Annotated in this window: 433 protein-coding genes, 8 tRNA genes and 2 pseudogenes (2 of these 443 only partly in view); 304 read left to right on the forward strand and 139 right to left on the reverse strand. The window is 58.5% G+C overall.

What is annotated here, in order from left to right:
- Positions 1-33: the end of a FadR/GntR family transcriptional regulator gene (locus tag DD236_RS01865; protein ID WP_109092672.1), read on the forward strand. It extends 684 nt beyond the left edge of the window; only the last 33 of its 717 coding nucleotides appear in the window; its start codon lies beyond the left edge, outside the window; the stop codon is at positions 31-33.
- Positions 34-37: 4 nt separating this feature from the next.
- On the opposite strand, the gene DD236_RS01870 is transcribed toward DD236_RS01865, so the two are convergent.
- Positions 38-724: a cyclase family protein gene (locus tag DD236_RS01870; protein ID WP_109092673.1), complete on the reverse strand. Its 687-nt coding sequence runs from the start codon at positions 722-724 to the stop codon at positions 38-40.
- Between the two features lie 241 nt (positions 725-965).
- Positions 966-1,820: a formyltetrahydrofolate deformylase gene (purU, locus tag DD236_RS01875; RefSeq protein ID WP_109092674.1), complete on the reverse strand. Its 855-nt coding sequence runs from the start codon at positions 1,818-1,820 to the stop codon at positions 966-968.
- Between the two features lie 72 nt (positions 1,821-1,892).
- Between purU and DD236_RS12420 the strand changes: the two genes are divergently transcribed.
- Positions 1,893-1,955 carry a hypothetical protein gene (locus DD236_RS12420; RefSeq protein ID WP_423716453.1) on the forward strand — a complete coding sequence of 21 codons (63 nt, stop codon included), beginning with the start codon at positions 1,893-1,895 and terminating at the stop codon, positions 1,953-1,955.
- Between the two features lie 23 nt (positions 1,956-1,978).
- On the opposite strand, the gene DD236_RS01885 is transcribed toward DD236_RS12420, so the two are convergent.
- Entirely contained in the window at positions 1,979-2,650 is a 672-nt protein-coding gene (locus DD236_RS01885; protein ID WP_109092676.1) for a uracil-DNA glycosylase, read from the reverse strand.
- Between the two features lie 226 nt (positions 2,651-2,876).
- Here DD236_RS01885 and DD236_RS01890 point away from each other — a divergent pair, with 226 nt between their 5' ends.
- From DD236_RS01890 to groL, 3 genes are all read left to right on the forward strand, one after another.
- Positions 2,877-3,122 carry a DUF3263 domain-containing protein gene (locus DD236_RS01890; RefSeq protein ID WP_165819798.1) on the forward strand — a complete coding sequence of 82 codons (246 nt, stop codon included), beginning with the start codon at positions 2,877-2,879 and terminating at the stop codon, positions 3,120-3,122.
- Positions 3,123-3,148: 26 nt separating this feature from the next.
- Positions 3,149-3,766, forward strand: a complete 618-nt coding sequence (locus tag DD236_RS01895) for a LytR C-terminal domain-containing protein (RefSeq protein ID WP_109092678.1) — start codon at positions 3,149-3,151, stop codon at positions 3,764-3,766.
- A gap of 221 nt (positions 3,767-3,987) precedes the next feature.
- A complete protein-coding gene (groL, locus tag DD236_RS01900; RefSeq protein WP_109092679.1) occupies positions 3,988-5,616 on the forward strand; it encodes a chaperonin GroEL in 1,629 nt (542 codons plus the stop codon).
- 174 nt (positions 5,617-5,790) lie between these two features.
- Here groL and DD236_RS01905 read toward each other — a convergent pair whose 3' ends face one another.
- Complete coding sequence (locus DD236_RS01905; protein WP_109092680.1) at positions 5,791-6,537, reverse strand: lysophospholipid acyltransferase family protein; 747 nt, start codon at positions 6,535-6,537, stop codon at positions 5,791-5,793.
- Positions 6,538-6,542: 5 nt separating this feature from the next.
- On the reverse strand, positions 6,543-7,340 hold the full coding sequence (locus tag DD236_RS01910; RefSeq protein WP_207785654.1) for an SDR family NAD(P)-dependent oxidoreductase: 798 nt from the start codon (positions 7,338-7,340) through the stop codon (positions 6,543-6,545).
- A gap of 141 nt (positions 7,341-7,481) precedes the next feature.
- Here DD236_RS01910 and DD236_RS01915 point away from each other — a divergent pair, with 141 nt between their 5' ends.
- On the forward strand, positions 7,482-8,924 hold the full coding sequence (locus tag DD236_RS01915) for an HD domain-containing protein (RefSeq protein ID WP_109092681.1): 1,443 nt from the start codon (positions 7,482-7,484) through the stop codon (positions 8,922-8,924).
- Between the two features lie 39 nt (positions 8,925-8,963).
- On the opposite strand, the gene DD236_RS01920 is transcribed toward DD236_RS01915, so the two are convergent.
- The 4 genes from DD236_RS01920 to DD236_RS01935 form a co-directional block, all read right to left on the reverse strand.
- Positions 8,964-10,571 carry a sensor histidine kinase gene (locus tag DD236_RS01920; RefSeq protein WP_109092682.1) on the reverse strand — a complete coding sequence of 536 codons (1,608 nt, stop codon included), beginning with the start codon at positions 10,569-10,571 and terminating at the stop codon, positions 8,964-8,966.
- A 4-nt stretch (positions 10,572-10,575) separates the two neighbouring features.
- Positions 10,576-11,319, reverse strand: coding sequence for a response regulator transcription factor (locus tag DD236_RS01925; RefSeq protein ID WP_109092683.1), 744 nt, complete (start codon positions 11,317-11,319; stop codon positions 10,576-10,578).
- A 163-nt stretch (positions 11,320-11,482) separates the two neighbouring features.
- The gene (locus tag DD236_RS01930) at positions 11,483-12,253 is read right to left on the reverse strand and encodes a PspA/IM30 family protein (RefSeq protein WP_109092684.1); all 771 of its coding nucleotides are present in this window, start codon (positions 12,251-12,253) and stop codon (positions 11,483-11,485) included.
- Positions 12,254-12,305: 52 nt separating this feature from the next.
- Positions 12,306-14,264 (reverse strand): TPM domain-containing protein, encoded by a 1,959-nt coding sequence (locus tag DD236_RS01935; RefSeq protein WP_109092685.1) that lies wholly within the window; start codon positions 14,262-14,264, stop codon positions 12,306-12,308.
- A gap of 161 nt (positions 14,265-14,425) precedes the next feature.
- Between DD236_RS01935 and DD236_RS01940 the strand changes: the two genes are divergently transcribed.
- From DD236_RS01940 to DD236_RS01960, 5 genes are all read left to right on the forward strand, one after another.
- Positions 14,426-14,800 carry a cold-shock protein gene (locus DD236_RS01940; protein WP_109092686.1) on the forward strand — a complete coding sequence of 125 codons (375 nt, stop codon included), beginning with the start codon at positions 14,426-14,428 and terminating at the stop codon, positions 14,798-14,800.
- Entirely contained in the window at positions 14,793-15,560 is a 768-nt protein-coding gene (locus tag DD236_RS01945) for a DUF3027 domain-containing protein (protein ID WP_243409873.1), read from the forward strand. Before DD236_RS01940 ends, DD236_RS01945 begins: the two co-directional genes overlap by 8 nt.
- A complete protein-coding gene (gene manA, locus DD236_RS01950; RefSeq protein ID WP_109092688.1) occupies positions 15,561-16,802 on the forward strand; it encodes a mannose-6-phosphate isomerase, class I in 1,242 nt (413 codons plus the stop codon).
- A gap of 241 nt (positions 16,803-17,043) precedes the next feature.
- Positions 17,044-18,501, forward strand: a complete 1,458-nt coding sequence (locus DD236_RS01955; protein WP_423716454.1) for an NCS2 family permease — start codon at positions 17,044-17,046, stop codon at positions 18,499-18,501.
- 133 nt (positions 18,502-18,634) lie between these two features.
- Positions 18,635-20,053: an MFS transporter gene (locus DD236_RS01960; RefSeq protein WP_109092690.1), complete on the forward strand. Its 1,419-nt coding sequence runs from the start codon at positions 18,635-18,637 to the stop codon at positions 20,051-20,053.
- A gap of 22 nt (positions 20,054-20,075) precedes the next feature.
- Here DD236_RS01960 and serC read toward each other — a convergent pair whose 3' ends face one another.
- Positions 20,076-21,182 (reverse strand): phosphoserine transaminase, encoded by a 1,107-nt coding sequence (gene serC / locus DD236_RS01965; protein ID WP_109092691.1) that lies wholly within the window; start codon positions 21,180-21,182, stop codon positions 20,076-20,078.
- Positions 21,183-21,331: 149 nt separating this feature from the next.
- On the opposite strand from serC, the gene DD236_RS01970 reads away from it, so the two are divergent.
- The 4 genes from DD236_RS01970 (at position 21,332) to DD236_RS01985 (ending at position 24,335) form a co-directional block, all read left to right on the forward strand.
- Positions 21,332-22,033, forward strand: a complete 702-nt coding sequence (locus tag DD236_RS01970) for a metal-dependent transcriptional regulator (RefSeq protein WP_109092692.1) — start codon at positions 21,332-21,334, stop codon at positions 22,031-22,033.
- 266 nt (positions 22,034-22,299) lie between these two features.
- On the forward strand, positions 22,300-23,118 hold the full coding sequence (locus DD236_RS01975; protein ID WP_109092693.1) for a C40 family peptidase: 819 nt from the start codon (positions 22,300-22,302) through the stop codon (positions 23,116-23,118).
- A gap of 162 nt (positions 23,119-23,280) precedes the next feature.
- Positions 23,281-24,195 (forward strand): universal stress protein, encoded by a 915-nt coding sequence (locus DD236_RS01980; protein ID WP_109092694.1) that lies wholly within the window; start codon positions 23,281-23,283, stop codon positions 24,193-24,195.
- A 68-nt stretch (positions 24,196-24,263) separates the two neighbouring features.
- Positions 24,264-24,335 (forward strand) — tRNA-Arg (locus tag DD236_RS01985).
- Positions 24,336-24,441: 106 nt separating this feature from the next.
- On the opposite strand, the gene DD236_RS01990 is transcribed toward DD236_RS01985, so the two are convergent.
- A complete protein-coding gene (locus DD236_RS01990; protein ID WP_109093255.1) occupies positions 24,442-25,773 on the reverse strand; it encodes an MFS transporter in 1,332 nt (443 codons plus the stop codon).
- Between the two features lie 404 nt (positions 25,774-26,177).
- Here DD236_RS01990 and DD236_RS01995 point away from each other — a divergent pair, with 404 nt between their 5' ends.
- The 3 genes from DD236_RS01995 to DD236_RS11955 all read left to right on the forward strand — a co-directional run bounded on the left by DD236_RS01995 (position 26,178) and on the right by DD236_RS11955 (position 31,651).
- Positions 26,178-26,762, forward strand: coding sequence for an HdeD family acid-resistance protein (locus DD236_RS01995; protein ID WP_109092695.1), 585 nt, complete (start codon positions 26,178-26,180; stop codon positions 26,760-26,762).
- Positions 26,763-26,829: 67 nt separating this feature from the next.
- A complete protein-coding gene (locus DD236_RS02000) occupies positions 26,830-31,452 on the forward strand; it encodes a hypothetical protein (protein ID WP_109092696.1) in 4,623 nt (1,540 codons plus the stop codon).
- The gene (locus tag DD236_RS11955) at positions 31,439-31,651 is read left to right on the forward strand and encodes a hypothetical protein (RefSeq protein ID WP_133246036.1); all 213 of its coding nucleotides are present in this window, start codon (positions 31,439-31,441) and stop codon (positions 31,649-31,651) included. Before DD236_RS02000 ends, DD236_RS11955 begins: the two co-directional genes overlap by 14 nt.
- Positions 31,652-31,669: 18 nt before the next feature.
- Here the strand turns inward: DD236_RS11955 and mscL are convergent, their stop codons facing one another.
- The 4 genes from mscL to DD236_RS02020 form a co-directional block, all read right to left on the reverse strand.
- A complete protein-coding gene (gene mscL / locus DD236_RS02005) occupies positions 31,670-32,086 on the reverse strand; it encodes a large conductance mechanosensitive channel protein MscL (RefSeq protein ID WP_109092697.1) in 417 nt (138 codons plus the stop codon).
- Between the two features lie 39 nt (positions 32,087-32,125).
- A complete protein-coding gene (locus tag DD236_RS02010) occupies positions 32,126-32,758 on the reverse strand; it encodes an SAF domain-containing protein (protein WP_109092698.1) in 633 nt (210 codons plus the stop codon).
- Between the two features lie 95 nt (positions 32,759-32,853).
- On the reverse strand, positions 32,854-33,180 hold the full coding sequence (locus tag DD236_RS02015; RefSeq protein WP_109092699.1) for an FmdB family zinc ribbon protein: 327 nt from the start codon (positions 33,178-33,180) through the stop codon (positions 32,854-32,856).
- A 90-nt stretch (positions 33,181-33,270) separates the two neighbouring features.
- Positions 33,271-33,894, reverse strand: coding sequence for a 5-formyltetrahydrofolate cyclo-ligase (locus tag DD236_RS02020; RefSeq protein WP_109092700.1), 624 nt, complete (start codon positions 33,892-33,894; stop codon positions 33,271-33,273).
- 144 nt (positions 33,895-34,038) lie between these two features.
- Between DD236_RS02020 and DD236_RS02025 the strand changes: the two genes are divergently transcribed.
- The 4 genes from DD236_RS02025 (at position 34,039) to DD236_RS12345 (ending at position 36,924) form a co-directional block, all read left to right on the forward strand.
- Positions 34,039-35,253: a molybdopterin molybdotransferase MoeA gene (locus DD236_RS02025; protein ID WP_109092701.1), complete on the forward strand. Its 1,215-nt coding sequence runs from the start codon at positions 34,039-34,041 to the stop codon at positions 35,251-35,253.
- Positions 35,232-36,587 (forward strand): hypothetical protein, encoded by a 1,356-nt coding sequence (locus DD236_RS02030; protein ID WP_133246037.1) that lies wholly within the window; start codon positions 35,232-35,234, stop codon positions 36,585-36,587. Before DD236_RS02025 ends, DD236_RS02030 begins: the two co-directional genes overlap by 22 nt.
- 75 nt (positions 36,588-36,662) lie before the next feature.
- Positions 36,663-36,735, forward strand: a tRNA-Ala gene (locus tag DD236_RS02035).
- A gap of 66 nt (positions 36,736-36,801) precedes the next feature.
- Positions 36,802-36,924: a hypothetical protein gene (locus tag DD236_RS12345; protein ID WP_279322574.1), complete on the forward strand. Its 123-nt coding sequence runs from the start codon at positions 36,802-36,804 to the stop codon at positions 36,922-36,924.
- 163 nt (positions 36,925-37,087) lie between these two features.
- Here DD236_RS12345 and DD236_RS02040 read toward each other — a convergent pair whose 3' ends face one another.
- Together DD236_RS02040 and DD236_RS02045 are read right to left on the reverse strand one after the other, a co-directional pair.
- Positions 37,088-38,431, reverse strand: coding sequence for a replication-associated recombination protein A (locus DD236_RS02040; protein WP_109092703.1), 1,344 nt, complete (start codon positions 38,429-38,431; stop codon positions 37,088-37,090).
- A 204-nt stretch (positions 38,432-38,635) separates the two neighbouring features.
- Complete coding sequence (locus DD236_RS02045) at positions 38,636-40,234, reverse strand: ABC-F family ATP-binding cassette domain-containing protein (protein WP_109092704.1); 1,599 nt, start codon at positions 40,232-40,234, stop codon at positions 38,636-38,638.
- A 208-nt stretch (positions 40,235-40,442) separates the two neighbouring features.
- Here DD236_RS02045 and DD236_RS02050 point away from each other — a divergent pair, with 208 nt between their 5' ends.
- On the forward strand, positions 40,443-40,796 hold the full coding sequence (locus tag DD236_RS02050; protein ID WP_109092705.1) for an iron chaperone: 354 nt from the start codon (positions 40,443-40,445) through the stop codon (positions 40,794-40,796).
- Between the two features lie 12 nt (positions 40,797-40,808).
- Positions 40,809-41,552, forward strand: a complete 744-nt coding sequence (locus DD236_RS02055; protein WP_207785655.1) for a class I SAM-dependent methyltransferase — start codon at positions 40,809-40,811, stop codon at positions 41,550-41,552.
- Here DD236_RS02055 and DD236_RS02060 read toward each other — a convergent pair.
- Both DD236_RS02060 and DD236_RS02065 read right to left on the reverse strand, forming a co-directional pair.
- Positions 41,549-42,229: an HAD family hydrolase gene (locus tag DD236_RS02060; RefSeq protein WP_109092707.1), complete on the reverse strand. Its 681-nt coding sequence runs from the start codon at positions 42,227-42,229 to the stop codon at positions 41,549-41,551. The two genes, DD236_RS02055 and DD236_RS02060, sit on opposite strands and share 4 nt — an antisense overlap.
- A gap of 141 nt (positions 42,230-42,370) precedes the next feature.
- Positions 42,371-43,252, reverse strand: a complete 882-nt coding sequence (locus DD236_RS02065; RefSeq protein WP_109092708.1) for a LysR family transcriptional regulator — start codon at positions 43,250-43,252, stop codon at positions 42,371-42,373.
- A gap of 84 nt (positions 43,253-43,336) precedes the next feature.
- Between DD236_RS02065 and DD236_RS02070 the strand changes: the two genes are divergently transcribed.
- Together DD236_RS02070 and DD236_RS02075 are read left to right on the forward strand one after the other, a co-directional pair.
- Positions 43,337-44,587 (forward strand): MFS transporter, encoded by a 1,251-nt coding sequence (locus DD236_RS02070; RefSeq protein WP_207785656.1) that lies wholly within the window; start codon positions 43,337-43,339, stop codon positions 44,585-44,587.
- 82 nt (positions 44,588-44,669) lie between these two features.
- Positions 44,670-46,253 carry an ABC transporter permease gene (locus DD236_RS02075; RefSeq protein ID WP_109092709.1) on the forward strand — a complete coding sequence of 528 codons (1,584 nt, stop codon included), beginning with the start codon at positions 44,670-44,672 and terminating at the stop codon, positions 46,251-46,253.
- On the opposite strand, the gene DD236_RS02080 is transcribed toward DD236_RS02075, so the two are convergent.
- On the reverse strand, positions 46,250-48,961 hold the full coding sequence (locus DD236_RS02080; RefSeq protein ID WP_109092710.1) for a cation-translocating P-type ATPase: 2,712 nt from the start codon (positions 48,959-48,961) through the stop codon (positions 46,250-46,252). The genes DD236_RS02075 and DD236_RS02080 overlap by 4 nt on opposite strands.
- Before the next feature lie 174 nt (positions 48,962-49,135).
- Between DD236_RS02080 and DD236_RS02085 the strand changes: the two genes are divergently transcribed.
- The 4 genes from DD236_RS02085 (at position 49,136) to DD236_RS02100 (ending at position 54,392) form a co-directional block, all read left to right on the forward strand.
- Entirely contained in the window at positions 49,136-50,260 is a 1,125-nt protein-coding gene (locus DD236_RS02085) for an Ig-like domain-containing protein (RefSeq protein ID WP_133246038.1), read from the forward strand.
- A gap of 224 nt (positions 50,261-50,484) precedes the next feature.
- Entirely contained in the window at positions 50,485-51,987 is a 1,503-nt protein-coding gene (locus DD236_RS02090; protein ID WP_109092712.1) for a peptide MFS transporter, read from the forward strand.
- A 185-nt stretch (positions 51,988-52,172) separates the two neighbouring features.
- Positions 52,173-53,777: a carboxylesterase/lipase family protein gene (locus DD236_RS02095; protein ID WP_109092713.1), complete on the forward strand. Its 1,605-nt coding sequence runs from the start codon at positions 52,173-52,175 to the stop codon at positions 53,775-53,777.
- A gap of 9 nt (positions 53,778-53,786) precedes the next feature.
- A complete protein-coding gene (locus tag DD236_RS02100) occupies positions 53,787-54,392 on the forward strand; it encodes a phosphoribosylanthranilate isomerase (RefSeq protein WP_109092714.1) in 606 nt (201 codons plus the stop codon).
- Here the strand turns inward: DD236_RS02100 and DD236_RS02105 are convergent.
- Positions 54,385-55,338: a tRNA uridine(34) hydroxylase gene (locus DD236_RS02105; RefSeq protein ID WP_109092715.1), complete on the reverse strand. Its 954-nt coding sequence runs from the start codon at positions 55,336-55,338 to the stop codon at positions 54,385-54,387. The two genes, DD236_RS02100 and DD236_RS02105, sit on opposite strands and share 8 nt — an antisense overlap.
- Positions 55,339-55,342: 4 nt before the next feature.
- Positions 55,343-55,693, reverse strand: a complete 351-nt coding sequence (locus DD236_RS02110; protein WP_109092716.1) for a DUF4342 domain-containing protein — start codon at positions 55,691-55,693, stop codon at positions 55,343-55,345.
- A gap of 116 nt (positions 55,694-55,809) precedes the next feature.
- Here DD236_RS02110 and DD236_RS02115 point away from each other — a divergent pair, with 116 nt between their 5' ends.
- The 5 genes from DD236_RS02115 (at position 55,810) to DD236_RS02135 (ending at position 62,840) form a co-directional block, all read left to right on the forward strand.
- Positions 55,810-59,271: a DEAD/DEAH box helicase gene (locus DD236_RS02115; RefSeq protein WP_109093257.1), complete on the forward strand. Its 3,462-nt coding sequence runs from the start codon at positions 55,810-55,812 to the stop codon at positions 59,269-59,271.
- Between the two features lie 80 nt (positions 59,272-59,351).
- Entirely contained in the window at positions 59,352-60,053 is a 702-nt protein-coding gene (locus DD236_RS02120; RefSeq protein ID WP_133246039.1) for a helix-turn-helix transcriptional regulator, read from the forward strand.
- A 57-nt stretch (positions 60,054-60,110) separates the two neighbouring features.
- Positions 60,111-60,500, forward strand: a complete 390-nt coding sequence (locus DD236_RS02125) for a TOBE domain-containing protein (protein WP_109092718.1) — start codon at positions 60,111-60,113, stop codon at positions 60,498-60,500.
- A gap of 25 nt (positions 60,501-60,525) precedes the next feature.
- A complete protein-coding gene (gene modA, locus DD236_RS02130; RefSeq protein ID WP_109092719.1) occupies positions 60,526-61,329 on the forward strand; it encodes a molybdate ABC transporter substrate-binding protein in 804 nt (267 codons plus the stop codon).
- On the forward strand, positions 61,329-62,840 hold the full coding sequence (locus tag DD236_RS02135) for an ABC transporter permease (RefSeq protein WP_109092720.1): 1,512 nt from the start codon (positions 61,329-61,331) through the stop codon (positions 62,838-62,840). The genes modA and DD236_RS02135 overlap by 1 nt, the downstream gene beginning before the upstream one ends.
- On the opposite strand, the gene DD236_RS02140 is transcribed toward DD236_RS02135, so the two are convergent.
- The 3 genes from DD236_RS02140 to DD236_RS02150 form a co-directional block, all read right to left on the reverse strand.
- Positions 62,837-64,231: a S1C family serine protease gene (locus DD236_RS02140; RefSeq protein ID WP_109092721.1), complete on the reverse strand. Its 1,395-nt coding sequence runs from the start codon at positions 64,229-64,231 to the stop codon at positions 62,837-62,839. The two genes, DD236_RS02135 and DD236_RS02140, sit on opposite strands and share 4 nt — an antisense overlap.
- Before the next feature lie 146 nt (positions 64,232-64,377).
- Positions 64,378-64,722, reverse strand: a complete 345-nt coding sequence (locus DD236_RS02145; RefSeq protein ID WP_109092722.1) for a DsrE family protein — start codon at positions 64,720-64,722, stop codon at positions 64,378-64,380.
- An 87-nt stretch (positions 64,723-64,809) separates the two neighbouring features.
- Complete coding sequence (locus DD236_RS02150) at positions 64,810-66,594, reverse strand: dolichyl-phosphate-mannose--protein mannosyltransferase (RefSeq protein ID WP_243409875.1); 1,785 nt, start codon at positions 66,592-66,594, stop codon at positions 64,810-64,812.
- A gap of 36 nt (positions 66,595-66,630) precedes the next feature.
- Between DD236_RS02150 and rsmI the strand changes: the two genes are divergently transcribed.
- Positions 66,631-67,458 carry a 16S rRNA (cytidine(1402)-2'-O)-methyltransferase gene (gene rsmI / locus DD236_RS02155; RefSeq protein WP_109092723.1) on the forward strand — a complete coding sequence of 276 codons (828 nt, stop codon included), beginning with the start codon at positions 66,631-66,633 and terminating at the stop codon, positions 67,456-67,458.
- A 4-nt stretch (positions 67,459-67,462) separates the two neighbouring features.
- Here rsmI and DD236_RS02160 read toward each other — a convergent pair whose 3' ends face one another.
- Positions 67,463-68,464 (reverse strand): isochorismatase family protein, encoded by a 1,002-nt coding sequence (locus tag DD236_RS02160; protein ID WP_109092724.1) that lies wholly within the window; start codon positions 68,462-68,464, stop codon positions 67,463-67,465.
- 113 nt (positions 68,465-68,577) lie between these two features.
- Here DD236_RS02160 and DD236_RS02165 point away from each other — a divergent pair, with 113 nt between their 5' ends.
- The 4 genes from DD236_RS02165 to DD236_RS02180 are packed head-to-tail and all read left to right on the forward strand — an operon-like array spanning position 68,578 to position 72,699.
- Positions 68,578-69,549, forward strand: a complete 972-nt coding sequence (locus tag DD236_RS02165) for a 1-phosphofructokinase family hexose kinase (protein ID WP_109092725.1) — start codon at positions 68,578-68,580, stop codon at positions 69,547-69,549.
- Positions 69,550-69,587: 38 nt separating this feature from the next.
- On the forward strand, positions 69,588-69,845 hold the full coding sequence (locus DD236_RS02170; RefSeq protein ID WP_109092726.1) for an HPr family phosphocarrier protein: 258 nt from the start codon (positions 69,588-69,590) through the stop codon (positions 69,843-69,845).
- A gap of 57 nt (positions 69,846-69,902) precedes the next feature.
- Positions 69,903-71,717, forward strand: a complete 1,815-nt coding sequence (gene metG, locus DD236_RS02175; protein WP_109092727.1) for a methionine--tRNA ligase — start codon at positions 69,903-69,905, stop codon at positions 71,715-71,717.
- A gap of 7 nt (positions 71,718-71,724) precedes the next feature.
- Positions 71,725-72,699, forward strand: a complete 975-nt coding sequence (locus tag DD236_RS02180) for a TatD family hydrolase (RefSeq protein ID WP_243409876.1) — start codon at positions 71,725-71,727, stop codon at positions 72,697-72,699.
- A gap of 66 nt (positions 72,700-72,765) precedes the next feature.
- Here the strand turns inward: DD236_RS02180 and DD236_RS02185 are convergent, their stop codons facing one another.
- The gene (locus DD236_RS02185) at positions 72,766-73,578 is read right to left on the reverse strand and encodes a DUF3824 domain-containing protein (RefSeq protein WP_109092728.1); all 813 of its coding nucleotides are present in this window, start codon (positions 73,576-73,578) and stop codon (positions 72,766-72,768) included.
- A gap of 198 nt (positions 73,579-73,776) precedes the next feature.
- Here DD236_RS02185 and DD236_RS02190 point away from each other — a divergent pair, with 198 nt between their 5' ends.
- The 4 genes from DD236_RS02190 to hemH all read left to right on the forward strand — a co-directional run bounded on the left by DD236_RS02190 (position 73,777) and on the right by hemH (position 77,927).
- A complete protein-coding gene (locus tag DD236_RS02190; protein WP_109092729.1) occupies positions 73,777-74,928 on the forward strand; it encodes an aggregation-promoting factor C-terminal-like domain-containing protein in 1,152 nt (383 codons plus the stop codon).
- Positions 74,928-75,818 carry a 16S rRNA (adenine(1518)-N(6)/adenine(1519)-N(6))-dimethyltransferase RsmA gene (gene rsmA, locus DD236_RS02195; protein WP_109092730.1) on the forward strand — a complete coding sequence of 297 codons (891 nt, stop codon included), beginning with the start codon at positions 74,928-74,930 and terminating at the stop codon, positions 75,816-75,818. The genes DD236_RS02190 and rsmA overlap by 1 nt, the downstream gene beginning before the upstream one ends.
- A gap of 61 nt (positions 75,819-75,879) precedes the next feature.
- Positions 75,880-76,887 carry a hypothetical protein gene (locus DD236_RS02200; protein ID WP_109092731.1) on the forward strand — a complete coding sequence of 336 codons (1,008 nt, stop codon included), beginning with the start codon at positions 75,880-75,882 and terminating at the stop codon, positions 76,885-76,887.
- A gap of 59 nt (positions 76,888-76,946) precedes the next feature.
- Positions 76,947-77,927 (forward strand): ferrochelatase, encoded by a 981-nt coding sequence (gene hemH / locus DD236_RS02205; protein WP_109092732.1) that lies wholly within the window; start codon positions 76,947-76,949, stop codon positions 77,925-77,927.
- On the opposite strand, the gene DD236_RS02210 is transcribed toward hemH, so the two are convergent.
- Together DD236_RS02210 and DD236_RS02215 are read right to left on the reverse strand one after the other, a co-directional pair.
- Entirely contained in the window at positions 77,928-78,854 is a 927-nt protein-coding gene (locus DD236_RS02210) for a cation diffusion facilitator family transporter (RefSeq protein ID WP_109092733.1), read from the reverse strand.
- On the reverse strand, positions 78,854-79,267 hold the full coding sequence (locus DD236_RS02215) for an ArsR/SmtB family transcription factor (RefSeq protein WP_109092734.1): 414 nt from the start codon (positions 79,265-79,267) through the stop codon (positions 78,854-78,856). The genes DD236_RS02210 and DD236_RS02215 overlap by 1 nt, the downstream gene beginning before the upstream one ends.
- Positions 79,268-79,478: 211 nt before the next feature.
- Between DD236_RS02215 and DD236_RS02220 the strand changes: the two genes are divergently transcribed.
- From DD236_RS02220 to DD236_RS02240, 5 genes are read left to right on the forward strand one after another with little or no spacing between them, the layout of a single operon-like run.
- Positions 79,479-80,327 carry an ABC transporter ATP-binding protein gene (locus tag DD236_RS02220; RefSeq protein ID WP_109092735.1) on the forward strand — a complete coding sequence of 283 codons (849 nt, stop codon included), beginning with the start codon at positions 79,479-79,481 and terminating at the stop codon, positions 80,325-80,327.
- A complete protein-coding gene (locus DD236_RS02225) occupies positions 80,327-81,172 on the forward strand; it encodes an ABC transporter permease (RefSeq protein WP_109092736.1) in 846 nt (281 codons plus the stop codon). Before DD236_RS02220 ends, DD236_RS02225 begins: the two co-directional genes overlap by 1 nt.
- Positions 81,169-81,402: a helix-turn-helix transcriptional regulator gene (locus DD236_RS02230; protein ID WP_109092737.1), complete on the forward strand. Its 234-nt coding sequence runs from the start codon at positions 81,169-81,171 to the stop codon at positions 81,400-81,402. Before DD236_RS02225 ends, DD236_RS02230 begins: the two co-directional genes overlap by 4 nt.
- 54 nt (positions 81,403-81,456) lie before the next feature.
- The gene (locus tag DD236_RS02235; protein WP_109092738.1) at positions 81,457-82,365 is read left to right on the forward strand and encodes a 4-(cytidine 5'-diphospho)-2-C-methyl-D-erythritol kinase; all 909 of its coding nucleotides are present in this window, start codon (positions 81,457-81,459) and stop codon (positions 82,363-82,365) included.
- On the forward strand, positions 82,366-84,204 hold the full coding sequence (locus DD236_RS02240; protein WP_109092739.1) for an ABC-F family ATP-binding cassette domain-containing protein: 1,839 nt from the start codon (positions 82,366-82,368) through the stop codon (positions 84,202-84,204). It begins immediately after the preceding gene.
- An 11-nt stretch (positions 84,205-84,215) separates the two neighbouring features.
- Here the strand turns inward: DD236_RS02240 and DD236_RS02245 are convergent, their stop codons facing one another.
- The 3 genes from DD236_RS02245 to DD236_RS02260 form a co-directional block, all read right to left on the reverse strand.
- Positions 84,216-84,578, reverse strand: coding sequence for a DoxX family protein (locus DD236_RS02245; RefSeq protein WP_109092740.1), 363 nt, complete (start codon positions 84,576-84,578; stop codon positions 84,216-84,218).
- Positions 84,579-84,617: 39 nt separating this feature from the next.
- On the reverse strand, positions 84,618-85,712 hold the full coding sequence (locus tag DD236_RS02250; protein ID WP_109092741.1) for a lipocalin-like domain-containing protein: 1,095 nt from the start codon (positions 85,710-85,712) through the stop codon (positions 84,618-84,620).
- Positions 85,713-86,026: 314 nt separating this feature from the next.
- Complete coding sequence (locus tag DD236_RS02260; RefSeq protein WP_109092743.1) at positions 86,027-86,533, reverse strand: SDR family NAD(P)-dependent oxidoreductase; 507 nt, start codon at positions 86,531-86,533, stop codon at positions 86,027-86,029.
- Between the two features lie 64 nt (positions 86,534-86,597).
- Here DD236_RS02260 and DD236_RS02265 point away from each other — a divergent pair, with 64 nt between their 5' ends.
- Both DD236_RS02265 and DD236_RS02270 read left to right on the forward strand, forming a co-directional pair.
- Positions 86,598-87,167, forward strand: coding sequence for a TetR/AcrR family transcriptional regulator (locus tag DD236_RS02265; RefSeq protein ID WP_109092744.1), 570 nt, complete (start codon positions 86,598-86,600; stop codon positions 87,165-87,167).
- A 113-nt stretch (positions 87,168-87,280) separates the two neighbouring features.
- Entirely contained in the window at positions 87,281-88,012 is a 732-nt protein-coding gene (locus DD236_RS02270; RefSeq protein ID WP_109092745.1) for a hypothetical protein, read from the forward strand.
- 65 nt (positions 88,013-88,077) lie between these two features.
- On the opposite strand, the gene DD236_RS02275 is transcribed toward DD236_RS02270, so the two are convergent.
- A complete protein-coding gene (locus tag DD236_RS02275) occupies positions 88,078-88,542 on the reverse strand; it encodes a hypothetical protein (protein WP_109092746.1) in 465 nt (154 codons plus the stop codon).
- Positions 88,536-89,096, reverse strand: coding sequence for a hypothetical protein (locus DD236_RS02280; RefSeq protein ID WP_133246041.1), 561 nt, complete (start codon positions 89,094-89,096; stop codon positions 88,536-88,538). Before DD236_RS02280 ends, DD236_RS02275 begins: the two co-directional genes overlap by 7 nt.
- 107 nt (positions 89,097-89,203) lie before the next feature.
- Here DD236_RS02280 and DD236_RS02285 point away from each other — a divergent pair, with 107 nt between their 5' ends.
- From DD236_RS02285 to DD236_RS02310, 6 genes are all read left to right on the forward strand, one after another.
- Positions 89,204-89,818: a TetR/AcrR family transcriptional regulator gene (locus DD236_RS02285; RefSeq protein ID WP_109092748.1), complete on the forward strand. Its 615-nt coding sequence runs from the start codon at positions 89,204-89,206 to the stop codon at positions 89,816-89,818.
- 123 nt (positions 89,819-89,941) lie between these two features.
- On the forward strand, positions 89,942-90,967 hold the full coding sequence (locus DD236_RS02290; RefSeq protein ID WP_109092749.1) for an iron-siderophore ABC transporter substrate-binding protein: 1,026 nt from the start codon (positions 89,942-89,944) through the stop codon (positions 90,965-90,967).
- Entirely contained in the window at positions 90,964-91,959 is a 996-nt protein-coding gene (locus DD236_RS02295; protein WP_109092750.1) for a FecCD family ABC transporter permease, read from the forward strand. The genes DD236_RS02290 and DD236_RS02295 overlap by 4 nt, the downstream gene beginning before the upstream one ends.
- Positions 91,959-93,005: a FecCD family ABC transporter permease gene (locus tag DD236_RS02300; RefSeq protein ID WP_109092751.1), complete on the forward strand. Its 1,047-nt coding sequence runs from the start codon at positions 91,959-91,961 to the stop codon at positions 93,003-93,005. The genes DD236_RS02295 and DD236_RS02300 overlap by 1 nt, the downstream gene beginning before the upstream one ends.
- On the forward strand, positions 92,999-93,823 hold the full coding sequence (locus DD236_RS02305) for an ABC transporter ATP-binding protein (RefSeq protein WP_479768591.1): 825 nt from the start codon (positions 92,999-93,001) through the stop codon (positions 93,821-93,823). The genes DD236_RS02300 and DD236_RS02305 overlap by 7 nt, the downstream gene beginning before the upstream one ends.
- Before the next feature lie 71 nt (positions 93,824-93,894).
- Positions 93,895-95,637, forward strand: coding sequence for an AMP-binding protein (locus DD236_RS02310; RefSeq protein ID WP_243409877.1), 1,743 nt, complete (start codon positions 93,895-93,897; stop codon positions 95,635-95,637).
- Here the strand turns inward: DD236_RS02310 and DD236_RS02315 are convergent.
- The 3 genes from DD236_RS02315 to DD236_RS02325 all read right to left on the reverse strand — a co-directional run bounded on the left by DD236_RS02315 (position 95,634) and on the right by DD236_RS02325 (position 99,162).
- Positions 95,634-96,440, reverse strand: a complete 807-nt coding sequence (locus DD236_RS02315; RefSeq protein ID WP_133246042.1) for a DeoR/GlpR family DNA-binding transcription regulator — start codon at positions 96,438-96,440, stop codon at positions 95,634-95,636. The two genes, DD236_RS02310 and DD236_RS02315, sit on opposite strands and share 4 nt — an antisense overlap.
- Positions 96,441-96,507: 67 nt before the next feature.
- Positions 96,508-97,554: an NAD(P)H-dependent glycerol-3-phosphate dehydrogenase gene (locus DD236_RS02320; protein ID WP_109092753.1), complete on the reverse strand. Its 1,047-nt coding sequence runs from the start codon at positions 97,552-97,554 to the stop codon at positions 96,508-96,510.
- 15 nt (positions 97,555-97,569) lie between these two features.
- Entirely contained in the window at positions 97,570-99,162 is a 1,593-nt protein-coding gene (locus DD236_RS02325) for a xylulokinase (protein ID WP_109092754.1), read from the reverse strand.
- A 186-nt stretch (positions 99,163-99,348) separates the two neighbouring features.
- Here DD236_RS02325 and DD236_RS02330 point away from each other — a divergent pair, with 186 nt between their 5' ends.
- Together DD236_RS02330 and menD are read left to right on the forward strand one after the other, a co-directional pair.
- On the forward strand, positions 99,349-100,428 hold the full coding sequence (locus DD236_RS02330; RefSeq protein WP_207785657.1) for an o-succinylbenzoate synthase: 1,080 nt from the start codon (positions 99,349-99,351) through the stop codon (positions 100,426-100,428).
- Complete coding sequence (menD, locus tag DD236_RS02335) at positions 100,425-102,038, forward strand: 2-succinyl-5-enolpyruvyl-6-hydroxy-3-cyclohexene-1-carboxylic-acid synthase (RefSeq protein ID WP_109092755.1); 1,614 nt, start codon at positions 100,425-100,427, stop codon at positions 102,036-102,038. Before DD236_RS02330 ends, menD begins: the two co-directional genes overlap by 4 nt.
- Here menD and DD236_RS02340 read toward each other — a convergent pair.
- Both DD236_RS02340 and DD236_RS02345 read right to left on the reverse strand, forming a co-directional pair.
- Entirely contained in the window at positions 102,022-103,320 is a 1,299-nt protein-coding gene (locus tag DD236_RS02340; protein ID WP_165819801.1) for an HNH endonuclease, read from the reverse strand. The two genes, menD and DD236_RS02340, sit on opposite strands and share 17 nt — an antisense overlap.
- A 392-nt stretch (positions 103,321-103,712) precedes the next feature.
- A complete protein-coding gene (locus DD236_RS02345) occupies positions 103,713-104,981 on the reverse strand; it encodes an isochorismate synthase (protein ID WP_243409878.1) in 1,269 nt (422 codons plus the stop codon).
- A 76-nt stretch (positions 104,982-105,057) separates the two neighbouring features.
- Here DD236_RS02345 and DD236_RS02350 point away from each other — a divergent pair, with 76 nt between their 5' ends.
- Positions 105,058-105,564: a MarR family winged helix-turn-helix transcriptional regulator gene (locus DD236_RS02350; protein ID WP_109092757.1), complete on the forward strand. Its 507-nt coding sequence runs from the start codon at positions 105,058-105,060 to the stop codon at positions 105,562-105,564.
- Between the two features lie 2 nt (positions 105,565-105,566).
- On the opposite strand, the gene DD236_RS02355 is transcribed toward DD236_RS02350, so the two are convergent.
- From DD236_RS02355 to DD236_RS02365, 3 genes are read right to left on the reverse strand one after another with little or no spacing between them, the layout of a single operon-like run.
- Entirely contained in the window at positions 105,567-106,763 is a 1,197-nt protein-coding gene (locus DD236_RS02355) for an ABC transporter permease (RefSeq protein WP_165819802.1), read from the reverse strand.
- Between the two features lie 2 nt (positions 106,764-106,765).
- Complete coding sequence (locus DD236_RS02360) at positions 106,766-107,758, reverse strand: ABC transporter ATP-binding protein (protein ID WP_109092759.1); 993 nt, start codon at positions 107,756-107,758, stop codon at positions 106,766-106,768.
- A gap of 54 nt (positions 107,759-107,812) precedes the next feature.
- Positions 107,813-108,463: a TetR/AcrR family transcriptional regulator gene (locus tag DD236_RS02365; protein WP_243409879.1), complete on the reverse strand. Its 651-nt coding sequence runs from the start codon at positions 108,461-108,463 to the stop codon at positions 107,813-107,815.
- Positions 108,464-108,554: 91 nt separating this feature from the next.
- Here DD236_RS02365 and DD236_RS02370 point away from each other — a divergent pair.
- The 6 genes from DD236_RS02370 to DD236_RS02395 all read left to right on the forward strand — a co-directional run bounded on the left by DD236_RS02370 (position 108,555) and on the right by DD236_RS02395 (position 112,044).
- Positions 108,555-108,625 (forward strand) — tRNA-Gln (locus tag DD236_RS02370).
- A 43-nt stretch (positions 108,626-108,668) separates the two neighbouring features.
- Positions 108,669-109,682 carry an NTP transferase domain-containing protein gene (locus DD236_RS02375; protein ID WP_279322586.1) on the forward strand — a complete coding sequence of 338 codons (1,014 nt, stop codon included), beginning with the start codon at positions 108,669-108,671 and terminating at the stop codon, positions 109,680-109,682.
- A 22-nt stretch (positions 109,683-109,704) separates the two neighbouring features.
- The gene (locus DD236_RS02380; RefSeq protein WP_109092761.1) at positions 109,705-110,688 is read left to right on the forward strand and encodes a ribose-phosphate diphosphokinase; all 984 of its coding nucleotides are present in this window, start codon (positions 109,705-109,707) and stop codon (positions 110,686-110,688) included.
- A gap of 181 nt (positions 110,689-110,869) precedes the next feature.
- A complete protein-coding gene (locus DD236_RS02385) occupies positions 110,870-111,097 on the forward strand; it encodes a hypothetical protein (RefSeq protein ID WP_109092762.1) in 228 nt (75 codons plus the stop codon).
- A 135-nt stretch (positions 111,098-111,232) separates the two neighbouring features.
- Positions 111,233-111,811 (forward strand): hypothetical protein, encoded by a 579-nt coding sequence (locus DD236_RS02390; RefSeq protein ID WP_109092763.1) that lies wholly within the window; start codon positions 111,233-111,235, stop codon positions 111,809-111,811.
- Positions 111,811-112,044: a hypothetical protein gene (locus DD236_RS02395; RefSeq protein ID WP_109092764.1), complete on the forward strand. Its 234-nt coding sequence runs from the start codon at positions 111,811-111,813 to the stop codon at positions 112,042-112,044. The genes DD236_RS02390 and DD236_RS02395 overlap by 1 nt, the downstream gene beginning before the upstream one ends.
- A 72-nt stretch (positions 112,045-112,116) precedes the next feature.
- Here the strand turns inward: DD236_RS02395 and gap are convergent, their stop codons facing one another.
- Both gap and DD236_RS02405 read right to left on the reverse strand, forming a co-directional pair.
- Positions 112,117-113,121 (reverse strand): type I glyceraldehyde-3-phosphate dehydrogenase, encoded by a 1,005-nt coding sequence (gene gap / locus DD236_RS02400; RefSeq protein ID WP_109092765.1) that lies wholly within the window; start codon positions 113,119-113,121, stop codon positions 112,117-112,119.
- Between the two features lie 62 nt (positions 113,122-113,183).
- Positions 113,184-113,786, reverse strand: coding sequence for a TetR/AcrR family transcriptional regulator (locus tag DD236_RS02405; RefSeq protein WP_109092766.1), 603 nt, complete (start codon positions 113,784-113,786; stop codon positions 113,184-113,186).
- A 118-nt stretch (positions 113,787-113,904) separates the two neighbouring features.
- Here DD236_RS02405 and DD236_RS02410 point away from each other — a divergent pair, with 118 nt between their 5' ends.
- Together DD236_RS02410 and DD236_RS02415 are read left to right on the forward strand one after the other, a co-directional pair.
- On the forward strand, positions 113,905-114,135 hold the full coding sequence (locus DD236_RS02410) for a ribbon-helix-helix domain-containing protein (protein WP_109092767.1): 231 nt from the start codon (positions 113,905-113,907) through the stop codon (positions 114,133-114,135).
- Positions 114,128-114,487 (forward strand): type II toxin-antitoxin system PemK/MazF family toxin, encoded by a 360-nt coding sequence (locus DD236_RS02415; RefSeq protein WP_109092768.1) that lies wholly within the window; start codon positions 114,128-114,130, stop codon positions 114,485-114,487. Before DD236_RS02410 ends, DD236_RS02415 begins: the two co-directional genes overlap by 8 nt.
- Here DD236_RS02415 and DD236_RS02420 read toward each other — a convergent pair.
- On the reverse strand, positions 114,484-115,110 hold the full coding sequence (locus DD236_RS02420) for a GNAT family N-acetyltransferase (protein ID WP_109092769.1): 627 nt from the start codon (positions 115,108-115,110) through the stop codon (positions 114,484-114,486). The two genes, DD236_RS02415 and DD236_RS02420, sit on opposite strands and share 4 nt — an antisense overlap.
- Before the next feature lie 429 nt (positions 115,111-115,539).
- On the opposite strand from DD236_RS02420, the gene DD236_RS02425 reads away from it, so the two are divergent.
- The 8 genes from DD236_RS02425 (at position 115,540) to DD236_RS02460 (ending at position 124,473) form a co-directional block, all read left to right on the forward strand.
- The gene (locus DD236_RS02425) at positions 115,540-116,169 is read left to right on the forward strand and encodes a 50S ribosomal protein L25/general stress protein Ctc (RefSeq protein WP_109092770.1); all 630 of its coding nucleotides are present in this window, start codon (positions 115,540-115,542) and stop codon (positions 116,167-116,169) included.
- Positions 116,170-116,229: 60 nt separating this feature from the next.
- The gene (pth, locus tag DD236_RS02430; RefSeq protein ID WP_109092771.1) at positions 116,230-116,796 is read left to right on the forward strand and encodes an aminoacyl-tRNA hydrolase; all 567 of its coding nucleotides are present in this window, start codon (positions 116,230-116,232) and stop codon (positions 116,794-116,796) included.
- A 9-nt stretch (positions 116,797-116,805) separates the two neighbouring features.
- Positions 116,806-120,318, forward strand: coding sequence for a transcription-repair coupling factor (gene mfd / locus DD236_RS02435; protein WP_109092772.1), 3,513 nt, complete (start codon positions 116,806-116,808; stop codon positions 120,316-120,318).
- 57 nt (positions 120,319-120,375) lie between these two features.
- Positions 120,376-120,903 carry a hypothetical protein gene (locus tag DD236_RS02440; RefSeq protein WP_109092773.1) on the forward strand — a complete coding sequence of 176 codons (528 nt, stop codon included), beginning with the start codon at positions 120,376-120,378 and terminating at the stop codon, positions 120,901-120,903.
- Between the two features lie 140 nt (positions 120,904-121,043).
- Positions 121,044-122,324, forward strand: a complete 1,281-nt coding sequence (eno, locus tag DD236_RS02445) for a phosphopyruvate hydratase (RefSeq protein WP_109092774.1) — start codon at positions 121,044-121,046, stop codon at positions 122,322-122,324.
- Between the two features lie 72 nt (positions 122,325-122,396).
- Positions 122,397-122,969, forward strand: coding sequence for an FtsB family cell division protein (locus tag DD236_RS02450; RefSeq protein WP_243409880.1), 573 nt, complete (start codon positions 122,397-122,399; stop codon positions 122,967-122,969).
- Positions 122,970-122,974: 5 nt separating this feature from the next.
- Positions 122,975-123,505 (forward strand): DUF501 domain-containing protein, encoded by a 531-nt coding sequence (locus DD236_RS02455; protein ID WP_423716455.1) that lies wholly within the window; start codon positions 122,975-122,977, stop codon positions 123,503-123,505.
- Positions 123,502-124,473, forward strand: a complete 972-nt coding sequence (locus DD236_RS02460) for a Ppx/GppA phosphatase family protein (protein WP_109092775.1) — start codon at positions 123,502-123,504, stop codon at positions 124,471-124,473. The genes DD236_RS02455 and DD236_RS02460 overlap by 4 nt, the downstream gene beginning before the upstream one ends.
- Here DD236_RS02460 and nhaA read toward each other — a convergent pair.
- Positions 124,470-125,669, reverse strand: a complete 1,200-nt coding sequence (nhaA, locus tag DD236_RS02465; protein WP_109092776.1) for a Na+/H+ antiporter NhaA — start codon at positions 125,667-125,669, stop codon at positions 124,470-124,472. The two genes, DD236_RS02460 and nhaA, sit on opposite strands and share 4 nt — an antisense overlap.
- A 128-nt stretch (positions 125,670-125,797) precedes the next feature.
- Between nhaA and DD236_RS02470 the strand changes: the two genes are divergently transcribed.
- From DD236_RS02470 to DD236_RS02510, 10 genes are all read left to right on the forward strand, one after another.
- Positions 125,798-125,871, forward strand: a tRNA-Leu gene (locus DD236_RS02470).
- Between the two features lie 103 nt (positions 125,872-125,974).
- Positions 125,975-126,868 (forward strand): ABC transporter ATP-binding protein, encoded by an 894-nt coding sequence (locus tag DD236_RS02475; RefSeq protein ID WP_109093267.1) that lies wholly within the window; start codon positions 125,975-125,977, stop codon positions 126,866-126,868.
- Between the two features lie 170 nt (positions 126,869-127,038).
- Positions 127,039-128,403 (forward strand): ABC transporter substrate-binding protein, encoded by a 1,365-nt coding sequence (locus tag DD236_RS02480; RefSeq protein WP_109092777.1) that lies wholly within the window; start codon positions 127,039-127,041, stop codon positions 128,401-128,403.
- Complete coding sequence (locus DD236_RS02485; protein ID WP_243409881.1) at positions 128,400-129,305, forward strand: carbohydrate ABC transporter permease; 906 nt, start codon at positions 128,400-128,402, stop codon at positions 129,303-129,305. The genes DD236_RS02480 and DD236_RS02485 overlap by 4 nt, the downstream gene beginning before the upstream one ends.
- Positions 129,302-129,676 carry a carbohydrate ABC transporter permease gene (locus DD236_RS12140; protein ID WP_207785659.1) on the forward strand — a complete coding sequence of 125 codons (375 nt, stop codon included), beginning with the start codon at positions 129,302-129,304 and terminating at the stop codon, positions 129,674-129,676. Before DD236_RS02485 ends, DD236_RS12140 begins: the two co-directional genes overlap by 4 nt.
- A gap of 15 nt (positions 129,677-129,691) precedes the next feature.
- On the forward strand, positions 129,692-130,111 hold the full coding sequence (locus DD236_RS12145) for a carbohydrate ABC transporter permease (protein ID WP_207785690.1): 420 nt from the start codon (positions 129,692-129,694) through the stop codon (positions 130,109-130,111).
- 40 nt (positions 130,112-130,151) lie between these two features.
- A complete protein-coding gene (locus DD236_RS02495; protein ID WP_207785660.1) occupies positions 130,152-130,802 on the forward strand; it encodes a sugar O-acetyltransferase in 651 nt (216 codons plus the stop codon).
- Positions 130,803-130,919: 117 nt separating this feature from the next.
- A complete protein-coding gene (locus DD236_RS02500; RefSeq protein ID WP_109092780.1) occupies positions 130,920-131,906 on the forward strand; it encodes a zinc-binding dehydrogenase in 987 nt (328 codons plus the stop codon).
- A gap of 170 nt (positions 131,907-132,076) precedes the next feature.
- Positions 132,077-132,631: an NADPH-dependent FMN reductase gene (locus tag DD236_RS02505; RefSeq protein WP_109092781.1), complete on the forward strand. Its 555-nt coding sequence runs from the start codon at positions 132,077-132,079 to the stop codon at positions 132,629-132,631.
- Between the two features lie 109 nt (positions 132,632-132,740).
- Complete coding sequence (locus DD236_RS02510; RefSeq protein ID WP_207785661.1) at positions 132,741-133,598, forward strand: MurR/RpiR family transcriptional regulator; 858 nt, start codon at positions 132,741-132,743, stop codon at positions 133,596-133,598.
- A gap of 11 nt (positions 133,599-133,609) precedes the next feature.
- On the opposite strand, the gene DD236_RS02515 is transcribed toward DD236_RS02510, so the two are convergent.
- The 4 genes from DD236_RS02515 to DD236_RS02530 all read right to left on the reverse strand — a co-directional run bounded on the left by DD236_RS02515 (position 133,610) and on the right by DD236_RS02530 (position 138,234).
- The gene (locus DD236_RS02515; protein ID WP_109092783.1) at positions 133,610-134,950 is read right to left on the reverse strand and encodes a lyase family protein; all 1,341 of its coding nucleotides are present in this window, start codon (positions 134,948-134,950) and stop codon (positions 133,610-133,612) included.
- Positions 134,951-134,966: 16 nt separating this feature from the next.
- Positions 134,967-136,334, reverse strand: coding sequence for a C4-dicarboxylate transporter DcuC (gene dcuC, locus DD236_RS02520; RefSeq protein WP_109092784.1), 1,368 nt, complete (start codon positions 136,332-136,334; stop codon positions 134,967-134,969).
- A gap of 143 nt (positions 136,335-136,477) precedes the next feature.
- Complete coding sequence (locus DD236_RS02525; RefSeq protein ID WP_109092785.1) at positions 136,478-137,272, reverse strand: ABC transporter permease subunit; 795 nt, start codon at positions 137,270-137,272, stop codon at positions 136,478-136,480.
- On the reverse strand, positions 137,269-138,234 hold the full coding sequence (locus DD236_RS02530) for an ABC transporter ATP-binding protein (RefSeq protein ID WP_109092786.1): 966 nt from the start codon (positions 138,232-138,234) through the stop codon (positions 137,269-137,271). The genes DD236_RS02525 and DD236_RS02530 overlap by 4 nt, the downstream gene beginning before the upstream one ends.
- 238 nt (positions 138,235-138,472) lie before the next feature.
- On the opposite strand from DD236_RS02530, the gene DD236_RS02535 reads away from it, so the two are divergent.
- Positions 138,473-139,333, forward strand: a complete 861-nt coding sequence (locus tag DD236_RS02535) for a Bax inhibitor-1/YccA family protein (protein ID WP_243409882.1) — start codon at positions 138,473-138,475, stop codon at positions 139,331-139,333.
- A 69-nt stretch (positions 139,334-139,402) separates the two neighbouring features.
- Here the strand turns inward: DD236_RS02535 and DD236_RS02540 are convergent, their stop codons facing one another.
- Complete coding sequence (locus DD236_RS02540; protein WP_243409883.1) at positions 139,403-139,810, reverse strand: FKBP-type peptidyl-prolyl cis-trans isomerase; 408 nt, start codon at positions 139,808-139,810, stop codon at positions 139,403-139,405.
- A gap of 112 nt (positions 139,811-139,922) precedes the next feature.
- On the opposite strand from DD236_RS02540, the gene DD236_RS02545 reads away from it, so the two are divergent.
- A complete protein-coding gene (locus tag DD236_RS02545) occupies positions 139,923-142,259 on the forward strand; it encodes an ATP-binding cassette domain-containing protein (RefSeq protein WP_243409884.1) in 2,337 nt (778 codons plus the stop codon).
- Here the strand turns inward: DD236_RS02545 and msrA are convergent, their stop codons facing one another.
- The 3 genes from msrA to trhA form a co-directional block, all read right to left on the reverse strand.
- Positions 142,260-142,934, reverse strand: coding sequence for a peptide-methionine (S)-S-oxide reductase MsrA (gene msrA, locus DD236_RS02550; RefSeq protein WP_109092790.1), 675 nt, complete (start codon positions 142,932-142,934; stop codon positions 142,260-142,262).
- Between the two features lie 81 nt (positions 142,935-143,015).
- Positions 143,016-143,501, reverse strand: coding sequence for a transcription elongation factor GreA (gene greA, locus DD236_RS02555; RefSeq protein ID WP_109092791.1), 486 nt, complete (start codon positions 143,499-143,501; stop codon positions 143,016-143,018).
- A 120-nt stretch (positions 143,502-143,621) separates the two neighbouring features.
- Complete coding sequence (trhA, locus tag DD236_RS02560) at positions 143,622-144,338, reverse strand: PAQR family membrane homeostasis protein TrhA (protein WP_109092792.1); 717 nt, start codon at positions 144,336-144,338, stop codon at positions 143,622-143,624.
- A gap of 207 nt (positions 144,339-144,545) precedes the next feature.
- Here trhA and DD236_RS02565 point away from each other — a divergent pair, with 207 nt between their 5' ends.
- Entirely contained in the window at positions 144,546-145,310 is a 765-nt protein-coding gene (locus tag DD236_RS02565; protein WP_423716456.1) for an isoprenyl transferase, read from the forward strand.
- 7 nt (positions 145,311-145,317) lie between these two features.
- Here DD236_RS02565 and DD236_RS02570 read toward each other — a convergent pair whose 3' ends face one another.
- From DD236_RS02570 to xseA, 3 genes are read right to left on the reverse strand one after another with little or no spacing between them, the layout of a single operon-like run.
- Positions 145,318-146,313 (reverse strand): carbohydrate kinase family protein, encoded by a 996-nt coding sequence (locus DD236_RS02570; RefSeq protein ID WP_109092793.1) that lies wholly within the window; start codon positions 146,311-146,313, stop codon positions 145,318-145,320.
- Positions 146,310-146,576 (reverse strand): exodeoxyribonuclease VII small subunit, encoded by a 267-nt coding sequence (locus DD236_RS02575; RefSeq protein ID WP_109092794.1) that lies wholly within the window; start codon positions 146,574-146,576, stop codon positions 146,310-146,312. Before DD236_RS02575 ends, DD236_RS02570 begins: the two co-directional genes overlap by 4 nt.
- Positions 146,569-147,828 (reverse strand): exodeoxyribonuclease VII large subunit, encoded by a 1,260-nt coding sequence (gene xseA / locus DD236_RS02580; protein WP_109092795.1) that lies wholly within the window; start codon positions 147,826-147,828, stop codon positions 146,569-146,571. Before xseA ends, DD236_RS02575 begins: the two co-directional genes overlap by 8 nt.
- 94 nt (positions 147,829-147,922) lie before the next feature.
- On the opposite strand from xseA, the gene DD236_RS02585 reads away from it, so the two are divergent.
- From DD236_RS02585 to DD236_RS02595, 3 genes are all read left to right on the forward strand, one after another.
- Positions 147,923-149,011, forward strand: a complete 1,089-nt coding sequence (locus DD236_RS02585; RefSeq protein WP_423716448.1) for a 4-hydroxy-3-methylbut-2-enyl diphosphate reductase — start codon at positions 147,923-147,925, stop codon at positions 149,009-149,011.
- A 12-nt stretch (positions 149,012-149,023) separates the two neighbouring features.
- Positions 149,024-149,716 carry a DNA alkylation repair protein gene (locus DD236_RS02590; RefSeq protein ID WP_243409885.1) on the forward strand — a complete coding sequence of 231 codons (693 nt, stop codon included), beginning with the start codon at positions 149,024-149,026 and terminating at the stop codon, positions 149,714-149,716.
- 81 nt (positions 149,717-149,797) lie between these two features.
- Positions 149,798-150,670, forward strand: a complete 873-nt coding sequence (locus tag DD236_RS02595) for an AraC family transcriptional regulator (protein WP_109092797.1) — start codon at positions 149,798-149,800, stop codon at positions 150,668-150,670.
- Between the two features lie 14 nt (positions 150,671-150,684).
- Here the strand turns inward: DD236_RS02595 and DD236_RS02600 are convergent, their stop codons facing one another.
- Positions 150,685-151,902 carry a DNA recombination protein RmuC gene (locus DD236_RS02600; protein ID WP_109092798.1) on the reverse strand — a complete coding sequence of 406 codons (1,218 nt, stop codon included), beginning with the start codon at positions 151,900-151,902 and terminating at the stop codon, positions 150,685-150,687.
- 142 nt (positions 151,903-152,044) lie between these two features.
- Here DD236_RS02600 and ychF point away from each other — a divergent pair, with 142 nt between their 5' ends.
- The 9 genes from ychF to DD236_RS02650 all read left to right on the forward strand — a co-directional run bounded on the left by ychF (position 152,045) and on the right by DD236_RS02650 (position 159,784).
- Complete coding sequence (ychF, locus tag DD236_RS02605) at positions 152,045-153,145, forward strand: redox-regulated ATPase YchF (protein WP_109092799.1); 1,101 nt, start codon at positions 152,045-152,047, stop codon at positions 153,143-153,145.
- A 46-nt stretch (positions 153,146-153,191) separates the two neighbouring features.
- The gene (locus DD236_RS02610) at positions 153,192-153,515 is read left to right on the forward strand and encodes a hypothetical protein (RefSeq protein ID WP_109092800.1); all 324 of its coding nucleotides are present in this window, start codon (positions 153,192-153,194) and stop codon (positions 153,513-153,515) included.
- 516 nt (positions 153,516-154,031) lie between these two features.
- Complete coding sequence (locus DD236_RS12150) at positions 154,032-154,307, forward strand: nuclear transport factor 2 family protein (RefSeq protein WP_207785662.1); 276 nt, start codon at positions 154,032-154,034, stop codon at positions 154,305-154,307.
- Between the two features lie 97 nt (positions 154,308-154,404).
- A complete protein-coding gene (locus DD236_RS02620; protein ID WP_109092801.1) occupies positions 154,405-155,661 on the forward strand; it encodes an ATP-binding protein in 1,257 nt (418 codons plus the stop codon).
- A gap of 439 nt (positions 155,662-156,100) precedes the next feature.
- Positions 156,101-156,940 (forward strand): hypothetical protein, encoded by an 840-nt coding sequence (locus DD236_RS02625; RefSeq protein WP_109092802.1) that lies wholly within the window; start codon positions 156,101-156,103, stop codon positions 156,938-156,940.
- Between the two features lie 27 nt (positions 156,941-156,967).
- Positions 156,968-157,798, forward strand: coding sequence for a MerR family transcriptional regulator (locus DD236_RS02630; RefSeq protein ID WP_109092803.1), 831 nt, complete (start codon positions 156,968-156,970; stop codon positions 157,796-157,798).
- Positions 157,799-157,996: 198 nt separating this feature from the next.
- Entirely contained in the window at positions 157,997-158,230 is a 234-nt protein-coding gene (locus DD236_RS02635) for a FitA-like ribbon-helix-helix domain-containing protein (RefSeq protein ID WP_109092804.1), read from the forward strand.
- A complete protein-coding gene (locus DD236_RS02640) occupies positions 158,227-158,652 on the forward strand; it encodes a type II toxin-antitoxin system VapC family toxin (RefSeq protein ID WP_109092805.1) in 426 nt (141 codons plus the stop codon). Before DD236_RS02635 ends, DD236_RS02640 begins: the two co-directional genes overlap by 4 nt.
- Before the next feature lie 715 nt (positions 158,653-159,367).
- Positions 159,368-159,784: a hypothetical protein gene (locus DD236_RS02650; protein WP_109092807.1), complete on the forward strand. Its 417-nt coding sequence runs from the start codon at positions 159,368-159,370 to the stop codon at positions 159,782-159,784.
- 310 nt (positions 159,785-160,094) lie between these two features.
- Here the strand turns inward: DD236_RS02650 and DD236_RS02655 are convergent, their stop codons facing one another.
- Entirely contained in the window at positions 160,095-160,592 is a 498-nt protein-coding gene (locus tag DD236_RS02655; RefSeq protein WP_207785663.1) for a hypothetical protein, read from the reverse strand.
- 103 nt (positions 160,593-160,695) lie between these two features.
- Between DD236_RS02655 and DD236_RS02660 the strand changes: the two genes are divergently transcribed.
- On the forward strand, positions 160,696-161,535 hold the full coding sequence (locus DD236_RS02660; RefSeq protein ID WP_109092808.1) for a PhzF family phenazine biosynthesis protein: 840 nt from the start codon (positions 160,696-160,698) through the stop codon (positions 161,533-161,535).
- 9 nt (positions 161,536-161,544) lie between these two features.
- Here the strand turns inward: DD236_RS02660 and DD236_RS02665 are convergent, their stop codons facing one another.
- Positions 161,545-162,651 (reverse strand): alcohol dehydrogenase family protein, encoded by a 1,107-nt coding sequence (locus DD236_RS02665; RefSeq protein WP_207785664.1) that lies wholly within the window; start codon positions 162,649-162,651, stop codon positions 161,545-161,547.
- Positions 162,652-162,873: 222 nt separating this feature from the next.
- On the opposite strand from DD236_RS02665, the gene DD236_RS12015 reads away from it, so the two are divergent.
- The 3 genes from DD236_RS12015 to DD236_RS02675 are packed head-to-tail and all read left to right on the forward strand — an operon-like array spanning position 162,874 to position 165,410.
- Positions 162,874-163,014 carry a multidrug efflux MFS transporter gene (locus DD236_RS12015; RefSeq protein ID WP_165819803.1) on the forward strand — a complete coding sequence of 47 codons (141 nt, stop codon included), beginning with the start codon at positions 162,874-162,876 and terminating at the stop codon, positions 163,012-163,014.
- A 3-nt stretch (positions 163,015-163,017) separates the two neighbouring features.
- Positions 163,018-164,829 carry an MFS transporter gene (locus tag DD236_RS02670; RefSeq protein WP_109092809.1) on the forward strand — a complete coding sequence of 604 codons (1,812 nt, stop codon included), beginning with the start codon at positions 163,018-163,020 and terminating at the stop codon, positions 164,827-164,829.
- 23 nt (positions 164,830-164,852) lie between these two features.
- Entirely contained in the window at positions 164,853-165,410 is a 558-nt protein-coding gene (locus tag DD236_RS02675; RefSeq protein ID WP_207785665.1) for a type II toxin-antitoxin system PemK/MazF family toxin, read from the forward strand.
- Between the two features lie 32 nt (positions 165,411-165,442).
- Here DD236_RS02675 and DD236_RS02680 read toward each other — a convergent pair whose 3' ends face one another.
- The gene (locus DD236_RS02680) at positions 165,443-165,847 is read right to left on the reverse strand and encodes a type II toxin-antitoxin system VapC family toxin (RefSeq protein WP_109092810.1); all 405 of its coding nucleotides are present in this window, start codon (positions 165,845-165,847) and stop codon (positions 165,443-165,445) included.
- Positions 165,848-166,034: 187 nt separating this feature from the next.
- Here DD236_RS02680 and DD236_RS02685 point away from each other — a divergent pair, with 187 nt between their 5' ends.
- Together DD236_RS02685 and DD236_RS02690 are read left to right on the forward strand one after the other, a co-directional pair.
- Positions 166,035-166,274, forward strand: a complete 240-nt coding sequence (locus DD236_RS02685) for a type II toxin-antitoxin system Phd/YefM family antitoxin (protein WP_109092811.1) — start codon at positions 166,035-166,037, stop codon at positions 166,272-166,274.
- Positions 166,271-166,696, forward strand: a complete 426-nt coding sequence (locus tag DD236_RS02690) for a type II toxin-antitoxin system VapC family toxin (RefSeq protein WP_109092812.1) — start codon at positions 166,271-166,273, stop codon at positions 166,694-166,696. The genes DD236_RS02685 and DD236_RS02690 overlap by 4 nt, the downstream gene beginning before the upstream one ends.
- Here the strand turns inward: DD236_RS02690 and arfB are convergent.
- Positions 166,693-167,133, reverse strand: a complete 441-nt coding sequence (gene arfB / locus DD236_RS02695) for an alternative ribosome rescue aminoacyl-tRNA hydrolase ArfB (RefSeq protein WP_109092813.1) — start codon at positions 167,131-167,133, stop codon at positions 166,693-166,695. The genes DD236_RS02690 and arfB overlap by 4 nt on opposite strands.
- Before the next feature lie 59 nt (positions 167,134-167,192).
- On the opposite strand from arfB, the gene DD236_RS02700 reads away from it, so the two are divergent.
- A complete protein-coding gene (locus tag DD236_RS02700) occupies positions 167,193-167,756 on the forward strand; it encodes a dihydrofolate reductase family protein (protein WP_109092814.1) in 564 nt (187 codons plus the stop codon).
- Positions 167,757-167,957: 201 nt separating this feature from the next.
- On the opposite strand, the gene DD236_RS02705 is transcribed toward DD236_RS02700, so the two are convergent.
- Complete coding sequence (locus DD236_RS02705; protein WP_109092815.1) at positions 167,958-169,046, reverse strand: uroporphyrinogen decarboxylase/cobalamine-independent methonine synthase family protein; 1,089 nt, start codon at positions 169,044-169,046, stop codon at positions 167,958-167,960.
- A 25-nt stretch (positions 169,047-169,071) separates the two neighbouring features.
- On the opposite strand from DD236_RS02705, the gene DD236_RS02710 reads away from it, so the two are divergent.
- On the forward strand, positions 169,072-169,896 hold the full coding sequence (locus tag DD236_RS02710) for an aldo/keto reductase (protein ID WP_243409950.1): 825 nt from the start codon (positions 169,072-169,074) through the stop codon (positions 169,894-169,896).
- On the opposite strand, the gene DD236_RS02715 is transcribed toward DD236_RS02710, so the two are convergent.
- The 4 genes from DD236_RS02715 to DD236_RS02730 form a co-directional block, all read right to left on the reverse strand.
- A complete protein-coding gene (locus DD236_RS02715) occupies positions 169,893-170,306 on the reverse strand; it encodes a GNAT family N-acetyltransferase (protein WP_109092817.1) in 414 nt (137 codons plus the stop codon). The two genes, DD236_RS02710 and DD236_RS02715, sit on opposite strands and share 4 nt — an antisense overlap.
- A 4-nt stretch (positions 170,307-170,310) precedes the next feature.
- Positions 170,311-170,637 (reverse strand): GNAT family N-acetyltransferase, encoded by a 327-nt coding sequence (locus tag DD236_RS02720; protein ID WP_207785666.1) that lies wholly within the window; start codon positions 170,635-170,637, stop codon positions 170,311-170,313.
- Positions 170,630-172,528 carry a heavy metal translocating P-type ATPase gene (locus DD236_RS02725; RefSeq protein WP_109092818.1) on the reverse strand — a complete coding sequence of 633 codons (1,899 nt, stop codon included), beginning with the start codon at positions 172,526-172,528 and terminating at the stop codon, positions 170,630-170,632. The genes DD236_RS02720 and DD236_RS02725 overlap by 8 nt, the downstream gene beginning before the upstream one ends.
- Before the next feature lie 84 nt (positions 172,529-172,612).
- Positions 172,613-172,834, reverse strand: a complete 222-nt coding sequence (locus tag DD236_RS02730; protein ID WP_109092819.1) for a heavy-metal-associated domain-containing protein — start codon at positions 172,832-172,834, stop codon at positions 172,613-172,615.
- A gap of 101 nt (positions 172,835-172,935) precedes the next feature.
- Here DD236_RS02730 and DD236_RS02735 point away from each other — a divergent pair, with 101 nt between their 5' ends.
- A complete protein-coding gene (locus tag DD236_RS02735; RefSeq protein WP_109092820.1) occupies positions 172,936-173,628 on the forward strand; it encodes a Crp/Fnr family transcriptional regulator in 693 nt (230 codons plus the stop codon).
- On the opposite strand, the gene DD236_RS02740 is transcribed toward DD236_RS02735, so the two are convergent.
- Complete coding sequence (locus tag DD236_RS02740) at positions 173,625-174,539, reverse strand: DMT family transporter (RefSeq protein ID WP_109092821.1); 915 nt, start codon at positions 174,537-174,539, stop codon at positions 173,625-173,627. The two genes, DD236_RS02735 and DD236_RS02740, sit on opposite strands and share 4 nt — an antisense overlap.
- A 178-nt stretch (positions 174,540-174,717) precedes the next feature.
- Between DD236_RS02740 and DD236_RS02745 the strand changes: the two genes are divergently transcribed.
- On the forward strand, positions 174,718-175,401 hold the full coding sequence (locus tag DD236_RS02745) for an SDR family oxidoreductase (RefSeq protein ID WP_109092822.1): 684 nt from the start codon (positions 174,718-174,720) through the stop codon (positions 175,399-175,401).
- A gap of 36 nt (positions 175,402-175,437) precedes the next feature.
- On the opposite strand, the gene DD236_RS02750 is transcribed toward DD236_RS02745, so the two are convergent.
- Positions 175,438-175,620, reverse strand: coding sequence for a hypothetical protein (locus DD236_RS02750; protein WP_109092823.1), 183 nt, complete (start codon positions 175,618-175,620; stop codon positions 175,438-175,440).
- A 151-nt stretch (positions 175,621-175,771) separates the two neighbouring features.
- On the opposite strand from DD236_RS02750, the gene DD236_RS02755 reads away from it, so the two are divergent.
- The 3 genes from DD236_RS02755 to DD236_RS02765 all read left to right on the forward strand — a co-directional run bounded on the left by DD236_RS02755 (position 175,772) and on the right by DD236_RS02765 (position 179,691).
- Positions 175,772-176,770: a hypothetical protein gene (locus tag DD236_RS02755; protein WP_109092824.1), complete on the forward strand. Its 999-nt coding sequence runs from the start codon at positions 175,772-175,774 to the stop codon at positions 176,768-176,770.
- Positions 176,771-176,971: 201 nt separating this feature from the next.
- A complete protein-coding gene (hcp, locus tag DD236_RS02760) occupies positions 176,972-178,657 on the forward strand; it encodes a hydroxylamine reductase (RefSeq protein ID WP_109092825.1) in 1,686 nt (561 codons plus the stop codon).
- On the forward strand, positions 178,654-179,691 hold the full coding sequence (locus DD236_RS02765) for a 2Fe-2S iron-sulfur cluster-binding protein (RefSeq protein ID WP_109092826.1): 1,038 nt from the start codon (positions 178,654-178,656) through the stop codon (positions 179,689-179,691). Before hcp ends, DD236_RS02765 begins: the two co-directional genes overlap by 4 nt.
- Before the next feature lie 52 nt (positions 179,692-179,743).
- Here the strand turns inward: DD236_RS02765 and DD236_RS02770 are convergent, their stop codons facing one another.
- From DD236_RS02770 to def, 7 genes are all read right to left on the reverse strand, one after another.
- Complete coding sequence (locus tag DD236_RS02770) at positions 179,744-180,976, reverse strand: alpha/beta hydrolase-fold protein (RefSeq protein ID WP_133246043.1); 1,233 nt, start codon at positions 180,974-180,976, stop codon at positions 179,744-179,746.
- A gap of 83 nt (positions 180,977-181,059) precedes the next feature.
- Positions 181,060-181,968 carry a siderophore-interacting protein gene (locus DD236_RS02775; RefSeq protein WP_109092828.1) on the reverse strand — a complete coding sequence of 303 codons (909 nt, stop codon included), beginning with the start codon at positions 181,966-181,968 and terminating at the stop codon, positions 181,060-181,062.
- A gap of 26 nt (positions 181,969-181,994) precedes the next feature.
- On the reverse strand, positions 181,995-182,846 hold the full coding sequence (locus tag DD236_RS02780; protein ID WP_109092829.1) for an ABC transporter ATP-binding protein: 852 nt from the start codon (positions 182,844-182,846) through the stop codon (positions 181,995-181,997).
- Between the two features lie 35 nt (positions 182,847-182,881).
- Positions 182,882-183,910 carry a FecCD family ABC transporter permease gene (locus DD236_RS02785; protein ID WP_109092830.1) on the reverse strand — a complete coding sequence of 343 codons (1,029 nt, stop codon included), beginning with the start codon at positions 183,908-183,910 and terminating at the stop codon, positions 182,882-182,884.
- Complete coding sequence (locus DD236_RS02790) at positions 183,907-184,953, reverse strand: FecCD family ABC transporter permease (RefSeq protein ID WP_109092831.1); 1,047 nt, start codon at positions 184,951-184,953, stop codon at positions 183,907-183,909. The genes DD236_RS02785 and DD236_RS02790 overlap by 4 nt, the downstream gene beginning before the upstream one ends.
- Positions 184,954-184,955: 2 nt before the next feature.
- Positions 184,956-185,960, reverse strand: a complete 1,005-nt coding sequence (gene fepB, locus DD236_RS02795) for a Fe2+-enterobactin ABC transporter substrate-binding protein (protein WP_109092832.1) — start codon at positions 185,958-185,960, stop codon at positions 184,956-184,958.
- A 275-nt stretch (positions 185,961-186,235) separates the two neighbouring features.
- Positions 186,236-186,790: a peptide deformylase gene (def, locus tag DD236_RS02800; protein ID WP_109093271.1), complete on the reverse strand. Its 555-nt coding sequence runs from the start codon at positions 186,788-186,790 to the stop codon at positions 186,236-186,238.
- Positions 186,791-187,086: 296 nt separating this feature from the next.
- Here def and DD236_RS12020 point away from each other — a divergent pair, with 296 nt between their 5' ends.
- The 19 genes from DD236_RS12020 (at position 187,087) to DD236_RS02890 (ending at position 210,259) form a co-directional block, all read left to right on the forward strand.
- Positions 187,087-188,808, forward strand: a complete 1,722-nt coding sequence (locus tag DD236_RS12020; protein ID WP_165819804.1) for a hypothetical protein — start codon at positions 187,087-187,089, stop codon at positions 188,806-188,808.
- A 286-nt stretch (positions 188,809-189,094) separates the two neighbouring features.
- Positions 189,095-190,462, forward strand: coding sequence for a YcaO-like family protein (locus tag DD236_RS02805; RefSeq protein ID WP_165819805.1), 1,368 nt, complete (start codon positions 189,095-189,097; stop codon positions 190,460-190,462).
- Positions 190,463-190,472: 10 nt separating this feature from the next.
- Positions 190,473-192,023 carry a nitroreductase family protein gene (locus DD236_RS02810; RefSeq protein WP_109092834.1) on the forward strand — a complete coding sequence of 517 codons (1,551 nt, stop codon included), beginning with the start codon at positions 190,473-190,475 and terminating at the stop codon, positions 192,021-192,023.
- Positions 192,020-194,626, forward strand: coding sequence for a lantibiotic dehydratase (locus DD236_RS02815; RefSeq protein WP_109092835.1), 2,607 nt, complete (start codon positions 192,020-192,022; stop codon positions 194,624-194,626). Before DD236_RS02810 ends, DD236_RS02815 begins: the two co-directional genes overlap by 4 nt.
- A complete protein-coding gene (locus DD236_RS02820; RefSeq protein WP_109092836.1) occupies positions 194,614-195,684 on the forward strand; it encodes a lantibiotic dehydratase C-terminal domain-containing protein in 1,071 nt (356 codons plus the stop codon). Before DD236_RS02815 ends, DD236_RS02820 begins: the two co-directional genes overlap by 13 nt.
- Positions 195,674-196,765 carry a hypothetical protein gene (locus tag DD236_RS02825; protein ID WP_109092837.1) on the forward strand — a complete coding sequence of 364 codons (1,092 nt, stop codon included), beginning with the start codon at positions 195,674-195,676 and terminating at the stop codon, positions 196,763-196,765. The genes DD236_RS02820 and DD236_RS02825 overlap by 11 nt, the downstream gene beginning before the upstream one ends.
- 34 nt (positions 196,766-196,799) lie before the next feature.
- Positions 196,800-196,982, forward strand: coding sequence for a thiazolylpeptide-type bacteriocin (locus tag DD236_RS12425; RefSeq protein ID WP_109092838.1), 183 nt, complete (start codon positions 196,800-196,802; stop codon positions 196,980-196,982).
- A gap of 111 nt (positions 196,983-197,093) precedes the next feature.
- Positions 197,094-197,192, forward strand: a complete 99-nt coding sequence (locus DD236_RS12430; RefSeq protein ID WP_423716457.1) for a hypothetical protein — start codon at positions 197,094-197,096, stop codon at positions 197,190-197,192.
- A gap of 207 nt (positions 197,193-197,399) precedes the next feature.
- Positions 197,400-198,308, forward strand: a complete 909-nt coding sequence (locus DD236_RS02840; RefSeq protein WP_109092840.1) for an ABC transporter ATP-binding protein — start codon at positions 197,400-197,402, stop codon at positions 198,306-198,308.
- Positions 198,305-199,036 carry an ABC transporter permease gene (locus tag DD236_RS02845; protein WP_109092841.1) on the forward strand — a complete coding sequence of 244 codons (732 nt, stop codon included), beginning with the start codon at positions 198,305-198,307 and terminating at the stop codon, positions 199,034-199,036. Before DD236_RS02840 ends, DD236_RS02845 begins: the two co-directional genes overlap by 4 nt.
- 3 nt (positions 199,037-199,039) lie before the next feature.
- Positions 199,040-200,719 carry a YcaO-like family protein gene (locus tag DD236_RS02850; protein ID WP_109092842.1) on the forward strand — a complete coding sequence of 560 codons (1,680 nt, stop codon included), beginning with the start codon at positions 199,040-199,042 and terminating at the stop codon, positions 200,717-200,719.
- Positions 200,720-200,816: 97 nt separating this feature from the next.
- Positions 200,817-201,302 carry a hypothetical protein gene (locus DD236_RS02855; RefSeq protein WP_109092843.1) on the forward strand — a complete coding sequence of 162 codons (486 nt, stop codon included), beginning with the start codon at positions 200,817-200,819 and terminating at the stop codon, positions 201,300-201,302.
- Positions 201,303-201,422: 120 nt separating this feature from the next.
- Positions 201,423-202,451 (forward strand): MDR family oxidoreductase, encoded by a 1,029-nt coding sequence (locus DD236_RS02860; protein ID WP_109092844.1) that lies wholly within the window; start codon positions 201,423-201,425, stop codon positions 202,449-202,451.
- Positions 202,452-202,524: 73 nt separating this feature from the next.
- Complete coding sequence (locus tag DD236_RS02865) at positions 202,525-203,544, forward strand: Gfo/Idh/MocA family protein (RefSeq protein ID WP_109092845.1); 1,020 nt, start codon at positions 202,525-202,527, stop codon at positions 203,542-203,544.
- Between the two features lie 192 nt (positions 203,545-203,736).
- On the forward strand, positions 203,737-205,371 hold the full coding sequence (locus DD236_RS02870; RefSeq protein ID WP_109092846.1) for an ABC transporter substrate-binding protein: 1,635 nt from the start codon (positions 203,737-203,739) through the stop codon (positions 205,369-205,371).
- 99 nt (positions 205,372-205,470) lie between these two features.
- Entirely contained in the window at positions 205,471-206,604 is a 1,134-nt protein-coding gene (locus tag DD236_RS02875; RefSeq protein WP_109092847.1) for an ABC transporter permease, read from the forward strand.
- Entirely contained in the window at positions 206,604-207,656 is a 1,053-nt protein-coding gene (locus DD236_RS02880) for an ABC transporter permease (protein ID WP_109092848.1), read from the forward strand. The genes DD236_RS02875 and DD236_RS02880 overlap by 1 nt, the downstream gene beginning before the upstream one ends.
- Positions 207,653-209,392: a dipeptide ABC transporter ATP-binding protein gene (locus DD236_RS02885; RefSeq protein WP_109092849.1), complete on the forward strand. Its 1,740-nt coding sequence runs from the start codon at positions 207,653-207,655 to the stop codon at positions 209,390-209,392. The genes DD236_RS02880 and DD236_RS02885 overlap by 4 nt, the downstream gene beginning before the upstream one ends.
- A 27-nt stretch (positions 209,393-209,419) precedes the next feature.
- Complete coding sequence (locus tag DD236_RS02890; protein WP_109092850.1) at positions 209,420-210,259, forward strand: fumarylacetoacetate hydrolase family protein; 840 nt, start codon at positions 209,420-209,422, stop codon at positions 210,257-210,259.
- Positions 210,260-210,264: 5 nt separating this feature from the next.
- Here the strand turns inward: DD236_RS02890 and DD236_RS02895 are convergent, their stop codons facing one another.
- The 5 genes from DD236_RS02895 to DD236_RS02915 all read right to left on the reverse strand — a co-directional run bounded on the left by DD236_RS02895 (position 210,265) and on the right by DD236_RS02915 (position 214,483).
- Positions 210,265-211,050 carry a tyrosine-protein phosphatase gene (locus DD236_RS02895; protein ID WP_109092851.1) on the reverse strand — a complete coding sequence of 262 codons (786 nt, stop codon included), beginning with the start codon at positions 211,048-211,050 and terminating at the stop codon, positions 210,265-210,267.
- A gap of 21 nt (positions 211,051-211,071) precedes the next feature.
- Complete coding sequence (locus tag DD236_RS02900) at positions 211,072-211,779, reverse strand: MBL fold metallo-hydrolase (protein WP_109092852.1); 708 nt, start codon at positions 211,777-211,779, stop codon at positions 211,072-211,074.
- Between the two features lie 43 nt (positions 211,780-211,822).
- Positions 211,823-213,100, reverse strand: a complete 1,278-nt coding sequence (locus tag DD236_RS02905; RefSeq protein WP_207785667.1) for an autotransporter outer membrane beta-barrel domain-containing protein — start codon at positions 213,098-213,100, stop codon at positions 211,823-211,825.
- A gap of 73 nt (positions 213,101-213,173) precedes the next feature.
- A complete protein-coding gene (locus DD236_RS02910; RefSeq protein WP_109092853.1) occupies positions 213,174-213,890 on the reverse strand; it encodes an NAD-dependent protein deacylase in 717 nt (238 codons plus the stop codon).
- 23 nt (positions 213,891-213,913) lie between these two features.
- Positions 213,914-214,483: a TetR/AcrR family transcriptional regulator gene (locus DD236_RS02915; RefSeq protein ID WP_109092854.1), complete on the reverse strand. Its 570-nt coding sequence runs from the start codon at positions 214,481-214,483 to the stop codon at positions 213,914-213,916.
- A 207-nt stretch (positions 214,484-214,690) separates the two neighbouring features.
- Here DD236_RS02915 and DD236_RS02920 point away from each other — a divergent pair, with 207 nt between their 5' ends.
- Both DD236_RS02920 and DD236_RS02925 read left to right on the forward strand, forming a co-directional pair.
- The gene (locus DD236_RS02920; RefSeq protein WP_109092855.1) at positions 214,691-215,680 is read left to right on the forward strand and encodes a DUF5692 family protein; all 990 of its coding nucleotides are present in this window, start codon (positions 214,691-214,693) and stop codon (positions 215,678-215,680) included.
- Positions 215,681-215,915: 235 nt separating this feature from the next.
- Positions 215,916-216,635 carry an SDR family NAD(P)-dependent oxidoreductase gene (locus tag DD236_RS02925; protein ID WP_207785668.1) on the forward strand — a complete coding sequence of 240 codons (720 nt, stop codon included), beginning with the start codon at positions 215,916-215,918 and terminating at the stop codon, positions 216,633-216,635.
- Here the strand turns inward: DD236_RS02925 and DD236_RS02930 are convergent.
- From DD236_RS02930 to DD236_RS02955, 6 genes are all read right to left on the reverse strand, one after another.
- Positions 216,632-217,954: an NAD(P)/FAD-dependent oxidoreductase gene (locus tag DD236_RS02930; RefSeq protein ID WP_109092857.1), complete on the reverse strand. Its 1,323-nt coding sequence runs from the start codon at positions 217,952-217,954 to the stop codon at positions 216,632-216,634. The two genes, DD236_RS02925 and DD236_RS02930, sit on opposite strands and share 4 nt — an antisense overlap.
- A gap of 229 nt (positions 217,955-218,183) precedes the next feature.
- On the reverse strand, positions 218,184-219,335 hold the full coding sequence (locus DD236_RS02935) for an iron-containing alcohol dehydrogenase (protein WP_109092858.1): 1,152 nt from the start codon (positions 219,333-219,335) through the stop codon (positions 218,184-218,186).
- Positions 219,336-219,347: 12 nt separating this feature from the next.
- Positions 219,348-220,211 carry an NAD(P)-dependent oxidoreductase gene (locus tag DD236_RS02940; RefSeq protein ID WP_109092859.1) on the reverse strand — a complete coding sequence of 288 codons (864 nt, stop codon included), beginning with the start codon at positions 220,209-220,211 and terminating at the stop codon, positions 219,348-219,350.
- 40 nt (positions 220,212-220,251) lie between these two features.
- Complete coding sequence (locus DD236_RS02945) at positions 220,252-220,791, reverse strand: GNAT family N-acetyltransferase (protein ID WP_109092860.1); 540 nt, start codon at positions 220,789-220,791, stop codon at positions 220,252-220,254.
- Between the two features lie 16 nt (positions 220,792-220,807).
- On the reverse strand, positions 220,808-221,515 hold the full coding sequence (locus tag DD236_RS02950; RefSeq protein ID WP_109092861.1) for a type 1 glutamine amidotransferase: 708 nt from the start codon (positions 221,513-221,515) through the stop codon (positions 220,808-220,810).
- A 170-nt stretch (positions 221,516-221,685) separates the two neighbouring features.
- Positions 221,686-223,347: an ABC-F family ATP-binding cassette domain-containing protein gene (locus tag DD236_RS02955; protein ID WP_109092862.1), complete on the reverse strand. Its 1,662-nt coding sequence runs from the start codon at positions 223,345-223,347 to the stop codon at positions 221,686-221,688.
- Positions 223,348-223,541: 194 nt separating this feature from the next.
- Between DD236_RS02955 and DD236_RS02960 the strand changes: the two genes are divergently transcribed.
- Complete coding sequence (locus DD236_RS02960; protein WP_109093273.1) at positions 223,542-224,582, forward strand: patatin-like phospholipase family protein; 1,041 nt, start codon at positions 223,542-223,544, stop codon at positions 224,580-224,582.
- 2 nt (positions 224,583-224,584) lie between these two features.
- Here DD236_RS02960 and DD236_RS02965 read toward each other — a convergent pair whose 3' ends face one another.
- Positions 224,585-226,453 (reverse strand): AMP-dependent synthetase/ligase, encoded by a 1,869-nt coding sequence (locus tag DD236_RS02965; protein WP_109092863.1) that lies wholly within the window; start codon positions 226,451-226,453, stop codon positions 224,585-224,587.
- Between the two features lie 90 nt (positions 226,454-226,543).
- On the opposite strand from DD236_RS02965, the gene DD236_RS02970 reads away from it, so the two are divergent.
- From DD236_RS02970 to DD236_RS02980, 3 genes are all read left to right on the forward strand, one after another.
- Entirely contained in the window at positions 226,544-227,155 is a 612-nt protein-coding gene (locus DD236_RS02970; RefSeq protein ID WP_165819806.1) for a GNAT family N-acetyltransferase, read from the forward strand.
- A gap of 116 nt (positions 227,156-227,271) precedes the next feature.
- Complete coding sequence (locus DD236_RS02975) at positions 227,272-228,558, forward strand: M18 family aminopeptidase (protein WP_109092865.1); 1,287 nt, start codon at positions 227,272-227,274, stop codon at positions 228,556-228,558.
- A complete protein-coding gene (locus tag DD236_RS02980) occupies positions 228,551-230,185 on the forward strand; it encodes a class I adenylate-forming enzyme family protein (RefSeq protein WP_109092866.1) in 1,635 nt (544 codons plus the stop codon). Before DD236_RS02975 ends, DD236_RS02980 begins: the two co-directional genes overlap by 8 nt.
- Positions 230,186-230,355: 170 nt before the next feature.
- Here DD236_RS02980 and DD236_RS02985 read toward each other — a convergent pair whose 3' ends face one another.
- The 3 genes from DD236_RS02985 to lipB form a co-directional block, all read right to left on the reverse strand.
- Positions 230,356-231,177 (reverse strand): PDDEXK family nuclease, encoded by an 822-nt coding sequence (locus DD236_RS02985; protein ID WP_133246045.1) that lies wholly within the window; start codon positions 231,175-231,177, stop codon positions 230,356-230,358.
- 305 nt (positions 231,178-231,482) lie between these two features.
- A complete protein-coding gene (lipA, locus tag DD236_RS02990) occupies positions 231,483-232,505 on the reverse strand; it encodes a lipoyl synthase (RefSeq protein WP_109092868.1) in 1,023 nt (340 codons plus the stop codon).
- Positions 232,489-233,154: a lipoyl(octanoyl) transferase LipB gene (lipB, locus tag DD236_RS02995; protein ID WP_109092869.1), complete on the reverse strand. Its 666-nt coding sequence runs from the start codon at positions 233,152-233,154 to the stop codon at positions 232,489-232,491. Before lipB ends, lipA begins: the two co-directional genes overlap by 17 nt.
- Before the next feature lie 466 nt (positions 233,155-233,620).
- Here lipB and DD236_RS03000 point away from each other — a divergent pair, with 466 nt between their 5' ends.
- The 12 genes from DD236_RS03000 to dapC all read left to right on the forward strand — a co-directional run bounded on the left by DD236_RS03000 (position 233,621) and on the right by dapC (position 247,615).
- Positions 233,621-235,405 carry an ABC transporter substrate-binding protein gene (locus tag DD236_RS03000; RefSeq protein ID WP_243409889.1) on the forward strand — a complete coding sequence of 595 codons (1,785 nt, stop codon included), beginning with the start codon at positions 233,621-233,623 and terminating at the stop codon, positions 235,403-235,405.
- Between the two features lie 267 nt (positions 235,406-235,672).
- The gene (locus tag DD236_RS03005) at positions 235,673-237,199 is read left to right on the forward strand and encodes an ABC transporter permease subunit (RefSeq protein WP_109092871.1); all 1,527 of its coding nucleotides are present in this window, start codon (positions 235,673-235,675) and stop codon (positions 237,197-237,199) included.
- A gap of 7 nt (positions 237,200-237,206) precedes the next feature.
- A complete protein-coding gene (locus tag DD236_RS03010) occupies positions 237,207-238,190 on the forward strand; it encodes an ABC transporter permease (RefSeq protein WP_109092872.1) in 984 nt (327 codons plus the stop codon).
- Positions 238,190-239,974 (forward strand): ABC transporter ATP-binding protein, encoded by a 1,785-nt coding sequence (locus DD236_RS03015; protein ID WP_109092873.1) that lies wholly within the window; start codon positions 238,190-238,192, stop codon positions 239,972-239,974. The genes DD236_RS03010 and DD236_RS03015 overlap by 1 nt, the downstream gene beginning before the upstream one ends.
- A 101-nt stretch (positions 239,975-240,075) precedes the next feature.
- A complete protein-coding gene (locus DD236_RS03020; RefSeq protein WP_109092874.1) occupies positions 240,076-240,771 on the forward strand; it encodes a PH domain-containing protein in 696 nt (231 codons plus the stop codon).
- A gap of 240 nt (positions 240,772-241,011) precedes the next feature.
- The gene (locus DD236_RS03025) at positions 241,012-241,254 is read left to right on the forward strand and encodes a type II toxin-antitoxin system VapB family antitoxin (protein ID WP_123072369.1); all 243 of its coding nucleotides are present in this window, start codon (positions 241,012-241,014) and stop codon (positions 241,252-241,254) included.
- Positions 241,251-241,631: a type II toxin-antitoxin system VapC family toxin gene (locus tag DD236_RS03030; RefSeq protein WP_109092875.1), complete on the forward strand. Its 381-nt coding sequence runs from the start codon at positions 241,251-241,253 to the stop codon at positions 241,629-241,631. The genes DD236_RS03025 and DD236_RS03030 overlap by 4 nt, the downstream gene beginning before the upstream one ends.
- 175 nt (positions 241,632-241,806) lie before the next feature.
- Positions 241,807-243,729 carry a translational GTPase TypA gene (typA, locus tag DD236_RS03035; RefSeq protein WP_109092876.1) on the forward strand — a complete coding sequence of 641 codons (1,923 nt, stop codon included), beginning with the start codon at positions 241,807-241,809 and terminating at the stop codon, positions 243,727-243,729.
- A 10-nt stretch (positions 243,730-243,739) separates the two neighbouring features.
- Positions 243,740-244,093 (forward strand): hypothetical protein, encoded by a 354-nt coding sequence (locus DD236_RS03040; RefSeq protein WP_109092877.1) that lies wholly within the window; start codon positions 243,740-243,742, stop codon positions 244,091-244,093.
- A 72-nt stretch (positions 244,094-244,165) separates the two neighbouring features.
- On the forward strand, positions 244,166-246,109 hold the full coding sequence (locus tag DD236_RS03045) for a VanW family protein (protein WP_165819807.1): 1,944 nt from the start codon (positions 244,166-244,168) through the stop codon (positions 246,107-246,109).
- Positions 246,110-246,129: 20 nt separating this feature from the next.
- On the forward strand, positions 246,130-246,456 hold the full coding sequence (fdxA, locus tag DD236_RS03050) for a ferredoxin (RefSeq protein WP_109092879.1): 327 nt from the start codon (positions 246,130-246,132) through the stop codon (positions 246,454-246,456).
- A gap of 19 nt (positions 246,457-246,475) precedes the next feature.
- A complete protein-coding gene (gene dapC, locus DD236_RS03055) occupies positions 246,476-247,615 on the forward strand; it encodes a succinyldiaminopimelate transaminase (protein WP_109092880.1) in 1,140 nt (379 codons plus the stop codon).
- A gap of 51 nt (positions 247,616-247,666) precedes the next feature.
- On the opposite strand, the gene DD236_RS03060 is transcribed toward dapC, so the two are convergent.
- Both DD236_RS03060 and DD236_RS03065 read right to left on the reverse strand, forming a co-directional pair.
- On the reverse strand, positions 247,667-248,848 hold the full coding sequence (locus DD236_RS03060) for an HNH endonuclease signature motif containing protein (RefSeq protein WP_109092881.1): 1,182 nt from the start codon (positions 248,846-248,848) through the stop codon (positions 247,667-247,669).
- Positions 248,849-248,977: 129 nt separating this feature from the next.
- Positions 248,978-249,496, reverse strand: coding sequence for a CatB-related O-acetyltransferase (locus DD236_RS03065; RefSeq protein WP_109092882.1), 519 nt, complete (start codon positions 249,494-249,496; stop codon positions 248,978-248,980).
- A gap of 544 nt (positions 249,497-250,040) precedes the next feature.
- On the opposite strand from DD236_RS03065, the gene DD236_RS03070 reads away from it, so the two are divergent.
- Positions 250,041-251,393, forward strand: a complete 1,353-nt coding sequence (locus tag DD236_RS03070) for a citrate synthase (RefSeq protein ID WP_109092883.1) — start codon at positions 250,041-250,043, stop codon at positions 251,391-251,393.
- 80 nt (positions 251,394-251,473) lie between these two features.
- On the opposite strand, the gene DD236_RS03075 is transcribed toward DD236_RS03070, so the two are convergent.
- Positions 251,474-251,989: a hypothetical protein gene (locus DD236_RS03075; protein WP_133246046.1), complete on the reverse strand. Its 516-nt coding sequence runs from the start codon at positions 251,987-251,989 to the stop codon at positions 251,474-251,476.
- A 351-nt stretch (positions 251,990-252,340) separates the two neighbouring features.
- On the opposite strand from DD236_RS03075, the gene DD236_RS03080 reads away from it, so the two are divergent.
- From DD236_RS03080 to DD236_RS03150, 15 genes are all read left to right on the forward strand, one after another.
- Positions 252,341-253,258: an ABC transporter permease gene (locus DD236_RS03080; RefSeq protein ID WP_165819808.1), complete on the forward strand. Its 918-nt coding sequence runs from the start codon at positions 252,341-252,343 to the stop codon at positions 253,256-253,258.
- Positions 253,242-254,171, forward strand: a complete 930-nt coding sequence (locus DD236_RS03085) for an ABC transporter ATP-binding protein (RefSeq protein ID WP_109092885.1) — start codon at positions 253,242-253,244, stop codon at positions 254,169-254,171. The genes DD236_RS03080 and DD236_RS03085 overlap by 17 nt, the downstream gene beginning before the upstream one ends.
- Before the next feature lie 6 nt (positions 254,172-254,177).
- Positions 254,178-257,768 carry a sugar-transfer associated ATP-grasp domain-containing protein gene (locus DD236_RS03090; protein WP_109092886.1) on the forward strand — a complete coding sequence of 1,197 codons (3,591 nt, stop codon included), beginning with the start codon at positions 254,178-254,180 and terminating at the stop codon, positions 257,766-257,768.
- A gap of 58 nt (positions 257,769-257,826) precedes the next feature.
- Positions 257,827-258,906: a CDP-glycerol glycerophosphotransferase family protein gene (locus tag DD236_RS03095; protein WP_243409952.1), complete on the forward strand. Its 1,080-nt coding sequence runs from the start codon at positions 257,827-257,829 to the stop codon at positions 258,904-258,906.
- Positions 258,891-259,943 (forward strand): sugar-transfer associated ATP-grasp domain-containing protein, encoded by a 1,053-nt coding sequence (locus tag DD236_RS03100; RefSeq protein ID WP_109092888.1) that lies wholly within the window; start codon positions 258,891-258,893, stop codon positions 259,941-259,943. Before DD236_RS03095 ends, DD236_RS03100 begins: the two co-directional genes overlap by 16 nt.
- Positions 259,940-260,557: a hypothetical protein gene (locus DD236_RS03105; RefSeq protein WP_133246047.1), complete on the forward strand. Its 618-nt coding sequence runs from the start codon at positions 259,940-259,942 to the stop codon at positions 260,555-260,557. Before DD236_RS03100 ends, DD236_RS03105 begins: the two co-directional genes overlap by 4 nt.
- A 4-nt stretch (positions 260,558-260,561) precedes the next feature.
- Positions 260,562-262,040 (forward strand): APC family permease, encoded by a 1,479-nt coding sequence (locus DD236_RS03110; protein ID WP_109092890.1) that lies wholly within the window; start codon positions 260,562-260,564, stop codon positions 262,038-262,040.
- Positions 262,041-262,287: 247 nt separating this feature from the next.
- Positions 262,288-266,943, forward strand: coding sequence for a CapA family protein (locus tag DD236_RS03115; RefSeq protein ID WP_165819809.1), 4,656 nt, complete (start codon positions 262,288-262,290; stop codon positions 266,941-266,943).
- A 350-nt stretch (positions 266,944-267,293) separates the two neighbouring features.
- Positions 267,294-268,418, forward strand: coding sequence for a CDP-glycerol glycerophosphotransferase family protein (locus tag DD236_RS03120; protein WP_165819810.1), 1,125 nt, complete (start codon positions 267,294-267,296; stop codon positions 268,416-268,418).
- Positions 268,419-268,440: 22 nt separating this feature from the next.
- On the forward strand, positions 268,441-269,637 hold the full coding sequence (locus DD236_RS03125) for a CDP-glycerol glycerophosphotransferase family protein (protein WP_133246048.1): 1,197 nt from the start codon (positions 268,441-268,443) through the stop codon (positions 269,635-269,637).
- Positions 269,638-269,850: 213 nt separating this feature from the next.
- Positions 269,851-270,723, forward strand: a complete 873-nt coding sequence (locus DD236_RS03130; protein ID WP_165819811.1) for an ABC transporter permease — start codon at positions 269,851-269,853, stop codon at positions 270,721-270,723.
- The gene (locus tag DD236_RS03135) at positions 270,707-271,474 is read left to right on the forward strand and encodes an ABC transporter ATP-binding protein (protein ID WP_109092895.1); all 768 of its coding nucleotides are present in this window, start codon (positions 270,707-270,709) and stop codon (positions 271,472-271,474) included. The genes DD236_RS03130 and DD236_RS03135 overlap by 17 nt, the downstream gene beginning before the upstream one ends.
- A gap of 102 nt (positions 271,475-271,576) precedes the next feature.
- Entirely contained in the window at positions 271,577-273,430 is a 1,854-nt protein-coding gene (locus DD236_RS03140) for a CDP-glycerol glycerophosphotransferase family protein (protein WP_109092896.1), read from the forward strand.
- Between the two features lie 3 nt (positions 273,431-273,433).
- A complete protein-coding gene (locus DD236_RS03145) occupies positions 273,434-274,162 on the forward strand; it encodes an IspD/TarI family cytidylyltransferase (protein WP_109092897.1) in 729 nt (242 codons plus the stop codon).
- Between the two features lies 1 nt (position 274,163).
- Positions 274,164-275,228 carry an NAD-dependent epimerase/dehydratase family protein gene (locus tag DD236_RS03150; protein WP_207785669.1) on the forward strand — a complete coding sequence of 355 codons (1,065 nt, stop codon included), beginning with the start codon at positions 274,164-274,166 and terminating at the stop codon, positions 275,226-275,228.
- A gap of 43 nt (positions 275,229-275,271) precedes the next feature.
- Here DD236_RS03150 and DD236_RS03155 read toward each other — a convergent pair whose 3' ends face one another.
- Positions 275,272-276,051, reverse strand: coding sequence for an acyltransferase (locus tag DD236_RS03155; protein WP_109092899.1), 780 nt, complete (start codon positions 276,049-276,051; stop codon positions 275,272-275,274).
- A 194-nt stretch (positions 276,052-276,245) separates the two neighbouring features.
- Complete coding sequence (locus DD236_RS03160; RefSeq protein ID WP_109092900.1) at positions 276,246-278,180, reverse strand: CDP-glycerol glycerophosphotransferase family protein; 1,935 nt, start codon at positions 278,178-278,180, stop codon at positions 276,246-276,248.
- 100 nt (positions 278,181-278,280) lie between these two features.
- Between DD236_RS03160 and DD236_RS03165 the strand changes: the two genes are divergently transcribed.
- The 3 genes from DD236_RS03165 (at position 278,281) to DD236_RS03175 (ending at position 282,349) form a co-directional block, all read left to right on the forward strand.
- Positions 278,281-280,125 carry a glycosyltransferase family 2 protein gene (locus tag DD236_RS03165; RefSeq protein WP_109092901.1) on the forward strand — a complete coding sequence of 615 codons (1,845 nt, stop codon included), beginning with the start codon at positions 278,281-278,283 and terminating at the stop codon, positions 280,123-280,125.
- A gap of 12 nt (positions 280,126-280,137) precedes the next feature.
- Positions 280,138-280,869 carry an SDR family NAD(P)-dependent oxidoreductase gene (locus DD236_RS03170; protein WP_109092902.1) on the forward strand — a complete coding sequence of 244 codons (732 nt, stop codon included), beginning with the start codon at positions 280,138-280,140 and terminating at the stop codon, positions 280,867-280,869.
- A gap of 133 nt (positions 280,870-281,002) precedes the next feature.
- The gene (locus tag DD236_RS03175; RefSeq protein ID WP_109092903.1) at positions 281,003-282,349 is read left to right on the forward strand and encodes a Gfo/Idh/MocA family oxidoreductase; all 1,347 of its coding nucleotides are present in this window, start codon (positions 281,003-281,005) and stop codon (positions 282,347-282,349) included.
- Between the two features lie 29 nt (positions 282,350-282,378).
- On the opposite strand, the pseudogene DD236_RS03180 reads toward DD236_RS03175, so the two are convergent.
- Positions 282,379-283,746: pseudogene (locus tag DD236_RS03180) on the reverse strand (polysaccharide pyruvyl transferase family protein); the annotation flags it as partial.
- Positions 283,747-284,071: 325 nt separating this feature from the next.
- Between DD236_RS03180 and DD236_RS03185 the strand changes: the two are divergent.
- Positions 284,072-284,854 carry a hypothetical protein gene (locus DD236_RS03185; protein WP_133246049.1) on the forward strand — a complete coding sequence of 261 codons (783 nt, stop codon included), beginning with the start codon at positions 284,072-284,074 and terminating at the stop codon, positions 284,852-284,854.
- Positions 284,855-284,975: 121 nt separating this feature from the next.
- On the opposite strand, the gene dapD is transcribed toward DD236_RS03185, so the two are convergent.
- The 3 genes from dapD to DD236_RS03200 form a co-directional block, all read right to left on the reverse strand.
- Positions 284,976-285,953, reverse strand: coding sequence for a 2,3,4,5-tetrahydropyridine-2,6-dicarboxylate N-succinyltransferase (dapD, locus tag DD236_RS03190; protein ID WP_109092906.1), 978 nt, complete (start codon positions 285,951-285,953; stop codon positions 284,976-284,978).
- Between the two features lie 94 nt (positions 285,954-286,047).
- Positions 286,048-287,196, reverse strand: a complete 1,149-nt coding sequence (locus DD236_RS03195) for a Maf family nucleotide pyrophosphatase (protein ID WP_165819812.1) — start codon at positions 287,194-287,196, stop codon at positions 286,048-286,050.
- A complete protein-coding gene (locus DD236_RS03200) occupies positions 287,193-288,854 on the reverse strand; it encodes a DUF885 domain-containing protein (protein WP_109092908.1) in 1,662 nt (553 codons plus the stop codon). The genes DD236_RS03195 and DD236_RS03200 overlap by 4 nt, the downstream gene beginning before the upstream one ends.
- Before the next feature lie 269 nt (positions 288,855-289,123).
- On the opposite strand from DD236_RS03200, the gene DD236_RS03205 reads away from it, so the two are divergent.
- The 3 genes from DD236_RS03205 to DD236_RS03215 all read left to right on the forward strand — a co-directional run bounded on the left by DD236_RS03205 (position 289,124) and on the right by DD236_RS03215 (position 292,249).
- On the forward strand, positions 289,124-290,164 hold the full coding sequence (locus DD236_RS03205; protein ID WP_243409891.1) for an adenylate/guanylate cyclase domain-containing protein: 1,041 nt from the start codon (positions 289,124-289,126) through the stop codon (positions 290,162-290,164).
- A gap of 87 nt (positions 290,165-290,251) precedes the next feature.
- Complete coding sequence (locus tag DD236_RS03210; RefSeq protein WP_109093277.1) at positions 290,252-290,929, forward strand: response regulator transcription factor; 678 nt, start codon at positions 290,252-290,254, stop codon at positions 290,927-290,929.
- Positions 290,930-290,956: 27 nt separating this feature from the next.
- Entirely contained in the window at positions 290,957-292,249 is a 1,293-nt protein-coding gene (locus DD236_RS03215; protein WP_165819813.1) for an ATP-binding protein, read from the forward strand.
- Positions 292,250-292,262: 13 nt separating this feature from the next.
- Here DD236_RS03215 and DD236_RS03220 read toward each other — a convergent pair whose 3' ends face one another.
- Positions 292,263-292,772 (reverse strand): GtrA family protein, encoded by a 510-nt coding sequence (locus DD236_RS03220; RefSeq protein ID WP_109092909.1) that lies wholly within the window; start codon positions 292,770-292,772, stop codon positions 292,263-292,265.
- 32 nt (positions 292,773-292,804) lie between these two features.
- On the opposite strand from DD236_RS03220, the gene DD236_RS03225 reads away from it, so the two are divergent.
- Both DD236_RS03225 and purE read left to right on the forward strand, forming a co-directional pair.
- Positions 292,805-294,013: a 5-(carboxyamino)imidazole ribonucleotide synthase gene (locus DD236_RS03225; protein WP_109092910.1), complete on the forward strand. Its 1,209-nt coding sequence runs from the start codon at positions 292,805-292,807 to the stop codon at positions 294,011-294,013.
- Positions 294,014-294,086: 73 nt separating this feature from the next.
- Positions 294,087-294,572 (forward strand): 5-(carboxyamino)imidazole ribonucleotide mutase, encoded by a 486-nt coding sequence (gene purE / locus DD236_RS03230; RefSeq protein ID WP_109092911.1) that lies wholly within the window; start codon positions 294,087-294,089, stop codon positions 294,570-294,572.
- A gap of 39 nt (positions 294,573-294,611) precedes the next feature.
- Here purE and DD236_RS03235 read toward each other — a convergent pair whose 3' ends face one another.
- The 8 genes from DD236_RS03235 to DD236_RS03270 form a co-directional block, all read right to left on the reverse strand.
- Entirely contained in the window at positions 294,612-295,505 is an 894-nt protein-coding gene (locus DD236_RS03235) for an SDR family oxidoreductase (RefSeq protein WP_109092912.1), read from the reverse strand.
- A 462-nt stretch (positions 295,506-295,967) separates the two neighbouring features.
- Positions 295,968-297,221: an LCP family protein gene (locus DD236_RS03240; protein ID WP_109092913.1), complete on the reverse strand. Its 1,254-nt coding sequence runs from the start codon at positions 297,219-297,221 to the stop codon at positions 295,968-295,970.
- A gap of 3 nt (positions 297,222-297,224) precedes the next feature.
- Positions 297,225-298,466, reverse strand: coding sequence for an LCP family protein (locus DD236_RS03245; protein WP_165819814.1), 1,242 nt, complete (start codon positions 298,464-298,466; stop codon positions 297,225-297,227).
- 214 nt (positions 298,467-298,680) lie between these two features.
- The gene (locus DD236_RS03250; protein WP_133246050.1) at positions 298,681-298,953 is read right to left on the reverse strand and encodes a type II toxin-antitoxin system TacA family antitoxin; all 273 of its coding nucleotides are present in this window, start codon (positions 298,951-298,953) and stop codon (positions 298,681-298,683) included.
- Between the two features lie 96 nt (positions 298,954-299,049).
- Entirely contained in the window at positions 299,050-299,562 is a 513-nt protein-coding gene (locus DD236_RS03255) for a GNAT family N-acetyltransferase (protein ID WP_109092916.1), read from the reverse strand.
- 167 nt (positions 299,563-299,729) lie between these two features.
- A complete protein-coding gene (locus DD236_RS03260; RefSeq protein WP_109092917.1) occupies positions 299,730-300,455 on the reverse strand; it encodes a sunset domain-containing protein in 726 nt (241 codons plus the stop codon).
- 106 nt (positions 300,456-300,561) lie between these two features.
- Positions 300,562-301,221 (reverse strand): TIGR03089 family protein, encoded by a 660-nt coding sequence (locus DD236_RS03265; protein ID WP_109092918.1) that lies wholly within the window; start codon positions 301,219-301,221, stop codon positions 300,562-300,564.
- A gap of 55 nt (positions 301,222-301,276) precedes the next feature.
- Positions 301,277-302,176: an inositol monophosphatase family protein gene (locus DD236_RS03270; RefSeq protein ID WP_109092919.1), complete on the reverse strand. Its 900-nt coding sequence runs from the start codon at positions 302,174-302,176 to the stop codon at positions 301,277-301,279.
- Between the two features lie 357 nt (positions 302,177-302,533).
- On the opposite strand from DD236_RS03270, the gene DD236_RS03275 reads away from it, so the two are divergent.
- From DD236_RS03275 to DD236_RS03285, 3 genes are read left to right on the forward strand one after another with little or no spacing between them, the layout of a single operon-like run.
- Positions 302,534-302,818: a WhiB family transcriptional regulator gene (locus DD236_RS03275; RefSeq protein WP_109093279.1), complete on the forward strand. Its 285-nt coding sequence runs from the start codon at positions 302,534-302,536 to the stop codon at positions 302,816-302,818.
- 4 nt (positions 302,819-302,822) lie between these two features.
- A complete protein-coding gene (locus tag DD236_RS03280; protein WP_109092920.1) occupies positions 302,823-306,356 on the forward strand; it encodes a glycosyltransferase in 3,534 nt (1,177 codons plus the stop codon).
- Positions 306,353-307,747, forward strand: a complete 1,395-nt coding sequence (locus DD236_RS03285; RefSeq protein WP_109092921.1) for a DUF5719 family protein — start codon at positions 306,353-306,355, stop codon at positions 307,745-307,747. Before DD236_RS03280 ends, DD236_RS03285 begins: the two co-directional genes overlap by 4 nt.
- On the opposite strand, the gene DD236_RS03290 is transcribed toward DD236_RS03285, so the two are convergent.
- Positions 307,748-308,185, reverse strand: coding sequence for a metallopeptidase family protein (locus DD236_RS03290; protein WP_109092922.1), 438 nt, complete (start codon positions 308,183-308,185; stop codon positions 307,748-307,750).
- Between the two features lie 45 nt (positions 308,186-308,230).
- Between DD236_RS03290 and DD236_RS03295 the strand changes: the two genes are divergently transcribed.
- The 7 genes from DD236_RS03295 to DD236_RS03325 all read left to right on the forward strand — a co-directional run bounded on the left by DD236_RS03295 (position 308,231) and on the right by DD236_RS03325 (position 316,542).
- A complete protein-coding gene (locus DD236_RS03295; RefSeq protein WP_109092923.1) occupies positions 308,231-308,665 on the forward strand; it encodes a DUF3499 domain-containing protein in 435 nt (144 codons plus the stop codon).
- A gap of 123 nt (positions 308,666-308,788) precedes the next feature.
- The gene (gene mtrA / locus DD236_RS03300) at positions 308,789-309,472 is read left to right on the forward strand and encodes an MtrAB system response regulator MtrA (protein WP_109092924.1); all 684 of its coding nucleotides are present in this window, start codon (positions 308,789-308,791) and stop codon (positions 309,470-309,472) included.
- A complete protein-coding gene (gene mtrB, locus DD236_RS03305; protein WP_109092925.1) occupies positions 309,469-311,337 on the forward strand; it encodes an MtrAB system histidine kinase MtrB in 1,869 nt (622 codons plus the stop codon). The genes mtrA and mtrB overlap by 4 nt, the downstream gene beginning before the upstream one ends.
- On the forward strand, positions 311,330-313,036 hold the full coding sequence (locus DD236_RS03310) for an LpqB family beta-propeller domain-containing protein (RefSeq protein WP_109092926.1): 1,707 nt from the start codon (positions 311,330-311,332) through the stop codon (positions 313,034-313,036). Before mtrB ends, DD236_RS03310 begins: the two co-directional genes overlap by 8 nt.
- Before the next feature lie 222 nt (positions 313,037-313,258).
- Positions 313,259-314,056 carry a ComF family protein gene (locus tag DD236_RS03315; protein WP_133246051.1) on the forward strand — a complete coding sequence of 266 codons (798 nt, stop codon included), beginning with the start codon at positions 313,259-313,261 and terminating at the stop codon, positions 314,054-314,056.
- Positions 314,057-314,233: 177 nt separating this feature from the next.
- Entirely contained in the window at positions 314,234-314,866 is a 633-nt protein-coding gene (hpf, locus tag DD236_RS03320) for a ribosome hibernation-promoting factor, HPF/YfiA family (protein ID WP_109092928.1), read from the forward strand.
- Positions 314,867-315,159: 293 nt separating this feature from the next.
- Positions 315,160-316,542 carry an FAD-dependent oxidoreductase gene (locus DD236_RS03325; RefSeq protein WP_109092929.1) on the forward strand — a complete coding sequence of 461 codons (1,383 nt, stop codon included), beginning with the start codon at positions 315,160-315,162 and terminating at the stop codon, positions 316,540-316,542.
- Between the two features lie 114 nt (positions 316,543-316,656).
- On the opposite strand, the gene DD236_RS03330 is transcribed toward DD236_RS03325, so the two are convergent.
- A complete protein-coding gene (locus DD236_RS03330; protein ID WP_207785670.1) occupies positions 316,657-317,151 on the reverse strand; it encodes a YajQ family cyclic di-GMP-binding protein in 495 nt (164 codons plus the stop codon).
- Between the two features lie 113 nt (positions 317,152-317,264).
- On the opposite strand from DD236_RS03330, the gene DD236_RS03335 reads away from it, so the two are divergent.
- The 5 genes from DD236_RS03335 to DD236_RS03355 all read left to right on the forward strand — a co-directional run bounded on the left by DD236_RS03335 (position 317,265) and on the right by DD236_RS03355 (position 319,232).
- Positions 317,265-317,347: transfer RNA gene (locus DD236_RS03335), tRNA-Tyr, on the forward strand.
- A gap of 101 nt (positions 317,348-317,448) precedes the next feature.
- A tRNA-Thr gene (locus DD236_RS03340) sits at positions 317,449-317,524 on the forward strand.
- Between the two features lie 25 nt (positions 317,525-317,549).
- Positions 317,550-317,623 (forward strand) — tRNA-Met (locus tag DD236_RS03345).
- Positions 317,624-317,675: 52 nt separating this feature from the next.
- Complete coding sequence (rpmG, locus tag DD236_RS03350; protein WP_109092931.1) at positions 317,676-317,843, forward strand: 50S ribosomal protein L33; 168 nt, start codon at positions 317,676-317,678, stop codon at positions 317,841-317,843.
- A 219-nt stretch (positions 317,844-318,062) separates the two neighbouring features.
- Positions 318,063-319,232: a UDP-N-acetylmuramate dehydrogenase gene (locus tag DD236_RS03355; protein WP_109093280.1), complete on the forward strand. Its 1,170-nt coding sequence runs from the start codon at positions 318,063-318,065 to the stop codon at positions 319,230-319,232.
- Between the two features lie 68 nt (positions 319,233-319,300).
- Here DD236_RS03355 and DD236_RS03360 read toward each other — a convergent pair whose 3' ends face one another.
- Complete coding sequence (locus DD236_RS03360) at positions 319,301-320,317, reverse strand: adenosine deaminase (RefSeq protein ID WP_109092932.1); 1,017 nt, start codon at positions 320,315-320,317, stop codon at positions 319,301-319,303.
- A gap of 91 nt (positions 320,318-320,408) precedes the next feature.
- Here DD236_RS03360 and DD236_RS03365 point away from each other — a divergent pair, with 91 nt between their 5' ends.
- Positions 320,409-321,665 (forward strand): phosphotransferase family protein, encoded by a 1,257-nt coding sequence (locus DD236_RS03365; protein WP_109092933.1) that lies wholly within the window; start codon positions 320,409-320,411, stop codon positions 321,663-321,665.
- A gap of 11 nt (positions 321,666-321,676) precedes the next feature.
- Here DD236_RS03365 and DD236_RS03370 read toward each other — a convergent pair whose 3' ends face one another.
- Positions 321,677-322,885, reverse strand: coding sequence for a pyridoxal phosphate-dependent aminotransferase (locus tag DD236_RS03370; RefSeq protein ID WP_109092934.1), 1,209 nt, complete (start codon positions 322,883-322,885; stop codon positions 321,677-321,679).
- Between the two features lie 321 nt (positions 322,886-323,206).
- Here DD236_RS03370 and DD236_RS03375 point away from each other — a divergent pair.
- From DD236_RS03375 to tuf, 15 genes are all read left to right on the forward strand, one after another.
- Positions 323,207-323,279, forward strand: a tRNA-Trp gene (locus DD236_RS03375).
- A gap of 64 nt (positions 323,280-323,343) precedes the next feature.
- Positions 323,344-323,574, forward strand: a complete 231-nt coding sequence (gene secE / locus DD236_RS03380) for a preprotein translocase subunit SecE (RefSeq protein ID WP_109092935.1) — start codon at positions 323,344-323,346, stop codon at positions 323,572-323,574.
- Between the two features lie 40 nt (positions 323,575-323,614).
- A complete protein-coding gene (nusG, locus tag DD236_RS03385; RefSeq protein WP_109092936.1) occupies positions 323,615-324,334 on the forward strand; it encodes a transcription termination/antitermination protein NusG in 720 nt (239 codons plus the stop codon).
- 122 nt (positions 324,335-324,456) lie between these two features.
- On the forward strand, positions 324,457-324,891 hold the full coding sequence (gene rplK / locus DD236_RS03390) for a 50S ribosomal protein L11 (RefSeq protein WP_109092937.1): 435 nt from the start codon (positions 324,457-324,459) through the stop codon (positions 324,889-324,891).
- Between the two features lie 81 nt (positions 324,892-324,972).
- Positions 324,973-325,689, forward strand: a complete 717-nt coding sequence (gene rplA, locus DD236_RS03395) for a 50S ribosomal protein L1 (protein ID WP_109092938.1) — start codon at positions 324,973-324,975, stop codon at positions 325,687-325,689.
- A gap of 182 nt (positions 325,690-325,871) precedes the next feature.
- Positions 325,872-327,170, forward strand: a complete 1,299-nt coding sequence (locus DD236_RS03400; protein ID WP_109092939.1) for an SAM-dependent methyltransferase — start codon at positions 325,872-325,874, stop codon at positions 327,168-327,170.
- Positions 327,171-327,449: 279 nt separating this feature from the next.
- A complete protein-coding gene (gene udk / locus DD236_RS03405; protein WP_109092940.1) occupies positions 327,450-328,103 on the forward strand; it encodes a uridine kinase in 654 nt (217 codons plus the stop codon).
- Between the two features lie 243 nt (positions 328,104-328,346).
- Positions 328,347-328,871, forward strand: coding sequence for a 50S ribosomal protein L10 (gene rplJ, locus DD236_RS03410; protein WP_109092941.1), 525 nt, complete (start codon positions 328,347-328,349; stop codon positions 328,869-328,871).
- Between the two features lie 60 nt (positions 328,872-328,931).
- A complete protein-coding gene (gene rplL, locus DD236_RS03415) occupies positions 328,932-329,318 on the forward strand; it encodes a 50S ribosomal protein L7/L12 (protein ID WP_109092942.1) in 387 nt (128 codons plus the stop codon).
- A gap of 442 nt (positions 329,319-329,760) precedes the next feature.
- Positions 329,761-333,222, forward strand: a complete 3,462-nt coding sequence (rpoB, locus tag DD236_RS03420; RefSeq protein ID WP_109092943.1) for a DNA-directed RNA polymerase subunit beta — start codon at positions 329,761-329,763, stop codon at positions 333,220-333,222.
- A gap of 103 nt (positions 333,223-333,325) precedes the next feature.
- A complete protein-coding gene (locus DD236_RS03425) occupies positions 333,326-337,210 on the forward strand; it encodes a DNA-directed RNA polymerase subunit beta' (protein WP_109092944.1) in 3,885 nt (1,294 codons plus the stop codon).
- A 370-nt stretch (positions 337,211-337,580) separates the two neighbouring features.
- Positions 337,581-337,955: a 30S ribosomal protein S12 gene (rpsL, locus tag DD236_RS03430; RefSeq protein ID WP_109092945.1), complete on the forward strand. Its 375-nt coding sequence runs from the start codon at positions 337,581-337,583 to the stop codon at positions 337,953-337,955.
- Positions 337,955-338,425, forward strand: a complete 471-nt coding sequence (gene rpsG / locus DD236_RS03435; protein ID WP_109092946.1) for a 30S ribosomal protein S7 — start codon at positions 337,955-337,957, stop codon at positions 338,423-338,425. The genes rpsL and rpsG overlap by 1 nt, the downstream gene beginning before the upstream one ends.
- 50 nt (positions 338,426-338,475) lie before the next feature.
- The gene (gene fusA, locus DD236_RS03440; protein WP_109092947.1) at positions 338,476-340,596 is read left to right on the forward strand and encodes an elongation factor G; all 2,121 of its coding nucleotides are present in this window, start codon (positions 338,476-338,478) and stop codon (positions 340,594-340,596) included.
- 95 nt (positions 340,597-340,691) lie between these two features.
- Positions 340,692-341,882: an elongation factor Tu gene (gene tuf / locus DD236_RS03445; protein ID WP_109092948.1), complete on the forward strand. Its 1,191-nt coding sequence runs from the start codon at positions 340,692-340,694 to the stop codon at positions 341,880-341,882.
- 75 nt (positions 341,883-341,957) lie between these two features.
- Here the strand turns inward: tuf and xylB are convergent, their stop codons facing one another.
- Together xylB and deoC are read right to left on the reverse strand one after the other, a co-directional pair.
- A complete protein-coding gene (xylB, locus tag DD236_RS03450) occupies positions 341,958-343,457 on the reverse strand; it encodes a xylulokinase (RefSeq protein WP_109092949.1) in 1,500 nt (499 codons plus the stop codon).
- 9 nt (positions 343,458-343,466) lie between these two features.
- Positions 343,467-344,144: a deoxyribose-phosphate aldolase gene (deoC, locus tag DD236_RS03455; protein WP_109092950.1), complete on the reverse strand. Its 678-nt coding sequence runs from the start codon at positions 344,142-344,144 to the stop codon at positions 343,467-343,469.
- A 287-nt stretch (positions 344,145-344,431) separates the two neighbouring features.
- Between deoC and DD236_RS03460 the strand changes: the two genes are divergently transcribed.
- The 31 genes from DD236_RS03460 (at position 344,432) to rplQ (ending at position 361,304) form a co-directional block, all read left to right on the forward strand.
- The gene (locus DD236_RS03460) at positions 344,432-345,241 is read left to right on the forward strand and encodes a GntR family transcriptional regulator (RefSeq protein WP_109092951.1); all 810 of its coding nucleotides are present in this window, start codon (positions 344,432-344,434) and stop codon (positions 345,239-345,241) included.
- 273 nt (positions 345,242-345,514) lie between these two features.
- Positions 345,515-345,823, forward strand: a complete 309-nt coding sequence (gene rpsJ / locus DD236_RS03465; RefSeq protein WP_109092952.1) for a 30S ribosomal protein S10 — start codon at positions 345,515-345,517, stop codon at positions 345,821-345,823.
- Between the two features lie 11 nt (positions 345,824-345,834).
- Positions 345,835-346,500 carry a 50S ribosomal protein L3 gene (gene rplC, locus DD236_RS03470; protein ID WP_109092953.1) on the forward strand — a complete coding sequence of 222 codons (666 nt, stop codon included), beginning with the start codon at positions 345,835-345,837 and terminating at the stop codon, positions 346,498-346,500.
- Positions 346,501-346,502: 2 nt separating this feature from the next.
- Positions 346,503-347,150, forward strand: a complete 648-nt coding sequence (rplD, locus tag DD236_RS03475; protein WP_109092954.1) for a 50S ribosomal protein L4 — start codon at positions 346,503-346,505, stop codon at positions 347,148-347,150.
- A complete protein-coding gene (rplW, locus tag DD236_RS03480; RefSeq protein WP_109092955.1) occupies positions 347,147-347,461 on the forward strand; it encodes a 50S ribosomal protein L23 in 315 nt (104 codons plus the stop codon). Before rplD ends, rplW begins: the two co-directional genes overlap by 4 nt.
- A 35-nt stretch (positions 347,462-347,496) precedes the next feature.
- Positions 347,497-348,333 carry a 50S ribosomal protein L2 gene (gene rplB, locus DD236_RS03485; protein ID WP_109092956.1) on the forward strand — a complete coding sequence of 279 codons (837 nt, stop codon included), beginning with the start codon at positions 347,497-347,499 and terminating at the stop codon, positions 348,331-348,333.
- A 13-nt stretch (positions 348,334-348,346) separates the two neighbouring features.
- On the forward strand, positions 348,347-348,628 hold the full coding sequence (gene rpsS, locus DD236_RS03490) for a 30S ribosomal protein S19 (protein WP_109092957.1): 282 nt from the start codon (positions 348,347-348,349) through the stop codon (positions 348,626-348,628).
- 33 nt (positions 348,629-348,661) lie between these two features.
- Positions 348,662-349,042, forward strand: coding sequence for a 50S ribosomal protein L22 (gene rplV / locus DD236_RS03495; RefSeq protein WP_109092958.1), 381 nt, complete (start codon positions 348,662-348,664; stop codon positions 349,040-349,042).
- Positions 349,042-349,866 carry a 30S ribosomal protein S3 gene (gene rpsC / locus DD236_RS03500; RefSeq protein WP_109092959.1) on the forward strand — a complete coding sequence of 275 codons (825 nt, stop codon included), beginning with the start codon at positions 349,042-349,044 and terminating at the stop codon, positions 349,864-349,866. The genes rplV and rpsC overlap by 1 nt, the downstream gene beginning before the upstream one ends.
- 2 nt (positions 349,867-349,868) lie before the next feature.
- The gene (rplP, locus tag DD236_RS03505; protein ID WP_109092960.1) at positions 349,869-350,285 is read left to right on the forward strand and encodes a 50S ribosomal protein L16; all 417 of its coding nucleotides are present in this window, start codon (positions 349,869-349,871) and stop codon (positions 350,283-350,285) included.
- Positions 350,285-350,515, forward strand: a complete 231-nt coding sequence (rpmC, locus tag DD236_RS03510; RefSeq protein ID WP_109092961.1) for a 50S ribosomal protein L29 — start codon at positions 350,285-350,287, stop codon at positions 350,513-350,515. The genes rplP and rpmC overlap by 1 nt, the downstream gene beginning before the upstream one ends.
- Before the next feature lie 8 nt (positions 350,516-350,523).
- Complete coding sequence (gene rpsQ / locus DD236_RS03515) at positions 350,524-350,799, forward strand: 30S ribosomal protein S17 (protein ID WP_109092962.1); 276 nt, start codon at positions 350,524-350,526, stop codon at positions 350,797-350,799.
- Positions 350,800-350,879: 80 nt separating this feature from the next.
- Positions 350,880-351,248, forward strand: coding sequence for a 50S ribosomal protein L14 (gene rplN / locus DD236_RS03520; protein WP_109092963.1), 369 nt, complete (start codon positions 350,880-350,882; stop codon positions 351,246-351,248).
- Entirely contained in the window at positions 351,248-351,592 is a 345-nt protein-coding gene (gene rplX, locus DD236_RS03525; protein WP_109092964.1) for a 50S ribosomal protein L24, read from the forward strand. The genes rplN and rplX overlap by 1 nt, the downstream gene beginning before the upstream one ends.
- On the forward strand, positions 351,589-352,137 hold the full coding sequence (gene rplE / locus DD236_RS03530; protein ID WP_109092965.1) for a 50S ribosomal protein L5: 549 nt from the start codon (positions 351,589-351,591) through the stop codon (positions 352,135-352,137). Before rplX ends, rplE begins: the two co-directional genes overlap by 4 nt.
- Before the next feature lie 2 nt (positions 352,138-352,139).
- A complete protein-coding gene (locus tag DD236_RS03535) occupies positions 352,140-352,325 on the forward strand; it encodes a type Z 30S ribosomal protein S14 (protein WP_109092966.1) in 186 nt (61 codons plus the stop codon).
- A 54-nt stretch (positions 352,326-352,379) separates the two neighbouring features.
- Positions 352,380-352,778 carry a 30S ribosomal protein S8 gene (rpsH, locus tag DD236_RS03540; RefSeq protein WP_109092967.1) on the forward strand — a complete coding sequence of 133 codons (399 nt, stop codon included), beginning with the start codon at positions 352,380-352,382 and terminating at the stop codon, positions 352,776-352,778.
- A gap of 18 nt (positions 352,779-352,796) precedes the next feature.
- The gene (gene rplF / locus DD236_RS03545) at positions 352,797-353,333 is read left to right on the forward strand and encodes a 50S ribosomal protein L6 (protein WP_109092968.1); all 537 of its coding nucleotides are present in this window, start codon (positions 352,797-352,799) and stop codon (positions 353,331-353,333) included.
- Positions 353,333-353,704, forward strand: coding sequence for a 50S ribosomal protein L18 (rplR, locus tag DD236_RS03550; protein ID WP_109092969.1), 372 nt, complete (start codon positions 353,333-353,335; stop codon positions 353,702-353,704). Before rplF ends, rplR begins: the two co-directional genes overlap by 1 nt.
- Before the next feature lie 29 nt (positions 353,705-353,733).
- Positions 353,734-354,435, forward strand: a complete 702-nt coding sequence (rpsE, locus tag DD236_RS03555; protein ID WP_109092970.1) for a 30S ribosomal protein S5 — start codon at positions 353,734-353,736, stop codon at positions 354,433-354,435.
- Positions 354,432-354,617, forward strand: coding sequence for a 50S ribosomal protein L30 (rpmD, locus tag DD236_RS03560; protein WP_207785671.1), 186 nt, complete (start codon positions 354,432-354,434; stop codon positions 354,615-354,617). The genes rpsE and rpmD overlap by 4 nt, the downstream gene beginning before the upstream one ends.
- Complete coding sequence (gene rplO, locus DD236_RS03565) at positions 354,617-355,087, forward strand: 50S ribosomal protein L15 (RefSeq protein ID WP_109092971.1); 471 nt, start codon at positions 354,617-354,619, stop codon at positions 355,085-355,087. The genes rpmD and rplO overlap by 1 nt, the downstream gene beginning before the upstream one ends.
- Before the next feature lie 360 nt (positions 355,088-355,447).
- On the forward strand, positions 355,448-356,734 hold the full coding sequence (secY, locus tag DD236_RS03570) for a preprotein translocase subunit SecY (RefSeq protein WP_109092972.1): 1,287 nt from the start codon (positions 355,448-355,450) through the stop codon (positions 356,732-356,734).
- A 36-nt stretch (positions 356,735-356,770) separates the two neighbouring features.
- Positions 356,771-357,346, forward strand: a complete 576-nt coding sequence (locus DD236_RS03575) for an adenylate kinase (protein ID WP_109092973.1) — start codon at positions 356,771-356,773, stop codon at positions 357,344-357,346.
- A complete protein-coding gene (gene map, locus DD236_RS03580) occupies positions 357,346-358,179 on the forward strand; it encodes a type I methionyl aminopeptidase (protein WP_109092974.1) in 834 nt (277 codons plus the stop codon). The genes DD236_RS03575 and map overlap by 1 nt, the downstream gene beginning before the upstream one ends.
- Positions 358,180-358,313: 134 nt before the next feature.
- Positions 358,314-358,535, forward strand: coding sequence for a translation initiation factor IF-1 (gene infA / locus DD236_RS03585; RefSeq protein WP_109092975.1), 222 nt, complete (start codon positions 358,314-358,316; stop codon positions 358,533-358,535).
- 42 nt (positions 358,536-358,577) lie between these two features.
- Positions 358,578-358,691: a 50S ribosomal protein L36 gene (gene rpmJ, locus DD236_RS03590; RefSeq protein ID WP_109092976.1), complete on the forward strand. Its 114-nt coding sequence runs from the start codon at positions 358,578-358,580 to the stop codon at positions 358,689-358,691.
- A gap of 128 nt (positions 358,692-358,819) precedes the next feature.
- Positions 358,820-359,191 carry a 30S ribosomal protein S13 gene (rpsM, locus tag DD236_RS03595; protein ID WP_109092977.1) on the forward strand — a complete coding sequence of 124 codons (372 nt, stop codon included), beginning with the start codon at positions 358,820-358,822 and terminating at the stop codon, positions 359,189-359,191.
- Positions 359,192-359,225: 34 nt separating this feature from the next.
- On the forward strand, positions 359,226-359,636 hold the full coding sequence (gene rpsK / locus DD236_RS03600; protein WP_109092978.1) for a 30S ribosomal protein S11: 411 nt from the start codon (positions 359,226-359,228) through the stop codon (positions 359,634-359,636).
- Between the two features lie 99 nt (positions 359,637-359,735).
- Positions 359,736-360,740 carry a DNA-directed RNA polymerase subunit alpha gene (locus tag DD236_RS03605; protein ID WP_109092979.1) on the forward strand — a complete coding sequence of 335 codons (1,005 nt, stop codon included), beginning with the start codon at positions 359,736-359,738 and terminating at the stop codon, positions 360,738-360,740.
- A gap of 30 nt (positions 360,741-360,770) precedes the next feature.
- Complete coding sequence (gene rplQ / locus DD236_RS03610; protein ID WP_109092980.1) at positions 360,771-361,304, forward strand: 50S ribosomal protein L17; 534 nt, start codon at positions 360,771-360,773, stop codon at positions 361,302-361,304.
- 69 nt (positions 361,305-361,373) lie between these two features.
- Here rplQ and DD236_RS03615 read toward each other — a convergent pair whose 3' ends face one another.
- Positions 361,374-362,213 carry an ROK family protein gene (locus DD236_RS03615; protein WP_109092981.1) on the reverse strand — a complete coding sequence of 280 codons (840 nt, stop codon included), beginning with the start codon at positions 362,211-362,213 and terminating at the stop codon, positions 361,374-361,376.
- Between DD236_RS03615 and truA the strand changes: the two genes are divergently transcribed.
- The 5 genes from truA (at position 362,212) to DD236_RS03640 (ending at position 366,535) form a co-directional block, all read left to right on the forward strand.
- Complete coding sequence (truA, locus tag DD236_RS03620; protein ID WP_109092982.1) at positions 362,212-363,099, forward strand: tRNA pseudouridine(38-40) synthase TruA; 888 nt, start codon at positions 362,212-362,214, stop codon at positions 363,097-363,099. The genes DD236_RS03615 and truA overlap by 2 nt on opposite strands.
- Before the next feature lie 192 nt (positions 363,100-363,291).
- A complete protein-coding gene (gene rplM, locus DD236_RS03625) occupies positions 363,292-363,735 on the forward strand; it encodes a 50S ribosomal protein L13 (RefSeq protein WP_109092983.1) in 444 nt (147 codons plus the stop codon).
- A gap of 26 nt (positions 363,736-363,761) precedes the next feature.
- Complete coding sequence (gene rpsI / locus DD236_RS03630) at positions 363,762-364,250, forward strand: 30S ribosomal protein S9 (RefSeq protein ID WP_109093282.1); 489 nt, start codon at positions 363,762-363,764, stop codon at positions 364,248-364,250.
- A 348-nt stretch (positions 364,251-364,598) separates the two neighbouring features.
- On the forward strand, positions 364,599-365,948 hold the full coding sequence (gene glmM / locus DD236_RS03635) for a phosphoglucosamine mutase (RefSeq protein ID WP_109092984.1): 1,350 nt from the start codon (positions 364,599-364,601) through the stop codon (positions 365,946-365,948).
- Entirely contained in the window at positions 365,948-366,535 is a 588-nt protein-coding gene (locus DD236_RS03640; protein WP_109092985.1) for a DedA family protein, read from the forward strand. Before glmM ends, DD236_RS03640 begins: the two co-directional genes overlap by 1 nt.
- A 77-nt stretch (positions 366,536-366,612) precedes the next feature.
- Here DD236_RS03640 and coaA read toward each other — a convergent pair whose 3' ends face one another.
- On the reverse strand, positions 366,613-367,548 hold the full coding sequence (gene coaA, locus DD236_RS03645) for a type I pantothenate kinase (protein WP_109092986.1): 936 nt from the start codon (positions 367,546-367,548) through the stop codon (positions 366,613-366,615).
- A 93-nt stretch (positions 367,549-367,641) separates the two neighbouring features.
- Here coaA and glmS point away from each other — a divergent pair, with 93 nt between their 5' ends.
- From glmS to acpS, 9 genes are read left to right on the forward strand one after another with little or no spacing between them, the layout of a single operon-like run.
- The gene (glmS, locus tag DD236_RS03650; protein ID WP_109092987.1) at positions 367,642-369,501 is read left to right on the forward strand and encodes a glutamine--fructose-6-phosphate transaminase (isomerizing); all 1,860 of its coding nucleotides are present in this window, start codon (positions 367,642-367,644) and stop codon (positions 369,499-369,501) included.
- A 2-nt stretch (positions 369,502-369,503) separates the two neighbouring features.
- The gene (locus tag DD236_RS03655; RefSeq protein WP_109092988.1) at positions 369,504-371,021 is read left to right on the forward strand and encodes a bifunctional ADP-dependent NAD(P)H-hydrate dehydratase/NAD(P)H-hydrate epimerase; all 1,518 of its coding nucleotides are present in this window, start codon (positions 369,504-369,506) and stop codon (positions 371,019-371,021) included.
- Positions 371,014-372,150: an alanine racemase gene (alr, locus tag DD236_RS03660; RefSeq protein WP_243409892.1), complete on the forward strand. Its 1,137-nt coding sequence runs from the start codon at positions 371,014-371,016 to the stop codon at positions 372,148-372,150. The genes DD236_RS03655 and alr overlap by 8 nt, the downstream gene beginning before the upstream one ends.
- Before the next feature lie 12 nt (positions 372,151-372,162).
- Positions 372,163-372,666, forward strand: coding sequence for a tRNA (adenosine(37)-N6)-threonylcarbamoyltransferase complex ATPase subunit type 1 TsaE (gene tsaE, locus DD236_RS03665; RefSeq protein ID WP_243409893.1), 504 nt, complete (start codon positions 372,163-372,165; stop codon positions 372,664-372,666).
- On the forward strand, positions 372,663-373,469 hold the full coding sequence (locus tag DD236_RS03670; RefSeq protein WP_109092990.1) for a hypothetical protein: 807 nt from the start codon (positions 372,663-372,665) through the stop codon (positions 373,467-373,469). Before tsaE ends, DD236_RS03670 begins: the two co-directional genes overlap by 4 nt.
- The gene (tsaB, locus tag DD236_RS03675; RefSeq protein ID WP_165819815.1) at positions 373,450-374,103 is read left to right on the forward strand and encodes a tRNA (adenosine(37)-N6)-threonylcarbamoyltransferase complex dimerization subunit type 1 TsaB; all 654 of its coding nucleotides are present in this window, start codon (positions 373,450-373,452) and stop codon (positions 374,101-374,103) included. The genes DD236_RS03670 and tsaB overlap by 20 nt, the downstream gene beginning before the upstream one ends.
- On the forward strand, positions 374,100-374,588 hold the full coding sequence (locus tag DD236_RS03680) for a GNAT family N-acetyltransferase (protein WP_109092992.1): 489 nt from the start codon (positions 374,100-374,102) through the stop codon (positions 374,586-374,588). Before tsaB ends, DD236_RS03680 begins: the two co-directional genes overlap by 4 nt.
- On the forward strand, positions 374,563-375,606 hold the full coding sequence (gene tsaD, locus DD236_RS03685; protein ID WP_109092993.1) for a tRNA (adenosine(37)-N6)-threonylcarbamoyltransferase complex transferase subunit TsaD: 1,044 nt from the start codon (positions 374,563-374,565) through the stop codon (positions 375,604-375,606). Before DD236_RS03680 ends, tsaD begins: the two co-directional genes overlap by 26 nt.
- Entirely contained in the window at positions 375,606-376,040 is a 435-nt protein-coding gene (gene acpS / locus DD236_RS03690) for a holo-ACP synthase AcpS (protein ID WP_207785672.1), read from the forward strand. Before tsaD ends, acpS begins: the two co-directional genes overlap by 1 nt.
- Positions 376,041-376,060: 20 nt before the next feature.
- On the opposite strand, the gene DD236_RS03695 is transcribed toward acpS, so the two are convergent.
- The gene (locus DD236_RS03695; RefSeq protein ID WP_109092994.1) at positions 376,061-377,254 is read right to left on the reverse strand and encodes a class I SAM-dependent methyltransferase; all 1,194 of its coding nucleotides are present in this window, start codon (positions 377,252-377,254) and stop codon (positions 376,061-376,063) included.
- 196 nt (positions 377,255-377,450) lie between these two features.
- Between DD236_RS03695 and DD236_RS03700 the strand changes: the two genes are divergently transcribed.
- The 3 genes from DD236_RS03700 to guaB all read left to right on the forward strand — a co-directional run bounded on the left by DD236_RS03700 (position 377,451) and on the right by guaB (position 382,650).
- On the forward strand, positions 377,451-380,591 hold the full coding sequence (locus DD236_RS03700) for an alkaline phosphatase (RefSeq protein WP_109092995.1): 3,141 nt from the start codon (positions 377,451-377,453) through the stop codon (positions 380,589-380,591).
- A 155-nt stretch (positions 380,592-380,746) separates the two neighbouring features.
- Positions 380,747-381,043, forward strand: coding sequence for a co-chaperone GroES (gene groES, locus DD236_RS03705; RefSeq protein WP_109092996.1), 297 nt, complete (start codon positions 380,747-380,749; stop codon positions 381,041-381,043).
- Between the two features lie 128 nt (positions 381,044-381,171).
- Entirely contained in the window at positions 381,172-382,650 is a 1,479-nt protein-coding gene (gene guaB, locus DD236_RS03710) for an IMP dehydrogenase (protein ID WP_109093285.1), read from the forward strand.
- Here guaB and DD236_RS03715 read toward each other — a convergent pair.
- Entirely contained in the window at positions 382,647-383,330 is a 684-nt protein-coding gene (locus tag DD236_RS03715) for an exonuclease domain-containing protein (RefSeq protein WP_109092997.1), read from the reverse strand. The two genes, guaB and DD236_RS03715, sit on opposite strands and share 4 nt — an antisense overlap.
- Positions 383,331-383,391: 61 nt before the next feature.
- Between DD236_RS03715 and DD236_RS03720 the strand changes: the two genes are divergently transcribed.
- Together DD236_RS03720 and DD236_RS03725 are read left to right on the forward strand one after the other, a co-directional pair.
- Positions 383,392-384,504, forward strand: a complete 1,113-nt coding sequence (locus DD236_RS03720) for a GuaB3 family IMP dehydrogenase-related protein (protein WP_243409894.1) — start codon at positions 383,392-383,394, stop codon at positions 384,502-384,504.
- Positions 384,505-384,510: 6 nt separating this feature from the next.
- Positions 384,511-385,203, forward strand: coding sequence for a FadR/GntR family transcriptional regulator (locus DD236_RS03725; protein WP_109092998.1), 693 nt, complete (start codon positions 384,511-384,513; stop codon positions 385,201-385,203).
- 45 nt (positions 385,204-385,248) lie between these two features.
- Here the strand turns inward: DD236_RS03725 and DD236_RS03730 are convergent, their stop codons facing one another.
- Positions 385,249-386,511 (reverse strand): ROK family transcriptional regulator, encoded by a 1,263-nt coding sequence (locus tag DD236_RS03730; RefSeq protein WP_109092999.1) that lies wholly within the window; start codon positions 386,509-386,511, stop codon positions 385,249-385,251.
- Positions 386,512-386,634: 123 nt separating this feature from the next.
- Here DD236_RS03730 and xylA (DD236_RS03735) point away from each other — a divergent pair, with 123 nt between their 5' ends.
- The 6 genes from xylA (DD236_RS03735) to mmsB all read left to right on the forward strand — a co-directional run bounded on the left by xylA (DD236_RS03735) (position 386,635) and on the right by mmsB (position 395,626).
- Entirely contained in the window at positions 386,635-387,987 is a 1,353-nt protein-coding gene (xylA, locus tag DD236_RS03735) for a xylose isomerase (protein WP_109093000.1), read from the forward strand.
- 49 nt (positions 387,988-388,036) lie between these two features.
- A complete protein-coding gene (locus tag DD236_RS03740; protein ID WP_109093001.1) occupies positions 388,037-389,386 on the forward strand; it encodes a xylulokinase in 1,350 nt (449 codons plus the stop codon).
- 858 nt (positions 389,387-390,244) lie between these two features.
- Positions 390,245-391,597: a xylose isomerase gene (gene xylA, locus DD236_RS03745; RefSeq protein ID WP_109093000.1), complete on the forward strand. Its 1,353-nt coding sequence runs from the start codon at positions 390,245-390,247 to the stop codon at positions 391,595-391,597.
- Positions 391,598-391,735: 138 nt separating this feature from the next.
- On the forward strand, positions 391,736-392,866 hold the full coding sequence (gene chvE, locus DD236_RS03750; protein ID WP_109093002.1) for a multiple monosaccharide ABC transporter substrate-binding protein: 1,131 nt from the start codon (positions 391,736-391,738) through the stop codon (positions 392,864-392,866).
- 37 nt (positions 392,867-392,903) lie between these two features.
- Positions 392,904-394,454 carry a sugar ABC transporter ATP-binding protein gene (locus tag DD236_RS03755; RefSeq protein ID WP_109093003.1) on the forward strand — a complete coding sequence of 517 codons (1,551 nt, stop codon included), beginning with the start codon at positions 392,904-392,906 and terminating at the stop codon, positions 394,452-394,454.
- Complete coding sequence (gene mmsB, locus DD236_RS03760; RefSeq protein WP_109093004.1) at positions 394,451-395,626, forward strand: multiple monosaccharide ABC transporter permease; 1,176 nt, start codon at positions 394,451-394,453, stop codon at positions 395,624-395,626. The genes DD236_RS03755 and mmsB overlap by 4 nt, the downstream gene beginning before the upstream one ends.
- Positions 395,627-395,770: 144 nt before the next feature.
- Here the strand turns inward: mmsB and DD236_RS03765 are convergent, their stop codons facing one another.
- Positions 395,771-396,589, reverse strand: a complete 819-nt coding sequence (locus tag DD236_RS03765; RefSeq protein ID WP_243409895.1) for a substrate-binding domain-containing protein — start codon at positions 396,587-396,589, stop codon at positions 395,771-395,773.
- Between the two features lie 69 nt (positions 396,590-396,658).
- A pseudogene (locus tag DD236_RS12435) lies at positions 396,659-396,814 on the reverse strand (LacI family DNA-binding transcriptional regulator); the annotation flags it as partial.
- Positions 396,815-397,134: 320 nt separating this feature from the next.
- Here DD236_RS12435 and DD236_RS03770 point away from each other — a divergent pair.
- From DD236_RS03770 to DD236_RS03800, 7 genes are all read left to right on the forward strand, one after another.
- Positions 397,135-398,433 carry an extracellular solute-binding protein gene (locus DD236_RS03770; protein WP_243409896.1) on the forward strand — a complete coding sequence of 433 codons (1,299 nt, stop codon included), beginning with the start codon at positions 397,135-397,137 and terminating at the stop codon, positions 398,431-398,433.
- Between the two features lie 13 nt (positions 398,434-398,446).
- Positions 398,447-399,391, forward strand: a complete 945-nt coding sequence (locus DD236_RS03775; protein ID WP_109093007.1) for a carbohydrate ABC transporter permease — start codon at positions 398,447-398,449, stop codon at positions 399,389-399,391.
- Between the two features lie 227 nt (positions 399,392-399,618).
- Positions 399,619-400,215: a carbohydrate ABC transporter permease gene (locus tag DD236_RS03780; RefSeq protein WP_243409897.1), complete on the forward strand. Its 597-nt coding sequence runs from the start codon at positions 399,619-399,621 to the stop codon at positions 400,213-400,215.
- Positions 400,216-400,265: 50 nt separating this feature from the next.
- Complete coding sequence (locus tag DD236_RS03785) at positions 400,266-402,308, forward strand: right-handed parallel beta-helix repeat-containing protein (RefSeq protein WP_109093009.1); 2,043 nt, start codon at positions 400,266-400,268, stop codon at positions 402,306-402,308.
- A gap of 714 nt (positions 402,309-403,022) precedes the next feature.
- Entirely contained in the window at positions 403,023-404,450 is a 1,428-nt protein-coding gene (gene aspA, locus DD236_RS03790) for an aspartate ammonia-lyase (protein ID WP_109093010.1), read from the forward strand.
- A 15-nt stretch (positions 404,451-404,465) separates the two neighbouring features.
- Positions 404,466-405,773, forward strand: coding sequence for an anaerobic C4-dicarboxylate transporter (locus DD236_RS03795; RefSeq protein ID WP_109093011.1), 1,308 nt, complete (start codon positions 404,466-404,468; stop codon positions 405,771-405,773).
- 67 nt (positions 405,774-405,840) lie between these two features.
- Complete coding sequence (locus DD236_RS03800) at positions 405,841-406,578, forward strand: aspartate/glutamate racemase family protein (RefSeq protein WP_109093012.1); 738 nt, start codon at positions 405,841-405,843, stop codon at positions 406,576-406,578.
- On the opposite strand, the gene DD236_RS03805 is transcribed toward DD236_RS03800, so the two are convergent.
- The 6 genes from DD236_RS03805 to DD236_RS03830 are packed head-to-tail and all read right to left on the reverse strand — an operon-like array spanning position 406,575 to position 412,102.
- Positions 406,575-407,816 carry a polysaccharide deacetylase family protein gene (locus DD236_RS03805; RefSeq protein WP_109093013.1) on the reverse strand — a complete coding sequence of 414 codons (1,242 nt, stop codon included), beginning with the start codon at positions 407,814-407,816 and terminating at the stop codon, positions 406,575-406,577. The genes DD236_RS03800 and DD236_RS03805 overlap by 4 nt on opposite strands.
- Positions 407,794-408,219: a GNAT family N-acetyltransferase gene (locus DD236_RS03810; protein WP_109093014.1), complete on the reverse strand. Its 426-nt coding sequence runs from the start codon at positions 408,217-408,219 to the stop codon at positions 407,794-407,796. Before DD236_RS03810 ends, DD236_RS03805 begins: the two co-directional genes overlap by 23 nt.
- Positions 408,220-408,224: 5 nt before the next feature.
- Positions 408,225-410,252: an NAD(+) synthase gene (locus DD236_RS03815; protein WP_109093015.1), complete on the reverse strand. Its 2,028-nt coding sequence runs from the start codon at positions 410,250-410,252 to the stop codon at positions 408,225-408,227.
- Between the two features lie 10 nt (positions 410,253-410,262).
- Positions 410,263-411,003, reverse strand: a complete 741-nt coding sequence (locus DD236_RS03820; RefSeq protein WP_109093016.1) for a hypothetical protein — start codon at positions 411,001-411,003, stop codon at positions 410,263-410,265.
- Positions 411,000-411,737, reverse strand: coding sequence for an ATP-binding cassette domain-containing protein (locus DD236_RS03825; RefSeq protein WP_109093017.1), 738 nt, complete (start codon positions 411,735-411,737; stop codon positions 411,000-411,002). Before DD236_RS03825 ends, DD236_RS03820 begins: the two co-directional genes overlap by 4 nt.
- A complete protein-coding gene (locus DD236_RS03830) occupies positions 411,734-412,102 on the reverse strand; it encodes a GntR family transcriptional regulator (protein ID WP_109093018.1) in 369 nt (122 codons plus the stop codon). Before DD236_RS03830 ends, DD236_RS03825 begins: the two co-directional genes overlap by 4 nt.
- A gap of 310 nt (positions 412,103-412,412) precedes the next feature.
- On the opposite strand from DD236_RS03830, the gene DD236_RS03835 reads away from it, so the two are divergent.
- The 5 genes from DD236_RS03835 to DD236_RS03855 all read left to right on the forward strand — a co-directional run bounded on the left by DD236_RS03835 (position 412,413) and on the right by DD236_RS03855 (position 416,243).
- Positions 412,413-413,438, forward strand: coding sequence for a Gfo/Idh/MocA family protein (locus DD236_RS03835; RefSeq protein WP_109093019.1), 1,026 nt, complete (start codon positions 412,413-412,415; stop codon positions 413,436-413,438).
- On the forward strand, positions 413,439-415,157 hold the full coding sequence (locus DD236_RS03840) for a sodium:solute symporter family protein (RefSeq protein ID WP_109093020.1): 1,719 nt from the start codon (positions 413,439-413,441) through the stop codon (positions 415,155-415,157). It abuts the gene before it with no gap.
- A gap of 11 nt (positions 415,158-415,168) precedes the next feature.
- Complete coding sequence (locus tag DD236_RS03845; RefSeq protein WP_133246052.1) at positions 415,169-415,474, forward strand: hypothetical protein; 306 nt, start codon at positions 415,169-415,171, stop codon at positions 415,472-415,474.
- 101 nt (positions 415,475-415,575) lie between these two features.
- Positions 415,576-415,830 (forward strand): FitA-like ribbon-helix-helix domain-containing protein, encoded by a 255-nt coding sequence (locus DD236_RS03850; RefSeq protein ID WP_109093022.1) that lies wholly within the window; start codon positions 415,576-415,578, stop codon positions 415,828-415,830.
- Positions 415,831-415,832: 2 nt separating this feature from the next.
- Positions 415,833-416,243 carry a type II toxin-antitoxin system VapC family toxin gene (locus DD236_RS03855; protein ID WP_273488423.1) on the forward strand — a complete coding sequence of 137 codons (411 nt, stop codon included), beginning with the start codon at positions 415,833-415,835 and terminating at the stop codon, positions 416,241-416,243.
- A gap of 157 nt (positions 416,244-416,400) precedes the next feature.
- Here DD236_RS03855 and DD236_RS03860 read toward each other — a convergent pair whose 3' ends face one another.
- Positions 416,401-416,814, reverse strand: coding sequence for a hypothetical protein (locus tag DD236_RS03860; protein ID WP_109093024.1), 414 nt, complete (start codon positions 416,812-416,814; stop codon positions 416,401-416,403).
- Positions 416,815-417,185: 371 nt separating this feature from the next.
- Here DD236_RS03860 and DD236_RS03870 point away from each other — a divergent pair, with 371 nt between their 5' ends.
- The 6 genes from DD236_RS03870 to DD236_RS03895 all read left to right on the forward strand — a co-directional run bounded on the left by DD236_RS03870 (position 417,186) and on the right by DD236_RS03895 (position 421,157).
- Positions 417,186-417,947, forward strand: a complete 762-nt coding sequence (locus DD236_RS03870) for an electron transfer flavoprotein subunit beta/FixA family protein (RefSeq protein WP_109093026.1) — start codon at positions 417,186-417,188, stop codon at positions 417,945-417,947.
- A gap of 7 nt (positions 417,948-417,954) precedes the next feature.
- A complete protein-coding gene (locus DD236_RS03875; RefSeq protein ID WP_109093287.1) occupies positions 417,955-418,821 on the forward strand; it encodes an electron transfer flavoprotein subunit alpha/FixB family protein in 867 nt (288 codons plus the stop codon).
- Positions 418,822-418,847: 26 nt separating this feature from the next.
- Positions 418,848-420,140, forward strand: coding sequence for an FAD-dependent oxidoreductase (locus DD236_RS03880; protein WP_109093027.1), 1,293 nt, complete (start codon positions 418,848-418,850; stop codon positions 420,138-420,140).
- Positions 420,140-420,427 carry a ferredoxin family protein gene (locus tag DD236_RS03885; protein ID WP_109093028.1) on the forward strand — a complete coding sequence of 96 codons (288 nt, stop codon included), beginning with the start codon at positions 420,140-420,142 and terminating at the stop codon, positions 420,425-420,427. The genes DD236_RS03880 and DD236_RS03885 overlap by 1 nt, the downstream gene beginning before the upstream one ends.
- A 146-nt stretch (positions 420,428-420,573) precedes the next feature.
- Complete coding sequence (locus DD236_RS03890; RefSeq protein WP_109093029.1) at positions 420,574-420,840, forward strand: hypothetical protein; 267 nt, start codon at positions 420,574-420,576, stop codon at positions 420,838-420,840.
- Positions 420,837-421,157, forward strand: coding sequence for a ribbon-helix-helix domain-containing protein (locus DD236_RS03895; RefSeq protein WP_109093030.1), 321 nt, complete (start codon positions 420,837-420,839; stop codon positions 421,155-421,157). The genes DD236_RS03890 and DD236_RS03895 overlap by 4 nt, the downstream gene beginning before the upstream one ends.
- Before the next feature lie 176 nt (positions 421,158-421,333).
- Here DD236_RS03895 and DD236_RS03900 read toward each other — a convergent pair whose 3' ends face one another.
- From DD236_RS03900 to DD236_RS03930, 7 genes are all read right to left on the reverse strand, one after another.
- Complete coding sequence (locus DD236_RS03900; RefSeq protein ID WP_109093031.1) at positions 421,334-421,717, reverse strand: hypothetical protein; 384 nt, start codon at positions 421,715-421,717, stop codon at positions 421,334-421,336.
- A gap of 244 nt (positions 421,718-421,961) precedes the next feature.
- Positions 421,962-423,881, reverse strand: a complete 1,920-nt coding sequence (gene tet(W/N/W), locus DD236_RS03905) for a tetracycline resistance ribosomal protection protein Tet(W/N/W) (RefSeq protein ID WP_109093032.1) — start codon at positions 423,879-423,881, stop codon at positions 421,962-421,964.
- Positions 423,882-424,387: 506 nt separating this feature from the next.
- A complete protein-coding gene (locus DD236_RS03910) occupies positions 424,388-425,731 on the reverse strand; it encodes a plasmid recombination protein (protein WP_109093033.1) in 1,344 nt (447 codons plus the stop codon).
- A gap of 460 nt (positions 425,732-426,191) precedes the next feature.
- The gene (locus tag DD236_RS03915; RefSeq protein WP_052792089.1) at positions 426,192-427,346 is read right to left on the reverse strand and encodes a helicase RepA family protein; all 1,155 of its coding nucleotides are present in this window, start codon (positions 427,344-427,346) and stop codon (positions 426,192-426,194) included.
- 7 nt (positions 427,347-427,353) lie between these two features.
- Positions 427,354-427,626, reverse strand: coding sequence for a plasmid mobilization protein (locus DD236_RS03920; RefSeq protein WP_243409898.1), 273 nt, complete (start codon positions 427,624-427,626; stop codon positions 427,354-427,356).
- Between the two features lie 50 nt (positions 427,627-427,676).
- Positions 427,677-428,753: a site-specific integrase gene (locus tag DD236_RS03925; RefSeq protein WP_052792091.1), complete on the reverse strand. Its 1,077-nt coding sequence runs from the start codon at positions 428,751-428,753 to the stop codon at positions 427,677-427,679.
- A 3-nt stretch (positions 428,754-428,756) separates the two neighbouring features.
- Positions 428,757-428,957, reverse strand: a complete 201-nt coding sequence (locus DD236_RS03930) for a MerR family transcriptional regulator (RefSeq protein ID WP_052792092.1) — start codon at positions 428,955-428,957, stop codon at positions 428,757-428,759.
- 191 nt (positions 428,958-429,148) lie between these two features.
- Here DD236_RS03930 and DD236_RS03935 point away from each other — a divergent pair, with 191 nt between their 5' ends.
- Positions 429,149-429,682, forward strand: coding sequence for a helix-turn-helix domain-containing protein (locus DD236_RS03935; protein ID WP_004221664.1), 534 nt, complete (start codon positions 429,149-429,151; stop codon positions 429,680-429,682).
- 195 nt (positions 429,683-429,877) lie between these two features.
- Here DD236_RS03935 and guaA read toward each other — a convergent pair whose 3' ends face one another.
- Positions 429,878-431,443 carry a glutamine-hydrolyzing GMP synthase gene (gene guaA, locus DD236_RS03940; RefSeq protein ID WP_109093288.1) on the reverse strand — a complete coding sequence of 522 codons (1,566 nt, stop codon included), beginning with the start codon at positions 431,441-431,443 and terminating at the stop codon, positions 429,878-429,880.
- Between the two features lie 44 nt (positions 431,444-431,487).
- Between guaA and DD236_RS03945 the strand changes: the two genes are divergently transcribed.
- The 4 genes from DD236_RS03945 to DD236_RS03960 all read left to right on the forward strand — a co-directional run bounded on the left by DD236_RS03945 (position 431,488) and on the right by DD236_RS03960 (position 437,255).
- Positions 431,488-432,384, forward strand: coding sequence for a pseudouridine synthase (locus tag DD236_RS03945; RefSeq protein WP_109093034.1), 897 nt, complete (start codon positions 431,488-431,490; stop codon positions 432,382-432,384).
- Positions 432,385-432,496: 112 nt separating this feature from the next.
- Positions 432,497-434,128 (forward strand): phosphate acetyltransferase, encoded by a 1,632-nt coding sequence (gene pta / locus DD236_RS03950; RefSeq protein ID WP_243409900.1) that lies wholly within the window; start codon positions 432,497-432,499, stop codon positions 434,126-434,128.
- A gap of 14 nt (positions 434,129-434,142) precedes the next feature.
- Complete coding sequence (locus tag DD236_RS03955) at positions 434,143-435,318, forward strand: acetate/propionate family kinase (protein ID WP_109093035.1); 1,176 nt, start codon at positions 434,143-434,145, stop codon at positions 435,316-435,318.
- Positions 435,319-435,485: 167 nt separating this feature from the next.
- A complete protein-coding gene (locus DD236_RS03960; protein WP_109093036.1) occupies positions 435,486-437,255 on the forward strand; it encodes an ABC-ATPase domain-containing protein in 1,770 nt (589 codons plus the stop codon).
- On the opposite strand, the gene DD236_RS03965 is transcribed toward DD236_RS03960, so the two are convergent.
- Positions 437,252-438,235, reverse strand: a complete 984-nt coding sequence (locus DD236_RS03965; RefSeq protein WP_109093037.1) for an ADP-ribosylglycohydrolase family protein — start codon at positions 438,233-438,235, stop codon at positions 437,252-437,254. The two genes, DD236_RS03960 and DD236_RS03965, sit on opposite strands and share 4 nt — an antisense overlap.
- Before the next feature lie 478 nt (positions 438,236-438,713).
- Between DD236_RS03965 and DD236_RS03975 the strand changes: the two genes are divergently transcribed.
- Together DD236_RS03975 and DD236_RS03980 are read left to right on the forward strand one after the other, a co-directional pair.
- Positions 438,714-439,841 (forward strand): radical SAM protein, encoded by a 1,128-nt coding sequence (locus tag DD236_RS03975; protein WP_109093039.1) that lies wholly within the window; start codon positions 438,714-438,716, stop codon positions 439,839-439,841.
- Positions 439,842-439,920: 79 nt separating this feature from the next.
- Positions 439,921-441,564, forward strand: a complete 1,644-nt coding sequence (locus DD236_RS03980) for an ATP-binding cassette domain-containing protein (RefSeq protein WP_165819816.1) — start codon at positions 439,921-439,923, stop codon at positions 441,562-441,564.
- A gap of 26 nt (positions 441,565-441,590) precedes the next feature.
- Here the strand turns inward: DD236_RS03980 and DD236_RS03985 are convergent, their stop codons facing one another.
- A complete protein-coding gene (locus DD236_RS03985) occupies positions 441,591-442,751 on the reverse strand; it encodes an ROK family protein (protein ID WP_109093041.1) in 1,161 nt (386 codons plus the stop codon).
- Between the two features lie 221 nt (positions 442,752-442,972).
- Here DD236_RS03985 and DD236_RS03990 point away from each other — a divergent pair, with 221 nt between their 5' ends.
- The 16 genes from DD236_RS03990 to DD236_RS04065 all read left to right on the forward strand — a co-directional run.
- On the forward strand, positions 442,973-445,129 hold the full coding sequence (locus DD236_RS03990; protein WP_109093042.1) for an alpha-galactosidase: 2,157 nt from the start codon (positions 442,973-442,975) through the stop codon (positions 445,127-445,129).
- Between the two features lie 52 nt (positions 445,130-445,181).
- Complete coding sequence (locus tag DD236_RS03995; protein ID WP_109093043.1) at positions 445,182-446,096, forward strand: carbohydrate ABC transporter permease; 915 nt, start codon at positions 445,182-445,184, stop codon at positions 446,094-446,096.
- Positions 446,097-446,106: 10 nt separating this feature from the next.
- Positions 446,107-447,033: a carbohydrate ABC transporter permease gene (locus tag DD236_RS04000; protein WP_165819817.1), complete on the forward strand. Its 927-nt coding sequence runs from the start codon at positions 446,107-446,109 to the stop codon at positions 447,031-447,033.
- Positions 447,034-447,041: 8 nt separating this feature from the next.
- The gene (locus DD236_RS04005) at positions 447,042-448,406 is read left to right on the forward strand and encodes an ABC transporter substrate-binding protein (RefSeq protein ID WP_109093045.1); all 1,365 of its coding nucleotides are present in this window, start codon (positions 447,042-447,044) and stop codon (positions 448,404-448,406) included.
- Between the two features lie 410 nt (positions 448,407-448,816).
- Positions 448,817-450,922, forward strand: a complete 2,106-nt coding sequence (gene pflB / locus DD236_RS04010) for a formate C-acetyltransferase (RefSeq protein WP_109093046.1) — start codon at positions 448,817-448,819, stop codon at positions 450,920-450,922.
- A gap of 32 nt (positions 450,923-450,954) precedes the next feature.
- Positions 450,955-451,206: an autonomous glycyl radical cofactor GrcA2 gene (gene grcA2 / locus DD236_RS12350; protein WP_109093047.1), complete on the forward strand. Its 252-nt coding sequence runs from the start codon at positions 450,955-450,957 to the stop codon at positions 451,204-451,206.
- Positions 451,207-451,216: 10 nt separating this feature from the next.
- The gene (pflA, locus tag DD236_RS04020; RefSeq protein WP_109093048.1) at positions 451,217-452,086 is read left to right on the forward strand and encodes a pyruvate formate-lyase-activating protein; all 870 of its coding nucleotides are present in this window, start codon (positions 451,217-451,219) and stop codon (positions 452,084-452,086) included.
- Positions 452,087-452,327: 241 nt separating this feature from the next.
- On the forward strand, positions 452,328-453,704 hold the full coding sequence (locus tag DD236_RS04025; protein WP_109093049.1) for an aldehyde dehydrogenase family protein: 1,377 nt from the start codon (positions 452,328-452,330) through the stop codon (positions 453,702-453,704).
- A 195-nt stretch (positions 453,705-453,899) separates the two neighbouring features.
- Complete coding sequence (gene nrfH, locus DD236_RS04030; protein WP_243409901.1) at positions 453,900-454,433, forward strand: cytochrome c nitrite reductase small subunit; 534 nt, start codon at positions 453,900-453,902, stop codon at positions 454,431-454,433.
- Positions 454,434-454,443: 10 nt separating this feature from the next.
- Positions 454,444-455,895, forward strand: coding sequence for an ammonia-forming cytochrome c nitrite reductase subunit c552 (locus tag DD236_RS04035; protein WP_207785675.1), 1,452 nt, complete (start codon positions 454,444-454,446; stop codon positions 455,893-455,895).
- On the forward strand, positions 455,885-456,712 hold the full coding sequence (locus DD236_RS04040) for a tetratricopeptide repeat protein (RefSeq protein WP_109093052.1): 828 nt from the start codon (positions 455,885-455,887) through the stop codon (positions 456,710-456,712). Before DD236_RS04035 ends, DD236_RS04040 begins: the two co-directional genes overlap by 11 nt.
- 3 nt (positions 456,713-456,715) lie before the next feature.
- Positions 456,716-457,567, forward strand: a complete 852-nt coding sequence (locus tag DD236_RS04045; RefSeq protein WP_109093053.1) for a cytochrome c biogenesis CcdA family protein — start codon at positions 456,716-456,718, stop codon at positions 457,565-457,567.
- Between the two features lie 12 nt (positions 457,568-457,579).
- Complete coding sequence (gene resB, locus DD236_RS04050; protein WP_109093054.1) at positions 457,580-459,100, forward strand: cytochrome c biogenesis protein ResB; 1,521 nt, start codon at positions 457,580-457,582, stop codon at positions 459,098-459,100.
- Positions 459,084-460,049 carry a c-type cytochrome biogenesis protein CcsB gene (gene ccsB, locus DD236_RS04055; protein ID WP_109093055.1) on the forward strand — a complete coding sequence of 322 codons (966 nt, stop codon included), beginning with the start codon at positions 459,084-459,086 and terminating at the stop codon, positions 460,047-460,049. Before resB ends, ccsB begins: the two co-directional genes overlap by 17 nt.
- Positions 460,042-460,662 carry a TlpA family protein disulfide reductase gene (locus tag DD236_RS04060; RefSeq protein ID WP_109093056.1) on the forward strand — a complete coding sequence of 207 codons (621 nt, stop codon included), beginning with the start codon at positions 460,042-460,044 and terminating at the stop codon, positions 460,660-460,662. The genes ccsB and DD236_RS04060 overlap by 8 nt, the downstream gene beginning before the upstream one ends.
- A gap of 49 nt (positions 460,663-460,711) precedes the next feature.
- Positions 460,712-461,373: the 5' end (the start) of a UvrD-helicase domain-containing protein gene (locus tag DD236_RS04065; RefSeq protein WP_109093057.1), read on the forward strand. 1,972 nt of this gene lie beyond the right edge of the window; 662 of the gene's 2,634 nt are visible here — the first part of the coding sequence; it begins with the start codon at positions 460,712-460,714; the stop codon falls past the right edge of the window.

Raw genomic sequence — 461,373 nt, forward strand, 5'->3', positions numbered from 1 at the left:
TTGACAGACCAGCCGGACCAGCCTGAAAGCTGAGCGCCTAGTCCTCTACCCATGCCATCGCGCAAACCTGAGACGAATCGACGCCCTTGACGCGCAGCGGCCCAAGCGTGATGACCTTGATCGTCTTGTCACCCAACTCCGCCATGGGCATGTCCTCGATGGCTGTGATGATGTGATCCGTGTAGTTGCCGAGGAGCCAGTGATGAGCCTCCTCGCCGTAGTCATTCGTGGGGGAGGCTACGGAAAGCCAGTCCATCGCGACGCAGTCGAGCTCAGGGAACTCCTCGTTCAACCATTGGCATAGATCAGGATGTAGGCTCGGACCTTCCATCTGGTAGAAGGTCGGGTCGCTGTCGCGATACTTCTCAAAGCCGGTGCGAAGAAGCAAGAAGCGCTTGCCCTTCAGTTGATCGGCAAAAGGTTCTAGATCTTCCTTCTTGACTAGTGCGGCACGCGTACAGCACTGGGGAATGTCGGCTACCAAGACGTCCGGACCCTCGAATCCAAACCGCTCCACAGGGAGATCATTGAATGAATCGCCCACGGTGTTGAAGTGATGCGGGCCATCCATGTGGGTTGCGAAATGGTTCGGGGGCGTTGTGACATACGAGTTGAATGGCTTGCCGCTCGTGCCGATCACGCTATCTGCCTGGACGTCAGCAATTGGCTCACCGGGCCACGCAAACCCATCAGGGTCAACCGGATGCGCAAGATGAATGAACATATTCTCTCCTTCGAGTAAATACTGGCGGCGCGAATTCTGCTTTAACCAAAAAGCGCCAGTGACCTACGTCTCGAATATACCTAAGAGGTCAGAGGACTTCAAGAGCTGCTTTGATGACCGGCTCGGTCGCGCATGGACCCAGAGAGTACGTGGTTGGGTGAGTTTTGATTGCGGGAGGTTTCGTCGTCGTTATTTTCTTAACGACGACGAATCCGACTAGCCTCTTAGCAAAAACCGGAAGCTAGTCAAACACCACCGTGGAGCTGCCGTTGAGGAGAACTCGGTGTTCGGCGTGCCAGCGGACGGCGCGGGTAAGTACACGGCGTTCCACATCTTCGCCCTGGGACATGAGCTCTTCGACGGAATCGGAGTGCTTCACGCGCACCACGTCCTGCTCGATGATCGGCCCTTCGTCTAGGTCCGGCGTGACGTAGTGGGCGGTGGCGCCGATCAGCTTGACGCCGCGGGCGTGGGCCTGTGCGTAGGGGCGGGCTCCCTTGAAGGACGGGAGGAACGAGTGGTGGATGTTGATGATGCGGCCGGCCATTGCCTCACATACGCGGTCAGAAAGGACCTGCATGTAGCGGGCCAAGACAACCAGTTCGGCATCGGCATCCTTGATCACCTCAAGGAGAGCAGCCTCCGCCTCGGGCTTCGTCTCCTTGGTAACGGGGATGTAGATGAAGGGAATGCCGTAGAAATCAGCGAGGGGCCGGAGGATCTCGTGATTCGACACCACTGCCGATACCTCGATCGGGATCTTCCCTTCCTTCGTGTGATAGAGCAGATCCGAGAGGCAGTGAGCCTCCTTGGACGCCATGATCACCGTGCGAATCTTGCGATCCTTGCGGTTGATCTCCCAATTCATTTCGAGGGCGCCGCCCAACGTCTGCATCCGATGGCGAAAACCCTCGGGATCGGCAATGTGCTCCGTCTCCACGCGCATGTGGAAGTTGCCCGATGAGGTATCGCCAAACTGCTGGGATTCAACGATGTTGCCGCCCAGCTCGGTGATTGCGCCACTGACGGCGCGCACAATCCCGGAACGGTCGGGGCAGCTCAACTTCAAAATCAACTCATCAGACATGGTGAGCATGATAGCAATGTGAGGCGGGGTCGCCGCGAGGCGCCCACGAGGGGAATGAGAAATCGGATCGTCCACGGCTATATGTCAGTTGATCCAGAGGTTGTCCGAATCACGGCAGCGGCAGAACTTGCGCAAGTTGAATAGCAAATTCGCGGGTGGCTCACTCGCTAGGGCAGCTGCCAATCGATCGGCTCGGCCCCCTGCTCGATGAGGAGCTGGTTAGCGCGCGAGAATGGGTGCGAGCCAAAGAATCCTCGGCTCGCGGACAGCGGCGAAGGGTGAGGGGACATGACCACGGGAGTATCACCTAGAAGTGGGCGCAACTCCTGGGCGGGGCGTCCCCAAAGGATCGCTACAAGAGGCTGATCACTTCCGGCAAGTGCCCGGATCGCGTGATCTGTTACTTGCTCCCAGCCCTTGCCGCGGTGAGATGCGGCCTTGCCGGGCTGGACTGTGAGCACCCTGTTGAGCAGCATGACGCCACGATCACACCATGGCGAGAGATCGGGAGTGGACGGCATGGGCGTGCCCAGATCGTCATGCATCTCCTTGAAGATGTTGACGAGTGATCGTGGAAACGGGCGCACGTTTGGTTCGGCGGAGAAGCTGAGGCCCACCGGATGCCCGGGGGTTGGATAGGGATCTTGCCCCACGATGAGTACTTTGACTTGGTCCATCGGGTAGGTGAATGCCCGTAATACGTTCCGTCCGGCGGGAAGGTAACCGCGCCGTGCCTCCAGTTCGTCCCGTAAGAATGCGCCCATCTCGTGGATTCTTGGTTCCACCGGCGCTAGGGCCGCGGCCCATTGTTTATCGATGATCTGATCCAGAGGCTCCATGACGGTAAGTCTAGCTACCTTGGGAGCTTTGTCTTGGGCGTGGCCGCGCGTGGTCATGTACAGGCCGCCGTGCCACAGATGCTTGGTGCCCTATATACGAAGCAACGCTTTGTGGCGCGTCAGTGTGTACGCCGAATTACCAAGCATGAGCTCTGGCGAGGGACGAGATGCCGGGATGTGGTGGACGTAGATGGGCATGGTGGAGGCGGCGGGTAGGGTAAGGACAGTGAATAGGGGCGAGGAATTAACGGACGAAGAGGCGCGCGTTCTGGAGTTCGAGCGGACGTGGATGGAACGCGGGCGGCGCAAGAACGCCGCGATTGCGGAAATGGGTATGACGGTTTCCCACTACTACGTTGTGCTAAATAGCGCGATCGCCAAGCCGATCGCCGAGCTAGAGAACCCTGAACTGGTTCGGCGGCTCAAGGCGATGCGGTCCGTGCGTGAATCCGAACGGTACGGTAGGCGCTGATGGGCGGGACAAGATAGGCTTACGCCGTGGCTGACAAAGAATTTCCAGTTGATGAATTCGATCGTCTTGCATCAGATCGTAAGGTGCGCGGGGCGCATCGCCGTCAAGAATCGAACCGCAAGTGGTGGATCGCGCTCATAGCTATCGTTGTGTGCGCGCCGCTGCTGGGCTGGGGCATCGTCCAGTGGGCTGGACATAGGTCCGACAGCACGGGAGACGAACCGACCACTTCAGTCACGGCGGAGGCAACTGCCACACCTGCGGAAGAGTCAACTACGGCACCCGAGGGTGATGAAGAAACGACCGAACCGGCAGCTGAACCCACTGAAACCGAAGAACCGGCCCCTGAGGCCGATCTGGCAACTCCTGTTCAGATAAGGAACGCCTCCATGGTTGCCGGGCATGCCGCCGCTATGCAGCAGACACTCGCGGAAGCCGGTTTCACCGCAGTTGAAGCAAACAACTATCCGAACACCAGCCCCGCAGTCTCTCAGGTGTTCTATCCGGACGAATCCTTTGAGGGCACCGCGCTCGCGGTTGCTGAAGCTCTGGGAATTCCCGCCGATGAGGAACATGTGATTGAAGGCGAAGGGACTGAGGGGACTGGCACGGTCATCGTTGTGCTGGCCGGTGATCTCGGGTAACTGTTCGCCGACAGTATGATCGGTCGCTCATAGTTTTGGCTCATCTTGCACTCGAGGGCTGAGAGTGCCAAAATCTAGTTAGCACTCTCGCAGTGAGAGTGACAAAGTCTCACAGTTGGTGAGGGGCTGAGCGTGCCGGGACGTGACCGGCTCGCGAGGTTCCGTCCGTCGCGGGCACCGGCTGGCAGATCTAACCGTCCCAATGGGAGGAACTAGAAGCTATGGTAAAGACCATTGCGTTCAACGAGGAAGCTCGTCGCAACATGGAGAACGGGCTGAACCTTCTCGCCGATACGGTGAAGGTGACGCTCGGCCCACGCGGCCGCAACGTTGTTCTTGACAAGAAGTGGGGCGCCCCCACGATCACGAACGATGGTGTGTCCATCGCCAAAGAGATCGATCTTGAGGATCCCTACGAGCGCATCGGCGCCGAACTGGTCAAGGAAGTTGCAAAGAAGACGGACGATGTGGCCGGAGACGGAACCACAACCGCTACCGTTCTGGCTCAGGCATTCGTGCATGAGGGCCTGCGCAACGTGGCCGCCGGATCCAACCCGATCGCTCTGAAGAAGGGCATCGAGTCCGCGGTTAACGCAATCACCGCGCGTCTGCTGGCTGATGCGAAGGAAATTGAGACCGAAGAGCAGATCGCTGCCACCGCCTCCATTTCTGCTGGCGATCCTGAAATCGGCGAAGTCATTGCCCAGGCGATGACCAAGGCCGGCAAGGAAGGCGTCATCACGGTTGAAGAGTCCAACACCTTCGGCCTTGAGCTGGAGCTTACCGAGGGCATGTCCTTCGATAAGGGCTTCCTTTCCCCGTACTTTGTGACTGACGCCGAGCGTCAGGAAGCAGTCCTCGAGGATGCCTACATCCTCCTCGTTGATTCGAAGATCTCCAACGTGAAGGAACTGCTGCCTCTCCTTGAGAAGGTTATGCAGACCAACAAGCCGCTGCTCATCATCTCCGAAGATGTTGAGGGCGAAGCGCTTGCCACCCTCGTGGTGAACAAGATCCGTGGCACCTTCAAGTCTGCCGCCGTTAAGGCCCCAGGCTTCGGCGATCGCCGCAAGGAGATGCTGCAGGACATGGCTATCCTCACGGGCGGTCAGGTTATCTCCGAGACCGTTGGCCTCAAGCTGGAGAACGCTGATATTGACCTCCTTGGTAAGGCACGCAAGGTTGTGCTCACCAAGGATGAGACCACCATTGTTGAGGGTGCCGGCACCGCCGACCAGATCGAGGGCCGCGTTGCCCAGATCAAGGGTCAGATCGAGAACTCCACGTCTGAGTACGACACGGAGAAGCTGCAGGAGCGCTTGGCCAAGCTGGCCGGTGGCGTTGCTGTGATCAAGGCTGGCGCCGCAACCGAAGTTGAGCTCAAGGAGCGCAAGCACCGTATCGAGGATGCAGTGCGTAACGCCAAGGCCGCCGTTGAAGAGGGAATCGTTGCCGGTGGCGGCGTAGCCCTTATTCAGGCTGCCGAGGAGGCCTTCGAGGGCCTCAACCTGGAAGGTGACGAGGAAACTGGCGCACAGATCGTCCGTTCCGCAATCGTTGCACCGCTCAAGCAGATTGCTGTGAACGCTGGCCTCGAAGGCGGCGTCATCGTGGAGAAGGTCCGTGGCCTTGATAAGGGCTTCGGCCTGAACGCCGCATCCGGTGAGTACGTTGATCTGGTTGCTGCAGGCATCACCGATCCGGTCAAGGTGACCCGTTCTGCTCTTCAGAACGCGGCCTCGATCGCTGGTCTGTTCCTGACCACCGAAGCCGTTGTTGCCGATAAGCCTGAGCCCCCGGCTCCGGCTGGTGGCGACGCAGGTATGGGCGACATGGGCGGCATGTACTAAACCACACCATTTCGCAGCAGTAGCTGCTTGGAGGGCTCCGCAGTTTCGGCTTCGGGGCCCTCTTTTGTTCGGTGGTGTTCCGCTTCAGGCGCCCGCTCCCGAGTTTGCGCCAAGCCTGTGGGTTGAGATTAGTTGGGTAGGTTTTGGGACGACGACGTTAAATCCGCCAGCGACCTACGCAGCAGTATCTCCGCAGTCTGACGGCGGATCGAAGGGCGAACGTCCATCTATTTCTGGGTGAGGAGTGCCTTGATCGAGCATCGCCTGAATGGCAACGAAGGTCCGTGCCATGAGCTCGTCGGGCGTCTCATCCGGCATGCCGTACATGGGTTTGCCGATAAACAGGAAGACTTCGTTGCCCACCTTCGGGAACGGCGCGCCAACGGGCATGGCTTCGTGTCCGCCAGCCATGGCGACGGGTACAAGAGGAATGCTGTTCTGGATGGCGAGGGCCGCGGCCCCTGCTTTGGGCGTGCCCATTTGCCCATCCCGCGAACGGGTGCCTTCGGGAAAAACGAGGATGGGAACGCCGGCCCGCAAGAGCCGCCCAGTCATCCCAGCGGCTCTGCCGCCCTGCGTGTTTTTGCCTTTGCGCTCGATGGGGTAACTGTTGAAAAAGAGTGATGTGAGACCGGAGATGAATCGCCGCCGGTAAAAGTAATCGGCGGCCGCGCCCGTTGCCAGCCGCTCGGTGAGCGTCTCGGGCAGCAGAGAAAAGACCATCGGGGCATCGAGGTGGGAGGAATGGTTTGGAGTAATGATGAAAGCGCCTTCGAGATCCCGAACGTTTTCTTCCCCAAGAACGGTGGGCCTCACAACAGTGGATATCACTGGGCGCGTGACGAGGTGCCGTACCCAGTGGCGGCGGCGTTGACGGCCGCCGTTTAGGTAAGGCTCGAGAGGCTCCAAGTTCTCTGGCATGTAACTTAATCACGACCCTTGTTGATATGCGAAGTCACGGCTTCCACTGCCGGACGCGGAGCGTGCTCGGCTAAGGCCGCGATGACTTTGAACCGCTTCGAGGGTACCGAATATGTCTTGCCGCGTTCAACGTCGTGCAGGCAGTCTCGTGCCACTCGCTCGGCGCTGAGCCAGATGGCGTTTGGTAGGTTTGACGTGCTAATCCCGGAACGTTCGTGCAGTTCGGTGCGTACCCACCCAGGCATAAATGTCATGACCTGCACACCGTGTGGCTTCAGCTCGATGGCGAGAGAGCGCGACCATTGGCGAACCAGCGCTTTTATCCCCGAATACAGTCCCATCGGAACTAGGCCTGACACGGATGCCGTGTTGATGATCACGCCATGGCCGCGCTTAGCCATGGCATATCCCGCGGCGCCTCCGACGCGAACGGTAGCTGTGGCCATGACATCGATTGCCTGAGTCAGTGGCTCATGATCGAGGGTGGCCAACTTGTGGTGTAGTCCAAATCCGGCGTTGTTCACGAGGATCTCGATCGGTGAGTCCTCGCTATTGAGGCGATCGCACGCCTTCTCAATGCCCTCATCGGTCTGGAGATCGGCTTGGAGGATCTCGCAGGTGATACCTTGCTCCTCAAAGCTACGGGCTTGTTCCTCGAGCCGCGATAGTGACCGGCCCAGTAGAACAAGTTCGCAGCCGCGCTTGGCTAGTTCTCGGGCGAAAGCGAGACCTATTCCTGAGGTTCCACCAGTGACTAGGGCCCTTCCTCGCAGAGGTGAAGCTGAATTTCCAGTTAGTCGCACGTTACTACGGTAGTTCACGAAGGGAAGTTTATGCGTCTTTTGGGTGAGGTGTGGTACTGGCTTGTTGCAAGAATCTACGATGGGGCTAGAATCGCGTGGTCTGAAATTTCGATGGTTTCTTGACTGATGTGAGGAGGTCACATGTCAACGGAGGTGCCTCAGTGGCTCGTGCAGGCGTTTGTCCGCTCTGTGCAGGCGGCTGGATCGGCGGAATCTAAAGAAGAGATTGCCTCTGTATGCCGTTCGCTCATCGGGCGGTGGACTACATCTGATCGTTCCTATCACGGCGTGACCCACCTCATTTACGTTCTCACACGGTTAGAAACACTGTTGCCGGAGGCGCGCGAGCCCGATCTGGTGAGACTGGCCGCATGGTACCACGGTGCATGTTTCTCCACCGCTGAAGAGGACGCCTACACGCACAACGGGGGCGAGAACGAGGCCGAGTCCGCGAAGGTCGCGGAGGCCGAACTAGCCAGTCTCGGGGTGGCCCCGGAGAAAACCGAACGGATCGGAACGCTGATTCGGGCGCTGGGACCTCAAGTCAGTAGCAGTACGCAAACTCTGGAAAATACTCATGCTTTTGATCTGGATGAACAAACGCTGCGCGATGCTCATCTAGGAACTCTCGCAGTGGAGCCACAGCGCTATAAGAACTATGTGGCTCGGGTTGCGGAAGAGTATGCACATATACCTCGCCGCGACTTTCTTCTGGCGCGGCGCCAGATTGTCTCGCGCCTCTTGTCGCGTAAGCAGCTCTTTCTAACCCCGCTCGCCCGCCAATGGGATGAGCCGGCGCGGGAGAATCTCGCGGCGGAACTAGAACGCCTAAACAACTCTCTGGAGCAAGCCGAGCTCTCGGCTGTCAATCCATCGGAGGCCGTAACCCGAGAGAATCCGACGCCTTCGGAAGAAGATCTGGAAAGCCCCGGAGCCGCAGCGCCCGAAACCTCGGTGCCCGAAACTTCAGGAGTATCGAGCTCAGGGACAGATAGTTCGGTGACTGTTGGTGACGAAGATCAGGAGGATCTGAGCCAAGCCAGCACGCTGGAAGAAGTCCCAACACCCGAGGCCGATGATCCAGTGCCCACCGGCACATTCGATTCGATCCTTATGGCATCCGAGGAAGAAGAGCCGGCACCGGAAGCTCCGCACCGCGAGGAACCATTACCGGCGGGGCCCGCACCATCGGCTGAATCGTCCGATACTCTCTCAAGTCTCGAATCATGCGCGGAGAGTGTGGAACCTGGCTCTAGGCCGGTGGCTCCTAGCACTCCCGAGGCCGCACGGAAGGCTCGGCGCGATCAGATCGCGGAGGAGATGCGCCAACGTATCGAACAACGCCATCAGGCCGCGGATACGATGCGAATGAGCAGAATTGAGGCCGAGCCACCGAACAGCCCAGCTTCGGCGGAAACTGCCAAATCCGCGACTACTGCTGCTTCAGCGAACTCGCCGGATTCGTCTGCGCCTCACAGGGTCTCCGTGTGGGAGCGGGTGAAGGAGGGCGCCAGCGCCGATGAGGATGCTGAGAATCTGGGATATAGCCCAACGCACGGAATTGAGCGGGAACCCGACGTTTAGCAACGCACCTGAAAAATCCTGAGGATAGGGAGCTAGGCGTTATTCGCCACGCTTCCCACCATTCTTGGGTTTCGATCGCCCGCGCATTCCTCGGCTTCGTGCCCCCTTTTCCTTCTCGTTGCCCTTTTCTTCTTGTGCTTCGGAGTCTTCTGAATCGGGTGTCTCGGCGCTTTCCTCGACGAAGCCGATGGGGAAGGTGAGCCGGACCGTGAGTCCACCACCGGGTGTTGGGAGAACCTCTGCGGTGCCCTCGTGGGCAGCCATGATGGAGGAAACGATGGCCATGCCAAGCCCGGATCCCCCGGATTCACGCGACCTGGAGGAATCGGTTCGGTAGAAGCGCTCAAAGAGATGATCAGCATCCTCTGGCGAGACTCCGGGCCCGTGGTCACGTACTTCGATAACCGCGTGTGTGGGAGAGATCCGACCAACCGCTAGCTCTGTGGGAGTACCGGGCGGTGTATGCGTCAACACGTTACCGAGAATGTTTGTGATCACCTGAGTGATCTTGTCCTTGTCCCCGATGATATTGACCTCGGGCACGCTTTCCCCGTCCAAACCGATCAGTCGAGGATGGCGGGAAGAATCTCTGGCGTGCATATCGGAGATGGCGTTTGCACATGAATGGGTGATGTTGACGAGAGAAGGATCGAGTGGGCGGCCTTCGTCCAGTCTTGCGAGTTGGAGCAAATCCTCCACTAGACGGCTCATGCGCTTAGATTCCGATTCGATGCGCTCCATGGTGGGCGTTATCTGATCATCGGGCACGCCCCCCAGCCGATACAGTTCGGCGTATCCGCGCACGGTGGCAAGAGGAGTGCGGAGTTCGTGGGAGGCGTCCGAAACGAACTGCCGCATGTGGCGTTCAGAGCGTTCCTTATCGGCGAATGCAAACTCGATTTGTGACAACATCACGTTGATGGAGCTGGCCAGCATGCCAACTTCGGACCCCGGATTCTCCTCGGGCACTCGCTGAGAAAGGTCACCAGCTGCAATCGCATGAGTGGACTTTTCGATGCCGTGCAGCGATCGTAGGTGTCTGCGCACCAGCCACGAAGCGACTACAGTTCCAACAGCCAACACGCACAACCCCACCAACACGAGGAGCCGCGTCACCAAAGCCACTGTATTGTTCACCTGTGCCAATGGCCGTGCCACCAGAACGGCGCCCACAGGCTGAGCTTGATCCGTCAGACTTGTGGATGTAACTGGAAGGACAATTACTCGCCACTTCTCCCCGGACTTGGTGCTCTCGACGGTTTGGGGCGAATCACCGGCACTGCTGAGCAGCTCCGTGGCATCAACCGGGGTGCCATAGTAAGCGAGGGTCTGCGAAGAGATCCGTGTAGACGTAACGAAGTCGCCCTCACGCTGATCGTAGATCATCGCCTTGAGATAGAAATCGGAGAGGTTGAGGTTACTTCCATTGCCGGCGTCTGTGGCCCTCATATCGTCGATGATCTGGACGGCAACAAGCTTCCCAGATGATCGCAGGCCGTCATCGAGATTCCGGACGAGGTACCGCTCTAGCAGAGTTACCGTGATCGTACTGACCACGATGATCGCAACCACTATGAGCGATACAAAGGTGAAGAGTAGCCGAAAACTCAGGGTGTTGGTGATTTTCGGCCGGTCAGTGGCGTGCAAGGGGTTACTTCCCCGCGCGTAGAACGTATCCGATACCGCGTTTGGTGTGGATCAGTGGAGTGAGAGCACGGGCTTCGTCTGGATCGGTGATTCCCAGATTCTCGGGGGAATCAACCTTGCGGCGTAGGTAAGATATATAGGATTCGACGATCGAAATCTCGCCATCCCAGTTGTAATCCCACACGTGATCGAGGATCTGCATCTTGGATACAACGCGTTCGGCATTGATCATCAGGTAACGAAGCAGCTTGAATTCTGTGGGAGATAGCTCCACGGACCGCCCGGCTCGATGAACCTCGTACGAATCCTCGTTGAGCTGGAGATCCGCGTATTGAAGTATTGGCGCCTCGCCCTCAGCAGGGTGAGTTCGCCTCAGGACGGCGCGGATCCGCGCAACAACCTCTTCCAGAGAGAAGGGCTTGGTGATGTAGTCATCTCCGCCAACAGTGAGGCCCTGAATCTTATCCTTGATATCGTCACGGGCAGTTAGGAACAGTACCGGGAGCTCGGGATCGCGCTCGCGCAGACGGCGCAAAACCTCGAAGCCATCCATATCCGGCAGCATGATGTCCAGAACTACAAGATCGATCTGACTACCAGATTGATGATGGAGAGCCTCGTGCCCATCCGCCGCGGTCAGCACGGAGAAGCCCGCGAAACGAAGAGAAGCAGAGAGCAGCTCGCGGATCGAGGGCTCGTCATCAACTACGAGCAGGGTCGCTTCAGGTGTCTGGTCAGCAGTACTCATAGATCCATTTAAGGCCGGTTAGCTGGGAGTTTCCTTTGAGAAGTTTGGATCTGGTTATTTGTGACAATGATGGACCCGCAGAAAAAACGGGCCCACAGGACAAAATGCCGTGAGCCCGTTTCTAGGGATCTGACGCAAACCCGGGAAAATGGGGAAACGTCTCTCAGTAGGAGGTGAAGTCCCCGCCCTCGATCTGTGGCTTTTCCTCGCCCGGATCCTGTGCATCGGCCTTGAGCGCCGCAAGCCGCGCCTCGATCTCAAAATCGTTGGAGTGATCCTCTAGCTCAGCGAACTGATCCTCCAGAGATGACGTTGCGATTTCGGCTTTGCCCATGGCGAGCGCCTCTTGGCGGCGTACGCGCTCCTCGTAACGGCCCAGCTCCGAGGTGGGATCAAGCACGTTGATCGAGGAGATGGCGTCCTGAACCTGATTCTGGGCATCTGCAGTTTTCTCCCGGGCTACCAGCTGATCGCGCTTGGACTTCAGCTCGTTGAGCTTGCCCTTCATCTGCTCCAAGCCGGTCTTGAGCTTCTCAACAACCTCTTCTTGGGACTTGATCATGGGCTCGGCATCCTTGGCTTCTTTTTCGGAGGCGAGCTGGTTCGTGATGGCCACTTTAGCGAGGTTATCGAAGCGGGCGGCCTCGGACTCATTACCAGCCGTCCTCAACGAGTCCGCACGGGTGGAGGCTGCGAGTGCCTTCTGGCCCCACTGCTTTGCGGTTTCCACGTCCTCGTTGTAATCGGCCTGTGCGAGGCGCAGGTTGCCCACTGTCACGGCCACGGCGTCTTGAGCCTCAGCAATCGAGTTCGTGTAATCGCGCACCATCTGATCGAGCATCTTCTGCGGATCCTCTGCCCGGTCAAGAAGTGCATTCACGTTTGCCTTGGCGAGCTGACTGATACGCCCAAGAATTGTTTGCTTTTCTGACATGGCTTGCCTTTCGTTGGGTTTGAAACCGTTGATTGAAACTGTAGCGAATTATTTAGAAGGAATCGCCAAATCCCTTGCCACCTCCGAAGCCACCGCCTCCGCCAGGGCGGCCGCCTCCGAAGCCGCCGGGAGGACGCCCACCACCAAAGCCGCCGGGCCGTCCGCCGAAGGAGCCGCCGGGCCGTCCGCCGAAGGAGCCGCCGGAGTAGCCGCCACGGCCGCGGCCTCCGGACAGAAGTGACCCGATGATCATTCCGCCCACAATAGAACCCCAATCGGAGTTCCCTCCCTGATTCTGGCGGCTCTGTTCATCGGAAACGGCGCGCTCGGCGATCCGTCTGGCATTATCTGCCTGCGCTCGCGAACGCTCGAAGGTTTGCGCCTTGGCGGGGCCATCTGTGCTGTCTGACGCCTCATTGAATGATTTTCGGGCCGCGGCAAGTTCCGTGCGTGCCTGCGCCGGGACGTATCGAGAGTACTGATCAATGTAGGAATCCGCATCAGAAATCGCTGCCTGGGCAAGAGTCCGATTTCGCTGGATCAGAGCTTGTGCGCGCTGTCTGTTCTCATCGGCGTTCCGTGCCTGTTCGAGTGCGGCATCAAGGGCAGTTTCTGCCTCGGTTAAATCGGCCACTGCCTTGACGGGGTCAACCGTGTTGCCGGTGGCGTAGTCAATGGCCTTCTGGGCGGCGGCAGCACGGGTCGCGATCACTGGATCGCCCCCGCCGAGCCTCTTGGCATCGGCAACGTCTTGGCTGATAGATGTGAGGTTCTCGCGCATCTGCGCGCTCGCTTGTTCTAGCGACGAGCGAGCGTTCGTGAGCTTCTGTGCGAGTGCGCGGGCCTGACGAAGAGTGTCCTCGCCAACTCGGGCGTACACGACCGCCTTGTTCTGCTCCTGATCCGCAACAAGCTTGCGGCCTTCGGCGACGGTTTCGGCCACGGACCCGAGTAGGTTAAGTATCTGTGACGGATACGAGCGCAAGGTCTCCAGCGCGGACTCGGGGTACGTGAGGGCGAGTGAATCGAGCTGGGCGTTCGCGGTAGAGATCTGCTCGGCGATCTCCTTGGTCCGGGCATCCAGATCATCGAGGTGTTGACCTACCGTAGCTCCAAGGTTGCGGAGCTTCTGGAATTCGGCCTCTTGGGCGGCGATGGCCTGTTCGGCGCGCGCTGTCAGATCGATGATCTGACGATTCATTGACACCTGTTGGGCAGGAGTCTCGGGAATATCATCATCCAACAGCTTTTGAATTTCGAAGGCCTGCTGCACAGCGTCTTGGGCTTCAACTAGAGCCTCAGAGAAGGCGGAAGTGGCTTCCGAGCCGAACTCTGCCCGTGCGAACTCGAGTTCCGCAGAAGCGGAGCGCACGCCGTCGTCGGCAGAAAGAAGGCTACCCGAAGCCTGCTTTTCCAATCGATCCAACTCGGCGGCAGATTCGCGGCCCTTTGCGGCTTCGCGCCTCCGGGTCCAAATCCAGTAGGCGAGGGCCGCAATAACAATGATGAGGGCGCCGATGAGGATCGGTGCCCAGCTCACACTCCCAGAGCTTGCTAGTGAATCGGCCACGAGGATTGTTCCTTCCTCCCAGTTGCTGTTGCGCCACTGTTCGCGGACGTCATCGGTAATGGCATCGCTGAGTTCGTTAGATGTGAAACCCTCGCCACCGGCCCACACGGAAATCTGGCGGGTATCGGTGGCAACGGCCAAGAGTGCATCGCGGCTGCCGAATCCAGATTCGCGGAATGTATCGCGCGCCCATTCATCGGAGCTGGCTGATTCAAAGGTGTTGACGAACACCACACGTAGGCTGTTTCCGGCGGAGTCCTGAAGATCCTCGAGGGCTGACTCGATGCTCTCTGTATCGCCAACGGCGCCGGATTCATCGGTGACCAAGTTCGTCACGGCGAATGGCTCCTCCGCGCTAGCAGCAGGCAGCGCGAGAAGGCTCGCGGTCAGGGCCGCGAGCAGGGCGAAGAAGGCAGAAAATACTCGATGCTCAGATCTCACCCTTAGATCATGGCGTATCGGCGCGTAGGGCGAAAGAGCGAAACGCTAGATACTCTCTGGGCGGAGAGTATGCGAGTATCGCCATAGTCCCTCTAACGTCCGGTGATAGAGAGGCTAGACTAAGGGACAGTATGTGTTCCGTATGATGAAAGTGAGTTGCCGTGCCTACGGGTAAGGTTAAATTCTTCGATGAGAAGAAGGGGTTCGGCTTTATTGCCGGCGACGACGGAGAGGAAGTCTATCTTCCCTCCTCCGCAGTGTCGATTGGCGCCAAGCTGCGTCCCGGTACTCGTGTCGAATATGGCGTAGCTGAAACGCGGCGCGGCCCACAAGCCCTCTCTGTTTCTCCTGTGAAAAAGGTGGAGTCACTGGCGCGGAAGAACCGGCGCTCGCCAGAGGATATGGTGGGGATTGTTGAGGATCTTATCAAGATCCTTGACCATGCCTCTGGGCAGTTGCGGCGGGGGCGCTACCCGGAAGGCGGCCGCCGGATCGCCGAGGCCCTACGAAAACTAGCGGATGATTTTGATGCCTGAACGAATTGAGCTCTCGAAAGGGCCCGGCAAAGAGCATATCCTCGCGGAAGCGGTGGATTTTGCACGCGGGGCTCTCGATGAACTGACGCGCCCGGAGAGTGTGGGCGAACATGTGGGAGTTGTTGTTGAGGGCGATCGCGTCCTGACGCACTGCTTTGCGTGCCTCCTGCCCGGATACCCGGGCTGGTTCTGGACTGTGACTCTTGCTCGCATCCCGCGGTCCAAGCGCCCCACGATCAACGAGATGTCGCTTAGGCCCGGGCCAGACGCGCACTTGGCGCCCGATTGGGTTGCGTGGGCCGATCGCCTCAAGCCTTCTGATGTGCAGTCAACAGATCGGCTTCCCTACGTTGAATCCGACGATCGCCTGCAGGCCGGCTTCGAGGAGACGGGGGAGGACGCCGATCAGCTCGAGGATTTTGAGCTCGGGATCGGCCGGGAGCGTGTCCTGTCCCCTAAGGGGCGTGATGAGGCCTTCGCACGCTGGTATAGCGGCGAACACGGGCCTGACAATCAGGCCACGCGTTCGGCTTCGGCCTCGTGTTCCACCTGTGGGTTCCTCATGCGAATGGATGGTTCGGCGCGCACTGTTTTTGGCGTGTGTGCAAACGAATGGTCTCCATTCGATGGAAAGGTAGTTTCGCTGGACCACGGATGCGGATCGCATTCGCAAACGGACGTGCCCGGCCAGAAGCTCTTATGGGACCAAACGTCCCCGGTGATCGACGAAATGGATCTTGACGTCCTAGCGGCTGAGTAGATGGAACGGCTGCAAGGTAGGGCCCGGGACTATGCTTGGGGTGGCCCGGAGGCTATCCCGGGGTTATTTGGGTATCCTCCTGCGCGCGGTCCGGTGGCCGAGGTGTGGTTGGGTGCCCATCCGGATGATTCAGCGCGGGTTGGGGTTGCCAGCTCAGAACCGCTTTTTGATCCGGCTCAGCTCTATGGGATTGGGGAAGGCGCGGCCGTCCACGAACAGACCCTCGAAGATTTTATCGCGTCGGATCCGTTGAGAGCACTGGGTGAGGACATCCTTGAGGGGTACGGTTCCACGCTTCCCTATCTCATCAAACTCATTGCTCCCACGCAGCCGCTTTCGCTTCAGGTCCATCCTTCAAAGGCTCAAGCTCAGGAGGGCTTCGATGCCGAGGAAGCGGCCGGGATTTCGCGCAGTGCTTCCACCCGAAACTACCGGGACCGCAACGCAAAACCAGAACTCGTGTACGCCCTATCTTCATTCGAGGCGCTGGTAGGGTTCAGGACACCCCGGCGTATTGCCGAGGTTATCAAGGGGCTGCGCACGCCGCTTGCGGAGAAGCTGCGGCGCATGGTCCTACGAGAGGGAGTGCAGGCAGCGTTCTCCTACCTTGTTTCTCCCGAGACCGCCCCAAGCTCAGACCGGGTGGTGAAACTGGTGGAAGCGTGTGCTGAACGTGACCCGGAAAAGTCCCCCTCTCGCAGGGCTGATGCTGCCGTTGTCTCTCTTGCGGATACCTATCCCGAAGATCCGACGGTGCTGGCATCACTGCTTATGAACCCGGTTTCGCTTCGGCCGGGGGAGGCGCTCTATATCCCGGATGGGACTGTTCACGCCTACCGGCGAGGTGTGGCCGTTGAGATCATGGCCTCTTCGGATAATGTGCTGCGCGCCGGCCTTACCGAGAAGCATATTGACGTGCCCGAACTCCTGAAGATTGTTCGCGCCGATGCGGCACCGCCAATGAGAATTGCTCCAGAGCGAGTTTCTCCTTCCACTTCGGTGTTTTATGCGCCCGTGGAGGATTTCGAGCTCTCCATCGTGAATTTGGCGGACGCCAACGTATGGGATTCCCAGCGCAGTGAGGGGCCTCGGACTGTGGTGTGCTTGGAGGGAGCCGTTCGCATACAGGCAGGCGGCCAGACGATGGTTGTGAATCAGGGGCAGGCAGCCTTTGTAGGTGCTGACGAGGGCCGGTTGTGGCTGCGCGGCTTTGGGAAAGTTGTGATTGCCGCGGTTCCATAGGGCCGCACGTGCTCGAGGTCTCAGTGCTAGGAGCCAGCTCACGAATTGGAGCCGGACGCCCGGTCCGCGAGTTGGAAAGGCAGCGGCAGATCCACGCGAAATCCGGGAAAACTCAGGGAATGTTGGCCATGGAGGCCGGGCTGCCGGATCGGGCGGAGTCCCGTTTTTCGAGAATTAGGGTGTCCAATATGTGGAAGCTCCCTTGATCTCTTTCGTCCGTAGCGTGAGACTCAATCAAGTGATAGACACGAAGACGCCGCCTGAAACCGAAAAGGCTGGCCTGCTGGACAAATATTTCCACCTGACCGAGCGTGGCTCCACGCTTGGCCGCGAGATTCGCGGAGGGCTCGTTACCTTCTTCGCGATGGCTTACATCCTGATTCTCAACCCGATCATCCTGTCGGGTCCGGATTCCACTGGCGCCTACCTTGGCGGTGGCGATGAGCCAAACCTCGCCGCAATTTCGGCAGGTACGGCACTGGTTGCCGGAATCATGACGATTCTTATGGGAGCGGTAGCCAACTTCCCGATCGGCCTTGCGGCGGGCCTCGGATTGAACTCCATGGTTGCGTTCACCATCGTGCAACTCCCCGGTATGACGTGGGCCGATGGCATGGGCATCATCGTGCTCGAAGGCATCGTGATTGTGCTCCTCGTGGTGACCGGACTGCGCGAAGCGATCTTCCGCGCCGTACCGATGTATCTACGTACGGCAATTTCGGTGGGCATTGGCATGTTCATCACGTTGGTTGGCCTAGTCAACGCGGGGATGGTGCGCACCGGCGGTGGCACGCCGCTCACCTTCGGCGTAGAGGGCTCCGTCTCCACGATCCCGATGGCCGTCTTCGTAATTGGCCTCTTTGTGACCGCTATTCTCATGGTGCGCAAGGTCAAGGGCGCTATCCTCATCGGCATCGTCAGCTCGACCGTCCTAGCAGTGATCGCCGAGGCCGTGGGCAAGTTGGGTGTGGTTGGTGAGGACAACCCTGGTGGCTGGAACCTATCCGTGCCCTCCATTTCGGGTTCGCCTATCCAGCTTCCTTCCTTCGCAACTCTTGGCGAATTCTCCATCACCGGCCCGTTCCAGAAGCTTGGCGTGATCGCGGTTGTGGTATTGACCTTCTCCGTGCTGCTTGCAGATTTCTTCGACACTATGGGCACGATGGTTGCCGTGGCAACCGAGGGTGACCTCCTCGATGAGGACGGGAACCCCGAGGGCACCAGCCGCATTCTGCTGGTGGATTCCGTTGGAGCCATCGCCGGCGGTATGGGTGGCGTTTCATCCAACACCGCCTTCGTAGAGTCTTCTACCGGAGTGGCGGATGGCGGACGTACCGGCCTAACCTCCATCGTCACGGGCATTGCTTTCCTCCTTGCCACCTTCCTTTCGCCGATCGTGGCACTTGTCCCGAACGAAGCGGCGGCTCCCGCATTGGTTGCCGTTGGCTTCCTCATGATGCAGCAGGTGCCCGATATTAATTGGAACAAGCTCTCAACGGGCATCCCGGCATTCTTGACGATCGTCATGATGCCGTTCGGGTATTCGCTGACAGTTGGTATTGGCGTTGGCTTCATCGCCCACGTTGTTCTTCAGGTTGCCACGGGTAATGCGAAGAAGGTCCACCCGCTTCTGTGGCTGGTTGCGATCCTCTTTGTTCTTTACTTCCTTATGGGACCGATTCAATCGGCGCTCGCATAGGTGACGCCAAGAACTTGCAGTTGATGCACAAATTGTCAGGTGCATCATGGTAAGAGAAAACTGGCGGGGCTAGAATTATAGCTCCGCCAGTTTTCTGCATATTCTCACCTGTTCTTTGAAAGGATGCCGCGCATTGGGACGCACCTTCGCGAGCCTGAAGTATTACAACTATCGTGTGTGGTTTTTCTGCGCACTCGTGGCCAACACCGGCACTTGGATGCAGCGCGTTGCCCAAGACTGGCTGGTGCTCGCCGTCCTCACGGAAGATAGCTCGTTCGCAGTGGGGTTGGTGACGGCCCTTCAATTCGTGCCCATGCTGTTCTTTATGCCGTTTGCTGGCGCGGTTGCTGACCGATTCGATAAGCGCAAGATCCTTTACTGTACCCAGTCCCTTCAGGGCCTGTTGGCGTTCGGACTGGGCGCCATGGTCTTACTGGATGCGGCAAGTGTGTGGCACGTGTGCCTCTTCGCCTTTGCACTGGGCACGGTTGGCGCCTTCGACGGCCCGCCGCGCCTCGTGTTCATCTCCGAGCTGGTCCCGCCGCGGTCCCTTCCGAACGCGGTTGGGCTCAACTCCACCAGCTTCAACATCGCGCGCCTCATCGGGCCCGCCCTTTCCGGCGTTCTGATCGCGTGGGTAGGCATTGGTTGGGTGTTCATCATCAACGGCTTCTCGTTCGTGTTCACCCTCTTTGCGCTTTCGATCATGCGCCCAAGTGAGTATTACCGTGCAAGCGATAAGGCAGCGGACGCTCAGCAAGACACATCAGATTCGCCGGCCCAACCCGCCGAAAAGTCGAAGCGCCCCAAGGGGCAAGTCCGCGAGGGCCTGAAGTATGTGCTCGCTCGCTCGGATCTACGCGTCATCTTCATCGTGACTGGCGTTGTTTCTTGCCTTGGCATGAACTTCCAGCTCACATCGGCGTCCATGGCCCGTGTGGTGTTTGGCCTAGAGGCAGATGGCTATGGGTTCCTCGGATCGATCCTAGCGATCGGCTCGCTCACCGGCGCGCTCTTCGCAGCTCGGCGCCAGACCCAGCCACGGGTACGAGTGGTGGTTATGGCGGCCTTTGCATTCGCCATCGCTGCGTCCCTGAACGCCCTCATGCCTACCTTCCCGTTGTACGCGGTTTCGCTGGTCCTAGTTGGGCTCACGATGCTCACGCTCCTGACGAGCGCAAATACGGCCGTCCAAATGTCCACCGACCCGAGGATGCGGGGGCGTGTGATGGCCCTGTATCAGACGGTGATGCAGGGGTCTACACCTATCGGTGCCCTTCTGGTGGGGTGGATTTCGGAAGCACTCAGCCCGCGCTGGGGTGTAGGTATTGGGGCAATCTCCGCATTCCTAGTGGTGGCTGGCGCCTATATCTGGGGCCGGCGCACGTGGGATGTTCAGGTGCGCTACCACCTTCGTTCGCGCCCCCACTTCGATATCCGGGGGCCGCTTGAGCACGAGCGGGACGCGGCCGTTGAGACCGCTCAAGACCAAATCAACCGCGAAATCGCGCAATCTCAGGGCGACAAAACCCCGGGAGACCACGCCCGCTAAGACCCTCTGTTCCAGCTCCGCCCTACCGCTTGGAGTCGATGACCCAATCGAGGCAGGCGAGGAGCGCCTCCACGTCCTCAGGATCAACGTTGGGGAACGTTCCAATGCGGAGCTGGTTGCGGCCGAGTGATCGGTAGGGATCGATGTCCACAACACCATGGTGCCTCAGGGTTTTGCTCACGCCCGCTGTATCCACGGTCTCGTCAAAGTCCACGGTTGCCACTACGGGTGACCGGTATTCGGCTTGAGCAACAAAGGGTGTGGCGTCCTCGCGCTTGAGCGCCCAGTCGTAGATGGCCGCCGAGGAACGCTCGGTCCGTGCCGCCATGGCGTCCAACCCACCCTGCTCAAGCATCCACTGAAGCTGCTCGTCAATCATCAAGAGGGTGGCGATAGCCGGGGTGTTCAGCGTCTGGTCTTTGAGGGAATTGTTCACTGCCAACTGGAGGTTCAGGATGTCCGGGACCCAGCGCTCACTCGTCAGCTTCTGGATCCGCTCCAAAACCGCAGGTGAAGCGATGGCGAGCCACAGTCCGCCGTCGGCCCCAAAATTCTTCTGGGGAGAGAAGTAGTACAGGTCAGTCTGTCCAATATCCACGCTCACCCCGCCCGCAGCCGAAGTGGCATCAACGATCGTGAGGGCCTCGCCGCCCCCGAACCTGGCCACGGGAGAAAGGGCGCCAGTGGAGGTCTCATTGTGTGCGTACAGATAGGTGTCGATTCCCGGCGCGGTTTCACACAGCGCGACGCCGCCCGGGGTGCTGCGGCGGATGTCCACACTGTCGATCCATGGTGCGCGGGAGATGGCTTTGACAACCTTCCCAGAGAACTCGCCGAATACGGCCGCCTGCGGGCGCGATTCCACAAGGCAGAACGTGATTGCGTCCCATAGCAGGGAGGCGCCGCCGTTGCCGAGGATTACCTCGTAGCCGCTGGGGATGTTGAAGAGATCGGCCACCTGCCCTCGGATACTCGCCACGAGGCCGCGTACGGGCTTTTGCCGGTGCGAGGTACCAAGCGGGCTGTCTGGGGCAGCGAGCCGCGCGATCTGCTGACTACGGAGCTTCGATGGGCCGGAGCCGAATCGGCCATCGCGGGGGAGCAGGTGGGCAGGAATCTCGAGTGTCATGAGACCATTTTGCCCCCTTGCTGCGTTCTGCCCAATTTGGTGAGGAAAAGTGCGTATAAACGCTTGAGGCTCGACTATTCCGTGAGAGGATACATAGGCTCACATACAGTAGTGGCCAAACGGCTGTTAGACCCGGCAAGGAGCAATCAATGAGTGGCGATCTCGTGGACACCACGGAGATGTATCTCAAGGCGATTTATGAGCTTGAGGAAGAGGGCGTCCCGCCGCTGCGCGCGCGTCTGGTTGAGCGTCTTGGCCAATCCAAGCCCACGGTGTCAGAGACGGTGGCTCGCTTGGAACGCGATGGGCTGCTTTCCATCGTTGGTTCGCGGACCATTGAGCTATCCCCGGAGGGGCGCCGCCAAGCCACGAACGTGATGCGCAAGCACCGTCTGGCCGAACGTCTGCTTCTGGACGTTCTGAACGTTGATTGGGTGGATATTCACGATGAGGCGTGCCGCTGGGAGCACGTCATTTCCGACGGCGTAGAGGAGAAGATCGCCGAACTGCTTTCGGACGATCTCGAGGATCCGTTCGGCAACTCCATTCCTGGCCTAGGCGTGGATGGGCCCGGTATCCAGGCCGCCGAGCCGTCCGGCCTAATACGGGTGGTTGATTTTTTGAGTGAGAACGACGACGGCGGGACAGTACACCTCCGTCGCATTGGAGAGGTCCTTCAAACCGATGCTGGGCTCCTCAAGCAGTTCCAAGACGCTGGCTTTACCTCTGGTGTTGAGGTGGATATTACGCGGAGCAACGAGAAGTCGTGGAGCATGCACTTCCCGAGTGGTGCAACCATCGCGTTAAGTCCATGGACTCAAGGCCATCTGCTTGTTGAGGATGCTTCATAACGGCCAACGTTACGTGTGACAGTTAGGTCACGAAAATAGGCTGAACTGCGTCACATTTCGTTATATTCTTCGTGATCTAGCACGCTAAATCAGTAGGTGCAGGTTCTGAAAGCCACGGAATAGCGCCAAAAAAATAGAAATATGACCTGCGTCATACACCGTTATATAAACGTGACATTGCGTTAGATAACCGTTAGTGTTTTACACAGACAAAGTTCGTAGTGGTTTTGCCGCGCGAACAACTGATGTAACAAGGAGACAACGCGATGACCGGACGCCATGCGATTACACGCGAGGCTGCTCTCAATTCCGTTAACACGCCCGCTGGCCGTGGCCTCATCGCCGCTATGGCCGTGGGAACCGCTTTTGGTGTCACGATGCCGGCTGCAAACGCCGCCGAAGGCACTACAGAGCTGAATGACGCTGCGGTACTCACCGTCAAGTCCGATGCGGCTGACGCAGATGCTGCTGAGAAGACATCGGCGGTTACCACTCAGGATGACGTTGAGTGGTCAACCAGCCTAGACAACGACTCTGGCAAGGAAAGCAGCTCGATCGACGCTGCCGCGCAGGTTGAGATCGAAGAAGAGCCCGAGCCCGCTGTTGAAGAAGAGCCTGTAGCGGAGACTGAAGCTACAGAGACCGCTGCAGCAGACACGGAGACCACAGCGGCTGCAGCCGATACCACGGCCGCTTCTTCCAGCCAGTCCAGCGCTACCGAGACTGCCTCGGTTAGCTCCTCGGTTTCGTCTTCCGCCATCGTGAACACCGCGATGTCCTACACTGGCTCGCCCTACGTTCACGGCGGCACCACTCCTTCCGGTTGGGACTGCATCGGCTTCGTCCGCTACGTCTTCGCCCAGCACGGCGTTTCGATCGGTGGGTACACGACCTCGGTTCTCTCCGCAGGCACCACTGTTCCTTACTCACAGGCTCAGCCTGGCGATATCCTGTACTGGCCCGGCCACGTGGCGATCAGCCTTGGTAACGGCCAGAACGTTGCCGCTTGGAACCCCGGTATGGGCACCACAGTTGGACCTGATTCCTATGTGGGCGGCACCCCAACGGTTATCCGGGTTGGCTAATCTAACTTAAGAAAAAAGAGGCTAGCATCTGCTAGCCTCTTTTTTCTTGCCTTGCGCCACTTGCTCACGGTCAGCCGAGATAGTTTGCCTTGAACCGGGCGTAAACGCTTCCGACGTGCCAGAATTGGAGTACACGGCAGTTATCCTGTGGAGGTGGCAAGCATGGCGTATCGTCACGAAAACCTTGTGGTTTGCGGTATCGACGGATCCGAAGCTTCGTTTAACGCTCTGGAATGGGCGGCACAAGAAGCAAAGGTTCGAGGCGCACACCTCGATGTCATCTGCTGTTACGAGCGGCCGGGGTACTCGCCTGGCGATGCTCAGCCGTCGGGGCATCTGCTTGAGGCTGGCGCTCAGAAGATCCTCGAAAAGGCTGCGGAACAGGTCAAGGACGTTGTACTCGATTATGCAACGCACCTGTCACCCGAGGATCCCACCAGCGAACTCCTCGAGCGTTCAAAATCCGCGGCACGGATTGTGCTGGGCGCGCGGGGCGGCTCTGGCGGCTTTGCCGATCGTCTCCTAGGGTCCGTGGCAACTGCGGTTTCCTCTAGGTCATATTGCTCCGTGGTTATCATTCCTTCTGGTCCAGTAAACGAAGTTCTTCCCGTCAAGCACATCGTGTGCGGTGTGGACGGCTCTGAGTCATCCATCGTGGCCCTGAATCTCGCGGTGCGCGAAGCGGTGCGTTGGGGCGCCCGCCTCTCGTGCGTGGGCGCAGTTAGCTTCGCTGGGTCGGCATGGCTGCCCGGGGGCGGCTACCATCAAGAGGTTCTAGACGATGTTCGTGCTGGCCTAAAGGAGGCCGTCGAGGGTGCTCGTCAGGGATACGACCTAGACGTTCGGTGCCATGCGATTGAGGGTAACCCCGCCGCACTCATGACGGAGTTTTCCACCGCGGTTGATCTTCTCGTGGTCGGCTCGCGCGGCCGGGGAGGGTTCGCGGGCCTGCTACTCGGGTCAACGAGCCAGTCGATTATTCAGCATGCTGCCTGCCCGGTTGTGGTTGTGCCGCGGCGTACCCGTCACAACGAGGATCTTGGCGGGCCTGCGGTTCCGTGGAGCCGCAAGCCTTAGTTAGGTTGCTCATGCACCAGCGATCAAGTCGGTGTCCGCCCTGAAATCTGGCTACACTAGTGGGGTCCGCCCTCGTAGCTCAGGGGAAGAGCGACCGCCTCCTAAGCGGTAGGTCGAAGGTTCGAATCCTTTCGGGGGCACTCAGAGAAACGCCCGCCATCTCAACAAAACGAGACGGCGGGCTATCTTTGTCTCTGGGGGCCAGAATTCGTCGAGCCCGCTCACGGATCACGCTGCATGACGCGTCTACTTTCTGGGAGATTCCTTGGGTGCCTTGATGGCGATGAACGCAGCGGCAGCAAGCCCAAGGATGGCAAGCAGGCAGCTGGCAAGGAATGGGTTATCTGCGTGGAGCGCGGGGGCGAATCCGATTCCAATGTAGAGGGTAGTGCCCGTTGCTCCACCGAGTTGGTCAGCTGCTCGTTGTACTCCCGAAGCCGTTCCGGCGTCGTATTCGGTGGTATCGCTGACTGCCTGATATTGCAGGCCGATGATGCCGAATCCCATGCCTGCCGCAACCAATATCATCGCTGGAAGCAGCCAGCCGGGTCCGGCGCCGACCGTAGTCACCACAGCGATGGCAACCATAGCTCCCGCAGTGGATGCCAGTCCGATCGCCACGCAGGTGTAGGCACCCCACCGTGTCATGAACCGCGGTGCCACCAACGCGGCGGCTACGAGGGCAATGGCTAGCGGCAACATGACCAATCCTGATTCCAGTGGACCAACACCAAGGTTGTCCTGCAAGTAGAAGGTGAAGAGCAGAAAGGATGAAGACAGGGCGGCAGACAGCAAGATGGTGCCCAGATTCGCATGTACCCGCCCCGTATGAGAGAAGAAGCCAAGCGGAATGAGAGGGTTGGCGGCGCGCCGCTCTACACGAACGAACATCACCGCTGTAACGATCGAACCGCTGATCGCGATCACTGCGATTGGCCAGCTTGTATTGGATTCGCCCGCCGTGACAACGCCGGAGGCAAACAATAGTGGGCAGGCTGTCAATAGGATCGTACCGGGCACGTCTAACGGGACCGGACGATCAGAATGGGGACGGTCGGGCTCCAGTAGGGCCAAGGTGGCAATGATGACCACGAGCACGAACGGCAGACAGATCAGGAAGATCCACCGCCACCCAAGAAACGCGGTGATTATTCCGGACAGGGCAAAGCCCACGACGAGTCCGCCGCTAGCCACCGCCGCCCATATTCCTAGAGCTTTTGATCGCGCCGGACCCTCAGGAAACAACAGGATGATGGTTGCCATGGCGGCAGGCAGCGCAACCGCCTCACCAACGCCTTGTACCAGACGTGCCGCAACAAGTAACTCAAAAGTGGGAGCAAGGCCCGCCACTAACGAGGCACCACCAAACACGACGGTTCCAGTTAAGAGCATGCGACGCCTGCCGAACAGGTCCACAAGGCGGCCGCCCAGCATAAGAAGGCCACCTGCGGTGATGGTATAGCCGACCATGACCCACGTGAGCGCACCACCACTCACGTGGAATGCCTCGCCGATGGACGGCAGAGCGATGTTGACGACTGTAACGTCAACGGCGATGAAGAATTGCAGGCAAGACATTGCCAACAACAGCAGCCACGCGCGTGTTGACGAAGGGTTCCTTCGTGAGGAAGGGATATTTGGGAACTGCAAGGAAACTCCGTTGCTAGTGATGTGTCCGAGCAACGCAACTTAGCGCCGCTTCGAAATGGTCACGAAGCGACGGGAGAAACCAGAAGATAAATGACTGTTGTCCCGCCGCTAGCGGGACACCTCAGTCACTGCCGCACAGGCGGCGGAGCAAGAAGCTGACATGGGCGTTATCCTACGGGTGGCCAAGTGCCTAGTTCAACTGGGATATCTTGGCACCGATGCAACGGTGAGCCGCGTCTTGGAAGCTCACGACGATGGTTGTGCGATAGGTGCTGTGATACGGTCAATCGCCGGTGATAGTGTTGCTAGAGAGCCGAATGTGAGGAGCCATAATGAGCAGTACGCAGCCGAATGAGTATCGCAGTGGACAAGTGCATCCCTTTGAAGAGATGAAAGACGTGTCCCGCGTGTGGCTCTTTGTGCAAGGCGCTTTGAGCTTGATCGTAGGAATCGTGTTCCTAGCGGCTCCAATTAAATCCGCGTTTGTGATCGCGATCTTCTTCGGAGCCTGGCTTGCCGTGACTGGGTTTACTGGGATTATTGCGCACTTTACACGCGATAAGGACCTGCGAAGCGGCTGGGGTTTGTTCTCCTCGATTATGTCCCTGTTGGCTGGTATCGTCGCGATGATCCAGCCCGGGACCGCGGCCTTTGCCATCACAGTCGTCGTGATCGCGTGGGGTTTCGCGATGGGCTTCGGCTACATCACCTCCTCATTCCAGTTCAAGAAACTGGGTGCGCGGTACTGGTGGGCTATTCTCATTGCTGGCATTGTAGCCGTGGGCGTTGCCGTTGTGATGGCGGCAGTCCCAGGGGCAACCCTGCTGGGACTCGTCTGGACTATTGGTATCTTTGCGATCGTTGACGGTGTTTCCGAGATCCTGCTCGGTTTCCGCGTCAAGAAGTCAGCGAACTAGGGGACAAATTCGGAACAACTCGGCGTGCTCCGCGCCAAACACGCGTGCGTGCGGTTACCGTGGTATTGTGACTCCTTTCTTTAAGCGCAAGCGTGACCGCGGCGAGGTACCCGAGGTACCTACGTCCCCGGAAACTTCGGTAACCCTAGATAACGATCCGGGCACCGAAGCTCAAGGTGATGTTGTCACTTCGAGCTCTCCGGCCCCTGAGGCAGACGAGGATCCTCGCCCCGAGGGCCCGTCAGCCCACGAAATGGTGGATCGTGCCTTCTACAAGTGGCGCCGTCAGTTGGCTGAGGAATCTGGTGCTGCTGTTAAGCCGCTGAGCTCCCTCGACCCATCCGTGGTGGATCTGTCCAGTCAGCATCCCACTGGCGGAGCTCAGCTCGCCTCTGGCATGCCCACGCTCCTGAGCTCTCTCATCCGTGAGGAAGGTGCCCTGCAGGTAGCGCGCGGGCGGCTAGCCAGCCTCCAGCACCAGCTCTCTCTGCTGAACGAAACCTACGGCTACGCACCGGTCTCCTTCGCCATTGGGGAGATCTCGTGGCGGTCCCAGGCCCAGAGCAGTCCAATTTCGGAGCCAACCGACAGCGACGATCCCGATTCGGAGCTAGCTGGTGCTGATGTCGAGGGCACTTCAAGTGGTGACGCTGCGCGCTCTGCGGCCCCGAGCCCCGAGGATTCAAGCCCTGTGTCCCCTGAGCCTGCTGCGTCAACATCTCCGGTGTCAGCATCTGCGGAGCCAGCTTCTTCCATCGATGATGATTCCGATGGCTTAGAGCTCGATTTCGAGGGTTTTGGCGAGGAAGAGAACGAGTCAGAGGTTCCGGAGTGGGCGAAGGACCCTGCTGAGGAAGCCGAGCCACCGGCACAGACCGAGTCACCAGCACAGCCCGAGGCGGCCGCTGAAAACGAGATGGTCGAACCGGCTGAGACATCAACACAGGCCGAATCACCCGCACAAGCCGAATCGCCCTCACAATCTGAGGCGCGCGTGGTGGAGGCGGCGGAACCCGAGGAGCGTACCGAGGCAGCCCTCTATCGCGAGGTTCGCTTGACGGCACATGGTGACGCGGACGCATATATCACTCTCACCGCGAAGTGCAAGGTTAATCCGGCACTGGAGAAGGAACTGATCGCGGCTGGAGCGAATCCCGACGATCTTAAAGAGATTCACAAGCTTGTGGCAGATCCGACCGAGGAAGAGGCCGGCCTGACAGAGCTGCGGGATCTGTGCCGGCGCTATCTGGATGATTATGGATATGAGCCGAAGGTTCTGCTCGGCAACTTCACGCATCCAGGTGCCGTCCTGTTGGCGGATCTGGAAGCGATGCATCCCTACATCGAATCTTCCGGTGTCATGGCGGCGCTTGCGGGGGATAAGCAAACCCGTGGCCTTTCATCAGCACCGCTACCGCCGCCGGAACTGAGCGACCGATCTCCTGAGGCCGAACGTGGCGCGGGCGATCGGGACGTCGAAGAACTCGCGGCAATCGAGGCTGTTGCCTCGGGCCGTTCAGTTGTCATCAACACTCCTCCAGGCTCCGAGAAGGTAGGCACTCTTGCCGGCATCGTGGCGGATGCGGCAGCCTCTGGCCGCTCGGTGCTATACATTCCCGGCGGTGCCACCGCGGGCCGCGCTCTGATCGATGAGCTTGAGAACCTTGATCTGGGCGATATCGCCCTGGACTTCTCTGACGTAGAAAGTGTTGCGATGCGCCTGCGCACCGGAATGAGGCTCCGCCACAAGGACGCCCCATCGGTGCAGATCTCCGCAAATCGCTCGCAACTTGTGAGCGTGCGTAAGGAGTTGACCTCATACTTTGATGCTCTTCATAGTGTGGACGAGGAGTGGGGCGAATCCGTTTACTCGCTTCTGGAGCGTCTGGCTGAGCTCACGGCCACGGAGGATGGGCCCACCAGCAGGATCCGAGTCCAAGACGATGCGCTGAAAACCCTGCACGAATCGCGCGAGGAAGTGATTGATCAGTTTACCGAACTTGCTCGGCTCGGTACGTTCTCGCCGCACGGCGCTGCATCGGCGTGGACTGGTTCGCGGATCAATACGGTGGATGAAGCCACGAAGGCTCTGGAGCGCGCAACACGGCTTTCGCAGGAGTCCCTGCCAGTTGTGATCGCGCAGGCCCAGCGTGGTGCTGGCGAGGCAAGCATTACTAGAGCAGCGTCTCTAGATGAGTGGGTTGAACAAATCAAGATGCTCTCGGGCATCGCGGATACTCTGGATGTGTTCCTTCCTCAGGTTTACGAGCGGAGCGCGGAGCAGATGGTGATCGCCACCGGCTCGAATGAGTGGCGTGAGCAGCATGGGCATTCTATGAAGCGCTCCGAGCGGCGGCATCTGACCCGGCAGGCACGTGACCTCGTGCGGCCCGGTGCTACCGCCACAGATCTGCATGCTGAGCTCGTCAAGGTTCAGGATCTCCGCGATGTTTGGCGCCGATACAGCTCGGAAGGAGGTTGGCCGACGCTTCCGGACGGGATGAACCAAATCAAGATCATTGCCTCTGAGGTGTACAACGAGGTCGAAGCCCTCGAAGCCGTGCTTGCCCCCGGCACCGATCTATCCGGTATGCCGTTCGAAGACCTGCTGGTCTACCTGCGCCAACTAGCGTCCGGGCAGGATGCAATGGCAACGCTCCCGCGCCGGAACGCCCTTATTGACGATCTTCAAGATGCAGCACTCGGGGATATCTATGATGAACTGGCCAGCCGCCACGTTGCGGCAGATAAGGTCCGAGGCGAAATCGAGCTGATCTATACGAACTCCGTGTTTGAGCGCCTTGTGGTGCGGTCCCCGCTGCTGTCGGGAATGGGCCCTGGTGAACTGACGCGCCTAACCGAGGAATTCAGGTACCTCGATAAGGAACACACCGCTACCCTTGCTGGCCCGGTTCATCGTGCAGTAGTCCGCCTGATGCGTGAGACCATCTCCAAGCGCCGCGAGGAGACCGTTGCACTCGATGAGCACCTGGCCCGCTACGATTCGGGCGGGCTCCGCGATGCAATCACCAGCTACACGCGGATCGTCCAAGTGGCGCGTCCCGTGTGGGTGATGCCTTCGATGATGGCGGCGGAGTTCATTCCCGCGATGCCATGGGTGGACCTTGTGATTATGGACGAGATGGACGCCGCAAAGCTCCACAGCTCAATCTCCATGCTCATGCGCGGGCGCCAGATCGTAGTGATGGGGGATATGCGCCGCGCTACGGCTGATTCGGCAATCAAGGCTCTAGCCGATGTGCTTCCAGTCTGCCCGCTGCCCACCATCCGCGCAAAGTACGATGAGCTTGCCACTCAAACGCTTCGCGAGCAGGGATATGGAGATCTCCTCCAAATGGTCCCTGCCCTACCACGCACTGATCGGGCCCGCTTGGTGACGGTGAACGGCCGTGGCGTCCCCAGCCCCGCCACCGGCACCGTGGAAGGCACGCAGGCCGAAGTGGATGCCGTGGTGGACATGGTGGTTGAGCACACCCTAACTCAGCCGGAGAAGTCTCTGGCCGTGGTATGCGTGTCCGAACACCACGCCGCCCGCGTTCGCGAGGCAATGCGCCAGACCATCGCAAAGTCCACAGTTCTCGGCTCGCTCACGGAACGCGATACCCACGAGCCGTTCGTCATTTTGGACATTACCAAGTGCTCCGGACTGCGCCGCGATTCCGTTATCCTCTCCGTAGGTTACGGAAAGACTGTTCACGGCCGCGTCCTTCATTCCTTCGGCTCGCTTGCCACGCCCCGCGGTGTGGCCGGGCTGGTTGATGCCGTTGAGGCTGCGCGCGGTGAGCTCACGATTATCTCAGCGCTCGGACCCGGAGAGATCGGCGTGGAGAACATTACCGCTCCCGGCCCGCGACTGCTGGGCAAGCTGATCGATCGGGCTGGCGGGGCCGTGGTCCAGTTGGATCCCACGGAGTCCGGTGCGCCGGTTGCTCCGCTGCTTGCGGAGCTTTCCGCCCGCCTCGAGCGCGCCGGATGGCAGACCGCTGCCCACTTCGGCTACGAGGATGGTGTTCGGATTCCGTTGGTGGCCGGCCACTCACGGTTCCGCGGTACGTGGAGGGTTGCCATTTTGATTGACGACGACGAATACGTTGCCGAACAATCCCTTCGGCGGCGTGATCGTTACTGGGTCGAGAGGCTTACCTCCCGAGGCTGGAGTGTGTTCCGCACGTTCTCCACATCGCTGTTCGTGGATCCGAAGGGCCAGGCTCAGGCTGTTATTGACATCTTGGAAAAGACCAAGCGCTCTGAGCTTGGTGCAGCGGTGCTCCCAGTGGAACCAGCGCCTAGCCTCACCAATGATTCTTGGAGCGTCTCGACCCCCGCACCTCTGCCCGCGCCAGCGCCACAACCTGCCGAGGTTCGTGCAAAGCCGCGTGGAACGCGTCCGCAGTTAACGCCCGGTTTGCCGCTGGCGGCCTACAGCGACGATCAGTTGGATGACATCGTGACGTGGATTTCCTCTGACGGTGTGCCCCGTACTGAGGACGAGCTTGTCGCGGCAATCCGGGAGGAGCTCGATATTCACCGCCGGGGGAGCCAGACAGATGCTGTGCTTCGAAACGTTGTGAGCCGTTCGCGGGCTGGCCAAGAGGATGAGTTTGGAGCAGGCGAGGGGCCAGCCACCTTGGGTGATATCACTGCGGTGAGGCCCGATGACGAAGCCTAGCCACCGGGCCGTGAGGCTCTCGCGTGTGGATAGCGAGCGCATTAGCCGTGGTGAGCTTGGCTCAGAGGCCGAGGCGCTTCACGAGGCCCTCACGGAAGAGACTGGCGACGGACCCAGCAGTGACGAAAAAGTGGAGGCGAGAGATGCTCGGGAGCGTCAGCTCCTCGAAGATCTCCCGCCTCACTTTGGCAAGATTTAGCCTTTTGAGCCGCAGCGGCTAGTTTTCGCTGTGCTTGCCGGTGCCACCAGTGCCGGGTGCATTTGCGGCCAGCAGATCGCGAATTTGGCCAAGAAGCTCGTTGGTGTCCGCCTCCGCAGGCTCTTCTTCCTTGCGCGCTTCCTGACGCTCGTGCCACTTGTTCATGGGCAGAACAACGAAGAAGTACAACGCCGCGGCGATCAGTAGGAAGTTGACGAGTGCGGTGAGGATCGTGCCGGGAGTAGCTTGAGCACTACCGACGGAAAGAGTCCAGACATTATCAAAATCAGGCTCGCCAACAAGACCCGCGATGATTGTCATGAGGAGATCGCTGATCGCTTCGATAATCGGGGTGAAAGCTGCGCCGATGATGATGCCGACGGCAAGATCGATAACGTTGCCGCGCGTAATAAAATCGCGGAAGCCCTTGAGCATTGGGTGTCCTTTCGCTAAATAACTGACATGCGGACCACCTCATGCGGCATTAAGGACAATGCGCATGGCCGTCCTTGTACCGTACCCAAGCACAAGATTAACGGCATCTTGAGGAATTGCCAGAAATATCGTCCGAGTATTCTCCGAATCACTGAGAAAGCCGTCACTATCGGGGAGTTTCCCGTGCCCTACAACAATCGCGTGCTCTGCCACGATCACTGCTTCGGCGGATTCATCGAACTCGGGTGGAGGCGCGTAAAGAGCCACACTCGTGCCGGGAGTTGCTAGGTCCTCTGTCCCGTCTGCAACGATCGTGACCGGCATGACGGCGTATCCTTCAGGTGCCGAATCCAAGAATTCGGAGGTGAGCAGCAGGGAATCAGGTAGGGGCATTCCCTTGGGTAAACCGCTCACAAGGATTTCTCCGGCGGCGTGGTCAATGGAGGTCAATGCGCCATCAGGAACCATATCAATGGGGACGTCCGCGACTCTTAGGTCTGCCTCCTTCAATGCACTCCCGGCGGCTAGTTGCTGGGAGGAAACTACCACCTGGCGGGTAGGTGGCGCGAGGCCGCTGGCAGCCTGAACAACCGCGAGAAGGCATGCGATCGCGGTCAGTGCGATGAGGATATGGCGGATACGCCAAAGGATTCCCCGAAAACGTTGAAACATAGCTCCACGTTAGGAGAATGGAACCAGGACGGCTGTGCTGTCACGCATCCTGTGGAGAGAAACTACCCGAAGCGATTCGGGGGAACCGCGAGGTGCTATGCGGTACGTCCGGGTGCGGCCATTGCGGCCTTGGTTTTGGAGGTGCTGGAAGAATCGGCCGGCTTCGAATCGGTGGGCGCGGAATCGCCTGACGAAGAATCCGTGGACGAGGAAGGCGTTGAAGATGACGCATTCAAGCTGGCATGAGACTTCGAATCGTTGTGATAAAAGCCCGAGCCCTTGAAGACGATACCAACCGAATTAAAGAGCTTGCGCAGCGTGCCACCGCAGTTCTCGCATACGGTCAGCGCATCGTCCGTGAAAGACTGCCGTACGTCAAACTCATTGCCGCACACTGTGCAGCGGTACGAATACGTTGGCACGTTTCGTCCTTTCCAAGCACTCAAAGATTCCGAGTGCCAACTTTACGCCGAGCATTCCACCCGAAGCTAGGTCCCGCCGCAAGAATCACACTATGTGCCGCCGCAGGCTCCCCAGCGGTCCGGCAGAATCACGAACGCTACCGATCGGTCCATGGGATCCTGGGGTAGCTCAATATCCACGTATTCCTCGGGATATACCATCGCGCCCACTCGGGTGTTGGAACTGACTTGCTTGAGCACGCGATCGTACCATCCGCCGCCTTGACCAATTCGCCTGCCTTCGCGGTCCACGAGTGTTGCGGGGATGATGAGGACGTCCACAGTGGAGAGTATTTCCGAGCTCAGAGCCTCACCGGATGGCTCGGGTGGCCGACCTGGGGCGTTGACTTTCATATCCTCCGCGCCCTGATACCACGCCCATTCCCGGGAAAGGCCCGGGCCGAGTTTGGGCAAGAGTAGATCGCATCCCTTATTTGCGATCGCCTCGCACAGCTTCAGCGTGGGCGGCTCATTGTTGACCGCCACGTAGCACGCGACCGTGCGAGCCTCGCCTATAAAATCGAGCGCTGTTGATACCCACTGTGCCCCAAGTTCCTCCCGAGCTGCCGCGGATCGCCGTTTCCTGACATCACGGGCAACAGAGCGGAGGGCCTGTTTGGCATCTTCGACATCCAGACCAGTGACATCAGGCAGAGCCACCTCATTCTTTCCCATGCCGTCATTGTTTCATGGTCTAGATCACAATCCCAGTTGAAAGGCGTTATTCCGCCAAACGAGAAGTGACGACGGGAGGCGTACCGTGGCATCGTTGCGGTCACTGTATTCTGGGGTGGTTGGGTCCTCAGGCTAGGAGAGATTATGAAGAGCGTGGATGTTCATCTGCAGGACTGTCTTGAGCTTGCCGTCCCCATGGAGCGCTATGAGGCGGAGTTATCTGACTCACTCGGCTGCATTTTGGCCGAAGACGTTCTTTCCCTTATCGATGTACCGTCCGCCAACATTGCCTCGTTGGATGGCTATGCGGTGCTGGGCTCTGACACCATCGGGGCATCTGGCGATCATCCAGTTCGGCTGCGCGTGCTCGGAGAGGTTTTCGCGGATTCTAGGGATTCTTCTACGGTGTTCGAAGGAACCGCGATGAAGGTGGCCTCAGGAGCTCGCCTTCCGAGCGGCGCTGATTGTGTGGTACCGCTTGAATCCACCGATCAGGGAACTGTGGAAGTGACGTTTTACCAGAGCGTTCGCGCCGGCGATTATGTTCGCACGCAGGGATCGGACCTGAGCGTGGGTGGCGTAGCCCTGAAAGAGGGAACGCGCATCGCCTCCCGGCATATTGCGCTGCTAGCCAGCGCCGGAAGGTCTCTGGTTCCCGTTCGCCCCGCTCCCCGAGTTGTGATAATCAGCGTGGGAAGCGAGCTTGTGGCGCCCGGCCGAGGCGCTAGCCGGGGCACAACCTATGATGCTAACTCCCATGCGTTGGCCGCAGCCGTGAGAAGTGCCGGAGGGGTCGCCTACCGCGTGGGCGGAGTATCGGACGAAAAGAGTGTGCTTCGCGAAGTGCTCGAGGATCAGCTCTTACGGGCCGATGTCATTATCACCACTGGCGGCTTGTCCTATGGCGGCGGAGATACCGTCAAGGAGGTCCTTTCACCTCTTGGAACCGTGCGGTTCGATAACGTGGCAATGAACCCGGGGCGTCAACTTGGGGTAGGCACGTTAGAAGACGGAACAGTTATCTTTTGCCTGCCGGGTAACCCGGTGGCGGCACTTGTCAGCTTCGAGATCTTTGTGCGGCCCGCTCTGCGAAAGATGGCCGGTTACGCATCGCTGGGGAACCGCTCCATCCGGGCTGCCTCCTCAGAGACGTTCTTCTCTGGCGAAGGAGAACGGGACTATGTACGTGTTCACGTTTCCGGCAACACAGCAAAAGGTTACCGTTTCAAGCCCACTGAAGGCGGTCAAAGCTCATTACTTGCTGGATTTGCTGACGCTAACGGGCTTGCCATCGTCCCCGAGGACGTAACCAAGGTTCGTGAAGGCGATCCGATGGAGTGCATCATCCTGAACGGGTAAGCCTCGCACGGGCGATGGGTGCGGGGGCGAGGAATTCGTCGTCGTCAACCCATTTGTGCAACACGCGCGGTCTGTTCATGGAACTAGTCAAGATTCCAACTAACGTTGGTTTTGTGGACTTTTCGGGATACGTGCTCATCGCAATCACTGCGTTGCTGATGTTTTACGTTATTCCGCACGTGTTTCGGCGCCGGTCCGTCTTGGCGGAAGCTCGGATTGAGGAACGGTACGCCGAAGACCTGCGGATGCTCGATGTCAATGCCTCGCGTAGCGGGGGAGCGAGCACTCACACGGGGGGCCCACATGGAACGGTTTTCTTTCGTCAGCCGGAGGTCATCATGAAGAAGAGCGAGCAGGCACCTTCGCGGGCCCGCGGTACTGACGATGTCCGCGTGATCGCCAAGGAACGCGCGCGCAGGCGCGCACGGATTTCGCAGCGTAACGTTAACAAGCAGCGCGGGATTCTAGGCGGTGCTGTGATCGGGATCGTCACCGTAGTTGCGTGGGTTCTCATGGCAACCACCGGCCTTGCGATTGCGGTTCCGGCTGTCCTCACCCTACTGACTCTGGTGTATGGCGGCGGATTTGGCGTTATCGTCAACGCAATGGCAGAGGCCACGGTGGCCGATGAGGAGGCTATCGAGAAGCTCAACGCGAAGCTGCGTACCCTCAAGGGCTCGGCTCACGTTGCCGGATCGCGCCGGCCGCAGGTGCGGCGACGCCCCTCGGCAAAGTCTGCACGTAGCGCGGCTGAGAGCGAATCCGTACGTAGCGCCGCCGAGTCTGAAAGCATTGCATCGGGCGAAAACGCTGCCGAAACCGAGGAGGTTGCGGCAAGCGCCGATACCGCCGCTCACGTTGAGGCTCCCTCGCAGATCTCGATCACCACCGAGGCCGAGATTGTGGAGGATACGATCGCTCCCGATCCAGCACTAGTAGACGATCAATCAACTTCCGCGAAGAGTTCCGATTCCTCCAAGAGCATCGCTAATTCTAAGAATGCTAGCAAGTCCGAGAGCGCGGACTCCGTTCAGTCAGCGCCCAAGGCTGCCGAATCACCGGCTCGGGCCGTTGATGCAGCTGGGGTGGCAGCGCCTGCAGCGGCTTCAGTGGCGCGCGGTACTGCTCGCGCCAAAGAAGAACCCATCAAGCGTCAGCTCGTCACACCATACGAGCCTCCCGAAGAGGTAACCGCGTCGGTTCCGTATCGCCCGAAGGATCTTGACGAGCGCTTCGAGGATGAGAAGCCGATCGCCGCATCATCACCGGAAGAAGTTCAGGGACTCTCCGGTGGCTCCGCGCTCGATGCGCTCCTGGACCGCCGCCGCGCCTAATTTGGTGGTCCCGCGCACGTTCAGCCGAGCTGAAGTGCGCAAGACTCGGGCCAGTGCTAAGCTAGTCGAGTCCTTGGGGCATTGGCGCAGTTGGTAGCGCGTTTCGTTCGCAATGAAAAGGTCGGGGGTTCGAATCCCCCATGCTCCACAAATTGAAATTGGCTCGGCTTCGGCCGGGCCAATTTTGATTCTAGGTGCTGAAGGATTCGAACCCATGAGGGCTCAGGCAGCGGTAGAGCAAGCGGAGCTTGCGAACTGCCTGAGGGCGAGCGACAGCGAGCGGTGCGGCTGCGGAGCAGACGCGGAATCCCCCATGCTCCACAACGAGGAAAGCTGAACGGAATGAAAGCTAGCTTTCATTCTTGAAGCTGACGAAGTTGCAAAAGGCCACGGGGTGGCCGAATACAAATTGAAATTGGCTCGGCTTCGGCCGGGCCAATTTTGATTTTAGGTACTGGTGGGAACCTGTGAGGGCTCAGCCAGTGCTATGTGAGGCGGTCTCAACGTGGCGTGTCTTCTCCAGGGTCTGGATGAGAGTTGTGGTCTTGCTGCTGCCTTTCGGCACGAAGCCGTTCCCATTCCTGTATTCGTTTGTAGATGACCTGTTCATACCCGTTGTCAGTGGGCCGATAGAGGCGTTCTGGTTGCATGGCTTCCGGGAAGTAGTTGGCTCCGGAGAACCCTTCCTCGGTGTCAGGATCGTACTGGTAGCCCTTCCCATAGCCGAGGTCCTTCATCAGCTTTGTTGGCGCGTTCAAGATGTGGGGTGGGGGCATGAGAGAACCGGTCTGTTTCGCGAGCCTTCGCGCTGCCCCGAAGCCCCGGTACACGCTGATTGATTTCGGTGCGGTCGCGAGGTAGACCACGGCCTGCGCGATCGCGAGTTCCCCTTCCGGGGAGCCCAGTCGCTCGTATACATCCCATGCGGCCAGCGCCTGATGTACCGCTTGTGGGTCCGCGATCGCGATGTCCTCGTTGGCGAATCGGACGAGACGGCGAGCAATATAGAGCGGGTCCTCACCGCCATCGAGCATCCGAGCCAGCCAGTAAAGGGCGGCATCGGGATCGGAACCCCTCATTGATTTATGCAGCGCTGAGATGAGATTGTAGTGGCCCTCCTGGGACTTGTCGTAGAGAGGAGCCCGTTGCTGCACCAGTTGGGCGAGCCCTGCCACGTCAAGCTTCTCATCCACGGTCTGCAACTGCTCGGCGAGATTGAGCAGGTATCGGCCATCGCCATCGGCCATTGCCACCAGCGCCTGTCTGGCTTCTGGGGCGAGCGGCAGAGGGTGACCAGTGGTGGCTTCGGCTCGGTCGATCAAAGTGTCGAGTGCGGCTTCGTCGAGGCGTTTGAGGACGAACACCTGACAGCGTGAGAGGAGCGCACCATTGAGCTCGAAGCTCGGGTTCTCCGTCGTCGCCCCTACGAGGACGATCGTCCCATCCTCGACGTAGGGCAGGAAGGAGTCCTGCTGGGCGCGGTTGAATCGGTGAACCTCATCCACGAACAGAAGGGTTTCCTGACCGACCTCGCGCCGCTTCTGCGCGGCACCAAATACTTTGCGTAACTCAGCGACCCCGGAGAACGTAGCTGACACAGACTCGAATACGAGATTCGTGCTCTCAGCGAGTAGCCGGGCGATCGTGGTCTTGCCGCAGCCGGGCGGCCCCCAAAGGATCATCGACACTAGGTGCTGCTCGGCGACCATGCGACCAATCGGCCCATCTGGGCCCAGCAGATGCTCCTGCCCCACCACCTCTTCGAGGCTTCTGGGACGCAACCGATCGGCCAGCGGGCGCCCAGCATCGTCCGGCTCGAACAGCGGTAGCGTATCCTGACTCATCGCTTTACTCCTCCCTTAACGGCGTCGCGGTGCCTACCTGTCACGCTCAGATCGGTCTTTCTCTGGCGCCTACCGCTGGATCGCCTCGTCCATCCGCCCTTCCTCATACTTTGTGTGATGCGTCCAGCCTACGCAAGGTGTGTACGCCCGCATCCCAATAGCCTGGCAAGCCCATCAGTGACCGCCTAGCTTGGTTTTTGAGCGTCACGAGTAGTGCAGCCCGGCTTCATCCATCGTGATCCACGTCGTGATGCCGAGGCGGGACAGGAAGTGATGATCGTGGCTTACCACGATTAGCCCTCCTCGGTAGGCACCGAGGGCATTGACCAACTCGTCAACGCTGTGCAGATCGAGGTTGTTGGTTGGCTCGTCCAGCACCAGCAGCTGGTTGGGAGGGTCTGCAAGCAGCAACGTGGCTAGAGCAATGCGAAAGCGCTCTCCGCCGGATAGGTCGCCAACCTTCCGGCCCACAACGTCTCCCCGAAAGAGGAACTTTGCCAGCCCCGCGCGTAGTTGCCCGTCCGTGAGTCCCGGTGCGGCTGCGCGCACGGTGGTGAGGAGTGTTTCGTCGTCGTCTAAATGATCAAGCCGCTGGGGAAGATAGCCGATGCGCTCTATAAAACTCTCGGCCTGAAATCCGCGCCACGAGCTGGGGCCGGGACTCACCAGAGTACTAACGAGCTGGGTCTTGCCGATGCCATTCCGTCCGGTCAGGGCAACACGCTCCGGTCCCTGAATAATGATTCCGTGACCATGCGCGTCCCGGAGTTCGGCGAGCCGACGCCCGGCCGGAACGTCTGGATTTGGGAGCGTGATCGAGATGGTCGCATCCCGGCGAACCCGTGCCTCCTTCTCAGTGACGGCCTGCTTCGCGTCCTCCACCGAGGCGTCGAGCCTTCCTCGCAGCTTCCCAGCCGATACCTGCGCCTCCTGCTTCCGGTTATTCATGATCATCTTCGGCTTGCGCTTGTTCTCGAAGTCAGTCCGGGCGTAGCGCTGGCGGCGCGCCAACTTTGTCTGGGCATCTATGCGCTGGCGCTGCTCGGTCTTCAGGCGCTGTTCGGCCGATCGCAACGCTTGCTCCGCAGCGGCCTGTTCAGCAGCAAGATACTCCTGATAAGCGCTATAGGGTCCGCCGAATACAGAGAGCGTGCCGTCGCGCAGTTCCGCCGTGGAGTCCATGAGGTCTAGCAATGCGACATCGTGACTGACGATGATTAGCGATCCCTTCCAAGCGTTGATCGCTTCGTAGAGCAACTGCCGCGACACGTGATCTAGGTTGTTCGTGGGTTCGTCGAGTAGCACCACCTCGTGTCCGCCCAACTGCAGACCGGTCAGAGCAGTCAGTACGACCTCGCCTCCGGACAAGGCACCCACTGGCCGGTCCAAGCTGATCGCCGGGAGTCCGATTCGGTCCAGAGCGGCGAGGCTGCGTGCTTCGACGTCCCAATCGTCGGCCAATGCCTCGAAGTGTGCGGCACTGGCATCGCCGGATTCGATCGCCCTCAGAGCCGCCAAACGCCCGGCCACTCCGAGCAGATCCGCGACCGTTGCCCCAACATCCAGTGTCAGGTGTTGGGGGAGGTAGCCAACCTGTCCAATAACGCTTGCACTCCCGTCAGTGCCAGTGAGCTCGCCCGCAATGACGCGCAGCAGGGTGGTTTTTCCTGTGCCATTAGTGCCGATCAGGCCGGTGCGGCCGATGGGGAAGGTGGCCGAAAGGTCGCGAAACACAGCGGTGCCATCTGGCCACGTAAAAGAGAGGTTCACCAGCGTCACGGCTGGCTTCTGAGTGGATAGCATGAGGCTCCTAGATGTTGTCAGTGGGTGCGCTGACAACGGAGCCCTAAGCGTGGGCGATCTGCGACGTCAGCGCGCGGTGGGCGCGTCCAGAAGGTCGTAGATCAGCATCAAAAGAATCCTCACTCAGGAAAAATGAACGGGATTAGGCTACCACGCGCCGCGGGAGCTTTCTATGGTGTTAGGCATTACTGCTCACTACACTGAGTGCATGCCTTTCCCGAAGCGCCAGGACCCGGATGATCTCTTTGGACATCTCAACGCTGTCCAGCGCCCGCACCTCGAAGAGTTGCGGCGTATCAGCCTGTCATATGTTCCGCAGGTCCACGAGGAGCTGAAGTGGAACCTGCCGGCATACACGCGAGACGGCCAGATGATGTGGATGCTTCAGCCGTTCACGAACCACTGCTCCCTACGCTTCACGCCTGAGTTTTTCATTCCATTTCAGGACGAGGTGGCCGCCGCGGGCTACGAGTACGGCGCGGGATTCCTCAAGATCCACTACATTCAGGCACTGCCCGAAGAGTTATGCAAACGCCTCATTGAGGCACGGCTTGCGGAGTAAATGAGCATGCCCATGGATCAATCCGCGATTCGCGCTCTTTCGTTTGGTGCTCAGGCAGCTAAGTACGAAGCCGCCCGGCCCACCTACCCACGCCCGGCGATCGATTGGGCGCTGGAACCGGTGCGGGATCGCCGCGAGCTCCGGATCGCCGATGTTGGCGCCGGAACGGGAAAGCTGACACGTTTGCTGTGCGAGGTAACCGCCGGCGTCGTAGCCGTGGAGCCGGACCCCGGCATGCTTGCCCACCTGCGAACCGTCATCTCAGACATCGCGGCTCACGAGGGTAGGGGAGAGTCCCTCCCATTGCCCGATCACTCCCAAGATGCCATCTTCTACGGACAGGCATGGCACTGGACTGATCAGGAGCTGGCCTCTCGTGAAGCTGCCCGGGTACTTCGTCCCGGAGGCGTACTGGGCCTGCTGTGGAACATCCGCGATACTACGGTGCCGTGGGTAGCCCGCTATATGGAGATTCAGCGCGACTCCGATGCGGAACGAGCCATCGCCAACGATGCTATCCGCATCTATCCGCCTTTCCTTACGACGGACCGCACGGAATTCAGGTGGGCCGCGCCAACAACCTGTGCCGGATTGCTCGCTCTAGCCCAATCCCGGAGCCATTTCCTCACTGCCCCACGACCGGAGAAGGATCGCATCCTTCGCGAAACCGAGGAGCTTTTCGGCCAGATGGGATGGGATACAGAGACCGTGATCGATCTCCCGCACACAACCCACTGCTTCCGCGCGGTCCTCTAGTCGCCTGCGGTCCGCGCCGCGTCCGCGATATCCCGAAGGGAAAGGCCCTCCAGGGAAGGCCGCACAATCAGCCGCTCGTGTGCCTCGAACGCCGCACCGATCGAGGAAGCCCCCACCACGAGGCAGCCTGCTGCCAGCGCCGAGAGCACGCCTGGCACGGAGTCCTCAAAGGCTACGCAGTGCCGCGGGTCCGCTCCGAGGGCCTGCGCAGCGTGCAGGTAAGGGGCAGGTTCGGGTTTGTGGGATGAGACGTCGTCGCCAGAAATAATCACATCGAAAGTCTGGCCGGGTAACTCGGCCACGATGGCTCGCGCAACTCTTCCGGGTGAGGACGTGACTAGGGCGCGCGGGATCCCGGCCGTCTCTGCCTCGTCCAGGAGCGACAGAATGCCGGGCATCCACGTGATCTCCCCGGACATTGCTTCGAGGGCGTAATCCACGGCCAACTGCATGAGCTGTCCGATCTCGAGTGTTACTCCGTATTGGTCCCGAAGGAGCGCAGCGCTCGCTTCCATGGAAATCCCGATGCTCTGGTCCGTGGCCTCGGGGCGAAGTGTAGGGTCTCCGTATTCGGCGATGATTCGCCGTTCAGCCTGTTGCCAGAAAACCTCGGTATCGCTGAGAGTTCCGTCCATATCGCACAGGACTGCCTGAATTTGGGGACTGAAGGTGGCCACGAGGCTCCTTTCGGGCGGATGATCGGGTGGAGGGGAAGTAAGACGAGTAGTTGGACGGGGCCAGCAGCTTCACCCGTGCCACTCTGCTCAACCATACCCAAACCCCGGCGTGGCCGCCGCCTCTACGATCACTGACTGGCTCTAGCGCGCTCCCAGAAGATCCGCGGCATCGGCAAGGAAGAAACCGGGCGTTGAATCTAGCCCTTGGCCCGAACGCCAAATCAGCCCGATCTCCCGCACAATCTCGGTCTTTAGTGGCACAAACACGGTACCGGGGAGCTGGATGTGAGGGTCATCGCTGGGCAGAACGGCGATCCCCACGCCCGCTACCACTAGCCCGGCAACGGTGGAGAGCTCGTTGGAAACGTAGGTAATGCGTGGCTCCACCCCGGCTTCCGCAGCGATGTCGTTGAGAATTGCGCGAGACCCGTAGGCGGCAGGTGTGGAGATGAAGGCCTCCTCGCCTACTTCGTCTAAAGAAACGCGCTTCCTCCCAGCGAGGCGGTGATCGGAAGGAAGGCACAGGCCGACCGGCTGGCGATACAGCTCGCGCCACACCAATTCGGGATCTGCTGGCCGCGGAGAACTTAACGCGATGTCCGTTTCATCCGCCAGGAGCCGCTGGGTGAGTTCGGGGCCGCCGCCTTGATGCAGCTGGATTTCGGCCCGAGGATGGTTCGCAACGAAGGACCTAATGATCTGCGGTGCCATCCATGCGCCGAGCGAATGCAGGAAATCGAACCGGACCAACCCCGTCTCCGGATCCAGCAGCTTGCTCACCTCGGCCTGTCCGAGGTCTAGTTGATTGACGGCCGCCCGGATCCGTGCTTGGAGTGCCCGGCCGCGGGAATTCAGAGCGAGAGAACGCCCACGCCGGTCAAAGAGAGTTGCGCCCACCTCCCGCTCTAGCCGTGCCAGCCGCCTCGACAGAGTGGGCTGGGGCAGCCGGAGCTCCGCCGCAGCCGCCCCCATATGCTCGGTTTCGGCCAGAACTAGATACCACGAAAGATCATCGGACAGCACATCTCCACGCTAATGCAAATCTAATATGAATTGCCAGCATCTCATGCATTATCCTTTTCAGCCGAAACCGAGCATGCTTGGAGTGTGACCGATAAACCTGAGAATCACGCCAAACACACCGCACCACCCCCTGGGGGTACCCTTGCCGCCGAAGGCCTCAGGCAAGGCACCCGGTCATATCGCCGTGCGACGGGGGCGCTTCTCCTGGCCGCGCTCGCATCCTTCAACGCGATGTACTGTACACAGGCCCTTATGCCCGTGCTCACGGAGGATCTGCTGGTGACGCCGGCCGATGCCGCGCTCACGGTAAGCGCAACAACGGGCGTGATGGCCGTGGCAATCCTTCCAGTTTCGGTTCTTTCTGAACGGTTTGGGCGCGGCCGGGTGATACTCGCATCCGTACTCTCGGCCACTCTCATCGGCCTCCTCCTTCCGTTCGCTCCGGGGCTGAGCTGGCTCATTGCTGGGCGCGCACTTCAGGGCCTTGCCATCGCGGGTGTGCCCGCAACTGGTATGGCTTGGCTGTCTCAGGAAGTTCGCTCTGATCATCTTCCGCACGCGATGGGGCTCTACGTGGCGGGCAATACGGTTGGTGGACTGCTCGGCAGGCTCATTCCTGCCGGGGTTCTGCAGTTCGCTGATTGGCGGGTGGCCCTCGGTGTCAACATGATCTTCGCTTTCGTGTGCGCTGTTGTGACGACGGTCCTTCTTCCCAAAGAACGCAACTTCCGCCCGAAAAAGCTGCGCCTTCGCAGTGAAATCACCACCATGGGCCGCCAGTGGAGGAGCCCGCGCCTAGCTGCGCTTTTCCTTGTGGCCTTCGTCTTTATGGGGGTGTTTGTTTCCCTCTACAATTTCCTCGGGTACCGCCTCACCTCCGTGTTTGGGTTACCCGATTCGGCCGTGGGCGCGATCTTCCTGCTCTATCTTTTTGGCACGCTGGCTTCGGCCCGCTCGGGTCACAAGGTCATGAAGCTTGGGCGCGGCCGGACCATGTTGCTTGGCTCCGCCCTCGCGCTCGCGGGCCTTCTCCTCGTGCTCACGAGCAATCTATGGTTGGTCCTGATCGGCGTTGGAGTCTTCACCTATGGCTTCTTCACTGTCCATTCCGTGGCCTCCGGCTGGGTGGGCGCGCTGGCGCCGGAGAGCCGTGGCGAGGCCTCCGGTATGTATCTGGCCTGCTACTACCTTGGCTCCTCCCTTGTTGGGTACGCTTCCGGGCACGTTATGCATGCCTTCAGCTGGGGCGGGCTGGTTGGGTGGTTGGCTGCCCTTCTAGTGCTTGGGGGTGGGCTCGTAGGCTACCTCCTGTATCACGAGCAGCATTCCTTTTAGCCGACGACGGATTTCTTTCCCACCTTGCAACTGATGCCAGCAACTCCGTAGATTTAGGCGAGAATCTGGCAGAAGGTAGCAAATGTTCGTTGGTACATGGCCGCTAGTGCGCGCCTCGTGGAAGCACAGCAGGTCAACAGTCCTTTCATGGGCTTCCGTGGTGATGCTTCTTTCGCTCCTCGGCGTTGGTTTTTATGACGTCTTGTTCCCCAATCCGTCCGATGTGGAATCGATGCAGGGGGCAGTGGACACAAATCCCGCGCTAACCCTGGTGATGGGGCCGGTGGGTGATCTCAGCTCCACCGATGGTTTGGGAGCGTGGCTCACAGTAGGGTTGGGAGCCTTCTTCGTAGGAATTGGTATGGCGCTCTTGACCGTGCGGTCCTCGCGCGGTCAAGAAGACGATGGGCAGGCCGAACTATTCGCCTCCGGCGTGATGGGGCGTGGAGCGCGGCTCACCTCCGCCATTGTTATCGGTACGGGTGGATCGCTCGCCGCCGGCCTGCTGACGGCGATCGTTGCCACCGTCAGTGGCGGCACGGTTGAGACTCAGCTTCTTGTGGGAGCCATCGTGACGGTGACGGGGTGGATTGCAACGGCCTTCGCGGCTGTGGCTGCTCAGCTCGGATCCGAGAAGCAAACGGCGAACACGCTTGCCCTCGGAGTTCTGAGTGCGCTCTATGTTCTTCGGGGATTCTGTTATTCGTTGGATCTGCCCGAATGGACCATCTGGGCCAATCCGCTCGGCTGGATGGGGCAGACAGAACCCGTGACCGACAATATCTGGTGGCCGCTGCTGTTGGGTGTTGCATTTGCGTCGCTGCTGGTGGGGATTGCTCTCTTTTTGCAGTCGCGGAGGGACTTCGGGGCTGGTGCGCTGGCACCAAAACCAGGCCCAAACCACGGGAAGATTCGCGGAGTGGGTGCTTTGACGTGGCGCCTGAACCGCTCCAACGTCATCACATGGATTGGCGTGTTGGTTGTTCTGGGAGTGATGTTCGGCTACTTCACCGCGGATGCCGCAGATACTCTCGGTAAAAACCCCGCAGTGCAGCAACTCCTAGCCTCGGGCACAGCCTCGCAAGACGATTTCAATACTCAGGTCCTTGTCACCGAGTTGACGATTCTTGGCGTGGTTGCGGCCATCCCGGGTGCCCAAATGCTCTTCAAGCTCCGTTTGGAGGAGACCGCCTATCGTATTGAGCCGGTGCTAGCCACCGGCCTGTCGCGGCTTCGTCTGTTCTCCTCGAGCCTGGCTCTGGCAATGTTTTCAACTGCCCTGCATCTTGGGTTGGCGGGAGTCCTCATTTCCCTTGTGTCCCGGGCGTCCGGAACGGACATGGGGATGCGGGACGTGATCGCTCAGACCGCGGCCACGTTACCGGCCGTCTGGTTCTTTGTTGCGCTCGCGGCTTTCTTTGTGGGCGTGTGGCCGCGTGGCAGGGCGATCACGTGGGCCGCGATCATGGCGTCCTTCCTTCTGACCGTGCTTGGCCCTATGCTCCAGCTTTCGGACTGGGTGCTTTCGTGGAGCCCATTCCACCATGTTCCGTCCGTTACGGGAGCAGATCCCACTTGGACGGGGCTCATCATTCTGAGCGCGGTGGACATTCTCCTTCTGGCGGTATCGTTCATCGGCTACCGCCGCCGGGATATCAACGCCTAGCGGTGCTTATTGGCATAGAACCGATTCTGGCTCGCCTTGATCACTTCCACGATGAGGAAGATGACAAGAGCAGCTCCCACAGCAATTCCCCATTCGGCGAAACCGAGGCCAGTTGAATCGAAGAGCGTGTTCATGAACGGGGCGTATACGAACAGCAGGTGAAGTGTCAGGAGCGATCCTGAAGAAATCCACAGAACGTTGTTGCCTGTCAGGGCGTGCAAGTTCAAGCTGGAGTGATAGAGGAATCGCGAGTTGATCAACACGAACATCTGAGCAACCACCAGAACCGTGACCGCTGTGGTACGGGCGATAACCGTATCAACTCCGGCATGGTTCAAGGCGTAGTAGGCACCCATGGTGGCCGCAGCAATGAGCACGGAGATCCACATAATTCGGATCCAAAGCCAAGGGGCGAGTAGGCGTGCCTTGCGCCCACGCGGGTTTCTATTCATGATCCCCTCTTCGGCGGGCTCGAACGCAAGCGCAACCGAAAGGGTGACGGCGGTGATGAGGTTGACCCAGAGAATCTGTGTGGGTGCCAGAGGTGCATCCCAACCGAAGATCATTGCGAACAATACGATGAGTCCCTGTCCGATGGAGGTGGGGAGCATGAAAACAACAGACTTAATGATGTTGTCGTAGATCCGCCTTCCCTCGGCCACAGCCTTCTCAATCGTGGCGAAATTGTCATCGGCCAGAACCATATCGGCGGCTTCCTTTGTCGCCTCAGTGCCCTTGATGCCCATGGCGATACCAACGTCTGCACGGGTGAGTGCCGGGGCATCATTCGCGCCGTCGCCCGTCATTGCCACCACTTGGTCGTGGGATTGCAAGGCATCAACGATGCGGATCTTGTGCTCGGGGCTGGTCCGCGCGAACACATCGATATCCACCACGTGCTCAGCCAGCTGAGAGCGGCTCATTTTTTCGATCTCCGCGCCAGTCACGGCCACGGGCTCGCCGTCCGGCCGCAGGTTGAGCTGGCGGCTGATGGCCTTGGCCGTCTCAACGTGATCGCCAGTAATCATCTTGACGGCAATCCCAGCCTCGTGGCAGATGGCGATAGCTTCGATAGCTTCCGCTCGGGGTGGATCAATCAAGCCGATAAGTCCAACCAGCTCAAGAGAGTTGGCTACGTCTTCGAATTCGATGTTTGTGTGGAAGCTGGAAGCTGGGCAGCGGGCCGCAGCAAGAACACGCATTCCCTGAGAAGCCAGTGAATCAACTTGGCTCTCCCAGAATGCCAGATCGAAAGATACTTTGCCTTCGCCATCTGCTGCTCGCTGGGTTGTACACCGGCTAAAGAGCACATCTGGGGCTCCCTTGAGGAGCACGTCATCGGTCCCGCCGCCAGGGTTGGCAACGCGAACCGCCATGAACTTATGAGCCGAATCGAAAGGGATAGACGCAGTACGTTCGATTCCAGAGGAATCGAATCCCTGCTTATCGGAGAAGATGGCAAGGGCTGCCTCGGTAGGTTCGCCCACCACGCTCCACATCTCCCCGTTCTCCCGGAGAACGGCATCGTTACATAGGGAGATGATGCGGGCAAGTTCGGCTACTCCCTCTGGATCGGTGGTAGGCCCCGCGGGAGTTACATCGCCCGCCCGGCCGAATCCAGTTCCTGAGATTTCATAGCGTGCCGACGGAGTTATGGCGGCGAGCGCAGTCATCTCGTTGCGGGTGAGCGTTCCCGTCTTATCCGAGCAAATAGTGGTGACGGCGCCTAAGGTCTCTACGGCCCCCATCTTTCGGGTGATGGCATTGTGTGTGGCCATCTGTTGAACGCCGAGTGCCAATGTAATAGTCACGAGCGCGGGAAGTCCCTCAGGAACGGTTGCCACAGCGAAGCTCAGGATGTTGGAGAGCAGCGAACTCGGGGCCATGTCATGAATGACGCGTCCCAAGAAGAGGAGGATCAAGCTGACGCCCAAGATTGCCTGAGCGAAGCGTGTACCTAGGTTATCCAGCTGGGCGGTGAGCGGGGTCTTGAGATCATCGGTGGAATCCACGAGATCTTGAATATGTCCGATCTCTGTGTTGGCACCGGTGGCGTACACAACGCCGGTGCCGTTGCCTTGAGTGACCACGGTGCCAGAATGCGCGATGTTCGTACGGTCGCCGATACCGGCATTCGCCCCGACATTATCTGTGTTCTTCTCGGCCGGCTCCGATTCGCCAGTCAGCATTGATTCGTCGATTTTTAGCCGCTGGGCGGTCAGAATCCTGATGTCCGCGGGAATCTTGTCCCCGGGGCCGAAGCGGACAACGTCCCCGGGAACTAGGTATTCGGCGTCTATCTCCTGCCACAAGCCGTCATGAAGCACCGTGGCGTGGAGTGAGAGCATATCTCGGATACCAGAGATGGCTTTTTCCGCCTGGCCCTCCTGAATGTACCCAATTGCCGCGTTCACCACGGCCACGGCAATGATCACCCAGAAATCGACCCAGTCCCGGTTCACGGCCTTCAGCATGCCCGCCACCAAGAGGATGTAGATCAAGACATTGTTGAAGTGGGCGAGGAAGCGAATAACCGCCGGCTTGCGCTTGGCGGCTGGAATCTTATTTGGTCCGAACCGCTCTCTCGCAGCGTTGGCTTCATGGGGTGAGAGCCCGGATTCGCGTGAATTGAACGCGGTGAGCACCTCTGTGCCGGATAGTGCGTGGGCGGGTGTTTCGATACTTGCTTGCGTAACGTTTATGGGCATCCCCAAACTCCGGATTCGTGTGGGATAAGGCGAACTAGTCCAAAGTATACGGGGCATATGACCATTCTTGGCCCGGCAGCGTCTTTGGGCGACGGTGGCGAACGCAATATAACGAAATGATTACAATTGCTGATAGACTCCAAGTGGATTCTGTCCATCAATCTGGAATCATCTATGCGAAGTCGATCCCTAGCGTTCATCTTGATAGTTGGGCTCGCAGCTTTCTCTGCGGGACCAGCGTTCGGTGCGCCTTCGGACAGTGAGACTGCCACGGCCGAGCCAACGCCCGTGGTTACTACAGAGGATTCCACCACTGCCCCATCAGATGAAGAAGACTCACCTTCACCAGGCCCGAGTGACGGCGAGACGTCAGCAAATACGCCTCCGACCGTCAAGGATATGAGCGAAACGGTGTATCAGGGCGAAACCGTCACCATTAAGCTTCAGGGTTCTGACGATGACAAGGATGAACTCACCTATGAGATCTCAAACCTGAATCCGTCGGATATGGGAAAGATCAGCCGCAAGGGGGATACGGTCACATTTGAGGCGTCCTCGTCCAAGACTGGGACGGCAACGTTCAAATATCAGGCCACCGATACCGCCGGGGATAAGTCAGATTGGGCCACGGTTTCAGTGTCTGTGAAGAAGGGCCCGGCGGGGAATCAGGCGCCCACCGCGGAACCCGTTTCTGGGGGAACTGTTAAACAGGGAGAAAGCCACACCTTCAATCTGTTTGGCGAAGACCCCGATGGTGATCCTCTGACCTATCAGCTCGTGAAGGCGCCGTCGAAGAGCCAAGGCAAGGCCGAAGTCACCAAGGACGGCAAGGTAACGTTCACCGCTGCGTCGGATTACGCGGGTTCGGTCTCCTTCACCTATCTCGTATCAGATGGAAAAGCGGAGTCATCTGCGGCCACTGTCAGTCTGATCGTGGTGGCGCCGTCTCCGGAGCCAGAACCCAGCTCATCGAGCCCATCGAGCTCGCCGGAAACAGACCGGCCAACAGACGAGCCAACTGACCAGCCCACGTCATCAAGCCCGACTGGCGGGGTGACGTCTGATCCGCCAACGTCGTCGGCCTCAGAAAACCCAACTCAAACCACAACACAGCCGCAATCAAGTTCTCCTGAACCAACGTCTACCGCAATTTCCGTGCCTTCCCACAACGCATCTGGCGGCAATGGCCTAGAAGGTGGCGGCATCGACCGTCGCGATCTTGGGATGGGCGCCGTGGTGGTAGGCGCTTCGGGACTTCTATTTCTCGGCATTCGTAGATTGACTCTCCCGGAAAAGTAGGCGTCCACAGGCAAATGTGTGGTTTTCCACTCCGTGTGCAAATATGCATCGTAGTGGATTTCTATAAACCCCGCGAACATGGGGTTTATTCCATATCGTGAGATTCTCTGAAACGGTTTTGTTGCGATGAGCATGGGACTTGTGTACTTTTAGTGATTTTTCACGGGTGGTAAGGTCTACGAATTGTCTAGGGGCCGCCCAACGCGGTTCCCACCGTGAAGGGAATGTTGCGTGTGTCCGGGCAGACCACCGAGCTAGAAACTACACCGAAGGGCCACGGCGGCTTCTTCGGCCATCCTTGGGGTCTTGCAAACCTCGCGGGTGTGGAAATGTGGGAGCGCTTCAGCTTCTACGGTATGCAGGGACTCCTTGCATATTACATTTACTATTCTGTGACCGATGGGGGCCTCGGCCTCTCACAGGCTGCCGCAACCTCGATCGTGGGTGCATACGGCGGACTCGTCTATTTCTCCTCCGTTATTGGCGGCTGGATTGCCGATCGCGTTTTGGGTGCGGAAAAGACGTTGTTGACGTCCGCGATCCTCGTGATGATCGGGCACATTGCGCTCGCCGTTCTTCCAGGAGTTTCCGGGTTGGCTGTTGGCTTGATCTGCGTTGCAGTTGGCGCTGGTTCGCTGAAGACCACCACTTCTACCACGCTCGGTGATTTGTACGAGGAAGGCGATAACCGCCGCGACGCCGCCTTCTCCATCTACTACATGGGCGTTAATATTGGAGGCCTCATTGGGCCGCTGGCCACAAGCGCCCTCTGGGGCTGGCAGGGCTTCCACTACGGATTCGGGCTGGCCGCAGTTGGTATGGCTGCCGGCGTTATTCAGTATCTGGCCATGCGCCATCACACGCTGACTCACGAGAGTTCTCGGCCTACTAATCCGCTGACCAAGAAGGAGAAGCGGACCTGGGCCATTGGCCTGATCGTTGTGGCTCTCGTTATCGCCATCATCGTGCTTCAGGGCTGGGTTGCCGCAGAGAGCCTTGCCAACATCGTTGTAGTGCTGACGCTCATTGCCGCAGTGTTCTTGTTTGGCACGATTATCATGAGCAAGAACATCACGGATATCGAGCGCTCGCGCGTCTACTCCTTCATCCCGCTCTTCTTCGCGTCGGTTGTTTTCTGGTCTCTGTTCCAGCAGCAGTTCACCGTGGTGGCGATCTACTCGGATGAGCGGTTGAACCGCAATATTTTGGGCTTTGAGGTTCCGCCGAGCGTCGTAACCTCCATCAACCCGGTGTTCATCATCGTGTTCGCCGGCGTGTTTGCAGCTATGTGGACGAAGCTAGGTGACCGCCAGCCTTCCACGCCAGTGAAGTTCTCGCTGGGTACGATCATCATGGGACTTGCATTCTTGGCATTCATCCCGTTCAGCGGCGGAGAGGCCAACTCCGTGCCGTTCCTCGCGATCGTGCTGGTGTTGTTCCTGTTCACGATGGCTGAACTCTGCTTGTCCCCTGTGGGCCAATCGCTCGCAACCAAGCTATCCCCGCACGCGTTCCATTCGCAGATGGTCGCACTGTACTTCCTCTCCGTATCGCTCGGCTCCTCGGCCGCGGGATCCCTCTCCTCCTTCTATCCGACGGGCGAGGACTACTCACAGGGGGCCGAGATCACCTACTTCCTGATCGTTGGCCTAGCCTCGATCGCTGTGGGAATCGTCCTGTTCGCGGCGCGCAAGCCGATCCTCAAGCTGATGGCCGGAGTGAAGTAGCCTTCAGCAAGTATTAGTGGAGCCCCTGTCCTCCGCCTCACAGGCAAGGACGGGGGCTTCTCGCGTGTAATCCTCACTCTCATGCCGATTGACGGGTATGTTTGCACTGCGGTTGATTCTCCGGGAAGCTGCCGCCCAGTATATGATGTCTATCATTACGGGAAGTTGGAATTACTAAAGGGGCAATGATGCACCAGGCAACTCGGGAAGTTGTTCAGACGCGCGCTGGATCAGTGCGCGGCGTGTGCCGGGCTTCTGGATCATATGCTTATCTTGGTATCCCTTTCGCGGAGCCGCCGGTTGGTGAACTGCGGTTCATGGCTCCCGTTGCCGCCGCCGGGTGGGAGGGCGTGTTAGACGCTACGGAATACGGCCCCACTCCGCAGCGCAGGCTGGTTGGCCCAGACCCTTGGATTCCTGAGCCCACCTATCCGGGTGATGGCACGTTGGTCCTGAACGTCTTTACCCCGGCCCCGGGAAATGCCCGCGCGAGCCTGCCCGTCTTGGTGTGGATTCACGGCGGCGGTTACGAGGGCGGATCTCCTTCAGGTTCTTGGTATGACGGTCAATCCTTCAATGAACGTAACGTCATCGTAGTGACTATCAGTTACCGCTTGGGCTTCGATGGGTTCGGCTATGTGGAGGGATCCGACGCCCCAGTCAATAGAGGCCTACTGGACCAAAATTTGGCCCTGCGGTGGGTCCACGAGAACATTGCGGAGTTCGGGGGAGATCCGCGCCGCGTCACCATTGCCGGACAGAGCGCTGGCGCCGGATCCGTCCTGTGCCATCTGGCCAGCCCCTTGTCCGAGGGCCTATTCTCCCGCGCCATCGCGCAAAGCCCTGCAACCGGGGATCGCCCGCTCGCGCAGGCCCGGATGATCGCTGCAAAGCTCTCACATCGTCTGGGCATCACGGCCGCCCTAGAGGGATGGCGATCGGCGAGTGAGGAACAGATCCTTGATGCCTCCGAGGGATTGGGCCAAGAGTTCGCGCTCCCAGATGATCCCGTAACGTTCGCGGATAGTGTGCTGGACGGTGCAGTGTTCCCGCGAGATCGCTGGGCCTCCGCGATGCCCTTTGGCCCGGTTTTTGACCGCAGCGATCCGTTTCTTCCTGATTCAGTCATGGCGGCAACATACGGTGGGGCGGGCTATAACGTTCCGCTTCTGATCGGATGCACGCGGCACGAGTACACGGGGCTGACCGCCCCGATGGCGTCTGAGTGGAATCGGAAGTATGAGCCCCGGGCAGTGCTCGCAAAGGCGGGTTTCCCAAAGCTGGTTGCCTGGGCGATGCTCCGCGAGTTTCCAGAATTGGCCGTTGACACATCGAAGGTTCTGGGCCAGCTTCTGACGGCTGCTGCCTTCCACCTTCCCATGATCAATATCGTCCAGGCACGCGCCTCGGCCCGGGTTGCCGCAGTGTGCGATATTGAGACGGGCGTGACGGCACCCGCGATTAAGGCGGGGACATGGGTGTATGAGTTCGCTTGGCAGAAACCCTCTACGGGCCTGGCCGATCACTGTGTGGAGGTCCCGTTTGTGTTCAACTGCCTGAGAGACGAACATGTGACGAAGGTATTCGGCACGGATAATCCGCCTCGGGCGCTGGCCGCCGCCATCCAGACGGACTGGGTACGTTTTATCTCCAGCGGCACCCCGAGCTTCCCCTCGTGGCGCGAAGGCGAACGCGGACGCATCTACGGATCCGAATCGCACAGCGGGGTGAAATCCGCCCGCCCGTTCCAGATAGAAGTGAACACGATGCGGCTGATGCGCGAGCTGTAGCCTAGAGGCATGTACATCAAGATATGCGGACTGAAAACTCCGGAGGACGTTGCTGTGGCTATCGGCGCCGGAGCAGATGCGATCGGCGTGATCCATGCCGAAGGCAGCCCCCGTAACCTCGATGAAAGTGCCGCGCGCAACGCCATCGCCTCGGCCTCGGGTGCCGTGGATACCGCGCTGGTTGTGGCAACCACTCCCGTCCGCGAAGCCGTAGAGTTTGCCACCGCGATTGGCGCCTCCGTTCTCCAGCTTCACGGGCGCTACACCCCCGAGGATGTGCAACTTGCCGCCCAGCTCTTCCCACGCGTGTGGCGGGCAACGGCCCTCAGACCGGGCACAAACGTCGAGGTGGGTGCATACGGCGAAGAGCGGCTCCTCTTGGACGCACCGCGTGCCGGTTCCGGCGAACGTTGGGACACCTCCGCCCTAGAAAACCGACGCCCCACCGGCCAATGGCTCCTTGCGGGCGGCCTAGACCCAAGAAACGTTGCCAGCGCAATCGAAACGGCCCGCCCGTGGGGAGTAGACGTGTCCAGCGGCGTCGAATCGGCTCGCGGCGTGAAGAGCCACGCCCTTATCCGCGAGTTTGTGGCGAACGCCCGCGCCGCTAGCTAACGCTCACCACTCCGCCGTGGGCGATGCACTTTTCGCCCGCATGCTCCGCACACGCAACGAACCGCGCCCGGCAACTCGGATCGGCGCAGTTCACCAGATGTGACGAGGGAGTTCCGCACACCGCGCAGCGCCCGATTACCTCGGCGCCCTCCGCAAACTCCACGGTTTCGCGCCCGTCAAAAACGGCTAGGGACCCGTCCCATAGGCCGCTGTTACCGTAAGCCTCCCCGTACTTCACGATCCCGCCGTCAATTTGGTATACGTCGGAAAACCCGCGGTTTTTCATAAGGGCCGAGAGGATTTCGCATCGCACCCCGCCGGTGCAGTAGGTGATCACGGGCTTGTCCTTGATGGCGTCATAAGCCCCGGATTCTAGTGCATCGATGAACCCGTGCGTGGTGGAAATATCGGGCACGATTGCTCCCTTGAACTTGCCGATGGCTGCCTCATAGGCGTTGCGGCCATCGAAGAACACCACATCGTCGCGGCTTTCCACCAGCTCGTTCACCTGCTCGGGGGAGAGGTGTACGCCGCCCCCAATTACACCGTCTGGTCCCACCTTCACTTCATCCGGCGCCCCGAATGCCACGAGTTCGTCCCGCACCTTGACCGAGAGCCTTGGGAAATCGGCGATCCGCCGCCACGGGGCTGAGCGGTTGGCGCCATACGTCGTCGTCGTTAATTCTTCTGTAACGAAGCCGGTGCCCTCGCTCCACTTGACGAAATCACCAAGCCGGGAAAACGGGCTGTACTCTTTTGTGCGCTTGACGTATTGTTTGCACGCCTCAAGCTCGCCACCCACGGTGCCGTTGATGCCGTGGGCGGAGATGATGATGCGCCCGCGAAGCCCCAGCGAATCGCACAGCTCGCGCTGCCAGAGGCGCACCGCCTCGGGATCGCTCACCGGGGAGAACAGGTAATACAGAAGGATCTTGGGAACGCTCACGCCCCTATGATAGGCCGAGGCCCTCCTCATCGGTCTCATCGTCCTCCGTGACCTCGCCATCTACGGTTTCCACGCGCTCAATTTCCAGCGTGACGTTGGTGAGCAACGCGGTGATCGCGAGGATTGCGGAGATCATTGGCGCCGCGAGAACCGCTACGCCGCCCACCGCAGCGCCCGCGGTTGCAGGAACGGTCAGGAGCCGCTTGCCGCTCGAATTCTTGATCGTGATCTTGCGGATGTTCGTTTCCTTGATGAGATTCTTGATTGCGTCTAGAACCTGTTCGGAACCGATCTCGATTTTCTCGCTCCAGCGGCCTTCGTGCTTGCCGCCGTCCGTGCCCTCGTTGTTAGCCATGACTCTCTCCTTTGTTCCCTAACCATTCTGCCCTGAACCACGCGCCATCACTAGGGACATCACGCCATACGTGAAAAGGTTCGAGGAGCTACGCCGGCCCACGTATGATGGCCTTCATGCGCGGACCGGTAGAACTTGTGGGACTAGTGGGTCCAGCTACCTATAGCCGGGGCCTAAAATATGCACAGGACGGCCGCGCCTCGATCACCGATGACGATCCTCCGTACGGCGAGGATAAGCCCGCCTCCGAGCGCGGTAAGGGCCACGTCGAGGGCAAGAGCGCGGGCTCCGGTTCCAACGTGTACCAGATGAGCGTCGATTATTTTCTGTCCCGTAGCGGCGTTGTTACGTGGATGTCTGGGTGGTGTTCCTGCCCAGTGGGAGTGGACTGCAAGCATTGCGTGGCGCTGCTCATTACCCGCTTGAACGCCGAGGAAGCGAGTTCGCCAGCACCCCCTACGGCTGCGAGCACGTGGCACCGCACTCTGGACAACATTTTTCAGATGCCGGATGAGGAAATCACCATCGCGCTCGCGGTGGATTTCGAGGCCCCGCGCGAGGTCCGCGATCGGGGTGGCCGGCGATCCCCCTACGGGATGACGAACCTGGGAAACGCCGGAATGGTGAAGGTTCGCCCTGTTCGCGAGGGGAAGCGCCAGCCTTGGGTAACCACAGGGGTGACGTGGAACCAGATCGGGTCTCGTTCCATGTTTGACGCGGATCCGCGCCAGATTGCCGCGTTGGATCAGTTGCGCGAGATGTACCAGCTTTCCGTGGGATACACCGTTCCACAGTGGATGAGCCTGTCCTACATCAATTCGGCGGCGCTGTGGCCCACCCTTCACACGATCGCCGATTCCGGGGTCCAGTTCATTGAGCAGGGCAGCTGGGACCCGGTTGTTTTGGAGCGCGAGCCCGCCCGTGCGCTGGTTACGATTCGCGAGGATTCTACCGGGGTGGATTTGTTGGAGGCCGACGACGACGCACGCGGCAACGGCTCCCTAACCATTCGTGCCGAGGTTTCACACCCGGAGCTTGAGGAGTCCGATCCGACCGTTCGCATCGGCCAGCCCCTCACGGGGTTGGCGTGGACGAAGGACGGCGTGATCCACTTGGCTGGGCTGGAGGAGCCTGCGGCCCAGCAGTGGCAGAGGCTCGCCATCCAGAAGGACGGCGTGCGAGTACCGGGTGATGAGCGCGAAACGTTTGAGAGCGAGCTCCTGCCACTCATCTCCCGGGTTGGATGGACCTCTCCCGGTGGCACGTATACTCCGAAGCCGCCGGAGGATCCCGAGCTTCACCTAGCTTTGCTGACCAACAGTGTGGGCAGCCAGCCCGAGATGGTGCTTCACTGGTCTTGGGGTAAGGATAGTCAGGCCATTAAGGCGATGGAGTCCGGGCGCGTTGGGTCGCTTCCAGATATGAAGGGCTTCGGCGATTTGGGTGAGGAACTGGCCCCAATGATCCGCGCGATAGAGGATTCGCGGAAACAGGAGGCCCGGAGGCGGCGCAGTGCCCGGCTCACTCCAGACCCGAATAATCCGCGTAGGGACGCCGCTAAAGAGAGCGCCCTCTTGGCGGAGGTGGCCGAGGTACTCAGCGTGCTGCCCTCGACAGTCAAGGGCGTGGAGCCCATGCAGGAGTGCCGGATTCGGGGCATCGATGTGGTGACATTTACCGAGCAAGTGCGCCCGAAGCTGGACCAGCTGGACGTGGTGATCGATGAGGTTGGCGAACAAAAGGAGTTCCGCCGGGCAGAGGATGCCCAGGTTTCCGTGGGCGTTGGCGAAACTGATAAGCGCGATTGGCTAGACCTCAGCATCGTCATGAAGGTGGGGGAGCACGAGGTCCCCATGACAGAGCTAATTCAGGCCCTTACTCAGGGCGATGATGTTATCTTCCTGCCCTCCGGGGAGTACGTTTCTCTCGATACTCCGGAGCTTGGCAGGCTGCGCGAGCTGGTGGCTGAAGCTCGCGGGCTCACCGATCAGCGGCGCAGCGGGTTGCGGGTTCCGAAGGTGCGCACCACGTGGTGGGAGGAACTGCTTTCCCTTGATGTAGTGGAGGAATCCCAGAGTAACTGGCTGCGGGCCATTCACGATGCGGTGACCAATCCGCCCGCTTCCGCACACATCCCCAGCGGGCTCACGGCAACGCTGCGTCCCTATCAGAAAACCGGGTTCCAGTGGCTCGCGAATCTGCGACGGGCCGGGCTGGGTGGCGTACTGGCCGACGATATGGGCTTGGGTAAGACGGTCCAGACCCTCGCGATGATCCTAGACGAGCGTCAGGGGCGCGACAGCGCGGAACAGGGACCGTGGATAGTTGTGGCACCAACTTCCGTTGTGGCCAACTGGGCATCCGAGGCGCGCAAATTCACGCCGGGCCTGCGGATATCCACCGTGGAGGCCACGAGGAGGCGGCGGGACAGTTCGTTGGCTGAGAAGGCGCGTAATGTTGATGTGCTCATCACTTCATATACGCTCTTGCGCCTCGAATATGAGGACTACGCAGCGCTCAACCCTGCTGGCATGATCTTGGATGAGGCCCAACAGGCAAAGAATCCTGCCTCAAAAACGTTCACCAGCCTGCTCAAGGTGGGGGCTCCCGTTACGTTCGCGATCACCGGAACGCCGATGGAGAATAATCTGACCGAGCTCTGGGCCATGTTCGCGCTGGTTTCCCCCGGGCTGCTCGGTTCGGCCAAGCAGTTCCGCGAGCAGGTGCAAAAGCCCATCGAAAAGGGCGGCGATCAGGTGGCCGATCACATGGCACTCCTGCGCAGGCGGATCGCGCCGTTCTTGCTTCGGCGTACGAAGAAGCTGGTTGCCTCGGAACTGCCGGAAAAGCAGGAACAGGTCATGGAGGTGGAGCTGGAGCCGGCCCACCGCCGCATGTACGATCGCCAGCTCCAGCGCGAACGCCAGCGCGTATTGCATCTGGCGGATGATATGGACCATAACCGGGTAGAGGTGCTGAGCGCCCTGACACGCTTGCGCCAGCTTTCCATCGATCCCAAGCTAGTAATCGAGGATTCCAAGGCGCCGTCCTCCAAGTTGGACGCGCTACTTCCTCTGCTGCAAGAAGCCAGCGGGGAGGGCCACCGCACGCTAGTGTTCAGCCAGTTCACCCGGTACTTGCGCATGATTGCCGAACGGTTGGACGTTGAAGGAATCTCCTACTCCTACCTTGACGGCACCACTCCGCGGCGTGCCAAGGTGATTGATGGCTTTGCGAACGGGACCGATCCCGTATTCTTGATCAGCCTGAAGGCAGGCGGAGTTGGACTCAACCTCACCATGGCTGATTACGTGGTGCTTACCGATCCGTGGTGGAACCCGGCTGTCGAGGAGCAAGCGGTGGACCGAACCCACCGCATTGGGCAAACCCGCAACGTGCACGTTTATCGGCTCGTCTCCCAGAATACGATCGAGGAGAAGGTGTTGGCGCTTCAGGACAGCAAGCGTCAGTTGGTCTCTGGTGTGCTCGGTAGTGAGGGCGAGGGTGAAGCCGGGGGCCAGAGTGGCGTTGGCGGCGCGCGCCTGACGTCCGAAGATCTGAAGATGTTGCTTGAATAACTGCACTTCGGTCCCACGTCGTGACACAGTAGGGCGAGTATCCTGAAGTGGAAACGTAAATTGAGAGCGAGGGAGTGACGGTGAAAGAGCGCAACGAGGACTCGTTTTCCGCCATGACTGTGGGCATGGCGTCCCTCACGCCCAAGCAACGGTCCATGCTTTTGGTGTTATCTGACCTTGGTGAGCCAGCCACCATCAACGTCTTGACGAAGATAACGGGGCTGCACGCCAATTCCGTGCGCGAAACTCTTTCTGTTCTCGTGGATTCCGGGCTTGTTTGCCGCACGCGGGTTCCTTCAGAATCGCGGGGGCGCCCCGCGTGGGAATACGAGACCTCGGTGCCAGCGGATCTCTCGGTGATCGTCAGCGAGTTCTCCGGGTTTGTTGATGCCGTGTGTTCCTACCTCGAGATGTCCGGTACCCCCGCAACCGCAGAGGCAGAGCACATCGGTGAGCTTTGGGGACAACGGGTGTTCGTAGATGCCGGAGAGGATCTGCAGGGATCCGATGACGAAGAAGCGGAGCATCCGCTGGCCCGGCTGCGGATTCTTTTCTCTAGCCTTGGTTTCGGTGCAGTTGCCGGCGAAGAAGAGCGCATTGATCTTACCCTGTGCCCATTTGCGCGCGACGGGGCCGGGCCAAACCGCCTCACCTGCGCGATGCACAAAGGCATGATTAGTTCTTTGCTGACCGGCCTCTCGGATCATAAGGTCACTGCGGACCTTGAGGTGAACCTTCCTGAGCGGCCCTGCGTGGTCACTCTGACTGGAGCGGACCATTAACCCGCATACGCGGAATAAATTCTTGAAATAGCCAGCATATGCGGTATTCTCTTCCCTGTGGTGAGCTATCGTATTTCAGAAGTGTCCCGTGTGCTCGGCGTATCCGACGATACCGTGCGGCGCTGGATAGAGAGCGGCAGACTTGAGGCCGTTGCGGGTACCAGCCCTCGGGAGGTTGATGGGGCCTCCCTTGCGCAGTTTGTGATGGCGGCAAACCCGCATGTCCGCGAGGAGAGCGTTTCAACACGAAACCTCCTAGAGGGCCTAGTCCTTGACGTAGTCAGCGACAAAGTGATGAGCCAGGTGGTACTGCAATGCGGGCCGTACCGCGTAGTTAGCCTGATCTCAACTGAGGCGGTTCACGAACTCGGCATAGTGCCGGGAACTCTTGCCTCTGCTCAGATTAAAGCCACCAACGTCTCCATCGTGGTGCCTCAAAAGCGCTGAGACCCTCAACACCTAAGGAACACAAATGAGGAACATTAAGAAGGCAGCCGCGGGCGCCCTCGTACTATCTGCCAGCCTCCTCCTCGCTGCGTGCGGCGGGGACAGCTCCGATGACGCGGCCAGTGCAGCATCGGGTTCCGGCAGTGAATCGCTAGGAACCATCACGGTATTTGCTGCCGCTTCGCTCGTAGACGTTCTGCCGCAGATCGATCACCAGCTTTCGGAGGAGTACCCGGAAACTGAAGTCAACTACAACTTCGATGGCTCCTCCGGCCTCGTGGATCAGCTGGCTGGCGGAGCTCGGGCAGATCTGCTGCTTACTGCCAATGCCAAGACAATGACGGACGCCGAGGATCAGGACCTCGTTGAGGCCTCTCAGTCCTTCACATCGAACACCCTCGTCATGGTAGTTCCCTCCGGTAACCCCGGAGAGGTGACCGGGTTAGACGACGGTTCACTTGACGGCAAGAAGCTCGTTGTGTGCGCCGAAGAGGTGCCGTGTGGTTCGGCCACCGTGCAGCTCGAAGAGGTTAACGATCTTGAGCTCTCCCCGGTATCAGAGGAACAGTCTGTGACGGACGTGCTTGGCAAGGTGACCTCTGGTGAGGCCGATGCCGGACTCGTTTACACCACCGATGCTGAAGGTGCGGGAGACGCTGTGGAAACCATCGAGGTGCCTGGCGCCGATGAAATCGTCAACGATTATCGCATCGCCGTTGTGAAGGATGCTGAAAACGCAACTGGTGGTGAAACCTTCATGGATCTCATCCTGTCCGATGAAGGCCAGAAGGTACTGCAGGACTTCGGCTTCGGCGCCCCTCTCAGCTAGTGAAACAAGCTTATCCTCGGTGGCTATACCTGCCGGCGGCCATCGGCGCACTGTTCCTGTTGTTGCCTCTGGTAACAATTCTGGTTCGTACGCCGTGGCCGCACTTTTGGGAGCTCATCAGCACCCCCGAGAGTAGGGATGCCCTCAAGCTATCGCTGGAGACGTGCCTGATCACCACCGTCGTGTGCGCGGTGATCGGCACGCCTCTCGCGGTGGTGCTGGGGCACATGCCCAACACGTGGTGGGCGCGAGCTATCCGTACGCTCTTTACCCTGCCCATGATGCTTCCGCCTGTGGTGGCGGGCCTAGCCTTACTCATGACGTGGGGGCGCAACGGGATGATCGGCCACAGCCTTTCCATCATGGGCATCGAAATTGGGTTCACCACTTTGGCGGTCATCATGGCCCAGAGCTTCGTTGCGATGCCCTTCCTCGTGACATCTCTGGAAGGTGCCATCCGCTCACGCGGATACGCCTACGAGCGTGCCGCCGCCGCGCTTGGCGCCTCGAAAACACGCATCTTCTTTCAGGTGAGCCTGCCGATGATGCTCCCCGCCCTGGTCTCGGGGATCGCCATGTCCTTCTCCCGGGCTCTGGGAGAATTCGGTGCCACGATTACTTTTGCGGGATCTCTCCAAGGCGTCACGCGCACCATGCCGCTGGCGATCTATCTGCAGCGCGAATCGAGAACCGAAGAAGCCCTCGCGCTTGCGGTAGTTCTGATTGTTCTGGCCATCCTCGTGATGTTGGCCGCCAACACACTGGCCGCCCGCCTACCCGGTGGCAACCTAGAAAAAGCCAACGACCAGGCCAACCACTTCCGCGAACCCGCCGCCGAAGAGCCATTGCCATCCTCCCTGCCCACCGTCCCAAAGAAGAACCGGGCGCTCGGGCTAGGCCCGCAGATCAACGTGGACGCCAGTGTGGACGTGCGGGACGTTCACCTGAAAGTACGGCTCCCGGCCGGCAATCTCACCGCAGTTATGGGGCCAAACGGCGCGGGCAAGTCAACCCTCCTCGGTCTGATCGCGGGCACGATCGAACCTGACCGCGGCGGCGTCACGTTCTCAGACTTTGGTGAAAAGACTCCCCGGATCGTCATTCTCCAGCAAAAGCCGCTGCTCTTCCCACATATGAATGCCCTCAAGAACGTGACATTTGGGCTGCGTGCGGCCGGGGTTCACCGGGGTGTAGCAGCCCAACGCGCTCTGGCCGAACTTGCGGAGGTCGGCTGCCGGGACTTCGCTGACCGCCGCCCCGATCAGCTCTCTGGAGGTCAGGCCCAGCGCGTTGCGATCGCCCGCGCGATGGCCGTGACGCCCGATGTTGTTTTGTTGGATGAACCGATGGCCGGGTTGGATGAATCTAGCGCCGATCAGGTCCGCGCACTCCTCAGACGCCGACTCGCCAGCTCCGGCGCCACCGCCGTGCTTGTAACGCACGATCCGGTGGATGCCGAGGAGCTGGCGGATTCAACCGTTTTGATTCGGTACGGGAAGGTAGCCGGCTAGTTCACCGTAGATTCGCCCAGCTTGACGTCCACTTGCTTCTGGCTGCCATCCTGAGTGGTCACGTCCAACGTGACCGTATCACCGATCTCGTATTCCTTGACCAGAGAGGAAAGGACGCTGGCGTTATTCACCGAGTTCCCGTCCAGAGCCGTGATCGTGTCACCTTCGGTCAAGCCGGCATCGGCTGCGGCAGATCCCTCAAGGACTTCGACGATTTGGGCACCTGGCGTATTCCCACCGGCCACCGTGACGCCAAGTGCGGCGCTCTTGCCCATGACGATCGTGTCGCTTGTGATGTTTCCGCTAGAGATCTGATCGGCAATGTCTAACGCCGTGGAGATTGGGACGGCATATCCGGACACCTGCTCGGATGTGGTTCCCTGAGAGGCCGCGGTAGTCATGCCCACGACGGCGCCCGATTCGTTGACGAGAGGTCCGCCGGAGTATCCAGGCACAACGTCAGCATCGGTTGAAATGAGGCCTGTGAGGACCTCGCCGTCCGAGGATGCGGACATTTCATCCATCGCGGTAATGGTTTGGTCCAGTCCGGTGACCGACCCCTGAAGCTCGGTGAGGTAGCCCTGTCCGGAGCCGTTGCCGATGGCAGAGACGGCATCTCCTTCACTCAGGTCCGCCGTATCGGTCTGAACGGTGTCGAAGCCGGAACCATCAGTGATTTGAAGAACCGCAACGTCACGAACCGCATCGTGGCCCAGTACTTCAGCCTCGTATTCTTCGCCGGTGTCCGAAACTGTCACGGAGACGGTTTCAGAACCCGTCACCACGTGATAGTTGGTGAGAATCAGCCCGTCAGAATCTAGAATCATGCCCGTTCCGGCGCCTGCACCGTTAAACAGAAGGGTGTTGATGAGTACCACGCCTGGCGCTGAATCAACCTTCTCGCCTGCGTCAAGCTCGGTGCCGCTTTCCCCGTTCGGATCGTTGGCCTGCGGGCTCTGGAACGGGTTCTGCTGCTGTTCCTGCTGTTCTTGTTGCTGCTGCTCCAGCTGTGAGTTCGTGGAATCAGCAGTGGGACTCTCCTGCATCACCTTGTCCAACTGCGTCCCAATCGCGCCACCAAGGACCAGTGAGAACGCGGCGGTCAGCACCAGAAGAGCTGTGGACCAACGCCGCTTCGGCTTGGGTGGCTCCGGCGCAAAGTACGGAGGAACGGGAGGGCCGTACATTCCGCCGCCACCGTAAGCACCTCCACCATAGGAACCGCCGCCGTAAGAACCGTCATTGCCCACGCCCCCGTAAGGAGGCTGGGCGGTGGTCGGCATCGGTTGTGGAGCGCTGTGCTGGAACTGCCCCGCGTATGAGTTCGAGGCATCAGGGTTCTCGGGCGCGGCGCCAAATCCTTCGCGTGGATCGGTGTTGTCAGTGTTCATTCGTGGCTCCTCTAACAGCAAGGCTGTCTTACTTTCTATCCTCGATCAAACTCCTTCTCGTGTGGTGAATCCGGGGAGTTTTCTGGGAACGAGCTGAAATGTGGCGAGCGAGACGCGAAAGAACCGTGTAAACGCGCTACGTTCGCCTACGGCTTGATGTAGGCGAAGCCCTCGCCCTGCTTGGCAACCAGCTCAGAAATACCCTGTGGGACGATCTCAACGAGATCCTCGGGGATGTTATCCTCGCCGATCTGACGGTTCTTGAGGGAGTTACCGCAGATCGTAAAACGTACGCCATCGTTTGCAAGGGTACGCATGCGCTTGCCGTGTTCGGGGTTGATATCGAAACCGTTGAACGAACGCACTGCCGATCCGTTGATCACTACCTCAATCTTGGAGTGATCACCGAAGTTCTCGGAGTAGTACTCGAGGTTGCTGAGGAGCTGGTCCCAGCGGGCATCTTCGTCAATATGGAACACAACGTCAGTCATGCTGCCTCCTTCGTTAAATAGATATGGGTCACAGATTCGACCTTCCTAGAGAATACATCCTTTTGGGACGAACGTCCGATTCACGTATCAGATCCACGAGGAGAACCACATGTGCAGTCCCCAGAATGAGTGAGAAACCGTGCTACCCCACCACAGCGGCATCCAGAACACCGCCGCAATAACGATAAGGCCCGTTACCGCGCCGATTGCGCCGTAAGCCCTCCGCGTAAATTTTGGCGGACACCACCATTCGGTCTCGGGCTCGGGTTCTTCGTTGGCGGGGGAGAAGCGTGAGAAGACAGGGTCGTCGTGGTTATTAATTTCTTTTTCGACGACGACGACGGATCCCTCCACCTCCTCCAACGCACGCCACTCAAGGCGTCGTGCGTGCGGTGCGCCGAGCGCGCCGGTGAAGTAGGCGAGGCCGTAGGTGAGCGCGAGCACCACGAAGGGGAGCACGGCGATCGCGTAGAACTGGAAGATGGTGCGGCCCATATAGGCGAACCAGGGCAGCCAGAGGCCCGCATATCCAGCGAGGATGGACCACGCGCGCCAGTCCCGCTTGCCGATCGCGCACCAGATCACGACGGCAAGTCCGAGCAGCGCAAGCCACCACACCGCAGGGTTACCTATCGAGGTGATGGCTTGGACGCAGCCACTGTCGCCGCATTCGTTCGGGAGCTCCTTGGTTCCGCGCCAGAAGAAGGAGACCGGCCGGGCCTGGAATAACCATTGCCACGCCTGAGACTGGTAATCGTGCGGGGAACTGAGCCCGTTATGGAACTCCCACATGGAGCCGTGATAGTGAATGAGCGAGCTAATCGCGTCCGGCGCCCATGAGAGGGGAATCTTGTCAGAGCCTGTTGTTGCCGCCCACTGCCTGCCGTATCCATTGGGGTTGACGAACCATGGGATCCAAGCGGCGATGTAGGTGAGGAGGGCGATTGGCACAAGGCTAATGAAGGCCGGTATACCCTCACGGAAGACACCTGCACCGAACCATAGCTTTGTCTCCACGATTCTCCGGGCGCCTGCCCCCCAGCTGAATGCGGTGAGGCCAAACACCGCGACCGCGTAAATACCTGACCACTTGACGCCGCAGGCCATGCCCAGAAGCAGGCCGGTCGCGAGCATCCAGGGACGGGACCACAATCGTGGCCCCCACGTGTCCTTGGGCGTTCCGTCAGGGTGGAGCGGGCCATGCGCCGTGCGGTGGGCCAGCTTGGCTCGGGAGTCATCACGGTCCAACACCAGAGTGGCGAATCCAGCCAGCGTGAAGAACGCGAGGATGTTATCGAGAATGCCTGTGCGCGAGAGCGCGATGCCCATGCCGTCCAGAGCCATCGCGAGGCCCGCGAACCCCGCGAGGAATGGAGAGCGGAACAAACGCATCGCGATATAAACGATGAGCATAACGGCTAGGACCCCAAGGAAGGCCGTGGTGAAGCGCCAGCCCACACCCGTGTTCTCACCAAAGAGGAACTGCCCAAACGCCATCAGCCACTTACCCAGTGGAGGGTGGACCACGTAATCGCCCTCGATGGCAGAAAGCGCCGAATAGTCGCCTTGGAGGAAGAGATCGTTAGCATCGTCGCCGTCCCAAACCCCTTCGAATCCTTGGGTGAGGAGCGACGTAGCTCCCTTGACGTAATAGGTCTCATCAAACACGACGGTATGAGGATGATTGAGATTCCAGAATCGGGTAACGAAGGCGACGAAGCCCGCGATGGCGGCCGCGATCCAGCCCTGGACCATCAGCGTGTGGGGCAGGCGGCCCACAACGCCTAACCTAGCGCGAAGCTCCTTCTCCCACGCATCCGCGCGTGCTGGCGAAAGCGTGACGATGGGCTTTGCAACCTGTTCGATACTCACGTCGCGAATTCTACCTACGTGTGGGAAAGTAGGGGCATGGAGCCATCAATTGTTCTCGCAGCCACACCAATCGGGAATGATGGCGATGCCTCCCCGCGATTGAAGCAGGAAATCGAGCGGGCCGATGTGATTGCTGCCGAGGACACGCGGCGGTTCTTGACCCTTGCCGGGCGCCTCGGTGTTGAGCCCTCTGGGCGCATCCTGTCCTATTACGAGCACAATGAGGCAGATCGCGGACCATACCTTCTAGAACTTGCCCGAACCCAGCGCGTTCTTGTTGTGACGGACGCCGGCATGCCTTCCGTGTCCGATCCTGGCTACCGGCTGGTTGCACGGGCCCGCGGGGCCGGCGTCCCCGTGACCGTGGTGCCCGGTCCTTCCGCCGTGCTCACGGCGCTCGCGACGTCCGGGCTTGCTACCGATCGCTTCAGTTTCGAAGGCTTTGCCCCGCGCAAGGGCGGAGAGCGCGATCGATTCCTCGGTGCACTTGCCGGCGAGCCGCGCACCATGGTGTTCTTCGAGTCCCCGCGGCGGCTTCCCGAAACCTTAGCGGCGATGGTAGAGGCCTTCGGGGCCGATCGCGAGGCGTGCGTATGCCGCGAACTTACCAAGACGCACGAGGAGGTTGTGCGCGCTAGCCTCGGTGAGCTCGCTGGCCGATTCAGAGCGGACGTTCTGGGAGAGATCGCCGTTGTTGTGGCCGGTGCAGATCCGCTGGCGGCGGACCTTGGGGTGGCGGTTGAGGAGTCTCTGGCCTTGGAGGCGGCAGGGTTGCGCTTGAAGGACGCGGCCGCTCACGTGGCCGGGCGCGTTGGGCTGCGTAAAAAGGACGTATACGAAGCCGCGATCGCCCGCCGCGGCTAAGCGGCTACTTCAGGCGGGGCTCCTGATCGATATCCGAGAAGTCGAAATCGTCCTCTGAGGCGTCTTCGGAGAAATCGATCGATTCGTCATCCAGATCTACATCGTCGAAATCGCTGAGATCGTAATCCTCCTCCGCATTGTCCTGAGCAATGGCACCGGCATCTTCATCGGCACTTGCGTAGTCCCCGAGCGCCTCCGTGGATGCCCCCGCCCCGAACAGGCCCGCCTGAATGCGCCCGGCTAGATCGAACTCATCTTCATCAGCGTTGCTTGGGCCGTCCTGATCGAGGGTGAAATCGCCGTCGTCGTAATCGTCCTCGAGACTTGGCTCGGTATCGTCTTGCGCCAGAGCCTCGGCAAACTGATCAACGGGTTCTGCCTCGTCGTCTCCGGGGATCTCCGTGTCCTCACCCTCATCGTAGAAGCCGAATGCCTCGGCGGAGGTGACCTGCTCGATACCCGCTTCGTCCATCTCCCGACGTGCGGCTTCGCCCAATTCCTCACTCACGGGGACCGTCAAATCCGAGAGCACGCGTACGGGCCAGCCAGCCTTGAGGGCGTCTAGGGCGGTCTCCTTCACGCAGTGCGATTCGGCGATGCCCACAACGTCAATCTCCTCAACGTTCGCGGCGCGGAGGATGTCCTCCAGTCCCTCACCGTCGCCGTCCACTCCCTCGAATCCGGAGTAGGCGGCTTCGTATTCGCCCTTCTTGACCTCAACATCGATCGGGAGCGAGGTGATCGCCTCGTGGAGTTCGGCCTCTGCGGTGCCAGCAACACCGTGAGGCGGCCATGTGTCCACAAAATCGGGGTTATCGGAGAAATGGGAGCCCGGATCAACGTGCCAATCCTGCGTGGTGGCGATGAACGAATACTCGTCCAGATTGTCGGAGACGAAGTCCGCGATCTTTTCGGCCACGGCATTGCCGCCCTCAACGGCCAGAGCTCCGCCCTCGCAGAACGTTGGTTGAACGTCAACGATGATAAGTGCGCGATTTTCGTCCATGATGAGCTCCTTCGTCTGGGGAGGTTCGTGGATTCCATCCTAAGCGATGAGAGTGGTGTTAGTGCGATGAGATATCGCTTGAAGAGAGACTCGGGACAGGCAACGATAGCTCTATGATCATCACGTTCACGCCGAACCCTTCGCTCGATCGCACCGTCACTTTGAACGCACCCCTCGCGCCTGGCGGGGTGCACAGAATCGAGATAGATCAGATACAGCCCGGTGGCAAAGGCATCAATGTAGCTTTCGGGCTGCAGCGTGCGGGTCTGGATACTCTGGCGATCTTTCAGGCCGCGCAGGGCGATCCTCTCTTGGATCTGCTTGCGGAGGTAGGGCTTCCGGTTCGCACCAGTCCTATCCGTGGGCGAGTACGAACAAATATCACGCTGCTGGATAGCAACGCCACCACGAAGATCAACGAGCCTGGCGAAAAGCTGAGCGTAGTCGAGATTGCCGGCGTGGAGGCCGCACTGCTCAATGCCGTTGGGCCGGGTGACACGGTGATGCTCTCGGGTTCGCTCGCACCGGGGTTTGAGGTGCGCGAATACGCAAAGCTAGTGCGCAAGATTCGTCACGTCGGGGCGTGGGTGGGTGTTGATACGTCCGAGGCGCCGCTGCTGGCTCTGGCGCGTGAGCTTAGGGAGGATGAGGCCGCCGCCCCCAACTTCCTCAAACCCAACGCCGAGGAGTTGGGTCAACTCACGGGCCGCGATGGCCGCGACCTAGAAGCTGCGGCCGGGCGCGGCGACTTCGCAGGACTCCGTGAAGCGGCACTGGATTTGCAGAAGCGCGGCGTAAGCGACGTGTTGGTGACGCTGGGCGGGGCCGGTGCGATGCTGGCAACGGCCGAGGGCGTGTGGTTCTGTCAGGCGCCGGATGCTCCCGTGATTTCCACCGTGGGGGCCGGAGATTGCTCCACTGCCGGTTACTTGATCGGGCGCGCGCAGGGGATGGCAGGCCCCGAACGTCTGGCGCTAGCGGTTGCATACGGTTCCGCGGCGGTCTCGCTTCCGGGTACCACGACCCCGCACCCGAATCAGGTGGAGCCGTTCCTTCGTCTGGCACGATCACAACCAGTAGCATAGGATCGCACGACATTCAGATAACCGTAAGAGGAGCGTTCATGGCTACGCGTATGGCGATTGTTGGTTCTGCAGTTGGTCTGCACGCCCGGCCAGCCTCCCTTGTTGCCAACAGAGCGGCTGAGTTCGATACGGACATTTTCCTCAGCCTTGATGGCGAAGCTGCGGTGGACGCATCCTCGCTCATGGCGGTGATGGCACTGGGCGCAGAGAAGGGTGCGCAGGTGACGGTTACCTCCGATAGCGGCGAAGCGGTGGCCGCGATCGCTGATCTGATCGAACGGGACCTTGACGCCTAAAACACCTTGTGTCTGGGCGAATATGCTTGAAGTGGCCCGGGCAAGTATTCTGTGACTATGTCGCATATTCTCTCTGCAGTTGCTTGGCCATACGCCAATGGCCCCCGGCACATCGGTCATGTTGCCGGATTCGGTGTTCCTTCGGATGTTTTCTCCCGGTATATGCGAATGCGCGGCGAAGATGTGCTCATGGTGTCCGGCACTGACGAACACGGCACGCCCATCCTCGTGGCCGCAGAAGAAGAAGGCGTAACCCCCAAGGCGCTGGCCGATAAAAACAACCGCGTGATCGTTGAAGATCTGGTTGCCCTCGGGCTGTCCTATGACCTGTTCACCCGCACAACCACCGTGAATCACGAGAAGGTTGTGCAGCAGATGTTTGAGACCTGCCGCGATAACGGCTACATGATCATCGAAGATACGGACGTCGCCATCGATCCGATCTCTGGTAACACGCTCCCTGACCGGTACATCGAAGGTACTTGCCCAATTTGTGGGGCTGAGGGAGCCCGCGGTGATCAGTGCGATAACTGTGGAAATCAGCTAGATCCGCGCGATCTTATCGATCCGATCTCCAAGGTGTCCGGGCAAACACCAGAGTTCAAGGTGACTCAGCATTACTTCCTCGATCTTCCTGCGCTGGCCGAGGCACTGGCTGTCTGGCTGAACAAGGTAGAGGAAACCGGCGAGTGGCGCCAGAACGTCATCTCGTTCTCGCAGCATCTCCTAGAGGACGTCCGGCCGCGTGCGATGAGCCGCGATATTTCGTGGGGCATCCCAGTTCCGGGCTGGGAGGATCAGCCGAGTAAGCGCCTTTACGTGTGGTTCGATGCGGTGATTGGTTATCTTTCGGCCTCGGTGGAATGGGCGCGTAGGCGCGAGGCTGCAGGTAAGGGATCCGCCGAGGATTGGCGCGAGTGGTGGAACAACCCCGAGGCCCTCTCCTATTACTTCATGGGCAAGGACAACATCGTTTTCCACTCCCAGATTTGGCCGGCGGAGCTGCTCGCCAATAACGGTGAGGGAGCCAAAGGTGGAGAGCTCGGCCCGCTCGGCAAACTCAATCTCCCCACGCAGGTCGTGGCCTCGGAGTTCCTGACGATGGAGGGCAAGAAGTTCAGCTCCTCCAAGGGCGTCGTGATCTACGTGCGCGATGTGCTCTCGCGTTATCAGCCCGATGCTCTGCGCTACTTCATCTCTATCGCTGGCCCGGAAACCTCCGATTCGGACTTCACGTGGGCCGAATTTGTTCGTCGCAACAACTCCGAGTTGGTGGCCGGTTGGGGCAACCTTGTGAACCGCACGGCTGCGATGATCGCCAAGAATTTCGGGGAGATCCCCGCGGCGGGCGAACTTGAGGACATTGATCGTGAGCTCCTTGACACCGTGGAGTCCGGCTTCGAGACAGTGGGCGAATTGATCGCCCATCATCACCAGCGCTCAGCCCTCACCGAGGCTATGAAACTGGTGGGGGAGGCAAATGCCTACGTGACCCGTACGGAGCCCTTCAAGCTCAAGGCCCCCGAGCAGCGCGAGCGCCTGGGTACAGTCCTCCATACACTGGTGCAGGTGGTTTCTGATCTCAACACCATGATGAGCGTGTTCTTGCCTCACTCCTCCAACGCGATCGACAAGGTTCTGGGTGGGACTGGGGATATTGCTCCGATGCCGCAACTCGAAGAGGTTGAGGATCTGGACGGGGGAGATCCCTACCCGATCATCACCGGCGAGTACTCGGATCTTCGGCCGTGGGAGCGCGTTGCCGTCCAACCGGGAACCCCGATCTCCAAGCCGAAGCCGGTTTTCCAGAAGCTGGACGATGCCGTGGTGGAAGAAGAGCTTGATCGCCTCCGCGAGAAGGCCGGGGAGTAGACGCCCGTTGGGGAAGAACAAGAAGAAGCGCCACGTTTATCCTGACGTCCCCGAGGTACTTCCGTATCCAGTTGTGGATAACCACACGCACCTGCCTGTACGGGGAGATTCGTTTGCAAGCGAAGAAGCTCAGCTAGCAACAGCCCCCGATTCAGCGGACTCGGAGCGGCAGGAGGGCAAAGGGATTCCTCTAACGATCGCCGGACAGCTGAGCCGGATGGAGGGCGCCGGCGTGAGGCGGGCCATCACGTGTGGATGTGAGGTCCCAACCCTGCAGCCCACGATAGAGCTGGCAGAACGGTTCCCGGATCAGCTTTCCGCCGCGATCGGTATCCATCCGAATGATGCACCGTTGCACCGCGGGATTACCGAGGAATCGCCAGATGGCATGACGCACGGCCTAGACCCATGGCACCGCGAGTACTCGCTCGAGGAAGCCGTGGCGCTAGTGGGAGATCTTGCTAGGAGCAACTTAGTTGTGGCTATCGGCGAGACCGGCTTGGACTACTTCCGCACGGCAGATGCCGGCAAGGCGGCTCAAGAGGAATCTTTCCGCATGCACATTGAGCTGGCCAAGGATCTAGACCTTCCGATGCAGATTCATGACCGCGAGGCTCACGAGGACTGCGTGCGGATCCTGCAGGAAATGGGAGCGCCCGAACGAACCGTTTTCCACTGCTTCAGCGGGGATCGTGAACTCGCCGAAATCTGCGCAGAGCACGGCTGGTATGCCAGCTTTGGTGGCACCATGACGTATCCGGCTAACGGTGACTTGCGGGATGCATTTCAAGCTTTGCCTCCCGAACTGATTCTTGCGGAAACCGACGCCCCCTATCTAACGCCGGCACCTTGGCGCGGGCATCCAAATGCGCCCTACGCCGTGGCATACACCGTGCGGTATCAGGCTGAGCTGCTCGGGATTGGTCTAGAAGAGTGGTGCTGCCAGATCGATGCAAATACGCGCGAGGTATACGGCGTCTAAGATCTCTGCGAACACAAAACCGGGGTGCGGCCTTGCGGTCACACCCCAGTTTCTTTCGAGATTCAGCTAGATGGCCGAACCCTGCGACGGGTTGTCATCTGGTGCGGCCGGAGGCGGCGGAGTCTGAGGAGACTGTGGGCTAGCGTACGGCTGTTGTGGAGCGCCCGGCTGCTGTTGGGCGGGGCCTCCGAATTGCTGTTGCTGCTGCGGGGGAACAGGTCCGCCGAAGGGCTGTCCTGGGCCCTGAGGTCCTGGTGCCTGCGGGCCAGGGTATGGCTGGCCGGGATAAGGCTGGTTCGGGGCCTGTAGGGCCGCAAGCTTCGCCTGCTTATTTGCCCAGATGGTGAAGTAGATGCCTGTGCCAACTAGAGCCACGCCTGCGATGAGGAGAATCCAGAAGCCGATGCTACGGCTGATTTCGGCTCCATAGGCTTCGAGCCGATCGGCATCTTCGAGATTCCAATTGATAGCGACGTTGCCAATCACAACAACGCCGGCAACGGTCACGAGGCTTGAGGATGAGACCATCTGCTTGGGGTTCACCTTGGAGAAGAACTGCATCACGAGTGGGATGATGGCCAAGAGAATGAAGATCAGGCTGATGATGAAGGGGCCATCCGGTTCTCCCTGAGCCCAGCTAACTGACTCTGTGAAGCCACCACCGTAATCAGCTGAGAAGTACGGGAGGAAGAGCCCGATGAAGGCGATAAGCAGAGGGACACCGCACATCGCAAGGTTGACGATGCGGTCCTTTTGCTGCTTCTGGGCGGCCGGCTGCGGCGCGTTGAACGGGCCAGGCTGATAGGGACCGCCCTGATACTGAGGTACTCCGGGCTGCTGGCCTTGGGGGAAGCCATTGGGTGGTGTATTTGTGCTCATGCCATTGACACTATCAGTGCATGGACCTAAGTCCCATTATTTGAACTAAATCAACAAAATCGCCGATGGAAGCTAGGTGAAAGCACCTTCACACTTATAGGCACTAGTCGAATTATCACGATCCGGTTACACTCGATATAGTTTTGTTATAAAGGGTGGGTCTCCAAGGCCTACTACGTTACTTATTGGAGGAACCGAGTGGGGCGACATAGCGGACCTGCCACTTCAGAATCGATCATTGATCTGGAGAACGTGGAGCACATCGGACCGCGCCGCGCAGCACTTCAGGCTGAGCGCGAAGCCGTTACAAACATTGAGGCCCTTGAGGGATCAGCGTTCGTACCGGCCCCGGTCTCCGACATCACTGTTGAGGCGAAGCGCTCCGGTACCAAGAAGAACGCGGGCTTTGGTGCAGCGGCCATGATTGCCACCGTCTCACTGTTCGGTGCAACTGGAGCGGTTAACGCGGACACGCTGTTTGCGAGTAATGACTCAGATTCAGCCGACACTCCCGGAGTGAACACTGCGGCCCTTGCCAAGACCGATCAACCCGTCACCCTCACGGTGAAGGTTGACGGAGAATCCCAGACTCTCACCACGTCCACCACCACAGTGCACGATGCCCTTTCTGAAGCTGGTATCCACGTGAACTCAGATGACGAGGTTTCGGCCTCTATGTCCGATCCGATTGCCGATGGTGACACCATCACGATCGCGCGAGTGAACACCGAATCTGTGACCGAAAAGGTCACGGAGAAGTACGATACTGAAGAAGTTGAAGACGCCTCCCTTGAGAAGGGTGAAGAGGTTGTTGAGACCGAAGGCGTGAACGGTGTTGCCTACAAGACCTTCGACGTCACATCCAAGGATGGTGAGGAAACCTCTCGCGTTGAAACCATGCACGTGGTTCAGAGCGAGCCAGTGACCGAAGTGGTCCGCGTGGGCACCGGCGAGGCCGCCGCGGAAACGGAGTCTTCCTCCGATTCTGATTCTGATTCTGACTCATCAGATTCTTCGTCTTCTTCATCCGGCACCACGGCTGTTCCATCCGGTGATGCTCAGTCCATCGCTCATTCGATGATGGCCAGCTACGGCTGGGGCGATGATCAGTTCACCTGCCTCGTCTCCCTGTGGCAGCGCGAATCTGGCTGGAACGCTAGTGCTTCGAATGCTTCTTCAGGCGCCTACGGTATCCCTCAGGCCCTGCCTGGGTCCAAGATGGCATCCGCCGGTTCAGATTGGCAGACCAACCCAGCTACTCAGATCAAGTGGGGACTCGGCTACATTGAGGGACGCTACGGCAACCCCTGTAATGCATGGGGCCACTCTGAGTCAGTCGGCTGGTACTAATGGAGGATGAGCGATCGGGCTTATTGAGCCTGACCGATATCCGCGCATTAGCCAACGAACTCAATAAGCGTCCCACGAAAACGCTCGGCCAGAACTTTGTTCACGATGCCGGAACAGTGCGCCGAATTGTGCGCGAAGCGGGAATTGGTCCAGAAGATGCCGTCCTAGAGATTGGTCCCGGGCTTGGTTCTCTGACGCTTGCGCTGCTTGAAACGGGTGCCACGGTGTCCGCCGTGGAGATCGATCCCGTCTTGGCCGCCGCACTACCGGCTACCGTTGATGCCCACATGCCCGATGCCTCCTCCCGTTTCGCCGTGCAACTGATGGACGCGATGCAGGTGGCGGGCGTGGGGGATTTGGCTTCGCCGTCGTCGTCCAAAAAACCCTTTGTCCCCAACAAACTCGTAGCCAACCTACCCTACAACGTTGCCGTTCCCATCCTCCTGACGCTGCTGGAGGCGCTGCCAAGCCTAGATGAGGCGCTCGTCATGGTACAGGCAGAGGTAGCCGATCGGCTGGCGGCGGGGCCAGGATCGCGCACGTACGGTGTGCCGTCGCTCAAGGCTGCGTGGTACGCGGACGTGGAGCGCGGATCAAAGGTGGCGCGAACTGTTTTCTGGCCAGTGCCGAACGTGGATTCAGCGCTGGTTTCGCTGGTTCGCCACCCGAGGCTCACGGATACTCCGCGTGAGAAGGTCTTCGCCGTGATCGATGCAGCTTTCTCCCAGCGCCGCAAGACTCTGCGCGCCGCGCTGGGCAACTGGGCCGGCTCGGGCGTGGAGGCCGAAGCGATCCTCCTGCGCGCGGGAATTTCTCCCAAGGCCCGTGGGGAGCAACTTACAGTCGAGGATTTCATCGCCATCGCGGACGCGGCACAAAGCTTCACCTAGAGATCGCCTGCGCCAGACTAATCTTGAGTTGTGTACTATGCTCACGACGAAGAGAGGTCACATGGATCAGGCGATGCACAACCACTGGTTGGTTGCTGAGCGCCGGATCGATATATCCCTTGGCGGGCTCGCGGCCTGCGCCCTGTGGGTTCTGCTGATCCCCATGTCCGTCCTGCTCACCAACACCACTTGGACGCCTCGCTTTTCCCTCGCGGTCGTGGTGGTTATTCCCATCGCTGTCATCTTCATCGGGCTTTTCGGTTCGTCCCTTCGCGTTGTGCGGGCTATCGAGGACCGCGACCAAGAGGAGCTGGCGCGTTGGCGCACCACCTTAGTTGCGCCCGCTAGCCCGGATCTGCTCCAGGCACGGCTGCGCCGCATCCACTACCTGATGCTGGGTGTGATTGCGGTGGCAATGCTGGGATTGGCGGTGTTCGCCGCACTACGGCTAGGAGCGCTTGGCTACCCCGAAGAAGCCGGCTACGTCCGCGGAATCGCACTTCTTGCGCTGGGCGTGGCGTTGGGCGTGGGTGCGCTCATGCTCCCGGTCAGTGCCAAGGCCCAGCTTCGCGTGATCGTTGCGGTGGGTTGGCTAGTGCCACTGGGTGCCGTCCTGTGTGCCATTACCCTCATGTTTAACAGTGATGCCATCGCGGCTGCCGTCAACTCTCCTACGATGACCAGCTTCGTCTACGTGATCGTTGGCATCCTCATCATGCTGATAGCAGTCACGGCCGCTGGGTTTTGGATTGCGTGGTTGGGCCGCGCGTTTTCTGGGCGGAGTCTTTTGATTAACGACGACGACCGCCACGTCCCCTCCATCTCCTCCCAGCACGGGGTGGCCGAACCCGAGTTTGATGATGTGGATGTGGAAATTGTTGAGGATGCACTAGTAATTGATGCCCGTCAGAAGTGGCTAGCCGGGGCGATCGTGCTGTCTACGGTGGTTATCCTTGTGCTCGGTGCCGTTGGCTATGCTGGTACGCCCGTACACGGGGTTGTGGCCGGGGTGCTCAGCGTGTGCACGGTCCTCTTCTTGTATCGGATGCGCGGCGGCGCTAGCCGATAGGGTGTCGCTAAGATCGCCCGTTTTCTCATTTGGGCAAGGCGGGCGTTAAGGTTGGATTCATGAAACCTGCCGTCCTGATCGTCAACCTAGGTACGCCCGAAGCACCCACAGCGAAGAAGGTGCGTCCCTATCTTCGGGAGTTCCTTAGTGATCGCAGGGTCGTAGAGATGCACCCGGCGGTGTGGCGGCCGATTCTTGATGGGATCATTCTGCGCGTTCGGCCCAAGGCATCGGCCGAAAAGTATGCTTCCATTTGGTATCCCGAGGGATCTCCCCTCATGCACTGGACGGTTCGCCAGCGTGATGCGCTGATCGAGCGCCTAGGGGACAGTGCGGAAGTGCGGCTGGCTATGCGTTACGGCAAGCCCAGCGTTCAAAGCGAGCTAAGCCGCCTGCACGCGGACGGCTACCGGAAGGTGCTCGTGGTCCCGCTCTATCCGCAGTATGCGGCATCCTCCGCAGGAACGGTTGTTGACGAAGTAGCTCGCTGGATTCTGGGCGCCCGGGATCAGTTGGAGATCCGGACCGTTCGATCCTTTCCTGAGGCGCCGGCCTACATTGATGCTTTAGTGGGTGCTATCGAATCCTCGTGGCAGGAAAACGGCCGCCCAGATTTTGCTGGGGGAGACAAGCTGATCACCAGTTTCCACGGGATTCCCAAGGCGATGCACGAAGGCGGGGACCCATACCGGTACGAGTGCGAGGCCACCGCAGATCTGTTGCGGAAGCGTCTGGGCTTGGATGAAGGCCAGTTGGTGGTTACCTTCCAGTCTGTATTCGGGCCGTCCGAATGGCTCAAGCCCGCCACAATCGACATGGTGGAGGAGCTGGGCAAGGGTGGAACTCGCCGAGTGGACGTGATTTGCCCTGGGTTCATGGCCGACTGCTTGGAAACACTCGAGGAGATCAACATCTTGAACCGCGAGACCTTCATGGATGCTGGCGGTCAGGAGTTCCACTATATTCCGTGGGCAAACGATTCCGAGGGTTGCATCAACGCGATCGAGGAACAGGTGGCCGGGCGTATCGCCGGCTGGTGATCAGTGCTTCGAGCCCTCAGGCTCTTCGCTGGCCGTTTGAGCCGTCTCAATCTGGATGGTGGAATGCTGGATCGGCACATCAAAATGGTGTGCAACGCAGTTCTTGACGTTGGCTATCACCTCTTGCGCGTGGCCGTCAGTGAAGCACTCTTGGGAGATCACCACGTGCGCCGTGAGGGTTGGCAGTCCAGTCGCGATCGTTGAGGCGTGGAGATCGTGTACATCCTCCACATGATTAAGCCGGAGAATGTGCTGTTTGACGTCGTCTAAATCGAGGCCGCGAGGCGTGAAGTCCATGAGGATCGCAAAGCTCTCGCGGATCAGCTTGATGGCGCGGGGGATGATGAGGGCGGCGATCAAGAGGGCAGCGATGGCATCGGCCCGCTGGAATCCCGTTGTCCTGATGACTACGGCGGCTACAATCACGCCGAGCGAGCCGAGCGCATCGTTGAGAACTTCAAGAAACGCGGCTCGCATGTTGAGGTTGGCGCCACGCGTTCCCGCCAGAACCAAGATCCCGATAACGTTCGCGGTGAGGCCGATTATGCCGAACAAGAGCATCTGACCAGACGGGATCTCTGGGGGAGAAAACAGACGCTGGATGCCCTCGACAGCGGCGTAGGTTCCCACGGCCAGCAACACCAACGCTTGGGCGAGTGCCGCGATCACTTCGATACGTCGGAAGCCCCAGGTGCGCTTTGCGTTCGCGGGCTTGAGCATAAGGGTGGCCGCGATCAGGGCCATGACGAGGCCGGAGGCATCCACAATCGCATGACCGGTATCTGTGAGCAGGGCGAGGCTGCCCGTGGTGATTGCGCCGATCGCCTGTGCGATGGCGATCGTTAGGCTTACCGAGAGCGCGATCCACAGCTGCTTACGGTGGTCGCCAGGCTGGCCGTCTGAGACGTGAGAGTGATCGTGTGCCATTACTTCCCTCCCAGATGAGTTGCCGCAGCGCTGCTTTCCGAGGTGGATGGCAGAACACCACTCTTGTGCAGGTGTGGGCCAAGCCGTGCGGGCTTGCCGGTTGCTTCTAGCACCTTCTCCGTTGCCGATATTAGCGTTCGAAGCAAGGCCGGATCGGCTAACGAATACCAAGTGGATCGCCCCTCGATGCGGGCGGTCAGCAGCCCGCACTCCACCAGATAGCTCACGTGCTTGCTCACGGTGGACTGGGCGAGTCCCATGTGTTGGCGCAGGTCGCGGACGCGGTGCTCACCAGAAGCTAGGTGCTGGACGATCGCAAGGCGAGTGGGATCGCCAAGTGTGTGAAAGAGGTGAGCGTAGGCCTTCGTAGAAGGGATGTCGATCGGCTGTTCCACCTGCTGAATAATCGCCATATGGCGATGGTATCGCTATGTAGCTATGAATACTACTCTTCATTTCACACGCCACATTCCCCATCCGTGCTTCTCAGAGAGTTGCCGCGATTCCGGGGGTGCGGGCTGTGATTATCGCAGGAGGTGTACGAGATGTAGTAGTTATGCTATCGTTTCGGATGTAGTATAACTACTACATTGACCGAACTCCCATATATGCGAGGAAAGTAGCATGACAGTCGTTTCCGCCACGGGCCTGAGAAAGGCATACGGCAGCCATCAGGTACTTGAGGGGCTAGATCTCCAGCTCCAGCCGGGAGAGGCGGTGGCCCTGCTCGGTCCTAATGGGGCTGGCAAGACAACCACCCTCGAGATCCTTCTTGGTTTTGTGCGGCGTGATGCCGGAACAGTGGATGTGCTGGGCGAGGATCCGGCTCGCGTGCGCGATGAACACTGGAGAGCCCGAATCGGGGTGGCGATTCAGGGAGGACAGGATCACCCGAAGTGGCGCGTGTATGAATTCCTGCGGTGGGCGCGAGCCCACTACGAGGAATCCACGAAGCTCCGCGGTGTTGATGAGCTTGCGGCAACATTCGGACTCGAAGAACACATGAATAAAGCCCTGATGGACCTGTCCGGCGGACTGCGCCGCCGCCTCGACCTAGCGGCGGCCGTGATCAATCGCCCCGAGCTGCTCATCCTTGATGAGCCCACGACGGGTTTGGATCCGGAGGTGAAGAGGGCGGTGCATGACGTCGTCGTCGATCAAATAGACAACGGGACCTCCCTACTTCTGGCAACTCACGACCTCGCGGAAGCCGACCGCATCGCGGATCGGATCCTTATTTTGAACGACGGCGGAATCGTGGCCGAGGGTTCCCCAAACGGGTTGCGCGCTCAGGTGCGGGGAAACGCGGAAGTGACGTGGCATCAAGATGGTGCCAACCACGTTCATGTGACTACCGAACCTGAAGAGTTCGTCCATGGTCTCCTCCTTGAAGACGGTGTCAGTGATCTCGAGGTGCGGCGAAGCACGTTGGAAGATGCCTACCTCGCGTTGATAAAGAACGGAGCGAACTAATGGATGCACAGGCAATTCGAGCAGGATTACGACAGGCGCGGGCCGAAGCACGAATTACATTCTTAACACCATCGTTCTTAGCAACAGTCATTTCGCCGATTGTCATGGTTCTAGCGGTGAACTACTTCTTGGACGGTGTGGAATTCGACGCGGCGATACATGATGCGGCGGCATTCTCCATCGCGGGGCTGATCGGAGCTGTAGGGGCCATTGCTGCATTCAACGTGATGAGCGAGATGCAGACTGAACGTACCGCGGGAACACTGCTCCGGCTCCGGATGCTGCCTTATGGGACGTCATCATGGGTGATCGGAAAGCTAGTGGACTCGTTCATCTACTTGATCTTTACGGGTGGGCTTATCGTGGTGGCGGCCATGCTCGTGATCCCGGGCCTTCGCCCGGACTCCGTCTCAACTTTTATCTTGGCCATTGGCTTGCTGATTGCATCGTTCATCGTGTTCTTTCCTTTCGGGGTTATCGTGGGGGCGCTCGTGCGCTCCACGTGGGGTTTTATCGTGAGCATGGGCATCTTCATGGTGCTGTATGCCGGATCCGGGACCGTGATACCGCTGAGCCTGTACCCGGAGTGGTTACAATGGGTGGTCGGAGTGACGCCGATCTACTGGACGGCGCACCTTGGACGCTGGGTTTTCTTGCCCTCCGAGGCGGGGGTAGGAGAATTAGCTGGATCATTCAATCCTGGCATAGGGGTGATAGTGCTGGCAGTGTGGGCGATAGTGGGCTTTGCTCTAGTACCGCGCGTTCTACGGAGCGGAATGAGCCGAGAGACTATGGGCAGCCTGATGGCCTCGCGTGAACGGGTTGCAACCAAGGGGTACGCGTGAGCCCGCGGCACGAAGAACCTGTCCATAATCGGCTCGCGGTACTGCGGGCCAGCCGCGGCATCACGCGGCGCGAGCTCGCCGAGGCTCTGGGTATTCATTACCAGACCATGGGGTACCTTGAGCGCGGTGAGTATGCGCCCTCTCTGCATTTGGCGCTGCGCATCGCCCAGTACTTCGGGGTTCCGGTGGAATCCGTGTTTGGGCTGGAGGAGTTTCCGCCCATTCTTTAGGTGAATCGAGGCGCGTGAAGCGACTCTGGGTGCACTTCCTATTACACTCGACCTGTGCACAAAGTCTTTGCTACCGCTCCCGGTAAGGTAAATCTCGCGTTGCGAGTTGGCCCGCCTCGAACCGACAGCTTCCATCCGCTCGATACTGTGTTTGAGGCGGTGGACGTTTACGAATCTGTTTCGGCCACATTTGATCGCAGCGAAATCTCTGTGACGATGTCGGGAAAAGGGCAAGACCTCCCCACGGATGAACAGAATCTAGCGGTCAAGGCAGCGATGGCTCTTCGCGCGAGCTTCGGGGGAAGCGATGGCGTGCATCTTGAGATTGACAAGCGTATCCCGGTGGCGGGAGGCATGGCTGGCGGATCCGCTGATGCTGCCGCAACTCTCGTGGCATGTAATGAGCTCTGGGAGCTGGAAGCTAGCGCTGATGAGCTTCTCGAGATTGCGGCGAGTATCGGCTCCGATGTGCCGTTTGCTTTGATGGGCGGGCTGGCTCACGGTGTGGGCCGCGGCGAGCGTCTGGTACCGATCAACGCGGATGTTCACCATTACTGGGTGATGATCACTGCGGCAGATGGGCTCTCCACGCCAGCGGTGTTCGGCGAGTTCGATCAGATCATGGGGTACCGGCCAGTTCCCGAGGCGCTTGTGCCCGATACTAGGGATCTCCAGCGTGCACTGGCCGCGGGCAACGCTTCGGAGATCGCATCCCTCCTGATCAATGACTTGGAGGAGCCGGCCTTCTCGCTGCGTCCGGGCCTTCGCGCCCTTTATAAGGCCGTGAAATCGCGCGGAATGGCCGCCATTCTCTCCGGTTCGGGCCCCACCGTTGCGGTGCTGGCCGAATCGAAGGGCGCCGCGGACCAACTGGCCAAGGAACTTGCTACTGAGCATCCGGATGCGGGTATTTTCCGTGCGAATGGTCCGGTGGCCGGTGCCCGTGTCACGGAGGTTATCTGAGTGGCGCACTTACTCGGGCTGCAACAGGTAGGTATCACCTTGGGCAGCCGCCCGATTCTTGGTGATATTTCGGTTGATCTAGAAGACGGCGTCCGTATTGGGGTTGTTGGCCCCAACGGCGGCGGCAAGACAACCCTGCTCCGCCTTATGACGGGCGCGGTCTCCCCAGATACCGGCATCGTCACGCGCCAGCGCGACGTCAAGATTGCTGAGCTTGCCCAGGCCGATACTTTCCCCGATGGCCAGACCGTCAGGGACGCGATCCACGGTTCGGATGCCACCCACGTCTGGGCGGGCGATGCCCACATACGCCGGCTGCATGCGGGACTACTGCCAGATATTGATCTGGACGGGAAGATTGGTGAGCTGTCCGGTGGGCAGCGTCGGCGCGTGGCGCTCGCGGCAACTCTGTGCGAGGACGCGAACATAGTGATCCTCGATGAGCCCACGAACCACCTAGACATTGATGGCATTACCTTCCTTGCGGGATACCTCAGCGAGAGGTTTGGCGGCGCGCGGCCCGAGGGCGCCCTCGTGATAGTGACGCACGACCGCTGGTTCTTGGACGCCGTGTGCACACGCCTATGGGAAGTGGTGCCCGGCAACGATGGTCCGGGAGGGCGGGATCCCCAACCTGGCCACGTAGAAACCTACGAGGGCGGTTATGCCGCCTACATACTGCAGCGCACAGAGCGTGAACGGCAGGCCGCCGTGGCGGCAGAGAAGCGCAATAACATGCTGCGGAAGGAGCTCGCATGGCTCCGCCGCGGCGCCCCCGCCCGTACCTCCAAGCCGCGTTTCCGGATCGATGCAGCAGAAGCCCTGATCGCGGATGAACCGGCACCTCGTGACACGATGGAGCTGACCAAGATGGCCACCTCCCGGCTGGGCAAGAAGGTGATTGACCTTGAGGACATCACTTTCACATACCCTGGAGCGCCAGAGCCCGTGCTGCGTGATCTCACCCTGAGGCTGGCGCCGGGCGAGCGCCTTGGCGTTATGGGGCCGAACGGTGCGGGAAAGTCCTCCCTCCTCGGCGTCATCTCCGGCGAACTTACGCCCCAAACCGGTCAGGTCAAGCGTGGCAAGACCGTCAAACTCGCGGTCCTAGACCAGAACACTCGCGAGCTTGAGAAAGTGGCGGACTTACGTGTGGTGGAAGCCGTCTCTGAAATCGCGCTGCGTGTGAGCGTAGGTAAGAAGGAGCTGACAGCAACCCAGCTCGTGGAGCGTATGGGCTTCACGCGTGAGCGGGCATGGACACGTGTTGCCGAGATTTCCGGTGGTGAGCGGCGCCGCCTCCAGCTCATGCGCCTCCTGATGGCGGAACCCAACGTACTGCTTCTTGATGAGCCCACGAACGATCTGGACACGGATACTCTCGCCGCCGTTGAAGACCTCTTGGATTCCTGGCCTGGCACGCTTGTGGTGGTCTCGCACGATCGTTACCTCTTGGAACGGCTAACGGACCGCCAGATGGCCGTGCTGGATCAGGGTTTGCGCGATCTTCCTGGGGGAGTGGACCAGTACGTGCAGCTTCGCGAGCTAGCCGGCACCCAGACCCCGCGAACGGCGGCGACCCCAGAGGATTCGGGCCCGTCCCGTTCCGCTCAGGCGCGCGAGGCACAAAAGGAGGCGTCTCGAATTGAGCGCAAGCTCGGCAAAGTGCGTACGCAGCTTGAAAAGCTGCACGCGCGTCAGGCCAAAGAATCCGAGTCGGGGGATTTCGAGGCGCTTGCTCAAACCTCCCGGGAGGCGTCCACTCTCAAAGATCAGATTGATGATTTAGAGGAATCGTGGCTAGAGGCGGCCGAGGCCGCAGAAGAACTTCAAGGTTAGGAACGGCGACGTTAGATCGCGATAAAGCCGATCACTGCGCTCGCGATGGCCAGGACAACCAGAATGGCCTCCGTGGTTACCGACTCTTTGCGGCGTGCGTGTGTGACAACAGCTCCCGACATGACCACAGCAAGACCAATGGCGGCAAGCGGTGTGAGAATCGGTGCGATGTCTGTAGCCATAGGGACGATTAGGCCGATTGCTCCAAGAATCTCGAGCCAGCCGATGGTCTTAATGAGCGCGGGGGAGCAATCGGCGGCCCAGCCCATGCCGGAGGCGACAAGCTTTTCCTGAGATTGGAAGGCATGCATGCCGCCCGCGCCGAGGAAGACAAGGGCCAGAATAACGTTGATAATCCAAAGTGCAATAGTCATGATGTGTAAAGCTTTCCTGTGTTAGTGGTTTATTGCGCGTTACGCGCAATCCTCTGCTCGAGTCTTGCCGGGATACATCTGCTCCCAGATGGCTGGCTCAGTCACTGATTCGACTACTTCACCGGCTACCCGGTGGGTCACCGTGACGGGGCCGGTAAGGCGCAGGTAGGAACCGTCGAATCCGATCAGCTTGGCAGCAAGCTTCTTGAAGCCTGTAACGGTATCGATGAACTTGTTTTGCAGGATCGTCTTCTCGCGGCTGTATGAAAGCTCGTACTCTTCATCGCCGTCGCGGTAGGTGTAGGAGTGAATGTTCCCCACCGGCTTGCCCGTGACTGGGTCTTCGTGGATATCCGACTTCTTGAAGGTGACCTTATTGCCGTCATCCGCGATGACCTTGCCATCTTTTGCCAGCATAAACACGGTGACCCTGTCATAATCGTACTTCTTCTCAGAAACGATATCCGCCGTGATAAAGGTGTATGGTCCCGCGGCACCGCGGCCCCAGTACCAGTTGTTGATGATAGAGGTCATCGGAGCATTGCCCCAGTTGTGATCGTGGTATCCGTTGCCAGATGTGGTTACTTCTGGCTCGTTGCCTACTGTGTAGGTGAGCTCAACATCTCCGTAGGGGACAGAGGGAAGCCAAGAGAAGTAGTCCTTTTCGTCTGCGCCATAAAAGATGCTTCCCGCGGCGGAACGCCACGGTTCCGTTTGCCCAGATAGATGGGCAGTAAAGGAAATATCCTCGATTGAGGCCGTGATCGTGTACTTGTGCAGATCACCACTGAAGGTGTTATTTGCGATCTTCACTTCGCAACGGTCCGTGGCAGCCGTGAACTGATCTGCAGAGAAGGTTGCTTGCTTGTGTAGTGAGCGCCCATCCGGCAGGTCAAGATCAAACTCGATCCGGGGTTGAAGCCCGGTGTTGGGGGAGGCCGCATCCTTCGTGAAGAAGGTGACCACGATTTTCGCACCGTTATCTAGGTGAGCATCGAAGTACCACCACTCGTAGAAGCCCTGCTTGGTGGAATCGGCACGCATGCCGTCTTCTCGGACCTCGATGTGGTCAGGTGCAATGCCGAAACGCTCATAATCTTTGGGGCGATCGGCTAGGAATGATTTGGGTGACATGATGTTCTGGCCTTTCTGAAATATTAGGAAGTGAACTTAGTCATGAGCTTTTGGACGGGGGTAGTGGCCATGAGCCGGGCAAGAACTTTGCCCGCCGCGGGTGCAGCGGCCTCGTGTGGCCGGCCCTTTTCCTGCATGGCCCACAATTTGTCGGCAAGTTTGTCCGGATTGACGAGCCCGATGCTTGGGACGCTCTTGCCCGCTGCTTGGAGGCTCTGGTGGATTGCGCTGTTCTCGATGAGTGCGCAGATGTAAAGACGTCCAACAAAAACGTTGGAGGGAGCAAGCTCCTTCTGGAGGGCCTGCAGATAGTTTCACTGCGCCGCCATGGCCGGGCCGGGGCCGCTCATGCGCGGGGTGCCCTGTAACGCCGTGGTGCCTTGAGCGGTGAGGATCGCACCGCTCTTCTGGGCCACCATGTGAGGCAAGAATTCGGAGACTAAGGCCGCGAACGTGGTCAGCAGCAGCGTGGTGTTTGCTTCGATCGCTTCGGGCGTGAGTTCAGCGGCAGGCACAAATGTCATATCCGGGGATGTGGGTGCGTAATAGATGACATCCGGATCTCCCGCGGTTTGGCGAATGTGGGTAGCAAGCTTACCGATCTCGGCTGATGCCATGAGATCCCCTGGAATCGCATGCGCGGTGATTCCCTCTCGCCGCAACTCCTTGGCTAGCTTCTCAAGCTTGTCTTTATTCCGTGCGACGAGTGCAACTGTGTAGCCCTCGCGCCCAAACTTCTCAGCGACGGAGCGGCCGAGTCCGGGCCCGCACCGAATATGGCATGGGTGGCATGTTTGCCTCCTTCTTGCTCGCAAAAACAAGTATCAGTACATTTGTACTGATAAGTCAACAGACTGTGATGTACTCACGACGAAAGGGGATCTAATGACGAAGAGGAATGCTCGTGGAGTCGAACGTCGCGGTCTCATCTTGCGGGCGGCGGTGACCGTCGTAGCACGGGGTGGTGCTGGTGCGCTTACTCATCGGGCCGCAGCCACGGAGGCCGGCATCTCGCTGGCTTCGGTTACATACCATTTCCCCAGCAGTGACGATCTCCGCCGGGCAACCCTCGCCTTCGCGGCCGATGAGATTGGGCCGGCGTTTGCAGCGTCTTTCGAATGCGACGGGGACCATGCGGCGATCATCGAGGATCTTGCCAGAAGGTGGCGCGACCTCGGCATGACTCACCGCGAATCGTTTATCACGCTCTTCTCCCTCTTGGTTGAAGCGCTCCACGATCCTGACTTGCGTTCCGATGTTGACGGCCTGCTCGCCTTTCCCATAAAGACCTTGACTGATGAGGGGATTTCTTCGTCCACCGCAGATGCACTCGTGGGGTCGCTCGTGGGCCTCGCTTTGATCGCACTTGCGAGAAATAGGCCCGAGGAGGCGTTAGATCAATTCGATCAGTCCGTCTTGGCACTGCTTGCGGCATTCGGGCGGAATTACGACTAGTGGCACGAAAAAACCGAGTAACTACGGAAAGATAAAATTAAGTTAATGTGCTTGCGCTCACATTAACCGTCCGTATAGGCTAAAAGTCCTAGTCCACGCACGAAAGGGATTCCATGCGCCGCCATCGACTCACAGGAATTGTGTCTGCCGCACTAATTGCGACAGCCGGCCTGGCAGCTTGCTCCAGCGCAGATGATGATGCCGAAGCAGCAGAGACCAATGCTGTAGAGGCAGAAGACGTTACAACAGAAGAAACTGAGGCTCCGGACGAAGATGCTGCAGCCGACGAAGAGGAAGAAACTTCCGCGTCCGCAGAGGGAGGTGTTCCTAGCTGGGCTAAGGAACCGACCGAGGGTGGAGATCTAATCGCCACGGTGGAAGCCGGAGACGTGACCGTCGAGGTTTTCCAAATGGGAACTGCACCGGCCCCGAAGGATGGTAACTGGGTAGACCCCGATACCAATGAGCCGCTCATTCAGGAGGGCGATGACATCGTGTTCGTAAATTACGTCATCACCAATAATGGCGATCCCATTGATTTAGGCTCCAGCTTAGTGAGCGTTGAAGCCGAATATGATGATTGGGAGTGGATGCAGGGCATGGGCGGTATCACCGATAATGCACTATCCGAGGAGATGGGCGTCCAAAGCAGTGGTGTTGCTGAAATGGCGGACCCAACCGTCTATACCTTCGGCACTGATGAACACTTCAGCTACGGCGAAAATTTCAAGTATGAGGCTGACACGGGCATCACCTTCGATGTCACCATCACTCCGGTTGATGAAAACGGAGACCTCCTTCATGATGACAAGATTGAGGGAGAAGGCTCCGGCACGATCTCCTGATCTGAGTTTCTAATGAGGCGGGCCCAAGCAATTTCTGCTAGGGCCCGCCTCATGTTGTTCCGACGTTAGCCTAGGTGAGCGCGAGGATCCGGAACGCCCGGGTAGTTGAACTCGTAGATCATGTCTCCGGACTCTTCTACGGTGCCCTCACTGTTCGTCATGGTTAGCGTGCCGTTCGCGTAGTAGCGCATGTAGGCCGGCTTGATGCCCATAGCGTCGTAAGCCTTGCGCTGCTGTTCGCCGGCCATCCCGTAGTGGACCTGATCGGCTGTGGCACCATACATGTCGCGGACCTCGATGATGTCGGTCCACGTGACGTTGAACTTGACCGTCGCGTCGTCGTCGTGAAAAACATACGTACTGGACTTCGGGTATTCCTTCTTCGTCTGCTCGTCGTAATACGTGGTGGTCTCAACCTCGGTCTCTCCACGGCTATCGAAGATGACTTTGCCGGTCTTGTCCATGACGCCAAAGATCGGGACCCGGGCGAATCCGAACTTCTCTGAGGCGACGAAATCGTAGATCACCACGGTGTAGTTGGGGGTGTAGAAGCGGCCCCAGAGCCCGTGACGCGGCAACGCGGGATCGACTGATCTGTGTAGTAGTACTCGTCGTTGTCTCCTAGTGCCATGTGGGAGGTGCCGCCCGCTCGGTAGGGGTCCACCAGTGCTTCGTAGTGGAGGTCTACGCCAACGCCTTCAACGGGTTCAACGTGAACGTCGTAGTTCTTCAGATCGCCTGTGGCGTAGTGCGGTCCAAACTGTACATCGCATTGGTCGGTGCCCACGCTCGATTCCTCGGCTGGCACGCGGAGCATGGACACGAATTTTTGCCCGTCCGGCGTTGTGATGTTGACGTTGAGGTTTGGGCTATCAGTGCCGTCACCGGCGGTGGCGGGATCAACGGGTCGGAAGCCAACCACGGTTTTCGTGCCGTCCTCCATGGTGCCGTCGAAGTACCAGACCTCGTTGTGGCCGGGCGTGGGCGTATCGCGCCGTCCGTCTTCCCAAGGCTCGACCATTCCCTCCTTGATACCGAGCTTCGCGTAGTCCTCAGGTCGTGTCATTAATCGTGCAGTAGCCATGTTCTAGACTCCTTTCTAGAGTGGGCTGTCAAGCCCATGTAGCAGTACACTATGTACGGCTACAGAATGTAGCACTAATTTAGATCGATAGGAAGGGCGGTTTTATCGTGTCTGCTAAGAACTCGGCACCTCGAGATGGGCGATCGCGTCCGCGCGCCATAACGGACAGGAAGATTGAGGCGGCAGTTCGCGAAATCATCACAACAGACGGTCCGCAGGCGGTCACGATCGAAAGGGTGAGCGAGGTGTCGGGCGTGGCGCGCACAACTCTCTATCGGCGGTATCGCAACAAGTTCGAATTGCTTCAGGGGGTCGCTGAAGAGATTGTGCCGCCACTTCCACGTGAATTGGAGATTGATCTGGAAGGATTTAGGCGCGTCTTAGAGGCCTTTCAGATCGCCTTCAGTACGCGCGGTATTGGTCAGCTCATGACGCATGTGCTGAGCGCTGATGAGGAGTTCTTGGCCGCTTGGCGCGAGCGCTTCATTGGGCCGCGCACGGATGTTCTGCGTGATTTCTTCGAGCGAGGCGTGAATGAGGGGCTGCTGCGCCCGGAGTCTAACGACGGAATGATGATTGACGTGGTGTTAGGTGCATTTTTGGCGGGCAATGCGATGCATGGGGAGCTACCGGAGGGCTGGGCGTCTAGGCTCGCGGAGCGCCTTTGGCCAGCTATTTCCCTGTCCACGGTGGAGTTGGAGCCCAACATTCTGGATGTGTGACTTCCCGCCTCGATTTGTTCGCGCTGAGCGTTGTAGGGGTGGTGAAATCACTCTATGATACTCAGGTAAGGGTAACCTAATTAATCTGGACCGTTTCCAGATATGACCTGAAAGCGAGCCAGAATGAAACGCCTCCTCGCGGCACTTTCGGCCGGAGTGCTTGCGCTCACGCTCACAGCCTGCTCATCGGATGATAATTCTGCGGGCGAATCCGCATCGTCCGGCGCGGCCGCCTCCGAGGGCGACTTCCCGATTGAGATTGAGCACGCCTTCGGTACCACCACGATCGAATCCAAGCCAGAGCGCGTCGCCTCCGTTAACTGGGCCAACCACGAGGTTCCCCTCGCACTTGGGGTGGTTCCTGTTGGTATGGCTGCGGCTAATTTTGGGGACGACGACGGCGATGGCGTCCTTCCCTGGGTCGACGAAAAGTTGGATGAACTCGGTGCTGAAACACCAGTGCTCTTCGATGAAACTGACGGCATCGATTTCGAAGCGGTGGCTGATACTGATCCTGACGTCATCCTCGCTGCATACTCCGGCCTGACGCAGGAAGACTATGACACCCTGAGCGAGATCGCTCCCGTGGTTGCCTTCCCGGAAGCCGCGTGGGCCACTTCTTGGCGCGACGTCATTCTTTATAACTCTAAGGGCATGGGTATGGAGGCCGAGGGCGAGCAGCTCGTGGCCGATCTCGATTCTGAGATCTCCGATACTGTTGCCGAATACCCGAACCTCGAAGGCAAGGCCACGATGTTCGTGACGCACGTGGACACCACGGATCTTTCCACGGTGAACTTCTACACCGCGAACGATACGCGCGCCGCCTTCTTCGAGGATCTGGGCCTCACCACGCCGAAGGCTGTTGAAGAGGCCTCGGCATCCGGTGAGTTCTCTGGAAGCGTGTCCGCCGAGCAGGTTGATCAGTTCGATGATGTGGACCTTATCGTCACCTACGGCGATCAGGAGCTCGTGGACGTGCTCAAGGCTGATCCACTCCTTGGCCAGATGCCAGCAATCGCCAATGATTCCATCGTGTTCCTTGACGGATCGGGCCCGATGGGCACCGCCGCCAACCCGACTCCTCTGTCTATTTCATGGGTTCTTGACGATTACGTTAAGGAGCTCTCTGAAGCTGTGGGCGAGTGAACAAGGGGCTGAAGCCCCTTTGGCTGCTGGTACTGCTTGCAGTTTTGGTGGCGCTGGCCGGCGCATCAATTGCAATCGGCTCGCGTAGCGTTTCCTGGTCCGAAATCGTGGGAGCGCTTGGAGGTTCGGCCGACGGGTTGGGGCAGGCGGCTGTGACCAAGCGGATCACGCGAACCGCTCTCGCGATGCTGCTGGGTGCCGCCCTCGGGGTCTCGGGGGCCGTGATGCAGGGCGTGACGCGCAATCCGCTGGCTGATCCCGGAATCCTAGGCGTCAACATGGGTGCCTCACTGGCCGTCGTGGTGGGCATAGCCTACTTTGGGTTGTGGACGTACACCGGTTTTATTTGGACTGCGATCATCGGGGCGGGAATCACCGCCGTATTCGTCTACATTATTGGCTCTCTTGGTCGTGGTGGATCAACGCCTCTGAAGCTGGCGCTGTCTGGCGCAGCGGTTTCCGCTGCCGCCTCATCGTTCATTAGCGCCGTCGTGCTTCCGCGCGGGGACATCGCAGGGAACGTCCGTTCCTGGCAGATCGGCGGCGTTGGCGGCGCGAGTCCCGCCGCGATCTCTCAGGTGCTGCCCTTCCTCGTGGTGGGCTTCCTCATCTGCTGGGCGAGCGCGCGGAGTTTGAACGCGCTTGCCCTTGGCGATGAGCTCGCAGCGGGCCTAGGCGAAAATGTCATGCTGGTGCGGGCGTTTTCGGCGCTCGGTGCCGTGCTGCTGTGCGGGGCGGCAACCGCCGTTGCCGGGCCCATCGGATTCGTGGGGCTCGTGGTTCCCCACCTGTGTCGGTTGCTTATCGGGGTGGACCACCGCTGGCTCATCCCGTTTTCGGCGCTCAGTGGAGCCATCCTGCTCACTGCCGCCGACATTCTGGGGCGCATCATCGCCCGTCCGGATGAACTAGACGTTGGTATTGTGACGGCGCTTGTTGGCGCCCCATTCTTCATCGCCATTGTGCGCCGCCAGAAAGTGAAGGAGCTGTGATGGCAGTACTCGCAGAGCTCCCACCGGCCGTACGTGTGCGTGAGGCCCGGCGTTCGCGCGGCCGTAGGCGCCATGCCGTGATCGGAATCCTTGCAGTTCTCATCGTGGCGGTGTTCGCGGTGTCGCTGATGGTAGGTAACACGTTCTACACCCCCAGCGAGATACTGGGGGTTATCTTGGGCCACGACGTTCCGGGCGCCACGTTCACAGTGGGGCGGCTTCGTTTGCCACGGGCGGTTCTGGCCGTTCTTGCGGGGCTGTGCTTTGGAATGGGAGGGGTCACCTTCCAGACCATGCTGCGAAACCCGCTCGCAAGCCCGGACATTGTGGGAATCAGCTCGGGCGCAAGCGCGGCAGCCGCCTTCTCAATCGTCATGCTGGGCTGGAGCGGAACGCGAGTGTCCGTGTTCGCGATTGTGGCAGGCCTTGGGGTGGCGATCGCCATCTACCTACTGTCATTCCGAGGCGGGGTTTCCGGCACGCGCCTGATTCTTATCGGAATCGGGATCGCAGCGATGCTGGATTCGGTCACGTCCTATGTTCTGGCCAAAGCACCCCAGTGGGAGCTACAGGAGGCCATGAGGTGGCTGACAGGCAGTCTCAACGGCACGGATTGGGGTGCTGTCCGTCCGGTGCTCATCGTCTTCTTGATTCTTGGGCCCATTCTGCTGAGTCAGGCAAAGAACCTCTCGATGCTCCAGCTTGGGGACGATACTGCTGCCGCCCTAGGCGTGCGAACCGAGCGCACCCGCATCATCCTCATTGTTGCCGCCGTTGGCCTCATCTCCTTTGCCACGGCCGCTTCTGGTCCAATCGCATTCGTTGCCTTCCTTTCCGGGCCAATCGCCGCGCGCATCGTGGGCCCGCATGGCTCGCCGCTCATTCCAGCCGCCCTCGTGGGCGCGCTTTTGGTTCTCGTGGCAGACCTCGTGGGGCAGTTTGCCTTCGGCTCCCGCTATCCCGTTGGCGTGGTGACCGGAGCCCTCGGTGCCCCCTACCTCGTATACCTCATCATTCGCACAAATCGCGCAGGAGGATCATTGTGACAATTACTCAAGCGCCGCCGGCCGGCACTCACACGCTCGACGCTACCGAGCTCACGCTTGGATACGGCGATCGAACGGTGATCGAGGGTCTGCAGCTGTCCGTTGCGTCCGGCAAGATCACCGCCATCGTGGGGGCAAATGCCTGCGGCAAGTCCACACTGCTGCGCTCCATGTCCCGCCTGCTCTCCCCGCGCTCGGGTCAGGTACTGTTGGACGGCCGTGAAGTCCATAAGATGCCCGCGAAGGAGCTGGCTCGCACGCTGGGCCTGCTTCCACAATCCCCAATCGCGCCTGAGGGCATCACCGTAACCGATCTTGTTGGACGCGGACGCAACCCACATCAAGGCATGTTTTCGCGCTGGAGCACGGCCGATGATGAGGCCGTGGCCAACGCCCTCGAAGTTACTCGCACCCTCGAGCTCGCGGATCGCCCCATCGATGAGCTCTCTGGCGGCCAGCGCCAGCGCGTGTGGATCGCTATGGCTCTTGCCCAGGACACGGACCTGCTGCTGCTAGACGAGCCCACCACGTTCCTAGACGTCAGCCATCAGGTGGAAGTGCTCGATCTCTTGACGGACTTGAACGAATCCCGCGGCACCACGATCGTTATGGTGCTTCACGATCTCAATCTGGCCGCGCGCTACGCCGATTGCCTCGTGGCGATGGCCGGTGGCGCCGTGTGCTGCGCGGGAGATCCCAATGATGTGTTCACCGAGGAGCTGGTGCGCGAAGTGTTCGGTATGGAGAGCCGAATCATCGAGGATCCCACTTCGGGCCGCCCGCTGATGCTGCCACTTGGACGCCATCACACCTGCTAAGCGTTTTGGGAACCCCGTCCGCGTGTGCCTAATATGAAGGGGATAAGGACAACCTCAAAGGAATAGACCCAGTGAGTAACACCAGCTTTTCACGCATCATCAACCAAGCTCATACTCACTATGAACCGGGTGTTCCATTTGAGGTTCCGTGCCCTGATGGCTCGGTGTTCGAGCTGCTCGCGCACAGCGCCAAGGCGTGGCCCAGTGCGCCGGCGATCGATTACTTCGCCCGCGAGTGGAGCTACCGCGACCTCATGGAAGAATCCCTCAAGGCCGCTCGAGTCCTAGCGGATGCTGGCATCAAGAAGGGCGACGTTGTTTCCTTCGCGATGCCGAACTGCCCGCAGCATCTTATCGCCTTCTACGGCGCGATGCGCCTTGGTGCGATCGTTGCCGAGCTCAATCCGCTGGCACCCGCAAACCAAATGCGGGAGCAGATTGAGCGGCACGGGGGCACTCTGTGCGTGGCTTGGCAAAAGGCGGCCGGCACGCTCGTGAACGCAGGAGTGAAACCCAAGAACATCCTGACGGTTGATATCAGCCATCCACTTCCGGCCAAGATGCGTGCCGCGCTGCGCCTACCGGTACCCAAGGCGCGCAAGACCCGTAAGCAGATGAAGAGCTCCACGCCGCGCGGTTCGCTCTCTTGGGACAAGAAGGTGGATGCCGCAACGCCATACGCTGGTCCAGATCCCGACATCACGGCCACCGACACCGCGGTGATTCTCCATTCCTCGGGCACCAACGGTGTGCCTAAGTCTGTTCCTCTCACTCACGGCAACATTCGCGTAAACGTGAACCAGAACCTCTTCTGGGTATTCGAGCTAGATCGTGGCGCGGAGTGCTTCTTCTCGCTCCTGCCCTATTTCCACGCCTTCGGCATGACCTTCCTGCTGGGATGCGGTGTGGCAATCGGCGCCTGCCAGATTATTCTGCCAACGTTTGATCCCGGACTAGCCCTCGAAGCGCACAAGCGCCGCCCCGTCAGCTTCTTCCTCGGCGTCCCGCCAATGTTCGATCGCATCTGCAAGCGTTCTATCGAAGACGATGTGGACATCTCCACGATCCGATACTCCGTATCCGGCGGCATGTCGCTCGCCTCGGAGATCGCGGAGGCATGGGAGGCCCGCACGGGTGCCTACATCATTGAGGGCTATGGAATGTCCGAGACCTCCCCAACGCTGTGTGGCTCCCCGCTCTCTGCTGAGCGCCGTCCCGGGTGCTTGGGCCTCCCGTTCCCGAACATGGACGTCCGGCTGGCCGATCAGGAGGATCCATCCAAGGACGTAGAGGATGGCAAGCCCGGCGAACTTCTCGTCAAAGGTCCACAGGTGTTTTCGGGCTACCTTGACGCCCCGGAGGAGAACGAGGCCGCCTTCTACGACGGGTGGTTCCGTACCGGGGATATTGCGCGCAACGATGACGGCTTCCTCTACCTCGTTGATCGCTCCAAGGATCTCATCATTACCTCAGGCTTCAATATCTTCCCCTCACAGGTTGAGGGTGCGATTAAGAGGTTGACTAGTGCGCAGGACGTCGTCGTCGTTGGAATAGACAACTCCGCAACTGGCGAAGAAGTGGCTGCGGTGGTCAAGGCGCCGTGGCGGAACCCGGACTTGAAGCGTCTTCGCGCCACGCTGGAAAAGGAGTTGCCGCACTACGCGCTGCCGCGCCAACTTCACCTAGTGGGCGAGATTCCGCATTCGATGATCGGTAAGCCGGAGCGCAAGCAGGTGCGTGAGACGCTCATCGCGGCGGCGCCTTCGGAGAAGGTCACGGATTCGCGTGAGGGCAAAACCGGGCCGTTTTCCTAGTCCGCGAGAACAACCTCAACGCCGGCCTCGCGAAGCTTTTCCAGCTCCTCCTGCGGAGTCTCGGAATCCGTGATCACGGCGGAAAACTTGCTGACGGGCACGATCTTGTGGAGGCCAGTGCGCGTGAATTTCGTGTGGTCCACCATCAGGACGTTGCGGGTGGCAGAATCCACCATTGCCCGCTTAGTCTCGGCCACCACGGGATCGGGATGGAAGCAGTAGCCCCCGGAAATTGCGGTCACGGACATGAGGCACACGTCGATGCCCAGACTCTCGATGTTGCGTACCGTCATCGGCCCAAAATACGCATCCGCCCAGTTATAGTAATCGCCACCCAGGTGAATGAGGCTGATGTGCGGGTCCCCAATCAGGCCCTCCTCAATGAACCGGGCATTTGTTGCCACAGTGACAGGTGCCAGTTCGCGCAGCCCCGGCAGCATGTGGGCACTGGTGGTGGAATCGTCGAGTATCACGGCGTCACCTGGTCCCACGTACGTGAGGGCCGCGGCCGCGATGAGGTCCTTGAGGGTGTTGTTTTGGCCGAGACGGAGTTTTGAGGAAATTTCTACAAGGGACGACGACGGCGCACTCACCTCGCCGTATGACCGCGTCAACATACCTTGATCAACCAGTTCCGAGATGTCGCGGTAGACGGTCATGGTGGATACGCCGAGGTTATCGGCCAGCCAATCAACCGTTGTGACGCCCTCGTGAATCACGAGGGAGACGATCTTGCGGAGGCGAGCTTTCCGAGTTTGGGGAATGCGCTTGGCTGCTCCCGCCTGCATGCTGCCGCTGGTCAAGGTGAGCTCCTCGAGTAAGGTGGGGACACCAGTTTGTAGCGTCCCCACCTACTTTAGGTGAATCTACCTACGGACGTACAGGAAGAACGGCCTGTGTGACAGCCGCCAGAACGTCGCTGACCTTCCCCTGAAGGATGTCATTGATCGCGAAGAGCAGCGGGAGCTGACCTGCGATGTCACTGGCGCGCTGGGATACCAGAGTCATAGCTAGGCCGGTGGCGGGCACGCCCTCCACAGTCTGCTCCAGACGCGTCATCTCGGCCAGCGCCTCGTCAGGCTTCTCGCCCCTGCCGAGCCGAACGCCGTAGACCTTGTTGCGGCCGGACAAGCCGGTCACTTCAAGATCGCCCACACCCGGGAGGTCGTAGGCCGTCTCCGGCCTTGCGCCAAGCTTCTGGCCCAGAAGCGACATCTCACGGATGGCCTGAGCAAACGCAGCCGCCTTGAGGTTGTGATGGGGGACCCCAGTTGCCTCCTCAAGACCATCGGCGATGCCCAGCGAGATCGCGTACACGTTCTTCATGGGAGCACAGATCTCCACGCCAACTTCGTCGCCAGACGCGGCAATCGCATAGTTGGGTGTGCGTGCGGCGCGGGCGGCCGTCTTAGCCACCTCGATGTCGCGGCATCCGTACATCGTGGCCGTGGGCTTGGCGTCCGCGCACTCGTTGGCCTTGACCGGCCCGGCGATCGCCACGATCGGGGGGATCGTGACGCCGAGTTCTCCGGCAATGCGACGGAGCGCGTCCGGGAGGAGCTGGATGTTGCCGTCAGGATCCGGGCAGAATCCCTTGGACGTCATCCAGATTGCCTCTGCATCGCCTAGGAGTGGGAGCGCTAGTTTTGCCACGCCGGGAACGCCTTCGGAGGACACGGACATGACCACCACGTCCGAGCCTTCGATGGCTTCGGCCAGCTGATCGGAGCGATAGGTGGTGACTTTATCGGAGATCACCACGTTGATTCGCGGGTGGGGCTGGCCCGCCTCAATAGCGTCGATCAGGTGATCGTCCAGCCATGTGCCCCACAGGTGCACGTCTAGGCCTGCGTCCACGAGTGGGCGCGTGAGGCCTGCGCCCATTGCTCCGGCGCCTAGAACTGTAATTCTCTGCATAAGATGTTCCTCTTCTTAGATTTCGGCCTTCGGTGATTCTGGCTTGGTTGATGGGTAGCGCTCCGCGATCTGGTGCAGCTCCTCGAAGGTGTCCTTGAGCTGGGGGTAGAGCTTCTGCTGAACCGCGGCTACTTGCCGGTAGCGATCGTGCATTTCCATGTTGGGCGTGATGACGTCACCGAAGCGGGCCATTGCCTTGGCGGAGGCTGCCACGTTCGGCTCCCCGTCCACTACCGGCTCGTGTGCGCCGATGGCGGCCATTGCGAGCACTGAGGCACCCAGAGCGGAGATCTCATCTTCAGCGCACACCGTGATTTCGATGCCGGTGGTATCGGCCATGATCTGGCGCCATAGCATGGAGCGCGTGCCGCCCCCCATTGCTCGTAGTGACGTAATCTTCACGCCTGTGCCGCGCTCAATGGCATCGAGGTTATTGCGCATCTCGAAGCCGATCGACTCCAAGATTGAACGGTACATGTGCGCACGTGAATGAGTTCCGCGCCAGCCCACTACTGCGCCGCGTGCCACGGAATCCCAGTAAGGAGACTGTACGGCGTTCCAGTAAGGCAGGGTAATGAGGCCTTCGGATCCCGGTGGGATTTGTGAGGCTGCCTCATCGAGGGCCGGATCCGGTTCGCCCAGGAGCTTCGGATCGCCCAGCGTTTCGCGGAACCAACCGGCAAGGTAGGAGCCCGATGATTGAAGGACCTCGAACACGTAGTGGCCAGGGATGCCCGAATCAAGCGTGCGGAAGATCGGATCGTAAATGTAGTTTGCTGCGTCCACGCCGGCATTGACTGCGGTGCCGAGGTTCAGGTAGGCAACGTTTGCCTCCACTGCCGCTGCACCCACGCCGGCTGCTTGGCCGTCACCGAGTCCCGATACCACGGATACCTCTGGAGAAATATCCCATTCGGCAGCAAGTTCAGGCTTGACCGTGTCAACGATTGTCGCGGGCGGAACCAGTTCTGGCATCTGATCACGCCGTACACCGGCGATGTCCAGCAGCTCATCGGCCCACTCGCGCTTTTCGATATCGAAGAGTCCCAGCGAATCGGCACAGGCAGTTGAGGAAACCCAACGTCCAGTCAGGTTGAAGGTAATGGCGCAAGCAACGTCAACGATCTTATCTGCCTCCTCAAAGTACTCCGGGTTGTTCTCCTTGACCCAAGCCATCTTGTAGATCGCGGGCGTGACGCCGGCGGGCTTACCTGAAAGCTCATGGATGTGATCGTTGCCGTACTTGCGGATCTGCTCGGTGGCGCGGCCGTCCAGCCAGAGGATTCCGGGGCCAACGGGCGTCCCATCGTCGAGGAACGGCGCGAATGATTCGCGCTGGTGCGTGATGCCGATAGCCTTCACGCGCTTGCGAAGCTCTGGTGTGAGGGAGGCTAGTGCCTCAGTAATGGTCTCGTGGGTGGTTTCCCACCAGCGCGCTGGATGGTGCTCATAGAAGTCCATGGCTGGGGTGTGGAGCTGGATGTTCCGCTTGGCGGTCACAAGGACTTCGCCGGCGGTATCCACAACGATTGCCTTGGTTGACGTAGTTGATGAATCGACGGCAACAACAAGAGGCCCGGGGGCTGGTGTTTGAATTTTCTCGGTCATGGTGTCTCTTTTCGTCAGTGAAATGACACGCCAACGCGGTTACGCTGACTCCTAAATTATTAATTACTCTGTTAGATTCCACAAGAAAACTGTGAAAGTTGGGCGCGCACGTTTTCCCAGAAGCCGTCCGGGAAATTTCCTAGGTTTTGTGGTGCTGGGCATCCGGCCCTCCACTAGACTGGCTGTGTGACTACAACCCCAGAGCCGATTTTGTACACGGTTGCGCCGGAACGCTGGTCTCGCAGCGTGCAGAGATGGCTAGCCAACCAGAAGATTGATGACACTGTTCTTTTCGACGTTCCTATGGTCACCCGGTTTCGCGGGGTGACGAGGCGGCGCGGCATTCTCCTGCATGGCCAGGGCGGTTGGGGCGAATGCGCCCCATTCGAGGAGTACGGTCCAGACGAGGCATGCCTGTGGCTGCGCAGCGCCGCCGACGCCGCCACCAGCGGACTCAACATTCCTGCTGTGCGAGCCGAGATCCCTGTGAACGTCACGATTCCAGTGATCGATCCCGAGGCTGCGGCTTCCCGTGCATCCTCATCACGTTGCCGCACTGCAAAAGTCAAGGTGGCCGATCAGAATTCTTCGCTTGAGAGCGACGAAGCTCGCGTGCGTTCAGTCGCAGACGCGCTCGCGGCCGAACACGGCGACGCTGCGAGGGTCCGAATCGACGCCAACGGGGCGTGGGACCGGGACCAGGCCGTCGCTGCGATCACCCGGCTGAATCAAGCGGCCGGGGCCGTTGGTGGCCTAGAATACGCGGAGCAGCCGTGCCAGAGCGTTGACGATCTTGCGTGGGTACGCAGGCAGGTTGATGTGCCGATCGCTGCGGACGAATCTATTCGCCGCTCCGATGATCCTTTCCGAGTGGTCCAAGCCGAGGCCGCAGATCTCGCGGTCATTAAGGTTGCACCCCTTGGGGGAGTGCGCATGGCACTGGAGCTTGCCCAGAGATTGGAGATCCCGGTGGTCGTGTCTTCGGCACTTGATACGTCGATCGGGTTGTCCGCCGGGGTGGTCCTCGCTGCCTCGCTGCCTGATCTTCCCTACGCATGCGGTTTGGACACAGGAACGCTCCTCGGCGCTGACGTTGTGGATGAACCGCTGCGGTCCTCGCAGGGAGTCTTGGCGCTGGATAGCGCACGTGCCATCCTTCAGTCAGATGCGCTGCGCGAGTCTGATGTTGATTCGGAGGCGCGGAAAGAACTTCGCGATAGTGGTTGGATCGAACGTGTGGAATCGATGATTGAGAACCTGGCGTGAGAGGTTCGATCTCCCTTGCGACTGAGATTGTCGCAGGCCTCATCTCTGCTGGCGTGCAGCACGTGGCGTATTGTCCCGGATCGCGGGACGCGCCCTTTGCATACACGCTGGAGGCGGCCGAGCGCCAAGGGCTTATCGAAGTTGCCGTCTTCAGCGAGGAGCGCGGTGCAGGTTTTTGGGCGGTGGGGGCGGCGAAGGCTGGAGAGACGGTCGCCGTTGTCACTACCTCGGGCACCGCAGCCGCCGAGCTTCATCCCGCGCTCGAGGAGGCGTACTTCCAGGGCCTACCGGTTATTGCCATTACCGCGGACCGCCCTCACGAGATGAGGAGGGTGGGTGCTTCGCAAACCACTCACCAAGAAGGAATCTATGGGACCAGCGTTGTTGCGCAGGAATCTCTTCCTGCCATCGACTCCCCATCGGAAGCGCAAGCCAAGAGCATCCGCAGCCGAGTAAGCCGTCTGATAGGTGCCGCCCGCGGGTTCATGGGCCAAGCGGGCCCGGCTCATCTCAATGTGGGTTTTAGGGATCCACTGGTCCCCGATGATGCCACCTTCAGATTCACGGACAAACACACGAAGACCGTACCAGCCGAGAGGGTTTTCCCGGCATGGAGCTGGGTAGTAAATGAGGACCTTCGCACCGTCGTGGTTGCTGGCGACGGCGCAGAACCTGCGATTGCCGCCATGGCCAACGCTCGCGCGATCCCCGTTCTTGCCGAACCGACTTCTGGGGCCACTGACTGCGAGGCGTGGATTCCCTACGAGCAGCAGGTTGTGGGCCATTTAGGCGATCAGATCGAGCAGATCATTGTGACTGGTAGGCCCACTCTGTCCCGCCCGATCGCCGCATTATTAGGCCGACAAGATGTCCGCAAGATCGTAGTGGCCTCGCACCGCGAGTGGACTGACGTAGCTGGCACTGCAGAAATAGTGGTTGAGGGCTTGTCCGACTCCCCACATGGCTATTCCGACGAGTGGCTCAATGCATGGCGCAGCGCCGCTGCACTCGTCGAGTCCAAATTGGATCTTTCTGGCCTCTCACTTCTGTCAGCGTGCCATGCCGTCTGGCATGCTGAAGGCGATTCGCAATTGTGGTTGGGTGCCTCCAATACGATCCGTGGCTTCGATCTGGTGGCCAATGCGCCCGGCCGTTCAGGCGTGTTTGCCAACCGGGGGCTCGCCGGTATCGATGGCACCATTGCCTCGGCGCTTGGCTTTGCCATGGCCGCCAGAACGCCAGTGCGTGCAGTCATGGGCGATATGACGTTTGCCTATGATCTGACATCGCTGGCACAACGTCCCGAAAAGGTAGAAGCCGAAGGGCAAGAACCAGACATCCAAGTCATTGTGCTCGACGACGGCGGCGGCTCCATCTTTGCTTCCCTAGAACATGGCAACGCCTCGCCGGAACTCTATGAACGTTTCTTTGCGGCGAAGCCTCAACTAGATGTGTGCGCAGCGGCCGAGGCTGCCGGATGGCGGGCCCGTTCAGTCGAGTCACTTGAGGATCTTGAGCGTGAATTAACCGCGCCCGTGCGAGGCCGCTCGGTATTGCATGTGAAGATTCCATGGCCCGCTGCCGAGATTGCTTTTATACGCGCCTGTTGAGACTTGGCGTTATTGGGGGCGGGGTTGAGTTGTAGGTGTGGCCTGTGGGTGTGGTGATGTTTCGGGTGCTGGTGTTGGTTGGGGTGTGGTGCCAGCCGGGGTTTTCTTTGGTGTAGTTACAGCGGGCGCAGAGCCCGGTCCCGTTGCCAGCGCTTGTGTGGCCGCCTTTGGCGAACGGGTGGGCGTGGTCTAAATGGGCGATGGGTGCGTTACACCACGGGGTCCGGCACTGCTGATCACGCAGAACCAACGCCCGACGTAGTGCGCCGGTGAATTCGCGTTTCCGGGTGTCGATTTTTGTGATGTCTCCGGTGACCGGGTCGGTCAACACTCGCCGGAGAAACACCCTGGCTGGGCTCTGGTGATCATGGACCGGGTCAAGCATGTCCCGCGCGAGTGCTGCAGGGATGGGACCATAGCCGGGCATCCACGCGGCAGTAAACACATCCTCGGCGTGCCGGCCCGTATTATCAATGACCGGAGAGACGGAAACAGTATGCCCCGGAGTCTGAACTGTGCTGGTGGTGCCGAGCAATGTTTCGTCGGTCATGACCAACTGGACTTCGATGTTGACTGCCTCGGCATGGGCTTGCCCCGTCAGGCGTTGGACGAGCAGGTCGGCTTCGAGCTGGGCCGGGCCAGCCTGCACGGTCTCGTTGCTGAAGGCCATGGCGGTGGCCGCCTCGTGGAGGGCTTTCTTACAAGCAAAAGCCTGCCCTAACGGTAGTAGGGCGGTCAGGTAGGCCATCCCCGACGGTGCCGGACGTATGCTCACCGCCCGAGCAGACTTAGCCAGGGCGTGGGCTTTCATATAAGCCACTGGGTCGGCCTGCTGGGCTAGGGCCCGGACCTCACCGGCCAGACGGCGGGAACCGGTCTTTCCGTAGCGGGGTGCCATATGCCGATCGATCGCGGTTTTGCCTGCCGGGTCCAGGTGACTGGTTTCTTTGACCACCAGCCCCACCGTGTACTCCGACAGTCGCCCGTCCGAAAGGGCAGCTAACGCGTGGGGCATGTCGGTGGTGAGAGTGTGGGCGGTGCGTACCGCTGCGGATCCTTGCTGGGGTGAAACCTTTCGGGCCAGTCCGATCTCGCTGCCGATGCCTCGGGCTCGCTGTTCCAGCTTGATACCAGCATCTGCCTCGGCCTGGTCACGACGATGGCGAAACTCCTCGGTCGCCACCACCTGTGCTGCGGCGGCGGCGCTTTTAATGTCCTCCAGGAGGCGGATCTGATCAATACAGGCCGCCTCGCTACCGCCAACCAGCTGCCCGCGCAGCAAATCCGGACGATCTGCAGGACCCGCACGGCCCCGTCGGCGTCTTGGGAAACAGTCGTGGTGAGCACGGCGGCTGATTCGCCTACCCAGTCGATATCGTGTGCTGCGTAATCTTCTTCGGAGGGCGGTGCGGGGTGGTGCTCGGCCCACGCTTCAGGGACCCACGCATCCGATTCACAGGCCGTATCCTCAACCGCTGTCACCACACCCACCCCCTCGTACCTACCAAGAAACCGTCACATGTCCGAATGATTGTTCTACCCCTAGTTTACCGAACGACCATTCGAAACACAACACCTAAACACACCCAAACGTTATTAAAGATGATTGGGAGATAAGAAACCGTCGTCGTTATAAAACGGTAGAACACCACCAAAAGCAGCCCTAAGAAATAGCTAAAGCTCGGCCCCAGAAAGATCGGCAGCGCGCGAGTCCTCGACCCCAAGCGCCTCGAGCATGGGCCGCATTTTGGCGCTGGTTTCGGCTAGTTCCACGCTGGGGATGGAATCGGGCATGATGCCGCCTCCTGCGAAGAGGCGGATGGCGCGGCGGTCCTGTTCGAGCTGGCCGCAGCGCAACGCGATCCCAAATTCGCCGGAGCCGGTGCGGTCAATCCAGCCGACGGGCCCGGAGTAACGCCCGCGTTCGGTGCCTTCGAGGCGCCTGAGCAGATCGAAGGCGAGGGCGGTGGGGGTTCCACACACGGCGGCCGTGGGGTGGAGCGCGCCCGCGATGTCGAGGGCACTGGCTCCGGAGATCTGCGCGGTGACGTCCGTGGCCAGATGGACCACGTTGGGTAGTTCGAGGAGGAAGGGATCGGCGGGGACGTAAAGCTCCTCGGCAAGCGGTGCGAGAGCGCGGGCAACGGACTCGACCGCGAAGTGGTGTTCGTTCCGGTTCTTCACGGACTCTAGGAGTTCGCGCCCGGCTCCAGGTGAGGCGGTGCCGGCCAGAACGCGGGAGCGCACGGTGCCGTTCTGCACACTGGCCAGCATTTCGGGAGTAGCGCCAATGAGCCCACCTGCGGCGAAAACCCACGTGGATGGATAGCGATCGTGCAGGTTCGACGCGAGGAGGCGTTCGTCGATCTGCGATTCTGACGTGACCAGAATGTCGCGCGACAGCACCACTTTAGACGCGGCCCCAGCCCGCAGGGCCCGAAGTAGTTCATCCAGAGATGCGCGCCATCGTCCCTGTGTCATCCGCCCCGGCGCCGTGTGCAGATTGGCCGGCCGCGTAAGTGGTTCGGGAGTTTTTGGCGACGACGAATGCGAACCCTCGCGACGAACCTTCACCTTCACGGTTTCGCGGCCCCGGCGCACAACCGCAATCTCCGGCACGGCAACGAATCCTGGGGTCTGTTCGGCGAACCCGAAGGAGGCGATGGCGAACGGCGCGCTATTGGCCCACTCGTAGCCAGAATTATTAGTGACGCTGGCTTGTGCAGCCCCCGCCGCCCACTGCCGCGAGGCCTCCCGCATGGCGTGTTCTCCATCGGCATCGATACGCGCAGCCTCGCCCCATCCTACGATCTCAATATCCGAGCCAAGCCAAGCCAAGAGTCCGGAGCTAGAAGGCGCGAGATCAAGGAGATTCGACGGCGCACCGCCGAACGGCTGAACGTCAACGATAAGCGAAGGGAAACTTTCCCGATGTATGGACAATGGCCCGGACTCCTTGATTGGCTGCTCACATATAGTAACCAGAAAAAAATATCTTCACATCAAGTAATCTTGGGGCATGCATAATTCCGAGGAACTCCGCGATGAGGTTGATGGCATCGTCGCGGCGTGGGGCCGCGAGCGTACGGATTTCAACCCCGAGCCGCTTTCGGTGTTTTCCCGCCTGCTTCGCCTTGATCGCCACATCGATAAGATGCGGCGTCAGACGTTCGCGAAGCACGGCATCGAGTCTTGGGAATTCGAGATGCTGGCGGCTCTGAGGCGCCAAGGAAAGCCGTATCGGCTCACCGCTGGCCGGCTGGTCCAAGAAACCCTCGTATCTTCTGGGACCGTCACCAACAGGATCGATCGAATGGTGGCTCACGGATACGCCGAGCGCCATCCGGATCCTAAAGATCGTCGGGTTGTTCACGTCCAAGCCACCGAAGCCGGCGTGCGCGTGGTGGATGCAGCGATGGAGGATCTGCTGACCGCGGAACAGCACGAGCTAGAGGATATGCCGATCGCAGAGCAAAAGGAGCTGGCGGTTTTGCTCCGCCAGCTCCTTGCTCACTTCGAACGCTAGGCCTACGCGGCCTTCTTGAAGATCGTTGAGATCTTCATGCGTTCGCCTACGTGAAGGATGGACCGCTCGTAGATCTTTCCAGCAAGCGCCCCCAAGAGTGGGATCGTGATGAGTGTGAGCCCGATTGCCAACCCCTGCTCCCACGCGGCAACTCCGCCCACGGCTGCCCGCATCGGCATGAGGTATGGAGCTAGCACCGGGATATAGGACAACACCTCGGTGACCGTCGCATCCGGCTGAGCTGGAACCAGGTACATGGCCACATATAGCGGAATGAGCTGAAGGAAGATAATGGGAGTCTGGACGGCCCCCAGATCCTCCTGCCGCGATACCGTGGCGGACAACCCGCCGGTGATCGAGGCGAAGGTGAAGTACCCCAGAATGATCCACACGAGCACCATCGGGATGTATCCCCAGATGCCAAGAACACCGAAGGCGTCAAACACATCTCCGATATTGCTGAGCAGCCCGGCAAGCCCGAGCCCTCCCAGAAGGCCCGCCAAATAGACCAAGAATATGACGAGCATTCCCGAGCCGATACCGAGAATCTTGCCGAGCAATAATGTTCGTGGCTTCACGGTGGTCAGCAGGATCTCTACCACCCGGCTGGATTTCTCCTCAACCACGCCAGCGGAAAGCACGGATACTCCCATGATCGTGATCAACATGAGGATCATGATGGCCGCCATGCCCACCGCGTATCCGATGGGATTCTCAGCGATGGCATTCTCGGAGACGTCAACCGTGTGAATACTCAGGAGCGACGTTAGTGCGGATGACAATTCGGGTGTCAGCACCCCGTCCTGATCCGCCAGATACTTGGCCGAGGCAATAATGACCAGCCGCTCGATCTCTCCACCCGTATCGCCGGCTGAGATAACCGGCTGGGCAGGGTCGCCTGAAATAACGGCCTCGAAATCATTTGAATCGTCGTTGTAGGCAGCCTTCGGATCGATATCGCCAATATCCTCGGTCTCCACCCCGCTCTCCGAAAGGAACGGAGCCAGCGGGCTGGCCTCCTCAGTGATTCCGACCGTCACGGTGTTGGTTTCGGGGGCGGAGGAATCGTCGTCGTTCAAAAGGAAACGCCCAACAATTCCGGCGATCAAAAACAGGGCTACCAACACGGCCGTGGAGATTCGCATGGCCTTGGAGCCGAGCAGCGTCGTGAACTCGCGCTTAATAACAAGTCCAAGCATCGTTACGCTCCCTTCTTCCGCGAGAACCATCCGCGTTTAGCGGGCTTCTCCTCAGGCTGATCCTCGGGCGTTACCACCACGTTGTTGAAGAGTTCGGACAGGTGCGGGCGGCGCGGTGCGAACTCGTGCACCGGGCCAATCTCCATGAGTGCCCGCAGAACGTCCTGATCGTCCACGTCAGCCCGCGGAGCAAACACAAAACGGTTAGTGCCCTCGCGGTCTGGGGCCTCGGACGTACCGGCCAGCGGATCGTCTGCCGGGACGATGCCGAACGGGGCAAGCACCCCCTGAATGGCATCACGCGATGCCCCGGCGGCCACTGCCAGCTGCTCGGTGCCCGTGGCGCGCAGTTCGTCCACGGTGCCTTCGGCCACCATCGTGCCCATCGAAATAATGCCCACGCGATCGCTCAGCCGCTCCACCAGATCCAACTGATGCGAGGAGAAAATCACCGGCGCGCCGGTGGCGGCCTTTTCCTGAAGAACCTTGCTCATGACCTCCACAGCCGTGGGATCCAGCCCAGAGAAAGGCTCGTCCAAAATAAGGAGCTCGGGATCGTGTACCAGCGCCGCGGCCAACTGAACGCGCTGTTGGTTACCGAGCGAGAGTTTCTGAACGTTGTCATCACGCCGCCACGCGATGCCGAGCCGTTCGGTCCATTCCTCCGTGTTGCTGTGCGCCTGAGCCTTGTTCAGCCCATGCAGCCTCGCGAGATACTCAAGTTGCGGGCCAACCTGCATCCGCGGGTATAGGCCGCGCTCTGACGGCATGTAGCCGATCCGCCGCCGTGCAGCGAAATCCAGATCTGCCCCGTTCCACGCTACAGTCCCGGAATCGGCGGCCATGACGCCCATCATGATGCGCATCGCCGTGGTTTTTCCGGCCCCGTTCGATCCCACGAATCCAAAGATCTCTCCCGGATTCACGTGGAAGCTCAGGTTATCGAGGGCTTTAAGGCTTCCAAAAGTCTTGTTTAGTTGGTCTATTTCCAGCATAGGTCCCCTACCTGTTGGGCTCACAACCTACCAGAAATTATAGAAACGGTTTTTTTATAACGACGACGGACGCGCCGTCAGCTTCGGATCTCTCTCCATCGAGCGAAGGCCCAACCAGAGGAGGTTCACAACGTGCGCGGCGGTTTCCTCCTTGGAGGGTTCGCGCACATCCACCCACCACTGGCCGATGCGGCCGATGGCGCCGGCCAGCAGCTGGCCGTAGATCGGGGCGGTCTTGGGATTGAGGCCCTGTTCCTCCAATACGGGTGCCAGAAGATCCGTCACTTGCTCGGCCACGTCCGCGATCACCGTGGTGAAAGTGCCACCCGATACGGCCGTGGGGGACTGGTGGGACAGCAGGCGGAATCCGTCCGCGTTGGATTCGATGTAATCGAGGAGGGACAGGACGATGCGCTCCAGCATGTCCCGCGGGTGCAGGCCCGGCCGCATCTGGCTGGAGAGCATCTCGGAGAGCTGGGTGACCTCGCGATCAACGATCACCTGATAGAGGCCCTCCTTGCCCCCAAAGTGTTCATACACCACGGGCTTGGATACCTCGGCGGCCGATGCAATCTCCTCGATTGAAACCGCGTCATATCCTCGCGCACCGAAAAGCTCGCGTGCAATACCAATGAGTTGCTCGCGGCGCTGAGCACGCGACATCCTCACTCGCTTAGGGGATACTTCGCCTGATGATGTATTCATAAAGCCATTATGACAGGAGGTGGGACCGCCCACACGTTGAGCGAAGATTATGCAGGGGACCGTTCGCCCGTTAGAATCGTTCCGTTCGCAATCCGCCTTGGTGTAATGGCAGCACAGAGGTCTTTGGAACCTTTAGTCCAGGTTCGAGTCCTGGAGGCGGAGCTGGATCTCGGTGGGATAATCTCAGGAGAGAGAGGGGTCTACCGTGGCGCATAGCCCAGCCGCAGTGATCGTCTTAGCCGCTGGCGCCGGTACCCGGATGAAGTCAGCAACCCCTAAAGTGCTTCATGAAATGTGTGGACGCAGCCTGCTAGGCCATGCGATCCACGCTGCTCGGGGGTTAAATCCGGAGCACGTTTCCGTTGTGGTTAGACATCAAAGGGACCGCGTAGCTGCGCACGCCCTAGAAGTAGATGACGGGCTTATCATCGCCGATCAGGACGAAATCAAGGGAACCGGGCGTGCCGTCTGGTGTGGGCTGGAGGCGCTTCCCGCGGATCTCGAGGGGCCGATCGTTGTGATGGCGGGCGATACGCCGCTGTTGAACACGGAGACTCTGGCCGGCCTAGTGGACAATCTTGGCGAGAATGCGGTCACCGTGCTCACCACGAACGTCCCGGACGCTACCGGCTACGGGCGCATTTTGAGGGATGAGGCCGGGGCGATCTGCGGCGTGGTAGAGCACGCGGACGCCAGCGATGCCCAGCGCGAGATTCGCGAAATTAACACGTCCACCTACGCCTTCGATGCGGCCTTCCTCCGGGAGAATTTGGGGAAGCTTGGCGCAGCCAACGCGCAAGGGGAGATGTACCTGACGGACATCGTAGAGCTCGCCTCGGCCTCGGGTGCCGGCGTCGGAGATCTGGTGCTGGAGGATTCGTGGCTGGTAGAGGGTTGCAACGATCTGGCGCAGCTGGCAACTCTTCGCGGCGAAATGAACCGGCGCATCGTCCATGACTGGATGGTGAGCGGCGTGAGCGTTATCGATCCGGCCACAACCTACATCGATGTGGATGTGGAGATTGAGCCCGATTGCAAGATACTTCCCGGAACTGCGCTACACGGCCACACGCGTCTAGCATCTGGTGCGATTGTGGGTCCGGGGGAATTGACTGATACAACGGTAGAAGAAGGAGCGGTTGCCAGCCATGTGGTGGCAACCGGGGCACATGTTCCAGCGGGAAGTACTCTCCCGCCTTATTCGATCGCGACGCGGTAGAAGGTAGAAGTAGGGAGCTTCCATGACCGGGATGCAAGTATCCAACGATAAGCGACTTAAGCTGGTAAGTGGGCGCGCCCATCCTGAACTCGCAGAGCAGGTGGCATCCGAGCTAGGCATCGATCTGCTGCCCGTTTCCGCCTATGATTTCGCGAACTCGGAGATCTACGTGCGGTTTGAGGAATCCATCCGCGGCGCGGACGTGTTCATCCTCCAGTCGCATCCGGCGCCAATCAACAAGTGGCTCATGGAGCAACTGATCATGATCGATGCCGCCAAGCGGGCCTCCGCCAAGCGCATCACCGCCGTTGCCCCCTACTACCCATACGCGCGTCAGGATAAGAAGCACCAAGGGCGTGAGCCGATTTCTGCGCGCCTCGTGGCCGATCTGTTCAAGACCGCGGGCGCCGATCGCATCATGAGCGTTGATCTGCACGCCGCTCAGGCGCAGGGCTTCTTCGATGGCCCCGTGGATCACTTGTGGGCCATGCCCACGCTGGTGGAATACGTGCGCACGAAGGTTGACCCGGACAACACCGTGGTGGTCTCACCGGACGCCGGCCGCATCAAGGTGGCCGAGCAGTGGGGCAATCGCCTCGGCGGCGTTCCTCTAGCCTTCGTCCACAAGACCCGCGACATCACCCGCCCGAATCAGGCAACCTCCAACCGCGTGGTTGGCGACGTTGCCGGGCGTACCGCGGTGATTGTGGACGATCTCATCGATACCGCCGGGACCATCTGCGGCGCCGTGCGGGTTGTGCTTGAGGCCGGCGCCAAGGACGTGATCGTTGCGGCAACCCACGGCGTTCTGTCCGATCCCGCCGTTGAGCGGCTGCACGCATCCGGGCTGCGCGAGCTGGTTGTCGCTGACACGCTGCCCATCGAAGAATCCAAGCGCTTCCCCGAACTCACCATCCTCCCCATCGCGCCCGTCTTGGCCAAGGCCATCGACGCCGTGTTCGAGGACGATTCCGTAGCGAAGATCTTCGACGGGGATGCTGGCTAGAGCCGAGCTTTCCGACACTCCTCCGCCGCGTAGTCGTGTGGGTCTGATCCCTCCGCTGATTGCTATTGCGAGAACTCATCGTGGCGGGGTATCGACTGGCTGATCTCGAGACGCAGATTAGATCTTTTCATCGGTTACGGGAAACTCATCCTTGGATACGCACGTATCCAAGGATGAGACTATGAGCGTAAGCTATGACTTCGAGAACTATGTTGCTGGACGATTATCTACGGCCGATCAGTTCCGAGAGCTCCACAAGGCGGTTGGAGAAGCCTCACTCGTTGTCATACTAGCTCAGTACCTTGACGTGGTTGCCGATCACTTGGGTGAGGGGAGTGTCAAAGATCGTTGCATAAATGGATGGCGCAAACAAAAGACTTACGCAGCTGAGCTGACACTGCCTAGCTGATTATGGTGCATTGAGAGTTGCGCTGGAGCATTAAGGTGATGGTGATTCACGGCCAAGGCAATAATACTAATCTTGACATATTCCAGTTTTCCCGAATAGTGGACAATTGGTGTATGACTTGAAGCACACTTACCAATGGCGATAAGGATAAAACATGTTGAAGGGTATAAGACGAGCAGGGGGGCGCTTTTAACGCTGGCCCTCCTTTTCTCTGGAGCGAATGCGGCGACAGCCGATGATAACTCGACTGATATGGTCGAGATGACGCAACTTGAGCAGTCTGGTATCGCATTGACAGCTGCTGGAGCGATTAAAGACTCTGACAGCGAGGATCTTGTCGATGGGATTTCTGGCGAGACGAACGGTGTCAGTTGGACCCTCGTGAAAGAAGATGTAGAATCTCCAGAAGGTGTGGTAGGTCCTCAGTTTAGTGTTGGTGTCGGTTGGTATATATACCTGTATTTGACGCCGAGAGATTGGAATTTTGTGACGAGCGTCGGTTGGGCCGGTGCCGGGGGTGGCCTTTGCACCCTTGTTGGTGGCGGACTGATTGGCGGTGTCTCTTGTAGTACAGTAGGTGGCGCAATCGGGTGGAAGCTTTCTGACAAGACTGGCCCAAAGGGTAATCAATGCGCTGAGGTCAAGGTTCGAGTTGGCTACAAGCCTGTTGGATACAAAATATTCAAGAAGTCCTGCGCGGCAATGGGGAAGTAATGTTTAAGAGAATCAACGATCTCTTCGGCCACGGGTTTTTCTCGTTGGCAGGGGGAATTGTCTTCGCCGCTGGCCTGACCTATGCGGTACTTTCTGGCGTAACACAGTCGATAAATGGTTCGGTCCGCGCTGGGCTCATTCTTGCGGTTGTGGGGATCGCTCTTCTCCTTATTGGTGTTGCGCGGACTCATCTGGGAGGTAGGCCGACAAGCCGATCTCACGACACGAAATAGATTTGTTTAATCTATTTATCAAGGGTGGGGCAGTTCATGAACTGCCCCACCCTTTCCTTGTTAGTAATTAGCTCAGATTCTGCGGCTGATTAGTTCCGAGAGCTCCACAAGGCGATTGGAGAAACCCCACTCATTGTCATACCAGCCCAGCACCTTGACGTGGTTGCCGATCACTTGGGTGAGGGGAGCGTCAAAGATAACGGAGTGCGGATTTCCAACGATGTCCGAAGAAACAATTGGCGCTTCCGAGTAGGCGAGGTAACGGGACATCTCGGATGAAGCCGCGGCCTCCCGGAATGCCGCATTAACCTCTTCTGTGGTTGTTTCGCGGTTCAGGACTGCCGTAAAGTCCGTAATTGAACCAACCGGGACCGGCACTCGCAGCGCGAAGCCTGTTAGCTTTCCAGCCAGCTCGGGGATAATCTTCCCGATCGTGCTTGCAGCTCCCGATGACGTTGGAATGGTGGAAAGTGCCGCCGCCCGTGCCCTGCGGAGATCGCTGTGCGGGGCATCGTGAAGGCGCTGGTCACTGGTGTAGGCGTGTACCGTGTTCATGAATCCGGTTTCAATACCGAAGGTATCGTTGAGCACTTTGGCCATAGGAGCAAGGCAATTTGTGGTGCACGAGCCGTTGGAGAACACGTCTGAGCTGTTCACGTCAATGGTATCGGTGTTCACGCCCAGTACGATAGCCGGTACATCACCCTTTGCCGGTGCCGAGATGATGACTTTCTTCGCGCCTCCTTTCAGATGTGCGCTGGCGGCATCGGCATTGGTGAAGAGACCCGTGGATTCAATAACAATATCTGCTCCCACTTCACCCCATGGGATCTGTGCTGGATCCCTCTGAGAGAAAACTTTGATGGTGTGGCCCTGAACCGTGATTTCGTTGGCGGAAGCGGAAACGCCGTCCAGATGGCCCGAAATGGAATCCCATTCGAGCAGGCTTGCAAGAGTTTCTACATTCGTAATGTCGTTGATCGCAACTACATCTATATCTGCATTGCTGGCCAGTACGGCGCGCAGGTAGCTGCGGCCGATGCGTCCAAAACCGTTAATTCCAACTCGTGTGGTCATGATTTCTCCTTAATATATCGGTGGTCAGTTGTTCGCAGGACGTGTGGTCCGTGCGATGGGTATTAGGCGGTGCTGTTCCCAGCGACCTGGTGGGATTGAGCGAGTGAATCAAGCATGGACGCCATTCCGTGCACGGCATCGTCCATCGGCTGCTGAGAGCCGTAAGCTCGCGAAAGCACGTATCCGCCTTGAAGTACGGCTGTGAGGGTGCGGGCGAGCTGCTGCGAATCGAGGCTCTCGGGGAGCTCTTTAGCCTTAATCGCCGCGTCGATCATTTTTATCCAACTCTGTTCAGTGGCGCGGAAGGCATCTTCGACCATACTGAGAAGCTCCGGATCCTCAAGTACTTTGGGATCTTGAGTCATGCGGCCTATACGGCATCCTTTGAGTCCGGGACGTGGACGGAGAAGGTGGGCCTTCAATTCTTCGAGTGGCGAGGAGCGAACTGTGCCGGCGTCCTGATCCAACAGCTCGGATATGTTCTGGCTCAATGCGGCAACTGCAAGCTCGTGCTTGCCTGAAAAATGATGGTAGAAGGAGCCCTGACCTACCTCCGCAGCAGCCATAACATCGCGCGGGCTGGTTGCCGCATATCCCTTCTCCCACAGAAGCAGCGCCATCGCGTTGACAAGGCGCTCGCGTGAGGTATTTCCCGAAGTCTTCATGTCTAGAGTGTAACTACTAGTATGTACAAAACACAAGAGTTCAATAGTGAGTGCCTAGGGACCGTCTAGCACACACGAGGGGTAGCCTACTATGTATGCCAAGTGGTAGCCTTGAGTGATGACTTCAACAACAGTGAAGGTTTCGACTGAGCTCCGTGACAGAATCAACCGCGAGGCACAAGCTAGGGGAACCACAGCAGCCAGCTTGATCGAGCTAATGTTGGACGATTATGTACGCCGTCAGCGGATGGAAGCTTTTGGCGCAGCAATCCGCGGCGCTGATCAGGCCTATTGGGATGAGTTCCATGACTGGGATGTGGCGTTAGGCGACGGATCTTCCGATGAGTAACCTCCATCGCGGCGAACTCGTGTGGGCCGAGCTGGATCCAGTCCGAGGGCGCGAGCAGGCAGGACGGCGTCCGGTTCTCGTTGTTGCCAGCGAGCTGTATCTGGAGCAGGCCGACACGTTAGCGATCGTTATACCCGTAACCACGGTAGACCGAGGATGGCCTAACCACGTTCGGTTGCGGGGTCCGCATGTTGGTCTTGAGGAGCCCACCTTTGCCATGACGGAGCAGCCCCGAACCATAACTCGGGATCGGCTTGGCCGTAGTATCGGCGTCGTGGATACAGCCACCATGCGTGAGGTGGACGGCTGGCTGAGGGACTTCCTTGCGTTACCCAGAAAAATAGGAGGCTAGACGCCCTGATTCGTTAGCTCCCACTGGTGGCGGTCCATCGCGTAGAGCACGCAATCCTTCTGGGCGTCGGGCAGGGTTGGGTGCGTGAACTCGCGTTCGAGGTGCATACCGATCTTTTCCATCACGCGACGGCTGGGTGCGTTGTCCGCGGTGGTGTAGGAGCCAAGGTGGCCTAGGCGCTCGATCCCAAACGCATAATCGCGGGCAGCTCGCGCCCCTTCGGTTGCGAGCCCCTGATTCCATACTTCCTTGGTGAGCCGCCAGCCGATTTCATAGCTTATGTCTGTGGGAACCTCAGCCGGGAGCGGGTGCAAACCGATGAAGCCTATGAAAGTGGCGGGAGGTAGGATGGCGGGCTTGCCGCGATCGTCAATGTAGGCCACGGCGTCCTTTGTTTCGGCCGCCCAGAGTCCAAAGCCATTGGTTACGAGCTCATCCTGGAACTCGAGCGCCTGTTCAACGGACTTTTCCGGCGACTGGACGGAGGGGAAGTACTCCCGGACTGCGGGGTCGGCGTTCATGGTGATCCAATCATGGAGATCGTCCTCATGCCACCCGCGCAGAAGGATCCTCTCGGTCTCCAGCATGAACACATCTTCATCGCGATCAAACTCAGCTGTCATACGGTGGATTATAGTGACCGGCACAGCGAGAGCCGCCGTAGGGTGAAAACGTGTGGGAGTATGCGCTTTTGTTCGCGGCTGGGAATCGGAGCATTTATCGGCGGGTACCTCGGCCCCGTCATCCAGCGGGTGATCCCCGAAAGAATCATGCGGATTCTGGTGGTCCTCGGTGGGCTGATACTGACGGTGTGGTTGTTGTTGAGGTGAGTTTCGTCGTCGTCGGTAAAAACGGCTGTGAGCAAGTCCCCAACCTCCGGGGCGAACTCGTACTGGAACCGGGCCGTTCGCGCGGCTAAAATGGCATGGTTGCCTCGGCGAGGGAGTTCAGCTCCGTTATCGACGCGGTGGGTAGTTCTTGTGCCTACGGCCCACGAGGCCAACATTGGCCGCCCAAAAGGGTGGTTACGCACAATGAAAGGAGTACCCACGATGGCAGAACGCACAAAGCTCATCGCTGAAGCTCGTAATTCTTTTGGTAAGGGTTCATCCCGTCAGCTCCGCCGCGCGGGGCGCGTTCCTGCGGTTGCTTACGGCCACGGCACCGATCCGGTGCATATGTCCGTTGATGCGCACGAGCTGTTCCTTGCGATCAAGGGCCAGGCTAACGCCCTTCTGGACGTTGAGCTGGACGGCGAGAAGATGCTGGTTTTGGTTAAGGATATCCAGCGTCACCCGATTTCCCGCGATTACCTGCACGCAGATCTGCTCCGCGTGAAGCGTGGCGAGAAGGTTCAGGTTGAGGTTCCCGTTGAGGTCATCGGCGAGCCAGCACCTGGCACGATCCATACGGTTGAGTACATGGCTCTGCCCATTCTTGCTCCGGCAACGGACATCCCGGATTACATCACGGTGGACGTCACGGGCCGCGCCGATGGCGAGCACATCACTGTTGGGGACATTGACTTCCCGGCCGGTGTTGAGTGCGAGCTCGAGTCCGATACCATCGTGGTTGTTGTGACCACGCCTGAGGTTGATCTGGAGCTCGAGGCCGCTGATGAGGCCGCCGCCGAAGCTGCTTCCGCTGCATCGGATGCCGAAGCCAAGGAAGACGCCGAGTAAGGCTGATTAAGGTTAGGTTGTGGCGCCCTTCGGGGCGCCACAACCATCTGTAAGGAGAACATGTACGCGGTAATTGGTCTGGGTAACCCGGGGGAGAAGTACGCCCGAACTCGTCACAATGCCGGGCACATGCTCATTGACGTGATGGCCGAACGTGCCGGGGGATCGCTCAAGGCTCACCGTGCCTCGGGTACCCACGCACTTGGTGCGCGGATGGGCGAGGAGCGGGTCATTCTGGCAACCTGCGATTCCTACATGAATACTTCCGGCGGCCCCGTGAAGAAACTGCTCGACTATTACAAGGTTGCCCCAGAAAACCTCATTGTGATCCATGACGATCTAGATCTGCCGTTCGGCACCGTTAAGCTCAAGCGTGGTGGCGGCGAAGGTGGACACAACGGCCTGAAATCGATCTCCTCCACTACGGGAACCAAGAACTACATTCGCCTCCGACTCGGGATCGGACGCCCGCCCGGCCGGCAAGACGCCGCCGATTACGTGCTGCGCCCCTTCTCTTCCGCCGAGCGCGCGGATCTTCCCACGCTTCTTGAACGCGGGGCGGACGCGATAGAGGATGTTATTGCCATCGGCCTAGATAAGGCCACCACACGCCTCCACTCCCTCTGAGAGGAACACATGGATTTACGCCCGCTTCTGCCACTCATCGCGCACGATCCTGCGCTCGCGGTGCCTCAGGCGGCGAACATCTCCATGCCGCGCGGTATGGTTCCGCCGGTCCTCGCTCACTTTGAGGGCAAGGTCAAGCCTCTTATCGTTGCTGTGACCGCCACCGGGCGCGGGGCCGAGGAGCTTCACGGTGCCCTGCGCGCGTACCTGCCAGATTCCGTGCTGGAAGTGTTTCCATCGTGGGAGACGCTGCCGCACGAGCGGCTATCGCCCCGGTCCGATACCGTGGCCCAGCGCCTGTTGGTCCAGCGCCGCCTCGCACACCCCGAAGAGTTCGATCCGCTACGCGTTCTTGTCATGCCCGTGCGGGCGTTGCTTCAGCCGATCGCGGCGGGGCTGGGGGAGCTGACTCCCGTGCGCGTAGGCGTGGGCGATCAGATCGATGTGGAGCAGCTAGAAAACGATCTGGTGAATGCTGCCTATGTTCGGGTGGACATGGTGGAGCGCCGCGGTGAATTTGCCGTTCGTGGCGGCATCATTGACGTATTCCCTCCCACCCAATCACACCCGCTGCGCTTGGAGCTGTTCGGCGATGAAGTGGATGAGATCCGGACGTTCTCCGTGGCCGATCAGCGCTCGATGGAAGATGCTGAGGAACTTTTTGCCACGCCATGCAGGGAGATTCTGCTGACGGATCAGGTACGGCAGCACGCCCGCGACCTGATGCTCACCCTCCCGGGCGCTCAAGACATGCTGGCTCAAATTGCCGATGGCATCGCGCCAGAGGGAATGGAATCCCTAGCGCCGGCCTTAGTGGACAAGATGATCCCTGTGGTGGCAACGCTCCCGAGTGGTGCCAAGATCAGTGTGGTGGAGCCCGAACGCGTTGCCCAGCGCGCCGAATCGCTGATCGCCACCACGGAAGAATTCCTCTCTGCAGCGTGGAGTGCCGCCGCAGCCGGCGGAAACGTCCCGATTAACGTGGACGCTGCCTCATTTGCCACGCTAGACGATACTCGTGATCAGGCGCTGGAGCGGGGGCACGAGTGGCTGACGGTTGGAGGCTTTGCGGCGGCTACAACCTCTGCCGTAAGCTCCGCCAACGTGAGCGCCCGTGAACCCCAGCGCTTCCTCGGCAAGGTGGATGAGGCCATCAAGGCCATCGGTGGGTTTTCCCGCGAATCGTGGCGAATGGTGCTGGCCGTTGAGGGTGCTGGCCTAGGCCGCCGCCTGCGCGATCAGCTTGAAGAGGCCGGCGTTCCCTCGCTCTACGTGCAGGATCTCCCCGCTGAACTCCAACCGTCGATCTGTTACGTGACAGCCGCTCCGATCGCCTCTGGCTTCGTCATGGTGGAGCAACGCCTTGCGGTGTTCGCGGCATCGGACATCATGGGGCGCGGTGGATCTTCCACCCGCGACATGCGCAAGATGCCCGCCCGCCGCAAGGCCACGGTAGACCCGCTGGCGCTCAAGCCGGGCGATTACATTGTCCACGAGCAGCACGGCGTGGGCCGCTTCGTCAAGATGGCCAAGCGTGCCATCGGATCGAACCGGGAGACTCAGCGCGAGTACATCGTGGTGGAGTATGCTTCCACGCGCCGCGGCGTCCCACCCGATCAGCTGTGGGTGCCCACTGATTCGCTCGATCAGATCTCCAAATACTCGGGCGGAGAGGCCCCCACCCTCAACAAGATGGGTGGAGCGGACTGGTCCAAAACCAAGGCGAAGGCCAAGGCCGCCACCCGCGAAATTGCGGGCGAACTGGTGAGGTTGTACGCCCAACGCCAGGCCACCAAGGGTTTCGCGTTTTCCCCGGATTCCCCGTGGCAGCACGAACTCGAAGACGCCTTCGCCTATGTAGAAACATCCGATCAGCTCCATACGATCGAAGAGGTTAAGGCGGATATGGAGAAGCCGGTCCCGATGGACCGCCTCATCTCCGGCGATGTTGGGTACGGCAAGACGGAGATCGCTGTACGCGCCGCCTTTAAGGCGGTGCAGGATTCCAAGCAGGTGGCGATCCTCGTGCCCACTACCCTGTTGGTCCAGCAGCACCTCGAGACCTTCACTGAGCGCTATCAGGGGTTCCCGGTGCGCTTGGCCGCTCTGTCCCGCTTCCAGTCCGATCGCGAATCGGATGAGACGATTGCCGGCCTTGCCAGTGGTGAGGTGGATGTAGTGATTGGCACTCACCGCCTTCTCACGGGCAACGTGCGCTTCAAGGATCTTGGCCTCGTCATCATTGATGAGGAACAGCGGTTCGGTGTGGAGCATAAAGAGACGCTGAAGCAGCTTTATCCCACCGTGGATGTGCTCTCGATGTCCGCCACCCCAATTCCGCGAACGCTTGAGATGGCCGTGACGGGCGTACGCGAGATGTCCACGCTTGCCACCCCGCCCGAGGAGCGCCACCCCGTCCTCACCTATGTGGGGGCCCGCGAGGACAAGCAGATTGTGGCGGCGATTCGGCGCGAGCTCTTGCGCGATGGCCAGATCTTCTTTGTTCATAACCGGGTGCACGATATGCCGCGCGTGACGGCCCATCTTCAGGAGCTGGTTCCCGAGGCCCGCATCGCGATGGCCAACGGGAAGATGAGCGAGAGTCAACTAGAGCAGGTGATCGACGATTTCTGGCAGAAAGAAGTCGATGTACTCGTGTGTACCACGATCGTGGAGACTGGCCTAGACATCTCCAACGCCAACACACTCATCGTGGAGAACGCCGATAAGTTCGGGTTGTCCCAGTTGCACCAGCTGCGCGGGAGAGTGGGCCGTGGGCGGGAACGCGCCTACGCCTACTTCCTCTACGAACCCGATCGCACTATGACGGAGAACGCCCTAGAACGCCTGCGCACGATCGCGTCGAACTCTGATCTTGGCGCCGGAATCCAGGTGGCCATGAAGGACTTGGAGATCCGCGGCGCCGGCAACATGCTGGGTGGCGAGCAGTCCGGCCAGATCGCCGGGGTTGGTTTTGACCTGTACGTCCGTATGGTTTCCGATGCCGTGGCCCGGATGCGCGGGCAAACCCCGGAGGCCGAGGAAGAAGCAGCCACGGACGTTCGCGTTGAGCTCCCGATTGACGCCTTCCTCCCGGAAAACTACGTTTCTTCCGAGCGTTTGCGCCTCGAGATTTACGGGAAGATTGCAGCGAGTTCGAACGACGACGACCGCGCGGCGGTCCGCGCGGAGCTCATTGACCGCTACGGGCCCGTTCCCATCGAGGCCGAACGGCTCTTCCTCATCTCGCATTTGCGGGAGGTGTGCCGTAAGGCAGGTATCAACGAGGTGACGATGGCCGGGCGCAACGTGCGGTTCGCGCCCGTGTCTCTGGCGGATTCGCGGCAGGCGCGCCTGAAGCGGCTCTACCCGAAATCGCTCCTAAAGCCCGCAATCCGGGTGCTGATGATCCCCACGCCGGCGGGCAGTGCTCGCATGGGCGAGGCTCAGCAAATGGAGGGCGAGAAGCTGATCGAATGGGTGGAGCAGGTAATCAACTCGGTGTTCTTGGCCTCAATGTAATGCGAGGATGTAAGATTGTGCGGGGTCCCATCCAGTGATGGGGAGAATTGAGGAGTCATGACCAAGAAGCGCGCCGTCATGGGTGTTGCACTGATCGCCGCAGGTCTTTTATCGGGATGCTCATCTCATCCCGGCGCGGCAGCAATCGTTAACGGACAAGAGGTGTCCGAAAAGAGTATCGATGCGATGGCGGCCGATCTGGGTGCCACCACGCAGGATCAGCGGATCCAGCTTCTCCAAATCGGGATGAACTCGGCGCTTGTGGGCCCCATCCTCGATGATTACAGCGATCAGATCACGCCTGATTTCGAGGAGAACGCGTTCGCAATGTGCTCCCAATCGATGGGAATTGGCGAGGTAACCGCGGATTCGTCGCAGGAGATTCAGGACGTGTGCCTTGCCGTGTCCCTGAGTCAGGCCTCTCCGGAGTTCAACGCTGCGCTCGGTGAGGTCACGGCCGAACCCGAGGTGGAGTTCAGTCCACGCTACACACTTGCCACCGGCGAGCTTCCGGCATTCTTGACGGACCAAGATCGATCGTTGGCGGATATCTCACCAGATATGTCTGGGGAATTAGGTAACTAGTCCCGGAAAGCTGCGTCAGCAAGAACGCTTGCGGCGAACGTGTTAGTCCAAAAGCGGTCTGGGCTAACGCATGGCGCGAATATGCGCAACAATAGAACATAGTCGCGCCGCGGCTATGTAGTTCAACAAAAGGAGTACCTGTGGCCAGCATTGAAGCTGTAGCTTCCCGCGAAATTCTGGATTCACGTGGCAACCCGACCGTTGAGGTCGAGGTTTTGCTTGACGATGGCACCTTCGCCCGCGCTGGCGTTCCCTCCGGCGCATCGACTGGCGCCTTTGAGGCGGTAGAACGCCGTGATGGCGATAAGGATCGTTACAGCGGCAAGGGCGTTGCGGACGCCGTCGCAGCCGTATCTGAGATCATCGAGCCTGAGATCGTGGGCATGGAGGCTGAGGATCAGCGTTTCCTCGACCAGACCCTTCTGGATCTTGACGGCACCCCCAACAAGGGCAAGATCGGCGCAAACGCCATTCTTGGTGTTTCCCTTGCAGTTGCCAAGGCAGCGGCAGAGTCCGCCGGCCTTCCGCTCTACAAGTACATCGGTGGCCCGAACGCGCACGTGCTGCCCGTTCCGATGATGAACATCCTCAACGGTGGATCGCACGCCGATTCCAACGTTGACATTCAGGAGTTCATGATCGCCCCGATCGGTGCGCCTTCCTTCAAGGAAGCGCTGCGCTGGGGGGCAGAAGTTTACCACACACTGAAGTCCGTGCTCAAGGAGCGCGGTCTGAACACGGGTCTTGGCGATGAGGGCGGCTTCGCCCCCAACCTTGACTCGAATGCTGAAGCTCTTGACCTCATCTGCGAGGCAATCGAGAAGGCCGGCTACACCCCGGGCAAGGACGTGGCACTCGCACTTGACGTTGCCTCCTCCGAGTTCTTCTCCGATGGCGCTTACCAGTTCGAAGGTGGCCCGAAGGACACCGAGTACATGGTCAACTACTACAAGGAGCTTGTTGCCAAGTACCCGCTGGTCTCCATCGAGGATCCGCTGGACGAGGATCAGTGGGAAGCATGGACCGCCCTCACCGCAGAAATCGGTGACAAGGTTCAGCTGGTTGGCGACGATCTGTTCGTGACCAACCCCGAGCGTCTCCAGCGCGGCATTGATGAGAAGGCCGGTAATGCCCTCCTCGTCAAGGTGAACCAGATTGGTTCGCTCACGGAGACCCTCGAGGCAGTGGAGAGCGCACACCGTGCAGGCTTCAAGTCCATGACCTCCCACCGTTCAGGCGAGACCGAGGATACGACCATCGCGGACCTCGCGGTTGCCACCAACTCTGGCCAGATCAAGACCGGCGCACCCGCTCGTGGTGAGCGCGTCAATAAGTACAACCAGCTTCTGCGCATCGAGGATGAACTCTCCGATGATGCCGTGTACGCTGGCGCAAGCGCCTTCCCGCGCTTCAAGGCTTAATTAGCTAGCTGAATGTGAGTGGGTCACCTCCGGGTGGCCCACTTTCATTTTGTCGGACGTAGAATAGCTGGCATGAATAATCCTTCCCGCGGACCTCGGCGGCCTGATCGCTCACGGGGTCCGAATGATCAGCGTATGCGGCAGAAGCACTCCGTCGTCGTCGCCGATGGTCGGGGAAGCAGGAAATACTCGCTGCGGCTGGTAGCCGTGGTACTCACGTTCGTGGTGGCCATCGTGATCGTGTGGCCAACGGTTGCCCGGTATTACTCCTCCCAACGCGAACTTGCTGCTGCTCGGGCGGAATTAACCACAACAGAGGAACACATCGAGGAACTACAAACTGAGCTTGATTTGTGGAACGACGACGATTTTGTTCGTTCCCAAGCGCGCGAGAGGCTCGGCTACGTGATGCCCGGGCAGACCCTATATGTGGTCAAGGATCCCGGCGCGGGAACCGCGCAGGATCAGCGCGACGAGCGTATCGCGGAGGTTAACCGCAACCGGCGGGCGGCCACCCCGTGGTACGTGACGATGTGGGATTCGGTGAGCGTTGCCGGCCAGACCGAAGCAGAATTTGACAACCCGAACGATGTGCCGGTGCTCAACTCACCCGAGCCAACGGCCGATGAGGATACGGAAAATTAGTGAATCTGAGTGATATTGGCGCGAACGTAACCGAACTACGCGAAGGAGATCGCGAAGAGTTTTCGGCGCAGCTGGGCCGGGAGCCTCGGGGACTGGTGGCTGTGGGCGCGCGGTGCGCGTGCGGACGGCCCGCCGTAACTGTCACCTCTCCACGTTTGCCGGACGGCAGCCCGTTCCCGACACTCTTTTATCTCAGCCTGCCGTACCTCGTGTATCAGATCTCACGGCTTGAGGCCGATGGCAAGATGGCCGAATACAACGAGGCTCTCGCGGAAGATCCAGAGCTTGCGGAGGCACACGCGCGTGCGCATCGCTCCTACGTGGAGCGCCGCTCCGTGCTTGGGGATGTGCCCGAGATTTCCGGTGTTTCCGCTGGGGGCATGCCCAACCGAGTCAAGTGCCTTCATGCGCTGGCGGGGTATGCGCTGGCGGTTGGATCCGGGGTGTGTCCCATCGGGGACATGGCGCTTGATGCCGTGGGCTGGGACGGCAGCGTATGCCATTGTGATGACGATTCGAAGGAGAAACTCGCGTGAGGGTTGCAGGAATCGATTGTGGCACCAACTCCATCCGGCTGTTGATCGCCGATGTGCCCGGCGAACGCGGGCCGCTGGACGATGTAGTGCGGCTGATGGACGTTGTTCGGCTGGGGCAGGGAGTGGACAGGACTGGGCAGTTCGATCCCGTTGCCCTAGAGCGCACCCTCACCAAAGTGGGGGAGTACGCCGATCTGTGCCGCGAGCACGGGGTGGAATCCATCCGTTTCGCCGCTACTTCCGCCACGCGTGATGCCTCGAACCGGGACGAATTCCTCAGCGGTGTTCGTGAGAGGCTTGGCGTGCCCGTCCAGGTGCTGACAGGTGATCAGGAGGCCGGGACCAGCTTCGACGGTGCGGCCTCAGTGATGGGCGTGGATGGGCCCACTCCCGTGATCGTGGTTGATCTGGGCGGTGGCTCCACCGAGGTTGTCTTGGGCGAACTCGGCGAGGGAGCAGTGGCCGATCATTCGATGAACGTTGGCTGCGTGCGGATGCACGAACGCCACATGGCTTCCGATCCGGCGACGGCCGAGGAGATCGCGGCGGCACGAGCGGATGTGAACGCTGCTTTGGACGCGGCGGAACAGGATGTCGATTTCTCAAGCGCTCGCGGGCTCGTTGGGCTGGCCGGGACCGTGACAACGTTGACGGCGCGGGCTCTGGGGCTAGAGCAATACGATGCTTCGCGGATCCATGGAACTGAGCTGACCGTGGACCAAGTTGTCGAGGTGTGCGAGTGGTTCATCCACTCCTCGAAGGCCGAGCGCGACGCGCTGGGTTACATGCATCCGGGGCGCTCAGACGTGATGGCTGCCGGTGCCCTCGTGTGGGAAGAAGTGGTCAAGCGCGTGGCGGCACGCATGGAGGAGAGTGGGCATCCACTTGGGGCCGTTGTGACGTCCGAACACGACATCCTTGATGGCATGGCGCTGTGGGCTGCGAAGGAGCCGCAGCCGCCGCGCTAAATCTCGCTCAGGCGTTGATACTCGCGGATCTTAAGTGCGATCGCGCCCAAGATGATCGCCAGAAGTGACCCGAGGATAACGGCAACTTTCGCGTGTGCCTCATGCGGGTGGTTTGCTGGGAATGAGAGCTGCGCGATCAGCAGGGAGACGGTGAATCCAACTCCGGTAACGAAGGAAATCGGTACGATGTCTCCAAGTTTGATGCCTTCGCCCAAGCTGAGTTTGAAGAATCTGAGCATGATCCAGACTCCACCAGTGATACCAATGCATTTACCCAGCGGTAGTCCAAGATAGATTCCAACAGATACTGGATCTGCGAGTAATTCACCAAGTCCCCCGGCTTCGGTGATATTCACGCCAGCTGCGAAGAATGCGAAGATCGGCACCACGAAGCCAGAACTTGCGAACTCGAATTTCTTGGTGAAGGTGTGTGTTAGGCCGTGTACTTCGCCCTCGGCTGGCCGCGCTGCTACCACCATCCCAAGAGCCACGCCCGCAATTGTTGCGTGGATTCCCGAGCTGTGCATGAAGTACCAAGCCAGTATCGCGATGGGCCAGAGGATCCACCAGTGGATGATGCGCTTCTTAGCAAGGAATCCAAAGAGAGCGATCGCCACGACGGCGAGGGCCAGCCAAAGGAAGTTGATTCCAGACGAGAAGAAAATAGCAATCACGATGATTCCGCCGAGGTCATCGGCAACGGCAAGGGTCATGAGGAAGGTTCGTGCTGCGGCGGGAAGCCCCTTCCCGAAAATGGCAAGGATCGCAAGTGCGAACGCGATATCGGTTGCCACGGGGATTGCCCAGCCGCCGTATTCACTCGACCCTGTGACAACCTGAATAAGACAATAGACGCCGATGGGTCCAGCCATGCCGCACACGGCAGCGAGGATTGGTACTGCCGCCTTTTTGGGGTCGTGGAGCGACCCGGTGGAGAACTCTTGCTTGAGTTCAAGCCCAACCACGAAGAAGAATACGGTCAGAAGCCCATCGGCCGCCCACTCAGCAATCGTCAGGTCAAGGTGGAGGGCGTGGGGCCCGATCACGGCCTCGGAGATCGTGAAATAGCTTTCCCGCACTGGTGAGTTAGCCCAAATCAGGGCAATGATCGCGCCAGCCACGAGGACCAAACCCCCGACTGACTCATTCCGTAATGCGTGCCTGTAACGCACGAGCGGATTCATGCTGGCGGACATCGATACTCCCACTGACGCTTAGATGGCTACCAAAATAGTCTACATGCTCAGCGGGCCTTTCCTCCGATCGGACCGGTGATAGGGACGATTACGTGCGCAGGACCCGATTCCCCTAGAATGATGCGCGGGCCCCCATAGCCCAATCGGCAGAGGCAACCGACTTAAAATCGGTCCAGTGTGGGTTCGAGTCCCACTGGGGGCACAAACGATTGAGGGAGGTATCGGTAATCTGGCCCTCAACTGTAGAGTCGCTCCTGAAGAAATAGATGTTGGCCGGCACCCGCCGAAGGACATGGGAGATGGACATGAGTGAAGATGTGATCAAGGTTGAGGGCCTTACCAAGTCATTTGGCCGATTCCAAGCTCTCAAAGGCCTGAATTTGAACGTTCACAAGGGCGAGGTTCTTGGCTTCCTTGGTCCCAACGGTGCGGGAAAGTCCACGACAATTCGCGTGCTGCTGGGCCTGCTCAAGGCAGACGGCGGCGCGATCGAGCTGCTAGGGCAGGACCCGTGGAAAGACGTGGTGAGCCTTCATCGCAGGCTGGCCTACGTGCCCGGCGATGTTTCCCTGTGGCCTGGAATGACCGGAGGTGAGGCAATCGATCTGCTCGGTTCTCTGCGCGGCGGGCTGGACGAGAACCGGCGTGCTGAGCTGATTGAGCGCTTCGAGCTGGATCCAACGAAGCGCGGCCGCCAGTACTCGAAGGGCAACCGTCAAAAGGTCGCGATCATCGCCGCACTAGCCTCCAATGTTGAGCTGCTCATCCTCGATGAGCCCACCAGTGGACTCGATCCCCTCATGGAGAACGTTTTCCAAGAGGTGATTGGCGAGGCCAAGGCCGAGGGCTCCTCGGTCCTGCTCAGCAGCCACATCCTCTCCGAAGCTGAATCGCTGGCCGATCGGATGTCCATCATTCGCGACGGGAAGATCGTTCAAACTGGAACGTTCGCCGAGCTGCAGAATGGCACGCGCTCGCAGATTCGCGCGGATTTCGGGCGGCAGCCTAGCGACCAGGCGCTCGAGCTACTAGGCGACGTTCATATTGACGGCTCGCGGCTATCTGCCAGCGTGGACTCATCAAAGGTTGGCGAGGCGATGGCTGCGCTTGCTCCGTTTGAAATGACCACACTGACAGTGGAACCGCCGTCGCTTGAATCCCTGTTCCTCCGCCTGTACGAGTCCGACAGTCAGGGATAGGGAGTCTCTTGATGAGCGCGCTCACTGGCACACGGCCATTGGTTTCGCGGGATTCCGGCGGCGCGATCTGGCTAGCTAGTACCTCATCAGCCTCGGTTCTGAGCGCGAGCGCTAAGATTCTCGTAAGCTAAGTCATAGCACTCAGCACCGTTGCTTGAATGAGGGGAATCATGACTACTAGAACACGCGTCCGCGCCTTGGGCTTGGCGGCTGTAGCCTCCAGTCTTATGCTGGCGGCCTGCGCGCCAACTGCCGGTGGCGGATCGGATTCGGACGCTACCGATACCGCCGAGGTATCCACCGATATTACGGACGTCGAAGACTACACGCTGACCGTTTGGGACCAAGAGGTTCGCGGCGGCCAGAACGCACAGATGGAGCAGCTCAACGCTGCGTTTGAGGACAAGTATCCGAACGTCACGATCGATCGGGTGTCCCAATCATTCGACGATCTTCAGACGACTCTGCGCCTCGCACTCACGGGTGACGATGCCCCAGACGTTGTCCAGGCCAACAACGGCCGCAACATGATGGGCCAATTTGTGGCGGCGGACCAGCTCATCTGCCTCGATTCCTGGAGCGAGGCGTACGCCTGGACGGATCGCTACTCCGATTCCATCCTGCAGTACTCCTCCTACTCCGACGATGCCACAGAATTCGGTGAGGGATGCCTGTACGGCCTGCCGCAGATGGGTGAGGTTGTGGGCATCTTCTACTCGCAGTCCAAGCTCGATGAGCTGAACCTAGAGCTTCCCAGCTCGTGGGAGGAGTTCAACGATCAGCTCCCCGAGATCAAGGACGCTGGCGAGACTCCGCTGGTGCTCGGCAACGTGGAGAAGTGGCCGGGGCTTCAGGACTTCGGCGTGGTGCTCGGCCAACACACCGATGCCGAGACCGTCCGTACCCTCGGGTTCGGCAACGCCGGTTCCTCGTGGGTAAGCGAGGAGAACATGGCCGCGGCCACGGAGATCCAAGACTGGGCCTCGGAAGGCTACTTCAACAGCGGTTTTAATGGGGTTGATTACGATGCCGTTTGGGAGGATTTCGCCGAGGGTGAGGGAGTCTATTTGATTGCCGGTTCGTGGTTGGCTCCCGATTTACTTGATGCTATGGGCGACGACGCCGGATTCATCCTGCCGCCCACGCCCAGCGGTCAGGATGCAGCGCAGACTATCGGCGGAACATCCCTGCCGTTCGCGATCACCTCGGCCTCTGAGGAACCCGATGTTGCTGCCGCCTACATCGACTTCATTACGAGTGATGAGGCCATGGGGATTCTGGCGGACAAGGGCAACGTTCCTGTGAACGACACGGCCACGTACGCTGCCGATCAGGAAGGCGTGGTCGCGGACGTTATGACCGCGTTCGAGGCGATCTCCACGGAAGGAAACGTCCTACCGTACCTCGATTACGCGACGCCAACCTTCGATCAGGATGCCGGTGACGCCGTGCAGAGCCTGCTCGACCAAAAGGTGGACCCTGACGAGTTCCTCGAGACGCTCGAAGGGGCATATACGGACTTCGTTAACCAGTGAGTAGAGTAGCTGAGAAGGTTTCGTCGCAGTCACAAAAACGCGGACGAACTGTAGCTGCTATCGCACTGATGGCCCTACCCCTGCTCGTGTACGGCCTGTTTATGCTGTACCCGATCGGGCGGGCCATCGTGCTCAGCTTCTACGAATGGGACGGGCTGGGCACGGGCACGTGGGCCGGGCTGGACAACTATCGGGCCACTTTCAGCGATCCGCGGCTTGTCGGGGCCTTTGGGCATGCCCTTGTGCTCATCATCTTCTACGCCGTGATTCCGTTGGCTATCGGACTGGTGTTGGCATCACTGCTGGCACGTTCCAAGGTTCGTGGTATCGGATTCTTCCGGACCGTCGTGTTCATGCCGCAGGTGATTGCGATGGTGGTTCTGGCGATCACGTGGCGGCAGATCTACCGGCCGAACGGGCTGTTGAATTCCTTCTTATCGTGGTTTGTTCCCGGTGATGTCAACACGGCGTGGCTCGGGAACTATTCGACCGCGCTCGTGGCGGTGGGCCTGATCGGAACTTGGGTAAGTACCGGCCTCGTGACGGTTTTGCTCATGTCCGGGATCGCCGGTATTCCGCGGGATCAGTATGAGGCTGCGATGCTGGACGGGGCCGGATGGTTCCGGCAGTTCTGGTACATCACCATTCCCGGTGTGCGAGCGGAGATCCTCGTATCGCTGACTTTGACGATCATCGCGGCGCTCAAGACGTTCGATCTGGTGTACATGACTACCTCGGGTGGGCCGGGCACCTCAACCACAGTGCCTTCCTACGAGGTATACAACCAGGCGTTCCGATTGGGATCCGTGGGAACCGCGTCCTCGTTGGCCGTGATCCTCACGCTTGTCATCTTCGCCATTAATCTGACGCTGAATCTGCTGGGGGAGCGTGAGAAGAAGTGAGGATTACCCGGACCGAACGGATCGTCAACTACGTGATCCTTATTCTGTTCGCCGCACAGGCGCTCATCCCGATCCTCTATGTTCTGTGGCTTGCGCTCAGTTCGGAGAGGATCGGGGATAGCTCGTGGTTCCACCCGGAGAACTTCGCCGCCGCATGGGAGATTGGCAAGTTCTCCGAGTATATGAAGAACTCGGTTGTTATCGCGGCCATCGTTGTCACGACGGCGTTGGTGCTGTCTCTCATGAGCGGCTACGTGCTGGGGATCCTGCGCCCACGCGGTTCGCAGTTCCTGTTCTATCTGTTCTTGTTGGGCATCATGGTGCCCTCCGAGGCAATTGTGCTGCCGCTGTTCTTCGATCTGCGGGCATAAGGCCTCACGGATACGATCTGGGCGGTTGCCCTCCCACAGATCGCACAATCACTGGCGTTCGGCACGTTCTGGATGCGCGCCTTCTTCCGCGGGGTGGATCCTTCCCTCATCGAGGCCGCCCAGCTGGACGGGGCAGGGCACATCCGCACCCTGTGGTCCGTGCTGTTGCCGATTGCTCGGCCGGCCGTGGTGACACAAGTGGTGCTCACGTTCATGTGGACATGGAACGATTTCCTCATTCCGCTAGTTATGTCTCCCGCCGGGAAGATGCGGACGGCGCCGCTGGGCCTGGCCTTCTTCCAAGGGCAGTACACCTCCGGCACGACACTGCTTGCCGCTGGTGCCGTGCTGGTGGCGCTGCCGATGGTGATCCTCTACTTGCTCCTTCAGAAGCAGTTCATCGCCGGTATGACCGATGGGGCCGTGAAGGGCTAGACAGACGCCTCGCTGGAATATGGCTTATAGAATGGCATGCGTGGACAATCTCAAACGCATGCAGGACGGGCGCATCTACGATCCCAATCGGGAGGACCTTCAGACTCAGCAGACAGCGGCGTTGGAGTTGATGTATGACTACAACGCGACCCGGCCATCGCAGGTTGCACGGCGTGAAGAGCTCATCCAATTGATGTTTGCCCAAGCTGGGCCGGGCTGCCACTTGGAGCCGCCGTTCTATGCCAACTGGGGCGGTCAGAATGTCCACCTCGGGGCAGGTGTTTATGCGAACTTTGGCCTCACACTGGTAGATGACGCTCCGATCTACATTGGCGACCATACGATGTTTGGTCCCAACGCCACCATCGCTACTGCGGGGCACCCCGTGTTACCCGAGCTCCGTGTTCACGGTGCGCAGTTCAACGTGCCGGTCAGGATCGGTAACAATGTGTGGGTTGGAGCGGGTTCGGTGATCATGCTTGGAGTCTCCATCGGTGACAACTCGGTGATAGGTGCCGGTAGCGTTGTCACCCGCGACATTCCCGAGAATGTTGTTGCGATGGGAACGCCGTGCCGTGTGCTCCGGGAAATTGGTGAGCACGATGCTGAGTACTACTGGCGTGACCGTCGTATTGATATCACCCCGGAGGAAATGAGAGCGGTGTCCGCAGAGAGACTACAGAGGGGCTAGTTGCCGTTGTCGCCAACAACAACAGCATCTGGCTCCAAGCAAAAGTGCTTGCGTGGCTGGAGTGGGAGGCGTTTGATTGTGTTCTCGGTTAATTGAATGTGAAAGTAGGCGAAAATCGTGCGTGCATTGTATTTGACTGCTCCAGGATCTATCGGGAATCTTCAGGTTGGAGAGCTCCCTGTGCCCGAGCCGGGCCCCGGTGAAGTTAGAATCAAAGTGGAGGCGGCTGGCCTTAATCCCGTGGACGTCTCCTTCATTCAGAGCCCGAGTGGGCACCCGGACTGGCAGTGGCCGCACGTGCCCGCGCAGGATTCGGCCGGGACTGTTGACGCCGTGGGCGAGGGCGTTGAGGGCTTTGCCGTAGGCGATCGGGTGGCGAACCACGGAGCGATTAGTGCGGAGGGATCGCTGGCCGAATATCGAATCGCGACTGCCGAGACTTTGGCGCATATTCCCGATGGCGTCTCGGCTCTCGCTGCTGCTGCTCTGCCGTGTGCTGGGCTAACGGCTTATCAGGCGATCGTCCGCCGTATGCATGTTCAGGTGGGGCAAACGGTGTTGGTCACGGCCGCGGCCGGAGGCGTGGGTGGCTTCGCCGTCCAGCTCGCGCGGTTGGCCGGTGCAAGGGTTATCGGTACCGCTTCATCTGTCAATCACGAGTTTGTGCGCAGTTTGGGAGCTAGCGATGTCATTAGCTACCGCAGCGAGAACGTGAGCGACCGTGTTCTCGAGTTGACTGACGGGCGTGGCGTCGACGCCGTTCTGGATGTGGTGAGCAGCGAATCCGCTACCGAAAACCTCAAGCTTCTGGTTCACACAGGCAGCTTAGCTTTTGCTTCCGGACGGCCCGATCTGGAGACGGTTCCACCCTTTAGCACGGCGCCCTCGATCCATGAGCTGGCCTTGGGAGCCGCCTACGATCACGGGGATTCCGTGGCCCGGAAGTATCTGGCTTCCGAGCTTGAGGTGCTCGCGGGTCTGGTGGCCGAAGGAAAGCTCAATCCCATGATCAACCGGGTTGCCACGCTGGAAGAAGCGCCCGAGGCTCTGGCTGAAGTGGGAGCGCGCCATGTTCAAGGAAAGATCGTGATAGATCTGTCCTAATGCGGCGAAGGGCTAGCTGGCGCCGTCGTCGCCAGAACTTGAAACTAAACCAGCCTCGTAGTCTTCGAGCAAAAAGCAGTCAAATCCGCACTCTTTTGCCTCGATCTTGATCATCCGTGTGATTGACTGTTGAATGTCCTAATACGTAGTGATCGGAAGGGAACTTTCCTGTGAAAATTGGAATCATCATCGGGTCTATTCGTCAGGGACGAAAGGGTGAAGCTGTAGCAAAGTGGGTCCTCGACCAGGCTCAGGCGAGAGGAGACGCCGAGTACTCGATCATCGATCTCATGGAATTTGGCGTTCCGTTACTCGATTCTCCAGTGGTTCCCGGCGCCGCCAATCGCCAATACGAATCCGAGAATGTCCGGCGTTGGGGCGCGACGATTGATACCTACGATGGGTTTATCTTTGTAACTCCCGAATACAACCACTCGGTTCCTGGTGCCTTCAAGAATGCCGTTGATTCAATCGGACCCGAATGGATAGGGAAAGCTGTGGCCTTCGTGTCCTACGGCGCCTCAAACGGGATCCGCGCCGTGGAGCACTGGCGCCAGATCGTCAGCAACTTCCAGATGATCGACGTGCGCGGGCAGGTTGAGCTGTCTAACTTCACCGAGTTCGATGCGGACGGCAACGTCACTCCAGAGGCCCATCGCGGGCAGGACGCGCAGACGATGCTTGATCAGCTCATTCGGGCAACTAAGCAGTCCCAGATGGCATAGCTCAGTGTTCAACTGAGGAAGCAGGCGAGCTTGTGCCCACAGTTGGGGCACATATCCCTGTGACTCAGACACGAGATCCAAAGTAGAGCGCTTGTGGGAAGATGGGAGCGTGACCTCTAGCCTCTTTGAACGCCTCGCCCAACTCGACCGCTTGACGGATGGTGAGCAAACGCTTGCGCGGTACTTTGAAAACTCGTATCCAAAGTTGGCGTTTCAGAACCTCGAAACCGTGGTGCAAGGCTCTGGCGTAAGTGCAACCTCAGTGACTCGCTTTGTCCGGCGGTTGGGCTACTCCGATTTCAGAGACTTCTCGGCCTCAGTCAAAGACGAAGTAAAGGCCAACTTCGATAGGCCGCTCCAGCGTGGCCGCGAGTCTGTTAGTTCGGGCCCTGGTACGGAGATGATTCAGCATTTCTCGCGTGCTCGAACTGAAATCGAGCAAACCCTCGATACATTTTCGGCTGAACAGTTCGATGAGGTCGCTGATCTTCTTGCCGACGAATCTCGCCCACTGTTCCTTGTTTCGGTTGCAACCGGCCGGACGCTACTCCACTACTTTTATCTCCTGTGCAAGTACCATCGCGGCAACGTACATATGCTTTCCGGAATCGATATGAACTCCCACGAACTCGTGGATCTCACGCCTGATTCCGTGGTGTTCGCGACAGCGTTTGACCGGCATCCCATGCCGGTGGAAGCCACACTGAAGTTGGCGCGCTCGCGAGGAGCAACCACGATTCTCGTAACCAACAGAGCCACGAGCCCTCTACGGATCTATTCGGATCATGTTCTCTTGGTTCAGACGGATTCCACTCCGCGCTTCAAGAGCCGGGCAACAATGCTCCTTATGCTTGAGTCCCTGTTAGCCGCGATGGAAAACCGCGCTCCCGAACGCACCCTTTCGCGGACCAAGCTGGTAGAAGAAGGATCGGACCAGTTGAACATGTTCATCTGGCCCGATCAGTAGAGGTATTCCGGCTACTTGTTGGGTTGAGCAGCCTCCATCGATAGCTCACGAGACAGACCAGTGTAGTTCTCTGGCTGAGTTAGTTCAGAGATATCGATTCCGTTGATCTTCTCGGCTACCTCGGGACGCTCAGCAAGGAAATCCTGAAGGGATTTGCCGTTCTCGCGTGCCTCGGACGCAAACTCCTGTAGCAGATCGTGAGCGCCTTCCTGTCCCAGACGCGGAGCTAGAGCCATCATGATTCCTTCGCTCATGAGAAGCACACCCTCATGGTTCAGGTTTGCGCGGAGGCTCTCCGTGTTAAAGCGAAGCCGTCCAAACAGTGCGGTGAGTTTGGATGCTGCTCCCTCGGTTGCCACGAAAATCTGAGGAATGAGGTCACGCTGGACTTCAGATTGCCGATGATCCCTCTCATCAGCCGCCGGGGGCTGGGTGAGTATCGTAGAAGCCATACCGGCTACCAACCGCGCACTCACAGAGGCCTTCATGGTGGTAAACGGGTTGAGCTTCTGAGGCATCGTAGATGAGCCAGAGGAGTGGGCGTCCATGGTCTCGTGAGCCTCAGCCATATCCGTACGCTGCATCGTGAAGAGGTCCTCTGCAATCTTGCCGAGGGTTTGCGCATAGATGGCTGTGGTGCAGGCGATTTCCGCCATAACGTCCCCGGCCGCGTGCCAAGGGTATGGCTCGTATCCGAGGTTAAGGGATTCCGCGAGTGCGCGTGCAGTGCGGGGCCCGTCTTCACCCAAGGACGCGTAGGTGCCTGCCGCACCTGAGAACTGGATGATCTCGACCCGCGGCCTCATCTGTGTGAGACGCTCACGATTCCTGCGAAGTTCGGCAAGCCATCGGACGAACCGCATACCAAGCGTGGTGGGGAGGGCGTGTTGCCCATTGGTCCGCGCTACCATGGGTGTGGTCGCGTGTTCCTCTGCGAGATTGGCCAAGACACCGATCAGCTGGTCCAATTCGTCCAACAAAATGTCCGTGGATCTCGAGATCTGGAGTGCTCTCGCGGTGTCCAGAATATCCTGAGTTGTTGCACCGAAGTGGATCCACCCGCGGGCATCGTCAGAAACGCGCGCGCGTAGGGCATCCAAGACGGCAACCAATGGATTTCCCACCTTGCCACGGGAAACATCTTCGATCAGTTCATCGCTGGGTTGCGCAGCCTCGCGGATTGCCTGCGCTGCTTGTTCAGGGACGATCCCTAAGGTGGCCTGTGCCTCGGCGAGCCCTGCCTCTACATCGAAGATGGCGCCTACTAGAGCCCGCTCGGACCACACCTCCTCCATGCGTGGAGTGGTGTACCCACGCTTGTAGATGGCTGAATTTAAGGCTCCAATACCCATTACTCTCCTTAGATATTTATAGCAGGATCAGGCTGAAGGTCGTCATAACGATGACTCCTACGGCCATCGGTAGGACTGTTCGGCGCACAACGTCCATGGGGCTGATGCCAACGCCGCCTGCAACCGCAATCACCACACCTGATATGGGTGACATCGAGCGGAACAGACCGGAGGCGAACTCCATCGGCGTGATGAGAGCAACCGCAGACCCGCCGAGGCCGTTGGCGATATTGGGTACCAGCCCGGAGAATGCCGAGAAGGCTCCTACACCCGAGCCGGTCAAGAACGTAACCAGACCAACGATGAGCGTGAAGACGATCGTCATGATCGCCATTCCAGCACCGAGCTTCTCGCCACCGTCAATCAACATGTCAATCGCACCCGTTGCCGTCAGGCCTTCAGCGAAGATCTGAGCCGCGATGATGAGTGCAACCACGCCACCGAACATCTTGCCCATACCGGTAAAGAACACAGTTGAGGCATCCGCTGCAATCTTGAAGGAACGATGGCGAATCATTTCGCAGATCATCGCGAATAGCCATACCATCACGAATGCCGCGACTGTGGTCAGTTCGATCGAATCATTGACGAGCGGGCTGAAGATGATAAGTAAAACGATAGGAATGACGAGAAAGAGCGCGTACCAACGTGGTCCGCCTTCGGACGTGTCTGCTTCCTGCATCTCTGTGGGTTTGTAGGTCTCTAGGCCCTTCTTGTCGTAGTGACGCTGGACAAAGTAATGCGTAATAGAGATGGCGATGAAGGTTGGGATAGCAACGATCAGCTGGTTTTGCACGAAGTAGACCACTGGTGAAAGGTCAACCGTTCCTGCAGCAAGAACCGAGGTTCCGGAAGCCGGCCCCATGGGCATGGCAGATGCAGTTGCGATTACCGCGGCAGAGGCAGCGGGCGTGATACCAGCCGCCGTAAGCACTGGAACCAGCAAGACGAGCAGAAGGATCGCAAGTCCAGCCGCACTCGGGATGAACATAAACAGGACGGCACCCAGAAGATACGTGAAGATCAAGAGCATATAGGGATGCTTGATCTTCGCGATCGGGGCAGAGAGGATCTCAACAAGAGCTCGGGAGGCTCCGATTTTGTTCATGTAGGTGGAGAAACCACCCGCAGCCATGATGATGAGGCCAACGCCCGTGAGCTGGCTACCGGCAACGTCTTCGAACATGCCGATAACGTCAAGCCATCGCGAACCCGTTGACGCGTCCTCTTCGAGGATCGCGAAGTCAGGTTGAACGGCTGTGGACACCGCGATGAGTAGGAAGCCCGAAAGCAGCAGCACGATCACTGGCTTCTGGCCCTTAATGAGTAAGTACCCTGCTCCGAGTGTGGTCAGCAATGCGAATACTGCGAGAAAAACAGACACAGCTGCACTCCTTTGTTACTGTTGTCTGCCCACTTGAGGGTGGGTAGATACCAAACGCTCTGTAAGTTCGGTACTTAAGTAACAATACGACAACGGCCGGTAGTTTTCTACCACCGGTTGTAACCGTCGTTGTCCTAAAATCTCTAAATGTCCGAACGCTGGTAACGCACCAATCCGAGGACCCAGAAAACCAGTGCGTAGCAGAGCCACGCGATGGTGGCGGTAGTCCACGAAAGGCCCTCACCCATGAGGCTGGAGCCAAGTTCGGTGGCGGTGGCGTCCTGAATTATCTGAAGTGGTAGGTAGTGGTAGAGGGTGTCGCGGATCCAATCGATGTTGACGAGGGCAACGGCATTGGACACGTACACGAGCGCCATGGCTAGCGTGATGGTGCCGGCGGTGGACCGGAGGATGTAACCGATCGAGGTGGCCATCGTCGCTGCGGTTGTGAGTATCACCCAGAAGACGGCAAGCGCCCGGAAGTTACCGTTCCCAAGATCCCACGATCCACCTGCCGAAATTCCGTACACCAGAGCGGCAAGGAGAGTCAGAACAAGATTGATCGCTCCTACCATGACAAACACTGCGAGGTGCTTGGCGGAGTAGGAGCGCAGCCGCGAAGGATCTGCTAGGGCGGTGGTTCGCATCGTGTTGGAGGAGTATTCGTTGGTCACCGCAGAGGCGCCCAGTGCGAAGGAGAAGATAACGAGGAAACTGACGCCGGTAGTAACAACCTGAGCGTCCAGCATCGAGCCACCGCCATACTCCTTCTGGGACACCCCGATAGCGAACATTATCGCGCTATAGAGCACCACCAGCACGGCCGTCTGGATCCAGAAAGATCGCAGATAGGCGATCTTGCGGATCTCGGAGAGAAAAGAGTTGAGGAACGATGCGTGGTAAAGGCGCGGCTCCAACACGATGTTGCGGGCGTTCATCGGGCGCCTCCTTGATCGTTCCAACCGAGTCCCGGGACGGGCGCCCCAATCCCGTATTCCACAGAGGATTGGGTGAGCTCCATAAATACGTCCTCCAAAGAAGAATGACTATCGGATAGCTCGTGGACTTCGAGGTTTGCCAGATGAAGTGCGTGGCCAATCTTGGAACGGTCCGCCGCCTGAATGTCCAAGACTCCGTATGGGTAATCGGGGCTAGGATCGCGCCGCATCCCGGAGAAACCAGCCTCCCCGAGAACACGGGCCATTGCCTCAATATCGGGGCCGGCCACGTGGACTACCGTGTGTGCGGCGGATTCCGTGAAGTTCTTAATGGGGCCGGAGGCGATGAGTGACCCGCGCCCGATTACCACGAGATCATCGGCCGTTACGGCCATCTCACTCATGAGGTGTGATGAAACTAGAACTGTGCGGCCTTGGGCTGCAAGGTTCCGCATGAGGTCGCGCACCCACCGAACGCCATCGGGATCAAGACCGTTCACGGGTTCGTCGAAGAGCAGAACCTCGGGATCCCCGAGCAGCGCGGTAGCGATACCGAGGCGCTGCCCCATTCCCAAGGAAAAACCCTTGAGCCTCTTATCCGCCACCTGGCTGATGCCCGTCAGTTCAAGAACATCGTCCACCCGCTTATTGGGGATCCCGTGTGTTCGTGCCACTACCCGGAGCTGTTGGCGTGCCGTCCGCTTTGGATGGAACGCCTTGCCGTCCAGCAGCGCCCCGACCGAAGTGAGAGGGGATTTGAGCTGACCGTACTCCACGCCGCCGATCGTGCAACGTCCGGAAGTGGGCCGATCCAGCCCAACGATGCACCGCATCGTGGTGGATTTTCCGGAGCCATTGGGCCCTAAAAAGCCGGTGACTTTCCCGGGCGCAAGCGAGAAGCTCAGGTTGTTTACAGCCGTTGTGTGGCTGTAACGCTTCACAAGGTTTTCAACGGTAATCACGCGGATCCTTTCAAGGGGCTTCGCTGAGGAACCTAACACTACATGGAACCTTACAGGCATAAACTGCCGTCCAATATCGGGTATAACCCTGAACGATCCCTGAAAGTCCTGTCTCAAAATGGTGTCTTTTTGCGCTACGCGCGGAGCTGGGGCTGCATTACTTAAGTCCTATCTATTAGTATGGACGTGGTCATTGCTCTGCAGTGCTCATGAATGCTCATCCGCTTAAGGAGGACCATTGAGCAACAATCCGGTTATGAATCGCAACCCTTACTTCCAAGGGCAAGCGACAACACCAAACACGTACTACGCCACTCCGAATCAAGGCCAGTACACACAGAACCAGTACGGTCAAACACAGTACGACCAGTACAATCCTCAGGCCCAGTACGCAGGTGCCTTTGCTGATCAGCAGGCACGTCCGGGTGCCATGACGTACGACGATGCCATGGTTAAGACGCTCATTCTTCTTGCCGTTGCCGTTGTGTCCGGTGCCGTCACGATGGGGTTCACTCCCACGATCGGTTCGAACAACATCCTCATGCTCGCCATCGGAACGTCGCTCGCGGCTTTCGTGGTTGGCATGATCGCGGCATTCCAGAAGATGGTCAAGCCGTGGATGGCTATCGGCTACGCACTCCTCGAGGGTGTTGCCCTAGGGGCGCTCACAGGAGCTGTTGATCAGTTCTATCCAGGCGTCGGCCTTCAGGCGGTGCTGGGCACCGTGATCGTAGTGGGAGTGTCCGTATTCCTGCACGTGAGCGGCACAGTACGCACCACACCGAAGGGCCGCCGGGTCGTATCGGTGGTGCTTATTTCCTACATCATCTTCGGCGTCATGAACCTGATCCTCGTTTGGACGGGTGTTCTAGACGGCTTTGGCATGCGCTCGGGAACCATCGGAATTCTCCTCGGCCTCGTTATTATCGCGATCGCCGGCTACATGCTGATTGGCGATCTCGAGACGGTTAAGCTAGCCGTCCAGAAGGGTGCCCCGCGCGAGTTCGCGTGGACATGCGCCTTCGGGATTGTCATGACCATCCTATGGATTTACGTGGAGATCCTTCGCATCGCGATGATCTTCGCTTCCGATAGGTAGTAGGCCAGTCATGAAAAATGCCGGGGCTTGTCCCCGGCATTTTCTTTGGTTTTTTGGGACGACGACGGCCTACCGCACCCCTACCAAATCCACCACGAACACGAGTGTGTCAGTGCCACCGATACCGGCGGCCGGCTGGCCATTCGGACCGTATCCCTTCTCTGGCGGGATGGAGATAAGAAGGCGCGATCCCACGTTCTTTCCTACGATGCCCTGATCCCAGCCTGCAATAACAGCGCCCACACCGATGGGGAAAGTAGCGGGCGTGCCGCGCTGGAAGGAGGAATCGAAAACGTTCCCGCCCCAGATCATGCCGTGATAGTTGGCCTGAAGCTCGCGGCCTGCCGTGACAGTTGGGCCGGTTCCCTTTTCAAGTACCTTAATATGCAGGCCCTTGGGTGCTGGAGTGTCCGGGAAGGTGATCTCCGGAATCTCACCAAAACTGCTGGACACTTCGGGTAGTTGTGCGGGCATCATGTTCCTTTCAACGGGTTTGCCTCGTGCCAGTTTAACGCTCATTCCACATTTGCTCTTGTTTGGGGCCCGCAGATGTCGTAACGTAAGCCGCTCGACAACCTGGGGAGATGACTTGTTGGAAGAACACGGTGCTGGTGTGATCCGAGTGCGCGGCGCTTGCGAGAACAACCTGAAGAGTGTGAATGTTGATATTCCTAAGCGGCAGCTGACCGTATTTACGGGGGTATCGGGATCCGGCAAAAGCTCGCTGGTATTCGACACGGTGGCGGCCGAATCGCGCCGCCTGATTAATGAAACGTACCCGGCGTTCGTCCAGGGGTTCATGCCAACCCTAGACCGCCCTGACGTTGACGAACTGGAAGGCATCACCACCGCCATCACCGTGGATCAGGAGCGCATGGGGGCCAATCCGAGATCCACAGTGGGAACAGCAACTGATGTGGGGGCCCAGCTTCGCATCCTCTTCTCGCGGTTGGGCAGGCCCTACTGGGGGCCACCACAGGCGTTCTCTTTTAACGTTCCAACAGTAACGGGCACTGGTGCAATGAAGGTCCAGAAGGGCGGATCAGTACAGCCAGTAAAGAAGACATTCACGGCGCTTGGCGGCATGTGCGCCCGGTGCGAGGGACTGGGGCGGATCAACGATATTGATCTGGACGAGGTATTCGATTCCAGTAAGTCGCTGAACGAGGATCCGTTCAAGATCCCCGGCTACAAGATGGATGGCTGGAACTGGAAGATCTACGCTCAGTCCGGACTGGTGAACCCCAATAAGAAGATCGCGGACTTCTCCAAGCGCGAGCTACACAACCTTCTTTATGCCGAGAGCCAGAAGATCCGCTTCGCGGACATGAACATGACGTATGAGGGGCTCATCCCGCGCCTTGAGAAGTCCATGCTGCACAAGGATCGGGATTCCCTGCAGGCGCAAGCCCGCCAGTTCGTTGATAGGGCTGTGGTGTTCAAAACCTGTCCCGATTGCGAGGGTAGCCGGCTGTGCGAAGGCGCACGGGCATCCCTGATCGATGGCGTATCCATCGCGGACGTGAGCGAGATGCAGATCGATGAGGCGAGCGCCTGGGTCAAGACCGTATCCGACCGATCGGTTGCCCCACTTGTCGCTGCACTTAGCGAGATCCTTGATTCCTTCGTGGATATGGGGCTCGGCTACCTGTCCCTTTCACGCAGCGCGGGGACGCTCTCCGGGGGCGAGGCCCAACGCACCAAGATGATTCGCCACCTCGGCAGTGCGCTGACGGACGTAACCTACGTGTTTGATGAGCCAACCATCGGCCTGCATCCCCACGATATCGAGCACATGTTGGAACTTCTGGAGAAGCTCCGGGATAAGGGCAATACCGTTCTGGTTGTTGAGCACAAGCCGGACGTCATTAGAATCGCTGATCACGTGATTGATCTTGGGCCGCGCGCCGGAAGCCAAGGGGGAGAGGTGTGCTTTACGGGAAGCGTGGATGAGCTTGCCGCCTCTGACACCTTGACCGGTAAACACCTATCCGACGTGGTGGGTCTCAAGGAGACAGTTCGCCAGCCAAATGGCCAGCTTCCTATCCGTAATGCCAACGCCAACAACCTGAAAGATGTGAGCGTTGATGTGCCGCTCGGCGTTCTCACCGCCGTGACCGGTGTGGCTGGCTCGGGCAAGAGTTCGTTGATGCATGATTCGGCGGGGGAAAACGTCGTCGTTATTGATCAGGGCCCTATTAAGTCCTCACGCCGCTCGAACCCGGCCACCTACACGGGCGTTCTAGACCCCATTCGGAAGGCGTTTGCGAAGGCGAACGGCGTCAAGCCCGCGCTGTTCTCACCGAATTCGGAGGGTGCATGCGAAAACTGTAAGGGTGCGGGCGTTATCTACACGGACCTCGGGATGATGGCGGGCGTGACGTCCGTTTGCGAGGCGTGCGAGGGCAAGCGCTTCGAACCGTCCGTGCTGGAGTATACGTTCGGTGGCAAAAACATCAGCGAAGTGTTTGAGATGCCTGTTGATCAAGCTCTGGAGCTATTCAGCGCGGCCAAAGTCCCCGCTGCGGTCAAGGTCCTGCGCAACCTCGTGGACGTAGGGCTTGGGTACGTGCCGTTGGGCCAGCCACTCACCACGCTCTCGGGCGGCGAGCGCCAGCGGCTCAAGCTGGCCACGCACATGAGCGAGAAGGGCGGGGTCTACATTCTGGATGAGCCGACCTCCGGCCTCCATCTGGCGGACGTTGAACAACTTCTGGAGCTGCTGGATCGGCTGGTGGACAGCGGCAAAACCGTGATCGTGATCGAACATCATCAGGCAGTGGTGGCCCACGCCGATTGGGTGATCGATCTTGGCCCCGGGGCCGGGCGTGGTGGCGGAACTGTAGTGTTCGAGGGAACGCCGCGGGATCTAGCCGTCGGGCGCGATACGGTGACCGGGGAGTATCTGGCCCGGTACTTGGGCTAGTTACTTGGCGAGGGGACCAGAGGAGGGGAGCGGGCAGGCGATACCTGTGCGTGCATGGCACTCGTAGCCGCCCGGGTTCTTCTGGAGGTACTGCTGATGTTCGTCCTCTGCGGGGAAGAACGGGCCGGATTCGAGCACGGAAGTTACCTCGGTGACAATCGCGGAGTGCCCGGCCTGGGTGAGCTTGTCCTGATAGGCGCGGATCATCTGGTGGGCCGTGTCCTCTTGCTCCTGCGTGGTTGTGAAGATCGCGGAGCGGTACTGGGTGCCGATATCTCCACCCTGCTTGTTGAGGCTAGTGGGGTCATGGGACTCGAAGAAGGCCTGAAGGAGCTTGGCGGTGGGTAGCTTTTCGGGGGTGTAGAGCACGCGGACGGTTTCGGCATGGCCGGTGAGGCCGGTGCATACCTCCTCGTAGGTGGGATTCGGCGTGAATCCCCCCATGTAACCCACGGCGGTTGAATCTGCACCAAGTTCCCACGCGAGCTTTTCGGCTCCCCAGAAGCAGCCAGAGGCTAGATAGATGATCTCCTGACCCTCGCCGGGTTCGGCAAGCAGATCCGTACCCAAAACCGTGTGCGGCTTCGGATCTGGTAGAACCGGGGTGTCACGGCCGGGGAGCGAATCCTCTACCGAGACCATCTTTGTCTTATTAGCGTCATCCCATACAAACATGGCAACTCCCTCAAAATGTAATGCCTCCCTATTCTCGCGCGTTGTGACGCTTGAGAACAGGGAGGCATGCGCTGGGCGAAATCAGTGATCCAGGCTCTCGATCTTCACGATCTCCACCGGGATCTTGCGGCCATTGGGGGCCTGGAACTTCGTCTTGTCCCCAACCTTCAAGCCCATGATTGCCTGACCGAGCGGCGCGTTCTCCGGGTACACCTCAACGTTGACCAGATCGGCCTGCTCGCGCGAGCCAATGAGGAAGCGCTCTTCTTCGCCGGCGATCGTGGCCGTGATGACGTTTCCGGGGGCTACAACGTCAGTGCTGGGCGGCTCGGACACGTGAGCGTTTTCGAGGAGATGGGTGAGTTCGATGATCCGGCCCTCCATCTTCGACTGCTCCTCGCGGGCCGCCTGATACCCACCGTTCTCTCGGAGGTCGCCCTCAGAACGCGCGGCTTCAATCTTCTGGGCGATCTCTGCGCGCCTTACCGTGGTCATTTCTTCGAGCTCCGCCTGTAGCCGCTCGTAGGTGGCCGGTGAAAGCCACGTGCCTTGACTCTGTTCAGCCATCGTGTGCTCCTTTGGAGGTAGGTGCCGCCGCGATCGCGGCTATAAAAAAAATCATGCCCGCTGCCACGGGCATGTCTCACTGCTGGCTACGATACCAGCGCTGGGGATTAAATCAACTCGCTACGCCATCACGGCCAACCATACCGTCACAGCATGGCAGACGTATCCGAACAAAGTCCCGGTATGGAAGAACTCATGGAATCCCCACACATTCGGCCACGGATTCGGCCAGCGCAGGCCGTAGCAGAGAGCGCCAGCGGTGTAGGAGAGTCCGCCCGCGATTAGCAGCCATACTACGGCTGGGCCGCCTGCTTGCCAGAAGTCCGGGAGGAACCACACAGCAACCCATCCCAGCGCTACATACAGTGGGGTGTAGAGCCAGCGTGGGGCCGTGGGCTTGAAAACGGACAACAATATTCCGCCAGTTGCTCCGGCCCAAACGATTCCCAGAACCAGTGCGGCAGTCTTGGGTGGCAGAAGCGCCACGGAGAGAGGCGTGTACGTACCCGCGATAAGCAGGAAGATGTTCGAGTGATCGATCCGGCGGAGGACGGAGTGAACCTTCACTGACCACCGGCCCAAGTGATACACGGCCGAATTGCCGAACAGGAACACCGCCGAAAGGCCGAACACCACGCACGCAGCCCGAACGTCAGCTGTGGGGGCCAGAACCACGAGAACGATCGAGTTCGCTAAGGCCAGCGGGGCCGTGATCGCGTGGATCCAGCCGCGAGCTGCCGGCTTGGGGAGGGCGTCAAGGCGTTGTTTCCGGGCGGCAATCTTTGAGGTGGCCTTGGGCTCGGCTGAGGCCAGCTTGTGTTGGTCCGAAACGCTCATGAATTCCTCCATTCAATCGTTCAACATCACCCATTCTAGGGCCGTTCGTAGCGGACCGGCAGGTGAGGTCCGTCCCTGTCTCGGATATCGGGTGCTGGGTGGGTGATTAACGCAAGATTTTCGTTCGATTAATGAGGGAGATGGCCGTAGGTGAGTGAAAGTGGAGCACCAGACGATAATCTGTTCAGTGTCGTGATGAAAGGGGACATGGTGCGCGCGCCTTCGTTTTTGTATCGGTTGTATGAGCGTCGCTTGATGGCCGAGCTGCCCGGGCGGGAGCTGCCTCGTCACGTCTCAGTGATTCTGGACGGGAACCGGCGTTGGGCACGCGAACTCGGCCAGCCAGCCGCATACGGTCACCGCAAAGGCGCGGATCGGATGACGGAGTTCCTCGAATGGTGCGAGGAAGTCGATATCAAGATCGTGACCTTGTGGCTGCTCTCCACCGATAACCTGAATCGGGAGGAGAAAGAGCTACACGAGCTCATGGGTATCATCTGTGATGCTGTAGAGGCTCTGGCCCAGACCGGGCGGTGGAAGCTTGCCATGGTGGGCAATCTGGACATGCTCCCCGAGTTCAGCCGCAAGCGCCTACGCGATGCGGAAGCGCAAACATCCGCCGTGGAAGGCGTATACGTCAACATCGCGGTGGGGTACGGGGGACGCCAGGAGATCGCGGACGCTGTGCGCGAGTTCCTCCGCGACGAAGCCGCGGAGGGGCGGACTCTCGAAGAGGTGGCATCCTCGCTCACCCTTGATGACATCACAGCGCACCTCTATACCAAGGGGCAGCCCGATCCGGACCTAGTGATCCGCACCTCCGGCGAACAGCGCATGAGCGGATTCATGCTCTGGCAGTCCGTTCACACGGAGATGTACTTCTGCGAGGTGTACTGGCCCGATTTCCGGCGAACTGACTTCTTGCGTGCATTGCGTGATTTCACACAACGTGAGCGGCGGCTGGGCAAATAGGCCGGTCTTAGGAGAGCGGGACGCCCGTCATGCCGCTCGTTTGGTAGAGCTCATGCTGGTCCACTAGCTCATCGCGCGTGGGCAGCGAAGCACCAGAGCGCGACACGGTGATCGCGGCCGAGGTTGCAGCGTAGGCCACAAGCGTGCGCAGGTTGGCGGGGGAGATGGACCGCAGGTCCTCGCGGTATTCCGCGCCATCCAGCGAAATGCGGGTGAGCCCATCAATGAGTGCCGCGAAGAAGGACGCGCCGGCGCCCACGGTATCCACAACCGAAACTGAAGGTGCCGGCTGGTGCATATTGGAGCCGTCGGCGCAGTATGCGTCTGCTCCTTCGGAGCCGCGTGTGATGATGACGATGGCCGGGCCCTGGCTCAGCCATGTCCGTGCCACCGCTTCGCAGTCCACTTCTGGCCCATAGAGCACTTTAAGATCGGCCTTGGATGCCTTGACAACGTCTGAGAGCGCAACTGATTCCTGAACGAGCGAGCGGGCGCGATTGATATCGTCGATGAGCCCGAGCCGGACGTTGGGATCGTAGAACACGGTGGCCCTCTTGCGGACAAGCCGGATCCAGTTGAGAACCTTTTCGGAGCCGGGTGCCACCCGAGTAGAGAAGGACCCGAAGGCCACAGTGCGCGGATCGAGGATTTCCAGATCAAGCTGGCAGGCGGCGGACAGTGGTGTGTCTTGAATATCCCACGTGAAGTCGAAATCGTAGGAGACGTCACCTTCCTCGGCCACGGTAACCGAGGCCGTTGACGTGGGATTGGTGCGGTAGGCATCTTCCCTGAGCCAAAGCTCTAGACCGTTAGATGCGGCGTATTCGGCAAGGAGATGGCCGTTAGCATCATGGCCGAAGTCTGTTACAAGCCGGACTGTCCGCCCGAGCCTGCGGAGTCCGATCGCGACGTTGAGCATTGAGCCACCCGGATGGCGTGTGGCCTTGCCGTCGGCTCCCGTGATGATGTCTACAAGCGCTTCGCCAATAACAAGGGAGCTCATTGATCCTCCTCAGCAGGGGCCCCGGATGGCTCTTCCTGCTCTGCCGCCTCTGCCTGCGCCAAGCGGGTACGCGCGCCATCCAGCCACTCTTGGCAGCGGCGGGCCAGCGCTTCTCCGCGCTCCCATAGCGCGAGCGAATCCTCAAGCGGAAGTGAACCCTGCTCTAATTGGGCCACTATCTCCACCAGCTGCGATCGCGCATCCTCGTAGGAGAGTTCGCTGACGTTCGGGGCGCCCTGTGATGATGGTGAGGTGCTAGCCATGGCGCTCGCCTTCGTGAACGGTTGTTACTCCTAGCTCCAGCGAGCCGGAAGAAAGTATGGCATGGAGGTTCTGTCCAACGGAAACGTTCTGCGCATCCGTGACGATTCCGGCATTATCACGAAGGATCGAATAGCCCCGATCCAGCGTTGCCTGAGGGGACAGCGCCCGCAGCCGAGACAGAAGGTTACTCTGTTCGGCGGCCGACGAATCAAGGGTTCGCCGAATGTGGTTACGCAGCCACAGGCGCAGTGACGATAGATCGGACTCGCGCATGTCGATCATGGTTTGAGGCCGTGCGAAAGGCGGGCGGGCCAGGATGGCCTCAAGTTCCCGTCCGGCCTGTGTGAGGCGGGCACTGATAGTATTGCGCATGCGAACCCGTGCCTCTGCGATGCCCGCGTACTCTTCGGAGACGTCTGGCACTAAGAGTTTTGCAGCGTCCGTTGGCGTGGAGGCGCGAACATCGGCGGCCAGGTCCAGAATCGGGCTATCGCCCTCGTGGCCGATCGCCGAAACCACCGGCGTGTGCGCGCTAGCCGCAGCCCGGACCAGCCGTTCGTCTGAAAATGGCAGGAGATCTTCAACGCTTCCACCGCCGCGAGCCAGCACGATGACGTCCACTTCAGGCCTGGCGTCAAGCGCCGCGAGCGCCTCGAGCATCGCGTCTACTGCGCCATTTCCTTGGACTTGCACCTCGCGGGTATCGAAAGCCACTGATGGCCACCGCAGGCGGGCGTTGACCTCGACGTCCTCCTTGGCCTTCGTGTTACGGCCGCAGATCAAGCCGATCTTCTGAGGAAGGAAGGGAAGGGGCTGCTTGTGGCGAGGATCAAATAGGCCCTCGGCAGCCAACTGCTTCTTGAGCATCTCGAGGCGCGCGAGTATATCGCCAAGCCCCACCGGCCGAATCTCATCCGCCCAGAGCGAGAGAGAGCCGTTACCTTCGTAAAAATCAGGTTTGGCGCACACCACCACGCGGCTTCCGGGCTGCACGGAATCGGGCAGCAGGAACGAGAGGATCTTGACCGTGATCGAATTGTTCGCGTCCAGATCCCGCAGTGTCAGAAACTGAACCTTGGCACCGGGCCGGCGTTGAAGGGTGATGACCTCACCCTCAACCCACAGGCGCGACATCGCGGAGATGTACTCCTTGATTTTGGCAGAGAGAAGCCTCAGGGGCCACGGATGGTCCGGCGAGGTGAGTGCTGCCTGCTGAGGGAGTTCAGCCGGCACGGGTATTCTCGATGCCATATATCTAGTTTGGCACCATGTAAGTGGACAATTGTGTGCCCTGCGTCCCACGCGGGCCATGGTTTTGTGTGAGGTTGCCCAGTACCCTGAAAGGGTGACTTCCGAACAAGCCAGCAATGGCGCCGCCGTTTCCTTAGCAGGCGCATCGGCGTTCCCATCCTCTGTGCCGTCCACGCCTTCTCCCGATGGCAGGCGGATTCTACTGGCGACCCCACGAGGGTATTGCGCCGGAGTTGACCGTGCCGTAGACGCCGTGGAAAAGGCCTTGGAGCTGTATGGCGCGCCCGTATACGTGCGCAAGGAGATAGTGCATAACAAGTATGTGGTGGAGACGTTGACCCGGCGTGGGGCCATATTCGTATCCGAGACAGACGAGGTTCCCGAGGGTGCCCGCGTTGTCTTTTCCGCGCACGGAGTTTCGCCTCAGGTCCATGCCGAGGCCGCCGCCCGTCAGCTCCAAACCATCGACGCCACCTGCCCCCTCGTTACGAAGGTCCACAAGCAGGCTGTGCGTTTCGCGGATAGCGATTACGACATTCTCCTGATCGGGCACACCGGCCACGAGGAGGTTGAGGGCACCCAAGGCGAGGCCCCAGATGACATCCAAGTGGTCAACGGTCCCGAGGATGTGGATCAGGTTGAGGTGCGCGACCCTAGCAAGGTCGTATGGCTCTCCCAAACCACTCTGTCCGTTGACGAAACGATGAAGACCGTGGAGCTTCTCCGGGCGCGCTTCCCGCAGATGATCGATCCCCCCTCCGATGACATTTGCTATGCCACCCAGAACCGCCAAGGCGCCGTCAAAGCTATGGCCCCCGAATGCGACCTCGTGATCGTGGTGGGATCGGCGAACTCCTCGAATTCCGTGCGGTTGGTTGAGGTTGCCCTCGAATACGGGGCTGCTGCCGCTTATCGCGTGGATACCGCGGCCGAGGTTCAGCCAGAGTGGCTGGAGGGCGTCACCACCGTTGGTTTGACCTCTGGGGCGTCAGTGCCCGAGATTCTGGTCCGCGAAGTTGTTGAATCCTTGCGGGAGTTGGGTTATCCCGAAGTTGAATTAGTGACGACGACGAACGAAGACGTCCACTTCTCTCTCCCCAAGAACCTCCGGGCAGATCTCAAAGCAACCGGAGCTCAGCCCGATCGGCCGCATAAGGTGCGGCAAGCCCGCGGGCGCGGGTAGACAGGCGGAGCGGTGGCCGATCCTTTTGACACTGCGATGGACGGCGCAGGGCTTATCGGAGAAATATCGGCCGCAGCCAACGCGGAGAAATCCGTGCCTATGGCCAAGTACATGCGCGATCAGTTCCCGTTTCTCGGCGTGCCCGCGAGCGTTCGCCAGCCGATTCAGCGGCCCTACTTTGCCGTGGCACGCGAAGATCCGCATGTTGATTGGGGATTTGTGGCGCAATGTTGGGCGTTGCCTCACCGGGAGTTTCAATACGCTGCCTGCGATTTCCTCTTCGCCGTACGCCGGAACCTCAGCGTTGACGATTTGCCGCGGATCAAAGCACTCGCGTCCTCCAAGCAATGGTGGGACACGATCGATTCGCTGACCAAGACCGTTGGATCAATCGTCGCGAGCGAGCGTGAAGGGGGAACGGCGCTCGAGCAGGTGTTGGGTTGGGCAAGAGATGAGGATTTCTGGATCCGTCGCCTTGCCATTCTCCACCAGCTAGGGCGGAAGCACGCCACGGACACCGCGTCACTGGAGACGATACTTGTAGCGAATCTCGGCTCGGACAAATTCTTTATCAACAAGGCCATCGGCTGGGCCCTCCGAGACTATTCGAAGACTGACCCGGTATGGGTCCAGCGTTTCATCACCGAGCATCGGGGCGGGCTCGCTGCCCTCTCTGTCCGGGAAGCAACCAAATATCTGGCGTGAGCTGACCTGATCATTTCTGACCGCACTTGTCGGGCCCGGAGCGAATTAGTTGAGGATGATGGTGTCTGAAAGGAGGACCTCATGATCGGCACGCTGAACGCTTTAGTAGACGCTGTTGAGCAGGATCTGAGTAGCGATGTAGACATCGCGGCGCTTGCCAGTGACCATGGCACCACCGAGTATCACCTCAGGAGGATGTTTGTTTCGCTTGCAGGAATGCCCGTGTCCGAATACATTCGGCGCCGCAGGATGACTCTTGCCGCAGCGGAACTCATTTTGGGTGCCACTAACCTGCTTGATGTCGCCGTGAAATACGGATACGGATCAACGGAGGCGTTCGGGCGGGCGTTCCGAGCAGTGCATGGGCATAGCCCGGCAGAAGTGCGTGATCATGGCGGTCCTATCAACACTCAACCGACGATCAGGTTTCACCTGAGAGTTGAAGGGAGCACAACGATGGACATCACTATCAAGGAACAGCCGGACTTCCGGATCGCGGGATACTCGGCGGAGGTTCCGCTGATCTATGAAGGAGTCAATCCGCACATTCAAGAACATGTTGCGTCAATCAGCAACGAACAGAATTCGCGGCTCAAGACACTAGGAAACACCCAGCCCGAAGGAATCCTTGCTGTCACATGGTCACCAAGCCCGGACGCGCCAGAGGGCACGATACTCACGTACATGCACGGCGTCGCGGTCTCGCCTGACGGGGAGGTTCCCGGTGATCTCGACACTATGGATATGGATGCCGGAAAATGGGCGGTGTTCTATTCGGAAGGACCGTTCCCAGAGGCGCTGCAGCAGATATGGGCCGCCACCGCCACTGAGTGGTTCCCCTCGAACCCGTGGCATCTACGCCCAGGACCGTCCATTCTCCGGTATATCGAGCTGACTGAGACCCACGCGACCTGTGAACTCTGGCTGCCGGTTGAACCGTCCGGGAGATCGTAACGTCAGCAAGGGCGTCACTCTGAGCGGTCAGCTGACTCAGAGCTGCCTCCTACAGCGAGCCCTCCGGCCGTGAATTGGCGGACCTGCGCCTTTTCGGAGGAAAGCTCCTGTGGGGTGGCCAGCGGGGCATCGATCGATTCGAAGGAGCGCGCCGTCACTAAGAGGCGGGATTCGATTGATGCCACCGTCTTGTTGTAGGCGGCAACCGAGCGCTGAAGCGAGGTTCCAAGAGAATCGAGGTGCCCGGCCACTGTGTTCAGCCGCGAGACGAGGGTGCGCCCAAGCATCATGATCTCTTGGGCCTCCTCGGTCACCTTGGCCGAGGACCACACGGTGGCAACTGATCGTAGAAGGGCGAGCAAGGAGCTGGGTGATGTGGGAGCAATGCCGGCGGCGAGCGCATCTTCGAGGAGTGCGGGATCTGCCTTGAGCGCTTCCGAGAGCAAAGACTCTGCTGGCATAAACATGACGGTCAGGTACGGGGATCCGGGGAAGTCCGCGGGGTAGTTGCGCTTGGCGAGCTCGTTGATATGCGAGCGAACTGCCTTCGCGTGTTCCTTGAGCAGCCCGTCCCGCGCCGCCCGTGCCGCCGAATCCTCGCCGGTGATGTCCTGAGCACGCAGCAGCGCACTGAGTGGGACCTTCGCGTCAATCGCGAGATGGAACCCGCCGGGCAAATGAACCGTCACATCTGGCCGGGAAGCTGATCCGGCCGTGGAGACCTGCGAGGTGGCCTGCTGCTCGGAGAAATCGACGTGGGGGAGCATCCCTGCAGCCTCGACGATGCGCCGAAGTTCCACCTCTCCCCATGTGCCTCGTGCCGAGTTCGAGGTGAGCGCCGTTCGCAGCGAGTGGGTCTCCTTCGCGAGCTCACGCTGGGTGATGGCGGCGCTGTCCAATTGCTCGTGAAGTTGGGAGCGCTGGGCCGCCTGCGTCTCCTGCATGCCCTGAACCCGTCGGTTCATGGAATCGAGTTGCTGGGCAAGCGGAGCGAGCGCCCGGAGAATATCCTGATCCGACTTGGCGCGATCAATCAGGGAGTTGTTCTCCTCAGTGAGGCGCTCGGCACGTGCCGTTGCGGCGGCGGCCGTTGACTGAACTGCCGCCAACTCCTGTGCGTTACGGGCAGGGCTGCGGAGTGCCCGAGATTGTGCAAAAAAGTAGCCGAGTAGCCCGCCCAACACCAGACAAAGAACCAGTGCGAAAACGAAAACCGATACAGATATATTCATGGCTCTAGTCCATCACGCCGCTCCCACATCTTTCTTGATGGGGCTGTAAAGCGCGTTGGATGAGCAGGGGAGGCGTCGTCGTCGACATAAATAACACAACGCCGAGGCGAAAAAGTATCGGACCAAGGCTAGACTTGAACCCGTGTCTTTGACTATTGGAATCGCCGGGCTGCCCAACGTAGGCAAGTCAACCCTGTTCAATGCGCTCACGCGCGCGACCGTGCTGGCGGAGAACTATCCGTTCGCCACGATTGAGCCGAACATCGGGATCGTGCCGCTACCTGACCCGCGGCTGGACGTGCTGACGGACATGTTCCATTCGGCCAAGACCGTGCCGGCCACCGTGTCCTTCGTGGACATCGCGGGGATCGTGCGCGGTGCCTCCGAGGGTGAGGGGCTCGGCAACCAGTTCCTCGCGAACATCCGCGAGGCGGACGCGATCTGCATGGTTACGCGCGCATTCTCCGACCCGAATGTGGTGCACGTGGACGGGCGAGTGGATCCCCTCGACGATATCGAGACCGTCACCACGGAGTTGATCCTTGCGGACATCCAGACCCTAGAGAAGCAGTTGCCGCGCCTTCAAAAGGAAGTCACCGGCAAGAAGATCTCCAAGGACGTTGTCACTACGGCTGAGGCGGCGCTCGCGATTCTTGAGGAAGGCAAGACCCTGTCCGCGCACGGCGGGGATCTGGATCCCGATATTCTTCGCGAGTTCCAGTTGATGACCACCAAGGCGTTTATTTACGTTTTTAATACCGACGACGACGGCCTTGCCGATGCCGACATGCAAGCAAAGCTGCGAGCCTCCGTGGCTCCGGCCGAGGCGATCTTCCTCGACGCGAAGTTCGAATCGGAGCTGGTGGAGCTTGAGGCCGATGAGGCCGCTGAGATGCTCGAATCCACCGGCCAGGAAGAGTCCGGGCTGGATCAGCTGGCGCGCGTCGGCTTCGATACCTTGGGGCTGCAGACGTTCCTCACCGCTGGTGAGAAGGAATCGCGGGCCTGGACCATCCACAAGGGAGACACCGCTCCCAAGGCTGCGGGAGTGATCCACACCGATTTCGAGCGGGGCTTCATCAAGGCTGAAATCGTGTCCTACGAGGATCTGGTGGAGCTTGGATCTCTGGCTGAAGCCCGCGCCCACGGGAAGATGCGCATGGAGGGCAAGGACTACGTCATGGAAGACGGGGACGTGGTGGAGTTCCGTAGCGGAATACCCTCTGGAGGAGGGAAGAAGTAATCTGTGAGGTCTCAGACCGGCGCACCATTTTTAACGAGGAGGATTGATGGCAGACGAATGGCAGGTTGAACAAGGGACAGGGTGGATTCCGCTCGCCGGGTTCGGCCAAATCAACCCTCGTCGTGACAACGAGGAAGGCGGCCGTACCTACTTCACCGCCCAGACCGCCAACGGTGAATACGCGAAAGCAACCGGCGACAGTATCGCCGGAGGACCGGAGACCTGGGACTACGGACTGGATCAGCCGTTTTTGCTAGTGGATAGTAGCGGGAATTGCGTGGAAGTGATGATCGCACTTCTGGAGGGCGGACGTTACGCCGTTAAGTCCAAGCCTGGTTCCTGGCCAATCACCGAGGCGGGTGCTTCGTAGATGAGATCGCCTAGTTGTTGTGGGCCAGCCTCGGGTGTGGTCAGATGAGTCAGCGGGCCTCGCTTGTCGTCAGAGAAGGTTTTGGAAATCGCGTGTGGCTTACGGAAGCCGAGTGGGAAACCTACCGTCGGCGGGTTGCTGTTCGATACCCGCAGAAGTTGCGACCTCAGGTCGTTGCCCGCGATGGCGAATCATGTTCGATTTGCGGGGCGACAAGTGAAGACGTTGGGCGTCCTATCGAACTTGCTCACCGAGTTCCGTTCAAACTTGGTGTGGTCGACTGGGGCCTATCGCCTGATTGGTTGGACGGAGTAGCGAACCTCTGTTTGGCGCATCGTGGGGCATGCAACGACAGCGCCGAGTTAACAACTAGTCAGATCCCAGGGCACCTTCGTCATCTCGGCATCAGAGTAGAGGACAGCCCAGCGGTTACCAGCGGACTACTCCTCCTCCGAGGTGATTCTGACGGGGATGCGGTCGAGTTCCGCTTTAACGTCTAACGTCTGGAGGGAAGAAGTGACGTCTACGCGCGAGGTACTATCCGCTCTTTTTGATGCTGAGAATCGACGGGACTGGGATCGCTACGTAGAGTTCCTTCATGCTGATGTTGAGTGGACAGTCGGCGGTCGTGTCCTACGAGGTAGGGAAGACTATGTCCGGGCGATCCAGTTAGCTTACGCAGGTTCTGGCGTGCAGTTCTGGCTCAATCTCCAAACCCGGTATGACCTAGAGGTCGCTCAGGAACGCGTGGCCGACGAGGTTGCGTCGATCGCGCCGTTGCAAGTTGCATGAGCTAAGACGGGACTAAACGCCAAATAACCCAATAAAATAATGCTAAAACACCTAATAATATAACGCCAAATAACCTAATGTTCGGTATAATTGGTCCATGAATCAATACCTGCCCCGACACCTTGACGCCGAGATAGCCTCCCAGCTTGGCTGGTCAGCTGCTGTCGTCATTGATGGTCCAAAAGCAGTTGGTAAGACTGAGACCGCCACGCGCTTAACTAACAGTCAAGTTTTCTTGGATACGGACTTGGCATCCCGTGGTTTAGCTTTGGCTGATCCAGTACTTGTGCTTGGTGGGGCTGCTCCGCGTTTATTTGATGAGTGGCAGACGGTGCCGAATCTGTGGAACGCGGTCCGACATGAAGTTGATCGGCGCAAGAAGCCTGGTCAGTTCGTCCTTGCAGGGTCATCTTCTCCTAGTGACGATCAAACCCGTCACACGGGGACTGGGCGCTTCTCCTGGTTGCGAATGCAGCCGCTTACGCTGATTGAAACTGGTCATTCGATAGGTGAGGTGTCTTTGCGCCAACTCTTGAGAGGGGAGGGCGTCAATGTCAGTGATCCGGGTCTCAGGTTTGATGAACTAATCGAAAGAATGATTAGTGGCGGGTGGCCCATGAGCCAGGGCTTTCCGTTGAAGGAGTCCACGAAGTATGCAAAAAACTATTTGGACCAGACTGCGAAGGTAGATGTTTCTACTTTGGATGGTCCAAAATATGACTCTGTGAAGGTGTCGCGTTTGCTTCGCTCTCTCGCACGGAACGCTGCTACGGAGGTCTCTGTCCGGACTCTGGCCACAGATGCCGGGGGTGCTGATGGGCCATTGCATGCAGACACAACATCGCGTTATTTGGAAGCGTTGCAGCGTATCTTCATAGTCGAGTTGCAGGAAGCCTGGGGTCCACGTATTCGGACACGAACCCCATTGCGTGAATCTCCTAAGCGTCATTTGACTGACTCTTCTTTGACTTTAGCTGCGCTACGTATCGGTTCTCCAGACAGGCTCTTTGCTGAGCCCGAAACTCTAGGTCTGATCTTCGAGTCGTTTGTGGTTCAGCAGCTGCGGGCATACGCGCCGTTTGTGGACGCCGAGGTAATGCACTACCGGGATAAGTCAGGTCTGGAATGCGATGCGATTGTTCAGAATGGGGATGGTGACTGGATTGCCATAGAGATCAAGTTGGGTTCCGGTCTCATTGACAGAGCGGTGCCTAACCTCAAGAAACTTCGCGATGTGGTGGACCAGAAGGCAAGCGGAGAAATGAGGGCGATGGTTGTGGTTGTGCCGACTGGACCTTCGTACTTGAGGCCGGATGGGGTTCAAGTGGTGGCGTTGAGTTCACTGGGCCTTTGAACCATAGCTATCTCCCAAATCGATTGGCTGTTCGGCTGGGATGCAAAGACATGTTCCGTAACGGAGCAACCGGCCTCCGAGAGTGTTCCTCTGCAAAAGTTGTTCTGCAATGTGACTCGGTCGAGTTTCGGTTTAACTTGTAGCGATCGCTCTGCCGTGGCCGCTCCAAGACCGTTGCGACCTACTTCGACCACTTTGAGCCCCCAACACCTGACAAAGGCCTCATAAAGATAGTGGTGACATGATGGAATGGCTCTCGGCTGTGCCGCTAGTGCCTAGCGCTTGACTCTTACATCGTGTCAGGCTTGATGCTGAACCCATCGACAATCTTTGGGGGGACAAGATGCTTCGGCCAGAAGGCGATATCAAACCAGCTACCTACTTGGGCAACAGCCCTTCCTGTTACTCGAATACCCTCGCGATGACTTTGGGGTATCCCGTGAGTGTACAGACCATTGACGCGATCTCCGGTTCAGCATTTGGGTATCAGCGCATCGGGCCTCTTCCTCTCTTTGATCCGCCGGGTTGGGATCCAGATCAGGGTATCGATCAAGCGCTCTTAATCATGGGGGTGGAGGGTCAGAGGCTGACATTCGAAGATCCGACAGAAGCGCTGGGGACTCTTCGTAGCCTCGCAGAGAATGGTCCCGTGTTCGTGGGTCCCCTTGAAATGGGGCTGCTTCGATACCAGAAAGGCTCTGACCGTTCAACAGGTGCCGATCACTTTGTTGCCGTTCTAGATGTTAATGACGTTCGCGTAATCATGCATGACCCACATGGTCACCCGTATGCCTCGCTTGCGACCGAGGACTTCATGACGGCTTGGGGATCAGACACCATCGGCTATGCAGAGGGTAGTTATCCCCTGCGAACCGGGTTTACTGAACCGGTTGGCACTATGGCGGAGTGGGCGGCTGCGTCACTTCCCTTCGCGTTGAATTGGGCAGAGGGAAACGAGGCAATTCGTGGTTTCCCTGCGGGTAACGTTGAAGGACTAAACGAGCTGCGTGAGCAGGCCGCTGCTGGGACGATCTCGGAGGTCACTGTGGCGGTGTTGCGTGATTTCGCAATCCGTCTTGGTGCGCGCCGACGCGCCGATACCTCGGACATGATGGGCTCTTTCCCAGAACTTGCGGACCGATTGAGTCGTCAAGCAGCAATTATTGGTGCGGCCCAAATTAGCGTGATTGATGCCGACTGGAACTTGTTCCAGCAGCAAATGGCAGGTGTTGTAGCACTGCATGATGACATCGTTGACACCCTTCGCAAGCTAGTCTGAGAATCAAGACTCCCAACCAAGGAAGCAATGACCAATTCACAAGACCTGCTATCGATAGGCCAGTTCAGCACACTGAGCCGACTATCGATAAGGATGCTGCGCCATTACGACGCGAATGGCATCTTGGCACCTGCTGAGATCGATCCTTGGACCGGGTATCGTCGCTACGCTCCTAGTCAATTAGCTGATGCAACGGTTATCAGGGATCTGCGTGATGCGGGCTTTGGAGTATCCACGATTGGTGAGCTACTTGATGGACGCGGGACGCCCTCTTGGGACGAAGCTCTTGAAGCTCAACGGCGGGCACTGATCGAGGAAGCCCGCGCCAACGAGCGACGACTTGAGCTAGTCAACCGCCTCTTGAGCCCCCCGAGCGAAATCGGGTCCATCACCATCACTAAGGAAACTGTTCCCGCAATGAACGTCGTAGTTCTGCGAGGTGTTGTGCCCTCATACGAAGACGAGCGAATTCTCTGGGGACAAATGATGCCAGCTGCCGCCGCACTGGGAATCAGCCCCGTCGGGCCGTGTGGGGTTATCGAGCACAACGATGAGTACCGGGAGTCAGACGTAGACCTCTCGATCTTCATACCCGTGCAACAAGGAACCACAGCTGAAGACCCACTTGAGATACTGAACCTTCCTGAACGAGAATGCGCTGTTGCCACAGTCCGTGGGGCCTACAATCAGTTCTCTCTGGCCCACGACCTGATCGCCGACAAGATCGTCGAAGATGATCTGAGGCTTCCCGAGTCCAGTTCAATCGACGGCCACGCCTTCAACATTTACGTAACCGAGATGGGGGAAGTGTCAGAAGACGAGCTGATTACGAAGATCTATCAACCACTGGGGACATGATTGCCGAGAGGTTCGTGCTGCACGGAATACGGTGGAGTTCCGCTTTAACGTTTAACGCTCCCAATGTTTAAGCCGTGACTCGCCAGCGACATTGGGGTTAGGTGGCTGAAAAAGCGCCACGTAAGGGGAATCCGATCACCTCTAGTGGGGTTGCATGTAGGGCGCTATCATAGTTGATAGCAAAGGGGGTGATCGCCTATGTCATCCATCGTGGTTCGCGGTCTCGATGACGCCGTCAAACAGGAGATCGCCGCGCAGGCGAAGGAGCACGGCAGGTCAATGGAGGCCGAGGTTCGCGCGATCCTTACCAAGGCCGCGCGGAGACCGCACATCGGGGTTGCGCTGCTGGCTGCGGCGCAGGACGTCGGCGGTATCGACGGCCTGCCTGTCCCGGCGCGCGATGACGTCGCGAGGGCGGTGGAGTTCGAGTGATCGTCCTCGACACGAATGTCATCTCGGAGATTTTCCGGCCGTCGCCGGAGCCGCGCGTGGTGGATTGGCTAAGTGCACTGGCGGATGATGTCGCGATAACGTCCGTGACGCTCGCCGAGCTGTTGGCAGGCGTTCGGCAGCTTTCTGATGGTCGGCGCAAGGAAGCACTTGCTAGAAGCATTGATGCGGCGCTTGAGCCGTATCGGGGCAGTAGCGCTGTGCTACCGTTCGATGACGTGGCGGCTGATCGGTATGCTGATGTGCTTGTGGCTCGGAAGAATGCGGGAGCGCCCATTAGCACAGCCGACGCGCAGATCGCAGCGATCTGCCTGGCTCATCGGGCGGTTTGCGCCACACGTAACGTGAAGGACTTCGCTCACACCGGCGTTGAACTGGTTGATCCGTGGAAGGCCAGCGCATGAACCATCGTTCGCTCTAGATCGTCGCCCGTGGGACTTCACTGAGGAAGCCAAAGCGTGGTTGAACCTCAGTTTCGCGTTTAAGCGAGTGGCATTGCGGAGTTAGCACTTGTTCGCGGGGCTAAGATCCGACGTCGTCGAAAAAGCTAAAACACTAAAACAATCCCGGGCGGGGATAAGCCTAGAGTCCTGCCAATGCTGACAGCCGAAAAACCGGTTTGGCTAGTGATTGCGTCGCCTCGGTGCTGGAACACAGCCGGTGCCACGACAATGCAGCCTGCGAGTGTGAGCTTGCGGTTGGCCTCGGCCATCTCGTGACGGAATCGGGCTGATCCGCAGATGCAGACGATCTTGGGTAATCCTTGTACAGAGGTGCTGAGTTCGGCGGGAACAGTCCAGTCGGGCGGAAGAAGTGGGGATGTGTTGTCGGGCGTCAGTTCGGTGAGCAGCTCTTCAACGGGCACTAGTTTTGCGGGCTCGCCACTTTCTCATGTATGTCAAAGCTGACAACGTACCGCTAAGTTCCCATGGCCTGAGAATAGCGGACGCTAAAGTGTGCGGGTCAAGTGCCAAGCTTGTGAGTGGTGTTGGGATGGGTCCCGATGCCCGTCGATAATCCATAGCGGTACACCTAGACTGACTGCCGCGGGGTCATTTGTCGAGCCGTGGGCAGATTAGGATGGCACTGTTCTGACGTTCCGGCACAGTTAGGTGGGCGATGGTTGCGGCGTATGTACCGAACGGATTGCTCTCGCGGCTTTTGGGTGACCGGATGTACTCGGTTGAGTTTGTTCTGAACGACTATGTGCAGTTCAAGTTCGATGGCGCTCCGGACGCGAGAACGCCGGTGACCCTGAGCGTATACGCGTGGCCTGTGGTGGAAATTGAGACGCGAACGTGGCGGGAGGGCGATCTTGGATACGCCGATGCACTTCGCCAGCTCGCCCCTAGCCTTGTGATCGCTACTTCCGAACAGACCGGTCGCGGGATAAGAATCGAGCTGGGCACTGGCGCCCTGACCATACATCCAACCGCTGAGGAAGCCCGCGTAGAAATTGCCATGATCGCTGGATGGAGCGACGGCGCGTGGATGCTGTGGCGGCCGGGCAAGGACAGTTTCGAAGACCTTTGCTAGTTTATTGGGTGGACAGCCCAAATTTTCGCGTATTTTGAACGCCTACATGGTTATTCACTTTGGCTAACTCGTATGGATGCTGACATCATGGAGGACCTGCGGCAAGCCTATGATCGCACGTCGATGGTGGGATGGGACTTTTCGATACTTGATGGGCGCGTGACGGCCGATGATCCTTGGTGGGATTTTGAAGCTGACTGTATCCGTGAGATGGCCGGAGCAAGGCGGGTTCTCGACTTGGGGACGGGCGGCGGCGAGCGTCTACTGGCTCTGCTCGACGAGCTAAACAACGACAGCCCGGCAGTTGAAGCTACGGAGGGCTGGGAGCCGAATCTTGCGGTTGCGCGTGACGCGCTTGGGCCGCGAGGCGTGCATGCTCGCGTGAGTCAACGTCGGTTTCGGATTTCGGCGGTGAAGCCTTAAGCAGCGGCAGTAATAACACGATCATGACCGTGGTGACCGAACGGTTCTTGAGTAGGTCTTCGCCCAGTGTTGTGGTGGGAAAGCCGTAACCCACAACTGTGATGAAGCATAGGAATAAGATCATGCCCCACACTGCGACTACGGCCGTGCGCTTCCATAGGATACCAATGCCGCACGCGATCTCGTAGATCCCGAGAGCTATCGTAAGCCAGCCGATATTTGGCATAACGAAGGACGCCCATAAATCGCTTAACCAAGGGAAGAGCGCCGTATCGCCAAAGACTGCGTAGCCTTCCGGTTCAGACCGTCCGAGAATGAAGTGGGCGATCCCGCCAGCGATGAAAATCGCCGCTGTCAGCGCCCTGACGATTCGCCGATACCACATCACAGCTCCCCCACGAGATCTGGACTTTCGGGGCCCTGATGCCCCGCTGCATCGATACTCGTATGATACCAACTAGTTCCCTGTTAGCACGTGGAGGTAGTGAATGGCGCGGTTCGAGTTTCGGCAGGTTGATGTCTTTTCATCGGGTCCCATAAACGGGAATCCGGTTGCCGTAGTGCGCGGCGCAGATGATCTTGACGATGAGACGATGGCGGCGTTCGCGCGGTGGACCAATCTATCTGAGACTACTTTTTTGCTTCGCCCCACTACTTCCAACGCGGATTACCGGCTGCGAATCTTTACTTCAACCGAGGAATTGCCGTTCGCCGGGCATCCCACACTAGGTTCAGCGCATGCGTGGTTAGAAGCAGGCGGGGTACCGCGTGGCCCGTCAACCGTTGTTCAGGAGTGCGCGGCTGGTCTTGTGAAGCTTCGGTACGACGACGGGCAGCTCGCGTTCGCCGCGCCCGACCTGCTTCGTTCGGGACCAGTTGAGCCGGATGATTTGGAGCCTGTTCTTCGCGCATTGAAACTCGAGCGCACGCACGTTATGGATGCGGAGTGGGTGGATAACGGACCCGGATGGTTGGGCCTCCTTCTTGATGATCCAAAACGAGTGCTCGAGGTACGGCCGGATTTTGGGGCGCTGAGCGCGAATGTTGGTCTGATTGCTACATATCCTGACCCGGGAGAGGCGGGGGTGGACGCGGAAGTTCGCGCATTCTGTCCGCTAGATGCGGTCCCCGAGGATCCTGTGACAGGCTCATTGAATGCTGGCCTTGCCCAGTGGCTTTCTGGGACAGTGCTGCCTGCAAACTATGTGGTAGCTCAGGGAACTGCGATGAATCGATCTGGCCGGGTATCAATCACAACTGATGCTGACGGGGTTATCTGGGTTGGCGGCAGAACCAATACAGTAATCGCCGGAGTGGTCGAGCTCTAATAGCTGATGCTAAGCGTCCGATCCGAGGGTTGGCGGGATCAGCACAAGCTTGCCCGGGTACTTCTTCGAAATGAAATCTTGCTGGGCAGTGCGGATATCGCTTAGTGGATACGTCTTCGAAACCAGTGGCTTGACCTCTCCATTGTTTACGTAGCGAATAACGTTCTCAAAAACCTCGTCCTCTTGGAAGGTGCAGCCAAAGAGGGACAGATCGTTCAGGTAGACGGTGCGTAGGTCAATCTCGGCAATTGGGCCGGCGATTGCGCCTGCAATCGCGTACCTTCCCCCGCGCCTCAGCGCCGCTAGGAGCTTGTTTACGCCGCCACCACCAACAACGTCCACCGCCACATCGATAGATTTTGTATCAAGCTCGGCGCTGAGATCGGCGCGGCGGTCTATCACCCGATCCGCACCTGCCTTGATAACAGGGTCAGCCTTCTCCTGCGAGCAAATCGCAGTTACGTGCGCGCCGCGCAGTTTGGCAAGCTGGACTGCCGCCAAACCAACCCCACCCGATGCGCCTGTGATAACAACCCGTTCTGCCCCGACGCCAGCCCGGTAAAGCATGCCCTCAGCAGTTGAATAAGCGATCGATATCGCACCGAGCTCTGGCGCAGACAATGGTGAGTGTACTGAATACGACTCGTTGGATGGAGCAACCGCAAACTGGGCAAAACCACCGTCGCATTCGCTGCCGTAGGTCCAACATTCGTACGGGCGGTAGTTGACATAGTGTCGCATGAGATTGCGTACGATAACTTGATCGTTGATCCGTTGGGCACTGACGCCCTCTCCTACCGCCACGATGCGGCCGTATACGTCGCCTCCCTGAATGCGTGGGAACGTCAGCGGAATGCCGGACCAGGAAGCATCTTCGCCCGCAGTGTCTTGACCACCGTTGGTAGACGCGGTTTCCGTATCGGTTGTGACGGCCTTGGAGTACCAACCTAGGCGTGTGTTGATATCCGTGTTATTGACCCCGGCAGCCTCCACCTGAATGAGAACCTCATCCGCTTGTGGCTGTGGCACCGGCACATCGGTTCGGTACTCCAGCTTTTCTGGACCACCATGTCCGGTCAGTAATACAGATGCCATAGACGTTGGAATCGTCTTCATACTTCGACTCTTTGTCTTTCATCGAGTAGCTATAAGAACAAACTGAGGCGGATACCACCCCTCTTCATCCTAGGACCTGGCTTACGAAGAAATTTTCTGATTGCTACACTCACAGCTGCAATGAGCAGTCCGCCTTCGCGTGGATCATAAGTCCAGTTGCAGGCTGCTCGCCTCCCGACGGGCGCCTTTTCACGCCCTACCGCCGAGAGGTAACTCTGCTCCATGCGATCTGATCGCTCTTCATCTGTGCTTCCCATCCTCTATATCGCCGCATTCGTTGCCGGCTTTAATGAGAACATCATCAACGTGGCCCTCGTGGACATTATGGCCGAATTTGGGATCTCGGCAGCCACTGCCCAGTGACTCGTGACTGGCTACATGATGGTGACCACCGTGGTTGTGGCAATTTCGGCCTTCCTGTATCGCCGCCTCGGGCTACGCAAGCTCTTCTTCATTGGGGCAACCCTGCTCTCGCTGGGATCCCTTTGCGCGATATTCGCGCCCACGTTCCCGCTGCTGGTTCTGTGTCGCTTGGTCCAAGCGGTCGGCACCGGCATCTTCATCCCAACGATGATGAGCACCGTGCTGATGGTTGCGCCTCGCAAGAAGATCGGGTTCTACCTGTCCATCGGCGGCATGATGATCACATTCGGTCCGGCCTTCGGCCCCGTGATTTCGGGCCTCATGGTGACGGCTTTTGGTTGGAATACCATCTTTGTACCAGTGCTCGTGGTGATTGTGGTGCTGGGGGCGTGTGGCGTCGTCGTCGTTAAAAATGTCGGGGAAACCGAAGCGGTGAAGTTGGACGTACTCTCGGTCATCTTGATCGCCGTGGGGTTGGTGGCCTTCGTGTACGGGCTCTCCGAAATCACGGTTCGCCCGGGCGTAGCCGCGGGAAGTGCGGCCGCTGGGCTCGTATTCCTCGCGATCTTCGTGCGCCGCCAGTTCAAGGTGGACAACCCGGTGCTGAACCTGCGGCCGATGGCCTCCATCCGGTTCTGGCCCGCCGCAATCCTCGTGGTTGTTGCGATGATGACCACCTTCTCGCTTTCCGTGCTACTTCCCCTGTACTTCCAGCGCTCGTTCGGGATGAGCGCGCTTGCCGCCGGTGCCCTCTTGCTGGCGCCGATTCTCGTGAACGCCGCCACCGCGGTAATGGGCGGGAAGATTATGGACGCGCGCGGTGCATGGCCGCTGCTGATCACTGGCTTCGGCGTGATCGTATTGGGACAGATTCTCATCGTGTTTGTGGCGCCTCAACTTAGCTGGATCGGCGTCCTAGGCGCCTCGGTGTTGTCCTTCGGCGGCGTGGGGCTGGTACTTTCGCCGTCTCAGACCGCGGGCCTCGCCACGCTCTCGAAGCCCGATCATCCCCACGGCGTGGCAATCCTCAACACGTTCATTCAAATGGCAGCTGCGATCGGGCCCTCGCTCTTGATCGGGATCCTCTCCTCGCAGGCCGCCTCAAGTGAAAGTGCCGGAGCCAGTGCCGCCCAAGCGAATGCAGACGGGTTCACCCGGGCTATCCTGGTTGCCGCGATCATCGCCTTGGTGGGCGCCGCGGTGGCGTTCTTCTACACGCGGATGCTGGCTGGGGAGCGGAAGTCTGCGTCGGTTGAGGGTGCCGAGGGCCCCGAGGGTGTTCAGGCCGCGCAGGACCAGTCTGCGTCAGAACCAACAATCGCCTCCCTGATGCGGACTGAAGTGTTTTCCGTGCCAGCCACGGCAACCGTTGGTGAGGTTGTTACTCAGTTCGTCTCCTCCCGAACCGCGGGGCTTCCGGTGATCGACGATCAGGGCGGCGTATGCGGCTACATTACCGATGGCGAGATCCTTCGCGCCGTGTCTGGGCGGTCAGAATCCGCGATAGATCTTGCGTTTGGGTTGCAGGTTTACCGGGATGACGCCAACCTACGCGATCGCGTTATCGAGGTGATGCAGCAGGGAGTTATGGAACTGGCATCTAAGTCTGTGGTGACTGTAGACGTCGATTCGTCCGTGGAGGATGTTGCCGCGATTTTGGGCGAGCGCTCCATCAACAAAGCGCCCGTCATGTCTGGCGAAACCCTGGTTGGCGTGATCACCCGTGGCGACCTTGTTCGGAGCATCTTCGGGCGTTTGTTAGGTAGGGTGGACGCATCCATCCTGACCGAAGCCGAGCTGGTGACGCTGCAGTGAGGACCTAACGAACGGAGATTGTCTTGGCACGGAATGATCGGCTGGGGCGCGCCGCGCTCGACTTGGTTAGGGCCATTTTGAAGCCAGCGGGCGCGGGCAAGAAACCGGCCAGTGCCACGCGCACGAAACCTTCTGCGGCGGGCGCATCGCGCATGGGTTCCAATGGACACGACGCCAGCCCAGGGCAGTACGGACCCGGGGCCACGCGTGACCTCACTCGGGCAGAAAGCGCACAGATTTCCCCGAGCTACTCGCCAAGCGCGGACGGCGATCCCGATCCCGGAGAAGTGATCTGGACCTGGGTCCCTTATGTGGAGAACGACGGCCGGGGCAAGGATCGGCCAGTCCTCATCATTTCGAGGTTGACGGACGGATCTACCGCAGGCTGCTATCTCTCCACCAAGCACCACGATGGCTACATCTCAGTGGGTAGCGGTGCGTGGGATTCCAAGGGCCGCGAGAGTTTCCTCAACCCCGAGCGATTACTCCGAATCACCGATGAGGGCATGCGGCGCGAAGGCACGGTCATGCCCAAGGCTAGGTTCGGCGCGGCAACGGCAGAGATTATGAGGCGGCTGTAACTGGGTTCCGGTCGCGAGATGCTAGCAGCGCCTTATGACGGAAGCTCGCTTCCGGGCGCAGCTACGTGAAGTCCAGCCGCAGAAGCCGCGCGGGCAAGCTCTTGATGGTAGGTCATGAATTCGTCGGCTCCCACTCGCAGCGCCGTTGCAAGATGAATGGCATCGTTCGAGCGTAGGGGAGTGTAAGTCCCTGCATTCAGTAGATCTCCGCGCGTTGGATCGGCGAGTATCACAAGATCCAGTACCTCCGTCACAGCTTCGAGTGGCACGTCCGCAGGATTTCGCCCGGCGGCACAGTGGAGTTCGGTATGTAAAAGCCACGATGCGACCAGCCGCCTGCCGCCCTGAGCCAACTCGTGGAGCAGCGCCTGTGACTCCACTTCAGGGACCAGTAGTTTCATCGCCGCCGAGGTGTCCAGATACGTCAGCTTTACCATCGGCCCCGCGCATCCTTGATCATCTCGGAGGTTCGGCGCGACGTCCCGACGTGTTCCGCGAGGAGCTGCCGCAGCTTGCTCAGGTTGGAGAGGTCTGCCTGAGCGGGACGTGCCGCTTTAGACTCTGTCGCCCCGATGCCTACCGCATTACAATGTAGGCACGTACCTACAGGCGGAGGAGGCTGCTATGACTACGATGAGTGCACGTGAGTTTAATCGTGACGTTAGCGCCGCGAAACGTGAGGCTAATGACGGACCGGTCGTGATTACTGATCGTGGCGAACCGGCATACGTCTTGCTGTCGATTGATGATTATCGACGTATGGGCGACAAAGCGCCTTCGCTCGTTGATCGCCTGAGTATGGATGACGAACCCGAGATTGAATTTGATCCAGTTTGTCTAGAGCTCGAGGTTCCCGATCTGTGAGCTACTTACTGGATACCAACGTTGTCAGCGAGCTTCGCAAATCAGAAGCGAGAGCGAATCCGCGTGTCCGTTCGTGGGTCGCAGCCCGCGTACCTTCTGACCTGTACCTCTCGGCCATCACAGTGTTGGAGATTGAGCTTGGCATAGCCAGAGTTGCGAGACGTGATGCGGACCATTCCGAGCGTTTGCAGGCGTGGCTGGATAACGAACTCCTCGACGTTTTCGCCCGCCGTATTCTGCCTGTAGATGTCTCCGTAGTGCGATTCGCCGCGCGGCTGCACGTCCCCGATCCAAGACCGGAGCGTGATGCGTTGATTGCCGCAACCGCAGCCGTTAACGGCCTTACGGTTGTTACGCGAAACGTTCGAGACTTTAGCGGACTAGGCGTTGCGATCGTTGACCCGTGGGGTGATACGCCTTAGTCCCGTTCTGGCCGGCGCCGGTTTCGTTTGAGTTCCGACCGGTGTTTTTTGTTTTCAAGACGACGACGGCGTGACGCCCTACTCGGCTTCGTTTTCCGCCGCGGCACGGGTGGAACAATGGCCTCACGCAGTAATTGAGCGAGGCGCTCGCGGGCCGCCGCCCGGTTGCGGAACTGCGAGCGATGCTCGGAGGAACTGACCGTCAGCACGCCTCCCGAGAGTTTTGAGGCCAACGCCTGAAGGACGCGGGTACGTTGGGTGGGGGTGAGTGACGTCGTCGTCGAAATATCTAAACTCAACTGGACCCGCGAATCGGACGTATTCACCGCCTGCCCGCCAGGGCCGGACGAATGCGAGAAGCGCTCGGTCAACTCGCCAGCGGGGATCCTCAACCCGTCGGGGGCGCCGGGGCCCGGCGGGACATGCAAATCGTCCATCGCCCTAGTGTGCCATTTTGAGCCTTGTGATCGCGACTGCGAGCGGGGCATGATGTGGCATGGGAACTCTCGGTTACACGGCTACGATCTCGATTGATGGATACGCGGCGGATGCAGATGGTGATTTTCAATGGTCGGCGCCCGGCGACGATGTTTTTGATTTTCATGTGGAGCGCATGGCGGACGTCTCAGCCGAAATACTGGGGCGGCGCACCTATGAACTGATGCGATACTGGGAGGCCGAGCCGGCCGGAGAGACGTGGTCCGCGGCCGAACACGAGTTTGCGCGGCGCTGGCAGAGTCTGGACATTGTGGTTGCCTCGTCCACTCTGACACGTGAAAAGGTCGCCGATGCTGATGTTCTAGTCCCTCACCTCGGGTTGGCTGACGTTGAGCGAATCGTGGGCGAAGCTGCGGGCGAAGTTGAGATTTTCGGGCCAACCGTCGCAAGCGAGGCGATCAGGGCTGGCCTAGTGGACCACTTTCGGCTGTTCATCATGCCCAAGGCCGTGGGCGGCGGGCTGCGCGCGTTGCCCGGCGATGCCCGGCTTGGCATGGATCTTGTGGGACAGCGAGTTTTCCAAGACGGTACGGTCTATCTCCATTACACTCGTGCGCGGTGACGTCCCCATTTCCGCTGCCCGGCAAGGAGCGGACCCTTGTAAATACGCATACTGCCACGGGTATGCAATCGGAGGCCGAGACCTCTCGAAAGCTCAAGTAAGCACGCGCTTTGGCGGATTACCCGCGATATAGGCGAGCGATCATGCAGGGAGATTTGTCTGATGCTTATCTCGGACGCAGGCGCTCGCGGCGTGCCGTTCCTAGCTCAGAGCATTGGCGGCTTCAACCAGCAGATCGATCTTGTTCCACTGGGTGGCTTCATCGATTGAGTTGCCCTCTTCCACTGAGGCAAAGCCACACTGCGGGGACAGTGCGATGTTGTCCCCTACGATGGAGCGGACCTCATCAAACCTGCGCTGAATGTCAGCTACAGTTTCCATTTCGCTGTTTTTCGTGGAAATGAGGCCAGCAACGAAGGTCGCATCGGTGCCTCGCAGAGCTGCCCAGGGTTCGAAGGAGCCGGAGCGTTCGTCATCGTACTCCACATAAAAACCGTCGTACGGGACCTGCGCAATAACGGGGGCTACGGAATCGTAGAAGCCCTCGAATAGGTGATGTCCTTTGAAGTTGCCCTTGCAGAAGTGGGTGGCGATCGTCATGTCAGCTGGCCGGCCTTCGAGCGCCTTGGTGGAGACCACCCGGAACCATTCGAGCACCGTGGTCTTGTCGAATCCCATGGACTCGATCTTGGCGAGGAAGTTGGAATCGATCATGTAGGTCCACGAGGTGTCGTCGATCTGAAGGTAGCGGCAACCGTGGGCGTATAGATCCTTGATGGCCGCTTGGTAGGCGGCGGCGATGTCATCGATGAGGAGATCGATGTTGTAATCGGGCAGATCCTGTTTGCCGAGCTGAAGGTAGTTATCCACGAGGATCATGTTGGGGCCGGAGATACACTTCTTCGCGGTCACGCCCGGGTATTTTGAGGCTTCGGAGGCGAGGAAATCGTAGGCCTCGATCTCCGGGTGGTGGCGGCCGGGATCGTAGCTGATCTTGCCGTCGATGTAGCCGAGTTCGATGTGGTTACCCGCTTTATCGAGGTGTTGGGTGGTGAAGCCGTCGAACTCCTTGAGCCAGTCGAGGTGCCACCAGCGGCGGCGAAACTCGCCGTCAGTCACCATGCTTAGGCCGTGCTGAACCTGTTTCGCAACCAAATCCGCGATGGCTGCATCCTCAACCGTGCGGAGGTCGGGGAGGCTTATCTCACCAGAATTGTATTGGGCCCGCGCATCCTTAATCTCTTTGGGGCGCAGGAAGGAACCAACAATGTCATATGTAATGTTCAGCACGGGACTAGGTTAGTGGATTATGAGGATGATTTCATTGGCTGGTCAGAATGTGCCAGTACTCGGTCAGGGCACGTGGTACATGGGTGATGGTCCGGCGCGGCGCGAAGAGGAGGTTCGGGCCCTCCGGACTGGGATTGATGTGGGGATGAACCTCATTGACACGGCCGAAATGTACGGTTCGGGACGCTCCGAAGAGCTCGTAGGTGAGGCCATTCGCGGGCGGCGCGACGAGGTATTTCTCGTTTCCAAGGTACTGCCGAACAATGCGAGCCGCACTGGGACAGTTCAGGCATGCGAGGCGAGCCTGAGGCGGCTCGGCACCGACCGGCTGGACCTCTACCTGCTGCACTGGGAAGGCTCCTATCCTTTGTCTGATACGTTTGCGGCCTTTGAGGAACTGCGCGAGCAGGGCAAGATCGGGGCGTGGGGAGTCTCCAACTTCGATCGAGTGGAACTCGCGGAAGCTCAGGAGCTAGCTGCACAGTCTATCTCCACCAACCAAGTGCTCTTCAACCTCCAGCGCAGGTGGCCCGAGGCCGGCCTTCTTCAGGACATGCAGGCCGCCGGAATCCCAATGATGGCGTACTCACCGATTGAGCAGGGCGTGCTGACTGAGGGAAGTTTGGCGCTAGAGAATGTGGCGGCTCGGCACGGAGCCACCCCCGCGCAGGCCGCCCTCGCCTGGGTAATCTCGCATCCCGGCGTGATCGCGATCCCGAAGGCCTCCAGCGAGGCACATGTGCGCGAAAACGCGTCTGCCGCGGATATCTCGCTCACGGAAGAGGACTTCGCGGAACTAACCGCCGCTTTCCCCGAGCCACCGGCTGGCGCCCCGATCGAGATCCTCTAGAACTTTGCGAAGGCGTGGACCGCAGGGGACATGTCCCATGTCTCGGTGAACCCCATGGCACGGTAGAAGAGGTGCTGGGCTGGTTCGTCGTCGGTCAAAAGGACTTTTTGGCGGACGCTGCCGTACGGGGCGAAAACTCTCTCGAAGAGTTCGCGTCCAATCCCGTGCCGATGATAGCTGGGGCTGACCAGAATGTCTTGGAGGTAGACGATCGTGAGGCCGTCGCCCACGGCGCGCGCTAGGCCGATGAGTTCACCCTCAGCCCGCGCGGTTACGACGGTCAGAGATGCCTGAATGGCGCCCGCGAGCAAGGCGGGGTCGCGGGTGTATGACGTCCAGCCCACCGAGTCATATAGCTCAACGAGCTCGCGCTTGGACGGTATAGCGTCGCGTTGATACTCGATCTTCACGAGATCACCCTAGCGAGATGTTGAAGTTCGGGACCGGAGACCCGCTGGGTGGTCCACTCGTCCATCGGCTCGGCGCCCAACTTGCGGTAGAACGCGATTGACGGCGCGTTCCAATCCAGCACCGTCCACTCGAGGCGCGGATAGCCACGATGCGACCATCCGCTTCCACCACGTAGCAGAACGCCTTCGGACTTGCGCCAAAGAGCGTTGCGTGGATCGCCTCCGCGGTATTCTCCACGGTGTCCGGCTCGCGATCGTATTCCGCTAGGACTTGGATCCAGGCGAGGATTCCTTGTTCTTCGCCCGGGCGGGCCTCCCGTAGTTCATTCACGGAGGCCAACACTACCCTTAGCGAGCAACCGCATGGCGTTCAGGATGACGATGAGGACCGACATTTCGTGAACAAGCATCCCGAGAGACATGGTAACGCCACCCGCGAATACTCCGGCCACCAGAAGGGCCACGGTAATAACGGATATTGCGACGTTTTGCCGAATCACTGAGACTGTGCGTTTTGCGAGCAAGATGGCATCTGGGAGTTTGAGTAGATTATCGCTGATCAGGGCGATATCGGCGGTCTCGATGGCTACTGCTGAGCCTGCGGCACCCATTGCGATACCAATATTTGCGGTGGCCAAGGCAGGGGCGTCGTTTACGCCATCTCCCACCATGGCCACGGTGCCGCCCTCGCGTTGCAGGGCTGCGATGGCATCGAGCTTATCCTCGGGTAGGAGGCTGGCGTGAACCTGATCGATACCCGTTTGGGCCGCGACGGTTTCTGCCACCGCCGGTGTATCTCCGGTGAGCATGACAACGTCGTGGATACCCGCCTTATGAAGGCTTTCAACCATCGCTGGTGCGTCTTCGCGGATACGATCTGCGACAGCGATGATTCCGATTGCGGTGTCATCAATCGCCACGATCATTGCGGTCTTGTTTGGAGCGAGCCCCGCGAGGGCGTGCTCTGCTTGGACAGTTGGGATCCCGTGCTCCGCGAGGAGTGCAGGAGTTCCCATTAAGACGCGAGTGCCGGATACCTCAGAGCAGATACCCTTGCCAGGGATTGGCTTCACGTTCTCCGGAACCCTGTCTGGAGACGCAGGACCCGCTGCCGTAAGCACCGGCTGGGCTAGCGGGTGCTCTGATCCGGCTTCCGCCGCCGCGGCCCAACGGAGTACATCGTTCTCCGTGAGTGATGGTTCTAGAGTTATGATATCTGTGAGTTGGGGGCGCCCCTCCGTCAGAGTACCGGTTTTATCTAAGGCGACGACGGAGATCTTGGCGGACGTCTCAAGGTACTCTCCACCTTTGATGAGGATGCCATTTCGTGCTGCCTGGCCAATGCCGGCGACGATTGCCACAGGGATCGAGATAACGAGCGCACCCGGGCAGGCGATTACCAAAAGAGTTAGTGCCAGCACGATGTCTTGGGTGACGAGGCCGGTAACGAGCGCAAGAGCGATAACGGCTGGTGTATACCAGCGTGAGAAGCGATCGATGAATGTTTGGGCAGGAGCCTTCGCATCCTGCGCTTCTTCCACACGGTGGATAATCTGGGCGAGCGTAGTGTCAGCCCCAACCCCCGTTGCCTCGACGGTGAGAAGCCCGCCTCGCGATATTGTGCCTGCGTAGACCTGATCATCAGCTGACTTTTCAACGGGGATTGATTCGCCCGTAATAGACGCTTCGTCGATCGGGGCGTTTCCCGAGATAACGATACCGTCTACTGGGACTTTCGCTCCGTTTTTCACCAGAACGTTTTCTCCCCTGTGCACATCAGTGGCATGAACTTTGACTTGTTCTCCATTCCTCATCACGATGGCGGTATCCGGCGCCGTTGCCACGAGCTCCGTGAGCGCGGACCTTGTTTTATCGAGGGTCGCGGCCTCTAGCGCGTGCCCGATGGTAAAGAGGAGTGTGACTGCGGCGGCCTCCCAGTAGTTTCCGATGAGAGCAGCCCCGATTGCTGCGATTGAGACGAGCAGATCGATACTGATGACGCGGGAGGTCAACGCTCGAACCGCCTTGACCACGATTCCATAAGACGTCAGGATCGCGGCTGTGAGCATTGCAAGGTCAGCTAGCGTGAATGAGCCTAGCCATAGCGGGGAGACCAATGTGACGTTAGCTAGTCTTTCGATCGCGAATGATGTGATGATGAGGACGGCTGCGAATGTGGGGATGGCCCAGTTTCCCCGAAGCCAAGCGGATAGATGTTTCATGGTGTTCTTTCTCGTGTAGCTGGAATGCGGGCCGGGGGCTCGCCGGTTGTAGAACTAGGGCGGCCCGGGGCCCGCGTGAACCAATCAGAACGCTGCAGGAGCGGACTTGTATCCAGCCTTTTCAACTGCAGAAATCAGATCGTCCACAGAGGCTTGCTCGGGATCGTGGGAAACCTCGATCCGGCCTGATGCGAAGTGAACGGTTGCGGAATCTACGCCATTCATCTTGCCTAGTCCTTTTTCGATCTTGGCAACGCATGAAGGGCAGGAGAATCCTTCGGCACGGAGGGTAGTGGTAGTGAGCATTGGAGTTCCTTTCTCTTATCGAACGTCTTTAAGTTATGCGGGTTGCAGGATTGATTCCTTGACATAGATCAAGTGGCCCGACCGAGTGGTAGATTCTGTGTATGGCCGACTTGTGTGTAACAAAGGTGCCGATTTTTCAGGGACTCTCACGGCAACAACAGGAACATGTGGCGAGCTTTATCCGTCCAGCTTCCTTCAGCAGGGGAGAGACCGTGAGTTCTCCCGAACAATCGGTTCCTCGCCTCCTCGTGATGCACAGTGGCCAGCTCAAAGTCAGCCGTCTGGCGGCGAATGGCAAAGAACAAGTGCTTCGGATAGTTGGTCCTGGCGATGTTGTAGGTGAGCGCGCGTTCCTCACTGGGGAACGTCAAGAAGATCTTGTGATGGCGGTGGCGGACAGCCGTATGTGCGTCTTGGAACATAAGGATCTAGCTGCGCTGATTCGCGAATATCCGGGCATTGGAATGCGTATGCTTCGGTCGCTTTCTGATCGGCTGACTTCGATGGAGAGCCGGCTGGCTTCTCTAACCACAAGTGACGTGGCCGCACGCATCGCCGGATATCTCCTAGATCAGCCAGCGGAGTCACGCAATGGGAGGGATGTTGTCCGCCTTCCTATGTCAAAGCGCGAAGTTGCCTCGTATCTTGGGACGAGCCCGGAAACTTTGAGTCGGGGCTTAGCGCGGTTATCGGAATCAGGCATGATCGAGGTAAGCGGGCAGGAGATTGTTCTGCTTGATATCGCTGAACTGGATCGGATTGATCGTCAAGCGCGAACCGATGTGCAGGCTTAACTTGGTAGTCCTTGCGCCCGATTATTCGTAGGGGCGAGGGCCAGAATGATAAGTGTGGTGCCAATAGTTGCAAGACCAACCCAGCCAAGAGGCGTGAGCGTCTCGCCTACAATGGCAACCGCGAGTATGGCCGCGACCGCGGGTTCTGTGAGCGTAATGGTTGTTGCCGTACTGGCTGGAACGCGCGCCAATCCGAACCCGAAGAGCACATAGCCAAGAAACATGGGGATGAGCGCCATGTAGGTGGCAACAAGGAAGGCCTCACGCGTTGCGATGAGTGGAGCGCCCGTTACAAGGAGCACCGGCATGAGCAGGAGGCCACCGCAGCCGAAAACTGCTCCCATTGAGGCGGCTCGGGGGATCCTGAGCTCCATGAGGTGGTGCGCTACCCACGAATAGCTCGCGTAGGTGAATCCGGCGATCAGGCCGAGTCCCACACCCAGCGCGGTTGTTTCCGCGCTACCTTCCGTGTCTCCCATCCTCGAAACACACAGCATTGCTGAGCCTAGGGCTCCCAGCGATGCCGAGAGCATCCACCACAAGCTAAGCCGACGCTTCTCCAAATATCGTTCGAGCAAGCCAGAGGCTAGTGGGGCTGAGGCAAGCGACACCACTGAACCGATGGCTACACCCGCATAGTGCATGGAACTGTAGAAAGCGAGCGGGTAGATAGCTACGGCAAACGCGCCGAGGATAACCGAGTTGGCGTTCGCGCGGAGCGCGGGCAGAGCTTGCCTAATCGAGGGAATCGCAATGAGAGCCTGCAGCAATCCACCAATTCCCAATGCTGCGGAACCAATGGCGAGGGGGCCAGCATCGGGGGCGAAGGTTGCCGCCGTACCAGTTGTACCCCACAGGATAGAAGTGAGTGTGATGGCGGCGATCCCCAGAAGGTTCTGGCGGCTAGTCATTTGGGTCTCCTCTGATCGCCACTCAGAGTAGCAAGAACGTGGTTTTAGAGCTCTAAGCATCCACAGTGGTGGCGGCGCTGATGTACCCATTGGAATATCCAGCAGTGATAGGTGGTTTCAACCATAGTGGCGAAACATCGAGTCTCGTCAGAAAAATTAAGCTACAGAGGAGTTATTCATGGGTTCTGAAAAGCGTGTAGTTATTCTTGGTGGTCACGGCAAAGTTGCCCTGCTGGCTGCTCCGAGGCTTGTAGACGCGGGTTTCTCGGTTGACGCAGTGATACGCAATCCCGAACACAGCAGCGATGTGGCGGAAACCGGGGGTAACCCTGTTGTACTTGACATGGAACAGGCCAGTACCGAGGAGTTCGCCCGGCTGTTTGAAGGTGCTTATGCGGTTGTCTTCTCTGCCGGTGCGGGTGGCGGCAATCCTGAGAGAACTAACGCAGTGGATTATGAGGCTGCCTCCCGCGCAATTGATGCAGCGGGTGAGGCGGGCGTCAACAAGTTCGTGATGGTTTCCTATGCCACGGTTAACGCCGATTTGGATCGGGTGGACCCGAGCGATTCGTTCTATCCCTACGTGCGCGCTAAGCATGATGCCGACGCTCACCTGCGCGCGAGCGGTCTGGATTACACGATCCTTGGGCCCGGAATGCTGACGCTCGAACCCGCGACGGAAAAGGTGACGATCGCCGACGCCGCCGGCAAGGTTGACGGTGCTTGGCCCACGCAGAACAACGCGACTTCGCGTGCAAACGTGGCCGCAACAATCGCCTACGTGATCGCGAACGGCGCTGCCACGCGTCAGACGGTTAATTTTTACGACGGCGACACCCCTCTGGCCGCCGCCCTCTCATAACGCGAGCGGCTGAACCGGCGTTCAACGCGAGTGAGTTTACCGGTCTACGGTGCGGATTGTCTTGATCAATGCAGCGTCCACGGTCAACACCTTCTTAGTGAACGAGCCGTCCGCATAGAACACGAAGTACTCTCCTTCTTGGCGGTACTTCGCAGCTTCTATGGTGTCACTGTAAGTGCCGGGAACGGTTAAACCTTCGTTGATTGCATACTTAGCCATGACCAAATATTAGCTAGCGGAATCGTGGGTGTCGGTAGAGGGCAATGCCGATGCCTGCCTGTACTCCCATGCGCGGCAAAACATGTCGGAGCCCCCTTATACGCTGATCACAACGTTCTAGTCGTCACGGTAAAGGCGGGAGGTGGTTGTGATGTCGGGTGAGGACTTCTCTCGGGTTGGTGTCCTGCTCGAAGAGCTGGGTGGTGAGTGTCGAACACTAGCCATGGACGAAGGCAATATTACGGATTGCGCCGAGTTGCTTGAGCGGCTCAAGACTGCCGGAATTGCAATGGACGGTCTTGGAGCAGCACTTATCGGCCGCGTGATCGAACTTCAGTGTAAAGATGCTGCTGAAGTTCAGAATGGCTGCGCTCCGGACGGTGATGATCCGCACCACCGTGGAAGCGACCCCGGCTGCCACGGAAGTTTGGGCAAAGATCGGACCTTGCTTAAGCTCGTGGAGCGCACCGGGCGGCAGTCTTACAGAGCCGCGGCCAAGGAGATTCGGCTTTCGAAGTTCGCTGCGGGCTGTTTCCCGATGTTTCTTGAGGGAATGCGTCAGGGAAAGATCTCGGCGGCGTACATCGAGGTACTTGGCATGGTCGGGCGCACTCAAGCACTTACCGAGCTAGCGCAAGACAATGAGGAGATGTTGCTTGAGTGGACGCAGACTCAAGACGTGAAGGAGTTCCGTCGGAGCATCAAGCGATGGGAGCGGGAGAACGGCTTCAAAGCTGCGCGCAAGGCGCGTGAAGCAGGAGGCCGAGGCAGGCGCGAGAGCCTGCGGCTGTATCCCGAGGATGACGGATATAAGGTTTCGGGCTGGCTCACCGGCGAATCTGGCAGTGTGGTTATCAGAGCTCTGAGGCAGGAATCCCGAGTGGTGGTCGAGGAGCAAGGTCTTTCTGGCACCACGCGCGGCGCGGGCGAGCATCATACTGGTAGCTCAGTTGTAGATCTATGGGGGCACGGAGAGCGCAACGCGCGATCACTAGTGAGGATTCTTCGGCGCGTCTTGAAGAACAATCGGCGCTCTTCAGCCGGGCCAGTGAGCTTCCGCGATACAACGCCAATACGAAGACCAGTACTTTGGGTAGAACCCGAGCGGGACGCCCAGCGAAAACCCAATGTGGCAACGGGATTTGGCTAGTAATCGGTTGGTGGGTTGCGTGGGTGGGAAGCGTCGTCGTCGGTAATAATTTGGCGACGACGACGGGGCCTCTTCCCTCTCTCGCGATTTATCATAAATCCTGCTCGAAGGTAGACTCCTTTCTATTAGCACGAGAAAGACCGTGTTAAATACCAGCAAAGTCGATGGTTGTGCTCCGGCGATGCTGGAGAAAGGAAAAACGTGTTCTGTTACCAATGCGAACAGGCGGACCGTTCTGGCCCGATCCCCGGATGCTCACTGATCCGGGGAACCTGCGGAAAGGACGAAACCACGTCCGCTCTGCAAGATCTACTTATCTATCAGCTCAAGGGCGTTGCTGATTATGCTGCACACGCCCGTTCAGTTGGGGCGGGGGATGATGAGGCGGCTGGATTTCTGGCGTTTGCCATGTTCACCACCCTGACCAACGTGAACTTCAGCCAGACGAGGTTTGTCGAATTCATTCGTCAGGCCGATCAGTACAAGACCCGACTTAAGGAGAGCTACGAAGAGGCCGCCTTGAAGAGCGGATCTAAACCCGAAGTGCTCAGCGGGCCAGCCGAGTTCACACCCGCTGCAACTACCGAGGGACTCGAAGAACAAGCCGCATCTTTGGGAATCCTCGCCGGGATCGACGAAGTTGGGCCGGACGTAATTGGCTTGCGCGCTCTGAACCTATATGGCTTGAAGGGAATCTGCGCCTACATTCACCATGCTGAAGTCATGGGTTATACGGACTCCGGCATCTATAAGGACCTAGAGGATGCCCTTGTGTACCTCGGGACCGATCCGTCCGATATTGAGGATCTTCTCGAACACGCGCTGGGCCTAGGACGCACCAATCTGGCCGTGCTGGACATGCTCAATCGGGCGAATAGCGGGTCGTTCGGGACTCCGTCGCCCACCACCGTGCGAACCACGCCCGTTAAGGGCCACGCGGTCCTCATCTCGGGCCACGATTTCCCCGGACTCAAGGCGCTGCTGGAACAGACCGAGGGCACTGGGATTAACGTTTACACCCACGGCGAGATGCTGCCAGCTCACGGCTATCCCGAACTTCGCAAGTACCCGCACCTCGTGGGTAACTACGGGGGAGCATGGCAGGACCAGCAGACGGACTTCGCCAATTTCCCGGGTCCGATCATTATGACGAGCAACTGCATGATTGAACCTCGCCAAGCCTATAAGCACCACATCTACACGAACGGACCTGTGGGGTGGCCAGGCGTTCGCCATATCGCCGATCACGATTTTTCCGAGGTTATTCGGGCGGCGCTCGCGCTTCCTGGCTATGTCAGCACAGAGGAGGCGAAGGAGATTCCCGTAGGCTTCGGCCACGACGCCGTTCTTCAGTTGTCAGACGAGGTCCTAGACGCCGTTCATTCCGGCCGCCTCAAGCGGATCTTTGTCATGGGTGGCTGCGATGGTGCCTCGCCAGGGCGGAATTATTTCCGCGACTACGCCGAGGCAGTCCCGGATGAAGCACTCATCTTGACCATGGGATGCGCCAAGTATCGCTTCAATGATCTGAACTTTGGGGAGCTGAACCTTTCGGGGAATGTTGATGTTCCGAGACTTCTTGATGTGGGGCAGTGCAACGATTCGTACTCTGCGGTCCGGATTGCCATGGCCCTTGCGGACGCTCTGGGATGCGAGGTCAACGATCTACCGTTGACCATGGTGCTCAGCTGGTTCGAGCAGAAGGCCGTTGCGGTCCTGTTGACTCTGCTTGCGCTGGGGATTCGGAATATCAACCTTGGCCCCACGCTGCCCGCATTCCTCACTCCGGCCGCGATTGACATCGTTGTGGAGCGCTTTGGGTTGCATCTCATTGGTGATGACCCGCTCTCTGACCTGAACAATGCCATGGCGGGAGCTGCCTCATGAGCACTAGCTATACCCATTCCCTCACCACGTCCGACGGCACTCACCTGACATTGCAGGGCGGACCAGAATCTTCCATTATTGAAGCTGCCGAGGAGGCCGGAATGCTCCTGCCCTCCTCCTGTCGGGCTGGAAATTGCGGAGCGTGCCACGCCCATGCCGAAGGACAATATCGGCTGGGCGATCATGCGAAGACAGTTCTTGACGATGAGGCAGAGGTGGCTGGCGACGTGCTGCTGTGCCGGACTTATCCCGAAGGCCCCCTCAACATCAGGCTGCCCTACGAGCAGGGCCGGATCATTTCTGGCAAGATTCCCGAGCGGCGTGCCACTGTCAAAATGTGCGAGGAGACCGCCGAGGACACCATTCATTTGGCGCTCGAACTGGGGCCGGGTGAGGACGGTGCGCTCGGATGCGAGTTCGATCCCGGCCAGTTCCTTGAACTGACGATTCCTGGAACCGCGACTAGGCGGTCCTATTCGCTAGCTAACTGCCCGAATTGGGACGGCACGGCCGAACTGTTCATTAAGCTGCGTGAGGGCGGCGAGTTTTCCGAGTTCTTGGGCGGCGTGAGCGCCGGGCAAGAGATTGATGTGCGAGGCCCTCAGGGAGCTTTCGGTATTCGTGATACAGGGATTCGGCCGCGGTGGTTCATCGCGGGTGGCACGGGGCTTTCTCCACTACTGTCGATGTTGCGGCACATGGCGGACTGGGGCGAATCACATCCTGCCGAGCTCTGGTTTGGTGTTCAAACCGAGGAGGAAATCTTCGGGACGGACGTCATGGAGGACATCGCCGCGAGCATGCCCGGGTTCAGGTACGAAGTATTTGTGGGTGAGCCTACTAAGGGCTGGACTGGTGCAGTGGGAACTCCGCTGGACCGTTTGGCCACAGAGCTGGCTGAATCGCCCGCACCACCGGACATCTACGTGTGTGGGCCGCCAGGAATGGTTTCCGCCACCAAGAAAATCGTGGAGCAAGCTGGGCTCCCCGAGGAACGAGTAATCGTGGAGAGCTTCGCGCCCTCCTCCAGCTAAGTCAAGGCTCTGGCTGAGGGTCCTCTCTACTAACGCGGTAGAGAGGGCCCTCCTAAGAGTTGGACGCCAGCATTTCACCGAGGGTTTCGATCAGGCTGGCCCGCCACCATGCCCAATCGTGGCCTCCCCATACATCATCAACTCGAATGTGAGAGCCCGAATGCGCTTGGAGCGTTCTGGCAAGCGATTCGGCACCGCTGAGCATCTGGCCCTCGAAGTGACCTGCTTGTAGGACGATATCTAGGGCGCTAGAAGCAAGCAGCGGCTCCGACACATCGAACCTCCACAGGGAAGGAGACTGAGCGATTACGCGCCCGATCCTTCCCTCCGCTAGAGCGGCCGCCCACAGCGCTCCTATTCCGCCAAGGCTTTGACCTGACACCACGGTGTCAGCGGGAAGTTTAGAGATACTAGGCAGTCTTTCCCGTAGATCTGTGACGAGGTGGCGTGCAACGAACTCGGCTTGGCCAGCCGGAACACCAAGTTGTTCCCAACGGGAGTCGGTATCTCGTGAATCTATCATCGCCACATGGAGTGGCGGGAGCTGGCCCGAGAGAATCATCGAGTCCAGAGTGGCTGGCAGATCCATGTTATTGAGCCATGTTTGACCGTCGAACAGAACAAGTAGTGGCGTGGGCGTTGCTGGCACAGAGTCAGGGCAGTAGAGCCACACACGTTGGCCAAGCCACCGATCGCTCGCCGGATAGGTGAGTTCCCTAATCTTCGAGGAAGAGGGGAGTTCTGGGGCCGCGAAGTGTCCTAGAGCCGCCAGCGGCCCTTCCGCGAGCGAGCTTTCGCCGTTTGCCCCGCCGATCCTCTTCTTACACCGAGCATCGAGCTCCCCAGCCATTGCCGCCCTGCGCGCAGCGAAACGATCCCCGGAGGCTCGCCACGGGGGAGTATCCCCACCGCTCTGAGGCGGTGACCAAATGGAGATACGGTATGAAGCTCTCCATGAGGCAGGAAGCCGCCACGTCAATGTCCACAGGTCTGAGCCTTCCAAATGAGTCATCTCATTCGGCGATGGATCATGATGGTTGAACAGGCCGTTGGCCCAGAGCAACACCGCGGACGCCTCCGGGGTTTCCACGACCCACGTGTAGTCACGGAGGCTGTCAGCATGGGAGCGGGCCGGATCAGTACCGGCACCAGCGCCAGCCACGATTGGGTTTTGCTGGGCGAGGAGTGCAGCCGTGATTGCGGCACGTGCGCTGGCCCCGGCGCGCGCCCACCGCACCTCAAGCGCGCCTTGCACGCGCGGTACGGCTCCGTCGTGATCGGGCACGTTAGCTACGCGTTCTAAGTGTTCATTCCCGTAGCAATCGGTCCAGACTTTAGGGCTACGGCCTCCGAGTTGATACGTGGGTGTCACCCTCGTGCAAGTAGTGAGCGAACAGAATCTTTCGCGAGTGGGGCGTGTGAATCTAGCATGACCATCGATTCGTCACTCACGCGATCGTGATTGGAGCTATCGGCATACGCCGTTTCAGTGGCGCCTTGATGCCAGTATCCGATAATGAGAAGATTTCGGCGCGGAACGCCAAGGCTGCGGACCCGCTTCCGGAGATCGCGCACTACCCGCGCCTCGGCGCCAGCCCAAATGAATACATCTTCATAAGGCGTCGGAATCTCGAGCTTAAGGGCCTCATCAAGCAGCAGGGTGGATCGCCCGGGTGGTACGTCGCCGCGGTGAATCCAGCGCACCTCGACTCCAGCGGGTGCGGTCACTGGCAGCTGGTCTTCTTCTCCCGCCACCTCGATCAGCGCAACTCCGCGCTGGTTGGCAGGAAGGTCCTCAAGAATCTGGAGCGTGGCTGGCAAACCGGTGTCATCGGCTACGAGTGCAATCCACGGGCTCGCCGCTGGGAGCCTGCCGCCACCGCCGGGCACTGCGAGCATGCTGCCAGCTTGGGCGTCTTCCACCCATGAGGATGCGAGTCCATCGCTGCCGTGGCGGACGAAATCAATGTCCATCCACCCCTCTTCAGTGTTGTAGTTACGCACGGTGTATGTGCGAACGCGGGGCTTCAACTTGGGAAACACTTTGGCAAGTGCTTCGGGGCCGGACTGAGCAGCCGCCATGATTGATTGAAGAGACAGCTCGCCTTCGGACTCTGGGAAGAACAGCTTGATGTTCGGAATACGGGGCTTTGATAGGTAGGTGACAACGCCGGGCCCGGCGAAGCGCACTCGCCGCATCCGAGGAGCAATATCGCTCAGGCTTTGGACGGTGATGACCGTAGGAAGATCTGGGTCCAAGTGAATGTGATGGGACACGTTTTCTCCTTTTGGAACGGGTTGTCCTATGAAATCTTCGAGACCGGTACTTCGAGGAAGTCCTCTGTGATATTGGGATTGGAGGAGAGCCCATCATCATCGGTAGGGACAATCATGGGCCGGCCGGTGGCGGGATCCGGGAAGCACATACAGCTGATTCCATAGACTTCGCCGATAAGTTCGGCGGTCACGATATCTTCTGGAGCGCCGTGAGCCACCACCTTGCCATCCGCCATCACAACCAAGTGTGTAGCGAATCGGAACGCAAGGTTGAGATCGTGGAGCACCGCCACCAGCGTGTATCCGTCCCGGTGGAGTTTTCTGCACAGTCTCAAGACCTCAAGCTGATGCGTAATGTCTAGGAATGTTGTTGGCTCATCCAGCAGCAGGAGGGGAGTCTCTTGTGCCAGAACAAGGGAGAGCCACACGCGTTGCCGCTGGCCACCGGACAGCTCTTCGACCCGCCTTGAGGCGAGGTCAGAAACACCGGTGGCGGCGAGGGCGTTGGTGACGGCGTCGTCGTCGGCTGAAGACCATTGGCGAAACAGAGTCTGGTGTGGGAAACGGCCTCGCGCAACCAGATCTTGGACGGTGATGCCGGAAGGACTCGTGGATGTTTGCGGGAGTAGGCCAAGACGCCTGGCGATCACCTTCGAATCGATCTCGCGGATGTCGCGGCCGTCCAGAATGACGCTGCCGGTATCTGGAGGCAACAGGCGAGCAAGAGCCCGGAGCAGAGTGGATTTGCCGCATGCGTTCGGGCCAATGATCACGGTGAATGAGCCATCCGGTACCTCGACGTCCAGATGGCGGGAGACAGGTTCGCCGCCATAACCGAGCGTGAGGTCCACGCCCTGAAGTGAAGAGATCGGCGTCATGAAGCACTGCCTTTCTGAGTAGCAAGTTTCAAGGTTTACACACCTTTGGTTCGGGTGAGCAGCCATAGCAGGTAGATGCCGCCCAAGAGCCCGGTCGTAAGGCCAACCGGCATGGCGATAGTGACTGGGAGGTTGACTGAAACAAGATCGGATGCGAGCAAAAGGGCTGCCCCCGTCAACGCGGAGCACACAACCTGCACTCGCGAGCCTCGCGTGAGGCGCGCGGCCAGCTGTGGTGACGCCAAGGCAACGAAGGCAATTGGCCCCGCGGTAGCAACTGCGGCGGACGTGAGGATCACCGAGGCAAACATGGCGATCTGACGGATCCGCTCGGGCCGCGCGCCCAGTTGGGTTGCCTGTTCGTCGCCCATCTCCACGACGTCCAGAGAGCGCGCGCAGGCGATGAGGATGGGAATGATGATGATGACGGCGAGTGCGGAGAGGTAGGCATCGTCCCATGTGCGCGCGTTGAGTGAACCGGACAGCCAGATCCGCGCCTTAACCGCCAGATCGATATTGCCTCGTGCCAATACCAACGTGTTGAGGGCGCCCACAAAGGCGGAGACCCCAATGCCAACAAGTACGAGGCGGTAACCGCCGGTCTGCCCATCTGCGCGTGCAAGCCAGTAGACAACGGCCGCCGTGATCACACCCGCGCACACCGCCGCCGCTGAGGTAGCGGGCCCGCCCGCGTTGAAGTAGACGATTTGGATAACAGCTCCCGTGGCACCTCCCGTGGTGAAGCCGATGATATCTGGCGAACCTAGCGCGTTGCGGGATATCGATTGGAAGATGCAGCCTGAGGCGCCGAGCGCCATCCCTACGGCAACGGCTGTGATGGCCCGTGGCAGGCGGACGGTTTGAACAACCTTCTCGGTGGTTGCTTCCCCCGCCCCGGCAACGGCGTTCAGAACGTCCGCGACTCCCAAGTCCATTGGCCCGGACATAAGGGAGAGTACTGAAAACGTCACGATCGTGAAAAGAAGGATAAGGGCGACGACGACGGTTCGCCTCTCCACCCGCTCATGTATCGGGCCCACCGCAACGCGCAGTTGTTTGCTCATATGCCCTCCACTCTTCCGCGGCGGACGAGGGCGATGAAGAAGGGAGCTCCGATGAGCGCACTCATGATTCCCGCTCCGATTTCCCCCGGGAGAATGATGACCCGGCCAACCACATCAGCGGTCAACAGGATGATGGCTGCGATGACTGCCGAATAGGGGAGTAGCCATCGATGATTTGGGCCAACTAACGATCTCGCGACATGTGGCGCGGCCAGTCCAATGAACGAAACTGGCCCCACCGCAGCAGTGGCCGCGCCAGCAAGAATGAGGATCGCAAGGTTGGTGAGGGCCCATGTGCGAGTGATGTTGACTCCCAACCCCTGAGCCATGTCGCGTCCGAGCGAGATCGCATTGAGTGAGCCAGTGAGTACCACTGCGATGAGGGCGCCGATGGCTAGGCATACCGCGAGGATGGGTAGGACCTCCCATCCGCGGCCTTGCAGAGAACCCGTGGCCCAGTTTCGGAAAGAATCGAAAACCTGTTGGGAGCTCGAGAGAGTGACCATCATGGTGAGGGATGACAGGGTGATAGAAAGCCCGGCGCCCGCCAGAACCAGACGGACCGGATTGACACCTGATTCGCCCGCTCGCCCGAGCCGGTGGACTAGGACGGAAGCAATTGCTGCACCGGCGAAAGCGAACCAGATATATACGATGATCTTCCCGCTGCCCGTGAAGGCTAGTCCGATCACGACGCCTGCGGCGGCACCCGCGTTGACGCCCAGTGTTCCAGGTTCGGCCAGCGCATTCCGCGTGAGTGACTGCATAAGCGCGCCGGCAAGGCCCAGACTCGCTCCGGCGAGCATCGCCAGAATCGTCCGTGGAATTCTCAGTTCGTGGACGATCAGGTGGGAATCCAGTGTGGGATTGTATGCGGTGAGCGCCTGAAATGTCTCTTCCAGCGGTATCACGCGCGATCCCAGCGCTAAGGACGCGGCCGAAATCGGCACTAGCAATAGTAGTAGTGCTAGGAGAATGGGGCCGCGGGAGGCACGGCGAAGCTTTCGCTTCGTCTTACCTCCCGCGTTGGTTTCAACTGCCATAGTTAGCTGAGCGAATCAACCACGGAATCGACGAGCTCCTTGCCGGAGTAGTAATCGATCCGGAAGGAATTGATGCCCAGTGGGTACACCTGCTCGGACTGAACGGCGGGTAGGTTCGCGAGAGTTGAATCTGAGAGGAAGGAATCCACGGTATCTTCCGTGCCAGTCAGCAAGAAGACGCTCTCTCCCTCGATTCCCTTCGTGAGATTCTCGTAGGTGATGAAGATGAAATCATCGCGTTCCTGATCGGTGGTGTCCAGTTCGTCCGGTCCCTCGATTACATCAAAACCGAGGGCGCTCATGAGCTGGGCATGAGGGCCGGTCTGCTTGCCGATTGCCTGCTCCTGACTGGGGCCGTTGTAAGAGACGATCGAGGCACCGCCTTCCGGCACGGTAATCTTGGACGCTGCGTCCGCGGCGTAGTCATCGAAATCGTCGATTGCCGCCTGAGCGCCTTCCTCGTTGCCTGTATCTGCGCCAAGCTCAGTGGCGAGTTCCTGCCACGTCTGCTTGGAGTAATCTACGGCGATTGTTGGGAATTGTTCGGCAATCTGATCGTATTCATCGGCCACGGTATCGGCTCCGGAGGTGGAGACGATCACGAGATCTGGATCGGCGGCGATAAGCGCCTCCATGTTGAACTCTAGGTTGTCATAGAGAACGTCAACTCCGCGTTCATCTGCAACGTCTGACCACTGAGCGAAGAATCCCTTATCGTCGGTGATAGGAGAGACCCCCGTTGCCGCACTGGCAACAACCGGTGCGTCGATGGCCAGCAGGGTGCCGGTCACGGACACGGACGTTGAGACAATCCGCTCGGGCTTTGCTTCAAGCTCCAGCTCGCCCATTTCATGGTCGATAGTGCGGGGCCAACCTTCGTCGGTGGACGCCGCTGCCGTGGAATCCGTGGACTCACTGGCGGGTTCTGAGTTACCGCATGCGGCAAGTGACAGGGATGTAAGACCAATGGTTGCAAGCGCAACGATCTTCTTGATGGGGGATCGCATTGGGCGGCTCCTCGTTTGGAGAACATAATTATCGAATGTGGCAAGATTGCGCCATGGCAACCGTGCGCGATTAGGTTGGCATTACCTAATGTGTAAATCTTGGGATAGCAGCGTGCGCGACTCCTAAGATGTACCCGCGCAGTATCCAACCCCGGCCCGCCAAAGACCGCTGGCATACCCCCATATTCGACGATGATGTGGCGTGGTGGCGGCGCTATCTTTGACCTCCGAAATGCGGTCTATGGAACTGGCCCGCGAGCAGTATGTGAGGTCTGCTACTTTTGCTCAGGTGTCCAGCTCAGCCCCGGCACGCCCCAACCAGATTCCTCAATGATGGAGCGGGTTTGGGCGGCATATGGCTCGATGAGGCGTTGAATGTATACCACGCCATTCAGGTGATCGAACTCGTGCTGCATGATGCGTGCACGCCAACCATAAACGTCGATCGTGATTTCCTCGCCCTTTAGGTCGGTTCCCGCGACACGCACATGATCGGCGCGTCGCAGCGGGAACTTATGCTCGGGGAAAGAGAGGCAGCCCTCTGATTCCGTGTCTGGGTCGGGTTCGCCAGGGGCCATCGGCTCCATCCAGAGTTCGGGGTTGATGAGGCAGCCGCGCCAGGGTTCGGCGTCGTCGTCAAAATAGGTGAACGTGTAAATACGCAAGGGGACGCCAACTTGTGGCGCAGCTAAGCCGACCCCGGGTGCGGCATCCATGGTCTCGAACATGTTGGCTACCAGAGCACGGATGTCATCGGTAATCGCGGTGACCGGTTCGGCGGGTGAGTGCAGTACCGGATCGCCCCAGATGCGGATGGGAAGGATTGCCATGGTACGAGGATAACGGCTACGTGCCGACATGTTGGTTAATTCACTGCACATAGAAGACGAGGTTGCCGAAACGCTTTGAGTTCACGACCTCTGAAGTGGATTCTAGATTTCGTAATTCGTATAGTTTCCCTGCAAAAGCTGGTGGCAAGTTTCGTCAATACTCCGGTCGAGGTCATGCTATGCAGTCGCGGCCTAAACCTAATCTGAGATGGCCAACATGAATCGGTGAGTCGTGATAACGTCTACACATTGAAGAACTCACCCATGTCTTCTAATTTGGCTCGAAGGAGTGCCACATGCTTGATACTGATCGACCGTGGCTACGTAAGGATACAATCTATGCTTCGGTCCCCGACGGGCTACTGATCTCTAATGCGAGCACCGGATTCGAGATCGCGGGAAAGAGTGCCTATGCCCTGTTCCAAAAGGTGGCCCCGCTCTTTGATGGTCAGGTCACGGTCGGAGAAATTCGCCATGCCGTCCCCGAAAACACCTGGAACATCATCCAACACATTATTGATCCTCTGGTTAAGCAGGGCTTTTTACGCTGGATTCCCGCTGGTGATGTTGATTTGGTCCCGACCGACGTGCGTGAAAGCTACCCAGATCAGATCGCTTTCCTTGCCCAATACACGGACAACCCTCATGCGGCATTCAAGCGATTTCATGATGCTAAGATCGCCATTACTGGCGAGAATGATCCGATCCTCGATTCGCTAGCCAACAATCTCGAGGATAACGGTGCCGCCAACGTACTTCAGGTAGAACATGTAGCGCAGGTCGTCAATGCGGATCTCGTCATTATTGGCCCGACGGGCCTTTCCACTCTCAACGAGGTGAGTGAAATAACCGTTCCAACACTCGTCATTTGCCCAGCCGCTCGCCATCTTTGGGCATTACCAGTCCGTTGGGAGAAAGGTGCTTGTTCCTGGCAAGACGGGAATAACTCGATAAGCCGGGGGATGTATGCTGACGAGTGGGAGAGGTCCTTCACTGCAGCTCAGGACGGCGCTCCGGTTTGGGATTATGCAACCAGTTCCGAAGCAGTTCAGCGACTCTTTGGAGCGCTGCTCTCGTATGAAGTATTCAAAGGTTTGAGTGGTGCAATTGCCCCTGAGACAGGCCACGCGATCTTTGGCATAAATTGCCTAACGGGTGAAACTCGCGTTCACCGTGTCACTCCAATTTTTGCTGATTCTGCCTTCGTGATGCCCCCTGAACTCGCCACTTCATCTTATGTTGCACGACCATGGAGCCCTCCTAATGGTCAATCTCTGGTGAGTTTTTCATCCGAAGATTCTCGTGCCGATGAATACGACGCAGTTTGGTCTAGACTTGTAGATCCTGTCACGGCCCCGGCAACCGACTTCCTCGATCTGGCGCTCCCTCAAGTGCCAATCAAGATTTCGGCGGTCCAGACTTCGTGGGGACCCGTGCGTGCCGCGAGTGCTTGGACCACCGCGGATGCTCGGATTGATGCTATTGCCACTGCCTATAGTCTCGCGCTGACCGCCCATGCTCGTCCCGGCGGTGAGTCAGCAAGTGTTGTGCTTGCGGCCGAGCGAAGCCGTGAGGAAGCCGTACGTGTGGCCCTCGAGGTGGTGTTTAATGAGACGTCTCCCGCGAGATCAATGCGCTGGCACGCCGATGACACGGCCTCATGCACACCTGAGATACCGGGCCGTCTAGGCACGTTCATAGCCGAGATCTCCGATAGCTCCATCATCTGGGCAGATTTGGGCAAGACGGCTGGATTCTACATAGTTCGTGCTAGCTACGACGGCAGAACGTGGATCGGTGCCGGACTTTCAGCCGCTGAGGCGCGGGCGCGTGCCGCCCTTCATCTGCTCGGCAATGCGCAAGCGGGCGTGGAAGAAGCAGAAGATGTGGAAGGCTCTTCGCACATTGATCTCAGCTCTGCCTTCGCTAACGTTCTCACCGTCGCACCGACAATTAGTATTGTTGATCTTTCTGACAACTGGTATTTGGCCATCGTGCGCGCGGGAGAGAGTAACTAACTCTATGTCTGCGATTGAAGGTCTACGGCATACTGTCCTTCCCGGCTTGCACGCTTGTCGTGCATGTTTGCAGGAACAAATCAATGTTGCTGATAGCTTTGTTTTGCGCACTGGCGCGCCACTGACTGCCGTGCGCTCGGACAGAATGAATCCGTTCTACCCCTTGACCGTAGCTGCCGCACGAGAATGCAATTTTCCCGACGGGATTTCTCTTGATTTGGCAACGTTGCAAACTCGAAGTGCCCGCTCAGTTTGTCGACACGAGAAACCAATCGAGCCGAAGAGTGTGGCCAGCGCGCCGAGCATATCAGGCACTGGCTCTGGTCGCTCTTACCGTACTCATCCGCTTGACTATTTTTTTCGGGATGTCGCTGAGGAAGATTTTGTCAGTCCGGTTCATGCCTCCATCGGTATCTCGATTGATTACGACCTTAACGGCCTAGCTACAGCTAAGTCCTCGGGATTCTTGATCGAGTACCGCGGCACGGACTCGTACACGAAGCCATGGGGTGGCCATTGCGGAAACTTCACTGACGCCACCCGGCTCGGCATCCTTGAAGGCATCGAACGTTCTGCATGCGAACATGCAACCATTACGGATGTTCGCCGCGAGATACCCGGTGGTATCACCGTGATTGGGCTGGATGGCTTCGGACTTGACCGTGGCGACTGGAGGATTGCAAGGCCGGAGGTTGGAGCGTGGGCAATTGGCCAAGCGCTCCACAGTAACGGCGCCCTGCTGGGCGAATACGCTGCCGTACCTGAACGCCTCGTATTTTTTAGCCCTACGATCGATACGACGCCTTGGGTCCAAGATTCGTCCAATGGCTGCGCGATCGGCGGTTCGGCCGAGGAGGCGATCCTCTTCGGGCTGCTTGAAGCGGTTGAACGCGATGCTTTCCTTGCGGCGTGGTACGGAGGCCTTTCCCTTGCCCCTATTGATCCAGATTCGATCATCAGTGATGAGTCTCGGAGTTACATGTCTAGGCTCGCTCTGTCTGGAGTCGAGGTTGTCTTCCTTGATGCCACTATCGGTGTCGATATTCCCACTGTCATTGCTGTCTGCGAAGAGCCCGGCGGATCGACATGCGTTGGAGCTGGGAGCCATCCCGATCCAGAGCGAGCCTTACTTTCCGCACTCGTGGAGGTCGCCTCTGATTTTCAGGTTGTCGCTCTCCATCGCGAGCAGCGTGGAGCTGATCTCGCTCATATGTTGGCTGATTTCTCCCGCGTTCGTGTCATGGAAGACCACGCAGACATGTTTGCCCACCCCGGGGCTCGGCCACTTATCCGCAGGTGGCGCAGACCGGGAAAATCGCCTGTCGCGCTCGCTTCACTTGGTCACAGTGCGGCGCGCGCAGTGCCCCCTGTAACTGGACTCGACACCTCACTTGCCGCCGATCTCCGCTTCTCCATCGGTCAATGCGAATCCGCAGGCTTTGCGCCCATTGCCTTTGATCTAACTGAGGGCCTTGCCCGGACGATTGGTGCGCAGGTATGGAAGGTTGTCATCCCAGGCCTGATCCCCATTGATTTCGGGAATTATCAGCGTGTCCTTGCCATGAGCCGCCTCGAAAATGTGGCACGAGAACATGGCGACATTCGCGCGACCGATGAGTTTCACCCCGTTACTATTCCTCATCCATTTCCGTAGGAGTTCAGCAATGTACGATTGGTGTGCACTAGACCAGGCAGCAGAACAATACGCGCGCCTCATCCATTACCGCGTCCGCGACGGGATGCTCATTAATGACTGGGAAGTTGATTGGGACCACCAACCGCTGACCCACGCATATTATGAAACACCGGACGTCCACTCCATTCCGCTCCCTACCGCTACGTGCAATCCACTGTCCGGCTCGTTCTCCTCATCACCGGACACCATTGGAGCGCTCCTCTATTCAGTTTATGGTTTCACCGGATTTCGGCTTGTGATCAATCGGAATGACAAACCGGCGGTCTATCTTTACGCTAATGCCACCAAGTTCGGTCGGCACACGGCATCGGGGGGCGGGCGGTACTGTGCTGACTTTTACCTTGTTGAGTCCGGCCGTGGCGATCACGGTTCGCTGCCCGCTGGTATCTACCACTACTCACCACTGCGCCATGTGTGGGAGACGCTGACATCTGGCGATGCCACTCTAGACGTTGCCCATGCGCAGAGATATGCAGAATCATGTGACCGCTATGTCATTATGACTATCGATTACTGGCGGAGCGGATTCAAGTACAACGATTTCTGCTATCAGGCCACGGCGATGGACATCGGCACGATCATTGGTTCGGTTGCTGAAGCTGTCGGTTCGCGCACAGCTCGCACCTGGGACATGTGGGTCAACGAAACGGAACTTGCGCGCATCCTTCACTTAGATCCCTTGCGTAACGGCGTGTATGTAGTCCAGAGCTGGGGTAGTTCCACTCGGCTACCGGTCAACATCCCTGATAGCGCCACACAGTCCCATTTTCCGGAGAAGGTCGGTTCGCTGTTTCCTAAGATAGTTGATTTTACGACGACGACGGCCTTGCAGGCCGACATGCGCAGGTTCCCTCAACGTCCAGATTCATTCACCCATGCCTTAGTCAGTAACGAGCTAACCGAGGGCGTCGACGCTGCGTGGTGGAACTCGCTTCATGCTCGGCAGTCAAGCTTCGGTCGGTTCACGGGCGAAAGCTATTCGCTTGAGTCTCTTCTCGCTCTCCTTCACTCAGCCGATGCTGCCTGCTACCAGCTTGTCGGCAATGAAACACAGGACCTGCGTTGGCAATACCTCGTCTATGTCACTAATATTGACGGCTTAGTACCGGGGCTGTATATCTATTGCCCAGCAAGTCATGAGCTCAAGCTCTTCTCAGCTGAGCCGCAGGACGATTTTCTAGCTAGCACATACTTCCTCAAGAATTATGATGGCCGAAAGGCGGCCGCCACTATCATTCCCTGCGGGAACGTTTTCGAATGCTCTCACGAGTGGGGAGTCCGTGGTTATCGCCTCGTTAACGCCGTCATTGGGGCGGCCTGTCAAGCCATCTCGGTGGAAGCCGTACGCCAAGGGATCGGGACGGGTACGGCCCTTGGGTTCGACGGCGACGCTCACGCCCAGCGCGCTGAACTCGACAAGGACGTCATGACCCCGATGCTCATGATCATGACCGGAGTAGATCATCCGCTCGCGGGGGAGTTTCACACGGATGCATCCCTTGTCAGGAGTGCACGGTGAGAGTTCTCGATCAGTACTCACAGCTCAGGCTTGGCGGACTCCCACATGAGACGGCGAACAGCTTGCAGGAGGCCACTTTCGCGCATAACATCGACTTCGTTGCAGATGCGAAAGCAAAGCTCTCTGCTAACCGTAACGTCATTAGCGATCAGCTCCACGACGCGATTAGTCAGCTTGATGCCGATCGACGACGGCCCGTCATAGCGCTGCGCCGCAAGATTTACAAGCTCAACCTTGCTGAGGCCGCCACGGCCCTTTCCGATCTTGATACTGAAACTCGCGATCTACTCGACCAGTACGCAGAGGACGCGCTTTCTCTTATACAAACGCTCGGTACCCGGCTTGCTGAGATCTCAGTGTCATTTGACAAGGCCCTTGCCCATGAACGACATGTCATTTCAGGCTTCGCTAGCAACTCACAGTTCATGGCAGGTGTGTCAATTTCTGCACCCTCACTTGTGCCAGCAATTGAGCGCTTATCTCTCAACATCGCCCGCAATGCGATCGATAGGAAGGACAAGAAGGCCGAACGCTCGCTCCACTCCTATATCGTGCGAGCAGCTACAAAGACGAGTCCCTTTTCCAGCCTTGGTCCCGTTTCCATTGTTTCGGAGCAGTTAGACGGAGGCTCCGCGTGCCACATCTCTAGGCCTTCTCTCTATCCAATTGCGCGAGCACTCAACAACCTACTTGCCGAGCCGCGCCGGTTGGCCAATCTCAACGTGCGGATCTCCCCAAACGCGCGGATCACAGATAGCTCCGTTGACGTGGATCGGGTTGCATGGGAGTTCAAGGACAATAACTCGCAGACGGATTTTGCCGTGTCCACGGAGGACATAGTTTTTATCAAGCAAAAGCCGCTAACTGACGCTGTTATTTCGATTCTCGGTGAGGGCACCAGCACGCTGGATGAACTTGCCCGCTCCTTGAGCGAGGGTTCTGGTCTGGGGATAGAAGCTGTCTACGATTTGCTTGGAGATCTTCTTCGCCTCGGTTTTCTTGATATACCCACTCTCTCGTTCCATCCTTACGATGCGGATCTTCCTACTGTGATCGCGGAGATAAAAGACATGGATACGGAGCTCGGTGAAATCATCGCGGATTACGTCACGAGCGCGGAACAGTTCGCGCAGATTACGAGCGAGCAGGAGCGGATCACACAGATCTCGAAATTGCGCAAGCTCGTTGAGCAGATGTATTCCAAAGCCGGCGTGATCGGTAGGCTCCCGCGTTCTGTTGTATACGAGGACGTTCTGGTAAATGCCGCTAGGCCAGACGAGGATTTTGCTGAGGACATCTCTGACGCCACGGCAAACAAGCTCCTTGCGCTTCTTGATTTGCTCGACGATTCCAACGTTAAACACGCACTCATGGTGGGTTACTTCGAGAATCAACACAAAGATACGATGGGCGCTGGTGACTTCCTCCTTGGCTTTATCGACGAACTATTCGATTCCTTCGAGGCTTACGAGCTAACATCTATCGCTGACGCAAACCTCGAGAGTGATCCATGGCTTCGTTGGGGCGAGGCATGGAGGTGGGTGGTTGCTCGCCGAACGCTTACTGCTGAACTCGAGGCTCATGCCGCACAAGTAGAATTAGGAACCACATCTGGCCCGCTTTTTGCGCTGGAGCCTTTAGATATTACGGAGGCTCTTGATCACGCGCTCGCGGGTATCACACTGAGCGATCCGACCTATCGGCACGCCAATATTTTGGCGCAGAAAGGTGAGGGTTCCGAGTGGATCATTAACGATGCTTTTGGTGGCATTGGCTTCCAGGTCTCTCGTTTTACGCATCTTGTTAGACACGAGGCCCGGTGCTACACCGAGGATATTAACGACCTCGCGCAGGAACATGGGGTCACGCTTGCCGAACTTTCCGGTGGCGCGACTTTCTCCAACCTCAATCTCCACGATCCAATACTCCCCACAGCACTTGTTCTTCCAGGAGAGCCAGAAATCAACGGTGTGAACGAGAAGGGTATTGAGACCATTTCTCTTGACGATCTGGCTGTTTCCTATTCGCAAGAGGAGAAGCGCCTCGTTCTTCTCCGGAATGGTTCCCTCATTCACCCGGTGTATTCGGGATATCTCGTTCCTGCCGCAACACCGCGTCGCAATCAGGTACTCAGCTTATTCTCACCTTCGGCTCAGATGAGCCGCAAAGTCGCAGAGATAATTTCCAAGTCTCCCAAGCCCGGCTCCATCACCGTCTTCCCGCGGATGATGCTTGATAACCTCGTCATCGTTCGAACTTTGGTGCTGATTAATGCCAGAGACCTTCCCACTGATAGTCCCCTCACTGATGAAGGCTATCGCGCGTGGTTACGTCTCTGGGTGAGTGCGGGTCTGCCAATGACGTCGTTCGTGAAGGTTCACGACGATGCCTCTACATCTCACAAACCCTATTTCTTCGATATCCGCCAGATCCTATCTTGCTCGACCCTATACAACGACCTGTGTAATGCGGAGGGCGAGGCCTTCTTGGAACTTTCTGAGGTACTGCCGGAATCGTCGTCTTACCGATACGAGGAGACCGAACGCGTCACAGAACAGATGATCGGAATGAGCTGGATAAAGGAGTCCGCATGTCAGTCCTAACGCACGTCCCCGCTTCAATCGAGTCCGAATTTAGGCTCCACCGCATGTACGAGTGGAGGGCCTATCACATCTTTTATGGCGGAACTCCGCTCACTGTCTTGAAAGAGTGCATTCTTCCGCTAGCCCAAGAAATGCAAGATCGCGGCGAGATCATCGATTTTTTCTTCATCAACTACTGGTTGGAGGGTTCTCATGTGCGGCTGCGCGTGCGCGTTGATCCGTGCAATGCCGATGCGGTGGATGTTGAGATCGTCGCTCGAGTAACGAAGTATTTGGCTGAATCGCCCTCGTACCATCCCATGGCTGAGTTAGCGGACAACAACTTCTACGAGCGCCTTTATCAGGGTGAGTTTAGTGAGGCTGATCGGCCAAAGTACTTCGATGCCGCGGGCAATCCCCGCTTTGCTGCCAATAACTCGATCGAGATCCGCGAATACGAACCCGAGTACCTCCGCTATGGCGGTTCGGTCGGAATGCTTATCTCCGAGCGCCAGTTCATTGAATCCACTCAACTCATGGTGAAGCTAGCGGATCTGGGTAACATGCGGGTGAGAACGATCCTGCTGGGCATCGCTACGCAGATTACCTTCATCACGGCGGTATGCATGTTGCGCGACATGGACCTCATCGAGGACTTTTTCGTAGCCTATCACCGCCGTTGGTCCGATGGCTATGACTCGAATCCTGCTTACGGCACCGAAGAGGGACGCCGCCAGCACACTGCCACCGTCAACAACATCCGCAAGAAGATCGTGCCGCTGGCGAAAGAGATCCTCTCCGAAGATGTCAAGGATTTACCGGTTTTCCTGCGCGATTGGGTTGAGGTGTGCACGCGGGTACGCACCCAAATTGAGGATGCGTGCACCGATGCTGGTTTGCAATTTAGTTACGAAGACGGCGTTCGCACTGTCACCGATCCCGATCAGGCATCCTGGTCTCTCTGTCATTCCTATATCCATATGACCAATAACCGAATCATGGTATCGGTAGCCGACGAGGCATTCCTTGCCTACCAGATTGTTGAAGCCATGAGAAAGGCCAAGACCGATGACGAGTGACATCAGTAGCTGGACGCCCAGCAAAGAAGATCTGCTCATTGTTGGCCCGTCGCGGTGGACGGGCACGGCGATCATCAGTGATATCAGTACCGAGGGCGACAGGCGCTTGATTGAGATTGGCCTCGCCGAGAGACTTGTCCTTGACAAGGTGGACGGTGTTCATTCGGTAGATGAGATCCACAATTCGCTTGTCGCTGATGGGGTGAATTTTGACGAGAGGAAGATCCTCGCTATCCTCAACAAGTTTGCCTTTTATGGGGCTATCAAGCGACCTTTTGCGATTGATCAGGGTACCCGTGGTGTTGATGCCTTGGCCACCTTGGCTCCGAATACGCGTTTGGACCAGCTCACAGCGGCTCAAAGCTCTCGTGGCATTCTGACCCTGTGGAGGAGGTTCAAGTGGCTCGCTAATCCGGCGGTGCTCGCCGTACTGGCCGTCGTCGGTATTGGGTCTGGAGTTCTCCTTGGGTTCACGTTCCCGAATGCAGTAGGCACTCTTGCGGATGCGACTGTAGTGCATCTAGTGATCGGTGTGGGTGTCGCGATCTTGTGGTCGGTGCTAGTCACGCTAGTCCATGAGAACGGCCATGCAGCATTATTTAATGTGCATACTGGACGGGAGCCGTACCTTGCCCTCACAAGGTTCGGGATCATCCTTATGCCCAATACTCACATGCCGGGGTTCTCTCTGATGGATACCCGTTCCAAGGTTGCAACGATAGTAACGGGCCCACTCATTTCGATGGTTTTTTCCGCCGTCCCAGTTGCGTTGTTCCTACTCACGGACAATCCTGCCATTCACGCGATCACCGCCGTTTGCATCGTTGTTGATGCCGTAGTGATTGCTCTAGGAATCATGTTCTTTCCAAATACAGATGCTACCCGCGTACTAGAGACGATTGCCGCGGTTGATCAGATCCAAGCAGTCGCGTTCCGAACGCTCTCTCGCAGGTACACGCTCCCCAAGGCTCTGCCTGTGAAAACACGTATCGCGATACGTGTTTACCCAGTCTTACTGCTTTCCGCGATTGCAATCTCGTTAGCAGTAATAGTGTGGGCCGCCTGGCTCATACTGAACTAATGCCCGGATACGGGCACATTGAAAGGGAAAGATTATGAATCTTCAGAATTTAGCAACGGAGCTTGATGCGTTCACTGCTGAGACGTTTGAGGTGAAGGATTATGTGGACTTTGCAGATATGGCCTTCGGGTCAACCTGCTCGTCCTCTTCATCCTCCTCGTGTTCGTCGACGTGCACGTCATGCTGTACGTCCACATCCTCTTGCGCAACCGCGTAATTGCTTACCGTCCGAAAGTGAAGAATCATGAATCTTCAGAATCTAGCAACGGAGCTCGACACGTTTACTGCTGAGACGTTTGAGGTGAAGGATTATGTGGACTTTGCAGATATGGCCTTCGGGTCGACCTGCTCGTCCTCTTCATCCTCCTCGTGTTCGTCGACGTGCAGCTCGTGCTGCTCATCGACATCCTCCTGTGCAACCGCGTAGGTAGCAGTATAGTGCCCGCGCACTCAAGATTTTAGTATCACTGCTAAAAGCGATGATCACCCAGCATCGATATCTTCAACAGCTGGGTGGTGACGGCCTAAGTCGAGGCAGAGTGCGCTTCTATATCAATCTGGCCCGTTGGGTCTAAACCACGGCGGGGGGCCGGTAACCTCAGCCTCCCGCCGTGAACACTGAAAGGGGTTCTAGATGCCAGGAACGGTAGTCGACATCCAGGACATGACTGTCAAAATCAAGAAGAAGACTATTCTTGACAACCTCAATCTCACGATTGAGGAAGGGTCTTTTCACGGGATAATTGGTCCAAACGGCGCGGGGAAGACGACGCTGTTCACCACAATTCAAGGGTTTCGTCCGCCGTCTTATGGCGACGTACAGCTCCTTGGGCAGAACCCTTATCCGCGCAATATTGACCTCCTCCGGGTCATCGGTATTCAACCGCAGCGTTCCTCGTTCTTCCCGAAAACGACGCTCAAGGAGCATCTGAGCGTCGTCGCCGATATTCTCGGCACCTCGCGCAAGCGAGTGGATCACCTGATCGATGAACTCGATCTTGGCCATGCGGCTGACACGAAGGTTGAGCAGCTCTCCGGTGGCGAGCGGCAGCGCCTCGCCGTAGCAACGGCGATTGTTCATCAGCCCAAGGTGCTCTTCCTCGATGAGCCCACAGCAGGTCTTGATCCAGAATCTCGGCGCAATCTCGTCTCTCTATTGCAGGGCGCGGACCTTGATGGGATGACCACCCTCTATACTACTCACTTCCTCGATGAGGCCGAGCAACTGTGCGATGTGGTTTCGATTCTTGATGAGGGCAAGATAATCGTGACGCAGAGTCCTCGTCGCCTTATTGCTGAGGCAGCACTTGGTTCGACCATTATTCTTCCTCGTGCTCTGCATCAGGCTGATATCCTCGCCGAGCATTTTGGAACGGAGCTGGTGCGTGTGACGCGCGATGGTGTTGAAGTGCGCGCTCAGGATACTGCGAAACTTTTTGTGGATCTCGATCGGTTGAATATCGATACTGGTAGCGCCCAAGTGCGCGACGGCCGGCTCGAGGATGTCTACCTCGCCCAGACTGGAAAGGACTTTGTCGCATGAGCGCATATCGTTCGCTGTCGCGTAACCTTCTTAAGTTTGACTTGCGTGACTGGTCAACCCTTATCTTTACTTTCATTTTCCCCGCCGCACTGCTCATCATCCTTGTTTTGACACTTGGTGATGCCTACGACGGCATGAATCTAACCGGACCGATCAGCGCAAATGTTATTGCCTTTGGTGCTGCTTTTGTGGGGATCTATGCCGGTGCGACGCATCTGGCGCTCTGGCGGGAGAACGGCATGTTTAATGTGCTGCGCAACTTCCCGCTGTCCTCCAATACCGTCCTCGGGGCACAGGCAACTGCAGGCACTGTTCTGCTCCTTGTTCAAGCACTCCTTCTGTTTGTCATCGCGATTGTGATGGGAACCCGCCCGGTGGCTACGGCACCGCTCGCACTCGTTCCGGTCATACTTGGATATCTCCTCTTTTTCTTCCTTGGCGTTCTTCTTGGGATCGTGGTGCCATCGATGGCGGGTGTTTCAATGGCAGCTACCGTCATCATCATCCCACTGGGGATGATCGGAGGCGCAATGATGCCGATGGAGCTCATGCCAGATTGGGTGCAGACGATCGGGCCGTTTACGCCCGTGTATCACATGCGCGAAGCTATCTCGATGACTCTCATTGGTGAGGGCACGTGGCACGATGCTGGCATCGGCCTTGGCTACCTAATAGGTGTCGGTGCAGTGTGTGGCTTACTCGCCCAGCGAACCATGAGGTTCAAGTAGATCGTGTTTACCCTCGATGGCCGCCGTGTTCCCATCCCAGATGGTTGTCTCATCATCTCGTCGAACGTGGCCGCCACTCTGCCAATTAGCGATCTTCGTGAGAACTGGCTACGGACGCGCGAGCGTAACGTCATTGAGATCCTAGAGAACCCAACGGCGAAACGTGTTTTTCCTGAAGGCCGAGAGTTTGCTGGAATCCGCATGTGTTTGGAAAGTATGAGTGGCGAGCTTGACGGCGAGGACGTGAACCCGGTCATCCCGGAACTTGGCAGTGCCGGCTTGGAGGTATGGGAGTTTCAATTTCCTCACGGGCACATTCGTCGTGGCCATCCACTCCTGCCCTCCGACTACGGCACCACGGTGGGTTCCACCCAGGAGGGAGTGGCTACGGGTTTGCGTGCCTTAGAGATTACCGAAATTAAGCTACCCGAGGGGTTCCTTACCAATCACGTTGCCTCCTATCTTGGTAAGCCAAGTAATCTTGAAGTGGGCTGGCTCACCTCTGCTCCCGTCACAGGTTCCACGCCAAATTGGAATGGCAAGGAGGTGCGGAGGTTGACGTGGTCTGGTCACGGTAACAGCTTTCGAGAGAGCCACACGGCGGCACTCTTGGAGGGTATTGAGCGCAGGGCAGGTGCATTGGAAGACTGTCCGCGGTCGGTGATAAGCACGGCGAACGAACTGACCGGACGGACGATTACCCCACATGATTTCCCTCCCTACCCAGAAGAATTCTATGGACATCTGGGGGCACAGTTTGACCCTGATGATCCCCACGAATGGGTAGATGCCGAAAACCTTTCTGGTGACCATACGTGGATACCCCGCGAGTATGTTTATTACGGTGAACAGATGACACATCATCTCTGGGCCTTAGGAACATCATCAGGTTGTGCCACTGGCTCTTCGATTGCCGAAGCGCGGCTGTTCGGCATTCTTGAACTCATCGAACGTGATTCATTTGTTGCCAGCTGGTATGCCGGAATTGATGCCACTCCGATCCGGATATCAGGTTATGCGCGTTATCGTTCCGTGCTTGCTCGCGCTGCGCTCCTAGGAATTAGAATTCGTTGTGGCTTGCTTCCCTCAATCATTGGCATTCCCACCGTGGTTGCATCCGCAGAGGTCGCAGAACCTGACGGCATCGTTCTTTCGATCGGAGCTGCGTGTCATCCGAGCATCGAATCGGCAATTGGGGCAGCGATCAACGAGGCGTGGACCTACATTGACGAACGCGTAAGAGCGGCACGAGCAATGCATGATCGGGTAGTGGCGTTACGGGCGAACCCGCGGATGGCTGATGCAATTGATGATCATCCAATGCTCGCCATTTATCCGCATGAGCAGGCGTATTTGAATGTGAGCGGTACGGGTGAGGAGCGATCTATCGATGAGAACCCCGCTTGGTTCCCGTGGGTGAACCGTTCACCCGAGCAGTTGCTTGAGCATATTGTTGAGAGACTGCGTGCCAACGGAATTGACGTATGGTTCCATACGCAGACATCAGGTGTTGAGCATTTGCTCGGACTCGAAACGGTCATGACAATCGCCCCAAGTCTACTGCCGATCGATTTCGGGTGGGCGCAGCAAAGGGCACTTCACTCAGACCGACTGGCCGCTATTGTCGAGAGGTATCATGGATCAGGCGCACAGCCCAGAAACATTCCGCATCCCTTCTCCTGAGGAGTCTCGCTTGCCTCAGGAATCTGCAGCCAGAAAGGACGCTCCAACCGGAGCACAAATTCGGGCGAGGATCAGACAAAACGTCATCATGCTGTGCATGTTCACAATTGTCTATCTTGTACCGATCGGGCTTGCCAGCTCAATGCGAATGAGGCTTCTTGCGATTGGCATCTTTCTGGCCGTCCTCATCGTAGGTTCGGCCATTGCATTGACTGGAACTCCGTCCCGTCGCATTCCCACATCTCGCGCAGAGAAATGCGTCGGGTTGACGGCGTTTGGCGAATCAATCGCCGCGATCGTTGGACTCATTGTCGGGTTTGTAACTGGCAACTGGTGGCCTTTCGGGGTGCTGCTTTTGGGCTCTGTTGCACTTCATTTTATTAGCCTTGCTGTTGCCTTTTTCCGGCGGGCAGACTACATCGCCATCGCGTGCATCTTCATATCTCTCACCATGGCGATAGTTAATCCACTTGAGACCTTATGGGATTCATGGGCGATAGCTGGAGCCCTAGCGGCGGCCAGCACGGCGATGTATGTCATCGTAATCGGCCGCTCATTGCGGCACTCGAATTCTTCTTCGTAACACGAGGAATCTAGCTAAAAATTGCTTTCGTTCTTGGTGTGAGTGGAGCGCTGGGCGTGGTGCTGCCGACTCACCGGGCCGTAGACTCAGCATGTACTGAAATGTTCACGAAGGAGCCAAATGAAAGCAATCCTGATCGAGCAAGAGGTGACTAAGGGCCAGATTCTCAACCATCACGCGGAGGTCCGTAACCTTCCCGAGGACGTTTTGGACGGCGCGGCGGCGCCAGCGGCTGATGCGGCGGTGCCAGCTATGACTGTAGATGTGCTGTTTTCTGGAGTGAACTATAAGGACGGACTCGCGGTGGGAGGGCGGCCTGGCGTGCTGCGGACAAGCCCGATCATTCCGGGCATTGATCTCGTGGGGCGGGTGCGAGAATCTGCCGATCCGTGGTTCTCGCCGGGGGATCTAGTGGTGTTGACTGGCGGAGGCATTGGAGAATCGCTCAACGGGGGATTGGCCGAGCGTGCTCGGGTTTCGAGTGAGTATCTGATCCTCGTTCCCGGCGGTATTACGGCGCGGCAGGCGGCTGCGATTGGGACTGCGGGCTTCACCGCGATGCTCTCAGTATTAACTCTTGAACGTGAAGGCGTGACGCCCGCCGATGGCCCGGTGGTCGTGACGGGCGCTGCGGGTGGCGTTGGCTCGATTGCCGTGGCGGTGCTGGCAAAGCTTGGCTATGAGGTGACCGCGCTCAGCGGCCGCGCGGATTCTCAGGGCGATTACCTCCGGAAACTCGGGGCGGCCAATGTGATTGATCGGAGCGACATGGATCAGCCCGGACCACCGCTCCAGAAGCGGCGATGGGGCGGCGGGCTCGACACCGTTGGATCTACCGTCTTAGCGAATGTTCTTGCTCAGACCCGGGATGGCGGGGCCGTGACAACCTGCGGTCTCACCGCGGGATCGGACCTGCCAGCAACCGTTATGCCGTTCATCTTGCGGGGAGTGACGGTAGCGGGCGTCAGCTCCGTGTACACCTCGCGGAGCATTCGTGAGATTGTATGGAATCGGCTGGCGACGGATCTGGATCTATCTCTGCTCGATTCGATGACTACGGAGATAGGGCTGGATGATGTGCCCCAGCGGGCGGCCGAGATCCTCGACGGCTTGGTCCGAGGCCGCACAGTGGTAGCGATCGGGCGCTAGAGCTCCACCGCTTGAACCAACGCGGCCCCGTAATCCTGTGTCGCTAGGGACCTGCACCGTGTAACCTCCCAGTATGGTACGGATTGGCATTGTAGGTACGAATTACATCAGCGAGTGGTTTCTTGCCGCCAGGAAGAGGACCGGCGGAAAGGTTGATCCTGTTGCCGTCTATTCGAGGACGCAGGAGCGAGCCGATGAATTCGCCCAGCAGCAGGATATTCCGCTAGCTTTCAGCGATTATGGCCAGATGATTGAAGCGGTGGATGCCGTCTATATCGCGAGCCCTACGAGTGCGCACCGCCTCCAGGCCCTCCAAGCGATTGAGAGTGGCAAGCACGTTCTGGTCGAAAAGACGATGGGCGCGTCTTTGGCCGAGGAGCAGGAGATCTTTCAGGCGGCGAAGTCCCGCGGCCTCATCGCGATGGAGGCAATGCGCCACCTGCATACACCCCACCAGCAGATCATCAGGGATGCCCTCACCAAGATCGGCGCGATCCGATACGCCCAGGTTCAGATGCTGCAGTATTCGGGTAGGTATGACAAGTTCAGGGAAGGGGAGATCCTTAACGCGTTCCGCCCAGAGCTCGGCAATGCGGCCATCGTAGATATTGGCGTGTACTCCCTAGAGTTTGCGTTGGATCTGTTCGGGGAGCCGGAATCATTCACGGGCGCTGGCGTGTTCCTTTCCAACGGGTTCGAGGGATCGGGCACCATTCAGTTCACCTACGATTCGATGATCGCCGATGTCTCATACTCGAAGATCGTCCAAGGCGTGAACCCAACGGCGATTCACGGCGAAGACGGTACCCTCACGGTCAACTACATCGGCGAGCCTTCACGAATCGAGCTCCACCGGCGGGACAGGACCGAGGTGCTTTTAGATCTAGCCAGTGCAGATTCTTCTGGTGAGCTGAAGCGGCCCGGTGTTTCAGGACAGTTCATTCAAGCGCCGCCAGCGCATCAATCGGACCAGATGCACCACGAGCTTCTGACATTCGCCGCGGCCATTGAATCCGGCACGATCGATCCACGCTGGGAGAAGATCACGCTGGCCGCGCGCGGGATCATGGACCGGCAGCTTTCCGTGGGTTAAGCCCGCAAATCTAAGCGAAAGGCCGGTACCTCGGCAAGTGCCCATCACAAATTGTGTCCAAATTGTGATCTCACAATATGAGATATTCATCTCGCGGAAACATTGAAAGCGCAAGTATTACTCCATTGGAATGGCAGGCATTCCGAACGGGGCCTTCGCGCATCTTGGCCTCGTGGAGCGAAGGGAGACTGAATGTCTCGAAACTTCTTCAAGGTGGGAGCGGCAGCCGCAGCAGTCATGGCATTGACGGCCGCCTGCGCCCAAACCAGCGATTCCGGTGATTCCGGAGATAACACCTCGGGCGGCGATGATTCTTCCGCCATCGCAGTGGGCACAACGGACAAGGTTTCGAGCCTCGATCCGGCTGGTTCATATGACAATGGCTCGTTCGTAGTGATGAATCAGGTGTATCCGTTCCTGCTGAACACGGTACCGGGCGCGGAGGACATGACTCCAACGCCGGATATAGCAGAATCGGCCGATTTCACCGAGCCAACCGAATACACGGTCAAGCTCAAGGAAGGCCTCACTTTCGCCAATGGTAACGAGTTGACCTCATCGGACGTCAAGTTCACTTTTGACCGTCAGATCGCCATCAACGATCCCAACGGTCCCGCCAGCCTCTTAGGTTCGCTCGATTCGATCGAGACCCCTGACGATCTGACGGTGGTATTCCACCTGAAGGCAGCAAATGACCAGACTTTTCCGCAGGTACTGACCAGCCCGGTGGGTCCGATTGTTGACGAGGACGTGTTCCCGGCGGATGAGATTCTCTCCGATGAGGAGATCGTCAAGGGCGAGCCTTTCGCCGGACAATACACCATCACGGATTACAAGCTGAATGAGCTCACTGCCTTCGCTCCGTTCGATGATTACAACGGCTCGCTCGGCGAGGTTGCAAATAGCGGCGTCACTCTGAAGTACTACAAGGATTCCAACAACATGAAGTTGGACATCCAGAAGAACGCTATTGATGTGGCCTACCGTTCGCTTTCCGCAACGGACATCGAAGATCTGTCCGGATCGGACAACGTGGATGTGGTTGAGGGACCAGGCGGCGAAATCCGCTACATCGTCTTCAACTTCAACACGATGCCTTACGGTGCGGATACGGATGATGCCGATCCGGCCAAGTCACAGGCGGTCCGCGAGGCGGTCGCGAGCTTGGTGGATCGCGATGCGATTGCTACCAACGTGTACAAGGACACCTATTCGCCGCTGTACTCCTACATTCCCGAGGGTCTGGACGGAGCCACTGACGATTTCAAGGAGAAGTACGGTGACGGCGAAGGCGGCCCAAGCCTCGACGAAGCCACCACGATCCTCGAAGATGCAGGCGTGGAAACCCCAGTGAACCTGGCGCTTCAGTACAGCCCGGAGCACTACGGTCCTTCCTCAGGTGACGAATACGCCGCGGTGAAGAACCAGCTTGAAGAAGGCGGTCTCTTCACGGTTGACCTCCAGTCCACCGAATGGGTCCAGTACTCCAAGGATCGTGTTGCGGACGTTTACCCGGCATACCAGCTCGGCTGGTTCCCCGATTACTCGGATCCGGATAACTTCCTGACCCCGTTCTTCACGGAGAACAACTTCCTCGGTAACCACTATGAAAACGATGAGGTTATCGATCTGATCAACGATCAGGTTGCAGAGCCGGATCACGATGCCCGCCTCGGTATCCTCGAGCAGATTCAGGACAAGGTATCGGACGATATCTCTACACTGCCTCTGCTTCAGGGCAAGCAGATCGCCGTAGTTGGGACAGATGTTGATGGTCTTGAGCTTGACGCTTCGTTCAAGCTCCGGGTTTCAACGCTCTCCAAGTAACCAACGCAGCTGGGGCCCGAGCGTTCAACGTTCGCTCGGGCCCCAGCTGGTTCCCTCACTGGGTTGTTGAGATCTTCTCTAGAAACTGAGGCATAATCTATGGACGCCGAATCAGACTATGTGACCACTGAGAGCAAGGAAGCTGGCGGGGGTGACGAGGGCGGGGAATCCGTCGTCGTCGAAAATAAACCAAAAGAGAAGAAGCGAAAGGGAGGCGGACTTTCCCGCTACATCCTGATTCGATTCCTTCTGATCTTTCCCACGATTTTCATTCTCGTGACGCTCGTGTTCTTCCTTATGAGGGCAACGGGCGATCCGATCACCGCGGCGCTCGGCGGTCGGCTCACGCCATCCCAGCTGCAGGAGCGCATCGCTGAGGCGGGCTACGATCGCCCACTCATTGTGCAATACGGTGATTACCTGTGGGGCGTGCTGCACGGAGATTTCGGCACGACTTTCACGGATCACCGCCCGGTGCTGGACATTCTGAAGCTCTACGGGGCAGGCACCCTCGAACTTGTCCTGTTCTCGCTGATCGTTGCGTTCGCGATTGGCATCCCGCTGGGCATGCTCGCCGCACGCTACCGTGATCGCTGGCCAGACGCCGTTCTGCGCATCTTCGCGATTCTGGCATACGCCACGCCGGTGTTCTTCCTGGGTCTGATTCTCAAGCTCATCTTCTCGGTGAATCTGGGGATCCTTCCCACTTCCGGCAGAGTTTCCTCCCAAGGCGAGCTCACAATGTCCAAGATCACCAACCCGTCGGGCCTGTATTTCCTTGATGCCCTCCGCCTCGGGGACACCGCTCTCCTCTCCGACGTGCTCCAGCACGCCGTCCTGCCCGCCATCGCGCTGGGCCTGCTGACGGGCGGCGTGTTCCTCCGGCTGGTCCGCACCAACCTAATCGGCACCCTTGAGCAGCCATATATCGAATCGGCACGCTCGCGCGGGGTGGGCGAGAACCGGCTGGCGCGCAAGCACGCGCTTCGGCCGGCCCTGATCCCCGTCATTACCGTGATGGGCATGCAGATCGCCATGAGCCTTGGCGGCGCCGTGCTCACGGAAACAACCTTCGAATGGGGCGGGCTGGGATACCAGCTCTCCCAATACATGCAGGCACGTGATTACGTGGCGGTTCAGGGAATCGTCATGATGATGGCCGTGATTGTGGCCGCCGTGAACTTCATCGTGGACATCATCGCCGCGTTGATCGATCCCAGAGTGAGGTACTGATGCGCGTTCCCATCATCTCAGATACTCAAGAAACCCCAGAAGAGCCGCGCATCCTTCCCAAGCGCGAGCACTGGTTCTACCGCCTGCCTATCATTACGGACCTGCGCCGTTCCCATGGGCTGCAGCGGGGAATGCTCGTTGCTGGCCTTCTGCTGACGGCACTGCTCATTCTCACGGCCATCTTCGCGCCGCTAATCGCGCCGTACAAGTGGGCGCAGACTGGCGATGATAACGGCGCGTTCGGCGCCCAACTGCCGCCGAATGACATCAACATTTGGGGCACCACCGTGGGTGGCTTCGACGTGTTCTCCCGCGTGGTGTGGGGCGCACGCACGGCGGTGTTGGTTATTCTGCTGGCGGTGCTGGCATCGGCCATCATCGGCGTGATCCTTGGTTTGATCTCCGGCTACATCGGGGGCTGGCTGGACAAGGTCCTAGTCATGATCTGCGATGCCGTGTACGCGTTCCCGTCGCTGCTGCTGGCCATCGTGCTCTCGATCGTCATCTCGGGCGGTAAATCCAGCGCATGGGGCGGAATATTATCGGCGGCCCTATCGATCACCGTCGTGTTCATCCCGCAGTACTTCCGCGTGATCCGAGCCGAGGCAGTACGCCTCAAGGCCGAACCGTTCGTGGAGGCCGCGCAAGTGATCGGGGCGCCGCGGCGGAGCATCATGTTCGGTCACGTGCTGCGCAATTCCACGCGCACCCTGCCACTGATCCTCACGCTCAACTGCTCCGAGGCGATCCTGACGCTCGCCGGCCTGGGCTTCCTCGGCTTCGGCATCGAGCAGACCGCCGCGGCCGAATGGGGCTATGACCTCAACCGCGCCGTAGCAGACGTTGCCGCCGGAAACTGGTGGACCGCCGTGTTCCCCGGCCTCGCGATCGTCCTGGCCGTCCTCGGCATCACGCTCGTCGGCGAGTCCATGAACGATTTGAACGATCCCCGGCTACGTACCCGCAAGCGTACGAAAAAGAAGGCTGGGGTTAAGAACGACGACGACGCCAGCAGCGCAACCGACGCCAGCACACAAGGAGCGCAATCATGAGTGCATCTGAATCAACTGGGTTTGACGGCGCGCCCTACACCCGTGAGGAGTTCGAGGCGGAACTAGAGCAGCCGCGACGCCTGAAGATCGTGAACCTCGGCGTTGATTTTGCGACGGACCACGGGGTTGTGCGGGCCGTTGACGGCGTCTCGCTTTACCTCGATCCGGGTGAAGTCTTGGCGCTCGTGGGGGAATCGGGATCTGGGAAATCGGTGACCGCGCGCTCCGTGCTGGGACTCCTCCCAGAGACCGCGAGCGCTACCGGCACCATCCTCATCGAGGGTACTGATGTTGTGGGGTTGCACGGGGCTAAGCTGCGGCAGCTGCGCGGGGAGAGGGCATCCATGGTTTTTCAGGAACCATCCGGATCACTCAATCCCGTCTATCCCATCTGGTGGCAGGTGGGCGAGGGCCTGAAGGCGCACAACAAGAAGCTGAAGAAAAAGGAGATCCGCGAGCGCGCCGTTACTGCGCTGAAGACGGTGGGCATACCGGACCCTGAGAAGCGAATCGACTACTATCCGCATGAATTCTCGGGCGGGCAGAAGCAGCGCATCATGATCGCCATGGCGCTCGCGATGGGGGCTGATCTGATCATCGCTGATGAGCCAACCACGGCGCTGGACGTGACGGTTCAGGCCGAGATTCTGGCGCTGCTCCGAAGCATCCGCGATGAGTACAACACCTCGATTCTCCTAATTACGCACAACATGGGCGTGGTGGCAGATCTGGCGGATTCCGTGGCGGTCATGTATGAGGGCAGGATTATCGAGCGTGCCCCCGCCGAGGAGCTGTTTTACGATCCGCAGCGGCCCTACACGAAGGCTCTCCTAGCGTCGGTCCCGCATTTGGGGCGGCAATCGGCATCGGCCGTGATGGACGAGGATGCGCGCAAGGAATTGCTTGGGGGCGAGGTGGTTGTTCAGGCCAAGGCGATGGAGGTGACCTATCCGGGACGCGTGGGCAGCCCCGAGTTCAAGGCGGTGCGAGGAGTGGATCTCACGATTCACCACGGCGAGGTCTTCGGCTTAGTGGGCGAATCCGGATCGGGCAAAACCACTATCGGGCGAGCAATGGCCGGCCTTGAAGCGGTGACGGGCGGCTCGCTGGAGGTCCTCGGCTGCCAGATGCGCGGCTTCAAGGAGCGCGATTTCCGCAAGTACCGCAAGGACATCGGGTTTGTGTTCCAGGATCCCGCCACAAGCTTCGATCCGCAGCGCACGGTTGGCGATGCCATCACTGAGCCGCTCAAGGTGCATAACAAGTTGATGTCCGCGGCGGACCGGAAGGCCCGCGTGGAGGAACTGCTCGATGCGGTCCAGCTTCCTACTTCTTACGCCTCGCGCTTCCCACATGAGCTTTCGGGTGGCCAGCGCCAGCGAATCTCGCTCGCGCGTGCCTTGGTCTTGCAGCCCAAGCTGATCATCGCGGACGAGCCGACCTCCGCCCTAGACGTCTCCGTTCAAGCCAAGGTCCTCAAGCTATTCAAGGAGCTTCAGGAGGAGTTCGAGTTCGCCTGCCTGTTTATCACGCATGATCTCGCGGTTGTGGACATGGTGGCGCACCGAATTGGCGTGCTCTATCAGGGCGAGATGATCGAATCCGGCATGGGAACCGATGTGCTCTCGCGTCCTCAGCACGAGTACACGAAGCGGTTGATCGCCTCGTTGCCGGTGCCGGACCCGCGGGCACAGGAGGTGCGGCGGGCGGAATTTGAGAAGTACGTGCGCCCCTAGTCCATCCCCAAGGAGCAGAATAGAACCATGCGACTCTTACGGTTTATTGTCAGTGGGCAGCCCGCTTTCGGATTTATTGACGAGGGCGAAACCCTCATCACCGAACTCTCCTCCTTAGATCCCTTCACAGAGACCGCGGCGTTCCTGCAGCGACCGGGCTCTATATCCAGCGCCGGGGTAAAGACAGCGGTGCGTGAATTGGAGCGAACGGGGCGCCGCTTTGACCTAGAGGATGTGCGCCTGCTCGCGCCGGTGGAGAAACCATCGAAGATCGTTGGTGTGGGCAAGAACTACGCTGACCACATCAAGGAGTTCGATAGCCAAACGCCCGAGGATCCGCTGCTGTTCCTCAAGCCCAGTACGGCGCTGATTGGCCCGGGTGATCCCATCATTTTGCCCGGATGGTCGCAGAAGGTGGATCATGAGGCGGAGTTGGCCGTCGTGGTTGGCAAAACTGCAAAGAACGTGACTCAGGATGAAGCCTTGGACTACGTACTGGGTTTCACGGTGGGCAACGATGTTTCGGCGCGCGATATGCAAAAGCGCGATGGGCAGTGGACGCGCGCGAAGGGCTTCGATACCGCCTGCCCGCTCGGACCGTGGATCACGATCGATGAGGCGCTAGATCCCACGGATCTGCTGGTAACTGGGCGGGTCAACGGTGCGGTGAAGCAGACCTCTTCCACGGCGGCGATGCTGCATCCGGTTGCGGAGCTGATTGCCTTTGCTTCGGGTGTGTTCACGCTGCTGCCCGGGGACGTCATTCTGACCGGGACGCCAGCGGGGGTGAGCCAGCTTCACGGCGGCGATTCCGTGGAGGTGGCAGTGGCCGGAGTTGGTGCGCTGACGAATCCGGTAGTTGGATAGTTGAGCTAGCGGGTCAGGAGGTTGCGAAGGTCAGCTAGTTCGCTGGCATCTAGCCCAAGGCCGTCGCGCAGATAACCCTCGAAGCCGCCGAAGTGCGCATCTACTTCCGCGAAGGCCGTGTCAAGGTAGGATTTCTGGACGCTGATCAGTTCGTCGGCGATCTCAGGAGAAAGGCCGGCGGACAGGAAGCGTGCGGCTAAGGGTTCGAAGAGGGCGCGGACTGCGGGGTTCACGCTCAGATACTCCGCAAGGACGGAATCGTAAGGCACTCCTGCCGCGGACATGAGGATCGCGGTGGCCCATCCCGTGCGGTCTTTGCCGGCAGTGCAGTGGTAGAGCACTGGAGCGCCTTCGGCCTCAAGGACGATGCGGATCAGGCTCGCGTATCCTGCCGCTGCAACATCGTTGGAGACGAGGTCCCGATACGTCTCCATCATCTTCTCGTGGGCGGCATCCAGCGTGAGAGAGGCGATCATCTTCGCCATCTCCTCGGTGGGCTGGCCGGGGATCGCTGCGGCAGATCCGGGAGCTCCGCCCAGAATGTCGATGCTGCGAAGGTGCGCGTTCGGTGGCAGGATGTCAGGTTTGCCTTCTGCTTCGGACGCCGTGCGTAGGTCTACAACGAACTCCAAGCCGAGGTTTGTCACGGCGGGATCGGTACGAACTCGCGGATCAATGGGTGCGGCCGAGCGGAAGAGGATGCCGCTTGCGAACGTCTTGCCACCGGCAACTGTCCAACCGCCCAGCTCGCGCAGGTTCGGCAGGGAGGGCGATGAGGGGAGGCTGTCCATCTGATAAGTATATTGAGTTGCTCAGATGATGACGATTCCGTCCTCCGGCCAATCGCGTACCTGAGTGGCGTCCGGCGCGAGATTCGTGGCCTGAGTGAGGAAGATCGGGCGCCCATTTTGATTGACAATGCCCTCGTGGACGGGCAGCGCGATACGCGGGCGGGTGTTCCGCAGGAAATCGATCGTTTCGCTCATCTTTGACCAGGGTGCCACCACCGCAAAGGCGAGCACGTCAATGTCCTGAAACTCGGGCTCGGGCACGAGCGAATCGCCCGTGACGCCCAGCCGCTTCTCATCTGGAGCTTCAATCACTAGGCCAGAGTTGCCCACGCGGGGGATATCGGGGTGGATCACGGCGTGCAGGCCGCCAATCGCGCTCACCTTCACCTGTCCCACCTGATAGCTACTTCCGGCAGGAAGCGGTACCACTTCTTTGCCACGCGCGGGTGCCTGGCCCGGTCCGGCAGCGGGGCCATCGGCCTGTCCAACGATCTGGGCCGCCGCCTCGGGCTCGGCCAATACGGCGGCGCGAGGATTAGCGGCCAAGATTTCGCTCAGCAGATCTGTATCGCAATGATCAGCGTGCTGATGAGTGATAATCACAGCGTCTAGGCCAGTTGGGGCGATCTCTCGGACCTTGCTGGCGCTGAAGTTCCCCGGATCGATCAGAATCCGTGCGCCGGAGATATCAACGAGTAGACACGAATGGTCAAGGTGTTGGATCTTCATATGTCTCACCGTAGCAATCCGGGCGGCGGTCTGGAAGAGATTTCTAGCCAATGCTGACGTCTCCGCTTGTCTCTCCATCGATGGCCCCGTCGCTGCCCAAAGCCACCTCAATGGCCGAGCTGTCACCCGCCGTGACCGAACCCGAAAGCTCAGAGCCCGCCACGCTCCACGTGACGTCCGCGCCGTTAGATCCTTCGGTGCCCCACCGACCCTCGTCGGCTATCGCCAGCGCTCCGGAAGACGAATCGACCGTCACGTTGCTCAGATCTAGGTCAGCCGTAGTGTTCGTGAAGTAGAAGACCGGGCCGTCGCCGGTGTAGGCGATCGAGGAATCCCAGATGGCGGCCGAACCGAGGCTATCGGCGGCGTCCTCATCGGCCGCGTCCCCGGACATTGACTGGTAGATCATTAGGGCGTTGCCGCCGCCTGAAGTGACATCTGCGTTAGAGAGGGTCGCTGAGTTCCTGCCCTCCACAACGATCACCTGAGATTGGGCCGATGTGCCGGAAAGTCCGTCTACGGTGATCGCGCCGGTGGAGTAGATGAGCGGGCTGTCATCGCCGTTCGTGTTGAACACGTTGGTCCCGGTCACGTCCACGGACCCGCCTCCACGGTCCGTCGCCACGGCCGCGGAGTGTGCGTCTTGGGTTGTGATGGTCATGTCGGACGCGGTGATCGCACCGCCGTAGGTGGCGTGCAGACCGCGCGAGGAATTGCCGCTGGTCTCGATGGTTGTGTTTGAGACGGTGGCCTCGCCCGAATCGACGGCTACCACCGCGTTCGAGCCGGACGAATCCGAGGTGATCGTTGACCCATCCACGGTGGCAGAGCTGCCTTCGCCCACCACCACGATTGCCGAATTGGCACCGTAGAAGTTGTATTCGTCCGAAACGTCGTCTGAACTCTCGGAATCGTTGGAAGCCGCGTCCCCCGATTTCGTGATGGTTGCGTCCGAGACGGCGAGGCTTCCTCCATTAACGACGACGAAAACCGCTTCATCCGCCTCCGCCGCCTCATATGTCCCGCCCGAGATCGTGGCATCAATATCGTCCACAAGGTATGCGGCGTTGTACGTGACCTCTGTGTCTCCAACGGTCACCGTGACGGATCCAGCGCTCAGCTCGGTGTTGGTTGCCGCGACTTCTGTTGCTGTGGATACTGTTTGTGACGTATCCGTAGCCGTGCTGGATGCGCCGCAGGCGCCAAGGCTGAGAATCAGAAGCCCTGCGGCGCCAACGCCGATGATCTTCTGCCCGCGGTGGTACGTTGCTGTGGGCTTGAGTTCGTTCTGCCATGCCGGTTCTGGAAGTTTCTGTTCCATGGTTCCTCCTCTTGGAATGCCTCCAATTTAGGAACCGCAGATGTGCCGGAGATTCGGCGCTCCTGTGTAGAACTTATGAAAGTTCGCTGCCGAGTACGGCCCCGATCGAATCGTGCAGCACGAGAGTGGCGATCTGATCGGCGGGCGTGGCCTGCTTATTGATGAGGATCAGGTTGTCACCCTCGAAATAATGGATGAGGCCAGCGGCCGGATACACGGTAAGCGAGGTGCCGCCCACGATCAGCGTGTCCGCCGCAGCGAGCTGGGTGCATGCCTCGCGCAGCATCTTCTCACTGAGTGCTTCCCCGTACAGAACTACGTCCGGCTTGATGATTCCCCCGCACGAACACACCGGCACGCCCGAGGTTTCGAGGATCTGATCAAGCGTGTAGTGCCTGCCGCAGTCCATGCATGTGTTGGACAGAACCGAGCCGTGCAACTCAAGCACGTGTCGCGATCCTGCCACCTGATGTAAGCCGTCGATGTTCTGCGTGATGATGGCGGTGAGCTTGCCTTCGGCCTCTAGACGCGCCAACGCCCGGTGCGCAGCATTGGGCTGGGCGTTGGGGTGGAGGATCTTGGTGCGGTAGAACTCGAAGAACTCATCCGGGTGATCCATGAAGAACTCATGGCTGAGTACTTCCTCGGGAGGAACAGAGGTGCCGCTTGACTGGCTGTACAGGCCGCTGCCCGAGCGGAAATCCGGGATGCCGCTCTCTGTGGAAACGCCCGCGCCTCCCAAGAAGACGATTCGTTTGCTTGTATCTAGGATCTCGCTGAGCTCACTCATGCTTCCATCCTACGAGCCTGAGACTAGCCCAGTCCGGAGAACCGATCGAGCGATTCGCGCACGTGGCCTCGCATGATGATGGCCAGCTTGTCCACCAGTTTCGTTGGATCTACTCTCATTCCGTCCGCGAGCCAGTGAAGGAGATGGCCTAGTACGGACAGCGTGTAGTGATCAATGATGAAGGCGCGGTCCGCGGAATCGAGTCGACGATCTGCTTCGAGCTCGGTTACGATCGCCTCCATCATGGCCTGCAATGTCTTGTAAAAGAACCGTTCGAGCTTGCGATGGCTTAGCGAGTTCACTACGGCGTAGACCTGATCGCGGTGCCTTTGCATGTATAGCAGCATTGCCTTGAAACCATCCGACCACTCGCCATAGCTGGCGTGAGCCATGATGTGATTGGCTACTTCGGTCTCGAACACCCACACGGCTAGTTCGTATACGTCGGCGAAGTGATAGTAGAAAGCCTGCCGCGTGATCCCGATCTGATTCGCGAGCGAAGATACCGTCACCTTATCGAGTGGCCGTCCCTCCAACTGTTGCTTGAGGGCAAGCCCGAGCGCCTCTTTGGTGCTGGGAGCCGTGGTGGTCATTCGATCCCTCTATACATAACTGTGGGACGAATGTCCCGAAAGGCAGATTTTCGCCGACCGATGAACGGAGTGAACCGGCTATTTTTTTACACTATCGGCAGACTGTCCGTCGTCTCCGCTTTCGCGAAAATCCTAGCATGAGAAGTGAAAACAGAGGCGTGAAGGGCGCCTCGCCATAACCTCCTCAGCGTTGAGAAAGTGAAGAAAATGTTCCTGTTCGAATCAATTCCGTGGCAATCATGGGTGGCCTGGCTGGTGGTACTTGCCGCGCTCATTGGCTTCAACGAACTCACCCGCCGGTATCGCGCCGCCGCGTGGGCGATGTTCATCGTTCTCCCGATCGTGCTCACCATTTTTGTATGGCCAACAACGGCCGGGGCCGATTCATCCACTGGAACCTGGTTCCACTGGGTCAAGGTGTACTCGGCTCTAGCTGGAGTGCTCGGCTTCATGCTGATCCGCTACCACAAGAAGGTTGCGGCAAATAAGTGGGTTCTCATTTTCCCTGCGGCCATCCTTGCCATCAATATCACCGAGGCGTGCATCCGTGACTTCCAGGTGGGTGCCATGGGAGCAGACGGCGTCATTGACGGCGTCTACATGCTCTCTGGTTCATGGAACTGGATGAACGGCATAGCTGGCCTCATCAACCTCATCACGATCTGCGGCTGGTTCGGAATCTTTGTTAGCCGCGATAAGTCGAAGGACATGATCTGGCCGGATATGCTCTGGTTCTGGATCATCGCTTACGACCTGTGGAACTTTGCTTACGTGTACAACTGCGTGGGTGACCACTCGTTCTACGCCGGTGCTGCACTTCTTATCTCCTGTACCATTCCGGCTTTCTTCATCAAGAAGGGCGCCTGGCTCCAGCACCGCGCCTCCACACTGGCCCTATGGATGATGTTCACGATGGCCGTGCCGTCCTTCGTCACGGACTCGGACTACGCGGTTGCCGCCTCCGGCAAGCCCGCCGCCCTTTTCACCGTCTCGGCTCTGGCGCTTGCCGCAAATGTGGCTGTGTTGGTTTACCAGATCCACACCATCAGGACGCGCAAGCGCAACCCGTTGAGCGACGAAATCTACTCGCACCTGCCTGCCTATCAGGAAGTGCGCGATGCGAATCTTGAGAAAGATGAGGACGCAAGCAACTTCGTCGTCGAAACAAAAAAGCCAACGGCAACCACTCGTCATTAAGGACTAATGTCCTAACTGTGCAGCGGGCCTCCTTTCCTTCGGGGATTGGGGGCCTGCCGCCATATTTGGGGTATAGAGGCAGGGTGACCGCAAAGCTAATCTGGAGACGTAGGTCACACGGACCTGCGTAAACCACATGAAGTGGTGGGGTAAAGAAAGGTGATGTCATGACAACGCGCCAGCGGCCAAGCCTTACGAGGAAGAGATCCTCACGGGCAGGTTTGAAGGCAAAACAGTGATTGTGACCGGTGCTGCCTCAGGCATTGGATTAGCGACAACGCTACGGATTGCGCGGGAGGGCGGCCGCGTAATTGCCGTGGATCTTAATGAGGAAGGGCTTGCGGCTCTAAAGGAGGAGCACGCGAACCGGGACATCGTGACCGTTACGGCCGATATTGGGGAGAATGAGGACGTTGCGCGTGTAATCGAGGCATGCAACGGGCAATGCGACGGGCTCACTAACAACGCGGGGATCATGGATAAGTTCGTCCCGATTGGCGAAGTATCCGATGAGATGTGGGAGAAGGTCTTCCACGTGAACGTTCTAGGGACAATGAAGATGACGCGCGCCGTCATCCCGTTGATGCTCGGGGCAGGGCATGGGTCAATCTGCAACACCGCATCGATGGGCGGCATCGTGGGAGGCGCCGCCGGGGCCGCCTACCCAGCCTCCAAATTCGCCGTTGTTGGGATCACGAAAAACACATCGTTCATGTACGCGCCGAACAACATTCGTGTGAATGCCGTGGCGCCGGGAGCCGTCCGGACCAACATCGGCGGCGATTTCGCTTCGCATCTGGCGCTGGCTCGGGTTGGGCCGCGCATGCAGGTGGTTGTGCCGCCACCCGCCGCGCCAGAGGAGATAGCCGCCGCCATCACGTTCCTGCTTTCCGATGATTCGGCAAACGTGACGGGCGCGGTTTTGCCATCGGATGGCGGGTGGTCTGCGGCTTAGTCCGGGTTCGGATCGATGATCTTTGGCCGCCGGGCAGCGATGTAGGGTGTTTCTCCGACGATCGCATTGTGGCTATGCCACAGCAGGTATTTCAGGCTCAGGTTCGTCATCGTGGCGAACCGGTTACGGTTTGAGAGCAGCTGCTGGATGTGCACAACAACCCAGATCACCCAAGCGGGTAGTCCCTTGACGCGAATCGGATTCTTTGTGGGCAGCCCCTTAATCTCTGCGATCGCAGCGGCACGGCCGATCGTGGCCATCGTGCCCTTATCCGTGTAGGAGAACGGCTTGGGGGCTGGCTGGCCAGAGACGGCTGCGGAAATCACTGCGGCCACATGCTGACCGCCCTGGATCGCTGGCTGAGCCAACTGGGGGAGGGCCGCGTCCGGGTTGATCGAGACGTCTCCAACAGCGAACACGTTGGGAAGGCCGCGGACGCGCTGATGGCCGTCCACTTCAATCCTGCCGCCGCGCCCTTGGGGAAGGCCCCACTTGGAGATCGACGAATGCGCTGTCACCCCTGAAGCCCAAATGACGATGGGAGTTTCAAGGAAGGTCTGCTCACCCTCGTGCTCAACTACTACGCCCTTTTCGGTAACCTCCTTGACGGCGGTCCCGAGCCGTAGGTTCACACCGCGCTCGCGGAGAGCTTCGGCGGAGTATTCGCGCAGAGACTCATCGAACGGCCCGAGCACGGCCGGACCCATTTCCACAAGTGTGATCTCAATGCGGGAGGAATCAAGTTCGGGATAGGTAACGGGCAAGTCATTGTTGCGCATCTCAGCGAGTGCTCCGGCGGTTTCAACTCCCGTTGGTCCGGCGCCCACAACCACGATCCTCAGGTCACGATCATGATCGTTCATTGCCGAATCCTCGAATTCGGCGAAGATCTTATCGCGCAGCTTGAGTGCCTGAGAGCGGCGGTACAGAGGCATGGAGTGCTCGCGTGCCCCAGAGATCCCGAAGAAGTTGGCGGTGACTCCGGTGGCGATGATGAGGTAGTCGTACATCACCACGACGTTGCCGTCCAATACGATTTCACGCTGATCGTGATTCATGTACAGGACCGTTCCGCGAACGAAGCGGACGTTATCCTGCTTGGCACGGATGGCGCGGAGGAACCACGTAATGTCGCCGGGATTGAGCGCGGCAGTTGCCACCTGATAAAGGAGCGGCTGGAAGGTGTTGTAGGTATGCCGATCGATGAGGGTGATGTCCACATCGGCATCCTTGAGTTTGCGGACCGCAGTCAGTCCGGCGAAGCCGCCACCAATAACCACAACGTGTGGGCGCTTTCCGGCCCGTGCTTTCTCCTGCATGTTTCTAAGACTAATGTCCTAGGTGGGGCACTTCTAGAGTGTGTTCGCGTGTGGTTTAACACGGGAAAACTCTTGACGAAACGACGGCGCAAGGAATGCGCACCACCCTGCCAGTAGCAGCGCACCTACCGGTGGATTAGCCCATGACACCGCGCCAAGACTTCCAGCCCGGAAATCACGTCGCGCCCACCGTAGCCGAGCCGGGCCTCGCGGACTTCCAGCGCGAAACTCACAGGGACGCGGTGAGGATAGCGTGGACCTCCTCGTAGGTGAGGACGATGGGATTGCCCTTCATCGAGCTGGCGTTCATGGCGCCCTTGGTGGCGGCGTCTAACCGGGCCTCGGTGAGTCCGAGGCTGGCAAGCCCGCCCACGCCCAGCATCGCGACGGTCTCGCGGATCCACGCGGTGCCGTCCTCCGCCGTGGCTTCGGGGTTGCCGGTCAGGAGCTGGCCAACCGTATCGTACCGAGCAATTGCCGGGTTCTCGGGGTCGCGCTCCTTCATCGCCTTGATATTGGTCTCGCAGCACTGGGCCAGCACGGCGGCGCACACATTCCCGTGGGGTGCACCGGTTAATCCACCTACCGGGGCCGCGATGCCGTGAGCTGCCCCGAGCTTCGCGTTGGCAAGCGAGAGCCCGCCCAGCAGCGAGGCGAACGCCATGTCTTCGCGCGCGGCGCGGTTGGAGCCGTCGGCATAGGCGGCGCGCAGGCCGGTCGCGGTGCGGCGCAAGCCCTCTTGGCTGAGGATATCCGTGAACGCATTTGCCTGACCCGATGTGAACGGCTCGATGCACTGAGTCAGCGCGTCCAGCCCGGACGAAGCGGTAACCGCCGGCGGGCATGAAAGCGTCAGATTCGGGTCCACAATCGCCACCGCCGGAATCATCGCGGGCGATCGCAGGCTCGCCTTGAGCTTATGCTCGGGGGAGTAGATTGGCGCGTTCGCTGTAACTTCGGCTCCGGTTCCGGAAGTAGTAGGAAGGGCGACGACGGGCACCGTCCTCGCGGCCAGCTTCTGCCCGCGCCCCACAACTTCGAGGTAATCCATGAGATCGCCGTCATTGCGCAGCAGGATGCCTACCGATTTGGCGGTGTCAATCACGGATCCTCCGCCCAGTGCCACGATCACGTCCGGGTTCGCTTCGCGCGCGGCAGCGGTAGCGGCGCGGACGCCCTCAACCGAGGGTTCACCCGTGGTCCGCCAGATCTCTAGACCGGGCAGCTCCTTGAGCGTTGCGAGGGGCGATTCGTCGGCGTCCGTGTGATTGCCGGTGATGACGAAGGCGCGATCACCAAAGGCTTTTACCTCCTCAAGCAATTGCTCGGATGTTCCATCGCCGAACGCGATGCGGCCGGCCGTGGCGAAATTGAAGGACATGATGCTCCTTTGCTAGTTAGCTTGGCGCTCGGCTTCTTCTTGGAGAATCGCAGAGAAATCGTGGTCTCCAAGGCCAGCGCGTTGAGCCCTTAGCAGCGATTCGAGGGCGGCGGCGGTGGCTGGCAGAGGATCGTTCGCCGTGTGGATCATCAGACGGGCATCCTTAGCGATCGCGTCCGCGGAGAACTGAGCCTCCGAGGTATCGCGTCCCAGTGTGAAGTCCCGCTTGAAATCGGCCATCCAGCCTAGGCTTGTGCCCTTGAGCAGATCTAGCACGCGCTCCGCGCTGAACCCTTCGGATCCGCCCAGCCGGATTGCCTCGGCAACGCCCTGCGCCGTGGTGGCAAGGGCGAGGTTGGCCAGCAACTTGGCTGTTGCAGCCTCTGGGGCTGAATCGAGGAGCTTGAGCCTATCGGGATCGGCGTAAGCGGTCACAACTTCGCCAACCGTCTCGCGCGCGGCGGCGTCGGTTCCTCCCACATACACACCGAGTTTGCCGGCCTTGGCCGGGGCCAGAGTGCCCACAACAGGCGTGTGCACGTACTTGACTTCACGGCTGCCGGCGTAGGCGGCCAACTCCCGGGCGTCTTCCGGGGAGACGGTGGTGACGTCCGCCCAGATCGTACCTTCGGATAGAAGATCAGTGTTGGTAACAACTTCGCGCACAGTGTCCGGGCCGAAAAGGCACGTGACAACTACGTCTGCACCCTCGATCGCCTCTTCTGGAGAGCCTGCGCTCGCGGCTCCCGCGTCAACCAGGCGCTTGGTCTTGCCCGGCGTTCGGTTCCAAACGGTCAGATCGTGCCCGCCGTGTTCGATCAGTCGGAGCGCAAGCTCCGTTCCCATTCGGCCAGTTCCTAAGAAAGCAATACGCATATCTCCAGCCTAGTCTTTCCGCTGGTGATGTGTGTCGGATCTAGCGCCAATTCAGCGGCGTGACGGTGCCATGCTCCCAATCGCGGCGAAGGATTGCATAGGCCACCGAGGCGACGGGATCCCCACCCTCCACGGGCCAAGCTTCGCGATAGTAGGCCTCTTGAACCCAACGGGCGCTCTCAAACACGCGCCGCATGGGCACATTGTCCTCGCGGGTCTGGCCCTCAAGGCGCGAAATCTCCGGCATAGTAGAGAATGCGAAATCGGCGATCGCCTTCAAGCATTCGACGCCCAGCCCTTGCCCGCGCACTGCCTCGGATAGTCGCACGTCGAACAGTGGGGCGTCCTCGTTCAAATCCTCAAAAATTACGAGGCCAAGCCGGCCCTTCCACTTCTTTTCCAGCCAATAGGTGGCGTGATCATCATCCGTGTAGGCGCCCTCGGTGATGCGCTTTTCCACGAAATCAGCGCTGGGGCGTGACAGGACATGGAAAGGGAAGTAATTGGAGGTCATGAAATCGACGAACGCCTCGCGATCGGCTGGATCCTCCGGTTGAAATGGAACAAGCGTGACAGACATGGCGTGATTATACGCTCTAGATCTCTGGGGCCTGGACGCCCAGTTGCCTCGCGAACGCGTACGCAATGCGCTGGCCGTTATAGGCCACCCTGCCGTCCACGGCCTGAAGTGCACTGAGCAGTGGCTCTTGCTCGCCGCCATTGGCAACATGCCAGCGCGCAACCTGGGCCGGGCTAGCCTCCGGGTGGAACTGGATGGCCAAGCTGGAACCGATGCGGAACGCCTGATAGTTGTACGCGGTGGAACTAGCCAATAGGTAGGCATCGGCGGGAAGGCGTTCAACCGCATCACCGTGGGAAAGAAAGCCCATGAGGACGTTGCCTTTGGAAACGCTGGAGATCACGGGATCTGTCAGGGCCGCCTGAGTGAGGGTCAGCTCTACCGCGCCCTCTTCGAGGCCGGTTGGTCCGGGAACGGCAACGTGCCCGCCAAAGGCCTGCGCCAGAATCTGATGCCCGAGCCCAAAAGCGAGCATCGGGATGCTCCGAGCCGTTGCCTCCTTGAGGAGCCAACCTACGGGCTCGATCCACGGATGGTCGATGCCATCGTGGGCACTCATGAAGCCGCCGAGGAGGATCACGCCATCTCCGAGCTGGTCAATGGTGGGCACTGGATCCTCCCACAAGAGCACAGTGTCCATAGTGATGCCGCACTCGGACAGCCAGTCGCCAAATCGATCAATCGTATGGGCGGGGTCCGGTTGCAGAATGGTTACTGTGGCCATACTGGGATTCTTGCAGCATCGGCCGCGAATTACCTTACTCAAGGGCGTGAGAATCCTTACTTTGCGGCATTATCACGGGGTTTAGTGGGGAGTAGTGGCGCAAGCGTAAGGCTCTTCACTGACCATGGTCCCATTTGAGCTGCTCGTCATTCCGATGGTTTGTTCCGAATTCATGCCGATCCCTCGATGTCTAGGTGAGCATGTATAAGGCTGTCATTGAGATCGCGCTCTTCTTGGGACATCGTCCAATGCTGAGTGAGCTCAACGCTCTCAAGGAGTTGGCGATCATGGGTTACGAGGATGAGAGTTCCGGTGTAACTGGTAAGTGCCTGCTCCAGTTGCTCGATGGCTTCCACATCGAGGTGATTGGTGGGCTCGTCAAGTACCAGCACGTTGGTTGGCCGCGCCTGCATGATCGCTAGGGCCGCTCGGGTGCGTTCACCCATCGAGAGGGAATCGCAGGGCCGCCCGATATGTTCGGTACCCAGCTGGAACTTGGCGAGGAGCGTGCGAGCCTCGGCGGCATCTTCAGACAGCTCCCGCACCACGAGGTCAATGAGTGGTTCACCGCCGGAAATGACACTGCGTCCCTGATCGATTACACCAACGTGTACACGCGTTCCCATGCTCCGCCGCCCTGCGTCAAGCGGCAGCCACCCAAGCAGAGCCCCGAGCAACGTGGATTTTCCGGAGCCATTCGGCCCACTCAGAGCAATGCGATCGCCTGCATCCACTGCCAAGCTCACCGGCCCCAGCACGAAATCGCCGCGCCGCACCACGGCCTCGCTGAGCGTTGCTACGACGGACGCAGAAGGCCCCGCCTCCTCAATTGAATACTGAAGCTGCCACTCCTTGCGAGGAGCCTCTACCACCTCAAGCCTCTCGGCGGCAGCCCGTGCCCGCGCACCCTTCCCGGCCTGCTTTTCGGCCCGCTGGGTGTAGGCGAACTGCAATGCCCGGCTAGGTTCCTTGCGGATCTTGTCAGATCTCAGCGCCTTGCCTGACCATTCCTTCCGTGCGGCTGCCTCTGCCTCAAGCGCGCCCTTCTTCTCCTGATACTCCTCGTAGGCTTCCCATTCGTGGGAGCGCGCCAGGGCCTTTGCCTCCACATAGTCGCTCCACCCGCCGGCGTACCGCGTGACCTTCTGCTGAACGATGTCCAGCTCCAAAATCTCGGTTGCCACCTCGTCCAGCAATGCCCGATCGTGTGAAGCGATCAGCACCGGCGAATCCTGACTTTGAATAAACTCGCTCATGAAGGTAAGCCCGGCGGCATCGAGATTGTTGGTGGGCTCGTCCAACAGCAATACATCGAAGTGCGAACACAGAATGGAGGCCAAGCACGCCCGAGCGGCCTGCCCACCCGAAAGCGAGCCAAGCGGGCGATCCAAGTCCACATCAAGCCCGAGCCGTGCACACACCGCCGGTAGCTTGCTATCCAATTCGCCGCCTCCGAGGCTGAGCCACTGGTCGAGGGCGAGGGTGTAGGAGGCGCCGTCGTCGTCAGAGAAAGATTCGGCGGCGCGTTCCATCGCCAACTCGGCCGGCCCAATACCGGTGCGGCGGCGAACAAACTCGCGCAAGGTTTCGGCCGTACGGGGTGCTTCTTGGGGGAGGAAACCGACCGTTGCCGTTGGAGGGGAGAACGCGATCGAACCGGATTCCGGCGGAATTTGCCCAGCGATCGCGCGCAAAAGTGTGGACTTGCCGGCGCCGTTGCGGCCCACAATACCGAGCGTGGTGCCCGGGCCGATCGTCTGGGTGAGACCGTGGAACAAGTGGTGTGCGCCGAACGAGACGGCAAGATGTGAAAGTGTCAATGTGGCGGGCATGGGGACTCCTCGCGTCGATTCGGTGCGCGGGCGGCTCAGCGATGAGCGTGCTTGCCCGCGCTCGGACTAATCAACGGAAATTCCACATGCAGGAGAGCATAGCGCTTTAGGCCGGGCGCGGCAACGAATGTTGCCCCGAACCGGCATCCCGGGTTGAATGGAAGGTGCTGATGGGCAGATCGGGAGGGGCATTCATGCGGCTATCACTTGTACTGGGTTCGGGCGGCGCTCGCGGATACGCGCATATTGGCGTGATCGAGGAGCTTAAGGCACGTGGTCACGAGATCGTGGCGATTTCCGGTTGCTCGATCGGGGCGCTGGTTGGCGGGCTTGAGGCCGCCGGCGGCTTGGACGATTTCACCGATTGGGCGAAGAAACTCACCCAGCTTCAAGTGTTGAGAATGCTCGATTTCACGCTAGGAGAGGCGGGCTTCGTCAAAGCAGACCGCGTGATCGAGGAAGTCAACGGCTTCTGCCGCGGCGCCCGCATCGAGGACTTGGCCATCCCCTTCACCGCCGTGGCCAGCGACATCACCGCCCGCCGCGAAGTGTGGTTCCAAGAAGGGCTGCTCGCCAATGCCATCCGCGCCTCGATCGCAATCCCCGGGGTCATTACTCCGGTTCGCATGCAGGGCCATCTTTTGGTCGACGGCGGAGTGTGCAACCCCGTACCCATGGAACCTACGCTTTCCGTCCCGTCCGATGCGACAGTCGCGGTCTCCTTAGCCGGTGGCACACCCGTGGTTGAGCCGCGCTGGGCGCTTGCGAATTCAGACGAGGTGCAGACGGAAGGAACTATCGCGTCTTGGGTATCGCGCGGGTTCGAGGAACTGATGCAGTCAGAAACGGTGCGGTCCTTGCAGGCGCGGATCGCTCGCGGCCAAGGGCATGGGCACGGCGCGCACACAGCTCCCGCGGATGGGGCTAGCCCTGTAGACGGGACAGCTGGTAGCGATGTTTCCTCGCCGGCCGCGCCAACTATTACAGATCTACCCGGCAGCGCGGACCTGATCCAGCGCGGTAGGTCAGATATCTCCACGACCGAGTTGGCGCAGCAGGCCATCGGCACTATGCAAGCCATGATTGAGCGCTACCGCGCTGCCGCCAACCCTGCTCAGGTAAGAATCACTATTCCCTACACCTCGGGTGGCACATTGGATTTCCACCGAGCCAACGAACTCATAGAACTCGGCCGTGAAATGGCTGGCGAGGCCTTCGATCGGGCCGGGATCTAGCGTTACTTGTGAGCGGTTTGCTCGTCTTGATAGATCCTCTCAATGAGGTATTCGAAGTGCTCGATTGCCTGGGACCGCCTAACTTTCAGGGTCGGAGTAGCAGTGCCGTCATCAACCGTCATTTCGGCCGGTAGGATCTCGAAGCGCTTGATGGTCTCCCAGTGATCGAGCGTCTTGTTGGCTGCCTCGATGTCACGCTCCACGATCGTGTGGATCTGCGGCAGTTTGATGGCCGTGGAGTAATCGATATCGGCCAAATCATTGTCGGTGCACCATTGGGACACCCACTCGGGATCTAGCGAGACAAGCGCGGCGCAGAACTTGTGTCCCTCGCCCACAACAACGGCTTGCGAGATCGCATGTGAAGACGCGGTGATTGCCGATTCCACCTCTGAAGGGGAGACGAACTTGCCGTTTGATGTCTTGATGACGTCCTTCATGCGGTCGGTGATATAGAGGAAGCGATCCTTATCAAGGTGGCCGATATCCCCGGTGTGGAACCAGCCATTCTGGATCTCTTTTGCGGTGAGCTCTGGATCGTTGTGATAGCCGCGCATGACGCATGGGCCCTTGATGAGGATTTCGCCGGTGTCTGGGTCTATCCGTGTTGTAGATCCGGGAATCACCTTGCCGACGGAACCGAACTGCGGCTCCTTCGGCCGGTTGAAATAGGTGACCGCGCCGGTCTCGGTTACTCCGTAGCCTTCGAGTAGCGGGACACCAATGTTGAAGAACCACCTCTGGAGTTCGGGGTTGAGCTTGGCCGAACCGGAGATGACGAATTGGAGGCGGCCGCCAAGCTGCGCCCGAATGGTGCTGAACACGAGCCGTTCGGCAATTGCGTATTGAGTGGCGAGCCCGCGTGGCATCTTGAGGCCTGCTGACCTATAAGGGAAGGATTTCTCCCCAACCTGCATGGCCCACGAAATGATCTTGCCCTTGGGTGAATCCGCAGGTGCCGCCGAAAGAGCAGCCGCCCGGACCTTCTCGAAGATGCGCGGAACACCGCACATGAAGTCTGGTTTCAGCGCACCGAGGTTTGGCACGATTTGATCGATTCGCCCGTCAACTGCGGTGATGGCGCCCACGTACATGTCAATCAGGAGAATGCACTTGCCGAAGCCGTGAGCGAGCGGCAGCCAGAGGAAGTGAATCTGCCGGTCCTGGATAGCATCGTTCGCGCCCCATCCGACGCCCTCATAGATCCAGTTGCCGTGTGTTAGCTCGACGCCCTTCGGCCGGCCTGTTGTTCCCGACGTATAAATAATGGTGGCGAGGGTATCCTGATCGGTCTGGTCTTGGGCCTGCGCGACGCACCGAGGGAAATCATTGAGGCACTCGGCGCCGAGCCTGCTCAACTCCTCCCATGTTAGAACGCGTGGATCGTCTATGGTGACCTCGCCCTCCATCACCACAATATGCTTGAGAGCCTCGGCGGGCCCTCCAGTGTTGAGCACCTTCTCCAGCAGCTTCTGATCCTGTACGAATAACCACGAGCACCCGGCATCCTCGAGGATCAGGCCGATATCGCTCTGGCGGGTATTGGGGTAGAGCGTGCACGTGACTCCGCCGATCGTTCCGAGTGCAAGATCTGCCATGATCCATCGGATCGAGGTTCCGGCGCAGATACCCGCTACGTCGCCCAGTTGGAAGTCTAGGCTGATAAGCCCGGCCGAGATTTCGTGAGTCCAGTCCCGGAATTCACCCCACGAGGCTTCCTTCCAGTTCCCTGAATGGTCGGGAAACATCCAGCCCACTTGGCTGGGGAATCGATCGGCGCGGTCATCTAGCGCCGCTCCGATATTGGGCCAGGCGTTATCGAACGCTCGCTGGATGTCGGGAGTGATACCTTCGGGCAAATATGCAACCATGCTCCCAGCCTAGCCGCTATGTGCCTCGGGTTCGCGCCGAATCCATGGAGGTTAGCCGCATCACCCGCCGGTACAGGTAGCATCAACGGCATGGAAATCTCTCGGGCCACACAGGCGGATATCCCTGCGATCGCTGAGCTCATGACGGCAAGCTTCGCGGATGACCCCGTCATGCATCAGTTTTTCTCTCACGCTGGCAAGCGCCACCAAGCGATGCTCCGCGTATTCACGCTGGAGTTAGAACGTTTCTATTTGCCACTGGGTGTGGTTGATGTGGTGCGCACTGAGAGGGGCGTGGTGGGTACGGCGTTATGGGCCAAACCCAACGTCTCCATGAAGAAGATTGATGAGGCGATCCTCACGGTACACTTGGCCCGCGCGCTTGGCCGTCACGTCTTCCAATACCTGCACCTTGACCGATTCGATTCGCAGGCAGCCCCAAAGTTCCCTCACTGGTACCTCTACACTGTGGCGGTGGATCCGTCCGCGCAAGGGCAGGGGATTGGCGGAAAGCTCCTCGACCATGGGCTTGCCCGGGCGGGGGACACTCCAATCTATCTGGAGTCCACCACAGAGGGCTCGCAAAAGCTTTATGAGCGTAAGGGATTCCAACCTCTTGGGATTATTCCGTCGCCGATCAAGGCCCCGGAGGTGGGCATGTGGCGCCCTGGGAGGGTAGCAGGTCTGAGACAGGAGGAATAAGGAGACCTTCAAGTGAGGAATAAGGAGACCTTCAAGTAACGGCTCGGTCAAGTTTTGCTGTGAGCCATATGGGTATGAAACCGCATCAGCAACTTATGCGTCTACAATGGAACATTATGCGAAACAGGAAGCAGAGCATTTCTGGCGTCTCACCGGAGATTGAGTACTCGGAAGATCTTGCTGCCTTCATCTCAGCTAGTCCCACTAGTTTTCACGCCGCCCGCGAGGTGGCGCGTAGGCTCGATGCCGCTGGATTCACGCACCAGCTAGAGTCCGAACCATGGGACGGCTCTGAAGGCGGTCATTATGTTGTGCGCGATGGCGCTGTGATTGCTTGGCGTGTCCCGCGCGGCAAGCCGCAATCGTTCCGGATTGTCGGATCACACACCGATTCGCCGGGGTTTAAGGTGAAGCCATCTGCCACCTCGAACCACTTTGGTTTTTCCCAGATCAACGTGGAAACATATGGCGGCCTTCTTGCCAACTCGTGGCTCAATCGCGAGCTGGGCCTAGCCGGTCGTATTGTGTGTCTGGATGGCTCGGTGCACCTCGTCAAGACTGACCCTCTCATGGTGATCCCGCAGCTTGCTCCGCACCTTGACCGCTCGGTCCGCGAGAAGCTGACGCTCAATCCCCAGAAGCACCTTCACCCGATCTGGACCCTGACCGACACCGCCCCAGACGCATCTCTGTATGACGAGCTTTCGTCGCGGTCCAAAATAAACCCGGAACAAATCGCCGGGGCGGACCTTTTCGCCTACGATACTCAACCCCCAGAAATCGTGGGTGGGACGTTCCTCGCGGCGGGACGGCAGGACAATCTTGTATCCGTGCACGCATCCGTTAATGCGCTGATTGCCGCGGAATGCCCGGAAATTGCCGTAATGGCGGCGTTTGATCATGAAGAGGTGGGGTCAGGGACGGCCGCGGGTGCCTCGGGGCCACTGCTGGAGACGGTGCTGGCGCGGATTGCCATCGCCTTGGGCCGCAGCCAGGACCAGACCTACCAGATGCTTGCGCGTTCGAGCTGCGTGAGTTCGGACGCGGGACATTCGATCAATCCGAATTATGCGGAGTTCCACGATCCTGACCAGTATCCGGTGATGGGGCACGGCCCAATGATCAAGATCAACTCGGATCAGCGGTATGCCTCGGATGCGCGTGGGCAGGCGCTGTGGCTGCGCGCGTGTGGCGAGGCGGGGGAGGCCACGCAGGAGTTCGTGTCCAATAACGCCGTGAGTTGCGGGACCACGATCGGGCCGCTTACCGCCACGCGGCTCGGAATCGACACGGTGGATGTGGGTGTCCCGCTCCTGTCTATGCATTCGGTCCGGGAGCTGTCCTCAGTCCATGACGTCCACGCGCTGTCCAACATCATGAAGGGTTACTGGAACCTTGCATAAACCCCCGATTTACAACGCGGCGCACGCGCTTGATCAGGCGGCATTCGCCCACCCGGCCCGTACCTCGATCACGTATGGCGATGAGGTGCTGACGGTCTCCGAAGCCGCAGCAGCCACCCGCCAGCTCGCGCAACTGTTGGCGCAGGCGGGCGTTACTCGCGGAGATCGCGTGATGCTCGCCTCGCACAATTCGCCGTACCACCTGCTCACTCACATTGCGTGTGCGCGGTTGGGCGCGGTTTTCGTCCCCGTCTCCTTCCGGCTCACCCAAATCGAGCTCCAAGAACTCGTTGACTTCGCGGCCCCGCGTGCGATCATTTGTGAGCCAGAGATAGCGGCGCGAGGCTCCTTCGCCTCCACCGGTACGCTTCTTCAGTTTGTTATTGACGACGACGTACAAGCCGGCCCCCTCTCCGCCAGCTTTGCTCATGGGTACCTAGCCTTAGGCGCGGCTATGGCCAGCCACAACGGGCAGATGATCTCCGATACCGCCAACGCCGGGGTTGAGGGGCTGAACCAGCAGGGGTATCCCGATGGGTTGGCCGTTCTTCTGCTGACCTCTGGGAGCGTCGGAAGCCCCAAGGCCGTTGCGCTCACGCACGCTAACCTCTGGTGGGGATCGCGCAACTTCCGCGATGGCTTTGAGTACCGCACTGACGAAACTGTGCTTGCAGCGACGCCACTTTCTCACGTTGGCGGTTTCAATGGCACCACGCTGGACATCTTCTCTGGCGGCGGGCACGTAGTGATCGAGCGCCACTTCGATGCCGGTGAGACCCTCCGCCTCATTGAGCAGCACCACGTCAACATCATGTTTGCCGCTCCCACCATGTACATTGCGCTCATCAACCACCCGGACTTCTCCACGCGGGACCTTTCCTCTTGGCGCTTGCCACTGGTGGGGGGAGCTCAGGTACCGGCCCCGCTACTCGGGCGGCTTGCTGCGCGCGGGCTGCGGCCCATCAACGTGTGGGGTATGACGGAGACTGCTGCTTCCGGCGCCTATCTTCCCTTCGAGCACTGTCCCAATCATCCCGGATCCATCGGGCGGCCCTTCCCCTACGTTGAGGCGCGCATCTGCGATCCCGAGAATAGTAAGAGCATGGGTGTTGGGGAAGTCGGTGAACTCCTTGTGCGCGGGCCGTCAGTCAGCACCGGGTACTGGCACGGTGAGGCCTATACGGAGGGCTCTTATAATGGCGATTGGCTGCGAACCGGTGATCTCGCGCAGGTAGATTCCGGTGGATTCCTCTCCATCATGGGCCGCAAGCTTGATCGCATCATGACAGGAGGCGAAGGGGTGCTGCCCGATGAAGTTGAGAACGTCCTGCGCCAGTATCCCGGCATCCGCGACGTTGTGGTGTGTGGTGTTCCAGATGAGGTTTGGGGCGAACTCATTGTTGCCGGCCTCGAACTCGAAGCAGGCGTGGCCGAACCCAGCTTCTCAGACATTGAGCAGTCTGCGCAGAAGGTGCTGGCGCGCTTCAAGCTGCCACGCTTCGTGGCGGTGTTTGAACACATCCCGCTCACGGCCAATGACAAGATCGATCGCTCGGGTGCCCAGACCATTATCGAGGCGCTCATGGCGCAGCAGGGCGTGACAACCGAGGATCTTCGCCCGCAATAGCTCCCTCCAAAAACCCGGGTTTGCGTCAATTCCCGGCGGGCGCGGCCGGGTTTGCGTCAATTCTGTTGGAGTTTTGGCGACGACGACGGCGGCATGCTTCCCTCCGGCCCGCACGAACTTCCGGTCCGCAACCTCCCCCGGTCCCGTACCCATGACCTAGCCGCTCCCAACTACGTAACGTTGGTGCGGGGGTGGGGATCCGTCGTCGGCGATAGAGCACTATGGATGGTAATCCGGAGCTTTGCATAGAACAACGTCGGATCCCGCAAATCCTCCACCGTCATGGTCAGGACCTCCCAGCCAGCGGCTCGCATGGCGGCACGGCGTTGTTCGTCGGAACGGATCTGATCGGGGCCGCTGGAGAAGTGGTAATTGCCGTCGTACTCGATAGCGATCTTGAGTTCAGGATAACCAAGGTCAGAGTGCAACGTGATACCGAAAACGTCCACAGGACAACAGGTTATGGGCTCCTCGAAACCTCCGTCGAGGATGGTCAACCGCGCCTTGGATTCGGCGGGGGACTCGACACCGGTGCGGACTAACGGGAGTGCGTCTCTGAGTTTGGATGTTCCGCGGCATCGAGTGAAACGGTTGATGGCTTCTTGGAGATCGGCGATCGAGCAGAGCGGGGGATCCTGTCGGGAGGGGCCCGAAACGAGGAAGTCGCCAGCCTGAACCAGTTCTGGCACGCTCGCGGTTGCACCGAGAAGTGACCATACGTCCTCTGGTGCCGGGAGCCAGTCGGGTGCTTGTGGGATCTTCTTGAGTACCTTCGGTTTAATCTGATGGCTCAGGATTCCGCGGCGACGGAGTGCGTCAATTTGTAACTCAAGAGGAGGGAGGTTGTCATATCTGCGCGCGACGACGCCGTGGATTGGATGGAGCATATCCTCGGCATACAAGCGCGCGGGCTTAACGCCAAACTCTTTGAGCTGCGAAACCGTCGCGACGTTCTTACCGTTTGGGAACTCTAACTGGGGGTGTCGTTTCATGCGTCGAAGATAGAGCAGGCATCGCGCACGTGCAGGAGTTATCAACAGGCCAGGGTAGAGGGGAGGCCTTGAATCTTCCGATGGTGCCATGGGTAGGTGCCGACGGTTTAAGCTGGATGATAGATCTGGCGCAAAATCAACGAAAAATCTGGTTCCTCCGAGGCTTGACGCAAACTCGGCGTGGACGTGTCCACAGCGTCGGGAGTTGACGCAATCTCGCAAGGGCTAGCAGAGGCTTGACGCAAACCTGGGGAAGGGGTACAGCCGTTTCCTCGGGAGTTGACGCAATCTAGGCGGGGCCGCACCTAGACTGCGGCAAAACTCGGATTCTTCGCGATCAGCGCGCTGGCCTCCTGGCGCATGGTGGTGGGAGCCGCCAGATGCTTGAGGTTATTGGGGATCTCCCAATCCTTGGCGGCCATTGCCATGCCGTACAGGCGGCCAGCGCGGTACGAGGAGCGAACGAGCGGTCCCGCAAGAACCCCGGCGAACCCCATCTTTTCCCCGAGTTCCTTGAGCTGCACGAACTCGTTGGGTTTGACCCAGCGATCGATCGGGTGATGGAGGGATGAGGGCCGCAGGTATTGAGTGATGGTGAGGAGATCGCAGGAGTTGTCACGTAGATCAGCCATGGCCTGCTCGATTTCTTCGGAGGTCTCGCCCATGCCGAGGATGAGGTTGGACTTAGTGACTAGGCCTTCCTCGCTCGCCATCGCGATGATGTCCAGTGAGCGCTCGTAGCGGAAGGCCGGCCGGATCTTCTTGAAGATGCGCGGAACGGTCTCGAGGTTGTGGGCAAAGACTTCGGGACGGGAATCGAAAACTTGGCGGAGGGCATCCGTATCGCCCTTGAAATCGTCAACCAGTAGTTCTACTCCGGTCCCGGGGCACATGGCGTGGATCTGCCGGCAGGTTTCGGCGTAGATCCAGGAGGCGCCGTCAGGAAGGTCATCGCGCGCAACGCCGGTTACCGTGGCATAGCGCAACCCCAACTGAGCAACGGATTCGGCCACGCGCCGGGGCTCGTCCCGGTCCAATCCCACGGGCCGGCCGGTGGCGATCTGGCAGAAATCACACCGCCGGGTGCAGGCGTCGCCGCCCACGAGGAATGTGGCCTCGCGATCTTCCCAGCATTCGTAGATGTTGGGGCAGCCGGCCTCTTCGCACACGGTGTGCAGGGAAGACCCGTGCACCATCGAACGCATGTCCGTGTATTCCTTGCCAACGATTGCGGTGGTCTTGATCCACTCGGGTTTCTTTTCGATGGGCGTCTGGGCATTGCGGGCCTCGACGCGTAGGAGCTTGCGTCCCTCAGGCTGCAGAGCCATAGTTCTCCACTCTTTCCGGGCGTTGGAATTGACGGTATTGGCGGGAAAGTTCGGGGGCTAGAGCGCGGGCCACTTCGTCAAGGGAGGCCTCCACGCCCTGCTCGGCCATGGACGTAACCCCGGCGTCCGCCAGCCCGCAAGGAACGATCGTCCCAAACTTGGCCAAATCGGTGGAGACGTTCAAGGCGAGGCCGTGCATGGTGGCGTCGTCGGCAAATTTCATACCAATCGCGCACACCTTCTTGTCTAGGCCTCCATCACGGAACCACACCCCGGACCGGCCCTCGACAGCACACGCGCGCAGCCCAAAGCTCGTATCCAGTACGCGGATGATGGCGGCCTCGGTGGCGCGCACGAACGCGACAACGTCTTTCGGCGGCCGAACCTTGACGATGGGGTAGATGACGAGCTGTCCGGGGCCGTGGTAGGTAACGGATCCGCCGCGGTCCATGGGAATCACGGGGATTGAGTGATCGGGAATGTCCTGCGGCTTGGTGCGCCGGCCGGCCGTGTAGGTGTCCTTCGCTTCCCAGGCCAGCAGCGTATCGGCGGCGTCTAGTGCCGCTACGCGATCGTGCAGGCTGCGCTGAATAGCATCTACTGCCATGTAATCGATAGGACCTTCGCCCAACAAACTGTAAAGCTGCACGCTTCGAGCCTAGGCCAATTACGGCTCGAGCTCGAACCGCGTACGCAGTGTGGAACGTTTTTACGTGGGGACAGAGTCGTTAGCGGCGGCAACGTCAGCTGGCTCAATATCGCACCGCATGCTGAATGGGACATGTGAAAACTGACAAAAAACTGTTGACCTGTCTTAGAATGTAACCGACATCACGTATGTGCTCTCGCAGCGATGAGGTTGTGATTGGCGACTGGTGCAGATAACGGGATTTATGTAATTGCCGGTGTGGCGCGGAAACATGACAGAAATGCGGATGTCATCTTGACGAAAGGAAACGGCGGGCCGGATGGCGACACGGATTGAAACTCAGCCATTAGCTCAGTGTATGATCTACGCAACCATTCAGGGTGAATATGTTCGGCCCTGATCCAATGGAGCGATGGCCACACCTCATCGGCTGTCACGCATTTCTCCGTTGGACCATAAACAGAGCATGACTAAAAAGGGAGGGGACTCCATGAAGAAGGTCTATTCTTTAGTGGCAGTCGGAGCAGCAGCAACGCTGGTGCTCAGCGCTTGTAGCTCAAGCGACAATAGCAGCGGGAAGACCGAGGTTACTGAAACCTCGGACCGCCCCATCAGCTTCACCGTGGCTCAGGATGAGTTCGACGGTTACAACACATTTAAGGCGTCAACGTATTCCACGTGGAACACCGCCATTACCGATCGCATGATGCCGGGCTTCGGCTGGTTTGATACCGAAGGCGTGTGGCAGCACGGCACCGATCTTGGTGATTATGAGGAGATCTCTGAAGATCCACTCACCATCAAGTACACGATCAGCGATGACGCCGTTTACCAGGGTGGCACACCGATCACCTGCGAAGACTTCTACATGGACTGGGTTGCCCAGAACCCAGAGTGGATCCGTGACGGTCTGGAGGAGTCGGGCAGCGATTCCGCGTCTCTGTTCGATCACGTATCGGGTCCCGAGACCTACGCCAACGCAGTTCCCGAGGGCCCGCAGTGCGAGGCTGGCGATAAGGAATTCACCATTGAGTACAACGCTCCGAACCCCGATTGGGAGCTGGTTGTTACTGGCGTTCTGCCGTCTCACGTTATTGCCGATAAGCTTGATATGACCAAGGAAGAGCTCTTCCAAGCGTTCAAGGATGAGGACTTCGACGTAGCCCAAGAGGCTGCGGAGGCTTGGAACGGATGGACTAGCGAAGCTGGCGAAGTTCCTTCACCCGATGAGGCTCCTTCTTGGGGTCCCTACACCCTGAAGGAAGGCGGCTGGAAGGCTGGCGAATACGTTACCCTCGAGCCCAACCCTGACTGGTGGGGCGAGCCAGCTGGAACCACGGAGCTTGTTGTCAAGCAGATCTCCCCGGAGGCCATGCTTCAGGCTCTGAACAATGAGGACGTTAACGTTATTGAGCCTCAGGCCACGCAGGACACCCTCGATCAGCTCGAGGCCATGGACGGCGTAGTTACTTCCGAAGGTTCTACCCTCATTTGGGAGCACCTCGATATGAACCAGGGCGGCAGCTCCATCTTCGCTGAGGATGAAGGCGGGCTGGCACTGCGCGAGGCATTTGCCTACTGCGTGCCGCGTCAGGACATCGTGGATAAGCTGATCAAGCCACTGAACCCCGATGCCGAAGTCATGAATGCTCGCGAGTACTTCCCGACTGACGAAGATTACGCCGATGTTGTTGAGGCCTCCTACGATGGCCGTTACGACGAAGTTGATATCGATAAGGCCAAGGAGAAGGTGGAAGAGTCCGGTATCGATAATCCGACCATCCGCATTGGATACTCCGGCCCGAACCAGCGCCGTACTGATCAGGTCTCCCTTATTCAGGCCTCCTGTGCAGATGCTGGCATCACCATTGAGGACGTCGGCTCCGCCGAGTTCATGGCCGATGGCGGCAACTGGTCCAACGGCGATTTCGATGTTGCTCTGTTCGCATGGTCCGGCTCTGGCCAGATCGTTTCCGGCCAGAACATCTACGCCTCCAATGGAAACCAGAACATGCTCTCCTACGCCAACGATACTGTTGACGAAGAGTGGCAGAAGGTGAACCAGTCCCTCGATCCCGAGGTATGGCTGAGCTCCAAGAAGATCATTGAGAAGGAACTGTGGGACGATCTGTACGGTATCCCGCTCTTCGCTCATCCAGGAATCATCGCTTACACCGATGGCCTGCAGAACGTGGAGCAAACCGTGGTTCAGACTGGTGTTTCTTGGAACGCCGAGCAGTGGACCTGGTGATAGGCCACTTGGCCTAACACGCAACCATTGACCATAACCGTTTAACGGCTCAAGGGCGAGGCAGAAGAATTTCTGCCTCGCCCTTCTGAGATAAGTCCGGCACCACCGAACACCGTGGCTGCAAGTTTCTGTAATCTGCGGCACTTGATATGACCACAGTGGTGTGAGAGTTATAGGCTGAGGTATCTTCTCGTCAAGAGAACAGACCAACGCCTTATCGCGGACGGTCAAGGGCCACTTGCGCCCCGTCTGAAAGAAGTTCTCCTAGTGTTCAAATTTATAGCAAAACGTTTGGGAATCTCGGCAGTGATCATGCTGATTTCCTCGGCGATCATGTACATCCTCACGATTAATTCGGGTGATCCCCTGAAAGATCTTCGTGAGAGCACCGATCCCAATCGCGATAACCTCATCGCGCAACGCACCCAGTGGATGGGTCTGGATCAGCCTTGGTATACCCGCTACTGGGATTGGCTCACCGGTGTAGGTGGCTGTTTCAAGGGCCAGTGCGATCTTGGCATTAACCGCAGCGGACAGAGCGTCAACCACATGTTGGGCTTGGCAGTCAGTTCGACAATGCGCCTGGTCGTTCTTGCCACGGTTCTTGCCATCGTGCTGGGCATCTTCTTCGGAATGATGACAGCGATCCGCCAGTACTCCGGTTTCGATTACACCGTGACATTCGCTGCCTTTGTGTTCTATTCACTGCCGGCATTCGTGTTTGCGGTGCTGCTGAAGGAATACGGCGCCATCAGATTCAATAACTGGCTTCGAGACCCAACGATATCGCTGGTCACCTCTTTGATCATCGCAGCCTTATTCGCCCTCTTTATTCAGGCAATGCTCGCCGGGAACAAGAAGCGCAGGCTTATCTCCTTCGGTGTCACGTTCGCTGTTCTTATTGCGGTCCTCCAATTCATGTCGGCAACCGGGTTCATGAACGATCCGACGATCGGCATTTGGCTACCGCTGGGTGTTGGAGTAGTAGCAGCTATTCTCTTCACGTCTCTGTTCACTGGAACGTCTAATAAGCGAACCTTGTACAACACGCTTGGTTCCGCCGTGATTGCAGTGCTTCTGCTTCAGATCTTTGAGGGCCAGCTCTGGGAGCCCACGTGGGGCTTCCTCTTTATCCTGCTGGTCGGGTTCGTTGCGATCGCTGTGGCACTCGGATACTTCACGGGCGGATACGCCCGCCGCAGCGTCATCTGGGCGAATGTCTGGACCGTGTGCTCAGTGTGGATGGCATGCCTCATGGACTTCATGATGCGTTACTGGTCCGATTACACGTCACTTTCCTCGGGCCGCCCGATCTCAACGATCGGCTCTGAGACGCCTAACTTCCGCGGTGGCGATGTGTTCTGGCTCCAGTTCACTGACGTGGCAACGCATCTCTTGCTACCCACGCTTTCGCTGACTCTCATGTCCATCGCCTCCTACACGCGATACACGCGTTCGGCCATGCTGGAAGTTCTCAATCAGGATTACGTGCGTACGGCCCGTGCGAAGGGGCTGCCCGAGCACACTGTGATTACCCGTCACGCCTTCCGAAACGCGATGATCCCGATTACCACGATTATCGCTTTCGATTTCGCCGGCCTTATCGGCGGCGCGGTCATCACCGAGACGGTGTTCGGCTGGAAGGGAATGGGCAACATGTTCAAGGTTGCCTTGGACCAAGTTGACCCGGCACCAGTGATGGCCTTCTTCCTAGTAACTGGAGGTGCGGCCATCCTCATGAACATGTTGGCCGATATTACATACGCGTATATCGATCCACGGATTAGGAGGTGAGGCCGGTATGACTAAAACACCTGATAACAGGCCAGTTGGTGGCGGATCGTTTTCCGCCGTTGAGCTTGATGACGAAGTTCTAGACGCAACAACGGATAAGTCGCTTTCTCAGGGACGCATCGTTCTGAACCGCTTCCTGCATCACCGTGGTGCCATGGTCTCAATGGTCGTATTCCTCATTGTGGTGATCGTAGCCTTCACATCCATCGGCTTTGGCCCGTTCCCCGGCTGGTGGCCGCACGGGTACAAGACGCCAATGCCTGTAGAAAACGGCGGCCGTCCAACCATCGGTTTGTTCTCGTGGGGCAACCATCCCTTCGGCCAAGATAACGTGGGTAAGGACTACTTCGCGTTGGCCATGCGCGGCACGCAGATCTCCATCATGATCGCTCTGGTTGTGGGCATTGTGTCCACGTTGATCGGCACTCTTGTTGGAGCACTCGCCGGATACTTCCGCGGTTGGGTTGAATCCCTGCTCATGCGCATCACGGACATGTTCATCGTGATCCCGCTCCTCATCCTCGCGGCCATCATCGGCCAAATGACTGGTTCGATGGGCCCGCTCTTCTTGGCCCTCATGCTCGGCCTACTCTCATGGACGGGCCTGGCCCGAATGGTTCGCGGCGAAGTGATGTCCCTGCGCGAACGCGAGTTCGTGGCGGCGGCCGATGCACTGGGCGCCAGCTCTTGGCGGATCATCGTTCGCCACATCCTCCCGAACTGCCTTGGCACCATCATCGTGAACGCGACTCTGTCCATTGCAGCAGCGATCTTGCTGGAGACCTCCCTGTCCTACCTCGGATTTGGCGTGCGCCCACCGGATACCTCTCTGGGCCTCCTCATTTCCGACTACCAGACAACGTTCTCCACGCGCCCGTGGCTGTTCTTCGTGCCGGCCTTCATGATCCTCGCGATCGCTCTGACCGTGAACTTCATTGGAGACGGCCTACGAGACGCGTTTGATCCTCGTCAGAAGGGCAAGGTGAAGTAATGGCTAGCTTCTTCAACAAGAACGAGCCCACATCTCCCGATCATGAGGGAGAATCCGTGGAGGCAGAGGATGTTGTTGTTATCCACGAAGACTCTGGGAAACCAGTGCTTTCCTTCGAAGATCTAGACGTTCAGTTCAAAACCGAATTCGGCCGCGTCCACGCGGTCCGCGGGGTTTCGATCGATGTTCACCCGGGCGAAGTTGTAGCGCTCGTGGGCGAATCCGGTTCCGGAAAGTCTGTTACCTCCATGACGGCGCTGGGGCTTCTGCCGGGCAATGCCTCCATTGACGGCGCGATCAAGGTGTCCGATCATGTGATCCGCACGCTTGGTTCGCGTGGGATGCGGGAGCTGCGCGGCAAGGAAGTGTCCATGGTGTTCCAGGAGCCCATGACGGCTCTGAACCCTGTGCTGACGATCGGGCGGCAGATGACCGAGGCGCTGGAAATCCACGACCTTGCATACGGCAAGGACGCGGAGGCGCGCGCCGTCGAGCTGCTCAAGATGGTGGGGCTGGACAACGCCGAAGAGCGCATGAGCCACTACCCCCACGAGCTCTCCGGCGGCCAACGCCAGCGTGTGGTGATCGCCATCGCGATCTCGTGTAACCCCAAGGTGATCATCGCCGATGAGCCCACCACGGCGCTTGACGTGACCGTACAGGCCGACATTCTGGACCTTCTGCGCTCCCTCAAGGACAAGCTGAACACCGGCATTCTCCTCATCACCCACTCGATGGGCGTTGTGGCGGACATGGCCGATCAGGTGCACGTGATGTTCAAGGGCAACATCGTGGAATCTGGATCCGTGGATCAGGTGCTCAATCACCCGACTCACCCGTACACGAAGCGCCTGCTGGACGCGGTGCCCCACCTCGGACGCGGCCGCGATCAGAAGGGCATCGACGTAGCCGAGCAGGCCCCCATCGATCTGTCCAAGAAGGTGCTTGAGGCCAAGGATCTGGTGATCGAGTACCAGCGCAACGGTAAGGCTCCGTTCCGTGCGGTAGACGGCGTTTCGCTGGACATCGCCGAGCGTGAGTTCGTTGGGCTTGTGGGCGAATCCGGCTCCGGAAAGTCCACGATCGGCAAGTGCATCCTCGGGCTGCTCCCCGCGGCTTCCGGTGAGGTGACGATGTTCGGCCAGAACATGGTGGGCATGAAGCCGAAGGAGGCGCGCGCATGGCGCAAGAATGTGGGCGTGGTATTCCAGGATCCCGCGGCCTCGCTCAACCCGCGCTTCCCGATCGGCGACTGTATCGCCGAACCCCTCGTGGTGCACAAGGAAGGCAACAAGAAGTCTCAGACGGCTCGTGTGCACGAGCTGCTAGACGCCGTTTCCCTCCCGCGCTCCACCTTCAACCGCTACCCGCATGAGCTCTCCGGTGGCCAGCGCCAGCGCGTGTGTATTGCCCGCGCTTTGGCACTTCGCCCCCACCTGCTTATCGCGGACGAGCCCACATCCGCACTGGACGTTTCGGTTCAGGCTCAGGTGCTCGCCATGCTGTCCGAGTTGCAGGAGGATATGGGCTTTGCCTGCCTCTTCATCTCGCACGATCTGGCGGTTGTGGACATGTTGGCTAACCGCGTGGTGGTTCTCCAGCATGGCAAGGCTGTTGAATCTGGCCTGCGTGAAGACGTACTCCACAACTCCAAGGAGGAGTACACCCAGCGCCTGATCGCTGCCGCTCCGGTTCCCGAACCGAATGAGCAGCGCCGCCGCCGCGATGCCCGTCACGAGCTGCTCCGCTCCTACGGCTACGAGGTTTCCGAGTTGAAGTTCTAGGTTTGTAGTTTGGGGCTGGCCCGTCGCGTATGCGGCGGGCCAGTTCCTTTTTAACGACGACGACGGAATAGGCATGCACGCGGTATGAAAGAATATGAGTCATGAATCAGGGCCCAACCTACGTACTCCGCAACCGCTCCCAAGTACTCAAGGGTATCTTGCTCATCATCTTTGGGGCGGTGCTGGTTGTGGTCACGGCATTCGATCCGGTGGAGGCGAGCTATCTGCCGCCAGGGCTTGCGGCGCTCGGGCTGGTGGGCATTGCCAGTTCAGTCTTTATCCTTCCACGGGTGGTGGTGACCCCGGCGGGCATTGAGACCCGAAACTGGATGTTTCGGGTGGCGGTTCCTTGGAATCATTATCGCGAGCTGGAGACTAAGTTCGGGATGTACCTCGTGAGCACCGATACCAAGGATGTTGTGGCATCCTACCCGGGCAGCGGCGGAATCTCGAAAGGCCGCGAAGAGCTGGGGGAGAAGCATCGCCTTGGAAGGTCTACCCCCAAATCCGCCAGCTTGCCCCTGCACACCGAAGGAACGGTGAAGCACTGGGCGGACATGAATCAGGCGATTGGCCTAGTCGAGAGCGTGTACACCCACGATTACCTGAAGGACAAGCGGTCCAAGAAGCATCAGCCGGCCCCCGGAACGCGTGCGGCTACCGAACCCAACTTTGATGACCCGGCCGACGGTGCATTTCCTCGGCAGCGCACGAAATCGGTAGAAGTTATGTCCGCGGCCAGCTTGGTGGTGGGCGTTGCCCTGCTCTTGGTGGGGATCGGCTTCTCTTTTGGGTGAGGGTGCTCCCCTCCCACCGTGAGGGTGCCCCGTCGAGTGTGAGAGTGCCCCGTCGAGTGTGAGGGTGACCCGTGCGAGAGGTCATAGCCGGTACGGTCACGCCCAAAGACGGACTGCGAGAACTGAAAGGTCACTGTCACAACGCCAGAGGCCCGCCACGGCGGAGATGGCGACAAATCTCTGACAATCATCGATATCTCGGCATAGCAAAACGGTTCTACCGTAAGGTAGAATTACTGCATGACCACGATGAATATCAAAGATCCCCGAGTCCATGAGCTGGCGCGTGAACTGGCCGCGATTCGCGGTTCCAGTGCAACGGCGGCTGTTCGGCAGGCCCTAGAGGAAACGCTCGGGCGGGAACGGCGCGAAGGCGCGCGGCTGGCAGATGCAGTAGGAGAGTTGCAGGAGAGGGCTAGCAAGACTATGGGCGAATGGATAGATGAAGCTAGCCTTTATGATGAGGTGGGGCTCCCCAAGTGATCATTGATGCGTCTGCCGCCGTGGCCATCCTCCGTAACGAACCTACAGCGGATGATTTACAAAGACACATTGAGGCTGCTGGTGTGCTTCGGATGTCCGCATGTTCGGTGTTAGAACTGACAATGGTGATAGGAAGGACGGACCCGGAACTAGTTGATCTCTTTATCAAGAAGCTAGGAGTTCAGGTGCTTCCGGTGGATCTTGAGCAACTGCAATGGGCGCGGCATGCCTTTGCACAATTCGGCCGCGGATCTGGATCTCCAGCCAAGCTCAACTTTGGCGATTGCCTCACCTACGCTGCTGCAAAAGCTCTGAACGAGCCGCTCTTGTTTGTTGGTGAAGATTTCTCCCATACGGATCTTGAGCTCGTGAACTGATCGGCACCGAGGGCTCAATGGGCTAAACCACCCGGATGTGACGAAAAACCGTCCCCACCAGCTCACATTCGCCTATGCCACTGCCCATCTGCGGGCGTAGAGTAAACCGTTGGCGCATAAGCGCCGTGCAAAGACGCGCTCCGCGAGAGCCGGGGTGCATGATTCAAGGAATTAGATGAGCACCCGGAGCACCCGTAAAGACCTTCGAAACGTTGCGATTGTGGCACACGTTGATCACGGCAAGACAACTCTTGTTGATGCGATGATGTGGCAGGCCGGCGCATTCGACGCCCGCGCAACCGTGGAGAAGACGGGCGAGCGCGTGATGGATTCGGGCGATCTGGAGCGCGAAAAGGGTATTACGATTCTGGCGAAGAATACGTCGATTCGCTATGCCGGGCCCTCCGCGGAGAAGTTTGGCGCGCCTGAGGGCGTGACGATCAATGTGATTGACACCCCGGGCCACGCGGACTTTGGCGGCGAGGTAGAACGCGGCCTCTCGATGGTAGACGGCGTGGTGCTGCTGGTGGATGCCTCCGAGGGCCCGCTGCCGCAAACTCGCTTCGTGCTGCGCAAGGCGCTGGAAGCCTCGCTCCCGGTGATCACCGTGGTCAACAAGGTGGACCGCCCGGACGCCCGGATTGACGAGGTAGTGAACGAAGCTCAGGATCTCCTGCTTTCCCTCTTCTCGGACCTAGAGGATCCAGACGATGCCGTTCTGGACAAACTCCTCGAGATTCCCGTGATTTACTGCGCGGCGAAGGCCGGTTATGCGGACACGATCCGCCCCGAAGACGGTGAAGTACCCGCCAACCACGATCTAGAGCCACTGTTTGAGGCGATCCTCCACTACATCCCGGCACCAACGTACGATGAGGACGCCCCGCTGGTGGCTCAGGTGACTAACCTTGACGCGTCCCCGTTCCTCGGACGCCTCGCACTGACCCGCGTTTACTCGGGCGAGCTGAAGAAGGGCGCCTGGGTGGGCTGGCACCGCAACGATGGCACGGTCACGAAGGTGCACGTTTCGGAGCTGCTCGAAACTAAGGGCCTAGAGCGGACCTCTACGGCCTCGGCCCACGCCGGAGACATCGTGGCCGTTGCGGGCATCGATGACATCACCATCGGCGATTCGCTGGTGGACCCGGAGGATTCCCGCCCCCGCCCCGCCATTCACGTGGATGACCCCGCGATCTCCATGACGATCGGCATCAACACCTCGCCGCTGGCAGGTAAGGAGAAGGGGCATAAGCTCACTGCCCGTCAGGTCAAGGATCGCCTTGATCAGGAGTTGGTAGGAAACGTCTCAATCCGCGTGCTGCCCACGGACCGCCCCGATCAGTGGGAGGTTCAGGACCGCGGTGAACTGGCGCTGGCCATCCTCGTGGAGCAGATGCGCCGCGAAGGATTTGAACTGACGGTGGGTAAGCCACAGGTGGTCACGCGCGAGGTGAACGGCAAGCGCGAGGAGCCGATGCAGCGCACCACGATTGACGTCCCCGAGGAGTTTTTGGGCGCGGTCACGCAGCTCATGGCTTCCCGCAAGGGCCGTATGGAAACGATGGCCAATCATGGTTCGGGCTGGGTCCGCATGGAGTTTGTGGTGCCCGCACGCGGAATGATCGGGTTCCGCTCCACCTTCCTCACCCAAACGCGAGGCACGGGCATCGCTGCCTCGATCGGTGAAGGCTACGCCCCGTGGCAGGGGGAGATCTCCTCGCGCGCCACTGGCTCGCTGGTTTCGGATCGCTCCGGTCAGGTCACGGCATTCGCTCTGCAGCGCTTGGAGGATCGCGGAACGTTCTTCGTGGAGCCCGGCGCAGAGGTCTACGAGGGCCAGATTGTTGGTGAGAATCCGCGCGACGAGGATATGGACGTCAACGTGGTTCGTGCCAAGGAAATGACGAATATGCGGTCGGCTACGGCTGACGTGTTCGAGCAGCTCAAGGCGCCACGCCGGCTGACCCTCGAGGAATCGATGGAGTTCGCCTCGGAAGACGAATGCATTGAAGTTACTCCGGAATCCGTCCGCATCCGCAAGCTCATCCTGAACGCTCAGGACCGCTACAAGGCAAACCGCGCGAAGGCGAAGAAGTAGAGTAGACCCCATGCGTTTGCTTCAAGGGTTCCTCGGCCTGATCGGCGGCTTGCTGGTGGGAGCGCTCGGTGCGGTTACGTACCCGGGTCCTCTCGATATGCCGGTGCTCGGCCTGTTGGTTGCGATCGTTTTGGTGGCGGCGGGCGCTTGGTTTCTCTTGGAGTGGGGCAAGCGCACGGCGTGGATCGGCTACGCGATTGGGGTCACGGTGGCGACTTTCTGGCTCCTGATTGCTCCGCCGGCCACGGACACGGTGCTCTCCGTTTACACCTGGGCATCGGACGCATGGCTGATTCTGGCCCCGCTGTCCGCCCTAGTGCCGGCCTTCATGGTCCGTACCCCACGCAGCTCCCGCTCCATGTGACCAACTCGCGCCGCCGCACACTGCCTGCTAAAGCTACAATCATGGGGGATAGTACCGATGGAAGGCAGACCCGTGAACGAAGATGATTCGAGGGAGAACGAGGACCGGACCCTCGGCGAGGCCGTGTTTGGACGCGACGGCGACGAAACGCCTCCCACCGAACATACGGATATCCCTGAGGCCAGCCCAACGCCCGAGGAACCGGCTGAGACTGAGGCAACCGCGGGAACTGAGGCGACTGCGGCGATCCCGCCCGTTGTGCCGCCGGTAGAGGCATCATCGGCAGCGAGCGACGATATCCCGCCGAGCGACGAAGGCAGTGATCCCACGAAGAAGAAGCGCAGGCGCTGGCCGTGGATCACGGCTGCGGCCGTGGTAGTGGTTGCGGCGGCCTATGTTGGCGGAGCGTTCTACTACGCCGACCGCGTGCCCAAGGGCACCGAGGTTGCCGGGATCAAGATGGGCGGTCTGGACCGCGACGCTGCAGCCGCCAAGCTCAAGGCGGACGTGGTAGATCAGTTGAGCCAGCCGGTGGAACTTGCGGTTGAGGGCGCAGATGATCTGGACCCGATCACGATCAACCCATCGGACTATTCGCTTGCTGTGGATGAAAACGCCACGGTGGATTCGGTGGTGGGCTTCTCGCTGAGCCCGGCGCGTATGTGGGCGCACTTGGCGGGCGGATCGAACGTGGACCCGGTTTACAGCTATGACGAGGACCAGCTCGCAACAACGGTGGATTCGATCGCCGAGCAGACGGATCGTGAGCCGGAGAACGCCTCCATCGCCTTTGATGGCACCGAGCCTGTACTCACAGAGGCCAAGGTGGGCCTCGCGCTGGATAAGGACGCCACCAGTACTGTCCTGTCCGAAGAACTCCTGACGCAGCCTTCCCCGATCACCCTAGCTGCGGAGGAAGCCGAACCGGATATCACCACGGACGCCGCTAACGAGGTCCTCTCGGATGTGGCAGAGCCGCTAGTTGCTTCGAACATCACGGTTTCGGTGAAGGACCAAACAACGGATCTGACCCCGGGGCAGTTGGCCGAAGCAGCCTCGTTCAAGGAATCGGATGGCAAGCTGGCACTGAACGTTGATGGTGAGGAGCTGGCGGACGCCGTCACGGAGGCCCTCCCAGATACGCTCACCCCGGGCAAGGACGCCACGATTAAGATCGTGGATCACTCCACGCCCAAGATCACTGAATCAGAGGATGGCCTAGGGATTGGCGCGGATGAGTTGGCGGAGGCCGTCGTCGGCCTAAATAAGGACGATACGGACCGGACTATCGCTCTGGAGCCAACTGAAGTACCCGCGGACTTTACCACGGAGGATGCCGAGGAGCTGGGCATCAAGGAAGTAATCTCGGAGATCAAGACGCCGCTCACGGACGATTCGGTGCGCACCAAGAACTTGCTGGTGGGCACGAAGAAGATCACGAACACGCTGGTCAAGCCGGATGAGACGTTCTCGCTAGAGGAGGCGCTCGGCCCGATTACGGCGGAAAATGGCTTCGTATCCTCCGGTGTGGTGGCAAACGGGTTTAATTCGACGGCGATGGGTGGCGGACTATCCCAGCTGTCCACGAACACGTTTAATATCGGCTACTTGGGCGGTATGGAGGACGTGGAGCACAAGCCCCACTCCAAGTACTTCGATCGTTACCCGATGGGCCGGGAGGCCACCCTGTGGGAGGGTACGATCGATATGAAGTGGAAGAACACTTCGCCCTACGGCGTGGTGATCGATACTTGGGTGGCCGATGGTTACGTGCACAGCCAGCTGTGGTCCACGAAGTACTGGGACGTTAAGGCGTCCACTTCGGATCCGTATAACTACCGTCAGCCCACAACGAAAAACAACACCGCAGCGGACTGTGTGCCCTCGGGTGCGGGTGGCGCCGGGTTTACAGTGGACGTGAGCAGAACGGTGTCCCACGATGGCACCACGAATGACGATCTGAGCGGCTCATACAGCTGGACGTACAGCCCGGTTGATGCCGTGACGTGTAACTAGACTGCATTGGAGAGGAATCAATGACCTACATCATCGCTCAGCCGTGCGTGGACGTAAAAGACCGCGCGTGTGTGGATGAGTGCCCGGTTGATTGCATCTATGAGGGCGAGCGCTCGCTTTACATTCATCCCGATGAGTGCGTGGATTGCGGGGCATGCGAGCCCGTGTGCCCGGTGGAGGCCATCTACTACGAGGATGATGTCCCCGAAGAATGGGCCAATTACTACGATGTGAACGTGGACTTCTTCAAGGATCTCGGTTCGCCCGGCGGTGCCGCGGCAGTTGGTCCCATAAGTGGGGATCATCCGTTCGTTGCCGCCCTGCCTCCGCAAAACGCGGACGAGTAAGTAGGGGAGGGCTTGGGCGGTGCCGCTTTTTTCCACTGAGCTTCCCGATTTCCCCTGGGATTCCCTTGTCCCCGTGCGTGAGCGCGCCGCCGAGTATCCGGGTGGCGCTGTAGACCTCACGATCGGAACCCCGGTGGATCCTGTTCCGGCGCTGATCCAAGAAGCCCTGTGCGAGGCGAGCGATGCGCCCGGCTATCCGCCAACGATCGGCACTCCCGAGCTGCGTTCGGCTATCGAGGAGTGGTTGGTACGGCGGCGTGGAGTTGCGCCTGCCGGTACGCCCGGGGTTTTGCCAACCTTGGGTTCGAAGGAAATGGTGGCTCTGCTGCCAGCGCTTCTGGGCCTCGGGGCCGGTGACGTTGTGGCCTTTCCCGAGGTTGCCTATCCAACCTATGACGTGGGAGCGCGGCTGGCAGGTGCGGTTCCGCTGCCGATCGATACAGGTGCCGATCCGGAGGCATGGCCCACGGGCATCACGATGCTCTGGCTGAACTCCCCGGGCAATCCTAATGGGCACGTACTCTCCGTGGAGCAACTGCGCCGGATTGCCCAGTGGGCGCGTGCCAACAACGTGATAGTGGCCAGCGATGAATGCTACGGCGAACTTGCCTGGGACGTGGCGGAAGCACCTTCAATCCTCGATCAGCGCGTGTGCGGCGGGGACTACAGCGGACTGTTCTCTTTGTACTCGCTGTCCAAACAATCGAACCTTGCTGGGTATCGCGCAGCGTTTATCGCGGGCGATCCCGAGCGTATTGCGGCCCTCAGCGAGGTGCGCAAGCACGGCGGTTTCCTCATGCCAGCGCCCGTGCAGCATGCGATGGCGGTTGCCCTGGGCAACGAGGCGCATGTGGCCGCCCAGAAAGAGATCTACCGGAAGCGGCGCGTGATCCTGCAGGAGGCCGTGGCTTCCGCCGGGCTGGATTCCGATGCCGATACCGTGGCGGGCCTGTACCTCTGGGTAGGCGATCCGAGCGGGCGCGTGGACGGCTGGGGGCTGGTTCGTGCCTTTGCGGAGCTGGGCATTATCGTGGCGCCCGGAGATTTCTATGGGGTGGCTGGGAGTGGGCGCGTCCGGATCTCTCTGACCGCAACGGATGAGCGTGTGGCCGAGGCGGCCGAGCGGATGCCGCGCCTGCCCGCGATCCTAGCTGGCTAAAGAGTAGCCGCGAGGCAGCATCATTACACAGTTCTCCGCTGCTACGCAGTTCTAGATAGGGACCCTTTGATGATTGGGGTTGAAGTGCACCCATCTCATATCTAAGTGTTCGCCCAGATTGTCTTCCCACAGATGTGGCGGCAAATCGGGTTCTGGTGGCGGGTCAGGCGGCCGAGGAGTGATCTTCTCGCCGTGGTGACTCCGGAAAGTGAGTCCGTCTGGACGCTCGGGGTCACCGCTGATCGTGAAGGAGCCCCTATGGTGCTCATCATGGTGGAAACTACACAAGCAGAGCAGGTTTGACGGATCGGTTGAGCCACCATCACGCCAGTGGGTCTTGTGATGGACCTCGAGATAAGCCGTGGAGCCACAGTCAGGGAATCGGCAGCCCTTGTCACGATCTTCAACAAGCCGCCGCGTCCGGCCGGGGACGATCCGCTGAGTTCGTCCCACCGCAACAGGCTTTCCCTCAGTCTCCCATACCGGGATCAACTGTCCTTCACAGGTGTAACGCTCAGTCAGGTGGTGTGGGAGCGCCCCGGCCTTGTGAAGCCACGACTTCCCATCAGTATCCAAGTGTATGAGGACCTGATAGCGGTTCCGCCTGGAGGGTTCGGTGACGGTTTCAAGAGAGCGGGCGGCAACGTCTACTAGGCCATCGGCAAGGCTGGCCTCCGTGTTTCCCGCGGTGAAGAGGGCATCTTTGGCTTCCCGGATCGCCTGTTGTACCTGGCTCCCGGCCACTAGATCAGTGGTGGTGAACGATAACCGGAACTGGTCATCAATCACACCCATCGTCAGCGAAGACGTATCCCGGCCCGTGTCAGGAGTGCTGTGATCGCCACGGAAGTATGTGGATAGCGCGCGGCGGAGTTGTGTACAGGTTGCATACTGCGCGATCTCGGTGGCGTCCGCTGAATACGAGGCCGGGGCATGTGCGGCCACAATCGCGGCTTGATCCAACGTCACCCGGCCTTCACTCAGGGATGTCATGAGCTCGGGAAGTTCGCCTGTGCGGCGAGCGACCTTCACCATCTTGCCTACAGTGTGCCGGTCAAGACCTGTTTTTAGCGTTAGGAAATGTTCGACCGAACGGATTCCCCCACCCTTCCAGGTGTCATCTTCGATCACCCGGGCAGCTAGAGAAATTATCTGGCCGTGCAACTGTGCGACTTGGCCTGACAGTTCCCCGATCTCCTCGGAGACTGTTGCCCAATCCGTTCGTGTTGCCATACCTCATTCTACCCGAACGCGCGTTTGAGTACAAGGGTTTTCCGGCGCGATTTCAACGAATTGTTTGGGTTTACTGGGGCCGTTTTAATACCGGGTTTGCGTCAATTCTTGGGTTAGGTGAGGTGGTTTTTACCGACGACGACGAATTCCATGCCCGCGGAGACGTGAGCGCCATTTCAGGCGACCTCCCGAGTCAGGCTTATCATTCTGATTCGTCTGACCTGACGGTTCTGAGCCAAGGATGATCTGCTGCGGTTGATAGAGTTCAACCTCGCCCGACTCGATGCGGTTCAGGATTTCCGTGATCTCATGGGGATCCTCGCTGAACAATTCTTGCGGGTCATAGTTCCACCACTCCGAATTCAAGAGACGGACGATCAGTTCGTCAGGGAACCGGTACCGGATAACGTTGGCGGGGTTGCCACCCACGATCGCGTATGGCGGGACATCTTTGGTGACCAATGCGCCCGAGGCGATTACTGCCCCCGTACCTACCTTGACCTGTGCAGACAACGTCACGTTTGCGCCGATCCATACATCGTGTCCGATAGTGGGGTAGTCATCTGGGGCAACTTCGAAGTAGTCCGCGAACTGCTTCAGCTCTTCAGTTTGTGCCCGATCGAACAGGTGGTTGTTCGGCCTGAACATGGCCGCTGAGGTGGTGAGTGTGTCGAGTGGGTGCGAGGAGTCAAGGAAACGCAGGCCACTGGAGATGGAGCAGTACCGTCCCGCGGTAAAACCCTCGGGGAGTGGCGAGAAGCTGTAGGTAAACGCGCCGAGTGATGCGAAGCCGTGGCTTTTTCGGCCTCCCGGAAATGGCTTGTAAGGCCCTTTGTAGATACCAACGTTTTCTTCGATCGCAACTGGCTGCCGAAAGGCTACTTCCGCGCCTGCTTTGAGCCACCCGTAGGTACCGTCGGTAGGTGCTGGAATGTTGAATTTTGTCAGGATATTGAGCTCGTGGAGCTTCGAGAGTAGGTCTGGAGTTATCTTTACATTTGCAGCGACTCAGTTACTTTAAGACGGGACTAGGGGGCGTTGTCTACCATTGCTTCTCGCTGGGTTAACAGTTACCTACGTGAGCGTAACTAGCACAGGCTCGATTGCGGGCGTATGTTTGGTCACAGGACTTACTGCCCATAAGGCACCCATATGCGGCCCTAGGGCCACAAACCTGTAGAAAGAGGTTTCAGTGACTGAGAACGGTAAGGATGGAGCCGCTGAGCTCCGAGTTGACGGTCAGGTACTAGAGCTTCCCCGCGTCAAAGCGACAAACGGGATGGATGGCTTCCAGATCAACAAGATGTTGGGATCCACGGGTACTGTGACGCTGGATCCAGGATTCACCAACACAGCCTCGTGTGAATCTGAGATCACATATATCGATGGTGACGCCGGTATTTTGCGATACCGCGGTTACCCGATCGAACAGCTGGCTGCTAACTGTTCCTTCCTCGAGGTTGCCTACCTCCTGATCTACGGCGAGCTCCCGGACCCCGAGTCTCTCGCACTGTTCACACGCCGGATCAAGCGGCACACGCTGCTGCACGAGGACTTCAAGTCCTTCTTCACCTCGTTCCCGGCTGGTGGCCACCCGATGTCCATCCTGCAGTCCGGCATTGCTGGAATGGCCACCTACTACGATCACACGCTTGATCCTCAGGATCCGGCCCAGCTTGATTTGGCAACCACGCTCCTCATGTCCAAGGTGCCCACGATGATCGCGTACATCGCAAAGCGCGCGACCGGCCTGCCACTTCTTTACCCGGACGCCTCGCGTTCCTACACCGAGGACTTCATCCGGATGACGTTCGGGTTGCCCTACCAGATGCAGGAGATCGATCCCACGATCGTCAACGCACTGGATAAGCTCTTTATCCTGCATGCAGATCATGAGCAGAACTGCTCCACGTCCACAGTGCGCCTAGTTGGCTCGTCACAGGCAAACGTCTACGCTGCGGTTTCTTCAGGCGTAGGTGCCCTCTCCGGCCCGCTGCACGGTGGTGCGAATGAGGCCGTGCTTGCCATGCTGGGCCAGATTCGTGATTCGGGCGTTTCCGTACAGGAATACGTCAGTCAGGTCAAGGACAAGAAGAACTCCGTGAAGCTCATGGGCTTCGGCCACCGCGTGTACAAGAACTTTGATCCGCGCGCACAAGTGGTTAAGGGCTTGGCGGACGACATCTTGGAACGCCTTGGTGGAGACAACCAGCTCTTCGATATCGCTCAGGAACTCGCGGATACGGCTCTCTCCGATGATTACTTCGTGGAGCGCAAGCTGTACCCGAACGTGGATTTCTACACGGGCATTATGTACAGCGCGATGGGTTTCCCGAGCCAGATGTTCACGCCGCTGTTCGCGCTCGGCCGCCTGCCGGGCTGGATCGCCCAGTACCGTGAACTCGTGGCGGATCCTGCCCAGAAGATTGGCCGCCCTCGCCAGGTCTACACGGGCCATGATGAGCGCCAGTGGGTGCCTCGCATCGAGCGCACCAAGCGCGATATGGTTGAGATCTCGCAGGCATTGGATACAAAGCGCCTCTAGTCAAAAGGGCTGCTGAGCAGCTGGATAGATAGAAAGGTGTGGGCTGCCAATCGGCAGCCCACACCTTCGTCTTCGAGGAACTAGCGTCCAAGCTCCTCATCCAGTGCTTTCGTGAGGGACGTGAGCTTCTTTCTTTCGATTGTCAGTGACTCGCTGACTCCTGAGTACTTGGAGTATTCGTCGCGGAAGTTGTCCGGAGTGAGGATCTCATAATGTTCATCTGCATTATCAGAGCGCCCAAGCGGATCGGGAACTCCGCTTGAGACTTGTTCATCCTCTTCCTTGATATCGATAAACGAGGTAACCGGCTGGAGGTCATTGACCAATGAGTCAACTGTCTTGGCCTGCTGCTCTATCTTGCTGATCTGGGCGCTCAGATCAGAGCCAGTTCCCTGTTGATCATGGGCGGCAGTGAGTGCATCATTAGCATCATCGATTGCCTCCTGCGCGGAAGCAATCTGGTCACGTGATGAGCCAACAAGGTCTTCCCAGTGAGAATGAGCCAGTACCGATTCGGTCCGCCAGCCAATGAGGGCTAGGAGCAGGACAAAAAGAAGTGCAACGGATATGGGCAAAACGACCTTGTCATGTTTCACCGCACCTACGTTACCTTGCCGGATTGCAAACGTCCTCAATCCGACGTGATCCGGTGGGTGAAGAAACCACCTGATAAGGCCGATACTGACTGGCGTTTCAAGAATTTCTTGTAATAGCCAAGCGCCCGCGGAGAGCTTGCTCATAAGCTCATCCGTTTATTGTTATCAAACCGTTAGATTGGTGTAATCTTCTGTACATACTCCAGCGTTCGTATGTTTGAATTGTCTTCAAGTTCGGCGTGTTAACTTGGCACTGACCGGATTAATTCGAACACGACGAGTTGTTGGAATGGTTAATGTTAGCTAATTGCACATGATGACGTGTCGGGAGCGATCGTATTGACTTCTACGTTGCCCAGTAGGCCGGGCGATAGCGCGTCTATTGGAGCTGAGTCCTTGTCCTCTGCTGGGACTGCAGTAGTCCGAGTTGCGGTTGACGATCTAGACGAGGTTTCGAAGCGTCCGGGACTCTTGGCGTATATCCATCGGTTATGGGATCGTCGCCATTTTGCAATAGCTGATGCCAAAGCACACGCGTATCAGCGCTCGCATGGCACTGCTTTGGGAATCGCTTGGCTTGTGATCAATCCGTTCCTCAATGCACTGATCTACTTTCTGGTGTTCGGGATGCTATTGCAAACTAGCCGCGGCGTAGAGAACTTCCCGGCTTACCTTGTGGTTGGGTTGAACTTCTTCACCATTATGCGTACCGCCTTGAACTCCGGATCAGGCGTGATGATGGTACGGAACTCGCAGAACTTGATGAGCGCCTTCGCGTTTCCTCGCGCCCTCATCGTGGTTTCGTGGACAATCAGGCAGTTCCGTGAGTTTCTCCCAGTGCTTTTGGCAACGCTGCTGTTCATTGTCCTGATACCGCCACATGCCATGCCTAACTGGCACTGGCTGATCGTCATCCCAGTGATCTTCATTGGCTTTGTGTTCGTATTTGGGCTCACTCTTTTTACGAGTGTTATCACGATGGCATTCCCGGATATGAAGTTTATCTGGCCGCTCATTGGACGCTTTTGGTTCTATGTTTCTGGAGTCTTCTTCAGCCTCAACATGTTCGAGTCCATGCCGCTGGTTACCACCGTGATGCAGATCAACCCGGGATACGTGTTCCTCAGTATGAACAGAGACCTCCTGATCTACCAGACGGTGCCCTCGCTGGGAACCTGGGTTTATATGATTGGCTGGGCAGTTCTCCTCACGCTGATCGGCTTCCTTCTCTTCTGGTCAAGGGAGGAGACCTATGGCCGTAACCGATAAGCCGGAGGCTGATGAGGCTCTCGAAGGGAGTCTCAGCAGTGGTTCGATGCCGGGGAGCCCCTCGGTTGTACTCAGTCATGTGTCAGTAACGTACGAGACTGCCGTCAAGAACTCTCTGATCAACGGGGACCAAAAGGGTAAAGGCGGGCTGAAGCGGTACCTTCCGGGATCCCACAAGCAGGTAGTCAATGCTGTAGCGGACGTTAGTACGATCATCAGAACCGGAGAATCTGTTGCCTTTGTTGGCTCCAATGGAGCCGGTAAATCTACTCTGCTACGCACGATTGCTGGTGTTGAGCATCCAACGTCCGGCCAGATCCTCGTATCTTCGCAGCCACAGTTGCAAGGCGTGGGGGCAGCTATGATTCCGCTCCTATCAGGGTTGCAGAACATTCGGATTGGGTGCCTTGCGATGGGAATGGATCCGGAAGACATACCTGAGGCAACTAAATATGTGCGGAACTTGGCGGGTATTGGAGATGCTATCTACCGGCCGATGAATACCTACTCTGCCGGCATGAGGGCGCGGCTCTTGTTCTCGATCAACGCTGCGTCCCGCCCGGAGATCCTCTTGATAGACGAAGCTCTAGGCACCGGGGATGCCACTTTTACGGCTAGAGCAGAGAAGGCCATGGGGGAGATACGGGATAACGCGGGGACCGTCATCATGGTTTCACATTTCCTCAAGAACGTGGAACGCATGTGCGAGCGTTCAATCTGGATGCATCAGGGCAAGATCATCGCCGATGGCAAAACAAAAGAGATTCTGAAGGATTACCGCGTCTGGGCCAATCGGCAAGCTAAGGGGCTACCTGAGAAGGCCGCCGCGGTAATCGAAAAGCGTGTTTCTACATATGTACCTGTGGAAATTGAACTCGTTTCAGGGAGGGATGTTGGGGGTTCGAGCCTCTAACAGATCATGATGGCCAAGAAGGCTCAAGAACTTGCACAGAGCATAGCGATAAGCGCAATCACCGCGGATCTGGTGCGCCAGGGATTCGGCAGGAAGGTTGCACGCCGGAGTGCGGAGAAGCTCTATCGTGACTGGCACAACGGTGACTCTGGCGCGAACCAGAGTCAGGAGAGCATCATCCAGTTGGGGGCATTTCATTCGCCTCTTGGGCGCTCGCGGGCATCTTCGGTGCCTTCTGCGATCTCGCGCCAGGACTTCCATCTCTTAGGCTCGCCCAATAACAATCTCCGGTGGCTCCACAATCGTGCTGTGGCACGGAGAACCTCCGAAAGCCTCAGACTGGCAATGCCTACCTTCTATTGTTTGTTCAAGTGGAACGATGATCTGACCGTCACTCGTATTGGTTCTGATTCTGATCAGTTAGATGCAAGCGAGGCCGGTTTGTTAGCGCTGATTCGGCGTGAGGGAATCGTTCGATTGCTTCCAGCATCATGGTCTCATGGGGTAGGAAGCTGGCTGAGCTTCGATGGTCAAACGTATGCCATAGATGGTGAGATCAAGAGTCCAGATGGTCTGCTCGAGCATCTCCACCAGGCGTCAGCCGGACAATCGATGATTCTGGCTAGTGGCGAAGACGCCATGCGAACAACCGGTGAGGCGTTGGGCTACGCAGACGCTGTGATCCGGCTCTACATCGCAAAGGACTCATCAGGCCTGGCGAAGGTAGTTGACAGCTTCCTCGAAGTAGATTCCGGTTCCCATTCCACGCCTTTGACGGCTGGTGATCGGTTTGCTCAGGAGATTCGCATCGATCAGTCCAGTGGCGCACTACAAGATTCCGCAGTTATCCCTAATTTTTCACAGTTGAAGGCTGAAATTGAAAGCGTATTCTCCGAAGACTGCCTCGGTTTCCGTTTCATCTCGGTTGACGTTTCACTGACTGGCGAAGGCTATCTAATCGAAGACATTGCGCGTTCACCGGAATACCCCCGTGCTTCGCAGTTCTCCGATGAAGCGAACGCTCTTCTCCTTGGGCTCTTGCAGGAGCGAATCCAGAAGCTATCTGAACAGCCGCATATAGGTGCGCGAGCTGCGGGAAAGGCAGGGGAGAAGGCGGAACGTTATCGCCGGAGGATCGAGGCCTTCCAGCTTCGGTCAATTGGCTTCACTGGGCGAATGGCTCGGAACTGGGTCAATCGCGTGGAGGACGACAAACGGCAGGATGATCAGTTTTCTGCAGCCCATCGGAAGGCTGCGCACCGGCTGGGCTACATGCCAGCAACGGCCGCTCGTCTTGGAATCTCAGAGCGCAATGCAGAGGATTTCATCTCAGAGCGCGACTATAGCTATATTCATCCGCTTAACGGAAAGTACGCCAAATGGGTAAGAGATCGGGCCTCGGCGCTCGAGATCTTTAAGCCGTTCATTGGCCTTTTCGAGGATACTCACTACCAGTTCCTGTGGCGAGATGGCGATATTCAAATCCTGCCGTTATCACCGCGAGCTCAAAACTATGCCGGAACGGTATCGGGACTAGCACAGTTCCTAATCAACGAGCTCGGCACCAATTACGAAGTTGCACTTGTCCCCTCAGCGTATACAGGAGGCGTGCGGCTTGCAGTCTCGTATACCGGCAGCCGCTTCGTGGTGAATGGCACGCCCTATACCCACGATGAATTCCATATGCTACTTCGCCGCCGGGTACGCCGCCGTTCCTTCGTCCTTATAGATCCGGCGGAGGCAGATCGTGAGCTAAGCGCTCAGTTCCCTGACGCCGTGAGCAGTATCAAGGTCATCATGATGAACCCCGATGGAGCTACTCCTCAGGTTGCCGAGGCCTTTGTTGATGTTCGCCAGGCAGTTGATGTGGACACGCTTGTCAGAGCCTCCATTGAGGTAGAAGAGGGTGCTCACCTACAAGAAGCAGAGAGTGAAATAGAAGCTCAACTTGCGCTACAACAAGACGTTGACGATGCGGATGAGATTTCGGGGCCAACTGCGGATGACTGGTCAGAGATTGAACCAGAGGCGCAACCAGAGGTAGGTGAAACCGACGAACGAAAGGTCCACTTTCTCAGTCGCATTGACCCACTGTCGGGTGAATACAAGGACGCTCGCGCAATTGTGGACCAGAGGCTCTACACGTTTGAGTCAGACCCTGTGGGCGGCCAGCCGTTCCAAGGGTTGATCGGGCAATGGCCAACGATTGTTGAGCGGTTGACCGAAATGTGCCGGTTCGCGCCCCAGCTGGAGTTTGTGGAGTTCACTCTGGCTCCCAATGCTGATGCATTTAAGATCACCCACGTCTCCGCAATGCCGAGTTATGGCTACGTCTATCCGTTCTCTCCTAAGACGGTCGCGTTCTTAAAGGGCCGTGTAGCGATGAAGAAGGCCGATATGCGCAACGCCTCCAAGCGTGCGCGGCGCTGGCTTCACAATGCGAAGCTGCGAATTCGCAAGAGCTTCGGGCAAGCTGTGTACCCAAAGGGGCTCGTTCCGTATCAGTCTGTGCGTTGGATCGGCGATGTGGTCCGTGATTTTAGAGAGCCGAACGGTATCTCTGTGCGTAAGAAGCTGTGGGCTTACCGTAATGGCCTGCTGTCCTACCGCATCACCCAATACGGGATCACAAAAGAGAACCGTGAGGACTTCATCTCTGATCTCGAATACCGGTGGTTGCGCCATATCAACAAGAAGTACAAGTACTGGCTCGAAGACAAGATTTCGATCAAGTACGTTGCATCCCAATTCAACGAATGCTTCCCGGGCTACTATTACTTCACGAGTTTGCACGATGGGGAAAACAAAGTCATTCCAATGATGGACTGCCCAGAGAGCTTTGGTGCGGACTTCGATGAGATACTGCGCTTGGCTCGCGAGAAGGGAGTTCTCGCACTGAAACCGGATGAGGGCTCCCATGGCGATGGGTTCTACCGTCTGGACTATGTGGATGGAGGATATACCCTCAATGGTGAGCCTGCCACGGCCGATGAGGTGAAGGGGATCCTCGCCGATCCCACTAACCAATACCTCATCACGGAGTTCATTCAGACCCATCCCGATCTTGCGGAGATCTACCCGAAGGCTGTCAACACCATCCGGATGATCGTATTCAAGCGGGACGGGGTTACCCCACAGATTGGAACCGCATACTTCCGTATCGGGACTGAGGCTTCCGGCTTCGTGGACAACACGGCACAGGGTGGCATGCTTGCCCAAATTGATATCGACTCCGGGGAATTTGGGAATGCACAGGTGCTCAAGGACGGCTATGTCCAGCCCTGCCCGGTTCATCCAGACAGCGGCGTATTGATCGAAGGCGTTATCCCCAACTGGGACTACGTGAAGTCAACAGTTCTGGGCATTGCGGCTTCCATGCAGCAGCTTGAGTATCTGGGATTCGACCTAGCCATTACCCCTGATGGAATCAAATTGCCGGAGATCAACCGCTTCCCTGATTACCCTCGGATTCAGAAACTGACGCCAGAAACCATCGAGTACTTGCTCTACAAGGTGGAGCAAAAGAAGAAGGAAACCGGATACCACCATCGGCGCCGGGCACTCATCGATCTTCCACCTAGGAGCACCAAGCGGTGACATCATGAATGTACTCACTCATATCGTACGGACCCTCATGGTGGCCTTGTATGCTCCAATGAAGTGGTTCTGCAAGACTGATCCATGCAAGGTGGTTGTTCTCAGCAGGCAGTCAAATGATCCATCGATAGATCTGCAATTGACGCGTGGGCAGATCCGTAACACCTATCCGCGCGCAAAGACTGTTGTGATCACAAGGCGTATGGGGAAATCTGTTCGATCAAAGATCTCATTCATGCGGGCACAATTCATCAGCCTTTATCATCTTGCAACGTCGCGCGTTGCCATTCTTGAATCGTATTGGCCAGCGGTGTCTGCTGTGAACCACAAGGAAGATCTCACTGTGATCCAGCTATGGCATTCTCTGGGGAAGATTAAGAAGTCCGGGCTTCAGACAGTCGGCAAGGCGCAAGGTTGGTCCCCGAAAGTGGCCGGAGAGCTTCGGATGCACAGCGGATACGATTACGTGGTTGCTGGTGCCAAGGCTTGGAACCCCGCCTATTGCGCATCATTCGGAATTGAAGAGAACCAGATCCTCAACATCGGGCTACCGCGTGCTGATCATTTACTCCACGACAGGGAGAGCTCGCGCCGAACAATCCTAGATAGTTACCCAGAGCTAGATGATGGCCTCCCGATAGTTTTGTATGCGCCCACGTTCAGGCGCCATCACACCACCAGAGAGGGCGTTGATGGCGTGGCTAGAAGCCTTGATCTTGATTCCTGCCACCTCGTGGTGAAGGGTCATGCGAACCAGCCTTTGGCGTCATCGTCGTCAAAAATCGTAGATTGCCGCGAATTCAGCGGAATGGAACTCTTAACTATCGCGGACCTCCTCATCACGGACTACTCAGCAATTGCCATTGAAGGGGCGTTGCTGAATATTAAGACGCTCTACTACCTGTATGACTACGCTCAGTACACCCAGCAAAACGGTCTGAACCTAGATCTGCCGAGCGAATTCCCGGAGCTAGTTGCGCGCACGCAGAACGAACTCCAAACGATGATCCACTCGCCATACCCAACAAGTGCGCTTGAGCGGTATCGGAGCAAGTACATATTTGAAGACCCAGGGCATTCCACCGCCGATCTTGTGGCTGCTCTTGAAGAGAAGGGACGGCTATGCCAGTCGCTGTAAAGAAGACAGTGAAGTTTCTGAAGCTGTCCTACTTATGGGTGGTAAGGATCTTGTTCGCTCCGAACCACTTTAATGTGCCAATGTGGCGCCGGCTCTATCTGGCATTTGCGGGAGGCTTTGTGCCAGATCAGGACGTGCTCTACGATTTGCGGCACCGCCCAAAGTCCGCGTATCTCTCCGAGTTCGACTGGTACCGCTCACGATTCATCAATGATCCGTTCAACCCCATGCTGAACAATAAGGTTGTGTGCGCCGAGGTCCTGAAGGATTATGCACAGGTGCCGGAAACGTTGTTCGTCAAGAACAAGGGCCGGTTCATGCGGTACTCCGATCGGAAGAACCTCTCGAACGTTCAAGGGGCAATCGACACCGTGGTTGAGGCCGGGTCAGTATTCATGAAGCCGATCGGCGCCGGCAAGGGCAAAGGCGTTCATCGTCTTGACTACACCGACGGCAAGTTCCTGATTGACGAATCTCCCGTGTCTCAGACAGACCTTGAGGTGCTGTTGCGCAAACAAGATGGCTGGTTCTTCTGCCGTTGTATCGATCAGCATTCGGGCCTGGCCAAGATCTATGACAAGACTTCCAACACGATCCGGCTCATCACAATGCGCGATCCCGCGAGCGGGCGGTTCAAGGTGTTCTTTGCTGTGCTGAGGCTAGGCACGGCAAAGACGATCCCGATTGATAACGGAAGCGTTGGAGGGCTCGTATCCAAGATTGACCTCGAGACCGGTGAGTTGAGCGAGGCCAAGTCACTTTGGTCGCTATCAGTCCATCCCGTACATCCGAACTCTCAGGCGCCGATTCAGGGTGAACGTATCCCTCAGTGGGATGCGCTCAAAGACAAGATGATCGAACTGGCGGAACAGTTCCCCTACCTCCAGTTTGTAGCCTGGGACATTCTTCTGGCAGAAGATGGTCCTTACATCATCGAGGCCAACACCTCCTCCGGGGTGAACATCATCCAAGTTTGGGGACCACAGCGTCAGAACGAACTTGGTGATTTCTACCGCGCTTACGGAGTGATTCGGTGACGTCACGATATGTGATTATGGCTAATGGGCTGGGAATGCGTTGGAATTGCTACCGCGGGATCCCCAAGCATCTGATAACGATCGAGGGAGAGACCCTCCTTGCTCGGGTTGTCCGTCAGGTGAGCACTAGGGACCCTTCGGCCGAGATCTATATTTCCTCAGATAACCCGAAGTACGAGACGCCCGGAGCCATTCGGCATACCCCCGAATCTAAAGCTCTTGAGCTTGATCGCTTCGTCCTTGAGCTTATCCAAGATGATGTAACTTTCCTCTACGGCGATACGTTCTATACCGATGCGGCCATCGAGAGAATTATGGCCCCCACCAGTGAGCCGATGACCTTCTACGCCACAGAACGCAGCATTATTGCGGTTCGGGCAAACGACGCCGGCACCATGAAGCACAACCTTGACAACGTGCGGAGTGCCTATCTTTCAGGCCAAATCGCAGAGTGCAAGGGCTGGCAACTGTACTGGTCCTACCTAGGCGTACCGCTTGGGCAATCCAAGTTTCCGGAGGAAAAGCTAGTTCGTATTGCTGATGGAACTGGCGATTTCAACTATCCGGCTGACCTCCGTGAATTTGAAGAGACACGAAAGGCCGACGAGGAGTAACCACATGTCAAGCAGTGATGCTAGCGATGCGAGCACCGACCGGTTGAGCAAGAACCTCAAGCCACACTGGGTCTGGGCAATTGCCTTGGGCTCCGCGGTTGGTTGGGGAGCATTCGTGCTTCCATCCGACTGGATGGACACCGCGGGGCCCGTGGGCGCGATGCTAGGTTTAGCGATCGGCGGCGCCCTGATGATCATCGTTGGCATGAGCTACGGGTTCCTCGCTCGAATCTTCCCCGTTTCGGGAGGCGCGTTCGCGTATACCCTCGTCGGCTTCGGGCGCCGCCACGCATACATCTGCGCGTGGTTCATGACCCTCGGCTATGCCTCGATCGTGGCGCTCAACGCCTCCGCCTTGGGCCTGTTAGCAAAGCGTGTTGTGCCGCAGGTAGCCGAGCAGGGGTATCTGTATACGATCGCTGGCTGGGACGTGTACCTCGGGGAGATCCTAGTGGCAACCGCCGCACTGCTTATCTTCGCTGTGCTCAACGTGCGTGGCGGAGGCAACTCGGCCCGGCTCCAGTTCTACATGTGTGTACTGATGATTGGCGCAGTCGCGATCATCCTCATTGGAGTGCTGAGTTCCTCCGAGGGCTCGCTTGAGAATCTAGAACTCGCATTCAACCCCGATACAGTGCCTATCGCTGGGATTCTCTCCATTGTGGCGATCGCGCCTTGGGCGTTTATCGGATTCGATAACATTCCTCAAACCGCAGAGGAATTCAACTTCTCTGCGTCTAAAGCCTCAAAACTCATCGTGTGGTCATTGATTGCGGCCACGGTCGTATATGTGGCGATGATTCTAGCCACCGCGGCCGGAGCGCCTTGGCAGGAAGAGCTAGAGAAGAAGTCTGTATGGATGACTGCTGACGTCATCTCTGGGGCTCTTGGGCCGATCGGACTCATCCTGCTGTGCGTTGCCGCCTTCATGGGGATCGCGACAGGCCTGAACGGGTTCTATATGTCTAGTTCGAGAGTTCTGCTAGCGATGGGCCGTGCCCAAATGATCCCTCCCGCCTTCGCGCGAATTAACAAGAAGCATGGAACCCCAAGTGTCGGTATCTGGTTCGTTCTGGCGATTTGCCTCATCGCTCCTTGGTTCGGGCGTAATGCACTGAACTGGATTGTGGATATGGCATCGATCGGGTTCACGTTTGCCTTTACCTACACCTGCCTATGCGCCTACAAGATGTTCCGGTGGTCTGGGCAAGAAGAAGACGTTGCTGAGTCCGCATCCACTACCCGCAAGCTGCTAGCCGGTTTTGGCGTAATCGTTGCCGTGATCTTCATGATCCTGCTCCTAGCACCCGGTTCGCCCGCTCAGCTTTCGGTACCGTCGTTCATCGCCTTGGGGGTCTGGATCATGGTTGGCCTAGCTTTCTACCTGAGCCGGCGGACCCATAGCCAATCGGTGACAGATGAAGAGGTGGACATGGCTGTGTTGGGTGAGCCTAGGCCCGGGTGGGCGAAGCTTGACCGATGAAAACCTACCTATCCGAGATGGTCTATGCACAGAATTTTCAGGCTTAATCAAAGCTGGGATGAGTGCAGGCCGAGGCTCGAATATCTTTACTAGATTGCCTTTCTAGGCACGAAAATGACTAACTTTTGGAATGGAGTACAAAGGACTCATGGTTAAGGACAGGCTGCGTCATTTAATAGGTCGTACAACGTCGTCAGTGCGTGCTTCGGGGAAGAGATCATCAGGATCATCTCGGGGTGACGGGCACGTGAAGGCTAATCGTTCAACCGGACAGGTTACTGTTGACGGTGTCCATCTTGAAACCTTTGACGATCATGCCAGCGTGATCGGGGTTGAGCCAGATCTCCGTGACGTCGTTATTCCGTCCAAGGTTTCTACGCTCCCAGTAACGGAGATTCGGAGATCGGCGTTTCAAGGTGCTTCATCTATAGTCAGCGTCGTGATGCCCTCTGAGGTGATTTCAATTGGGTCTCGAGCGTTCAGAAATTGCTCCAGCCTTGAGTATGTGGAGCTTTCGAGTGAGCTGACCGTCATCAACGCGGCGTGCTTTGAAAACTGCAAGTCACTTCGAGTTGTGATGCTTCCATATGAACTTCGGAGGCTCTGCAAGCGTAGTTTTAAGAATTGCCGGAGTCTTCAGCGCTTGCCGCATTTCGTTAAGACAGGTATTAGCGCCACCATGCGTGTGGATCGCAGTCTTACCGAGGAGAACCTTCCGACCGGGCTCGAATACATAGGTTCAGAAGCATTTGCGGATTGTGTTGGATTGAATCGTATTGTGGTTCCTTATAAGGTAACCAAGCTGAGTTCGGGCGTATTCCGTGGTTGCATTAATCTCAGTTCGATATGGCTCCATTCTAATTTGCAAGAGCTCGCGGATGGCGTTTTTGCCGGTTGCACATCGCTCCTTAACATACGCGTGCCAAGTTCCGTGGCAGCTTTGGGCGAGGATTGCTTTCCCGCGAATACGACAGTGCTTTGTGAAGAAGAATCTCCGGTGCATTCCATTGTCGGAGAACACACGAGACAAGTTGTCACGACCGCTGAAGCGGCACCGGTCTCATCCATGATGGGACAGGATCAGGGGTTTGATGTTGACGACTTGTTGAAGGACGACGCCAAATTGGCGCAACTTGTCAACGCTTATCAGATCAGACCCGCTGTGGATGAGGCTCATCACGACAGCGACGAGCATACTCCCGAGGTTTGCCCTTCTCGTTTTACGCTAGTCGATGGCGTCTATAAAACAAGCGGCACCCGGGCCGAGACGGACGATGTAACCATCGCTTTCACAGGCGACTTAATGTGTCGCGTGTTCCAACAAAGACATGGGCTCAAGGACAGCACGTATGATTTCTCAGCAGGATTTGAGAGCGTTCAACCGGTGCTGCAGTCTGCTGACCTAACGATCGGAAACATGGAGACAATGGTCGCTGAATCGTTTCCGTACATGCATGAGAAGCAATACGTTGATGATCGCCCGCACCTTAATGCCCCCTACCCCTTCCTCGCTGCGGTGCGTAACGCTGGTTTTGACGTTGTTTTGAACGCACAGAACCACATGTACGACACGGGCGTTAAGGGAGTCGCTGAAACGCTAAGCGCCCTAAACAAGGCACAGCTAATCCATGCTGGAATGTATATTCATCCCGAAGATCGGCGCTTTGTGCTGGTCGAGCTAAACGGGATCCGGATCGGTCTAGTCGCCTATCTGGATGGAGCTCGTCAGAAGATGAAGCAGTCGTACTTCTCCGAACTTGGCCTGAATACCTTGGCAAGTCATTTCGAAGGTGAGAGAGTCCGTAAGGATATTTCCGATGCTAGGGCTGCTGGGGCAGAATTCATATTGGCATGTGGCCACTGGGGAAGAGAGTACACGGAGAACATAACGGCTCGTCAAGAGCGGTTTGCTCAGATGCTCGTCGATTCAGGTGCGGATTATGTCTTTGGATCACATTCACATTGCCCACAGCAGTATACGATTCTCGAATCGGCAGATGGACGACGTGTTCCGGTTGTCTATTCCGGAGGCAATTTTATTTCCGATTTAGGAATTAGAAAGCCATATACGCAGGATAGTGTCATTGGCTCGCTCGTCCTTGGCCGGGATGAGCAGGGAGATGTTGTGATCGTCCGCGATGGATATATCCCATGCCGTATCGTGGCGCCGCGTGGCAAGCCTGGCGCTGTGCGTGTGATCGCGTACGAAGAAGGTTCAGACGAAGCGGTTTCAGATGAGGATCGCCGCCGTATCGCTGAAACGATGGGGAACCAATATCAGCAGTTGGCGGCGGAGAGTGTCGTCAATCGGGAAGCATACGACGGCAGCGATCATACTGATGTCGTGTCTCGGCACTCCTTGCGGGAGCCACTTATGGTGAGACTTGGTAACGGTGTTGATAGCTCCGCAGACTCTTACAGGTTCGACGCAGAGAACGGGCTGTGGCAGCAGCCAAGAAAATCTGCCCAAGGCGAAGCGTCGATTATCTGTGCTGGGTCGATCCTGTATGACGTTCCCATGGAAACAGCAGGGTCCGTTGGAGAACACAGTGAGTTCCGATCGCGCTTCAAGAGTGTGAGGCGGCTACTCCGCAGTGCTGACCTTTCTCTCGGAAGCTTCGGATCACTTGTGGCTCCTGAATACCCTTCAATCAGCACGATGACACCGGCATTGGCTGGCAGCCATTACACGAATGCGAAAGCAGAGTATCTAGATGGATTAGAGTACGCAGGATTTGACTGCCTGGCGCTCGCACACCCTTACAATCTGGATATGGGAGTCCGTGGGCTGATTTCTACCGAGCAACATGTAAGAGAAAGCGGGATCGTTCCCAGTGGTCTAGGTGAACGAAAGTTCCCGATCTTCGATGTGAACGGCATCCGAATCGCACCTGTCTCCTACACGCTGGACTCGTATAAGACACGGACGATGATCACGGGCGAGGGAGCTAAAACCCTTCTCAATACGTTTGAGCCGGAGCGGGTTAGGGAGCAAGTCAAGGAGCTGCGTAAGTCCGGAGTTCAATTCGTCATTGGTTACCTTGATTGCCGCTCATTTGATCAGAAATACCGATATCAAGATCGTTTTGAAGCAGCGAAACAAATGGCTGAACTGGGCGTTGATTATGTAATCTGCACACTTCCGTCCGTTGTCTCGAAGTACACGAAGTACCACGCCAGTGATGGACGAATTGTGCCAATCGCTAGTTCTCTTGGGACGTTCATTTCCGGGCGAATTGGTCAGACGGATGATCTATCCGCTGCCATCCGTATTGTGATCCGTTTGAGGGAGGACATGACGCTCGAGATCGAGGACTCATACGTCCCGTTGAAGCGGTTTGAACACTACGGCACGTCATCGCTGACCGTTGCTCCAGCGGTACGCCAATACAATGCAAGCTACTCGCTTCAGGACTTCAAGCAAGTTCGTACTACTCTCGGCAAGCGGTTAGGGGAAGCATTAGCGTTGGACCAAACTCGCAAAGTTCGAATGTCAACGCACAACCATTCCCAGCTGTCTCTTCTCGAAATCCAGGAGGTGCTCGGCGTCCGATTCTCGGAGCAGGACCGAAAGAAACTCGGGGACAAGGAGCGAGAGAAAATTGCACGTGTGGTTACCCGCAAGGACGACTTGACCAAGGGATGTGTTGCGGTCTTAGTTGAGCACGTAAGTTACCGTCGTGACCAAGACAACTTCACGGTTGATGACGCAGTCAAAGCCGGGGCAGTTTGCGTTATCGATAAGACCCCATCCAGCAAGATTCCAACTCTGGTAGTCAAAAGACCAGGAATCGCCTTCCGTAAGGTCTTAGCCGTCATTCGTGACCGATACGATCCTATCACCGTTGCAGTAACTGGAACCGTGGGCAAGACAACGACCAAGGAACTGATGAGTGCGGTATTCGATAGGCACTACCGAACGTTACATATCGAAGGCAATAACAATACCGCATTCACAACAGGCGTTGTTCTGCAAAAGCTCACTGATGAAGATGAAGCTTATATCCAGGAAGTCCACGGCGGGAGTGTTGGCTCTGCTCATGATGTATCGAGCATCATCAAGCCGGACATTTGCCTCATCACGAATATAGGCGATGGGCATCTCGGACAGATGGGTACGATCGAGAACGTTATCAAGGGCAAGATGCAGATTATCGATGGTATGCGCTCTGATGGCACTCTAGTGATCAACGATGATAACGAATATCTTCACGTACAGGATCCCCCCGTTCGGACGATTCGTTACAGCATGAGTAACCCTGATTGTCCCTATCATGCAAAAAACATTGTCGACGACGGTGAGCGTATAGAGTTCCAGATTGTCTCTCCTGATGGAGTCTTTGACGCTTTGCTGAACTTCCAAGGTCTGCATAATGTCAGTAACGCTGTTGCAGTATTTGCTGTCGCTAGACTTGCCGGCATACCACCGTACAAGATCACTGCAGGCTTGTCGCGCTATGTACCCGACTCTGTCAGACAGAATTTCTGTGAGGTTGGCGGGTACAGGCTGTTGATTGACACCTATAGCTCAACGCCGCTTTCGGTAATCTCTGCTGTTGAAACTCTGTGTAATTTACCCGCGGGAGACAATACTCGCAGGATTGCTGTAGTGGGAGATATCCCGGATTTGGGTGCAAAGTCGGAACAAGATCATTTAGACGTAGGTCAGACTATTGGCAGAATGCCTGTTGATCACCTCTTGTGCTGTGGTGAAGATTCTCGATATCTGGTTGAAGCAGCTAAGCGCGAAGGCATGGAAGCTGAGTACTTTGAGGGCCGCCACGAGATGAACCGGGCGCTCGTCGAGCTAATGAATCCTGGTGACATAGTACTTTTCAAAGGTGGAACGCGCGTTCATCTGAAGGAACAAACTATCTACCCATTGTTCGGCAAGATCGTCTGAGCCTAGCTGATAAGGCGTACGCGGTTTCTAGATTGAGAAGCTCTGCGGAAAACTTGACAGTCGCATCAGCGAAATTCGCATTGAACCTAGCTTTGGGATCGCATCTTTCGGAACGTTGCCCCGAGCATCTGACCCGTTTCAGGTGAACTTCAGGTTCCGTAACTACGATGGCCACCGTCTCGGGGCCGTTCGGCAGCGTGATCTCACACCCAGCTAGCGCTGGAGCAAAGGTATACACTGACCCCCAGTTTGGTGCGGGCTGCCTCTCGCTTGAGGGTAAGGCTCTGTAACGTGCGCGTAACTTCAGGAGAACTATGGTTAATTCGTCAAGCCTTGTTAAACCTCTTGCGATGAAGCTCGTACCGGTTCTTCGTATCTTTGCCGAAGCGTTTTACTCGCTGCTTAAGCTTCTGCCCATGCACAATCGCCTTGTTTTGATGACGCGACGGAACGTTACTTCCTCGTTGGACTTCGAGCTGATCGAGGAATACGTAGCGAGGGAATGCCCCGGAGTTGAAGTGGTGGTCATGTACCACCCAATGGGTAATAAGGTTCGTTACCTCTTTACCCTTGTACAGGAGCTGTACTATCTGGCAACTTCCAAGTGGGCGGTGACGGATAGTTACCAGATATCCATCAGCTTGTTCCCATTGCGACGTGGAGTCCGAGTTGCTCAGGTGTGGCATTCGCTGGGGGCTATCAAGCAATTCGGTAGGCTCACAGTCGGTCTCGAGGCGGGGAGCAGCGAGGAGGTTGCCAACTTGATGAAGATGCATGAAAACTACAGCGTGGTTGCGGCACCCTCATCGGCTACAGCTGAGGTATTTGCGAAGGGGTTCGGTGTACCTCGTGAAATCGTGGAAGTGATCGGATCGCCCCGGATCGATTATCTGGTGAACGTTGATAGAGCGTGGGCTCGTCAAGAGTTGGTGCAGAAGTACAACCTTGATCCAGAGCGCCCAATCTATCTCTATGCGCCAACATTCCGTGACCATGCCACTGTTCCCGTTGCAGAGCTTGTTGAGCCCTTGCAAGACTCGAACGCTCAGCTCATGCTGCAGATCCACCCACGGGACGCCCAAACTGTTGGCACGGTACCTGGCCTCATCGTCAGCAGGGAGCCCGAACTCTTGAGACTTCTGGCGGGGGCCGACGGCATGATCACTGACTATTCCGGTGCTGTCTATGAGGCAGGTATCTTGGGAGTTCCGGTCGCCTTCTGGGCCTACGATATCGAGGATTATCGGCGTTCTCCGGGCTTCACGTTCGATTTTGAGTCAGAGCTCGCGGACCTGATCACAAAGTCGCCGTCGGAGGCAATTACATTGCTTGACGAGCAAGCATCAGCACACAGCGATGGTTTTGCTCGCTTCATGGATACCTATATCGAGACGCGGGATGATCAGAACTGCCGGAGGCTGGCAAAGACGCTTGGCCTGCCGTTGAAGGGAACAGTGGCACGTGAACATTCGTAGGTTGCTGAGAACGTTCCGGGGAATGCCGGTTGCTCGTGCGGCGAGGGATTATCTGCTCTGGCTGGATGGGCTTGTGCTTCACTGGCCAGATCGGCGCGGACCGATAGTGCCCAAAACTGTCGTATTCGAGAGCTACGCCGGCCGAAGCTATTCCTGCTCGCCGCGTGCCATCTACGAGTACATGGTGTCGAATCCGGAGTTTAGCGACTGGAAGTTCGTATGGTGTCTGATCCATCCGTCAAGCGCACCGGCGGAGTTGGTTGAGGATCCACAAACGCGGATTGTGGGATACGGGACTGATGAGTACTTCCGTGTATATGGAACGGCTCAGTATTGGATAACGAATGCGATGCTGCCCGCAACAGTTCGTAAGCGGCAGGGGCAGAAGATGCTGCAGTGCTGGCACGGCACTTCCTTGAAGCGCTTGCGTGCTGACGTGCTGGGAACCAACACCGCGATCAACGGCGCCCGTGACTATCGCCGTAAGAACCGCTTGGATGTTCCCCGTTTTGATGCCTTCACCTTCCAGTCCGAGTTTGGGGAGCGTACGCTCTCCGGTGCCTTCGAGCTGGAGCGGCTTGGAAAGCACGTTAAGCACCTGCGATACGGGCTTCCGCGCAATACGAGGTTGTTTGAATATAACGAGGGCGAAATCCAGCGTATCCGCGAGATCCTAGGCATCCCGGTTGGCAAGAAGGTGATCCTATACGCCCCCACGTGGCGTGACGATTCGCTTGATAGTGCAAACGGATACGTCTTCAAGGAGCCGGTTGATTACCACCAACTCGCACAGGGATTTGGCCAAGATGCAGTGATGCTCTTTCGTGCGCACTACATGATCACCGAACGGCCAGATTTTGATGAGTTCGCTGGCCAGATCATCGATGCCAGTAACGTGGCGGACATTAACGATCTGTATGCCGTTGCCGATGTTCTCATCACTGACTACTCCTCGGTGTTTTTCGATTACGCAGCGCTCAAGCGTCCGGTGGTCTTCTTCATGAAGGACCTCGTGAACTATCGTGATCATCTGCGAGGTTTCTACATGGATCTTGACGATCTTCCCGGGCCCGTAGTACTCGAAGAGGCTGGCCTCATTCAGGAAGTAAATTCCGCACTTTCCGCCAGCAAAGATGTGGAGCTTCCAACAGGTGAGTTCGAATCATGGGACAGCCCTGACACAACAAAACAGGTAGTCCGCGCATTCATCGGCGGCTAGGTATCGCCAACACCACGCGAACTCTCGGGAATACTGCGGTAGGATCGTGCTTGCTTTCAAGCATCGGTTAGATACACGTAAGGAGAATGAGCGCTCGCCAGTTTTGGAGTATTAGCTGTGGCTTGACGCACCGCATTTTGTAATGGCTGGCTGAACAGGGGCATTATGGTACCCGCAAGAGTTCAGCGGCATGACTTGAGGAGAATTGACTGGATGAGTGAGGGTGAATCATCGCCTGAATTTAAGGCAATTCAAGCTAAGCCACCTTTCTTTAAGTACTTGGCTCAAACATGGCAGCGCCTTCCCTTCGCAGCATATCTTGCGTGGTATCAAGTGTTTACCGCCAACGCTCGCACCAAGGTGGGCCTAGGGTGGGTAGTTCTTCGGCCTCTCTTGAACGCAGGCGTTTACGGGATCATCTTCGGGCTCTTGCTTGGTAATAGCCGGCCAGAGAACTACATCTCCTTCCTGATCACAGGTGTCTTTCTCTTTGAGTTTTTTGCTTCCACCCTCAAGGGTGGGGCTGTCGCTGTGATTCACAACGAATCGCTCATCAAGACGATCTCATTTCCCCGGCTTGCTCTGCCGCTTTCAACCGTCATTCGAGAGTTCATCAACATAGCCTTCGTTCTGCTGGTGCTGATTGTGCTGCTTGTATTAATGCCGGTAAGGCATGAAGGGCACTGGCAGCTTGCAAACACCGTCACACCGTCGTGGTTCCTGATCATTCCGATCATGGCGGTGTACATCCTGTTCTGTTTTGGGATAGCAAGTTTCTGTGCCCGGCTCACGGTCCATTTCCGTGATTTCACGAGCTTCTTGCCATTCATCCAACGTTTGATGATGTACGGCTCGGGAGTAATTTTCGCGCTCGAGAACTTGCTGAGTGAGTATCAGACCGCGCTTGATATCCTGAGGCTCAATCCAGTCCATTCCTTCCTTGCATTGGCTAGAGGAGCGTTCCTCACCGAATATCCTGTGTTGACCCAAGATTGGATCGTTATATTGGTAGCAACGGCAATTGTTCTGCCCGTTGGTGTTGTCTACTTCTGGAGGGGAGAGCAGATCTATGGCCGCTCCGAGTAAGGTACTCTCTCAATCCGTTTCGCCGAACACCTCAGTACTTGTAGACGATGTAAGCATCAACTTCAAGATTGGCGTGAAGTCGAAAGAGCAGAAGACGAACCTGTTCGGGTTCTCGAAGCAAGAAACTCGTGTGATTGAGGCCGTGAAGAAGGTCAGCTTCACCGCTGAACGCGGCGAAGTTATAGGGCTGATTGGAACAAATGGCTCCGGGAAGTCCACCCTGATGCGAGCTGTCGCGGGACTCGAAATGCCTACCTCAGGCAGCGTGTATGCGACTGATAAGCCAGTTCTGTTGGCGATCGGTGCGTCATTGATCAGAGATCTGTCAGGCTCCAAGAACATATTGCTCGGTTGTCTGGCGATGGGCATGAGCCTTGAGGAAGCTCGCGCGGTTCACCCACAAATCGTGGAGTTCTCCGGCTTGGGAGATTCGATTGAGCTTCCCATGCGAACCTATTCTTCGGGCATGTCTGCTCGCCTACGCTTCTCAATCACCACCGCCGTCCCGCGTGAAATCTTGATCATTGATGAGGCGCTCGCCGTTGGCGATGCCGATTTCCGGACCAAGAGTGCTGAGCGTATTCAGGAACTCAAAGAGGCTGCTGGAACAGTGTTCTTGGTCAGCCATTCGATGAAGGATATCCACAACAACTGCACGCGTGTCTTGTGGCTCAATAAGGGGGACATGATGGCAGACGGCAATCCCAAGGAAGTAGTGAACGCGTACAAAGAGTTCCGCGCGGCCAAGTAGCAATTGGAAGTTGAGTATGTCCTCACTACCACTACCTAGCACATGGACATACGGACCTGAATAGAATAAACGGCGAAGTAGATAGTGCGAATCGGAGGAAGCGTGCCCTTAGAAGATACAAATGGAGCATCTGGAGTTGTGGCTCCGGCGGCGCAGGGAACCCTGTTGGACTTCGACGCGGTGGTTACTTCCATCGAGTGGCACGAGAATATCCATCTCAGGTTCATCTTGGAACTGTCGGGGCGATTGACAGCAGATTCACCTGACCAGCCAGCAATGCCAGCCTCCCATTATGAGGAGTTCTTTTCAGAGGCGAGCAATGCGCTCGAGAAGGCGCAAGCCCGTGATAGGGGGGCTGATGCAACTAAGGTAGGGGAAAATGTAGCTCCGGAACACCGGTCGATGCAGTGGAATCCTGTAGCGCCGGGGGCCGACCTAACTGGCTTACGTTTCATGGTGATGGGTGGACATTCAGGCTACTTCTATGATGCCGTTCCGCTGGGAGACGGTCTGTATTCCCTCGAGATCAACGTGACAAATTTCTGGGACCGGAAAGCTGTTCCCAACGGTTCATGGATGATCGTCCCCGTCCTTGATAACTCATTCGGCGTTCCAGCTCGAATCCATCTTGAGTATGCGGACAGGTTGCCCGAACAATCCCGCAACTACGTATACAACCAGAACTTCTCGGCATATACGGTAACGTTCAGGCTCAGCGAGGATGATCTGAGGCCAGACCTGCACACATTGACTTATGCGTTCGCCCGCGGGCGTGGCAAGCCCAAAGTAGGGTATGCAGGCCGCGTGAAAAGGAAGCTACTCGGCAAAGATAACCGAATTAAGGTACTCAACGGTATCTATCGCAGCACCCGTGCCAGTAGAAGGCCGGATAAGCCCGTGATTTTGCTAGCTTCTGAGGCTAGAACGTCGCTGGGCGGAAATCTGGAAGCCATCCGGGATAGGTTGCTGGAGCGAGGCCTAGACAGAGAGTTCACAATCACTGAAAATTGCATGCTCTCGACTACGCGCTCGATCCAAGAGCGCATCCGTCAAGTCCAGATGATCGCCAACGCCGATATCCTGATCGTGGATGATTATTTCGCGTCTCTAGGAGTTCTGGATATTGACCCGAAGACGGAGATTATTCAGGCATGGCACGCTGGGGTTGGCTTTAAGTCAGTTGGGTATGCCCGCTTCGGGAACTATGGCTCGCCAGTTCTGAAGAACCCGCACCGCTACTACGATCACGCGATTGTGGGTTCAAAGAACCTGATTCCCGTGTATGCGGATGTATTCGGTATCGAAGAATCCGCAATTGTTCCCACGGGTCTACCTCGTATCGATCACTTCCTCTCCGAGGAGGGCAAGTCCAAAGCGCTTAGAGAGTTCAAGGCGGCCTATCCTCAGGTTGAAGGCAAGCGTCTGATTCTGTTTGGCCCAACGTTCCGCGGGCGCGGGATGAAGGATGCCTACTACGATTACTCGCGAATCGATTTTGACGCGCTATACGAGTTCTGTGGTGAGGACACTGTGTTCGGATTCCGGATGCACCACTTTGTCACCGAACCCGTGCCGATCAAGCCGGAGCATAAGGATCGATTCATCGATCTCACGCATTACCATGACGGGCTTGGGCTCCTGCATTCAGCGGATGTCCTGATCTCGGACTATTCATCGATTATCTATGAGTACTCTCTGCTAGATCGCCCTATGCTGTTCTTTGCATACGACAGGGATCTCTATTCCGCAACACGCGGGTTCCATCGTGACTATGATGAAGCAGCGCCTGGCAAGGTTTGTCTCACGTTCGATGATCTTCTCAACGCTCTGAAGAATGAGGACTACGAATTGGAGAAGGCCGCACAATTCCGCGAAGAGAACTTTGACCGGATCGATACCCATTCTTCTGATCGGTTCATTGATTGGCTGATCTTAGGGAAACAACCTCAGGAGTAGAACATGAACATTGCCGTACTGTTTGCCGGAGGAGTCGGTTCACGCATGAAGGCGGGAACCGTGCCTAAGCAGTTCCTTGAGATTCACGGCAAGCCGGTGATTGTCCACACGCTCGAACTTTTCGAGCAACACCCGGAGATCGACGCCATCGCGGTGGCTATTCTGCCCTCTGCGCGTGCAGAGCTAGAGAAGCTAATCCGCCGATTCGATATCGAAAAAGTCCGGTGGGTCGTTAACGGCGGTTCCACTGGCCAAGAATCACGCCACAACGCCCTGAAGGCTATCGCGGCCGATTGCCCTGAGGATGCGGTAGTTCTGGTTCACGATGGAGTCCGCCCGCTCATTGACGCAAAGATCATCTCGGACAACATCGACCTCGTGAAGCGCAAGGGGAATGCGATCACGTGCTCAAAGGTCACGGAGACGATCGTTGAGTCCCGCGATCACAAGATTATGAATGTGATTCCTCGCGACCATCTGTACGCCGCCCAGGCTCCCCAGAGCTTCAGGCTAGGTGAAATCCTCGCTCTCTACGATCGTGCGGTGAGCGAGGGAGAGAATGATTCGATCGATTCGTGTTCGCTGATGTACAAGTATGGCGAAGAGATCAATCGGATCACTGGGCCGAAAACGAATATCAAGATCACCACTGCGGATGATCTTCACGTGGCGCGAACCTACTTCAGCATTATCGAGAACCAGAAACTCTACGGTATGCCGAGCGGAGAATAGATTGTCTCAAGTCAGCTCAATTATCCAAGATGACGTCAACCGTATAACAGAGCTAGATCTCCCGTGGGAGCAACTTCGCGACGCGAGGATACTCGTCACTGGCGCCTCCGGGATGATCCCTTCATACACCGTCCTCAGCTTGCTCGCTGCCAATGACGCACATGGTCTAGGGATCGTTGTCTACGCTCTTGCCCGCAACGCAGAGAAGATGACCAGACTGTACGGGGACTTGCTGGAACGTGAGGATCTCGTTTTCATCCAACAGGACGTTGTGACTCCGATCGAGGGACTCTCGGGGATTACACATGTGATTCATGGTGCCAGTGCGGCCCAGCCAAAGAATCATGCTAAAGACCCAGCTGGCACAATTGCCGCAAATGTTCTGGGTACGCACAACCTCCTTGAGTTCTGCCGCGAGGTTGGCGCTAAATCATTCACCATGATGTCTTCAGCCGAGATCTACGGCAATGTTCCCGGCGAGGTCCATCTCATTGAGGAGGACCAGTACGGCGGCGTGGATATCCTCAACCCCCGTGCGTGCTACACAGAGGGCAAGCGCGCTTCTGAGACTTTCAGTGCCGTTTACAACTACCAGTTTGGCATTAAGAACACTGTTGCGCGCTTCGGGCATATCTACGGCCCGGGAATTGCTCTAGATGACGGCCGTGTTCAGGCGGACTTCGCTCGAGACATGTTCGAGGGGCAGGACATCATCATGAAGTCAGCAGGTCTAGCACAGCGCTCTTACACGTATATTGGTGACGCCGTTGCAGGCATGCTTGCCGCCATCCTGAAGGGCGAGGCCGGTGCCTACAACGTTTCGGACAATACTGGATTAGTGTCCATCCGTGAGCTTGCCGAAACGTTCCTGGCTGCGCGCCCGGAGAGGCACCTAGAGCTACGATTTGAAACCGAAAGCGATGCGTTCGCTACGAACAAGGTCGCCTTCCAAGGCCTGTCAGGCACCAAACTAGAGGGTCTTGGTTGGAAGCCCCAAGTAACACTGGCTGCTGGTGTTGACCGCTGGCTGCGGCACCTTGAAGAACTCAACTCGGTGGCTCAGTGATCCAGATCCACACGAATCACCGAGCCAGTGCGGCGTACACCTCTTACCGTGCGAGAAAGCGTCCGAGACGTCGCTTAGCCCGCACGAGTTTATTGGGCCGAGGCTGCGTTATCACCTTGGGTTTGTCTTCTTTGGTCGGGTTCCAATAGCGCTCGCTCCGACGTTGATCGGCTGGTAGCTCTCGGGTACCTGGCTCGTTCTTATTTAAGTCCGGTCGCTCCCATGCAATGTTTTTCCGGACGACGCGTGCAGGTATGCCAGCAACGATGGCGTTATTGGGCACGTCTCTCGTCACAATGCTTCGGAATCCGATCACGGAACCAGACCCGACGGTGACACCACCAAGAATTGCGGCATACTTTCCAATCCAGACGTGCTCACCGATAGTGATGTCCTTGGCTCGATTGGTTCGCAGGCCAGTCTCCAGATCGTAAATTGCATGTGTGTCATCAGTTCTGATCTCTATAGATGATGCCAGCATGCATTCATCTCCGATGGTAACCGAGGCCCCCTCTGAGGCGCGAACAAATGTTTTCGAGGCCGACCCGACGTTCTTACCGATAGTGATTCGGGATTGTTGGCCCAAAACGAGCCCGAAACGCAATCCCGTTCGATTCTTAGTGGCCGCGGCGATATCCACGACGCTGCTGTCAGCAGCGAACTTCACTGACAATTGGGGAATGTTGGCCCGGGCGCCAACCTTCAAAACATTGTTGGAACCTAGGAACTCTATGCGGATCTTTTCTGAGATGGGCGGGCCGTCGTACTCGATACGATTTCCCTGCTCGTCTTCATATGGCTCAAGCGTCTTAATGGTCACCATAAGGGGCAGTCACTCCTTGTCGAATGGTCAGAGTCTTCTTGAACTACTAGAGATGGTTAGTTTACCTGTGAGTCCGTGCGAGGCATATTGCCTTCATCGCGCTTGGCCAGGTTATCTGTCAACCGTGGTAGGCACTAGTGGAGGAACCACGGGTCTGGTCGGTAGATACCGATGCTTGTCCACCAAAACTAGGGCTAGCGCTTGGCTAGTTTCTTCAGAGGGGCTTTGACTCGCCGATATGCGGCTACCGCTACGCGGCGTCGTTTGGAGCCACACGGAATCAGAACTCTCTTCACGCGGTTGAAACGGCGCTGCGCAGAGAACTCGTGGGGCGTTACAACGTCGCTCGCAAGCGCCTCCGGTCGGCACGCAAAGCTCGCTACGCCAAGTTCGAAGTTCGATAGGTTCGGTCCGAGTACGAGCTTGTCGAAGTGGGCGTTATCGAGACGACGGCGGTATTCGCGGGAGAAGATCTTTCTGAGGGCTGGATCATCGTCTAACAGCTTCTCCACCTCAGTAATACTGGGACTCTCAAGTTCCTCGAACTTAGAATACGTTTGTTGTTCGGAAGACAAGAGCATCGGAGTATCTCTAACGTACGCAACTGTTGAGAGGTCATGTTTCAAGGACTTAATCGACTTGAGGAAGTCCGCTTTCATTGATGCGGACCTTTCAAACACGCCGGTTGTCTGCTCGGTCGCTAATTCTCCCGAACGGATAACCTCAGCGAGAAACTCCGTGGCAACCGCTGTTTTGCCTGGAGAGCCAGCCCAGTATACGACTGTTGGCCGCTCATCCCGAGGGTAGGTTACGGGACTCGACCCCGCATCGTCTTGGAAAAAGAACTTTACGACACGTTCGGTGGCCTGTCCGTCCTCATACGGGCAGAAGCGACGCTGTGCTGCTGCATATCGAGCGCCTTGTAGAGGGTTTGCGGCCAAGTCAGCATCGCTTGGAGCTTGAGCGAGAGCCTTAGCAGCCTCGTTAACCCCCCGTACAAGGTCTTCTCTTGATTTCGCAACAGTTCCCGGCAGTTCGTCCGTTGTTAGGTTGAGGCCACGGGTTGGGGCGTACTCATCCAGATCGTAAACATAATGAATAATCGGACGGCCCGTGGGTAAGAAATCGAAGAAGATACTGGAGTAGTCAGTGATAAGAATATCCACAACTGACAATAGTTCGTTGGAGCTGATGTCATGAGGCGGAATCGTGATATTTGCGAGCTCGTCTCCCACCATTCGATCACCCACCATCTTGTCCATACGGTGGTGGCCGCGATACAGCAAGTTGATATCTAGTTGAGCCAGCGCAGAGAGATCATCGAGTAGCTGCTCCGAATCAACAGTGTCTTGCTTTCCATCAGATCTCCATGTCGGTGCATATAACACCACAGGCTTGTGAGGCGCTGCGGACACTGATGATCCAGTAATTCCAAGAATGTCACAGATCGCTGACACGCGATCATTGGACGGATTCACTGTCATATCGACACGCGGATAACCAGTCTCTGCAATGAGCGCCTGCGACGTCCCCGCCATTGAGTATGCCGAAAGGACCGCGTCGGTCATGAACCTGCACGGAGTTACGACGTGTGTTGCTTTTAAGAATGAAGCTGTGCCCTGCCAAGACCCGAAACGTGCTTTTGGCGAATCGCGCCCAAGCGCCTTATACGGGATGCCGTGCCAAGTATTCAGATACCGTTGCTCGCTGCGCCGGACGAAGTATTCGGGGAGGTTAGCATTCCCAATTACGTATCCCGCCCGCGCAAGAAAATAGGCGTAGGCGCGCGAATGCCGGTGAGCGAAGACGACATTTGGAGAGTTGCGGTATTCTTCCGGGACGTTCTCTCGATCATTTACGGACCAAACGTGAAGTAAGTTTTGATACTTTCTATGGGTCTGCAAGTAGTCGAAGATTGCGAACGGGTTGTCCCCCATTCTGGCACCCGACATCGTCTCGTAGAACACGATTTGTGGAACCACCGTAAGGGTTTCGCAGAAATGCGCGTAAACTTGATTCGTCTTGATAGTTCCGCCAACCGGCTTCGTCCAGAAATCAGAGACCGCAATCGGGCCACGATTTCGCGAATCGCTCTCGGCCTCTCTGATGAGACTCTTAGGAGTGGTCATTTGCGGGCACCTCGATCTCTACGGCTTGACATAGACTACTGCGTGACGTTGCCGGTGGGCTAATGACACGCCCGCAACAGGAGCTAAAGGAGAGGTCACCTTGACACCACTTGTGAGCGTTGTGATTGCCACGTACAACTCGAATAATACTCTGGATAAGCTCGTTGCTTCACTCGATGCGCAGAGCCTGCCCCAAGAGCAATTCGAAGTCATCTTCGTTGATAACGGGTCATCCGATGACACTTTCACCAGGCTACAGCGGCTCACCGGAGGACGCCAGAATTATTCTGTTCAACGGATTGAAGACTCTGGTTGGCTTTCGCGGCCGCGGAATGTGGGACTAGAACGCGCTCGTGGAGTCTACGTGACCTTCTTAGAACAAGACGGCAAGGTGTTTCCGAATGGTTTGTATAACGCGCTTACTCGCGCCCGAGAAGCGGATGCGGACATCCTGATCCCGCATGAGGAAAAGGTGAAGGATATGTGGACCTTCCTTTCCTCGTTAGATTGCGGGAATGTGGACGATATTGAATCGGCGGGTGGCTTCTCTCGGATGATTCCGATGGTTCCCCATAAGCTGTATCGGCGAACGCTTCTTCTGGAGAACGGCATCGAGTTCCCAGACGAGCCGAACGCGTTGTGGGAGGACCAATACGTCAATATTGCCGCGTATCGTTATGCCTCGAAGATCGCGGTGGCTGCTGACGTGCCCTATTACCAGTGGCGTGGCACAGATTCGCGTACTGGGCAGGCCTATGACCCGCTGTTGCGAGAGTATTGGGACCGTCTTGAAGACCTGATGGACTACACACAGAGCACTCTGCAAGGACCCGAACTCGCTCAAGCGCGAGCAAGTGCCATGGCGGCGCACATCCGCACAAGGGTAATCGATAAGTTCGTGAAGAAATGGGATTCTCGCAATTGGCGTGCCTGGCAGGCAGCGCTGAAAGCGCGCGCACTACTGAAGAAGTATTTGACTGAGGACGTGCTTGCATTACTATCTGTTCGTCACCGAGTACTCGCAATTCTGATCAAACAGGGACGATTGCGTGAGCTTGCAGTATTCGAGAAATATGCGAAGTCGATACGTCCGTATCAGCGTATTGAGAGCGTTCAAGCTGGTAGAGGCGGACTTCAAGGGCGGCTTGTCGCAGATTGGGCGCGAGAAGTTGGCGACAGAGACATTATTCGTGAGTGCGCTGGAGGTTATTCTCTTGAACTGCCACCCGCAATCCATAAGTATCTTCCCCCGGAAATCCTCGATGTATCGCATGAGCTGGAACTGCCAACTCTCAAGGTCGCGATGAGAGAAAGAAGCTCGCTTGCTACATGGGTGCCCAGCCAGCACCAGGCACCACTCGAGATCTTTAGGACCACCATTGACGCGCAAGTTCTGCGCGCTTCCATAGAGTTCACAATCGACCCTAATACAACAGCCTACGGAGCACAGATAGAAGACGGTGTGTGGGACCTGAAGGCAAGAGGCAACCTGTTTGGCTTCGTGCGTGCCTTTGCGATTCCATACCCCAAGGGCGCGGTTCCATTTGTGGCAAACGAAGCGTTTGGCGTCGCTTATTCAACGGACAAAGGTGCGCTGGCTATGGATAACTCTGGAGCTTTACGCACTTTCGCCACTGATTCTATGAGCGGCGAACTTGGGGAATTCAATGTTGCGGATGTCAACGTTCTGCTTCCAAACGCGTCTGGGTTTGGAAATGGTGCGATGGACGCAAAGCTCTCCGCTCAAGCGTTGAACGTTCAGTCGCTAGCCTCGCTGTGCCCGCTTGATCTTCAGGTAGTCAATGATGGTGGAGAGTGTAGGCTGCAAGGCAGCATCGATTTGCCGGAGGGTACCTATGCCCTCTGGGCGGATCGGCAAGGTAAGCAGAAGAAGACAGCACGGACCTTGATCATTGATTCTGAGGGCACCGGACGATTCAAGTAGGGAGCGCGGGTAATGAACAGATTCGCCGTAATCACTGGCGGAACCAAGGGACTCGGCCAGGCGATTGCCGAGCGTTTGCTTTCAGAAGGTTTTGATGTTCTGTTGACATTCGGAGCTGACCAAGAGCGAGCTCGGCAGGTAGAAGCCGAATTGCGCGATGTCTATCGGAAGTCGGAGATCGCTGTAGCCCAAGCCGATGCTACTTCGACAAGCTCAATTGATGTGATTGCAGGATATATTGAGAACCATGATCGGAGATTGGACGCTCTCATCTTGAATGCGGGCCTTACCGCTCGCGGGAGCCTTGAGGAGCTAGATCTAGATACGTGGGATCGAGTGTTCCGCGCGAACGTGGACATACCCTTATTCACGATTCAGCGGCTGATGGACCGATTCGCGGCTGGTGGGTCCATCGTATTCACAGGCTCTCTCATGGGCTTCCAACCACATTCAATGTCGCTGGCATACGGCGTATCCAAATCAGCGGTGAGTTCTTTAGTAAAGAATCTGGTGAAGTTCTTGGGTCCTCGCGGTATTCGTGTGAATGCTGTTGCACCGGGGTTTATTGATACGGAATGGCAACTGGCAAAGCCTACGCATGTGCGTGATAGCATCAATTCGAAGATTTCGTTGGGAAGGTTCGCTACGCCGGATGAGGTTACTGATCCGTACATCATGTTAGTGAATAACTCGTATATCACCGGAGAAACCATAGTGATTGATGGCGGCTACTCCTATCGATGAGTTCATCGATAACCACAACGGAACGATGCTTATTTCTTCACCATTGATTGATAGCTAGCTTGTGCGGGCATAGTCTAGCGCGGGATATAGATGGTTCTGACGTAAGAACCTAGGATCTTTGAGAGGCGATACGATGCGAACAGTCATCACCTACGGCACGTATGACATGTTTCATGAGGGCCATCGGCGACTCTTGGAGCGCGCCCGAGCATTGGGTGATTGGTTGATCGTAGGCGTAACCAGCGACACGTACGATCTGAGCCGCGGCAAGCTCAACGTACGGCAGAGCGCCTTGGAGCGTATTGAGAACGTTCGCAAGACTGGGCTCGCCGATCAGGTGCTGCTAGAAGAATATGCTGGGCAGAAGATCCTCGACATTCAGGAGTGGGGCGTCGATGTTTTCGCGATCGGTTCGGACTGGGTGGGGAAGTTCGACTATCTGAAAGACTATTGCGACGTCGTCTACTTGGATCGAACTCGGGGAGTCTCAAGTACAAAGATTCGCAATGAGAGCTTAGGCATCCACAAGATCGGATTAGTTGGTGCGGGATCACTCGCCGAAGATCTTGTTGAGGAGGCGCGTTACGTCTCTGGTATCAGTATTGAGGCGGTGTGGGATTCTGATGCGGCCCTTGCGCGACAGCTCGCCTCTGATATGGAGTTGGGCTGGGCATACGAGGACTATAGCGAGCTCTTGAACAATGTGGATGCCGTATACGTCTCAACACCTGCGGACCAACGAGCACACATGATTCGTCAAGCCTTGGAGTGTGGGGTACATGTGTTGAGCGAACCACCGCTCACGCTGACCAAACATGAGACTGAGCAGCTGACGAAGTTGGCAAGAGAGCGGCACTTAGTATTGGTCGAAGGAATCCGGACAGCCTACACTCCAGGTTTCCAACGGATGATCGCATATGCACGGAGCGGTTCCATCGGGCAGATTAGGTCTGTGGAGGCAACGCTTACACATCCAGCAAGCTCCACGATACACAGCACTGAAGAGCCACGGAATGCTGCCGCGGAACTCGCTGTATATCCTGTTTTCACGGTGCTCAAGCTTTTGGGCGGAGATTACACTGACCTGCGGTGCCACATTCTCGAATCGGGTCCAGAGCACCCAAGCCTGCTGGCACGAATCGACATCGAGTATCCCACCGCCTTTGCCTCGGTCAAGGTTGGACTTGGTGTGCGGGCAGAAAACGATCTAGAGGTAGCTGGTACAGAGGGCACGCTGTATGTGCCCGCACCTTGGTGGCACAGCCAGCATTATGAGACCCGATTTGATGACGCCAATGAGAACGAAGCATTCTACGAGCGCCTTGAAGGTGACGAGTACAGGTATGAACTTGCCGAGCTATCTACTCGGATTCGGGGCAATGGGCGCACTGCATATAAGCTCCGGAGCGAAGACTCAGTACTGATCGCTAAGATTGTTGAAGATATTCGAGAGTCGGCCCATATTTCGTCGTCGATCTAAGGTCTTTCAGGCGGGGCTTAGGGCGGCAACTATCCCTTGATGAAGTTCTCATAGGTTCGGCGCATCTTTCGGTTCACGCGTTCCCTATATAGTGCGAATGATGTTCCTGGATCGGACGGAAGCTTAGACTGGAGTTCCTCAAAACTGAACGGCACTAGATTGCTCTCATCAGGTCGGAGGATCTCCCGAACTCCGCTAAAGAGAGTGCTATAGACGCTCATCGCGAAATCGGTATCCCGGTTCACACCCTCGTCCATGGCATTCTCGACTGCTTCAAGAAGAGCAGCCGCTGTCCAATCTTCAACTGATAATGCTCGGCCGCTGTACCCAATCGACTCATAGAATGCTGGAACTTTGAAATTCCACGTGAGTCCTATGCTCGGGATGCCCAGAGCATATGAGGTGATGCTCGCATGCAGGCGATACGCAATGATTCCATCGCATCTTCTTAATTCGGATACGAGATCTTCGGGCTGGTTTATCGGCAACCGTACCTTACTCAGATCAATGTTGTTCTTTCGAACGAAATCGCTTAGGAAGACTTCATCGGCGTAATGGCCCGTAGTTAGCAGCCGATACTTGTATCCTTTCTCGGTTAGCTTGGCAATCACATCAAGCCAGAGGGCATGTTGCTTCGCAGCAGTAAACGGAATCTTGTTGTCCTTGAATATGCCCCTGCGGGTAACGACCAAACCGATGCACCTTTGACCCTGCTCTATGTCGGATTGACGTCCGGTCTGCGTCACCACTGCGGGGGAATCTGGAGCCAGTGCCTGTGAAGGAGACTGAGTTGCAGGGCGGGTGTGTATCAGCTGGCCAAGGATCTTACGCAAGCGACGGCGAGTCCTGCGCCCCCTGCTCGCCTTTCCATTTTGCTTGCTCAGCGATTCAGGCTTGATAGGTAAATCAGGCTTTCGAAAGACGATATCCGCGAACACAGCAGGATCTGCAACCTGTGCAGCCGTGATGTCGGTGCCTTCAACGTATTTGCGGACGGCTTCATAGTTATCTCGGGTGGCAATTTGCCGAACGCAAGGTAGGTTGAGAGCCGTTTTGAGCTGAACGCACTTAGGATTCTCTCCATCAAAATCCTCGACTCCTATGCTGGAGAAGATCACGGGTACGTTGTACTGTTCCGCAAGCTCAAGGGTTGTGATGGTCTTTCGGTAGAAGTTCTGATACCTGTAATTGAACAAGGGTGCTCCGCCAAAGACGATCAGGTCAGCTTCTGAAATGGACTTCTCAGCGGACGCAATATCGGCTCTGTTTCCCGACTTCAAAAACTTCTGCGTAATGATGCCAGCTGCTCTGCTGTTGATCTGATAATCGTCCCGCGTAAAGCCAAGGTTATCCATCACTGCATGGAGGATGCTTATGACGCAGCGTTCAATAATCTGGTCGCCGACATTGTCCGAGTCGCGGTGGTCAACAACAGAATCTGCTTCTTGGGAGGCATATCGTCTCTCTTCGTAAGTCTAGATCTGGTGTCTAGATTCGCCACTGGCTAGCATTTTACACGGCATTTATCCGGGTAGCTTGTGAAAGCATGTGGATCAATCGGATGCGCCTGTAACTCTCAAATGTGCCGAGTCCCGCGCATCAAGATCGGCCTAGCAGCTTCTTGGTTCATACGGTTGTCAGCGTTTCTTAAGCTTTGGCTGACACGGTGACTTGAGAAGGGAAGGTGACGGGCTATTTCCGTCATCGCGAGCACAAGGAACGGTGGGTCGTCCCGTGAACCTCGGCAGCCTGTTGAGCCCTAAGCGTCCAGTCAAGATGAGTTTGGGCGCCTACGAGAACATGATGAGAGTTGTGGACCGCTCAAGCTACTATCCCGATATGCCTCGCAAGTCGCGGCGTGAGCGTGTTGCGGACAATGTGAGGTGGTGGAAAGAGTGGGGATTCGTTAACGAGTGCTATAACGAATACGGGCTGGATGTTAAAGACTTCCGCAACCAAGATGATTATGTTGAGCGATGGGCAGTCAAGCGGGACCGAAACTCAATTCACCACGGGAGCATCAACCCAAAGAACCATAAGAATCTGGTGCTGGACAAGGTCCAGTTCTATTCCTACCTAGAGAAGATGCTCCCGGGCTACACTCCAACTGTTCGTATGGTCCTAGTGGGAAACCGATTGTTCTTCCCCATGCTTGAGAAGAAGACATCGATCGGAGCGTTACGAGCGCTGCCAGCCGGCAAATATGCCGTGAAGCCATCCCGTGGCACGATGGGCAAAAGGTTCTTCAGTTTCGAGAAGACTCCTGACAAAGAATTCGTCATGCATGGTGAATCAGTGACAGCGCGGGATGTCATGCGTGAGGCACGCGGTATGCGATTCCTGATCCAAGACTTCGTGGAGCAACACGACGCAATCAATAGGATTGCGCCCAATACGCTCAAAACAGTCGGATTGGGACGAGCAGATGGGGCACTAAGCTCGATCTCCACTACAGGCTCGAGGTTGCCCGCGAGGAAGGAAGCGACGATTGATTTCGCTACGTAGGGAGATTGATACAGTCCCTGCTCAAAGATGGCACAGATGGCAAACGGCGGCCTCAAGGAACGTTGGAACTCCTGGAAGGACCAGTAGTACCGAGAGGCCGCCGTTACCGATTAAATAATTACTAGTTCTTATGCAGGAAATCGTTGAGCTCCACGCCCTTTGAGCCGGGGCGGGGGAGCGCTTCGACTGCGCCAGAGGTGGAGTTGCGGCGGTACATGATGTTGTCGCGGCCACCGAGTAAGTGTGCTGGCACCACGTCTGGTTCTTGGATGTAGCCCTCGCGGTTAGGCGATACGCCGCCCGAGGGCAGCAGGGTCACCTTGGTGCCTGCCGTGACGTAGAGTCCGGATTCGACCATGCAATCGTCGCCCACGGGGATCCCTAGGCCCGAGTTAGCGCCCAGTAGGGAACGCTTGCCCACGCGTACGCGCTGGCGTCCGCCGCCGGAGAGTGTGCCCATGGTGGAGGCGCCGCCTCCGATATCCGCGCCGTCATCTACCACCACGCCCTGAGATACGCGGCCTTCAATCATCGCCCGGCCCAGTGAACCGGCGTTGTAGTTGACGAAGCCGGCGTGCATCACGGTAGTGCCTTCGGACAGGTATCCACCTAGACGCACGTTGTTGCCGTCTGCAATGCGCACGCCGGAGGGGATCACGTAATCGACCATGCGTGGGAACTTATCTACGGAGAAGATGCGGACCGGGGTGTTGGTTGCGGCGCGCACGCGCATGCGAGTTTCCTCAAAGTCTTCGAGGAAGCAGGGCCCCTTGCTGGTCCATGCCACGTTCTCTAGGACGGAGAAGATGCCGTCTAGATTGATCTCATTGGGCTTGACGAAGCGCCAGGAAAGTAGGTGGAGGCGGAGGTAGGCCGAGGCCGCGGAATCAGGTTCATCATCTAGATTGATGACAGTCTTAACGATACGAAGGTGAACGCGGCGCAGATCATCGTCGCGTTCCAAAGACTGTAGCGTCTCATCAGGCTGGGCATCCTCGCTGGGAGTGCCGATTTGCGGGTGCGGGTACCACACATCCAAGATCTTTCCATCAGGACGTGACGTGGCTAGGCCGAAGCCCCAAGCTGTATTTTCCGACATGGATATCAGCTTACTCATGTGCGCGTTACATGGCCGTAACGTGTACATAGGTCACAGGACAAATGTGTCAAACCTCCCCTGAAGGAGTAATGGATTAGTCAGCCGCTAGGACGAAAGCCTTAACGGTGGGCCATGATTGGGCAAAGGCTGGGTGGAGATTGTCAGATAATTCATCAATTGGAACCCATCGCAGCTCAGTGGATTCGGGATCAACAACCGGAGCAATGCCATCATGGCAACGGGCAACGAACGTATCGAATCTCCAATCCCCGTGATCGGCGGTGTGGCAGTCCTTGATGGAAAGATCGGTGATGCCAGTCTCCTCGGCGAACTCGCGCAGGCCGCCCGTTCGTGCATCCTCGTACCACTCGATCGCGCCTCCGGGGATGGACCACGTGCCGCCGCCGTGAGACCACGGTGCTCGCAACTGCATTAACACCTCGCGCCGGCCCTCGTGGTCCCGGTATGCGCACACTCCCGCGGCACCCGCGAGGCCCCAATGGCGCCTTCCGCACGAACACAGGATGAAACCATCGGCGCTATGACGCGGCCGGAACGGCCGGGTCCGTGAAAGGAATCCGGCACCCACGGCGGTCTCGGGACCGTCCGCAGGTTCGGCCTCGGTCCACAGTTGGGTAATCGAAAGCCCTCGCGCGGCGAGCATCTCGCGTAGGCGCGGCAGGCTGAGGCCTACCACCCCGTGGTAATCGCCTTCCACATGCTCGATGAAGGGCCCGCCTAGGCCGTCCACGGTGAAGGATCCGGCCACCCAAAGAGGCTCGGTGGAGGCGATGTAGGCATCGATCTCCGCCTGGCTCATCGGTGCCACGTGCACCCGGGCGTGGGAGAGGGCGGAAAGCCCCTCCCCGGAGATACCTTGCAGCAGGCAATGCCCGCTGTGAAGCACGCCCGAGCGCCCGGCCATGGCCGTGAGACGTTCCTTGGCCACCTCAGGGGTATGTGGCTTGCCAAAGACCTGCCCATCGAATTCGAACATGGAATCGCAACCGAGGATGAGGGAGGGAGTTTCCGTCGTCGGCAAAAAATCCTCGGAATCCAAAACGGCCCGGGCCTTCGCCGTAGCCAACGCGAGCACCTGCTGGCCGGGCCCTCCGCGGACTTGGGAAAGTACGGCGGGCTCATCCACGTGGGACACGCGGACTTCCGGTTCGATACCGGCGGCGCGCAATGTGGCCAGCCGGGCCGGGGACTTACTGGCCAGAATCAGGGGGAGGTGTTTCAACGAAGCGCCTCGGCCAATGTGTCCAAACCAAGCCCGCCCAAACGCAGCGCCTTCATGTGCCATGCCTTCATATCGAACTCTTCGCCAGCTTCCTCGGCACGGGTCTTGGCCTCCTCGCGCAGCTCATTCCAGATGCGCTGGCCGATCTTGTAGGAGGGGGCCTGCCCGGGCCAGCCAAGGTAGCGATCCAGTTCGAAGGACAGGAAGTTTTCCTCCATCGCCACGTTTTCGCGCAGGAACTTCCACGCGGAATCGTGATCCCACGGGCCGTTCCCGTAATCGCCCGCATCCTTACCCAAGTGAACGCCCAGATCCACCACCACTCGGGCAGCGCGCAGGCGCATCGAATCGAGCACGCCCATCCGATCGCCCGGATCGTGTTGGAAGCCCAATTCGGCCATGAGCTGTTCGGCGTAGAGGGCCCAGCCCTCGCCGTGTCCGGAGGTCCAGCAGCAGTGGCGGCGCCACAGGTTGAGCTCATCGCGCATGAAGGTGGCCAGCCCCAGCTGCAGGTGATGGCCGGGCACGCCCTCGTGGAACACCGTGGTCTTCTCCTGCCACGTGGCAAAATCCGTGACGCCCGCAGGAACGGACCACCACATGCGGCCAGGGCGCGAGAAATCGTCCGTGGGGGCCGTGTAGTAGATGCCGCCCGTGCCGTCCTCAAGGACCATGCACTCCATGGTCTTCATCGCGTCCGGGACATCGAAGTAGGTGCCGGAGATGGCTTCCATTGCGCCGTCCGCCGTTTCCTGCATCCACGTCCGGAGTTCGGTGGTGGAGTGAAGCTGGCGGTCCGGATCGTTGTTCAGGCGCTCCATTGCCTCGGCCACCGTGGTGCCAGGGCCATATAGCTGAGTGGCAATCTCCTCTTGTTCGGCGATGATCCGGGCCAGTTCGGCCTTGCCCCACTCGTAGGTTTCGTCAAGATCCACAGTGGCGCCGAGGAAGCCGCGTGAGAAGCGCTCGTAGCGCTCGCGGCCCACGCCGTCTTGTTCGATGGCTGAAGGAGCGATCTTTTCGCGCAGGAAGGTAGCCAGGGCCTCAAAGCTCGTGCGGGCGATCGCGGCGGCCTCTTCGAGTTCCTCGGTTAGGGCGGGGAACGCTTCGGCGCCCGCGGCGGCCAGCTTTGTGAAGTTGGAGGTATCCGGGTCCGCTTGGGAATCGCACTGTTCGGCGCAGCGGGCCACTTGGCGGGCCGGGAACGCCGGGCCTTCCTTAAGGCGGGTAAAGAGCGATTCCTTGTATCCCGCGAAGGCCGGCTCCACTGCACGCAGGCGGCGGGCGATGGTCTCCCACTGAGGCTCGGTGTCCGTGGGCATGAGATCGAAGATGTCCCGTACGCCCGTGAGGGGGCACTCAATTACGTTGAGCTGGCCCGTGACTTCGCCCGCGTTGATGAGGTCCAGCTCGCAGGTGAGGCGTTCGCGCAGGGCAGCGGCTCCCACTTCGTCTTGGGGGCTTTCGGGGGTAAGGGGCGCTAGGGCGGTGAGGGTTTCTTCGATCAGCGCCTTGTACGCCGCGGTGCCGGCCGGGGAGTAATCAGGAAACGCGCCCTCATCGCCACCCTCGATTCCCACGGATGTTGCCAGATCGGGAAACATTTTGAGCAACGAGTAGAAGTAGGAATTTGAGAGCTCATCGATCGCAGTGGTCATTGTTCTAGTCTACCTACGCCGAGTAGGGCGGGGCGCGTCTGGGTTTGTACTTGCGGTGATGCATGGGGAGATGCCCGTGCGGCTGGTGAGAGGTTTCTCAGGCTCAGTGAGCGCGGTGCTCCCATTCTCACGCTCGGGGGATTGGGCCGTTCTGTTAGCTAAGTCGCACTCGGAGGTGTAGCATCTTGTGGCCGGTGGATGACGAAGCGGGTGTGAGGTAGTACACTGGCATGTGATCAAACCCACATTGGTTCTATGGAGGATGAGGCGTGCCAGCAAACAGTGGTGGCTCAGAGGCGGCCATGCCGCCATCAACTGTAGAACGATATGTAGGCCGGCTCCTCGGCGGCTCGGAGCGTTACACCCTAGTTGAAGCTGCTTCCAAGGCGGGTATGGATGAGGATACGGCCCGGCGCTATTGGCTTTCTATGGGTTTCCCAACGATCGCGGACGAGGTTACGGATAGGGTTTTTACTGACGATGATGTAGCCGCGATGACCCGGCACCAAGTAATCCTCAATCAGGGCCTCATCTCTGCCGATTCCTTGAACTCGCTGATTCGGGCGGAATCGCACATGTCCGATCGTCTGGTCTTGTGGCAGCACGAATCGCTGGTGGAACACGCCGAACGAACCCTCGGGCTTGATCCGATCAGTGCGCGCTACTGGGTGTTGGACCATTTTGAGGATTTCCATCCGTATCTGCAGGAGCAGATGCAATATTCGTGGCGGCGGCACTTGGCATCTTTGTTGCGCCGCTCCGAGGCCGAAGTAACGGAGATGGACAAGCGGCGTGATTCGGGCGATCAGCTCCAGCGTGCAGTGGGTTTCGTGGACATGGTGGCCTTCACCAACCGTTCGAATGAGATCGGCAGCGCGGAGCTGGTGGAGCTCATTGAGCTGTTCGAACACACCTGCCGTGATGTTATCTCCGCCAACGGGGCGCGCGTGGTCAAGACCATCGGGGACGCCTTCCTGTTCATTGCGGACGATCTTGTGACCGGAGCCGATACCGCTACGGAGATCGTGGAGCGGCTTCGCGGGCAGCGAGGGATGCTCCCCGTGCGTGCATCGATGGTGTGGGGCGGAGTTGTGTCACGATTTGGTGATGTTTTCGGGCCAACCGTCAACCTTGCGTCGCGACTTGTTGATATTTCCGCAAGTGGATCTGTGCTGACAGACAAGCGAACGGCCGAAATCTTGCGGCAACTAAAGCTTGGCCGGTACACCCTTGTTCCCGCCGGATCCCCGGATCTGAAAGGACTGGGGAAGATTGAGGCCGTCGAGCTCCGACGGATGCCCTCCGGGTGAGCTACTACCCGGGGAAATTCTGGGGGAGATCCTGACACTTTGGCTAAAGCCTCGACGAAGGCTTGACTATTGGCCTACGATTCAAGTGTGACCGATCTACTACTTGTTGAAGACGATACCGCTATCTCCGGGCCACTCGTGCGGGCACTCTCGCGCGAGGGCTACAACGTTACGCTTGCCGAACTGGGCCGCGACGCACTCACCAGCATGGAGCGTGGCACAGACTTTGTGATCCTCGATCTGGGCCTACCGGATATGGACGGGCTGGACGTAGCGCGCCAAGCTCGCTCGCGCGGCTGGACTTTCCCTATTCTCATCCTCACCGCACGCACCGAAGAGGTGGACATGGTTGTGGGGCTGGATGCCGGTGCTGATGATTACGTGACTAAACCCTTCCGGCTGGCGGAACTGATGGCGCGTGTGCGGGCGTTGCTGCGGCGGGCTGAGCCTGTGGAAGCCTCAGACCTAGTCACCGTCCAGAACATTTCGGTGGACAGGGCCGCCCATCGTGCCTTCGTTGATAACAACGAGCTCCAGCTCACTGGCAAGGAATTTGATCTACTGACCATCCTCATTACGCACGCGGGCAACGTGGTCTCCCGTGACGAACTCATGCAAGAGGTATGGTCCATGAACAACGATGACTCCACCAAGAAGCTGGACATGCACATCTCCTGGCTCCGGAGGAAGCTAGGCGAGGATGTTTCTCACCCGCGGTACATCTCCACCGTTCGCGGGATGGGTTTCCGGTTCGAAAAGGGGTAATGCCTCGTGCGCAGGCGCGCTATCAGAATGACAACTCTGGCTGTGCTGGTTGCCGTTCTGCTCCTTGGTGTCCCGGGCGTTGGCCTTGGCGTCACGCTCATCTGGCGCAACGCAAGTGCGTCCGTGGAATCCCGCGCATCCGAAATCTCCACGTTTGTGGAGCAACGGGTTGAAGAAGGGGACGCGGTTTCCCAGGTGTTTCTCGAAAGATATGCCGATCGCGAGGGGTTCTTCCCAGCGCGGATCACGCTTGTGAGCGACGAGGGCGAGTTGGTGGCGGGCGCTGATTTGGGCGATGACAGTACGATCAGCCACACGGTCACTTCCCCCAACGCCTCCGTGAAGGTGGCGATCTCCCGTGACGATGTCATGATCACCATGTTGATGGCCGGAGGGCTGGGCGTTGCGGTGGTCATGGTGTCCTTTGGGGCCGGCGTGGTGGTGGCCCTCAAACAGTCCCGGAAACTCTCCGCCCCGCTGATCTATCTGGCGGCTGCGGCGGAGCAAGTGGGCTCTGGGCAGACTAGGCCACAGATGGAAAAGTCCGGGATCGAGGAAATTGATCTTGTATACGAGGAGCTGGTGCGCACAGCGGACCGCATGGCCGGGCGCATTTCCGCCGAACGGCAGTTTTCTGCGGACGCCTCCCACCAACTACGCAGCCCGCTGGCTGCGCTGTCCATGCGGCTTGAAGAGATTGAGTATCTTTCCAACGATGAGGACGTTCGCGAAGAGGCCGCGAACTGCCTCGAGCAGGTGGAGCGCCTCGCTGGCGTTGTGAATGACCTCCTAGCCGTGTCCCGGTCCGAGAATGCCGGGGGGAACGAGGCTGTGCCACTAGGTCCAGTTTTTGAACAGCAACGCGAGGAATGGCAGCGGAGCTACGAGACTGTCGGACGGGAGCTGACATTCGAGGATAACGCCGGGGTGGCCGTCCTCAGCCGCCCGGGCTCTCTCTCCCAGATCATCGCAACGCTCATTGAGAACTCGTTGCGTTACGGGGAGGGAACCACTTCGGTGGTTGCCTCCAAGTCTGGCCGCGGGGTCATGATCCACGTGACCGACGGAGGGCCAGGCGTTGCTCCGGAGAACGTTGACTCGATCTTCACCAAGGGATTCTCCACCGGAGGATCCACTGGGATTGGGTTGCCGCTGGCTAAGAATTTGGCTGAAGCAGATGGTGGACGTCTGGAATTGTCCAAGGCCAGTCCGCCAACCTTTGCCCTAGCCCTGAATGCCGTACCGCAATCGCTAAATCCAAGTAAGATTCTGCCGGCGGGTTCGATTATTAGCGTGGGAGCACGGCGCCGCAGACGGTAAAAGGCCAATCCAACTAGTGTTCGGACGCAATTCCGGAGCCTTGGGCCACCCGCCTTGCTCCCGGGGAGAAGACTACGTAGCGGTACATCACGTACCGGAACGCCGTACCTAGGATTAGCCCCACAACGTTGGCGGAGATGTTGTCCGCAAACTGACTGCGTAACCCCAAGCCGTACCGCGACGCCGCAAGGCACGCCAGAGCAATCAGCATCCCACCGATGTTCACCAGAACGAACATGGCGAATTCCCGCCCGCGTCCATACGTGCCCTTATCGCGGAAGGTCCAGGCGCGGTTCACTGCCCACGAGAACACGACGGAGATGGACACAGAGATAGTCTTGGCCACCATCGAAGCATCACCGGGTAGATGGACCCAGCCAGTGTGTGCCAACAGATTAAAGAGGCCAACGTCCACGATGTAGGAGCCCAGCCCCACGGTACAAAACCGCAGGAACTCCACGAACCATTCGCGGAAAGACTGGCCTTTCAACAGGCGCTGGATGAGATTGCGAGACGTCGGCACCTGACCAGTCTAATGGTGAGTAGGCTGGGGCTATGACTGCTAAGGCCCATGTTCAGCGTGTCGTTGGTACCGGAGCGGAAGAGGCCGCACCCCGAGTTGGCGTTGTGGGAGGTGGCCAGCTCGCGCGGATGATGCAGGAGGCGGCGATCCCGCTTGGGATCCAGCTCCATGCGTTGGTGGAGGCCGCGGACGGTGCTTCCGGCCAGGTGATTCCCAACTCGCAGGTAGGGGATGCGGATGATTCTGCGGCTGTATGCGCGCTGGCTGAGCGCGTGGACGTCCTCACCGTGGAACACGAGCACGTGCCAGATGAGATCCTTGCTGCGGCGGGGGAGTTGGCACCTGTGCGGCCCGGCTCCCACGCACTTGCCTACGCCCAAGACAAGCTGCTCATGCGCGAGAAGATGGAGGAGCTGGGTGCGCCAGTGCCGCGATGGTGGCGCGTTAATTCCGAGCAGGAGATCCAGGCGGGACTCGCGGAGCTGGGCGGGCGGGGAGTGTTGAAGACTCCTCGCGATGGCTACGACGGCAAGGGCGTTCGGATCATTGCGGAGGCGAGCGAGGCCCGGGACTGGCTGGCTGACGGCGGGCCCTTGTTGCTCGAAGAGATGATCCCGTTCGAGTTTGAGGTGGCGGCGGTACTGGCGCGGCGCCCTTCCGGGGAGGTGGCGTGCTGGCCCGTTGTTCGCACCGTTCAACAACAGGGCGCCTGCTTCGAGGTAGTGGCGCCAGCTCCCGGCGTTGGCCCGGAGCTGGAGGGCCAGATTCAAGACATTGCGGTGAAGATCGCGGAGGACTTGGACGTTGTGGGGATTTTGGCCGTTGAGATGTTTGTGGGGAGTAATGGGGGCGAGGCCAGCGCCTCCGGCGCACCAGCCCTTCAGCCCTATGTCAACGAACTGGCTATGAGGCCGCACAATTCCGCGCATTGGACGATTGAGGGCGCCGATACCAGCCAGTTTGAGCAACATCTGCGGGCCGTACTGGACCTGCCGCTCGGGAGCACTCTGCCTCTGCGCGATTGGAGCGTCATGGTGAACGTGCTTGGTAGCGAGCTGGACGATCCGCGCGAGGCCTACCAGCAAGTCATGGAGAAGTATCCACGGGCGAAGATCCACATGTACGGCAAAGAAGTAAAGCCACGGCGCAAGATCGGGCATGTGACCGTGGTGGGCGATGATCTGGACGAGGCGCTGGCCCAATCACACGGGGCGGCGGCCATGCTGCGCGGCGAGGTCTGAGGCGCTAGCGGCGGGCGCTCACGCCCACTAGTACAAACTGATGAACTGCAGGCAGCACTAGAGGAGAGCAACGATGGCAACTGTTGGAATCGTGATGGGGTCGGATTCGGATTGGCCCGTGATGAAAGCGGCCGGCGAGGCGCTGGACGAATTCGGGATCAGCTACGAGGCGGACGTGGTCTCAGCGCACCGGATGCCGGATGAGATGATCGCCTACGGCCGGGAGGCTGCGGGGCGCGGTATTCGAGTCATCATCGCGGGCGCTGGCGGTGCGGCCCACCTGCCGGGGATGTTGGCGGCGGTGACGCCGTTGCCCGTGATCGGTGTACCTGTGCCGCTTAAGTACTTGGACGGAATGGATTCGCTGCTCTCGATCGTGCAGATGCCAGCCGGGGTACCCGTGGCAACCGTGTCCATCGGCGGTGCGCGCAATGCTGGCCTGTTGGCGGCCCGGATCGTGGGCAGCGCAGATCCGGACGTGCAGGCAGCAATGGAGACATTCCAAGCCGACCTAAAGGCGCAGGCTCAGGAGAAGGGCAAGCGGCTTAAGGAGCTGTAGGTTCTGGTTGCTGGAGAGCCTGCTTGCTCAGGGCGGTTGCTAGGGGCTCGGTGTTCCGCCGTTAACGTTGAGGGTCTCCCCGATAACGTAGCTGGACTCCGGAGAGGTAAGAAACACATAAGCGGGCGCAAGCTCAGTTGGCTGTCCCGCGCGGCCCAGAGGAACATGCTTGCCGAACTCTGGTAGGGCATCCTTTGGCTGCCCTTGGGAAACCTGAAGCGGCGTCCATATAGGTCCTGGCGCTACAGCATTGACACGAATTCCCCGGGGTGCCAGCTGTTGAGCCAAGCCTTTGGAGAAGTTGTTGATCGCCGCCTTAGTGGAGGCGTAATCGAGCAGATGGGTGGAGGGCTTATACGCCTGAATCGAGGTGGTGTTGACGATTGTTGCGCCCTCGGGCAAATGCCTAAGTGCAGCGCGTACGATTCGGAACTGCGCCAGGATATTAACGTCGAATGTGTGTTGGACCTGCTCATCCGTAAGTTTCTCAAAGCTCTCAATGGCAATCTGGCGGCCAGCGTTATTCACGAGGGCGTCAAGGCCACCAAGCCGTGACGCTGCTTCGTCCACAAGCTGCGTACAGAACTCTGGATCCGATATATCTCCTGGAATGAGGAACGCGCGGCGGCCCGAGCCTTCGATTACTTGCGCTACATGCTCGGCGTCAGTTTGCTCTTCGGGTAAGTAGGAGATGGCCACATCTGCGCCCTCCCGAGCAAATGCAATCGCCACGGCGGCGCCAATACCGGAATCGGAACCCGTGATGAGCGCTCTGCGCCCCTCAAGGCGCCCTGTACCACGATAGCTCTGTTCGCCACGATCTGTTTGTGGAATGAGCTCGGCGTCAAGACCGGGTTCCTCTTGGGATTGTTTTGGGGGCGAAATGACGGGGAATCTAGACACTGGATTTTGGAAGGTTAGCTGATCTTTCATCGGTTCTTACCTTTCGACATTTAGGGTCGTCTGTTCCATACGCGTGGCGGGCCTGCTAGGTGAGCCCGGATCCTCGGCACCCGATCTGTATGGATCGCTGACCGCAGCGGCCACTGTATTGATCGCCGAGTCCTTGGACGAACTGTCGCTCACATGCGTTCGACGCTACGGGCATCGGCGCCTAGTCTCAAGAGGGTTTGCCATTTTTGGGAAATCGTCTGAAGGCGGCTAGAAGCGTCAGACCGTCCCATTGGAGGTGTTCTGCTATCTCCTCTCCAACGAACGGTCTGACCTTCTTGACAAGCTCGCCGAGTGAGCGTCTGGTGGCCGCGAACCAATGATGTCCAAAGCTGGGTGAAGAAACGCGGATAAGCTGCGGTCACTATCTGGTGGTGATCACCAGCTATGTCGCCTCCCGGCCTGACACGAAATGTCGGCGAGGTGGGCGGGATCTGCTAAAACTTAGCCTAGGTCCGTGAAATCGTCCTGAGTGAGTTCACCGTTCTTCATCTTCTCGAAGAACGAATCAATCGTATCTGGATCCAGGAGAACGGCAGAGGCTCCAGATGGCGTACGGTAATTAAGGGAGCTGATTGGCGGGGCTCCCATGAGGCCATCGTCTCCCATAACGCTGCGCAGGCCGAGAGCAGCACCCGCCATGTTGGTGAGCCCGCTACCGGTGCTCATGGTGAGCGTAGTCGCTGCTGAATCCACTAGCTTGTACTGCTTGACCGGGTTGATCAGAGTGCTGGGAGAAGCGGCCTTCTTGATCACCTTGGACACGACTTGGCGCTGGCGTTCCGCACGTCCAATATCCCCTTTGGGATCCGAGTAGCGCATGCGGGAGAACGCGAGGGCGGTATCGCCATCGGCGTCGTGGCAGCCGGCCTCCCATTCGAGCTTGGACTTCTTATCGGAGACGTCATAATCGAGGCAGAGGTTCACACCACCTACAGCATCCACGAGCGACGAGACCCCGGACATAGACACTTCCACGTAATGATCAACCGTCATACCGGAGAGGTTCTCCACCGTGGAAACTAGAAGCTCGGGACCGCCAAGTGAATAGGAGGCGTTGATCTTGCTCGCTCCGTACCCTGGAATCTCCACATAGGAATCCCGAGGTAGTGAGACAAGCGCCGCGTTGCCAGATTCTGGGACTTGCAACAGCATGATGGAATCGGCGCGTTGGCCATCTGTTGCGCCGTCGTTTATCCCATCCTCCTCACGTTGATCGGAGCCAACGATTAAATAGGTAGTACCGGGCGTATCTGCGGCGTCGGAGAGGGCGTCAACGTGTTCCATCTTGTTATTGCCATGAATGATAAGGAACCCGGGCCAGCCGATAATTAGGGCCAGAACTACGATCAAAACGATCGGCCACTTGCGGCGCTTCTTGCGGGGGCGCCGGCCAGCAGGAGGAGGTCCCGGGGGCTGATTGCCCCGCGGTGGCTCCGACGGGCGTTGGGGGGCCTGCTGGTACTGTTCTCCAGACTGCCGTGAGCCTGCCGGTGCGTAGCTCGGTGGAACTTGTGCGCTCGCCTGACCCGCGGCGACTGGGCGTTGCTGCTCGGAGGATGGAATGTCCTCAGGCTTGAATACCTGCGTGTGCTCCGCGCGGGGCACTTCGCCGCCATGGCCTACGTTCTTCGCGTCGTTTGCGGACGGGCGCTTACGTCTGTTGGTGGGGTCAAAAGAGGGAGGCTGAGGGGACATGTTTTACCCTTGTGCGTTTTCCTTCGTGCACACCGGTGCACCTGTTGATTGATCGTCCGAAGGTTCGGTTGTCGCCTCAGAAGAAGGCTCTTCTGTAGGCGTAGCTGCTGGTGTGGTAGCAGATTCGGTGGGCTTCTGAGTCTCCGAATCCTTAATTAACTCGATTGAGATGTTCCCATACTCATCCTCAGAAGACTTGAACGGCTTATCGTTGGCGAGGGCGTCCCACAAGACGTCCGCATCTTCCGTTGGTGTGACGCGATTGCCCGCGTACGCGAACGGTGTGGTAACGAACTGGATGTTCTTCATTTCGATGTTACGGAGCGAATTCGCCAAGCCACCAAGGGTGGGAATATCCCCGAGCCCCTTACTGGTATCAAGGTTTGCCGTCGCGGCATCAAGAACCTTATAGAGCGAGGGCATGTTGGTAAGGAGGTTCATGCTGAGAACCTCGTTCATCATGGCTGTTACAAGCTCTTGCTGGCGGCCGATGCGGCTGATATCTGAACCATCGCCGAGCGTCTTGCGCGCGCGGGCGAGGCCAAGGGCCTGCTTGCCGTCCAGAAGTCGACATCCTGCTGACACCTTGAGGTTCGCCTTCGGATCGTCAACCGTCTCTTCGAAATACATTGGGACACCACCGATAGCGTCCACGATCTCCTGGAACGATTTGAAGTTGACCACCACGTAGCCGTCCAGCTTGATGTCCGTCATGCTCTCGACTGTCTTCATCGCACATGCTGCGCCGGAAGGGACATCGCCAGTCTGCCCGCCATAGGAGAAGGCGGAATTGAACATCTGGTTAGATGCCGGAGACGTCTCAAACGTCTCATCTAAGTCTTCACCGGTGCGGACCGTACAGGCCGGGATATCAACGAGGAGATCTCGCGGGATTGAAGTAACGTCAACCCGCGAACGGTCGGCCGATACGTGGAACAACATCGTGGTGTCCGCGCGCATACCCTCCACATTGCTTTCCATCCCATCGCGGGAATCTGAGCCGAGAACAAGAATGTTGAGCGCACGGCCCTCATTCTGATCAATTGGAGGTGCGGTTTCGTCCCCGCCCAGAAGGTCGTTCACATCAGTTTGGCTGATATTGCTTTGAAGTGAGTGGTATCCAATACCGATCGCAGAACCCATAGTGAGGACCAATGCAAGCACCACAAGCAGGGCCGTTCTGCCGATGTGGCGGGGTCTCGGTCCTGCTACAAGGTGCGCTTCTGCGCGGACTCTGTTACTCACGCCCTTCATCATACGGGTATAACCTTTACGAACTGATAATAATATGTGGAGGTTATCAGATCTCGGTCACACTGCCGCCGACGGCCGAGCGCGTCCAATCCCTGAAATTGCAAGGTCTAGAATGCTAGGCATCATTCCTGAGAATTCTCGGAATGTGCGTGGAGGATGCCTGAGCTTGCGGCTCGCGAGAGAGGGGCAATAGTTGCGCTACGGGTCACCGTGTTCGTGTATGTTTGCGAACCAACTTGCGGAGGGCATCGTTTGGTTCAGCTGGATCAGTGATCAGCTGCTCGATCAGTTCGAAATCTCTATCGGATAATCTCATGACCTGCTCCTCTAGGAGCACCTGCCGTGCCCGGGAGTTTGCGGCATCCAAGATAAAAGAAGAAAGATCTTGATCCGTTATACGTGCCGCTTCCTTGAGTCGGGCTTTGGTCTCATTGCTAGTCCGAAGCGCAATCCGGCTGTCCTTTGCCGATGCAGACATGATGTGCACAACGCCTTTCCTAATTGGGATTATGTGTACGTACCACGTACGTACTTTGTACGTCTGACTTCAGACTGTACACCATACTCGTTGGTGCTAAAAGGCCTTGGCGATCGTTGCCATAGACATAGCAAGCCTCAACGAGTCATCTTCCAACCGTACAAAGCCGTATCTCTCGTAAAAGCTACGGACATGCTCATTCAGCGCATCTACAATCATCGCAGCGCTTCCGCTGAGCTTTGCGGCCTCAAGGGACACCTGCATAGCGTGAACCAGAAGTGCTCCACCGAGGCCTCGACCTTGGTATTCCTCTGCTACTGCTAATTTGACTAGTCGTGTTGCTGACAAATCGTAAGTAGCTGGTTTCTCGAAGAATAGGGAAGTTTCCTCTGGCAAAAGACGGAAATTTGCAATGGCAATATAGCCGTAGATATACCTAGATTCTGGTTCCGGGCCAATTAGCAGGTGTGTCCGAGTTTGCATGCGTTTCTCGCTCTGACCGGCATACTTCGCAAGCCACTCATCGAGCTCCGGTTCGCCACTATAAAAGCTTCGATAGTCGTAAGTTTTCGGCGAATAGTGAACAAGAGTCAGATCTTTCTCTCCCATGAAGAAAGCCTACCGTGGCCCTCCACCATAAAACCCGGCGGATATGGCGGAGCCTCGCCCCAACCCAATCAAATAACAGCCCATCAACGTACTCGGGCTGGCGGAGGGCTGGGGACGAAGCTACTGTCGTCGTCGGCGAAAATATCGCGGCGATGGAGAGAAAGAATCTACCTCTTCGACGCCCGGTATCCAGCAGACTTCGCCGCAGAAGCGGAGGCGAAGCACTGCTCCGGATTAGTCCGTGAATAGTATGCGCCGCCGGGGACGTGGTAGATCATCGAGCTCGCATTGCCCTTGATGGGTGCCCACGAGGGGCAATTCCACCCGCTGGGATACATAGCGCTGGGGTACTTGACTACCGCGGTTGAACCGGACGTGACGCTCTTCGTTTTATATCCGGAGGCCTTGCCTGTAACGGTCACGGAAATGCGCTTGCCCTTGTCCGCAGCCTTCACCTTGTAGCTCGACTTTTTGGCGCCCGAGATCTTCTTACCGTTGCGCTTCCATTGGTAAGACACCTTGGTGGAAGAAGGAGACCACTTGCCGGTTTTCACCTTGAGGGTCTTGCCCACCTTCGCCGATCCCGAGATCTTGGGCTTTGCAGCGCTCAGCGTGCCCTTCGCGACGGCTTTGGTCTTGCCGGAAGTCTTCGACGCGGTGGTGTAGCCCGTCTTCTTCCCTGTGGCCTTGACCGAGATCTTCTTGCCAGAATCCGCAGCCTTCAGCTTGTACGTGGCCTTGGTAGCCCCGGAGATCTTCTTGCCATTGCGGTACCACTGGTAGGAAACAGAGGTACTAGACGTCCACTTGCCCTTCTTAGCAGTGAGAGTCTTGCCCACCTTCGCCGTGCCCGTGATCTTTGGCTTTGCGGTCTTCAGCTTGAGCTTCGGCACTGTCTTGGTGACCGAAGAGGATTTGGAGGCTGTTTTGGTGGGATAAGAATAGCTTAAACTTACGTCGCGGTTTGGCGCGAGAATACGCGTTTCTGGTGGATGTCCGTCACATATTTGCGGGAGTTGCGCCCTCTGTTTCTGCCACCTTGGCTACGTTAGATCCATTTTGGAGAACGACGACGGAACCTCGCGTCAGCTGCCACGCCACCGCGGCGAGGGTGGAGGCTGGGTTGTTGGCTATCGAACCTGAGATCAGGAGGCGTTCACCAGTGGGTGTCAAGGTGCCTTGCGATTCCCATTTCGCAAAGTTTCCAGATACGTGGCGGGCGGTGTCCATGAGCTGATCGGGGGAACCCATCACTTCGGCGCTGCCATCAAAAACGCCTGAAGCCAGTGGATCACCCATCCACGAGAGCGCGAGAGGTCCGAGGTCTAGGGCGATGACGTTGTCCGCATCAGGGGCCGTTTCCGGATGGTTCGTTATCACGCCATCTGGGGTATCAGCAGTAGTTCCTATGGCCACTTCAAGCCCGGCGAGCATTCCGCCCAATCCCCAGAGGCAGGTCTTCCAGTGCGAGGGAAGATCGAGCAGGAGCCGTGCGCCTTCATCCAGCCACACCTCGTCCGCAAGGTATCCGGCAATCTTCGCCATGTGGTTGGCGGCCACTTTCCCCGACAGTTCCATGCGGCCATCGGCTCCGTACCACGTGAGGGCTGGTGCCGTGCCGCGGTGAACTAGCGCTGTGTATACATCGAGGGCATTCATTAGGGGGTTCCCTTGTTGGTGTTTGTAAGTGCTTGTTGGTGATTGAGGCCCTTCCTCAGAGGCTTGACGCAATCCCGGGAATTTGAGCGGCGAGGTCTGGGCGGCCCATGACCTCAATGCAGAAGGCCGCCGCCTCTTTGGTGCCCGCCCCAACGTAGTTGCGCGCATGAACCAGATTGGCCGTGTACAAATGTGTGCCATCGGTGAGTTGGGTTGCGGGGGAGGGATGGGAGGCGTCGTCGTCGAACCCAATATAGTGACCACCCGCCTGTTGGACTAAAAACAAGCCGGCCGCAACGTCCCACGGATTCGTGCCGCGATTGTAGGCGGCCAGAAGGTGGCCGGCGGCTACCTCTGCAAGTTCGAGCGCGGTGGAGCCGGGGCGGCGGACGGAGCGGACGGATTGGATCAACTTGAGGAAGGCGAGGGCGTCCGCCTCGCTGCCCAGCCGGGACGAGGGATATGAGGTGGCGAAGATTCCGCGTTTGACGGGAACGGTTTGGACGGCCATGCGCACGCCGTTGCGATAGGCGCCCGTTTCGTCAGCCCGGTAGGTGAGGCCGGAAGTGGGCTGGTGGATCACCGCGGCGATGATTTCATTCCCGCGTCCGGCCGCGATGGAAACGCACCAGTGATCGATGCCGCTCGCGAAGTTAGAGGTGCCGTCAATGGGATCTACGTACCAGACAATGTCATCCGGACCGGGATCGCGTGGGGTGCCCGAAGCGGTAAGCATCTGGGAGGATTCCTCGGCCACGATGAGGGAATCGGGTGCTTCGCGGAAGATGTGTTCGGCGATTTTCGCCTGCGAGGCCTTATCATGAACGGTCACAACATCGTGGAAGTCTGCCTTGTATTCAACACTGCCGGGATGATCGAACGCCTCGACTAGGTAGGAGGAGACGGCGCGGGCGGCGCCTTCGGCAATATCAGCCAACTTGATCGATGTGCTCATAGAACAATGGTCCCACGAAGTAGCTGGAGGGCTGGGTGTCTTAGCCCACAGATTGAGACAGATTCTGGGAGACTTCTTGATGGAGCGATAGTGTGGAGACGTGCGTGGGCTTGGAAACCGGTGGTATCGCGCGGGTTGAGCGGATTCTCAGGGAAGCCATACTTTAGTGCCGGACCTGAAAGAAATCTGAGTAAAAGGCTAAATCTATCGCTTATGCCTTGACTTCGGTGAATGACACGCGTGTAATTCTTAGGTATACACACCGAAGGAGCGAGGAGACGAGCAATGCGAACACTGCCTGAGTGGCCCCCCTCCGAAGAGCCGCACGATCTTAGCCGTGAGGAAGCGCAGCAGTTCATGCTGGGGGTCTTTGACTTAGGATACGGCACCGCGTCCGGCGAGGAGCTGGCGTGGCAGGATTTCGCTCTGTGTGCCGAAACCGATCCAGACATCTTCTTCCCGGAAAAGGGCGGATCCACAACCCCCGCGACTTCCGTATGCTCACAGTGCCTAGTACAGGCCGAATGCTTGGAGTATGCGCTTTCCCACGATATTCGCCACGGCATCTGGGGCGGAATGTCCGATAACGATCGCCGTAGGCTTTCCCGCGAACGCCGTCGCGTGAGCGGACTGGGCGCCTAGCTCCTTGAACCACGAGCACAAGGCGCTACCCCCGCTTGGGGAGGACGACTGGCTTCCCATTACCTCTGACGGATCCTCTGGGCCAGATGTGTCCGCTGGGCAACTCGACGATGCTCGCGGCTTAGGCACGGCTAGGCTGGCAGGGGATGAACAGGGAGTAGACGGGCTTCAGGGGGCCGGCGTCGTTCGCGAAACGGGCGTAGTTCGGCAGGCGAGCGAGGCTGGGGAAACGCGCGAGGTTCGGGAAACGGACGAACCCGCCGAACCCGAAACGCTTCTTGGTAGTAAACCCGGCTCAAGCTCACTGGAGCGGAACTGCCATGCGGTCCTTGTAACGGGAGCGGACAATCCCCGGCTCTCGCGCGTGCTGAGCGCAGTGGCCGATCAGACTTTACAGCCGGCCCGCGTTCAGATCGTCGTACTTGGCGAGGAGACTGAGCGCGCTCGCGATCTAGCCGAACGCCATCTTGGCGAGGCCGAGATTCCGTTTACGGTAGAGACCTCGGAGGCGAAGACGTTTTCCGCGGCCGTCCAGGGCGCCATCGGTGGCCGGGTCATCGGTGGCCGGGTAGATGGCGAGAACTCGGACGATGACAGGCCGGATACTCAGAACCCGGATACTCAGAACCCGGATACTCAGAACGAGGGCAGTAACCTCCCACGTGGCAAACACGGGCTTCACACCCAACAAGGCCAAGAGACTCAGGAACAACAAGAGACTCAGGAACAAGAAGGCGAAGAGAGCCAAGAAACTGGCACATGGCTGTGGCTCCTGCACGGGGATGTAGCCCCGTATCCGGATTGCTTGGAGTGGCTGGTGCGCCGCGGATCGGCCAGCTCGAAGATCGGGGCGTTGGGTCCCAAGCAGGTGAGTTGGCAGAATCGCGCAGATCTGCTGGAGGTTGGTATTCGCGCCACGCGCTCTGGCCGCCGCGTGCCGGAGATTGGCAAGGGCGATCGCGATCAGGGCCAGCTTGATGCTCGCGAGGATGTGCTGGGCGTAGGCAGTGCCGGGATGCTGGTGCGGGCGAGCGCCCTACAGCAGATCGGCGGGCTCGATCCGGCTCTCGGTCCGTTCGGTGACGGCCTCGAAACCTCACGCCGGCTGTGGGCTGGCGGTTGGCGTGTGACAGTGGTGCCGCGCGCTGTTGTGCGCCACGCCCAAGAATCGATGAGCCGCCCGGCTCGTGCCACCTTCGCGGATCGGCGCGCCGCCCAGCTCTACAACGCGCTGCTGGCCGCTCCCTTAATCTTTGTGCCATTCATGTGGATTGGTTACATCCTTGCCGCCCCTATCCGCGCCCTCATTCGCCTTGCGATGAAGGAGCCGGGGATGGCGTGGCCCGAGCTCAAAGGTGGGTTCTCCGTTATTGGCCGCACCGGGGATCTGTGGGCTGGCAGGCGTCGCCTCCGGGCGGCCTCGAGCGTCTCGGGCTCTGTGCTGCGGACGCTCGAAGATTCCCCAAAGGATGTGCGGGCGGCCCAGCGCGCGGACCGTAAAGCCCAGAAGGATGCGGCCGAGATGGCCGTGTTGCCCGATCCCATCACGCTGGCCGAACAACGCCAGTACACGCGCTCCACGCGGTCTTGGGCGTTCGCCACGTTCTTAGTCACCACAATCGTTGGTGTGGCCGGGATGCTCGGTGTGATTGGACGCGGCGTGCTTGCGGGCGGGGCGCTCTTGGCCGATGATTCGAGCTTCGGAGATTTGGTCTCTATGGCGGCCTCCGGTTGGCTCCCCAGCGGCAGTGGATCGCCGGGCCAAGTAGATGCCCTATGGCTAGTTCTCTCCCCGCTGGTTGCGATCAGCCAGCCACTCGGTGGCTCGCTCGGTTCAGTAGCCACCGCCGTTATTCTTCTTGCCCTGCCGCTGGCCGGGCTTGCCGCTTACCGCGCGGCCGGCACGTTCACCCTCTCCCCGCTGCTTCGGTTTGTTGCCGGGCTGCTCTGGGCGTTCGCGCCACCGCTGCTTGGTTCGATTCAGGCCGGACAAGTTGCCGGCGTCATTTGGCACATTTTGGCACCGTTGGGCGTCTCGCTCCTGGTGCGTTGCTGGCGCGGCAATTCGATCTCGCTGGTGGCGCGGGCCTCTCTAGTCCTTGCCGTCATGTCCGCGGCAGCCCCGTTAACGATCGTGCTGGTGATCGGCGTAATCGCTGCGGCGGTCATTCGCCGGGCATGGCGCTGGCTCTGGATCCCCGTCCCGGCACTCGTGCTCATGGCGCCAACCTTCATCGCGGCAGACAACTGGCGCGTTCTGTTCGCCGTGCCGGGCGCAGCCGTGGCCGGCCAGCCCTCCGGCCTGAATGTCCTCACGCTCAACCCTGTCGCTTCCAGCGATCTCAACCTATTTGCCGCCACCGGAATCGCCGCAATCGCGCTAGTTGGTGTGCTCGCTCTGGTGCGCCGCCACCGCACCGCGTGGATCCGTTGGGGTTGGGTGGTTGTCACGCTCGGCTACCTGTGGGCCCTCGCGGATTCTTTCATTACAACGGCGATCTCCACCGCCAACGGCACCCTCACACCCGTGAACGCTTGGGCTGGAATCGCACTGTCTCTGGCGGCGCTGGGCCTGTGGCTTGTGCTCGTCAACGCCGGAGACGGGATGCGTGCCCGCGTGCGCCAATACTCCTTTGGTTTGCACCAGCTGGGTGCGGGAATCATCGTGCTGGCTGTGACATATGGGATGGTTGCCCCGGCAGGCATCTGGGTGGCAAACAATGCCCGGCAGGCACCTCTCGAAGCCGCCGGTAATACCATTCCCGCCATCGCGGTCACTGACCAACAGAGCGCAGATCGTTCGCGAGTTCTCATGCTGACTCCGGGCCCCGACGGGATCGAGGCAAAGGTGCTGCGAGGGAACGGAATCCAGCTTCACGAAACCTCTATGGTCAGCGAGGTGGAGGGTGTAGCTGCCCTGAACGCAGATCCCTCCAGCGATGCAGCCCGCGAAGAACTTGCCGAGGCGATTGCAGACGTCAGTGGGAGCGGGGAGCGGGCGGCCTCGATTTTCGGAGTCCAAGCAATCTCCATGGTGGTAGTTCCTCAAGTAGACACCGGCACTGACCGCGCGGCTCTCGTGGGCCAGCTCAGTAGCTTGGGTGGCTTGCAATACGTCACGGAAAACCAGAGCGGGGCTTTCTGGCGGGTGCGCACGGATACGGAATCTGGAGCGGCTGCCACCTCGCGGCTTCGCATCAGTGAACCCAGTGGGCTAACCGGAACGGGTGAGATCAACACCAGCGATACTGCTTTGGCATCCGGAACCATTGGTGCGGACGTGGCGATTGAATCTGGCCGCGACGGCCGCATCCTCGTACTTGCCGAGCGCGCGGATTCCTCGTGGAATGCAACACTGAATGGGCAGAGCCTGAAGCCGGTAGAACATGGCTGGCGTCAGGCCTGGCGCTTGCCTGCCGATGGTGGCGATCTGGTGATCAGGCACGGCACGATCTGGTCGGCTGTGGCGCAGGTGGCCGTTATGGGCATCGCTATCGTCATGGCGTTGCCACTGCGGCGAAAGAGGTATGAATCGTGAAGACCTTTCTAGCGGGCGTTGGTGTGGTCGCGTTGTGCGCGGCGGCTGGAGGCGCTGTGGTGCTGTCTTCCCCAAGCGATCCCGAAGCCCGCGACGCCCCAGCGGTACAGTCCACACAGATTTCCGCAACCGCACTCTGCGGAGGTGCGTTCGAGCGGACCCTCGAAGAGGGAATCAATGTTGAGGACGTCGATGAAGGCGTGTCCGTTTCCTCCTGGGCTTTTGCTGATGCGTCCGGGGCAACGATCGAAAGTGGCGACGAATCGACCGAGCTGGAAGGTTCGCCGGGCTTTGCGAGCGGCTCGGAGCCATTGGTTGGGGTACTGACGGCTCCGGATTCAGACGAGATCCATATGGCCGGGGCCAACGTACACGTAGCTCAGGCTGGCGATACCCGCGGTATGGCTGCGAGCCCATGCGTTTCCCGAACCTCGGATACGTGGCTGGTGGGGTCCACTAGCGACGTGGGTACCTCCAACCAGCTTGTCATCACCAATCCTGGCCAGACGGCCGTGACGGTGGAGCTTTCGGCCTTTGGTTCGGCTGGCGAGCTAGACCTCGGATCGAACGCTACGATCGCGGTGGATGCCGCTAGCACGGAGCGGGTTGACTTAGACGGCGTGATTCCCGGAGATTCACGCATCGGGCTCCACGCAACTACAGACGCTGGGACCGTCGGAATCTCTCTACAGCAAAACAGCTTGGATGGGGCAACGCCTGCGGGCGTCAGCTACGTCACCGGCTCGGTACCCGGTACGAACCTCACCATCCCAGGCGTAGCCGTGGCCGATGATTCTGCTTCCAGCCTGCGCCTCGTTAACCCCGGCGAGGAGGCGGCCACCGCTTCCATCTCGCTGATTGGCGAAGATGGTAGTGATGACCTACCGGGCGGCTCAAACGTGACCGTGGCCGCTGGTTCCGTACTGGACCTCTCGCTCGATGGAGTAGACGGTGGCGATTACGCCGTATCCGTTGAATCTGATCAACCCGTTGCCGCGGGCATCCAGCTCACCTCCACCGAGGAGAAAAGCGGAGCGCGCGACATCGCATGGGCAGCGCCCTCCGAGGCCATGACCAGCTCAACGGTAATGTTTGGGGACGTGCCGGCGAAGTTCGGCGTCGTCGGCGAAAAAACGGTGAAAGTGACAATCCGGCCTATCGAGAAGGACGGGACGCTCGGGGAGCCGGAAACCGTGACGGCGAAGGCCGGGGCGTACGCAACGTTCGACGTGCCGGACGGGGCAGTGGGGCTCACGGTTGAATCGGCGGAGCCGGTGATTGGGGCGGTGACGGCCACCCCGAAGCTTGCCGAAGGCCGCGCGATCGATTGGGTGCCGCTCACCGGCTTCGAATCGGCCCGGAACTCTCAGCGAATCGCGCTGAGCAACTAGCTAGGACCTGCGGAGATAGTCAATTTCCTCGGGGTCCCGGCCCAGCGCGGAGGAGAGCTGTTCGGTGACAATGTCATGGATGAACAGGTGCGGATCAGGGGCGCGCTTGGCGGCCTGAAGAATAGGCAAGCGATAGAACACGATCCGCCCGGTGATCTTAGCGGGACGCTCGAAGGGAAGGTAGCGAGCCAGCGGCACCCCGTGTTCCCATGGAGCGGGATCGGTTTCGGGAACGTCCAGCACGCCGAAGTCCAGATGCTTCATCTTGGAACCCAGATGCGCCCGAAAAGTGGCCAAATCGTAGCCGATCAGATCGTCAAACTTATCGGCGCGCGTGCGGGCAGCGGGCAGGTGGCCGTCAATGATGGGGCCACGCAAACCGCGCCCGTGACGATCACGGCGCCGGGCCTTGCTGCGCAGCGGGAGCAACTGGGACATGGATCTAGCCTAACGCGAAGCCCTGCCAATGGTAGCGTTGGCCCCGTGAGTCATGTTCGTGAGTGTTCCCGCCTGCACTGCCATGAGGCGGCAGTGGCCACGATGACGTACGGCTACGAGGACGCCACGGCGGTTCTTGGGCCACTGTCCCCAACCGCGGAGCCCGGTGCCCTCGATTTGTGCGCCTCCCACGCCCACTCCGTCACAGTGCCACGCGGGTGGTCTATGGTTCGCCTCATCACCGAGTTTGAACCAGCCCCACCATCAGACGCAGATTTGCAGACCCTTGTGCGCGAGATCCGTAAGGCTGCCAAACGCGACGTCCCCGAACCCACCCGGGTGAGCCCTAGCGTTTTCCGCACTGATTCGGACGTGCCGGACCACCGGGGGAAGCTAGCTATGGTGCCGCAGGAAGGTTCGGCGGACATCGATCTTGGCGCCTCTAGTTCTTCGAATTCCCCTGAGGAAGGCGATCTGTAACGTCTAGGAAGGCCATCTGTAACCACCGCGAACGGTAGGTTTATCCTCGAAGAGGCTGAACTATAACCCCGACACTGCCGGACAGCTCGGCATTTAGCCGCGCGGCGTGAGAATATAGATACCATGAGCACTCGCATTCTCGTTGTGGACGATGATCCAAGCATCTCCGAAATGGTGGCAATCCTCCTTGAGTCGGAGGGATATGACGTGACTGTGTGTGCTAACGGGTCCAGCGTGATGGCGTTGTTCCGGGCGGAGCGGCCGGATCTAGTGCTGCTGGACGTGATGCTTCCGGGGCTCGATGGTGTGAGCGTATGCAAGCTGATCCGCGATGAGTCCGACGTTCCGATCATCATGATGAGCGCGCGTACTGATTCGCTCGATGTGATCGCGGGGCTTGAGGCGGGCGCGGATGATTACGTGACGAAGCCTTTTGAGAACTCAGTTCTGTTGGCCCGCGTCAAGGCGCGCCTGCGCCGCCAGGAGCCCGAATCAGAGACTCTGCGCATCGCGGATCTGACCGTGGATCTCAAGGGCCATCAGGTGCTGCGAGGCGGTGAAGATCTGAAGCTTACCCCGCTTGAGTTCGATCTGCTGGCAGTGCTTGCGCGTAAGCCGTGGCAGGTGTTCTCGCGTGAAGAGCTGCTGGAACAGGTGTGGGGATACCGCCACAATTCCGCCGATACGCGGCTGGTTAACGTGCATATCCAGCGCCTGCGCTCCAAGGTTGAGAAGGATCCCGATCATCCAGAAGTTGTGGTGACTATTCGCGGCGTTGGCTACCGCGCAGGAGCCATCCAAGAGTGAAACTCCCCGGGGATGTGTATCACCGCCGGTCCGGGGTTGTTGAGCAATTCCGCAACCGGCTTGAATCGCTGGGGATGTGGTGGAGATCGTCTCTGACGGTCCGCGTGGTTTCGCTTGTTATGGCGGCGGGCGTGGTGGCCATGCTCGCGGCGGGGACTGTGATTGTGTCCCAGGTGCGAACCCAGCTATTCGAGCGTGAGGTCACTACCGCGGTTGATCTGTTTGATGCCTCGCTTTCCAACGCGCAGGCTACGTTCGATTCACTAGCTTCTCCCACCGCCGCCCAGATTCAGGACGAGGCCAACACAATCGTGCGCGCCCAGTACGATCCGATCCGTGCGGTCATGGGCGCTACGATGCTGCGCGCCCCCGATCAGGCAGATTCCTCCTTGTCCATTTTGGAGCCATATACAGATTCACCATTGGAGATCCGCACCCTCATCACGGACGAAATGCGCGAGGCTGTGCGGGGCTCCGATTCCATCCAGTGGCAGTCCGTTGCGCTTCCAAACTCCTCCGGTCCGTCAAGCCCCGGCATCGTTGTGGGCGCCACGGTGAACGTTCAAGGTGCCGGCACCTACGAGTATTACGTTGCCTACTCTTTCGAACAGCAAGAGGGCACGGTTCGGCTTGTCACCGGGATTTTGACCGCCGGTGCCGTTGTTCTTGTGCTCCTGTTGGCTTTGATCACCTGGCTGGTTGTGGGCATGGTTTTGCGCCCGGTCCAAGAAGCGTCCCGTAACGCCCAGAGGTTGGCCGACGGCGCCTTTGATGCGCGCATGGTTGTTAGGGGCGACGACGAATTAGCCCACCTTGCCGAATCCTTCAACCAGATGGCTGAATCCATCTCCGATCAGGTTGGGCGTTTGGAACGAATGTCTGCAGTGCAGCAGCAGTTCGTTTCAGCCGTGTCCCACGAGTTGCGTTCGCCCGTTACCACGATCCGGATGGCAGGGCAGTTGATCTACGACAAGCGCGAAGAGCTGCCGCCAGCGCTAAGGCGCAGTGCGGAGCTTCAGCATGGCCAACTCATCAACCTCGATACCATGCTCTCCGATCTCCTGGAGATCTCCCGATTCGATGCCGGGGCGATGGTGCTGGCCACCGAGCGGGCCGATCTGGCGAAGATCGTGCATACTGTGGTGGAATCGCAAGAACCTCTGGCCGAATCCAACGGGGTATCCGTTCATATCCGGACCGATGGGGACACCACGGCTAGCGTGGAACCCCGCCGAATCGAACGCATAATCCGCAACCTTGTGGTCAATGCTCTGGAGCACGCCGAATCCCGCCCGGTGCTCATCAGAGTGATCGGGGGAACTAGCGCCGTCGCCGTCGAGGTCTCCGATCATGGCGTTGGACTCAACTCCGAACAGGCATCCCACGTGTTTGACCGGTTCTGGCGTGCGGATACCTCTCGGGTCCGAAAGTCTGGCGGGACCGGCCTTGGTTTGACGATCGCGCGCGAGGACGCGATGTTGCACGGTGGCAGGCTCCAGTGTGCAGGGGAGCTGGGCGTTGGCGCCACCTTCCTTCTGACGTTGCCCCGCGAGCCGCGCGTTAAGATCACTTCGCCCGTGACACTTCGTGTTGCCGCCGACGAAGAGGACTGGGACAGCTTGGAGGATTCCGAGCTAGATGCCGCCGATGGACTCGGCGATCCGGAGCAGGACACCGCTAGCGGGGACGGCAATTCTGAGATGGACGCCGAAGAACAGAATGTTGAGCCAGAGAGTGTTTCCGATGCCGCAGACCCGGCGGACGGTATGCGTACAGCCGGCTCCATGGATCAGGGCGAAGGATCGGATGTAACAACGGACCAAGAGGAAGACGAGGAAGGCAAGGAGGACAACGAGCATGCGTAGGTTCCGCTTATTCGCGCTGCTAGCCGCGATCGCGCTCGCGATAGGTGGTTGCTCTAGCCTCCCCCGCTCGGGCGGGGTACATGCCGTGAATCCTTCCGGAGTTGAGGATTCGAATGTGGGACTGCGCGGCCAGCCGCCAGCTGAGGGCGCCACGCCCGAAGAGATTGTTCTGGGCTTCCTGACCGCTTCTCGGGCAGGCGTTGAGGACAACTTCGCGGTAGCGCGCCAGTACTTGTTGTCCACAACATCCGGTGAATGGGATCCCTATGCGCAGGTACGCGTGTATCCCGATGCTCAGTCCATCCAGACCAGCCGGACGGCTACGGGGGCGGTGCGGGCCAAAGTGGGATCACTCGGGACGCTTGCCTCCGATGGCTCATATACCGAATCCGCCAACGAAGCGGTGAGCATCTCTGATTTCTCGCTCGCCCGCGATAGCGATGGAGAGTGGAGGATCGCGAGTCTAGACGATGGCGTGTTCCTTTCCGAACATACCTTCTTCACTCAGCTCTACACGGAAACCCCAGTCTATTTCCTTTCCGCAAATCACGAGTATCTGGTGGCCGATCTGCGTTGGTTCCCGCGTAATGAGGCCGCCTCGCGGGCCGTGAATGCCCTCGTAACTGGGCCCTCTACTTGGTTGAGCGAGGGGGTGACCACGGCCCTTCCCGAAGATACAAAGATGACGAAGACTGTCACAGTCACAGATTCCGTGGCTAGCGTGGAACTGTCTTCCAACGTTTTGTCTCTGCCCCAAGAGCAGAGGAATCAGATCAATCAGCAGATTACTCAGACCATCATGGCCACAGAATCAGTGCAATCTGCGGAGGTGACATCGCAGGGCTCCCCAATCGTTGAGGGCGATGGATCGGCTCTCTCAGATTACCCATTTGGCTCATATGGCATCTCACTTCTGAGCGAGGGAGCGCCAGCCACTGAATCGAACGGGGATCCAGTGCCCGTCCCGGGATTGGACACCGAGGATCTTGACCTTGAAGGCCTTGCGGTGGACTATTCCACCGATGCGGCCACGTATGCCTCATTAGGGGACGATGGCCAGACTCTCTACACAATGAGCTCGGCCACGGGACAAACGCAATCGGCCATCGAAGGATCGAATCTGGCAGAGCCCTCGTTCGATCATCAGGGATATGTGTGGACGGGAGAAAGAAAAAACACCGGCAGCCTCCTAGCCTACAGTCCCTCAATAGCTGAGGGCGGTGGAGTCGCGGAGGAGCGTCCGTCTGCTCCGTGGCTGGAAGGGATGACACTGCGCGAGGTGTCTATTTCCCGGGACGGCTCGCGAGCCATCGTGGTAGCCGAAACGGGTGGCAAAACAGCCATCTTCGCCTCGGGTGTTGTCCGCAACGCCGATGGAGCGCCCATCAGCCTTTCCGATCCAGTGCGCATCGGCCAGCGGCTCACCAACGTATCTGACGTGGCGTGGATTGGGCCGAGTGAGCTTGTCGCGCTGGGGCGTACATCTGCTGGCAGCGATATGAGCCTTTACTCCATTAAGATAGGTGGCCCCACAAGCCGCCTCATTTCCATTCAAGGTACGGACGGCGTGGCGCTTACTGCGGGCCGTGGCGAGCAATCCGTTGTGATCCTGACGGATCAGGGAACCGTCTTAGGTAGGTCTGGTGGGGCGTGGCGGAATATCACGACCTCGGCGGATGCGGTGGCACTACCCGGCTAGGTTGCCTCCCGGCCGAGTTGCCGCCCGGCTAGGTTGCCGCCCGGCCGACAATCCCAGCCAACCCCATACTTACAGCGTCAAATCTCGGGGTGGCCCCGGAATTGCGTCAAATTTGGGGATGTTGGGTCGGGCGTGCTTCAAGCCTTGGTGCCGCCGTTTCCCCAGCTCGATCCCTGTGGAGGCTCCGCGCGCCGCAGCCTCGCAACCTGCCACCATGCGGGTATGAGTCAGTTCTTGCAGACCTTAGCCGATGTAGCCTTCCCTCGTTGGTGTTCCGGTTGTGGCGAATGGGATCAGTTCCTTTGCCCGGAGTGTGCCAGCGCCTTCGAGGGCGGTATCAAGCGCGTGGATGAGCAAGCTCCCTATCTGCGGCTGGTCCTGCCCGCAAATGCGGAGGTACAGGGCCTCATCAGACCCGGCGACGAAGTCAGCTGGTTCCCCGTCTATGCATTGGGGGAGTACAGCGGGGCGGCTCGCAAGGTGATCGTCCCATGGAAGAACGCCGTGAACGCCGGCCTTACCCGCGAGTTGCAGGGGATCATCCGTGAGCAGCTCCGGCGCGCTGATCTTTCGGCGCAGTTCTCAGAGCAGCAGTTCACGGACTTCCGTCCAGACGAAGTCATCGAATCAGGCATGGGACGTATGGCGCCGCCAAGCGTTGTGCCAGCACCCTCGCGTGGCCGCAAGCATAAGGGCCTCTTCGTTGCCGGACATATTGCCGATGCGGTTGCCGAGGCGTGCGGCGGACACGCCGATGATGTACTCCGTGTCCAGCGCCGCCGTTCCACGGGCAAGCTGCTTGGGCGCGGCAGCAAATCGCAGGGCATCTATGCCGACGCGACGCCTAGAAGCTCCACAGTGATCCTTGTTGACGATGTGCTCACCACCGGAGCAACCTTGGCCGGATGTGCCCGAGCTCTTGAGGCACGCGGCCGCGAAGTTATTGCCGCAGTCGTTCTTGCTGCTGCGCCTGATCCGCGCAGGGGAGCCGTTGGGGACGGAGGTTCGTCGCTGGCGTAAAAACCCGGACAAAGCTACGGGCGGAAGATTCGGAACTTGGGGTGTGATTGCACTAACATTAAAGAAAGAAAAAGGACGTAAGCTCCGGCTTACTTCTCTCCAAATAGGGGGTGATCGTCTCAAGCATGCGTGAGAAGCAATGCAAGAAAGACTTTACCTACGCCTGAGGAGGGCATCGTGGAGATCATTGTTAAGGGTCGGAACACTGAAGTATCTGATCGGTTCCGCGGTCACGTTGAAGATAAGCTCCAGAAGATCGAGCAATTCGCGCCCCGTGCGCAGCGGGTAGATGTTGAGCTCACTCATGAGCCCAACCCAGCTCAAGCCGAAACGTCCAAGAGGATAGAGATCACGATCCGAGATAAGGGTCCAGTGATCCGCGCGGAGGCATCGGCATCCGATTCTTATGGCGCCCTTGACCTTGCGATGGGCAAGCTCATTGAGCGGTTGCGCCGGGCGCGCGATCGGAAGAAGGAGCATCCCGTCAAGACCCGTGTGGCAACGCCACTCACACTCACCCCAGAGGATGTCAACGTGCCAACCGAAACACCTGCAGACGATGATGAGCGCCGTATCCCCACTACGCCGGGCGAGGCGGTAGAGACCCAGCTTGGTGATTCTCCCGTTGTTGTACGCCAGAAGCTCTACGAGGCAACGCCGATGTCCGTAGACCAGGCACTTTATGAGATGGAACTGGTAGGACATCCGTTCTACCTCTTCATCGATGATGAGACCAAGCAGCCATGCGCCGTCTACCACCGTCACGGGTGGACCTACGGCGTGATCCGGTTGGATGCACAGATCGGCTAGTTGCTACGCCGGTCTAGCCGTTAGACCGATCTCAGATATACCAGCAGGGGCAGCCACTTAGGTGGCTGCCCCTCTTGCCATGCCTGGGCGGGGAGGGTTTGGGCTCTTCCGCGAGTTTCAGCCTTGGATATCGACGTTGCCTCGTATATATCGAGGCTCGAGCATTATGCAAGGGTGAAGCTTTAGCTAATACCGACGAAGCTCCTGGCAACGCCTGTGCGCGTGACCACCTCGATAGCGGCACGATCTAAAGCCCGATAGCATGGGGCTTTGTGTGCGAAGAAGGGAATGCAGTGACAGAACGTCAGCTCAACGTAGCAGTGATTGGCGCGGGCCCCGCTGGCATCTATGCCTCGGATATCCTCTCCAAATCGAAACTCGATGTGGCTATTGATTTGTTCGAGCGATTACCTGCTCCCTACGGCCTCGTCCGCTACGGAGTGGCACCCGACCATCCGCGTATCAAGGCCATCATCACCGCTTTGTACAACATCCTGAAGCGCGGGGACATCAAGCTTCACGGGAACGTCAACATCGGGACTGACGTGACGCTGCAGGAGCTACATCAGTACTACGATGCCGTGATCATTTCCACTGGCGCCGATCGCGATGCGCCATTGGAGATCCCGGGTGTTGACCTGCCCGAATGCTATGGCGCCGCGGACTTCGTGTCTTGGTACGACGGACACCCGGATTATCCGCGGACTTGGCCACTAAAGGCCAAGGAGATCGCGGTGATTGGCGTGGGTAATGTGGCACTGGATGTGGCGCGCGTGCTCGCCAAGCACCCGGACGATCTCCACCCAACGGAGATCCCGGCAAACGTCGAGGCCGGCTTGCGTGAATCTCCCGTGACCGACGTCCACATCTTCGGCCGCCGCGGCCCCGCACAGGTCAAGTTCACTCCGATGGAACTGCGTGAACTCGGCCATGTTCCGGACGTTGACGTTGTTGTTTATCCAGAAGATTTTGACTACGACGACGGATCCGAAGCCGCCATTGCCTCCTCCAAGATGACCAAGCAGGTGACCGAGCAGCTGACCAACTGGGTGTTCCAAGAGCCCGAGGATCTCACGGCTTCCCGGCGCATCCACATCCACATGTTGCAGCAGCCCGCAGAGGTTCTGGGGAGCGAGCACGTTGAAGGTATCCGCATGGAGCGTACCGAGCTTCAAGGCGACGGCTCCGTCAGGGGAACCGGTGAGTTCATCGATTATCCCGTGCAAGCCGTGTATCGCGCGGTTGGCTATGCTTCGCAGCCACTTGAAGGTGCGCCCTTCAATGAGAACCGCCACGTCATCCCCAACGAGGCCGGCCGTGTCCAGCGCGACGGCAAGGTTGTAGATGGGCTGTACGCCACCGGATGGATCAAACGCGGACCCATCGGGCTGATCGGATCCACAAAGTCGGACGCCCAAGAGACCATCGCCAACCTAGTAGAGGACGCCGAGGCGGGCATCCTTGAAGCGACCGGCCCCGGCACCGGGGCCGACGGCTTGCTCCCACTGCTCGAAAAGCGCGGCGTGCGCTACACCTCGTGGCATGGCTGGGAGCTCCTAGAAGCCTACGAGATGGCGCTTGGTAAGGCGGAGGGGCGCGAGCGCGTCAAGGTTGTGGAGCGCGAGACCATGACGGCGGTTTCGAGGGACGAACCGCACGACGGCAAGCTCTACTAGCAGCGCCCCAAACCCGGGATTGCGTCAAATCTCGGGTTGGGGGAGCCGTGGGCCCCACCTTGGCACTAAGTGCGGGGGTGGGGCTTCGTCGTCGTCGGAAAAAACCAACCAACCCTAGCGGTAGTTGGTGAACTGGAGGGCGCAGTCAACGTCGGCATCCTTGAGCAACGCGATGACTTCTTGCAGGGAGTCGCGCTTCTTGGAGCTGACGCGGAGTTCGTCGCCTTGGATCTGTACCTTGACACCCTTGGGGCCCTCATCGCGCACGATCTTTGAGAGCTTCTTCGCGTTCTCCTGGCTGAGGCCTTTCTTGAGCGCGCCCACTAGATGGAACTCTTTGCCGGAGGGTTTGGGTTCGGCATCGCCAACGTCCAGCGATTTGAGCGGCACACCACGGCGGAACATCTTGGACTGAAGGACATCGTAGATCGCGAGCACGCGCTCGGGGGAGTTCGCCACCATGGTGATGGTTTCTCCAGAGAGTGTCACCGAGGCTCCAACTCCCTTGAAATCGTAGCGCTGACTGATCTCCTTGGCGGTCTGGTTGACGGCGTTGTCTACTTCTTGTTGGTCATACTCCGAGACCACATCGAATGACGAATCGGCCATGATTCTCCTTAGTTCTGGTACCTATGTCACAAGGGCTTATATCAGTTTGACAGTCTACGGGTGAAAGCTGCTAATCTCATCTGGCACGGTTCGGCTAAGGCTGAACTACGCAAGGCGGGTTTCCCGAGCGGCCAAAGGGAACTGACTGTAAATCAGTCGCTGTTATGCTTCGCAGGTTCGAATCCTGCACCCGCCACAGGGCACGGTTTTACGCCGTGTTTAACGTGATTGGTGTAACTGAGTTCTCACTGCTTCCGATGGAAAAGGTGTGGGCAAAACGGTACGCTTATCGGCGTTGCCCCGATAGCTCAGTCGGCAGAGCGTCTCCATGGTAAGGAGAAGGTCAAGGGTTCGATTCCCTTTCGGGGCTCCATCGCTTCCATCCGGATGCGAGATGAGGCGGGGTAGCTCAGTTGGTCAGAGCGCACGACTCATAATCGTGAGGTCGCGGGTTCAAACCCCGCCCCCGCTACAATATGAAGAAGCGAATCCTCGCTTCGCCTGGACCGTGAGGAGATAGAGCAGTGGCTAGCAAGTCGGATGTTCGCCCCAAGATCACCCTCGCCTGCGAGGTGTGCAAGGAGCGCAACTACATCACCAAGAAGAACCGCCGTAACACGCCGGATCGTTTGGGCATTAAGAAGTATTGCTCAAGGTGCAACAAGTCAACCCTGCATCGCGAGACCCGCTAAATGCTAGGTGATTAAGGCCCACAGCTTTCGAGTTGTGGGCTTTATTTTTTTGGCGACGACGACGGCAGACGGCCGCCCCTCCCTCCGCCGGCGCGCCCATGCCGCATTTTGGTGAACACGTGTGTTCGACCCTGAGCACGGCCGGAAGTATGGGCGTGCTCAGGGTGCAGCGGACGTGCTCAGGATTCTGGGGCGGGGCACCAATGCTAGGCTGTGGCCGTGACTTGCTTCGTTCCAGCGCATTCAGAAGAGCCCATCGAAACCGTGCCACCGCTTCCTGCGGGGAGATCGGTACCTGGGGCTAAGACTCTCGCAGATCTGACCACAATCGGCGTTGGTGGGCCGATCACAACGCTTGTTGAGGCGGAGAAGGAGGCGGACCTGATCGAGGCGGTGCGAGCCGCAGATGATGAGGGAAAGCCGCTCCTCGTGATTGGCGGCGGTTCCAATGTGTTGGCCCGTGACGATGCCTTTGAGGGCGTTGTGGTGCGCGATCTGCGCTCGGATATCAGGCTGGTCCAAGAAGGCGGCTGTGAGGGTGCCAATCTCCGTGTGCTAGGTGGCACTGGGTGGGACGAACTTGTTGTCCACACAATCCAGAACGAGTGGATGGGGCTTGAGGCACTGTCCGGTATTCCCGGCACAGTTGGAGCGGCGCCCATTCAAAACATCGGGGCGTATGGCCAAGAGATTGCCTCCTCAGTGGCTCGTGTCCAGACATGGGATCGGAAGACCCAGAGTCGCCGTGAGTTCACCATGAACGAGCTTGGCTTTGGTTACCGCACCAGCATACTCAAGCAGACGTTTTCGGATGGGTGGGGGCCGAGTCCTCGCTATATCGTGCTGCACGTGGATCTCCAGTTGCGTATTGCTTCGCTATCGGCCCCGGTGCGGTTCGGGCAGCTCTCCAAGATCCTGGGCGTCGAGGGCGGCACTCGCGTTCCAGCCACAGACGTGCGTGCGGCGGTGCTTGAGCTCCGCCGTTCCAAGGGGATGGTACTCGATGATACTGACCGCGATTCATACTCCTGTGGTTCGTTCTTCACGAATCCCGTGTTGACTGAGGAGCAAGCGGCCGCACTGCCCGACGATGCACCGCGTTACCCGGTGACGGACGAAAGCCGATTGGTGCTTGGCGCGGCCGCGCCAACCATTGAGGGACAGGTCAAGACCTCGGCCGCGTGGCTCATTGATCACGCCGGATTCCCGGCTGGATATGCCATGCCAGGCCCGGCCGCACTTTCCACGAAGCACTGCCTCGCGCTGACGAATCGCGGAGGGGCGAGCGGTGAGGGCCTTCGCGACCTTGCCCGTACCGTCCGTGACGGGGTGCGGGAACGCTTCGGCGTGGAGCTACACCCTGAGCCCACGGTGGTCGGGGGCCTCTAGGCCGCGCCCGTGCAGCCCGAGATTTGACGCAATCTCGCGGGGAGGGAAGCTGAGGAGAGCGAAGGCGGTTAATCCTCCGCCAGCCAAGCGTCAATCTCCGCACGCCAACGCGCCTTCGATTCCCGCGAGGCAAAGGACGCCTCAACAGAGGTTCGCGCCAGATGGGCGAGCTCGCGGTCAGAAAACCCGGACCTTCTCAGAATCTCGTACTGATCGGTGAGCCGGGAGAGGAACAGCAGCGGATCGTCGGCGCCAAGTGCGATCTGTGCGCCGGCTTCCATGAGTTGACGGACGGGGACTTGGTCCTCTTCCTTGTACACTCCCAGCGACACATTGGATTCGGGGCAGATCTCAAAGGCCACGCCGGCATCGATGATGCGCCGCGCTAGGTCCATGTCCTCTGTGGCGCGAACGCCGTGCCCGAGCCGGGCGGGCTTAAGATGCGCCATGACGTCGCGCACGTGCTCCGGGCCTAGCAGCTCCCCACCGTGAGGGACAGACGGGATACCGGCGCGGCGGGCGATGTTGAACGCTGCCGCCCACTCGGAGGTGATGCCGCGGCGTTCGTCATTGGACAATCCGAAGCCCACGACGCTCCCGGGCCCGTCCCCGGCGTACTGGGCTGCTAGCCGTGCCAGCGTGCGGGCTTCGAGGGGATGCCGAACGCGGGAGGCGGCAACGATCACGCCCACCTCGATCCCGAATTCGCGGCTGGCATTAGTGGCCTCGTCTAGGACAATCTCTAAGGCAGGGGTGATGCCGCCAACGAAGGGGGCATAGGAGGTGGGATCGATCTGGATCTCGAGGCGTCGGGAGCCTTCGCGGGCATCATCGGCAACGGCCTCGCGAACGATCCGCCGCATGGACTCCTCGGAGCGCACAACGGCGCGGGCGGCATCATAGGCGCGCTGGAACCGAAACCAGCCGCGCTGATCGGCGGGAACTTGCAGGGCCACGTTATCGGTGAGGGTATCGGGCAGGCGTAGGTCCTGCTCGTGAGCCATGGAGGTCAGGCTGGACACGCTGAGGGAACCCGTGAAGTGCAGGTGTAAGTGAGCCTTGGGAAGTTTGTTGAGGTCACGCACGTGGCTATCTTTCCACATAAACCCCGCGATAGCGGAGGCGCGATGGGTGATGCGTGGCGCATCTGACGCCTGAATGTTGTAGAAAAGACCTATGACGTTGCCCGCGCGGTCCGAACATGAGAGCCATGACCTCGCTCTCCTCACCGGAAACGGTGCCGCTGAAATGCTCGCTATGGCCCTTGGCGAGAGGTCGATTGTGCGCTCATGGCGCGTGCATTCGCAGCACCATAGGCCTGGGGCGGGGGTGACGGTGTGCTACGACGTCGTGGTCGATAAAAACCTACAGGACGGCAGAACCGAACGGGATCAAGCGTACTTGTGCGCCTCCACGGCCAAGCTGAAGAATCCCAACCACCCAGCGCTCACCCACCTGCAGGCGGGCGGGACGAAGGTGAGCGTGTGGTTCTACCCGAATGATCCAGAGCTACCGGCGCTGCCGATGGCCTGTTCGCCTTCGCTGATGAGTGAGCTTCTGGGGGAGCCGGTGGGCATCGAGCTGATGAGCTACCGCCCCACCCGTCGCGCCGTAGTTAAGGTGACGCGCACGAACGGGGCGGAGACGTTTGGGAAGGTTCTGCGCCCGGGATCCGCGCAGGATTTGGTTGCGAGGCACCGCGTTTTGGAAGAAGCGAACGTACCGGCGCCTCGCGTTGTTTTTTCTAACGACGACGGCCTAGTCCTCTCCTCCAACCTCCCCGGCGAACCTTTGGCCAATCTGCTCTCGCGAGGTCTTGGGCACCGGGCGCCGTTGGTGATCGGGGACCTAGTGGGGATTCTGGATGCCTTGCCGCAAAGCGCTCTGACATTTCCGGAAAGGCCAGCATGGGCCGATCGCGCGGAACACTACGGGCATGCGGCCGCCACGGCGCTGCCGGAGGCCGGGGCGCGCTGTCAGGATATTGCCCGGCGGGTCAACGCACTGCTTCGGGTGAGCGATCCGGGACCGGTTGTGCCAGTCCACGGGGACTTCTATGAGGCGAACATCTTCATGGTGCGTGGGGGATCGCAGGTTTCTGGGATCATCGATGTAGATTCGATTGGTCCGGGCCACCGCGTGGACGATTTGGCGTGCCTGCTCGGGCATGTGAGCGTTCTGCCGCATCTGGCGCCGCAATCCTATCCGCACGTCAACGATGATCTTGCGCGGTGGGCTAACGCGTGCGAACAGTTGGTGGATCCGATTGCGTTGAATGCGCGGGCGGCTGGCGTTGTACTGTCGCTGGTGGCCGGGGCGAAAAGGGTGGACGGACGTGAATGGCGGCCCGACGCACTGGGGCGGGTGGCCACCGCTGAAAGGTGGTTGAACCGCGCCGAGGCGTGGGCCGTCAATCGAGGGGTTATGTATTAGGAGCCTTCGAGCTAACCGAGCAGCTTCTGCAGGCGCGTCAGGCCCTCAACGATGTCTTCGTCCGCAAGCGCGTAGGACAAGCGCAGGCAACCAGAGTGGCCGAATGCCTCGCCGGGAACTACGGCCACCTCCGCCTCTTCAAGGATGAGAGCAGCTAGTTCTGCGGTGGTATCCACCTCGCGGCCGTTGATCTCCTTGTTGAGGAGTGCCGAAACGTCGGGGTAGAGGTAGAAAGCGCCCTCTGCCTCGGGAACCACAACGCCATCAATCTGGCGGAGCATGCCCAGCATGAGATCACGCCGGCGCTGGAAGGCTGCGCGGTGTTCGGCCACGGCCTCCTGCGGGCCCGTGAGAGCGGCGATGGCGGCGCGCTGGGACACGTTGGCCACGTTCGAGGTGGTGTGAGACTGCATGTTGGTTGCGGCCTTGATGATGTCCTTCGGACCGTACATCCAGCCCACGCGCCACCCGGTCATCGAGTAGGTCTTGGCTACGCCGTTGAGGACGATGGTTTGGTTCGCGAGGTCCGGGACCAAGCTAAGCAAGTAGTTCATAGGCTTGCCGTAGGTAAGGTGTTCGTAGATCTCATCGGTCACAACCCACAGGCCGTGTTCCAGTGCCCACTCGCCAATTGCGGTGAGTTCCTCGGCGGTGTAGACGGCGCCGGTGGGGTTGGACGGCGAACATAGGAGGATCGCCTTGGTGCGGCGGGTGCGGGCCTCTTCCAACTGCTCAAGTGTGACCTTGTAATCGGCCGCAGCGTCTGCGAATACCTTGACGGGGACGCCACCGCATAGGCGCATGGCTTCGGGATAGGTGGTCCAGTACGGGGCCGGGAGGATGATTTCGTCACCGCGGTCCGTGATGGCGGCAAAGGCCTGATAGACGGCCTGCTTGCCGCCGTTGGTCACGAGGATGTTGGCCGGATCAACTTGAACGCCTGAATCTTCCAGCGTCTTATCGGCGATCACCTTGCGCAGCTCGGGTAGGCCGGCCGCGGGGGAGTACTTGTGATTCTTGGGGTCCTTGGCGGCTTCGATGGCTGCCTCAACGATGTGGGGTGCCGTTGGGAAATCTGGTTCGCCAGCACCGAAACCGATGACGGGGCGGCCGGCTGCCTTCAGTGCCTTGGCCTTGGCATCTACTGCGAGAGTTGCGGATTCTTGGATAGCTGCGAGCCGGGATGATACGCGGCGAGCTGGTTCGGTAGATGTAGTCACGGCCCTATCTTCACATGTGGGACGGGGTGAGTATTGTGACGTGAGAATAATGGGACGGCGGGCGGGCCGTGTAGCGGGCCATGGTCATACCTGGCCAGACCAGGACCAAAAGTCCTAGATGGAGGCGCTCAAGCCCCAGAGTCTGGCTGGTTTTGAGCGTTGGTGAGGCGGATTGGTTTACCAATTTGTGTGTTGAATCCTACAGTGGCACGCTCTGGCTCGCCTCGCGGCGTTCAAACGGGTAACCTCGTCTTCGTTGTGCCGGGCACATTGGCCATTGACCCCGTGATGGGGCATAATGTTCAAGTGCTCAATGGCCGAAGGGTAGTGGCGCAATTGGTAGCGCATCGGTCTCCAAAACCGACGGTTGGGGGTTCGAGTCCCTCCTACCCTGCTGAGGCGGCCCATGATTGCATGGGCCGCTTTTGTTTAACTACGAACCCAAGTTAAGGAACGATGTGAACGCTGCAAGTAGGAAGAATCCGGCAGATGCCAAGCTGGGCTTCTTCGGGCGTATTGCGCTCTACATTCGCCAGATCTTCGGAGAACTGAAGAAGGTTCAGCGTCCCTCCCGCAGTGAGCTGTGGCAGATGTTCCTGACTGTGATTCTTTTTGTGGCTGTTGTCATGGTTTTCGTGGGGCTGCTTGATGCAGCGTTTAGCCAGCTGTCACTTTGGATCTTTGGGTAGGCAACTGCCTGCCCGTTCGATATAGGAAAGTAGGAATAGAGTGCCTGAAGATATCCTCGAGCCCGAGGCCCAAGAGGAGACGTTCGAGGCCACCGAACCTGAAGCCACCGAACAGGGGGCCTCGGCCGCTGAGACAGAACAGTCCGGTGTGCTCTCTGAAGCTGACATTCGTGCCAAGCTCAAGGGCTTAGACGGCCAGTGGTACGTTCTCCATACCTACTCCGGTTACGAGAAGCGCGTTAAGCAGGATCTTGAAGTTCGTATCCACTCCATGAATATGGAGGATTTCATCTTCCAGATCGAAGTGCCGATGGAAGAGGTATTCGAGGTTCGCCGTGGCCAGCGCAAGCTGGTCTCTCGCGTGCGGATGCCCGGGTACGTCATCATTCGTATGGAGATGTCGGACGATGCGTGGCGCGTTGTCCAGTCCACCAACGGAGTCACCGGCTTTGTTGGTAACGGACGCACGCCTGTTGCCCTGAAGGATGACGAGGTTGTCACCATGTTGACCCCCGTTGTGGAAGCAGAAGCAGCAGCCGAAGCGAAGGCCGCTGGTGCGCCTACCGGCGCCGAACCAGCAACGATTTCGCCATACGAGGTTGGCGAATCCGTCACACTTACATCTGAACCGTGGGCTGGAATGCCCGCCACGGTTTCCAGCGTGGATGCCGCTAATCAGCGGCTTACCGTGCTTATGACCCTCGTGGGTCAGGAAACCCCCGTAGAACTGGCCTTCAGCCAGGTGCGCAAGGAGGATTAGCCGAACTCGGCTTTTCCCACCAAAGCGCGTATGCTCGAAGGCTGGCTGCCGCGCCACACCGGCGCGCTGCCGCCTGCCGCTCATGCCATTGCGGCAGTGAAGTATGAAGAAAAGGACCCTACATGCCACCGAAGAAGAAGGTTTCGGGCTACATTAAGCTCCAGATTCCAGCTGGTGCAGCTACTCCTGCTCCGCCGATTGGCCCCGCGCTGGGCCAGCACGGCGTCAACATCATGGAGTTCTGCAAGGCGTACAACGCCGCAACAGAAGCCCAGCGTGGAAACATTGTTCCAGTTGAGATCACCGTGTACGAGGATCGCTCGTTCACCTTCGAACTCAAGACCCCGCCTGCCGCTGAACTCCTGAAGAAGGCCGCCGGCGTTGCAAAGGGCTCTGGTACGCCTCACACGGACAAGGTTGGTCACGTCACGGCTGATCAGCTCCGCGAGATCGCTCAGACCAAGCAGCCCGATCTCAATGCCAACGATATCGATAACGCCGCCCGCATCATTGCTGGCACCGCGCGTTCAATGGGTCTGACAACAGACGCTATCTGATCATCGCACCCTCGTGGTGCAACCTGTGGAAGGGCCTGCGCAGGCCCGTTAACCACAACTGCTCAATAAGGAGAAAGCAGAATGGCTAAGCGCTCAAAGAGCTATCGCAATGCCGCGGCGAAGATCGTCGAAGGCGTGCAGTACAGCCCACTCGAGGCAGTGCGCCTCGCGAAGGAAACTTCGATCACGAAGTTCGATTCCACCGTTGAGGTTATGTTCCGCCTCGGTGTGGATCCCCGCAAGGCGGACCAGATGGTCCGTGGAACCGTCAATCTTCCGCACGGCACCGGCAAGACCGCAAGGGTCATCGTCTTCGCCGTTGGCCAGCGTGCACAGGAAGCCATTGACGCCGGTGCCGACGAGGTTGGTGGCGACGAACTCATCGAGAAGGTAGCCGGTGGCTACGTCGATTTCGATGCTGCGGTTGCAACCCCCGATCTCATGGGCAAGGTTGGCCGTCTCGGCCGCGTGCTTGGCCCTCGTGGCCTCATGCCGAACCCTAAGACCGGCACCGTCACCATGGACGTCACCAAGGCTGTCAATGACATCAAGGGTGGCCGCGTGGAGTTCCGCGTGGACAAGAACGGTAACCTCGGCTTCATCATTGGTAAGACCTCCTTTGATGCTCAGCAGCTCGTAGAGAACTACGCGGCGGCTCAGGAAGAGATCCTGCGCCTGAAGCCCGCCACCTCGAAGGGCCGTTACCTCATGAAGGGCACGATCTCCACAACGATGGGCCCCGGTATCCCGCTGGACACCACGAAGACTCGTAACCTGACCAGTGAGGATGCCTCCTAGGTTAGGAAGATAAGCAAGGCCCGCCCGGGGTAACTCGGGTGGGCCTTCTTTCTATTCTGGTGCTCCGTTCATTCTGGCGTCTAAGCGATAGGCCCTAGAAAGAACATACGTAAGTACTACTATGGAACGGGAACCAACCGCGATCAGGGTGGGTGGCGGAATCCATTGAAGGAGGAAGCAGTATGCCAGATAATGAGGCTAAGCCCATGACCATTGCGCAGATTGTTGAGGCCGTGACCCATCCGCCGCTGCCTGCTCGAATCATAGCGTACGACGGCTCGGCTACGGGCCCAGAGGATGCAGAATTCGCACTTCACCTGGTGAGTCCGCGTGGTTTGAGATACCTAGCCTCTGCGCCGAATGATCTGGGTGCCGCCCGTGCCTACGTTAGCGGCGAGCTCACGGCCAGTGGCGTCCACCCGGCTAACCCCTATCCGGCGTTCGAAGCGCTGGCAAGTTTGTCCGATTCCTTCCATGCCCCGAGCCGTCAGGACGCTCTGCGTATCACCAAGAGCATCGGGGCCAAGGGGTTCCTTCCTCCCAAGCCGCCAGAATCGGAGCAACAGCCGGCGTGGGAGAGAATCCTGCACGGGGTGATCCCCCACTCAGAAGAGGGAGACTCTGAAACCGTCACCTCCCACTACGATCGCTCCAACGAATTCTTCGCCAAGGTGCTTGGCCCATCCATGACTTACACCTGCGCCTGCTTCCCGGAAGCGGAAACAACCTTGGAGGAGGCTCAAGTCAACAAACTGCGCCTTGTCCTAGACAAGCTCGATTTAGCGGCCGGTGACCGGCTGTTAGATATCGGCTGCGGATGGGGCTCTCTACTTGTTGCGGCCGCTCACCGCGGCATCCGCGCCATTGGCGTGACGCTTTCTCCACCCCAGGCAGAATGGGCGAACGATTGGATTGCTCGTGAAGGGCTGTCTGACTTGGCCGAGGCACGGGTGATGGACTACCGCGAGGTGAAAGAAAAGGACTTCGATGGGGTGGCTTCGCTAGGCATGATGGAACACGTGGGAGTAGCACACTACGATGAGTACTTTGCCAAGATGTACTCTCTGCTACGCCCGGGTGGGCGCCTGCTCAACCATCAGATCACCCGGCGCGATTCGAAACAGGGCCAGCACGCGGGAAAGTTCATCAATCGATATGTTTTCCCAGACGGTGAGCTGGCTGCTCCCGGCGTGGTCATGACACACCTGGGCGATGCCGGCCTAGAGATCATCCATGAGGAATCCCTGCGCCAGCACTACGCCCTCACGCTCCAGCATTGGTGCGAGAACCTAGAGGCCAATTGGGACGAGTGCATGAAAGAGGCCGGGCGTGAAACGGCGCTGCTCTGGGGCTTGTACATGTCTGGTGCCCGATACTCCTTTGAAACGAACAGCCTGCAGATCCACCAGTTCCTCGCAGTGCGTCCCGGCGAAGATTCGTTGGGGCACTGGTATCCATTGCGGCCGTGGTGGGACGCGTGATGTTTCAAAGACTCGCAGCCTGACAAGTGTGGATGCCTCCTAGGCTAGGGGAGGAGATGCTTTCAATCTCCAAGGTGCCCACGCCCCAACTGCAGTTTTGACGCAACCCCGGTGTTTCTACTGCAGTTTTGACGCAACCCCGGTGTTTCTACGGCAGTTTTGCCGCAATCTGGTGAGGGAGGGTGGGTGGCAGCTCGGAAGGAAAGCTCGGAAGCACTGCCCGGAAGCAAGTAGTATCGGGCCGGAGGATTCGTCGTCGTCAGAAAAGAAGGGCTGAGCATGAATACGCTGGTAATCGGGATTGCGGGCGGCACCGGGAGTGGGAAAACGACTTTGACCCGGGCGCTCACGGACGCGTTTCCCGGCAAAACCAGCGTTATATACCATGACAACTACTACCGGGCGTTTCCAGATCTGACCTACGAGGAGCGGAAGCGGATCAACTGGGATTCGCCGGACGTGTTCGATACGGCGCTGATGGCGGCACAGTTGCGCAAACTGATTTCTGGGCAGGCCATTGAATCGCCTATCTACGACTATTCGATCTATAACCCATCCGATCAGACCGAACACATTGAACCTGCCGACGTGGTGATCGTCGAGGGAATCCTCATCTTTGCCGATCCCACCATCTGCTCGCTGCTAGACATCAAGCTGTTCGTGGATACCGATGCCGATGTTCGTATTCTTCGGCGCATCAAGCGCGACGTGATTGATCGCGGGCGCACCCTGGAATCGGTGGAAAAGCAGTACCTCGAAACAGTTAAGCCGATGCATGAGCTCTACGTTGAACCCTCCAAACACAACGCGGATATCATCGTGCCCGAAGGTGGGCGAAACCTCGTGGCGCTGGACATGCTCATCCACCGGATCGCGGGGCAGATTGGGACGGTGCCTGCGCCAATTACGGAACGGGTGCCCGAAGGAGCTTGAGATGGCTATCGTGGAGCGGCCGGTTGGGGAGAACTGCATCACGAAGGCTCCGGTTGGCTTGACCGTCCAGCCACGGCGCCCGTAATCTAAAGCTTGCCGAAGACCGCAGGTCTCCCTTCGGGGGATAAACCTTAGAGTGCCAGCGCAGGTGAGAACTGAGTTTAGCTCGAAGAGCTTAGCCCTGTGCCGCCTGCACAGGGCTTTTTTGGTTTCCTGCGGCATTCACGACCGGAAGGAGGCCCAATGGCACGGACCGACAAGTCTGCAGCGATTGCCGAGCTCAAGGAGTCCTTTGAGAACGCCAATGCCGTGCTGCTCACTGAATACCGCGGGCTAACCGTTGCGCAGCTGCAATCGCTGCGTCGCGCGATGGGTGCCAGCGCGGAGTACAAGGTCGCCAAGAACACAATGGCTCGGATCGCAGCTAAGGAAGCTGGCATTGAGGGTCTCGATGACCTTTTCGCTGGCCCAACCGCCATCGCATTCGTTACCGGTGAGGTTTCGGAAGCAGCGAAGGCAGTGCGCGATTTCGCCAAGGACAACCCCGCACTAGTGATCAAGGGCGGCGCTATGGAGGGCAACGTGCTCACTCCTGAAGGCGTCCTCAAGCTCGCTGATCTGGAGTCTCGCGAGGTTCTGCTCGCCAAGGCTGCAGGTGTGCTCAAGGCTGTCATGTACCAGGCGGCATTCGTTATCAACGCGCCAGCAAGCAAGGCGGTCCGCACCGTCGATGCCCTGCGCGCGAAGCAGGAAGAAGCGGCTGCCTAACGCGGCCCCAAGCAAACAGAAACATCTGCTCGCGTAGCAGGATAAGAAAGGTAGGCCATCATGGCTAAGCTCACGACTGAAGAGCTCATCGCAGCATTCAAGGAGCTCACCCTCGTTGAGGTTTCCGAGTTCGTTAAGGCATTCGAGGAGGAGTTCGACGTTACCGCCGCTGCTCCCGTAGCTGCTGCTGCAGCCCCCGCCGCTGGCGGCGCTGCTGAGGCTGCCGAGGAAGAGAAGGATTCCTTCGATGTTGTCCTCGATTCCGTTGGCGACAAGAAGGTTGCAGTGATTAAGGAAGTGCGTGCACTTACCTCGCTCGGCCTGAAGGAAGCCAAGGATCTGGTTGACTCCGCTCCTAAGGCAGTGCTCGAGGGCGCCGCTAAGGACGCAGCCGAGAAGGCTAAGGAGCAGCTCGAGGCCGCTGGCGCATCCGTCACCCTCAAGTAATGCAAGCGGCACTTAGCCGCTCGTGATTGCTACAAAGCTCAGGAACGCAGGATCTCTTCGGAGGTCCTGCGTTCTTTTTGGGGATTGCCTGCGTGGCCGGTTCACGGAGGAGATAGGGAGGTGGCGGGATGGGACGTCGTGGGTAAAGATACCTACGTACTATCAACAACGGCAACGAAACGCGCCGACCCACCGGGCGAACGTTTGCATATGGGCGGCAGGTGTGGAACAGTTTGCTGAGGCTCAGCGAGGAGCCGTGACGGCTTCCACAGTGCGTGAGGGTGGACCGCGACATTGGGCGGGTGTACATTAGATACTTGCGCCAGCATACCTACAGTTGTGTCCAATTGCCGGACCTGGGGACGGAAGTCCTGAGGCCGGAACGTTGGAATTCTGGGGCGTTGGCGCCAACGCCTTACCAACGTCAGGGAAGGATCCCCCTTTGGCTGCTTCGCGCACCTATTCGCTCTCCGCTGCTCATGGTAAGCCGGTTGTAGACCGGGCTTCCTTTGCAAAGATCACTGAGCCGCTGCAGGTCCCGGACCTGCTGGGGCTGCAGACAGATAGTTTCGGCTGGCTCATCGGCTCACTCAAGTGGGCAGCCGAGCATCCGGGTGAACAATCCGGACTGGAGGAAATCTTCGAAGAGATTTCACCTATCGAGAACGCGGCTCAAACGATGGGCCTCGTGCTCTCGTCCCCACACTTGGAAGATCCCAAGTACTCGATCTTGGAATGCCGTGAGCGTGACTTGACGTACTCGGCACCTCTCTATGTCACGGCAGAGTTCCAGAACTATGAGACTGGTGAAATTAAGTCTCAGACCACTTTCATTGGTGACTTCCCGCTTATGACCGAGCGCGGTACGTTCATCATCAACGGTACCGAGCGTGTTGTTGTTTCTCAGCTGGTGCGTTCGCCCGGCGTGTACTTTGAGCGTGTAGCCGATAAGACTTCCGATAAGGACATCTTCTCCACCCGCGTCATTCCGTCGCGTGGAGCCTGGCTGGAGTTTGAGATCGATAAGCGTGACGCCGTGGGCGTGCGCGTGGATCGCAAGCGGAAGCAGTCCGTGACGGTCTTCCTCAAGGCACTCGGCCTGTCCGAGAGCGAGATCCGCGAGACGTTCGGCGATTTCCCGGCTCTGATTGACACGCTGGAAAAGGACACCGTTCACACGCAGGAAGAGGCTCTGCAGGACCTATACCGCAAGCTGCGCCCGGGCGAGCCGCCCACGGCAGAAGCCGGCCGCACCCTGCTGAACAACTTCTACTTCAACACGAAGCGTTACGATACCGCCCACGTGGGCCGCTACAAGATCAACAAGAAGCTTGGGCTGCCCGAGGATTCTGGCGCGCGCCAGCTTGGTATTGAGGACATCACGGCGGCTCTGCGCTACATGCTGGCACTCCATGCCGGTCAGTCCGAAGTCCTGTGCGCGGAGGACGGCAAGCCGGTTCCCACCGAGACCGACGATATCGATCACTTCGGTAACCGCCGCATCCGCGCCGTTGGCGAACTCATCCAGAATCAGGTCCGCACCGGCCTTGCCCGCTTGGACCGCATGGTACGTGAGCGTATGACCACGCAGGAAGCCGAAGCGATCACACCGTCCTCCCTGATCAACATCCGCCCAATCGTGGCCGCGATCAAGGAGTTCTTCGGAACCTCTCAGCTTTCCCAGTTCATGGATCAGAACAATCCGCTGGCGGGATTGACGCACAAGCGCCGCCTGTCCGCGCTTGGCCCCGGCGGCCTCTCGCGCGATCGCGCCGGCATGGAAGTTCGAGACGTCCACCCGTCCCACTACGGCCGCATGTGCCCGATTGAGACACCTGAAGGCCCGAACATTGGTCTGATTGGATCACTTGCGTCCTTCGCCCGTATTAACCCCTACGGCTTTATTGAGACGCCGTATCGCGTGGTTACGGACGGGGTTGCTACCAGTACGATTAAGTACCTTCAGGCCGACGACGAAGATGCAGCCGTCATCGCTCAGGCCGAGGCTCCTCTGGATGCTTCAGGCAAATTCCTTCAGGAGGAGGCACTGTGCCGTATGCCTGGTGGAGAGCCCGGCCTAGTTCCTCCGGACGAGATCGATTACATGGACGTGTCCGCGCGCCAGATGTGCTCGGTTGGTACGGCCATGATCCCGTTCTTGGAGCACGATGATGCTAACCGCGCCCTCATGGGAGCGAACATGCAGCGTCAGGCTGTGCCGCTTCTGCGCCCAACCGCTCCGTTCGTTGGAACGGGTATGGAGATGCGCGCGGCGGTTGACGCCGGCGATGTCACCGTAGCTAAGGCAGCCGGTGTTGTCACCGAGGTTGACGCGGATGCGATCCACGTTGAGCAGGATGACGGCACGCGTGCCCTTTACAAGACGATCAAGTTCGATCGCTCGAACCCGGGTAACTGCACCAACCAGAAGGTTGTTGTATCCGAGGGCGATCGCGTTGAGATCGGAACGCTGCTTGCGGACGGCCCGGCAACCGAAGGTGGTGAGCTCGCGCTTGGCCAGAACCTCCTGGTGGCCTTCATGTCATGGAACGGCTACAACTACGAGGACGCGATCATCCTCTCCGAGCGTTGTGTTAAGGACGATCTGTTGACCTCGATTCACATCGAGGAGCACGAGGTTGATGCCCGCGACACCAAGCTTGGCCCCGAGGAAGTCACTCGCGACATCCCGAACGTCTCCGAGGAGATGCTGTCTCATCTTGATGAGCACGGCGTTATCCGCATCGGTGCAGAGGTTCAGGCCGGGGACATCCTGGTTGGCAAGATCACCCCGAAGGGAGAGACGGAGCTAACCTCAGAAGAGCGCCTGCTCCGCGCAATCTTCGGAGAGAAGGCCAAGGAAGTTCGCGATACCTCCCTGCGTGTGCCCCACGGCCAGTCCGGCATCGTTATTGGTGTTCGTCAGTTCACCAAGGACAACAACGATGAGCTGGCTGCGGACGTGAATGAGACCGTGCGTGTTTACATTGCTCAGCGCCGCAAGATCACCATTGGTGACAAGATGGCTGGGCGCCACGGTAACAAGGGCGTCATCTCCCGGATCCTTCCGATCGAGGACATGCCGTTCATGGAAGATGGAACTCCGGTTGACATCATCCTGAACCCGCTTGGTGTTCCTGGCCGAATGAACTTGGGTCAGGTTTACGAACTCCATCTGGGCTGGGTTGCCAGCCAGGGGTGGGATGCATCGAAGGCACGCGAAGCCGGCGAAGAGTGGGCAGTTCGCCTACCTGAAAACACGGTGACGGGCGAACCCCAGTCCCACGTGGCAACGCCTGTGTTTGACGGCCTGCTGGCCGACGAGCTGAACGGCCTGCTAACGTCCATCCGGCCTAACCGCGATGGCGACGTACTCGTCAACGAATATGGCAAGGCACGGTTGATGGACGGGCGTACGGGTGATCCGTTCCCCGAGCCGATTTCCGTTGGCTACATGTACATGCTCAAGCTGCATCACCTCGTGGACGATAAGATCCACGCGCGCTCCACGGGCCCATACTCCATGGTTACCCAGCAGCCGCTCGGTGGTAAGGCTCAGTTCGGTGGACAGCGTTTCGGTGAGATGGAGGTGTGGGCGCTTGAAGCGTACGGCGCATCGCACACCCTGCAGGAAATGCTGACGATCAAGTCCGACGATACCGTTGGCCGCGTCAAGGTCTACGAAGCCATCGTCAAGGGCGATAACATCCCAGAGCCAGGCATTCCCGAGTCCTTCAAGGTACTCATTCAGGAAATGCGTTCGCTGTGCCTGAATGTTGAAGCCCTCGATTCTGCGGGTGAAGCAATTGACCTGCAGGACGATGAAGAAGACCAGTTCCAAACCCCTGAGCCCGTGGAAATGCCTACCGGGCTTGAGGATCTGACATCTGGAGCAGAATTCTAAGACTCACGGGGGAGGGGGCCGGGTCCCGCGCCCACCCGGCACCCTCCCGAGTCGGCTCCACAATGAAGAACGTAACGGTGCAGAACCTGAGGAAGTAGGAATCTTGCTCGACGTCAATCGTTTCGACCAGCTCCACATCGCGCTGGCAACTTCGGACGATGTCCGTGAATGGTCCCACGGCGAAGTGAAGAAGCCGGAGACCATCAATTACCGTACCCTGAAGCCGGAAAAGGATGGCCTTTTCTGCGAGCGTATTTTCGGTCCAACTCGTGACTGGGAGTGTGCGTGCGGAAAGTACAAGCGTCCGCGCTTCAAGGGGATTGTTTGTGAGCGCTGTGGCGTAGAAGTCACGCGTTCAAAGGTGCGCCGTGAGCGCATGGGCCACATTGAGCTGGCCGCCCCAGTCACCCATATTTGGTACTTCAAGGGAGTTCCCTCTCGCCTTGGGTACCTGCTTGATATCGCTCCAAAGGACTTGGAGAAGGTCATCTACTTCGCCGCCTACATGGTGACCGAAGTTGATGCCGAGGCACGCCGTGATGACATGCCCACCCTCCAGTCCGAGTATGAGCTTGAGCGGGCCGCTCTGGAGAAGGCACGCGACGTTGATCTGGAAGAGCGCCAGCAGGCACTCGAGTCCGATCTTGCCGCCGCCGAATCCGAGGGCGCCAAGTCTGACGCCAAGAACAAGATCAAGCGTTCAGCCGAAACCGAGCTGGGCCGGATCCGCAAGCGTTCAGATCAGGACATCGCGCGCCTCGATGGCGTGTGGGAGCGCTTCTCCAAGCTGAAGGTCGGAGACCTTGAGGGAGATGAGGATCTCTACCGTGAGATGGAGACCCGCTACTCTGATTACTTCTCCGCCGCCCGCGGCGCCGAAGCTATCCAGAAGCGCCTCCAGAACTTTGATCTGCAGGCCGAACACGATCACCTGGTCGAGGTTATTGAGACCGGCACGGCACAGCGCAAGGCACGCGCCCTCAAGCGCGTCAAGGTGGTTAACGCCTTCTTGCACTCGGGCACCAAGCCCGAGGCCATGGTGCTGGACGCCCTGCCCGTGATCCCACCGGATCTGCGCCCCATGGTGCAGCTGGACGGTGGCCGCTTCGCCACTTCGGATCTCAACGATCTGTACCGCCGCGTCATCAACCGCAACAACCGACTGAAGCGCATGCTTGATCTTGGCGCCCCCGAGATCATGGTGAACAACGAGAAGCGCATGCTTCAGGAAGCCGTGGACGCACTGTTCGATAACGGCCGCCGTGGCCGTCCCGTTCAGGGCGCCGGAAACCGGCCGCTCAAGTCCCTCTCTGACATGCTCAAGGGCAAGCAGGGCCGCTTCCGCCAGAACCTTCTGGGCAAGCGCGTGGACTACTCGGGCCGTTCGGTTATCGTTGTTGGGCCAACGCTCAAGCTGCACCAGTGTGGTCTGCCCAAGATCATGGCACTCGAGCTGTTCAAGCCGTTCGTACAGAAGCGCCTCGTTGATCTGGAGATCGCTAAGAACATCAAGGCCGCGAAGCGCCTGATTGATCGTCAGCGCTCCGAAGTGTGGGACGTTCTGGAAGAGGTTATTCAGGAGCACCCGGTGCTGCTCAACCGCGCACCAACGCTGCACCGCCTCGGTATTCAGGCGTTTGAGCCGCAGCTGATCGAGGGCAAGGCGATCCGCCTGCACCCGCTCGTGTGTGGCGCCTTCAACGCGGACTTCGACGGCGATCAGATGGCCGTTCACCTCCCCATCTCGGTGGAGGCGCAGGCTGAGGCTCGTATCCTCATGCTCTCGGCCAACAACATCTTGAAGCCATCGGACGGCCGCCCGGTCACCATGCCTTCTCAGGACATGATCATCGGTCTGTACTACCTGACCTCATTGCGCGAGGGAGTCAAGGGCGAAGGCCGTTACTTCTCTTCCGTGAGCGAGGCCCAGATGGCCTTTGATCTTGGTGAACTGGATATGAACGCCACGTGCCACATCCGCTTTGAGGCCGATGTTGTGCCGCCACGGGGCTGGGTTGCACCGGAAAGCTTTGAGGAGGGTGACGATCTCATTCTGGAGACCACCTTCGGGCGCGCGCTGTTCAACGACACGCTGCCAACGGACTTCCCCTACGTTAACGACGTTGTGGACAAGAAGCTCTTGGGTGCGATTGTCAATGAGCTCGCGGAGCGTTACGAGAAGGTTGCCGTTGGCGCCTCGCTTGACGCCCTCAAGTCCACCGGCTTCTACTGGGCAGGCCGTTCCGGCGTGACCATTGCCGTGACGGACGTTGTGGTTCCCGAATCCAAGCCAGCCATTCTTGCTAAGGCAGAGGAAGACGCGGCTCGCATCGAGCACCAGTTCCTCACTGGACGTATTGAGGACGAGGATCGCCGCCGCGACCTCGTTGATCTTTGGTCCTCCGTGACGGACGAGATCGCGGAGAAGATGCGCGAGAACTTCGATTCATCCAATACGGTGAACCGCATGGTCTCTTCGGGCGCTCGTGGAAACTGGGAGCAGGTCCGTCAGATCGCCGGTATGCGTGGTCTGGTGGCCGATCCTCGTGGAAACATCATTCCCCGCCCGATCCAGTCCAACTACCGTGAAGGCCTCTCGGTTCTCGAGTACTTCATTGCCACTCACGGTGCACGTAAGGGACTGGCCGATACGGCTCTTCGTACCGCCGATTCCGGTTACCTGACCCGTCGCCTCGTGGATGTATCGCAGGACGTTATCGTGCGCGAGCTGGACTGTGGCACGCGCCGCGGCCTAACCAAGGCCATCGCGGCACCGGACGCCGAGGGCAACTTGGTTCCAGACGAGAAGCTCGATACCTCCGTGTACGCACGCACCTTGGCCCGCGATATCTCCGACGCCGATGGCAACATCATCGCGGCCGCGGGTACAGACCTTGGCGACGTTGTGATCGAGAAGCTCATTTCTTCCGGCGTGACCGAAGTTAGCGTCCGCTCCGTCCTGACCTGTGAGTCCCGGATCGGTACCTGCGCGAAGTGCTACGGCCGTTCGATGGCTACCGGCAAGCTGGTGGATATTGGCGAGGCCGTAGGTATCGTGGCTGCCCAGTCCATTGGTGAGCCAGGCACCCAGTTGACGATGCGTACATTCCACACCGGTGGTTCGGCTTCGGCAGACGACATTACGCAGGGTCTTCCCCGTGTCCAGGAGCTCTTCGAGGCACGTACCCCGAAGGGCGAGGCTCCGATCGCGGAAGCTGCAGGACGCCTCGAGATCGAGGATGGCGAGCGTTTGCGCCGCCTCACGATCATCAGGGACGACGGCGATGATGACATCACCTATCAGGTCACCAAGCGCGCCAAGCTGCGCGTGGAAGAGGGCGGTCATGTGAGCGTTGGCGAGCAGCTTGTCGAGGGTTCGGTTGATCCCAAGAAGGTGCTCCGAATCAACGGCCGCAAGGCGGCTCAGCAGCACATCGTGAACGAGGTTCAGGATGTGTACCGCAGCCAGGGCGTGGAGATCCACGATAAGCACATCGAGGTTATCGTGCGTCAGATGCTTCGCCGCATCACCATTCTCGAGGCCGGCACCACGAAGCTGCTTCCGGGCGAACTCGTTGATGTCTCCGTGTTTGAGGATGAGAACCGCGCTGCGATGGCAGAGGGCGGCAAGCCCGCCTCCGGCCGTCCGGAGCTCATGGGTATCACCAAGGCCTCTCTGGCAACGGATTCGTGGCTGTCCGCCGCATCCTTCCAGGAGACCACCAAGGTGCTCACCGAAGCCGCGCTCAATGCCAAGGGCGATCCGCTCTCCGGTCTTAAGGAGAACGTGATCCTCGGTAAGCTCATCCCGGCCGGAACTGGCCTTGAGGAGCTTCGCCACGTTGAGGTTGAGCCCACCGCCGATGCTCGCATCGAGTTCGAGAAGAATAACGGGTTTAACCACTCGGATCTTGAGCCGTTCGATGATGTGTATCGCTATGGCGATTACCCAGATTTCGATCTGACCGCTGGCTACGGGGCTTACTAGTCCGAGAGCCATAGGTAGTTCGGGAGGGACGGACGGGGAGGAATCCCCGTCCGTCCCTCCTTCTATCCCGGCGGCGGACTCCATCATCCGGGGTTGCGTCAATTCTGCGGGGAGGCACCCCGGGGTTGCGTCAATTCTGCGGGGATGGTGGCCGCCCCCAACACGGAACCGCGCAATCGCTGTGTTTCCTACCACCCCTAGCCCTGATCCTTTGACGCTATACCAGAGATGCGGCTACTCTTATGTAGGTTGCCCGTTCGCGGGTCCGACACGATTGCAGAGGCAAATCTTCCGAAGCAGACGTGAAGCAGCGGTGTGCATTCGGTCCTGGCGAACATCTTTGTGTCAATAGAACATTTCAGGAGAAATAGTGCCCACTATTCAGCAGTTGGTCCGTAAGGGACGCAGCAGCAAGGTGAGTGCAGCTTCGACGCCAGGCCTCAAGGGGAGTCCTCAGCGCCGCGGAGTTTGCACCCGCGTATTCACGACCACCCCGAAGAAGCCGAATTCGGCTTTGCGTAAGGTTGCTCGTGTTCGCCTCTCATCCGGCATCGAGGTCACGGCTTACATCCCGGGTGAAGGTCATAACCTTCAGGAGCACTCCATCGTTCTGGTCCGTGGAGGGCGCGTTCGCGATCTCCCCGGCGTTCGCTACAAGATCGTTCGCGGCGCACTCGACACCCAGGGTGTGAAGTCCCGTGGCCAGGCTCGTAGCCGCTACGGTGCGAAGAAGGAGAAGAAGTAATGCCACGTAAGGGACCTGTACGCAAGCGCCCACTCGTTAACGATCCAGTTTACGGTTCACCCGTGGTGACCCAGCTGGTTAATCGCATTCTTCGTGACGGCAAGAAGTCCACCGCAGAGCGCATTGTTTATGATGCCCTCAAGGGTGTTGCAGAGAAGTCTGATCAGGACGCTCTGACGGTGCTCAAGCGCGCGCTGGATAACATTCGTCCGTCCCTGGAGGTTCGCTCCCGCCGTGTTGGTGGCGCCACCTATCAGGTGCCGGTTGAGGTCAAGCCTAACCGCTCCACCACCCTCGCTCTGCGTTGGCTCGTGGATTACGCGCGTCAGCGCCGCGAGAACAGCATGACCGAGCGCCTCATGAACGAGATCCTTGATGCCTCCAACGGCCTTGGTGCCGCTGTGAAGCGCCGCGAGGATACACATCGTATGGCGGAGTCCAACCGGGCGTTCGCTCACTACCGTTGGTAACCATGGGCTGAGCCTTTGAGCTCACCCCCTACGAAGAAGAGAGCCTGCACGTGGCACTTGAAGTGCTTACGGACCTCAAGAAGGTCCGCAACATTGGAATTATGGCGCACATTGACGCTGGCAAGACCACCGTCACTGAGCGCATCCTGTTTTACACCGGTATCAACTACAAGATCGGTGAAACCCACGACGGCGCTTCCACGACTGACTGGATGGAGCAGGAGAAGGAACGTGGCATCACGATCACGTCCGCTGCTGTGACAGCCTTCTGGAAGGGCACGCAGTTCAACGTTATCGATACCCCTGGGCACGTTGACTTCACGGTTGAGGTGGAGCGCGCTCTGCGCGTCCTCGACGGTGCTGTCGCGGTGTTCGACGGTAAGGAAGGCGTGGAGCCCCAGTCTGAGACTGTGTGGCGCCAGGCCGATAAGTACTCGGTTCCCCGCATCTGCTTCATCAACAAGATGGACAAGCTGGGCGCTGATTTTGACTTCTCGGTTCAGACTATCCGCGATCGCCTTCACGCGATTCCCGTTGTGGTCACCTTCCCGATCGGTGCAGAGAATGACTTCGCTGGCGTTGTGGACGTCCTGAAGATGAAGGCCATTCGTTTCCCCGAGAAGGGTGATGACGGGGTCGATACTCGTGGCGCCGTCGTCGTTGAAGAAGAAATCCCAGCTGAACTTCTAGAGAAGGCCGAAGCGCTCCGCGTCGAAGCTATGGAAGAAGCTGCGGAAGCCAACGATGAACTCATGGAGAAGTACCTCGAAGATGGGGAACTCACCACTGAGGAAATGATCGAAGGCATCCGCATCCGGACCATCAACTCGGAGATCTACCCGGTCTACGCTGGTTCCGCCTACAAGAACAAGGGCGTCCAGCCCATGCTTGATGGTGTTGTGAACTTCCTGCCGTCCCCGTTGGATCTGCCAGCGGTTGAAGGCTTCCGCCCCGATCATGAGGATGAGCCCGAATTCCGTAAGGCTGATGAGAAGGAGCCCTTCTCCGCCCTTGCTTTCAAGATTGCGGTTCACCCCTTCTACGGCAAGCTGATCTATGTTCGCGTCTACTCCGGCAAGGTTGCGCAGGGCACGCAGGTGCTCAACACGACCACCGGCAAGAAGGAACGTCTGGGCAAGATGTTCCAGATGCACTCAAACACCGAGAATCCGGTGGATGTTGCGCACGCTGGTCACATCTATGCTTTCGTGGGCCTGAAGGATACCCGTACGGGCGATACGCTGGCCGATATGGGCCATCCGGTTGTGCTGGAGTCCATGACCTTCCCCGAGCCCGTGATCCACGTGGCTATCGAGCCGAAGTCGAAGAACGATCAGGAGAAGCTCTCGATCGCTATTCAGAAGCTCGCTGAGGAGGATCCCACCTTCACAGTTCGTCAGGATCCGGAGACGGGCCAGACCGTTATTGGCGGTATGGGCGAACTTCACCTCGACATTCTGGTAGACCGCATGAAGCGCGAGTTCCGCGTGGACGCAAACATCGGTTCCCCGATGGTTGCCTACCGCGAGACCATCCGCAAGAAGGTCGAGAAGATGGACTACACCCATAAGAAGCAGACCGGTGGTTCCGGCCAGTTCGCAAAGGTTCAGGTTACTCTTGAGCCGTTGCCTGAGGATTCCGAAGCTGACAACTACAACTTCGTGAATGCCGTTACTGGTGGCCGCGTTCCCCGCGAATACATTCCGTCTGTTGATGCCGGTATCCAAGAGGCAATGCAGAACGGTATTCTGGCTGGCTACCCGATGGTAGACATCCAGGCAACGCTCGAAGACGGCGCCTTCCACGACGTCGATTCTTCGGAAATGGCATTCAAGATCGCCGGAAACATGGTGTTCAAGGAAGCGGCCCGCAAGGCCAAGCCTGTACTCCTAGAGCCGGTTATGGATGTTGAAGTCCGTACTCCTGAGGAGTACATGGGCGATGTTATCGGCGATTTGAACTCCCGCCGTGGCATGATCAAGTCCATGGAGGATGCTCATGGAGTGAAGATTGTTCGCGCGAACGTTCCCCTTTCGGAAATGTTCGGCTACGTGGGCGATCTACGTTCCAAGACACAGGGCCGCGCGGTTTACACCATGCAGTTCGATTCCTACGCTGAGGTTCCGAAGGCTGTTGCTGAGGAAATCATCGCAAAAACTCGGGGCGAGTAACTTCCCCCAAGTCCTGTACAATCAGTTACCGTAAACAAGAACTTGAGCTGATTTCTCTCAGCCCGAAGTCAATCTAGAGTCCCAGGAGGGCCCAAGTGGCGAAGGCCAAGTACGACAAGTCAAAGCCGCATATGAACATCGGCACCATCGGTCACGTCGATCATGGTAAGACAACCCTGACCGCTGCGATCACCAAGGTGCTTGCGGATGAATACCCCGAGCTGAACGAGTTCACCCCGTTCGACAAGGTTGATAACGCTCCCGAGGAGCGTCAGCGCGGCATCACCATCAATGTTTCCCACGTGGAGTACCAGACGCCTAAGCGTCACTACGCTCACGTGGACGCCCCTGGCCACGCCGATTATGTGAAGAACATGATCACCGGCGCCGCTCAGATGGACGGTGCGATCCTCGTGGTTGCAGCGACCGACGGCCCGATGGCTCAGACGCGCGAGCACGTTCTGCTCGCCCGCCAGGTAGGCGTGCCGGACATCATCGTTGCACTGAACAAGTGCGACATGGTGGACGATGAGGAGCTTCTCGAGCTCGTGGAGATGGAAGTCCGTGACCTCCTCTCCTCGCAGGATTTCGATGGCGACAACGCACCTGTGATTCAGGTTTCCGCTTATAAGGCGCTGGAAGGCGACGCGAAGTGGGTTGAGTCCATCAAGGAGCTCATGCAGTCGGTTGACGATTACTTCCCGGATCCGGTTCGCGATCTGGACAAGGAATTCCTCATGCCTATCGAGGACGTCTTCACGATTACCGGCCGCGGCACAGTCGTGACCGGCCGTGCAGAGCGTGGCCAGCTGAAGCTGAACGAAGAAGTCGCAATCATCGGCCTTCGTCCCACCCAGAAGACCACCGTCACCGGTATCGAGATGTTCCACAAGCAGATGGACACCGCCGATGCAGGCGAGAACTGTGGCCTCCTTCTCCGCGGTACCAAGCGCGAAGATGTTGAGCGTGGCCAGGTTGTTGCCCGCCCGGGTACCATCACGCCTCACACCAAGTTCGTTGGTCAGGCCTACGTGCTGAAGAAGGAAGAGGGCGGCCGTCACAACCCGTTCTTCTCCAACTACCGCCCGCAGTTCTACTTCCGTACCACGGACGTTACCGGCGTTATCACCCTTCCCGAAGGCACCGAAATGGTTATGCCTGGCGACAACACTGAGATGAACGTTGAGCTCATCCAGCCAATCGCTATGGAAGAGGGCCTCGGCTTCGCTATCCGCGAGGGTGGCCGCACCGTTGGCTCCGGCAAGGTTGTTTCCATCGTTGAGTAATTAGCGATAGAAGTTGCGGGCCCCCGGCATTGCGCTGGGGGCCCGCTTCTTTGTTTTTAACGACGACGGCGGAAGCTAGCCGTTGACCGTCTGATGCATATCCGCAAACCAAGGCTCGAGCCGGGTGTAGGCGTCGAGGAAGAGCCGATAGGGCTGTTCCAGGGCCTCGTGCACGGCAGGGTCCGGCGCTGTATCTGGATCCTGCTGGGACAGGCGCGTGGCGATCGAGAAGTCCTCGAACACTCCGGTCCCTACCCCGGCGAGTACCGCTGCGCCGATCGAGTTGGCCTCATCCACGATGTCGCGAGCCGCAACAGGCACGTTCCACACGTTCGCAAGAATCTGCAGCATTACGGGGGACTTCGCCAATCCGCCGATGCAGTCGATATGGCTGACGTCCAACCCCGCGTCCGAGAATGCTTCCAATCCGGTACGGAGGTTGAAGGCTACGCCCTCTAGGACGGCCCTCATCATATGAGGCTGCTGATGATCCATGTGTAGTCCTGCGAATACGCCGCGGGCCAGCGGATTCCAGTACGGCGAGCGCTCACCGATGAGGTAGGGGAGAAAGAAGAGTCCCTGCGTGGCTGCTTCTACGTTGCCGGCGGCCCCCAGAAACTGCTCGTAGCTCTTCCCGCCTGAGAGGACCTCTTGGCCCCGGCTCACGGATGCGCCGCCGGCCTGCATGGTGGCAGTAGGAACGAATTGCCCCGGGACCACGTGATTGAAGGTCATGGAACGCATCTTCGGATCCAACAGCGGACGCGAGGCGGAGAGCGATACCCAGGAGGAAGAACCCAGATAGGCGTAGGCGCCCGAGGATTCGTCAATCACACCGGCTCCCAGAGCCGCAACTGGACCGTCGCCTCCACCGATTACAACAGGCGTGCCTTCGGCCAATCCGGTGGCGCGGGCCGCCTCTGCTGTGACGGTACCGATCACATGGGTTGAGGGGACAATCTTCGGGAAGAGGCTGCGGGGGAGTCCAGCTGCGTCAATGATCTCCCACGCCCAATCTCCACTTGCTTGGTCATAGGCATTTGTGGAGGAGGCGTCTGAGGGATCGGTGGCAAGAACACCTGTGAGTTTAAAGGCCGTGTAGTCCTTGGCCAAGCAGAACGTTGCCGTTTTAGCGAAATTGTCCGGTTCGTTCTCACGGAGCCACATCAGTTTCGTCAGCGAATACGTAGGATTGAGACGATGTCCGGTGATCCGGTAGCAATCCTCCATGGATACCCGCTCAAGCAAAGTGTTGGTCTCCTTGGTGGAGCGCGTATCTGCCCAAATAATGGCGGGGCGCACGGGTTCGCCGTGGGAGTCCAACGGCACAACACCCATCATCTGACCGGAGAATGACACCCCATCGATGTCAGTCCCAGCTGTGTTGGTTTCCGCGAGCAGCTCGCGCGAAGCACGGCACACCGCATCCCACCAATCGTGCGGATTCTGCTCGGCGCGGCCATCCGTGCCCCAATCAGCGCCGTAATTGACCGTTTTTGCGGCGAGCATCTTGCCATCGTTGGATACCAGCGTGGCCTTGTTTCCTGTAGTTCCTAGGTCATGTGCAATGAGCATTGCGAACTCCTAAATCTGGGCTCTGAGGGCATCGACCAGCTTCACTCCAGCTGATGTGCCAAGGCGAGTTACGCCGGCGTCGATGAAGGCGAGTGCGTCCTCGAGCTCTCGGATGCCGCCGGCGGCCTTGACCTGAACAGCGTCTCCAACAACGCTCTTCATGAGCTTCACGTCCTCAAGGGTTGCACCACCGGAACCGAAGCCCGTAGAGGTCTTGATGAAATCTGGCCGAACCTTTTTGGCGATGGTGGCCGCTTGACGCTTCTCATCATCAGTGAGGTAACAGTTTTCGAAGATCACCTTCGAGAGCGCGCCCTGCTCGCGGCACACACCCACGATCTGCCGCATCTCGTCCTCGAGATAAGAGAGATTGCCGGCCTTGAGTTCCGTAATGTTGATGACGTAGTCGATTTCGTCCGCACCGTTCGCGATTGCTCGCTGTGATTCGGCCACCTTGTCCTCGATGGTGACCTGCCCCAGAGGGAATCCGATGGCGGCCCCAACGTGCACGCCGCTGCCCTCAAGCTGCTTCTTACACTGAGCGACGGGGTAGGGGTTGATGGCGACCATGGCGAAGCCGTATTCGCGGGCCTCGTCGCATAGTTTGGTGAATTGCTCTTTCGTCGCATCGGCCTTGAGCTGAGTGTGGTCGATCATTCCGGCGAGTTGTTCAGGTGTCACAGTCATTGCGTCTCCTTCGATCGTCTGTGGCCTGCTGTGAGAACTGCAGGAGCCCCGGGCACCTTCTAGTCTAAGGCCTGTACGGACAACCGGACAAGAGGCGAGAACTGGCAGATATGGCCTTCACTGCTATCAGGCGCTATTTGCTTGCCCAGCCAACGAGAGTTCACTTAGCTCGTGAGAGTTAGGTTCGGAAGGTAACGCTCATGACGGAAGTGAACACTCGTGGACCGTGCCCGTATGTTGCCTGGCGCGGTTTCAAACCCGGATGGCTCGCAGGCTAGGATCTAGGCATGGTAGTGCCTTCCGGACCCGCAATGATTGTTCGCGATTCCACGGTTCCCTTCCATCGCCAATTGAAGACGATTCTGTTGGAGCAGATTTCACGAGATGGCCTTGTGGAGGGTGACCGCTTGTGGAGTGAACCCCAGATCAGCGCGACGTATGGAGTGTCCCGCTCCGTTGTGCGGCAGACGCTTGCCGAGCTGGAGAACGAGGGCGTTATTGAGCGGGTGAGGGGACGTGGCACGTTCATCGCGGGTGCGAAGATGGACCATGGCCTAACGATCTCCATCGAAGGGTTGTACGCCCAAGCGCAAAGTCTGGGGCTGGAGCTCACCAGTGACGTCCTGCAACAGGCAGTTGAACCGGCGGCCGAACCGGTCTCCACGGAACTGGAAGTAGTCACCGGCTGCCCAGTCTTCATGCTGGAACGTGTACGCGGCGTCGAAGGTATGCCCTGGTCTCACACGGCTTCGTGGATCCCCTCCGCCCGCGTCCCGGGGATTGAGGAACACGATTTCAGCACCGGATCTCTCTACGAGCTTCTCCGAACCCGCTACGGGATGCGGTTTGGCAGGGCGCGGCGCTCGATTGAGGCGATCGCGGCACCGGAAGAGATTGCCCACTACCTCGGCGTTGATGAGGGCGCACCGCTCCTGAGGATTAAGAGTGTGCTCTACGATATCCACGGTATTCCGATCGAACGGTTCATCGCGCACCATCGTGGGGACATGTCTCGATTCGACGTATCACTGGGATCGATGGCGGGGGAGGATCGGCTCGCGGAGGTCTATGTGGCACCGGGAAGTTCAGTGGGGTGAAGGGTTCGTCGTCGTCAGAAAAACCCACCAAAACTCAGTACTGAGAACCGCACCACTAAGAACCCCAAAAACTTGCGGAAACGGGGCGTGGGCTGACAAACTAGACAAGTTGCTCGGTCCGCCGAGTGTAGGACTTCGTTGGGGCTCAAGCCTCAGCGTTAAATAAGGGTTCGTCGAAACCTGCAATAGGGCTTGATTACGTGGTGCTAATCGCGCGACACGCCCGAGTGCGGGTACCGGCGTTCACCGCGGTAAAGAGAGGTAGACGACGCCATGGCGGGACAGAAAATCCGCATCCGGCTCAAGTCATATGACCACGAGGTCATTGATAGCGCGGCGAAGAAGCTCGTCGACGAAGTGACGCGCACTGGCGCGTCGGTAGTGGGCCCGGTGCCGTTGCCAACGGAAAAGAATGTCTTTTGCGTCATTCGCTCCCCACATAAGTACAAGGACAGCCGCGATCACTTCGAGATGCGCACTCACAAGCGGCTCATCGACATCGTTGATCCGACTCTGAAGACGATCGATACGCTTCGGCGCCTCGATCTTCCGGCCGATGTCAATGTGGAAATCAAGCTCTGAGGTAACGCATCATGAACTCCAAACAGCAGGTTGCTAGCGCGCCCGTGACGGCGTTGCTGGGCTCAAAGCTGGGAATGACCCAGCTGTGGGATGAGGCAGGCCGCCTAGTCCCGATCACGGTTGTCCACGTGGGCACCAACGTAGTGACTCAGGTCCGCACCGATGAGAAGGACGGCTACTCCGCCGTCCAGCTCGGTTCGGGCGATGTGAAGTCCAAGAATGTCACCAAGCCCCTGCAGGGACACTTCGACAAGGCTGGCGTTCAGCCTCGGAAGGCTCTCGCTGAGGTCCGCACGTCCAACGCGGGTGAATACGAGCTGGGTCAGGAACTGACCGCAGAGGTATTCGAATCCGGTCAGGTTGTTGACGTCATCGGAACTTCAAAGGGTAAGGGATTTGCCGGTGTTATGAAGCGCCACGGCTTTGCCGGCGTTTCCGCCTCACACGGTGCACACCGCAACCACCGCAAGCCCGGTTCCATCGGCGCTTGCGCCACGCCTTCCCGCGTGTTCCGCGGAACGCGCATGGCTGGCCGTATGGGTCAGGATCGCGTGACCGTACAGAATCTTTCCATCCATGCTGTTGATGCTGATAAGGGCATCCTCTTGGTTGCGGGCCCCGTGCCAGGCGCCAAGGGTTCCACAGTCGTGGTCCGTACCGCTGTGAAGGGAGCCTGAACATGGCGGAATCCTTCAAGGTAAACGTTCTTGATGTCAAGGGCGAGGCACAGGGGCAGGTTGAACTTCCTGCCGGTCTCTTCGATCTGGATGCCAACGTTGCGTTGATCCATCAGGTTGTTGTGGCCCAGCTGGCCGCCGGACGTCAGGGCACTCACTCCACCAAGACCCGCGGCGAGGTTCGCGGCGGTGGACGCAAGCCATACAAGCAGAAGGGCACTGGCCGCGCACGTCAGGGTTCTATCCGCGCTCCACACTTCGCTGGCGGTGGCGTGGTACACGGCCCCAAGCCGCGCAACTACGCTCAGCGCACTCCCAAGAAGATGATTGCAGCAGCACTGCTTCAGTCTCTTTCGGATCGCGCCCGTAACGGCCGCGTGCATGTGGTGACCGAATTCGTTGAAGGCGATAAGCCCTCCACGAAGGAAGCCCTCGCGCTTCTGCGCAAGGTAATTGCCGAGCGCAACGCGCTGGTTGTTGTTTCCCGCGATGATGATCTTTCGATCCTCTCACTGCGCAACGCACCAGAAGCTCACGTGCTCCACGTAGATCAGCTCAATTCTTACGACGTTCTGGTTGCTGATGATGTTGTCTTCACCGAGGCAGCCTTCGCCAGCTTCGTTGAGAAGAAGGGTAAGGAGGAGAAGTGAGCGAAGTAGCAGGCTTCTGGAATAAGCACCCGCAAGACGTCATTCTTCAGCCGGTAGCCACCGAAAAGGCTGCACGTATGGAGGATGAAGGCAAGTACACCTTCATCGTTGACAAGCGTGCGAACAAGACCGAGATCAAGCAGGCCGTTGAGGCCATCTTCAAGGTCAAGGTTGCGTCCGTCAATACGCAGAACCGCCAGGGCAAAGTCCAGCGGACGCGTACCGGCCTAGGCAAGCGCAAGGATGTCAAGCGCGCCATCGTCACCCTGCGTGAAGGCACCATCGACATCTACGGCGACGTCATCAGCTGACGCCGAGCCGCGAAGAGATTTGAGGATCTGAACTCATGGGAATCCGTAAGTACAAGCCGACGACCCCTGGTCGCCGCGGTGCGAGCGTTGCCGACTTCGCTGAGATCACCCGATCGACGCCCGAGAAGTCGCTGGTTCGTCCGCTGAAGAAGACCGGTGGCCGCGATAATTCCGGCCGCATCTCCACTCGTCACAAGGGTGGCGGCCACAAGCGTCAATACCGCGTTATTGACTTCCGCCGCTGGGATAAGGACGGCGTGCCCGCCAAGGTCGCTCACATTGAGTATGACCCGAACCGTACGGCCCGCATCGCCCTGCTCCACTACGCTGATGGCGCCAAGCGCTACATCCTCGCCCCGAAGAATCTTCATCAGGGTGACGTAGTTGAGAGCGGTCCGGCCGCGGACATCAAGCCCGGCAACAACCTGCCACTGAAGAACATTCCGGTAGGTACCACCGTTCACAGCGTTGAGCTTCGCCCCCTCGGTGGCGCGAAGATCGCTCGCTCGGCCGGCACCTCTGTTCAGCTGGTTGCCCGTGAAGGCAAGTACGCTCAGCTGCGTATGCCTTCCGGGGAAATCCGCAACGTCGAAGCTGGCTGCCGCGCCTGCATCGGCGAAGTAGGTAACGCCGAACAGATCAACATTAACTGGGGCAAGGCAGGCCGCAATCGTTGGAAGGGCGTTCGCCCAACCGTCCGCGGTGTTGTGATGAACCCGATCGACCATCCACATGGTGGTGGCGAGGGCAAGACCTCTGGTGGCCGTCATCCGGTCAGCCCATGGGGCAAGCCTGAAGGCCGTACACGCCATGCAAACAAGGCCAGCGACAAGCTCATTGTGCGCCGTCGCAAGACCGGCAGCAAGCGGTAAGAGAGGTTAGCTGATGCCACGTAGTTTGAAGAAGGGCCCCTTCGTTGATGATCACCTTCAGAAGAAGGTTGATGACCAGAACGAAAAGGGCAGCAAGAATGTCATCAAGACTTGGTCTCGTCGGTCGATGATTACGCCCGACTTCCTCGGTCACACTTTCGCAGTGCACGATGGCCGCAAGCATGTGCCGGTATTCGTCACCGAGTCCATGGTTGGCCACAAGCTCGGGGAGTTCGCCCCGACCCGCACTTTCCGCGGGCACGATAAGGACGACCGCAAGGGCCGCCGCCGCTAAGGCGCGAGCTAGCAGAGAGAGTAAGGCAGAAACATGGAAGCCAAGGCGCAGGCGCGATTCGTGCGCGTCACGCCCCTGAAAGCTCGCCGTATCGTGGATGTTGTCCGCGGGAAGCGTGCTGTCGAGGCGCTAGAGGTGCTCGCATACGCACCACAGGGGGCGGCTGAGCCCGTCCGCAAAGTTGTCGAGTCCGCGATTGCTAATGCTCGGTACGCCGCTGATCAGGCGGGCGAGCGGTTCAACGAAGAGGACCTTTACATTCAGGCGATCTACGCCGATGAAGGCCCCACGATGAAGCGCATTCGTCCCCGTGCTCAGGGCCGGGCCGATCGCGTGATGAAGCGTACGAGCCACATTACTGTTGTTGTCGGTGACTCTAAGGTTGCCGCTGGATCTAAGGGAAGGAACCGCTAGTGGGGCAGAAGGTTAACCCAACCGGGTTCCGCCTCGGAATTACCACGGACCACCGTTCAAAGTGGTTCGCCGATTCCTCAAAGGCCGGCCAGCGCTACGCCGATTTCGTAGCAGAAGACATTCAGATTCGTAAGATGATCGAGAAGACGCTTGAGCGTGCAGGTATTTCCCGCGTGAACATCGAGCGCCGCGCCGAGCGCGTTGTTGTGGATATCCACACCGCCCGCCCCGGCATCGTCATCGGACGCCGCGGCGCAGAGGCCGATCGCCTCCGCGCTGACCTTGAGAAGCTGACCGGCAAGTCCATTCAGCTCAATATCCTCGAGGTGAAGAACCCGGAAGCCGATGCTCAGCTTGTTGCACAGGGCATCGCAGAGCAGCTCGCCTCCCGCGTCTCATTCCGCCGCGCCATGCGCCGTGGAATGCAGTCCGCAGAGCGCGCTGGCGCCAAGGGCATTCGTGTCCAGTGCGCGGGCCGTCTTGGTGGCGCTGAAATGTCACGTTCCGAGTTCTACCGTGAAGGCCGCGTGCCGCTGCACACCCTTCGCGCAAACATCGATTACGGCTTCCACGAGGCCCGCACCACCTTCGGGCGCATTGGCGTCAAGGTGTGGATCTACCGTGGCGACGTTACCGATACAGAGTATTTCCGCTCCCTGGCTGAGGCCCCACGTGGTGGCCGTGGCCGTGGTGGTGACCGCCGTGGACGTCGCGGAGACCGTCATGGTCGCGGCAATGCCCCACAGGGTCAGGCACCACAAGCAGCTGCCAAGAACAGCGAAACCGCCTCGGAGCCAGCAACCACAGCAGGATCGGAGGCCTGAGAATGCTGATTCCAAGGCGCACCAAGTGGCGCAAACAGCACCGTCCAACCCGTACCGGTATGGCTAAGGGTGGCACCGAGCTGGCGTTCGGCGATTTTGGTATTCAGGCTCTCGAGCCGGCCTACGTCACGAACCGTCAGATTGAGGCCGCACGTATCGCCATGACCCGTCACGTCAAGCGTGGCGGCAAGATCTGGATCAACATCTTCCCGGATCGCCCGCTGACCAAGAAGGCTCTTGGCCTTCGTATGGGTTCCGGTAAGGGCCCGGTTGAGACCTGGGTTGCCAACGTCAAGCCCGGTCGCATCATGTTCGAGATGGGTGGCGTCAACGAGGAACTGGCTCAAGAGGCCATGTCCCGTGCCATGCACAAGCTACCGATGAAGACCCGTTTCGTTTCACGTGAGGAGGCAGAGTAATGGCCAAGGGACTTTCTACTGAAGAACTCGATGTCATGACGGATGCCGAACTCATGGAGAAGCTGAAGGAGTCCAAGGAGGAGCTGTTTAACCTACGCTTCTCTGCGGTAACCCACCGCCTCGAAGATAGCGGCCGCCTTCGTGAAGTCCGCCGGGAGATTGCCCGGATCTACACGATCAAGCGCGAGCGCGAGCTCGATATCCGCACCGCTCCAGCAGCTGAGAAGTGAGGTCAAGAGTGAGCGAGCAGAATACAGTTACAGAGCGTAACCACCGCAAGGTTCTTCGGGGTTACGTTGTGAGCGACAAGATGGACAAGACAGTAACCGTCGAGGTCGATGATCGCCGGAAGCATCCCGTTTACGGCAAGGTCATCACTCACACCCGCCGTGTGAAGGCCCACGATGAGAACAACGAGGTAGGCGTTGGCGATCTGGTCCGCATCATGGAGACCCGTCCGCTGAGCGCAACTAAGCACTACCGCGTGGTTGAAATCGTCGAAAAGGCTAAGTGACCTTTCGGGCCGCTTTGAAACCCCATCCGTTCGGCAAGGCTCGTTAACGAGAACCGGCACGACGACAGGAGAAACAACACATGATCCAGCAAGAGTCGCGGCTATCAGTCGCTGATAACACCGGTGCAAAGGAGATCCTTTGCATCCGTGTACTCGGTGGCTCGGGCCGGCGCTACGCCGGAATTGGCGACACGATCGCCGCCACCGTCAAGGATGCAATCCCTGGCGGAAACGTTAAGAAGGGCGATGTGGTCAAGGCCGTTATCGTCCGCACAAAGAAGGAAACGCGCCGTACCGACGGTTCGTACATTCGCTTCGATGAGAACGCTGCGGTGTTGCTCAAGAACGAAAACGAGCCTCGCGGCACACGTATCTTCGGGCCCGTTGGGCGCGAACTGCGCGATAAGAAGTTCATGCGAATCATTTCGCTCGCACCGGAGGTGATCTGATGGCGAAGATTAAGAAAGACGACCTCGTCCAGGTCATCGCTGGCCGTGACAAGGGAATGCAGGGCCGGGTTCTCTCGGTAGATTCTGCTAACGACCGCGTTGTTGTTGAAGGCGTTATGCGCGTCAAGAAGCACGTCAAGGTTGGCCAGAGCGGCCGCGGAGCAACCACGGGAGGAATCGAGACCGTTGAGGCCCCGATCCACATCTCGAATGTTGCCCTTGTTGGCCCCGATAAGAAGCCGATCCGCGTTGGCCACCGTGAGGTAGAAGTTGAGCGCGACGGGCGTAAGAAGATCGTCCGTGAGCGCATTGGCCGCCGCGGTGGGAAGGAGATCGAGCTGTGAGCACTCCTCGTCTAAAGACCAAGTACCGCGGGGAAATCATCCCCGCTCTCGAGGCTGAGTTCAATCACGCCAACCTTCACAACGTTGCTGGTTTGCAGAAGATCGTTGTGAACATGGGCGTGGGCGAAGCCGCTCGTGACTCCAAGGTGTTGGACGGTGCAGTTGCGGACCTTACCGCGATCACCGGCCAGAAGCCGCAGATCACCAAGGCGAAGAAGTCCATCGCACAGTTCAAGCTGCGCGAGGGCCAGCCGATTGGATGCCATGTCACCCTTCGCGGTGACCGCATGTGGGAGTTCCTGGATCGGCTTCTCGCCACCGCGCTTCCTCGTATCCGCGACTTCCGTGGCCTCAGCCCCAAGCAGTTCGATGGCAACGGAAACTACACGTTCGGCTTGACCGAACAGACAGTGTTCCACGAGATCGATCAGGACAAGATTGATCGGGTTCGCGGAATGGACATCACCCTGGTCACCACGGCCAAGGACGATTCCGAGGGTCGCTCACTTCTGCGCCAACTCGGATTCCCGTTCAAGGAGGACTGAGCATGGCAAAGACAGCTCTTAAGCAGAAGGCCGCGCGTAAGCCCAAGTACGGCGTGCGTGCATACACCCGTTGCAACCGCTGCGGACGCCCACATTCCGTGTACCGTAAGTTCGGCCTTTGCCGCATCTGCCTTCGCGAGATGGCACTGGCAGGCGAGCTTCCAGGCGTCACGAAGTCCAGCTGGTAAACACTACGTCGTAGGTCCGCAAGGGAAACCGCGACGAGGAAGGGCAAAAGCCCAATGTCAATGACTGACCCAATCGCAGATATGCTCACGCGTCTGCGTAACGCCAATTCGGCGTTCCACGAGTCGGTAGATATGCCGTACTCCAAACTGAAGGCGAACATCGCTGAGATTCTCGAGCGCGAGGGCTACATCACTGGCCACACGGTCGAGGATGCCAAGGTGGGCAAGACGCTCACCCTGCAGCTGAAGTTCGGCTCCAACCGTGAGCGTGCGCTTGCCGGTATTCGCCGTGTGTCGAAGCCTGGTCTGCGCGTATACGCAAAGTCAACAAATCTGCCCCAGGTACTGGGCGGCCTCGGTGTGGCAATTCTTTCCACATCTTCCGGTCTGCTCACGGACCGCGAGGCCAAGGACAAGGGTGTAGGCGGAGAAGTTCTCGCCTACGTCTGGTGACGGGGAAGGAAGAACAGAATGTCACGTATTGGCAAGCTGCCCGTCACGATTCCCGCTGGTGTGGATATTTCCATTAACGGCCAGCAGGTTTCGGTTAAGGGCCCGAAGGGTACGCTAGGCGTCGCAATCGCCGAACCAATCGCTGCCGCCGTTGAAGACGGCGCCGTGGTTGTGACCCGTCCCGATGACAGCCGTGAGTCTCGTTCACTCCACGGCCTGTCCCGCACGCTGATTAACAACTTGGTTGTAGGCGTAACTAATGGCTACTCCAAGCCCATGGAGATCGTTGGAACCGGATACCGTGTGGTTGCCAAGGGAACTGATCTTGAGTTTTCCTTGGGTTACTCGCACACCATCCTCTTCAAGGCGCCGGAAGGTATTACGTTTACCGTCGAATCGCCAACGAAGTTCGCGGTGACTGGTATCGATAAGCAGCTGGTTGGAGAAACCGCCGCGAAGATCCGGATGCTACGCAAGCCTGAACCATACAAGGGCAAGGGTGTGCGTTACGCCGATGAGAACGTTCGCCGCAAGGCCGGAAAGGCTGGTAAGTGATGGCTGTCACTCCAAAGGGTAAGGGCAAGTTCGTTTCCCGCGATCGTCGCCACTTCCGCCTCCGCAAGAAGGTCTCTGGTACTCCGGAGCGTCCGCGCCTGGTGGTTACACGTTCGAACCGACATATGGTTGCACAGGTTATCGACGATACCGTTGGCCATACATTGGCTTCTGCCTCGACCCTCGAAGAGTCGCTGCGTAGTGCCGATGGTTCCAAGACCGAGAAGGCCCGTCAGGTTGGCGAGCTCATTGGTAAGCGCGCACAGGAGGCCGGGGTTTCGGCCGTTGTGTTTGATCGTGGCGGTAACAAGTACCACGGCCGTGTGGCCGCTGTAGCCGATGGCGCCCGCGAGTCCGGGCTTACCCTGTAAGCCTGCGAGAGCGAGAAGAGGTTTTAAGCATGGCTGCACAGCAGCGAGGTCGGGGCAATAACAACCCCGAGGAAAAGAGCGAGCGGGGCAACAACCGTCGCGGCGAGCGCCGTGGCGAGCGCCGTGAGCGCCGTAACGAGGACAAGAACGCTTACATTGAGCGCGTTGTCACCATCAACCGCGTAGCCAAGACCGTTAAGGGTGGCCGCCGCATGTCCTTCACCGCACTGGTTGTGGTGGGAGACGGCAACGGCACCGTTGGCGTTGGCTACGGCAAGGCCAAGGAAGTTCCCGCGGCAATCGCCAAGGGAACCGAGGAAGCAAAGAAGAACTTCTTCCGCGTTCCTCGCATTGGCAAGACCATTCCACACCTGGTTCAGGGTGAGGATGCCGCGGGCGTTGTCCTGCTGCGTCCGGCTTCCCCCGGTACCGGCGTTATCGCCGGCGGCCCGGTTCGCGCCATCATGGAGTGCGCAGGCATCCATGACATCCTGACCAAGTCGCTCGGATCGGCTAACGCAATCAACATCGTTCACGCGACGATCGCCGCCCTCAAGCAGCTAGAGCTTCCCGAAGCTGTTGCTGCCCGTCGCGGCCTGCCGCTTGAGCATGTGGCGCCCGAGTCAATGCTCCGCCAGCGTGCAGAAGCAGACGCCAAGGAGCGTGCTGATCAGGAAGCACTCGCTGCTCAGAATGAGAACGAGGCTGCCGCAGCTGGAGTTGGTGCATGATGGCTAAGCTCAAGATCACTCAGGTTCGAGGCACCGTTGGTAGCCGCCAGAACCAGAAGGATACGCTGCGTACTCTCGGACTCCGCAAGATCGGACAGTCCGTTGTGCGCGAAGATCGCCCAGAGGTTGTAGGTGCGGTTCGCACCGTTGCACACCTCGTGACCGTGGAGGAGGTTGACTGATGGCAGAGGCAAATGAAGAGGCCAATGTCCTGAAGATCCACGATCTTCGTCCGGCTCCAGGTTCCAAGAAGGCCAAGACCCGCGTAGGCCGCGGTGAAGCCTCCAAGGGTAAGACTGCTGGCCGTGGTACCAAGGGTACGAAGGCTCGCTACCAGGTTCCCGCGCGTTTCGAAGGTGGCCAAATGCCACTGCACATGCGCCTGCCGAAGTTGCGTGGATTCAAGAATCCATACCGCGTCGAGTATCAGGTTGTGAACGTGGATACCTTGGCCCAGCTGTTCCCTGAGGGCGGCACGGTCACGGTTGAGGATCTGGTTGCTAAGGGCGCTGTGCGTCCCAAGAACCTCGTGAAGGTTCTTGGCACCGGCGAACTCAGTGTCAAGCTTGATCTGACCGTGGATGCATGGTCGGGTTCGGCCAAGACGAAGATCGAGGCCGCTGGCGGTTCTGTGACCGCTCGTGAGGCCTGATTTAGTTCAATAAAGATGGCGGCTCCTGCGGGGGCCGCTATTTTTATGCCCGCGCGGCGTCCGGCATTGCTTCAGGCGTCTGACGCGATCTTTGAGAACCACGACGAAGCGCCGGCTCCGGAGCTAGTTGCCGAGGTGGGTGCTTGCGTGAGGAGCCGGCGTGGTTCTCAATCCTACTGGCCCACCCACTTCCAAAGATCCGACGCAAACCCGAGAGGGGGAGGGAAGTTGTGACGCGCACCCATTTCCTGCCCGCGTTTTCGCACTCACGCGCTCCGCGGGTATAGTTGTGCGGGCATGGGCGAAGTGTGCCCTGTTTTTTAACCATACGCGGGGCTGCCCGCAACTGTTGGAGGAACCTTGATTCAGGCGTTCGCGGCCGCATTCCGCACTCCCGATCTCCGGCGCAAACTGCTGTTCACGATGGCGATCATGGCGATTTACCGCCTTGGCACATTTATCCCGGCGCCATTCGTTTCGATCACCAACGTTCGGGCCTGTATGGATCAGTCCGGAACCGGCGATTTCCTCTCGATGGTCAACCTGTTCTCGGGTGGCGCGATGACGCAGCTGTCCGTCTTCTCGTTGGGCATCATGCCTTACATTACGTCTTCCATCATCATCCAGCTCATGCGCGTGGTGATCCCGCGGTTCGAGGAGCTGCATAAGGAGGGCCAGTCGGGTACCGCGAAGCTCACCGAGTACACGCGTTACCTGACGATTGGCTTGGCTGTTCTGCAAAGTGCGGTTGTGGTTTCAGTTGCCAATACTCAGCTCTTCCAAGGTTGCAGCGTGGATCCCTTCCCGGACGCCACCCCGCTGAAGTATGCGCTGACGATCCTGACGATGACGGCTGGCACGGGCCTTATCATGTGGCTGGCTGAGCTGGTTACGGAAAATGGCGTGGGCCAGGGAATGTCCATCCTGATCTTCACTGGTATCGCGGCCTCCTTCCCGACCATGCTCATCCAGGTCACCCAGTCCAACGGCGGTTGGGGAGCAGCGCTTCTGGTGCTCGCGCTTATCCTTGCGATCGTTGTGGTGGTTGTGTTCGTGGAGCAGTCACAGCGCCGTATCCCGGTGCAGTATGCAAAGCGTGTGGTTGGCCGGCGCACCTACGGCGGTTCCACCACGTACCTGCCGATTCGCATCAATATGGCGAACGTGATCCCGGTGATCTTCGCATCCTCGATTCTCATGCTGCCGTCCATGATCTCTACGTTCGGCGATCCGGCGTCCGGATGGGTCCAGTGGATTAACCGCTACCTGCACTCGGGTGCGCCGCTGTACTTCGTGCTCTTTGCTGCCATGATCTTCGCTTTCGCGTTCTTCTACACCTCAATCACGTTCAACACGGAAGAGGTTGCGGACAATATGAAGCGTTACGGCGGCTTCATCCCGGGTATTCGCGCAGGCCGCCCGACGGCTGAATACCTGAAGTACGTCTCTAGCCGCCTCACGTGGGTAGGCGCAACTTACCTAACGATCATCGCGATGGTCCCAGTGATTGTGTTCTCCCAGATGGGTATCATGGGTGGCGGGTTCGGTGGAACCTCGATCATCATTCTGGTGGGCGTGGGACTGCAGACCGTCAAGGATATCAACTCTCAACTCCAGCAACGCCACTACGACGGCTTCCTGCGATAAGCCGGAGGGGCGTTCAAAGTAGCGAAGGAAATCATCGTGTCTGTTCGCCTTATCCTCGTTGGCCCGCCAGGAGCGGGCAAAGGTACCCAAGCGGAGCTTCTTTGCGAAGCCCTCGGTATCCCGGCAATTTCTACCGGTGAGATCTTCCGCCGCCATGCCAAGGCCCACGATGAGCTAGGACAGCTCGCGGAATCCTACACTTCGCGCGGCGAACTCGTACCCGATGAGGTCACGAACAAGATGGTGGCTGCTCGGCTCGCTGAGCAGGATGCCGCCGATGGCTTCCTGCTGGACGGCTATCCCCGCAACCTCTCTCAAGTTGCCGCGTTGGATTCGATGCTGGGGGAGTCCAGTATTGACGCGGTGCTTTCGTTAGTTGCGGACGACGACGAAGTGGTCCAGCGCCTTCTTGGCCGTGCCGCCGAACAGGGGCGCGTTGATGATACAGAAGACGTGATCCGCCACCGCATCGAGCTCTATCACGCCCAGACGGAACCTCTCATTTCGGTGTACCGGGAGCGAGGAATTCTCGTGGAGGTTGACGGCATGGGCGGCATTGAAGAGGTTGCGCAAAACCTTGTATCCGAGTTGAAAGCGTTCCTGACGAAGTAATGTCCCGCAAGGAAAAGATCCAATATAAGAGCCATGAGCAGTTCCTCAAGATGAGGCAGGCTGGGCTTGTGGTTGCCGATATCCATCGAGCGCTGCGCGAGAAGGTACGTGCGGGAAGGACAACCGCAGACGCGGATGCGATTGCCGCCGAGGTTTTGGAGCGGGCCGGATCGAAGTCCAACTTTCTTGGGTATTACGGCTATCCGGGGCATATCTGCACCTCCGTTAATGAGGTGATTGTTCACGGAATCCCGGGAGATCGGGTGCTGGAGCCGGGTGATCTCGTTTCGTTTGATTGCGGTGCTGTTGTGGATGGTTGGCATGGTGATGCCGCGATTTCGATGGTGATTCCCGGTGGCGATCCTGAGTTGACGGCGCGGAGGCAGCGGCTTTCCGATATGACGGAAGAGTGTATGTGGCGCGGCATTGCTGCTGCAGCCACAGGTTCCCATGTGGGTGATATTGGCCGGGCGATCGATGACTTCGTAGTAGGCCTTCAAGAAGAACCCGGGATCGTCGAAGAGTACGTGGGCCACGGCATCGGAACCGCAATGCACATGGCACCGGACGTTCCGAACTACCGGACCCGTTCGCACTTGGACAAGCTGAAGCCAGGCATGGCCCTGTGTATCGAGCCGATGCTGACCAGCGGTTCGCCCGAAAATGTGACGTTGGGCGACGATTGGACGGTTGTAACCCTTGACGGCGGCGATGCCTGCCACTGGGAACACGAGATCGCGATCCACGAGCGTGGGATCTGGGTACTCACAGCACCCGACGGAGGGATCGAGGGGCTATCTCCATATGGAGTTGTACCTGTCCCGCTTGGGTGACCAGTTCCACCAGTTTTCGCCTTTGCGGCGCGAGTTTTGCCGGGTACTATTGATTCCCGGTACGCCATGCCCACGGCACGGCGTATGTGGCTTCTCACAACCCGGTGGGAAGCTACCCATTGTGAGCGAGGGTTATGGCGAAAAAGGAAGGCGTCATCGAGGTTGAGGGAAGCGTTGTTGAAGCGCTCCCGAACGCGATGTTCCGTGTTGAGTTGGAGAATGGGCACGTTGTGCTTGCCCACATCTCTGGCAAAATGCGTCAGCATTACATTAAGATCCTGCCTGAAGATCGGGTGGTTGTGGAGCTCACGCCATACGATCTCAGCCGTGGCCGGATCGTGTACCGCTATAAGTGAGCCCTAATTGCAACGCCCGCCTAGCGGCAAGGAAGAGTAGCAATGAAAGTCAAGCCCAGCGTTAAGAGAATCTGCGATAGCTGCAAGGTTATTCGCCGGCATGGCCGCGTCATGGTCATCTGCGATAATCCGCGGCACAAGCAGCGTCAGGGTTAAGTAACGCGGCGGGTAAGCCCGCCAACCAAGCACTGCACACGTACCCCCGGTCCGAAGGCTGGGGCCCGGCGCGAGAGGCCGGGTAAGCAGTGTTCCACACCTTCGGACCTACAACAGGAGCTAAGAAATTGGCACGTCTCTCAGGCGTTGACCTCCCTCGCGAAAAGCGAGTTGAGATTGCGCTTACATATATTTACGGCATCGGCCGCACCCGTGCGGCAGAAACCTTGGCGGCAACCGGCGTTAGCCCGGACGTGCGCGTCAAGGATCTCACCGAAGATGATCTGGTTAAGCTCAAGAACCACATTGACGAGAACTTCAAGGTAGAAGGCGATCTTCGCCGCGAGGTGCAGGCGGATATCCGTCGCAAGATTGAGATCGGTTGCTACCAGGGCATCCGGCATCGCCGCGGACTGCCCGTTCATGGCCAGCGCACCAAGACGAACGCTCGTACCCGCAAGGGTCCGAAGCGCACTGTCGCTGGTAAGAAGAAGGCCTAGTAAGGCTAGTCGAGAGTTTAAGAGAAAGTAGATCATGCCAGCAAAGACTCGTCAGGCTGCCTCAGGCGCCCGTCGTCCACGCCGTAAGGAGCGTCGGAACATTGCTGTGGGCCAGGCCCACATCAAGTCGACCTTCAACAACACCATTGTTTCCATCACTGATCCCACCGGCGCTGTTATCGCTCAGTGCTCCTCGGGCCAGGTTGGTTTCAAGGGCTCGCGTAAGTCAACCCCATACGCCGCTCAGCTTGCCGCTGAGAACGCTGCTCGTACCGCGATCGAACACGGTATGAAGAAGGTTGATGTTTTCGTGAAGGGACCCGGTTCAGGCCGCGAAACGGCCATCCGTTCCCTCACTGCTTCCGGCCTCGAAGTTACCTCGATCTCCGATGTGACTCCTCAGGCTCACAACGGCTGCCGCCCGCCAAAGCGCCGCCGCGTGTGACCATTTGCGGCCTTCGGGCCGCACCCCTCCCGCAGTCAAGACGGCTGATGGGAACTGTTGGGCATCAAATAGCGGGTGCCCGCTGAAAGGAAAAGAATCTTGCTGATCGCACAGCGCCCCGTCCTCACTGAGGAACGGGTATCTGATACACGCTCGAAGTTCGTTCTTGAGCCGCTGGAGCCAGGCTTTGGCTACACGCTCGGTAACTCGATGCGCCGCACGCTGCTTTCGTCCATCCCGGGCGCGGCAGTGACCTCCGTGCGTATCGACGGCGTTCTTCACGAGTTCTCCACGATTGCTGGAGTCAAGGAAGATGTTGCCGAGATCATCCTGAATCTCAAGGAGCTTGTTGTCTCCTCTGAGCAAGATGAGCCCGTCCTCATGTACCTGCGCAAGCAGGGACCCTGCGACGTTACAGCTGCGGATATCACCCCGCCTGCCGGCGTGGAGATCCACAATCCAGATCTGCACATTGCCACTCTCAATGAGAAGGGCAAGATTGAGGTTGATCTGACTGTGGAACGTGGCCGTGGCTACGTATCCGCTCTTCAGAACAAGGGCATCGAGGATGAAATCGGACGTATTCCGATCGATTCCATCTATTCGCCCGTCCTCAAGGTCTCGTACAAGGTTGAGGCAACTCGCGTTGAGCAGCGCACCGATTTCGATCGGCTTGTTGTGGACGTTGAGGTCAAGCCTTCAACCACGGCGCGTGACGCTCTCGCCTCCGCCGGCAAGACCCTTGTTGAGCTGTTCGGGCTATGCGTGGACCTCAACAATGAGGTCGAAGGCATCGAGATTGGTCCCGCCCCTGTGGTGGAGACCCAGTCCTCCGATCTGCTCCGGCCCATCGAGATTCTGAACCTTCCGGCCCGTTCCAAGAACTGTCTGCAGCGCGAGGGTATCCATACCATTGGTGAACTGGTCCAGCGCTCTGAAGCTGACCTGCTTGATATCCGGAACTTCGGCGCTAAGTCGATCGAAGACGTCAAGGACGAGCTTGAAAAGCTTGACCTGCGCCTGAAGGATTCCCCAGCGGGTTACATCGCCAACTACGGCGATGAGAGCTACTCGATGCAGTTCAGCGACGATTCGCAGGCCTGAGGCCCGCACATTTCATAGGAGACAATTACCATGCCTAAGCCCAAGAAGGGCGCGCGACTGGGTGGTTCCGCCGCCCACCAGCGCCACATTATTGCCAACATGTGCAAGGCGCTCATCGAGCACAAGTCGGTTACCACAACCGAAGCCCGTGCCAAGCTTGTTCAGCCCCACATGGAAAAGCTGATCACCAAGGCAAAGAAGGGCGATACCGCCAACCGCCGTCAGGCCCTCCGCGTCCTCAAGGACCGCGAGAGCGCCTACATCCTCTTCGAGGAACTCGCTCCTCTGTTTGCAGAGCGCGAGGGTGGCTACACCCGCATCACCAAGATCGGCGAGCGCCGCGGAGATAACGCTCCGATGGCCGTTCTCTCTCTGGTGACCGAGAAGGTTTCGCCCAAGCAGGAAGCCGTTTCTGAGGCAGAGAATGCCGCAAAGAAGGCCGCCGCTGTTGCAGAGGAGCCGGCTTCCGCCGAATCCTCTGCTTCGTCCGCATCGTCAGCTTCCTCCGCTTCGGCGGTTTCGGCTGAGTCCGCAGACAAAGCTTCCGAAGAGGAAGCTAAGTAGGGCAAATAGCTAAGGAGGGCCGGGACGCTGTAATGGCGTCCCGGCCCTTGCTGTATGCCCAGTGAAACCTTAGTCCGGTAGGTCCCAGGCCTCGTTTTCGGCGGCCTCCACGGCCCCGGTAGGCGCATCTGTCATCGCCCAAGCGCGCACGCCGCCATTCATCCCGGCTGCGTTGGGTACGAATACCACGTTATCGCCCAGCTTGCCGCGCACTGAGAGCACGATGCGGGCTGAGTTGCCGCCGCCTAGGTACAGCTTGTCCCAGCGGAACACCGGCCAGAGCGATTCGATGGCTCTGAGGACCCTGCGGGACCACGCGGTGTCTCCCAAGCGGATACGCTCGGCCTCTCCAATCACATCGTCGTAGGTGAGGCCCCATCGCATCGGTGCGTGGGAGATCTCCAGATGTGGCGCTAGCTTTCCGTTATCGAGCAGAGCGGTGCCCAACCCCGTGCCAAGAGTTACCATCAGCTCGATCCCGTTGCCTGAAACGACGCCGGCGGCGGCCACTTCGGCATCGTTCAAAACGAGGGAGGGAACCCCAAAGGTGGCCTCGAGGGAACGCGAGAGGTCCAAATCCTCCCAGGCGGTGGCCAATTCGGGGAGGATCTTAGTGTGGGGGCCGGCCTTACGGATGTAGTGCGGGGTGTAGACCACCACGCCGTGCCGGATCATGCCTGGCATACCCAGAGTGATGCGCTCGAAGCCGTCCACGTGAGACGCGTGCTTCTTGACGATACCCATGAGGTCCTCTGGCGGAAGCGGGTAGCGCAGGGCCGTCCGCTGGGCCTTTCCGATCTGGAAGCCGGCCCTATCAAGCAGGCTGGTCTTGATGCCGCCACCGCCGCAGTCTACGGAGAGTGTACGGAGCTTTGGGGTGGAGCCATCGGTATGGGACACTGCGTTCATGAGTTTGACCGTAGCGCATTTGGAACGCATTCGCCTCGATCTGGCATATGACGGCAGTCAATTTCACGGATGGGCGGGCCAGCCCGGGCTGCGGACCGTGGAAGGTGTGCTGGTGAAGGCGCTGGAGACACTGTTCCGGGAGCCGCTGGCCGTAACCGTGGCTGGGCGCACGGACGCCGGGGTACACGCGCGCGGGCAGGTGGTTCATGTGGATGTGGACTCTAAGATGCTGGCCGGGATGCCGGGCCGCTCGAACCGTGAGCCGTGCGAGGCGCTTGTAAGGCGCCTGAACGCATTGCTGGCGCGCGAATCAGGCGAACCAAAGGGGACGTCTGACGTGGTGGTCTATCGTGCCCGCGTGGTATTAGGGGAGTTTGACGCACGCTTTTCTGCGCTGCGGCGCACCTACACGTATCGGATATGCGACGAACCGGAGTATTGGGATCCGCTCCGTAGGCGGGACGTACTGTGGGTAGCTGAGCGGCTGGACGTGCCCGCCATGAACCGCGCAGCGGAGCGGCTGCTCGGCGAACATGATTTCATTTCCTATTGCAAGCCGCGCGAGGGCGCCACCACGGTTCGCGAACTTCAGCGTCTTGATGCGGTGCGGCGCGATAACCTTCTGGAGATCACTGCAACCGCCGATGCCTTTTGTCACTCGATGGTGCGCACGCTCGTGGGCACCCTCCTGAAGGTGGGCAGCGGGAGCCGAGACGAGGAATGGCCGCGGCGGCGGCTGGACGAGCGCTTGCGTAATGGCGAGGTGATCGTTGCCCCGCCACATCCACTCACCCTTCAGAGCGTCGACTATCCGGACAATGATCAGCTCGCGGCCCGCGCCGCCCAAACGCGGAACGTGCGGGGCCAGGAGGCGTGTGGCTGTTAACTATGTGGCCGATTCCATGCCCCGTACCTTTTGACCGGACCGGGTATAGCAACTATTCTTAAATGTTGTTGTGCACACTGCTTCTTTGGTGTATTCCCACTCGCCAGAGCAGAGTCCAACAATTGACCCTTATCCTCTGGGACGCAATGCTTCATTTTCGCGTCCCTACAACGAGAAACGAAGGCTACGCCCGTGCGCACGTATTCACCGAAGCCAGGCGACGTCGATACCAAGTGGTACATCATTGATGCCACCGATGTTGTCCTAGGCCGACTGGCAGCTCAGGTTGCCACCCTGCTCCGTGGGAAGCATAAGCCGACCTTCGCACCGCACGCCGACGGTGGCGATTACGTCATCGTCGTGAACGCAGACAAAATTGCGTTGACCGGAAGCAAGCGCGAGCAGAAGTTCGCGTATCATCACTCCGGTTTCCCGGGCGGTCTGAAGGCCACCTCATACACCGAGCTGCTCGCCACCAATCCTGAAAAGGCTGTGGAGAAGGCAGTGGCAGGAATGCTCCCGAAGAACACCCTCGGACGCCAGCAGCTGGACAAGCTGAAGGTATACCGCGGCAGTGAGCATCCACACAAGGCCCAGCAGCCTGAGCCCTACACGCTCAAGAAGATTGCTCAGTGAGCCTTCCCGGAACAGGACGTTTAAACATGGCTGAGACCACAATTGATACCGAGCTGGAAGATGAATTCTCCGGCTCATACACCTCGGAGACCGAGGCCGCCCAAACCGGTCAGGGTGCATCCCTGACCGCTCCAGGACAGGCCCTTGGCCGCCGCAAGCAGGCTGTTGCCCGCGTTCGTCTAGTCCCCGGCACAGGGGAGTGGAAGATCAACGGCCGCACCTTGGAGGATTACTTCCCGAACAAGCTGCATCGTCAGCTCGTGAACGATCCTTTCACCCTTCTTGATCTGGAAGGCCGCTTCGACGTTATTGCTCGCATTAACGGTGGCGGAATTTCCGGTCAGGCCGGCGCGCTTCGCTTGGGCATTGCCCGCGCCCTCAACGAGATCGATCGCGATAACAATCGCCCCGCTCTCAAGAAGGCCGGCTTCCTGACCCGCGATGCTCGCGCAGTCGAGCGCAAGAAGGCTGGACTGAAGAAGGCCCGCAAGGCTTCGCAGTTCTCCAAGCGCTGATCGATTTCGCGCAAGCGAGTTTATGCTCTCAAAATGAGGGGCTCTTCGGAGCCCCTCATTTTGTATGCTCATCCCCGCCCGGGATTGCGTCATATGTGGCTTTTGTCGGCTCCGAAACCACACCCACGCGGGCTCTCCTTGACCGAGGAGGATGATCGAGGGAGTAAACGTCGTCGCAGTTAAACTCACAACTAGAGATTTGGCGCAAAACCGCGGAATAGAAAGTGTTTCGTAGAGATCTGACGCAATCCCGGAGAGGGCGGAATTTACGACGCTGCCCATAAGTCGCGGCACCGAGCCTCCCACAAGTGCCATAATCATGGGGTAACAGCTTCCGAGGAGGAATATATGCCCCGCTTGTTCGGCACCGATGGCGTCCGTGGCTTGGCCAATAAAGAGGTCACAGCGAATCTTGCACTATCGCTTGGAGACGCGGCCGCCCGTGTCCTGACCAAGGAAACAGCCCCGGGCCGCCGGCCGCACGCGGTGATCGCGCGGGATACACGGGTTTCGGGGGCGATGCTCGCGCAGGCCGTGGCCGCAGGGCTCGCTGCCGCGGGCGTGGATGTGGATCACGTGGATGTTCTCCCAACCCCAGGGCTCGCCTATCTGACGGCTAGCGCGGATGTGGATCTGGGGGTCGTGATCTCCGCCTCCCACAACCCGATGGAGGATAACGGGATCAAGTTCTTCGCACGCGGAGGCTTCAAGCTGGAGGACGCCCTCGAAGATGAGATTGAGGGGTTGCTAGCCAAGACGTGGACCCGGCCGGTGGGTGAGGGCGTGGGACGCATTGAGAGCGCCGCCGAGACGGCCGATGAACGCTACATTACACATCTGGTGGACTCGATCGGGGTGTCTCTCGAATCCCTCAAGGTTGTTGTGGACTGTGCAAACGGTGCCACATCGCGTGTTGCCCCGGAGGCCTTGCGCCGCGCCGGCGCCGAAGTAGTTGTGATCAACGCTGAACCGGATGGCTATAACATCAATCTGCACTGCGGCTCCACCCATCCCGAACAGCTTCAGACGGCCGTGGTTGAGCACGGTGCCGATTTTGGAGTGGCGTTTGATGGCGACGCTGATCGTTGCCTCGCGGTAGACGCCAGCGGCACGCTCGTAGACGGCGACCAAATCATGGGCCTTCTGGCCATCGCCCTCAAGGATGAGGGAAAGCTGGCGAATAACACGCTGGTTGTCACCGTCATGTCCAATCTGGGCCTCATTCTGGCTATGAAGGACGCGGGCATCGAAACCGTGCAGACTGGCGTGGGCGATCGCTACGTGCTCGAGGCGATGCGAGCTGGCGGGTTCGTTCTGGGCGGCGAACAGTCCGGTCACATCATTGCGCTAGATCACGCGACCACCGGCGATGGCACTCTGACTGCCCTGCTTTTGGCTGAACGCGTGGTGCGCTCCGGTAAGCCGCTGGCCGAGCTGGCTTCAGTGGTGACTCGCCTTCCGCAAACCCTCATCAACGTCCCCAATGTAGACAAGCGGGCTGCCGCAAAAGACACCGAGCTGGCCGCCGCGGTTGCAGCCGCAGAGGTTCGGCTGGGCCGTACCGGACGCGTGCTGCTGCGCCCCTCGGGAACGGAACCGCTGGTGCGCGTGATGGTGGAGGCCGCTACCCAAGCCGAAGCGGACGAAGTGGCTTCCTCGCTCGCTGGGGTAGTGAAAGACCGGTTGTCCCTCAGTTAATGGAGGAATGGCTCCTTGAGTCCGCGGGTTCACCGTGGGCCCTTCCACTTTTGTGGCTTCTTGTTGTTGGCGATGGCGTAATCCCAGCGGTGCCCTCAGAGGTATTCCTCATCTCGCTGGCGTCTTTGGCAGTCCAGGGAGAGGGTGTACCTCTTGCGGGTTTGGCCGCTGTTGCATTTTTCGGTGCCTTCGTGGGGGAGAACATCGCGTATAGCATCGGCGCGCTGATCCCGATAGACCGGATGAAGTACTTCAACGAAGGCTCGGGGCACCGGCGCGTCCGGATGGTTCGTGATCGGTTGCGCACGCACGGCTCCGCCTATATTCTCGCAGCTCGGTTTATCCCCGGCGTACGCGTAGTTGTGAACATCAGCGTGGGCGCTGCCGGCTTCCCCCGCTCTCGTTTCATGGGTCTGGCTGCCGCCACCTCCGCGTTGTGGACCGCGTACATGATCGCGATGGGTGCGGGCGCGGGACACCTGTTTTCCGGGCAGCCGTTGCTTTCCGTTGTGGTGGGGATTGTGGCGGGCACGGCCATTGGTATGGTGCTTGATCGGGTGCTTTCGCGCCGGACAGGCTCCGAGTAGTGGTGGTTGCTTCCCGCAGGTTGACGCAACCTCACACAACCCGCTGTAGATTTGACGCAAAACCGAGGGCGGGGCGCTTACAACTTGCGGAGAAGTACCTCAGAAATCGTGTGGTCGCTCCCCTTGCGCAGAACAATATCGGCCCGTGAGCGGGTGGGCTCAATGTTATCGAGAAGATTCGGTAGATTCACGGTGTTCCAGACGTTGTGCGCGTAGGCGGCCAATTCATCATCGGGCATAAAAGCGAACTTGTAGAAGTAAGCCTCAGGCTTGGTGAAGGCGAGTTTGCGCAGCTTGAAGATGCGCTCGAGGTACCAACGCTGTATATCCTCGGCCGTGGCGTCCACGTAGATGGATAGATCAAAGAAATCGGAGACGGCGTAGAGCTCGCGAGTGGAGGTCACGCGCGCGGGCTGAAGGACGTTGAGTCCCTCGATGATGAGGATATCCGGGTGATTGACGGTCTGAAGCGCGCCGGGGATGATGTCATAGGTGACGTGATCGTAGACCGGAGCACTCACTTGGGCCGCGCCGGCTTTGATCTGCTGGAGGAATGCCATGAGGGCAGCGCGATCGTAAGATTCGGGGAAACCCTTGCGGTCCATGATGCCGCGTTCTTCGAGAACCGAGTTGGGGAAGAGGAATCCATCGGTAGTCACTAGGTCCACTTTGGGAGTGGCGGGCCAGCGCCGCAGGAGCTCGCGCAAGAGCCGTGAGGTGGTGGACTTACCTACGGCCACAGAGCCGGCCACGGCGATGACGAAAGGCGTGCGCTGCTCGCGAACCCTGAGGAACTCGGAGGTACGGGTGTGGAGGCGCCCAACCTCGGCCGTGTACATCTGAAGGAGTGCCGAAAGGGGGCGGTAAACCGCATCCGCCTCGGCCAGATCGATAGGGTCACCGAGCGCGGAGAGCCGCCGAATGTCTGAATGGGTCAGTGGTAGCGGGGTGGATTGCGCCAGAGCGCTCCACTGCTCGTGAGAGAAACTCAGCACGTGATTTGCCGTCTCCATATCGTGTAACTTTACGGGGTGCTGCGAGGCTTTGCTTGGAAAACCATCTGCTGTGTTAGCCGACTAACGGGTTCGGGCCGCTAGAATGTGAGCATGTGCGGAATTGTTGGATATGTAGGGCCGCAGGCCCCCTCAAACAGACCACTTGACGTTGTGTTGGAGGGCCTTTCGAGGCTCGAATACCGCGGCTACGATTCGGCGGGCGTTGCCCTAGCCGGAAAAGATGGCATGCACGTGGCCAAGCGCGCCGGACGCTTGGATAACCTGCGCCAAGAGCTCGCGGATCATTCGGCGCCTCCAGCAACCACGGCAATCGGCCACACGCGGTGGGCCACCCACGGCGGACCCACCGATAACAACGCCCATCCACATGTCAGCTTCGACGGCCGGGTTGCCGTGGTCCACAACGGCATCATTGAGAACTACCGGGAGTTGGCAGAAGAGCTCGCTGATCGTGGTGTCTCTGTCACCTCCCAGACGGACACGGAAATTGCGGCTCATCACCTAGCTCTTCTGCTCGAGGATGGTGCGGATCTGCTTGACGCCATGTGCACGCTGGCCCGCCGCCTCGAAGGCTCCTTCACCCTCGTGGCTCTTGATGGCCAGAACCCCGAGGCGATCGTGGCAGCCCGCCGTAACTCGCCCCTTGTGGTGGGACTGGGAGACGGAGAGAACTTCCTCGGCTCCGATGTAGCGGCGTTCGTGGGGCAGACCCGCCGCGCCCTTGAGCTTGGTCAGGACCGCATCGTCAAGGTCAGCTCCAACAACGTAGATGTGGTGGACTTCGAGGGCCAGCCTCAGGAGGGCCATCCCTTCGAGGTGGACTGGGACGTTAACGCCGCAGTTAAGGGCGGCTATGACACCTTCATGGATAAAGAAATCCACGAAGAGCCCATGGCGGTAGCCGAAACGCTGCGCGGCCGTACTTCCCCCAGCGGCCGCCTGATGCTGGACGAGATGCGGATCGGCGAATCCGTACTCCGGAGCATCGACAAAATCATCGTGGTTGCCTGCGGTACGGCAGCGTATGCCGGCCACGTGGCCAAGTACGCGATCGAGCACTGGTGCCGCATCCCTGTGGAAGTGGAGCTGGCCCACGAATTCCGCTATCGCGACCCGGTAGTGAACGAGAAAACCCTTGTGGTGGCCATCTCACAGTCCGGTGAAACAATGGATACCCTCATGGGAATCCGCCACGCCCGCGAGCAGGGTTCGAAAGTCCTCGCGATCGTCAACACGCACGGTTCCACGATCGCCCGCGAATCGGATGCGGTGCTCTACACGCACGCTGGCCCAGAGGTGGCCGTGGCCTCCACGAAGGCGTTCATCGCTCAGATCACCGCGTGCTACCTGCTGGGCCTGTATCTGGCGGAGCTGCGCGGCAACAAGTACGAGGATGAGGTGGCCACGTACCTGGACGAGTTGGGGAAGATGCCCGGCCGTATCGAAGAGGTACTGGAGTCCGAAGAGGATATTCGGGAGTTCGCCCGTTCGCTCGCGGACGCTACCTCTGTCCTGTTCCTCGGTCGCCACGTGGGATATCCGGTAGCGATGGAGGGCGCGCTCAAGCTGAAGGAGCTCGCCTACATACACGCGGAAGGCTTTGCGGCTGGCGAGCTCAAGCACGGCCCGATCGCCCTCATCGAGCAGGATCTGCCCGTTTTCGTAATTGTCCCGACCCCACGCCGCCCACTCCTTCACTCGAAGGTAATCTCCAACCTGCAGGAGGTCCGCGCCCGGGGTGCCCGCGCCATCGCCATCGCGGAAGAAGGGGATACCGAGGCCGAAGCATATGCAGAGAAGGTGTTCTGGGTTCCGCGCACCACGCCAACCCTCATGATGCCGCTGGTCACGGTAGTGCCGCTGCAGATCTTTGCTAGCGAGCTGGCGCGAGTCAAGGGCTATGACGTTGATAAGCCCCGAAACCTCGCCAAGTCGGTCACGGTGGAGTAGCCATGTTACGTGCATACAGAAGTGACGATGTTCGCCAAGCCGAGGCTCCACTCCTAGAACGTGGTGTGCCGCTGATGGATCGCGCGGCCGCGGCCCTTGCTACTGAAGTGATCCGGCGGGTCCGCGCCCTCGGCAACCGGGTTCCGGGCACTGAGGTGCTCGGGCTGGTTGGCAGCGGAAATAACGGCGGCGACGTCCTGTTCGCGCTGGCTCGTTTGGCCCGGCGTGGTGTGTCCGCCTCGGCGATCTTGACCGGAACGCCACACGCCGCAGGATACGCGGCCGCTTCCCGGGCGGGAGTCCGTTTCGCGGATGCTGGAACCTTGCGCAGTCTGGCCGAATCTGCCGAGGTGTGGATTGACGGCCTAGTTGGGATCGGCGCCCGTGGCCCGCTGCGTGAGCCGGCGTTGGAAATTGTGCGCGAGTTAGAGGAAGTGCGAGTTGGTAGGCCCGTTGAGCCGTTAGTTATTGCTGCGGATCTTCCGTCCGGAATTGGGGCCGACGACGGCACGGTCCCCGGCCTTGCCCTGCGCGCGAATGTCACTGTGACGATGGGGATCGCAAAACCCGGCCTAGTGCTGGATCCCGGGCGCAGATACGCGGGTGAGATCGTTCAGGTTCCGTTAGGTCTCGAAGAGTTTCTGCCCAGCGAGCCCGCACTGCTGTCCGTAGGTGCTCGCGACATCGCGGACATGTGGGACGTTCCCGGTCCAGATTCGCATAAGTACAGCCGTGGGGTTGTGGGAGTCATGACGGGATCGCTCCGCTACCCAGGCGCGGCGCTGCTTTCTACCAGCGCCGCCCTCGCGGGAGGAGCCGGCATGGTGCGCTATGCCGGCCCGCGGGAGACATCTCGCCTCGTGGTGAGCCAACACCCTGAGATTGTGACCGATATGGGACGCGTTCAGGCGTGGGTGCTCGGGTCGGGTGTGAATATGGATGATCCCGAGGCAGCAAGTGAGGTGGCGCGCCGTCTTCAGGAATCCATCACTGCGGGCATTCCCGTGGTACTTGACGCCGGGGCCATCACCCTTCTAGGTAGCATCGATGTCCCTTCAACAGTGGTGATCACCCCGCACGCCGGCGAACTAGCTGAGCTGCTAGCTGCCCGCGGGGAGCCGTTGAGCCGCGAGGAAATCGCAGCGGCCCCGTCTCGCGCCGCACGCCTTGCCGCTACATTAACGGGGGCTACCGTACTTCTTAAAGGATCGGTGGATGTGGCCTGCGCTCCGGACGATCCACTGTGGGCTCAGGGTGGAGCGGCCGGATGGCGTGCCACCGCAGGAGCCGGCGATGTGCTGGCGGGCCTGCTCGGATCCATCTTGGCCCAGTGGGGCGATGAGCTTGCCGATCTAGGCAAGGGACATGGGATACCCGCACGTCTAGCCGCTGCGGCAAGTTATATTCATGGCCGGGCAGCGGCCATCGCGTACGGCACTGGCAGGCCCATCGTGGCCAGCGAGATTGCTGGCGCGATTCCGCAGGCTATTGGAGAGGCTCTGGCGAGCACCGGTGAGTGACTTGTTTCCTGCGCGGGCAGATATTGATCTGGATGCGATCGCGTCAAACCTTGGTGTAGTCCGAGACGCGGTAGAGGGCCAGAAGCTCTTGGGCGTTGTCAAGGCCGATGCCTACGGGCACGGGCGAGCCGAATGTGCCCGAGCACTGCTTGGGGCAGGCGCCGACTACCTGGGCGTTGCTCAGGTGGCCGAGGCCCTTAATCTGCGAGAAGAGGTTGGGGCAGGCCCGCGAATCCTCGCGTGGATCTACGCGCCGGGAGCGGACCTAGAGGCCGCGCTCGCCGCCGATATCGAGCTGTCCGTCGGGGCCTTCTGGGCACTGGACCAGCTTGCCGTGGCCGCGCGTTCTACCGGCATTACCGCGCGGATTCACCTGAAGGCGGACACGGGGATGGCCCGTGGCGGCTTCAACCTGCAGGATTTGCCGGAGGCGGCGCACCGAATTCGGGGACTCGTTGCGGAAGGAGTGTTCGAGCTCCAGGGCCTGTGGAGTCACCTCGCGCGGGCCGACGATGTGGACTGCGGGCTAACCGAAATCCAGATTGAGCGTTTCGAGGAGGCGCGGTCAACCGTCAAGGCTGCAGGCCTAGACCCGGTGCTCTGCCATCTTGCGGCCTCGGGCGGGGCGCTCTGGCATCCAGGGGCTCGCTATGACATGGTCCGCCCGGGCATTGTTTTGTACGGCCTATCGCCCAACCCGAATCACCGCACCGCTGCCCAGATGGGTTTGAAGGCAGCGATGACGCTGAGCGCGGACCTCATCGTGGACCGCGAGGTTCCCGCTGGTACCGGTGTTTCCTACGGCCACACGGCCCACACGGAAGAGGACACCCGGCTTGGGGTTGTCCCACTCGGTTATGCGGACGGGATTGACCGCAAGGCCTCCAACGTTGCTCCGCTGGTAATTAATAGCCAGCCCACGAAGATCATGGGCAGGGTGTGCATGGACCAATTTGTTGTCACGCTTCCCGAAGGTGCCACCGCGGGAGACCGTGCGTACCTCTTTGGAGATGTTGGAGCGGGCCTCCCAACGGCTGACGATTGGGCTGAGGCAATGGGAACAATTGGCTACGAGGTGGTCACTTGCCTTGGGGCGCGCGTTCCGCGGCGTTATCATGGCGAAGGCTAACAGGAGGAAAGTATGGAGCTAACGGTTGCCGAAGCTGATGACATGCGCCAACTTGGCGAGGTGTTGGGCACGAAGCTGATCGGGGGAGACCTCGTGATGCTCGATGGCCCACTGGGTGCTGGCAAAACTACCCTGACCCAAGGAATCGCCAAGGGAATGGATGTGACTGGCCGAGTGGCCTCGCCAACATTCGTGATTGCGCAGGTTCATCATCCACGGACGTCCGGCCCCGATCTTGTTCACGTGGACGCCTACCGCCTCGCATCCTTAGACGAACTGGACGCCCTTGACTTGGATGCCTCGCTTGAGGAATCCGCCACGGTGGTGGAATGGGGCGAAGGCAAGGTGGAGGTTCTCACCGAGGATCGGCTCATTTTGACGATCATTCGCCCCGAGGGCTCAGATGAGGGCGACGAAGTTGAGGATCTTTCGGTGGATGCGCCACGGACCGTCGTCGTTAAAACTACGGGTCCTAGGTCCGAACAATTAGCCGAACAACTCCGGGACTCTTTGTGAAACTGGCGCGGCTCGTCACCGCCCTGTTCCTTCTACTGGTGGGGGCAGCACCGGCGAACGCAGCAACCGGGGAGGCAGAGGACTGGTTCGCAGACTCGGCCGTAAGCGTGGTGCGCTCCCACGCGGCGGAATCGCTCCCGGAGCTGACCACGGATCAACTGGCAAATCTGACCGTGGGCGACCCGGTGCGCGCCGCAACCTTCAGCGGAACGGAAGGCGAATACGAGGAGTCGAACATATGGGTAGCACCAATTTCGGTGGACGATGCCGTGGTAGGGACCGTGGCATCGCGGTTTGTATCCGGTTCCTCCGAACAGGTGGAGATTACGGCGGACACTTCGTTTGGCGAAGCGATCACCGCCGTTCCCGAGGACTCACAGGTAGTTATCGAGCCAGCGTTTGGCAGCAACGGGCATTTGGGCGGCTGGTTCCTTGTGGGGGAAACAGTCAGTCCGCTGGACTCGGTGGCGCGATCAATCCTGGCCGGGGAGGTGTCCCAAACACTTTTTGAGGAAATCCGCTCGGATCTGATCAGCTCCGATGGCGTTCCCGAGGAAACCGCTGCGGCCGAGGATAGCGGTTCATCCACGGGCACGATCGTCCGCACCGTCATCATCGTGCTGGTGGTGCTACTGATCGTCGTGGGGCTGCTTGTATGGCTACGGCGCGATCTTTCCGATAACGCCGGGGTCAAGCGGCGCGAGCGTGTGGCTGCGCCTACCGGAGATGAAGTCAAAGTGCTCGAGCGTCCACAGCGTAGATTTAGACGAGAAGAGAAAACGAATGAAGATTCTGACGATTGATACCTCGGACCTCTCGGTGGTCGGGTTGGCCGAAGCCGAGGGCGAAGTGCGCACGGTGGCCTGTGAGGTATCCGAGGATTCCCGACACCACGCCGAAACCCTGACTCCGATGGTTCAGGCCGTGCTTGGCGGGGTGCGCCCCGATGCCGTGGTGGCTGGAACCGGACCAGCGGCCTTCACGGGGCTGCGCGCCGGGCTGGTGACCGCGCGCACTCTCGCGCGGGCGTGGGACGTGCCGCTGTACGGAGTTTCTTCGCTCGAGGCGCTGGCCTTGGCTGGGAGCCGGCTCGGGTACAACAACGTGGTTTCTGTGATTGATGCCCGCCGCAAGGAGCTGTTTGTGCTTCGCGCCCGGCCCATGAGCGGGGATGACGTGGAGATTCTGGATGGCCCCCGGATCGTCAGGCCCGCAGATCTTCCGGAGATGTTGGAGGCTGATCCGGGCCAGCTCGTGGTTGCCCGCGACGGCTTGGGGCTGGAGGGCGCCCTAGTGGCGCAGTGTGCGCCGGATGTCATGGCCTCCCTTGCGCTCTCCCATCTGACGCGCAGCCAGGCCGGTGAGGACATCGATCTGGGAACCGAGCCTCAGTACTTGCGCCGCCCCGACATTCAGGGGACGCCAGCCGGCAAATGAGTAGTAGGTTCGTAATCCCGCGCCCCTCGTGGGCCGGGCGATGTGCGGCTTTCGACGATCGTGTGTTCGGGGCGGAGGCTTGGCCCTTAGCCGTGTGGGAGCACGAGCTTGGTTCTACGGCTGCCTCCTATCGGGTGCTCGTGCGCGGCGGCGGGATTGCGGCGCTGCCAGAGATCTTGGCGCTTGGCGGCGTTTCGGCCGGGGTGGACGCGGAGATATTGACGTTGGGTGTCGCAGAAGCGGCGCGTGGTCAGGGCATCGGCGGGGAGCTTCTGGACGAACTTCTGGAGATCGCGTGGGCTGGTGGCGCCGAGCAGGTGTTCTTGGAGGTTCGCGCAGGGGAGGCCGGAGCGGCCGCACGGCACCTATATGGCACTCGCGGTTTCGAGATTGTAGGTGAGCGGCCGAACTATTATCACGGGGAGGACGCCCTTATCATGCGTAGTACACTGGGGAATCGTGAGCATTACAATCCTCGGCATTGAAACCTCGTGTGATGAGACCGGAATCGCGGTAGTTCGCGATGGGGAGCTTTTGGCGGACGTTACCGCTACCTCCATGGACGAATACGCCCGCTATGGCGGCATCATCCCGGAGATCGCCTCGCGTGCCCATCTTCAGACGATGGTTCCCACGCTGGACGCGGCCTTAGAGAAGGCAGGCGTAGAGCTGAGCGAAATCGATGCCATCGCCGTGACGGCCGGGCCGGGGCTTATCGGATCGCTCACGGTGGGGGTTTCTGCGGCAAAGGCGCTGGCACTAGCGCTGGACAAGCCCCTGTACGGCATCAACCACATCATTGGGCATCTGTGCGTGGACGAGCTTGTGGATGGGCCGTTCCCCGAGCACTTCATCGGGCTGGTAGTTTCCGGCGGGCACTCCTCCATTCTGCGCGTGGGCAACATCGCCACGGATGTGGAAGAACTGGGAGGCACGCTGGACGACGCCGCCGGCGAGGCCTTCGATAAGGTGGGGCGGCTTCTGGGCCTTCCCTATCCCGGTGGTCCCCACATTGACAGGCTCTCCAAGGAAGGCGATCGGGACGCGATTCGGTTCCCGCGTGGCCTAACCGCCGGCAAGGACAAAGTTCGCCACCAGTACGATTTTTCCTTCTCGGGTCTGAAAACGGCCGTGGCTCGCTACGTCGAGGGCCTAGAAGACCGCGGCGAGGAAGTCCCTACCGCCGATGTTGCCGCCGGATTCAGCGAGGCCATCAACGATGTGCTCACCATGAAGGCGCTGAACGCCTGCGAGACTTTTGGCTACGACACCCTTGTAGTGGGCGGCGGCTTCTCCGCGAACTCCCGCCTGCGCGAGCTGGCTGCCGAGCGTGCCGCCGAACGCGGCATCACCGTACGCATCCCACCGATCCGCTACTGCACTGATAACGGGGCCATGGTGGCTTCCCTCGGATACGAGCTGGTCCGTAACGGCATCGAGCCGTCCGGCCTTGGGATCACGGTGGACACTGGAATGGACCTCAACAAGATTGTCATGCGGTAATGATCGCCGGCATCGGCACGGACATCGTGGACCTTCGTTCCTTTCGGGAGCAGTTAGCCCAGCCCGGGTCTCAGTTCGATCGAGTATTTACCGGGCGGGAACGGCGCGCGGCGGCCGAGCGGGCTCGGGACCATGCCGTGCCGGGAACGTCGGGTGATGCTGCCCCTCATCTGGCCGCGAGGTGGGCCGCCAAAGAGGCCTTCGTTAAGGCGTGGAGCGCGGGTATTTACGGCCGTCCTCCTGTGGTTGGTGAAGAGTCCGTGTGGGCGTTGATTGAGGTTGTGGCCGATAAATGGAATCGGCCATGTATCTCCCTCTACGGTGACGTGTTGACCGCTGTTGCCCAAAGCCTCGGCCCCGTGGCCACCCACGTTTCCCTTTCCCACGATGGAGACTTTGCCACGGCTACCGTGGTGATCGAGTACGCGGATTAAGAACGACGACGAACTCATCGTCAGCGCTCGCGGGTTGCCAGCACGGCGCGGTGCCGGCCAAGGAGTGGCGTGAGGATGAGGACCGCTCTCGCACCCTTCGCCTTCTTGAGGCTCAGCTTTCGCCGGAATTCTTCTGGTGTCACGTCTGTTCCACGCTTCTTGATTTCTAGTTGGCCAATGCCCTCGCGCTGAAGGGCCTTCTTGACGGCCTTGGGGTTCATCGGGAGCACCTCACGCACGCGGAAGGCGCCCAGCAGGTCACTTTCAACCGGTTCGCCAGTCAGGTAGGCAATGCCCTCAGAGACGGGCGCAAGATCTAATTCACCGGCAAGGCGTTCTATGCCGCCAGCGCGAATGACGGCTGGATCAGGTTCGTAGATGTATGGGCCGAGCTCTCTGGCGGCAACGGGCACCACTGGCTCGGCTGGAGATCCGGAGGCCGCCTCAAACGTCAGGGTCTTTGAATCGCGCAGCATGAGCGCGCTGCGCCCGGGCTTTGGAGCGGCGACCCCTAGCCATACAACGGCCTCGATTAGCTCCCGATCGGCGCTGATCCACTGGACGTGGGCATCATCCGGGAGGTACTCGTAGGCAACACCTGGTGCTACCTTGATGCCGGCCGCGGGGAATTTCCGGGCTAACGCGATAGCCTCGGAGAAGCGAGGTTGCCACTCCTCGGGATCGGTGAGGCGCTTGCCGTTGGCGCGCCGCGCAGGATCGAGCCACAGGGCGTCCGCACCAAGCTCGGACAAATCCAGTGCGAAAGCGTCCGCCTCAATCACACGCGCCTCGGGAAAAGCACGAAGGTTGAAGGCGGCTGCCTCGGCCGTCTCGTGATCGCGCTCGATTGCCGTAACGCCCAGTCCAAGCCCGGCAAACGTCAGTGAATCTGCTCCGATTCCACATCCGAGATCCACCACGTGGCGCGCTCCGGCGCGCCGCAAGCGAGCCGCGTGATGCCCGCCAATCTGAAGCCGTGTGGCCTGCTCCAGCCCGGCCGCGGTGAACATCATCCCATTTGCGAAATCTCCGAACTTCTCGTGAGCCTTGAGCCTCAGCCGTGACTGGGTGAGTGCGGCGGCAACCAAGTCAGCGGTGTACCCCTGTTCGCGAAGCCTCGTGGTTAAAGCAAACGCGTTGGCTTCGTCGTAGGGAGGAAGCGAGGCAAGGAGTGCTTGGCCGCTCGCGGATTTGAGTTGGTTGATCGTGCCCACACGCCGATCCTCTCATATGGCGCGTTGCAACTCCGTGGCATGACCGGTACGGTTGAGATGTAGCTCACTATTTCTTAGTCCAGCGCTGGAACCCACCAGTGAGCGCCTAGCATCCGTAATCGGAATTGCTAGCCATTAAAAAGTACGCGACATTTCCAACCCGCGGCCAAAGTAGGCCGTGTGAGGAGAAAAAGAAATGCCTCTGCCCAAACGATTAGGAATTATTGCAGCCGCTCTAGCGCTCGTGACTACCCCACTTGCTGCCGCTGCCGATACGCAAGAAGAAGAATCAACCAACGGCCCTGAAACATGCATTACCAAGGAAGCTGATGGATCGGTCAGAGTCTTAGAACCCGGTGACTGTGCCCAGTTCGGAAAGGAAGGGCCCGGACGCACAGATGCCAAGGCTCGAAATGTCATCCTCATTATTGGTGACGGCATGGGCCAACAGGAAATAACTGCGGCCCGCAACTATCTTGAAGGTGCGGCAGGAAGGTTCAACGGCTTAGATAGTTTCGTTGCCGCTGGCACCTATACCCACCATTCTGTTAATAAGGATGGCTCCTTCCAATACCGGACCGATTCGGCATCCTCGGCCACCGCGTGGGCCACGGGTACCAAAACATACGATGGCGCGATCGGTGTGGATCTGGCCGGTGAGCCGGTTCAGAATCTGCTAGAGATGGCCAAGAATGGCGGGATGAGAACGGGCAATGTTTCCACTGCCGAGATTCAGGATGCCACGCCCGGAGCAATGGGTGCGCATGCTCTTCATCGCAAGTGTTATGGCCCCGAGGAATCCAACCATGAGGATTGCCAAGGTGAAGAGTTTGCCTCGCAGTACCGTGAGAATGGTGGATTAGGCTCGATTTCGGAACAGATCGTTGATACCCGAGCGGATGTTACTTTGGGTGGCGGGCTCGCGGCTTTCAACGAGTCAGTTGTAGAAGGAGGCGAGGCTCGCAGCCCGTTCGTCGATTCATCTACTACATGGACTGAGGGAGACACCGTCCTGGAGAACGCAGAAGATAACGGCTTCCAGGTGGTGACGGATAAGGATGCTCTAGCGGACATTTCGGAGGCCAATCAGGATGGCCCTCTACTTGGACTGTTCAACGATGGGAATATGACCACCCGCTTTGAACCCAGCACGCCCAGTGTTGGAGGTACCCAAGAGGAGCCCGTGACGTGTGAATTGCAGGATACCGGGGATGAACCGGAGCTTGCGGACATGACCACCAAGGCGATTGAGCTTCTGGATGATCCGGAAGCTGAAGATGGATTCTTCTTGCAGGTTGAATCTGCGTCCGTTGACAAAATGAGTCATGAGGCGAACTCGTGCGGGATGATCGGGGAAGTGGCCCGGATTGATGAAGCGATCACCGCGGCCCTCGACTTCGCTGAAGAAGATGGTGAGACGCTGGTGATGGTCACGGCGGATCACTCGCATTCCACCCAGATTCTCGAAGATGACACGGAAACCGTTTCTCCTGCCACAAGGCTCACAACGGAGGACGGCGTTGGCCAGTCCCTCGGCTATGGCACTATGCCAGCTGAGGAAGTGACGGATGATCCGGACGTTTCCCTTCAGCACAGCGGTGCCCAGTTGAGGATCGCCGCATACGGCCCCGGAGCTGAGAACGTGATTGGCCAGACCGACCAAACTGACACCCATTACACGATTGCCAATGCGCTCGAATTGGGTGATTGGGAGGTGGCTGAGGTCAATCCCGATCTGCAAGTTGACGTGACTAAAGCGGCGGAACCCGTTGATGCCCGTGAGACGTGCTATCTGATGAATGAAGATGGCTCGCTTGCTCCGGGGGCAGGCGATTGTGCCCAGTTTGGTACGGAGGGCCAACAGATCGATGACGAACAGGCAAAGAATGTAGTTATCGTGATTGCTGACGGCACGGGTGATTCTGAGATCACCTCCGCCCGAAACTATCTCCACGGCGCGAACGGCAGGCTTGAAGGCATAGACGAGCTTCCGTTCACAGGCATGGCCACCACCTTCTCGTTGGAAGCTGAGAATGGACTGCCGGACCTCGTAACCGATTCATCGGCATCTGCATCTGCGTGGACTACAGGTGTGAAGACGTATGACGGTGCTGTGGCTGTTGACCTCAACGGCGAACCTGTTCCAACACTCGCGGAGCTAGCTCGCAAAGACGGAATGAAGGTTGGGAACGTCAGCACGGCCGAGATTCAGGACGCTACTCCATCCTCCTTCGCCGCTCATGCGCTCGATCGCAAGTGTTACGGACCCGAGGAGGAGAAGAACGATGAATCCTGCCAAGGTGAGGATTTCGCCTCTCAGTATCGTGAGAATGGCGGCCTCGGTTCTATATCCGAGCAGATCGTAGACCTGCGGGCAGATGTGACACTTGGCGGAGGTTCAGATGCATTCGATCAGATTGTCCAAGCGGGCGGCAACTGGGGAGGCAATACCTGGACGGAAGGCGATTCGGTCCTAGATAACGCCAAGAGCCAAGGATATCAAGTGGTCACAACTGCCGACGAACTAGACGGCATCTCCGCGGCCAATACTGAGGAACCCGTTCTAGGATTGTTCTCGGAGGGCAACTTCCCTCGCAACTACGAGCAGTCGATTCCCGAAATCGACGGGGCAACAGGTGAGGCAATCGAATGCTCTCCGAACCCCGAGCGGCCGGATTCCATCCCCGCCTTGGATCATATGACCACAACGGCGATGGACCTGCTCCAAAATGACGAGGGATTCTTGCTTCAAGTTGAGGCTGCATCGGTAGATAAGGCTAACCATGACGCGGACTTCTGTGGGCAGGCCGGAGAGTTTGAAGAATACGATCAAGCAGTTCAGGCGGTGAGAAACTGGGTGGAAGAAAGCGGTGAACCGACGTTGTTGGTTGTGACCACGGATCACGCGCACACCTCCCAGATCACCACGATTGATCAGAACACTTCGGGGTTAACGAGCAGAATTGTCACGGCCGATGGCGATGACATGGTGATTAACTACGCCACTGCTGCATCGAATGACCATGATGTTGCCCTTGGCGGACAGAACCACACGGGCACACAGATGCGCGTTGGTGCAGAAGGGCCGGGCGCCCGCAATCTGCTGGGCCAGATTGATCAGACCGATATAGCGTTCGCGGTATCAAATTCGCTTGGGTTGGACTTCGTAGAACACGAAATTGATCTGAGCCCACAGTGGGACAGTGAAGCGCAATACCCCGTTACAGATAGTGGCAGTACCAATACGGTGTGGATCATTGTGGGCGCTGTAGTGCTGGTTGGCGTGGTAGCGATCCTTGTCTATACGCTCAACGCGAGAAGAAAGAGGGAGGACTGAGCTGGCACTCGCCCTAACCGAGTGCTAACCTTCTTAGTGGACGTAGCTTCGGCTACGGCTTGTGCCCGGTTCGGGCCCGGCCCCCGCGACGGCGGGTCCCGCGGCTAGGCATTTCTAACCAAAGCACGAGTTATATAGAAGAAGGGGGATCCGCAGTGTCGGTCTCCATTAAGCCGCTTGAGGATCGCATCGTGATCCAGCAGCTCGAAGCAGAAACCACAACCGCATCGGGACTTGTCCTTCCGGACACCGCTACCGAGAAGCCGCAAGAGGGCGAGGTAGTTGCAGTTGGCCCCGGCCGCATTGATGACAATGGCAACCGCGTTCCGGTAGACGTTGCCGCAGGCGACGTTGTCATTTACTCAAAGTACGGCGGCACCGAGGTCAAGTATGGTGCGGATGAGTACATCATTCTCTCGGCTCGCGACGTTCTCGCAGTTGTAGAGAAGTAAGACTCTCACTGAAGCAGGGCATCTGGCTGAATGGCTGGGTGCCCTGCTTTGTGCCCGTGGCGTGGTCCATAGTGCATGAAGAAAACCTCGGCCGTTACCATGGGGGAGTGAGCACAAATCCCTTTGAAATGGTCGGACTAACTTACGACGACGTTCTACTTCTACCCCAAGCAACCAACGTCATCCCTTCCGAGGTGGACACCTCAAGCAGGCTTACCCGGAAGATCTCGCTTCGAACACCGCTAATCTCCGCCGCGATGGACACCGTGACTGAATCGCGCATGGCGATCGCGATGGCGCGCCAGGGCGGAATCGGCATCATTCACCGCAACCTCTCGCCCGAGGATCAGGCACAGCAGGTGCGCCAAGTTAAGCGCTCCGAATCCGGCATGGTTCAGGATCCGGTGACGGTTGGACCTGAGGCGACGATTTCACAGCTAGATGAACTGTGCGGCAAGTATCGCGTGTCCGGCCTGCCCGTTGTTGAAGACGGCAAGCTTCTGGGCATCATCACCAACCGCGATCTCCGTTTCATCCCCGAAGAGGAGTTTCCCACCAAGACGGTGCGCGAGACTATGACGCCGATGCCGCTGGTGACCGCCCCGGCGAACGTGAGTAAGCCCGAGGCTGCTCGCCTACTCGCGAAGCACAAGATTGAAAAGCTTCCTTTGATTGACGACGACGGGCGCCTCTCCGGCCTGATCACCGTCAAAGACTTCGTCAAAACCCAGCAATACCCCAATGCTTCCAAGGATGCCCACGGGCGCTTGTTGGTTGGCGCAGGGGTTGGCTACCTATCGGAGTCTTGGGACCGCGCGCTGCTCTTGGCAGATGCAGGCGTCGATGTTCTAGTTGTGGACTCCGCCAACGGTGAGGCCAAGCTGGCACTGGACATGATCCGCCGCATGCGAGGCGATTCCGCATTTGACGACGTGCAGATCATCGGCGGAAACGTGGCTACCCAGTCCGGAGCGCAGGCGCTGATCGATGCAGGCGCGGATGCCGTTAAGGTGGGCGTTGGCCCGGGCTCTATCTGCACCACGCGCGTGGTTGCAGGCGTTGGCGTCCCTCAGATCACGGCGATCTACGAAGCGTCAAAGGCATGTGGGCCTGCGGGCGTTCCCCTGATTGCGGACGGCGGTCTGCAGTACTCCGGAGATATTGGCAAGGCTCTTGTAGCGGGTGCGGACACCGTGATGCTCGGCTCGCTTCTGGCTGGCTGCGATGAGACGCCAGGCGATCTCGTGTTCGTCAACGGCAAGCAGTACAAGCATTACCGCGGTATGGGATCGCTGGGTGCGATGTCCTCGCGCGGCAAGCGCTCCTACTCCAAGGATCGGTACTTCCAGTCTGACGTGACATCAGATGACAAGATCATCCCCGAAGGCATCGAGGGCCAGGTGCCATTCTGTGGCGTGTTGGGTTCGGTGCTCTACGAACTTGTGGGTGGATTGCACCAGACAATGTTCTACAGCGGCGCCACCACGATCCCTGAGCTCAAGGAGCGCGGTCGGTTCGTTCGGATGACGTCCGCGGGCCTGCGCGAATCTCATCCCCACGATGTGCAGATGACCGTTGAGGCGCCTAACTACGGTGGGCGCGCCTAACAGGTAACGGGCCACGCATCGGGATCACCGGCGTTCCGGTTCTTGGAATTGAGAAAGCTGATGAAATCCTTGTGCGTGGCCTTTTCGCGCGCTTGAACGGCTTCGAGTGGCTCACTGGCGAGCTCGGGGAACTTGCGCACAAGGGCGGCTAGCACTTTGAGGGTTGCCAAAACGTCTGCTTCGGCATTGTGGAAGTCCCCATCTACGTCCACTCGGTAGTGGCCCACCAGGTCTTCGAGGCGGCGCTTGCCCTTACGGTATCGATCCACGGACTTATCGAGTAGGTAAGGATCTACAACCGGGAAGATCTCTCCGCCAAGGCGGGAGGCGAGGGTCTGTAGCCCGTGCCGTTCCAGCTCATGCTCCAAGAGCGTGACATCGTAGGAGGCGTTGAACGCCACCACGGGATAGCTTTGACTCATGTGGGCCGCGAGCTTCGCGGCGATTTCTTCCAGCACCTCGGTAATGGGACGGCCGTTCTCCCGCGCCTGCTCGGTAGTGATGCCGTGCACGGCCGTGGCGCGCTCGGGAATCTCCACGCCCGGATCGGCCAGCCAGTACGTTCGGTTTACTCCGCTGGGAAGTACCTCAACCACAGAGCAGGTGACCAGCCGGTCCTGATCTGGGCGTACGCCGGTGGTTTCTGTATCGAAGCCAATGATGGGGTGTTCTGTCCACATGATGAATCCTCTCGTCTGCTGTCCAGCCTATCGGGCACCTCCCACATGTAAGCTATTGGACGTGAGTGAAGTTGAGATTGGACGAGGTAAGAGGGCCCGGCGGGCCTACACGCTCGATGATGTAGCGGTGGTGGCATCGCGCCGTACTCGGGACGTCCGCGAGGTATCAACCTCGTGGCAATTCGACGCCTATCATCTGGATGTTCCCATCCTGTCTGCACCTATGGACTCAGTCACCTCACCTGCCTCCGCGATAGCGATCGGCAAACTCGGGGGAGTGGGCGTGCTTGACCTGGAGGGCCTATGGACCCGCTACGAGGATCCTGAACCGCTATTGGAAGAAATCTCGCATCTAGATGATGTTCAGGCTACCTTGCGGATGCAGGAGATCTATCAGGAGCCGGTCAAACCTGAGCTCCTTCGCGAGCGGCTTCGCCAGATTCGGGAAGCCGACGTGACTGTGGCGGGCGCCCTTTCGCCGGGCCGCACTCAGGCCCTGTGGCGCACCGTCGTGGATGCTGGCGTGGATATCTTCGTGATTCGCGGAACCACGGTTTCCGCCGAACACGTGTCCGCTAACCGCGAGCCACTCAACCTCAAGCGGTTCATTTACGAGTTGGACGTTCCCGTAATTGTGGGTGGGTCCGTGACATATAACGGGGCTCTGCACCTTATGCGTACGGGTGCCGCTGGAGTACTTGCTGGCTACGGCGGAGGGGCGGCTTCTGCCAACCGCCGCACCGTGGGTATTACCTCTCCAATGGCCACCACCATCGCCGACATTGCCGCTGCACGGCGCGATTATCTGGATGAGTCCTCTGGACGCTACGTCCACGTGATCGCTGATGGATCAATCAGCACCTCGGGAGATCTGGTCAAAGCAGTTGCCTGCGGCGCCGATGCCGTCATGCTCGGAACCGCCCTCGCTCGCGCCGAAGAGGCACCGGGGCGCGGCTGGCACTGGGGCGCCGAAGCCCGGCATGCGCGCCTGCCCCGGGGCGAACGTGTTGCCGTGGATCGGGCGGGAACGCTCGAAGAAATACTTTTCGGACCGTCGCATTCGGCGAATGGACTATCCAACCTCATGGGGGCGCTTCGCCATGCCATGGCCGCTAATGGATACTCGGATGTTAAAGAGTTCCAGCGGGCTGAACTTGTTGTGACAGACAGTTAGGAAATCATGGCAAACGGACAGCCCGTACGCTCCAAGACAACGGGGACGATCGATCGTATCCTCGAGATGATTGACAGTGATGGCCTGACGCCCGGCCAGCGCCTGCCTTCCGAACGCGCTCTGGCAGCGGACCTGCGGGTTTCGCGCGCCACTGTGCGCGAGGCGATTATGGCGCTTCAGATCGCCGGCCGGGTCGAGAGCCGATCGGGGGATGGAACCTACATCCTCGAAGCGCCCGCCCAGATCGGGGATTCAGATATCAAGGTGCAGGCGGGCCTAGATATCACAGATGCGCTTGAATATCGTATGGCCATTGAGATTTCGGCCGCGGTTCTGTCCTGTGCGAGAGCCCGCAAGTCCGACGTGATGCGTATGCAGGCAGTTGTTGAGGCGATGTCCGAATGCCTAGAAGATGACGATTACGAGGGCTATCTGGATGCCACTTACGATCTTCACCTCGCCATCGGTCAGGCCTCTCACTCCAAGCGGCTTAGTGCCGTCCACAGAGCACTCACGGAGCAGACTCGCGACGAGGAGTGGCTCTTGGCCGAGAGCTACAACCCCGAGATCGCCGCGCATTCGATGCAGCTCCACCGCGAGATGGTATCCGCGATTGCGGCCCGTGACACCGAGCGAACCGTGAAGGCCGTAGAGGCCCATTACATCGAGTTCCCCGCCCTGAGTGAGTCACTGGTCTGACCAATGTGCCGTCGTCGTTAATGGCGTAGCTATACGCGTACGGATTCAGATGCTTTCAATCCAAGCAAGAGGGTTGTCTACTACGTGCTGGAGTACTTGGTGTGCGGCGCCGGTGACTGACAATGCTGCCAAGGAATCGAGATTGGGAATTCGGAACTCAGGTTGGGACCAAGCGGATTGCAGAACGCGGTTATGTAGCTCTGCGCTTGCGGCTGGGATGAGTTCTTGTCCTATTTCAGCAACTACTCCTCCTAACAGAACCTCGGGGATGTCCACAGTGTTGATGACGGCCGCAAGTGCTCGCCCCAGAGCAGCACCCGCCTCGTTGATGGCACGACTCGCCGAGAGGGAACCGTCTCGTGCAGCAGCAGCAACGTTGGATGGCGTTGCATTCTCGCCTAACCCAGCCCGTCGGGCGAGTGCGCGTAATCCCAAGTATGCCTCTAAGCAGCCCGTGGCCCCGCACGAGCAAATCGGTCCGGTTGGGTCCACACAAATATGACCGATTTCCCCCGACCAGCCGTGTGCGCCGGATAACGGACGGTAATCAACTATGATGCCCGCGCCAATACCCACTTCGCCAGATACATAGACAAAGGAGCTGGGGCCTTCAGGCGTGCCTGGGCGTGGGTTCGCGACAGCAAAAGCGGCCAAATCTGCCTCGTTGGCAACGAGGCTGGGGTGTAGGTCTGCCAGCGGTGTTATCAGATCCACCCGGGACAGATCGCGCCACCCCAGATTCGGGGCGACCGCGAGTGCGTCTCCAGAGACAAGCCCTGGGAGGGCGAGGCCGGACCCAACTAATCGAGGGTGTACAGGCCCGCTAGCAATGGCCTCCGATAGTACGCTCCGTCCTAGACTGGCCAGTTGGGTAAGCGTCGTCTTCGGATGCGAGCCGGCGAAATCGCCGGAAATGCGAGTGTCGGCGAGGACTGTGCCGGTAAGATCGACAGCTCTGGCCGCCAAGTAAGAGACGTTGACTTCAAGTCCGATAGCGAATGCGGTTCGAGCTTGTGGGGTAAGACGAGTGGCTGGGCGTCCCCGTGTGGGCTGGGCGGCAGGGGAGAGCTCACTCACGAGGCCGGAATGCATCAGATCGTCGACAAGGCGGGATGCAGTCGCGCGTGTGATTCCGGTATATCCCGCTATATCAGCACGCGAGACCATGCCAGGCTTGGCTAAGATATGGCTCAAGACGAGAGAAAGGTTCGTCGCTCGCAGGGACTCGCTAGTGACCCCTTTACGTTTGCGAGTCTCGATGCCCGCATTCCTAGTGGGCGCTGACGAATTAGGTAGGCCTGAACGCATAGGTCGATTGTACGGTGAGTTTACGGGAAGGGTTGACATGTTGGTGATTCTACCCATATTGTTTTGTTAAGCTACAAAACAGTGAGCAGCGGTGATGCTGTGGACACATGGAGGTGTCAGGATATGAGTAATTTGTGGGATGTTGAATCGATACCGTTTGTTGGGGCTGAGGATCCGCGGCAGGGTTTGGGTTTTCATTATTATCAGCCTGATCGGGTTGTTGCGGGTAAGCCGATGAAGGATTGGCTGCGGTTTGCGGTGGCTTACTGGCATACGTTTAATCAGCGTTTGGTTGATCCGTTTGGGGATGGGACTGCGCGTCGGCCGTATGACGGGTTGAGTGATCCGATGGATTTGGCGTTGGCGAAGGTGGATTACACGTTCGAGTTTTATCGCAAGTTGGGTGTGGAGTATTTCTGTTTCCATGATCGTGATATTGCCCCTGAGGGTGACACGTTGAGGGAGACGAATGCGAATCTTGATCGGGTTGTGGATCATATTGCTGATTTGCAGGCTGATTCAGGTATGAAGCTGCTGTGGAACACGTCGAGTTTGTTTACGAATCCTCGATTTGTTTCTGGTGGTGCGACTTCTCCGTTTGCTGATATTTATGCTTATTCGGCTGGTCAAGTGAAGCATTCTTTGGAGATTGCTAAGCGTTTGGGTGCTGAGAATTATGTGTTCTGGGGTGGCCGGGAAGGCTACGAGAATATTTGGAACACAGATTTGAAGCGCGAGCAGGATCATATCGCTCGTTTTTTCCAGCTATGTGTTGATTATGCGGGCGAGATCGGGTTGGATGCTCAGTTTTTGTTGGAGCCTAAGCCGAAGGAGCCGACAAATCATCAGTATGATTTTGATGCGGCGACGACGATTGCGTTCTTGCAGACGTATGGTTTGGATGATCATTTCAAGTTGAATCTTGAGGGTAATCACGCGAATTTGGCGGGACATACCTACCAGCATGAGATCCGGGTGGCGCGGGCTGCTGGGATGTTGGGATCTTTGGATGCGAATCAGGGCGATAAGCTCATTGGCTGGGATATTGATGAGTTTCCCTCGGATTTGTATGAGACCACAGCAGTCATGTGGGAAATTCTGGCTGAGGGCAAGATCGGTCCACAGGGCTGTGGTGGTTTGAACTTTGATGCCAAGCCCCGGCGCACGTCTTTCGACGCTGAAGATCTATTCCGCACCCATATCGTGGGTATGGATTCATACGCGGCCGGTCTCTTGGTTGCCGCTAAGCTTCATGAGGACCAGTATTTCGAGGATCTGGTCAGCCAGCGTTACAGCTCATTTGACTCGGGAATCGGTGCCAGTGTCGAGGATAAGACCGCGACTCTGGCCAGCCTCGAAGAGCACGCCTTGGACGTGTCTCAAGCTGATTTGCTAGCCGCGACCCATTCCGATCATCTCGAATCGGTCAAAGCCACACTCAACAACTACCTCATCCAAACCCTCGCACACGCCTAAAAGGCTAACACCGCGAGCTACTTTGTCTACAGGGAGGAAGGAATCAAAGATGAATATATCCCGTCCCTACGTTGCAGGCATCGATTCATCGACGCAGTCATGCAAGGTATTGATAGTTGATCCAAACTCGGGTGCGGTGGTGCGCTCGGGTCGGGCGGAACACCCCGACGGTACGGAGATTGATCCAGAGTTCTGGTGGCAGGCATTTCTACAAGCCGTTGATGATGCTGAGGGTCTCGATGACGTTGCGGCTTTGTCAGTTGGCGGGCAGCAGCACGGCATGGTATGTCTAGACGCGACTGGAGAGGTTATACGTCCTGCATTGCTGTGGAATGACACGCGTTCGGGTGCCGCAGCAGCTGAGCTTGTCGATGAGGCAGGAGATGGCGATACCGCCCGAGGTGGCGCGTGGTGGGCGGATGCGACTGGGTCGGTTCCCGTGGCTTCTCTTACGGTGACAAAACTGCGATGGTTGGCCGATCACGAGCCGGAAAATGCTGCTCGCATCGCTGCCGTGTGCCTGCCGCATGATTGGTTGACGTGGAAAATAGCGGGCACTGGCCAGTTGGCGGATCTGGTTACGGACAGGTCCGACGCCTCAGGAACGGGGTATATGGCGCGTGAAGGCAACGTCTATCGGTACGATATTCTGGCCCGCGCACTCCGTATCTCTGAGGACCGCGCCGAGGATATTATTTTGCCGAAGATTCTTGGACCATGGGATCAAGCCGGCCAAGGCGATGCTGCACGTGGATGGGCCGATGTTGTGCTCGGCCCGGGCTGCGGCGATAACGCTGGGGCTGCGCTGGGTGTTGGCCTGACGACCGGGCAGGCGATGTTGTCGCTTGGGACATCAGGGGTAGTTGCGGCCGTGTCCGCGAACTCAGTCGAGGACCCATCGGGGTTGGTGACCGGATTCTCGGATGCCTCTGGACAGTGGCTGCCTCTGGCGTGCACATTGAACGCCTCGCGGATTATCGATGCCATAGCGGAGGTGATCGGGGCCCGATACGAGGAGTTTGACGAATTGGCGCTCTCAGTGTCTGATGCGGGAGGGCTGGTTCTCACCCCTTACTTTGAAGGCGAGCGTACGCCGAATCTGCCCGATGCTACGGCAAGCTTGACGGGGATGACCCTAGCGAACGCGGACCGGGCTCACGTGGCTCGCGCGGGGGTTGAGGGATTACTTGTCCTGATGCGCGGTGCGCTTGATGCCGTACGTGCCAGTGGAGCTCCGATAGACCGAGTGCTCATGGTTGGCGGGGGTGCGAAGTCTGCTGCAGTGCGCGAACTGGCCCCGTCCGTGCTGGGTGTGCCTGTTGGCGTGCCAGTATCAGGAGAATACGTGGCACTTGGCGCCGCAAAGCAGGCTCAATATGTGTCTGAAGGGCTGCGCTAACGAAGCAAAAGGACCCGAGCGCTTTGAAGTATCAAAGTATATTTAACGCGGGTCTCAGTTGTCGGGACTCGCGTTAAATGTGGCTCTTCTGCAGCAATGAGATGCAGAAGAGCCACGCACCTACGAGAGCATCAGTGAGGTTTATCAGTTTTAGATGGGGGAGGATAGTGACCATCGTAAGAATGAACTTGCGAAACATTGAGTAAATCTCAAGGTAGAGGACCATATTGGGCACTACGCATTCTCTTGTGAACACGGTCAATTACAGGCTGTCTTTTGGGAGGACGATCTCTCATACATAAGGAGCGGGCGTGAAGCCTAGTTTCGTTCTTCGGTACCGTCTATCTGCGTCAGGGGCGAGAAACCTCGTATTGTCCTGAGTCGCGACAGGGTTGACGGGAGGCCTAAAGTAGTAACCCTGTGGTATTCCACTTTTGTGCATGGATATCAGGGTTCAAGGGCTTTTGTGGATGGGTGGTTGGTAGTTCTTTATCGGGTCGGTACTGCGCTCGGCGTTGATGTTCTCTCGGGCCGTCAAGTTAAACGCGTTAGCGCTCGTAGGACGCCCTCTCGATTTTCACGGACTGTCTGCGTTGTCGCAGTCTCCGCGCTCTCGCAGGCCAAACTGACTTTCTGAGTGACTTCCTATTGGTGAACCGATTTTTGGGAATGGCTGTCGGAGATTCGTCATGGCCTGAGCTCGGGGGCCTGACCGAAACTAGCTGTGCTTCACTGCTCATAGGTCCACCGTCTAATTTGTTATCTGGTTGACATGTTGGTGATTCTACCCATATTGTTTTGTTAAGCTACAAAACAGTGAGCAGCGGTGATGCTGTGGACACATGGAGGTGTCAGGATATGAGTAATTTGTGGGATGTTGAATCGATACCGTTTGTTGGGGCTGAGGATCCGCGGCAGGGTTTGGGTTTTCATTATTATCAGCCTGATCGGGTTGTTGCGGGTAAGCCGATGAAGGATTGGCTGCGGTTTGCGGTGGCTTACTGGCATACGTTTAATCAGCGTTTGGTTGATCCGTTTGGGGATGGGACTGCGCGTCGGCCGTATGACGGGTTGAGTGATCCGATGGATTTGGCGTTGGCGAAGGTGGATTACACGTTCGAGTTTTATCGCAAGTTGGGTGTGGAGTATTTCTGTTTCCATGATCGTGATATTGCCCCTGAGGGTGACACGTTGAGGGAGACGAATGCGAATCTTGATCGGGTTGTGGATCATATTGCTGATTTGCAGGCTGATTCAGGTATGAAGCTGCTGTGGAACACGTCGAGTTTGTTTACGAATCCTCGATTTGTTTCTGGTGGTGCGACTTCTCCGTTTGCTGATATTTATGCTTATTCGGCTGGTCAAGTGAAGCATTCTTTGGAGATTGCTAAGCGTTTGGGTGCTGAGAATTATGTGTTCTGGGGTGGCCGGGAAGGCTACGAGAATATTTGGAACACAGATTTGAAGCGCGAGCAGGATCATATCGCTCGTTTTTTCCAGCTATGTGTTGATTATGCGGGCGAGATCGGGTTGGATGCTCAGTTTTTGTTGGAGCCTAAGCCGAAGGAGCCGACAAATCATCAGTATGATTTTGATGCGGCGACGACGATTGCGTTCTTGCAGACGTATGGTTTGGATGATCATTTCAAGTTGAATCTTGAGGGTAATCACGCGAATTTGGCGGGACATACCTACCAGCATGAGATCCGGGTGGCGCGGGCTGCTGGGATGTTGGGATCTTTGGATGCGAATCAGGGCGATAAGCTCATTGGCTGGGATATTGATGAGTTTCCCTCGGATTTGTATGAGACCACAGCAGTCATGTGGGAAATTCTGGCTGAGGGCAAGATCGGTCCACAGGGCTGTGGTGGTTTGAACTTTGATGCCAAGCCCCGGCGCACGTCTTTCGACGCTGAAGATCTATTCCGCACCCATATCGTGGGTATGGATTCATACGCGGCCGGTCTCTTGGTTGCCGCTAAGCTTCATGAGGACCAGTATTTCGAGGATCTGGTCAGCCAGCGTTACAGCTCATTTGACTCGGGAATCGGTGCCAGTGTCGAGGATAAGACCGCGACTCTGGCCAGCCTCGAAGAGCACGCCTTGGACGTGTCTCAAGCTGATTTGCTAGCCGCGACCCATTCCGATCATCTCGAATCGGTCAAAGCCACACTCAACAACTACCTCATCCAAACCCTCGCACACGCCTAAAAGGCTAACACCGGGCGAATGGGGCATTCGAGGCTGATCTCTTAGGTGTCCGTCGCACGGGATAGAAAAACAAACAATCAAATATGAGAAGTTCTCCGACGGTTGCAGTGTCGAGGACAAATTACAAAGGAGCCAGAAATGCGGCAAGTTATGAAGAAGATCATGGCAGTTGTTGCTGCTACCACATTGAGTATAAGCCTAACGGCTTGCTCTTCTACTCGCGGAGACGATGACGCCTCGGGGAAATCAGAAGAAGGTTCGAACCCTGGTGGTCTGGTTGGTGTCTCGATGCCGACTAAGTCACTCGAGCGTTGGAACCGCGATGGTGCGCACTTGAAGGAGAACCTGGAGAGTGATGGCTACAACGTTTCGCTACAGTACGCGGACAACAAGGTAGAGCAGCAGATCTCACAGATCCAGAACATGATCAACGAGGATCCAGACGTTCTTGTTGTAGCTTCGATCGATGGGTCTGCTCTGGGGCCAGTACTCGATCAGGCAAAGGCTCAGGGAATTACGGTTTTCGCCTATGATCGTCTGATTCTCGACACTGAGTCCGTAGATTACTATGCAACGTTCGACAACTATCAGGTTGGTCAGTTGCAGGGACAGTACATCGAGTCCACGCTCGGACTGGACGAAGGCGAAGAAGGGCCCTTCAACTTCGAGCCTTTCTCCGGCTCGCCTGATGATAACAATGCACGATTCTTCTTCGAAGGGGCTTGGGACGTGCTTCAGCCCTACATCGAAAGTGGTGTGCTAGAGGTGCCTTCAGGCAAGGACCCCAAGAGTGTGGATGACTGGCAGTCCATCGGAATTCAAGCCTGGATGGCCCCCGCTGCTCAGTCCGAAATGGAAACGCGTCTGAATTCCTTCTATCAGGACAAGAAGGTTGATGCAGTCCTAGCGCCTAACGATGCCCTCGCATTGGGTATTTCTCAGGCGTTGGAGTCCGACGGGTACGGGGAAGATGACTGGCCGGTTCTGACGGGACAGGACGCAGATCAGTCAAGCGTGCAGAACATCATCGCTGGCAAGCAGACCATGACAGTGTGGAAGGATACCCGTGCACTTGGTGATCAGGTCGCGAAGATGGTTGACCAGATCATCAGGGGCGACGAGGTGGAGGTTAACGACACGGAGTCCTATGACAACGGTGAGATTGTTGTTCCTTCCTATCTCCTGACACCAATCGTCATCACAGAGGACAACGTGGAGTCCGAGCTGGTGGATTCAGGGTTCTACTCGGCCGAAGACCTCGGTCTGTGAGTCAACTTTAGAGTAAGGGAGAGGGTGGTGAGCCCATATGTTGACGAATGAAGTCGTGCTGCGAATGACGCACATCGTCAAGGAGTTCTCAGGGGTACGCGCGCTTGATGACGTAACTTTGGAGGTCTCCTGCGGAGAGGTCCACGCAATTTGTGGAGAGAATGGCGCCGGTAAATCGACGTTGATGAATGTGCTGTCGGGTGTATATGGGCACGGGTCCTACGAAGGTAACGTTGAGTTCCTCGGAGAAGAGTGCCGTTTTCGGTCCATCCGAGACTCCGAAGCGGCGGGAATCGTTATCATCCATCAGGAGCTTGCCCTCTCTCCCTTTCTTTCAGTTGCTGAGAACATTTTTCTCGGTAACGAGCGAGGGAATGCCGGCATCGTGGACTGGCGGCAAACGCGTAAGCAGGCCCGTGTCCTTCTGGAAAAGGTGGGCCTATATGTGGACCCGAATACGAAGGTATCGGATCTGGGTGTCGGCCAACAGCAACTCGTAGAGATCGCTAAAGCGCTTTCCAAGGACGTTAAGCTTCTAATCTTGGATGAGCCGACGGCCGCTCTCAATGATGACGATTCACAGCATTTGCTGGAGCTCATGCGTCAATTGCGCCTTGAGGGCGTTACGATGATCATGATCTCCCATAAGCTGGGTGAAATCGCCGAAATTGCGGACTCGACGTCGGTTATTCGCGACGGGCGCACAGTCGGGTACTTCGATATGCATAGGCCCGAGGGCGTCACTGAGGACCAGATCATTGCGTTGATGGTTGGCCGATCCTTATCAAACAGGTTCCCGGACCATGAGACACACATCGGAACGGAGATCCTCGAGATACGAGACTGGGTAGTTCATCACCCAATCGACACGACCCGAAAGGTCGTGGACGGAGCAAACATCGTCCTGCGCCGCGGCGAGATTGTTGGTTTAGCTGGCTTAATGGGAGCTGGCCGTACCGAACTCGCGATGAGCGTGTTTGGGCGCAAATACGGTACTGAGGTTAGCGGCGAGGTATACAAGGACGGCGAATTGGTTGACACGTCGAGTGTGGCGGCGGCCATCCGTGCTGGACTGGCTTACGTTCCCGAGGACCGTAAGAGCGCAGGGCTCAATCTGATTCAGGATATTCGGATCAACACCACTAGCGCGGCACTAGACAAGGTAGTTAACCGTCACGTTATCCAATCGCGCAAAGAGTCCAAGATCGTTGAGGGGTTTAGAAAGCAGCTGCGCATCAAAGCCTCCTCCATCGATGAGCCAGTGTCATCCTTGTCAGGCGGAAACCAGCAGAAAGTTGTTCTGGCCAAGTGGATCTACACTGAACCGGAAATCCTAATTTTGGACGAGCCCACGCGTGGTATCGATGTGGGGGCGAAGTACGAGATTTACCAGATCGTCCAGCAGTTGGCAGACCAGGGCCGGGCGATTCTTATGATTTCCTCTGAATTACCGGAAATCCTCGGTATTTGCGACCGAATTTACACGATGAGCCAAGGCCGAATTACCGGTGAAAAGAAGGGCTCAGAGGCAACCCAAGAAGTACTCATGAAACTCATGACGAAGGAACGTGTGAGGGAAACACGATGAGCGATACGAAAAAGAGCAAGCGGCTCAATATTAATTTTAAACAGTACGGGATTTTGATCGCGTTGGTCGTTATCGTGATCCTGTTTAATATCCTGACCAATGGCAAGCTGCTGGCGCCGAATAACGTGGCGAGTCTTGTTCAACAGAATGCCTACGTCATGGTGCTGACAATCGGCATGACGATGGTCATTATCGCCCGTCATATTGATCTGTCAGTGGGCTCTGTGGTCGCCTTTGTTGGCGGGATAGTGGCACTGTTGATGTACGACATGCAGGTTCCTTGGCTAGTGGCATGCCTTGCCGGCCTTCTGGTCGGGGTTTTGATTGGATGCTGGCAGGGGTTCTGGATCGCATACGTGGGTATCCCCGCCTTCATTGTGACGCTCGGTGGAATGCTGATCTTCCGAGGTTTGGCTATCGTGCTTGTCGAGAAGACGGTCTCTGGGCTGCCGACTGGTTTCGTCAGCATCGCCAATGGCTCAATACCGAACTTCCTAGGTTTCGCTGGCTATATGGACGTCGTCACTCTTGTCCTAGGCGCGCTGGTAATTGTCAGCGTGATCTTGGCAGCGGTGCGTAGACGCCGTGCAGACATGAAAGAGGGCGGCCTTGTTGAGCCAATGATGTCCTTTATCATCCGCAATGTTCTTATTGCTGCTGTCATCGCGTACGTCACTTATCTTTTGTCGATGTCCGCCGGAGGAACTCCAATCGTTCTTGTAATTATTGGTGTTCTTGTGGTTGCGTACTCGTTCGTTATGGCGAAGACGAAGTTTGGCCGCCGTATCTATGCGGTGGGTGGAAACCTACGCGCTGCAGAGCTGTCGGGCGTTAACACACGACGTGTTGATTTTTTCGCTTTCGTGAACATGGGAGTGCTCGCTTCGCTTGCTGGTATCGTCACCACATCCAGAGCAGGTGCTGCCGTTGCGACGGCTGGCAATATGTACGAGATGGACGCGATTGCGGCTGCATTCATTGGCGGCACCGCAGTATCAGGCGGCATAGGTAAAATCAGCGGCGCCATTATCGGTGCTCTTATTATGGGCGTCCTGAACATGGGCCTCTCGATCCTCTCTGTCGACTCTGCTTGGCAGCAGGCCATCAAGGGCCTCGTTGTTATCCTGGCTGTCGCCAGCACGTTCATCACTTCTCGGAAGGGGTCGCACTGAGAATAACTCGCCGTCCCGGGGCTGTGCTTGTGTGCATTGCCCCGGGGTCGCAGCTTCTTTTAGAAGAGGTTGCGGCTGGCGCAGTTAGCCGCACTTTGGGGGCCAATAGCTAGGTGCCCTACTTCGTTTACTACGCGACTCAATTCAGGAAAACTCCCTAGGAGCTGCGGTCGAATCCCGTATCATTAGACTCGTTTCAAATCGCATGGGCCCTGATGGACTTGTGCCAGCGTGCAGGCTCACGAGTGCGCGAACGGCGGCTGCACCCATCTCGTGCATAGGCTGGCTGACTGTGGTCAGGCGCGGTGCCGAAGAGATGGCGAGGAAAGTGTTATCAAAGCCGACCACGGAGAGGTCTTCGGGGACTCGTAGGCCAGCTTCCCTTGTAGCCTCGATGATGCCCAGTGCTGAGGCGTCCGATCCACAGAAGACAGCGGTGGGTCGTTGTCCCGCTGGCCGCGATAGAAGTTCACGTCCAGACTCTAGGCCGCATTCAAACGTGAAGTCATCGCCAATGATCTGGCTATCGTCCTTCTTGAGTCCGACCTGACGCAATGCTGACAGATATCCTTCGTAGCGTTCGACGGAGGGGAGAGATCCCCTTGGACCCTGGACATATGCGATACGTTTGTGGCCGAGTCCAAGAAGGTGCTGTGTGGCTGCTAGGGCCCCGTTCCAGTTCGTTGCCCCGATGGTGAGGACATCGGGGCTCACAGACTGTAGGGGGTCGATGACGACGAGTGAGAGGCCAAGCTGGGCCGTCATGTTGATCAGCGAATCCGGCACCTCATGCGTGATGAGAAGAATGCCGTGAAAGCCGTTTGCGGCAATGCGTCTCATCCATTGGTTGGATAACGGTGCTGTTTTCGTCCCCGGCACATTTGTCGTGGAGGTCAGCGTCATCGTGAGATCTTGGATCTGGCATTCGTCGGAGATCCCGGACAAAACCTGCAGCGTATACATCGCGATTAGTCCATCAGCGACCACCGCAATACTAGGCGACCGTGATGCGGAGACGGTTGGCTGATAGTGAAGTTCGTATGCACGTGCTTGTACGCGATGACGTGTCTCTTCAGAGACGTCTGTACGATTGTTTAGCGCTTTTGACACAGTCGCCCTAGACAGGCCTAGGTCTGCAGCGAGATCGGACAGAGTTGTCCGTGAGGCTCGGACAGATGGTGAACCCATTGCTTCTCCTTATTGGGCCGTTCTTCTCTCGAAACATTTTCGCACATTTTCTGCGAGGAAGGAGTGAAGGACTCTGTATCGAAACGTAGTTACTTTGGATTCGGCGGGTCAGTCTAATGTCCCATTTGGACGAATAACAAGGGAACGAGGGAGAAAGTGCGGTCGTAATTGGTTGGCGTCGTATGTGAGTTCAGATATATGGTTGACATGGTTTGTCACATCAGTAAACTAAATGGTGCACGGATAGTTCGCGAAATGTTTCGGCCACTGGCGGTCGGACCGAACCGTCCGAAAGAGGTGCAGCGATGAGGCAGCGAAGAATGAAAATCGGAGTGGCAGTTGCGGCTGCTGCGGCATTGGTGTTGTCCGCATGTGGAGGCGGAGCTCAGCCTTCGGCGGATGGAGAGGACGTGGCGGCAGGACCAGGTGCGTCTGCTTGGGGCCTTACCGGTGGCACGAACGAGCAGATTTGGAAGGGTTCCTTCGAGCGATGGAATGAGGAGAACCCTGACCGCGAGATAAAAACTGATTGGTTCGCAAACGATGCCTATAAGGAGAAAGTTCGCACAGCAATCGGTTCGGGCAATGCGCCGACTCTAATATTCGGGTGGGGCGGATCGACGTTGCGCGACTACGCCGAGGCAGACAAGATCGTAGACATCACCGACGGGACAGCGGACGTGGTCTCCAAGCTTATTCCCTCCATCGCAGAGGGCGGGATCATAGACGACCAAGTCTTTGGGATCCCGAATGTGGGCACTCAGCCGGTGCTCTTCTTCTACAACCAAGAGCTTTTTGAGGAAGTCGACCTTAGTGTCCCGACAACGTGGGATGAACTTCTGGAGGCTGTCGATACCTTTAATGAAGCTGGTATCACGCCGATCTCTCTCGCTGGTGCCTCTAAGTGGACAGACATGATGTGGCTCGAGTACCTCGTTGAGCGTATTGGAGGGCCTGAGGTCTTTAAGAGTATTGAGGCGAACGAGCCAGACGCGTGGTCTGACCCTGCGGTACTCGAGGCAGTTGAGGCCGCCCAAGATCTTGTGAGGGCGGGCGCTTTTGGAGATGCGTTCGGGTCGGTTAGTGCCGACGCAAACGCAGACGTTGCGCTAGTCCACACGGGTAAGGCAGCGATGCTCCTTCAGGGGAGCTGGGCCTATGGCACGTTCTTGACGGATGCACCAGACTTCGTCGCCGATGGGAATCTCGGTGTAGCTGGCTTTCCTGATGTCGAAGACGGTGCCGGGGACCCCGCCAACATTGTTGGAAACCAGTCGAACTTCTGGTCAGTGTCCGCTGCAGATTCGGAGGATGCTCAAGCCGATGCGACCGAGTACCTCAATACACTTTTCGATGACGAGTACGTTCAGGCGATGGTAGACGGGGGAGCTATTCCTCCTACCGTCGGAGCTGAGGAATTGATTGAGGGTTCCGATCAAGAGGAGTTCCTGACATTGGGCTACGATCTGGTTCAGAACTCGCCGAGTTTCCAGCTTTCTTGGGATCAAGCGCTTCCTGCTGATACGGCGCAGACACTTCTGGACAATATCCAGAGGGTGTTCACTCTTGACATCTCACCGGAGCAATTCGCCGACGAAATGAACGCAACCATCAAGTGATGGGAGATAACTCATGAGTTCACCCGCAGTTTCACGTGACCCGGTTCTGACCGAAGATCCGGACCGGGTCACCGATGGGCGTCCGGCCCTACGCACTGGCCCCAGCGGACTCTTTGCAGTACCGGCATTAGCCTTTTTTGTTTTCTTTGCGATCGTGCCGCTCTTGGGCGTTATCGTCCTAAGCTTCATGAACTGGGATGGTCTATCGACACCGACCTGGGCGGGCATATCGAACTGGCAGTCGGCCCTGGCATCGTCACAGACCGTTAACGCAATTCGGCTTACGTTGATACTAATGGTGGTGAGTTGGCTGGTTCAGACCCCGCTTTCGATTGCTTTGGGTATCTTCATGGCATCGAACAAGCGGTACCGAGAGGTCCTGTCAGTCTTTTACTTCTTGCCGCTCTTGTTTTCCTCTGCGGCCTTGGGAATTACATTCAAAGCCCTGCTTGACCCCAACTTCGGTATCTCTCAGGCGCTTAATTTGCCGCTCCTTCGCCAAGACTGGCTTGGTAGCTCGTCACTGGCTTTGCCGGTAGTAGTCTTTGTGATCTCGTGGACGTTCGTGCCTTTCCACTCCTTGATCTATCAAGGCGGAGTTCGCCAGATTCCTGCATCCCTATATGAAGCAGCGGAACTGGATGGGGCATCTTGGTGGGAGCGTCTACGGCACATTACTATTCCACAGCTGAAGTACACGATCATCACTGATTCGACACTTCAGCTGGTGGGGGCGCTCACCTACTTTGACCTTATCTATGTGCTCACGGGTGGCGGGCCCGGGGACGCCACCCGGATACTTCCACTGCACATGTATCTGCTCGGTTTCAAGAACTTTGACATGGGACGCGCAAGCGTGGTTGGAACGATTCTTCTGATCACTGGGCTCGCGTTGTCACTCGGTCTCAACAAGCTCTCGGGATCATCGAAGATGGAAAGTCAGGTGCAAGGACTATGAGGCGTCGCAGTGCGTTAGGCGACTACCTTTCGGGGGCCTTGGGATGGGTTTGGCTTCTGATCGTAGTTTTACCGATATATTATATTGTAATTACCAGCCTTCGGTCGCAGTCCTCCTTCTATTCGGAGAACCCTCTGGTTCCGACAAAGAATCCATCGTTGCGGGCTTATATTTCGGTATTCCAGAACGACTTTTGGCATTACTTTCTCAATACGATGATTGTCACGGTGTCAGCCGTCGCAGTTATCCTCGTCGTGTGCGTGATGGTCTCGTTCTATATTGTGCGGCGCCGCAACAGGTGGTCGAACCTCACCTATAGCACGATATTGCTTGGACTGGGCATTCCCCTTCAAGCGGTTATCATACCCGTCTACTACCTTGTTATTCAGATAGGGCTATATGACACTTTACTGGGTTTGATTTTGCCTTCTATCGCCTTTGGTATCCCAGTGACGGTGATGATCCTTGTTAATTTTATGCGCGATATCCCCGATGAACTCTTCGATTCTATGAGTGTGGACGGTGCGAACGACTGGAAGACGCTCTGGCGGCTGGTGGTGCCGCTGTCCAAACCCGCGATCATGACGGTTGGGATCTATCAGGCGCTTCAGGTCTGGAACGGCTTCCTGTTCCCTCTGGTTCTGACCCAAAGTTCTGAGGTCCGTGTCCTCACATTGTCACTGTGGAACTATCAGGGCCAATACACGAGCGACATCCCAGCAATCTTGGCGGCAGTGACGATGTCTGCACTACCGATTTTGGTTGCCTATGTCTTTGGCCGCAAACAGATGGTGGCTGGAATGACCGCCGGCTTTACTAAGTGAACTCCGGTTCACCATATCTCACTGCATCCCTTTCAGAGTAAGGAAACACTATGACTATTTTCCATGTATCACCGAATGGCGACGACGCGGCTGCGGGTACCGCCCAGGTTCCTCTGCGTACAATTCAGCATGCGGCAGACCTTGCCAGACCGGGCGATACCGTTCTGGTCCACGCAGGTACATATCGCGAGTGGGTCCGTCCGCCACGCGGCGGCCGTTCGGACCTGCGTCGGATCACGTTCGCTGCTGCGCCGAAGGAACATGCGGTGATCACCGGGGCAGAGGTAGTCAGCGGATGGATTGAAGAGTCTCCGGGCCTCTGGAGTATTTGCTTATCAAATAGACTCTTTTCCGGTCAGGGGGTGCGCAATCCTTTTGCCACCGAGTTATCTGGTGACTGGCTTGTGCGCCCCGATCCCAGAGACCGGATGACCTCACACCAGCATTTGGGGCAGGTATTTCTAGACGGCCGTGCTCTTTCTGAGGGGTCTTTCCTAGAGTCCTTAGGCCAGCCGGGTCCGACGACCTTGCTGGATGATTGGACACGGCGTGAGGTACCGGCACCAGACGCAAACTGGGCAACGCGACAATGGTTTGCTCTCGTCGATAGAGGCAAGGGCACTACGAATATTTACGCCTATTTTGGGGCCGATACTGATCCGAATGAACATTTAACGGAAGTAAGCGTGCGTCCCGCCGTCTTTGCACCGGTGCGCACCCACATTAATTGGATTACGGTCCGCGGGTTTGAACTCGCACAGGCAGCCACCCAATGGGCACCGCCTACCGCTGCACAGGAGGGCCTTATCGCCCCGAACTGGGCCAAGGGGTGGATCATTGAGGACAACGTTATCCGCGATTCACGCTGCTCTGGGATCTCGTTGGGCAAAGAGGCTTCTACTGGTGAAAACTTTGCGGCCGAACGTCGTGATAAACCAGGCTATTTATACCAGCTCGAGAGCGTATTTGCTGCGCGTCAGATCGGGTGGGATGGGGAGCATATTGGCTCGCATATTGTGCGGCGCAATAGAATCTTCGCCTGTGGACAGACCGGTATAGTCGGACATTTGGGGTGCGTGTTTTCAGTGATTGAGGATAATGATATCTTCGATATTGCGACCCGGCGGGACTTCTTCGGTCACGAGATAGCTGGTATCAAGCTCCACGCTGCGATCGACGTAGCTATTAGACATAATCACATTCACAAGTGCACTTTGGCTATATGGCTCGACTGGCAGACGCAGGGGACCCGTATCTCTCGTAATGTCCTCCATGCGAACTCACGTGACTTGTTCATTGAAGTTAGTCATGGTCCTTACATTGTTGATCACAACGTCTTGGCCTCTCCTGCAGCGCTGGAAGTTGTCAGCGATGGGGGAGCTTTCGTTCATAATCTGGTGGCCGGTACTGTCCGTCTTGAGCCAGTCTTAGACCGTGCTACGCCCTACCACCGTCCGCACTCCACACAGGTGGCGGGATATTCTGTGATACCTGGAGGCGACGACCGATGGGCAGGGAACCTCTTCGTTGGCGGATCGGTTGAGGAAGCCTATGGGTCTGATTTTCATTCGCCAGGCGGAGTATCCAGCGGGCTCAGTTGCTACGAGGCTTATCCTGATTCGACCGACGGATTCATGTCCTCAGTACTCAGGGCCGATGGTAGTCATGACCACGACACGTACGTTGGACGGCGTCTGCCGGTTCACGTGGCCGGTAACACGTACGCTGGCGGTGCTCGCCCGTTTGATAGGGAGGCAGGCGGAGCAGTCCTGAAGGGAGCGGTCTCTGTTGACGTCGTAGCGGGGGATGCGGAGGCCCCCGGGTCAGCAGAGCCTGTTCGTGGCTGGCCAGATTCGCCGGTAGTGCTAGAGATCACGCTGCCTGAGGGGTTCCAGGACGCGACATCCCCGACGGTGGTAGGTGAGGAGTTAGAGCGTTCCTACTTCACCGATGCTGAGTTCGAGGATCCGGACGGTCACCCCGTCGGTTTGAGTGAGGATCTAATAGGACACTCCGCTGTCCGTGGCGAGAATCTTGTTGCTGGGCCAGTTCACGGTTTACAGGATGGCGAGAACTCGTTAGCTATCTGGTGATAGCAAACGAGGAGGTATTTTCCGCTTCGTGTAGCCCCGAACGACCTACCGGTTGGTGGTGGTTCTTGTCGAATGGCCATGTGTGGCATGAAGGCAGGCTTAAGAGTATTGGGCTTCTGAATCGAAGACGGAATGTCTGTGAATCCGGAGCTTAGACGGCGCTTGTCGCGGCCTAGAGCCACTCCACGGTAGCGCACTGGTCTTTCAGCGTTGGATACTTCTTCAATCGTAAAATGCGAGTCAGAGCTACAGAGCTATTAGTCCAATTGTGATTGCCGCTCGCGACACCGAGCGAACCGTGAAGGCAGTTGAGGCCCATTACATTGAGTTCCCCGCGCTGAGCGAGTCACTGGTCTGACCAATGTGCCGTCGTCGTCGTTAAAAAACTGAAGTTTGGGTGCGCTAGCGGGAGTTATCACGAACAACTTGATTAAGCGCCCATGGTGCGCATCACAATCGGGCCCAAGAACTGAGGCAATAGTTACCGCTAAGTAACTTATGTGTGACTCGCAGTACGTTGTATAGATTACGAAAAGACATGCTTTAATGCGGGGACGTATGTCCCGATTTTCAGCGTTTATGTTTCGTGAACGTTAACAAATCTGCACTTTTTCCCGGAAATGGCTGGGCAGCGCGACTGTGCGGCGTTAGGGTGGAACTACCGGTCAGACCAATGATCAATGTGCGGCTTCGGCCGCAGGAAAGTGTAGTGAAATGTCTGCAACTCGTACTGAAACAGACCTCCTTGGAGATCGCGAAGTACCGTCGGATGCGTACTATGGTGTGCACACCGTCCGTGCAATCGAGAATTTCAAGATCTCTGGAAAAGTTGTGAGTGATGTTCCCGAGTTCGTGCGTGGCATGGTGAAGGTCAAGAAGGCCGAAGCTCTTGCTAACAACGATGCGCGCGTCCTTGATCCCAAGGTTGCCGATGCGATTGTTCGTGCATGCGATGAGGTTCTTGAGAAGGGCCGTTGCATGGACCAGTGGCCAGTGGATCTGTTCCAAGGCGGAGCAGGTACATCGGTCAACATGAACACGAACGAAGTAATCGCGAACATCGCAATTGAGCTTCTTGGAAAAGAAAAGGGAGATTACAGCGTCGTAAATCCGAACGACGACGTCAATAAGTCCCAGTCAACCAACGATACATACCCCACCGGGCTTCATCTGGCGGCGTATGACATGGCGGGTCAGCTTTGCGAGGAAGCTGAGAAGCTGGCGGCCGCCTTCCACAAGATTGGAGAATCGAACAAAAAGGTCCTAAAGATGGGGCGCACCCAGCTTCAGGATGCTGTACCGATGTCCGTGGGCCAAGAATTCCACGCCTTCGGAAATGTTATCGAATATGAAGTCCGTGACCTGCGCAAATCCATGGAGCAGCTCCTTGAGGTGAACCTCGGTGCTACCGCGATCGGCACGGGCTTGAATACGCCCGATGGCTTCCAAGATCTGGTTGTCAAGAGGCTTTCCGAGGTAACTGGGCTAGATATTCAGGGTGACAAGGATCTTCTTCAGGGCACTTACGATAACGGCGTGTTCGTCACCGTGCACGGATCGATGAAGCGCCTTGCGATGAACCTTTCAAAGATCTGCAACGATCTTCGTCTGCTTTCCTCCGGTCCACGCGCCGGACTCAAGGAAATCAACTTGCCTGAGCTTCAGGCCGGTTCCTCGATCATGCCAGCGAAGGTCAACCCGGTTATCCCCGAGGTTGTCAATCAGGTGTGCTTCAAGGTGATGGGCAACGATGTGGCTGTAACGATGGCAGCTGAGGCAGGCCAACTCCAGCTGAACGTCATGGAGCCCTGCACCGCCCAGTGCCTGTTTGAATCGCCAACGCTACTGATCAACGCCTGCAAGGCGCTGCGCGAGCGTTGCGTAGATGGAATCACTGTCAATGAGGACCGCTGCCGCGATTACGTGATGAACTCGATCGGCATCGTCACCTACCTCAACGACATTATGGGCCACCACAACGGTGACCTAGTGGGTAAGGAATGTGCGAAGACCGGTAAGTCCGTGCGCGAAGTTGTGCTCGAACGCGGCCTAGTCACAGAGGAAGAGCTAGACCGAGCTCTCTCCACGGAAAACCTTCTGAACCCAACCTACATGGGTAAGACATACGGTCAGCTAGCCTGAAAGGAAGGTTAGAACGTGGTTTGGATACAGTTCGCGGTTGTTCTCCTTTTTATCTTCATTGGAGCCCGCGTTGGGTCGATCGGCATCGGTTTTGCCGGCGGCGCCGGAATCATCGTGTTGGGCCTACTTGGCCTACCCGTTGATCCCGAAGGAGGCATCCCCTGGGATGTTCTCGGAATTATCATGGCCGTTATTGCTTGCGTTGCCACCATGCAGGCATGCGGCGGACTTGATTACCTCGTCCAAGTGACCGAGCGGCTGCTCCGGAAGAACCCTAAGCGGATTACTTTCTACGCGCCGATCGTTACCTACCTGATGACCCTGCTGTGCGGAACCGGCCACGTGGCCTTCTCTTCGCTGCCGGTTATCTCCGAGGTTGCCAAGGAACAGGGGATTCGCCCGTCGCGGCCACTGACGATTTCGGTTGTTGCATCGCAGGTTGCAATTGCGGCGTCGCCAATTTCAGCCGCAACGATTGCAATGGCGTCCGCAGTGGAGCCGGCAGGCGTTGATTACATCAAGGTGCTTGTCGTATGTATCCCCACCACGTTTATTGGCTGTATGGTGGGTGCGCTCGTAGCGTCTCGCATGGGCAAGCCACTCGAGGAGGATCCGGTATACCAGGAGCGTAAGCGCCTTGGCCTGATCCAGAAGCGGGATATCGAAAGCGTTGAGATTACCAAGAGTGCGAAGACATCCGTGTGGATCTTCCTCGTGGCCGTCCTGATCGTCATGGTGTACGCGACGCTCTCCTCGGACTCCATCACCATCATGGAGAACCCGCCATATCCGCGTAACGCGGCCATCATGATTGTCATGTTGACGGCGGCTCTCATTATGGTGTTCACATGCAAGCCGAACGTTCCTGAGATTTCCTCGCAGGCCACGTTCAAGGGCGGCATGTCCGCTGCCACCTGTATTCTGGGTGTGGCTTGGCTGGGTAACACGTTCGTTAACGGGCACCTTGACGATATCAAGAGTGTTGGAGAGAGCGTGCTGGGCAGTGCACCATGGCTACTTGCCGTTGTTCTGTTCTTCGCCTCCGCGCTCCTGTACTCGCAGGGTGCTACGACCGCAACGCTGATGCCTGTTGCTCAGGCCATGGGTGTTTCGGGCTCCGTGATGGTTGCGTCCTTCCCAGCCGTGACCGGCCTGTACCTCCTTCCGACCTACCCAACAACGGTGGCGGCGATCGAGATGGACGATACGGGATCAACTAGAATCGGCAAATACGTGTTCAACCACCCCTTCTTGCTCCCCGGCGTGGTGAGCGTAGTTGTGGCGGTTGGCTTGGGCTTCGTGCTCGCGCCGATTATCGTATAAGTTCACATAGATTGAAGGGGTGGGCTCCCGGGTCCACCCCTTTTTTCTTTAGTCTCTTAGGACAAATATGAAACCAACACTGGGAATCTTGGGTGGAATGGGGCCAGCCGCGACGGCCGAGTTCCTGCGCGAATTCACGCTCCAAACCCCCGCGGACAAGGATCAGGATCACTACCCTTCGATTTCGCTTTCGGACACCTCAGTACCCGATCGAACCGAGGCGATCCTTGCAGGTACGGGCGAGGAGGTACTTACCAAGCTGCGTGCCGATTGCGACAAGCTGATCGGCTGGGGCGTATCCGCGATCGCCTGCCCCTGCAACACCGCGCACTACTTCTTGCGCCAGTTTAAGGACGAACTGTCCGTTCCGATCGTGGACATCATCGATGCCACCGCCGATCAGGCGCTCGCACGGGCGCGGCAGCAGAACGCTGTGCCCACGGCATGGCTCACATGCACGCGCGGCACCATGAGGACCGGGCTCTACCAAGAGGCGGCGGAGGCTAGGGGTCTGAACCTGCTAGTTCCCGACGATAAATACTTCGATGAGTTTTCCGCGATCATCGCTCTGGTCAAGGCCGGGGAGATGGATGAGGCTGGAGCGCGTTGGCGCGTCATTTATGACGATCTGACCGGCAGCCAGCAGGTGCCCGTCCTGACCGCGTGTACCGAGCTGCCACTGGCCCACGCCGCATCGGGACTGCCGGGCCAAAACGAGGTGTCCTCGCTGAAGTCTCTCGCCTATGCCACCCTCAAGGAGCTAGGTGCCATCCCTCTCGCGCGCTCGGGAGTTGACCCTATTTAAAGCTCTGAGACGGTCACAAGGTCGTATCCAGCCAATTGAAGTTCGTCAATGATGGTTGGTACGGCCTTGACCGTTTCCGGGTGAATATCGTGCATCAGCACGATTGCGCCGGGCTCCGCCTTCTCGGTTGCTATCTCAATGTCCTTTTTGACGTCCCGATTCTTCCAATCGAGCGTGTCTAGGCTCCAGAGAATCTGCGTTTGACCGCGTGAGGCGATCACTGATCGGACCGTTGCGTTTGTGGCGCCGTAGGGCGGGCGCACCAGCAGGGGTGCTGGCGCGCCCGCAGATTGAATGGCTTGATCGGTGGCCACGATCTGATTCGTTATGGTTGTCTGTGTTTGCTTCGAGAGGTCAAGGTGAGACCACGTGTGGTTGCCAACCTCGTGGCCCTCATCCGCCTCCCGCTTTACTAGATCCGGGTTGTTCGCGGCATTTCGGCCGATGAGGAAGAATGTGGCCTTAGCGTTCTTCTCCTTGAGCGTGTCGAGGAGCTGATCAGTGTATGGCCCGGGACCATCGTCAAACGTGAGGGCGATGCAGGGATTCTTTTCGCAGTTCGGCTCTGGCCGGGGGATGGGTTCGGGATCTTCGCCCTTCATCATCTGCCCGCGGATCTTCTCTCCTTTGGGCGAGAGCAGGGATTCTACCGGTCCAGAGACGCGGTACCCCTTGCTGTCTGCGACCACGGTGAGTGAGCCGTCGGGATTAGGAAACACTGCTGTTGGTTCTGCGGTTCCTCGGCTCTTCAGTTCTGAAATTCCCGCATCAGAGAGGATCTTGAGGCTATTGAGCGCGGAACCATCCTTCGAATCTGCGATCCACGCACGGTAGTGAATTCCATTCGCACTGATCGCGTAGCAGAGCATCGTTCCTGAAGCGCCGCAGATGCCGGCAGTTGTAGTGAGGGTGGCATCTTCCTCAGGGGCGAAAGCATCTACCTGCTTCTTCGTCCATTTCTCCACCGGGCCTTGGAGCTGTTCAGGCGCTCGCACGCCCGTGAGCGTAATTGAATCCTCTGGGGTAGTCTCGGTTTCCCAGAATCCGGGGATCTCGGAAAGATCATAAACCGAGATGTGTTCGGATTCGACCGTGAGCTGCTCGGCCGTGGGTGTAGGGGTAGATGTGGGTGTCTGTTCTACTTCGGCAGCCGGACGCTGGGCCGCCGTACAACCAGCGAGAACCAGCAGTGCCGCGGCCAGTGGAGCGGTGACCTTAGCCTTGATAGCGATAGACATTCGTTTCGCGAAGGCCGAACCCAGCGCGCTGGTAGAGCCTGTTTGCGGCTTCACGCGAGGGGCGAGACGTGAGATCTACTGACTTTGAGCCGATCGCCTGAGCATGCTTGACGGCTGCCTCAACGAGGGCTTGGCCGGCGCCGTTACCACGGGCTGCGTCATCAACCACAACGTCTTCGATCCACGCACGCTTACCCGTGGGGATATCGAAAGTCGCGAGCGTAAGCATGCCGAGAATTGCCGAATTCTGACGATAGATGAACAGGTACACAGACTCCTGATTCACAAAGGACTCCACGGTTGCCGCCGAAAGCGGTGGCGTAGAGGAGGAGAGCTGCGGAATCAGATTATTGACAGCAGTGACGAGTTCGGGCGTTGATTCTGTAACCAGTTCGATGCTCATGTGTTCTAGCCTAACTCAATATTTTCCAGATCTTTGAGCCAAACGGACCCCGAGATATCCGATGGCATCCTCCAGTCGCCGCGTGGCGAGAGCGTGCCGCCAGCTACCACCTTCGGCCCGTTTGGCAGCGTTGAGCGCTTGAACTGATTGGCGAAGAATCTGCGCAAGAAGAGCTCCATCCAGTTCTTTATCTCCTCCATCGTGTACTCGTTGCGTTCATCGGTTGGGAACCCCGCGGGGAAGCGGCCGAGGTTGACATCATGCCAGGCGTGCCACGCGTAGAACGCAATCTTGGAGGGGCGGAGGCCGAAGCGCAGCAGATAGTACAGCGTGAAGTCTTGAAGCTCATAGGGCCCGATTTTCTGCTGAGTGGACTGAATGTTGGCGCCGTCCTTAGCGGGAACTAGTTCGGGGGAGATCTCGGTGTCCAGAATCGACTGCAGGACCTCGCCCACTTGATTCTCGAACTGATGTGAGGCGATGACCCAGCGGATCAAGTGCTGCATGAGGGTCTTGGGGACGCCGGGATTTACGTTGTAGTGACTCATCTGGTCGCCTACTCCGAAGGTGCACCATCCGAGGGCTAGCTCAGATAGGTCTCCGGTTCCAAGGACGATTCCGCTCTTTTCGTTGGCGAGCCGGAAGAGGAAATCCGTACGCAGGCCCGCCTGAACGTTCTCAAACGTGACGTCGTAGACTTCCTCACCGGACGCGAAAGGATGCCCCATATCGGCGAGCATCTGGGAGGCAGCCGGGCGAATATCGATTTCCTTGAAAGAAACCCCGAGGCTTCCGGCTAAGCGATAGGCATTGTTCTTCGTATGATCGGATGTGGCGAAGCCCGGAAGAGTGTAGGCGAGGATATCGGTTCGTGGGCGCTCTAGGAGGTCCATAGCCCGCGCCGCCACGATCAGAGCGTGGGTGGAATCGAGTCCGCCCGATACGCCGATGACGATCTTTGGGTTTCCGATCGCACGCAGCCGCTGAGTGAGGCCGTACACCTGGATGTTGTAGGCCTCGTAGCAGTCCTGATTCAGGAGCGCCTCATTCGCGGGCACGAAGGGGAAGCGTGCCACCTCGCGGCGTAGCCCGATATCCTCCATGGGAGGTTCGAGCCGGAAGGAAATAGTACGGAAGGCTCCGCCGCCCAGCGCGTTGTCATCGAATGTTCCCTGACGCGAACGCTCCTGACGAAGTATGTCCAGATCGATGTCGGTGATGGTCAGTTGGGGTCCTTGCGCGAAGCGTTCGGATTCGGCGAGCTTATTACCCAGCTCATAGACCATCGCCTGCCCGTCCCATGACAGGTCAGTAGAGGATTCTCCCTGTCCGGCGGCTGTGTAGACGTAGGCAGCGGCACACCGGGTGGAGGCGGCCTTTACCAAGGCCTCGCGATCAGCGGCGCGCCCCACAGTAATCGGTGAGCCTGAAATGTTGAGCAGCATTGTCGCACCTGCAAGCGCTGCCTCTGCCGAGGGAGGCACCGGCACCCACATATCTTCGCAGATCTCCACATGGAAGCTCAGCCCGCGCACGTCGGCGGCCTCGAAGATGAGATCGGCGCCAAAGGGAACGCTACCCACCCCGGGAATCTCAAGTTCGCCACGGGTTCCCGCTCCACTGGCGAAATGCCGCTTTTCGTAGAACTCGCGATAGTTCGGGATATAGGACTTGGGAGCCACACCGAGCACCCGCCCCTTGTGAATCACCACCGCGCAGTTGTAGATCCTGTTGCGGTAGCGCAGGGGAGCGCCCACCACAATCACCGGAGTGAGTGTGGTGGACGCTTCTCGCAGCACTTCAATGGCTTCGAGGACCTCGTCCAGCAGAACATCCTGTAGGAGCAGATCATCGATGTTGTAACCGGTAAGCGATAGCTCGGGGAAAACCGCTAGAGCTACTCCATCATCGTGGCACTGGGCTGCCGCCTGAACCGTGTCCCGTGCATTCTCCAGCGGCTGGGCCGGGTGAACGGGGAGTGTGCAAGCCGCAACGCGAGCTAGCCCCTGCGAATAGATGGAGTAATATTCCATACCCGCTAGCCTACCGTCTGATCGAAACCCGGCGGAGCATAGCCCATGAGATACCGATGACCACCACGGATTGAACACCGCCCGCCAAGACGTGCTTCCAAAGCTGCGAGCCACCATTCTCAACGTGCCAATCAAGGAATCCGCCCCAGCTTGATAGCCCACCGTTTGTCCAACTGTCAATGAGGACGTACAGCAGTATCGCCCCAACCCCAATCCACCAAGGGAACCGGACGAAAACCAAGCCGGTGAGGAACCCTACGGCATTGGCAAGGAACACTGCCGCGAGCCCTGCGATCGGAACGTACCAGAGAAGCCCTTGCACGGTGTAATCCGCAACCGTTAGCGTGCCCGAGAAGTCCGACTTCCAGATGCCAGCGATGACTGCAACCAGCACGGACCCCAACGCCACAGACACCGCGCTTGTCCCCCAAGCCGCCAGCAGCGACTTCAGATAAGAGCGCCGAGCAACCCCTGCCCCCAGATACGTTCGGGTAGTGGCCGCATAGACGATCCCCGTCACGTATGAGACGAACAGGAGGGTAACCAGCACAACTGCGCAGATACCGATGAAGGTCAAGAATGCGGAAGAATCGGCGACCTTGATGATGTCCCGATCAGCGATAACCAGATCAAGGATAAACCGGTCTCCCAACACTGCGCGAAGCAGAAGAAAGATCAGGGAAAACCCTACAATCGTCCCAACCGTCCACACGTTGTTTATCAGGTGTTCTTTGATGAGGCGTTTTGTCATGATATGTCTCCAATCGTCATCTCCACGAGGATGTCGGTGAGCGATGGCACCTTGTTTTCGCGAGCGTGGCGCTCGCGAACGTCGTCGGCATCCCCACTCTCAATCAGCTTTCCTTCGTGGACGAACAACACGTGGTCCAACAAATCCTCAATTTCCTCAATGAGGTGCGAGGACATAATGATCGTTCTAGGGTTCTGGGTGTAATCGGCCAGGACCGTGCGGTAAAAGACCTCGCGGGCCACGGCGTCCATTCCAAGATGGACCTCGTCAAAGATGGTCACCGGGCAGCGCGAGGCGAGCCCGAGGATTGCATGGAGCGCGGATCGCTGCCCGCGCGAGAGCTTATCTGGCTTCTTCTTGATCGAAATCTTGAAGGTTTCGAAGAGCTGACCGGCGAAATCTTCGTCCCAGTTGGGCCGGACATCGCGCCAGAGGTTCAGCGTGTTCTTGATCTTCTCATCGCCAAAGATCGCCATGGAATCAGCGGCGTTGCATACGCTGGCCATCGCTTGGGGATTGTCGAATACGGGCACGCCGTCAATGAGAACGTCGCCTTCTTGCGCGTAGGCCTGTCCGGCCATCAGCATGGCGATAGTGGATTTTCCCGATCCGTTTCGGCCCAGCAGGCCCGTGATGGAGCCGGCCCCGACGGAAAAGCTCACGTTCTCTAGGGCATCGCTGTGCCGGAACCCGTAGTGGAAGCTGACGTCTGAAAATTCGATGGAGGCGCTCATGATTGCTCCTTGAGGTAGATGCGGGCAAGGTCGAGAATCTCTTCGGGGGATAGGCCAAGTTCTAGCCCCTCGGCCAGCGCCGGCCCCAAATGATCGGGTACGTATGATTTCTGGCCAGCGTCACGGAGAATTGCCGGGCCCTCGTCAGTCACAAACATCCCGATCCCGCGGCGTTTGATCACGCTTCCCTCATCCACCAGCATGCCAAACGCCTTGTTCGCGGTGGCTGGGTTGATTCGGTACGTGTTGGCGTACTGGGTAGTAGACATGAGTTGGTCTCCCGGCTTGAGGTTCCCCGTGAGGATCTGGCTTCGGATGTCATCCGCGATCTGAACGTAGATCGGGCGGTCATCTGAAAAGTCCATTCCAGCGTCACCTCATTAGTTCGTCGGTTAGTTACATGACTAATTAACCATCAAACCGCGAGACTGTCAAGACCAACTTCTATGCGGGGCCGTTCCTCTTTGGTGCCTTACCCGTGGTCCGGTAGTCCAGCACTTTCACCTCCGACACCTTTTTCCGACCACGACGAACCGCTCAATCACTCACCTAGCAAGTTCGTGCGGGCGTAGTCCTGCGTCGCGCTTGTCACACTCTGCGCCATTTGTCACCTCTCAATTTCCTCGGTGTAGTATCGTCCCGATATATCAGACAGCCAGAGAAGGAAGACAGCAGATGGTAACGATCGGCCTCATCGGGCTCGGGCGCATTGGCGTGATGCACGCTGAAATCTTGGCCCTGACGGTAGATCGGCTTGTGGTGGCGGACTCTGTTCCAGAGCGTGCTCAAGCCTTCGCCACCGCGCACCCAGATGCTCATATCGAAGTGCGTACACCCGACGCTCTGCTCTCCAGCCCAGACCTCGGCGGCCTCGTGATCACCACCCCAACGGACACCCACGCTGCCATTATTGAGCGCGCCGCCGCCCTGAATATCCCGCTGTTCTGCGAGAAGCCCATCTCCACGGATCTGGCCACCACGCTGCGCGTTGCCGAGATTGTCCGCGAACAAAACGTCCGCCTCCAGATGGGGTTCCAACGCCACTTCGATGCAGGATACACGGCTGCTCGAAACAGCCTCCGCTCCGGCGCGATCGGCGATCTTCGCCGCGTCCACATGGGCACGATGGATCAGGCGCCCGCGCCGCGCGAATTCCTCGCGGCCTCCGGTGGCATCTACACCGACTGCCTCATCCACGATTTCGACGCCCTGCGCTGGGTTACCGGCCAAGAGGTTACCGAGGTGTATGCGATCGGCACGGATCTGGGCCTTCCCGACTTCAGAGATTTTGACGATCCAGCCGAGACCGCTGTACTCCTCACCATGGCCGATGGAACCATCGTCACGGCCCAGTCCTCGCGCTTCAACGGCGCCGGGTACGACGTTCGCATGGAACTGCACGGCACTCTGGGAACTGAGACGGTTGGCTTGGACGAGCACCTCCCGATGCACTCGGCGGAACCCGGAGCCACTTATCCCTCCGCTGATCCGTGGACGGATTTCATCCTCCGCTTCAATCCGGCCTACGAGGCGGAAATGCGCGCCTTCCTAGAGGTTGTTCAAGGAACACGAGAGATCCCCGCTGGCATCGAGGATGCCGTTGCCGCCCTCCTCATCGCCGAGGCCTGTGCTGCCTCCCGAAGGGAGCACGGTCCGGTGAAGGTGCCGTCGTCGGCAAAAAACTTCGGAAGTGAGGCGTAGGTGGACCTGCGGCTGAACGCGACGTTCTTTGATTACTCGTTCGTTTTTGTCTATCTGTTTTTTGTGATCGCGATTGGGGTGGTCACGAAGCGGAAGGTGTTGACGTCGGAGGACTACTTCCTTTCGGGGCGCTCGCTGCCGGCGTGGATCTGCGCGCTCGCGTTTCTTTCGGCGAATATCGGGGCCACTGAGCTGCTGGGGATGGCGGCGAACGGCTCCCAGTACGGCCTACCCACCGTGCACTACTACTGGATCGGCGCGGTGCCAGCGATGGTGTTCTTGGGGCTCATGATGATGCCGTTTTACTACGGCTCGCGCGTGCGGTCCGTACCCGAATACCTGCGGCTGCGCTTCAACCGCGCCACGCACCTGTACCAATCGATCATTTTCGCGGTGGCCACGATCCTCATTGCGGGTGTGAACCTGTTCGCCCTCGCGCTCATCATTAACGTGCTGATTGGCCTGCCGCTGCCGGTTTCTATCCTCATTGCGGCCGGCGTGGTGCTGCTGTACACCACGATGGGCGGGCTTACCGCCACGATGTACAACGAGGTTCTCCAGTTCTTCATCATCGTTGCCTTCCTGATTCCACTGACCGTGGGCGGGCTGGCACGCGTTGGGGGAGTGGACGGCTTGCTGGCCACGCTGAACGAGACGCAAGTGCTTGGCAAGGACGGCCTCACCGTGTGGGGCGGCACCGGGCTGGGCAACACCACGAACCCGTACGGCAACTGGATTGCCTTGTTGCTGGGCATGGGCTTCGTCAACTCGTTCGGGTACTGGACCACGAATTTCACCGAGGTTCAGCGCGCACTTTCCGCCAAGGATATGTCCGCCGCCCAGCGCACCCCGATCATCGCGGCCATCCCCAAGATGTTCCTGCCGCTGATCATCATTACGCCCGGCTTGATCGCCGCCGTGCTGGTGCCCGAGCTGACCACCGGGGAGCTTGCCCATAACGAGGCGCTTCCCGCATTGATCGGCGAGGTTATGCCCACCGGGCTTGTGGGGTTGGCGCTCGCGGCGCTTATCGCGGCCTTTATGGCGGGTATGGCGGCGAACGTGTCCGCCTTCAACACGGTGGTCACCTACGACATTTGGCAGACTTATGTGCGCCCTGGGCGCGTTGATACGTATTACCTGAAGGTCGGGCGGAAGCTCACCGTGGCGGGTGTGTTGATTGCGATTGGTGCGGCGTTTATTGCGGCCACCTTCAACAACATTCAGGATTATCTGCAGCTCCTTCAGTCCATCTTCTCCGCGCCGCTCTTCGCCACCTTCATTCTGGGCATGTTCTGGAAGCGAATGGCACCCGAGGCTGGGCTCTGGGGGTTGGTGGCCGGGGCCGCTGGTGCGGCCGGCGTTCAGGCCGGTTACATGATGGGTTGGCTGGAATTCAACTCACAGCAGGCGGCCAGCTTTACCGGATCCGGGATGGCGTTCGTGTTTGACGTGGCCGTGTCCGTACTGGTGACGTGGCGTCGGGAGGCCAAGCCACTAGAGGAGTTGGATGGGCTCGTGTGGGGGCGTACCAACATGCCGATTCAGGGCGCTCAACCCGCGCCCGATCTGCACGCCGTTGCCGTGAAGGAAGCGAAGCAGCAGCGTGCGGCGGTGGCCGTTGGCGAGAAGCCTAAGCCGCCACTGAAGGACAATCCGTGGCCTCTTGGCATGGCGGTTATTGTTGTGCTGATTATTCTGAATGTGACGGTGGGATGATGGCAGAAACGATGGAGACAACGGAATTCAAGGCGCGGCTGCCCCGGCGCCACTCGCGGCTCTCCGCTGAAACGTGGTTGGACCTGCGCTCGTGGGCCGCGGCAATGTTCGGGGTTTTCGGCCTCATGCTTACCGTGTACGGCGCCTTTTTCGTGACCGAGGCAGATCTGGCGAAGGCAGCCGGGATCAACCTCGATTTGTGGACCGGGATCGGGATGCTTCTGGCTGCGGCCGGCTTCTTGGTGTGGCTGCTGGCCCGCCCGCCCGAGATTGAGCACGGGGTGCACGTGGTGGAGGGCGCGCCAGACGCTTTATAGGGTTTTAAGAACGGCGGACGCCTAGCTGGGCTAGTCCATGCCTGTTGATGATGACAGCATATTGATAAAATGCTGTCATCTATCAAGAGGGAGGCGGACCAATGGCTGTCTTAACCGTACGAAATGTTCCTGATCAGGTTCACCGGGCGTTGAAAGCCCGCGCGTCTGAACATGGTCGTAGTGCTGAAGCAGAGGTCAGAGATATCCTTCAGCGCGCGCTCATCTCTGATGAACGTGTGCATATGGGCGATCAAATCGCTGCCCTTGGTAGGCAGCTGGACCTCACCGACGAAGATGTTGATGCGATCGAACAGAACGATAACCGTATTCCAGCTGTGCCCATGGATTTACCTTGATTGTGCTGGACACCAACGTTGTTTCTGAAACTATGCGACCGGAACCAGACGCGAGCGCGTTGGAATGGCTCAATGCGCAATCTGCAGAGACTCTCTATCTGTCCAGTATTACTTTGGCGGAAATGTGGTTTGGCGTAGCTGCTCTGCCGGAGGGCGCACGCAAACAGCGTCTCGAACGGGCAGTTGATGGGTTGCTGGACTTGTTTGTTGGCCGTGTACTAGCTTTTGATGCGGATGCCGCGCGCAGATACGCTGCGATTGCTGTTGCGGCGCGGAAGGCGGGAAGGCCGCTCCCGATAGCGGACGGCTACCTTGCCGCCACTGCCGCCGCTCATGGGTTTGCAGTAGCGACACGAAACACTCATGACTTTAGAGATACTGGCGTTGAACTGATCAACCCCTGGCAGCGTTAGTGTTTCTACCTTCGGAAATTCAGATTAATCGCGTTTACTCGTCTCAAGTTCAAACACAACCCATCGCCTAATCACAACGTCACTGTGTGTCTGCTCCTGCACGGCCCAAAGAAGAACGCTGTACAAAGGTGGTTGAGGGCGCCCAGACGCGGAGTAGTTAGGCGTGAAGGGCGGTTTCGACGGCTCGCCTCTTGCCGGCAACGTACATGCAGACAATGGCTGGAATGGCGGCGTAAAGCAGCCGGGCAACAAGCTCCGCAGCGAGGGTAGAGAATTCTAGGGTGATGCTGGGAGAGTAGTCAGCGAATAACGAGAGTGCGACCCATAAGATCACGGTGGTCCACATGAGCGTTAAGTCATTACGAGGCAGCTTAGATTCTGTGGTCGCTCCTTGGTTTCGCGCGAAGGCGCCGATTGCCAGCGCGGTGAGGATATACAGTGCACTGGGGAGGAAGCGGATGGGATTTAGAGAGTCGCTGTAGCCAGCGTGCTGGGTTAAGACTTGGGCCGCTTGCGCGGCTAAGAAGAGCAAGAAGATGCCTACTCCGAAAAAGTAGTTCTTCCTATTCATCGGTATGCCTCCGCGGTGAGTTGCAGCTGTTGGTTTCCACGATACGCGTCCGGAGGTGGGCCGTGAGCGTTCGATGTACACACTGACGTGCAACAGATGTTTGCTCCGCCTATGACGGAGCAACTCGATCTCTCGCGTCAGTATGTACGTGGCCCTTTTCGGGCTTGGACTTTTGCCGGCCTTTCGTATTTTTGCAGGGCTCTTAGACGGGCGGCAAGAATACGAACGGGTTGCTCAACTGATGAAGGCGCATAGTCCGCCGGTGCTGAGAACCGCCCGCCGCCCTAATTTCATCACTGGCAAACTGATAGGGCTTCGCGCGCTCGAATTGCCTACCATAGAGGGCGGAGACGTTTGAAAGTGAGGATTACATGAGCGTTGTTGTTGCGTATAAGTACGCGGCGAATCCCCAGGACGCTTCGGTGGGTGCGGACGGAACCATCGATTGGAGCCGCGCCAAGCCGGAAATCAGCGAGTACGATCCGGTGGCGATCCAGTTGGGCCGCAACGTTGCGGACGCGCAGGACACCGAGCTGGTGGGCATTAGCGTGGGAACCAGCGCGGTTGCACACAAGATGGCCACGCGCAATGCGCTGTCCAAGGGCCTTGACCGCGCACTCCTGTTCGGCGACGATACCGTGGCCACCTGGAGCTCCACCAAAGTCGCCTCCGCCCTCGCGAGCATGGTGGGCCAGATCGACGGGGCCGACCTTCTTGTTACAGGAGATTCTTCGATCGACGACGGAGCCAAGATGACGTCCGCGCTCGCGGCTGGGTTCTTGGGTTGGCCGTGTTTCCAAGAGGTGACCGGGCTGGAAAAGACGGATGAGGGATACGAGGTTACCCAGTCCATTCCAGGCGGTACGCGCACCATCTCCGTGACGGGGCCTGTGGTTGTTGCGGCCACGCCCGAGGCCGTGGTAGCTAAGAATCCTTCGATGAAGGAGATGCTGGCGGCGGCGAAGAAGCCGGTTGACACGGTAGAGGAAGCTGATCTTGACCTAACCGAGGCGCCGATCTCCGTGACCGGTGTAGCCAAGCCTGAAACCAAGGTCCGGAAGAATGTGCTGCTGAATGGCTCGGATGCCGCAGTTCAGCTGGTCGAGGCGCTGCGCGCCGATGGAGCTCTGTGAGGGAATCATGACAACGTGGATTATTGCAGCCGAAACTGGGGTAGGGAACCTCGTGGATCAGGCCCGTGAATTCGGTGGAACCGTTACCGCGGTGACCGTTGGCAACCTGCCGATCGCTGGCGTGGATTCGATCATTGACATTGACCTTGCGGCAGGCGCGCCCGTCGAGGCGGCGGCGCCGAGCGTTGCTGGAGCCGTCACCGCTGAACCCGGCGATGTGGTTCTTGCGGCCAATCGGCCTTCTGAGCGGGTTCTGGCTGGCGCTGTTGCTGCCAAGCTGGGCGCTCCAGTGCTCACATCCGTCAAGTCGTTGGCTGTGGGTCATGCGCAGGTGGCCAAGGCCGGTGGGATCGGCCTAGAGGATGTTGCCTTTGAGGGACCGATTGTGGCGATCCTTGATGGCGGTGCTCAGCCAGCAGGCGAGGTTCCGGAGGCAGTCACCTTCGGCGCCAAGGACTACGTGGTCACTGTGTCCGCGATTGAGCAGGCCGAGGTTGAGGCAGTGAACCTGGGCACCGCTCAGCGCGTGGTGGCGGCTGGGCGCGGGTTTTCCTCCAAGGAGGATCTGCAGCTTGCGGCCGATCTGGCCGAAGCCATTGACGGAGAAGTCGCGTGCTCGCGGCCGCTCTCCGAGGGCTTGGGATGGATGCAGCGCGACCAGTACGTGGGCGTTTCCGGTCAGGTGATTGCTCCCGAACTGTACTTCGCCATCGGCATCTCCGGTCAGGTCCATCACACGGCGGGAATTCTCGAATCTGGGACCATCGTGGCAATTAACAACGATGAGACCGCTACGATGTTTGAGGATTCCGATTACGGTATCGTGGGCGATCTTTACGAGATCATCCCGCAGATCATTGAGGCGCTCGAGTAGCCGAAGCGCCGGAGCGAAGGTAGGGCATGAGTGACGTAGATTTTGACGTGATCGTGATTGGCGGTGGCGTCGCCGGCCTCGCTTGTGCCTACCTACTTGCTCAGCAGGAGCGCGAGGTTTTGCTCATCGAGCGAGGAGACGAACCTGGCTCGAAGAACCTGTCCGGAGGTGTCTTCTACTCGCGCGTGATGGAGGAGATCTTCCCCAATTTCATCGAGGAAGCCCCCTACGAGCGCGTGATCACCCGCAACTGTCTAAGTTTCCTCAACAAGGAATCCTTCGTCAATATCGATTACTGGGATCAGCGGCTCGCCGACCCCGTGAACGCCGTGACCGTTTTGCGCTCCAAGTTCGATCCATGGCTCGCAGAACAGTGCGAGGAGGCGGGCGTGACCCTCATGCCCGGATTCAAGGTGGATGGCCTTCTACGCGAAGGCGATCAGGTCACCGGTGTGGTGTCGGGGGAGGATGAGCTGAGGGCTAACGTGGTTGTCGCCGCTGATGGCGTCAACTCCTTCATCTCTCAAGAAGCCGGTATCCGCGCCAAGGAACCCAACGAGAATCTAGCGATCGGCGTGAAGTCCGTGATCCGCATCGGAGAAGAAAAGGTGCGGGACCGCTTCAACGTGAGCGGAAATGAGGGCGCGGCGTACGCGATCGTGGGGGATGCGACGCAGGGTCTGCCTGGCGGCGGCTTCATGTACACGAACCGGGATTCGGTTTCGATCGGGATTGTGGCGAACGTCCCGGCCCTCGAGTACGGGAATTACGTCGTGACGGACGTACACGATCACTTCCTTGAGCATCCCGCCATTGCTCCGTTCCTTGAGGGCGGCGAGCTCATTGAGTACGGCTGCCACATGATCGCCGAGGGCGGGGCGAAGATGCAGCACGATCTGGTTCGGCCGGGTCTCGTGGTGATCGGGGATGCGGCCGGGTTCACGCTGAACACTGGCTTTACCGTGCGCGGGATGGATCTGGCTGCGGGTTCCGCGCAGGCGGCGGCTGCGGCGATCAGGGAGGCTCTGGACGCTGGAGACTTCTCTCAGGACCGGCTGGAGAGCTACGTGGCAGAATACGAGAAGACTTTTGTTGGCGCGGACATGGCCACGTACGCGCGTGCCCCCGAGTTCCTAGAGAGCCCGGAGATGTACGGGAAGTTAGGCGAGATGCTCGCGGACGTGTTCCACGGCGTCTATAACCTTGATCTGACCCCGCGCAAGCACATTCTGCCCACCGCGTGGGATGCAGTGAAGGGGTCTGGTATGAAGCTTGGACGGCTAGCAAGGATCGCCTATCAGGCAGTGAGGGCTCTCTAATGCAACTCGGAAACGTTGAATCGCGGCTCGCGAAGAACTCTTACGAAGTAGACGAGGGCAACACCCACATCGAGGTAAATCAAGAGATCGCCCGGGCCACCGGCACCGGTAGGATGCTCACCAAGATTTGCCCGGCGCACGTGTATCGGGAAGAGGCTGACGGCACCATCTCCGTCGAGTTCGCCGCCTGTCTGGAGTGCGGGCTGTGCTTCCAGATGGCCGCTCCCGGATCGCTCATCTGGCACTATCCCGAGGGCGCGATGGGCGTCCGCTTCCGCGAGGGCTAATCCCTCCGTGAGGGGTAGGCTCTCTCCAGCTCCCCGGAATCGTGCCACGACCGTGTGGGACTACGTCTTGAGCGATTGAGCCATGAATATCCCGTAGCTCATTAAACCCATTGAGTTCCCCACACATATCGTCGTACAATATTCGCGTGGCTATCGAATTCAGCAAGAGTGCCAGGAGGCATGGATTCACGCTGAACAACGCGCTACATGCAATAGAAAATGCAGAATTTGAGAATCGGTCATTCGATCGCAGAGATCATCTGAACGTCGACGTCATGGCTTGGATAGGTCCCGCGGTAGATGGCCAGAGTATCGAGGTATTTGCGGGTATCCAGCTCCCAGATTCACTCGTGATATTCCATGTGATGGAGGCTAGACCAAAAACTATCAGCAAGATGAGGAGGACAAAATGAACCACAAGATTGATTGGGACAAGATGGCGGACTGGGCCGAAAGCGATGCGCCATTCGCTGGCGCTCCTAGCGGTCAAACGCTTTCTGGCGAGGCTGCGCGCGAAGCGGGCCGACGGATCTTGGAGCAGTATGGTTCGGGCCGGCCTTCACTCGGACACGAGCATGCTCAGGGCAAGGGGAGTTCGCCGCGGCGGCAGGTTCGCTTACCCCAAGAGGTTAACGATGAGCTTGACGCTTATGCTGCTGAGCATGGTCAAACGGCATCGCAGGTTATGCGAGACGCGCTGAAAGAGTTCTTCGAGCGCCGGGCAGCTTAGGGCTTCCGCGAGGGATAGCTGCTATTGCGCCGCGAAGTGAACCCTCATTTCCCGGGGATCGCGTCAGAAATCGCTACATGCCGAAATTCTGCGTCAGATCTCTGGAAACGAGAACCCGGGAAACTCTTGTCCGGAAAGACTTTTCCGGTAGAGACCCGCCATTGCGGCCCCTAACGCTACTTCCGCAGCGCGACTAGCGCGCCCAGCTGAGACACAATAGTGGCACCCCATAGCACCATGATGAGCTGCGGATTCGTGAAGATGAGTTCGGGCTGGAAGTGCCACAGTGCCCAGCCACCCGCGGCCTCCACCACGATGGTCAGCAACAGAGTCCATGTGCGGTCGGCTCCGCGCAGGCCACGGGCCACAAACAGAAGCACTACAAACACTAGAGCCCATACGGCCCCAATGCCCGCCTGAATGAGTAGGCCGGTGGTAAATCCATCGCCCATCTCATAATTAGGGACGGTGTTCTCCGCGAAGTACTTGGCGGCGCCTACGGGCAGGAGCATTTGGATCAAGCCCAAGAGGAGAACTCCGAGCCGTTTAGCGATCTTCATCGGATTACTCCCACTCGCAAAATGAAACTTAATTCTAAACGCTTTTGTTTGGGAGATTTGATATCATTTGATTTTTCCTGATACCTATTATCCTTATCCTATGGGCTTGCCGAACTTTTGCTATCATTTGGCTATCAAGGAAATGGCTATCAACGGCAAAATTAGATTGGTTTCTCTGGTGGTTTACAACTACATTTTACCACGAAAGACAGGGAAATGCAATAACCTTCCTCGCTGTGGTGTATCAAGTGATCTTACTGAACATATGGCGCACCTTGTCCAGGCGGCTGTTTGGACGGCGGGGCTGGATGACCGGCTGGCCGACAGCGGCCTGATACCCTTTCAGTTCCGTCAGGCACACGCTCCGCCCATTGGTGTAAAAGGCCAAATCAGTACGGTATGCCTGTATGCAACGGGCGGGAATCTCGCCAGTAAAGACAACTTCATCCTTTTTTATCTGGGCCGTTTCGATGGTGGCACAATATTTCGGCGCATCATGATAAGCCCTGGAAAGGTATTCCTGGGGCGCATAGAGGGTGAAGGAGAGATAAGGTTCCAGCAACTGTGTCCCTGATTCCTTTAATGCCAGTTCCAATACAATCGGGGCCAATGAGCGAAAGTCCGCCGGCGTGCTGACCGGGCTATAATAAAGCCCGTATTCAAAGCAAATCTTACAGTCCGTTACGTTCCAGCCACACAAGCCTTGCTCCAGACCGTAACGGATACCATCCATGACAGCGTTTTGAAAACTCTGGTTCAAGTATCCCAGGGAAACCCGGCTCTCGTATTGTACACCGGAGCCAAGCGGGAGCGGCGTAACAGACAGTCCGATGGATGCCCAAAACGGGTTGGGCGGCACCTCGATATGGATGGTGTGGCTGGCCACTTTGAGCGGCCGCTCTAAATAAATGACGGTGGGTTCCTTCACCGCTGTTTCAATCTTATACTTTTCCGCCAGCAAAGCGGAAACAACCTCCAACTGCACCCGGCCCAAAAAAGAAAGAATGATCTCATGGGTGATGGAATCCACCTCGTAGCACAAAAGCGGGTCAGTATCCGCAATTTGCGTAAGAGCGTCCAGCAACCGATCTCTTTGCTCTGCCGTTTTTGGCGTAATCGTTGTCCGCAGCATAGAGAAGGGAGCATCACTCCACATTTCACGAGGAAGTTGGGTTTTGTCCCCCAATATATCGTTTAATCTCAAACTGTCGCTGGGAAGGATGACAATTTCGCCCTTATGGGCGGTATCTGTCCGAACAATCTCCCCTTTGGATGGAATACGCATCTCTGTGATTTTCAGCTTTTCTCTCCCGGCCAGGGCCACCGTATCCCGCAGACGCAGCGTTCCGCTGTATAGCCGCAGATAGACAAGCCTCTGGCCGCAATCTGTATACTCCACCTTGAAAACGCTGCCGCACAGGGCGGTGCGCCCCTGTTCCTTGGTCGGTTGGAACAGCCCTATCACCGCATCCATCAACCGTTGAATGCCAAGGCCGTTTTTGGCGCTACCATGATAGACTGGGAACAGGGAAGCGGCTTGAACCCGCCGCTGTTCCTCCCGCGCAAGTTCTTCCCGGCTGATTGGCTCTCCTGCGATATACTTTTCCAATAATCCATCGTTATTTTCGATGACCGCATCCCATGCTTCTATGTCGGTATTTTCCTCCAGAACTATTTCCGGGGACAGCGATACCGTCTGCTTGATGATAATATCGGCGGAGAGCTTATCCCGAACAGACTGATATACGCCCTCCAAATCAATGTCAACCTGGTCGATCTTGTTGATAAAGATAATGGTGGGGATGTTCAATTTCCGTAGGGCATGGAACAGAACTCGGGTCTGGGCCTGCACGCCATCTTTAGCGGAGAGCACCAAGATGGCCCCGTCCAAAACGGCCAGAGAGCGGTATACCTCTGCCAAGAAATCCATGTGGCCGGGAGTATCCACAATGTTGACTTTACAACTGTGCCACTGGAAAGAAGTGACTGCCGTTTGAATGGTAATTCCACGCTGCCGCTCCAAAAACATAGTGTCCGTTCTCGTTGTCCCTTTTTCGACGCTCCCCGGCTCTGAAATGGTTCCGCTGGCATACAGCAGGCTCTCCGTCAAGGTTGTCTTTCCAGCGTCTACATGGGCAAGAATCCCGATATTGATAATGTTCATGTCTATCCTCCATACAAGGCCCAAATGGGCGCAAAAATCCCCAGCGGCTAATACTTTTACCGCTGGGGATCATGACTTCGGACAAACAGAAGTATGACGGCTTACATGAGCCGCTGTCCGTCACGATATTTACTAAAAAGGCAAAAGTATTCTTAAATTGGGTACAAAAACCAAGCCCCTGCAAGGGGCAATTATTTTTGTGCCCATTATCAAATTTTATTTAAGAATACCTTGCCGCATGTTGAATAGACTCCTCAAATCAGGATGACAGCAGTATAGCATAGTACACTCTAAAATGCAAGAAGTTTTTACCCGCTGTCCCAAATAAATCAGGAGGGCATTCACCGGGACACCCTTCGATTTGGGGCCTCATGCGCAAATAATTTCTGTGTCCACGATTTCCGCCGCACACGCCCGGATATTGTTAGTTCCTCTGCAACTCATACCACAGGCCGTTGCTCTCGTCGAAGATGTACTTTTCCATAATGTTACCTCCATTTTTTTGATTATCGTGCGCCTACTCTCATTTTGGGCCTTGCGGCCCGTTTCCGTTCCTTTTCAGCCTGTTCCTGCTGGTAAACAGCCTCCAATATCTTGTCCGCCTGTTCTGGGCCAATGGCCCGTCTGACCCGCTCATAGTCCCTGACCTGTCCTTTTAAGCCGTCCCTCTCGGCGCAGACCTCGTAAATCCTGGTGGAAAGAGAGCCGTTCTTGCTGACCTCCCGATCATAGGCGCTTTGCAACCGCTCAAACCTGCTTTTGAGGTCGAAATAGGCCCGATAGACGGAGCGCAGCACTTTGACGATTTTCTCCCAAAGGGGCTTGGCCTTCTTCTCTCGGTAAGACTTGGCCGATTCCAGCGGCCCCGCCTCCGGCAGCGTCCGCTCTGAATCGTCGGAGAAGTCCGCCGCCAGCTTTTCCATGCCCTTGAGCAAGGGAGCTACATCGTCCAGCTTTGCCCTGGCCTGGGCCGCTTTCTTCTCGGCTGCTGCCGCCTCCTTATTCTTTTGGTCGGCCTCAACCTGGGCCAGCGCCGATGCCTCTTGAAGCTGTGCAAGCCGTTCCTGCTCACGCTCCGTCTTGAACTGCATAACAGTCAGATGTTCCTCGGAACTGCCACGCTCCCCGCGCTCTACATTGTCATAGCCAGCGGAGCGCATATGCTGAAAGAAATCATCCTGCAAGACGCTGTACGACTTTCTCAGCACAGGCTTGCCCTTTGCTGTTCGTAATGGCTCCCCGGTGGCCTCGTCTACTGCGGGCTGGGATGCCCACTTTTTGCTCATGCTGACCTGCATAACGGTTTCTTTGACCTTGCCCACCAGGGATTTGTCCTTGCACCGCTTTGTCCATCGTATCTCCTTCTCCACCACCGGGATATAGACCACATGGAGGTGGTAGTGGTACACGTCCTCTCCCAGCGCCTCGGACATAGCCCGGTTGCGTTCGTCGGCGTGCATGACCGCCGACAAAATATACTGCTCTCCACCTACGATTTTGATTGCGGATTTGTATGCGTCGGTGTAAAATTGTTTTGCGAAGTCATAGCCGCCGTGATTGTAGAAGTAGGCGGAGTTCACATCAAAGACCAACTCACCGTATCGAAATGCGTCCGCCTTAATGCCACGGGTGGAGATCACACCATCGGCCTCCATTTGGGAGAACATCTCCTGATACCCTGCGGATGGGACCTTGAAATGGACATTGAGCGACGTCCGCTCTGGTACAATGTCCTGGTTGACATAGGAATCCTTCTCGCGTTCGTTGTGCTGCTGGGTGTTGCCGATTTTAGCAGCGGTCAGCCTCATATTTCTTGCGTTGGTGCGGTCAATGCCGTCGCCTCTCGCCATAGGCAAAAATCCTCCCATTTCAGATGTTTGGTTGTTGAAAATGGACGGGGGTTCGGGGAAGGCACTTCCTGCGGGAAGTGTAATAACCCACTATGACACTTTCGCCCCGTTGGTGCGAAAGTGCCGTGGGCTCTCCGAGGGGGTGCGGGGGCTTTGCCCCCGGCAACTGCGGTTGCCTCCCCCAGCAGGGCCGCCCTTTGAAAAGGGCGCCCTGCACCCCGCCTAAACTTTTCCACTCGCCGTTGGGCAGGTGGAAAGGCACAGCCTTTCCACCACCCGGCAAGTGTCCTCCGTGGGCCAAATATCAAGGGGTTCGGGTTGTATTGCCTTGCGGCAATCTCCACCCACAGGTATGCCCCCTTGACATTTGACCCCGCTCCCCGTGACAGCCGTGACGACCGTGACGATGTTTTGGACACCGCCCCCGCTCTCAAAAAAGCCGTCACAGCCGTCACGGTCGTCACGCTTGGGGAGGATCCAGGGTCAGGCTGATACTTCTCCCGGCGTGGGTGCGGGTGTTCTCATAGCGGATATGATAGTCCGTTGCCAGTTTCCCGGCCCGGACGTTCAGCCGCATCGCCAGGGCATTGGGCTTCATATCCACTTGCAGGGCTGCCGCCAACTCCGTGGCCGTACCGCCCCAGGACGGCCTCTCCGCCGTGATAAAGGCGGCTACGGCCTCCAGCACCGGGTCGGGGGGTTCTACCCACAACTCCGTTTCCATCCGCTCCAGTGTCCATGTCAGGTGTTCCTTGTCCTTAATGAGATAGAGCCGCTGGTCTTGCTGGTCACGTCCTACCACATCCAAGGTGGCGGTGCCGTCCGTCCGCTTCTCCTTCTGAAGAAGAAAGGCCCCGTCTGCTGCCCCCGACAGGCCGTTGGTGCCGGAGATCATATCAAACTTGTCGTCGGCCTGCTGCTTCCGAGTGTGATGTACCAGTAGGAGGCAGACGCCGCAAGCGTCAGCAAGGCGTTTCAGCTTTCCTACCACCTCATAATCGTTGGCGTAGCTGTACTTATCCCCGCCAGCCTCCCGAATCTTCTGAAGGGTGTCAATGATAATCAGTTTGGTGTCTGGGTGTTCCTGCACGAATCGCTTTAGCTGTTCCTCCAGCCCGTTGCCGACCTGCTTTGCGCAGATGGAAAAGAGGAGGTCGTTGGTGCCGTCCATGCCGAACATCCGGTAAAGCCGCTCCTGCAAGCGACGGTGATCGTCCTCCAGCGCCAGATAGAGGACAGTCCCCTTGTGAACGGGATAGTCCCACAGGGGGAGGCCCATGCTGACGTGGTAGGCAAGCTGGGCCATCAGAAACGACTTGCCTACCTTGGGCGCTCCCGCAAAGAGGTACGTCCCCGGATAGAGCAGACCGTCAATGACGGGCGGTCTGCTCTGATAGACGTTCTCGTACAACTCGTTCATGGAAATCGTGGGGAGATACGCCGGGTCGTTCATGCGCTGCATTTTCCGCAGCAGTTCCGCATAATTTTTTTCAGGGGGATTGTTTTCTGTCGTTTCCTCTGTTATACTTGCGGTAGGTGTTTGTGAAATGGGCTGTTCCCCGTCTGCGCCAACAGACGGAACCGGGACAGTCCTTTTCGTTTCTCTGGAATCCATCAATCTATCAATCCTCCTTCATGCCGCCCATGATAGCGGCGATCATCTGAATGGTGTCCAGCAGTTCATCGTCCACGCCAGCCCCGTCCTCGGCCCGCCGCAGTTCGTCCAGAACGGCGGCAAGCTGGTCACGCAGGGCTTTGTAGACCTTGGGATTACCCTGTACCACTACGTCCCGGCACAGGAGGCGTCTTGTGATGTAGTCCTGCTTTGTCAGGCCGGAGAGCCGCACAGCGGCCTCGATCTGTTCATCTTCCTCCGGGGACACCCGGAAGGCCACGGTCTTGTTCCTCCAGCGATTTTTGTTGTCTCGGTTTTTCAGTGACATGGTTACGTTCCCATCCTTTCAAAGTCCAGTTTGTCCGCCATCTCCGTCTGCCTTGTAGGAAACAGATGGGCGTAGCGGTAGGTGATATCGATACTCTCATGCCCCACCCGGTCAGCGATTGCCAGGGCGGTGAAGCCCATATCAATCAGCAGGGAAATGTGTGAATGTCGGAGGTCGTGAATTCTGATCCGCTTCACTCCCGCCGCTTTCGCACCTCTGTCCATTTCATGGTGGAGATAGTGCTTGCTGACAGGGAAAATCCGTTCATTTGCCCCGGTGCTGTAAAACATCTTTAAGTAGTCCTCCATCTCTCCACAGAGGAATTTGGGCATCTTAATGACACGGTTGCTCTTTTTCGTCTTAGGAGTGGTAATCACGTCCTTGCCCTTGAGCCGCTGATAGGATTTGCTGATGGACACTGTACCCGCCTCAAAGTCGAAGTCTGTTGGGGTGAGGGCCAGCAGTTCCCCCTCCCGGATACCGCACCAGTAGAGCATTTCAAAGGCATAGTAGGAGAGGGGCTTGTCCATCATGGCGTCGGCAAATTTCAGATACTCTTCCTTCGTCCAGAACAGCATTTCACGCCGTTCCTCCACCCCCATGTTCCCGGCCTTGGCCGCAGGATTGACCTGGAGGCCGTAGTAGCGGACAGCATGGTTAAAGAGGGCACTTAACTGATTGTGGACGGTTTTGAGATAGGTAGGGGAATAGGGTTTTCCCTTGGCGTCCGTTAACCCTCGGATCGCGTTCTGCCAGTCCATCACGTCCTTGGCGGTGATTTCCGACAATTTCCGTTTTCCAAAATACGGCAGGATTTTCTTCTGGATGATGCTTTCTTTTGTCAGCCAGGTGTTCAGTTTCAGCTTGGGCTTCATATCCTTCTCATAGAGCTGGGCGAAGCTCTCAAAGGTCATGTTCACATCGGCCTGCTTTTGCATCAGAAACTCCCGTTCCCACGCCTGGGCCTCTTTCTTGGTGGCAAAGCCACGCTTTAACTTCTGCTGGCGCTCTCCTTTCCAGTCCGTATAGCGGAATTGGACGTACCAAGTGCCGTTGGCCTTGTTCTTAAACGCCGCCATAGGTTAATCACTCCTTTCGCTCTGGCTTCTTGTGCCATAAAATTTTTCGTGGAAGAATTTGCGGTCGATGCGGCCTGAAATGGTAATACAGCCCGTCTTTTTCAACTCCGCATTCATAGAACGAATCAGCTTATAGGCATAGGGGACAGAAACCCCTAATTCCTCCGCTACCTCGTCCACCCGCATGAACATGGTGCTTGCCATTGTGCGCTCACCTCCTTTCATGGCCCCAGAACTAAGCCTTTATGCTTAACCTATTATAACTAAGCAAATTTGCTTTGTCAAGTGGCTTGCGGAATAATTTTTAACTTTTTTGTTTAAGATACTCTTGACTGTTACTAAGCGAATATGTTATACTACTTTCGACAGAAACCACCAGATAGGAGTTGGCATTTATGGCAATAGGAGAGCGCATCCATTTTTTCCGCACCCTCCGGGGTATGACACAGAAGTATCTTGGTATGGCGGTGGGCTTTCCAGAGCGTTCCGCCGATGTTCGTCTGGCACAGTACGAAACAGGCACCCGGACGCCGAAGGCCGACTTGACCGCTGCCCTGGCGCATACATTAGATGTATCGCCCCAGGCGTTGAGCGTCCCGGACATAGACAACTACATAGGTTTGGCCCATACGCTGTTCGCCTTGGAGGATGTTTACAGTCTGAAAGTGGTAGAGGCGGATGGACGTGCCTGCCTGCAAGCAGATATTTTTCAGGGAGGCCGTCAAGCCAGTGAGCTGAACAAAATCTTGATTGCGTGGCGGGAACAGGCGGCGAAGTTGGAGGCCGGGGAGATCACCAAGGAGGACTATGACCGCTGGCGCTACAACTACCCGAAGTACGACACCACCCAGCGGTGGGCCAAAGTCCCCTCGAAGGAATTAAGCGATGCTCTGATAAAAGGATTGAAGAAACAGAGAAAAGACAAATAACAAAAAAGGTCTTGCCGACTGGTGAAAGTCAGCAAGACCTTTTTCTTAGGATATGGAGGATTTACCCGCAAGCCACCCGTTATACGGGAGTGAACAAAGTAAATCCGGTTTTGGTATCTGCTATCAATTTGCTATCAAATGCCCCGTTTCCGCTTTAAGACCCCAGTGTTTTCAAGGCTTTGCGGGTTTTGTCAGTTATTCCCACTCGATGGTGGCCGGTGGCTTACTCGTGACGTCCAGTACAACGCGATTGACCTCGGGCACCGAATTGGTGATGCGCGTGGAGATCCGGGCCAGTACGTCGTATGGCATGCGCGTCCAATCGGCCGTCATGGCATCCTCGGAAGAGACGGGCCGCAGCACGATCGGGTGGCCGTAGGTGCGCCCATCGCCCTGGACGCCAACGGAGTGAACATCGGCCAGCAGCACAACGGGGCACTGCCAGATTTCTAGGTCTAGTCCCGCTGCCGTTAGCTCCTCGCGCACGATAAGGTCCGCGGCCTGGAGAATGTCCAAGCGCTCGCGCGTGACTTCGCCGATGATGCGGATCCCCAAGCCGGGCCCGGGGAAGGGCTGGCGTGCCACGATCTTCTCGGGAACGCCCAGCTCACGCCCGATGGCGCGAACCTCGTCCTTAAACAGAGAGCGCAGCGGCTCGATAAGGGAAAACTCCATGTCTTCTGGAAGCCCGCCCACATTGTGATGGCTCTTGATGTTTGCAGCACCCTCGCCGCCGCCCGACTCCACCACGTCTGGGTAAAGCGTTCCCTGTACAAGGAACTTGACGTCCCCGCCTTCGCTTCCGAGCTTGGCAACGAGCGCCTTCTGTGCCGCCTCGAAACTGCGAATAAACTCGCGGCCGATGATCTTCCTCTTGGCCTCGGGTTCGCTCACCCCGGCCAGCGCCTCCAAGAAGCGCCCGGACTCATCGTGGGTTTCCATCCGGATGCCCATCCCTGCGGCGTAATCCTTTTCCACCTGCTCGCGCTCGCCAGCCCGAAGCAGCCCGTGATCGATGAAGAAGCAGGTGAGCTGATCCCCGATCGCCTTGTGTACTAACGCGGCAGCAACGGAGGAATCCACACCGCCGGACAGCGCGCAGATCACCTGAGCGTCGCCAACCCGCTCGCGGATCTTGGCCACTTCGGCATCGATAATCGATTCGCTGGTCCAGTTCGGCTCGATTCCAGCGGCGTCGTACAGGAAGTTCTCAAGTGCCTTCTGCCCGAAATCGGAGTGCTTGACCTCGGGATGCCACTGCAGCCCGTATAGTTTGCGTTCGCGGTTTTCGAATGCGGCCACGGGCGTGCCATTGGTAGAGGCAGTCACCGCGAATCCTTCGGGTGCGGCCTGCACGGCATCACCGTGGCTCATCCACACCACCTGATCGGCGGGTGTTCCCGCGAATAGGCACGATTCCCCGGTCAGTTCAGCGTTGGTATGTCCGTACTCGCGGGTGCCGGTATGTCCCACCTTGCCGCCGAGCGCCGCCGCCATGGTCTGGAACCCATAGCAGATTCCTAGGACGGGAACGCCGGCATCAAACACGGCCGAATCGAAGGAGGGCGCTGCCTCGGCATACACGGAGGCCGGCCCGCCGGACAAGATGATGGCGGCTGGCTGCTTGGCCAGCATCGTCTCCGCGCTCATCGTATGAGGAACGATCTCCGAATAAACGCGGGCCTCACGCACTCGCCGCGCGATCAGCTGCGCGTACTGGGCACCGAAATCAACAACAAGGACAACACCATTTGAGCTCACCCCACGAGGATAGCCGATGCCGCGGGCCCGCGTAGAATATCTCCATGCACGCACCGATCCGCGACGGCATCAACGCCCGCCCGATTCGCATCCATGCTGCGGGCAAAGCACTGGATCAGGTACAAGCGACGTTGCCCAAGCTCAGGCCCGAACTTCCCGCCGCGTTTTTTCGGGGAGATATTATCGCCGACGACGGATCCCCACTTACACCCGATTCTTCCGTCCGCGTGGGGCAAGTCGTTTGGGCCTTTGGAGGCGTCATGGACGAACCAGCCGAGCCGATCACGCTGCCCATCGTGGAAGAAAACGAACGGTGGTTGGTGGTGGATAAGCCGCACGATATGGCAACAATGCCGCGCGGGAGCCACGTCGCCAGCACGCTCACGGTGGCCCTACGCAGGCAGCTCGAGAACAACGAGCTGGTGGCTGCCCACCGCTTAGATGCCGCGACGGCTGGCGTGGTGCTTGTGACTAAGGCCAGGCAGTGGAGAGGGCCCTATCAGACGCTGTTCGAGCGTGGCCTCGTGACGAAGGAATACCTTGTGGTTGCCGACGTGTCCGCGCTGGGGTCACAGGCTCGCGAGCATCTAAGGGAGAGAATGACGGTTTCCCTACGCCTCGTCAAGCCCAAAGGTAGCCTCACTACGCACACAGTCCAGGGTGAACCGAATTCGGTGACGGAGATTTTATGCGAGCGTTTAGGCGCAGAGCTCGGAGCATTCCGAGTCTGGCCAACCACGGGAAAGACGCATCAGATCCGGGCCGTGTTCGCTCACCTTGGGATGCCTCTGGTGGGGGATGAGCTCTATCGTCGTCGTCCTAAAAAAACTCCCCTCCAACTACTTGCTCATTCTCTCGAATTTGTGGACCCGATAACTGGGGAAAATGTGATGGCCCGGACGCAGCGGACGCTCGCGCTGTGGGAGCTTGCTCACGAGTGAGTGTGATTCGCCAAAGTGCGGACCTAAGCCCCACAGATTATGAGAACATTTAGGAGGCGAGAAAGACCCGCTAGCAGATTGGTTCGGGATTCCGGACCGGAAGGATTGCACTGTGGCATACAGCGTCTATTTTACGGCTGCACAGGCGAACTCTGGCACGCAGCCAGTCGCAAAAGCTTATCTTGAATTCCTGAAGACCCAATACGAGCGCGTCGCGGTTTTCCGCGGCTGGGCCAATGGTCCGATCGAACAGGACGAACAATTCTTGGAGCTCCTCGATATTGTGGGGCGGCGCGACGAGGCCGATCTGGCGTGGGGCACCACCCGCGAGTCCTACGTAACGGACGAGGATTCTGCGATGACCGAGCTGGTCAAGCGCTACACCGATTACGCTGATGGATTCGATGCGGTCCTTATCTTGGGCGTCATGGACGGGGATCCCATCAATCCCGGTCAGGTGGCTCGCAACGGCCGCGCGATCGCGAACCTTGCCACCTCGGTGATTCTGGTTGTGCCGGGAACGGGAAAGACTCCCGCACAGGTCATGACCGTTGGGTCTCTTTCGGCCGACGTGATCTCCGAAGAGCACGCCGAGCTGTCCGCCATCATCATCGGAAATGCCGAAGAGGGCGCGGAGGCCGCGGCCAAGGGCCTCGAGGTTCACGCGCCGGTTCTCATTCATTACGCAGGTACCGAGCCGGTTGTCAGGGACCGCGACGCGGAGGTTCTCAAGGCCGCGATGGAGCACGGCTCCGATGTGATCACGCCGCTGAATTTCCAAGCATCCTTGGTTTCCCGGGCGCGTTCCGATATCAAGCGAATCGTCATGCCCGAATCCGAGGACCCGCGGATTCTCAAGGCAACGGAAGAACTGCTGGCTCGTGGAGTTGCGCAGATTACCCTGCTGGGTGAGGAGGCCGAGGTTCGGGCGCACGCCGAGGAGCTGGGTGTGGACATCGCGGGTGCCGAAATCGTCTCGCTGAACGATCCTGAGAAGTGCACGCGCTACGCAGAAGAGTTTGCGCGGCTGCGCGCCAAGAAGGGCGTCACGGTAGAGCAGGCTCGTGAAAAGATCAAGGACGTCTCCTACTTTGGCACCATGATGGTGCACATGGGGGATGCGGACGGCATGGTCTCCGGTGCCACCCACACGACGGCCCACACCATCGTTCCTTCCTTCCAGATCATTAAGACGAAGCCGGGTGCGGCCCTCGTTTCCTCCTGCTTCCTCATGCTCATGGAGGACCGCGTATATGTGTACGGCGATTGTGCCGTGACAACCAACCCGTCTACCGAGGAGCTGGCGGGGATTGCACTGTCCTCGGCGGAGACAGCCGTTCAGTTTGGCGTGGAGCCGCGTGTTGCCATGCTGTCCTACTCCACCGGAACTTCCGGCAAGGGCCCTGATGTGGATTCGGTTGTGGAAGCCACGGCGATGGCTCGCGAGAAGGCACCTGAGCTGCTCCTTGAGGGACCAATCCAGTATGACGCGGCAGTGGATGAGGCCGTGGCCAAGGTCAAGCTGCCAAATTCGCCTGTGGCCGGGAAGGCGACGGTATTCGTGTTCCCCAACCTGAACGCCGGCAACATCGGCTACAAGGCGGTGCAACGCTCTGCGGGTGCCGTGGCCGTTGGTCCCGTGCTCCAGGGCCTCAACAAGCCGGTCAATGACCTTTCCCGCGGGGCACTTGTCCAAGACATCGTGAACACCGTAGCCATCACAGCAATTCAGGCACAGGCCTAGAAAAAGGAAATATCTTGTCAGTACTTGTTATCAACTCTGGTTCCTCGTCCATCAAGTATCAGCTCGTGGATCCGGAATCCGGCGCGGCAATTGCGTCCGGTCTGGTTGAGCGAATCGGCGAATCGTCCGGCCACATTGAGCACACCTACGGTGAGGTCACCAAGGAACTGAACGATCCGGTTCCGGATCACGGCGTTGGCCTAGAGCGCGTGCTTGACCTCTTCGAGGAGGTTGGCCCTAGCCTGACGGACGGCAGCATTGCTGCCGTTGGTCACCGTGTAGTTCAGGGCGGAAAGTACTTCGATGGCCCGGCGCTGATCGACGATTCGGTAGAAGATCGCATCGATAAGCTCAGTCCGCTTGGCCCGCTGCACAACCCGGCCCACCTTGCCGGCATCCGCGTGGCACGAAAGCTCCTGCCTAGCGTTCCTCACGTCGCGGTGTTTGATACCGCCTTCTTCCAGCAGTTGCCGGATGAGGCGGCCACCTACGCGCTGGATCGCGAGGTTGCCGAGAAGTATGAGATCCGCCGCTACGGCGCCCACGGCACCTCCCACCACTACGTGTCCGGACAGGCATCGAAGCTCCTGGGCCGCGATGATCTCAAGCAGATCGTGCTGCACCTCGGAAACGGTGCTTCGGCGTCCGCCGTTGTGAACGGCAGAGCCGTCGAGACCTCGATGGGCCTCACACCGCTTGAGGGCCTCGTCATGGGCGGGCGCACTGGCGATATTGATCCGGCCGTTGTGTTCCATCTGGCCCGCAATTCGGACCTGAGCATCGATGAGATTGATAACCTGTTCAACCGCCAGTCTGGCCTGAAGGGCCTTACCGGCCAGAACGATATGCGCGAGGTGTGGAACCTAGCGGACGCGGGCGATGCCAACGCGCGCGAGGCCCTAGACGTTTACGAGCACCGTCTCGTCAAGTACATCGGCGCATACGCCGCCACCATGGGTGGCCTAGACGCCATCACCTTCACGGCGGGTGCCGGCGAAAATGATAGCCGCCTCCGCGCTGAGGTGGCGGAACGCCTAGCATACTTTGGCGTAGAGATTAACGATGAGAAGAACTCCGTGCGCTCCAAGGAAGCACGCGATATTTCCACGCCGAACTCCGCTGTACGCATCCTCGTGATCCCAACCAACGAGGAGCTGGCTATTGCGCGCCAGTCTATGACTCTCGTGTAGCGAATCCTTGCGGAAAGGGGACCGGGCGGGAACGCTTGGTCCCCTTTTTTGTGCGTGCCGGTCGTGCTCCTGCTACCACTCGCCTCGTCACCAAACCCCACGCCAGATTCGTCACCGTTCAGCGTGAGAGTGCGGAGGTTTGTGGCTCTCACGTTTAGGCTGGAGATATGAGTTTTGATAAGTCGCGGTCTAATCGTTCGAACAGTAAGGATCCCGCCTACGCCAACAAGGCCTCGCGCAGGCGCGAGGGAACCGATGCGGAGCTTATCGAATCTCTGCATCGGCTCGACGGTCGAAACTACGGCTCCTACAAGTCCGTGATTGGCGATTGGGAGTACGGCCCGTTCAGCATCGCGATCGATCGCGTGCAGGCCGATCCCTACGCCCCGCCCTCGAACTGCCGCGCCACGAGCACGCCGGAGTCCATGGGGATTCCGCCCGAGCTTCTTGCCACCGTTGACGGCCGCGTGGCCGTGGCCGATTTCCTCAACCGCGCCTTTGATTCCAACATGGCTCGGTTCAGCCATCCCGGAACTGTGGCAATCACGCGCCCCGGTCAAGAAATCCTCGTGCGCTCCGCCGCCACCGTGACGGACGAGCAGATCGAAATCCGCTTCCAGGTCCAGCTCCCCGCCCGCGGGCGCACCATCATGGGGCATACGGCCGCGGCAATCTTTGACCGAGACGTCCCGGATATCATCATGGAATCTCTGGACTTTACGCCTCCTGAGGCCGCGGAACACCTGGAACGGCTGCGTGCCCACGTGGCCACTTACGAGGATTATCAAGCCCTACAATCCGCCCTCCAAGAGCGCAGCCTCGTGGGGTTCGTGGCCGATGGCGCGGTTCTGCCCCGCCGTTCCGGCATCTCCGAGCTTCCGATGGGGGAGGCCGTTGCCTTCGAAACCCCGGAATCCCTGCGCGAAACGATCGATCTCCCTAACGCCGGCGCAGTCTCCGGAATGGCTCTCCGCCCCGGCATTACGGTGATTGTGGGTGGCGGCTACCACGGTAAGTCCACACTGCTCTCCGCGATCCAGCGGGGCGTGTACGCCCACATCCCGGGAGATGGTCGCGAGCTAGTGGCCACTGCACGCACGGCGATGAAGGTACGAGCCGCGGATGGCCGTTCGGTCACCGGCGTTGACGTGTCACCGTTTATCGCCCACCTACCGCAGGGCGCGGATACCACAAGCTTTTCCACTGAGAACGCCTCGGGATCCACCTCGCAGGCCGCCTCGATCATGGAGGCGGCCGAACTGGGCTCCGAGCTTCTCCTTCTGGACGAAGACACCTCGGCCACCAACCTCCTCATCCGTGACTCTCGCATGCGCGAGCTGGTCCACGCGGAGAAGGAGCCCATCACCCCGCTGGTGGATCGCATCGGCGCGCTGGCGAAGGATCGAGGAATCTCCACGATCATGGTGATGGGCGGTTCGGGAGATTATCTGGACGTTGCCGATCACGTGCTCATGCTCGATACCTACCGTTGCTTCGATGTGACGGAGCAAGCCGCGGCTGTTGTTGGCGCCCAGCCACGCGAGCGTATGGACGAACCGGCCTTCCCAGAGACGTCCCCGCGCGTTATCAAGCCAATCCAACGCAAGGGTGACCGCCCCAAGACCAAGGTGTATGGCACGGAAACGATTCAGCTGGATAAGCAGCGGATCGACGTATCGGACCTCGAGCAGATTGTTGAAGTTGGCCAGAACGAGGCGATCGCGTGGGCACTTCGCGGGATGCTGGAACGTTTTGCGAACGACGACGACGCCTCCCTCGCAACGCTAGCTTCCAAGATCGGAAGCCGGTTAGAGAGTGAGGGACTTGACGAGCTGACGAAGTATGGCGCACGGCAGTGGCCGGCCCACGTTAGTATGCCGCGCCCAATCGATGTGGGCGCGGCACTCAACCGTTATCGGGGCTTGAATCTGGTCTAGTTCCCGCCGCGGATGATCGTTAGGGCAAGATCGGCGTACTGATCGCCCGTTAGTCCCGGCCAGCCGTGCACTGCCTCGCTCCAGATGGTGGGCACGGAGCTTGCTCCCCATGCCGCACCCAGAAGACTGCCCGCAATGGCGGCGATCGTGTCTGTGTCCGCACCAAGACGGACCGCGTTTTCGATGCCCAGCTGGACGGCCTCAACTCCGGTGAGGCTTGCGACTGAATGTACCGCATTCCACGAGCACTGGAGAGCGCCCACGGTGAATCCGTTCTGGTGGGTGTTGAGACTGCCGGCCTCGGCATCATCGATGGCCTTAGTCCAGTAGTCGCGAGATTCGGGTCGCAGAAGATCAATGCCAGGGCGGATGGCGATCTCTCCTGTCACTACGGCATTGCGTATGGCTTCGGTCCAGAGGATGCAGGATTCATCCACGAGCTGATCGTCATGCGTGAGGCCTGCGACTGCCACGGCGGCCTGCGCGGTGGCAGTTGGTGAATCGAGGTAAGCCAGCCCCACGGGCGCAGTTCGCATGAGAGCGCCGTTACCGGCGGCACGGTCCGTCTGGGCGGAATAGGCCTTTGCTGACTTCTTGAGCTTGGCGGACGCCGTTCCCGCGTAGTCATCGAATCCGCCCAGAACCGCGCGGGTTTGGGTGCCAACATCGGTGGCTCCCTCGCGTAGCCACGTCATGAAGTTTTCTGCGATGACGTCTAGAGTGGAATCCTTGAGGAGCGATGCGCCGCCCGAAATCCCTTGAGCAATACAAGCGGCCATCTGGGTATCGTCAGACCATTCGCCGGGATCATAGGGCCCGAGGCCCCCGCCGATCATCTCGGGATGAGTTGGCGCCTTCGCGAACTCATAGGGGACACCCAGTGCGTCTCCGCAGGCCGAGGCAAGCAGCACCCCGCGGGCACGATCCTCAACGTCCGGAGTGATTACGATCGGTTGGCGTTCACTTGGCTGGGTAGACATACGGGATCCTCTCTCGATATCCCACTAGTCTAGCGTGAGCGCGGTCACCCGAGCTATTCTCCGAGCACTTGCTGTTCGAGCCAGAAGACGATCGCGCCGGTAGCCGCACCTTGTGCCCAGCGGTCACGCGCTACCGCTTGTCCATATTGGCTTTGCAGGATTGGGCGTAGATCTCCCGATTTCGCGCATCGGAAACGAGCACACAAGCGTCGCATACCACTAAAGGGACTATGGTCCCCATACTGGTTGTGAAACAGGTTATAAGACTGTATTGCGACACGAAGGGAGGTGTTGTCATGTTGTTGATTCTGCTTCGTAAGCTGGGCTTTGGATCAGTCACCCCAATGGGGGGGATACGTGTCCCGCAAGATATATTCAACGTTAGGTCTTTCAGCGAGTTGTTTAGTGTCTGAGCTAAGTGCGGGCTTCTCCAGAAATGATGCGCGCACTTAGCTCAGAATGATTGGAGCTAGCGACAATGATGTCGATCGCGGCATACCGGGGAAAACGAAAAGCGTATGTTTCTGCTGAGTCGGGGACTTATTACCTTCCAAGATTGATGGTTTCAAGGAAGAATCAGGTCAGTCATTTGGGGTTGGCAACTGTTCACCTCATTTCACGCCTCGAGAAGCAGCGGAGGCAACGATCCTTGCCTGTAGCATTCATGCCGGGTTTTGCCTGCAATCTCGCTTGCGAGTACTGCTATCAGAGGACTGATCCAACACACCGATCAGCCAAGCCAGTACTCTCAAAAGGCGGACCATCCTATGAGGATATTGCCAAATTCGTCAGCAGCGTAGCCGCCGCACACCGTGTTTCTAACGTTAATCTTTCTTTGCTAGGCGGAGAGCCGCTGATGTATCGCAGGCAGATAAGGGAGTTCGTAGGTGCACTCCGAGACCAAACAGATATCTCCGATATTTCGCTCGTCACCAATGGGACATTGTTGAAGGAAGAGAATCTAACAGAGTTGATGGCACTTGGACTATCGTTCGCTCAAGTTACTTTTGATGGCTCAAGAGCTTTTCATGATCATTTTCGGTCTTTTAAGTCGGGTACCGGAACATACGACGCCATCATGAAGAATTTGGTCAATCTCGCGGCTTCTCATGTGAAGTTAGAGATTCGGATCAATCTGTCAGCGGCTAATATCCTCGATTGTGGAGAGCTAATTGATGACTTGGCACAGTGCGTGTCTCCGGAGCAAGTAGGTGTATGTTTGACACTCATTGACGACACTAAGTTTTATTCTGAACCCGCTCAGAAGGGCGATGTGTTCTTCTCTCAGTACCGGAACCTAGTATCTTACACCTCTGGGAAAGGATTTCTAGTGTCGTTGCCAGGTCATAGTGGATTATGTAGAACTTGTGGCAACGCAGATGTGCCTGGCGGGCTAGTTGTTACTGCAGACGGCAAACTGTACAGCTGCTGGGATAGTGCGGGACAACTTGGATTTGAGGTAGGCGACGTTCAGAATAGTTTCGCCTCAGATCGCCACAACCACTGGGTTCGTTGTGGCTATGGGAGCCCTGACGGCGCCGCGCTGCACCAGCGTTTGGCTCTTGAAGCGATCAAGGCAATCGAGGGTGAGAATGAGACTCTTTGAGAACTACCCAATCTGGCTCTGGGCACTTCGGGTTGGGTTTCATGCGAGCCCATGGAGTGCTTGTCTTTCGACTCTGCTGATGATGACGCTAGCATTAATCCCTGCAATCAATGTCTTGTTAGTACGTGGGCTTGCCGAGAGACTGACCTCGGGCGATGGCAACATTCTGCCACTGATTCTGCTCGCAGGGCTCGTGTTCGGTGCTGGTGGGGCACTGGAACAAATAACGTATGCACTGTCACGCTTACATGCGATACGACTAGAGAACTTCGTTTGTGTGTGTTTTGATACTCGGTTAGCTCGTACCGATGCGCGTGACTATTCATCCTCTGGCTTCATGCGACGGGTTAGGAATGCCCGGCAGAGCACAGTCGAGGGCCAAGTATCCTCCCAGTTTCAGGCTTCTATTAACATTATCTGTGCCGTCATTACTGCGGCATCGCTAGCTTTCGCCCTGTGGGATCTCAGTGAAAAGGCTGCGCTGGTAAGCCTTCTTGCTCCAGTACCAACAGTCATTGCATACGCGTGGTACGGCAGAAAGGAATCTCATTACTGGCCCCTGGCCAGCGAAGAAATGCGGCGGGCAACGTATCTGACGGATCAGATCGCCTATCAGCGAACCGGTAGTGAACTCGCCAGTTTGGATGCTTCAGTCGAGGTTGCGAGGCTTTCACGATCTCATCGCCGCAAGCATCTAGGTATCAGGCAGCGCCTAGAGGGAATGGCCGTATGGGCAGATGTTCTCTCGGGACTTGCGACCATATTATTGTTTTGCGGCGCGCTCATATTTCTGTATCAAGATTCCGTCCATGAAACGGGCGCAGTATTCGCCGGGATTATCGGCTTAATGAGCGGAATCGGAGCTATGGCCGGCATTGGGTATCAAATTGGAGAGCTTGTAACGTCGATCCCGGCCAACAGCCATTTCAGACAGTTCATCAATTCGGGTTATCGTGATAAGGAGCGGCTTCGACTGAAGAATGTTGAGACGCTTCGAGTGGTGGACCTCTCCGTCCACTACGATGCACTATGCGCAGTCAATAACATATCGATGACAGCGTATCGTGGGGGCGTCTGTGCTCTTGTGGGCGAGAATGGATCGGGAAAGACTTCTCTGATTAAGGCGATCATGAATGTACAAGATAACGCTGATGGAAGCATTTATCTTGATCAGACTCGAATAAGACTGGGGCGAGACAACAACGTCTCCTATCCGTTTGCGGTTGTGCAGCAAGATTATGGACGGTACGAGATTTCGGTCCGTGAGCTTCTTGTTCTGGGACAAGACCACGAGCGCATCACCGACGATTCTCTGTGGAGTGCGTTGACGCAGGCGGAAGCAGCGGGCTTTGTGGAAAATCTTCCCAAAGGCTTAGAAACCTTGCTGGGAGTCCAGTGGGGAGGCGTGGATGTTTCCGGTGGGCAGTGGCAGCGGTTGGCTCTTGCGAGGGCGTTTCTCAGTGACGCTCCTGTTTGGTTCCTTGATGAGCCCACTAGCGCGATTGATGCCCCAACAGAACAAAGGATTTTCGACAGGCTTGCTGAAGAGAGCAAGAATCATCTCATCATCTTGAGCAGCCACAGAGTCTCCACGCTACGATCTGCGCAGCAGATCTTCCTCCTTCGAGAAGGCAACATCGTTGAATCGGGAACATACTCTGAACTTCTTGCGGGCGGAACAGAGTTCCGCCGTATGTTTGAATCCCAGCTGTCGGGAAATTAGTCCGTCTCGGTGATCAGGCGGGGCGTCTAGACATTTTCCACAACCTTTTCGAGCCAAGAAACGATCGCGCCGGTAGCCGCACCTTGCGCCCAGCGATCAAAGCTGCCGTCGCGCTTGTGCACCGTTAACCCGGGCAGGTTCGGGCTCTTAAATTGGGTAATACTGCCAGAGAATGTTTGCGCCCACGGTGTGTCAAGGAGCGCGGTGGCCTCGCCATCAAGGATCACATCAGTGACCATCGCCGCCCCGCATACTGTCTGAACGTATGTGGAGAGGTTCGTGCCGAATTCGGCGATCGCGAACTGGCATGAGGGATCACCGGCCTGGGCAAGTTCGATCAGTTCGTCTAGCGAGTTCGGTCCCGGTTCAAGGTTGGCGATCGAACGGGCCCCGGCCGCACGGGCGAGGACCGCGGGTGTGGTCAAAACGCCGTTGGCACACCCGACGTGGCCATATTGGCATACGCCTTTCGCCCCAAAAAGCGGAATGTGGCTGGTGGAGCTATATCCCTCAAATCGTGAATCAACGGCCCTGCGGTTGTGCACAATCCCATGCCCGATTCCCGCGCCCACCGTTGCAATGATGAAGTTGGATTCCTGCCGCCCAAGCCCAAACCACTGCTCCAGCATCGTGAGCGCAACAATATCGTTGAACACGTGCACCTGCGCACTGACATCCTCAAGCATCGCAGCGATATCCACGTTGCGCCACTCCAGGAATCGGCTTTCCACCACGCGGTTGTGGGCGATATGCCCCCCGGCGGATATTCCGATGTGCTCGATGAGCGGGCTAGGGGCCGCCTCTGTGAGCCGCGAGATGAGTTCACCTATCTGCGCAACTCCATCGCGCGGATCGCGAGACCGGAGGGGCTCCGATAGCGCCACTAGCGGATTCGCCTGTGTATCCGTCACCACGCCGTAGGCTGTGGTTGTTGTCAAATTGATCCCGATGAAGTGATGGGCGTCAGATGGAACCTCGAGGAGCTGTGTGGGCCGCCCAATCCCCGATTGGGGTGTACCGATCTGGGAATCGGTCACCATGCCCGAATCTACGAGGGGGCGGACTAGGCGGGTGAGAGTGGCTCCCGATAGGGAAAGCTCTCTGGCCGCGTCTGCGCGGGAGATAGGCCCCGCGGTCAGCACGTGTGCCGCTGTGGCCAGTGCGGAATCGTCAAATAGACGGAACATATTCCCTCGCTCTTCCAAGCTCAAAATGCGCCGCCTGCATTCTATCTTTCGTTGGCGAATGAACTCACCTCTTTTCAGCCAGTGTCGTGGAACACTTCTCCAAATTCGAGGTTGCTACGTCGTTTTCCCTGAGCTACTATCTTACATAGAGCAAGAAAGAACGTGTGATGGAGCACAAAGAGGCGTCCTCACAACTTGGCTAAAAGAAGGGTAAGGCGGGCATGTCGCAAGATCTTCACCTCCGGCGTGGCGGAACCTCAGTTCTTCTTCATATTGGTGAAACAACTGGTGTTTCTGTTGAATACTGGGGCGCCGATCTCGGCGATCTCTCCGCGAGTGAGTGCGCGGTTACCAACGGCGCATTGGTACTTGCCACCTATAACTCAGATTCAGACATTCCTGCCTCTCTTTCTTTGGTTCCCCAACAAAGTGAGGGCTGGATTGGCACACCGGGCCTTATCGGATCGCACGGAGGTCACCACCAGTTTCCACAGTTTGAAACAAAATCGGTTTCGGTGGAGCACGCTGGTCCGAATGGTACGGCGTCGTCGGCAAAAATAGACCTTTACGATCCGGAAGCAGATCTTGTTCTGGAGGTAACGCTCCAGCTGACGGAAAGCGGCCTTGTACGCACGCGGGCGCGGCTCACGAACCGGGCGGATAACCCCTACGATCTGGACTCGCTTCTACTCGCGCTGCCCACGCCAGCCGTGGAGTCTCAGGTGATTGATCAGACTGGCCATCACCTCCGGGAGCGGGATATTCAAACCCATGAGTTCACAATCGGTGTTCATGAGCGGGCTCTACGTATCGCGCGCGGGCACACAACCTCAACGGTCCATGGCACGTGCGCACCGGCCACCGGCTGGCAATCCGGGCTGGTGCACTACGTTCACGTGGGATGGTCAGGCAATACGCGCACGGTCGCCGAGCGGACTCATCAAGGCATGCAGTGTCTAATGGGCGGCGAGTTGCTGATGCCCGGGGAGGTTCAGCTGGCCCAGAACGAATCGTATGAAACCCCGTGGGTATACGCGACGTGGGGTAACGGACTTGATGAGGCTTCCGCGCGGTTCCATGATTATCTTCGGACTCTGCCGCATTACCCGGAGAAGGCCCGGCCGGTCACCCTCAATGCATGGGAAGCGGTGTACTTCGATCATTCGCTCCCGCGCCTGCTGGAGCTAGTGGACGAGGCGGCGCGCGTGGGCGTTGAGCGCTTCGTCTTGGACGACGGCTGGTTCGGATCGCGCCGCGACGATTCCTCGGGGCTAGGGGACTGGCAAATTTCACCAGATGTATGGCCGAATGGCCTGAATCCTTTAGCCGATGCCGTACATGGGCGCGGGATGGAGTTCGGGCTGTGGTTTGAACCCGAGATGATCAATATGGACTCGGAGACGGCCCGGGCACACCCTGATTGGGTCCTTAGCCCTGCCACACACAGGCCGCGCGAATCCCGGAATCAGCAGGTTCTTGATCTGACGAATCCGGAGGCTTACGAATACATAAAATCTTCGATCCTGCAGGTTCTCAGCACCGTCCGTGTGGACTACATCAAGTGGGATTTCAATCGCGATCTGACTGAGGCGATTTCCCCACGAACCGGCCTGCCGGCCTATCACGCCCAAACGCTTGCTACCTACGCCCTCATGGACGCCATCCTTGCCGCTCACCCAGGTCTAGAGATCGAATCGTGCGCCGGCGGTGGTGGCCGAATCGACCTTGGGATTATGGAGAGGGCCGTGCGGGTATGGGGATCGGACTGCATCGATCCGATCGAGCGCCAGCAGATTGAGGCGGGCACGGCGTTGCTGTTGCCGCCCGAACTGGTGGGCTCCCATGTTGCCTCAACTACGTCACATACAACCGGCCGGACGCTCGGGCTGACGCTGCGCGCATCGACGGCCATGTTCTCCCATATGGGAATAGAGTGGGACCTTACGAGCGCCACCGCGCAAGAACGCGACGAGCTGGCGGCCTGGGTATCCCTTCACAAAGAACTACGGCACCTCCTGCACACAGGACGTGTTGTACATGCAGATCATCCAGACCGTGGTTGGTGGATCCACGGTGTGGTGTCGCACAGCGGGGACAGGGCGATATTTGCCCTGACTCGCCTGACCACCTCGGCACAGCGGCCCACCCCACCACTGTGCTTGCCAGGCCTTCCGTCCGGCTCACGATACGAGATCCAGGAGATCCTCCCCGAATCCGTAGCCAGCGATGTTCGGATGAATAGCCACGTGCTCCCACCCTGGTGGGGTAAGCCGATCACACTTCCCAGCGAAGTTTTGGCCAACGCAGGGTTCCGCTTCCCAGATCTGGATCCAGAAAGAACGATCCTTTTGGAGCTCAACCGCGTCGCGAGCAAATAGCCGCGCCGCACACAAGTAGCAACTGCGCCACACACTCAACAAGAGGAATCTTATGTCCACAGTTTCTCCTCCGGCGCCCGCAGTGAAGCGGCGCTTTCGAATGGGGAATGAAGCGCGATCCGCACTCGTGTTTCTGGTCCCGGCAGGCATTGGTCTTGTCCTGTTCTACCTAGTGCCCGCCCTGCGGGGCCTGTACTATTCATTTACCTCCTACGAGGTACTGACGCCCCCTGAATGGGTGGGCCTTGATAACTACCAGCGCCTCATTGATGATCCGCTGTTCTGGAACGCCCTTAAGGTCACGCTCTATTACGTGCTCCTCAACATCGGCTTCCAGACCGTGCTTGCGATCGGGATCGCGGTACTGATGCAGCGCCTGACGAACTCCACGTTCTTGCGGGGTGTGGCGCTGATGCCGTACTTCATCGCGAACGTGGTGGTTGCCCTGGTGTGGTACTTCATGATGGATTACCAGATTGGCATCGTGAACGTGCTGTTTGAAGCGATCGGGCTAGATCGAGTCGCCTTCTTCGGCGAATCGGCGTGGGCCATTCCAACGGTTGCGTTCATCAACGTGTGGCGGCACATGGGGTACACCGCGCTTCTGGTGTTCGCGGGCCTGCAAACCATCAACAAGTCTGTGTACGAGGCCGCCGATATTGACGGAGCGGGCGAGGGACGCAAGTTCTTCAACATTACGCTGCCGCTGCTGCGTCCGGTGCTGGCGATGGTTTTGGTTGTGACCGTCATCGGATCATTCCAGATATTCGACACCATTTCGGTCACCACGCAAGGAGGCCCGGTCAACGCAACCAGAGTGATCAACTACTACATCTGGGACTTGGCCTTCGGACAGCTCGATTTCGGGTACGCGTCCGCTGTGGCCATCGTCTTGTTTGTCATCTTGATGCTCGTCTCGCTGGTGCAAATGAAGCTCATGCGGGCCGATGAATCGGACGAGTTGTAGGGAGAACATCATGGCATTAACTCGATCAAAGTCCCGAAATACCCAGAAGGATCTGCATCATAGGAAGCACGGGGCCGGTCACTACGTGGCGTGGGCTTGCTTCATCCTGATCCTCCTCGTCACGATATTTCCGTTCTTCTGGATGTTGCGCTCCTCGTTCGCATCGAACTCCGCGCTCATCACCGATCCCGGGGCCATCTGGCCCTCGGAAACCTCCCTTGACGCCTATCGGAGAGTTTTTGGGCTGACCACGCCCGAGGAATCGATCGCCCAGGGCGGTGCGGGCGCGTCCATCAACTTCTGGCTGTACCTGCGTAACTCCGCCATCGTGGCGTCCGTTATCACAGTGGGGCAGGTGTTGTTCTCCGCAATGGCGGCCTACGCGTTCGCGCGGTTGCGGTGGCGCCACCGCGATTTCGTGTTCTCGATCTTTATCGCGGCGCTCATGGTCCCGTCCATCTTCACCGCTATCCCCAACTTCGTTCTGATTAAGGATCTTGGACTGCTCAATACCTTCGCGGGCCTTGTGCTACCTACCTTTTTCATGACGCCGTTCGCGATCTTCTTCCTTCGGCAGTTCTTCCTAGGGATCCCGAGGGAGATTGACGAGGCGGCAATGATCGACGGAGCGGGCCGCTTCAAAGTGTTCTTCAAAGTGATCGTGCCGATGGCTTCGGCGCCTATCACCACGCTGTCCGTGCTCACGTTTATCAACTCCTGGAACGAATACTTTTGGCCGTTGCTGGTGGGCCAAAGCGAGAACGTCCGGGTGCTCACCGTAGCGCTTGGTATCTTCCGCTCGCAGACCCCGCAGGGCTCCCCAGATTGGTCCGCGATGATGGCAGCAACCCTAGTTGCCGCCCTCCCGATCATCATTCTCTTCTCCATACTCGGCAAGCGCATCGTGAACTCCATTGGGTTCACGGGTATTAAGTGAGGCACCCGATGAAAAAGGCACAAAAGGTTGCGGCATCGGCCGCGGCGCTCGCGATGGCCATTGGTTTGGCAGCTTGCTCGAGCGATACACCCGCCCACACGGATGCAGACGTAACCCTGCGCTACTGGCTCTGGGATTCAAGTCAGCTTCCCGGCTACCGGCAGTGTGCGGAGAACTTCCAAGAAGATAACCCGGATATCTTCATTTCCTTGGAACAGTACGGTTGGGATGATTACTGGACCCAGCTGACTGCCTCCATGGTGGCGGAGAATGCCCCGGACGTGTTCACAAACCACACGTCGCGCTTCGGCAAGTACGGAAGCTTGGACCAGATCCTTGACGTCTCTGGGTACATCGAAGCCGATGGCTACGATCTTGACCAGTTTGAGGACGGACTGGTGGACCAATGGGTGTCCGAATCCGGTACCGCCCAGCTCGGGATCCCGAAGGACTGGGACACTGTTGGCCTCTTCTACAACGAGGACATGATCAAGGAAGCCGGTTACAGCCCCGAGGACCTGTGGGAGTTGGAGTGGAATCCTGAGGATGGGGGCACCTACGAGGAGTTCCTTGCCGCTATGACGATCGATAAGAACGGCGTACACGGCAACGAGGAGGGCTTCGATAAAAACAACGTTGCCACCTACGGAATCGGTTACAACGAGGCCGGTTCCGGCTACGGCCAGGTCCAGTGGTCCCCTTACGCATTGTCTAACGATTGGGAGTACGCGGACCAGAATCCGTGGGGCCGAGTTTTTAACTACGACGACGAGAACTTCCAAGAAGCCATCGCCTGGTGGAAGTCACTCATCGATAAGGGATACATGCCGAAGCTTTCGATTGCTTCCTCCGGCATTGGCACACTCGAATCGTTCGGTGCGGGCGCCTACGCCACCCTGATTGAGGGATCGTGGAACATGAGCAATGTTGCTGCAAAGGCTGCTGTTCCTGTGGACGTTGCTCCCACGCCGATCGGCCCATCGGGGGATCGCGCCTCCGTGATGAATGGCCTTGCCGATTCTATCTGGGTGGGTACCGAACATCCGGATGAGGCGTGGAAGTGGGTCAGCTACATGGGCAGCACCGAATGCCAGGACATCATTGCCAGCGAGGCGGTAGTGTTCCCGGCAATTTCCTCCTCAACGGAAAAGGCGATCCCCGCGTTTGGAGAACTAGGATTTGACGCCGAGGCATTCTCTATTCACCTTGAGGATGGCACCGGTGTGACGTCCCCCGTGGTGGATCGGTGGGCGCAGTTGGACTCCATCATGAATCCAGCGATGTCCGCCGTGATTGACGGGCAGGCTGATGTTTCCACGTTGACGAATGCCAATGAGCAAGTGAACAACATGATGGCGAGAGATCGTGAGTAGCGGATCTTAGGCCCGCTGCGGAGCCTCCCGCGTGCTCGTTCCTGATTGGGGCAGCGCGTGGGAGGTGTTCTCTTCCACGCGAATTTCGCGGCAGAACTCTCGTGCACTGAGCGGACGGCCCACTATAGCAGGCGTATGACACCCAAAGATTTCGCTGTTACAGCAGTGCGCTGGCGCTCCAGATTTTTCGCGGGACCGTGAAAAATCCGTCGTCGTCGGCAAAAGGGACTATGGTCCCGGGCGGCCTGACCAATTTCTCACAGCGTAAAACCACCTATTTAATCAGTGAATTTCTGCGAAATGTGGGCCGAATAACTTGAGATCCAGCCTAGAACTACAGACAAAGGTCTGCCGGTGGGGGACAATGGAATTAATTCCATTACGGACTACCCATCCAGGAGAGACAAACAATGGAGCGTACCAGCGCAGAAGCCGAGGCCACGACCCAACAGGCGTGGGAGGGCTTCACCACCGGAGACTGGACCGAGAACATCGATGTCCGGGACTTTATCCAAAAGAACTACACCCCTTACCTTGGCGATGCCGAGTTCCTGTCCGGGGCTACTGAGAAAACTCTTCGGGTGTGGGACACGCTCGAAAAGGACTACCTGTCCGTTGAGCGTGAGCGCCGTGTTTACGACGTTGATACGAAAATCCCCGCGGATGTCGATGCTTTCCCGGCTGGTTACATCAGCGATGACGATAATGTCATTGTTGGCCTACAGACCGATGTTCCTCTCAAGCGTGCGATGATGCCGAACGGCGGATGGCGCATGGTCGAGACGGCGATCAAGGAAGCTGGCAAGGAACCAGATCCCCAGGTCAAGGACATTTTCACAAAGTACCGCAAGACGCATAATGACGCAGTCTTCGATATCTACACCCCGAACATTCGCGCGGCGCGTTCCTCGCATATCGTCACGGGACTGCCGGACGCATACGGCCGCGGTCGCATCATCGGTGACTACCGCCGCGTGGCGCTGTACGGCATTGACAAGCTGATCGCTGACAAGCAGCAGGACAAGGATGCCGTTAAGGACCAGCCCTTCTCTGAGAACTGGGCGCGTTACCGCGAAGAGCATTCGGAGCAGATCAAGGCTCTGAAGAAGCTCAAGAATATGGCGGCTGCATATGGCTTCGATATTTCCGGCCCGGCCAAGACGGCTCAGGAAGCTGTTCAGTGGACGTACTTTGGCTACCTTGCCTCGGTGAAATCGCAGGACGGCGCCGCAATGTCCTTCGGCCGCCTCTCCGCCTTCTTCGATGTGTACTTCGAGCGCGATCTTGCCGCTGGCCGCATCACTGAGCAGGACGCTCAGGAAATGATCGATGCGCTGGTGCTGAAGCTCCGCATCGTCCGCTTCCTGCGCACGATCGATTACGATCAGATCTTCTCCGGCGATCCGTACTGGGCAACGTGGTCCGATGGCGGCTTCGGCGATGACGGCCGTACGCTCGTTACCAAGACGTCGTTCCGTCTGCTGCAGACTCTGCGTAATCTTGGCCCGGCTCCCGAGCCGAACATCACCATCTTCTGGAGCGAGAACCTGCCAGAGGGATACAAGGCCTTCTGCGCCGCGATTTCGATCGAGACCTCTTCGATTCAGTACGAATCTGACGAGCAGATCCGCTGCCATTGGGGCGACGATGCCGCGATCGCGTGCTGTGTTTCCCCGATGCGCGTGGGCAAGCAGATGCAGTTCTTTGGCGCTCGCGTGAATGCCGCCAAGGGGCTCCTGTACGCCATGAATGGTGGCCGCGACGAGATGTCTGGTAAGCAGATCGTTAACGGCTTCGAGCCCATCACGGGCGACGGCCCGCTGGACTTCAACGAGGTCTGGTCCAAGTACGAGGACATGCTCGACTGGGTAACCGGCACGTACGTGGAGGCGCTCAACATCATTCACTACTCGCACGATAAGTACGCTTACGAGGCAGTCGAGATGGCGCTGCATGATTCGGACATCGTCCGGACCATGGGCTGTGGCATTGCCGGGCTTTCGATCGTTGCCGATTCGCTCTCCGCCATTAAGTACGCCAAGGTCACTCCGGTACGTGATGAGACCGGCTTGATCGTGGACTACAAGACCGAGGGTGACTTCCCCACGTATGGGAATGATGACGACCGTGCGGACGAGATCGCGGCAACCGTTGTGCACACCATTATGAGCAAGATTAAGTCCATTCCGCTCTACCGCGATGCAGTGGCAACTCAATCGGTGCTCACGATTACCTCGAATGTGGTGTACGGCAAGGCTACGGGGTCCTTCCCGTCTGGTCACAAGGCTGGCACGCCATTCGCTCCCGGCGCCAACCCGGAGAACGGGCTGGATTCGCACGGCATGGTAGCTTCGATGCTCTCCGTGGGTAAGCTGGACTACAACGACGCGTTGGACGGCATCTCGCTCACCAACACGATCACGCCTTCCGGTTTGGGGCGGAATAAGGATGAGCAGGTGTCCAACCTAGTTGGCATTCTGGACGCCGGATTCGTTCCCGAAGACGCAGATCTCTAGAGTTACAAGGATATTTGAAAGGAAGCCATACCATGGCAGCTATGACATATGAAGAGCGGCTTGCGTCCATGAAGGCAGCTCGCGAGGATCACGGCGGTGTACAGGGCCTGTACCACGCCAACATCAACGTGCTGGATCGTTCCACCCTTGAGGATGCCATCGATCACCCCGAGAAGTACCCGAACCTGACAGTTCGCGTTTCCGGCTACGCGGTGAACTTCGTGAAGCTCACGAAGGAGCAGCAGCTGGACGTTCTCTCGCGTACCTTCCATCAGAGCGCGTAAGTGATCACGATTGACTGAAACAGTCGTACTGGGGGCCGCTGGCGATCAGGATTTCCTGTCTCCAGCGGCCCGCCCGCATGGTGCGGGCGTTGCGGGCCTCGAAGAGCTCTCGGATCTAGAGCGTGCAGATCGCTTAAAGCGCATGCGTTCTGGGGACCTGGGGTCCATCCATTCGTGGGAGCTAGTGACTGCTGTGGACGGGCCAGGCACCCGCATGACCACCTTCTTTTCCGGGTGCCCGCTGGCCTGCCAGTATTGTCACAACCCGGACACGCTCCAGATGCGCAACGGCGAGCCCGTAAGCGCGGAGGAGTTGCTGCGGCGCATCAGGCGCTACCGGCGCATCTTTAAAGCCACCGGAGGCGGCATCACCCTTAGCGGTGGCGAGGTGCTGATGCAGCCCGCATTTGCGCAGAAGATTCTGCGTGGCGCCAAGCTGATGGGCGTCCACACCGCCCTCGATACGTCGGGCTTTCTGGGGGCACACGCCTCGGATGAAATGTTGGACGATGTGGATTTGGTGCTGTTGGACGTGAAGTCCGGCGATCCCGACACCTATAAAGAGGTCACAGGGCGCGCCTTGGAGCCTACGATTCGATTCGGGGATCGCCTCGCGGAAAAGCGTATCGAGATCTGGGTGCGGTTTGTGCTGGTACCCGGTCTCACTGACGATCCGGAGAACATCCGAAAGGCCGCGAAGATTGCTCGGCGTTGGACCAGTGTGAGCCGCGTTGAGGTGCTCCCGTTCCACCAGATGGGCCGGGACAAGTGGGCCAGCCTCGGGATGCCCTACAAGCTCGAGGACACGAAGCCGCCCACGAACGAGGCCGTTGAGGCCTGCCGCGAAATCTTCCGCAGCGAGGGCTTGAACGTTATTTAGCGCGCGGCGTCATTTCAACTCCGTATAGCGGGGTTTGAGTGTATAAAAGACCGATTCTCGGGCGTTTTTGGAGTTGACATGCGTCGGCCGGTTGTGGCGGGCCTTGCGCGTGCGCGTATAACTCCGGTTTTTATGGCTTCTCAGGCATTTGAGCACGCAGCCCTCGCTATTTCGAGTTATAAATGCCTTGGTATTTGGTTCATCCCTAGACAAGTCCGGTTAACCGAATAATGATGGATATATGAGCAACTATGCGGTTCACAATCCCAATACCGGCGAAATCGAAGAGCGTTTTGACTCGTTGAGGCCCGAAGAGGTCCCAGCGGTCATTGACCGGGCACACGAGGGGTTCCTCAAGTGGCGCGAGACCCCGATGGAGGAGCGAGCCGCGGTGCTGCGGCGATTTGCGGAACTGGTTGAAGAGGAGGCTGATCGTCTCGCCCGCATCATTGGGCGGGAGATGGGCAAGCCCCTTAAAGATGGGCTTGCTGAGACTGTCACCTTGGCAAAACACGGTTGGTGGTTTGCCGATCATGCGCCCGAGATCCTTGCAGACACCGTGATTGATGCTTCCGATGGCGTCAAGACCTACGTTAAGCATGACCCACTCGGGGTGATCCTCGGGATCATGCCGTGGAACTTCCCGTATAACCAGATCGCCCGCTTTGCACTGCCGCAGCTCATGGTGGGCAACGCGATTCTTATGAAACAGGCATCCATATGCCCGGTGTCCTCCGCCGAGTTTCAGAAGCTGTTGGAGCGAGCAGGGCTTCCCGAAGGTGTGTACACCAACATCTATCTTGATTCTGGTGATGTCGAGGCCGTTCTCACGGATTTTCGTGTCAAGGGATTCTCCATAACTGGCTCGGAGGCGGCGGGTTCCTCGGTTGCTGCGATCGCGGGTGCCAACATGAAGCGCTCGGTCCTAGAACTGGGCGGCAACGATCCGATGGTCATTCTGGATGCCGCGGACGTGCCTGCCATGGCTGAAAACGCCGTGCGCCTGCGCCTCTTCAACGCTGGTCAGGTGTGTACCTCTCCGAAGCGAATAATTGTGCACGCAGATATTTACGATGAGTTTGTTGAGGCCGCCGCCGATGCAATCGGGCGCATGAAGGTTGGTCCATTCGATGGGGAGGATACGGACATGGGTCCGGTTTCCTCGGTCGAGGCACGCGACGAGGTTGTGGAGCGCGTTGCCCAAGCGGTCCGAGACGGCGCTACGCTTCGCTTCGGAGGAAAACCGATTGACCGCCCTGGCGCTTACATGGAACCCGCACTTCTGACCGATGTGGGATTAGAGCAGGACATTTCGTGTAAGGAGTTGTTTGGGCCCGTGGTTGTTATTTATAAGGCCGATAACGATGACGACGCCCTGCGGATAGCCAACGCAACCGAGTACGGACTCCAATCCTCGGTATGGAGCCAAGATATGGCGAAGGCCGAGCAGTTCGCACACAAGGTCAACGCGGGGATGACCCTCATCAACGCACACCGTGAATCCAGCCCGGAATGGCCGTTCGGTGGGATCAACCGGTCCGGTTACGGGCGCGAGGAAGCGGCTTGGGGGCTCACGCTGTTCACGAACGAGCACGCGTTCCGGGTCCACGAGGCGTAGCTGACTAGCATCTGAATTAGGGGAGCGCCGGCACAATGTGCCGGCGCTTTCCTATGTTGGCGAGCATGATCGGGACTAATGTCCCGAAACTGGATGGAAATACGTAAGGCATGGCTTTTATTAAGGGTATTTCAGTGTAAATAGATGGTAGCGGCCTATCGCGGTAAATAGACTCAACCTAACCAAACTTCTGTGATGTTGCGGAAGAACAGTTGGCGGATCTTGAGGGGGATCAGCGCGATGGAAGGGCACCGTGCAAAGCGCAAGCGGTCGGGTGCGTCCATTCTGGCCTTCATCGCTGTATTCGCTGTGGGTATGATGATTGGCCTTGCCGCTTACACCTTTGTGTACGCGAAGGGCTTTTCCTATCTTTCCTCGGATCCAGAAGCGTGTATCAACTGCCACATCATGGAGGATCAATACGATGCCTGGCAGGCTGGAGTTCACTCGGATGTTGCCACATGCGCGGACTGTCATCTTCCCCATGACAACGTAGTTCACAAGTTTTATGTGAAGGCGGAAGACGGCTTCCTGCACGGCCTGAAGTTCACCACGGGTTGGCATCCCGAAAACATTGAGGCTCGGGATTCCAGCCTCGAAATCACCAATACCGCCTGTCTCGAGTGCCACGCGGATATTACGTCAGATATTCGCCACCTCGGCTACGCGGATAACGATGAAGTCTTTGACTGCGTGAGGTGTCACAGCGGCGTAGGACATGATGACTAAGGAGGGGACCATGAGCGAGGAAGCGATCCCGAAACGGCGGCTCTATAGGCGGCCGTGGTTCCTGGTGCTAATAGCACTGGGGGCCGGCATTATTACGTTCGTTATTGCCATGCTGCTCACTGACATTTTTTCCAAACAGCAGGAGACCACCAACTCCTTCACTCAGGTTGTAGATCTTGACGAGACCACCGTAGATCCCGCGATCTGGGGGCAGAACTTCCCAGTTCAGTACGAGGCTTACAAGCAGACTGCCGAGTTCACCGAATCCGAGCACGGGGGCACGATGGTGCCCCACGACGTTGAAGGGGACCCGCGCACTGAGGTTGCTTCGTCCAAGTTGGAAGAGGATCCGCGGCTCGTCACCATGTGGGACGGGTACGCCTTCGCTGTGGACTACCGCCATGCTCGTGGGCACGAGTACATGACGCTGGATCAGCAGTACACCAAGCGAAACACAGAGTTTGACCAACCGGGCACCTGCCTAAACTGCCACGCTTCCATGCCCGCCATCTATGACGAGCTAGGTGACGGCGATATTACTGCGGGCTTCGAGTCTCTGGGATCGATGAGCTTGGACGATGCACTCGAGCTGGCGGACCATCCCGTCTCCTGTATCGATTGCCACGATCCCGAGACGATGGCGCTGCGTATCACGCGTCCCGCCTTCGAGAATGGCATCGCAGCTCTCAAAGCCAACGAAGGCGTTGAGGACTATGACGTGAACCGCGACGCCACCCACAACGAGATGCGGAGCTATGTTTGCGCCCAGTGCCACGTGGAGTACTACTTCGCTGGCGACGAGAAGATTCTGACCTTCCCATGGGATAACGGACTCGCGATCGATGACATCTGGGAGTACTACGAGGACACCGGGCACACCGATTTCACGCACGCTACCACCGGTGCGGATATCGTCAAGGCACAGCATCCTGAGTTCGATATTTGGTCCCAGGGCGTCCATGCACAAAACGGGGTGAGCTGCGCTGATTGCCATATGAACTATGAGCGTAACGGCGCCTCGAAGGTGACGAACCATCAGATCACCACGCCCATGGAAGATGTGAACGCCTCATGCGGAACCTGCCACAACAACACCGGTGACGGCAAGCTTGAAGAGCGGGTAGCGCAAATTCAGGACAGGTTTATCCAATCCCGCGACATCGCGTTCGATGCACTCGTGGCGCTGATCGATGACATTGAGGCCGCTCAGAACGATGGTGATGTGTCAGAAGAACAGATCAAGCTGGCTCAGGACTACCAGAACAAGTCCAGCTTCTACATCGATTACGTGTACTCGGAGAACTCGTACGGCTTCCACGCCCCGGACTACACCCAGACCATCCTTGCCGACGCACTAGACGATGCCCGAAAGGGACAGCTTGCCCTCAAGGGTGTTTCGGCTGAGGACCTCGAGGCGTCCGACGTCACCGTAAGCAACAGTGAGGCAAAGAATGCCGATTAATGGCGGCGACGGCAACGGACCTGACCTTCCCAAAGGAGAAGGCGGTCAGGTCCCCGTTTCCCCCGATCGCATGGAACTCCTTCGTGAGTATCTGGAGGGCGCACCCGAGGAACTAAGCGACTGGGCTGGGGAGCGCTTGGTGGAACTGGACGGTTCGGTGGAAGCGGATACTGGGGGAGCCGCGGATAGTGCTGGCCCTGAAGACTCTGAAACCGCCGGCTCAGAAACCGAGGAATCCGACGATTTCTACAACGATATGGAGGGCGAGGATGACCTTGTCCACGATCGAATGGGGAAACGGAGAAATCGCGGGGGAAAAGCGGATAACCCGGAGCTATCTGCTGGTGGCATGGGTGGAAAAAGCAAGGTTCTTCTGGCATTGGTTCTGGTAGTGGGTGTGATTGGCGGTGTGTACGTTGCCGGACAAGGTGGCGATGAGACGCCTAGCGCAAGTACCCTCACGATGAATTCCGATAGTCAGGATTCAACACAGCGTAAAGCTGAACTAGCCGACGCGATCGAAGAGAACCCCGAGGCAATCGATGAACGCCTTGAACTGGGCGTTCTCTACTTCAATGATCGGGATATCGAACAGGCGCAAGAGCAATGGCTGAAGGTCACGGAGCTTGAGCCTGAGGCAGTTGCTGCTTGGTACAACCTCGGATTTAGCTACCTCTCGGAGGAACCTGCGGACACAGAGGCGGCATACGCGGCATGGGAGCGTGTGATTGACATTGATCCCGATTCTCAAGAGGCGCAGACCGTCAAGATGCACATGGAAGGGCTGACCGATCCGGTTGAGAGCCCGGAGGAGTGACCAGTGGATTCTGTAACGCTCCCACTCGCATTTGCGGCAGGCATCGTGACATTTGCGTCACCGTGCTTCCTGCCGATCATCCCCGTGTTCCTCACTTATTTGGCTGGTAGTACACGCCTGAAGCCAATGCCCGCGGTTCAAGGCGTGCTCGTTGCTCAAGGTGGAGAGGTCTCCACCCTTCCGCAGGATCGGTGGCAGGCGGTGCCCGCTACTCGGTCGGGGACCGCGGCGAGTGGTTCAGACGGGGCCTCTGTTTTGCCCCGGACCGTTGTTTCGGCCCGGTCCACGCGGCGGCGGGCACTCACCCATGCGCTCGCGTTTTCCGGAGCATTCACCCTGATCTTTGTGGCGTTGTGGGCGGTGATCTCTGCGGTGGGCTGGGTAGCCGCGGATCTGCGCGAACCAATGCGCATCGTGGGAGGAATCGTCCTGATCCTTCTCGGGCTGTTCGCGGCGCGGATCGTCAAGTTTCCGCCTTTAGATCGGGCCCGGAGCTTCCGGCAGGTTCCCGCGGGGGAGCCGACCGTAGCGAAGTCGGTGCTTCTCGGGCTGGCCTTCGGCGCGGGGTGGTCTCCCTGCGTCGGTCCAGTACTGGGGTTGATCCTTGGCATGGCGCTCACGCGAGAGACCGCTCTCGCGGGGTTGGGCTTGCTTTTGCTGTTCTGCCTCGGAATCACGACGGCATTCGTGCTAGTGGCGCTGGGTATTGACGGGCTCATGGGGCTCCTGACCAGGTTGAGCCACCATTTCCAAACAATTCAAGTGATCGGCGGGATTCTTATGATCATCATGGGGTTTCTTCTGATTGCAGATTTACTCGCCCCACTCAGCGGTACTAGCTGGGTGACGATCTAATGAGGAGGATCAGTGGCTGACCAAGCTATCGCTGAATCCGACGTTTACGTTGAAGGCGGAATGGGGAGTGACGGTGACAGAAATGTTGCCGGCTCCGAGCTATTCCACTGGCTGTATCGCTTCTTCTATTCGAAGACGGTTGGGCTAGTTCTGATCCTTGCAATGGCAGCCTATGCAGTCATCGGTTCTGTGGTGGCTCAGGCGGGCCCAAACGTATACAGCGATCCAGCTCAAAGGGAGAGCTTCCTCGAATCGGTTCGGGAGAATTACGGGGCGTGGACCGGCGTGCTCGACGCCTTCGGTTTTTTCCACGTCTTTACGTCCGTGGGCTTTTACATTGTGGTTGCTATGCTCGCCTTGAGCATCATCGCATGTACTAGCCACCGGATCCCCGAGCTGTGGCGGCGTTGGTTCCATCCCCGCGTCCATGTCTCACCGAAGTTCTTTGAGAAGGCGCGCTACCGCGGCTCCGTGGCAACAGATTCCGCCCCAGCGGATAGCCTGGAATCGGCTCGGGCCGTCCTCAAGCAGAACCGCTTTCGCATCCTCCCCGATGATCGCGATCCGGAGAACGCGATCTACGCCGATCGCAACGCGTGGAGCGGTATTGGCACCGTTGTGGCTCACATCAGCTTCATCATCATCCTTCTCGCATTTGTCATTTCATCGCGCTGGGGGATCTCGGAAGATCTCGCGGTTCCCGTTGGTGGAGAGGTAGCCGTTGGGCACGATACCGGGCTAACGGTGTACGCCAAATCCTTCACGGATAGCTACACAGAGGAAGGTCAAGCAGCCGATTACGTGTCGGAGCTGGAGCTGCGCCGTGATGGAGAGACGGTAGCTGAACAGACTGTGCGGGTGAACAACCCTCTCGAATATGAGGGCTTCCGTTATCACCAGCAGTCATTTGGTGTGGCAGCGGATGTGACTGTCAATGATGGTGAAACCACGGTATTCGAGGAATCGGTGCCGATGAAGTGGGCATCAGAAGAGGGTGCGAACGCCGTAGGGATGTTTGAGCTCGATGAGTACGAGATTGTTGTAGTAACCGCGGCGTCTGGCCGCGCCGATTCGAGTATCGCACCGGGAACCGCGCTGGTTGAGTTGTATCCGGCCGATACAGATACGGGGGAGCCGCTCCAAACCCGGCTCGCCCGTCAAGGGGAATCTGTGGAACTTGGCGGCCTGAACGTTACTTTCGAGCGGGAGCGGCAGTATACCGGCATCCAGCTTCGGCACGATCCGGGAGCCCCGCTGATGTGGGTGGGCTTCACGCTTCTTGTTCTGGGAATGTCTGCCACATTCATGTTTCCCTACCGGCGGCTATGGGTACGCGTGGATAACCAGCGTATTCGGTTTGGAGCCGTGTCACGCCTCGATACGTCGTATCAGAGGCTTTTCGAGAAGATCATTCAGGAAGTTGCGGAACACGAGAACGCCGAAACAGGTGTGGTAATCGAAAGCGAGAAGTTAGACCCCAGCGAGGAAGCTGACGGCCAACCCGAGGAGGAAAACCATGGACAAGGTGCTTGAACTCAACGAGTACGTTCTGATGGCGGCGCTGATTTTCACGGTGATCGCCCTCATCTGCAACATCGTGGTGATCACTGGACGGAGTTCCACGGTCACGAGCGCATCGAAGGCTAAACGCGCTCCAGTTTCGGCATCGGCAAATGTTGCCGGCGGCGATAGTGCGCTGGCCGCCAGCGGCGCCCGCCCGGACGGGTCCGCCGAGGCGAAGCGGAAAACGCCTCGCAAGCGCGGCACTCGGCCTCAAGGGCTCGGCCTATACGGGACGTGGTTCACGATCGTTGCCACAGTTCTGGTGCTCATTTACCTTGGTATCAGGGTCTACCTGACTGGCTACGGCCCGTTCGCCAATCAGCACGAGTTCGCGGTGTCCTTCGTATTTGGTATCTTGCTCTGCTATCTGGTGGCGGAGTATGCCTATGGGATTCGTGCGCTCTCTCTGATCGTGCTCCCGATTGCCGCGGTGCTCACGGTTTACGCGATGGCTCAGGACACGTCTGTTAAGCCACTTATCCCGGCGCTCCAGAACAACCTGCTCCTAACGCTGCACGTTGGTTTCGCGATAATTGCCTACGGAGCCGCGTGTGTTTCATGTGCGGCAGCGGTGATCTATCTTGCCTATCCGCATATCAAGATAAAGAAGCTCCCGGCACGTGAGGTGTTTGACGATCTTGGCTATAAGGCCGCGACCGTCACCTTCCCGATGCTGACGATCATGATTGCACTCGGGTCCGTATGGGCCAATGTTGCGTGGGGCAGGTACTGGGATTGGGATCCCAAGGAGACCGCCGCGCTGGTGACATGGTTGATATATGCGGGCTATCTCCACGCCCGCGTTACGCGAGGTTGGCAGGGCAAGCGGAGCGCGTGGCTCCTACTTCTAGGCTTTGCGGCTGTGCTGTTTGCATACTTCGGCAATCACTTCTTCGGGGGCCTACATTCGTATGCTTAGCCAGTTCAAGCGCCTCCAGCAAACCACGTGGGGCAACCTACTCATTCTGGCGTGCGTTACCGCGCTGATCCTGGGCGGGTTGTGGTTGGTTAGCCGTGACTCCGATGATTCGCCGGCGGGTGCATCGGAAGATCCATCCAGCACCGAAGAAGCCGGGCAGGTGTCTGAAGTTGAGGTATCTGAAAGCAACGACGCCGCCCCGGAGATCGGGCAGCCCGCTCCAGAGTTCACTGCGCGCACGCTGGAAGGCGAAACCGTGGACATCGCGGATCTAGACAAGCCAGTCTGGATCACCTTTAACGCCACTTGGTGCAGCAACTGCCGGGCAGAAATGCCCGATATACAGAAAGCTGTTGACGAGTGGGGTGAGGATATTGACATAGTGTCCGTGTACATCCAAGATTCGCCCACCTCAGTTGCCACGTACGTCAACACTCTTGGACTAACCGGCAAGCAGATAGTGGACGATTCCGACAAAATCGGTTCGCTCTATCGGGTAGCAGGAGTTCCGTCGCATTACTTTATCGGCGAAGACGGGACATTACGGGGCATTGATGTTGGCGTACTCTCACCAGACACGATGGAGCAGAGAGTAAGAGAGCTCATCGATTAGCTAACGCCACAGGAAACATGGTGGAGGGCCATAGTAGGCTTAATGAGCTATGACCATTCAGAATTCTGCATCCCGTGAAGCCTACCTTTCATCGATGGCGCGGCTGCGCGCGCGCATTGCCGAAGCCACCGAACAAGGTGACCCGGTTGATCGCGAGCGTTCCCAGCACGAAGGCGCGCACGAGGCGTCTGTTTGGACAGATTCCAGTGCGCAACGTCCAGCCAACGCAAACGCCGCCCAAATCGAACGGATCGTGGACGGCCTGAACCCGCAGCAGCGCAAAGCCGTTGTTCACGAGGGCGGTCCGCTCCTCGTAGTGGCCGGCGCCGGCTCGGGCAAGACGCGCGTCCTCACCTCGCGCATCGCCTACCTCATCGCCTCGGGCCGCGCCCGTCCCAGCGAGATCCTCGCCATCACGTTCACGAACAAGGCCGCAAAAGAGATGCGGGAGCGGTTGGAGCAGAATCTGGGTGGGCTGGCCCGATCCATGTGGATCTCTACGTTCCATTCGGCCTGCGTACGCATTCTTCGGAAGGAGCATGAGGCCCTCGGGATGCGATCCTCTTTCACGATCTATGATCAGACGGACGCCCAGCGCCTCATGAACATGGTGTGTAGGGAGTCCAACGTTGATTCGCGGGCATTCCCGCCCAAGACGCTTTCGCGTCAGGTCTCGGATCTGAAGAATGAGATGGTTACACCCACCGAGGC

Source organism: Ancrocorticia populi (genome assembly GCF_003123745.1).
In the GTDB taxonomy this organism is placed as follows: Bacteria; Actinomycetota; Actinomycetes; order Actinomycetales; family Actinomycetaceae; genus Ancrocorticia; species Ancrocorticia populi.

Coding starts and splice junctions, on each gene's coding strand:
- DD236_RS02050 (WP_109092705.1), top strand. CDS start 40,443: ATGCCTTTCCCGAAGCGCCAGGACCCGGATGATCTCTTTGGACATCTC.
- rpsJ (WP_109092952.1), top strand. CDS start 345,515: ATGGCGGGACAGAAAATCCGCATCCGGCTCAAGTCATATGACCACGAG.
- DD236_RS02900 (WP_109092852.1), bottom strand. CDS start 211,779: ATGAAGATCCAACACCTTGACCATTCGTGTCTACTCGTTGATATCTCC.
- DD236_RS02895 (WP_109092851.1), bottom strand. CDS start 211,050: ATGGACAGCCTCCCCTCATCGCCCTCCCTGCCGAACCTGCGCGAGCTG.
- DD236_RS03975 (WP_109093039.1), top strand. CDS start 438,714: ATGATGTCGATCGCGGCATACCGGGGAAAACGAAAAGCGTATGTTTCT.
- rpsS (WP_109092957.1), top strand. CDS start 348,347: ATGCCACGTAGTTTGAAGAAGGGCCCCTTCGTTGATGATCACCTTCAG.
- DD236_RS02725 (WP_109092818.1), bottom strand. CDS start 172,528: ATGAAACATCTATCCGCTTGGCTTCGGGGAAACTGGGCCATCCCCACA.
- DD236_RS01925 (WP_109092683.1), bottom strand. CDS start 11,319: ATGAGTACTGCTGACCAGACACCTGAAGCGACCCTGCTCGTAGTTGAT.
- DD236_RS03825 (WP_109093017.1), bottom strand. CDS start 411,737: ATGAGCGCCTCCATCGAATTTTCAGACGTCAGCTTCCACTACGGGTTC.
- DD236_RS03400 (WP_109092939.1), top strand. CDS start 325,872: ATGCCAGATAATGAGGCTAAGCCCATGACCATTGCGCAGATTGTTGAG.
- DD236_RS02680 (WP_109092810.1), bottom strand. CDS start 165,847: ATGGTAAAGCTGACGTATCTGGACACCTCGGCGGCGATGAAACTACTG.
- DD236_RS02780 (WP_109092829.1), bottom strand. CDS start 182,846: ATGACGCCGATCTCTTCACTTCAGGGCGTGGACCTCACGCTCGGTTAT.
- DD236_RS02090 (WP_109092712.1), top strand. CDS start 50,485: ATGTTGCGTGTGTCCGGGCAGACCACCGAGCTAGAAACTACACCGAAG.
- DD236_RS03885 (WP_109093028.1), top strand. CDS start 420,140: ATGCAACTCGGAAACGTTGAATCGCGGCTCGCGAAGAACTCTTACGAA.
- tsaE (WP_243409893.1), top strand. CDS start 372,163: ATGGAGCTAACGGTTGCCGAAGCTGATGACATGCGCCAACTTGGCGAG.
- udk (WP_109092940.1), top strand. CDS start 327,450: ATGAATACGCTGGTAATCGGGATTGCGGGCGGCACCGGGAGTGGGAAA.
- rplD (WP_109092954.1), top strand. CDS start 346,503: ATGGCGGAATCCTTCAAGGTAAACGTTCTTGATGTCAAGGGCGAGGCA.
- DD236_RS02395 (WP_109092764.1), top strand. CDS start 111,811: ATGTTTAAGAGAATCAACGATCTCTTCGGCCACGGGTTTTTCTCGTTG.
- DD236_RS02685 (WP_109092811.1), top strand. CDS start 166,035: ATGACTACGATGAGTGCACGTGAGTTTAATCGTGACGTTAGCGCCGCG.
- mfd (WP_109092772.1), top strand. CDS start 116,806: ATGGATTTACGCCCGCTTCTGCCACTCATCGCGCACGATCCTGCGCTC.
- DD236_RS03250 (WP_133246050.1), bottom strand. CDS start 298,953: ATGTCTGCATCGGCAAAGGACAGCCGGATTGCGCTTCGGACTAGCAAT.
- rplK (WP_109092937.1), top strand. CDS start 324,457: ATGCCACCGAAGAAGAAGGTTTCGGGCTACATTAAGCTCCAGATTCCA.
- DD236_RS02620 (WP_109092801.1), top strand. CDS start 154,405: ATGAATCAATACCTGCCCCGACACCTTGACGCCGAGATAGCCTCCCAG.
- rpmC (WP_109092961.1), top strand. CDS start 350,285: ATGGCCAAGGGACTTTCTACTGAAGAACTCGATGTCATGACGGATGCC.
- rpmJ (WP_109092976.1), top strand. CDS start 358,578: ATGAAAGTCAAGCCCAGCGTTAAGAGAATCTGCGATAGCTGCAAGGTT.
- dapD (WP_109092906.1), bottom strand. CDS start 285,953: ATGTCGGAAAATACAGCTTGGGGCTTCGGCCTAGCCACGTCACGTCCT.
- DD236_RS02515 (WP_109092783.1), bottom strand. CDS start 134,950: ATGGGTATTGGAGCCTTAAATTCAGCCATCTACAAGCGTGGGTACACC.
- DD236_RS03715 (WP_109092997.1), bottom strand. CDS start 383,330: ATGTGGACAGAACACCCCATCATTGGCTTCGATACAGAAACCACCGGC.
- chvE (WP_109093002.1), top strand. CDS start 391,736: ATGCGGCAAGTTATGAAGAAGATCATGGCAGTTGTTGCTGCTACCACA.
- DD236_RS02355 (WP_165819802.1), bottom strand. CDS start 106,763: ATGCTTGGACTTGTTATTAAGCGCGAGTTCACGACGCTGCTCGGCTCC.
- coaA (WP_109092986.1), bottom strand. CDS start 367,548: ATGGAGACGGCAAATCACGTGCTGAGTTTCTCTCACGAGCAGTGGAGC.
- DD236_RS03835 (WP_109093019.1), top strand. CDS start 412,413: ATGGTAACGATCGGCCTCATCGGGCTCGGGCGCATTGGCGTGATGCAC.
- rplN (WP_109092963.1), top strand. CDS start 350,880: ATGATCCAGCAAGAGTCGCGGCTATCAGTCGCTGATAACACCGGTGCA.
- mmsB (WP_109093004.1), top strand. CDS start 394,451: ATGAGCGATACGAAAAAGAGCAAGCGGCTCAATATTAATTTTAAACAG.
- DD236_RS04000 (WP_165819817.1), top strand. CDS start 446,107: ATGGCATTAACTCGATCAAAGTCCCGAAATACCCAGAAGGATCTGCAT.
- DD236_RS02845 (WP_109092841.1), top strand. CDS start 198,305: ATGAGCGCATATCGTTCGCTGTCGCGTAACCTTCTTAAGTTTGACTTG.
- DD236_RS03995 (WP_109093043.1), top strand. CDS start 445,182: ATGTCCACAGTTTCTCCTCCGGCGCCCGCAGTGAAGCGGCGCTTTCGA.
- DD236_RS02740 (WP_109092821.1), bottom strand. CDS start 174,539: ATGACTAGCCGCCAGAACCTTCTGGGGATCGCCGCCATCACACTCACT.
- xylB (WP_109092949.1), bottom strand. CDS start 343,457: ATGCTCATTGCACATGACCTAGGAACTACAGGAAACAAGGCCACGCTG.
- DD236_RS02115 (WP_109093257.1), top strand. CDS start 55,810: ATGCGCGGACCGGTAGAACTTGTGGGACTAGTGGGTCCAGCTACCTAT.
- nhaA (WP_109092776.1), bottom strand. CDS start 125,669: ATGTCCGCCAGCATGAATCCGCTCGTGCGTTACAGGCACGCATTACGG.
- DD236_RS02045 (WP_109092704.1), bottom strand. CDS start 40,234: ATGCTATCCACTCAGAAGCCAGCCGTGACGCTGGTGAACCTCTCTTTT.
- pflB (WP_109093046.1), top strand. CDS start 448,817: ATGGAGCGTACCAGCGCAGAAGCCGAGGCCACGACCCAACAGGCGTGG.
- DD236_RS12430 (WP_423716457.1), top strand. CDS start 197,094: ATGGCCTTCGGGTCGACCTGCTCGTCCTCTTCATCCTCCTCGTGTTCG.
- fdxA (WP_109092879.1), top strand. CDS start 246,130: ATGACCTACATCATCGCTCAGCCGTGCGTGGACGTAAAAGACCGCGCG.
- DD236_RS02365 (WP_243409879.1), bottom strand. CDS start 108,463: ATGAATACATCATCAGGCGAAGTATCCCCTAAGCGAGTGAGGATGTCG.
- DD236_RS02865 (WP_109092845.1), top strand. CDS start 202,525: ATGGTACGGATTGGCATTGTAGGTACGAATTACATCAGCGAGTGGTTT.
- DD236_RS03130 (WP_165819811.1), top strand. CDS start 269,851: ATGAGTGAGGGTGAATCATCGCCTGAATTTAAGGCAATTCAAGCTAAG.
- DD236_RS02610 (WP_109092800.1), top strand. CDS start 153,192: ATGGCAGACGAATGGCAGGTTGAACAAGGGACAGGGTGGATTCCGCTC.
- DD236_RS02100 (WP_109092714.1), top strand. CDS start 53,787: ATGTACATCAAGATATGCGGACTGAAAACTCCGGAGGACGTTGCTGTG.
- rplJ (WP_109092941.1), top strand. CDS start 328,347: ATGGCACGGACCGACAAGTCTGCAGCGATTGCCGAGCTCAAGGAGTCC.
- rplR (WP_109092969.1), top strand. CDS start 353,333: ATGGCTGTCACTCCAAAGGGTAAGGGCAAGTTCGTTTCCCGCGATCGT.
- purE (WP_109092911.1), top strand. CDS start 294,087: ATGGCAACTGTTGGAATCGTGATGGGGTCGGATTCGGATTGGCCCGTG.
- DD236_RS03460 (WP_109092951.1), top strand. CDS start 344,432: ATGGTAGTGCCTTCCGGACCCGCAATGATTGTTCGCGATTCCACGGTT.
- DD236_RS01995 (WP_109092695.1), top strand. CDS start 26,178: ATGAGCAGTACGCAGCCGAATGAGTATCGCAGTGGACAAGTGCATCCC.
- rplV (WP_109092958.1), top strand. CDS start 348,662: ATGGAAGCCAAGGCGCAGGCGCGATTCGTGCGCGTCACGCCCCTGAAA.
- DD236_RS03365 (WP_109092933.1), top strand. CDS start 320,409: ATGACGTTGCCCGCGCGGTCCGAACATGAGAGCCATGACCTCGCTCTC.
- DD236_RS02300 (WP_109092751.1), top strand. CDS start 91,959: ATGGCAGTACTCGCAGAGCTCCCACCGGCCGTACGTGTGCGTGAGGCC.
- typA (WP_109092876.1), top strand. CDS start 241,807: ATGAGCACCCGGAGCACCCGTAAAGACCTTCGAAACGTTGCGATTGTG.
- msrA (WP_109092790.1), bottom strand. CDS start 142,934: ATGTTTGTATGGGATGACGCTAATAAGACAAAGATGGTCTCGGTAGAG.
- DD236_RS03820 (WP_109093016.1), bottom strand. CDS start 411,003: ATGACAAAACGCCTCATCAAAGAACACCTGATAAACAACGTGTGGACG.
- DD236_RS02350 (WP_109092757.1), top strand. CDS start 105,058: ATGCATAATTCCGAGGAACTCCGCGATGAGGTTGATGGCATCGTCGCG.
- xylA (WP_109093000.1), top strand. CDS start 390,245: ATGAGTAATTTGTGGGATGTTGAATCGATACCGTTTGTTGGGGCTGAG.
- guaB (WP_109093285.1), top strand. CDS start 381,172: ATGGTCGGACTAACTTACGACGACGTTCTACTTCTACCCCAAGCAACC.
- DD236_RS02820 (WP_109092836.1), top strand. CDS start 194,614: ATGTCAGTCCTAACGCACGTCCCCGCTTCAATCGAGTCCGAATTTAGG.
- DD236_RS04060 (WP_109093056.1), top strand. CDS start 460,042: ATGCTTAGCCAGTTCAAGCGCCTCCAGCAAACCACGTGGGGCAACCTA.
- DD236_RS03900 (WP_109093031.1), bottom strand. CDS start 421,717: ATGAAGATCGCTAAACGGCTCGGAGTTCTCCTCTTGGGCTTGATCCAA.
- DD236_RS02025 (WP_109092701.1), top strand. CDS start 34,039: ATGAAGAGCGTGGATGTTCATCTGCAGGACTGTCTTGAGCTTGCCGTC.
- rpmD (WP_207785671.1), top strand. CDS start 354,432: ATGATGGCTAAGCTCAAGATCACTCAGGTTCGAGGCACCGTTGGTAGC.
- DD236_RS03265 (WP_109092918.1), bottom strand. CDS start 301,221: ATGAATGCCCTCGATGTATACACAGCGCTAGTTCACCGCGGCACGGCA.
- rpsK (WP_109092978.1), top strand. CDS start 359,226: ATGCCAGCAAAGACTCGTCAGGCTGCCTCAGGCGCCCGTCGTCCACGC.
- DD236_RS02250 (WP_109092741.1), bottom strand. CDS start 85,712: ATGTCACCCAAATCATTCCTAGCCGATCGCCCCAAAGATTATGAGCGT.
- DD236_RS02570 (WP_109092793.1), bottom strand. CDS start 146,313: ATGAGCTCCCTTGTTATTGGCGAAGCGCTTGTAGACATCATCACGGGA.
- DD236_RS02245 (WP_109092740.1), bottom strand. CDS start 84,578: ATGACTATTGCACTTTGGATTATCAACGTTATTCTGGCCCTTGTCTTC.
- DD236_RS03830 (WP_109093018.1), bottom strand. CDS start 412,102: ATGGACTTTTCAGATGACCGCCCGATCTACGTTCAGATCGCGGATGAC.
- DD236_RS02170 (WP_109092726.1), top strand. CDS start 69,588: ATGGCTACGCGTATGGCGATTGTTGGTTCTGCAGTTGGTCTGCACGCC.
- DD236_RS03725 (WP_109092998.1), top strand. CDS start 384,511: ATGGCAAACGGACAGCCCGTACGCTCCAAGACAACGGGGACGATCGAT.
- DD236_RS02415 (WP_109092768.1), top strand. CDS start 114,128: ATGAGTAACCTCCATCGCGGCGAACTCGTGTGGGCCGAGCTGGATCCA.
- DD236_RS03730 (WP_109092999.1), bottom strand. CDS start 386,511: ATGCGTTCAGGCCTACCTAATTCGTCAGCGCCCACTAGGAATGCGGGC.
- DD236_RS02735 (WP_109092820.1), top strand. CDS start 172,936: ATGGCCGACTTGTGTGTAACAAAGGTGCCGATTTTTCAGGGACTCTCA.
- DD236_RS04025 (WP_109093049.1), top strand. CDS start 452,328: ATGAGCAACTATGCGGTTCACAATCCCAATACCGGCGAAATCGAAGAG.
- glmS (WP_109092987.1), top strand. CDS start 367,642: ATGTGCGGAATTGTTGGATATGTAGGGCCGCAGGCCCCCTCAAACAGA.
- rplF (WP_109092968.1), top strand. CDS start 352,797: ATGTCACGTATTGGCAAGCTGCCCGTCACGATTCCCGCTGGTGTGGAT.
- pth (WP_109092771.1), top strand. CDS start 116,230: ATGTACGCGGTAATTGGTCTGGGTAACCCGGGGGAGAAGTACGCCCGA.
- DD236_RS02630 (WP_109092803.1), top strand. CDS start 156,968: ATGACCAATTCACAAGACCTGCTATCGATAGGCCAGTTCAGCACACTG.
- DD236_RS12345 (WP_279322574.1), top strand. CDS start 36,802: ATGAGGGCTCAGGCAGCGGTAGAGCAAGCGGAGCTTGCGAACTGCCTG.
- DD236_RS03145 (WP_109092897.1), top strand. CDS start 273,434: ATGAACATTGCCGTACTGTTTGCCGGAGGAGTCGGTTCACGCATGAAG.
- DD236_RS02790 (WP_109092831.1), bottom strand. CDS start 184,953: ATGGCAGTTGAAACCAACGCGGGAGGTAAGACGAAGCGAAAGCTTCGC.
- fepB (WP_109092832.1), bottom strand. CDS start 185,960: ATGCGATCCCCCATCAAGAAGATCGTTGCGCTTGCAACCATTGGTCTT.
- mscL (WP_109092697.1), bottom strand. CDS start 32,086: ATGCTCAAGGGCTTCCGCGATTTTATTACGCGCGGCAACGTTATCGAT.
- rsmI (WP_109092723.1), top strand. CDS start 66,631: ATGGAGCCATCAATTGTTCTCGCAGCCACACCAATCGGGAATGATGGC.
- DD236_RS03215 (WP_165819813.1), top strand. CDS start 290,957: ATGACAACTCTGGCTGTGCTGGTTGCCGTTCTGCTCCTTGGTGTCCCG.
- DD236_RS03910 (WP_109093033.1), bottom strand. CDS start 425,731: ATGGCGAGAGGCGACGGCATTGACCGCACCAACGCAAGAAATATGAGG.
- DD236_RS01915 (WP_109092681.1), top strand. CDS start 7,482: ATGTCAACGGAGGTGCCTCAGTGGCTCGTGCAGGCGTTTGTCCGCTCT.
- DD236_RS03740 (WP_109093001.1), top strand. CDS start 388,037: ATGAATATATCCCGTCCCTACGTTGCAGGCATCGATTCATCGACGCAG.
- gap (WP_109092765.1), bottom strand. CDS start 113,121: ATGACCACACGAGTTGGAATTAACGGTTTTGGACGCATCGGCCGCAGC.
- DD236_RS03985 (WP_109093041.1), bottom strand. CDS start 442,751: ATGTTCCGTCTATTTGACGATTCCGCACTGGCCACAGCGGCACACGTG.
- DD236_RS03800 (WP_109093012.1), top strand. CDS start 405,841: ATGAAACCAACACTGGGAATCTTGGGTGGAATGGGGCCAGCCGCGACG.
- modA (WP_109092719.1), top strand. CDS start 60,526: ATGAGGAACATTAAGAAGGCAGCCGCGGGCGCCCTCGTACTATCTGCC.
- DD236_RS02840 (WP_109092840.1), top strand. CDS start 197,400: ATGCCAGGAACGGTAGTCGACATCCAGGACATGACTGTCAAAATCAAG.
- DD236_RS02745 (WP_109092822.1), top strand. CDS start 174,718: ATGGGTTCTGAAAAGCGTGTAGTTATTCTTGGTGGTCACGGCAAAGTT.
- DD236_RS03270 (WP_109092919.1), bottom strand. CDS start 302,176: ATGAGCACATCGATCAAGTTGGCTGATATTGCCGAAGGCGCCGCCCGC.
- DD236_RS03785 (WP_109093009.1), top strand. CDS start 400,266: ATGACTATTTTCCATGTATCACCGAATGGCGACGACGCGGCTGCGGGT.
- DD236_RS02040 (WP_109092703.1), bottom strand. CDS start 38,431: ATGAGTCAGGATACGCTACCGCTGTTCGAGCCGGACGATGCTGGGCGC.
- rplP (WP_109092960.1), top strand. CDS start 349,869: ATGCTGATTCCAAGGCGCACCAAGTGGCGCAAACAGCACCGTCCAACC.
- DD236_RS02080 (WP_109092710.1), bottom strand. CDS start 48,961: ATGCCCATAAACGTTACGCAAGCAAGTATCGAAACACCCGCCCACGCA.
- DD236_RS02890 (WP_109092850.1), top strand. CDS start 209,420: ATGCGACTCTTACGGTTTATTGTCAGTGGGCAGCCCGCTTTCGGATTT.
- DD236_RS02325 (WP_109092754.1), bottom strand. CDS start 99,162: ATGACCGAGAAAATTCAAACACCAGCCCCCGGGCCTCTTGTTGTTGCC.
- rsmA (WP_109092730.1), top strand. CDS start 74,928: ATGGAGGATGAGCGATCGGGCTTATTGAGCCTGACCGATATCCGCGCA.
- DD236_RS03535 (WP_109092966.1), top strand. CDS start 352,140: ATGGCAAAGACAGCTCTTAAGCAGAAGGCCGCGCGTAAGCCCAAGTAC.
- DD236_RS03255 (WP_109092916.1), bottom strand. CDS start 299,562: ATGGGAGAGAAAGATCTGACTCTTGTTCACTATTCGCCGAAAACTTAC.
- mtrA (WP_109092924.1), top strand. CDS start 308,789: ATGAGCACTCGCATTCTCGTTGTGGACGATGATCCAAGCATCTCCGAA.
- DD236_RS02665 (WP_207785664.1), bottom strand. CDS start 162,651: ATGAAGACGATTCCAACGTCTATGGCATCTGTATTACTGACCGGACAT.
- DD236_RS01990 (WP_109093255.1), bottom strand. CDS start 25,773: ATGTCTTGCCTGCAATTCTTCATCGCCGTTGACGTTACAGTCGTCAAC.
- DD236_RS02935 (WP_109092858.1), bottom strand. CDS start 219,335: ATGTCCTTCAATTTCGCCACGGCCGGCCGCATCGCGTTCGGCGATGGA.
- DD236_RS02950 (WP_109092861.1), bottom strand. CDS start 221,515: ATGGCCACAGTAACCATTCTGCAACCGGACCCCGCCCATACGATTGAT.
- lipA (WP_109092868.1), bottom strand. CDS start 232,505: ATGGCTCTGCAGCCTGAGGGACGCAAGCTCCTACGCGTCGAGGCCCGC.
- DD236_RS03160 (WP_109092900.1), bottom strand. CDS start 278,180: ATGACCACTCCTAAGAGTCTCATCAGAGAGGCCGAGAGCGATTCGCGA.
- DD236_RS03895 (WP_109093030.1), top strand. CDS start 420,837: ATGAACCACAAGATTGATTGGGACAAGATGGCGGACTGGGCCGAAAGC.
- DD236_RS02600 (WP_109092798.1), bottom strand. CDS start 151,902: ATGAATATATCTGTATCGGTTTTCGTTTTCGCACTGGTTCTTTGTCTG.
- DD236_RS01885 (WP_109092676.1), bottom strand. CDS start 2,650: ATGGAGCCTCTGGATCAGATCATCGATAAACAATGGGCCGCGGCCCTA.
- DD236_RS02635 (WP_109092804.1), top strand. CDS start 157,997: ATGTCATCCATCGTGGTTCGCGGTCTCGATGACGCCGTCAAACAGGAG.
- DD236_RS02810 (WP_109092834.1), top strand. CDS start 190,473: ATGTACGATTGGTGTGCACTAGACCAGGCAGCAGAACAATACGCGCGC.
- DD236_RS03155 (WP_109092899.1), bottom strand. CDS start 276,051: ATGGTGACCATTAAGACGCTTGAGCCATATGAAGACGAGCAGGGAAAT.
- DD236_RS02385 (WP_109092762.1), top strand. CDS start 110,870: ATGAGCGTAAGCTATGACTTCGAGAACTATGTTGCTGGACGATTATCT.
- DD236_RS02380 (WP_109092761.1), top strand. CDS start 109,705: ATGACCGGGATGCAAGTATCCAACGATAAGCGACTTAAGCTGGTAAGT.
- DD236_RS02215 (WP_109092734.1), bottom strand. CDS start 79,267: ATGGCGATTATTCAGCAGGTGGAACAGCCGATCGACATCCCTTCTACG.
- serC (WP_109092691.1), bottom strand. CDS start 21,182: ATGACACTCGAGATTCCTGCCCACCTGCTCCCCCGCGATGGCCGATTC.
- rplX (WP_109092964.1), top strand. CDS start 351,248: ATGGCGAAGATTAAGAAAGACGACCTCGTCCAGGTCATCGCTGGCCGT.
- map (WP_109092974.1), top strand. CDS start 357,346: ATGTCCCGCAAGGAAAAGATCCAATATAAGAGCCATGAGCAGTTCCTC.
- DD236_RS03170 (WP_109092902.1), top strand. CDS start 280,138: ATGAACAGATTCGCCGTAATCACTGGCGGAACCAAGGGACTCGGCCAG.
- DD236_RS03990 (WP_109093042.1), top strand. CDS start 442,973: ATGTCGCAAGATCTTCACCTCCGGCGTGGCGGAACCTCAGTTCTTCTT.
- DD236_RS03700 (WP_109092995.1), top strand. CDS start 377,451: ATGCCTCTGCCCAAACGATTAGGAATTATTGCAGCCGCTCTAGCGCTC.
- DD236_RS02095 (WP_109092713.1), top strand. CDS start 52,173: ATGATGCACCAGGCAACTCGGGAAGTTGTTCAGACGCGCGCTGGATCA.
- hemH (WP_109092732.1), top strand. CDS start 76,947: ATGAAACCTGCCGTCCTGATCGTCAACCTAGGTACGCCCGAAGCACCC.
- DD236_RS03775 (WP_109093007.1), top strand. CDS start 398,447: ATGAGTTCACCCGCAGTTTCACGTGACCCGGTTCTGACCGAAGATCCG.
- DD236_RS03850 (WP_109093022.1), top strand. CDS start 415,576: ATGGCTGTCTTAACCGTACGAAATGTTCCTGATCAGGTTCACCGGGCG.
- purU (WP_109092674.1), bottom strand. CDS start 1,820: ATGCTCACCATGTCTGATGAGTTGATTTTGAAGTTGAGCTGCCCCGAC.
- DD236_RS11955 (WP_133246036.1), top strand. CDS start 31,439: ATGACGAAGCCTAGCCACCGGGCCGTGAGGCTCTCGCGTGTGGATAGC.
- DD236_RS03090 (WP_109092886.1), top strand. CDS start 254,178: ATGATGGCCAAGAAGGCTCAAGAACTTGCACAGAGCATAGCGATAAGC.
- rpsI (WP_109093282.1), top strand. CDS start 363,762: ATGGCTGAGACCACAATTGATACCGAGCTGGAAGATGAATTCTCCGGC.
- DD236_RS12015 (WP_165819803.1), top strand. CDS start 162,874: ATGCGATCTGATCGCTCTTCATCTGTGCTTCCCATCCTCTATATCGCC.
- DD236_RS02160 (WP_109092724.1), bottom strand. CDS start 68,464: ATGGACGAAAATCGCGCACTTATCATCGTTGACGTTCAACCAACGTTC.
- DD236_RS03000 (WP_243409889.1), top strand. CDS start 233,621: ATGACTAAAAAGGGAGGGGACTCCATGAAGAAGGTCTATTCTTTAGTG.
- DD236_RS03875 (WP_109093287.1), top strand. CDS start 417,955: ATGACAACGTGGATTATTGCAGCCGAAACTGGGGTAGGGAACCTCGTG.
- DD236_RS03015 (WP_109092873.1), top strand. CDS start 238,190: ATGGCTAGCTTCTTCAACAAGAACGAGCCCACATCTCCCGATCATGAG.
- DD236_RS03615 (WP_109092981.1), bottom strand. CDS start 362,213: ATGAACGCAGTGTCCCATACCGATGGCTCCACCCCAAAGCTCCGTACA.
- DD236_RS02185 (WP_109092728.1), bottom strand. CDS start 73,578: ATGAGCACAAATACACCACCCAATGGCTTCCCCCAAGGCCAGCAGCCC.
- DD236_RS02425 (WP_109092770.1), top strand. CDS start 115,540: ATGGCAGAACGCACAAAGCTCATCGCTGAAGCTCGTAATTCTTTTGGT.
- DD236_RS02595 (WP_109092797.1), top strand. CDS start 149,798: ATGATCGGCACGCTGAACGCTTTAGTAGACGCTGTTGAGCAGGATCTG.
- DD236_RS02870 (WP_109092846.1), top strand. CDS start 203,737: ATGTCTCGAAACTTCTTCAAGGTGGGAGCGGCAGCCGCAGCAGTCATG.
- DD236_RS03810 (WP_109093014.1), bottom strand. CDS start 408,219: ATGAGCATCGAACTGGTTACAGAATCAACGCCCGAACTCGTCACTGCT.
- DD236_RS02880 (WP_109092848.1), top strand. CDS start 206,604: ATGCGCGTTCCCATCATCTCAGATACTCAAGAAACCCCAGAAGAGCCG.
- DD236_RS02970 (WP_165819806.1), top strand. CDS start 226,544: ATGGAAATCTCTCGGGCCACACAGGCGGATATCCCTGCGATCGCTGAG.
- DD236_RS03125 (WP_133246048.1), top strand. CDS start 268,441: ATGCCGGTTGCTCGTGCGGCGAGGGATTATCTGCTCTGGCTGGATGGG.
- DD236_RS02290 (WP_109092749.1), top strand. CDS start 89,942: ATGAAACGCCTCCTCGCGGCACTTTCGGCCGGAGTGCTTGCGCTCACG.
- DD236_RS02655 (WP_207785663.1), bottom strand. CDS start 160,592: ATGTGGTATCGGCGAATCGTCAGGGCGCTGACAGCGGCGATTTTCATC.
- DD236_RS03225 (WP_109092910.1), top strand. CDS start 292,805: ATGACTGCTAAGGCCCATGTTCAGCGTGTCGTTGGTACCGGAGCGGAA.
- DD236_RS02825 (WP_109092837.1), top strand. CDS start 195,674: ATGACGAGTGACATCAGTAGCTGGACGCCCAGCAAAGAAGATCTGCTC.
- DD236_RS02475 (WP_109093267.1), top strand. CDS start 125,975: ATGAGTGAAGATGTGATCAAGGTTGAGGGCCTTACCAAGTCATTTGGC.
- xylA (WP_109093000.1), top strand. CDS start 386,635: ATGAGTAATTTGTGGGATGTTGAATCGATACCGTTTGTTGGGGCTGAG.
- DD236_RS02940 (WP_109092859.1), bottom strand. CDS start 220,211: ATGCGTATTGCTTTCTTAGGAACTGGCCGAATGGGAACGGAGCTTGCG.
- DD236_RS02710 (WP_243409950.1), top strand. CDS start 169,072: ATGATTTCATTGGCTGGTCAGAATGTGCCAGTACTCGGTCAGGGCACG.
- DD236_RS02730 (WP_109092819.1), bottom strand. CDS start 172,834: ATGCTCACTACCACTACCCTCCGTGCCGAAGGATTCTCCTGCCCTTCA.
- DD236_RS01870 (WP_109092673.1), bottom strand. CDS start 724: ATGTTCATTCATCTTGCGCATCCGGTTGACCCTGATGGGTTTGCGTGG.
- nrfH (WP_243409901.1), top strand. CDS start 453,900: ATGTTGCGGAAGAACAGTTGGCGGATCTTGAGGGGGATCAGCGCGATG.
- DD236_RS02750 (WP_109092823.1), bottom strand. CDS start 175,620: ATGGCTAAGTATGCAATCAACGAAGGTTTAACCGTTCCCGGCACTTAC.
- DD236_RS03060 (WP_109092881.1), bottom strand. CDS start 248,848: ATGGCAACACGAACGGATTGGGCAACAGTCTCCGAGGAGATCGGGGAA.
- DD236_RS03275 (WP_109093279.1), top strand. CDS start 302,534: ATGCTGGGGGTCTTTGACTTAGGATACGGCACCGCGTCCGGCGAGGAG.
- DD236_RS02360 (WP_109092759.1), bottom strand. CDS start 107,758: ATGCTGGAAATAGACCAACTAAACAAGACTTTTGGAAGCCTTAAAGCC.
- DD236_RS02420 (WP_109092769.1), bottom strand. CDS start 115,110: ATGACAGCTGAGTTTGATCGCGATGAAGATGTGTTCATGCTGGAGACC.
- DD236_RS02985 (WP_133246045.1), bottom strand. CDS start 231,177: ATGAAACGACACCCCCAGTTAGAGTTCCCAAACGGTAAGAACGTCGCG.
- rplA (WP_109092938.1), top strand. CDS start 324,973: ATGGCTAAGCGCTCAAAGAGCTATCGCAATGCCGCGGCGAAGATCGTC.
- DD236_RS03945 (WP_109093034.1), top strand. CDS start 431,488: ATGCACGCACCGATCCGCGACGGCATCAACGCCCGCCCGATTCGCATC.
- DD236_RS02410 (WP_109092767.1), top strand. CDS start 113,905: ATGACTTCAACAACAGTGAAGGTTTCGACTGAGCTCCGTGACAGAATC.
- DD236_RS01975 (WP_109092693.1), top strand. CDS start 22,300: ATGACCGGACGCCATGCGATTACACGCGAGGCTGCTCTCAATTCCGTT.
- DD236_RS03315 (WP_133246051.1), top strand. CDS start 313,259: ATGAGTCAGTTCTTGCAGACCTTAGCCGATGTAGCCTTCCCTCGTTGG.
- rpsH (WP_109092967.1), top strand. CDS start 352,380: ATGTCAATGACTGACCCAATCGCAGATATGCTCACGCGTCTGCGTAAC.
- trhA (WP_109092792.1), bottom strand. CDS start 144,338: ATGAGCGTTTCGGACCAACACAAGCTGGCCTCAGCCGAGCCCAAGGCC.
- DD236_RS03805 (WP_109093013.1), bottom strand. CDS start 407,816: ATGTCTATCGCTATCAAGGCTAAGGTCACCGCTCCACTGGCCGCGGCA.
- DD236_RS03770 (WP_243409896.1), top strand. CDS start 397,135: ATGAAAATCGGAGTGGCAGTTGCGGCTGCTGCGGCATTGGTGTTGTCC.
- DD236_RS02320 (WP_109092753.1), bottom strand. CDS start 97,554: ATGCAGAGAATTACAGTTCTAGGCGCCGGAGCAATGGGCGCAGGCCTC.
- DD236_RS02085 (WP_133246038.1), top strand. CDS start 49,136: ATGCGAAGTCGATCCCTAGCGTTCATCTTGATAGTTGGGCTCGCAGCT.
- DD236_RS02075 (WP_109092709.1), top strand. CDS start 44,670: ATGTTCGTTGGTACATGGCCGCTAGTGCGCGCCTCGTGGAAGCACAGC.
- infA (WP_109092975.1), top strand. CDS start 358,314: ATGGCGAAAAAGGAAGGCGTCATCGAGGTTGAGGGAAGCGTTGTTGAA.
- DD236_RS02650 (WP_109092807.1), top strand. CDS start 159,368: ATGGTTGCGGCGTATGTACCGAACGGATTGCTCTCGCGGCTTTTGGGT.
- DD236_RS02855 (WP_109092843.1), top strand. CDS start 200,817: ATGTTCACAATTGTCTATCTTGTACCGATCGGGCTTGCCAGCTCAATG.
- DD236_RS02480 (WP_109092777.1), top strand. CDS start 127,039: ATGACTACTAGAACACGCGTCCGCGCCTTGGGCTTGGCGGCTGTAGCC.
- rplB (WP_109092956.1), top strand. CDS start 347,497: ATGGGAATCCGTAAGTACAAGCCGACGACCCCTGGTCGCCGCGGTGCG.
- DD236_RS02910 (WP_109092853.1), bottom strand. CDS start 213,890: ATGAGTGAGCTCAGCGAGATCCTAGATACAAGCAAACGAATCGTCTTC.
- DD236_RS02220 (WP_109092735.1), top strand. CDS start 79,479: ATGACAGTCGTTTCCGCCACGGGCCTGAGAAAGGCATACGGCAGCCAT.
- DD236_RS02960 (WP_109093273.1), top strand. CDS start 223,542: ATGCGGCTATCACTTGTACTGGGTTCGGGCGGCGCTCGCGGATACGCG.
- DD236_RS02225 (WP_109092736.1), top strand. CDS start 80,327: ATGGATGCACAGGCAATTCGAGCAGGATTACGACAGGCGCGGGCCGAA.
- DD236_RS03120 (WP_165819810.1), top strand. CDS start 267,294: ATGAAGCTCGTACCGGTTCTTCGTATCTTTGCCGAAGCGTTTTACTCG.
- ccsB (WP_109093055.1), top strand. CDS start 459,084: ATGGACAAGGTGCTTGAACTCAACGAGTACGTTCTGATGGCGGCGCTG.
- DD236_RS03135 (WP_109092895.1), top strand. CDS start 270,707: ATGGCCGCTCCGAGTAAGGTACTCTCTCAATCCGTTTCGCCGAACACC.
- DD236_RS12020 (WP_165819804.1), top strand. CDS start 187,087: ATGCTTGATACTGATCGACCGTGGCTACGTAAGGATACAATCTATGCT.
- DD236_RS02905 (WP_207785667.1), bottom strand. CDS start 213,100: ATGGAACAGAAACTTCCAGAACCGGCATGGCAGAACGAACTCAAGCCC.
- glmM (WP_109092984.1), top strand. CDS start 364,599: ATGCCCCGCTTGTTCGGCACCGATGGCGTCCGTGGCTTGGCCAATAAA.
- aspA (WP_109093010.1), top strand. CDS start 403,023: ATGTCTGCAACTCGTACTGAAACAGACCTCCTTGGAGATCGCGAAGTA.
- DD236_RS03020 (WP_109092874.1), top strand. CDS start 240,076: ATGAATCAGGGCCCAACCTACGTACTCCGCAACCGCTCCCAAGTACTC.
- rpsE (WP_109092970.1), top strand. CDS start 353,734: ATGGCTGCACAGCAGCGAGGTCGGGGCAATAACAACCCCGAGGAAAAG.
- rplO (WP_109092971.1), top strand. CDS start 354,617: ATGGCAGAGGCAAATGAAGAGGCCAATGTCCTGAAGATCCACGATCTT.
- DD236_RS02405 (WP_109092766.1), bottom strand. CDS start 113,786: ATGAAGACTTCGGGAAATACCTCACGCGAGCGCCTTGTCAACGCGATG.
- DD236_RS02875 (WP_109092847.1), top strand. CDS start 205,471: ATGGACGCCGAATCAGACTATGTGACCACTGAGAGCAAGGAAGCTGGC.
- DD236_RS03980 (WP_165819816.1), top strand. CDS start 439,921: ATGATGACGCTAGCATTAATCCCTGCAATCAATGTCTTGTTAGTACGT.
- DD236_RS02055 (WP_207785655.1), top strand. CDS start 40,809: ATGGATCAATCCGCGATTCGCGCTCTTTCGTTTGGTGCTCAGGCAGCT.
- DD236_RS03100 (WP_109092888.1), top strand. CDS start 258,891: ATGCCAGTCGCTGTAAAGAAGACAGTGAAGTTTCTGAAGCTGTCCTAC.
- acpS (WP_207785672.1), top strand. CDS start 375,606: ATGATCGCCGGCATCGGCACGGACATCGTGGACCTTCGTTCCTTTCGG.
- DD236_RS02575 (WP_109092794.1), bottom strand. CDS start 146,576: ATGGCTAGCACCTCACCATCATCACAGGGCGCCCCGAACGTCAGCGAA.
- DD236_RS02755 (WP_109092824.1), top strand. CDS start 175,772: ATGTCGGGTGAGGACTTCTCTCGGGTTGGTGTCCTGCTCGAAGAGCTG.
- DD236_RS03085 (WP_109092885.1), top strand. CDS start 253,242: ATGGCCGTAACCGATAAGCCGGAGGCTGATGAGGCTCTCGAAGGGAGT.
- DD236_RS04005 (WP_109093045.1), top strand. CDS start 447,042: ATGAAAAAGGCACAAAAGGTTGCGGCATCGGCCGCGGCGCTCGCGATG.
- DD236_RS03930 (WP_052792092.1), bottom strand. CDS start 428,957: ATGGCAAGCACCATGTTCATGCGGGTGGACGAGGTAGCGGAGGAATTA.
- DD236_RS03110 (WP_109092890.1), top strand. CDS start 260,562: ATGTCAAGCAGTGATGCTAGCGATGCGAGCACCGACCGGTTGAGCAAG.
- DD236_RS02140 (WP_109092721.1), bottom strand. CDS start 64,231: ATGAACACTGACAACACCGATCCACGCGAAGGATTTGGCGCCGCGCCC.
- DD236_RS02390 (WP_109092763.1), top strand. CDS start 111,233: ATGGCGATAAGGATAAAACATGTTGAAGGGTATAAGACGAGCAGGGGG.
- DD236_RS04035 (WP_207785675.1), top strand. CDS start 454,444: ATGAGCGAGGAAGCGATCCCGAAACGGCGGCTCTATAGGCGGCCGTGG.
- DD236_RS02265 (WP_109092744.1), top strand. CDS start 86,598: ATGACGAAGAGGAATGCTCGTGGAGTCGAACGTCGCGGTCTCATCTTG.
- DD236_RS01945 (WP_243409873.1), top strand. CDS start 14,793: ATGCCTGAACGAATTGAGCTCTCGAAAGGGCCCGGCAAAGAGCATATC.
- DD236_RS01930 (WP_109092684.1), bottom strand. CDS start 12,253: ATGTCAGAAAAGCAAACAATTCTTGGGCGTATCAGTCAGCTCGCCAAG.
- metG (WP_109092727.1), top strand. CDS start 69,903: ATGTCGCATATTCTCTCTGCAGTTGCTTGGCCATACGCCAATGGCCCC.
- DD236_RS02270 (WP_109092745.1), top strand. CDS start 87,281: ATGCGCCGCCATCGACTCACAGGAATTGTGTCTGCCGCACTAATTGCG.
- rpsG (WP_109092946.1), top strand. CDS start 337,955: ATGCCACGTAAGGGACCTGTACGCAAGCGCCCACTCGTTAACGATCCA.
- DD236_RS02785 (WP_109092830.1), bottom strand. CDS start 183,910: ATGAGCAAACAACTGCGCGTTGCGGTGGGCCCGATACATGAGCGGGTG.
- DD236_RS03065 (WP_109092882.1), bottom strand. CDS start 249,496: ATGTTCAGGCCGAACAACCACCTGTTCGATCGGGCACAAACTGAAGAG.
- DD236_RS02945 (WP_109092860.1), bottom strand. CDS start 220,791: ATGTCTGTCACGCTTGTTCCATTTCAACCGGAGGATCCAGCCGATCGC.
- DD236_RS02010 (WP_109092698.1), bottom strand. CDS start 32,758: ATGTTTCAACGTTTTCGGGGAATCCTTTGGCGTATCCGCCATATCCTC.
- DD236_RS03815 (WP_109093015.1), bottom strand. CDS start 410,252: ATGGAATATTACTCCATCTATTCGCAGGGGCTAGCTCGCGTTGCGGCT.
- groL (WP_109092679.1), top strand. CDS start 3,988: ATGGTAAAGACCATTGCGTTCAACGAGGAAGCTCGTCGCAACATGGAG.
- xseA (WP_109092795.1), bottom strand. CDS start 147,828: ATGGCATCGAGAATACCCGTGCCGGCTGAACTCCCTCAGCAGGCAGCA.
- DD236_RS02525 (WP_109092785.1), bottom strand. CDS start 137,272: ATGAACGCCCGCAACATCGTGTTGGAGCCGCGCCTTTACCACGCATCG.
- manA (WP_109092688.1), top strand. CDS start 15,561: ATGGAACGGCTGCAAGGTAGGGCCCGGGACTATGCTTGGGGTGGCCCG.
- truA (WP_109092982.1), top strand. CDS start 362,212: ATGAGTTTGACCGTAGCGCATTTGGAACGCATTCGCCTCGATCTGGCA.
- DD236_RS04040 (WP_109093052.1), top strand. CDS start 455,885: ATGCCGATTAATGGCGGCGACGGCAACGGACCTGACCTTCCCAAAGGA.
- DD236_RS02930 (WP_109092857.1), bottom strand. CDS start 217,954: ATGCAGGAGAAAGCACGGGCCGGAAAGCGCCCACACGTTGTGGTTATT.
- DD236_RS02440 (WP_109092773.1), top strand. CDS start 120,376: ATGACCAAGAAGCGCGCCGTCATGGGTGTTGCACTGATCGCCGCAGGT.
- DD236_RS03040 (WP_109092877.1), top strand. CDS start 243,740: ATGCGTTTGCTTCAAGGGTTCCTCGGCCTGATCGGCGGCTTGCTGGTG.
- DD236_RS03310 (WP_109092926.1), top strand. CDS start 311,330: ATGCGTAGGTTCCGCTTATTCGCGCTGCTAGCCGCGATCGCGCTCGCG.
- DD236_RS03680 (WP_109092992.1), top strand. CDS start 374,100: ATGAGTAGTAGGTTCGTAATCCCGCGCCCCTCGTGGGCCGGGCGATGT.
- DD236_RS02540 (WP_243409883.1), bottom strand. CDS start 139,810: ATGATGCCCGCACAACTACCCGAAGTGTCCAGCAGTTTTGGTGAGATT.
- DD236_RS02975 (WP_109092865.1), top strand. CDS start 227,272: ATGCGAAACAGGAAGCAGAGCATTTCTGGCGTCTCACCGGAGATTGAG.
- DD236_RS02280 (WP_133246041.1), bottom strand. CDS start 89,096: ATGGCTACTGCACGATTAATGACACGACCTGAGGACTACGCGAAGCTC.
- DD236_RS02565 (WP_423716456.1), top strand. CDS start 144,546: ATGGTGCGCGCGCCTTCGTTTTTGTATCGGTTGTATGAGCGTCGCTTG.
- grcA2 (WP_109093047.1), top strand. CDS start 450,955: ATGGCAGCTATGACATATGAAGAGCGGCTTGCGTCCATGAAGGCAGCT.
- DD236_RS02700 (WP_109092814.1), top strand. CDS start 167,193: ATGGGAACTCTCGGTTACACGGCTACGATCTCGATTGATGGATACGCG.
- DD236_RS03765 (WP_243409895.1), bottom strand. CDS start 396,589: ATGTATACGCTGCAGGTTTTGTCCGGGATCTCCGACGAATGCCAGATC.
- DD236_RS03025 (WP_123072369.1), top strand. CDS start 241,012: ATGACCACGATGAATATCAAAGATCCCCGAGTCCATGAGCTGGCGCGT.
- DD236_RS02165 (WP_109092725.1), top strand. CDS start 68,578: ATGATCATCACGTTCACGCCGAACCCTTCGCTCGATCGCACCGTCACT.
- DD236_RS02965 (WP_109092863.1), bottom strand. CDS start 226,453: ATGGTTGCATATTTGCCCGAAGGTATCACTCCCGACATCCAGCGAGCG.
- tsaB (WP_165819815.1), top strand. CDS start 373,450: ATGAAGATTCTGACGATTGATACCTCGGACCTCTCGGTGGTCGGGTTG.
- DD236_RS03640 (WP_109092985.1), top strand. CDS start 365,948: ATGGAGGAATGGCTCCTTGAGTCCGCGGGTTCACCGTGGGCCCTTCCA.
- DD236_RS03870 (WP_109093026.1), top strand. CDS start 417,186: ATGAGCGTTGTTGTTGCGTATAAGTACGCGGCGAATCCCCAGGACGCT.
- greA (WP_109092791.1), bottom strand. CDS start 143,501: ATGGCTGAACAGAGTCAAGGCACGTGGCTTTCACCGGCCACCTACGAG.
- DD236_RS03010 (WP_109092872.1), top strand. CDS start 237,207: ATGACTAAAACACCTGATAACAGGCCAGTTGGTGGCGGATCGTTTTCC.
- DD236_RS02200 (WP_109092731.1), top strand. CDS start 75,880: ATGGATCAGGCGATGCACAACCACTGGTTGGTTGCTGAGCGCCGGATC.
- DD236_RS01905 (WP_109092680.1), bottom strand. CDS start 6,537: ATGCCAGAGAACTTGGAGCCTCTCGAGCCTTACCTAAACGGCGGCCGT.
- DD236_RS03175 (WP_109092903.1), top strand. CDS start 281,003: ATGCGAACAGTCATCACCTACGGCACGTATGACATGTTTCATGAGGGC.
- DD236_RS03960 (WP_109093036.1), top strand. CDS start 435,486: ATGAGTTTTGATAAGTCGCGGTCTAATCGTTCGAACAGTAAGGATCCC.
- DD236_RS03330 (WP_207785670.1), bottom strand. CDS start 317,151: ATGGCCGATTCGTCATTCGATGTGGTCTCGGAGTATGACCAACAAGAA.
- DD236_RS03915 (WP_052792089.1), bottom strand. CDS start 427,346: ATGGATTCCAGAGAAACGAAAAGGACTGTCCCGGTTCCGTCTGTTGGC.
- DD236_RS01970 (WP_109092692.1), top strand. CDS start 21,332: ATGAGTGGCGATCTCGTGGACACCACGGAGATGTATCTCAAGGCGATT.
- DD236_RS03755 (WP_109093003.1), top strand. CDS start 392,904: ATGTTGACGAATGAAGTCGTGCTGCGAATGACGCACATCGTCAAGGAG.
- DD236_RS02145 (WP_109092722.1), bottom strand. CDS start 64,722: ATGACTGACGTTGTGTTCCATATTGACGAAGATGCCCGCTGGGACCAG.
- DD236_RS03965 (WP_109093037.1), bottom strand. CDS start 438,235: ATGTCTACCCAGCCAAGTGAACGCCAACCGATCGTAATCACTCCGGAC.
- rplL (WP_109092942.1), top strand. CDS start 328,932: ATGGCTAAGCTCACGACTGAAGAGCTCATCGCAGCATTCAAGGAGCTC.
- DD236_RS02450 (WP_243409880.1), top strand. CDS start 122,397: ATGAATAATCCTTCCCGCGGACCTCGGCGGCCTGATCGCTCACGGGGT.
- DD236_RS02765 (WP_109092826.1), top strand. CDS start 178,654: ATGAGCACTAGCTATACCCATTCCCTCACCACGTCCGACGGCACTCAC.
- DD236_RS03845 (WP_133246052.1), top strand. CDS start 415,169: ATGGAGACAACGGAATTCAAGGCGCGGCTGCCCCGGCGCCACTCGCGG.
- DD236_RS03235 (WP_109092912.1), bottom strand. CDS start 295,505: ATGAAAGATCAGCTAACCTTCCAAAATCCAGTGTCTAGATTCCCCGTC.
- DD236_RS02110 (WP_109092716.1), bottom strand. CDS start 55,693: ATGGCTAACAACGAGGGCACGGACGGCGGCAAGCACGAAGGCCGCTGG.
- DD236_RS03880 (WP_109093027.1), top strand. CDS start 418,848: ATGAGTGACGTAGATTTTGACGTGATCGTGATTGGCGGTGGCGTCGCC.
- rplQ (WP_109092980.1), top strand. CDS start 360,771: ATGCCTAAGCCCAAGAAGGGCGCGCGACTGGGTGGTTCCGCCGCCCAC.
- DD236_RS12425 (WP_109092838.1), top strand. CDS start 196,800: ATGAATCTTCAGAATTTAGCAACGGAGCTTGATGCGTTCACTGCTGAG.
- DD236_RS03925 (WP_052792091.1), bottom strand. CDS start 428,753: ATGGCGGCGTTTAAGAACAAGGCCAACGGCACTTGGTACGTCCAATTC.
- DD236_RS03240 (WP_109092913.1), bottom strand. CDS start 297,221: ATGTCCCCTCAGCCTCCCTCTTTTGACCCCACCAACAGACGTAAGCGC.
- DD236_RS02955 (WP_109092862.1), bottom strand. CDS start 223,347: ATGCCCGCCACATTGACACTTTCACATCTTGCCGTCTCGTTCGGCGCA.
- DD236_RS02860 (WP_109092844.1), top strand. CDS start 201,423: ATGAAAGCAATCCTGATCGAGCAAGAGGTGACTAAGGGCCAGATTCTC.
- DD236_RS02915 (WP_109092854.1), bottom strand. CDS start 214,483: ATGACCACCACGGCTCCCAGCACCAAAGAGGCGCTCGGGCTTGCCCTC.
- DD236_RS03200 (WP_109092908.1), bottom strand. CDS start 288,854: ATGACCACTGCGATCGATGAGCTCTCAAATTCCTACTTCTACTCGTTG.
- DD236_RS03860 (WP_109093024.1), bottom strand. CDS start 416,814: ATGAATAGGAAGAACTACTTTTTCGGAGTAGGCATCTTCTTGCTCTTC.
- arfB (WP_109092813.1), bottom strand. CDS start 167,133: ATGGACGATTTGCATGTCCCGCCGGGCCCCGGCGCCCCCGACGGGTTG.
- DD236_RS03095 (WP_243409952.1), top strand. CDS start 257,827: ATGAAGTGGTTCTGCAAGACTGATCCATGCAAGGTGGTTGTTCTCAGC.
- DD236_RS03290 (WP_109092922.1), bottom strand. CDS start 308,185: ATGTCCCAGTTGCTCCCGCTGCGCAGCAAGGCCCGGCGCCGTGATCGT.
- DD236_RS03655 (WP_109092988.1), top strand. CDS start 369,504: ATGTTACGTGCATACAGAAGTGACGATGTTCGCCAAGCCGAGGCTCCA.
- def (WP_109093271.1), bottom strand. CDS start 186,790: ATGGCAATCCTTCCCATCCGCATCTGGGGCGATCCGGTACTGCACTCA.
- DD236_RS02210 (WP_109092733.1), bottom strand. CDS start 78,854: ATGGCACACGATCACTCTCACGTCTCAGACGGCCAGCCTGGCGACCAC.
- DD236_RS02920 (WP_109092855.1), top strand. CDS start 214,691: ATGTTCCTGTTCGAATCAATTCCGTGGCAATCATGGGTGGCCTGGCTG.
- DD236_RS03935 (WP_004221664.1), top strand. CDS start 429,149: ATGGCAATAGGAGAGCGCATCCATTTTTTCCGCACCCTCCGGGGTATG.
- DD236_RS02660 (WP_109092808.1), top strand. CDS start 160,696: ATGGCGCGGTTCGAGTTTCGGCAGGTTGATGTCTTTTCATCGGGTCCC.
- deoC (WP_109092950.1), bottom strand. CDS start 344,144: ATGACTGTGACACCTGAACAACTCGCCGGAATGATCGACCACACTCAG.
- DD236_RS02020 (WP_109092700.1), bottom strand. CDS start 33,894: ATGGGAAAGAATGAGGTGGCTCTGCCTGATGTCACTGGTCTGGATGTC.
- rplC (WP_109092953.1), top strand. CDS start 345,835: ATGAACTCCAAACAGCAGGTTGCTAGCGCGCCCGTGACGGCGTTGCTG.
- DD236_RS02885 (WP_109092849.1), top strand. CDS start 207,653: ATGAGTGCATCTGAATCAACTGGGTTTGACGGCGCGCCCTACACCCGT.
- DD236_RS01980 (WP_109092694.1), top strand. CDS start 23,281: ATGGCGTATCGTCACGAAAACCTTGTGGTTTGCGGTATCGACGGATCC.